Annotated in this window: 328 protein-coding genes, 4 tRNA genes, 2 pseudogenes and 1 riboswitch (1 of these 335 only partly in view); of the genes and pseudogenes, 117 read left to right on the top strand and 217 right to left on the bottom strand. The window is 51.7% G+C overall.

From position 1 onward, the window contains the following. A partial coding sequence (locus KZZ10_RS06315) for an MFS transporter (protein WP_259660637.1) occupies positions 1-412 on the bottom strand: 412 nt, incomplete at its 3' end. Positions 413-472: 60 nt separating this feature from the next. Between KZZ10_RS06315 and KZZ10_RS06310 the strand changes: the two genes are divergently transcribed. Beyond that, a complete protein-coding gene (locus tag KZZ10_RS06310; protein ID WP_259660636.1) occupies positions 473-1,363 on the top strand; it encodes a DMT family transporter in 891 nt (296 codons plus the stop codon). A 40-nt stretch (positions 1,364-1,403) separates the two neighbouring features. Beyond that, positions 1,404-2,138: a queuosine precursor transporter gene (locus tag KZZ10_RS06305; RefSeq protein WP_259660635.1), complete on the top strand. Its 735-nt coding sequence runs from the start codon at positions 1,404-1,406 to the stop codon at positions 2,136-2,138. A 19-nt stretch (positions 2,139-2,157) separates the two neighbouring features. Here the strand turns inward: KZZ10_RS06305 and KZZ10_RS06300 are convergent, their stop codons facing one another. Beyond that, positions 2,158-2,340 (bottom strand): hypothetical protein, encoded by a 183-nt coding sequence (locus KZZ10_RS06300; RefSeq protein ID WP_259660634.1) that lies wholly within the window; start codon positions 2,338-2,340, stop codon positions 2,158-2,160. 152 nt (positions 2,341-2,492) lie between these two features. Here KZZ10_RS06300 and KZZ10_RS06295 point away from each other — a divergent pair, with 152 nt between their 5' ends. The 5 genes from KZZ10_RS06295 (at position 2,493) to KZZ10_RS06275 (ending at position 7,203) form a co-directional block, all read left to right on the top strand. Continuing rightward, positions 2,493-3,647, top strand: a complete 1,155-nt coding sequence (locus KZZ10_RS06295; protein ID WP_259660633.1) for an alpha-hydroxy acid oxidase — start codon at positions 2,493-2,495, stop codon at positions 3,645-3,647. Between the two features lie 118 nt (positions 3,648-3,765). Continuing rightward, positions 3,766-4,272, top strand: coding sequence for a TIGR00645 family protein (locus tag KZZ10_RS06290; protein WP_259660632.1), 507 nt, complete (start codon positions 3,766-3,768; stop codon positions 4,270-4,272). Positions 4,273-4,287: 15 nt separating this feature from the next. Then, a complete protein-coding gene (locus tag KZZ10_RS06285) occupies positions 4,288-4,833 on the top strand; it encodes a DUF4337 domain-containing protein (protein ID WP_259660631.1) in 546 nt (181 codons plus the stop codon). An 8-nt stretch (positions 4,834-4,841) separates the two neighbouring features. Then, positions 4,842-6,407: an alkaline phosphatase D family protein gene (locus KZZ10_RS06280; protein WP_259660630.1), complete on the top strand. Its 1,566-nt coding sequence runs from the start codon at positions 4,842-4,844 to the stop codon at positions 6,405-6,407. A gap of 142 nt (positions 6,408-6,549) precedes the next feature. Next, on the top strand, positions 6,550-7,203 hold the full coding sequence (locus tag KZZ10_RS06275) for a response regulator transcription factor (protein WP_259660629.1): 654 nt from the start codon (positions 6,550-6,552) through the stop codon (positions 7,201-7,203). Here the strand turns inward: KZZ10_RS06275 and KZZ10_RS06270 are convergent. The 6 genes from KZZ10_RS06270 to apaG form a co-directional block, all read right to left on the bottom strand. Then, positions 7,144-8,208 carry an AI-2E family transporter gene (locus KZZ10_RS06270; protein ID WP_259660628.1) on the bottom strand — a complete coding sequence of 355 codons (1,065 nt, stop codon included), beginning with the start codon at positions 8,206-8,208 and terminating at the stop codon, positions 7,144-7,146. The genes KZZ10_RS06275 and KZZ10_RS06270 overlap by 60 nt on opposite strands. Then, entirely contained in the window at positions 8,208-9,155 is a 948-nt protein-coding gene (locus tag KZZ10_RS06265; RefSeq protein ID WP_259661015.1) for a D-2-hydroxyacid dehydrogenase family protein, read from the bottom strand. The genes KZZ10_RS06270 and KZZ10_RS06265 overlap by 1 nt, the downstream gene beginning before the upstream one ends. An 84-nt stretch (positions 9,156-9,239) precedes the next feature. Then, a complete protein-coding gene (locus tag KZZ10_RS06260) occupies positions 9,240-9,992 on the bottom strand; it encodes a DsbC family protein (protein WP_311133543.1) in 753 nt (250 codons plus the stop codon). 8 nt (positions 9,993-10,000) lie between these two features. Beyond that, entirely contained in the window at positions 10,001-11,167 is a 1,167-nt protein-coding gene (locus KZZ10_RS06255; RefSeq protein ID WP_259660627.1) for an FAD-dependent monooxygenase, read from the bottom strand. Positions 11,168-11,185: 18 nt separating this feature from the next. Further along, positions 11,186-12,451 (bottom strand): murein transglycosylase A, encoded by a 1,266-nt coding sequence (gene mltA, locus KZZ10_RS06250; protein WP_259661014.1) that lies wholly within the window; start codon positions 12,449-12,451, stop codon positions 11,186-11,188. Between the two features lie 29 nt (positions 12,452-12,480). Then, a complete protein-coding gene (apaG, locus tag KZZ10_RS06245; RefSeq protein ID WP_259660626.1) occupies positions 12,481-12,855 on the bottom strand; it encodes a Co2+/Mg2+ efflux facilitator ApaG/CorD in 375 nt (124 codons plus the stop codon). 59 nt (positions 12,856-12,914) lie between these two features. Here apaG and rpe point away from each other — a divergent pair, with 59 nt between their 5' ends. The 10 genes from rpe (at position 12,915) to KZZ10_RS06195 (ending at position 23,074) form a co-directional block, all read left to right on the top strand. Continuing rightward, positions 12,915-13,616: a ribulose-phosphate 3-epimerase gene (rpe, locus tag KZZ10_RS06240; protein WP_259660625.1), complete on the top strand. Its 702-nt coding sequence runs from the start codon at positions 12,915-12,917 to the stop codon at positions 13,614-13,616. Continuing rightward, positions 13,613-14,311: a phosphoglycolate phosphatase gene (locus tag KZZ10_RS06235; RefSeq protein ID WP_259660624.1), complete on the top strand. Its 699-nt coding sequence runs from the start codon at positions 13,613-13,615 to the stop codon at positions 14,309-14,311. The genes rpe and KZZ10_RS06235 overlap by 4 nt, the downstream gene beginning before the upstream one ends. Positions 14,312-14,525: 214 nt before the next feature. Beyond that, a complete protein-coding gene (gene trpE, locus KZZ10_RS06230; RefSeq protein ID WP_259660623.1) occupies positions 14,526-16,064 on the top strand; it encodes an anthranilate synthase component I in 1,539 nt (512 codons plus the stop codon). Between the two features lie 21 nt (positions 16,065-16,085). Next, entirely contained in the window at positions 16,086-16,670 is a 585-nt protein-coding gene (locus tag KZZ10_RS06225; RefSeq protein ID WP_259660622.1) for an anthranilate synthase component II, read from the top strand. A 2-nt stretch (positions 16,671-16,672) separates the two neighbouring features. Beyond that, complete coding sequence (gene trpD / locus KZZ10_RS06220; protein ID WP_259660621.1) at positions 16,673-17,701, top strand: anthranilate phosphoribosyltransferase; 1,029 nt, start codon at positions 16,673-16,675, stop codon at positions 17,699-17,701. Then, entirely contained in the window at positions 17,698-18,486 is a 789-nt protein-coding gene (gene trpC, locus KZZ10_RS06215; protein WP_259660620.1) for an indole-3-glycerol phosphate synthase TrpC, read from the top strand. The genes trpD and trpC overlap by 4 nt, the downstream gene beginning before the upstream one ends. Positions 18,487-18,505: 19 nt before the next feature. Further along, positions 18,506-18,958, top strand: a complete 453-nt coding sequence (locus tag KZZ10_RS06210; RefSeq protein WP_259660619.1) for an HIT family protein — start codon at positions 18,506-18,508, stop codon at positions 18,956-18,958. Further along, positions 18,951-19,688: a uracil-DNA glycosylase gene (locus KZZ10_RS06205; protein ID WP_259660618.1), complete on the top strand. Its 738-nt coding sequence runs from the start codon at positions 18,951-18,953 to the stop codon at positions 19,686-19,688. Before KZZ10_RS06210 ends, KZZ10_RS06205 begins: the two co-directional genes overlap by 8 nt. Positions 19,689-20,004: 316 nt before the next feature. Then, positions 20,005-21,816 carry a DEAD/DEAH box helicase gene (locus KZZ10_RS06200; protein ID WP_259660617.1) on the top strand — a complete coding sequence of 604 codons (1,812 nt, stop codon included), beginning with the start codon at positions 20,005-20,007 and terminating at the stop codon, positions 21,814-21,816. Between the two features lie 76 nt (positions 21,817-21,892). Further along, positions 21,893-23,074, top strand: coding sequence for a class I SAM-dependent methyltransferase (locus tag KZZ10_RS06195; protein ID WP_259661013.1), 1,182 nt, complete (start codon positions 21,893-21,895; stop codon positions 23,072-23,074). A 24-nt stretch (positions 23,075-23,098) separates the two neighbouring features. Here the strand turns inward: KZZ10_RS06195 and KZZ10_RS06190 are convergent, their stop codons facing one another. Continuing rightward, a complete protein-coding gene (locus tag KZZ10_RS06190) occupies positions 23,099-24,187 on the bottom strand; it encodes a tRNA nucleotidyltransferase/poly(A) polymerase-related protein (RefSeq protein WP_259660616.1) in 1,089 nt (362 codons plus the stop codon). Continuing rightward, positions 24,184-26,322 carry a lytic transglycosylase domain-containing protein gene (locus KZZ10_RS06185; protein WP_259660615.1) on the bottom strand — a complete coding sequence of 713 codons (2,139 nt, stop codon included), beginning with the start codon at positions 26,320-26,322 and terminating at the stop codon, positions 24,184-24,186. Before KZZ10_RS06185 ends, KZZ10_RS06190 begins: the two co-directional genes overlap by 4 nt. Before the next feature lie 68 nt (positions 26,323-26,390). On the opposite strand from KZZ10_RS06185, the gene KZZ10_RS06180 reads away from it, so the two are divergent. After that, entirely contained in the window at positions 26,391-26,993 is a 603-nt protein-coding gene (locus KZZ10_RS06180) for a 5-formyltetrahydrofolate cyclo-ligase (protein ID WP_259660614.1), read from the top strand. 101 nt (positions 26,994-27,094) lie between these two features. Then, the gene (locus KZZ10_RS06175; protein WP_375372540.1) at positions 27,095-28,084 is read left to right on the top strand and encodes a tripartite tricarboxylate transporter substrate-binding protein; all 990 of its coding nucleotides are present in this window, start codon (positions 27,095-27,097) and stop codon (positions 28,082-28,084) included. A gap of 101 nt (positions 28,085-28,185) precedes the next feature. Here KZZ10_RS06175 and metF read toward each other — a convergent pair whose 3' ends face one another. The 4 genes from metF to KZZ10_RS06155 form a co-directional block, all read right to left on the bottom strand. After that, positions 28,186-29,031, bottom strand: a complete 846-nt coding sequence (gene metF / locus KZZ10_RS06170; RefSeq protein WP_259660613.1) for a methylenetetrahydrofolate reductase [NAD(P)H] — start codon at positions 29,029-29,031, stop codon at positions 28,186-28,188. Beyond that, positions 29,028-29,366 carry a phage holin family protein gene (locus KZZ10_RS06165; protein ID WP_259661011.1) on the bottom strand — a complete coding sequence of 113 codons (339 nt, stop codon included), beginning with the start codon at positions 29,364-29,366 and terminating at the stop codon, positions 29,028-29,030. Before KZZ10_RS06165 ends, metF begins: the two co-directional genes overlap by 4 nt. 75 nt (positions 29,367-29,441) lie before the next feature. Next, on the bottom strand, positions 29,442-30,857 hold the full coding sequence (ahcY, locus tag KZZ10_RS06160) for an adenosylhomocysteinase (protein ID WP_259660612.1): 1,416 nt from the start codon (positions 30,855-30,857) through the stop codon (positions 29,442-29,444). Positions 30,858-30,941: 84 nt separating this feature from the next. After that, positions 30,942-31,053: riboswitch (S-adenosyl-L-homocysteine riboswitch) on the bottom strand. Between the two features lie 92 nt (positions 31,054-31,145). Next, a complete protein-coding gene (locus KZZ10_RS06155; protein WP_259660611.1) occupies positions 31,146-31,943 on the bottom strand; it encodes an N-acyl homoserine lactonase family protein in 798 nt (265 codons plus the stop codon). A gap of 200 nt (positions 31,944-32,143) precedes the next feature. Between KZZ10_RS06155 and KZZ10_RS06150 the strand changes: the two are divergent. Together KZZ10_RS06150 and KZZ10_RS06145 are read left to right on the top strand one after the other, a co-directional pair. Beyond that, a pseudogene (locus tag KZZ10_RS06150) lies at positions 32,144-32,536 on the top strand (carboxymuconolactone decarboxylase family protein); the annotation flags it as partial. A 104-nt stretch (positions 32,537-32,640) separates the two neighbouring features. Next, the gene (locus tag KZZ10_RS06145; RefSeq protein ID WP_259660610.1) at positions 32,641-33,549 is read left to right on the top strand and encodes an NAD(P)-dependent oxidoreductase; all 909 of its coding nucleotides are present in this window, start codon (positions 32,641-32,643) and stop codon (positions 33,547-33,549) included. Between the two features lie 41 nt (positions 33,550-33,590). Here the strand turns inward: KZZ10_RS06145 and KZZ10_RS06140 are convergent, their stop codons facing one another. Together KZZ10_RS06140 and metK are read right to left on the bottom strand one after the other, a co-directional pair. Further along, complete coding sequence (locus KZZ10_RS06140) at positions 33,591-33,782, bottom strand: DUF1289 domain-containing protein (protein ID WP_259660609.1); 192 nt, start codon at positions 33,780-33,782, stop codon at positions 33,591-33,593. Continuing rightward, the gene (gene metK, locus KZZ10_RS06135; RefSeq protein ID WP_259660608.1) at positions 33,782-34,948 is read right to left on the bottom strand and encodes a methionine adenosyltransferase; all 1,167 of its coding nucleotides are present in this window, start codon (positions 34,946-34,948) and stop codon (positions 33,782-33,784) included. The genes KZZ10_RS06140 and metK overlap by 1 nt, the downstream gene beginning before the upstream one ends. Before the next feature lie 296 nt (positions 34,949-35,244). Here metK and dapF point away from each other — a divergent pair, with 296 nt between their 5' ends. The 8 genes from dapF to KZZ10_RS06095 all read left to right on the top strand — a co-directional run bounded on the left by dapF (position 35,245) and on the right by KZZ10_RS06095 (position 42,508). Then, positions 35,245-36,153, top strand: a complete 909-nt coding sequence (gene dapF, locus KZZ10_RS06130; protein ID WP_259660607.1) for a diaminopimelate epimerase — start codon at positions 35,245-35,247, stop codon at positions 36,151-36,153. Between the two features lie 28 nt (positions 36,154-36,181). After that, entirely contained in the window at positions 36,182-36,886 is a 705-nt protein-coding gene (locus tag KZZ10_RS06125; RefSeq protein WP_259660606.1) for a DUF484 family protein, read from the top strand. Between the two features lie 5 nt (positions 36,887-36,891). Beyond that, positions 36,892-37,857 carry a tyrosine recombinase XerC gene (gene xerC / locus KZZ10_RS06120; protein WP_259660605.1) on the top strand — a complete coding sequence of 322 codons (966 nt, stop codon included), beginning with the start codon at positions 36,892-36,894 and terminating at the stop codon, positions 37,855-37,857. A gap of 262 nt (positions 37,858-38,119) precedes the next feature. Next, complete coding sequence (locus tag KZZ10_RS06115) at positions 38,120-39,232, top strand: CobW family GTP-binding protein (RefSeq protein WP_259660604.1); 1,113 nt, start codon at positions 38,120-38,122, stop codon at positions 39,230-39,232. Positions 39,233-39,533: 301 nt separating this feature from the next. Next, a complete protein-coding gene (dksA, locus tag KZZ10_RS15455) occupies positions 39,534-39,953 on the top strand; it encodes an RNA polymerase-binding protein DksA (RefSeq protein WP_375372549.1) in 420 nt (139 codons plus the stop codon). 106 nt (positions 39,954-40,059) lie between these two features. Then, positions 40,060-40,596: an ATP-dependent protease subunit HslV gene (gene hslV / locus KZZ10_RS06105; protein WP_259660602.1), complete on the top strand. Its 537-nt coding sequence runs from the start codon at positions 40,060-40,062 to the stop codon at positions 40,594-40,596. A 12-nt stretch (positions 40,597-40,608) separates the two neighbouring features. After that, positions 40,609-41,940: an ATP-dependent protease ATPase subunit HslU gene (gene hslU, locus KZZ10_RS06100; protein WP_259660601.1), complete on the top strand. Its 1,332-nt coding sequence runs from the start codon at positions 40,609-40,611 to the stop codon at positions 41,938-41,940. Positions 41,941-41,953: 13 nt separating this feature from the next. Further along, a complete protein-coding gene (locus KZZ10_RS06095; protein ID WP_259660600.1) occupies positions 41,954-42,508 on the top strand; it encodes a cob(I)yrinic acid a,c-diamide adenosyltransferase in 555 nt (184 codons plus the stop codon). A gap of 41 nt (positions 42,509-42,549) precedes the next feature. On the opposite strand, the gene KZZ10_RS06090 is transcribed toward KZZ10_RS06095, so the two are convergent. The 17 genes from KZZ10_RS06090 to KZZ10_RS06010 form a co-directional block, all read right to left on the bottom strand. Beyond that, entirely contained in the window at positions 42,550-43,101 is a 552-nt protein-coding gene (locus KZZ10_RS06090) for a zinc ribbon domain-containing protein (RefSeq protein ID WP_259660599.1), read from the bottom strand. 29 nt (positions 43,102-43,130) lie between these two features. Next, positions 43,131-43,895: an SDR family NAD(P)-dependent oxidoreductase gene (locus KZZ10_RS06085; RefSeq protein ID WP_259660598.1), complete on the bottom strand. Its 765-nt coding sequence runs from the start codon at positions 43,893-43,895 to the stop codon at positions 43,131-43,133. Positions 43,896-43,916: 21 nt separating this feature from the next. After that, complete coding sequence (locus KZZ10_RS06080; protein ID WP_259660597.1) at positions 43,917-45,368, bottom strand: FAD-dependent oxidoreductase; 1,452 nt, start codon at positions 45,366-45,368, stop codon at positions 43,917-43,919. A gap of 22 nt (positions 45,369-45,390) precedes the next feature. After that, positions 45,391-46,200, bottom strand: a complete 810-nt coding sequence (locus tag KZZ10_RS06075) for an aspartate/glutamate racemase family protein (RefSeq protein ID WP_259660596.1) — start codon at positions 46,198-46,200, stop codon at positions 45,391-45,393. A 7-nt stretch (positions 46,201-46,207) separates the two neighbouring features. Next, positions 46,208-47,194 carry a Bug family tripartite tricarboxylate transporter substrate binding protein gene (locus KZZ10_RS06070; protein WP_259660595.1) on the bottom strand — a complete coding sequence of 329 codons (987 nt, stop codon included), beginning with the start codon at positions 47,192-47,194 and terminating at the stop codon, positions 46,208-46,210. Positions 47,195-47,263: 69 nt separating this feature from the next. Beyond that, on the bottom strand, positions 47,264-48,199 hold the full coding sequence (locus KZZ10_RS06065) for a hydroxymethylglutaryl-CoA lyase (protein WP_259660594.1): 936 nt from the start codon (positions 48,197-48,199) through the stop codon (positions 47,264-47,266). A gap of 48 nt (positions 48,200-48,247) precedes the next feature. Next, positions 48,248-49,426 carry a CaiB/BaiF CoA transferase family protein gene (locus KZZ10_RS06060; RefSeq protein ID WP_259660593.1) on the bottom strand — a complete coding sequence of 393 codons (1,179 nt, stop codon included), beginning with the start codon at positions 49,424-49,426 and terminating at the stop codon, positions 48,248-48,250. Positions 49,427-49,449: 23 nt separating this feature from the next. Next, positions 49,450-50,448 carry a lipoyl synthase gene (lipA, locus tag KZZ10_RS06055; protein ID WP_259660592.1) on the bottom strand — a complete coding sequence of 333 codons (999 nt, stop codon included), beginning with the start codon at positions 50,446-50,448 and terminating at the stop codon, positions 49,450-49,452. 62 nt (positions 50,449-50,510) lie between these two features. Next, a complete protein-coding gene (gene lipB / locus KZZ10_RS06050) occupies positions 50,511-51,143 on the bottom strand; it encodes a lipoyl(octanoyl) transferase LipB (RefSeq protein ID WP_259660591.1) in 633 nt (210 codons plus the stop codon). Further along, on the bottom strand, positions 51,143-51,415 hold the full coding sequence (locus KZZ10_RS06045; protein ID WP_375372539.1) for a DUF493 family protein: 273 nt from the start codon (positions 51,413-51,415) through the stop codon (positions 51,143-51,145). The genes lipB and KZZ10_RS06045 overlap by 1 nt, the downstream gene beginning before the upstream one ends. A gap of 2 nt (positions 51,416-51,417) precedes the next feature. Next, positions 51,418-52,287, bottom strand: coding sequence for a D-amino acid aminotransferase (locus tag KZZ10_RS06040; RefSeq protein WP_259660590.1), 870 nt, complete (start codon positions 52,285-52,287; stop codon positions 51,418-51,420). 49 nt (positions 52,288-52,336) lie between these two features. Beyond that, entirely contained in the window at positions 52,337-53,686 is a 1,350-nt protein-coding gene (locus KZZ10_RS06035; RefSeq protein ID WP_259660589.1) for a D-alanyl-D-alanine carboxypeptidase family protein, read from the bottom strand. Between the two features lie 56 nt (positions 53,687-53,742). Continuing rightward, a complete protein-coding gene (locus KZZ10_RS06030) occupies positions 53,743-54,390 on the bottom strand; it encodes an alpha/beta hydrolase (protein ID WP_259660588.1) in 648 nt (215 codons plus the stop codon). A gap of 7 nt (positions 54,391-54,397) precedes the next feature. Further along, positions 54,398-55,000, bottom strand: a complete 603-nt coding sequence (locus tag KZZ10_RS06025; protein ID WP_259660587.1) for an ABC-type transport auxiliary lipoprotein family protein — start codon at positions 54,998-55,000, stop codon at positions 54,398-54,400. A 9-nt stretch (positions 55,001-55,009) separates the two neighbouring features. Continuing rightward, positions 55,010-55,927 carry an MlaD family protein gene (locus KZZ10_RS06020; protein ID WP_259660586.1) on the bottom strand — a complete coding sequence of 306 codons (918 nt, stop codon included), beginning with the start codon at positions 55,925-55,927 and terminating at the stop codon, positions 55,010-55,012. Beyond that, a complete protein-coding gene (locus KZZ10_RS06015) occupies positions 55,914-56,711 on the bottom strand; it encodes an ABC transporter ATP-binding protein (RefSeq protein ID WP_259660585.1) in 798 nt (265 codons plus the stop codon). The genes KZZ10_RS06020 and KZZ10_RS06015 overlap by 14 nt, the downstream gene beginning before the upstream one ends. Further along, positions 56,708-57,835 (bottom strand): ABC transporter permease, encoded by a 1,128-nt coding sequence (locus tag KZZ10_RS06010; RefSeq protein WP_259660584.1) that lies wholly within the window; start codon positions 57,833-57,835, stop codon positions 56,708-56,710. Before KZZ10_RS06010 ends, KZZ10_RS06015 begins: the two co-directional genes overlap by 4 nt. Before the next feature lie 59 nt (positions 57,836-57,894). Between KZZ10_RS06010 and KZZ10_RS06005 the strand changes: the two genes are divergently transcribed. Both KZZ10_RS06005 and KZZ10_RS06000 read left to right on the top strand, forming a co-directional pair. Further along, positions 57,895-58,803 (top strand): biotin--[acetyl-CoA-carboxylase] ligase, encoded by a 909-nt coding sequence (locus KZZ10_RS06005; RefSeq protein WP_259660583.1) that lies wholly within the window; start codon positions 57,895-57,897, stop codon positions 58,801-58,803. Further along, the gene (locus KZZ10_RS06000; protein ID WP_259660582.1) at positions 58,800-59,573 is read left to right on the top strand and encodes a type III pantothenate kinase; all 774 of its coding nucleotides are present in this window, start codon (positions 58,800-58,802) and stop codon (positions 59,571-59,573) included. The genes KZZ10_RS06005 and KZZ10_RS06000 overlap by 4 nt, the downstream gene beginning before the upstream one ends. Before the next feature lie 161 nt (positions 59,574-59,734). Here KZZ10_RS06000 and KZZ10_RS05995 read toward each other — a convergent pair whose 3' ends face one another. The 8 genes from KZZ10_RS05995 to KZZ10_RS05960 form a co-directional block, all read right to left on the bottom strand. Then, positions 59,735-61,135, bottom strand: coding sequence for a 3-deoxy-D-manno-octulosonic acid transferase (locus KZZ10_RS05995; RefSeq protein ID WP_259660581.1), 1,401 nt, complete (start codon positions 61,133-61,135; stop codon positions 59,735-59,737). A 10-nt stretch (positions 61,136-61,145) separates the two neighbouring features. Continuing rightward, positions 61,146-62,111 carry a lipopolysaccharide heptosyltransferase I gene (gene waaC, locus KZZ10_RS05990; RefSeq protein ID WP_259660580.1) on the bottom strand — a complete coding sequence of 322 codons (966 nt, stop codon included), beginning with the start codon at positions 62,109-62,111 and terminating at the stop codon, positions 61,146-61,148. After that, complete coding sequence (gene rfbD / locus KZZ10_RS05985) at positions 62,108-63,022, bottom strand: dTDP-4-dehydrorhamnose reductase (protein ID WP_259660579.1); 915 nt, start codon at positions 63,020-63,022, stop codon at positions 62,108-62,110. Before rfbD ends, waaC begins: the two co-directional genes overlap by 4 nt. A 20-nt stretch (positions 63,023-63,042) precedes the next feature. After that, positions 63,043-63,807 (bottom strand): sulfite exporter TauE/SafE family protein, encoded by a 765-nt coding sequence (locus tag KZZ10_RS05980; RefSeq protein ID WP_259660578.1) that lies wholly within the window; start codon positions 63,805-63,807, stop codon positions 63,043-63,045. A gap of 8 nt (positions 63,808-63,815) precedes the next feature. Further along, positions 63,816-64,631: an enoyl-CoA hydratase gene (locus KZZ10_RS05975; RefSeq protein ID WP_259660577.1), complete on the bottom strand. Its 816-nt coding sequence runs from the start codon at positions 64,629-64,631 to the stop codon at positions 63,816-63,818. A gap of 3 nt (positions 64,632-64,634) precedes the next feature. Beyond that, positions 64,635-65,459 carry a FadR/GntR family transcriptional regulator gene (locus tag KZZ10_RS05970; RefSeq protein WP_311133542.1) on the bottom strand — a complete coding sequence of 275 codons (825 nt, stop codon included), beginning with the start codon at positions 65,457-65,459 and terminating at the stop codon, positions 64,635-64,637. A 37-nt stretch (positions 65,460-65,496) separates the two neighbouring features. Next, positions 65,497-66,675: a CaiB/BaiF CoA transferase family protein gene (locus tag KZZ10_RS05965; RefSeq protein ID WP_259660576.1), complete on the bottom strand. Its 1,179-nt coding sequence runs from the start codon at positions 66,673-66,675 to the stop codon at positions 65,497-65,499. 184 nt (positions 66,676-66,859) lie between these two features. Continuing rightward, a complete protein-coding gene (locus KZZ10_RS05960; protein WP_259660575.1) occupies positions 66,860-67,861 on the bottom strand; it encodes a Bug family tripartite tricarboxylate transporter substrate binding protein in 1,002 nt (333 codons plus the stop codon). A gap of 88 nt (positions 67,862-67,949) precedes the next feature. On the opposite strand from KZZ10_RS05960, the gene KZZ10_RS05955 reads away from it, so the two are divergent. Both KZZ10_RS05955 and KZZ10_RS05950 read left to right on the top strand, forming a co-directional pair. After that, a complete protein-coding gene (locus KZZ10_RS05955; RefSeq protein WP_259660574.1) occupies positions 67,950-68,726 on the top strand; it encodes an enoyl-CoA hydratase/isomerase family protein in 777 nt (258 codons plus the stop codon). Positions 68,727-68,759: 33 nt separating this feature from the next. After that, positions 68,760-69,398 (top strand): LysE family translocator, encoded by a 639-nt coding sequence (locus KZZ10_RS05950; protein ID WP_259660573.1) that lies wholly within the window; start codon positions 68,760-68,762, stop codon positions 69,396-69,398. 46 nt (positions 69,399-69,444) lie between these two features. Here KZZ10_RS05950 and KZZ10_RS05945 read toward each other — a convergent pair whose 3' ends face one another. Further along, entirely contained in the window at positions 69,445-70,455 is a 1,011-nt protein-coding gene (locus tag KZZ10_RS05945) for a Bug family tripartite tricarboxylate transporter substrate binding protein (protein WP_259660572.1), read from the bottom strand. A gap of 169 nt (positions 70,456-70,624) precedes the next feature. Between KZZ10_RS05945 and KZZ10_RS05940 the strand changes: the two genes are divergently transcribed. The 3 genes from KZZ10_RS05940 to KZZ10_RS05930 are packed head-to-tail and all read left to right on the top strand — an operon-like array spanning position 70,625 to position 73,065. Continuing rightward, entirely contained in the window at positions 70,625-71,662 is a 1,038-nt protein-coding gene (locus KZZ10_RS05940) for a hypothetical protein (protein WP_259660571.1), read from the top strand. A 48-nt stretch (positions 71,663-71,710) separates the two neighbouring features. Then, positions 71,711-72,295 (top strand): carboxymuconolactone decarboxylase family protein, encoded by a 585-nt coding sequence (locus KZZ10_RS05935; RefSeq protein WP_259660570.1) that lies wholly within the window; start codon positions 71,711-71,713, stop codon positions 72,293-72,295. Positions 72,296-72,330: 35 nt separating this feature from the next. Continuing rightward, the gene (locus tag KZZ10_RS05930; protein WP_259660569.1) at positions 72,331-73,065 is read left to right on the top strand and encodes a maleate cis-trans isomerase family protein; all 735 of its coding nucleotides are present in this window, start codon (positions 72,331-72,333) and stop codon (positions 73,063-73,065) included. A 23-nt stretch (positions 73,066-73,088) separates the two neighbouring features. Here KZZ10_RS05930 and KZZ10_RS05925 read toward each other — a convergent pair whose 3' ends face one another. Next, entirely contained in the window at positions 73,089-73,868 is a 780-nt protein-coding gene (locus KZZ10_RS05925) for an IclR family transcriptional regulator (RefSeq protein ID WP_259660568.1), read from the bottom strand. Positions 73,869-73,988: 120 nt separating this feature from the next. On the opposite strand from KZZ10_RS05925, the gene KZZ10_RS05920 reads away from it, so the two are divergent. The 4 genes from KZZ10_RS05920 to KZZ10_RS05905 all read left to right on the top strand — a co-directional run bounded on the left by KZZ10_RS05920 (position 73,989) and on the right by KZZ10_RS05905 (position 76,978). Next, positions 73,989-74,990 (top strand): tripartite tricarboxylate transporter substrate binding protein, encoded by a 1,002-nt coding sequence (locus KZZ10_RS05920; RefSeq protein ID WP_259660567.1) that lies wholly within the window; start codon positions 73,989-73,991, stop codon positions 74,988-74,990. A gap of 33 nt (positions 74,991-75,023) precedes the next feature. Further along, entirely contained in the window at positions 75,024-75,815 is a 792-nt protein-coding gene (locus KZZ10_RS05915; RefSeq protein ID WP_259660566.1) for an HpcH/HpaI aldolase family protein, read from the top strand. 72 nt (positions 75,816-75,887) lie between these two features. Next, entirely contained in the window at positions 75,888-76,754 is an 867-nt protein-coding gene (locus KZZ10_RS05910; RefSeq protein WP_259660565.1) for an amidohydrolase family protein, read from the top strand. Positions 76,755-76,801: 47 nt separating this feature from the next. Then, entirely contained in the window at positions 76,802-76,978 is a 177-nt protein-coding gene (locus KZZ10_RS05905; RefSeq protein WP_259660564.1) for a helix-turn-helix domain-containing transcriptional regulator, read from the top strand. On the opposite strand, the gene KZZ10_RS05900 is transcribed toward KZZ10_RS05905, so the two are convergent. Further along, the gene (locus KZZ10_RS05900; RefSeq protein ID WP_259660563.1) at positions 76,969-78,300 is read right to left on the bottom strand and encodes a leucine-rich repeat-containing protein kinase family protein; all 1,332 of its coding nucleotides are present in this window, start codon (positions 78,298-78,300) and stop codon (positions 76,969-76,971) included. The genes KZZ10_RS05905 and KZZ10_RS05900 overlap by 10 nt on opposite strands. 72 nt (positions 78,301-78,372) lie before the next feature. On the opposite strand from KZZ10_RS05900, the gene rfbB reads away from it, so the two are divergent. The 5 genes from rfbB (at position 78,373) to KZZ10_RS05880 (ending at position 83,172) form a co-directional block, all read left to right on the top strand. Beyond that, positions 78,373-79,428, top strand: a complete 1,056-nt coding sequence (gene rfbB, locus KZZ10_RS05895; protein WP_259660562.1) for a dTDP-glucose 4,6-dehydratase — start codon at positions 78,373-78,375, stop codon at positions 79,426-79,428. Between the two features lie 180 nt (positions 79,429-79,608). Continuing rightward, positions 79,609-79,881, top strand: a complete 273-nt coding sequence (locus tag KZZ10_RS05890; RefSeq protein WP_259660561.1) for a DUF1902 domain-containing protein — start codon at positions 79,609-79,611, stop codon at positions 79,879-79,881. Next, the gene (locus KZZ10_RS15450; RefSeq protein ID WP_375372538.1) at positions 79,878-80,069 is read left to right on the top strand and encodes a type II toxin-antitoxin system HicA family toxin; all 192 of its coding nucleotides are present in this window, start codon (positions 79,878-79,880) and stop codon (positions 80,067-80,069) included. The genes KZZ10_RS05890 and KZZ10_RS15450 overlap by 4 nt, the downstream gene beginning before the upstream one ends. Positions 80,070-80,152: 83 nt before the next feature. Next, complete coding sequence (locus KZZ10_RS05885; protein ID WP_259660560.1) at positions 80,153-81,169, top strand: alpha/beta fold hydrolase; 1,017 nt, start codon at positions 80,153-80,155, stop codon at positions 81,167-81,169. A gap of 434 nt (positions 81,170-81,603) precedes the next feature. Continuing rightward, on the top strand, positions 81,604-83,172 hold the full coding sequence (locus KZZ10_RS05880; protein ID WP_259660559.1) for a hypothetical protein: 1,569 nt from the start codon (positions 81,604-81,606) through the stop codon (positions 83,170-83,172). Between the two features lie 72 nt (positions 83,173-83,244). Here KZZ10_RS05880 and KZZ10_RS05875 read toward each other — a convergent pair whose 3' ends face one another. After that, positions 83,245-84,408: a hypothetical protein gene (locus tag KZZ10_RS05875; RefSeq protein ID WP_259660558.1), complete on the bottom strand. Its 1,164-nt coding sequence runs from the start codon at positions 84,406-84,408 to the stop codon at positions 83,245-83,247. A 39-nt stretch (positions 84,409-84,447) separates the two neighbouring features. Further along, positions 84,448-84,873, bottom strand: coding sequence for a hypothetical protein (locus KZZ10_RS05870; protein WP_259660557.1), 426 nt, complete (start codon positions 84,871-84,873; stop codon positions 84,448-84,450). 133 nt (positions 84,874-85,006) lie between these two features. On the opposite strand from KZZ10_RS05870, the gene wecB reads away from it, so the two are divergent. Then, on the top strand, positions 85,007-86,164 hold the full coding sequence (gene wecB, locus KZZ10_RS05865; RefSeq protein ID WP_259660556.1) for a non-hydrolyzing UDP-N-acetylglucosamine 2-epimerase: 1,158 nt from the start codon (positions 85,007-85,009) through the stop codon (positions 86,162-86,164). On the opposite strand, the gene KZZ10_RS05860 is transcribed toward wecB, so the two are convergent. From KZZ10_RS05860 to KZZ10_RS05845, 4 genes are all read right to left on the bottom strand, one after another. Then, positions 86,161-87,996, bottom strand: coding sequence for a carbamoyltransferase family protein (locus tag KZZ10_RS05860; protein WP_259660555.1), 1,836 nt, complete (start codon positions 87,994-87,996; stop codon positions 86,161-86,163). The genes wecB and KZZ10_RS05860 overlap by 4 nt on opposite strands. A 3-nt stretch (positions 87,997-87,999) precedes the next feature. Beyond that, on the bottom strand, positions 88,000-88,152 hold the full coding sequence (locus KZZ10_RS05855; RefSeq protein WP_259660554.1) for a DUF5989 family protein: 153 nt from the start codon (positions 88,150-88,152) through the stop codon (positions 88,000-88,002). A gap of 15 nt (positions 88,153-88,167) precedes the next feature. After that, positions 88,168-88,581 (bottom strand): SxtJ family membrane protein, encoded by a 414-nt coding sequence (locus KZZ10_RS05850; protein ID WP_259660553.1) that lies wholly within the window; start codon positions 88,579-88,581, stop codon positions 88,168-88,170. Positions 88,582-88,750: 169 nt separating this feature from the next. Then, on the bottom strand, positions 88,751-89,683 hold the full coding sequence (locus KZZ10_RS05845; RefSeq protein ID WP_259660552.1) for a glycosyltransferase family 2 protein: 933 nt from the start codon (positions 89,681-89,683) through the stop codon (positions 88,751-88,753). 159 nt (positions 89,684-89,842) lie between these two features. Between KZZ10_RS05845 and KZZ10_RS05840 the strand changes: the two genes are divergently transcribed. Next, positions 89,843-91,180 carry a DUF2142 domain-containing protein gene (locus KZZ10_RS05840; RefSeq protein WP_259660551.1) on the top strand — a complete coding sequence of 446 codons (1,338 nt, stop codon included), beginning with the start codon at positions 89,843-89,845 and terminating at the stop codon, positions 91,178-91,180. 54 nt (positions 91,181-91,234) lie between these two features. Here the strand turns inward: KZZ10_RS05840 and KZZ10_RS05835 are convergent, their stop codons facing one another. The 4 genes from KZZ10_RS05835 to KZZ10_RS05820 all read right to left on the bottom strand — a co-directional run bounded on the left by KZZ10_RS05835 (position 91,235) and on the right by KZZ10_RS05820 (position 94,928). Further along, on the bottom strand, positions 91,235-91,897 hold the full coding sequence (locus KZZ10_RS05835) for a TylF/MycF/NovP-related O-methyltransferase (protein WP_259660550.1): 663 nt from the start codon (positions 91,895-91,897) through the stop codon (positions 91,235-91,237). A 22-nt stretch (positions 91,898-91,919) separates the two neighbouring features. Beyond that, positions 91,920-92,897 (bottom strand): glycosyltransferase family 2 protein, encoded by a 978-nt coding sequence (locus KZZ10_RS05830; RefSeq protein ID WP_259660549.1) that lies wholly within the window; start codon positions 92,895-92,897, stop codon positions 91,920-91,922. 154 nt (positions 92,898-93,051) lie between these two features. Further along, the gene (locus tag KZZ10_RS05825; RefSeq protein WP_259660548.1) at positions 93,052-94,650 is read right to left on the bottom strand and encodes a hypothetical protein; all 1,599 of its coding nucleotides are present in this window, start codon (positions 94,648-94,650) and stop codon (positions 93,052-93,054) included. Between the two features lie 2 nt (positions 94,651-94,652). Continuing rightward, complete coding sequence (locus KZZ10_RS05820; protein WP_259660547.1) at positions 94,653-94,928, bottom strand: hypothetical protein; 276 nt, start codon at positions 94,926-94,928, stop codon at positions 94,653-94,655. A gap of 276 nt (positions 94,929-95,204) precedes the next feature. Here KZZ10_RS05820 and KZZ10_RS05815 point away from each other — a divergent pair, with 276 nt between their 5' ends. From KZZ10_RS05815 to KZZ10_RS05805, 3 genes are read left to right on the top strand one after another with little or no spacing between them, the layout of a single operon-like run. Next, positions 95,205-96,260, top strand: a complete 1,056-nt coding sequence (locus tag KZZ10_RS05815; protein WP_311133541.1) for an NAD-dependent epimerase/dehydratase family protein — start codon at positions 95,205-95,207, stop codon at positions 96,258-96,260. After that, on the top strand, positions 96,260-98,449 hold the full coding sequence (locus tag KZZ10_RS05810; protein WP_259660546.1) for a bi-domain-containing oxidoreductase: 2,190 nt from the start codon (positions 96,260-96,262) through the stop codon (positions 98,447-98,449). Before KZZ10_RS05815 ends, KZZ10_RS05810 begins: the two co-directional genes overlap by 1 nt. Beyond that, positions 98,446-99,672, top strand: coding sequence for a glycosyltransferase family 4 protein (locus KZZ10_RS05805; RefSeq protein ID WP_311133540.1), 1,227 nt, complete (start codon positions 98,446-98,448; stop codon positions 99,670-99,672). The genes KZZ10_RS05810 and KZZ10_RS05805 overlap by 4 nt, the downstream gene beginning before the upstream one ends. 89 nt (positions 99,673-99,761) lie before the next feature. On the opposite strand, the gene KZZ10_RS05800 is transcribed toward KZZ10_RS05805, so the two are convergent. Continuing rightward, positions 99,762-101,048 (bottom strand): SGNH/GDSL hydrolase family protein, encoded by a 1,287-nt coding sequence (locus KZZ10_RS05800; protein WP_259660545.1) that lies wholly within the window; start codon positions 101,046-101,048, stop codon positions 99,762-99,764. Between the two features lie 53 nt (positions 101,049-101,101). Further along, the gene (locus tag KZZ10_RS05795) at positions 101,102-102,361 is read right to left on the bottom strand and encodes a hypothetical protein (protein WP_259660544.1); all 1,260 of its coding nucleotides are present in this window, start codon (positions 102,359-102,361) and stop codon (positions 101,102-101,104) included. Between the two features lie 175 nt (positions 102,362-102,536). On the opposite strand from KZZ10_RS05795, the gene KZZ10_RS05790 reads away from it, so the two are divergent. Further along, positions 102,537-103,436 (top strand): class I SAM-dependent methyltransferase, encoded by a 900-nt coding sequence (locus KZZ10_RS05790; RefSeq protein WP_259660543.1) that lies wholly within the window; start codon positions 102,537-102,539, stop codon positions 103,434-103,436. A 23-nt stretch (positions 103,437-103,459) separates the two neighbouring features. On the opposite strand, the gene KZZ10_RS05785 is transcribed toward KZZ10_RS05790, so the two are convergent. Together KZZ10_RS05785 and KZZ10_RS05780 are read right to left on the bottom strand one after the other, a co-directional pair. Further along, the gene (locus KZZ10_RS05785) at positions 103,460-104,212 is read right to left on the bottom strand and encodes an SDR family NAD(P)-dependent oxidoreductase (RefSeq protein WP_259660542.1); all 753 of its coding nucleotides are present in this window, start codon (positions 104,210-104,212) and stop codon (positions 103,460-103,462) included. A gap of 1 nt (position 104,213) precedes the next feature. Next, positions 104,214-105,467 carry an FAD-binding oxidoreductase gene (locus KZZ10_RS05780; protein WP_259661006.1) on the bottom strand — a complete coding sequence of 418 codons (1,254 nt, stop codon included), beginning with the start codon at positions 105,465-105,467 and terminating at the stop codon, positions 104,214-104,216. Between the two features lie 148 nt (positions 105,468-105,615). Here KZZ10_RS05780 and KZZ10_RS05775 point away from each other — a divergent pair, with 148 nt between their 5' ends. Together KZZ10_RS05775 and KZZ10_RS05770 are read left to right on the top strand one after the other, a co-directional pair. After that, positions 105,616-106,494: a decaprenyl-phosphate phosphoribosyltransferase gene (locus tag KZZ10_RS05775; protein ID WP_259660541.1), complete on the top strand. Its 879-nt coding sequence runs from the start codon at positions 105,616-105,618 to the stop codon at positions 106,492-106,494. A gap of 1 nt (position 106,495) precedes the next feature. Further along, positions 106,496-106,915 (top strand): divergent PAP2 family protein, encoded by a 420-nt coding sequence (locus tag KZZ10_RS05770; protein WP_259660540.1) that lies wholly within the window; start codon positions 106,496-106,498, stop codon positions 106,913-106,915. 26 nt (positions 106,916-106,941) lie between these two features. Here the strand turns inward: KZZ10_RS05770 and KZZ10_RS05765 are convergent, their stop codons facing one another. Continuing rightward, positions 106,942-108,210: a hypothetical protein gene (locus KZZ10_RS05765; RefSeq protein ID WP_259660539.1), complete on the bottom strand. Its 1,269-nt coding sequence runs from the start codon at positions 108,208-108,210 to the stop codon at positions 106,942-106,944. Positions 108,211-108,278: 68 nt separating this feature from the next. Between KZZ10_RS05765 and KZZ10_RS05760 the strand changes: the two genes are divergently transcribed. Both KZZ10_RS05760 and KZZ10_RS05755 read left to right on the top strand, forming a co-directional pair. After that, complete coding sequence (locus KZZ10_RS05760) at positions 108,279-109,880, top strand: hypothetical protein (RefSeq protein ID WP_259660538.1); 1,602 nt, start codon at positions 108,279-108,281, stop codon at positions 109,878-109,880. A gap of 1 nt (position 109,881) precedes the next feature. Then, positions 109,882-111,315 (top strand): bifunctional class I SAM-dependent methyltransferase/glycosyltransferase family 2 protein, encoded by a 1,434-nt coding sequence (locus KZZ10_RS05755; protein ID WP_259660537.1) that lies wholly within the window; start codon positions 109,882-109,884, stop codon positions 111,313-111,315. An 89-nt stretch (positions 111,316-111,404) separates the two neighbouring features. Here the strand turns inward: KZZ10_RS05755 and KZZ10_RS05750 are convergent, their stop codons facing one another. The 3 genes from KZZ10_RS05750 to KZZ10_RS05740 form a co-directional block, all read right to left on the bottom strand. After that, positions 111,405-112,250, bottom strand: coding sequence for a glycosyltransferase family protein (locus KZZ10_RS05750; RefSeq protein WP_259660536.1), 846 nt, complete (start codon positions 112,248-112,250; stop codon positions 111,405-111,407). A gap of 68 nt (positions 112,251-112,318) precedes the next feature. Further along, positions 112,319-113,425, bottom strand: a complete 1,107-nt coding sequence (locus KZZ10_RS05745) for a glycosyltransferase family 10 domain-containing protein (protein ID WP_259660535.1) — start codon at positions 113,423-113,425, stop codon at positions 112,319-112,321. 3 nt (positions 113,426-113,428) lie between these two features. Beyond that, positions 113,429-114,622, bottom strand: coding sequence for a hypothetical protein (locus KZZ10_RS05740; protein WP_259660534.1), 1,194 nt, complete (start codon positions 114,620-114,622; stop codon positions 113,429-113,431). A 235-nt stretch (positions 114,623-114,857) separates the two neighbouring features. On the opposite strand from KZZ10_RS05740, the gene rfbF reads away from it, so the two are divergent. Then, the gene (gene rfbF / locus KZZ10_RS05735; RefSeq protein ID WP_259660533.1) at positions 114,858-115,622 is read left to right on the top strand and encodes a glucose-1-phosphate cytidylyltransferase; all 765 of its coding nucleotides are present in this window, start codon (positions 114,858-114,860) and stop codon (positions 115,620-115,622) included. After that, positions 115,607-116,710: a CDP-glucose 4,6-dehydratase gene (gene rfbG, locus KZZ10_RS05730; RefSeq protein ID WP_259660532.1), complete on the top strand. Its 1,104-nt coding sequence runs from the start codon at positions 115,607-115,609 to the stop codon at positions 116,708-116,710. Before rfbF ends, rfbG begins: the two co-directional genes overlap by 16 nt. Before the next feature lie 33 nt (positions 116,711-116,743). Here rfbG and KZZ10_RS05725 read toward each other — a convergent pair whose 3' ends face one another. From KZZ10_RS05725 to KZZ10_RS05685, 9 genes are all read right to left on the bottom strand, one after another. Further along, a complete protein-coding gene (locus KZZ10_RS05725) occupies positions 116,744-118,633 on the bottom strand; it encodes an acyltransferase family protein (protein WP_259660531.1) in 1,890 nt (629 codons plus the stop codon). Between the two features lie 37 nt (positions 118,634-118,670). Next, entirely contained in the window at positions 118,671-119,399 is a 729-nt protein-coding gene (locus KZZ10_RS05720) for an FkbM family methyltransferase (RefSeq protein ID WP_259660530.1), read from the bottom strand. A gap of 84 nt (positions 119,400-119,483) precedes the next feature. After that, complete coding sequence (locus tag KZZ10_RS05715; RefSeq protein WP_259660529.1) at positions 119,484-120,389, bottom strand: transketolase family protein; 906 nt, start codon at positions 120,387-120,389, stop codon at positions 119,484-119,486. Between the two features lies 1 nt (position 120,390). Further along, positions 120,391-121,203, bottom strand: coding sequence for a transketolase (locus KZZ10_RS05710; RefSeq protein ID WP_259660528.1), 813 nt, complete (start codon positions 121,201-121,203; stop codon positions 120,391-120,393). A gap of 5 nt (positions 121,204-121,208) precedes the next feature. Then, positions 121,209-122,243, bottom strand: coding sequence for an NAD-dependent epimerase/dehydratase family protein (locus tag KZZ10_RS05705; RefSeq protein WP_259660527.1), 1,035 nt, complete (start codon positions 122,241-122,243; stop codon positions 121,209-121,211). Positions 122,244-122,286: 43 nt separating this feature from the next. Beyond that, positions 122,287-123,183 carry a phosphotransferase family protein gene (locus KZZ10_RS05700; protein ID WP_259660526.1) on the bottom strand — a complete coding sequence of 299 codons (897 nt, stop codon included), beginning with the start codon at positions 123,181-123,183 and terminating at the stop codon, positions 122,287-122,289. After that, on the bottom strand, positions 123,173-124,141 hold the full coding sequence (locus KZZ10_RS05695) for a sulfotransferase family protein (protein ID WP_259660525.1): 969 nt from the start codon (positions 124,139-124,141) through the stop codon (positions 123,173-123,175). Before KZZ10_RS05695 ends, KZZ10_RS05700 begins: the two co-directional genes overlap by 11 nt. 214 nt (positions 124,142-124,355) lie before the next feature. After that, complete coding sequence (locus tag KZZ10_RS05690) at positions 124,356-125,282, bottom strand: glycosyltransferase family 2 protein (protein ID WP_259660524.1); 927 nt, start codon at positions 125,280-125,282, stop codon at positions 124,356-124,358. Continuing rightward, positions 125,279-126,016, bottom strand: a complete 738-nt coding sequence (locus KZZ10_RS05685; protein WP_375372548.1) for a class I SAM-dependent methyltransferase — start codon at positions 126,014-126,016, stop codon at positions 125,279-125,281. Before KZZ10_RS05685 ends, KZZ10_RS05690 begins: the two co-directional genes overlap by 4 nt. Before the next feature lie 353 nt (positions 126,017-126,369). Between KZZ10_RS05685 and KZZ10_RS05680 the strand changes: the two genes are divergently transcribed. The 4 genes from KZZ10_RS05680 to KZZ10_RS05665 all read left to right on the top strand — a co-directional run bounded on the left by KZZ10_RS05680 (position 126,370) and on the right by KZZ10_RS05665 (position 131,218). Continuing rightward, the gene (locus KZZ10_RS05680) at positions 126,370-126,804 is read left to right on the top strand and encodes a GNAT family N-acetyltransferase (RefSeq protein ID WP_259660522.1); all 435 of its coding nucleotides are present in this window, start codon (positions 126,370-126,372) and stop codon (positions 126,802-126,804) included. Between the two features lie 841 nt (positions 126,805-127,645). Further along, a complete protein-coding gene (gene rffA / locus KZZ10_RS05675) occupies positions 127,646-128,800 on the top strand; it encodes a dTDP-4-amino-4,6-dideoxygalactose transaminase (protein WP_259660521.1) in 1,155 nt (384 codons plus the stop codon). Next, the gene (locus KZZ10_RS05670) at positions 128,790-130,445 is read left to right on the top strand and encodes a hypothetical protein (RefSeq protein ID WP_259660520.1); all 1,656 of its coding nucleotides are present in this window, start codon (positions 128,790-128,792) and stop codon (positions 130,443-130,445) included. The genes rffA and KZZ10_RS05670 overlap by 11 nt, the downstream gene beginning before the upstream one ends. A 38-nt stretch (positions 130,446-130,483) precedes the next feature. After that, entirely contained in the window at positions 130,484-131,218 is a 735-nt protein-coding gene (locus KZZ10_RS05665) for a class I SAM-dependent methyltransferase (RefSeq protein WP_259660519.1), read from the top strand. Between the two features lie 3 nt (positions 131,219-131,221). Here KZZ10_RS05665 and KZZ10_RS05660 read toward each other — a convergent pair whose 3' ends face one another. Beyond that, a complete protein-coding gene (locus KZZ10_RS05660; protein ID WP_259660518.1) occupies positions 131,222-133,018 on the bottom strand; it encodes an ABC transporter ATP-binding protein in 1,797 nt (598 codons plus the stop codon). 156 nt (positions 133,019-133,174) lie between these two features. Between KZZ10_RS05660 and KZZ10_RS05655 the strand changes: the two genes are divergently transcribed. The 5 genes from KZZ10_RS05655 (at position 133,175) to KZZ10_RS05635 (ending at position 137,877) form a co-directional block, all read left to right on the top strand. Continuing rightward, on the top strand, positions 133,175-134,167 hold the full coding sequence (locus tag KZZ10_RS05655; protein WP_259660517.1) for a hypothetical protein: 993 nt from the start codon (positions 133,175-133,177) through the stop codon (positions 134,165-134,167). Between the two features lie 182 nt (positions 134,168-134,349). After that, positions 134,350-135,159, top strand: a complete 810-nt coding sequence (locus KZZ10_RS05650; protein WP_259660516.1) for an FkbM family methyltransferase — start codon at positions 134,350-134,352, stop codon at positions 135,157-135,159. A 21-nt stretch (positions 135,160-135,180) separates the two neighbouring features. After that, complete coding sequence (locus tag KZZ10_RS05645) at positions 135,181-136,206, top strand: hypothetical protein (RefSeq protein ID WP_259660515.1); 1,026 nt, start codon at positions 135,181-135,183, stop codon at positions 136,204-136,206. A gap of 46 nt (positions 136,207-136,252) precedes the next feature. Then, complete coding sequence (locus KZZ10_RS05640) at positions 136,253-136,996, top strand: hypothetical protein (RefSeq protein ID WP_259660514.1); 744 nt, start codon at positions 136,253-136,255, stop codon at positions 136,994-136,996. Then, entirely contained in the window at positions 136,993-137,877 is an 885-nt protein-coding gene (locus KZZ10_RS05635) for an alpha-1,2-fucosyltransferase (protein ID WP_259660513.1), read from the top strand. Before KZZ10_RS05640 ends, KZZ10_RS05635 begins: the two co-directional genes overlap by 4 nt. On the opposite strand, the gene KZZ10_RS05630 is transcribed toward KZZ10_RS05635, so the two are convergent. Genes KZZ10_RS05630 through KZZ10_RS05615 form a run of 4 tightly spaced genes read right to left on the bottom strand, consistent with a single transcriptional unit; the run spans position 137,878 to position 142,342 of the window. Beyond that, positions 137,878-138,444 (bottom strand): SIS domain-containing protein, encoded by a 567-nt coding sequence (locus KZZ10_RS05630; RefSeq protein WP_259660512.1) that lies wholly within the window; start codon positions 138,442-138,444, stop codon positions 137,878-137,880. Between the two features lie 27 nt (positions 138,445-138,471). Continuing rightward, positions 138,472-139,455, bottom strand: coding sequence for a GHMP family kinase ATP-binding protein (locus KZZ10_RS05625; RefSeq protein WP_259660511.1), 984 nt, complete (start codon positions 139,453-139,455; stop codon positions 138,472-138,474). Next, positions 139,452-141,377 (bottom strand): HAD-IIIA family hydrolase, encoded by a 1,926-nt coding sequence (locus KZZ10_RS05620; protein ID WP_259660510.1) that lies wholly within the window; start codon positions 141,375-141,377, stop codon positions 139,452-139,454. The genes KZZ10_RS05625 and KZZ10_RS05620 overlap by 4 nt, the downstream gene beginning before the upstream one ends. Further along, positions 141,374-142,342 (bottom strand): SDR family NAD(P)-dependent oxidoreductase, encoded by a 969-nt coding sequence (locus KZZ10_RS05615; RefSeq protein ID WP_259660509.1) that lies wholly within the window; start codon positions 142,340-142,342, stop codon positions 141,374-141,376. The genes KZZ10_RS05620 and KZZ10_RS05615 overlap by 4 nt, the downstream gene beginning before the upstream one ends. Positions 142,343-142,465: 123 nt before the next feature. Between KZZ10_RS05615 and KZZ10_RS05610 the strand changes: the two genes are divergently transcribed. From KZZ10_RS05610 to KZZ10_RS05580, 7 genes are read left to right on the top strand one after another with little or no spacing between them, the layout of a single operon-like run. Beyond that, positions 142,466-143,482 (top strand): glycosyltransferase, encoded by a 1,017-nt coding sequence (locus KZZ10_RS05610; protein ID WP_259660508.1) that lies wholly within the window; start codon positions 142,466-142,468, stop codon positions 143,480-143,482. Beyond that, positions 143,479-144,735, top strand: coding sequence for a glycosyltransferase family 4 protein (locus KZZ10_RS05605; protein ID WP_259660507.1), 1,257 nt, complete (start codon positions 143,479-143,481; stop codon positions 144,733-144,735). The genes KZZ10_RS05610 and KZZ10_RS05605 overlap by 4 nt, the downstream gene beginning before the upstream one ends. Then, a complete protein-coding gene (locus KZZ10_RS05600) occupies positions 144,732-145,604 on the top strand; it encodes a dTDP-4-dehydrorhamnose reductase family protein (protein WP_259660506.1) in 873 nt (290 codons plus the stop codon). Before KZZ10_RS05605 ends, KZZ10_RS05600 begins: the two co-directional genes overlap by 4 nt. 20 nt (positions 145,605-145,624) lie before the next feature. Beyond that, on the top strand, positions 145,625-146,635 hold the full coding sequence (locus KZZ10_RS05595; protein ID WP_259660505.1) for a polysaccharide biosynthesis protein: 1,011 nt from the start codon (positions 145,625-145,627) through the stop codon (positions 146,633-146,635). Beyond that, positions 146,628-147,758 carry a UDP-N-acetyl glucosamine 2-epimerase gene (locus KZZ10_RS05590; protein WP_259660504.1) on the top strand — a complete coding sequence of 377 codons (1,131 nt, stop codon included), beginning with the start codon at positions 146,628-146,630 and terminating at the stop codon, positions 147,756-147,758. The genes KZZ10_RS05595 and KZZ10_RS05590 overlap by 8 nt, the downstream gene beginning before the upstream one ends. 49 nt (positions 147,759-147,807) lie before the next feature. Then, a complete protein-coding gene (locus KZZ10_RS05585) occupies positions 147,808-148,368 on the top strand; it encodes a sugar transferase (RefSeq protein WP_259660503.1) in 561 nt (186 codons plus the stop codon). 13 nt (positions 148,369-148,381) lie between these two features. After that, positions 148,382-150,301 carry a polysaccharide biosynthesis protein gene (locus KZZ10_RS05580; protein ID WP_259660502.1) on the top strand — a complete coding sequence of 640 codons (1,920 nt, stop codon included), beginning with the start codon at positions 148,382-148,384 and terminating at the stop codon, positions 150,299-150,301. Positions 150,302-150,324: 23 nt separating this feature from the next. On the opposite strand, the gene KZZ10_RS05575 is transcribed toward KZZ10_RS05580, so the two are convergent. The 21 genes from KZZ10_RS05575 to KZZ10_RS05475 form a co-directional block, all read right to left on the bottom strand. Continuing rightward, the gene (locus tag KZZ10_RS05575; protein WP_259660501.1) at positions 150,325-151,278 is read right to left on the bottom strand and encodes a UDP-glucose 4-epimerase family protein; all 954 of its coding nucleotides are present in this window, start codon (positions 151,276-151,278) and stop codon (positions 150,325-150,327) included. 18 nt (positions 151,279-151,296) lie between these two features. After that, entirely contained in the window at positions 151,297-153,351 is a 2,055-nt protein-coding gene (locus tag KZZ10_RS05570; RefSeq protein WP_259660500.1) for an O-antigen ligase family protein, read from the bottom strand. 17 nt (positions 153,352-153,368) lie between these two features. Continuing rightward, positions 153,369-154,508, bottom strand: a complete 1,140-nt coding sequence (locus KZZ10_RS05565) for a glycosyltransferase family 9 protein (protein WP_259660499.1) — start codon at positions 154,506-154,508, stop codon at positions 153,369-153,371. Between the two features lie 116 nt (positions 154,509-154,624). Next, complete coding sequence (locus tag KZZ10_RS05560) at positions 154,625-156,448, bottom strand: LIC_10190 family membrane protein (protein WP_375372547.1); 1,824 nt, start codon at positions 156,446-156,448, stop codon at positions 154,625-154,627. Between the two features lie 11 nt (positions 156,449-156,459). Further along, positions 156,460-157,242, bottom strand: a complete 783-nt coding sequence (locus tag KZZ10_RS05555; protein ID WP_259660497.1) for a glycosyltransferase family 2 protein — start codon at positions 157,240-157,242, stop codon at positions 156,460-156,462. A 13-nt stretch (positions 157,243-157,255) separates the two neighbouring features. Further along, positions 157,256-158,419, bottom strand: a complete 1,164-nt coding sequence (locus tag KZZ10_RS05550) for a glycosyltransferase family 4 protein (protein WP_259660496.1) — start codon at positions 158,417-158,419, stop codon at positions 157,256-157,258. Beyond that, complete coding sequence (locus KZZ10_RS05545) at positions 158,412-159,494, bottom strand: glycosyltransferase (protein WP_259660495.1); 1,083 nt, start codon at positions 159,492-159,494, stop codon at positions 158,412-158,414. The genes KZZ10_RS05550 and KZZ10_RS05545 overlap by 8 nt, the downstream gene beginning before the upstream one ends. A 2-nt stretch (positions 159,495-159,496) precedes the next feature. Continuing rightward, the gene (locus tag KZZ10_RS05540; RefSeq protein ID WP_259660494.1) at positions 159,497-160,651 is read right to left on the bottom strand and encodes a glycosyltransferase family 4 protein; all 1,155 of its coding nucleotides are present in this window, start codon (positions 160,649-160,651) and stop codon (positions 159,497-159,499) included. After that, positions 160,652-161,578 (bottom strand): glycosyltransferase family 2 protein, encoded by a 927-nt coding sequence (locus KZZ10_RS05535; RefSeq protein ID WP_259660493.1) that lies wholly within the window; start codon positions 161,576-161,578, stop codon positions 160,652-160,654. Next, complete coding sequence (locus KZZ10_RS05530) at positions 161,575-162,939, bottom strand: glycosyltransferase family protein (RefSeq protein ID WP_259660492.1); 1,365 nt, start codon at positions 162,937-162,939, stop codon at positions 161,575-161,577. Before KZZ10_RS05530 ends, KZZ10_RS05535 begins: the two co-directional genes overlap by 4 nt. Continuing rightward, on the bottom strand, positions 162,939-164,222 hold the full coding sequence (locus tag KZZ10_RS05525; RefSeq protein WP_259660491.1) for a glycosyltransferase: 1,284 nt from the start codon (positions 164,220-164,222) through the stop codon (positions 162,939-162,941). The genes KZZ10_RS05530 and KZZ10_RS05525 overlap by 1 nt, the downstream gene beginning before the upstream one ends. Continuing rightward, a complete protein-coding gene (locus tag KZZ10_RS05520; protein ID WP_259660490.1) occupies positions 164,219-165,478 on the bottom strand; it encodes a glycosyltransferase family protein in 1,260 nt (419 codons plus the stop codon). The genes KZZ10_RS05525 and KZZ10_RS05520 overlap by 4 nt, the downstream gene beginning before the upstream one ends. After that, positions 165,475-167,409 carry an asparagine synthase (glutamine-hydrolyzing) gene (asnB, locus tag KZZ10_RS05515; protein ID WP_259660489.1) on the bottom strand — a complete coding sequence of 645 codons (1,935 nt, stop codon included), beginning with the start codon at positions 167,407-167,409 and terminating at the stop codon, positions 165,475-165,477. The genes KZZ10_RS05520 and asnB overlap by 4 nt, the downstream gene beginning before the upstream one ends. 1 nt (position 167,410) lies before the next feature. After that, positions 167,411-168,376, bottom strand: a complete 966-nt coding sequence (locus KZZ10_RS05510) for a glycosyltransferase family protein (protein ID WP_259660488.1) — start codon at positions 168,374-168,376, stop codon at positions 167,411-167,413. A gap of 3 nt (positions 168,377-168,379) precedes the next feature. Further along, on the bottom strand, positions 168,380-170,203 hold the full coding sequence (locus tag KZZ10_RS05505) for an ABC transporter ATP-binding protein (RefSeq protein WP_259660487.1): 1,824 nt from the start codon (positions 170,201-170,203) through the stop codon (positions 168,380-168,382). Positions 170,204-170,212: 9 nt separating this feature from the next. Continuing rightward, complete coding sequence (gene fcl, locus KZZ10_RS05500; protein ID WP_259660486.1) at positions 170,213-171,178, bottom strand: GDP-L-fucose synthase; 966 nt, start codon at positions 171,176-171,178, stop codon at positions 170,213-170,215. A gap of 26 nt (positions 171,179-171,204) precedes the next feature. Then, on the bottom strand, positions 171,205-172,032 hold the full coding sequence (locus tag KZZ10_RS05495) for a hypothetical protein (RefSeq protein ID WP_259660485.1): 828 nt from the start codon (positions 172,030-172,032) through the stop codon (positions 171,205-171,207). 13 nt (positions 172,033-172,045) lie between these two features. After that, entirely contained in the window at positions 172,046-173,161 is a 1,116-nt protein-coding gene (locus tag KZZ10_RS05490; protein WP_259660484.1) for an MraY family glycosyltransferase, read from the bottom strand. A gap of 143 nt (positions 173,162-173,304) precedes the next feature. Further along, positions 173,305-174,135, bottom strand: a complete 831-nt coding sequence (locus tag KZZ10_RS05485) for a DUF5672 family protein (RefSeq protein ID WP_259660483.1) — start codon at positions 174,133-174,135, stop codon at positions 173,305-173,307. Next, complete coding sequence (locus KZZ10_RS05480; RefSeq protein ID WP_259660482.1) at positions 174,132-175,070, bottom strand: glycosyltransferase family 2 protein; 939 nt, start codon at positions 175,068-175,070, stop codon at positions 174,132-174,134. Before KZZ10_RS05480 ends, KZZ10_RS05485 begins: the two co-directional genes overlap by 4 nt. After that, positions 175,063-175,869, bottom strand: a complete 807-nt coding sequence (locus KZZ10_RS05475) for a YdcF family protein (protein WP_259660481.1) — start codon at positions 175,867-175,869, stop codon at positions 175,063-175,065. Before KZZ10_RS05475 ends, KZZ10_RS05480 begins: the two co-directional genes overlap by 8 nt. Positions 175,870-175,907: 38 nt before the next feature. On the opposite strand from KZZ10_RS05475, the gene rfbA reads away from it, so the two are divergent. The 3 genes from rfbA (at position 175,908) to KZZ10_RS05460 (ending at position 179,474) form a co-directional block, all read left to right on the top strand. Beyond that, the gene (rfbA, locus tag KZZ10_RS05470; RefSeq protein WP_259661005.1) at positions 175,908-176,786 is read left to right on the top strand and encodes a glucose-1-phosphate thymidylyltransferase RfbA; all 879 of its coding nucleotides are present in this window, start codon (positions 175,908-175,910) and stop codon (positions 176,784-176,786) included. Positions 176,787-176,811: 25 nt separating this feature from the next. Further along, positions 176,812-177,375, top strand: coding sequence for a dTDP-4-dehydrorhamnose 3,5-epimerase (rfbC, locus tag KZZ10_RS05465; protein WP_259660480.1), 564 nt, complete (start codon positions 176,812-176,814; stop codon positions 177,373-177,375). 98 nt (positions 177,376-177,473) lie between these two features. Further along, the gene (locus tag KZZ10_RS05460; protein ID WP_259660479.1) at positions 177,474-179,474 is read left to right on the top strand and encodes an O-antigen ligase family protein; all 2,001 of its coding nucleotides are present in this window, start codon (positions 177,474-177,476) and stop codon (positions 179,472-179,474) included. Here the strand turns inward: KZZ10_RS05460 and KZZ10_RS05455 are convergent. The 11 genes from KZZ10_RS05455 to KZZ10_RS05405 form a co-directional block, all read right to left on the bottom strand. Beyond that, complete coding sequence (locus KZZ10_RS05455) at positions 179,462-180,058, bottom strand: hypothetical protein (RefSeq protein ID WP_259660478.1); 597 nt, start codon at positions 180,056-180,058, stop codon at positions 179,462-179,464. The genes KZZ10_RS05460 and KZZ10_RS05455 overlap by 13 nt on opposite strands. Continuing rightward, a complete protein-coding gene (locus KZZ10_RS05450; protein ID WP_259660477.1) occupies positions 180,055-180,501 on the bottom strand; it encodes a GtrA family protein in 447 nt (148 codons plus the stop codon). Before KZZ10_RS05450 ends, KZZ10_RS05455 begins: the two co-directional genes overlap by 4 nt. Continuing rightward, positions 180,488-181,447: a glycosyltransferase gene (locus tag KZZ10_RS05445; RefSeq protein WP_259660476.1), complete on the bottom strand. Its 960-nt coding sequence runs from the start codon at positions 181,445-181,447 to the stop codon at positions 180,488-180,490. The genes KZZ10_RS05450 and KZZ10_RS05445 overlap by 14 nt, the downstream gene beginning before the upstream one ends. Further along, positions 181,444-182,400: a UDP-glucuronic acid decarboxylase family protein gene (locus KZZ10_RS05440; RefSeq protein ID WP_259660475.1), complete on the bottom strand. Its 957-nt coding sequence runs from the start codon at positions 182,398-182,400 to the stop codon at positions 181,444-181,446. The genes KZZ10_RS05445 and KZZ10_RS05440 overlap by 4 nt, the downstream gene beginning before the upstream one ends. 3 nt (positions 182,401-182,403) lie before the next feature. Beyond that, positions 182,404-183,756, bottom strand: coding sequence for a UDP-glucose dehydrogenase family protein (locus KZZ10_RS05435; RefSeq protein WP_259660474.1), 1,353 nt, complete (start codon positions 183,754-183,756; stop codon positions 182,404-182,406). An 80-nt stretch (positions 183,757-183,836) separates the two neighbouring features. After that, entirely contained in the window at positions 183,837-186,398 is a 2,562-nt protein-coding gene (locus KZZ10_RS05430; RefSeq protein ID WP_259660473.1) for a glycosyltransferase family 4 protein, read from the bottom strand. Continuing rightward, a complete protein-coding gene (locus tag KZZ10_RS05425; RefSeq protein WP_259660472.1) occupies positions 186,395-187,540 on the bottom strand; it encodes a class I SAM-dependent methyltransferase in 1,146 nt (381 codons plus the stop codon). The genes KZZ10_RS05430 and KZZ10_RS05425 overlap by 4 nt, the downstream gene beginning before the upstream one ends. Next, on the bottom strand, positions 187,533-188,756 hold the full coding sequence (locus KZZ10_RS05420) for an ABC transporter ATP-binding protein (RefSeq protein ID WP_259660471.1): 1,224 nt from the start codon (positions 188,754-188,756) through the stop codon (positions 187,533-187,535). The genes KZZ10_RS05425 and KZZ10_RS05420 overlap by 8 nt, the downstream gene beginning before the upstream one ends. Next, positions 188,756-189,547, bottom strand: a complete 792-nt coding sequence (locus KZZ10_RS05415; RefSeq protein WP_311133547.1) for an ABC transporter permease — start codon at positions 189,545-189,547, stop codon at positions 188,756-188,758. Before KZZ10_RS05415 ends, KZZ10_RS05420 begins: the two co-directional genes overlap by 1 nt. Before the next feature lie 25 nt (positions 189,548-189,572). Beyond that, on the bottom strand, positions 189,573-190,988 hold the full coding sequence (locus KZZ10_RS05410) for a mannose-1-phosphate guanylyltransferase/mannose-6-phosphate isomerase (RefSeq protein ID WP_259660470.1): 1,416 nt from the start codon (positions 190,986-190,988) through the stop codon (positions 189,573-189,575). A 92-nt stretch (positions 190,989-191,080) separates the two neighbouring features. Continuing rightward, a complete protein-coding gene (locus tag KZZ10_RS05405; RefSeq protein WP_259660469.1) occupies positions 191,081-192,412 on the bottom strand; it encodes a glycosyltransferase family 4 protein in 1,332 nt (443 codons plus the stop codon). Positions 192,413-192,498: 86 nt separating this feature from the next. On the opposite strand from KZZ10_RS05405, the gene gmd reads away from it, so the two are divergent. From gmd to KZZ10_RS05390, 3 genes are read left to right on the top strand one after another with little or no spacing between them, the layout of a single operon-like run. Continuing rightward, positions 192,499-193,551: a GDP-mannose 4,6-dehydratase gene (gmd, locus tag KZZ10_RS05400; protein ID WP_259660468.1), complete on the top strand. Its 1,053-nt coding sequence runs from the start codon at positions 192,499-192,501 to the stop codon at positions 193,549-193,551. Between the two features lie 21 nt (positions 193,552-193,572). Next, complete coding sequence (locus KZZ10_RS05395; protein WP_259661003.1) at positions 193,573-194,475, top strand: NAD-dependent epimerase/dehydratase family protein; 903 nt, start codon at positions 193,573-193,575, stop codon at positions 194,473-194,475. Beyond that, positions 194,472-195,647 carry a glycosyltransferase family 4 protein gene (locus KZZ10_RS05390; RefSeq protein ID WP_259660467.1) on the top strand — a complete coding sequence of 392 codons (1,176 nt, stop codon included), beginning with the start codon at positions 194,472-194,474 and terminating at the stop codon, positions 195,645-195,647. The genes KZZ10_RS05395 and KZZ10_RS05390 overlap by 4 nt, the downstream gene beginning before the upstream one ends. Here KZZ10_RS05390 and KZZ10_RS05385 read toward each other — a convergent pair. The 6 genes from KZZ10_RS05385 to KZZ10_RS05360 all read right to left on the bottom strand — a co-directional run bounded on the left by KZZ10_RS05385 (position 195,644) and on the right by KZZ10_RS05360 (position 201,911). After that, positions 195,644-196,756, bottom strand: a complete 1,113-nt coding sequence (locus KZZ10_RS05385; RefSeq protein WP_259660466.1) for a glycosyltransferase — start codon at positions 196,754-196,756, stop codon at positions 195,644-195,646. The two genes, KZZ10_RS05390 and KZZ10_RS05385, sit on opposite strands and share 4 nt — an antisense overlap. Position 196,757: 1 nt before the next feature. Further along, positions 196,758-197,861 (bottom strand): MraY family glycosyltransferase, encoded by a 1,104-nt coding sequence (locus tag KZZ10_RS05380; protein ID WP_259660465.1) that lies wholly within the window; start codon positions 197,859-197,861, stop codon positions 196,758-196,760. A 34-nt stretch (positions 197,862-197,895) separates the two neighbouring features. Next, positions 197,896-199,557: an acyl-CoA synthetase gene (locus KZZ10_RS05375; RefSeq protein WP_259660464.1), complete on the bottom strand. Its 1,662-nt coding sequence runs from the start codon at positions 199,555-199,557 to the stop codon at positions 197,896-197,898. Continuing rightward, positions 199,554-200,681, bottom strand: coding sequence for a TauD/TfdA family dioxygenase (locus KZZ10_RS05370; protein ID WP_259660463.1), 1,128 nt, complete (start codon positions 200,679-200,681; stop codon positions 199,554-199,556). Before KZZ10_RS05370 ends, KZZ10_RS05375 begins: the two co-directional genes overlap by 4 nt. A 22-nt stretch (positions 200,682-200,703) precedes the next feature. Then, positions 200,704-201,705 (bottom strand): tripartite tricarboxylate transporter substrate-binding protein, encoded by a 1,002-nt coding sequence (locus KZZ10_RS05365; protein ID WP_259660462.1) that lies wholly within the window; start codon positions 201,703-201,705, stop codon positions 200,704-200,706. Positions 201,706-201,767: 62 nt separating this feature from the next. Next, the gene (locus KZZ10_RS05360; protein ID WP_259660461.1) at positions 201,768-201,911 is read right to left on the bottom strand and encodes a hypothetical protein; all 144 of its coding nucleotides are present in this window, start codon (positions 201,909-201,911) and stop codon (positions 201,768-201,770) included. Between KZZ10_RS05360 and KZZ10_RS05355 the strand changes: the two genes are divergently transcribed. Both KZZ10_RS05355 and KZZ10_RS05350 read left to right on the top strand, forming a co-directional pair. Next, positions 201,910-203,250 carry an MFS transporter gene (locus tag KZZ10_RS05355; RefSeq protein WP_259660460.1) on the top strand — a complete coding sequence of 447 codons (1,341 nt, stop codon included), beginning with the start codon at positions 201,910-201,912 and terminating at the stop codon, positions 203,248-203,250. The genes KZZ10_RS05360 and KZZ10_RS05355 overlap by 2 nt on opposite strands. An 18-nt stretch (positions 203,251-203,268) precedes the next feature. Continuing rightward, entirely contained in the window at positions 203,269-204,549 is a 1,281-nt protein-coding gene (locus tag KZZ10_RS05350) for an O-antigen ligase family protein (protein ID WP_259660459.1), read from the top strand. Here the strand turns inward: KZZ10_RS05350 and KZZ10_RS05345 are convergent. Together KZZ10_RS05345 and galE are read right to left on the bottom strand one after the other, a co-directional pair. Continuing rightward, positions 204,546-205,322 carry a glycosyltransferase family 25 protein gene (locus tag KZZ10_RS05345; RefSeq protein WP_259660458.1) on the bottom strand — a complete coding sequence of 259 codons (777 nt, stop codon included), beginning with the start codon at positions 205,320-205,322 and terminating at the stop codon, positions 204,546-204,548. The two genes, KZZ10_RS05350 and KZZ10_RS05345, sit on opposite strands and share 4 nt — an antisense overlap. 8 nt (positions 205,323-205,330) lie before the next feature. Continuing rightward, entirely contained in the window at positions 205,331-206,332 is a 1,002-nt protein-coding gene (gene galE / locus KZZ10_RS05340; RefSeq protein WP_259660457.1) for a UDP-glucose 4-epimerase GalE, read from the bottom strand. A gap of 57 nt (positions 206,333-206,389) precedes the next feature. Between galE and KZZ10_RS05335 the strand changes: the two genes are divergently transcribed. Together KZZ10_RS05335 and clsB are read left to right on the top strand one after the other, a co-directional pair. Next, positions 206,390-207,268: a DMT family transporter gene (locus KZZ10_RS05335; protein WP_259660456.1), complete on the top strand. Its 879-nt coding sequence runs from the start codon at positions 206,390-206,392 to the stop codon at positions 207,266-207,268. A 216-nt stretch (positions 207,269-207,484) separates the two neighbouring features. Next, positions 207,485-208,789, top strand: coding sequence for a cardiolipin synthase ClsB (gene clsB / locus KZZ10_RS05330; RefSeq protein ID WP_259660455.1), 1,305 nt, complete (start codon positions 207,485-207,487; stop codon positions 208,787-208,789). 10 nt (positions 208,790-208,799) lie between these two features. Here the strand turns inward: clsB and KZZ10_RS05325 are convergent, their stop codons facing one another. From KZZ10_RS05325 to KZZ10_RS05315, 3 genes are all read right to left on the bottom strand, one after another. Beyond that, entirely contained in the window at positions 208,800-209,675 is an 876-nt protein-coding gene (locus KZZ10_RS05325) for an endonuclease/exonuclease/phosphatase family protein (protein ID WP_259660454.1), read from the bottom strand. Between the two features lie 41 nt (positions 209,676-209,716). Continuing rightward, a complete protein-coding gene (gene aspS, locus KZZ10_RS05320) occupies positions 209,717-211,513 on the bottom strand; it encodes an aspartate--tRNA ligase (RefSeq protein ID WP_259660453.1) in 1,797 nt (598 codons plus the stop codon). Between the two features lie 68 nt (positions 211,514-211,581). Beyond that, positions 211,582-212,181 (bottom strand): DUF502 domain-containing protein, encoded by a 600-nt coding sequence (locus tag KZZ10_RS05315; RefSeq protein WP_259660452.1) that lies wholly within the window; start codon positions 212,179-212,181, stop codon positions 211,582-211,584. A gap of 72 nt (positions 212,182-212,253) precedes the next feature. On the opposite strand from KZZ10_RS05315, the gene KZZ10_RS15430 reads away from it, so the two are divergent. Then, positions 212,254-212,493, top strand: coding sequence for a hypothetical protein (locus tag KZZ10_RS15430; RefSeq protein ID WP_311133548.1), 240 nt, complete (start codon positions 212,254-212,256; stop codon positions 212,491-212,493). 29 nt (positions 212,494-212,522) lie between these two features. Here the strand turns inward: KZZ10_RS15430 and KZZ10_RS15425 are convergent. The 3 genes and pseudogenes from KZZ10_RS15425 to KZZ10_RS05300 all read right to left on the bottom strand — a co-directional run. Further along, positions 212,523-212,630 (bottom strand): annotated as a pseudogene (locus KZZ10_RS15425) (FmdB family zinc ribbon protein); the annotation flags it as partial. A gap of 185 nt (positions 212,631-212,815) precedes the next feature. Further along, the gene (locus KZZ10_RS05305) at positions 212,816-213,742 is read right to left on the bottom strand and encodes an NAD(P)-dependent oxidoreductase (RefSeq protein ID WP_375372536.1); all 927 of its coding nucleotides are present in this window, start codon (positions 213,740-213,742) and stop codon (positions 212,816-212,818) included. A gap of 22 nt (positions 213,743-213,764) precedes the next feature. Further along, complete coding sequence (locus KZZ10_RS05300) at positions 213,765-215,792, bottom strand: TRAP transporter large permease (RefSeq protein WP_259660449.1); 2,028 nt, start codon at positions 215,790-215,792, stop codon at positions 213,765-213,767. A 112-nt stretch (positions 215,793-215,904) separates the two neighbouring features. On the opposite strand from KZZ10_RS05300, the gene dctP reads away from it, so the two are divergent. Continuing rightward, on the top strand, positions 215,905-216,915 hold the full coding sequence (gene dctP, locus KZZ10_RS05295) for a TRAP transporter substrate-binding protein DctP (RefSeq protein WP_259660448.1): 1,011 nt from the start codon (positions 215,905-215,907) through the stop codon (positions 216,913-216,915). A gap of 89 nt (positions 216,916-217,004) precedes the next feature. On the opposite strand, the gene KZZ10_RS05290 is transcribed toward dctP, so the two are convergent. Further along, positions 217,005-218,420, bottom strand: a complete 1,416-nt coding sequence (locus tag KZZ10_RS05290; RefSeq protein ID WP_259660447.1) for an amidase — start codon at positions 218,418-218,420, stop codon at positions 217,005-217,007. A gap of 13 nt (positions 218,421-218,433) precedes the next feature. Beyond that, complete coding sequence (locus KZZ10_RS05285) at positions 218,434-219,699, bottom strand: putative Na+/H+ antiporter (protein ID WP_259661002.1); 1,266 nt, start codon at positions 219,697-219,699, stop codon at positions 218,434-218,436. A gap of 135 nt (positions 219,700-219,834) precedes the next feature. Between KZZ10_RS05285 and KZZ10_RS05280 the strand changes: the two genes are divergently transcribed. Beyond that, positions 219,835-220,344 (top strand): ureidoglycolate lyase, encoded by a 510-nt coding sequence (locus tag KZZ10_RS05280; RefSeq protein WP_259660446.1) that lies wholly within the window; start codon positions 219,835-219,837, stop codon positions 220,342-220,344. Between the two features lie 24 nt (positions 220,345-220,368). On the opposite strand, the gene KZZ10_RS05275 is transcribed toward KZZ10_RS05280, so the two are convergent. Together KZZ10_RS05275 and msrC are read right to left on the bottom strand one after the other, a co-directional pair. Beyond that, entirely contained in the window at positions 220,369-221,979 is a 1,611-nt protein-coding gene (locus KZZ10_RS05275; protein ID WP_259660445.1) for a GMC family oxidoreductase, read from the bottom strand. An 18-nt stretch (positions 221,980-221,997) separates the two neighbouring features. Then, positions 221,998-222,489, bottom strand: a complete 492-nt coding sequence (gene msrC, locus KZZ10_RS05270) for a free L-methionine (R)-S-oxide reductase MsrC (protein ID WP_259660444.1) — start codon at positions 222,487-222,489, stop codon at positions 221,998-222,000. A 149-nt stretch (positions 222,490-222,638) separates the two neighbouring features. Between msrC and KZZ10_RS05265 the strand changes: the two genes are divergently transcribed. Beyond that, a complete protein-coding gene (locus KZZ10_RS05265; RefSeq protein ID WP_259660443.1) occupies positions 222,639-223,436 on the top strand; it encodes an IclR family transcriptional regulator in 798 nt (265 codons plus the stop codon). Here the strand turns inward: KZZ10_RS05265 and KZZ10_RS05260 are convergent. From KZZ10_RS05260 to KZZ10_RS05245, 4 genes are read right to left on the bottom strand one after another with little or no spacing between them, the layout of a single operon-like run. Further along, on the bottom strand, positions 223,405-224,922 hold the full coding sequence (locus KZZ10_RS05260) for an amidohydrolase family protein (RefSeq protein ID WP_259660442.1): 1,518 nt from the start codon (positions 224,920-224,922) through the stop codon (positions 223,405-223,407). The genes KZZ10_RS05265 and KZZ10_RS05260 overlap by 32 nt on opposite strands. Further along, positions 224,903-226,153, bottom strand: coding sequence for a TIGR03862 family flavoprotein (locus KZZ10_RS05255; protein WP_259660441.1), 1,251 nt, complete (start codon positions 226,151-226,153; stop codon positions 224,903-224,905). Before KZZ10_RS05255 ends, KZZ10_RS05260 begins: the two co-directional genes overlap by 20 nt. A 35-nt stretch (positions 226,154-226,188) precedes the next feature. Further along, positions 226,189-226,542, bottom strand: a complete 354-nt coding sequence (locus KZZ10_RS05250) for a RidA family protein (protein WP_259660440.1) — start codon at positions 226,540-226,542, stop codon at positions 226,189-226,191. Between the two features lie 19 nt (positions 226,543-226,561). After that, entirely contained in the window at positions 226,562-227,437 is an 876-nt protein-coding gene (locus KZZ10_RS05245; RefSeq protein ID WP_259660439.1) for a dienelactone hydrolase family protein, read from the bottom strand. 92 nt (positions 227,438-227,529) lie between these two features. Between KZZ10_RS05245 and KZZ10_RS05240 the strand changes: the two genes are divergently transcribed. Continuing rightward, entirely contained in the window at positions 227,530-229,683 is a 2,154-nt protein-coding gene (locus tag KZZ10_RS05240; RefSeq protein ID WP_259660438.1) for an acetate--CoA ligase family protein, read from the top strand. Here KZZ10_RS05240 and KZZ10_RS05235 read toward each other — a convergent pair whose 3' ends face one another. The 5 genes from KZZ10_RS05235 to KZZ10_RS05215 form a co-directional block, all read right to left on the bottom strand. Beyond that, complete coding sequence (locus KZZ10_RS05235) at positions 229,684-231,441, bottom strand: IlvD/Edd family dehydratase (protein ID WP_259660437.1); 1,758 nt, start codon at positions 231,439-231,441, stop codon at positions 229,684-229,686. 85 nt (positions 231,442-231,526) lie between these two features. Continuing rightward, positions 231,527-232,306: an SDR family oxidoreductase gene (locus KZZ10_RS05230; protein ID WP_259660436.1), complete on the bottom strand. Its 780-nt coding sequence runs from the start codon at positions 232,304-232,306 to the stop codon at positions 231,527-231,529. A 71-nt stretch (positions 232,307-232,377) separates the two neighbouring features. Beyond that, positions 232,378-232,566, bottom strand: a complete 189-nt coding sequence (locus KZZ10_RS05225; protein WP_259660435.1) for a hypothetical protein — start codon at positions 232,564-232,566, stop codon at positions 232,378-232,380. Positions 232,567-232,685: 119 nt separating this feature from the next. Further along, a complete protein-coding gene (ssb, locus tag KZZ10_RS05220) occupies positions 232,686-233,159 on the bottom strand; it encodes a single-stranded DNA-binding protein (RefSeq protein WP_259660434.1) in 474 nt (157 codons plus the stop codon). Positions 233,160-233,282: 123 nt separating this feature from the next. Beyond that, a complete protein-coding gene (locus KZZ10_RS05215; protein ID WP_259660433.1) occupies positions 233,283-234,203 on the bottom strand; it encodes a LysR family transcriptional regulator in 921 nt (306 codons plus the stop codon). 116 nt (positions 234,204-234,319) lie between these two features. Between KZZ10_RS05215 and KZZ10_RS05210 the strand changes: the two genes are divergently transcribed. Together KZZ10_RS05210 and KZZ10_RS05205 are read left to right on the top strand one after the other, a co-directional pair. Further along, positions 234,320-235,198 (top strand): TauD/TfdA dioxygenase family protein, encoded by an 879-nt coding sequence (locus KZZ10_RS05210; RefSeq protein ID WP_259660432.1) that lies wholly within the window; start codon positions 234,320-234,322, stop codon positions 235,196-235,198. Between the two features lie 57 nt (positions 235,199-235,255). Next, positions 235,256-236,233, top strand: a complete 978-nt coding sequence (locus tag KZZ10_RS05205) for a Bug family tripartite tricarboxylate transporter substrate binding protein (protein ID WP_259660431.1) — start codon at positions 235,256-235,258, stop codon at positions 236,231-236,233. Positions 236,234-236,248: 15 nt separating this feature from the next. Here the strand turns inward: KZZ10_RS05205 and KZZ10_RS05200 are convergent, their stop codons facing one another. Then, positions 236,249-237,439 (bottom strand): MFS transporter, encoded by a 1,191-nt coding sequence (locus tag KZZ10_RS05200; RefSeq protein WP_259660430.1) that lies wholly within the window; start codon positions 237,437-237,439, stop codon positions 236,249-236,251. 85 nt (positions 237,440-237,524) lie between these two features. On the opposite strand from KZZ10_RS05200, the gene uvrA reads away from it, so the two are divergent. Then, positions 237,525-240,434: an excinuclease ABC subunit UvrA gene (gene uvrA, locus KZZ10_RS05195; protein WP_259660429.1), complete on the top strand. Its 2,910-nt coding sequence runs from the start codon at positions 237,525-237,527 to the stop codon at positions 240,432-240,434. On the opposite strand, the gene KZZ10_RS05190 is transcribed toward uvrA, so the two are convergent. From KZZ10_RS05190 to KZZ10_RS05175, 4 genes are read right to left on the bottom strand one after another with little or no spacing between them, the layout of a single operon-like run. Beyond that, positions 240,417-241,229 carry a hypothetical protein gene (locus KZZ10_RS05190; RefSeq protein ID WP_259660428.1) on the bottom strand — a complete coding sequence of 271 codons (813 nt, stop codon included), beginning with the start codon at positions 241,227-241,229 and terminating at the stop codon, positions 240,417-240,419. The two genes, uvrA and KZZ10_RS05190, sit on opposite strands and share 18 nt — an antisense overlap. A gap of 13 nt (positions 241,230-241,242) precedes the next feature. Next, positions 241,243-242,394: a deoxyguanosinetriphosphate triphosphohydrolase gene (locus tag KZZ10_RS05185; protein ID WP_259660427.1), complete on the bottom strand. Its 1,152-nt coding sequence runs from the start codon at positions 242,392-242,394 to the stop codon at positions 241,243-241,245. 19 nt (positions 242,395-242,413) lie between these two features. Then, positions 242,414-243,493 carry a 3-dehydroquinate synthase gene (gene aroB, locus KZZ10_RS05180; RefSeq protein WP_259660426.1) on the bottom strand — a complete coding sequence of 360 codons (1,080 nt, stop codon included), beginning with the start codon at positions 243,491-243,493 and terminating at the stop codon, positions 242,414-242,416. Continuing rightward, entirely contained in the window at positions 243,481-244,074 is a 594-nt protein-coding gene (locus KZZ10_RS05175) for a shikimate kinase (RefSeq protein ID WP_375372546.1), read from the bottom strand. Before KZZ10_RS05175 ends, aroB begins: the two co-directional genes overlap by 13 nt. Before the next feature lie 202 nt (positions 244,075-244,276). Between KZZ10_RS05175 and KZZ10_RS05170 the strand changes: the two genes are divergently transcribed. Then, positions 244,277-246,691, top strand: a complete 2,415-nt coding sequence (locus KZZ10_RS05170) for a penicillin-binding protein 1A (RefSeq protein WP_259660424.1) — start codon at positions 244,277-244,279, stop codon at positions 246,689-246,691. A 22-nt stretch (positions 246,692-246,713) separates the two neighbouring features. On the opposite strand, the gene cyaY is transcribed toward KZZ10_RS05170, so the two are convergent. After that, positions 246,714-247,043 (bottom strand): iron donor protein CyaY, encoded by a 330-nt coding sequence (gene cyaY / locus KZZ10_RS05165; protein ID WP_259660423.1) that lies wholly within the window; start codon positions 247,041-247,043, stop codon positions 246,714-246,716. A 32-nt stretch (positions 247,044-247,075) separates the two neighbouring features. Here cyaY and lptM point away from each other — a divergent pair, with 32 nt between their 5' ends. Together lptM and lysA are read left to right on the top strand one after the other, a co-directional pair. Continuing rightward, positions 247,076-247,315, top strand: coding sequence for an LPS translocon maturation chaperone LptM (gene lptM, locus KZZ10_RS05160; RefSeq protein ID WP_259660422.1), 240 nt, complete (start codon positions 247,076-247,078; stop codon positions 247,313-247,315). 71 nt (positions 247,316-247,386) lie between these two features. Then, the gene (gene lysA / locus KZZ10_RS05155; protein ID WP_259660421.1) at positions 247,387-248,694 is read left to right on the top strand and encodes a diaminopimelate decarboxylase; all 1,308 of its coding nucleotides are present in this window, start codon (positions 247,387-247,389) and stop codon (positions 248,692-248,694) included. Between the two features lie 24 nt (positions 248,695-248,718). On the opposite strand, the gene KZZ10_RS05150 is transcribed toward lysA, so the two are convergent. From KZZ10_RS05150 to KZZ10_RS05130, 5 genes are all read right to left on the bottom strand, one after another. Then, positions 248,719-249,639 carry a DMT family transporter gene (locus KZZ10_RS05150; protein WP_259660420.1) on the bottom strand — a complete coding sequence of 307 codons (921 nt, stop codon included), beginning with the start codon at positions 249,637-249,639 and terminating at the stop codon, positions 248,719-248,721. Between the two features lie 5 nt (positions 249,640-249,644). Further along, complete coding sequence (locus KZZ10_RS05145) at positions 249,645-250,841, bottom strand: MFS transporter (RefSeq protein ID WP_259660419.1); 1,197 nt, start codon at positions 250,839-250,841, stop codon at positions 249,645-249,647. A gap of 12 nt (positions 250,842-250,853) precedes the next feature. Further along, a complete protein-coding gene (gene ccsB, locus KZZ10_RS05140) occupies positions 250,854-252,185 on the bottom strand; it encodes a c-type cytochrome biogenesis protein CcsB (protein ID WP_259660418.1) in 1,332 nt (443 codons plus the stop codon). A gap of 9 nt (positions 252,186-252,194) precedes the next feature. Then, entirely contained in the window at positions 252,195-254,222 is a 2,028-nt protein-coding gene (locus KZZ10_RS05135) for a cytochrome c biogenesis protein ResB (protein WP_259661001.1), read from the bottom strand. 183 nt (positions 254,223-254,405) lie between these two features. After that, a complete protein-coding gene (locus KZZ10_RS05130) occupies positions 254,406-255,107 on the bottom strand; it encodes a c-type cytochrome (protein WP_259660417.1) in 702 nt (233 codons plus the stop codon). Positions 255,108-255,193: 86 nt separating this feature from the next. On the opposite strand from KZZ10_RS05130, the gene yihA reads away from it, so the two are divergent. Next, on the top strand, positions 255,194-255,817 hold the full coding sequence (gene yihA / locus KZZ10_RS05125) for a ribosome biogenesis GTP-binding protein YihA/YsxC (RefSeq protein ID WP_259660416.1): 624 nt from the start codon (positions 255,194-255,196) through the stop codon (positions 255,815-255,817). Then, entirely contained in the window at positions 255,814-256,830 is a 1,017-nt protein-coding gene (gene hemB / locus KZZ10_RS05120) for a porphobilinogen synthase (RefSeq protein ID WP_259660415.1), read from the top strand. The genes yihA and hemB overlap by 4 nt, the downstream gene beginning before the upstream one ends. Positions 256,831-256,834: 4 nt before the next feature. Here the strand turns inward: hemB and KZZ10_RS05115 are convergent, their stop codons facing one another. The 21 genes from KZZ10_RS05115 to rplN form a co-directional block, all read right to left on the bottom strand. Next, the gene (locus tag KZZ10_RS05115; protein WP_259660414.1) at positions 256,835-258,019 is read right to left on the bottom strand and encodes an MFS transporter; all 1,185 of its coding nucleotides are present in this window, start codon (positions 258,017-258,019) and stop codon (positions 256,835-256,837) included. Between the two features lie 16 nt (positions 258,020-258,035). After that, positions 258,036-259,982, bottom strand: coding sequence for a protein-disulfide reductase DsbD (gene dsbD, locus KZZ10_RS05110; protein WP_259660413.1), 1,947 nt, complete (start codon positions 259,980-259,982; stop codon positions 258,036-258,038). Then, positions 259,983-260,300, bottom strand: coding sequence for a divalent-cation tolerance protein CutA (cutA, locus tag KZZ10_RS05105; protein WP_259660412.1), 318 nt, complete (start codon positions 260,298-260,300; stop codon positions 259,983-259,985). It lies immediately after the preceding gene. Between the two features lie 63 nt (positions 260,301-260,363). Further along, the gene (gene rplQ, locus KZZ10_RS05100; RefSeq protein WP_259660411.1) at positions 260,364-260,756 is read right to left on the bottom strand and encodes a 50S ribosomal protein L17; all 393 of its coding nucleotides are present in this window, start codon (positions 260,754-260,756) and stop codon (positions 260,364-260,366) included. Between the two features lie 104 nt (positions 260,757-260,860). Beyond that, positions 260,861-261,844 carry a DNA-directed RNA polymerase subunit alpha gene (locus tag KZZ10_RS05095; protein ID WP_259660410.1) on the bottom strand — a complete coding sequence of 328 codons (984 nt, stop codon included), beginning with the start codon at positions 261,842-261,844 and terminating at the stop codon, positions 260,861-260,863. A gap of 118 nt (positions 261,845-261,962) precedes the next feature. Then, the gene (rpsD, locus tag KZZ10_RS05090) at positions 261,963-262,586 is read right to left on the bottom strand and encodes a 30S ribosomal protein S4 (RefSeq protein WP_259660409.1); all 624 of its coding nucleotides are present in this window, start codon (positions 262,584-262,586) and stop codon (positions 261,963-261,965) included. A gap of 11 nt (positions 262,587-262,597) precedes the next feature. Next, positions 262,598-262,999 carry a 30S ribosomal protein S11 gene (rpsK, locus tag KZZ10_RS05085; RefSeq protein WP_259660408.1) on the bottom strand — a complete coding sequence of 134 codons (402 nt, stop codon included), beginning with the start codon at positions 262,997-262,999 and terminating at the stop codon, positions 262,598-262,600. A gap of 13 nt (positions 263,000-263,012) precedes the next feature. Further along, positions 263,013-263,378: a 30S ribosomal protein S13 gene (gene rpsM, locus KZZ10_RS05080; RefSeq protein ID WP_259660407.1), complete on the bottom strand. Its 366-nt coding sequence runs from the start codon at positions 263,376-263,378 to the stop codon at positions 263,013-263,015. Positions 263,379-263,392: 14 nt separating this feature from the next. Next, positions 263,393-263,506, bottom strand: coding sequence for a 50S ribosomal protein L36 (rpmJ, locus tag KZZ10_RS05075; protein WP_003805360.1), 114 nt, complete (start codon positions 263,504-263,506; stop codon positions 263,393-263,395). A gap of 31 nt (positions 263,507-263,537) precedes the next feature. Beyond that, positions 263,538-263,756, bottom strand: coding sequence for a translation initiation factor IF-1 (infA, locus tag KZZ10_RS05070; protein ID WP_028816445.1), 219 nt, complete (start codon positions 263,754-263,756; stop codon positions 263,538-263,540). A 9-nt stretch (positions 263,757-263,765) separates the two neighbouring features. Next, positions 263,766-265,091: a preprotein translocase subunit SecY gene (secY, locus tag KZZ10_RS05065; protein ID WP_259660406.1), complete on the bottom strand. Its 1,326-nt coding sequence runs from the start codon at positions 265,089-265,091 to the stop codon at positions 263,766-263,768. 13 nt (positions 265,092-265,104) lie between these two features. Then, the gene (rplO, locus tag KZZ10_RS05060) at positions 265,105-265,545 is read right to left on the bottom strand and encodes a 50S ribosomal protein L15 (protein WP_259660405.1); all 441 of its coding nucleotides are present in this window, start codon (positions 265,543-265,545) and stop codon (positions 265,105-265,107) included. A gap of 11 nt (positions 265,546-265,556) precedes the next feature. Next, positions 265,557-265,742, bottom strand: coding sequence for a 50S ribosomal protein L30 (gene rpmD / locus KZZ10_RS05055; protein WP_259660404.1), 186 nt, complete (start codon positions 265,740-265,742; stop codon positions 265,557-265,559). A gap of 3 nt (positions 265,743-265,745) precedes the next feature. Then, positions 265,746-266,264 carry a 30S ribosomal protein S5 gene (gene rpsE / locus KZZ10_RS05050; RefSeq protein ID WP_259660403.1) on the bottom strand — a complete coding sequence of 173 codons (519 nt, stop codon included), beginning with the start codon at positions 266,262-266,264 and terminating at the stop codon, positions 265,746-265,748. Between the two features lie 15 nt (positions 266,265-266,279). Beyond that, entirely contained in the window at positions 266,280-266,645 is a 366-nt protein-coding gene (gene rplR, locus KZZ10_RS05045) for a 50S ribosomal protein L18 (RefSeq protein WP_259660402.1), read from the bottom strand. A gap of 21 nt (positions 266,646-266,666) precedes the next feature. After that, a complete protein-coding gene (rplF, locus tag KZZ10_RS05040) occupies positions 266,667-267,200 on the bottom strand; it encodes a 50S ribosomal protein L6 (RefSeq protein ID WP_259660401.1) in 534 nt (177 codons plus the stop codon). A gap of 12 nt (positions 267,201-267,212) precedes the next feature. Next, positions 267,213-267,608: a 30S ribosomal protein S8 gene (gene rpsH / locus KZZ10_RS05035; RefSeq protein ID WP_259660400.1), complete on the bottom strand. Its 396-nt coding sequence runs from the start codon at positions 267,606-267,608 to the stop codon at positions 267,213-267,215. A gap of 11 nt (positions 267,609-267,619) precedes the next feature. After that, positions 267,620-267,925 (bottom strand): 30S ribosomal protein S14, encoded by a 306-nt coding sequence (gene rpsN, locus KZZ10_RS05030; RefSeq protein WP_259660399.1) that lies wholly within the window; start codon positions 267,923-267,925, stop codon positions 267,620-267,622. A gap of 11 nt (positions 267,926-267,936) precedes the next feature. Next, a complete protein-coding gene (gene rplE, locus KZZ10_RS05025; protein WP_259660398.1) occupies positions 267,937-268,476 on the bottom strand; it encodes a 50S ribosomal protein L5 in 540 nt (179 codons plus the stop codon). A gap of 11 nt (positions 268,477-268,487) precedes the next feature. Continuing rightward, entirely contained in the window at positions 268,488-268,808 is a 321-nt protein-coding gene (rplX, locus tag KZZ10_RS05020; protein ID WP_259660397.1) for a 50S ribosomal protein L24, read from the bottom strand. Between the two features lie 9 nt (positions 268,809-268,817). Next, positions 268,818-269,186, bottom strand: coding sequence for a 50S ribosomal protein L14 (gene rplN / locus KZZ10_RS05015; protein ID WP_163651903.1), 369 nt, complete (start codon positions 269,184-269,186; stop codon positions 268,818-268,820). Positions 269,187-269,471: 285 nt separating this feature from the next. On the opposite strand from rplN, the gene KZZ10_RS05010 reads away from it, so the two are divergent. Beyond that, complete coding sequence (locus KZZ10_RS05010; RefSeq protein WP_259660396.1) at positions 269,472-270,899, top strand: NAD-dependent succinate-semialdehyde dehydrogenase; 1,428 nt, start codon at positions 269,472-269,474, stop codon at positions 270,897-270,899. A gap of 95 nt (positions 270,900-270,994) precedes the next feature. Here the strand turns inward: KZZ10_RS05010 and rpsQ are convergent, their stop codons facing one another. The 34 genes from rpsQ to KZZ10_RS04840 form a co-directional block, all read right to left on the bottom strand. Further along, entirely contained in the window at positions 270,995-271,273 is a 279-nt protein-coding gene (rpsQ, locus tag KZZ10_RS05005) for a 30S ribosomal protein S17 (RefSeq protein WP_259660395.1), read from the bottom strand. A gap of 1 nt (position 271,274) precedes the next feature. Continuing rightward, a complete protein-coding gene (rpmC, locus tag KZZ10_RS05000) occupies positions 271,275-271,466 on the bottom strand; it encodes a 50S ribosomal protein L29 (protein ID WP_259660394.1) in 192 nt (63 codons plus the stop codon). 9 nt (positions 271,467-271,475) lie between these two features. Further along, positions 271,476-271,892, bottom strand: coding sequence for a 50S ribosomal protein L16 (gene rplP, locus KZZ10_RS04995; protein WP_259660393.1), 417 nt, complete (start codon positions 271,890-271,892; stop codon positions 271,476-271,478). Between the two features lie 2 nt (positions 271,893-271,894). Then, positions 271,895-272,695 carry a 30S ribosomal protein S3 gene (rpsC, locus tag KZZ10_RS04990; protein WP_259660392.1) on the bottom strand — a complete coding sequence of 267 codons (801 nt, stop codon included), beginning with the start codon at positions 272,693-272,695 and terminating at the stop codon, positions 271,895-271,897. Between the two features lie 9 nt (positions 272,696-272,704). Next, a complete protein-coding gene (gene rplV, locus KZZ10_RS04985) occupies positions 272,705-273,034 on the bottom strand; it encodes a 50S ribosomal protein L22 (protein WP_259660391.1) in 330 nt (109 codons plus the stop codon). A 3-nt stretch (positions 273,035-273,037) separates the two neighbouring features. Beyond that, a complete protein-coding gene (rpsS, locus tag KZZ10_RS04980) occupies positions 273,038-273,313 on the bottom strand; it encodes a 30S ribosomal protein S19 (protein WP_259660390.1) in 276 nt (91 codons plus the stop codon). 11 nt (positions 273,314-273,324) lie between these two features. Further along, a complete protein-coding gene (gene rplB / locus KZZ10_RS04975) occupies positions 273,325-274,152 on the bottom strand; it encodes a 50S ribosomal protein L2 (protein WP_259660389.1) in 828 nt (275 codons plus the stop codon). Next, positions 274,153-274,449, bottom strand: a complete 297-nt coding sequence (rplW, locus tag KZZ10_RS04970) for a 50S ribosomal protein L23 (protein ID WP_259660388.1) — start codon at positions 274,447-274,449, stop codon at positions 274,153-274,155. Further along, positions 274,446-275,066, bottom strand: coding sequence for a 50S ribosomal protein L4 (rplD, locus tag KZZ10_RS04965; protein WP_259660387.1), 621 nt, complete (start codon positions 275,064-275,066; stop codon positions 274,446-274,448). The genes rplW and rplD overlap by 4 nt, the downstream gene beginning before the upstream one ends. A 3-nt stretch (positions 275,067-275,069) precedes the next feature. After that, positions 275,070-275,759 (bottom strand): 50S ribosomal protein L3, encoded by a 690-nt coding sequence (rplC, locus tag KZZ10_RS04960; RefSeq protein ID WP_259661000.1) that lies wholly within the window; start codon positions 275,757-275,759, stop codon positions 275,070-275,072. Positions 275,760-275,914: 155 nt separating this feature from the next. Further along, positions 275,915-276,226, bottom strand: a complete 312-nt coding sequence (gene rpsJ, locus KZZ10_RS04955; RefSeq protein ID WP_003806903.1) for a 30S ribosomal protein S10 — start codon at positions 276,224-276,226, stop codon at positions 275,915-275,917. Positions 276,227-276,290: 64 nt separating this feature from the next. Next, the gene (tuf, locus tag KZZ10_RS04950; RefSeq protein WP_259660376.1) at positions 276,291-277,481 is read right to left on the bottom strand and encodes an elongation factor Tu; all 1,191 of its coding nucleotides are present in this window, start codon (positions 277,479-277,481) and stop codon (positions 276,291-276,293) included. Positions 277,482-277,499: 18 nt separating this feature from the next. Further along, positions 277,500-279,602, bottom strand: coding sequence for an elongation factor G (gene fusA / locus KZZ10_RS04945; protein ID WP_259660386.1), 2,103 nt, complete (start codon positions 279,600-279,602; stop codon positions 277,500-277,502). A gap of 14 nt (positions 279,603-279,616) precedes the next feature. Further along, complete coding sequence (rpsG, locus tag KZZ10_RS04940; RefSeq protein WP_259660385.1) at positions 279,617-280,087, bottom strand: 30S ribosomal protein S7; 471 nt, start codon at positions 280,085-280,087, stop codon at positions 279,617-279,619. Positions 280,088-280,245: 158 nt separating this feature from the next. Beyond that, positions 280,246-280,626 (bottom strand): 30S ribosomal protein S12, encoded by a 381-nt coding sequence (gene rpsL / locus KZZ10_RS04935; RefSeq protein ID WP_028816413.1) that lies wholly within the window; start codon positions 280,624-280,626, stop codon positions 280,246-280,248. A gap of 313 nt (positions 280,627-280,939) precedes the next feature. After that, entirely contained in the window at positions 280,940-285,154 is a 4,215-nt protein-coding gene (rpoC, locus tag KZZ10_RS04930; protein WP_259660384.1) for a DNA-directed RNA polymerase subunit beta', read from the bottom strand. Then, complete coding sequence (rpoB, locus tag KZZ10_RS04925) at positions 285,154-289,266, bottom strand: DNA-directed RNA polymerase subunit beta (protein WP_259660383.1); 4,113 nt, start codon at positions 289,264-289,266, stop codon at positions 285,154-285,156. The genes rpoC and rpoB overlap by 1 nt, the downstream gene beginning before the upstream one ends. A gap of 179 nt (positions 289,267-289,445) precedes the next feature. Then, positions 289,446-289,823: a 50S ribosomal protein L7/L12 gene (gene rplL / locus KZZ10_RS04920; RefSeq protein ID WP_259660382.1), complete on the bottom strand. Its 378-nt coding sequence runs from the start codon at positions 289,821-289,823 to the stop codon at positions 289,446-289,448. A gap of 74 nt (positions 289,824-289,897) precedes the next feature. After that, the gene (rplJ, locus tag KZZ10_RS04915; RefSeq protein WP_259660381.1) at positions 289,898-290,422 is read right to left on the bottom strand and encodes a 50S ribosomal protein L10; all 525 of its coding nucleotides are present in this window, start codon (positions 290,420-290,422) and stop codon (positions 289,898-289,900) included. 252 nt (positions 290,423-290,674) lie between these two features. After that, entirely contained in the window at positions 290,675-291,379 is a 705-nt protein-coding gene (gene rplA / locus KZZ10_RS04910) for a 50S ribosomal protein L1 (RefSeq protein ID WP_259660380.1), read from the bottom strand. Positions 291,380-291,381: 2 nt separating this feature from the next. Beyond that, entirely contained in the window at positions 291,382-291,813 is a 432-nt protein-coding gene (gene rplK, locus KZZ10_RS04905; protein ID WP_259660379.1) for a 50S ribosomal protein L11, read from the bottom strand. 65 nt (positions 291,814-291,878) lie between these two features. After that, positions 291,879-292,412, bottom strand: a complete 534-nt coding sequence (gene nusG / locus KZZ10_RS04900) for a transcription termination/antitermination protein NusG (protein WP_259660378.1) — start codon at positions 292,410-292,412, stop codon at positions 291,879-291,881. A gap of 12 nt (positions 292,413-292,424) precedes the next feature. Beyond that, the gene (gene secE, locus KZZ10_RS04895; RefSeq protein WP_259660377.1) at positions 292,425-292,808 is read right to left on the bottom strand and encodes a preprotein translocase subunit SecE; all 384 of its coding nucleotides are present in this window, start codon (positions 292,806-292,808) and stop codon (positions 292,425-292,427) included. A 49-nt stretch (positions 292,809-292,857) separates the two neighbouring features. Next, positions 292,858-292,933, bottom strand: a tRNA-Trp gene (locus KZZ10_RS04890). A 55-nt stretch (positions 292,934-292,988) separates the two neighbouring features. Then, a complete protein-coding gene (gene tuf, locus KZZ10_RS04885; RefSeq protein WP_259660376.1) occupies positions 292,989-294,179 on the bottom strand; it encodes an elongation factor Tu in 1,191 nt (396 codons plus the stop codon). Positions 294,180-294,250: 71 nt separating this feature from the next. Further along, a tRNA-Thr gene (locus KZZ10_RS04880) sits at positions 294,251-294,325 on the bottom strand. Between the two features lie 124 nt (positions 294,326-294,449). Beyond that, a tRNA-Gly gene (locus tag KZZ10_RS04875) sits at positions 294,450-294,523 on the bottom strand. Positions 294,524-294,561: 38 nt separating this feature from the next. Next, a tRNA-Tyr gene (locus KZZ10_RS04870) sits at positions 294,562-294,648 on the bottom strand. A 142-nt stretch (positions 294,649-294,790) separates the two neighbouring features. Continuing rightward, positions 294,791-296,377 carry a rhodanese-like domain-containing protein gene (locus KZZ10_RS04865; RefSeq protein WP_259660375.1) on the bottom strand — a complete coding sequence of 529 codons (1,587 nt, stop codon included), beginning with the start codon at positions 296,375-296,377 and terminating at the stop codon, positions 294,791-294,793. Between the two features lie 15 nt (positions 296,378-296,392). Next, positions 296,393-297,298, bottom strand: a complete 906-nt coding sequence (locus KZZ10_RS04860; RefSeq protein WP_259660374.1) for a ParB/RepB/Spo0J family partition protein — start codon at positions 297,296-297,298, stop codon at positions 296,393-296,395. A 53-nt stretch (positions 297,299-297,351) separates the two neighbouring features. Continuing rightward, entirely contained in the window at positions 297,352-298,152 is an 801-nt protein-coding gene (locus tag KZZ10_RS04855) for a ParA family protein (RefSeq protein WP_259660373.1), read from the bottom strand. After that, the gene (gene rsmG, locus KZZ10_RS04850; RefSeq protein WP_259660372.1) at positions 298,149-298,829 is read right to left on the bottom strand and encodes a 16S rRNA (guanine(527)-N(7))-methyltransferase RsmG; all 681 of its coding nucleotides are present in this window, start codon (positions 298,827-298,829) and stop codon (positions 298,149-298,151) included. Before rsmG ends, KZZ10_RS04855 begins: the two co-directional genes overlap by 4 nt. After that, a complete protein-coding gene (mnmG, locus tag KZZ10_RS04845; RefSeq protein ID WP_259660371.1) occupies positions 298,829-300,742 on the bottom strand; it encodes a tRNA uridine-5-carboxymethylaminomethyl(34) synthesis enzyme MnmG in 1,914 nt (637 codons plus the stop codon). Before mnmG ends, rsmG begins: the two co-directional genes overlap by 1 nt. Positions 300,743-301,104: 362 nt before the next feature. Beyond that, complete coding sequence (locus KZZ10_RS04840) at positions 301,105-302,160, bottom strand: AbrB family protein (RefSeq protein WP_259660370.1); 1,056 nt, start codon at positions 302,158-302,160, stop codon at positions 301,105-301,107. Positions 302,161-302,227: 67 nt separating this feature from the next. Between KZZ10_RS04840 and KZZ10_RS04835 the strand changes: the two genes are divergently transcribed. Beyond that, complete coding sequence (locus KZZ10_RS04835; protein ID WP_259660369.1) at positions 302,228-303,397, top strand: methionine aminotransferase; 1,170 nt, start codon at positions 302,228-302,230, stop codon at positions 303,395-303,397. 373 nt (positions 303,398-303,770) lie between these two features. On the opposite strand, the gene mnmE is transcribed toward KZZ10_RS04835, so the two are convergent. The 5 genes from mnmE to rpmH are packed head-to-tail and all read right to left on the bottom strand — an operon-like array spanning position 303,771 to position 307,770. Then, the gene (gene mnmE / locus KZZ10_RS04830) at positions 303,771-305,141 is read right to left on the bottom strand and encodes a tRNA uridine-5-carboxymethylaminomethyl(34) synthesis GTPase MnmE (RefSeq protein ID WP_259660368.1); all 1,371 of its coding nucleotides are present in this window, start codon (positions 305,139-305,141) and stop codon (positions 303,771-303,773) included. A 14-nt stretch (positions 305,142-305,155) separates the two neighbouring features. Further along, positions 305,156-306,865 (bottom strand): membrane protein insertase YidC, encoded by a 1,710-nt coding sequence (gene yidC / locus KZZ10_RS04825; protein WP_259660367.1) that lies wholly within the window; start codon positions 306,863-306,865, stop codon positions 305,156-305,158. Between the two features lie 51 nt (positions 306,866-306,916). Next, positions 306,917-307,195, bottom strand: a complete 279-nt coding sequence (gene yidD, locus KZZ10_RS04820; protein WP_259660366.1) for a membrane protein insertion efficiency factor YidD — start codon at positions 307,193-307,195, stop codon at positions 306,917-306,919. After that, entirely contained in the window at positions 307,192-307,578 is a 387-nt protein-coding gene (locus KZZ10_RS04815) for a ribonuclease P protein component (RefSeq protein ID WP_259660999.1), read from the bottom strand. Before KZZ10_RS04815 ends, yidD begins: the two co-directional genes overlap by 4 nt. Positions 307,579-307,635: 57 nt before the next feature. Next, positions 307,636-307,770, bottom strand: a complete 135-nt coding sequence (gene rpmH / locus KZZ10_RS04810; RefSeq protein ID WP_006578231.1) for a 50S ribosomal protein L34 — start codon at positions 307,768-307,770, stop codon at positions 307,636-307,638. A 178-nt stretch (positions 307,771-307,948) separates the two neighbouring features. Between rpmH and dnaA the strand changes: the two genes are divergently transcribed. Genes dnaA through KZZ10_RS04790 form a run of 4 tightly spaced genes read left to right on the top strand, consistent with a single transcriptional unit; the run spans position 307,949 to position 314,106 of the window. Continuing rightward, positions 307,949-309,364, top strand: coding sequence for a chromosomal replication initiator protein DnaA (gene dnaA, locus KZZ10_RS04805; RefSeq protein ID WP_259660365.1), 1,416 nt, complete (start codon positions 307,949-307,951; stop codon positions 309,362-309,364). Between the two features lie 3 nt (positions 309,365-309,367). Beyond that, positions 309,368-310,477, top strand: coding sequence for a DNA polymerase III subunit beta (dnaN, locus tag KZZ10_RS04800; protein WP_259660364.1), 1,110 nt, complete (start codon positions 309,368-309,370; stop codon positions 310,475-310,477). A gap of 2 nt (positions 310,478-310,479) precedes the next feature. Further along, entirely contained in the window at positions 310,480-312,945 is a 2,466-nt protein-coding gene (gene gyrB / locus KZZ10_RS04795; RefSeq protein WP_259660363.1) for a DNA topoisomerase (ATP-hydrolyzing) subunit B, read from the top strand. A 9-nt stretch (positions 312,946-312,954) separates the two neighbouring features. Continuing rightward, positions 312,955-314,106, top strand: coding sequence for an iron-containing alcohol dehydrogenase (locus tag KZZ10_RS04790; RefSeq protein ID WP_259660362.1), 1,152 nt, complete (start codon positions 312,955-312,957; stop codon positions 314,104-314,106). A 7-nt stretch (positions 314,107-314,113) separates the two neighbouring features. Here KZZ10_RS04790 and KZZ10_RS04785 read toward each other — a convergent pair whose 3' ends face one another. Further along, on the bottom strand, positions 314,114-314,449 hold the full coding sequence (locus KZZ10_RS04785; protein ID WP_259660361.1) for a DUF1840 domain-containing protein: 336 nt from the start codon (positions 314,447-314,449) through the stop codon (positions 314,114-314,116). An 85-nt stretch (positions 314,450-314,534) separates the two neighbouring features. Between KZZ10_RS04785 and argS the strand changes: the two genes are divergently transcribed. The 3 genes from argS (at position 314,535) to KZZ10_RS04770 (ending at position 317,590) form a co-directional block, all read left to right on the top strand. After that, on the top strand, positions 314,535-316,220 hold the full coding sequence (gene argS, locus KZZ10_RS04780) for an arginine--tRNA ligase (protein WP_259660360.1): 1,686 nt from the start codon (positions 314,535-314,537) through the stop codon (positions 316,218-316,220). 10 nt (positions 316,221-316,230) lie between these two features. After that, positions 316,231-316,893, top strand: a complete 663-nt coding sequence (locus tag KZZ10_RS04775) for an SPOR domain-containing protein (protein WP_259660359.1) — start codon at positions 316,231-316,233, stop codon at positions 316,891-316,893. A 64-nt stretch (positions 316,894-316,957) separates the two neighbouring features. Beyond that, positions 316,958-317,590 (top strand): thiol:disulfide interchange protein DsbA/DsbL, encoded by a 633-nt coding sequence (locus KZZ10_RS04770; RefSeq protein WP_259660358.1) that lies wholly within the window; start codon positions 316,958-316,960, stop codon positions 317,588-317,590. Here the strand turns inward: KZZ10_RS04770 and metC are convergent. Both metC and KZZ10_RS04760 read right to left on the bottom strand, forming a co-directional pair. Continuing rightward, on the bottom strand, positions 317,572-318,759 hold the full coding sequence (gene metC, locus KZZ10_RS04765; RefSeq protein ID WP_259660357.1) for a cystathionine beta-lyase: 1,188 nt from the start codon (positions 318,757-318,759) through the stop codon (positions 317,572-317,574). The genes KZZ10_RS04770 and metC overlap by 19 nt on opposite strands. Positions 318,760-318,785: 26 nt before the next feature. After that, positions 318,786-319,841, bottom strand: coding sequence for an MBL fold metallo-hydrolase (locus KZZ10_RS04760; RefSeq protein WP_259660356.1), 1,056 nt, complete (start codon positions 319,839-319,841; stop codon positions 318,786-318,788). Between the two features lie 98 nt (positions 319,842-319,939). Here KZZ10_RS04760 and KZZ10_RS04755 point away from each other — a divergent pair, with 98 nt between their 5' ends. From KZZ10_RS04755 to KZZ10_RS04715, 9 genes are all read left to right on the top strand, one after another. Continuing rightward, positions 319,940-321,547, top strand: coding sequence for a carboxyl transferase domain-containing protein (locus tag KZZ10_RS04755; RefSeq protein ID WP_259660355.1), 1,608 nt, complete (start codon positions 319,940-319,942; stop codon positions 321,545-321,547). Between the two features lie 20 nt (positions 321,548-321,567). After that, positions 321,568-323,571: an acetyl-CoA carboxylase biotin carboxylase subunit gene (locus KZZ10_RS04750; protein ID WP_259660354.1), complete on the top strand. Its 2,004-nt coding sequence runs from the start codon at positions 321,568-321,570 to the stop codon at positions 323,569-323,571. Between the two features lie 46 nt (positions 323,572-323,617). Then, entirely contained in the window at positions 323,618-324,580 is a 963-nt protein-coding gene (locus tag KZZ10_RS04745; protein ID WP_259660353.1) for a TAXI family TRAP transporter solute-binding subunit, read from the top strand. A gap of 107 nt (positions 324,581-324,687) precedes the next feature. Further along, a complete protein-coding gene (locus tag KZZ10_RS04740; RefSeq protein WP_259660352.1) occupies positions 324,688-326,700 on the top strand; it encodes a TRAP transporter permease in 2,013 nt (670 codons plus the stop codon). A gap of 99 nt (positions 326,701-326,799) precedes the next feature. Next, positions 326,800-327,258 (top strand): Smg family protein, encoded by a 459-nt coding sequence (locus KZZ10_RS04735; protein ID WP_259660351.1) that lies wholly within the window; start codon positions 326,800-326,802, stop codon positions 327,256-327,258. Then, a complete protein-coding gene (gene gluQRS / locus KZZ10_RS04730; RefSeq protein ID WP_259660998.1) occupies positions 327,255-328,196 on the top strand; it encodes a tRNA glutamyl-Q(34) synthetase GluQRS in 942 nt (313 codons plus the stop codon). The genes KZZ10_RS04735 and gluQRS overlap by 4 nt, the downstream gene beginning before the upstream one ends. Positions 328,197-328,256: 60 nt before the next feature. Beyond that, positions 328,257-330,935, top strand: a complete 2,679-nt coding sequence (locus tag KZZ10_RS04725; RefSeq protein WP_259660350.1) for a DNA topoisomerase III — start codon at positions 328,257-328,259, stop codon at positions 330,933-330,935. A gap of 9 nt (positions 330,936-330,944) precedes the next feature. Then, on the top strand, positions 330,945-331,766 hold the full coding sequence (gene panB, locus KZZ10_RS04720; RefSeq protein ID WP_259660349.1) for a 3-methyl-2-oxobutanoate hydroxymethyltransferase: 822 nt from the start codon (positions 330,945-330,947) through the stop codon (positions 331,764-331,766). Between the two features lie 18 nt (positions 331,767-331,784). Further along, a complete protein-coding gene (locus tag KZZ10_RS04715; RefSeq protein ID WP_259660348.1) occupies positions 331,785-332,282 on the top strand; it encodes an SET domain-containing protein in 498 nt (165 codons plus the stop codon). A gap of 25 nt (positions 332,283-332,307) precedes the next feature. On the opposite strand, the gene KZZ10_RS04710 is transcribed toward KZZ10_RS04715, so the two are convergent. Beyond that, positions 332,308-332,787, bottom strand: coding sequence for a DUF3429 domain-containing protein (locus KZZ10_RS04710; RefSeq protein WP_259660347.1), 480 nt, complete (start codon positions 332,785-332,787; stop codon positions 332,308-332,310). Positions 332,788-332,831: 44 nt separating this feature from the next. Here KZZ10_RS04710 and KZZ10_RS04705 point away from each other — a divergent pair, with 44 nt between their 5' ends. Continuing rightward, positions 332,832-333,623 (top strand): ferritin-like domain-containing protein, encoded by a 792-nt coding sequence (locus tag KZZ10_RS04705; protein WP_259660346.1) that lies wholly within the window; start codon positions 332,832-332,834, stop codon positions 333,621-333,623. A gap of 17 nt (positions 333,624-333,640) precedes the next feature. Beyond that, positions 333,641-335,203: a sulfatase-like hydrolase/transferase gene (locus KZZ10_RS04700; RefSeq protein ID WP_259660345.1), complete on the top strand. Its 1,563-nt coding sequence runs from the start codon at positions 333,641-333,643 to the stop codon at positions 335,201-335,203. 52 nt (positions 335,204-335,255) lie between these two features. Here KZZ10_RS04700 and leuA read toward each other — a convergent pair whose 3' ends face one another. Both leuA and KZZ10_RS04690 read right to left on the bottom strand, forming a co-directional pair. Further along, positions 335,256-336,926: a 2-isopropylmalate synthase gene (gene leuA / locus KZZ10_RS04695; protein ID WP_259660997.1), complete on the bottom strand. Its 1,671-nt coding sequence runs from the start codon at positions 336,924-336,926 to the stop codon at positions 335,256-335,258. A gap of 326 nt (positions 336,927-337,252) precedes the next feature. After that, entirely contained in the window at positions 337,253-337,879 is a 627-nt protein-coding gene (locus KZZ10_RS04690) for a hypothetical protein (RefSeq protein ID WP_259660344.1), read from the bottom strand. 16 nt (positions 337,880-337,895) lie between these two features. Here KZZ10_RS04690 and rpoN point away from each other — a divergent pair, with 16 nt between their 5' ends. Continuing rightward, positions 337,896-339,386 (top strand): RNA polymerase factor sigma-54, encoded by a 1,491-nt coding sequence (gene rpoN, locus KZZ10_RS04685; RefSeq protein WP_259660343.1) that lies wholly within the window; start codon positions 337,896-337,898, stop codon positions 339,384-339,386. Positions 339,387-339,400: 14 nt separating this feature from the next. On the opposite strand, the gene KZZ10_RS04680 is transcribed toward rpoN, so the two are convergent. The 5 genes from KZZ10_RS04680 to KZZ10_RS04660 form a co-directional block, all read right to left on the bottom strand. After that, positions 339,401-340,063: a hypothetical protein gene (locus KZZ10_RS04680; RefSeq protein ID WP_259660342.1), complete on the bottom strand. Its 663-nt coding sequence runs from the start codon at positions 340,061-340,063 to the stop codon at positions 339,401-339,403. Between the two features lie 24 nt (positions 340,064-340,087). Next, complete coding sequence (locus KZZ10_RS04675; protein ID WP_259660341.1) at positions 340,088-341,698, bottom strand: peptide chain release factor 3; 1,611 nt, start codon at positions 341,696-341,698, stop codon at positions 340,088-340,090. Between the two features lie 46 nt (positions 341,699-341,744). After that, positions 341,745-343,184 carry a DEAD/DEAH box helicase gene (locus KZZ10_RS04670; RefSeq protein WP_375372545.1) on the bottom strand — a complete coding sequence of 480 codons (1,440 nt, stop codon included), beginning with the start codon at positions 343,182-343,184 and terminating at the stop codon, positions 341,745-341,747. Positions 343,185-343,363: 179 nt separating this feature from the next. Next, on the bottom strand, positions 343,364-344,377 hold the full coding sequence (locus KZZ10_RS04665) for a D-2-hydroxyacid dehydrogenase (RefSeq protein ID WP_259660339.1): 1,014 nt from the start codon (positions 344,375-344,377) through the stop codon (positions 343,364-343,366). Between the two features lie 9 nt (positions 344,378-344,386). Then, on the bottom strand, positions 344,387-344,663 hold the 3' end of the coding sequence (locus KZZ10_RS04660; RefSeq protein WP_259660338.1) for a Bug family tripartite tricarboxylate transporter substrate binding protein. The gene runs 731 nt beyond the window's last position; the window shows 277 of its 1,008 coding nt (coding positions 732-1,008); the start codon falls outside the window, past its right edge — the gene reads right to left on this strand; the stop codon is at positions 344,387-344,389.

Here is a 344,663-nt window from a genome sequence, read left to right as displayed (position 1 = left end):
ACCAGAGCGATGTATCTGCCACCAAAGGCGCGAACGTCGCAGAGGTGCCAAGCAGGCCTAAAAATAGACCATGCGCGATAGCAAAGGCGAAAATACTTTGGCTCAGACCCGCCCACACAAACCCAATGAGAATGCCTGCAGAGCCAATGAGCAAGGATACCGTCACACCCCAGCGATCGACGATGCGCCCCATAAACACGCCGCCGACACCAAAGCCGATCATCATTAAGGTGTAGGGCAAGGAGGCCTCAGATCGGCTCACACCGAACTCTGCTTGCACCTCTGGCAGAACAACCGCCACGGCAAACATGCAGCTGCTACCCATCAGCATCGCACACAAGGAGACGACTAAGCGCCAGAATGCGTAGCGCGAGTCGATCAGTTCGGCAGGAGCAGGAATCTTGTTCTTCATAGACCATCCAGAGTGGCGTCAGCGTAACATGCAGCCGTAAACCGTTCTACACTGTCTGTCATGACAATTACCCAATGGTTTGCTCCGATCTTTATTGTGATTTGGAGCACAGGCTTCATCATTGCACGCTACGGCATGCCTTACTCGGAGCCCATGACGTTTCTGGCGATTCGGTTTGCCGGGGTGCTACTGTGCATGATCCCAGTGGTTTTATGGCTCAAAGCGCCGTGGCCACGAGGAAAGCAAATCTGGCATATCGCAATCGCTGGTGCATTATTCCAGTTTGGCTACTTGGGAGGCGTCTGGGCCGCCGTCAAACAAGGAATGCCTGCGGGTCTTGCCGCACTGATCATCGGTTTGCAACCAATTTTGACCGCGGTTTTTGCGTCCTTAGTCGCTGAACGCGTGACGCCCCGACAATGGCTCGGCCTACTACTCGGGCTGACTGGTGTCGCTCTTGTTTTGTATGCCAAGCTGCACATAGACGGTTTATCACTCGTCAGTACATTGCTGGCCTTTGGCGCGATGTTGTCGATCACCTTTGGTACGCTGTACCAAAAACGTTATTGCCCCTCCTTTGATTTGCGGACAGGCTCCGTGATTCAGTTCTCCATCAGTCTGGTGCTGAGCGTCATCATGATGCTCTTGTTCGAGACACGCGAGGTGCAATGGACCACGCCGATGATCGGCGCCATGCTCTGGGGCATCCTGCCAATTTCGATAGGTGCGATGAGCCTTTGGTTCATTTTGCTGCGCAAAGGCGACGCGACGAAAGTGAGTAGCATGATGTATCTGGTGCCGCCTAGCACTGCCTTGATGGCATGGATCCTATTTGACGAAATACTCACACCCCTTATTTTGCTGGGCATTTTGATCACGATGTTGGGCGTGCTGCTTGTGAATCAAACCACATGGCCTGCATGGGTAAAGCAACGAATATCTCGGACTTAACACGCTAAAATCTGCGATCTATTTCAGACAAGATTTCAGCATGCAATCCACCGTTAGTTCTTCCGTTCCCCCAGCCGCACGAAAATACCGCTACTACGACTTCATTCTCGTCGCATTCGTGACAGTATTGGTTTGTGCCAATCTGATTGGGCCTGGCAAGGCAGCGCAATTTGAACTCCCCATTCTTGGCACAGTCGTTTTTGGTGCCGGTGTTCTCTTTTTTCCGATTGCCTTTTTGTTTGGCGATATTCTGACCGAGGTCTACGGCTACGCCCACGATCGTCGTGCCGTGTGGTGTGGGTTCTTCGCTCTACTCTTTGCCGCCTTCATGTCGCTCGTTGTCGTGAACCTGACGCCCGCACCCGGCGCGCACAATACTAATTTACAAAGCGGACTAGAGATCGTCTTTGGCAACACCTGGCGCATCGCCGCGGGTTCCATCATCGCCTTTTGGTGCGGCAGCCTCGTCAATGCTTTTGTGCTGGCCAAGTTAAAGATTTACACCGCAGGCAAATACCTTTGGGTTCGCACGATCGGCTCAACGGCCGTGGGCGAAGCGGTAGACTCCACACTGTTTTACTTTTTGGCGTTCTACGGCATCTGGCCACTTAAGCAGATCATCGCTGTCGTGATTGCACAATATTGCATTAAAACGCTCTGGGAAATCCTCGCAACGCCACTGACCTATCGCATCGTGGCATTCTTAAAGCGCAAGGAAAACGAGGACTACTACGACCGGAATACCAATTTCACACCCTTCCGCGTCAAGGTCTAGTCCCAAGAAAGGGGTCGGCTCAGCGGCGAGAGATCAACACGCCTGCGGCTGCAACCGCCAGCAAGCCGAGCGTCAGGTAACCCCAATCACTCATCACATGCATCAATTCTGCCAGGATCCCATCCGAATGCCCAGGATGGGCCCAAGCACCGGTGGTGGCCACCAAAAGAATCCCACCGCTCACAACCTTTGATACTGACATTGCACTCTCCGAAATGTGTGACTTTCCTGCAGTCTAAGACCAAATAGTCTGCAAAAACAACTGTCGCCCGTTAAACTAGCGGCACATGGGACGAATACTGATTCCATGCACCATCTTGGTTCATTACTGCTGTCGCCCGGAGGCCTCGCACCATGCCCGTAATCACAAACGTCGAAGACCTGCGCGTATTAGCGCAAAAACGCGTCCCGCGGATGTTTTATGACTACGCCGACTCGGGTTCCTGGACTGAAAGCACATATCGTGCCAACGAAAGCGATTTCCAAAAAATCAAACTACGTCAACGCATTTTGGTGAATATGGAGCACCGCTCCACTGTGAGCACCATGATCGGTCAGCGTGTAGCCATGCCCGTTGCAATCGCTCCAACAGGTTTGACTGGCATGCAACACGCAGACGGCGAAATTCTGGCCGCGCGTGCTGCACGCGACTTCGGGATCCCCTTTACGTTATCCACAATGAGCATTTGCTCGATTGAGGACGTTGCCCAAGGGACGGATAACCATCCCTTCTGGTTTCAGCTGTATGTCATGAAAGACCGGGACTTTATCGAACGGCTGATCGACCGCGCCAAGCGGGCCAATTGTTCTGCCTTGGTACTGACACTAGATCTACAGATTTTGGGGCAACGGCACAAGGACATCAAAAACGGCCTAAGCGCACCGCCTAAATTAACGATCAAGAATATGATCGATATTGCAACGAAACCCCGCTGGGCGCTTGGCATGCTGGGCACGCCTCGCCGTCAATTCGGCAACATCGTGGGGCATGTAAAAGGCGTGTCGGACATGAGCAAGCTCAGCGAATGGACGGCATCGCAGTTTGACCCTGCGCTCAATTGGAAAGACGTAGAGTGGATTAAGAAGCGTTGGGGTGGCAAGCTCATTCTCAAGGGCATTCAAGACGTCGAAGATGCGCGTCAAGCCCTGAACAGCGGCGCTGATGCGCTAATCGTGAGCAATCACGGCGGTCGTCAGTTAGACGGTGCTGAATCGAGCATCCGTTGCCTCCCCGCAATTGTTGACGCCGTCGGCAAGGACATTGAAGTGCACATGGACGGTGGCATCCGCAGCGGACAAGATGTTTTGAAGGCGCGTGCGCTTGGCGCACGAGGGTGCTACATCGGACGAGCCTTCCTATATGGTCTGGGTGCGATGGGTGGCCCAGGCGTCACAAAAGTGCTTGAAATGATGCATAAAGAACTAGATCTAACGATGGCTTTTTGTGGGCGCACGGATGTCGAGAAAGTCGATAAAAATATTCTTTTACCTGGAACTTATCCCACGTAAATCTGCCGTCTTAAAAACCGCATGTAAATGTGATTTAATCCCTCCCGGTTAAAGACTACCAAATCGTGCAGTAAGCCCTTCTTAGATCCACTTTTCATTTATTCCTCGAGGTTATTTCATGCGCGTGCTGCCCCGCTGGATTTTCATGAGCCGCTGGCTTCAGGCTCCACTTTATATCGGCCTGATCGTCGCCCAAGGCATTTATGTCTGGCAGTTCTGGAAAGAACTCGTCCACTTGATCTCGATGATGACCATCGACAAAACGGTCACGGAGACCGAGCTGATGTTGATCGTGCTTGGCCTGATCGACGTTGTGATGATTTCGAATCTGCTCGTTATGGTCATCGTTGGCGGTTGGGAAACTTTTGTTTCTAGGATGCAACTTGAAGATCATCCAGATCAACCAGAATGGCTATCGCATGTCAATGCAGGCGTTCTCAAGGTAAAGCTCGCAACAGCCATCATCGGAATCTCCTCTATTCATCTGCTCAAGACATTCATCAATGCGCCGAGCATGACAGACTCCACATTGATGTGGCAGACGATTATTCATCTTGCCTTTGTAGTTTCCGCTTTAGCAATTGCGTATACCGAGAAGCTCCTCAGTAGCGCTCATCCACATTAAGAGAGACCTCGCAGCATGTCTGGACACGGTGGTCATGTCGACCCATCAAATAAAAAAATTGCACTTCTCATTGCAATCCTAGCGCTTTGTTTAGCCATTAGTGAAACGCTCAGCAAAGCCTATCAAACAGAGGTGATTACCAAGCAAGTCGAAGCTTCCAATCTTTGGGCATTCTTCCAAGCAAAATCCATACGCAAAACAAGCACCGACTTAGCCATCCAGTCGGCTCAGATCCAACCTTTGGCGGAGGATCCTAAAACGGCTGCCATGATTAAAAGATGGACCGAGGCCGCCAAACGTTACGACTCTGAACCTGAAACAGGCGAAGGTCGAAAAGAGCTCGCAGCGCGAGCAGTGGCCGCTCAGAAGCTGGGTCAGATTGCGAACCATAAGTATCACAACCTCGAAGTTTCCTCTGGGGTTCTGCAAGTTGCCATCGTTCTTGCCTCGTCGAGCATTATCACAGGCGTGATGTTGCTTGCGTGGCTTGCTGGGGCACTCGGCGTTGTCGCTGTCGGCTTTGGTATTTTTGCAATGACTGGCGCTGCGGCGCTACTTTAGCCAAGACCATGCAGCGCAGGTATCTTCTTAAACTTGCGACTGCATCGGCTGCGCTAGCGAGCCTACCTCGTACTGGCTGGACCAGACAGGTCTGGGGCACGAATCCCTTTAGCCTGGGGATTGCGAGCGGCTCTCCAACGAGCGATTCAATTGTCTTATGGACGCGCCTTGGGCTTGCTGAAGTCGAGGCTGCAGGGCTGCTTAACAGCCCCATCGCCGTAACCTGGCAACTAGCAGACGACCGCAGCTTCACTCGGATCGTCAAACAAGGCGAGATTACAGCGGTGCCCGCTTTGGGCCATTCTGTGCATGCAGAGGTGGTTGGCCTTGCGCCCGACAGAGAGTATTTCTATCGGTTTATTTGTGGCGAAGCCTTAAGTGCGATTGGTCGCACCCGCACCTTCCCACAAGCAGACGCTGCCGTTCAACGGTTACGCATCGCTTACGCTTCCTGTCAGCAATGGGGAAACGGCTACTACAGCGCTTATCGGCACATGCTTGCCGAACAAGTCGACTTGGTGATGTTTCTAGGCGACTACATGTACGAGTATCCTGCGTCCAAGCCCTTTGATATTCGTCCAACAACGGGCGGCTGGATCACGACTTTAGCTGGCTACCGCAGTCGCTATGCCCTGCACAAGTCCGATAAAGACTTGCAAGCGATGCATGCAGCCTGCCCTTGGATCGTGACCTGGGACGATCATGAGGTGCAAAACGACTACGCGGCAACGCATCCTGGCAACTCGGGTAAGCCTGTCGACGACTTTATGGCGCGTCGACGCGCGGCCTACCAAGCCTTTTATGAACATATGCCGGTGCGTCGCGCGCAGTTTGCGTCGTTACTGAATAACTTAAGCCAGGAGGTCCGCATGTTTAGCAACGTCGCGTACGGACGTCTTGCGAATATTTATACGCTGGACAATCGACAGCATCGCGACTTGCAAGCATGCACGCGCAATGGTCGCCCCGGAGGAAGTAGGGTCGACCCCGACAAATGTCCCATATGGAATGATCCTAAGCGAACACTCCTTGGATCAACACAAGAGGCCTGGCTAAACACGGAATTTACCCGTGCGCAAACGACGTGGAATCTCGTCGGTCTGCAAAGTGTCTTTGGGCCGCGCAACTTTAATACGCAAGGCGGTCAAAGCTTTTCGAACGACGGTTGGGATGGGTATCCGGCAGCCAGACAAAGGCTGATCGACTCGATGCGCAACACCCGATTAGCCAATCCCATACTGCTTGGCGGCGACGTACATCAGAACTGGGTAGGTAACATCCTGGCAAACTACAAAGATCCTAAGAGCGAAAAAATCGGTGTTGAGTTTTGCGGGACAAGCATCACTTCGCTCACGACACTGACCAACCTCGAGCAGGCGAAAATCATTGCGCAACATCCACACTTTATTTTTGGTGACTGTGAGTCTCGTGGTTTCGGTGTCGTCGAGATCACACCCAAGCACATGACCACAACACTCAAAGCGGTTCGCGACGCGACTGACCCGCGGTCTGAAGCTTTCACCCTTGCACACTTCACGGTGCAAGCAGGTCGCACTGAGGTTCAAAAACTTTAGGCCAAGCCGCTCAGTCGATAAACATAAGCTGTTTGGCGTATATCGAATTTGCTCAATATTTTGTACTGTTGAACCGTCGCATAGTCTTTGCCCTCCTGCAAAGATTGATTTGATGCAAAACAATAACAATTAACGGCTCCCAATGATGACAGCAGGAACACTCGGTCACGTTTATCTTGTTGACGACGATCCCTCCATCCGACGCGCACTCAAGAGTTCTCTCACGGAGCTTGGATATACCGTTAACGAGTATGAAAGTTCCGAGGCGTTCTTAACGGATGCCGTACCAATCTCACCAGCGGTTGTGTTACTTGACATGCGGATGCCCACTCAGCCTGGCATTGAGACACAGGCCATTCTGGCCAAGCATGGCTGGCAAACACCTGTTATCTTTATCAGCGGCGAGAGCCTTGCTCCGCAAATTGTGACTGCAATGAAACAAGGGGCGATCGATTTTTTGTTTAAGCCTTTTTCAATGCAGGACCTATTGCAGGCGATTCAACGCGGCATGGCATTAGATCGACAACTGCATGCTCAGTCGGTGCGCTTGACCACGGCAAAAGCGAGGTTCATGCTGCTTACGCCACGAGAGAGTGAAGTCTGCATCGAAATGCTCTCTGGCCGCTCAAATAAAGAAATTGCCAGCTTGAGTGGTTCGGCCGCTGCAACCATCAAACTACATCGCTCACGCGTACTGGCAAAAATGCAAGTCAAGTCTCTAAGCGCACTGATTGCGCTATGCGACGGTGTCAACCTTCACGCCAAGGACCCACTCGCGCCAAAGAGCAACGATTAAGGCCATCAGTACGGGGCCAATAAACAACCCCACGAATCCCATCGTTGTGACGCCACCGACTAAACCAAAAAATGTTGGCAGAAAAGGGAGCTTGACGGGACCACCGACCAACCGAGGCCGTAGCGTCTTGTCAACAATAAAGAGCTCGACTGATCCCCAGACGAACAGACCGGCTCCGGCAAGCGGGTTACCGGAGCCAACCAAATAAAGTGAAACTAAGGTGAAAGATAGCGGTGCGCCGCCAGGAATCATCGCCATCACAGCCGTGATGACACCTAACAATACGGGGGATGGCACCCCTGCTACCCAATAAGCAAGGCCGAGCACCACGCCTTCGCCGATCGCAATTAAGCCCATACCCGTCACGGTCGCGCTAATCGTCGCCGGCACTACCCGCGAAAATCTTTGCCAACGTGTCGGCAGCACACGCTCACCCAAAATATCGAGCTGGCCCGCCATATAGTGCCCATCTTTGTACACAAAAAGCAAGGTGATGAGCATGAATAGCAATGTGAGCATCACGTGAAAGAAGTTGCCTGTCGCTGTCAAAATCAGTCGATAAATATTTCCGATATGCTGACCACTGACGAGCTCAATCATGCTACCTATTGCATGGGGATACCCAAGATAATCGTCCCAATAGGTTCCGAGTCGCTCACCCACAACAGGTAACGCCACAATCCAAGAAGGCGCAGCCACACCGTCTCTGTTCGCCGCCAACAACCAACTTAACAAGTGGCGCGCTTCATTTACGGAGTAGTAAAGCGCAACTGAGATTGGAACAATCAACAGGACAACGATTGCTACCAAAGCAACGCTCGCTGCAAGCGTTGTTCGTCCCCCACAAACATCGACCAATTTTGAATAAAGAGGCCAACTCGCAAACCCAATAATTAGAGCCGCGAGCACCGGCACCACAAAGCCGCTAAAAAAATAGACGGCTGCTGCTAGTAATAAAACGAGCAGCAACCTCGCAACGATATGAACCGGCAAGACAGGTTGCATTAAGTCAGCACTCGCTGGGGCTTACCTGCGGCCCATGCCGCGATATTCGCAACGACGTTCGGGTAGAAAACCGCGAAGTTTTCGGGCGTAGCGTAACCTAGGTGTGGTGTCAGTAAGGTACGAGGGGTTTTGCGCCACACATCATTGGCAGCCAAGGGCTCCGAATCATAGACGTCTATTCCTGCACCACCAATCTTGCCTTGCTCCAATAGCGCTCGCAAGGCCACCTGATCAATGAGTCCCGCACGCGAGGTGTTCACGATAAATGCAGTCGGCTTCATCGACGTTAAGCTTGCCGCATCGACAACGCCACGCGACCGATCACTCAACACCATATGCACACTGATCGCATCTGATGTGCTGAAGAGCTCTTGTTTGCTGACGAGCTTGACGCCCGCCTCGGCTGCACGTTCCTCTGTCAAGTTGGGGCTCCATGCAACGACTTCCATGCCAAACGCCTGGCCCACCTTGGCAACTTTCTTGCCCAACTGACCTGCACCCACTAGGCCAAGACGTTTACCTTCAACCGTTGGGGGCATCGAAGTTTGCCAAAGTCCGTTCGTCATGTTGACCGACTCTTGAGGAATCTTTTTAAATAATGCCAGCATTAATGCCCAAGCCAGTTCGGCTGTCGCGCCCGTGCTCTTAGGGTCGCCAGGGGAGCCACACACCACGACGCCTTTTTGGCGGCACGCCTCAAGATCAATCGAGTTATTGCGCAGCCCAGTAGTGACGAGCAGTTTAAGTTTTGGCATCGCCTCGATGACGGCCGCTGGAAAAGCGGAACGCTCACGCATCGCTACGACCACGTCAAAATCAGCCAGGGTCTTTGCAAGCTGATCCGGCTGAATAAACTGATCGAAAAATTTCACGTCCGCTTTAAGCGAGGACCAGTCAGCTAAGCTTTCAGCCACTTTTAAATAATCATCAAGCACCGCAACACGCATTGTCTTCTCCAGATAATCAGGCTTATGAACCTTGAGTCGGCCCATTCAGAATTTCCATCAACTAACTTTTTACTACTTGAACTCTTACTGCTTCAATCTTTTTTCTAGCTCATCTTTGGGAATAGCGCCTCCGACGCGACTGCCGTCCGCAAAAAAGATGGCGGGTGTTCCACGCACCATGAGCTTCTGACCGAGCTCCACCATCTTATCAACAGGCACATCGCAGTTAACCGTAGGGGGTACCACACCTTTGAGCATCCAGGCGTCCCAGGTTTCAGCACGATCCTTTGCGCACCAAATGTTTTTAACCTTTTGCGTCGAGTCGGGCGACAAAATCGGATACGGAAAGGTGTACACAGTCAGATTATCAATTTCACCGAGAGACTTGCGCAAGGTCTTGCAATACCCACAATTAGGGTCTTCAAAAATAGCGAGCTTGCGTGAACCGTCTCCGCGAACCTGTTTGAATGCTAACTCGAAGGGCAACTGATCAAACGGCATCTTTGCAAGCTCGTCCTGTCGCTCACGGGTGATATCGCGGCGAGTTTTGGCATCGATCAGCGTGCCGTCCAGCACAAAATTTACCTTTTCATCGGTATAGACAAGGTCCGACCCAAGTTGGACCTCATATAAGCCGTAAGGGGTTAAGCGGACGCCGGCAATCGGTGGATTATTAAAACGCTCGGCAAACAGCTTTTTGACGGCTGCGGCTTTGGCGTCCTCAGTGCTCGCTGCAGCTGCGGCCGCAGCCACCGAAGGCGTGGCCTGCGCTAACACAGCACTGCTGCATAAAGCCGTCAGTACGAAAGACAGCGTCATGAACAAACGATTAAACATTATGACTCCTAGCGGGAGGCGCCCGCGATCAATTGCCGCTTAATAAACGGTAATTTTTCTGCGAGATTCATCCCTATGTTGCGCAACCAAACTACGGGTGCGTGTTGAATATCAAACAAACGGGCTAAGCCATCTGTCACGAGACGCATCGCCAGGACAGGCTCTGCGCGTAGTCGGCGATAACGCCGCAATACCATTGGATCACCGGGGCTGCGGTAAGGCTCGCGGCCCATGATCGTATCGACTAGACCCTGTACATCACCCAGCCCTAAATTCAGCCCCTGCCCGGCGAGCGGATGCAAACGATGGGCCGCATCTCCCGCTAGCGCCACACGCTCACCAACCATGGGCGATTGATTAAGGGTCAAAGGGAAACCATGCACAGTTCCGCGTAACGTTAACACCCCCAAGCGCCCCGCCGACACGGCTGCTAGGCGTGCCTGTAACTCGACGGCACGGTCTTGCGCAGACATCGCTAGCAACTCGGTTGCGATCTCCTCTTTCAAGGACCACACCATGGATACTTGTGGGCCCTTGGTCGTGTCGGGCATCGGCAGTAAAGCCAGTACCCCGTCCGCACCAAACCATTGCAATGCGGTGCCTTGATGCGGCACGCTGCAATCAAGGTGGGCGACCAAAGCCGTCGCACCATACGCGCGACTATCTACCGTCAGCCCAGCGGCTGCGCGCAAAGGAGACTGTGCGCCATCCGCCGCAATGAACAACTCTGCTTTAAACGTGGTGCCACGATCTGTCGTGAGAACGCCCGGCGTGTAAGAGCCGAATTTTTCGGTAATCCAGTGCAACCCCATAACTTGGGCCGCTTGTACCAATACGCGCTCAATTTCAGAAGACTCGACAATCCAAGCTAGCTCGGATTGCGCAGATTGCCAGGCATTTAGATTCAGCAATCCATTACCGTCGCCATGAATCTCCATCGCCTGCACCGACGTCAAACGTCGTGAGTCCATCAAATCCCAGACACCGATCGACGCAAGAAAGCGCTGACTCGCTGGTGACAAGGCATACACCCGCGGATAAAACTCATCTTGCGCAAAGGTATGCACCGCAGGACGTGGCCCGACGAGGGTGACGGCCTCACCCTTGCGGGCGAACGCCAGAGTCGTGGCTAAACCCACAATGCCACTCCCACAAACGACGATTGATGCGCTCATCTGGTTAAGTCATCCTGATCAGCGCGCAGACGGTGCGCCAGCCTGCTTCGGCCAAAGCACCCACATCTGTCCGTTCTGTTTCATTCTTCCGGCGAGCTCACCCGCCGCGGCACCAAAACCCCAGTAAAAATCCGTTCTTGCGGCGCCACGAATCGCTGTTCCCGTGTCTTGCGCGAAAACTAGTCGATTTAATGCAGTATTGGACGAGGGCATGGTCGTCGACAAAAACACAGGTGTGCCCAGCGGTACGAAATTTGTGTCGACTGCAACCGAGCGCTGCGCCATCAACGGTATGCCATAAGCGCCCTTAGGGCCAATTTCCGGGTCCGTGATAGCCTCTTCAGCAAAGAACACCATGGCCGGATTGGCATTCAACATCTCTTGCGTGCGATTCGGATTGCGCTTAGCCCAAGCGCGTATGTTTTGCATAGAGGTCTGGGCGATTGGCATTTCGCCCTTATCTGCAAGCCATTTACCGATTGAGACATAAGGGTGGCCGTTATGGTCCGCATACGCCACACGTATCGTCTTACCATCCGGGAGCTGCACACGACCAGACCCTTGCACTTGCAAGAAGAAGTTATCCACCGGATCATTTACATAAACGATCGCAGGAGGGCGTCGAGCAGACGTCTCGATTGCGGCGCGGCTTTCGTAGGGAACGACTCGCTTGCCATCTAATTTACCGCGCACCCGTTTGCCAGCTAGCTCGGGATAAACGCGACCTAAGTCGATCGTCAGTAAATCGGTGGGAACGGTATAGAGCGGCCATTGGTAAGCGCCCGCGCGAGTCCGCGAACCCAAGACTAGCGGCTCGTAGTAGCCAGTGACAATGTTGCTTGCCGGCTTACCATCGGGGCCCTGTAAGCGCCAGGGGCTCAGCCAGGTCTGCAAAAATCTTCTTACGGCCTGTGTGTCGTTCGGCGCGGGCGCCTTCGAACGATCGGAAGCAGCAGCACAAACCGGCTGCCAGGCCCGCGGCGTCGCGCGCGTCGGCCCAGCTAAGTTTATCGACGTAGGACGCATCAACCCTTGGCAGTTACGCAGAAAGGTCGTCCATACGTTTTTCAAATCATCATCAGACCACCCCGGCAGCTCGGACCAGTTTGCCGAGACAAAGCGACCCTGTAACTGGCGAGCAGCGCTATCCGGTATCGAACCGGACGGCACCGTCGGTGTGACGACAGGTGCTGCTGGGGCGGGTGCGGCAGGCTCAGGGGGCACGCTCACGGTGGAGCAACCTGCCAGCAAGACCAAGAAAGCGCTTACCCAAATTCGACGCATATTTTGAGGAAAGGTGATCATGAAAGGCTTCAGTGCAAAGTGCGTGGCATCGCCAGCACGAACTCAGGGATGTCGACCTCGAACGGCACACCGTTTTCGCCCACGCAGTGGTACCTGCCACGCATGGTTCCAACCGGGGTCTTTAGTGGGCAGCCGCTCGTGTATTCAAAGGTTTCACCTGGAGCAAGCAGGGGCTGTTGGCCCACTACGCCCAAGCCACGGACCTCCTGCTCGGCCTGGTCCCCGTCCGTAATGATCCAGTGCCGACTAATCACCTGCGCAGGTCGCTCACCCGTGTTGGTGATGCGCACTTTATAAGCAAAGACGAACTGCTGTTTGGCCGGATCAGACTGGTCCGCTACGAAATGCGGCTCGACCGCCACCGAAAGTTCAAAAGGTTTCACATGCACATCCAGAGAAAACTGCAATAATGAGAGCCACTCCGACTCGGTGTTCGCACATCATGCCAGAAACAACCGCCTTGCCGACAGCCCGCATCGCTCCCAGTATTTTATCTGCTGACTTCGCCCGACTGGGTGAAGAAGTCAGAAATGTTGTCGCCGCAGGGGCTGACTGGATCCATTTTGACGTGATGGACAACCATTACGTTCCCAATTTGACGATTGGCCCTATGGTTTGTGAGGCAATTCGCCCCCACGTGGACGTACCAATTGACGTGCACCTGATGGTTGAGCCCGTTGACAGCCTGATTCCGATGTTCGCCAAAGCAGGTGCCAACGTCATTACGTTTCACCCCGAGGCCTCCCGCCATGTGGACCGCAGCTTAGCTTTGATCCGCGATCAGGGCTGTAAGGCGGGCCTCGTATTTAATCCCGCTACACCCCTCGACTGGTTGTCGCATGTCATGCACAAAGTCGACATTATTCTGCTGATGTCGGTGAACCCAGGTTTTGGCGGCCAAAGCTTTATCCCCGAAACGCTGTCGAAGCTGCGGGCTGCACGTCAGTTGATCGATGCACACATCCAGGCGGGCGGGCAAACCATTGCTCTTGAGGTCGATGGTGGGGTCAAGACTGACAACATTCGAGCTATTCGCGCGGCTGGCGCCGATACCTTCGTCGCAGGCTCAGCAATTTTTGGGCAGCCCGACTATCAAACCGTTATCAACGCGATGCGCGCACAAATTGCCCTAGCTGACCAATGAGCTCCACGAACACCTCCGCCTCCTTAGCTTTTGATGCCGTGCTGCTGGACCTAGACGGCACCTTAATGGATACGATCCCTGACTTTACGGTTGCAGTCAACGCCATGCTCGCCGATTTAAAGTTTGCTGCTATCTCGCAAGCGGAAATCGCCACCTATATTGGCAAGGGCTCGGACAATCTCATTCGGCGGGTCCTCACAAGCGTTCAGGGCGGGCAAACGCCCACGGAAGAGCTCTTCAAGCAGGCCAAAGTGTCGTATACGGCCAACTACCACCGCATCAATGGCGATCAAGCGATTATTTTTGAAGGGGTTCGCCCAGGCCTGGAGTGCCTCCAGGCAATGGGTTTACGCATGGCCGTTGTCACCAACAAGAATGCTGAGTTTGCGGTCCCGCTGCTTGAGCGCACCGGCTTGGCAAAATACATGCAAGCGATTGTTTGCGGCGACACGCTGGCAGAGCGCAAACCCCACCCAGCCCCAATGCTGCACGCCTGCAATTTACTCAAAAGCTCGCCGAGTCGGACTGTTGCCGTGGGAGATTCCGTGAATGACGCCCTGTCAGCCCGCGCTGCAGGCTGCACTTTTCTAGCGGTACCTTATGGGTACAACGAGGGCAAGAGCGTGCATTCGCTAGATGTCGATGCTATAGTAGATTCCATTGAACATGCGGCTCGCTGGGTCGCTGCACGGTAAACAGAGATTAAATATGTCCTTGTCATTTCGCACCACTTCCGTACCTGTCGCCTCGTGGCGTTGGTGGCGTTTGTGTTCCGGGTGACGGTGCGTCAAAGTCCGGCTTAATCGCGATAAGCGAACAGCCAACAGTACAAACCAAGCCCGTCCAACCATGGCCGGGCTTTTTTTATTGCTTACCCCGGTCTGCTAACTGCGAGAACCGCCTAAACAGATGACTGAACTCGAATTCAAAGCCCTCGCGGCACAAGGCTATAACCGCATCCCGTTGGTTGCAGAGACCTACGCGGATCTTGACACGCCCCTTGGCATCTACCTGAAGCTTGCGCACAGCGGGCCGCAGAACGGCAAAAACTCATGCTTGCTCGAGTCCGTTGTGGGTGGCGAACGTTTCGGTCGGTACTCATTCATCGGCCTGCCCGCGCGCAACGTGATTCAAGCGCGCGGTACGACGACGACCGTCTTGCGTGATGACAAGGTCGTTGAAACTTACGAGGGCGACCCCTTACGCTTCATCTCGGACTACCAGGCACGCTTTAAAGTGGCCTTGCGTCCTGGCATGCCCAGGTTTGCGGGTGGACTGGCCGGATACTTCGGCTACGACACTGTTCGACATATTGAACCAAAACTAGGTCCAGCCGCAAAACCATACCCGGCGGGAATGGGTGAAGGCCCACCTGATATTTTGTTGCTACAAACCGACGAGCTCGTCATTGTCGACAACTTGGCTGGCCGTATTTACCTGATGGTCTACGCCGATCCGTCAGAGCCAGAAGCCTTCAATCGAGCGCAACAACGTCTGAAAGACTTGCGCATCCGGTTACGCAAACCGGTAGAAATCCCTTATAGCCACTCAAGCGTGGCAACAAAAGAGCAACGCAGCTTTGCCAAAGCAGACTACTTGGCCGCCGTACGTCGTGCCAAAGAGTACATCGCTGCAGGCGATCTCATGCAGGTGCAAGTGGGTCAGGTGATCACCAAGCCTTTCAGTGACTCGCCGTTGTCGCTGTATCGAGCACTGCGCTCGCTAAACCCATCGCCCTACATGTACTTCTGGAACTTCGGTGACTTCCAAGTGGTGGGTGCATCTCCCGAAATTCTGGTGCGCCAAGAGGCAATCCCCTTACCCGAGGGCGCGCCTATGGGTCAGGCACCCGAAACCTGCATCACGATTCGTCCTCTGGCGGGCACACGCAAGCGTGGCGGTACGCCGGAAGAAGATGCCGCACTCGCTGCGGAACTGCTGGCCGATCCGAAAGAGCGCGCCGAGCACGTGATGTTGATTGACCTCGCGCGCAATGATGTTGGTCGTGTGGCCAAAATCGGTTCAGTCGAAGTGACAGACACGATGGTGATTGAGCGCTATTCCCACGTGATGCACCTAGTATCAAATGTCACAGGCACTCTTGAGCCTGGCATGAGCAATATGGATGTATTGCGCGCCTCGTTCCCAGCGGGGACCTTAACCGGCGCACCAAAAGTGCGTGCCATGCAAATGATTGATGAACTCGAACCCGTGCGTCGCGGCATCTACGGTGGTGCAGCAGGATACCTAAGCTATGGCGGCGAAATGGATGTCGCAATCGCGATCCGTACCGGAATCATCAAAGACGGCATGCTGTACGTGCAAGCGGCGGCCGGCATCGTGGCCGATTCGGACCCAGAAATGGAGTGGCTCGAAACCGAAGCAAAGGCACGCGCGGTATTGCGCGCTGCAGAACAAGTGCAAAACGGTCTTGACCAACCGTTCTAATTAGGCAAACAGGATACCGACATGCTGCTGATGATCGACAACTACGATTCCTTCACCTACAACCTAGTGCAATATTTTGGTGAGCTCGGACAAGATGTTCGCGTGCATCGCAACGACCAGATCTCGCTTGAGGAAATCGACGCATTACGGCCGGACCATATTTGTATTTCGCCCGGACCTTGCTCGCCTGCGGAAGCTGGGATTTCGATCGATGTCATCAAGCGTTATGCAGGCAAAGTGCCGTTATTAGGCGTGTGTCTTGGCCATCAGGCGATTGGTGCTGCATTTGGCGGAAAAATTGTGCGCGCCCAGCAAATCATGCACGGCAAAACCTCTGAGATCACACACACAGGCTCCGACGTATTCAAGGGTCTGCCCTCGCCTTTCACCGTGATTCGCTACCACTCGCTCGCGATTGAGCGCGCAACGATTCCCGACTGCCTGGCAATCACCGCGCAGACAGCCGATGGTGAGATCATGGGCGTGCGCCATAAAACGCTGCCAATTTATGGCGTTCAGTTTCATCCAGAGTCGATTTTGAGTGAACACGGCCACGCCATGTTGCGCAATTTTATTGATCTCGGTTCAGCCAACTACGGAGCCTAAGCATGATTACTCCCAGTCAAGCGCTACATCGTTGCATCGAACATCGTGAGATTTTTCACGACGAAATGTTGCACTTGATGCGCATGCTGATGCGTGGCGAAATGTCGCCAACAATCGCAGCGGCACTCCTCATGGGCTTGCGCGTCAAGAAAGAAACCGTTGGTGAAATTACAGCTGCAGCGCAAGTGATGCGCGAATTTGCAACACCCGTAAAGATCTCCAACCCGCAAGACATGGTCGACATGTGCGGCACGGGTGGTGACGGTAGCAACACCTTTAATATCTCAACAACGGCAATGTTTGTTGCAGCGGCCGCCGGCGTCCCCATTGCAAAGCATGGTGGTCGCAGTGCTTCATCATCTTCTGGCAGTGCCGATGTGCTCGAGGCACTCGGTGCCAATCTGGCATTAACGCCAGAGCAGATTGCAGAATGTATTGAACAGACAGGCATTGGCTTCATGTTTGCACAAGCGCATCACGGCGCGATGAAAAACATTGCACCGATTCGCAAAGAGCTCGGCGTGCGCACGATCTTTAATATTCTTGGACCACTGACCAACCCCGCGAGCGCAGCTAACCAACTGATGGGAGTGTTTCATCCAGATCTAGTGGGCATTCAGGTGCGTGTGCTGCAGTTGCTTGGCTCACGTCACGTGATGATCGTGCATGGCAAAGACGGTCTAGATGAAGCGTCGCTAGGTGCAGGCACCCTAGTGGGTGAACTCAAAGATGGCGTCATCAGCGAATACGAGATTCACCCCGAGGACTTCGGCTTGAACATGGTGTCAACGCGCGGCATTCGGGTCAACAGCAAAGAAGAATCTCGCGCTTGTGTGCTTGAGGCGCTGGATAACAAGCCTGGCACGGCGCGCGATATCGTTGCCTACAATGCGGGTCTGGCGATTTATGTCGGCAACCACGCCGCTACAATTAAACAAGGCGTCGATATGGCCTTCGAGACGATTGCAAGCGGTGCCGCACGCGCCAAGCTCGAAGCCTTTTGTGCCCACACCCGGAAATTTGCAGCATGAGCGACATCCTCAACAAAATCCTTGCCGTCAAAGCCCAAGAAGTCGCAGCAGACCGCGCGCGCGTGAGCGAGGCAGAACTACTCAAAGCCGCTAAAGCGCGCCAAGATATCCGTGGCTTTGCCCAAGCGATTGAGCAAAAAATCGAAGCGGGCCGGCCAGGTGTGATTGCCGAAGTGAAAAAGGCATCGCCTTCTAAAGGCATATTGCGCGAGAATTTCCAACCTGCCGAGATCGCCGTGTCGTACGCCACGCACGGTGCGGCCTGTTTGTCTGTCCTAACCGATGTTCAGTTTTTTCAAGGTGCGGACGAGTATCTGCGCCAGGCGCGCGCAGCCTGCGCGCTACCCGTACTGCGTAAAGACTTCATGGTTGACCCCTACCAAATCATCGCTGCACGCGCGATGGGCGCCGACTGTATTTTGCTCATCGTCTCGGCCTTGACCCCTACCCAATTGAGTGAGTTTGAGGCCTGCGCCTTCGAGCTCGGCATGGACGTTCTCGTCGAAGTGCACGACGCACAAGAGCTTGAAATCGCCTTGGATCTAAACACCTCTTTGCTCGGTATCAATAACCGCAACTTGCGCACGTTTGAAACCTCGCTGCAGACAACCATTGATCTGCTTGCACGCATTCCCGCAGATAAGCGCGTTGTCACCGAGAGTGGCATCTTGCAACCCGCCGATGTCAAAAAAATGCGTGAACACGATGTGCACGCTTTCTTGGTGGGCGAGGCCTTCATGCGCGCGCCCGATCCCGGCGTTGAACTTGCACGACTGTTTACCTAACTAAGCAGCGTAAAAGGTCATGGAACATGCGCTCCTTGCAGGTTGCCCACTTTGCCAAACCGCGGGTGGAATATTGCTTTGGCAGGGGCCGCAGTTTCGCGTGATTGACGCCGCAGACGCAGCCTACCCTGGCTTCACACGTGTGGTCTGGACCAAGCACGTGATTGAGATGACAGACCTGGACGCAGAGGAACAAAGCGCCTTGATGCGTGCGGTGTTCTTAGTTGAGTCGATTCAGCGCAAGCTTCTGCATCCAGACAAAATTAACCTGGCAGCGTTCGGCAACGTTGTGCCCCATTTGCATTGGCACATCATCCCACGCTGGAATGACGATCTCCACTTCCCTGCACCGGTTTGGGCCGCAACGCCCGAGCATGATGTGCGCACACAAGCCGCACTTGAAGCACGCAAGACAAACATCCTTACACGCATACCTGCCTATCACGCAGCGCTGCAACAGGCCCTTGGATAACCGACTTACCAACCCATCGCTTTCAAAGGCTGTCGGCGCACTCGGGGCGTCGTGGCAAGAAGCGCTGCAAGCAGCGCCCGTGCGACAGGCGCTTGAACAGGTTTCAGTATTTCTGTCCGAGCGACTCGCGCAAGGTGCCGTGATTTATCCCGCCGCACCTTTTCGCGCGCTGCAAGCTTTGCAACCCCAAGATGTGAAAGTGGTCATTCTCGGACAAGACCCGTATCACGGTGCCGGTCAGGCACAAGGCTTGGCGTTTTCCGTTCCGGACGGCTTTAAGCGTCCGCCTAGCCTGCGCAACATCCTTGCAGAAGTCGAGTCCGACTACCCGACTGACAACAGCATCCTGACGCTGGCCTCAAATCTGCAACGCAATGACTTGTCACGCTGGACCGAGCAAGGTGTGTTGCTGCTAAACACCGCGCTGACCGTCGAAGATGGTCAGCCTGCGTCGCATTCCCGTCTTGGCTGGGAAACCATCACAGATTGTCTGATTCGGCATGTAGCCTGCGACAGCACCCCAAAAGTCTTCCTGCTGTGGGGCGCACACGCGCAAGCAAAGCAGAGTCTCATTGCAGATCAGGGCAGGCACCTGATTTTGAGTGCCAACCACCCCTCACCCCTATCCGCAAGACGCGGGCCTGTCCCTTTTGTAGGATGTGCTCATTTCAAGCGGGCAAATAGGTGGCTTTCGCAACAAAATCTGCAAGTTATTGACTGGAGAGTATAAATTTTAAAATAAAGGGTTTACCCACCCTAAAAAATAGGTTAGTATTCTGGCACTGCACAAATTTGCAGCGGTCTACGGACAGCATTGCCAACCTCTGACTTCTAGTCGTAACAGGCAAAAACTGGTCACTGACCACACATCATCGATTCCTGACCTCCTTTCCTTTCGTGGGCAGCAAGTGTGATCCAGATAGATGGATCTCTAGCCCAGACGTTCGGTTGATTCGGTCGGCACGATGCTCGATTCAACCGACTACCGCCGGTCAAACAATATCCGGGCTGCGTCAAATGGCCACTATCTGGCCAAAAGGAAAGTCATGTCCTTCGATTCGTTGGGGCTAGCCCCCGCTTTGTTATCTTCCATTGAACGTACCGGTTTCACCACGCCTACGCCCGTTCAGATGTCGGCAATTCCTGCTGCACTCGCCGGTGCCGATCTGATGGTTTCGGCGCAAACAGGTAGCGGCAAGACTGCTGCCTTCATGTTGCCTGCTCTGAACCGTATCGCCCACAAGCCCGCCAACAAAGGCCGTGGCGTACAAGTGCTGGTGCTGACCCCGACTCGTGAACTCGCTCTGCAAGTTAGCGAAGCCACTGAGATGTACGGCAGCAACCTCGACGATCTGCGTGTAGCCACTGTGGTTGGCGGCATGCCCTACGGCGCACAGCTCAAAGCACTTTCACGTCGCGTCGATGTGCTGGTTGCCACACCAGGCCGCCTGCTCGATCACCTGCAAGCACGACGTGTCGACTTATCTACCGTACACACGCTTGTACTCGACGAAGCCGATCGCATGCTCGATATGGGCTTTATCGATGATATCAACACGATCGTCGATCGTTGCCCAGAGTCGCGTCAGACACTGTTGTTCTCGGCCACGCTTGACGGCACCGTTGCAAAACTCGCCGCTCGCATGATGCGCGATCCGCAGCGTATTGAAATGGCTGGTCAGTCCGATCGTCATGCAAACATCACGCAAAGTCTGCTTTACGCGGACGACTCAGGTCACAAACTCCGCCTGCTCGATCACTTGTTGCGCGATGCCTCAATGGATCAGGCGATTGTCTTCACCGCCACTAAGCGTGGCGCGGATGACTTGGCCGAGCACCTTACCGACACAGGTTTTTCGGTGATGGCACTGCATGGCGACATGAACCAGCGCCAACGCTCACGCACGATTTCTGAAGTTCAGGATGGACGGGTACGTGTATTAGTCGCGACCGACGTAGCTGCACGCGGCATCGACGTTCAGGGCATCAGTCATGTCATTAACTACGACTTGCCCATGCAGCCAGAAGACTATATTCACCGCACTGGTCGTACCGGACGTGCAGGACGTGATGGCTCCGCCTTTACGTTAGCTGTCCACAGCGAGCGCCACAAAGTGCGTCGTATCGAGCACTTTATTGGATACACTATTCAGTCAGACGTGATCGCCGGGCTCGAGCCACAACGCACACCAAGCTCACGCCCAGAGGGCGCTTCGCGTGGTGCCGGTGGGAAAAAAGGTGGCCGCTGGAGCAACGACCGAAGCGGCGATCGTTTCGGCAGTAGCGCCGACCGTTACAGCCCACGTGAGCCACGTGCTTTTGTGCCGCGTGGCGACAAGCCTGCTTTCGCAGCACGCAGTGACAAGCCAGCCTACGCACCTCGCGGTGACAAGCCGTTTGGTGATCGCGAGCGCACTTTTGCGCCACGCGGTGATCGTCCAGCGTTTGCTCCGCGCGGCGACAAGCCTGCTTTTGCCCCACGTGGTGATGCTCCTCGCGGTGACTCCCCACGCAGTGATCGTCCTTTCGGTGGTGACCGCGAGCGCAACTTTGCACCGCGCGGTGACAAGCCTGCCTTCGCGCCGCGTGGCGACAAGCCTTTTAGCAGCGAACGTGCCCGTAGCGACAATCCATACGCCAGCCCACGCGCTGATCGCGCCCCATCAGACCGCCCTGCCTACGCAGGTAAGTCAGCGCGCCCAGCGCGTGATTTCGCACCTCGCGCCGCTGCACCTAGTGGCAAAACCTTCGCTCCTCGCGGCGACGGTCCAGCACGCTCTGGCGCACCGCGCCCAGGCGCACCACGTGCCGCAGCCGGTGCACGCCGCGGCTTTAACTTTGACGGCGGTCGCCGTTAAAGCGGCGCGCTAAACAACGCTTTAAAGACGATCAGCAGTGCAAACCGAACCATCCATTTCGGTAAGCGCTGATGCGATGGCCCACAGCCAGCGCGTCAGCGCTTTTTTGCATCAACAGATCGCCAAAGCAGGTGGCTGGATACCGTTTAGCGAATGGATGCACCATGTGCTGTATGCGCCAGGCTTAGGCTATTACGCAGCGGGCAACACCAAACTCGCAGACAGCCAAGCAAATGCTACAACGCACTTAAGTGGCGATTTTGTTACCGCACCCCAACTCACTCCGTTATTTGGTCAGACACTCACCAGACAAATCGCTGAGGTATTGAAGCAAACCAACACTGCGCACGTACTCGAATTCGGGGCAGGCAGCGGTGCGCTAGCGCAAGACATCCTCGAAGCACTTGACGCACAGGGCCTTATCGTTGACTACTTCATTCTTGAAGTGTCGGCAGACCTCAAACACAGACAACAAGAGCGGCTTTCTCGCTGGGGTACTCGCGTGCAATGGCTCGAGCGCGCTCCCGAACACTTTGCAGGCTGCGTGGTTGCTAATGAAGTGCTAGATGCCATGCCCGTCGAGGTATTTCGCTGGACCGAAGAAGGTGCCTTACAGCTTCGCGGCGTGAAGTCGACAGCATCAAGGAATACCGCGTCCGGGAGTGCGGCGTCAGAGAGTCTAGCGCAAGACTTTATGTTTGAAGACCGTCCTGCATCCGACACTCTTACGCATGTCATGCAAAACCGGATGCCCGCTTTGCCGGACTACCGCTCGGAGATCAATCTACAAGCCGAAGCCTGGATCAACAATCTAGGCGCATGGTTGACGCGAGGTGCAGCACTCTTGATCGACTATGGTTTTCCGCGTCACGAGTACTACCACCCGCAGCGACACCGGGGCACGTTGATGTGTCACATCCAGCACCGGGCACACGATGATGTCTTTCTTGCTCCTGGCCTGCAGGACATCACTGCGCACGTGGACTTCACCGCCGTTGCGCACGCTGCACAGACCGCAGGGCTCGACGTGCTGGGCTATACCTCCCAGGCGCGTTTTCTATTGAATGCCGGCTTAGCTGACATTCTCGCTGCCTACGCACCCGAGTCCGAACAGTTACGGGCCCAAACCAACGGGGCCGTACAAAAACTGATTTCTGAAGCGGAAATGGGCGAGCTATTTAAAGTCATCGCCCTTGGACGTGGAGTCGTCGATCCGTTAATTGGCTTCGTCCGTGGCGATCGACGCGGATCACTTTAGGCGCTGATCTTGAGGGACAACGTTTCAGATCACTCGCGCTAACGCGCCGAGTCTCGCCTGACGCACAGCCGCTTTGATCTCTGAAGGTTGGTTTGCCTGTTGTGCAGCCTTTCCTGCATCCACACCCAGGACGCATGTCAAGCGCGCTTCCCATTGCGCGATATTTAAATCAGCCACGACGGTGGCAGTACGCAACAAAGCACGCAAGCGCTCGGGCTTACGCAGCGCATCGCAAATCTCAAAAAGGCTCAAGACAGACTCTGCACTCTGCTGGACCTGACACGCCCCAAGCACGACCGGCAGAAGACGCGCCATGTCCGCGCAATCTCCCGGCGCACGTAACTGTCGCGACAGACCGGCACGATCCTCCGTACTCAAGCAAAATACGGCATAGCGCGCATCGAGCGGCAGCGTATGCGCCATTGAACTATCGATCGCTGCAAGGACCTGCTCACTTGACTGCCACTGCGGCAGCACTCTGGGCAACACTCCCGCATCGTCCAATACCTGCACCATGCGCGAAGGCTGCGCACACATCAATCCACGCGAGAGCTCCTGCCAAACACGCTCGGGCACTAACGCATCCACTTCACCCTCGGCCACCATCGCCCGACAAAGCGCCATTGTTTCGGGTGCAACAGTGAAATCCACAAAGCGCGCAGCAAAGCGGGCGAGTCGCAAAATACGAACTGGGTCCTCTTTAAAAGCCTCGCCGACATGCCGAAACACACGTGCTTGTAAATCCGCCTGACCGTTTAAGGGATCAATCAACGCGCCTGTCGTGGTCTGTGCGATCGCGTTCACAGTCAAATCACGGCGACGAAGATCTTCCTCGATCGTGACATCCACGCCGGTATAAAACGTGAAGCCTTTGTAACCACGGCCAGACTTACGCTCCGTTCTGGCAAGCGCATATTCTTCTTTTGTTTGGGGATGTAAAAAAACTGGAAAGTCGCCTCCGACAGGAATGAACCCCCGCTTCACCATCTCTTCGGGTGTTGCACCCACTACAACCCAATCCCGATCTCCATGTGGCAGACCGAGCAAGGCATCGCGTACAGCGCCGCCGACGACATAAGCCTGCAAGCCAACGACGACGGGGTCCGCGCTCACGGCAACGGGCTGCGTGCGTAAGGTTGAGGCTCGATCTGTCCCAAACGCTGCTTGAGCGATTGAGGTTGACCACTGAACAACGCGGCGTAATAGGTCGCGTTCGACATCACTTTTTTTACATAGTCACGTGTTTCGTTAAACGGAATCGTCTCAGCAAAAATGGCTCCCTCAACCGGTCCGCTTAAGCGTGAACGCCACAACATTGGACGACCAGGGCCTGCGTTGTAGCCGGCGCTTGCCAGCACTTGCGATCCCCCTAAATCAGACTGCACCATACTCAAGTAACTGGTACCAAGCTTAGTGTTGGTGTCAAAATCGTTAACCTTACTCGGGGTGAAATCCTTCATACCGATTTTGCCAGCCATCCAGCGGGCAGTCGCAGGCATCAACTGCATCAACCCCGAGGCTCCCACATGAGAGCGCGCATCCATGATGAATAGCGATTCCTGCCGAATCAAACCATAGACCCAGGCAGGATCAACATCGACAGCACGCGCCTGCTCGCTGACGCGTGACTCAAACGGCGCGACAAAACGTTGCGTGAAATCGATCTCTTTTTTAGTACGTCCGGAGGTCACCACGACACGATCATAAATATGTTCTTGTCTTGCAAGCTCTGCTGCAGCAAGCAGTTGGCGATCCGTCATCCCAATCAACGTGAAATTCCACTCTGGCACGGCATCCGTACGCCAGCCGCGCTTAAACAGCGTGACTGCTCGACGCAGTCCTGGGTTGGAACGCGCCTCCTTGAGTTCCTGCGCGGTTACTGGTGCGGGACGATCCGGGACCGCGATGCTCTTGCCTAGCTCTTCCGCGGCGAGCTGGCCGTAAAAACTATATTCCGTCGCAATCGAAGCATAGGCTTTTTGTGCCTCGTCTTTTTTACCTGTTGCAACCAGCCCACGCGCTCTCCAATAGACCCAGGTCGAGTCTGCTTTCTGGACCGCACTCATTTGATCGATATGGCGGATCACCCACGCCCAGTCAATCTTTGGCTGACGTAACGCAGCGCGCACACGCCAAGCTTCGTTATGGACAGACAGTCGCACCCCACCCGACTCCTTGTACCAATCGATTGCATTCGGATCAAGACGCATCATCCCCCACAAGCCGAGCTGACCGTAAGCCCACTGCAGATTTTTCTTGGGTAAACGCGACCTCCAAGTACCTTGAGTCGCGGCAACAGCAGCATTCAGATCAGTCCGCGCTAAACGCGCAAGACCCAGCGCGACCACTTCAGCCCGCATCCCAGATACAGAGCCCGTTTGCGACGACAGCCACTTAGCGGGCGCAGCCATCATCGCGTCGTAGGCACTCAGGTCAGCAGGCTCAAAAATGTAGGCGGCGAATTTTCGTGCATCTGTTGTTTTATTGTCTTCGACCGCGTCCTGCAAGTAGGGAAGCAAGTCTTCGCTGCTCAGCACACGATCTGCCACAAGCTGATCAAATAATTTCCAACAGGCTGGCGCAGGGGCAAACACTTTTGTCGCCTCAAGTACGGTGGCGCGCCGCCCCGTCATGTGGCTGGCCTCAAGCTGTGCACAGGACAAGTTATTGCTGCCCTGTCGCACTGAGCCAAGGTCGCGAACGGTCCCAAAGTCGCCCTGACGTGCAGCAGCCAAAATCCAGTCCGCGCGTAAACGATCCGCGAGATACGAACCTTTGTGCTTGTCCAGAAAGCCCTCGATCTCCTCGCGAGCACCGACTGCGTTATAGGACCACACCTTAGTCCGCATGGTCCAATACTCGGGGTAAATCGCCAAGATATCACCGCGCGCCTTCGGTATAAAACTAGCAAGCTGCGCAAACTGTTTGCTGTTGAGTGCTTGGCGAGCTGCGGCGACCGCTTGTGCGGCCGACGTGGACTCTGGGTCCGCAATCGTTCCCGCGTTTGAAGCAGGCGGGGTGCTAGCTACCCTGTTGGCATTCGCGTTAGCGCTCGGCTTTGCCCCCTCAGGTGCAGAGACTGGGGCAACGACACGAGGCGCCGCGTTCGGCGCTGTTACGGGCGCCAAGGTTCCGTCCGCTTTTAAAATAAACTGCTCAGTCGTTGAAGCAGCAGGCGCAGCAGGCTGCGCCTGCACTTGCGGAGCAACCAAGAAACACCCTAACGCGAATGAGACAACAGCCCTCATATTCTGGTATCTTGCGTGCACAGTCATAATCCGTTTCTCAATACACATTTGGCGGTCAACGCTCCTATATGTTGAAGAATAACGCAGACACGCTCAGGATGCGCCTTCGCGACCTTCGTAACGCGATTCCAATTGATCAGCGTCAACGACACAGCAACTTGCTTTGTGCACAAGTACGAAGCTGGTTCAGCCAGCGTGGTGAACCCACGCTACGAGGCAGAGTCGTCGCCGGATTTTGGCCTCTGGCCGATGAGCCGGATATCCGTCCCTTGCTGACTTGGCTGCACGAGCAAGGTGCTCATGTTGCCCTTCCCGCAGTCTCTGCCCCGGGGGTCCCGCTGGAGTTTCATCGCTGGCTGCCCAGCGACTCTCTGAGTCAGGGCGCCTTTGGGGTGTTTGAGCCCGCGCGCACCGGGCCAATCGCTCCCGACGTCGTGCTGGTTCCGACACTTGGATTCAGTCCTCAGGCTGAACGTCTAGGCTATGGGGGTGGGTATTACGACCGGACCCTCGCCAAACTTAGCGAAGATAACCGCTACCTTGTGACTCTTGGAATCGCCTGGAACGAGGCCCGCATCCCTGAAGATACTGGGTTTCAGGCTGCGGCCCATGATTTTGTACTCGATGCGGTTGCTACCCCGACGGGCTGGGTACCGAAAGCACCGCTGTAGGGGCAATTTCGCCGCACATTGACTGGATCAAGTTAAAATCAGCCTCTGCGACTGCTACGGTGGTTCCCAACGATTTTGTCCTTCACTGATCGGAGTACTACATGAACTTTTCTAAAACGCTACGCGGTCTGATGCTTGCTGCTGGCTTGCTCTCGGCGGCCTTCGCTGGCTCATCGATGGCACAAACCTTCCCGACCAAGCCAGTCACGCTGGTCGTGCCGTTTGCCGCAGGCGGTCCAACGGACATTCTGGCGCGCACACTTGCCGCGTCCATGACTAAAGAACTCGGCCAAACGGTTGTGATTGAAAACCGCGCGGGTGCTGGTGGCACGATCGCCTCGGCTTTCGTTGCCAAGGCGCCCGCTGATGGCTACACATTGCTCATCCATCACAATGGGATGGCAACTGCACCAACGCTCTACCGCAAACTGCCATTCAATGCATTAACTGACTTCACCTATGTGGGTCTGGTTGCTGACGTTCCCATGACGCTGCTGGGCCGTAAAGATCTACCACCCAACAACATGGCCGAGTTTATTGCTTATGCAAAAGCACAGGGTAATAAAATCAACCTGGCAAACGCAGGCTTGGGCGCTGTATCACAACTTTGTGGCACCCTCTTGCAACAAGCATTAGGTGTCGGCTTTACGGCCATCCCTTACTCAGGAACCGGTCCAGCGATGATTGCGCTCGTGGGCGGTCAATTGGACGTCTTGTGCGACCAGACCACACAGACTCTTGCGCAAATCAAAGCTAAAACGGTCAAACTTTACGGCGTGACCTCTGCCGAGCGTCTATCCTACCTGCCAGACACCCCGACCCTGCGTGAAGGTGGCCTCAAGGATTTTGAAATCGTAGTTTGGCATGGGGTCTATGGACCAAAGAACATCCCAGCGCCTGTCGCCGCACGTTTGAACCAAGCACTCAAGGCCGCATTAAAGGATCCAGCCGTGATTGCTAAAGCGGGCGACCTCGGTGCAGTGATCGTCCCTGAAGCCAAGCAAACGCCTGAAGCGTTGCAAGCCTGGGTCAAGGATGAGATCGCCAAGTGGGCGCCATTGCTTAAGGCAGCAGGTCAGTACGCTGACTAAGTTTTGTAAGCAGGTTGGCCTAATCGGCCGCCGGAGTACACAGTCGTAAAAAAGGGAGTCTCTCAACGAGACTCCCTTTTTTTATAGACTGCGCTGCCCTACTATCCTTGCAAGCCGCGCCAGATCGCCAAGGTCGCCTCGGCGTTGTTAAGCGTGTAAAAATGCAAACCTGGCACACCGTTGTCGAGCAAGGTCTCACAGAGGTCCGTCACAACATCCGCACCAAACGCGCGAATCGACTCCTTGTCATCACCCATTTCAGCTAAGCGCAAGCGAATCCAGCGAGGTACCTCTGCGCCGCACATGTCCGAGAAGCGCATTAATTGTGTGTAATTGGTAATCGGCATGATGCCTGGCACGATCGGGATATCAATACCTTTGGCCTGAACACGATCGACGAAATCAAAATACGCATCAGCGTTGAAAAAATACTGAGTAATCGCGCTGTCTGCACCGGCACGCACTTTGCGCACGAAATGCATCAAGTCTTGTTCTGGGCTCGCTGCCTGCGGATGCATCTCTGGGTAGGCAGCCACTTCAATGTGAAACCAGTCGCCGGTCTCTTTACGAATAAATTCAACCAGATCGTTTGCATGGCGCAAGGCACCCGCTGCATCAGCACCCATACCAGAGGGCATATCACCACGCAACGCGACGATGCGCTTAACGCCTTCTTGACGATAACGCTGCAACAACGCGCGCAAATCGTCATGCGACGCACCAATACACGACAAATGCGGCGCAGCGTCACAGCCTAAATCGCGCATCGTACGCACGGTATCGAGCGTGCCTTCGCGTGTCGACCCGCCAGCTCCGAAGGTCACGCTGACGTAGTGCGGCTGTATCACCAGCATCTGCTTTGCGCCCTCGACGAGCCTTTGCTGGGCAGCAGCGTCGCGAGGCGGAAAAAACTCCAGGCTAAATGCCTGGCTATGTTGATTGCTCATTGATTGATCAAATTAGACAAGAAACCTGAAATCAGGCTATAGAGAATTGCGCCGCCGACCGCCCACCAGAAGCCGTTGACTTGAAACCCTTTCAGCATAGAGCCCGCCATCCAGAACATGAGTGCGTTTAAGACCAGCAAAAACAACCCAAGGGTGACGACGGTGATTGGCAGCGTCAATAGGATCAAAACTGGCTTGACCAACATGTTGATCAAGCCCAGCACTAGCGCGGCCAACATGGCAGAACCAAAACTTGCGACAACGATACCTGGCAATACGTAAGCGACCACAAGCAGTGCAACAGCGTTCAATATCCAGACTAACAATAATGTCATCATTTCTATCTCCGTTGAGCACTGCTTGCGCGTGCATGCCGGACAATCCGACACGTACGCGCGAACTACTAAACATCAATAGCGGTATGCATCACCCTTGAATGGGCCTTCTGTCTTGACACTGATGTAGGCCGCTTGCTGCGGGGTCAGTGTGGTCAAGCTGGCACCAATCTTCTTGAGGTGCAAACGCGCAACTTTCTCGTCGAGGTGCTTAGGCAACACATAAACCTGTCCCGACTTGTACTGGTCGTTGCGGCTGAACAATTCGATCTGTGCAATCGTCTGGTTGGTAAACGAGGACGACATCACGAACGATGGGTGACCCGTGCCGCAGCCCAAGTTCACCAAACGGCCCTTTGCCAACAAGATGATGCGCTTACCGTCAGGGAAGATCACGTGATCAACCTGTGGCTTGATCTCTTCCCACTGAAGATTCTCAATACCGACAACATCAATTTCGTTATCGAAGTGACCGATGTTGCAAACGATGGCCTGATCTTTCATGCGGTCCATGTGCGCACGTGTGATCACGTTGTAGTTGCCCGTTGCCGTCACGAAAATATCAGCCTTGTCAGCTGCTTCTTCCATAGTGACGACTTTGAAGCCTTCCATCGCAGCTTGCAGCGCGCAGATTGGATCGATTTCTGTGACCCAAACTTGTGCACGCAAAGCAGCCAGCGCCTGAGCCGAACCCTTACCCACGTCGCCGTAACCGGCCACAACCGCAATCTTGCCTGCAATCATCACATCGGTTGCACGCTTAATTGCATCAACCAAGGACTCGCGGCAGCCGTACAAGTTATCGAACTTCGACTTGGTGACTGAGTCGTTGACGTTGATTGCTGCAAAGGCAAGCTCGCCCTTTTTGGACATTTGATACAAACGCAGCACGCCTGTCGTTGTCTCTTCGGTAACGCCCTTGATTTGAGCCAAACGCGTGGAGTACCACTTTGGATCTTTCTTTATTTGTGCCTTGATCGCGGCAAACAAAACGACTTCTTCTTCAGAGCCAGGGTTGTTCAAGACGGAAAGGTCAGATTCCGCTTTGGTGCCCAGATGCAGCAACAATGTGGCATCGCCACCATCGTCCAAGATCATGTTGGCTTGCTTGTCGCCTGGCCATTCGAAAATCTTATGGGTGTATTCCCAATACTCAACCAAGCTCTCGCCTTTTTTAGCAAAAACTGGTGTGCCTGTTGCAGCGATTGCGGCCGCAGCATGGTCTTGGGTCGAAAAAATGTTGCACGACGCCCAACGTACTTCAGCACCCAGTGTTTGCAGCGTTTCGATCAGCACAGCCGTTTGAATGGTCATGTGCAGGCTGCCTGTGATGCGGGCACCTTTGAGTGGTTTTGTTTTTGCGAATTCTTCGCGAGTGGCCATCAGGCCAGGCATTTCAGTTTCAGCGATCTGGATTTCGCGACGACCAAAATCGGCAAGACCGATGTCGGCGACGATGTAATCAGCAAATTTTTCTTTAATAACGTTCATGGCTAAGTAGGCTCCGGTAGGCCTGCCTGCAACGTCAAAGGGGCTGTATTGATACGGCACCACCACAAACGCTGCAAAGACAGGATTGGGTGAGCGCCGTTAAGGTCGGGGTATGCCGACGGTAACGTGGAAGCTTTTGAGCCTGGCGGAAAATCGGGACAACAAACACCGTTCCGTCGCAACGCTCCTCAAAAGCAATGTGATTGTAGCCCGTTTAAGGGCCTTTTGCAGGGTTTACCCACCTGCTGCTGGGTAGCGCCTGCGAAAGACCCTCAGGTATTTAAGCGATTAAGCCTTGGGAGGCAGATGCAAGGCCACGATATCGTCAGCCGGATTGCCATGGAAAGGGTAGCGCTCACGCACCTGCGGATCGTGACCCGGAATAATGTGATGGGGCGAAGCAGCGGCCGCACGCAAGGTGTCGTAACCCGCCAGCATCTCTCCAATATGAAACACAATCGGAAAAGGCGACGGCTTTTCCATGTTGTCGTAGTAGTGGCTCGCATCGGAGGCCAGCACCACCCAGCCGCGTGCCGTGTGCACTCGCAAAGACTGCAGGCCTTTGGTATGCCCGCCTATTTTGATCAGTTCGATGCCCGGCGCAAGCTCTTCGCGACCATCATGAAACACCACACGATTGGCATACAAACGTCGGATCAGGGAAACCACATCTTCCACGTCGTACGCGTGGCGGAACAAGCCGTGACACATATGGCGGCCACAGGCATAGTCCACCTCCCCGTCCTGAACGTGAAACCTCGCATTGGGCAACAGATCAATATTGCCCGCATGGTCGTAATGCAAATGGGTCAGCACCACATCCTGAATGTCTCCCGGCGCGATACCTAAAAGCGAGAGGGATTCGATCGGACAACGCAGCAACGTACGGCCTCTTTCCTTCGCCTGGCGTGCACTGAAGCCCGTGTCCACCAAGATTGTGCGCTCGGCGTTGCGTACCACCCACACAAAATAATCCATCGGCATGGGTTCGTCATGCGGATCCTGCGTAATGAAATTTTCACGACGTGAACGCTTGGCCATGGTGCCGTAGCGCAGAGCAAAAATCTCGTATTGGGGCAGTGTCATGACGTCTCCGTTTTGTATCTTGTCGTTACGCTCGTGCTTGCATTGCAGTTTGATTTTGGATTCGGCGCACACGTAGTGTCAAGAAGATTAGCAGACAACGCGCTTGACACCGGTTCGGCCGAGCGCAGACAATCGAGGCCATACGATTACGCGCTTACACTTAATCAAGCATTTTCAACTTAATCATCCTGGAGCATCACATGTCTGCAAAATCCGAAACCGCAAAACTTTTTAAAGATGGCCTGGCCGTTCGCCGCGCCGTTCTCGGCCCAGACTATGTCGACGGCTCAATCGCCAAAGCAAACGACTTCACGATGGCGTTTCAGCACATCACCACCGAATGGTGCTGGGGCTACGCCTGGACCCGTGACGGTCTGAGCCGCAAGACACGCAGCATGCTTAACCTCGCGATGCTCACCGCGTTGAACCGCTCGGCCGAAATCAAACTGCACGTCAAAGGTGCGCTAGCTAACGGCGTGACAGTCGAAGAAATCAAAGAAGTATTGCTGCACGCAACGGTTTACTGTGGCATCCCCGCAGGTCTAGACGCTTTCAAAGCCGCTAACCAAGTGTTGGAAGAGGAAGGTGCATACACAAAAGCTGCAAAGAAATCTGCTGCCAAAAAACCTGCTGCTAAAAAAGTGACCGCAAAGAAAGCCGTTGCCAAGAAGCCAGCTGCTAAAAAGGCTGTCAAGAAATGAGCGCCAAACCCACCATCGGCTTTGTCGGCGTAGGCAGTATGGGGTGGCCCATGGCTGCCTTACTGCAAAAGGCTGGCTACCCTCTGCAAATCGTCGACGCCTCGGCTGAACGTGCCAAAGCATTTGCCAAAGAAATCGGGGGTACGGTTGCGGCTTCTAATCGCGCGCTCGCTACTGCCTCGGACATCATCATTACGATTCTTCCTACTAGCGCGATCGTGCAGGCCGTATTAGAAGGTCCTGAAGGCGTCCTCGCTGGACTACGCAAAAATGCGGTCGTGGTCGAGATGAGTTCAGGCGTACCGACCATTACTCGCACCTTGGCCGAGCAAGTCGCGGCTGCTGGTGCGCACATGGTCGACGCCCCGGTGTCGGGTGGAGTACCCCGTGCCAAGACCGGCGAACTCGCCATCATGTTTGGTGGCAGCGAAGCTATTCTTGAGCGTATCCGCCCGGTGTTGTCCTGTATGGGCACCTCAATCACCCGCACCGGTGATGTAGGCTCTGCACACGCCATGAAAGCGTTGAATAATCTGGTGTCAGCCGGCGGTTTCTTGATCGGTGTGGAAGCACTGATGATTGGCAAACGCTTTGGTCTGGATCCGTCAGCGATGGTCGACGTCTTGAACTCTTCAACGGGAATGAATAACTCCACACAGAAGAAATTCAAGCAGTTTGTGTTGTCGGGCCAGTACAACGCTGGCTTCGGACTGGACCTGATGGTCAAGGACTTGAGTATCGCGCTTGGTATCGGACGCGACACCAACACCCCGACACCTTTCTCTGCCATGTGCCGTGAAATGTGGGCCTCGTGCGCCGCCATGTTGGGACCAGGTCAGGACCACACCGCAATCGCCAAACTCACCGAGACCCTGGCGGGCGACACGCTGTCAGAGAAGAAGTAAAAAAATTGCGCTTGGCGTGCACTGCACCCTAAGCGCTATTTTTATGAATTATCAGGCCGTCTTGGGTAGCCTTCCGCACGGATGCGCACCCAGACGGCTTTTTTTTCAGCATCGTCCATGAACACCCAGTTTGAGACTTCCATCACGGTGCGTCCGCAGCCGCGACAGATGTCATCAAACAAGGTCGAGCACACCGCAACGCAAGGCGAGTCGGGCGTGCTCGTATCCGCCATTAAACGGCCTTCTTAAGTGCTGCGGCTTTGTCAGTCGCTTCCCAGCTAAACTCAGGCTCGTTGCGGCCGAAGTGCCCGTACGCGGCTGTCTTGCTGTAGATCGGACGCAAAAGGTTAAGCATGTTGACGATGCCTTTTGGACGCAAGTCGAAATGCTCGCGCACCAACTTGGACAACTGCTCGTCAGAAACCACGCCCGTACCATCGGTGTTAACCGTGATGTTGATCGGTTCTGCCACGCCAATCGCGTAGCTCACCTGCACTTCGCACTTGCTGGCCAAGCCGGCAGCCACGATGTTCTTAGCAACATAACGTGCTGCATAAGCAGCCGAGCGGTCAACCTTTGAAGGATCCTTGCCCGAGAACGCACCGCCACCGTGACGGCATGCGCCACCGTAGGTATCAACAATGATCTTGCGACCCGTCAAACCGCAGTCGCCCTGTGGTCCGCCGATCACAAAGCGACCAGTCGGGTTGATCAGGAACTTGGTTTTTGCCGTCAAAAGACCCGCTGGGAAGCTTGGACGAATGATGTCTTCGATCACAGCCTCATGAATCGCTGTCTGCGAGATCTCAGGAGCATGCTGGGTCGACAGCACGACGGTGTCTACTTCGACGGGCTTGCCATCGACATAACGGAAGGTCACTTGTGACTTCGCGTCTGGACGCAGCCAAGGCAGACGACCATCTTTACGCAGTTCGCTCTGGCGCTGGACCAAACGGTGCGCGTACCAGATTGGGGCAGGCATCAAGTCAGGAGTTTCGTTACACGCGTAACCGAACATCAGACCCTGGTCGCCAGCGCCCTGGTTCAAATAGTCTTCGGACGAACGATCGACACCCTGCGCAATGTCAGGAGACTGTTTGTCATAGGCAACCAGCACCGCGCAGCCTTTGTAGTCGATACCGTAGTCGGTATTGTCGTAGCCGATGCGCTTGATGGTGTCACGTGCGACTTGGATGTAGTCGACGTTTGCCGAGGTGGTGATTTCACCGGCCAACACGACCAAACCAGTGTTACACAGCGTTTCAGCGGCGACACGGGCGTTGGGGTCTTGGGTGAAGATCGCGTCCAGAATGGCATCGGAGACTTGGTCAGCGACCTTGTCTGGATGGCCTTCAGAAACCGATTCAGAGGTAAAGAGATAATCGCTAGTTTTAGACATACTCACGTCCTTTTCTGGATATACCAGAGGGGTAGGTTAAGGAGGTGCGTTGCACCCCGTACCTTCACCTGTCAAAGACGCTGAGAGACGCTGGAATGGGCGCGACGCTTTAGCGGAATTATTTTTATGCCGGCCCAGCACATCGGCTTAGGCCCAGCGTAGTCGCTCCGCAAGTTGTCGGTTAACTCAGCGACTGTCGGTATTTTATGCGAAATTAATCAATTGTTGTAATTACGTCTGCATATACCCTTACACCTTCAGGTAACAACCATGTAGACCTGCTCCCTGTGGGGTAAATGGGGGATAATGCTTCCATGATTTGGAACTTCACAAAAATGCACGGCTTGGGCAATGATTTTGTCATGCTCGACGGGGTGCGTCAGTCCATTGACATGACCCCCGACCGTGCACGGGCGCTCGCTCACCGGCAATTCGGCATCGGTTGCGACCAGATCCTGCTGGTCGATACCCCACTGCACCCCGAGGCGGATTTTCGCTACCGGATTTTTAATGCAGATGGTGGCGAAGTCGAACACTGCGGCAATGGCGCTCGCTGTTTCGTTAAATTCGTACACGAACAAAAGCTCTCCTCCCGCAATCCGTTGCGCGCTGAAATCGCTACAGGCCTCATCACGCTTGAGGCCTTGCCCAACGGTGATGTGGTGGTAGACATGGGGCAAACCCGCTTTGCACCAGAAGATCTGCCCTTTGATGTGACCGGGCTCGCGACACGCACTGAAGGGACAGACACACTTTATGGCCTGCCGCTGCAAGTGAACGGGACAGAACAGCTCGTTTGGCTTTCAGCTGTGGCGATCTCCAATCCGCATGCCGTGCAAGTGGTCACCGACGTCGATCGCGCCCCCGTTGCACAAGTCGGCCCCTTAATTGAGTCCCATCCGCGCTTTGCACGTCGCGTGAATGCTGGTTTTCTGCAAATCGTTGATCGGCACACCGCTTACTTGCGCGTGTATGAACGCGGGGCAGGCGAAACACTTGCGTGCGGCACCGGCGCCTGCGCAGCAGTCGCTGCCGGGATTCGACGCGGGCTGCTCGACTCGCCCGTACGCTTGCGTGCACGAGGTGGCTGGCTCACGATTGAGTGGGACGGCAGCGCGCTGCGCATGACGGGTCCCACCACGACTGTTTTTTCTAGCAGTATTGATATCGACCGTTTGGTGGCCTCGATCCCAGCGGGTATTTAGTTCACGCATTTTTAACGAGTAGGTAGCCATGACTGATTCGCTAACCGCACAGAATGTTGCACGCTTTCTGCAAGAGCACCCAGAGTTCTTTGTGCAACACGCCGAGCTGTTCTCAACGATCGAGGTCCCGCATCCCCACCAAGCGCGCGCGATTTCGCTCGGCGAACGTCAAATTTTGACCCTTCGCGAACGCCTGAAGGACTTTGAGTTTCGCCTCGCCGAGCTCGTACGCAATGCAGCGCTAAATGAATTAACAACCGACAAGCTCAACCGCTGGTGCGTGCGCATGCTGGCCGAGCCCATCGGCGCGCAAGTACCCGAGCAAGTTGCGCAAGGTTTGAGCGAACAGTTCAATTTGCAAGAAGTCGGTATGCGTCTGTGGGACCTGGACCTTCCCGAGGAAGGCATTGGCGAGGCCGTATCAGATGAAGTACGTGACTACGCCAACGCACTCACCACCCCTTATTGCGGTAGCGACACCAAACTAACTGCCGCGAGCTGGCTCAGAACTCCGCCGGCCTCATTTGCGGTGCTAGCTCTGCGCCCTGCGCCAAATGCGCCCGCGTTTGGGCTGCTTGTGCTGGGCTCGGACGATGCCGAGCGCTTTGCGCCAGACATGGGTCGTGCCTTTTTGCAGACGGTAGGAATCCTAGCCAGTGCAGCACTCACTCGCTTGAGCAGCGCTGACGGTTCAGGCAGCCCCGATATCCCAACGCTTAACACCCGCGCTTAAAAACAATGACCGAGGCCAACGAGCCGCTACTGCCTGAAAGCACCGTTCTGTGGCTTACACACCTGGAGCGCAACCGGCGCTATTCAGTTCACACGCTAGAGGCCTATCGTCGCGACCTGCAACAGCTCGTCAGGCTTCACGAGGGCAAGCCTCTTGAGCAAATCGTCAATGGCAATATTCGTCACTATTTAGGGCGCCTGCACGCGCAAGGGCACAGCGCACGAAGCCTCGCGCGTATGCTGGCCGCCTGGCGCGGATTTTTCAAATGGTGGGCACCGCAAGCCAAGATGCCTGCGAACCCCGCGGCCGACGTCCGTGCGCCAAAGATCAAACGCAGTTTGCCCAAAGCCTTGTCTGTCGATCAAACACAAGCTCTACTGGACGCAACGGTGTTGACCACGCGCACGGATCCGGTCGGGCTGCGCGATCGCGCCATGTTTGAGCTCTTTTATTCGAGTGGACTGCGGCTCAGTGAGCTGGTGAGTCTGGATCTGCAATACACCCAAGCCAAGGAATACACCTCCGCCGGCTGGATTGACCTGGCCGAACAAGAGGTGCACGTGCTGGGCAAAGGTGGCAAGCGCCGCTCGGTCCCCATCGGCGCCCAGGCTCGAACAAGTCTGGTGCAATGGCTAGAGGCCCGGCCAGCGCTGGCGCTCACGCAAGCGCCCGAGACCGATGCCACAGCGTTGTTTCTAGGCGCCCGAGGACGACGCATTAGCCCACGCGTCGTGCAATCCCAGCTCACCCGCTTGGCGCTTGTGGCAGGCTTGCCCACCCACGTACACCCACACGTTTTGCGTCATAGCTTCGCCAGCCATGTCTTGCAGTCCGCCCAAGATTTGCGTGCCGTACAAGAAATGCTTGGCCACGCCAATATTTCCACTACCCAGCTCTATACAAGACTGGATTTTCAGCATCTGGCACGCGCTTATGATTCTGCACATCCACGCGCAGGTCGCAAAAGCTAAGTCAAAGTTTATTTTGCTAAAATAAACTTTCCTATTGAAATCCCTGAAATCACCCCCATTTGTCAGGGTATTGAAATTTGTATCTGCTAAGCTGAACTCATCAGGTATTTTTACTAAGTAATTTGACAAAGTACGCGTACAAACCCCCATTCCAGAATGTTTGCCCCTTGTCGTGGGCTGTGCTGTAATCCCGCCTTGCCTTTCAGTCTAGGCATGGTCCGGTGCCTACTGCACCCTTACCGTTTTTGAAGTTAATCCGCACATGAATTCCCCAAGTAGTTTGGACAAAATGGTCCCCGTCACGATCCTCACCGGCTTTCTCGGTGCGGGCAAAACGACACTCCTCAAACGTATCCTGACGGAATACCACGGCAAGCGTATCGCCGTGATTGAGAACGAGTTCGGACCGGAAAGTATCGATAACGACTTGCTCGTACAAGATCAAGACGAAGAAATCATCGAGCTCTCTAACGGCTGCGTTTGCTGCACCGTGCGCGGCGACTTGATGCGTACGCTGAACGATCTGCGTAAGCGTCGTCAGGCGGGCGATTTGAATTTCGAGCGCGTGATTATTGAAACCACTGGGATGGCTAACCCCGGTCCGGTCTGCCAGACCTTCTTTATGGACGACGATATCGCTGAGTACTACCGCCTAGACGCGGTCGTGACGATCGTTGACGCCAAGCACGGCATGGCAACACTCGACGAACAGGAAGAAGCGCAAAAACAGGTTGGCTTTGCCGATCGCATCCTAGTTTCTAAAAAAGACCTAGTGACCGATGCTGAGTTCGCGACTTTGCGAAGCCGCATCGTACACATGAACCCACGCGCGTCGATTGAAGTCGTCAATTTCGGGGAAACCGACCTTAAGCAGCTGATAGACATCAGCGGCTTTAACCTGAACACGATTCTGGATATTGATCCCCTTTTTCTGGCAGACGAACATCCTGACGCGGCACATGACCACGATCATGACCATGATCACGATCACCACCATGATCATCATCACGACCATGATCACGATCATGCGAACTGCTCGCATCCCGATCATCACCACCCAAAACCCGCACACGATGACACCATCGGCGCATTTGTATTCAAGTCAGACAAACCTTTTGATCCAGAGCGCTTGGAAGAATTTTTAGGCGGCGTGGTCCAAGTCTATGGCCCCGATCTGCTGCGTTACAAAGGTATTTTGTACATGAAAGGCATCAACAAGCGCATGTTGTTTCAGGGCGTGCATATGTTGATGGGTGCCGAACCCGGCAAACCCTGGCTGGCCAACGAAAAAAAATCCACCAAAATGGTTTTCATCGGACGCAAGTTGCCCCAAGAGATCTTTACCAAAGGTCTGGAGCAGTGCTTGGCCAAGTAGTACCTCTGCGCTCGCGTGCAGAATTTATTTTATGGAGTCCTTTATGGCAACCAAGGCAGCAAAACCCGTAGCAGGCAAGGCCAGCGCAAGCAAAGCCGCCGTGACAAAAAAACCGTCCGCACCCGCCAAAAGTGCAGTCGCTGCTAAACCAGCACCCGCCAAACAGCCCGCTCCTAAAGCTCCTGCTGCGAAAACCTCTGCGAAGCCTGCAGCCAAGGCGCCCGCAAAGACTGTGCCAGTTAAAACCGCTCCTGCTGTTGAAGCAAAAGTAGCCAAGAAAAAACCTTTCAATGCTGGCGATTTGTCTGAGAACAACCTGCCCACAGAAAGCGAACTGCTGCGTATGCCCGAATCGGAATATATGAACGAGCGTCAGCTTGGCTTCTTCCGTGACCGTCTGCGCCAGCTTGAGCAGGAAATCTTGAGCAACGCAGGTGCGACGACCGAGCACTTGCGCGAAACACAATTCGTACCCGATCCCGCTGACCGCGCTACGATCGAAGAAGAGCATGCGCTTGAGTTGCGTACTCGCGACCGCGAACGCAAACTACTCAAGAAAGTACAGCAGTCCATTGCACGTATTGACGCTGGCGAGTACGGCTGGTGCGAAGAAACCGGAGAGCCCATTGGCCTGCGTCGTTTGTTAGCTCGCCCAACCGCGACACTGTCGCTTGAAGCTCAGGAGCGTCGCGAAATGCGTCAAAAGATGTTCGGGGATTAAACGCACACGTTTAATCTCTGCGTTTAAGCTTAGCGTTTACGATTCACCGCCAACGGGCACACTCCAATCATCTAGAGTGTGCCCTTGTTCTCTCTAGAGTGTGTATATGGAACAATTTCACGGAACCACCATCGTTTGCGTTCGCCGCGGTAACCAGGTTGCGCTCGGCGGCGATGGCCAGGTCACGCTTGGTAACATCATCATCAAAGGCACAGCGCGGAAAATTCGTCGCCTGTATCACGACAAGATTCTGGCGGGCTTTGCTGGAGCAACGGCCGACGCCTTTACCTTGCAAGAGCGCTTCGAAGGCAAACTGGAAAAGCATCAAGGTAACTTGATGCGGGCAGCCGTTGAGCTTACGCGTGATTGGCGCACGGATCGCGTCCTGCGCCGACTCGAAGCCATGCTGATCGTCGCTGATCGTGACCACACACTTGTCCTGACAGGCAATGGCGACGTACTTGAGCCCGAAAACGGTTTAGCTGCGATCGGCTCAGGTGGCGCCTATGCCCAATCAGCCGCAATGGCCCTACTACGTCACACTGAACTTTCGCCACACGATATCGTCAAACAATCGCTCGAGATCGCGGGCGACCTCTGCATCTACACCAATCAGCAACATCTGATTGAAACACTCGAATAAGCTGGAATCACCATGTCTGCCTCATCGATGACCCCTAGTGAGATTGTCTCGGAACTCGACAAGAATATCGTCGGACAACAAAAAGCCAAGCGCTCTGTCGCCGTTGCGCTGCGCAACCGCTGGCGTCGCCAGCAAGTTTCTGAGCCGCTGCGCAGCGAAATTCATCCAAAAAACATTCTGATGATCGGACCAACCGGTGTTGGCAAAACCGAGATCGCACGTCGCCTCGCCAAACTCGCGGATGCACCTTTCATCAAAATTGAGGCGACCAAATTCACCGAGGTGGGCTACGTCGGCCGTGATGTTGACACGATTATTCGTGATCTCGCAGAAATCGCCATCAAGCAAACACGCGAACAAGAAATGAAACGCGTGCGCACGCTCGCGGAGGATTCAGCCGAAGATCGTATTCTTGACGTGTTGCTTGCACCACCCCGGGCTGCAGATGGCTCACCAATTCGCGAAGAGAACGCCACGCGCCAGACCTTTCGCAAACGGCTGCGTGAAGGACAGCTCGACGCCACAGAAATTGAAATCGATGTGGCGCAGACAATGCCCAAGATGGACATCATGACGCCGCCCGGCATGGAGGATATGGCTGAGCAACTCAAGGGTATGTTTGCCGGCTTGTCGCAAGACAAAAAGAAATCGCGCAAGATGACGGTGAAAGAAGCGTTCAAACTCCTCGTTGAGGAAGAAGCCTCCAAGCGGATCAATGAAGATGACATCAAAACAGTTGCCATCAACAAAGTCGAACAGCACGGCATCGTGTTTTTGGACGAGATCGACAAAATCGCTACGCGTCAAGAAACCGGTGGTGCCGATGTATCGCGCCAGGGCGTGCAGCGCGATCTGTTGCCGCTCGTTGAGGGTACGACCGTCACAACCAAATACGGCATGATCCGGACGGACCACATTCTGTTTATCGCCTCCGGTGCGTTTCACCTGTCTCGTCCCTCCGATCTCATCCCCGAATTACAGGGACGCTTTCCGATCCGCGTTGAGCTTGAATCGCTCACTGCCAAAGACTTTGTCCGCATTCTCTGTGACACCGATGCGTCGCTCACCAAACAGTACACTGCACTGCTTGCAACCGAGGACGTACAACTGTCGTTTACAGAAGAGGGGGTTGCACGCCTGGCTGAGCTCGCGTTCGACGTGAACGAGCGTACAGAAAACATTGGTGCCCGTCGGCTGTACACCGTGATGGAAAAGTTGCTCGAAGACTTATCCTTTGACGCAACAGCAAGCAGTGGCAAAACCATCAGCATCGATGCAGCCTACGTGAATGACAAGTTAGCTGAAGCGGCTGGCAGTCAGGATCTCGCCCGTTACGTCTTATAAAAGGCAACAAACTATGAGCACTCGCCTTTCTGTCATTACAACCCGTACCGGGGATGATGGCTCTACGGGATTAGGTGATGGCAGTCGTGTCGCAAAAGATAGCGCGCGCGTGCAGGCTATGGGCGACGTTGATGAACTAAATAGCTGCCTAGGTGTGTTGCTGGCAGAACCCTTGCCGCAAGATCTCGCCGCCGTCATCGCGCCGGCTCAGCATGTGCTGTTTGACTTGGGGAGCGAGCTCGCCGTGCCTGGCTATTCCCTGATGAAAGCCGAACAGGTCGCGTACCTCGATCAACAGATCGCTGCCTTGAATGCCAACCTGCCAGCCTTGAAAGAATTCATCCTACCGGGTGGGACGCGTACAGCATCGCTCGCCCATGTTGCGCGTAGCGTCTGTCGTCGGGCAGAGCGTTCGGTCGTCGCGCTCGGGCATGATGCTGCATCTGCGCCATCACTTGGCCCCTTACCCGGACAGTATCTGAATCGCCTATCTGACTTGTTGTTTATTTTGGCACGCAGCCTGAACAAAGCGGCCGGTCAACCCGACTCGCTCTGGAAGCGCACCTAAGCTTGCAAGGATGGCGGTTTAGGCCGCCGTGTCTGCGCTTGTTATGCTTTCTGTGAGATGCGCTCACGGATCGCCAAAAAGAGCTTGATCAAAATAAACAGCTCAGGCAAGCCAGACAAATAGGTGTCGTAAAAATCAAAGGTATTGGGATTGGTCAGCTCGTCCAAGCCAGACAACCCATCCAAATAGGCATACACATGGAAGGCAATCAGCGGCAAGAGCCAAAGCGATCGGCTCTTATCAACCCCTTGCACCTTGATAATCCAATACGCCAGCGCAAAATAGATGGCCGAAATACCCACGATTACGGCCATGCCGTAACTGACCAAATCCTCGGATGAGGTTGTAAAAAAATACATCCCTAAGTTGAAGAACGCAACGTAGAAGAACATCTTCCACAACTCGTTCGGATTATCGAACGGCTTAACACTAGGCACTAGCGCAACAGGGGTCACCAGCGCAGACGTGGGCATCGCCGCACCACACGCATTACAGAACCGAGCGTCGTCGGAATTCTTGGCACCACAAGCGGTACAGAAGGGCATCACAAACCTCACATCAGGGAATAACAAGAGTGTAAGCGGTGTAAGCAATTAATACTTGCCCGTCACACACTTAAACATCAATCTGACCACAAGCCGCCGTTTACATCCAACACTTCTCCAGTAATGAAGGCCGACTCAGGCGAAGCAAGGAATAAAACCGCCGAAGCGACTTCCGCAGCGCGCCCCATTCGCCCGACTGGAATCAAATCGCGCAAAACTTGTGGAAAACTCGTTGTCATCGCCGACGCGATCGGCCCGGGTGCTACCGCGTTAACCGTCACTCCGCTGGCTGCTAACTCACGCGCCAGATAGGACGTCATGATGTGTACACCCGCTTTAGAGACGCCATAGGCGACATTGCCGGCACGCTCTTGTTCTTTGGGGTCAATCCAAGGGCGTGGATTGCCGCCATTTTTGCCCAGCACAGAACCAAAATTAATAATCCGGCCATGTTGCTGTTGCTTCATCACCGGTATCACGGCCTGACAACACAGAAACGTACCTTTCAGATTGATATCAATGACGCGGTCCCACTCGGCTTCGGCCAAGGCTTGCGCACTACCGGCAGAGACAATTCCTGCCACATTGACAAGAATATCCAAGCGGCCGTGGCGCTTGACCACCCCTTCGATACACTGTTGCACATCACGCGCGTCCGTGACATCCAGAGCCACGTGCTCAATGCCACCGCCCGTATCCATCGCACCTAATCGTGTCGGAAGGTCTGCAGCGACCACCTGACAACCATAAGACGCCAACGCCTCAGACACGGCGCTGCCAATGCCTCCTGCGCCCCCTGTGACGAGCGCGACACGGCCTGACAAAAATTGTGCTGCGTACATCGATGTCTCCGACAAAACTACTTATATGTGCTGTTCAGCGATATTCTGCGCAGCGAGTCGCCCGAACACGAGCCCTTTCAACACTGAGGTCGCCCCCGCGTAGTTGGTGTAATACATGCCGATCACTTCACCGGCCGCGTATAAATTTGGCATCGGATACCCATCGGTATCCACTACCTGACCATTTGGATTCACCTTCAGTCCACCAAAGGTAAAGACGTTTGCCGAGATAATCGGGTACGCCATGAACGGGCCGCGATCAATCGGCAGGGACCAATTACTTTTAGGCGGTTGCAGACCCGTCGTGGCTACACCATCCAACTTAAGCGGATCATAATGATTTACGACAGCGGGGCACGCCGCGTTGTAGTCATCGAGTGTTTGCGCGAGCGTGTCTGGATCAATACCCAGCTTGACTGCAAGCGCCTCGATCGAATCTGCCTCGATGGCCGGCTGATCACTGCGAATTGCTAGCCGATAGTTAGGAATATCTTTGATGCGCTGATCCAGAATCACATAGGCGATACCCTCGTCTTGCTCATAGATTCTGCGCGTGATTCGCTCATACCAGGCGTCGACCGTACCAGGCGCCTCATTTACAAAGCGCTTGCCGGACTTGTTGACCAGAATGCCATACGGGAAAATAAAAACCGAAGGCTCTGACACACCCGAGCGCGGATCAATCGGCTCAGCGTGGTAACTCCCGAAATCACCGGAGGGCGCGGCACCAATCTCAAGCGCCATCTCGATCCCTTCACCGCGATTGAAGTACGCGCCTTTACAAATTGGGCGCAAATACACCGAGCGGGGTCCAATATATTTGGATTGCAATGCAGGGTTACCTTCAAAGCCACCGCAGGCCAAGACCACACTGCCCTTGAAACGGATTGTGCGTGCGCCTTGCTGATGTGCGACCAGACCAGCCACGCGTGCATCCTCATCCAAAATCAGACGGCGGGCAGTCGTGTGATAAAAAAATGTCACGCCAAGCTTTTCTGCTTGCGCGGCTAGGGCATCGACCAAGGCTGCGCCACCACCGACGGGCAACAGACGCGGCTGTGTCTTGGTGAGAAATTGCGTCGGAAGAAAGTCAAACTTCACACCGAGGCCCTGCAACCACTTGATGGTTGGCGGTACTTTATCCGCAAAGTTGCCAATCACTTCGGTGTCAGGCAAGGCCAGTGTGCGCGTTGCGTGCGACCAGTTTTCACGACCCGTTGCCATCTCGGCCATTAGGTCGGGCTCGACATACAAGCCCACGTTTGAGGCTAGAAAGTCCTCAAAGTCATCGGTCACTTGATCCAACGCCTTCATGCGCAGATAGGCCTCGGTGTAACGACTTTGTCCACCACGCTCTTCGCGCGACGAACGTTCGAGTACGGCCACCTTTAAGCCACGCTCGGCGGCTGTGACAGCGGCGGATAAGCCCGCTACGCCACACCCTGCGACGACCACATCAAACTGTTGTTCCATGTTTCCTCCCGCACCAGTGCCTTCAAACACCAGGTGTGCGCTTATCAATTCCGTAGAACGTGAAGATCTCTTTGACACGCTCAAGTTCAGGCAAGCGATGGTAGTAGCCCTTGCGACTCGGCTTGGTGCCGCATAAGCGACGCAAGTCCACCATCATTTCAGCGTGCTTGACCCATGTGCCCAGCGAATCCATGATTGTTACGCCGTCGACTTCAGTCACGCCATTGCGGGCCAACAGCACGTTCATCGGTGCCTCACCCGGGATAATGACATCCGCACCTTGCGCAATCAACTTGCGAGCGGCAACCTTGAATTTTTCAATCATCTCGGTCGGGTCTTCGAAACCCTTCAAGACATCGTTAAACGTGAAGCCCACTGGTGCGGCACCCGCAAAGCGTGACGACAAGCCATAGCTTTCCGCGTTTTGTGCGAGGAGCTCGTTAAAGTCCTCGATAAACACCAGGACACCAAACTTACGACCAAGCAAGCAGGCCGTGAACATAGCCGACTCACCGTACCCAATCACCGGAATGTCCACTAACGCGCGAATCTCGCGTAATGCCGGATCAGGCAAGGTGCTAATCGAATACGCATCGTAGCCCTGCTCTTGCGCCAACACCGCCGCTTGCATGAACTGCATGCCATGCAAATGAAACAGGGCTGCGTGACGAATATCAGAACCGGGGTAATTAGAAGAGTAGGTCCCGGGTGCCATGCCATGCATGTCGATTTGTGTATCGGGTCGTGCCACACGTGCGAAGTGGGCTTTGAGCGCCTGTTGATAAGGACCCAAATCCCCCAATACCGTAAAACTTTGATGCCAGATTTTCATGATTTGCTTAGTCGATTTTGACGTTGGCGTTCTTAACCACCTGTGCCCACTTCGCGACTTCGGCTTTATAGAACGCATCAAATTGCGCTGGCGTTGAACCGACAGGCTCGGCGCCGGATTTAAGCAATACCTCTGTGACAGCCGGAGTGCGTACAGCAGCTTGAATCGATTCAGCTAGCTTGTTCACGATCGGGGTGGGCGTACCTTTGGGCGCAAAAATACCAAACCATGCTGTGGCGTCGTAGCCGGGCACACCGGACTCAGCGATGGTTGGGATCTCAGGCGCAACACTTGAGCGCGTCTTGGTGCTCACTGCGATCGCATGCAACTTGCCGGACTTGGTTTGTGCAAGTGTCGTCAGGATGTTGTCGAACGTAATCGGCACCTGCCCGCCCATCACGTCTGCGACTGCTGGTGCTGCGCCGCGATAGGGAATATGGTTGAGCTTGATGCCCGCCATTGAGGCGAAAAGTTCCGTAAACAAATGCGAACCACTGCCGTTACCGGCGGTCGCGTAATCAGGCAGTTGTGAGGTGCCTTGTGCCTTCTTTGCAGCCGCAATGATATCGGCCACCGTTTTATAAGGCGAACTGGGATTCGAAACCAACAAGAACGCAGTGGACGCGATTTGCGATATTGCTACAAAATCGGTGCTGGGGTTGTAGTTCAGGTTCTTATACAAGCTTCCGTTGATCGACGTCGAGATCGTTCCCAACAACAAAGTGTAGCCATCTGGTTTAGATTTCGCGACAAACTCAGCACCGATATTGCTCGCCGCACCTGGCTTATTTTCAACAATGACTTGTTGGCCAAGCTGGATTGTCATCTGGCTCGCAATCGCGCGCGCCGCAACGTCCGAAGCCCCGCCCGCCGGAAAACCAACCACCAAACGAATGGGCTGCGTTGGGAACGCCACACTTTGAGCAGCGGCTGAGCCACCCGCTGTCAAACCTAACGCAAGTGCCCAAACGGGCATATATTTTTTTAAAAACATGTTGTCTCCTCAAAGATACTTCAATAATCGGGCCGGCAATGTTTTGCTCTTTTGCCCGACTGCGATGACTTAACCTACTGCACGGCGCACAGAATCCATAGACATTAGTTTTAAGCGCGGACCGGCCTTCATCATTTGGCCAGGCAACTGACGGCCCATCATTTTTTCAACCATCTGCGCAACGGCAATCAACTTCTCAAGATCAATGCCAGTCTCGTAACCGCATTCGTGCAGTAGGTACACCAAGTCTTCGGTACAAATATTGCCCGTTGCACCCGGTGCAAACGGACAGCCACCCAAACCGGCGATCGAGGACTCATATTCCGTCACGCCAAGCTTCAAGCCATTCATCACGTTGGCCAAGCCCACGCCACGCGTGTTGTGGAAGTGCAGTGCGAGCTGCATATCAGGAAACTTGTTGCGCACAGCGTCAACCGTCCGTGTCACGACAGGAGGCGTGGCCATACCGGTCGTGTCACCAAAACCAATACGACGCACCCCATAAGAATGATAGGCACCGACAATCTTCAAAATGTTTTCAATTGGTACATCGCCTTCGAACGGGCAACCGAAGGCCGTGGCCAAGCCACCGTGCATTTTGATGCCCCATTGCTCCGCAATGGGCACAACTTGTGCGAAGTCGGCAATGGCTTCGTCAATCGTCTTATTCAGGTTTGTCTTGCAATGGCTTTCGCTCGCAGAGATGAAACCGACCATGACATCGGCCTTAGCAGCTGCTGCGCGCTCCGCACCGCGGGCGTTGGGCACCAGCACTGCGATTTCTTTACCAGGCTTGCGCTGTATCTGCGCCAGTACATCGGCTGCATCAGCGAGTTGCGGCAAGGCACGGGGTGACACAAACGACGTTGCTTCTACACTTGATATACCCGCATCGATCAAGGCATCGATGACGGCGACCTTGTCTGCAGTTGGGATGAATTCGCGCTCGGCCTGAAACCCGTCACGGGTACCAACCTCAGTAATCTTTACAAACGTTTTGCTCATGGCTCGTCTCTCTTAAGTTCAGAAATGCTTTTTCAGAATTGTTTTTGTTCAAATGATTTTACGCTTAGATAACGCTGCAATCGCCTGTGGCGTTAAGCCGATTTCTTGTAGAACAGCAACATTATCCGCACCTAGGTCAGGCGGTGGACGATGGATCACGCAGGGCTCATCGCTAAATTTGATCGGAAAGCCCAGCACATCCATTGCGCCATGCGTAGGATGCTCGATCGTCAGGCGCATCTGCTGATGCTTCGTCTGCGGATCTTCAAACACTTCGCCCAGATTCAACACCCGCCCACAAGGCACACCCGCCACGTTTAAGCGGGCGATCCAATGCGCAATCGGCTGTTGTTTGATCTTGGCGTTTAACTCGGCGTTAATCAAGGCACGGTTCTCGAACCGTAGCGCATTGGTTTTGAACTCGGCGCGATCGCGCAAGTGTCCAAGCTCAAGCGCATCGATCAGCTTTAGATAAAACGTATCGTTACTCGGGGCAATCGCAACCTGCCCATCGGCCGCTTCAAACAAGCCGTAAGGCGACGCTAGCGCATGATCATTGCCGGTACGCAACGGCAACTTGCCGGTCGCAAAATAGTTGGCTGCCAAAAATGCCAGCATGCTTGTCATGCTGTCGGTTAAAGCCGTGGTGACTTCTTCGCCCTGACCCGTGCGTGCGCGTCGCACCAGCGCTGCGAGAATGCCCATCGCGGCATAAGAGCCCGCCACCAGATCCGAAATTGGCGGTGCTGCGCGCATGGGCGGTTGATCAGCCGCACCATTGACGCTCATGAAGCCGCTCATCGCCTGTGCCACAAAATCAAATGACGGGCGATCTGCGTACGGGCCATCCAAACCAAAACCTGTCACGTTGCAGCTAATCAAATCGGGTTTGATCTGTGCCAGCGCTTCGCGGCCAAAACCCATCTTGTCCATGATGCCAGGTCGATAGTTATTGACCAACACATCTGCTGTGGCTAGCAACTTGCGCAAGATCTCTTTACCTTCGCTTGAACGCAGATCCAGGGTGATCGAACGCTTGTTGCGGTTAAACGATGCGAAATAAAACGAGTATCCGTTCGGTGCTTCACCTTGCTTGCGCACCGGATCTCCCTCATCTGGATCTTCGATCTTGATGACCTCGGCTCCCATATCAGCCAAAAACATCGTGCAGAAGGGTCCAGACAAAATACGGGTCAAGTCAACGACACGAATTCCTTGAAGCTGCATAGCGGCGGTGAAACCCGTTTAAGCTAGAGAACCTGCGCCACACCTGCGGCATGCGCCTGCTCATCTGCATGGTAGGACGAGCGCACCATGGCGCCCACCGCTGCATGATGAAAGCCCATGGCATACGCTTCACGCTCAAACATCTTGAATGTATCGGGATGCACATAGCGCAACACGGGTAAGTGATGCTCTGACGGTTGCAAGTATTGACCGATCGTCAACATTTCTACGTCATGCGCGCGCATGTCGCGCATCACCTGTAAAATTTCTTCGTCGGTTTCGCCCAGCCCAAGCATCAAACCCGACTTGGTTGGTGTGCCAGGATGCCGCTTCTTGAACTCTTGTAAAAGTTTGAGTGAATGCAAATAATCAGAACCAGGGCGCGCTTGTTTGTACAGACGCGGCACCGTCTCCATGTTGTGATTCATCACATCGGGCGGTCCACCGTCCAGGATCTCAAGCGCGCGGTCTAGGCGACCCCGGAAATCTGGCACCAAGACTTCAATCTTGGTGGTTGGGGACAACTCACGAACCTTCTGAATGCATTGCACAAAATGCCCTGCACCGCCGTCGCGCAAATCATCACGGTCCACAGAAGTGATCACCACGTAGTTGAGCTTCAGTGCTGCAATGGTGCGCGCGAGGTTAACGGGCTCATCGACATCCAGCGGATCGGGGCGACCATGGCCCACATCGCAAAACGGACAGCGACGCGTGCACTTGTCACCCATGATCATAAAAGTAGCCGTGCCCTTACCAAAGCATTCGCCAATGTTGGGGCAAGAGGCTTCTTCGCAAACCGTGTGCAAGTTGTGTTCGCGCAAGATGCGTTTGATGTCGTAGAAGCGTGAACCAGCCGGCGCCGCTTTGACACGAATCCACTCTGGTTTCTTTAAGCGCTCGGCGGCCATAACCTTGATCGGGATGCGCGAAGTTTTAGCCTGAGACTTTTGCTTTTGCGTCGCGTCGTAGGGCGCAGCGGTTGACTCAGTAGTGGCCGAAGATGGGGTGGGTGTCGACATAAATTACCTGGGCGCTTCGCCGTTAAACGTTGCGCCGCCAAGAGTAAAGGGATAACCCTATTCTACCCGTTGGAGAGCCGCAAGCCACATTGGCCAGCGATTTGTGTGGCTAATGCTTGCGCGACATCATCCCACTGCGCACGCGCCCCCATGTCGACCATGTTGACCGTCTGCAATCCCGCATATCCGCAGGGGTTAATGCCATCAAAAGGCTTTAAATCCATATCCACGTTCAAGGCGACCCCATGATAGGTGCTGCCATTGCGCACTTTGATGCCCAGAGCGGCAATTTTGGCGAGCGTGTTGCCCATCGGGACATAGACTCCAGGTGCGCCGTCTTTGCGGCAAGCATGCTCAACACCGAAACCAGTCAGAGTCAGGATAACGGACTCTTCGATCTCGTTGACCATCTGCTTGATGTAGTGCCCCGAGCGCTTGAGGTCGGCCAGAATGTAGACCATGACTTGCCCAGGGCCGTGATACGTCACCTGCCCACCGCGATCGGTTTGGATGACGGGAATATTGCCGGGATTAAGCAGGTGCTCAGGCTTGCTTGCTTGACCCAAGGTGTAAACCGGGGAGTGTTCAACCAGCCAGAGTTCGTCAGAAGTGTCAGGCGTACGCGCTTTTGTGAAATCCTGCATCGCGCGCCAGACAGGCACGTAATCAGAGGGGCGCGGCCACACCCGCGACACTACAACACCACCGAAACCAGCGGGTGTGCGTGCAGCGCGCGATACAGATTGTCGAGTTGCTCGCGCGAGGTTGCATTAATGGTGAAGGTCAGCCCCATATAGTTGCCGCCCTTGCTCGGGCGCATCTCAACCGTAGCCGGATCAAACACAGGATCATATTCGCGCACCAGATCTGACAGGACTTGCGCTAATTCAGGCGTCTGTTTTCCCATCACTTTGATGGGAAACGCAGACGGGTACTTGATCAGCGACTCTTGTTCAGGCGCAGTCATTATTACAGGGCGGCAATGCGCGCATCGTAAGCAGCACGCAGCTTCTGGAATACTGGGCCAGGTTTGCCAGCGCCAACGGGCTTTCCATCGAGCTGCACAATGGCCAGCACTTCGCGGGTCGCCGAAGACATCAGGATTTCATCTGCGGCCTGAACTTCTTCTTGCTTGACCACACGCAACTCAAAAGGAATACCGGCTTCTTTGCACAGCTCTTCCAGCAATCCGTACCGGATACCCTCGAGCACCAAGTTGTCTTTGAGCGGAGCAACCAGTTTGCCGTTTTGAATCACCCAGATATTGCAAGACGCGCCTTCAGTGAGGTTGCCGTTGCGGAATTGAATGACCTCATCCACACCCGCATCCACGGCGGCCTGTTTGGCCAACACGTTGCCGAGTAAGGAAACAGATTTGATATCGCAATGCAGCCAGCGCTCGTCAGGGATACTCACGGAGGTTAAGCCTTTGTCTCGGACCGCCGCAGTCGGTGGGGTCATTGGCGCAACCATCGCAAACACGGTCGGCTCTACGGGTGGCACGGGGAAGGCATGGTCGCGTTTCGCGACCCCTCGCGTCACCTGGATGTACACCATGCTGGTGGGCTCAGAGTTGCGATCGGTGAGTTCTTTAACCAAGGCTTCCCACTGCGCCTTCGTCATTGGATTTTGAATCCGTAACTTGGCAAGGCTGCGCTCAAGACGCGCCAAATGCTGTGCCATACGGAAAGTCTTACCCTTGTAGATTGGCACAACTTCGTAAATGCCATCACCAAAAATAAAACCGCGATCGAGTACCGAAATCTTTGCCTCGGACAACGGTCCGAAGACACCGTTCACATAAACGGTTGGATTGCCCGAAACACCTTGAATCAACATGTTCTGCACCATTTGTTCTGCTCTCTGCGTTCGATTGATTATTGGGAAATTATTCTGACTTGCGGAACCACAATTTGACACTGTCAACCGTGCGGCCAACAAAGCCTGCGCGTTCAACGGCCTCTAGTACTTCAAGCGGCTCCGAGCGCAACAACTTATTATCAAGCATCAAGGTCAGTGTGCCGACTTTCTCACCCGCACCGAGTGGGGCGAGCAGCGGGTCTGGGCGCTTGGCAATGGGCTTAACATCTCCGGCACGACCACGTGGCACAGTCACCCACAAGGGGTCCGACACACCCAGCTTGGCTTCATCGGTTTTACCTTGCCAGACACGCGCTTCAACAGCCGGCTGTGACTTATCAAAAATCTTGATCGTCTCAAAGTTCTGGAAGGTCCAGTTCAAGATCTTGAGGCTTTCTTCCGCGCGCGTGGCCATGCTATCAGAGCCCACCAACACGGTAATCACACGCCGATCACCACGCTTGGCGGTCGCAACCAGGCAGTAGCCCGCGGCGTCGGTGTGGCCCGTCTTCATACCATCCACCGAGGGGTCCGCCCACAGCAAACGATTGCGGTTCGACTGCTTGATCTTGTTGTAGGTGAACTCGCGCATCGAGTAGTACGGAAAATAGTCGGGATGATCGTTGATCATGCGACGCGCAATGATAGCCAAATCACGTACGGTGGTGACATGTTCAGGATCGGGCAAACCGGTTGCATTCTTGAACACGGTGTTGACCATGCCCATGCGCGCCGCTTCTTTGTTCATGTTGTCAACAAAGGCAGACTCGCTACCCGATACCGCTTCGGCTAAGGCTACTGACGCATCGTTGCCAGACTGGATGATGACGCCCTTGACCAACTCATCAACCGTGACGGGTTTGCGCGGCTCAATAAACATACGCGAACCGCGCGTCTTCCAAGCGACCGTTGACACATTGGCCTGCTGCTCGAGGGTTAGACGCTTTTCTTTAATTGCGGTGAACGCCAGATACGCCGTCATGATCTTGGTCAGGGAGGCGGGTTCAATTTTCTGATCGGCGTTAGAAGACGCCACCACCTGTCCGCTGGTCACATCAACGGTAATCCAGGCGCGCGCTGCAATGGTCGGTGCAGGTACGCTCGACATCTCACCGACTTGCACGGGGGTCAGAGGTGACGGTGTCTTGGCCGATACGGCAGCCTCGGAGGGTGCTGGTTTGGCTGGGGCCGCGGGCTCCGCTTTGGCGGCGGGCTCGCCCTTGCCTTTGGGCGCGGGCTTAGCTGCCGGGGTCGAAGAGTTCTGGGCGTAGACTTGCGGCGAACCGAGTGCCAGCGACAACACCACAGCTGCGCCTGCAAGCGTCAAGGCGCTTACGCGCAAGGCGCCACGGACTGCTAAAAATAAAGGCTCGGACATGGCTGAGGTCTTCAAACAACGTAACAACCTCATTATAGGCATTCCAATTCAGCGCGCTAGGGCAATGCCTTTAATCTTGTCTGTACTAATTGTCTTAGTACGAGCAGCTTGCCGTGAAAGAAATGACCGGCTTCTGGAATCACCACCACTGGCATCCCTATCGGACGCGCCCACTCCATCACTTCCGATAAGGGAACAACTTCGTCGTTCTCTCCGTGAATCACGAGTGCATCTTCAGGTGCTTTGGCCTCATTATGACGAAAACGCAGGGCGGCAGAGCCCGTCAAAATGACAATGTTCGGTAAGTTTTTCTGCAGTTTCTCCCATTGCGCATACAACTGCACGCCAATAGATGTACCAAAAGAGAACCCACCTAACACCCACGGCTTGGCGGCAATCTCGGGGTAACGCACCCGAAACTGCTCCACCAGCGCAGCCATATCTTGTAATTCGCCTTTGCCATGGTCGAACGAGCCACCCGAGGTGCCGATTCCACGGAAATTAGGGCGAATGGCGAGCAAGCCCTGCTGCACGCATGCACGCGCAAGCGTCGTCACCACTTTGTTGTCGCGGGTCCCACCCTGAGAAGGATTTGGATGCAGAATCAAGGCCCAACCTGTGGGGATATCTTCGGGCCAATCGAGCGCGCAGTCGATGACACCAGCTAAGCCGTCAAAAGTGGTCGTTTCAGTATGTGCGGGCATAAATCTACTAAGGTTTCAGAAAAGGAGTCAACCATTGTGCCATTTGTTCGGCAGCCTGATCTGTCGCCAGCCGCAGGGCCTGCGCCCCGCCCGTGGCATCCTGCGAGATCGCCGGCACTTTGATATCGATCAGTTTCTGCGCCACGACGCGGTTGTTACGCAGTAAGACCGCCTGCATGATCAGCACACCTTGGCTCGCTTTACCATCCGGCGCAAACAGTTGCTCAAAACTCTGTAGGTTCAGGCGCAGCTGGGGTGCATCACCTCCAATTCCTTGCTCCAACACCGCACCTTGCAGCGACAGTCGCGCCATCAGCCGCTGGGTGACAAGCTGCGCCGGCGGGGCCGCCCAGCGATAGGTTGTAAAACCTTGAGGCTGCCCGCTCTCACCCACACGCCAGATCACCGACGTGTCATTAAGCAAGGCCGAAGCCGTCACGGGTGCCAATAACAACGGTCGGTGCGCGGGCAGGCTCCCCGTAGGTACAGACAGCCCCGTGCCCAAATCAAGCTGTCGGGGCGCACGCGCCTCACCGCCACCCACTGAGCAGCCGGTTACCGCGGCTAACACGGTCAAGATCGCTAATATCTTTAGACAAAATGTACGCATGATTTCCCTTTACGGCGCAGTTGAGCCAAAACCTGCAAAGCCCGGCTCACCTGGGCCTGGTGCCACACGCGGTGGCCCAAAAATAAATGACTGCGGCGACTGCCCAAATTGGCGCACGGTGCGCGTCAGCGTGCGAGATGCATCCACCACGCTAGATGAAAGCAAAGACACGTCCGGCAGCGTCGTTGCATTGACTTTTGCAATTGCCTCTTGCGCCGAACGCGTCAAGATACTGATATCGGCCATTGCCCCATCGAGTCGGCGCGTCAGTAACACGATGCCATCATCCATGCGACGCGTCATTGCAGTGACGCCATCAACCATGGCGGGAAGCTTTTTTAATCCAGGCTCGAGCAACTTCGCCGATTGGTTAAGCTGGGTCGATAACTCGGCAACGTTCTTCATCGTGGTCTGTAGTGAATCAATATTCTGATCGCTCGTGATTTTTTCAATCTGATCCATGATGCGGTCCAGCGCGGGCAAGACCTCATCGCTTTGCGCTTGCAAACGCTCCAGAAAGCTTGGGCGAATCGGAATGTCATGGATATTGTCGACGGACGAAACCAAACGCTTCTTGGACTTCCCGTCGTCACGCAGTTCGACGTTCGAAATCCCTGTGACACCCGCCGTCACGATCTCGGCCCAGCTCGATTCGGTCAGCGGTGTGTTGGGGTCTATTCCAATCAAAATTCGGACCTGCCCCGGCTTGTCAGGCATAAAGCGTAGCGACTGCACGCGGCCCACTGGCACACCCTGATAACGCACGGCCGACTGCACCGACAGGCCCGTGACGGGTGAGCTTGCGACGAGCTCGTAAGGCAAGAGTGGCACGTTCTTCTTGCTGACCCACACGGCGCCAACCGCGCCTGCGATCACCAGTAGCAAAGTAAACAATCCCGCAAGCAATGCGTGACTACGGTTTTCCATGATTCACATCCTTGGCGGCAGTCGCCCCGAGCGCACGTACACCGCGCTCACTATGAAAAAAGGCCTCAATAAAGGGGTGTTTGGTTGCCATCACCGCCTCAAGAGAACCCTCAACTAACACTTTCTTTTCAGCCAAGACCGCAACGCGCGAAGCCAAGGCACCAATCGTATCGAGGTCGTGCGTCACCATCACGACAGTAAAGCCCAATTCACGATGCAGCACACGAATCAGTTCAACAAACTCATCTGCGCGTTGCGGGTCGAGCCCAGCTGTGGGTTCATCCAGAAACAATAGTTCCGGATCCAGCGCCAGTGCACGGGCCAGTGCAACACGCTTGATCATGCCACCCGACAAGTCTGACGGCATCAAACCTGCATCGCGCTCTGTTAACCCCATCCAGCTCAACCGCATCAGCACCACATCGCGGATCAAGGATTCAGGCAGGTGGTGTAATTCGCGCAAGGGCAAGGCAATATTATCGAATACTGGCAACGCAGAAAACAACGCGCCCGCCTGAAACAACATCCCCCAGCGGTGTGTGAGCGCAATACGATCCTGCCCCGTGTAGTCATGCACAGGTCGACCAAAGACCTTCACCACGCCCTCGCGCGGACGATCCAGCCCCAAAATCTGCCGCAGCAGTGTTGTCTTGCCAGATCCTGATCCACCCACCAGCGCGAGGATCTCTTTAGGGTAGATATCCAGACTCAAGTCCTGATGCACGACGTGCGTGCCAAAGGCAGTCGTGAGATGCTGAACCGAGATGATGGGGGTCGCCGTCATATTCCCATCTCGTTAAAGAGAATGGCATACAAGGCATCGATCAGGATCACGCCCGTGATCGCCGTCACCACCGAGGCAGTCGTACCGCGCCCCAGACTTTCGGTGTTTGGTTTGATACGCAGTCCAAAATGACACGCCACCAAGGCAATCCAGGCACCAAACGTAATCCCTTTGATGACACTGATCCAATAATTTTTGATGCCAATGGCATCTGGCAGCTGGCCAAAGAACCACTCAACCGTTAAACCAAGCTGGAATTTAGCCGCCAGCATCCCACCGATCAACGCAATCGCATCGGTCCAGAGCACTAGCAGCGGCATCGCAATCGCCAGCGCAATGACCCGCGGCAAAATCAACCGCTGCCCGTGCGAGATCCCCATCACTTCCATCGCATCAAGCTCTTGGGTGACACGCATCACACCAATCTGTGCGGTAATCGATGAACCTGAACGACCTGCGACCAGGATAGCTGCCAGAATCGGTCCGAGCTCTCGCACGGTTGCAACACCTAGGAGCTTAACAATGAACTGCCCCACCCCAAACACCGCAAGCTGTTGTGCCGAGAGATACGACAGCACGATGCCAATCAAAAAACCAACAAGTGCCGTGATGCCGAGCGCCTGCGCACCCACGCGATACACCTGCGCCGAGATCTCGCGCCAGGGGCCGCGAGAGGGTCGCAAGATAAAACGCCCTAGATCGCCCATGAAATCACCGAGCATTCGCAGCAAGCCCAAGCCATGCTCCGCCGCGACAAACATACCAAATCCGATGCTACGTACCCAGCCAAGTAAATCGTTTGGTTGTGCTGCAGGTGATGGTTCAACGGGATATTCAGCCAACACATCAAACAGTGCGCGCTGGCTGTCTGTCAGTTGTATGCCCGCAGGCAACTTGGCGCCCCAACGCTTCCAGAGCAGTTGCGCACCCACTGCGTCGAACTTGGTGATGCCGGTCAGATCCCAGACCATACTGGGTTGCACCCGGGCGAGCCGCGCGGCGCGCTTCTCGACTTCACCCGAAACGGCGAGGGCCTGCACATTCCAATCCCCGCTCAGACGGCAGCGCTTGTCGTCCAAAACGACCAACCTGTCTGCCTGCGAAGAAGTCGAACTAAGTGTCATGCAAAGGATACGGAATCCATAAAGTACCCCCATCATAAATCACCCCGTAAAATCAGGTGATGACAATCGATTCAAACGCTGCGATCCCTTTTCCTGCTCCCGACACGTTTCGTGAAAGGCTAGGCAGTTTGCTGCCAGAATTTGACGCAGTGGATTGGGTAAAAAGCACCGGGTCGACTAATAAGGATCTGGGGGACTTAGCGCGGACGATGGGGGGTGCGTCTGACACCACACCTGCCGCCACCTGGCCGCGCTTGCTTGGTGCCCATCTGCAAACGGCAGGTAAAGGCCGCGCTGCGCGACCTTGGCATAACGCTGCAGGCGAGTGTCTGATGTTTTCTTGTGGCTTTGCCCCAAAAATTGGTACGGGTGAACTGCCCGGGTTGGCACCGGCGCTCGGCATCGCCAGCTGCCTGGCGTTACGCAACGTCCTCACCCCTTTACTGGGTACCCGTGCTGCCCATCACCTCACACTCAAATGGCCAAACGATCTGCAGTGGAAAAGTGCCAAGCTCGCAGGTATTTTGGTGGAAACCGCTCCGTCGGTTAAGCCACAACAACCCCTGCTTGTGATCGGCATGGGGCTCAATCTATCCGGTGCTGCAGCGCTGTCGGCGGATCTCAACCGTCCAGTCGCGGATCTTTCACAGATCTTGGTGGGCCACGCCGTTGATCCCATCGCGCTCGTCGCCACACTCGCACAAGCTTGGCAGCGCACCCTGCACGATTACGCCGCAAAAGGGTATGCTGCTTTTGCGCCACGCTACCAGGAAGTCGACGGATTACTGGGTGAGCATGTCGATGTGATCGATCAGGGCAAACTGCTACATACTGGCGTTGCTTGCGGCACTGATTCCATTGGTCGCTTAAAGATCGAGACCGCATCTGGCATCTTGCCCATTCTGGTGGGTGACGTTTCGATTCGACCCCGCACTCCAACCCGCTCAAGCCCGACGAGGGATGCATGATCATTTTGATGGATGTCGGCAACACACGTATCAAGCTTGGCTGGCAACACCCGGGACTCGGGCGTGAGGCTGCCGCGCATGCCATTACATTGAATCCACTCACTGAACTTGCGACGCGCCTACGCAAATGGCTCGCTTCCCTTCCGGTGCAACCCACTGCTGCGTTGGGTGTGAATGTTGCCGGACACGTGGTCGCAGAACATCTTCAGCAAACGCTGCAAGACATCCACTGCGCACTGCAATGGATCACACCGTCCGCGTCGCAAGCCGGTGTCACCAATGGGTATGCGCAACCCGAGCAGCTTGGGGCTGATCGCTGGATCTCAATGCTGGGCCTTGCCGCGCGCTTTAAGACCACGCACCCGCCGCTGGTGCTCGCCACGTTTGGCACCGCCACAACGATTGACACTCTCAATCCGAGTAATCATTTTGAAGGCGGTTTGATTCTGCCGGGTCCTGCACTGATGCGCCAGTCTCTCGCGCAGGGCACAGCTAACCTGCCACTCGCTAGTGGTGCGGGCACCGACTATCCGCGGCAAACTTTGCAAGCGATTTCAACTGGCGTAGTCGCCGCACAAGCAGGCGCCGTGCACCGCCAATGCCTGATTACACAAGAGCGCTTTGGTATTGCGCCTGTATTGTGTGTGAGCGGTGGCGGCTGGCCCGAAGTGGAGCAAGAACTGCGGAGACTACTTGGGCATCTTCAGATTGAAGTGCTCGCCAACCCAGTGTTAGATGGGTTGGCGCATTTGGTGCCGGCGGGTGGTTAGGTTGACGAAACTCGACTATTCTCATTACATTGCATGAATGAGAACGCTATTTATTATCTTGGTGTTAATTAACCTTGGCCTGTTCGCAGTTGGGCAAGGTTGGTTTGGTACGCCACGCGCGCAGAAGGGACGCACCCCTGCAGCTAACATCGCCGCGCCGCTTAACGCGGACGCCGCGAAGATTGGTCCCGGGCAGCTTCAAACTCGTTAAGCTGCTGCACAATCCGTTGCGTAGCGCCCGTATGTTGTGCCACCCAATCACGGCCTAAGCGACCACGATTTGCCAAGGCCTCTGGTTCTTGCAGCCAACTCACCGCAGTTGCCACCGCACGCTGTGCGGGGTCGACTAACTCAGAACTCACGATTTGAATTGCGGCGCCAACCGCCACGGCGCCGTCGACCGCATCCGCAAAATTACGTGTGAAGGGGCCTACGATGACTGGCGTGCCGATTGCACACGCCTCGATCAAGTTTTGGCCGCCATGCGGTGCAAAGCTGCCGGCAACAATCGCCACATCACTGGCCGCGTAGAAGAACGGCATTTCACCTAAGGTGTCGCACAAGACGACTTCAGTCTGTGCAAGTTCTTGCGGCGCGTCTACGTTATGACGAATAGTCGACCAGCGCACATACTTTACGCTCGCAGCTTCCAGTAACTTGGCTGCCTCATCAAACCGTTGTGGATGCCGAGGGATCAATAAAAACAACGGTGCGTCCGCTGGCATCTCAATAGGATCGAGCTGCACGTGGTAATCAGTGATGACTGAGTCTTTGTGTAGCAACCGCTGCTTGATCGCTGGGACGAACATCGCGTCCTCCCCCTCGCGGGTGCTGGCAATCGCGATAATCGGGCGGCCTAAACGCTCGCGCCAACCACGCCCCGCCTCTACAGCTAACACTGGCAGCTGCACATCAAACTTTAAATTGCCGACAACTTGCACGTTTGGAGCACCAATCTCATACAAGCGTCGTGCATCGTCTTCAGTTTGCGCCAACGCCAAATCAATGCTCGCGTACGTATCGCGCATCAGACTGATAAACAACTGGTCTATACGGTGCACATGACCTTTCGCACGCTCTGAGAACCGCGCACTTGCGAGTACCACGGGCACATCGGCCAAACGTGCTTGCTCAATCAGATTCGGCCAGACTTCGCGCTCAATGAGCAGCGCTAAACGCGGACGATAGTGCGCGAAAAACTTGCGTGTTGCACCAGGAAAATCATAGGGCAGCCACTGTTGACGCAATTGGCCCGACGCAATCTCTGCGGCGAACAAGCGCGCGCCCTCTGCTCGACCGGTTGGTGTTGTGTGTGTCAGCAGGATGCGATTGCCTTGTGACAACAACAGCGTGATCAAGCTTTGCGCGGCGCGTGTCTCACCCAAGCTCACCGCATGAATCCAGACAGGCGCCTCACCATCCCAACGTAGCGGGTAGGAACCAAAGCGCTCTGCGCAAAAGATCTGCCAAACGCCGCCGGCCTTATGGCCGCGCCATGCCATCCAGGCCCAAATAAAGGGCGAGAAAATTCTAAGCAGAAGGGTGTACGCTTGTTGTGCCATATTGCGAATACTAGCCTAGAGCCTGTTTCAGTGCATCCAAAACGGCATGCCGGTCAGGGGATTTACCGCGATCGCCCAGGCTCGCTGTGTAGCCAGAACCCACTAAAGGTGTGCGTACCGGGGTCGAGGCTTTATAGATACCTATCGTGGGTCGGCCCAGCGCTGCAGACAAATGCGTCAAGCCACTATCCAATCCAACCATCACATGCGCGGCAGCCAATATCGGCGCAATATCCTGCAGCCCCAGGCGCGGCAATACCGATGCGTTGCTGCGGCCCGCGATCAAGGCTTGCGCGCGCTCCGTTTCAGCAGGATTGCCTGCGAGTAACGTTAACTCTAGACCGCGCTGCGTCAGCGCATCAAACACGGCGTGCCAATCCTCAGCAGGCCACAACTTATCGTCGCGGCTAGCAGACGGCATGATCACCGCATACGGTGCTTGGGTTTCACGCACCAAAGCGGCAATATCCTCGAACGCCTGTAAGCCAAAGTCTGGAGCACCTTCGTAGGTATACCCAAACGTGGCAGCAGCTAATTCACGTTGCCGCGTCACCGCAGGTTGCCAGAACTCCACGCGATGTCGCACGTCATAAAAAAGTGAAGCGAGAGGCTCGCGCGCCGAACGGAAATCTAATCCATGTTTCACGCCGTATGACATACGCACAAGCCAGGCTGATTTCAGCAAGGCCTGCATATCGAGCACGATGTCGTAACGACGCTCGCGCAACGTTTGTTCGAGCGCGCGCCGCGCGGCACGCACTTCGCTAGAAAACCAGGCCCGTCGCCAACGACGATGGGCCACGGGGATCACCTCATACACGGCTGGATGCCAGGCCGGGATTTGGGCAAACGACTCTTCAGCCAGCCAGTCGATCTGCGCGCCCGGCAAATGCTTGGCGATGTCAGATACGGCCGGCAACATATGGACGAGGTCGCCCAGCGAAGAGGTTCGTACTAGAAGAATTCGCATACTCATCGCAACTTGCTCAACGTCTGCAACACCTCATCCACCCCAACCCGCCAGTCCGACAGGTTTAGCCCGAAGGCTTGCCGGACCTTGGTGGTGTCCAGCACAGAATTTAGTGGTCGGGTGGCGGCCACCGGGTAGTCGGCGGTCAGGATGGGCGTGATCGCCTCGTCCTTGATTTTCATCGGCCAACCTAATTCTCGAGCCTGTACGATTACATAACTGGCATAGGCATGCCAGCTCGTCTGGCCGGCGGCGACCAAGTGATAGACGCCCCAGCGCTGATCGTTCGCAGGCTGGTCTGCCATGATGCGCAGGATTTCAGCGGTTGTTTGTGCCAGCAAATTGGCAGAAGTCGGCGCACCTTGCTGGTCTGACACAATCCGTAAGACCTCGCGCTCTTGGGCGAGCTTCAGCATGGTTTTCAGGAAGTTTCCACCGACTGCACCCACCACCCAGCTGGTACGTAAAACAATGCTGCGTTTGCAATTTTGTGAAAGTAGGCGCTCACCTTCAAACTTGCTGCGTCCATACACCGACAATGGATTGGTCTGGTCCATTTCTGTATAGGCGCCCGCTTTTTTGCCATCAAACACGTAATCAGTTGAGTAATGCACGACGCAGGCGCCGACTGTTTGGGCGGCTGTTCCCAGCCATCCTGGCACTTCGGCATTCAGCAAAGTCGCCAGTTCGGGCTCAGCCTCGGCCCGGTCCACCGCGGTGTAGGCGGAGGCATTCACGATGATGTGGGGTTTGACCCGCTGCACCAACTCAATCAGCGCAGCAGGCTGCGCGGACAACGTGGATAAATCGAGTTCCGCACGGGTGCAACACACCACCTCACCCAAAGGCTTGAGCGTGGTCTGCAGGGCATGGCCAACCTGGCCATTAGCACCGAGCAACAGGATCTTGTGTGTCATGATGCCCAAATTATGCCCCATCACATTACTAACGTGACCACCCCAACCACCAGCAAGAACCAAAGCGAGAATTTCTTGATCAGATCAGCCCGCGTTTTAAGCGCCTGATGAAACAGATAGGTACCCAGAAACGTCGACGCAACGTAGATCGGAATAAACGAGACTGAATACACCATTTGCGTCGCGTTAAGCAGGCCCTGAAACGCAAAATACGTCATCGTACAGACCTGGCCAATCGCAAAAAACATCATAAAAAATGATCGGATCACAACCGGTGAGAGGGTCTTATCCGACAACAGATAGAGAACAAGCGGTGGTCCACCGACCCCTGCAAGCGCTGTCAGATAACCACTAACCATGCCGACGATCCAATTCTGCAAGCGGCCACGCGCACCGTTGTAGGTCCAGCCCACCAGCAAGATTGCGGCAAGTGCCGCGACCACCACACCAATCACTCGGCGAATCACCATGGGATCGAGCACTTCGATCATCCATACACCTAGCGGAACTCCCACTAAGGACGGGATCAGCATTGACCAAACCAACGGCCAACTGGTGGTGCGCCAGGTGCCCGGCAAGGACTGCACTGAGGTCAGGAAATTCAACACAAGCACGACCACGACTAGGTCGGCCGGCGTCATGAACAAACTAAACAGCGGTGCAAGAACGAGTCCGCCCCCAAAACCTGTAAATGAGCGAATGGTACCGGCTAGCAGCACCACCACACACATCACTAAAAAAACAGGAATCGACGGGAACAGCTGATTCCACAGGTCAAGCGACATAAAGTCGCTTATTTGCCGCGGAAGACTGGTGCACGCTTCTCAGCAAACGCGCGCTTACCTTCCTGATAATCCTCGCTGGCAAAACAGTCGAGCACCATTTGCTTGATCCCCGCGATATCAATGTGCGGAGCCACCTTCTGGAACTCGCGGATCGCTTTTTTACCCGTACGCAAGGTAATTGGCGCGTTCGAGACAACTTTTGCGACGTACTCATCAACCGCTTTATCGAGCTCCGCGACCGGCACAACGTGCTGCACGAGGCCTTTTGCGTGTGCTTCTTTGGCGGTAAAGCGTGAGGCGGACAACATGATGTCCAGCGCCTGGGCTGCGCCCACCGTCGTCACCAAGTTACGAATTGCCGTTAAGCGATAACCCAAGCCCAAACGACCTGCGGGAATTGCAAACGAGCTTGCGTCCGACGCAATACGCACATCGCAGCAGAGCGACAGGTTCAAACCGCCACCGATACAGTAGCCGTCAATACGTCCGATCACGGGCTTGAAGGTGTTGTAGATCGAGCCTTGCGCTTCTTCACCGACACGCTCGTATTCCGCCACAGCATCAGCCGCGGTGCGCAGTTTTTCAAACTGAGAGATGTTCGCACCGCTTACGAACGATTTGCCGCCCGCACCGGTCAGCACAATCACGCGCACTTCGTCATCTTCTTCGAACATTTTGATGACTTTGGGAATCGCGACCCACATGTCGTATGACATTGCATTGTGGCGAGCAGGATCATTGAACGTAATCCAACCGGCCCCATCTTTCTTTTCGATGATGAGGTTGTCGGTGATTTCGCCTTGCAACAGTCTGGTAGTGGTCATGATTTAAAGGTCTCCTAGTAACTTGCGATAACGTGCCATGCCGTTATCTAAATGGGTACGCATTGCTTGACGGGCTCCCGCCGAATCCTGCCGCGCGATCGCGTCGACGATAAGCCCATGCTCATCACCGATTTCATCGATACGGGTCGTGCCGGTATTTCTAAATCTGAACGTGCGCACCGCATGATGGATCACGTGACTCAAGTGCCCCATGATGCGCACAAAATGCGGATTGTTCGCCGCTTGCGCGACGGCCAGGTGGAAGTCTACCGCCGAATGGGCCGCGATCTGCCAGTCCGCCGACGATTGCTCGACTTTCTTCCAGGCTAGCTGCAAGGTTTCAAGTTGAGTTTTAGTCCGATGGGTCGCGGCCAGCGCAGCCGCCCCCGACTCAATCTCCACACGCAATTGATGCACTTGAATAATCTGACCCAAGTCCATCAAATCATCGTGCGACACCTCGAAGGGGCGCATCGCAATGTCAGCACAGACGAAGGTGCCTACGCCATGTCGTGTTTCAACCAGGCCCGTGAGCTTGAGTCGTGCGATCGCTTCGCGCACAACGTTACGGCTCACGCCAAACTGCGCGCCCAGCTCTTGCTCGGTCGGCAAACGCTGTCCCGGTGCAAGGCTTTCGTTCAGAATGCGCGTGCGTAACTGCTGCGCGATTTCGTCGGGTAGGTTTTCCGGGCGACCAAGACTATCAAAGGCCGATACGATCGGCGCTCGAGCGGTCGTACCCAGAAACTTGCTCGCAGACGAACCACGGCTGCTGAGCGGCTGACGACGTGCGGTATAGACCGTTGCAGTTACGGAAGCTTTTGTCACGATGCCTCTCCTTTCACCCTTACTTTGACTTTGTCACTTAAATTGCACCTGCTTTAGCCAACGCGTTGACACGCTCGGCACTGATACCAAACTCTGCATACACCTCATGGTTGTGCTCGCCACGGTCTGGCGCAGCCGTAAACACGTCTCGCTTAGAGCGACTCATGATCACTGCCTGATTCACCACACTAATCTCGCCGAGCTTAGGATGTTGCAGTTTCTTCGCCATCCCCAGGTGCACCACCTGCGGGTCTTCCATTGTCTCTTTGACGTTCTTGATGTAACCGCAAGGCACACCTTCTTTGTTGAAGACGTCAATCCAGTAGGCCGAGGGTTTTTCTTTGGTGCATTCTGCAATTAATTCGTTGAGTGCAGGTCGATGCTGGCCACGCGTCTTGATGTCTTTGAAACGTGCGTCTTCGGCGATCTCTGGACGACCCAAGGCCTTCACCAGACGCACGAACATTTCTGTCCCCATCGCGGCCAAGTTGATGAAGCCATCTGAAGTTGGATACACGCCTGTTGCGGCCGTGGTCGGGTGGTTATTGCCCGTTTGGCCTGGAATCTCTTTGTTCATCAGCCAACGCATGATCTGGAAGTCCATCATCCAAACCTGCGCTTGAAGCAACGAGGACTGCACCCACTGACCTTCGCCCGATTCTTCGCGCTCGAGCAGCGCAACGAGCGTACCAATCGCACAGAACAAACCTGAGGTCAGATCCGCAACGGGGATACCAGCGCGCATCGGACCGCGACCAGGCTCACCCGTCACAGACATGATGCCGCCCAAGCCCTGCGCGATTTGATCCAAACCGGGCCGATCCACATAAGGACCGTCCTGCCCAAAGCCCGAAACACTGGCCAAAATGATGCGCGGGTTCACTTTGCGCAGTGATTCGTAGTCGATCCCGAGCTTGAACTTGACGTTGGGGCGATAGTTCTCGATCACCACGTCGGCCTGCTTGACCATTTCCATGAACAAAGCCTTGCCCTCGGGGTGCTTGAGGTTCAAGGTCACGCTGCGCTTGTTGCGATGAGTGTTCTGATAATCGGCGAACTGCGACGAACCACCCGGCTTGTCGTCAGGCACATCGCCTGGTTCTTCGATCTTGATGACATTTGCGCCCCAATCGGCAAACTGACGTACCGCCGCGGGGCCAGAACGCACACGCGTCAGATCCAGCACCGTGAACCGGCTAAGGGGTAACTTAGGCATTGACGTCTCCGAGACAAAAAAGAACTCGAATTCCAGCTCATTCTTTTCCGGAATTCGAGAATATTCTTATGATGTAGGACATCTTACAAGAAAATGGCCAAACACAAAAATGGGGCATTACGCCCCTGTTTTTGTACTTTTATACCTAATTTTTGTAGGTATTTAGCAAGTTAGTGATGTTTCGTTAATCCGCCTTGGCGCCTGACTCAGAAATCACCTTCTTCCACTTCGCTTGCTCGGTGGCGATCTGCTTTGCGAGGTCTGCGGGCGAACTGGTCTTGGGATCCATACCAGCATCGATCATGCGCTTGTTCATGGCTGGGTCGTTCACCACGGCAAGAACCGCCTGATTCAGCTTATTAATGATGGCGGGCGACGTGCCTTTCGGCACCGTGATGTAGTTCAACGCGCTTGCCTCAAAGCCTGGTAACTGTTCAGCGATCGTCGGGATATCTGAGGCGATAGGTGAACGCTGAAGACTCGCGACACCCAGTGCACGCAACTTACCCGCGCGGATCTGGGGCAGGTAGACCGACAGACTATCAATCGCCATCTGCACGTTCCCGGCAATCAGATCACTCACGAGCGGGCCTGAACCCTTGTAAGGGACGTGCGTAATATCAACACCGGCCATGCTTTTAAATAACTGCCCGGCTAAATGACTACTCGCACCAATACCCGAGCTACCGAAGTTCACTTTGCCAGGATTCTTTTTTGCATACTCAATCAGTTCTTTGACGTTTTTTGCGGGTGAGTTCACCGGCACCACCAACACGTTGGCAAACGACGCAACCGACGACACGGGCAACAAGTCATCTGGGTTGTAGTTCAGCTTACTCATCAAAAACGGATTCGTGATTTGTGGACCAGGCGTGGTGTACAAAATCGTATAGCCATCAGCAGGTGCTGCCGCCACAAAAGCCGCACCAATCGTCGCGCCGCCACCGGGTTTGTTCTCGACGACGATCGTCTGACCGAGTTGCTTAGCCATCGGCTCGCTAATCATGCGTGCCGTCGTATCGGCTGCTCCCCCTGGGGGAAACGGCACAATCATCCGGATGGGACGATTAGGATAATCACCCGCGCTGCTCTGAGCCTGCGCAAAAGACACGGGCCCTGCCAGTATCGCTAGCCCGACTGCCTGAAGCGCTCCTAGGCACAGCACTCGTTTCATTGACTGTTTCATTCCCATCTCCTTGAGGTTTTATTTAGTATTTTTCTGTAGGATATTCTATCTGTGATTAATTACAAACAAAACAACGGGGAAACAAGCTATGCCAGACTTTACACAGCTCAAATATGAGGTCATCGGGCACGTCGCGGTGCTGACTATGAATAACGCACCGGTCAATGCGCTGTCGCGCGTGCTCGGTGACGAAATTACAGCCGCCATGGACTTCATCTCCGAAACCCCTGAGGTGCGTGCGGTCGTGCTCACAGGTGAAGGCAAGGTTTTCTGTGCTGGCGCAGATTTGAAAGGTCGCTCCTCCATTATCAAAGGGCCAGGCGACTTGCCCGCGCACTCACGTCGCACCCGCGAATGCTTTCATGCGATTCGCGAATGCACCAAACCTGTCATCGTCGCCATTAACGGCCCTGCACTGGGCGCAGGGTTGGCCATTGCCGCCTCTGCTGATCTGATACTCACTTCTGAGAAAGGCAGCTTGGCTCTACCAGAGATCGATGTCGGCCTACTGGGTGGTGGCAGCCACGCTGCGCGTTTGTTTCCCCACACCACACTGCGCAAGATGATGTTCACCGGCTATCGCGTACCGGCCGATGAGCTCTATCGCCTGGGCGTCGTGAACCAAGTGACTACACCCGAAGGCCTGATGCCTGCTGCGATCGAACTGGCCAATACGATCGCCTCAAAGAGCCCGCTCTCTATTGGTCTGGCCAAGCAAACCCTCAACGCAATCGAAGACATGAGCCTGCGCGATGGTTATCGCTACGAACAAGACATGACGGCTGCGATTGCGAAGACAGAAGACGCCAAAGAAGCGCAGCGCGCCTTCCTAGAAAAACGCGCCGCGGTTTTTGTCGGTCGCTGAAATCGCTAAAACGCGCCTGCCAAGCCACACACGATGATTCCATTCAACGAACTCCTGCTTTTCACCGGCGCGTGTTTTTTGCTGGTGATCACGCCTGGGCCAAACATGCTTTATCTGCTGTCGCGCTCTGTATGTCAGGGGCGCGCAGCAGGCATCGTTTCACTGTTTGGCGTGTTGCTCGGTTTTAGCGTGCATATGCTGGGCGCAGCGTTTGGGCTTTCCGCCATCTTTCTCGCCATACCCGCCGCCTACGAGGCGTTGCGCTGGGCAGGTGTCATCTACCTGCTGTGGCTAGCCTGGGGTTCACTCAAGCCTGGCGCGCAATCGCCATTCGCAATGCGCGAATTACCGGTCGATTCACGACGCAAACTGTTTGTGATGGGGTTTGTGATCAATGCACTGAACCCGAAAGTCGCGATGTTTTGCATCGCGCTGTTTCCGCAATTCATCAACCCGGCTTACGGCTCAGTGTTTTGGCAGAGTATGACGCTTGGCGTCATTCAAGCGATGGTGAGCTTCACGGTGAACTTGATGTTGGTGCTATCGGCCGCAAGCATTGCCTCGTGGTTTGCGCGCAACCCAACCTGGATGACACTGCAACGCTACGTAATGGGTGGAGTGCTAGCCGCGCTCGCGGTCCGAATCATGCTGGAGCCGCGGCGTGTGCTGTAAAGGATGGACTAAAAAACGCGCGGCCTACAGCGCGCGCGTCATTACCTTAGGGTTTGATCCCAGCATCGTTGATCACTTTCTGCCAGCGTGTCGTTTCAGACTGTATGTAGCTTGCGAACTGAGCCGGCGTATCCCCAACTGGGTCAACACCCAAACCAGCTAGTGTCTTTTTGACATCGGGATCTTTCAAGGCTTTCACGACACTTTGATTCAAACGCGCGACACGGTCTGCCGGCGTTTTGGCGGGTGCTGCCATCCCGAACCAGTTCGTCACGTTAAAGCCTTTAAGCGTCTCCCCGACCGTTGCCACATCGGGGAACACGTCCAGCCGCGTCGTGCCCGTCGTTGCCAAGGCACGTAGACGACCAGACTTGGCATGCGGTAGACCAATGGCAACCGCTTCAAAAGTCAGTTGCACCTGGCCTGCAATCACGTCATTCACACTTGGCGCGCTCCCCTTGTAGGGCACGTGCGTCATCTTGATTCCTGCAGCTGAGGCGAACATCTCTCCGGCCATGTGCGGCAAGCCACCGTTACCGCTTGAGGAAAAATTGGTTTTACCTGGATTCGCCTTTGCATAGGCAATCAAGTCCGCCACGGTCTTAATCGGCAAGTTCGGGTTGACATACAAAACAAATCCAGATGACGCTACCTGCGTCACGGGTGCAAAGTCTTTACCCACGTTGTAAGGTAAGTCCTGTACGAGCGCAGGCGTGATACTGAAATTGCCCATGGTCCCCATAAAAACGGTGTAACCATCGGGCTCGGCGCGCGCAACAGATTGCATCCCAATCACGCCCCCTGCGCCGGGCTTATTCTCCACAACAACAGACTGCCCCAGATCCGCGGACATTTTTGGTGCGATTACCCGAGCGATGATATCGAGCGCGCCGCCTGGCGGAAAGCCTAATACGATACGAATCGGCTGGCTCGGATACGCTTGTGCCAACGCAGTCGACGAGATACTCGCCGCGCCCAAGGCGGAAACGGCGCATGCCAACCCCAACAGCATCCGGCGCTTGCTGGGCACGCTACCCTTCACAATTCTTGTCATCATCGTCATCCTCTTTGTTTGGTCATTTTTAATCATCGTGCGCATCAAACGCTGCTAGCTGCGACAGATGTGGCAACACATTATTAGTATTTCTTAAATAGTAGTAATATTTTTATCAAATTCCAAGCTAAAGCTTTCCCTAACTCGATATTCTTTCCACCGGAGACGCGACATGACGCCGCACGTCGAAGTCTATGCAGGCACCGCAGGCCACTCCGCCTGGTTCAGTAACGACCACGGACAGACCTGGGTGCACCCCAACAGCCACTCCGGCATGTACCTTGAGGCACGCGTCTGGCACTTTAGTTCCCACCCCAGCGATCCGCACATTCTTTATGCGGGAACGGATATGGGCTTGTTCCGTTGGGATGAACGCACCACACACTGGACACATCTGCCCTCGCCCATGGGGGACATCTGGGCGCTCGTACAAGATCCAGAGGATCCAAACACAATTTACGCCGGTACACGTCCTGCCGCCTTCTACCGCTCGCGCGATGCGGGCGCAACGTGGGAAGAACTCAAGGCGCCCGGGATACAGAAGTTTTCTGACATCAATATGGGCCCCACCCGCGTCACGCAGATGCTGTTTGACCCGAAGGATCACAACACCCTTTGGGCTGTTGTAGAAATCGGCGGCGTTTATCGCAGCCAAGATCGTGGCAACACCTGGGAGCTTAAAACTGAGGGACTGGTGTCAGCCGATATGCACGGCATTGCCATCGTGCACGATAAACAAGGCAACAAAATCCTTTACGCGACCACGAACCGTGGCCTGCATCGCAGCACCGACAACGGTGAGCATTGGACTTTCATCACACTTGATGCGCCGTGGCAATACACACGCGGTATCGTCGTCAGCCCCGACAACGATGCGGTCATTTTTCTGACAAATGGCAACGGCCCACCCGGCAACACCGGCAAGCTGTGGCGTAGCACTGATTATGGCTACACCTGGCAGACCCTCACGCTTCCCGGTGTGCTCAACAGCACGCCTTGGTCTGTGACCACACACCCGCATGATCCCAAACTTCTGTTCACCTACACAAACTTAGGCCAACTGTTTCGCAGTACCGACGGCGGTGATCATTGGGAAAGACTACCGCACGAGTTTGGCGAGTTACGCGCCCTGCACTGGCGCCCTACCGTTTATCCGGCGGACCGCCCTGCACATTCGATTACGGTGAGGCCGCCGGTCGCCATGGTGTAGGCTGGCTTGCTAGATTAACGAAATAAACAACACGAATCGGAGACTACTTTGAGCACACCATCTAACACCACAGCGCTACGCTTTCCCGTCCTATCCGCGGAGCAAATGACTGCGCGTCAAAAAGAAGTGGCGGACGCCATTGCGGGCGGCCCACGCGGTGGTATTCGCGGACCTTTTCTCGCGCTCATTCACAACCCTGAGCTCGCTAACTGCGTGCAACAGCTCGGTGAGCATCTACGCTACGGCGCTGCGATCTTACCTGCGCACATTGAACTGATCGTGCTCACCGTGGCGCGTCACTGGAACTGCCAATACGAATGGTTCGCGCATGAGCGTATCGCACGCAACACAACGGATCTGGCCGACGACATCATTAAAGCCCTAGCACGCGGTGAAACGCCTGCGAGCTTGTCTGCCGAGCAACGCACTTTGCACATTCTCGCTAAAGAGTGCCTGACACAAGGTCACCCAAGCGATGCAATCTACGATCAGGCCGTCGCCGCGTTTGGTCGTCCTGGTGTGCTTGATGCGTTGGCGCTCACCGGCTACTACAGCATGATCGCCATGGTGCTCAACACCGCACAGATCCCGCTGCCTGATGGCACCGAGCCCCCATTGAAGCCGTTGAAATAATCCCTCACGATCACACAGAAACGGAAAGGATTTTTATGAGCACAGCAACCACTGCAGCAACGACAAACGGCCTCTCAGCCGGCGCACGCCTGGCTGGCAAGCCGATCCGTGTTGGCTTGATGGTGCCCATCAACAACACCACAATGGAAGGCGAATTACTCGGCTGGCTGCCCGAAGGCTCGACCGTACGCACGCTTCGCATCCCGCGCGGCAAAGGTCTGCTCACCGAAGAAACACTGCCCGCTTACAAAGAGGCGGCCGTTGAGCTGGCCAAACAATTTAATGAATCGCCTGTCGATGTCATCGCCTATGGGTGCACAGCGGCTGGCTTTATCCTTGGCCCGAAAGGCGATGCAGAGATTGCCGAGCGCTTGTCAGAAACCACAGGCAAGCCTGTTGTGACCACTGCACGCTCGATGGTGCAAGCGCTGCAAGCCATCGGTGCGCAAAACATTTCGTTGCTGACTCCGTATCAAGATGACGTCAATATTCGTCTGCGCGCGTTTCTGCAATCCGGCGACATTGATGTCGAGCATTTTGATAGCTTTTATGCAGCGGATGTTGTCGCGCTTGGCCAGATCACCGAGAACCAAGTGGACGATCGTGCCAAGCCACTGTGCAAAGGCGATGTCGATGCCATGTTTATCGCATGCTCACAATTACCAACGCTGAATGTGGTGGATCCGCTGAGCAAGCAATGGGGCAAGCCCGTGCTGTCATCGATCCAGGTGACTGCACAATATGCGATGCAGGCGGTGGGTAAGAAATAACGGGAGTAACCCGCGGGCAGTCGTTACCCTAAAGCACGCGCAGGCAGTGCCACGATATCTTCATTTGAAGCGATCTGCGCACTGACCTCTTGCGCTGCCTGCATCACCATTGGGGCAAAGTCGCGGAAACTTTCGCACCGTAAGGTCTTGTTCGACGCAGCCAAGGCTAGGCTACCCAACACCTCACCATCGCGATTAAATAACGGCGCTGCAATCGACATGATGCCGGCGTTGTAGTCGCCCACCGTCATGCAATAGCCAAGCTGACGGATTTGCTTCAGTGAAGATTTAAATGCCTCCCAGTCGGCACCTAAACCCACTGTGCCGATTGCGTCCGCATGCCGGGCATACAAGATGCGCAACTGATGCATCGGCAAATGCGCAAGAATACTTTTGGCTGACGCACCCGCGACTAAAGGACGGCGCTGCCCACGGTTAAACAGGCCGGCCGGCACATTGCGCCCACGCGCCTGCTGCACGCACATGATGGAATCGCTAAACAGTATGCACAGCAACGAACTATGACCGGTGTCGTGCGTTAAGCGCTGTCCGACCGGCGAGCCTGCGATATAGACCGGATCGCTTTCACGCGAAACGCGATCTAGCTCCATGATGCGCGGGCCCAGCACATACGAGCCGTTCGCCACCCGCGCCAAATAACCCGAGGTATGCAACACCTTCAGATACCGATAGCAAGTGGATGCGGGCGCGCCAGAATGCTGGATCAAGTCTTCCGACGACCAAATCGGGCGTTCTGTCGTGAAGACGCCCAACAAACCCAGCATTTTTTCGAGGCTACTCATTGCGCACTGCGTGTCCTAACGTTTTTCACAAGTGATTGTAGGCGGGCATGACTTTACAAAGATTTTATCGGATAATAGTTTCTTACGATATTAGAACTATTTTAAATTCGGAGACCTGCCATGCAATCAGCACACGCCTTCAAACGCCTTGTCCGCAACTTGTCGCTTACTGCCCTTACCACCGCCGCAACACTTTCGGTCACGATGCACAGTGCGCATGCGCAAGCCGCCTGGCCTAACAAGCCGATCCGCGTGGTTGTGCCTTTCGCCCCCGGGTCGTTTACCGACACCGCAGCGCGCACAGTCGGTGCAGAACTCTCAGCCCAACTGGGCCAAACCGTCATCGTAGAAAACAAAGGTGGCGCTGGCAGCACACTCGGCACCGATATCGTGGCCAAAGCACCGGCTGACGGCTACACCTTCTTAGTCACAGACAACTCCTTTGCGGTCTCGGCCGCACTGTACAAAAAGTTGCCCTATAACCCTAAAGAAATCATTCAGGTTTCACTGCTTGCGGATGGCCCGGCTGTCTTGGTCGCACGTCCCACCCTTGACACCAAGACACTAAAAGAGACCATAGATTTCGCACGCGCGAATCCCGGCAAACTGAACTTTGGGTCGGGTGGGCAGGGCTCTTCGGCTCATCTCGCCATGGAAGCCTTTTTGATGCAAAACAAGGCTCAGCTCGTGCACATCCCCTTCAAAGGTATCGCAGCTGCGATGGTCGATGTCGCAGCAGGTCGGGTCGACATCGCGATTGGTAGCGCTGGCTCCACCTCGGCATATATCAAAGACAACCGCCTGCTTGGCCTGGCGGTCAGTGGCGATGCACGTCATCCCGCCATGCCTAATGTGCCCACGTTCGCTGAAGCGGGCTTTCCTGGCTACAAGATGATGTACTGGTTCGGCATGATGGCACCCGCTGGTACCCCACCCGCGATCATCGAGCGCATGCAAAAGGAAATCGCTAAAGCAGTCGCCACACCTAAAGTCGTGTCGGTATTCACTGGCGCTGGCGTTCGTCCAATTTCCACCACCTCAGCCGTCTTCACCAAAATGGTTCAAGGCGAGGTCACGCTCTGGTCCGAAGTGATTGCACGCGCCAACATTACGGCTGAATAAGTACAACATCAGTGCATCACAGGAATCACCCAGATGGAAAACAAACTTAAACAACGACTCGCTGCAGGTGAGGTCTCCCTTTGTATGGGCCTACGGCAGGCACGCACCGTCGATATCGGCCCTCTGGTTGGTGCTGCAGGCTTTGACAGCCTGTATGTCGATATGGAACACAGCCCGATCGGCTTTGAGACGACCTCTGCGATTTGCATCACGGCCATGGCCTACGGTGTGACGCCACTGGTACGTGTGCCCGGTCATCTGGGTCAGGATATTTCGCGGGCGCTTGATGGTGGTGCGCAAGGCGTCATCCTGCCGCATGTCAATACGCCCGAGCAAGCGGCTGCAATCGTTTCATACGCCAAGTATCCACCTGTCGGACACCGCTCCGTCATGGGTGCTGGGCCTGCAACGGCTTATAAGGGCATGCCTCTTGCGCAAGTCAATGAGACAGGTAACGCAGAAAACATGGTCGTCATCATGCTCGAGACGCCTGAAGGTATCGCGAATGCGGATGCGATCGCGGCCGTACCTGGTGTCGACATGCTGTTAATTGGCTCAAATGATTTGTGTACTGAGATGGGCATCCCTGGCCAGTTGCGTCACCCCAAACTGCTCGAAGCCTATCAAACCGTTGCACAGGCCTGTAAGAAGCACGGCATCGCCATGGGCATCGGTGGGATTCGGGGTGACGCTGAACTGCAAACCCAATTAATTGGCTTAGGTGCACGCTTTTTGATTGCAGGTAGCGACACCACCTACTTGGCCGCGGCAGCAAGTAAAGACGCTGCGGCTTTGCGTGCCTTAATTGGCGATATTAAAAAATAATTCTGTACTTACTCTGTACCTACTCATTCACCACCTAAGTGATTCACCATCTAAGAAGCTGGAGTCTGTCTCGTGTCTTTTGATTTAAACGAAAAAGTTGCTTTCACTGCACCCGCAAACGCTTGCGACGCGCATTTTCATGTCTTTGGTTCGCCGGACAAATATCCGTTTGGTCCTGACCAGCTGCGCTATGTGCCACCGCTGGCACCGTTGTCTGAATACCTGCAGCTCGCTAAGCATCTTGGCCTGACACGCTTTGTGTTCGTGCAGCCCAGCGCCTACGGGCGCGATAACAGCTGCATGCTCGACGCCATGAAAGAAGTTGGCACCGGTGCTTGTCGTGGCATCGTAGACATCGATGAAGACGCACCTGACTCCTTGCTCGCCGAAATGGACAAACTCGGCGTGCGTGGCGTGCGTATCAACTACAGCCCCATCCATCCGATGGAGCCAGGTCTATCCAAGAAGATGCAGCCACGTATTGAAAAGATTGCCGCACGCTGCAAAGAGATCGGCTGGCATTTAGATTTCTTGTTACCCGGCTGGCTCACCACAGAAATGATCCCCTTCATGAAGACGCTGAAGATTCCCTTCTCGATGGCGCACATGGGGATGAACCTTGCCAAAGACGGTGTCGATGCGCCAGGCTTCAAAGCCTTGCTAGACCTCGTCAACCACGGCGACCGCCTCGCTTATGTGAAATTCACCGGCACATACCGCATGTCCAAAGTGCCAAACTTCACCGATGCCGACCCGATGGCGAAAGCACTGATTAAAGCAGCACCCGATCGATTGATCTGGGGCAGCGACTACCCGCACTTGTCGTTCGGTGAGAACAGCTCGGTTGAACTCTTCAACCTGCTGGCACGCTGGACCGATGACGAGAAAGTGCGCAAGCAAATTCTGACGGATAACCCACAAAGGTTGTTTGGGTTTTAAGGACTGTGCTCACTTTAAATTGCTTCCGTTTTGGATACAATTTGAGGATGAGCACACAACACCATACATTCGACGCAGCTAAGTTCCTTCAGGACGAAGAGACCATCGCTGCATATCTCAATATGGCGCGAGAAGATCTAAATCCTGAGATGCTGCGTCTGGCTACGGACAACATATACCGTGCGCGAGGGATGAAACTCGCAGCGAAACCGATTCAAGATTGAGATAAGGTTTTCTCAATTTCAACAAAGCTCGGCCGATTCACGGTGCCGGGCTGCAAGCAGCGATCTCGCATCTCCGCCAGTAACTGTACAGCCTCGCCACCCACGCCCTCCGCCCTCTCCAGCAACTCCTCCAACAAACACCCATAGGCTCGCACTTCAAGCCTTTCGAGCGCATCTGCCGTTTTGCGATCGGCCACATCCACAAACGACGCAGCCCCAAAATCGCCAATCAAGGCATGGCCATCAGGGCCTAATAATGTATTGTGCGCATACAAGTCGCCATGCATCAACCCCCGCGCATGTAATTGCGCTGCTAACCCCGCCACACCCTTCGCGATCGTCAAGACGTCTTGCACACTAAACCGCAGATCATCTGCATAGACATCCCGCGTACACGTCTCAAAACTTGGTGGGCCTGCCAAATTTTTATAAGCAGGATCCACTAACGACATCACCAAACCTTGCGTCCCTTGCGGGTGCCCGCTTAACTTTCCCAACACCTGAATCAAATTTGGATGTGCGCCCGCACTGATGCACGCGGCCATTTCGCTTTGGGGTAAGCCATCACTGGTCAACGTACCTTTAAATAGTTTGACGGCCACCTCGGGCTCAGAGACTCCAACCACACCCGTTGCCGCACTATCTAAACCAGCTCGATAAATCACCCCAGAGGCGCCCTCCCCAAGCTTTGGTCCTAGCTGCAAAGCGGACCATAAAACTGGTTGCACCGGTGTTTGCGCTAATGCCTTAGCTTCAAGCGCTTCGCATAACGGATTACTCGAGTAACTTAACCAAGACAGGCGGGGCAAACTCAGCAACCATTCCGGCAATACCTCAAACCGGTTCGCTGCGATGCGCAGTAGCTGCAGGTTGTGACAGGCACTGAGCTCTTTAGGCAAAGTGGTTAAGCGATTACCCGCCACCATAAGTTTCTGCAGAGCTGGTCGCTTACCCAGCTCTGCAGGTAACGATTCCAACGCGTTGTCAGTCAGAATGAGCCAACGTAACTTCGAGGGCAAGGACTCTGCAGGCAAATCCCGCATCCCGTTCGCCCGAAAACCCACCATGCTCAAGTTTGGGCAGCGTCCCAGCACCTCTGGCATGCGCTCAAACCGGTTATTCGACATGAACAACACCCGCAGACGATGCAAGCGGGTAAAGTCCTCCGGTAGACTCGACAGCGCGTTGCCTGACAGATCCAGTATCTCAAGCGTTTCCCCAAGATCCAGGATTTCTTCAGGAAACTGCGTCAACCCAGCCGCCAACGCTACGCGCGTCGCGCCCTTTAACTTGCCTGTTCGCAGATCATCTAGTGTTTGCATAGGCCTACAGCTTAGCAAATACCCTACAATTTGCCTTCACCCGCTTCGGTATTCACAACGTCACCCACCTCTATGATTCTTGTCACTGGCTGTGCCGGCTTTATTGGCAGCAATTTTGTACACACCTGGCTTGCCGAACACGACGAGCCCGTGGTCAATCTCGATCAGCTCACCTACGCGGGCAATCTGGACAATCTGTCCTCGCTCGCCAAAGACCCAAGGCATATCTTCGTACAAGGTGATATCGGTGATCGCGCCTTGGTCGACAAGCTGCTCGCCCAACACAAACCACGCGCCGTGCTGAACTTTGCGGCGGAGTCCCATGTTGATCGTTCCATCCATGGACCGGGTGACTTTATCCAGACCAACGTGGTCGGCACCTTCAACCTGCTTGAGTCGGTTCGCGCCTACTGGTCTGCGCTGCCCGCAGCCGAGCAAGCGGCCTTTCGGTTTCTGCACGTGTCGACCGATGAGGTCTACGGCACCCTCGCCCCCCAAGACCCACCGTTTGCCGAGACCAATCCGTTTGAGCCTAACAGCCCCTACGCGGCCAGCAAGGCATCATCGGATCACCTTGTACGCGCCTGGCATCACACCTATGGCCTGCCGGTGCTCACCACCAACTGCAGCAATAACTACGGGCCGTTTCATTTCCCCGAGAAACTGATCCCGCTTGTGATCCTCAATGCACTAGCCGGCAAGCCCTTACCGATTTATGGCGATGGGCAACAAGTGCGTGACTGGTTGTTTGTCACGGATCACTGCCATGCCATTGCCCGCGTCCTTGAAGCGGGCCGCGTGGGCGAGACCTACAACGTCGGTGGCTGGAACGAGAAAGCCAACATAGATGTCGTCAAAACCATCTGCGCACGCCTTGATCAGCTACGCTCCCGCTCAGACGGCAAACCCTACGCTGAACAAATCACCTTCGTAAAAGACCGCCCCGGCCACGATCGCCGATATGCAATTGATGCCCGCAAGATTGAGCGCGAGCTAGGCTGGAAACCAAAAGAGACCTTCGAGTCCGGCATAGAAAAAACCGTGCAGTGGTATCTCGATCACCCAGAGTGGGTGCAAGGCGTGACAAGCGGTGAGTATCGTAAGTGGATTGGGAAACAGTACGGTTAAATCTTTGGTTCAGATTCTATCTGGCGCGTTACACCAAACCTAAACACGGTTACCTTCTGTAACACCTGAAATAGCGATAGATCTATACACTTCACCTCGCGAATTAATTTTTCGTGTACTTTAGCGAGGTGTAGCATTTCCACCAATACTCAATCATCAGCGCTGCAACTCAAAGCACCTATGGCATACCGCATTGGTTTTCCATTTTGGCGTTTCATTTCGAATCTCGGCATACCTGTCGCGATTCGCATAGACGTGTTTTGGGATCAGCAAGCCAAAGTATTCGTCGCTACAAGCCCCGACCTACGCGGAATGGTTGCCGAAGCTCCCACTATGTCTTCGCTAGAAAGCGAAGTTGATACGTCAATTGATGATCTACTGACCGATGAGCTAGGTAACCATCATGGCCCAACGATAAAGCACTACCGCGCCGTCCAATCCTACCCCGCATGATCGGTTTTTATAAACAAGTCACCGAGCTTCTCTCGGCTGCTGGCTATTGTTATTATCGGCCCGGAAAAGGCTCGCATGAAATCTGGGCTAAAGGGAATTTGAGAATTACCGTACCCACACATTGTTCCTCAAGACACACTGCCAACGCAGTCTTGAAGCAAGCCATGTTGTCGATTCGAATTAGATAAGAGATAAGTGGGCAGGATAGTTTCGCTGCGGTGTAAGATCACGCGTAATAGCTGTATGAATTTTTACGCGAATTTCCTACCTCATGAACACATCACAGCGCCCCACGCCCGTCGAAGGCACCTACACCATCCGCAACTTCACCTTTGAATCTGGTGAAACGCTCGATTCGCTGACGATCGGCTACGCCATGTACGGCACACTCAACGCCGCAAGTGACAACCTCTGCTTAATCATGCCGGGCACAAGCAACCTGCGCCACGGCACCGCAGAGCACGTCGGCCCCGGTCGCGCCTACGACACGGATCGCTATTGCGTCGTGTGTACAGACTCCATCGGTGGCGGCACATCCTCTAAACCGGGTGATGGCTTATTTGATAAGTTCCCGCGCTACACCATCCGCGATATGGCTCGTGCGCAGTATCAACTAGCCACTGAAGGCCTCGGGCTCGGCACGCAACAAGTTGCTCTGCTCGCAGGCGCTTCCATGGGCGCCTTCCAAACCCTTGAATGGCTGATCCATTTCCCTGACTCCGTCAAAAATGCAGTCTTGCTTGTCCCCGCTTGGAAAGCAGGCAACACCTTCCTGATGGCAACCAAGCGCATGTTCGACATCATCGAACTCGATCCAAATTGGCGCGATGGGCAGTATCACAAGCACGCTCCCCTAACCCAACCGGAGGCAGGACAGCGCGCAGCGGGGCGACACTACTTCACGTGGACTGTCACCGATGATTACCTCGAGACCACTCCGCTCAAGATCCTTGATGAAGAGGCTGAACGAGCAGGCAACGGTTTTGCCAGCTGGGATGCATGGAGCCTCGTCAGGCGTTATCAAGCATCCTCTGCGCACGATATCAGTGCGCCGTTTGGTGGGGATTTAAAGAAAGCACTCGACAAGGTGAAGGCACGTGTTCTGGTGCTGCCGTGCTCTCAAGATCGTTTGCTTGGGCTTGAGAATGCAAAAGAGATTGCGACGGGGATTAAAGGTGCGAAGTGTGTTGAGGTTGATTCGAATAAAGGGCATCTGGCTTGGCGACCTTTAGTGGGTTCGGCTGAGACGAACGAAACTACGCAAGCAGTGAAACAGCTTTTAACTTAAGCCAAGAAACATTCAGCCACTCCTTGAGTTTTTCCATAAAGAAATATAATTATCTTGATTTCGTTTACGCAATAGTGTTAGTCATAGCCTTTGTGCTTGCAAAGGGTTTAACTTTGAAACGCGCCAACTTGGCCCGAAACAAGTGATCCTAAGACAAATTATGAGTTCATTATGATGGCGGCTTTATAAAGCGTAGATTTATTGGCTCAACAACACGCATATCTTGTGTGACCAAGAACTCTTGACCATAAATATATTGCACGGATTCTGCGCACTATTCTTTATCGGGCTAGCAACTATCTTCCCCCTCGCTTGTTTTGCGTGCAGTTAACATACCACTTGATTTGTCAACGACCAGCATTTAAGCTGATTGCTGAGTGAGTCCACGAACTAGAAAGTCGTAAGAACCCCGCAGTTGTGTCACTTTATTCAGTATGAATACCTTCTACCGCTTGTCCGTATGTATTGTTTCAATATGTGTAGCCATATCATTTTGGCTTGGATCCCGATTTACGGTAGATGATGCGTTTATAACGTGGCGCTTTGGTAAAAATTTTGCCCTGCATGGCATCTGGAACTTCAACCCGTCCCATCTCGACCCGACTCAAGCCTATACAAACCCCATCTTCGCACTAGCTAGCTTAATCCCTCATCTTAATAATGTGGATGTGGTGCTATTTTTTAAGTTCTTTTCGTTACTGACGCTAGGTGCGTTTACGATTTGGTTTTTAGTTGTTACTAAGAAGTCTTTTTTTATGCTTCTGTTGGTTCTCGCCCTACCTGCAACTGCAATACATGCGTTTGGAGGGTTAGAAACATTCTTCTTTATATTTTTAGTATCCGCACTATTGGTTTCACTAGACAAAAACCAGACCAAGATTTCAATAATTTTGACATTAATTCTGCTAGTCACTCGACCGGAAGCTTGGATTTTAGTTGGGCTAGTTCCACTTTATCTATCCACTGACTGCCCCCGATCGATAAGAATGCTTTCTTGGCGCGACTTGTACGCCAATATAAAAAATATTCGCATAGCTAAGAAAAAATTATTAGTTATTATTTTTTTTCTCACTGCTCCTCTATTTTTTTACCTTCTATTTCATCAGAAGAACTTTGGTAGCTTTTTACCAAATACTTTTTATGCTAAGTCTGGTGCTATTTTCTTGTTTAAGGAACTAGTCAAGTATTCATTATTTTTGGTTCCGGCGCTCACTCTATTACTGCTTGCGCGGATCAAAATACTTATATTTATCTTTGTTTTTTTTGGGGTTATGGCCCTCGGCTATTCAAAGTCTTTTTTGACGATGAATTACGCATCAAGGTTCGCGTACCATATCTTCATGCCTATTTACTGTTTCATGATCTATATCGCCGCATCTCAGCGCGAAAAGATTATGGAATTAATCATTTCGTCTGAACGTATCGCACGATGCAAGGTAGAGAACTTTATAAAGTTTCTGGCCGGTGTCGCACTTTGTATTTTTTTGTCTAATAGCGGTGTCCGTCCTATTGGGCTTTACACATATTACCCTCGGCTATTGACCTCTCATGGTCAGCTAGGCGATGTACTGTCTCAAATTTCTGATAAGTATCGAATGAAATCATTTGCAATAGGTGATGCCGGCCTCGCTCCGTATCGTTCTGATCTAAATGTATTAGACATTGTTGGACTAGGTAGCTCACTTGTAGTGAAAAATGGATTGACTGGCCAAGTGCTTAGCACTTATGCAATCGACTTGATAGCTTTTTACGCCTCACCGGAATCAATTCAAACGAATTTATTTGCCCAAGATGTCCTGTACAAATGGGCTAGTGAGAAGGATTTTTTTAGGCAGTGTGATGTCTATTGGCGGCCGGACTATACGCTGAGACTCTACGCAAAACAGCAAGTACCTGAACTACAGAAACTCTGCCAAAATTCTGACCGCCTCAACAATATCTCAGATGAAAAATATTTCAAAGAAATAATGTTTATCCCTCCATGGCATTACTGGCGTACATGATTTAAATTACTGTTATATGCCTATGGCGTTGGGGTTAGAAATTGTTATTTCCGCACGCCTTCCCCGTTCGCTTCATTTCTTTAAACAAAGTTGCATCTCAATTAAGCGAACTCGGTCGATCAATTCCACTTGTTCACCAAGCGGAATACGTCGAAACTGAAAATACCCAGCCAGTCGATCCGCCACACTGACACAGGGTTCAGGGTACACATACCCCGGTGGCGTGCTACCCGAGTAACCATTTAGCGTCTTTAACTTGTGGTCCTGCGCATAGATCATCGCATCGAGCTCGGCTAAGTAAAACGGCTCTTCTTTGCGCTGGGTCACAAAAATCACTGTGCCTTCACTTGGCGGCTTGCCAATCAGTTGATTCAGCCCAGCCTGGCGCATCGTCCAAGTCTCTCGCGCAGCTTGATGCGGTTTGTAAAATACCGTTTCTGCGCTCAGAACAATTAGAGCGACCAAGGCCAGAACGAAATATCCCATAACACTAGTGAATTGGCGTCTCAAGCAATCCACACCCACCGCAACCAAAATAGACACGGGCAAAAGCATGACCAAAATAATCCTAGATACTGCCCTTATCGCATCAAGGCCTGGAAGTTGAATGACTAAAAAGTAAAAAGAATGCCCATTCACGACGACAGTTATTCCAACCAAAATCAAAATGCTTACCGCACACACAATACCTAAGCGGCGGGTCTCTATAGATAGGTATCTCTTACTAACTACGGCAAATAAGCCAACCAGTAAAAACAGCAGCGCCCCCACACCAATAAACATTTGATGTTCCAGACGCGTGGGGAAGCTCTCTACTGAATGGCCGACCCAACTAGTCAAGCCAGAATGGTCTGCCAATAGATAACTAGACAACCTTGGGATTAAGGGCTCTAGCGCCTCAATTGGCCTGCTAAGTCGATACTCAGCCGATACAGACTGGTACTGCACCAACATCCACATCACCAGCCCACAGGTGAAAAGGGAGAGGCAGATCAAGGCAAACTCACGTACCCTTCGCAGATCCGGCAGATTGAAAGACCCTAGACTTTTAGCACCTTCAATAGAGCCAACCGCTTTGCAAACAAAATACCCAAGGGAAATTGCCACCAGCAGATATCCGAGAAACACACCCAAATAAATTGAGCAAAGAAACTGTACGCTTACCCAAAATAGCAAGCTAAAGGCATGAATCAGATTTTTTTGTTCAACAATCCGCCACCAAGCAAGAACAGCCATGGGGATAGCAAAGCGATACCCCAATTGCGCATGTGCCTCTTAATGCAAAACGGGCAGAGCGAACGCAAATACAAACGCTCCGCAAGATGCGCCGAGAACATCAAACCTCATGCGACGCAGCATCCAATAAGCTGAAACAAAGTTCAGCAAGAAGCCCACTAAAAACCACGCCTGAAACGACAACTCCCGGGTCGCACCCAAAAGCCGTGCTGCTGCGTATATCCAGAAGGAACCTAAGTGACTATCGCTAAAGGCAAGTATCTTATTGAAAGGATAGAAAAAGCCAGGGCTCCATAAGTCCCGAGCTTGGCCGGTTAACCATTGGTAGACGTGCTCTAGAATGACGCTATTGAACCGAGCATCTCCCAGGTCACCAGGCATCATTGTGAAATAGCCCACCCCTGGCAACAAATAGCCAAAAATACCAACGCTCAAGGCGACAAGCGGAACGATTAACGAGGGCATTTACAAATAGATCACTAGGGGTGAATTAACAGGTTTGAGAGGTTTAACAAACTAAGTGCCGACAGAATACAATCGTTAAACTCTATTTATGACTAATTTGACAAGCAATTATGCCCCAACTTCTGCTTCGCTCATGAAAGTAATGATCGTTTTCGGTACGCGTCCCGAGGCCATCAAAATGGCACCGCTTGTTCATGCGTGCAAAGCGACGCCCGAGTTTGACACTATCGTCTGTGTTACGGGTCAGCATCGTCAGATGCTGGATCAGGTGCTAGAGATATTTGATATCCAACCCGATATTGACCTCGATCTTATGAAAGCTGGGCAAGATTTGTTCGATGTCACCAGCTCAGTGCTCTTAGGAATGCGGGATATATTAAAGACACACAAGCCCGATATCGTGTGTGTTCACGGCGACACAACGACGGCTTATGCTGCAGCTACCGCTGCATTTTATCTTGGCATCCCCGTCGCACATATCGAAGCGGGGCTTCGGACTCACGACGTGCAGTCTCCCTTCCCGGAAGAGTTTAATCGGCAAGTGATCGGCAAAGTTGCTACCTTTCACTTTGCCCCCACGGCATCAACCCGAGAAAACTTGCTTGGAGAAGGCGTTCCAGCTGAGCGAATTTTTGTCACTGGCAACACCGTAATCGATGCGCTATTTTGGGTAATCGCCCGACTCGAAACAAAAGACGCGTTGCAACGCCCGTCCATCAATCGCCTCCTGACAGAGCAATTACACTTCGATTTAAGTTCAAATAGATTTGTACTGATCACGGGACATCGTCGAGAAAACTTTGGACAAGGATTTCTCTCAATTTGTGAGGCAATTAAACAACTTGCGATCGCCTTTCCAAGCGTTCAGTTTGTTTACCCAGTCCACTTAAACCCAAACGTTCAAGCGCCTGTCAAAGACCTGATTAGCGGCCATCAAAACATTCATCTCATCGAGCCTTTAGAGTACGAGGCTTTCGTTTATTTGCTTAAGCGTGCGTACATCGTTTTGACGGATAGCGGCGGCATCCAAGAAGAAGCCCCTAGCCTTGGGAAGCCCGTCTTAGTGATGCGAGAAGTGACAGAGCGCCCTGAGGCTGTCACGGCGGGCACAGTAAAGCTAGTGGGCGCTAACACCGAAAACATAGTAAAGGGAATATCGACGCTGCTGTGCGATGAAAGCGCCTACCAAGCGATGGCGTTAGCGCATAATCCTTACGGCGACGGAAAGGCAGTTAGTCGGATTGTCGATGCAATATCAAGAGCTCAAATACCCAAAAATTCTGACCTCTAATCTAATTCATACGCATTCTTGTAATCTTTAATCAATGCGGGATCTTGATCCTCTTTCCGCATTAAGCAATTACCGACCACCAACAACTCAATCTCCGTTCCCATCAGGCAGTGGAACGCATCCTCAGGGGTGCAGACAATGGGCTCACCCCTCACATTGAAGGACGTATTGACCAACACTGGGCAACCCGTAAGCTCTTTGAACTTTGAAATCAGCGCATAGTAGAGAGGGTTGGTCTTTTGATGAACCGTCTGGATCCGAGCCGAGTAGTCAACATGCGTCACTGCGGGTATCTCGGACCGTGGCACATTGAGTTTATCGATACCGAAAAGTTGATGCTGCTCCGCTGTCATCTCTAGCTGACGAGACTTCGCTACGTCTGCCACCAACAACATATACGGGCTATCTACATCGATATCAAACCAGTCCGAAACATCTTCGCGCAACACGCTTGGTGCAAATGGCCGGAAAGATTCGCGATACTTGACCTTAAGATTCAACTGTTTTTGGACCGCAGGCGAACGTGGATCTGCAATGATAGATCTTCCACCCAAAGCTCTTGGTCCAAACTCCATACGGCCTTGATGCCAACCTACCGCCTTACCTGCGGCTAGCTCCCTGGCAGTCACATCAATCATCTCTGCCTGCGACACTTCAGAAAAAACTGCGCCAGCTAAACGCAAACGATTGGCAATATCCGCCGCATCGTACTCAGGCCCTAAATAAGAACCCTTCATAGCATCCGAATCTTGCATGACACGAGGTTGATTCAACATCGAATAGTACGCGCCAAGTGCCGCACCGACTGCACCGCCGGCATCACCTGCGGCAGGTTGAATCCATAGGTTCTCGAATACCTTTTCGCGCAACAGCTTACCGTTTGCGACGCAGTTCAAAGCAACACCACCGGCCAAACAAAGGTTTTTTAGTCCCGTGCTTTGCTTAATTCCGCGGGCAAGCTTAATGACAACCTCCTCCGTTACAGCTTGCACAGAGGCTGCCAAATCCATTTCTCTTTGCGTGAGCGGACTTTCCGGTGCACGCCTTGGTCCACTAAAAAGCGAATCAAATCGCTCATTGGTCATCGTTAAACCAGTGCAATAGTTGAAGTAGCTCATATCAAGGTGGAACGAGCCGTCCTCCTTGATGTCAATCAGATGATCCTTAATGAGCTTTGCATACTTAGGCTCACCATAAGGCGCCAACCCCATGACCTTGTACTCACCAGAATTAACCTTAAAGCCCGTGTAATACGTGATCGCGGAATACAACAAACCAAGCGAATGCGGGAATTGAATCTCTTTATGCACAGCAAGCTTATTGCCTGAACCGATCGCCAAAGAGGTTGTTGTCCACTCACCTACGCCATCCATCGTTAAGACTGCTGCATCATGGAATGGTGAAGGGAAGAATGCCGATGCTGCGTGGCTAAGGTGATGCTCCGAAAACAGTAACTTCGACTCCCAGTCAATATCACCACCCAAGTCAGCTGCCAACGCCTTACTGATCATAGTTTTTTGAAAGAGCTTGTCCTTGAGCCAAACAGGCAAGGACGTCACAAAACTCTTGAAGCCTCTTGGTGCAAAGGCAAGATAGGTTTCCAGCAGTCGTTCGAATTTCAAGAAAGGCTTGTCGTAGAACACCACATAATCGATATTTTTTGACGTTAGACCCACCTGAGACAAACAGTAGGCGATGGCATGCGTAGGAAAAGCTGAGTCATGCTTTTTTCGCGTAAAGCGCTCTTCTTGGGCAGCGGCAACAATCTCCCCGCCCAATACCAAACATGCGGCTGAGTCATGGTAGTAGGCTGAGATTCCTAAGATGTTCATTTTTTAAAACAAAGTGTAGATAAAGGGAGCTATAACTGACCCTTGCGCCAGTACTAATAAACCGCCTAGCAGCACCATGACGATAATGATTGGCGCCAACCACAGTTTTTTTCGAACACGCAAAAACGCCCATAACTCTTTGACGAATGCAGCCATAATTAACCTTGAACGTTAGAACTGATTTTTGAATGAAGTCGGTTCGGGGCCAGGGGGTGACCGCTCGATCCAAAAGGACTGCTGTCCTTTGTTTTTTTTAAGCCGCAGTTCATCACGACCGAACATCCGCGTAACCAAGGACACGGGTGTCAACAACAGAAAGAATATGGATCCCAGCACAATTGGGCTCACAAGCTTCCCAAGGAGCTGTCCCAACTGATACCAAAGCCAATTGAGTGGTCGCAATACCTTAGAAAAAACAAACGCGAAAAAAACAAACGCCACTGCCCCGATAACGAGCGCGGACACAATCAGCCGCCCCCATCCGCCCAAAAACCATCCATACGCGGCCAAACCAGCGCAAACAACGGCAAATAGCAGCCCAAAACTGCGCTCACTTGGCAAAACGGGGCTTTTGTTGGAATTCAAGTGAGTCCACCAGAAATATCATTCAACTAAAAATCTACCTTATCCGTACAGGAGACGAACGATGAAGATCCAAAAGAAAACATTATAAATCTGGGACGATTTATATTTTTCAGCTCAAGCACGTTACCTGCTCCAGGTACTCAATGGCTAAGCAGCCTCAACCATAACATTAGGAATCCTTAGCCATCGGGAGCGGGGAGTAAGCTAAATAAGCTAATCGCTTCACTTCTTGCCGACCTCGAACAACATTATCTAGTATCAGGCCAGCCAAAAAAGAAAGCCCTGCACAAATCATCAACGAAGCACATAACAACGCTGTCGGTAATCGCGGCACTAAACCTATTGCCAAGTATTCTGAAAAGATGGGAATCGCCAGCAAAATTGCCAGCATTGCCAGCAGAAGGGCACCGATGCCAAAGAAAGCGAGCGGACGCTCACAGATGAATAGCCGAAATATGGCCCACGATATTCTGAGCCCGTCTTTGTATGTCGATAATTTGCTTTCCGATCCTTCTAGCCGGGCACCGTAGGGAGTCATAATCTCTCCGTATGGGACACGCAATTCAAGTGCGCTCACTGTTAATTCTGTCTCAATTTCAAAGCCCCGGGACAAAATAGGTGTCGACTTCAGGAAACGTTTAGAGAAAACCCGATAACCCGACAACATGTCGGTAAAGCTGCCACCAAAGATTCGCAGCACCATTTGTGTAAAAAGACGATTGCCCCACTGGTGGCCACTTCTATATGCAGCAGCACTCACGTCAGGTGCTGTTTGCCGACACCCAACGACCATATCCAATTTTTCATCAATCAACTTATCAACCATCGACACAACTGCGGTCGCATCATACGTTGCATCGCCGTCAACCATCACGTAAATATCGGCGTCAACGTCTGCGGCAATACGCCTCACGACGTTACCCTTTCCGGGCAGGGCGACATGAATAACGGCGGCCCCTTCTCTAGTCGCTATGTCCTTAGTACGATCGGTCGAGTTATTGTCAAAAACATATATCTCCAGACTGGGCATAGAACGACGAAAGTCACTAATGACCTTTGCTATAGCAATTTCTTCGTTGTAGCACGGTACAATGAGCGCCACATGCAGACCTCGATAAGACAAAGTGCTTCTCCAGCCAGTTAGTGATTGTTGATCTCAATATTAAAACGAAGTTTATTTCTTAAATAAGCAAATAAATACAGTCGTTTTTACCTCATCACAAAAACAATGTACAACAATACGACATCGCGTAGCGCCCATATGCTCTCGCTTTTGCTTGTCATTTTTCTAGTGTTAATTTCATTAACACCCCCACTCCAATCGCCAGACGAATATGACCATATTAAGAGAGCCTATGCGTTGGGGGAAGGTACTATTTTTTTTAAACCCCTCGGGAACCAATCTTCAGGGGCAATGATTGATGACGGCTTGCTCAAATACATAAATTTATATGAGCCGTTAGGGCTCGATCCCGAGCGAAAGATCAATTCAAAAGATTTAAAAGCCGCCAGAGAACTGCATTGGGAAGAGACAAAAAGTTTCAGCGCTACACCCGCTACGGCGTTTTATTTCCCATTAATTTACGCACCGCAAGCTTTTGCGCTGAAACTAGGGAAATTAATCGGTCTATCCATAAATCAGTCCTACTATCTGACTCGGTTCGTTACCAGCGCAACAATTCTGATTATCCTCGGTATCGCGTTTGCCATCACAGCGCCGTCGCCTGTGACCCTGGCACTATTGATGATGCCCATGAGCGTATATCAATTTTCGTCAACAAGCTTAGATGGAATTGCCACGGCACTGTCGGTCTTACTCATATCAATTTTTCTAAAGCTTTTACGTGATCCTCCCAATACTAACGGAAAACTTTTTTGGCTAGCTGTTGCTTCATTTGGTCTACTCGCATCCAGTCGCTTACAACTCCTTCCAATGTTCCTATTGTTTTTTGTCTTATTTATTCGCGACAAAAACAAAGCACACTTAACTAGCGCGTTGATAACAGTTGGCTTAGTTTGCGCATGGATTGTCATTGCAGGCAAGTACACCGTAGATCATCGAGTGCCGAGCGAGATTTCTAGTGGGCAAGTGGCGTTAGCCTATGTAAAAGCCCCCTGGAGCCTCATACAGGTCATATGGAACACATTGACCGATGAACCTACGTTACGAGGATACTTCAGCTCATTTTTGGGGATGTTAGGCTGGCTCACAGCGCCATTTCCCGGCCGAACTTACATTTATTTAGCGATCGCAATCTTGATTATTAGTTCGACGTCGCTCTCAATCAAACATATTCGGACGAATTGGCAGGTGATCGTTCTATTTTTGTTTATTGCACTACTTTCAGTACTCTTAATACTATTCGCAATGTTGACTACTTGGACCCCGTACCCAAGCGACAAGATTATCGGTGTTCAGGGCCGGTACTTTCTAGTGCCTGCAATCCTAATGAGCTATGCGTTGTTCCCGTCGATCACGCAACTGAATGACTATCGCTCATCGGTATCGCATATTTTGGTTATTAGTTTTGCGCTTTATAGTTTGTTTATGACAATCAATTTACTGCTTTCGCGCTACTACATACTAATCGCGTCATAGCCTATCGTTTCTGTCAGCGACGTAGGTGGCAAAATCGAGCCACCTATGTCTTAACTATTTAGTGATTACGCCACAACGGTTGCCAACTACTTTGGGTTGAATTCCACGCTCGGCACAAAACTCCATGTACGCCTGATATGCGCCATCATAGGTAGTATTGTTAAGCACATCATCGACCACTATAGATCCACCCTCAATTAATACATCGTAAAGTTTCGGGAGCGTTTTCTTGATTGGCAAATAGAGGTCCACGTCCAGGAATGCGAGCTTTACTGCACCTAACACCTTGTAATCAAAAACAGAGCAATCCGCTTTTATGGCTTTCACAAACGGAAAGTCAGTAAAGTGCTTTTGCCAGATCTCAAAATCGTTGTACTCAAACCCTCTGAGTTCCGATAGATCCTTGCCGCGAGACTGAACCTCATAATCTAAGTCTGCCTTCGTAAACGATTCGAAAGTATCGATGGCATAGTAGGCGGTTCTATCAGCCTGTTTTTCGTTCTTGATGTGCTCAGCCATAAATCGTGAAGTCATTCCACGAGCGACACCGATCTCAATCACGCAGCCGTCAGCATCTTTCACACGCTCATACTCGTTGATCAAGGTCGCTAGCTGTATGGGCTCTATGCAATAAGGATACGTTGGGGCTCCAAGTCCCAGGTGCTTAAATGCAATTGACTTAAGCGCTTCTTTAACAGGCTTTAAAAGAGAGGTCATATTTTTTGAATGTAAATCTTGTTTAACGTTGAAATAGAAGCTTATGGATCGCATGACGCGGTACCGATGCGATGTCATGACCAATAAAAGACAATATCAGCTGGATTCCAATCAAAATTGGCATTGCAGCAATCATCACGTTACCGGCCGTTGCAGGAACATTTGTCTCGGTTGATAACGCCCAAGCCTGTAAACCAAAAACCAAACCAAATATTGAAAGAAAAATTCCCAACACTAACTCAATCGATGCGATCGACATATCCCGGAGAAAGTAGTTATATCCAATACGCTTTATAAAATTGCGCAAATGCTTCCAAAGGAACTCACCCGCGACGCCGGCGACGCTCAAGTTACTAACTTCCGATTCATACTTTGCGTCCATCGGGATATCCATCACCATCGCGCGCAACGTATTTAACCGAAACAACATGTCTGTTTCAAAAAAATAGCGATTACTAATTTTTGAAAATGGCAGTCGTTGACAAACATTTGCGTGGATTGCCGTGTATCCGTTTGTTGGATCGAATACTGTCCAATAGCCAGATGACAGCTTATTTAAGAGTGATAGCGCCGCATTGCCAAAAATACGTACCTTCGGCATACGCTTTAATCCGGACAGATCATAAAAGCGATTGCCTTTCGTATAATCAGCCTGGCCGGAAATGATGGGCTGAACAAAATATTGGATGAGTGAGGCGTCCATCTGCCCATCACCATCAATTTTCACAATAATGTCCGCGCCATCGTCTAAAGCAGCTTGATAGCCTGTCATCACCGCGCCGCCCACGCCTTTATTCTCTGTGTGAAAAAGGACTTTGATTCGAGCATCGCGATGACTGTCCCTAACCAAGTATCCCGATCTCTCCGGGCACGCGTCATCTACGACATATATTCGAGAGACAATGTCTGGCATCGATTGGCACACATCAAGGATTTGATTGGCCACCCGATAACAGGGAATGACAACAGCAATACAAGGAGAAGATGCGTTGTCGTGCATATAGCCTTTAATCACATTGCCGCACGCTAAGTAAACACATTCACTTACGGACGACTAAGTTCTAAATGTTGAATAATACAAGTTTATAGGCTTTTATTACTAATCAAATAGAGCGGCATCAGCATAGCCAGTCAGGCTACCCTGGCGAAAAGTCTCAATCTAATTTCACACGCCTCAACAGAATTTGACCATTTTTTCGATCAACCTTATAGAGGCCACGACGCTCATCTATTGAGGTGGGGTCAAAATAAGATTTATTGTTTCTCCAGAATTGATCATCTCCTCTGTATAACGCAAGATACTCAAAGTCGCCGATCAAGTCTTGAAGTGACTGGTTACAGGTCCACACGTCGCCATCAAAATATTTTTGTCCAAGGCTCCAGCACCATTTCGTGGATACTGTGTTTGGCAGCATCGCGTAATAAAACATGACGCGCTCGAGCCCATTCGAATTCTGAGCTACGAAATACGTCTTATCGCCAGGGTGTATGTGTTTTTTTATTTCTGCCGCGAACGACTCGATGTCTAACCTCAAGCTATGGTCGGGACCGCCTGATCGAATGCCACGAAGCTCCTTTTGCAACTGCCCGCTCGTCATGGCAGTGAGCATCAAAAAACACACTAACGCGAAGATAGCGCCCATTCTATGGCGCCAGGCATCGCTATCGTCGAACAGTTTAACTAAGACAAAGCTTGCCCAAGCGACCAGGTATGTGGACAAGTACCGCTCGAAAGATGCGAGTCGAACGCCCTCGTACTCTGTGAAAACAATCAGATAACTCAACAATAGTGCCGCAAGGTATCCGCAAAAACCAAGACATACAATGCCAATAATTACGCCGCAATACAAACGGCGACCAGCTTTAGCCAGCCGCACCGAGAGCGCGCTTAAGGCAAGTAAGCCTGCCAGCACCATTAAAATGGTTGGATGCCTTTCAACAAAATAGGCCGAAATGCTTACAAAGTCCACCTCGACGGTTCGACGAATAAACTCGTCTACCGTGGTCGATAATCTTTTCTGAAAATCAGCGTCGCGCCAAAGACTTATTGTTGGAGTGGAAATCGAACGACTTGCTCCAATACTTTTTACATACCAAGCCCAAGACTGCATCACAAATAGAGTTACTCCGCAGATCGCAAGCAACCGAACCCAATGCGCTTTGATACCCGACCACAAGGACATCCACGGCCGATCGGTCCTAAATATGCCAGGAGTAATCAATAGATTGGCGGTATAAACGGCAGTCGCTACGAGGGCGAGCAAAATCCCAATTTCTTTAAGCAGTATCAAAACTGTTAAAGAGAAAATGAAAGCCAACCACACTCCGTCGTCTCGCGCCTCTTTTGTCGCGAAAGTTAATGCAGCGGCAAAGCAAATGCCCAATAGTGCGTCAGAGTAGAGACTAGAAAACGAGTATCCGAAGGCGTATAGCAAAGTCGCCACAGACAGAAACAACGCAACCTTGGTCAAGACGCCAGCTTTTGGCAGACTCGCGACGCAAAGCACCCCAGATAACAACCAAATATTGTGTGCAAAAAGAGTGTTTTTCTCTGACCAGGAAAAAAACTGCAGGATGTAGTACTGAAATAACTGTTGTATCGGCGGATAAGACTTAAAGAAAATTGGAGAGCCTTCTTTAAACAATAAGTCAGTTGTGTAAATTAACCTAGTACTCGCAGCCCAAAACGAAAACTCATCCCAAAGCAAAAACTGAAAATTTTCCTGAATGGCCGAATAAATCGAACCGATCAAAATTAAAAAACAATTCCTAAGCCAGCCGGCTGCGCAAACGCGAAATGCGGATCTTTAGAATAAAAAAGACCTTGCCCTAGCAAGCCAACGCCAAGGATGGTTACGGCAACCACACCCCACATCAGCAAGTCAACAATGCCGAAAAAATACAGGACAACGGCAACGAAGCAACAGTAGACGAAAGGAGCAGCTCCAATGCCTAACCGGAGCTTCTCTGAAATAAATTTGATGTAGCCAAGCGAGGAAAGGCCCAACAGCAGTAGTTTCAAATATGTCATTTGTTGTTCCTCTCAAGCACAGCTAGCTCAGCTCGCTCTGAAGACCCCTCTTCCCCAAACGGATCGCGTCTAACTGACACGAAACAGAATGAAATCGCTAACAAAAGGTCAGCACTCGAGAATTGTACACACCGTTAATGCTGCTCAGCCCCCGAGAACAGCAAAGGAGGTCCGAAATCAAGGCAAAACCCAAGGGGGAAGACTCGCCTGCGCTGTTCAGGCCGGGAGTAGACCGCTACAATTGAACCTATTTGCAACATATACGAGGTATCCCTCTTGAGCTCACACCAGCCCTACCTAAACAAAACCATTTTGATAACCGGCGGCGCTGGCGCAATCGGGAGCAATCTCGCGCGCGCACTAGCGGGTGCTGGTGCAGCCAAGGTCATCATTTTGGATGATCTCTCCGCTTCTTACGAGTGGAGTATTCCAAACCTGCCGAACGTACTATTTGTGCGAGGCAGCATCACGAATGACATCGACTTAAAGCGTGTTTTTCACGAGAAGCCAGAGTTCATCTTTCATCTGGCTGCGTTTTTTGCAAATCAAAACTCTGTTGATTTCCCGGAAAAGGATCTCCTAGTTAGCCAACTGGGCACTATTAAACTCCTTGAGTACTCAGTGCTGCAGGGTAATTTAAAGCGATTTGTTTATGCCGGGTCTGGTTGCGCAATTTATGGTGCGCAGGCGCCGTTGCCGCTCAAAGAAGAGTTTATGTCCATGCATTTAACGACGCCCTATCAAATTTCAAAAATGGCGGGCGAACTGTACTGTAATTTTTATTGGCATCACTACAACCTCCCCATTGTTAAAACACGCTTTTTCAACTCCTATGGTCCAGGTGAGGTCCCCGGCCAGTATAGAAACGTGATCCCAAACTTCATCTACTGGGCGATGAAGGGACAGCCCTTGCCTATCACTGGCGACGGAAAAATGACGCGCGACTTTACATATGTAATGGATATCGTCGACGCGCTACTCAAGGCCGGTATCGAAGAGAGAGCAATTGGCGCCGAGATGAATATCGCTTCGGCGCGTGAAACAGCAATCGTGGATATGGCAGAGATGATTAATCAATTAACCGGCAATACAGCCGGTTTGTTGTACACCGACAAACGCAAATGGGACACCAAGTCCCGCCTGTTGGCGAGCGTCGATCGTGCCAAAGATATTTTGGGATACAACCCTCAAACCACCTTCGAAGACGGGCTAAACAACACAATTAATTGGTTCAAAGCCAATTGGGACAATATCAAGAAGGATGCGGAGTTTCCACCTGGGATGTCATCGGCAGTGAAAAACTATGTCCTGCGTAAAGGAAACGAAAGCTGATGAAGCAAGTAGTCCAGAGCTACAAAACGGGCGAGGTGGCGCTTCGTGAAGTGCCGGTCCCGCAGTGTGGCTCAAAACGTATTTTGGTACGCAACCAAAACTCTTTGATTAGTCTCGGCACAGAGCGATCCACGATAGAGCTTGGCCGCAAATCCCTACTCGGTAAGGCGGCAGCGCGCCCTGACCTCGTTCGGCGAGCATGGGATAAGGCAAAAAAAGAAGGGCTGTTGAAGACATGGCAAGAAGCCATGGGCCGCCTTGACACTCCCACTCCGCTTGGCTACAGCTCGGCGGGAATCGTCGAGTTATGTGGTGTTGCCGCAACTGAATTCTCACCAGGCGATCGTGTGGCGTGCATTGGCCAGGGATTTGCCTCGCATGCCGAATTTGTATCAGTACCAGTCAACTTAGCTTGCCGAATTCCAAAGGAAGTATCCAACGAGGAAGCTGCATTCGGAATGCTTGGCATTATCGCGTTGCATGGCGTGCGTAGCGCTAACCTCACCTTCGGCTCTAATGTAGTGGTGATGGGCCTTGGTTTACTGGGGTTACTCACCATACAAATATTGAAGTCTTATGGCTGCAGCGTGATCGCCATTGACCCGGCAAAAGATAAAACTGATTTGGCGCTGCGACTCGGATTTTTAGCTGTCACCAATAACGCAGACGAGCTCGTAACCCTCAGCAACCACGCTTCGGGAGGTTTGGGTGTGGACGCTGTCATCATTACTGCAGCGACAAGAGATCACGCACCTGTTGATCAAGCGATCCATCTTTGTCGCCCAAAAGGACGAATAGTTGTCGTTGGGACCGCAGACATCCATCCCGATCGTAATGAGCTATGGCAAAAAGAAGTCGATATTGTTGTCTCTAAAGCCGGCGGGCCTGGTTCGGTTGATCCGCTCTACGAAATTGAAGGAGTTGATCTCCCAATTGGCGATGTCAGATGGACTCAGAAGCGTAATCTGCAAGAGTTTTTACGGCTGATTGCTGAGGAAAAAATTGACCTTCAATCTCTCATTACTCACCGCGTTAACATAGAAGAAGCTGAGACGGTATACGCAGAATTTATCGCTGGCACCCTGCTCCAACCGATTGGTGTCTTGCTCGCCTACCCTAAGGCGACCTCTATTCAGAGAAGTTTTCCCATTACGCAAAAATATGTCGGTAAAAACAACTCTGGTTCCAACATTGCGCTTGGCGTAATCGGTGCAGGATTATTTGGAAAAGCGTTGCTACTACCGGCTTTAAAGTCGCAAGCCGGAGTCACCTTGCACACCCTAGCGACTGGCTCCGGAGCTAGCGTAGATCATAGCGCGCGAAAATTCGGATTTGCCAATCAGACTACCGATCCAGTTTCTATTTGGGAAAACCCAGAAATCGATGCAGTCATTGGCTTAACACCACACAGCACTCATGCTCAACTCGTGAGCAAAGCGATAACGTATGGCAAGGCCCTATTCCTGGAGAAACCAGTTTGTGTAACGCCTGATGAACTTGCCCAATTGCGTGAGCAAACACAGTCCATCCGTGAGTTACCAATTATTTTCGTCGGCCACAATCGCCGCTACTCACCACATACAAAGAGGATGTCTCTCTGGCTGTCTAGTCGTCAAGCACCTTTAGTGATACAGATGCGCATTAACTCAGGCTTCGTGCCGGCATCTCACTGGGTACACAGCGAAGAGGAAGGCCGAAGTCGTGTCGTAGGTGAAATGTCACATTTCATTGACTTGATTCAATGTTTGGTCAATGCGCCCATCGTTCGAGTTTTCGCCGAGCGGATCTCCAGCAATAACTTCAGTACCGTGAATAACGACAATATTTCAATCAACTTCAAATTGGAAGATGGGTCGGTCGGGTCGATGATCTATTCCGCCTCCGGAGACAAGGCATATTCCCGCGAAAGGACTGAAATATTTTTTGACGGTAAAACTATTGTGTCGAATGACTTTCGTCACAGCGAATTACACCAGGGCGGGAAGGCGGAGTCTTTTAAGACGAGCGGCCAAGAGATGGGTTACGAGGAGGAGCTGCAAGCATTCCTCGCCTGCTCCCTCGGTAAGGTCGTTCCTGAACTGTCCTTACAACAACTATTCGCGACCATGGATGTCATCTTTGCAATTGAACAATCACTCGCGTCCGGACAGCCTGTTTATCCTGCGACGATCAACGTACTCCCGACATGAAAATCCTGCTAGTCACGGACTCATATCCACCTGAAATACGTTCAGCCTCGCACCTCATGCTAGAGTTAGCCCAAGAGCTTTCTCACCGAGGGCACGAGGTAACGGTTATAACCACTTGGCCTGAATATAATCTCGATCAAAGTATAAGTAAAAAATCATATAACGAGATAGAAGTTGAAGATCGCATTCGAGTAATACGTATAAAGACCCTACCCCACCATAATGTAGGTTACCTAGTACGCGGCATAGCCCAGCTAATCATGCCATGGCAATTTTTGCGTAAGCTGCGCCGATACGAAGTTAAACCTGATGCCGTTATTGTTTATAGCCCACCTTTACCTCTTGCATTAGTGGGTAGTGCCCTACGACGAAAAGGGGTTAGATATCTCTTAAATGTTCAGGACATATTCCCTCAGAATGCAATAGATCTAGGCATTTTGAAACGACCACTACAGATCAAGTTCTTTCAAGCGCTAGAAAAGTACGCTTACAAGACCGCTGATGTAGTAACAGTTCACTCGAAAGGCAATCTGACGGCGCTTGAGGCTGCACATCCAAATATTCGTAACCACTTTAAAATTCTGCATAACTGGGTTGATATTGGTCACCACACACCGACTGAGTCGATCGAATCCAACGAGCTCGAAGACTTTAGAGCGAAGTGGGATCTTAAGCAACGTTATGTGGCGGTGTTCGCTGGAGTGATGGGCCCTTCACAACATCTAGATTTAATCTTGAATGTCGCCGAGCAAATGAAAGACCGATCGGACTTACTATTCCTTTTGGTTGGAGACGGTAAAGAAAAGTCTCGACTACAAGCGTTGGCGCTGACAAAAAATTTAAGCAATGTGCGTTTCGAAGGTTTCGTATCTCGTGAGGCATATCCAAGGCTTCTGGACGCATGCACAATTGGTCTAGTTTGCTTAAGCCCCCAAAATCGAACCCCCGTAGTTCCTGGAAAGATACTCGGGCACATGGCAGCTGGCCTGCCAATTGCCGCCTTCTTGCACACGACGAGTGACGGTCATCAATTAATTCAAGATGCCGCTTGTGGGGTTTCAAGTGACTCGGGGGACCTTGGTGCTTGCGTTGCGGCTATGACCGAGTTGCTCACCAACGATGAAACTCTTAGCGCAATAGGGAAGTCAGGCCAAGACTACGCTGTTGCCCATTTTTCAAAAGAGGTATGCGTGACACAACTCGAAGAGATGCTAGTTGGCTAGCTATTGTCTTTGGGCCTTAGCGCTAAATAATTGCGCACTGTCGTAAGCAAGGAGAATCGCTAGCGCTATGGGACGTAACTTGATCAATTCTATTCAACACCAGCCTCTAGAATCGTACGCGCGATAACCTCGTTCCCACGTTCGTTAAAGTGGACATCGCCTGCAAAGTAATAGTCATTGATTATGCGTTGAGTTCCTTTCTCCCGGGCAAGCTGAAAAAAAGCAGGGAAATTATTATAAAAGTACAGGCACTTATCGGTACAAAAATCTTTCCAATACCGCACCTGCAGAGAATCACTAGTGTCATACTTCAGTTGACCAGGCCACGGATACACGCCGATAGAAACAGTAGCTCCGTAGGATGTTGCTAACGAGACGAGTTGGTTCATCTCACGCTTCATTTTCTCGAGCGTATTGAGTACGCCTTCCTGTCCATAATGAACTGAAGCGGTGTTATATGTCCACTCGCTTTTCGGATAATTTTTCTCATAGATACCCTCATAAATATTGCGGCTAGCCCGCTCTTTAACGTCACTGGGGAGTGGGGGGCTCGCTTGAGACGCATCCTGTTTTGTGTCTGAATTTGGTGCGATCGTTCCCAAACTGATGTCTCGATTACCTATCACTCGAGTATCGGCAGCCTGTTCAGCGACTAGTGTCGCATTAGTAAGGTCGCGCCTCACTTGAGGCGAGCGCAAGGAAAACTGCTGCCATTTATCCCAACCCAAAGCGGTTAATGGGAAGTGTCGAATAGCCCAGCGTTTGGCCTGCTTAAGCCAAGTGAAAGGGTAGCTTTCGCCCTTCGCGACGACAAATTTATTTTCAAACAAATCATATTCATTCGCCTCGTCATAGGCGTCTCCAATATCAATGAACACAATGATATGTTTGAAACGATATCCTTGAGAAAACAAATATGTGAGCTTACTTAAATAGATCGCTGGTGAATACGACACTACTCCCAGATTTGCTATCGTCAGCTCAGGCAATTGATTCGCCACCATCCCTACGAACGTCTTATCGTAAGGCAATCCAATTCCCTCCGTGAAACTGTCACCAATAAAGGCTACATCAAAGCTCTTTTGTTTTACCCCTATCCGATCACACCCACTTTTGAATCCATTCCCATCGGTGCAAACTGGATAGGTCCATGTTCCCCAGTATCCGATACCGCGGGAATTCGGCTTTAAGTCGTGATGGTAGATTGGATGAGAAATTCGAAAATGATCTCTATGGATATCAATCAGTTCTCGCATCCTCGCACCGGCTAGAAGGTCGATGATTAAAAACAATAGGATAGAGATGCCGAGGACAAAACCAGTACTCACGGCCGACTTTGCCAGCGCGCTGCCTCCACGACTTTGATTTACGGACATATCCAGGAGAACTCGATTAATTTCTGATTATGTTAACAAGACATTTTTCAGTGCTAGAAATTGACGTAGGGTTTTAGTGTCATAAATAGTTTTTTTAGCGGCCCAAACGGTTCGATCAAGTTATTAGCACAACAATGATTAATGCTATAGCTTAAGTCCAGTAGTAAGACTGCCAATCCAACAGTCAGCAATACTATTAGATTTGATTGCCCAACCCTTAGACGCCAAGCCATTCGATTTGCGACTGCATTTCGCTCATCCGACAGTTGAGCTAATCTTGGGAGATGTGAAGCAATAAAAATGGCACTTAACGTAACATGAATCGCTATCCATCTCCCCCAATCAATCGACAATAAGAATAGCGGAGCGGTTGCCATTATTAGAAAGGCGGCGATGATGAGGAGCTTTTTCCCATCCAGCTCTTTGTGCTTAACAAAATGCAAACATAGATAAATGGGGGCGACGATGAGGGGTAAAAATGCAAGCCATTGCAACTGTATCAATGGGTCTAATGCGATGAGGCGTTGCCACACAATCCCGATCGACGCATCCGAGCCAAAACTGATTATGCCATTGCACACTTTTTCGTTTGCGCCCAGCTCAGTAAATATCCGACACATCGATGGCTCAGATATTGGATGCGCGAACAATATCAAGACTGCGACTGCGGCAAAGGATGCAACCGCAGGCATTAATAATTTCACAAAACCTTGGGAGCTGTTCCCCGCACAGGATGAATATCCAACCAAAATAAAGTAAGGCATGAAAAATAACACCATCTCATGCGTCAAGGTCAGCACAAAAACCAAAATTGAGAATATAGCGATACTTATGAGGCGAGGTTGGGCCCTTTCATGCAATACACACCAAGCTGCGAAAAGCATATAAATCAAAATTTCTTTTCGGCCGACAGACATCCCGTCATAATAATTAAACAGTAGAAATCCCGGACTAAAACATAGAATCAGATACCAAAAATTTATTTCTTTGTTGCGTATAAGATAAATGAATGTCAAAAGAAATAGTACAAATACGGTACATTGCAAAAGATAGGTCAGATCGTTCAGCGGCATGCTAAAGCTGTTTCCAACACTAATTAACAACGTACCGAGCAGTCCTCGCCGAATAAAGCCGCCTTGATAATTTAGAATCCAATCACCAATCGTCCAGCCGTTCCAGTTTTGGGACAGGGTATACCCAACTCGACTGAAGTTGATGAAAGCAAAGATACAAAGCAATATGATCAGAGGCCTGTAGTACGCTCTGCACTGACTGTCGATTTTTTCGGCTAGATTGAGCAGTAGTTGAATCATCTTATAGTTATGCTTAATTCCACGAGTAGGTATAGTCTTCAACCCATGTACATATGGATCTTAACTACAGCCTGTGCCCTTTCAGATTATAAAGATTTGGACTAACAAAACACCGGCCTAACCCGCTTGAGGCATTTACAATTGAAGCTAAATCTATAGATACACATCAACGATCATGACTATTCATCAAAACACATCAAATGGGCACTCACCTCAGGTGAGTCTAGAGCATCTTCCCATTTTTAAAAGCTATAAAAATTCGCCCTATCTTTCTCTTAAGCATTCATCCTACTTCCAGGTGTACTCAGATCTGTTTGAAAAATACCGAAATCAAGATATCACTTTTGTTGAGGTTGGTGTGCTGAACGGTGGTTCGCTTTTCATGTGGCGGGAGTTTTTCGGCCCACGCGCGAGAATTATTGGCGTTGAACTTAATCCGGCGGCAAAAAAATGGGAGAACGATGGCTTTGAAATATACATTGGAAGCCAGAGTGACCCTGAGTTTTGGAGCAGTTTTTTTAATGATGTTGGCTCAGTCGACTTAATTTTAGACGATGGTGGGCATACCTATGAACAACAAATCATCACGGCGCATCAGTGCATTCCTTACATCAAAGACGGCGGACTACTCGTTGTGGAGGATACCCACACTAGTTATATGCAGACGTTTGGTTACCCAACGGAGTACTCATTTATTGAGTGGACAAAAAAATTAATAGACAATATCAACGCTCGCTTTCCAGGCCTTGCGCATTCAAATTTAATTTATAAAAACTTTATCTATTCGATTAGTATTTTTGAGTCCATTGTTAGCTTCAAAATAGATCGAAGTCGGTGTTTTGAAAGCACCCCAACATCAAACGAAGGTGTTACCTCCAACGCCGTGGACTTTTGGAATAAAGATACTCCCGTTGAAACTATCGACTCAATTAACTCGGTAGAGCGCAAACTTTCCAGTTCCTTGCGCTTACTAAAATACCTTCCCTTCGCAAAATCTATAAAAAAATTGGTATTCGAAACTCCCAAATCTCTGATCATGAAAACTAATCTCAGTAAGTTAAAAAAATATTTTTAATTTACCGAGATTATTTTCTCCTTCTATATATTCATTTTATTAAATATGAATTTAGGTAAGTGCTGGACTATCATCATGATCAGGGCCCATTTCTGGGGGACATAGACAACTGCCTGACCCGCATCTATCGCCTTAACAATTGTCGTTGCAACATCTTCAACTGGAGCGAGCTTCGCGCCTTGGCTTTTAAGCGCTGCCGTCATCGGCGTGTCCGTCGGCCCCGGCTTGATCAACACCGCTTTAACGTTGCTTCCTGCCAGTCGGTGTTGTAAGCCCTGCATATAGCGTGTTAACAAACCCTTTGCTGCACCATAAACATAGTTTGACTTACGTCCTCGGTCTCCTGCAACAGAGCTAATTACTGCAATCGTTCCATGATTTTTAGCCTGCATTTTTTGCACAAAGCCCTCCGCGTATAGCGCGGGAGATACACCATTTAGCAGTAATTCACTTTGGCACATTGCTAGGTCACTTTGGCACAAGGCTTGATCGCTCAGTGATCCATGTGCGATCAACACTATGTCCAGTTGCTCAGTATCGGTAATTGCGTCGATGGTTGATTGAATTCCAGCTGCATCATCAAAGCGGCCTATTCGAGTTTCAACAAACCCATCGCCGCTGCGGGCACGCAAATCCAGTGCCAGTCGGTCGAGTTTGCCGGGGTCCCGCCCAATCAACGTCATTTTGACCGTACCTTGGCGCATCCATTGCCGCGCGCAATGAATCGCAATGGCCGAAGTCGCACCTACGATCACTATTCTCTTTGCATTAGCCATTTTAAAATCCAAGTAAACGACGGGACATTTCTGAGCTAACTCCGGGATCACGATAATTTATAAGCTCTTGAAATCTCGGATAGCCGCTTTCAAACAGCTTCTTAGACATGCGCGCATCCTTGGCAAGATAAATACGGCCTTTTGCCTGGGTCACGATTTCATCTAATCGCTCAAACAATTTAACTGTTCGCAGTCCTTTATTGGGGAAGTCGAGGGCCAACGTTACACCAGGCTTTGGAAAACCTAATATGCCCAAAGACTCTCGGTTCCCAAAGGTTTTTAAAACTGCCAAAAATGACCCCTCCCCTGCTCGACCGATTTCCTTCAGCATTTCTGCAATTGCATCCTCACCAACATCCCTTGGCACCACGCTTTGATACTGATAAAACCCTCGCGGCCCATACATTTTGTTCCAATCTTGTAGGTTATCTAAAGGGTAAAAAAATGGTTGGTAGTGAATGAGCTCTGGGCGTTCCGTTTTTCGCTGACCCATCCAATAGTAAAACTCGTTAAAGGGTTTCAACGTCAGGTTATTGACTAATGAGATAGGCGGCACGAACGGAATGCGAGATTTTTTTGATTTTTGAGGCGACAGAACTCCGTGATCAGAACTATGGTTTGCCCTCATAAATAACCCTCGCCCGCCGTTACCTGGCAAGCAGTCAATCCATGAAACAGTATGCTCCCAGTCAGCCTCTGACGCATCGGCTAATTTAAAAAACTCTCCAATATTGGCATAGGGGATCGTTTCGGCAGACAACCACGGTCCGGAGATTTTCTTGAGCTGAAGCTCCGCCTCAACAATGACTCCTGTTAGCCCAATGCCGCCGACGGTCGCAGCAAACCAAAGACTGTTATGGTCCGGAGCACAATCGATGGTCTCCCCTGTCGTACGCACTAGCTTTAGCCGCACGACATGGTCGCAAAAGGAACCGCTACGGTGGTGGTTCTTTCCGTGCACGTCGTTTGCAATCGCACCGCCCACCGTAATGAGCTGTGTCCCGGGCGTTACTGGCAGCATCCAACCTTCAGGGACGACCAAATCCTGTATGTCCCTCAACAAAACTCCCGCTTCGCACGTCAATCGGCCCGTTTTTCGATCAAAGGCCTTTAGGTAGTCAAGGCCTTCGGATAACCACAAAAAGCCGCCTTGATTTAAACAGGCATCGCCATAGCTTCTGCCGTTACCAAAAGCAACGCCAGGTCTCGACGTTTTAATCGCATCTATTAACTGCGACTCGGTCGAACAAGGCACTACCTTATGAGGTTCTTTACTTAGCCTTCCCCATGACGAGACAGCGATCACCAGAAAACTCTCCGAAATTGAATATCAAATGTTTTGCGCGGCGCAAGAATAATGCGAAAATGTTCTGTCATCTTAACGGTCACCAACCCTCATCGACATGCATGCGACCTCGTCCGGCAAATCTACCCGCCCTTACTTTAAGGACATCATCAGGCTTATAAGGGTCAAACAGTGGGTAAAAAACGGGTTCGTGTTGGCACCTTTACTGTTCACTGGACAGTTTACTGATCGCGCATCCGTTGTCAGCGCCTTAACCGCCTTAGTGCTTTTTTGCCTAGCCTCGTCTGCTACATATATCGTTAATGATCTGAAAGATATCGATCGAGACCGGCTACATCCCAAAAAATCGTTAACCCGTCCGCTAGCGGCTGGAAGAATTACAACACAATGGGCATTTTTTATACTAGCGATAATTTATGTTTGCCTGGCAATTGGCTATTTCGTCGAACCCGCTGTTGTATTGGTGATTCTTGGCTATATTGCGCTTAATATACTTTATACGTTCAAGCTTAAACACCAGCCCGTTTTAGATATTTTTACAATATCCCTCGGATTTGTTCTACGTGTTTTTGCTGGTGCCGTTGCACTTAACGCACCGGTCTCAGGATGGATGTTTATAACAACGCTATGCTTAGCTCTTTACTTGGCTGCAGTAAAACGTGGCCAAGAACTTACTTTGCACGGTACTGAAGGCAGGGAGGTGCTTTCCAAATATAGGAAATCCCTTGTAGACAGATATGCAGAGATGTCGGCCACCTGCGCTTTAGTTTTTTACAGTATGTTCGTGATGGCAAGCCGACCAGAATTAATGATTTCCGTACCTTTTGTTCTATTTGGGCTATTTCGGTACTGGTATGTTGTTGAAATGCTGGATGGGGGTGAATCACCAACGGATGCGCTCTTAACCGATTTACCACTAATTATTACTATCGCTGCATGGTGCGCAGCCTGTCTATGGGCGCTTTGGCCAAACTGATATGGATTTAACCTATCTCTTAACACCCTTGTTTGCTTGGACAGTTGCGGGCAGTTTGAAGTTTTTTATTAATAGCATCAAGGCTAAACGGCTCGCTTTTGGTTTGATTGGATACGGCGGGCTACCCAGCAACCATAGCGCCATTGTTGCCAGCACAACGATGCTCATCGCCCTCAAAGAGGGAATCGCGCACCCAGCATTTGGTGTTGCGATCACTTTATCTTTTATTGTGATCCTCGATGCTTCAAGCTTAAGAGAGCAGGTTGGCAGGCAGGCCAGCCGCATTAATAGCATCACAAATGGTTCAGTGCTGGGCGAGCCCAAGTTGCGTGAGCGAATGGGGCATACACCAATTGAAATACTTGCTGGCGTCGCGACTGGCATCGCCGTGGCCTATGCTGCCACCACCGTCGGGCTTTAACTCTCTCCCTATCTTCAATTATTTCACTAACGCTTGCGGGGAAACTCCCTAATCGCAAAGGCAAACAGAACACTGAATAAGCCCCATGCAGAGAGCTCCTTCATAAACTGCTGAAGCAATTCAATCGAAAACGTCGAGCGGCCAATATTGAAAAATATATTGATATTGACTAAGCCAAATAATCCTGTGGCCCTGAGTGCTTCTGTCCACATAGTGATTAAAGCGAAAATAAAGGCACAGACAACTAAACGTCTTGGCAGTTTTTCATTTAATGCAGTACGTTTAATTTCAAAGAGCAATGGCACTGTGAAGATGAAAAAAATCCATCGATAATCATAATTGCTATTAATTGCATAGGTCGAAAATAGAACAAGAAGACCGAATATAAAAAGTACGTAATTAAGCGTCGAGTTCGTGTGAGATTTACCACTCAGTTTCAGGCGATATGCCAAAATGATTGAAACGGTCGCAATCAAAAACATAAAGCCCATCCATAACCATATTGCAGGTACTGTCAAAATCCATGGATAAGGCCGGCCTACATACGCTAATAACGCACGCGCTCCCGTCGCATAAAAGTCTAAGGGCTTAGGAACGATTGCCTTGACTAACAGAAACTCGGTGTAGTTAGTAACTAACCAAGTGCTAAACAACCCAATGGCAATCACCGTTATTATTAGAAAGTTCTTCTTGTTACGTCTTGCGATAATCACGGCTGCAGCAAAAAGAATCGATGGGTAGAACTTTAACAATGCAGATAAATATATAACAAGCAAGCCAAATATCTGAGCTATTCGTCCCGGCTTTGCAAACAATATTGCGCTTCCTGCAAGTAGGCTAAACACAATCAAATCATTGTTTGCCCTCTCGACGCCGAGCGTGACAGCTGGAGATAATAAAATCAATGCACTGACGATGAACTCCTTTCCGGAAGAAGGTTTAATTAACCAGACGGATATCGCCATAAATACAATATTGACCAGAAAACCTTTCGAAAATAAATGGACAGTGCCCAGTCCTAGCTTACCTAGTTCAAGCCAAAGGCTGCCATAGACATGGACTCTTGACGCTACATCGCAAGGGTTTGTCTCAAATACATTGACACCTCGGCCGTGACACTCAATTGCACTTAACACAGCGTGAAGATCGGCAAACAGTGGTTTCATATGCGAAACGCCTATATGCCGCCAGAGCTCAAATCTGCCTAGTATGAAAATGACTGCAAACCAAAGCATGAACAACCAAATAGACAAGGCATGTCTCTTGTAAAGATCAAGCGGTTGGAATTTATTCATGTGTATACTTTCGACGTGATTGTGACTAGCCGATGTGCGGCAATCTGCGTTAATGACTCGGACAAGAAATGAACAATGCGTTAATCAAACCGATTTTACTAGTTGTGCCAATCACAATTTTTGTTATTGAATATTTTTTTATACAAAAAATATACCCCCTCTATTACGACTCGGACCCTGCATACCAATACCTATTAAATGGCTTATTAATACTCCAAGGTAATACACCTTATCATATCGATCACCCAGGAACTCCAGTTCAAACTTTAATTGCTGGCGTTATTTATATCAGCTGGTGGTTTGCAAAGTCCTTTGGCTTATTAGGAATTAATCTAGATATCTCTGTCGGAATGTACCCTGAAGTTTACCTTCGGATAGTTTCCTACATTTTGGTTTCATTGAACTGTATTGCCTCTTACATTCTTGGCACTCAGCTATTGAAAACAACCAGCCGCATCGGGATCTCGCTTTTTGTTCAAGCAGGCTCGATTGCCTTTGCCGTGACATTCACCAGAATGTCTTACCCTGAGCCTGAGGCTTTGTTGATTCTTGCATCGATGCTACTTATCGCATCGCTAACACCGGCTATATTTTTTAATCGTTCCGAAACTCACGCAGCCTCAATCAATAGATCCATTCTTGCTGGAGTAATTTGCGGCTTCGGCATCGCGGTCAAGCTGACATTTATTCCTATGCTTGGAATGCTCTTTTTACTTAGATCTACGAAATCAATTTTGATTAGCTTTTTGACAGCTGCATTAGCTTGGCTAGTATTTATCTCGCCAATGATCAAAGAGCTTCCAAGGTTCTTTAATTGGATAGGTGGGATCGCACGGCATTCAGGGCATTATGGTTCAGGTAAAGCTGAATTTATTGATCCAAGTCAGATTATCCCGAGGTTGAAAGGTCTAACCCAGATATTTGAATTATGGTTTTTTGTTGCCTTTCTTTTATCTTGTGTTGTTATTTATCTTACTGTTGCAGTCTTTAGTCGGTCGGATCTCAAAGGAAGCCGTATAGCCTCACTCTGGGGGCTTGCCTGCACGCCGATCATCTTATGCACGATCTGTGTTGGGCAAACGATTTTAGTTTTGAAACACCCTGGCGCTCGCTACATGCTCCCTGCACTTATTATTCAGTCCATAGGTCTTATATGGATCGTACTCAACTTACCTAACCCAGACATTAAGCGTGAATATCGTCGATTCGGCTCTGGGATCCTTGCGCTGATGGGATTTGCACTCATGCTCAATGCTGCGAATGGTGCCTACCAACAGTTATCGGCAGAAAGGGCTCTTTTCAGCAAGGACATGAATAGTATTGAGTCTTACATTGCGAAATTCGACAAGCCCGTTTTAATAGGTACCTATGGTTGTCGACTTCCACAGTGCGCACTGTCCTTTGGATTGGGGTACGCCCCAGCGACTAATCCAAAAGTCGGCGATGTTCTAACTGATTTTTACGATTTCAACATCTGGGCAAAAAAACTGGTCATCAAGGGTCGTGGTTTTTTCGAGTTGAGTTTAATTGCACAAGAACTACAGAAAAACCGCTCCGTTTTGCTGGTCACCAATCAACCCACAGAGCAACTAAAGAGCTTTAATCTAAAGCTTCTTTACAGTGGGCCCGCACAATCGTTGTATCTCGTCTTAGGCTTAAACCCTCCTTGATATGAATCAAACCTTTCAAACCGAGTTTACTGAGTATCAAGAGGCGCGTCAGCGTTGCTGGTCCCAACAGACGGTCGGATCAGATCGTTCTCTAGGTGGCTATTACCATCGTGCCCTACAAAATCTCTATGGGCATCTAGTCACGTCTGACGCGAGTATTTTAGAGATTGGTTGTGGCACGGGAAACTTGCTTGCCGCGCTAAGCCCTGCAAAAGGACTGGGAATCGATTTTTGCGAATCAATCATCGTGCAAGCGAAGGTCGCTCACCCACAGCTAGATTTCATTTGCGCAGACGCGCACGAGTTTGATTTACACGGACGTACTTTCGATTTCATAATTTTGTCGGAACTGGTCAATGATCTTTGGGATGTTCAAACTGTATTGAGCCACGTCAAAGCTTGTTGTCACCCACAGACGCGAGTTATCTTTAACTTTTATAGCCACCTATGGAACGTACCACTACAGATCGCACGAAAACTAGGTTTGGCTACCCAAGTGTTACCCCAGAATTGGCTTACCGTTCATGACATGAATAATTTGCTTGAAATCTCTGGATTTCAAATGCTGCGTAATTCGAGCGAGGTGTTATTCCCATTTGAGGTGCCGCTTCTGACGAATTTTTGTAATCGTTACCTTGCAAAGATTTGGCCCTTTCGGCATCTTGATCTTGCAAATTTTATTGTTGCAAGGCCCATTTTTAATGAACAGAATCGTGAAATGACCGTTTCCGTAGTGGTGGCCGCACGTAACGAGTCAGGGCATATTGAGGAGCTGATGGCCCGCATTCCCGAGATGGGAGCCGGCACCGAAATTATTTTCGTAGAGGGCAATTCAACTGACGATACCTACCAGGCCATCGAACGTAGCATCGCAAATAATCCACACAAAAATTGCCGGCTACTTAAGCAGCCGGGTAAAGGCAAAGGCGATGCAGTGCGTGCAGGCTTTGCTGTTGCCACAGGCGACATCCTCATGATTCTAGATGCTGACATTACCGTCCCACCAGAAGACCTCCCCCGCTTTTACGACCTCATCGCTAACGGCGAGGCAGAGTTTGTGAACGGCGTCAGGCTGGTGTACCCCATGGATGCCGACGCAATGCGCTTTGCGAACTTGATCGGCAACAAGTTTTTCTCATGGGCATTTAGCTGGTTATTGGGGCAACCGATTCGCGATACGCTATGCGGTACAAAAGTACTCAGCCGCGCTGACTATCAACGCATCGCCGATAACCGAGCCTACTTTGGAGATTTTGATCCCTTTGGCGATTTTGATTTGTTGTTTGGAGCGGCTCGGTTAAACCTGAAAATTCTCGAAGTACCGATTCGTTACCGCGCTAGACGATACGGAGAGACGAATATTTCGAGGTGGAAGCACGGCGTACTTTTACTTCGTATGGTGGTATTTGCGGCTCGGAGGATTAAGTTTATCTAGGCAGGTGTCATGGTCCCGTTGCGATGAGCGACAGCATTTAAATATTTTGTCGTTGGTCCACGTCAGAAGCAAATTTCATAGCCGCGGATCTAACGCCGAAGGATCTTTTTCAACAGATTTCTAATTTTCAAACGATACAACTTAGAGATCTGACTTAAATTATCTTCGTAGGGCACACAGTCACTGCGCCATGAGAAGGGCAAGTGCTCAACACACTGATAATCCTCAAATGGAAACGGGTCGCTGCCAACCCAGCTTTTCCTCATCGCGATCCAATGCTCATCAAACTCATCTTTCGGCCCATGAGAGCTACCCTCACCCCAACCGATATCAAGTGACCGACTGCAGTGTGGCATCAAAACAAACCCTTCAAGCGTCCACTCTTCAATCAAATAATCAAAATGTTGATCAACACCGGGTTTCCAGTACTTCGCTAACGTTTGCCAGGCAGCGCGGCTGATTGACCATCCTTTGCCGATCCCATAGCGAAACTTGCCATACGACCACAACATACTGCTTTGATTGGGCTCTTTTGAAAAAGCGTTGATCGCTTTGAAATTTTTGTCGTTGGCATATCGCGCGTGCATGACGTCGCAGAAGTGAAAAAAATCGTAGCCAAGTAAGATATCATCTTCTACAACAACCGCATATTCGCACTCAAGCTTGGCGAAGGCTAATGCGAGACCCGTTCTAACATTATTGTTGATCCGAAATTTAACACTGCTCTGCGAGGCATAGTTGATAACATGGTGCATCGTATCAATCCATGAAATCGCATCAATAATTTGTTTAACTTCTGCAGAGCCTTCTTGCCTAATTACGATCAAATTAAATTGCTCTATTAAATATACTTTTCTTAGCGCATTGAGTGTTTCTTGTGTTTTGTCTGGTCGATTGAAGACAATCAAAACGATCGTTTTTTTATATGTTGACATTACAGCAGCCCACGTTGATTGATATCAAAACCGTTAGACGATCGAAAGACCGGTTTTGGCAAGGCACGTTAGCGTTGATTATCATATTGCTGCAATAATCGAGCACCCCATTTCTTTAACATAGTGCCAGGGTAGTAATATATTAATCTTCTTAAAATCAAATTAAATCGATTTTTTTTCAGTAATGCAGTCAAGTCCTGTTTAACGTCAAACTGATTCATGGCCATCACCGTCACATCTTCCTGGACTGCCTCTGTTGAACAAGAAAGCGTTGACTGTGCAGTCAAGCAAATATCAGCGATTCGTTCGAATAAATTATATTTGCTCAATACAAGGTTCTTCGAGGCGATGATTGCGCTTAAGCGTTGCTCATACAAATCACTATCAAGGATCTGTTCGATCTTATTAATTGAGCCTTTTAGGTCAACAATATCAATTGTAGAAAATGAATTTGAGTCAAAATATTCACTGGCATTAGGTGCTCCGTAATAAATGGGGTATGCCAAACCTAAAAATGTGTCATATAATTTTTCAGTGATGACATTATTACGAGATTGGTTTTCTAATGCAATGTGGTATTTGTAGGGTGCAATACCATCCCATTTTTTCTCTAAAGGCTGGATTCCATTGCCAAACCAATCAATTTTGTCACCGAAATGTACTTTTAGGGCTTTTACAAACTTAAGCCTTAGTTTGTGATCCTCTGTCCAGGTCTGATTTGAACAAAATACCGACAAAGACTTAGTTTTAGGTAATGAAGTAAGCTGTTCAAAAAAAAGGCGATCTCTGGCGTGGCTCGAGAAAACCGACTGACCGTGATTCGCGTTAATCATCCATGGCAAGTAAGGCAATCCAAAAAAAGCATGGGTCGCGTAAATATCATGGCAAGTATATATTCTTCCAAACTGCATTAAAAAATTTTTCTTAAGCTCGCTGTCATAAAAAAATCTAGGCCAGGCTGTTTCTGCATTAAGAAAAAAAACGTTGTCTTTTTTTACTCTACAAGTTTCAACCGTCTTGTAGGGCGCCTCTAGGCAAACCCAATAATCCGCAACTTTTATGTCGTCTCGATTAACATAAAAAACACAATCTCTGACTGTATTATCTGTACGGCCAATAAATTGACTGATGTCTACGTCTTCAAAGCCGGGAAGTGATAGTTTTATAGTGATCATAGCTCAATTAATACCTTGACGGTATATTTCAAGCAATCGCTCATTTGATTTTGCGACTGATTGCTCATGCGCCAGTTGCAATGACTTGACTGATTGCTCGTACACAAGATTGGGATGATCGATATAAGCCTGTATTTTCTCAGTCAAGCTTGTTTTTGCAGCATCATATATACCTTGACTCATCTCAAATTCGACATGAGCCATATAGTCTTCGATACTATTAAAGCGAAAGCCGTATTCGCCCAAACGATAGAATTGATTCGGAAAGTCTATCACCGCCCCATTCTGATTTTTGGTCAGATAATCGCTTCTGTGATAGGAGCTAGTAATAATAGGGTGGCCATATTCGATACCTTCCCAAGCATTTGCGCCGCCATCGACATGTGTCAAGCAGATACTGATATCGGCACCAGATAATAATATTTTTTTTGTTTTTGTGGAGAGTGGTGCATCTTTAATGATCTTAATTGATTTTATAGACTTTAGTTTGTCTAATTCACTTGCTGGAATATTAGGGCAAGCAATAGTTAAAGTCGCCCCACATAATTGTCGAACATTTAACCAAGACTCTATTAATAAATCGATTGCTTTTAATTTATAGTCAGATGCTAAAAATACAAAACGCCTGCCATTCTGATCAGCATGACACTTTATTTCTTCTATTTTCTTTTTGGGAATACACCGCATTTGCGGATATTTATATAGCTTATGAATAAGTTCGGTGCCAAAGTAATGAATAAATTGAGCCTCCAGTCCGTCGTCGCCGATCAACATTCCTTTAAAATTATCAGAACCAATTAAACTCTTGATATCATCCAGCTTCTTGATAATCTCAAAAGGTTTTTTGGCGCCAAAATAAACACCGGGCGTCAATATTTGGTCATTGGGCTCGACAAAATAGGGCTTGGCAACATGTTCAGGTTGCTGTAAAAAATGCGCAATGTCTGCATCAGAGTAATTTGACCAGGCTAGCGGAGCGCAATGACCATACATGCGCTCAGCAATGTAAGGGTGCGTGTTCAAAGACTGCAGATGATAGAAAACCGTTAACGCGCGTTGACTGCTGAGCACCTGATGACTTTGCTGTCTTTTATATTTTTGATATGTTTGCGAAAGAAAATCGTAAGCTTTATCAACTCTTAGTTTAGCTTGTATGCGGTGTATCAGCTTTTTCGAGCGTGTAATTTGAATAGACATGAAGTTTCGGTTTGATATGAACCTATTTATTAATGACTTTTTTGATCACATGCTCGCTCGTTATCCCCTACAACAATTGTTAAGTTGTAAGGTTAGTAACGACGCTTTTTGCTAAGGTCAAAGGTGTTCTACAATTCAACTTGGCTGCGCAGACCTGATGTACGTAGGTTAAGCCACTACTTTGGAGTTTACTCCACACTCTATCGTCGATCGTTGTAAAGGGCCAAAGGATAGTATGAAAGCTGTATTGCTTGCAGGTGGTCTTGGTACAAGGATTTCAGAGGAATCCGTAACACGACCCAAGCCCATGATCGAAATCGGGGGCAAACCTATTTTATGGCACATCATGAAGATCTATTCAGCTCACGGCGTGAATGATTTCATCGTTTGCTGTGGCTACAAGGGCTATCTGATCAAAGAGTACTTCGCCAACTATTTTCTGCACATGTCCGACGTTACGATCGATTTAGCAAATAACTCGGTGTCGGTGCATCACCAAAATGCAGAGCCCTGGAAGATTACGCTGGTGGACACGGGAGACCTCACCCAGACCGGTGGGCGTATTAAACGGATTGAGCAACATTTAGACGGGGATTTTTGTCTGACCTATGGGGATGGTGTGGCTTCGGTCAACATCGCTGAATTGATCCGTTTTCACAAAGCCCATGGCAAGATCGCATCAATGACAGCGGTACAGCCCCCTGGAAGATTTGGCGCACTCAAAATACAGGGCACTTCTGTCGCCAGTTTTCAAGAAAAGCCCGCTGGCGACGGGAACTGGATCAATGGCGGCTTCTTTGTGCTAAAGCCTGAGTGCCTGACGCTACTTCAAGATGACGAAACCATCTGGGAGCGTGAACCTCTCGAGTCGCTGGCAAGAAAAGGCGAAATGCAGGCCTTTTTTCATCGCGGCTTCTGGCAGCCAATGGATACTTTGCGGGATAAAAACCACCTTGAAGAGCTCTGGTCAAAGGGTGACGCGCCATGGAAAGTTTGGTGATGACAGGCGCAAATGTCGACAACGCCTTCTGGAGCGGTAAACGTGTTTTTTTAACAGGCCACACTGGCTTCAAAGGTAGTTGGCTTTCGATTTGGCTCGTTTCGATGGGCGCGACAGTCACAGGATTTTCTTTAGCGCCCAATACCGAACCATCTCTGTTCAAGATCTTGGATGTCGAACATCAAGTCGACACCTCCATCCTTGGGAATATCAATGATCTCGACGCGCTCAGCAAAGCGATGCGGGCCTCAGCACCTGAAATCGTGATTCACATGGCGGCTCAACCTCTTGTGCGCTATGGGTACACAAATCCCCTTGAAACATACGCGACCAATATTCTAGGTACAGCGCATGTACTTGAAGCTGTCCGTCAGATGCCTGGCGTCCGGGCCGTTTTAGTTGTCACCACGGATAAGTGCTACGAAAATAAAGAGCAGGGCGAACAATTCCAAGAGTCAGACCCTTTGGGGGGATATGACCCGTACAGTAGTAGTAAAGCGTGTGCCGAACTTATCACCGCAGCCTACCGGCAATCTTATTTCACGGGGAAGCAAAGCACCGGCAACGCTGCGATCGCGACGGCGAGAGCTGGAAATGTAATCGGTGGGGGGGACTGGTCTACAGATCGTTTAATCCCCGACGCCATCCGCGCATTTAATCTTGACGAGCCCATAATCATTCGTAATCCTCAGGCAATCCGCCCTTGGCAACATGTAATAGAGCCCCTCTCGGGCTACCTACTACTCTTAGAAAACCTTTATCACCACGCGGATCACTTTGCGAGCGCCTGGAATTTCGGGCCTCAGGATTCTGATACGCGAAGCGTAAGTGCAGTCATTGAGTTGATGGCAAGGCGTTGGCATCGACCCGCATCGTGGAGCTTAATCGACGCGGAACAACCGCACGAGGCACAACTTTTACGACTAGACTGTCGTCGTGCGAACAATGAATTAAACTGGCGTTCACGCTGGTCGCTTGAAATTGCGATCGAGAAAATCGTAGCATGGCATCGATCATTCGACGAACACAAAGACATGCTCGCGCTTAGTCTCGCCCAAATCATTGAACACCAAACTCACCCACGATGAAGTAGTCGTTTTTGTGCGTCGTGACAAGCATGCCTAACGATTTTTACCAAATAATTTTTGCACTAAGTTAACTGAACCGCCTTCAGTTAGATGCTCATAATCCCACGTTGTCAGCACCTGCTTGTTTTGATATTGAGTAGCCACTTGGCATGCATGCCGATTGCACAGTGCATCAAGTGCTGAATGAAATCGTACTTTTCTGGTCTCACTCATCGTAGCAAGCGCTTGGTCTAGCTCGATAATTGGCGACAAACCTGTATTGACGACTGCGCTAATCTGGTCGATGTAAAGGCCTCTCTTTAACAGATATACGGGTAAAGATGGGTACCACTGAGGCACTCCGCCGATCACTTCGATTGCAGTGCTGGGTAATTCTTTTTTTATTGCATCGAGCGTGGCCGCCAATTCACCGGCCATATCAATGTCCTTATAAAGGATCCAATTCGCAAATAAAATTAAACGCTCAGGCCTGAGCGTCTTTATCTGCTCGAATACGTATCGATTGATATCTTTGCAAAATGGTCGCCAGGTTTGATTGATCGAAAGTACAGGCGGGCAACCACTTGCAGAATATTGCGCGACATGCTCAAACTGATGCTTCAACCCAGGGTAGAGGGCGGCGGCGTTGGAGTCGCCCCAGACCATAGCTCGTAAAGGTTTGCCGTCACCGACGCCGGCACAATCCTTGCCAAATGAGTGATACGACTGCTCGGGCTGAAGAAAACACTGACCCACTCGCCAGAGCGCACCGACATCGTAATTAGTGTACGACCACAGCTCTTTTTGTTGGGTTGAGAATCGATTTTCAAAACCCTTAGTCAATACACCAGATGCGCCGAAGACTACCAAGCCAAGGCTTGAGCATAAAACAACTATGACGAGACCTTTTGTGCTGATCAATCCCTGCCTTCTAAAGGGCTGCTCGACGAACTTGTAGCTGACCCAACCAAAAATCAGGCTTGCTAGAGCAAGTAATGACGTAACGAACCGACTGGGTTCATCAACAGAAATATGCCGGGAAAAGGCCAGCAGGGGTTGATGCCATAAGTATGCGCCGTAGCTCACCAACCCAATTGCCGTCAAGGGTTTAAGTTCAAATAATCTCGATACAAATGTTCGCTGCTCAACACCGAGCAATATCAATCCGGTTCCTAAAGTCGGCACGAGCGTCGCCCAGCCGGGGAACACCGTATTCTTATCAAAAGAAATAATCGAATACAGTATTAACAACAAACCAGCCGCGCTCAATAACTCAGCGCTCCTAATGGATAATTCATTCTTATTATTTGAATCTAATGCGTAGCATGCAACCGCAGCCCCTATTAAAATTTCCCACCCTCTGGTGGGCAGCATAAAGAATTTAAATGAAAGCTTCTCGACAAAGACCGACTGAAGCATTAGTAGCCCAATCAGCGCGATAAATAGTATGAGCCAAAGTAACGTCGTCTTCTTGCAGCGCCGCGTCCAAAGCAAGAAGAACGGAAAAAGCAAATAATATTGCTCTTCGACCGCAAGGCTCCATGTGTGAACAAGTGGTGAGAAATCAGTTGAGGGTTCGAAATAAGTATTATTACGCCAAAAATAAAAATTCTGTAAAAAAAATGGGATTGTGATCAAGGCACCAGAAAACCGTTGCATGTCGTAGGGCAGCAAGAATATCCAGGCAACAGGCAAGCAACAGAAAATGACAAAAAATAATGCTGGTAGGATACGCCGTGCTCTACGTTCCCAAAATGCGCTCAAAGAAAACGTCCGATCTTGCATTTGCTGCAAGATCAACGAGGTGATTAGATATCCACTAATTACAAAAAAAATGTCGACGCCAACATAACCACCGGCAAAACCGATGACATCAGCATGAAAAAAGATGACTGACATAACGGCCAAAGCCCTTAAGCCATCAATCTGCTTTTTATATTTCATTTAGTTCGACGCACAAGAGGGCTGAATTTTTTTGACGTTATTTCAATAGAAATATATGATCGTGGTGACTGATTTTTTCTTTATGAATGTAGCCATATTGACTTAGATACGCTGTCAATACCTCTGGGCTTCGGGTTTCAATGCACATGAGCTTAAACTTATATGCCTCATGATCAACTCCTTTCAGCACCTCGATTTCTACACCCTCTACATCCAGAGACAGGAAATCAATTAATTTGGGCGCACGCGCTTCAATCAACAATTCGTTTAAGGGCCGTGCGATGGCGCCGTATCTGAAGACCCTCTCAGTATCTGTTGCTAAATAGCGTGAACCACTTAGAGCATGCTCGGCGGGATCGGCTATGTCAGACTCTAGCCCGATCGCAGCAGACATGTAGTGGGCGTAAATCATTTCTACGAATTTTTCAGGGTAATCAAAAGACGTACACGCGTTACAAAAGAAAGTGTTTCGAGGAGACCTATTTGCTAGACACTGTAAAAAATTATTAGGTGATGGTTCGATTAGTATGCCTGACCAGTTTTTATGCAACTCAAAAAACAAGGTGTTCGAAAAGCCAATCCCATCGGCAGCGCCTAGTTCTACATAATACCCATCTCGGTAATCAAGATATTTTTCGATAATTGCATCGATCTGTTCTGCGCCATGGTATTTTCGTACTCGCAGTTTTGTATCTCTTAGCAGTCGCCAAAGCATCGGCGGAGCGAGTCCCTTAATGATAGATCTTATTGTGTATTTATCAGACATCGCGATACCCCTATCAGCTTGATGGTCCTCATCACTTGATTCATATATTAATTAACCGTGAGCCCGTACTTACTTGTAATCGCTTCAATCGACAGCAAGGTGAAGCTTGGCGACAGTTCGTAAATAATTTTGACTACCTGACATACCGAGAAATTTATTTGGTATACCGATACGCCTTACTCGTGGCATTCGTTTGATACTACGTTCACTGTACAGATCACCTAACGCTTCCATAATCGAACTGCCAAAGCCGCCATTCAATTGGTGCTCTTCTATCGTTACAATTTCTTCAAAGTTTTCCGCCAAATTAATTAAAGCTTTGCGATCATAGTTGCCGATGAAAGGGACACTAAATACGGCGTAATTTAGTGTCTGCTGCTCTAAGTCTTTCATCACTACACTCAGCATCGCGCCGGTTGAGAGCACTGCCGTTACGTGTCCTACACGAACTGGTAAAAAATTTCCCGGCGTGATTGCTAACTGTACTGAAGGGTCGTGAATACATGGCTCGCCAGACTTGTTAATACGAACATAACCTGGCCCAGAATACGCCGCCATGAACCTCGCTGCAGCTGCGGCCTCAACTGGATCTGCTGGCGCACAAACAAGCATGTTAGGAATTACGCGTAACATAGCAATATCTTCTGTCGTATGGTGAGATACGCCTTGCGGTCCGTAGGCGTAACCTGCCCCCACCGCAACAATCTTGACGTTCGCTTTGTGATAACAGACGTCGTAACGGATTTGCTCCATACAGCGAAGAGTGGGAAAGTTACCAATAGAATAGGTGAATACGTTATAGCCCTCCCTAGCAAGTCCGACGGCTACTTGGGTCATATTCTGTTCGGCGATGCCTACGTTTAAAAATCGCTCTGGAAACTTAGCGGCGAAAGGCTCAAGAACCGAATAGCCAAGATCGCCGCAGAGTAGAAATATATCCTTGTTGTTTTCTGCAAGAGCAGTCAAGGTATTGATGAAGGTGTTTCGCATATTAGAGAACTTCTATTTCACGACATGCGGCATGATAATCATCTTCATTCGGCGACTTATAGTGCCACGCCAGTTTGTTCTCCATAAAACTTACGCCTTTCCCCTTGACCGTATGCGCGATCACGCACTTAGGCTTACCCGCGCGGTTAGCTTTAGCTTTTCTAAGCGTCGACGCTAACTGTTCGAGGCAATGGCCATCGACTTCTGTGACATCCCAATTGAATGCTTTAAATTTGTCAGCGAGTGGTTCGAGGCCCATCACTTCTTTAACAGACCCAAAGCTTTGTATTTTGTTGTAGTCGACGATCGCGATCAAATTATCTAGATGATGATGCGCTGCAAACATAATCGCCTCCCAATTCGACCCTTCGTCCAATTCACCATCGCTCAAAACTACAAAAACGCTTTGAGGTTGCTGCCTGCGCTTTGCTGCGATTGAAACGCCGCATGCAACGCCTAAAGCATGCCCAAGGCTACCCGTTGATAGCTCAACCCCTGGCAATTGATGATTGATATGCGAGGTGAAGTAAGTGCCATCAACCGTGAAGCCATCAGCTAACGCATTAGGCTCAAAAAAACCCTTTATATCTAACGCTGCATATAAGGCAGTGCAAGCATGCCCCTTGCTGTAGTACAAGCGATCCCGTGAAGGGTCCGCGATTCGAGTTGGAGAAATATCTAAAACCTCACCATATAAAACTGCAAGGATGTCGGCTACGGACAAAGCGCCTCCCACGTGCGAAGTTCGCTTTTGGAAACACAGTGTGACAATCTTTAAACGAATATTCTTTGCAAGTGTTGCAATATCAATCATGACTCTCACCTGTGATGATCACGAAACCAATCGAGCGTCCGAGATATCGCTTCCCTTAAATCGACCCTGACATCTAACGCTAACTCATCTCGTGCTCTTGAAATATTAGGCACATAACGCTCAGGTGGCTTACCAAACAAGGGTTTGCCTTTGATTTGGATCGTTGGCGCTACTATACCTGCAACCTCTGCTGTCAGCTTAGCAAGTTCATGAATAGAAATCGCGTCACTTGAGCCGACGTTGTATGAACGGCCCGCCTCACCTTGCACGAGGATACGCAACAGCCACACCACGAGATCGGTACCGTACAGATAAGATCTAACGGCTGTACCATCCCCATTGATCAGAAAAGGCTCTTGTTTGATTGCATGAAGAAGGAAATTTCCTGCAGCGAACTGCTTGTTTAATGCGAGATAAGGCCCGATTTGAGCAAACACTCGCGCCGCTTTGCAGGCCATCAAACCGTCAGCTGAATAGGCTGTACCTAACCATTCAGCAGCCAGTTTACCGATGCCGTACGCCGCTCCAAGATCACTTCCTCGTGGAGCGCCAAAATAGTCCTCACCAACAAGGTCAATCGTTGCTGGGATTGGGCCATAAACCGCCCCAGAACTTAAAAGCAATACATGTTGTACGCGTTTTTCGCGACAAAACTCAAGTAGTCTCTTGGTGCCTGTAACGATAACATCGAAGGTCTCTAACGCAGGATTGGTTGTGATCACATCTGTTGCCGCATGTATGGCGTGCGTGAAGACTCCCGCCGGAAACTGAAAGCTTCTGATATCGCCTTCGATAAAATCAACAACTGACCTGTCACTAAGATGAGGGTATTGGCTTCGAAACAGATCAGGTACTCGACTCAAAACCGTTAACTTTAAATTTAAACTCAACGCTATATTTGCGTAGGAAAGCGCTTCGAGCAACCAACGTCCGATATACCCCGTACCACCGGTAAGAAATATATGCGAGTTTTTTAGCTCAAGCAAATCTGGTGCTGCTTGCTCGGTAATTTGCTTCAAGTCGGATTCGAATATACGCATTACTTGAGTCAGCTTTGGTTATGCAAGATTATCGGCACGCGAGTCATTTCAGCGCAAGGATTTCGGTAAGACGCTGATCAAAACTTAATTGTCTATTCGTCTGTGGATCCATTCTCAGAGACAACTCGCTTTTTAAAACCACGATAAGTACCAAAATAGCCATTTCTAATTCTTTGCCTAACGAGGTTCTACCTAAAACATCTTGTTTGTAATATTTCCTGTTACGCAAGAAAGTTAGCCAGTAAAGATAGTCATAGCCCTCTACTCCCCAAAAAGCATCTTCCCAATCAATCACTAGAGGCGTTGCATCCCCTTGACACATAATATTTTTAGGGCCAAGGTCCCCATGGCACAGCACGACAGGCAAACGATCAATATGTTCTGAAAGAAGTGAAAAATTTTTTTCAATTCCCGCGTGTATCACAGGACTGATTGCGTGATCCGCATAGAGCCGAGCGAGTGAGCCCACGCCTTCAACAAAGAGCGTTGATATTGTGTCATCAGGCGCAACGATATCCAGCGTGGGAGTGCGTTTGAGTTGTGTCGTATATCGCGCCGTTAAACTCATGATTTGACTCGGTTCAAACTCGGGTTGAGGGTATTCAAACTCATCCATCAATAACGCAACCCTAATCTGCTGATCGAACGTCAACTCAACCCTGCTCATTTCGCTTTCACCTGCGTACAAAAAGCGCAGGAGTCGTATTTCTTTTTCGATATTTTGACGACCTGCGGCACTGAGGTGCGTTTTTAAAACCATGGGCCGCTGGTCAACTTGTAGCGAATAAGTCAACCCCAACGTGCCTCCAGTTAAACGCTTAATATTTGAAGCAGATATGTTTTGCTCTTGCAGTAGCAGAGCGAGTTGACTCTCATCTAAGGGACTCTCTAAAGGCTGCTCTCGACGATCGCAAACAAAGTGTCTTATCTTACTCAGCACGATAGTATTGTTTTAAATAGTCAACTTGATCATATTTGAAATGCCTGGCTAAAGCAGTCGTACCTGCAACGATTTGAGATTTTTCATCATCAGTTAGTTCATTTATTACGCTTTCGTTATAGGCCTTAGTACTTTTAAGAACGGTGCCCCAAGGCGCAATGCTATCTTTTATCTCAACGCCATTCCAACTTGGATAGAGCATCGTGGGCGCATACTCAACGCCGATAAAGCTCGCAACATTTTTCATGAACTGCTCTTTGTCTTCCACCAGATCCTCGTATCTAAATATACGCACGTTATTCGGAAACTGTTTGGCGAACATCTCAACTGTTGAATGATAGATGTTCCAGGTAATAAGATATTTGCTCAAGGACTGGGGGAACGGGCGTCTCTTTGTGTCGCGGTACGCAGAGAACGGATTACGAACAATGTGCATGATTCTTACGTTCGGAAAATCACGAATAATACGATCTGCATCAATACCGATAGCCGGAGAGTAGCCCACATAAAACATCCCTTCTTGAGGCGTCGTATAGTAATTTCGCCAGGCCACAAAGGTCGCCCGAAAAAAAGCTTCGATCACTAATTTTCGGTTGTAGGGCCCTTCGCTCAAGAGACGCTTGAATTCGTTCAACCTGTCGGCTTCGTCAAATTGCAGATCCGCATCCTTAAACTTTGAGCCAGTTTTTTTCCTCAGAAAAGTCTTCATCTCTTCGTCGATCATTTGTTCGTATAGTTCTTGGGCAGTCAAGCCTTCGGGGAATTCTGGGTACCGATACTGAACGCGCTCGACAGAGGCCAGAAAATCGTTGAAATTACGATTTCCTAACTGAGACTCAAACGGGTACACCAATAACTGTGGGTGGCCATCAAGATGCCGGTGTGTAACGTTGCCACCGTGTTCAAAACCAGCAGAAACCATCACAAAGTTAAAGTTTGACATATATGCAAATTCCAAGAGGCAATTTAAGATTAGCTCAGGCTATTGTAGTGGTTATTGTGCGATGATTTTGAGCGCTCTTTCTATCGACCACCTCTATTCGAATTAGCGGTAGAGACGTATTTGTTCTTCGTCGAATGTAATCAAGGAGACTTGGGAGCAGTGGCTCCACAAGTCCTTAATGTGCGCTTATTAACTGCGGTGGCGCGATCAGCCGTCAAAATATCGATTTTTAGGTTCTGCTTACGTTTAACTCTTCACAAACAATATACGGCGGACGCTCTTGAGCTCGCATGTGCATTCGCGCAAGATACTCTCCAATGATACCCAAAGCTAAGAGCTGAGCGCCTGAAAAAATTGCAATAATAGAAGCGAGAAAAACGAAACCTGGTACTTCGCTTCCGCGTATTGCCCACAATGTCAAAACATAAACAAGAATCGCCAACCCCAAAATTGAAAAAATGAAACCTATCATACTGGCTAGTTGAAGTGGCCGGACCGAAAATCCCGTCATCATATTCATGGCGTGGTGAACTAGCTTTCGTGTTGTATAGCCAGACTCCCCCAGCGTTCGAACATCGTGTCTGACTTTCACTGCAGAAAAACGAGTAGTTCCCCAAGTAAGCAGCACATCGATATTCACGGTCGGATCTAGATAATTAGTAAAAGCATTTCTCAATCGCGTTTTGAAAACTCGCAAAGCACTGACTTGTTGGGCATTTTTTGCCCCCAGCGTACCTCGTAGCGCAAGTTTAAAGAGCTGCGAAGCCAAGCCTCGAGCAAGACCATGCGGTTCGTGCTCGGGAGGACCGTAAACCACATCGTGACCTTCAGCAAGTTTTGCGAGGAGTTTTGGAATTTCTTCTGGCGGATGCTGAAGATCATCATCCAGCGTGACAATTACCTCGCCTTGCGCTGCCCGAATGCCGCATAAGAGAGCATTATGTTGACCGTAGTTGCGGGTCAAACGAAGGCCTCGGATCCGCTGGTCTTTTGACGCTAACAACTCAATTATCTGCCAAGAATTATCACCACCACAATCTTCTACAAAAATAATTTCTATACCATCCGTGTCCGTGCCAAATTGCTGTGTAATGCGGCGCACCAGCTCTGGCAAACTTCCAGCCGAACGATAAACAGGAATGACAAAAGAAATCATACTTTTCGAAATACACCGAGAATTGATGTTCCCCAAGGAAATTGTAGCCTCTGCCCTATCGTCGATTCTGCAGCAAATAATGCGAAAAGAGCTGCGTTGATCGGGCCCATTGGTACTTTGTGGGATTGGTGCAGCAACTGTTGTTTTTGGGTTTGATTCAGATCGGTAATATTTTTTGCTCTCCGAGTAAGCCAATACAACGGACTGAGAAAGAACATAAAGTAACGCGCATCGCAAAGCTGGAGACCAGTCCGCTCTGATAACGACTTCAAGTCTTGGCGATTGTAGCGGCGAAGATGGCTAACAAGCTCATCATTGTAGTTCCAGAATCGCTGTATCGCAGGCGCGGTAATGAACAGGTACCCACCAGCCTTTAACCCCTTTGCCGCCTGCATTAAGGCTTCAGCATCGTCTGGCAGGTGCTCGATGACATCGAGAAGAAAGGCCACATCCCAACAGTCTTCCCAATGAAGATTCATAATATCGATTTGGTGCATTGCAATATTAGCTGGCAACGCTCCTTTGGCCATTATCAATGCATTTTCGGATGAGTCAGCCAAGGCAAGCGTTGAGAAGCGTTGTGAGCGGCGTTCGCTCAAGTATCGCACCCATCCCCCCGCCCCACCCCCAAGATCCACCGCAGATAAAGGACGAGCCTCCATGCGTGTGTGTCGGTCCAAAGACGCCAACAAAAACCGATGCCTCCCCCTATACCAAAAGTGCTTGTCCTGCATACGCTGGAGGATCTCAAAACCCTGCTGGTCGTATTCGTCGTTGCGGTGTATGACGGCCGAGGTTGAACGGAAGATACCATCGGCGTCTAGGATCGGGGGGCTACTCACGTATTGATTCCTCGGCAAACTTGAAACTGAAAAGATATTATGAGCAGCTTGGCTAGTTGACATCCATCAATACGCGAGCAAGTTCAGCTGCAGCCATCAAACTCGCTTAACTTTTAACAGAACCGAGCTTACAAGACCACCAATTCATGTGAGAAAATTCCATCAAACAACCGCTTCGTTCAGCACAAATCACCGAAAAGTACTGGACGTGGAATGCATTTACTTTAGCAGACAATAGGAAGGCTATGGAAAAAGCATACCCAGTAATAATAGAGCCCTTAAACTATCAGCATTTGGAACAAGTCATTTTATTATTACAAAACGTGTCCACTTACCTTCCACCTGTAAGATGCCATAACGAAATTTGGACTGCTTTTCAAAGCCAATCAAATGTTCATTCCGTCGTAGCCATTAAGGGTGATATCGTGATTGGATATGGCTCCATAATAATAGAACTAAAGATAAGAGGAGGCAAAATGGGGCACATTGAAGACATCGTCTCACACCCCAATCAGCGAAACAAAGGAATCGGAAAGATGATTGTAAGTGCCCTGTATGACATTGCCCGATCTAAGAGTTGTTATAAAGTTTCGCTTCAATGCCAGCAACACAATATTTCTTTTTATGAGAAGTGTGATTTCAAATTAAGTGGCACGACCATGCAACGATTTATAGAATAGAACGTCGCCCAAGCGAATACTATACTTTCCGAGGCTCAGTCTAGCAAAAATTAAGCAGCCCGATCAGTGACAATAAAGTTGCCCCTGTAAAATCCGGGCAACAGAACCCACTCATATCTCGCTTAGAAAATACTATACACATGTCACCACATTGGACCAGACAAGCCGTAGAATTTTAGTTTGGCAAAATCAAATACCATGGCAACAGAATTTTGCGTAGCGGCAACTAAATAGGCCATTCGTTCAAAGCAAAAATGCAGGCGGTTCTCAATCGCGCGATAATTCAATCTGCACGACTGGATTGGCAGAGACGGGGATTTAGATTCGCGCTTGCAATCTCGTAAATTACCGCATATATTGGGCGCGCAGATGTTAGTGCCCTTGAGTGTAATTTAGTTTTCTTTTCATAAGATCGAATACGTAATTGTTTTTATAGTTCACGGCCCAGTTGAATATATTTAGGTTCTTTTTTATTTGCAGCGGGTGTCGGTCGACAACTAAATAAATGCTGATCGGTTGATCGGCTATGAACGCACGGTCTGCTTAAGTAAAACTCGGAAGATGCATCGGTTCGTATAACTTGTGTCAGATTGAGTATCGCAAAACGATGGCCTTTCAGTTTCCTGTTTTCAACAGCTTTTTGAAGTTGAGCACAAGGTTTTTTAATTTCGGTCGAGAAACGCACTAATCAAAACAATAAGAGAGCTGCTTAATTGAATCCGCACCTTACGTTGGGTAACCTGCCCTACCCTATTATGTCTGTCGAGCACGCCTTCATTAAATTAGACTTCACGCTGCCATTCAGTCAATCGCAACCTGTTTTGGCAAGGAATATAAATCAATGAACACTCCGCCCGTTAAGAGCACTCCTTTCAACTTTCCTCACATGACGGGAAAAGAGCTAGCGTACATCGCAGAGGCACAACTCAACGGACAATTAGCCGGAGACGGTCCCTTCACTAAGCGCTGTCATGAATGGTTGAAGGACAATTCTGGTTGCGTGCAAGCGCTACTGACTCACAGCTGCACTGCAGCCCTTGAGATGACCGCACTTCTGCTCGATATCAGAGCGGGGGACGAAATCATCATGCCATCGTACACCTTTGTATCAACTGCAAACGCCTTCGTCCTTCGCGGTGCCGTTCCCGTTTTTGTTGATATTCGAGAAGATACCCTAAATCTCGACGAGGAAAAAGTCGAGGCCGCGATCACATCGCGTACGAGGGCGATCGTAGCAGTCCACTACGCAGGCGTTGCTTGCAATATGGATCGTCTGCTTATGATCGCACGCATTCATGGGCTTTTTGTAGTCGAAGATGCGGCACAAGGCATGATGGCGAGATACTGCGGCAGGCCGCTTGGTAGCATTGGTGATTTAGGGACTCTCAGCTTTCATGAAACAAAAAACATAGTTTCTGGTGAGGGAGGGGCTCTTCTTGTCAACGATAGTAAATTAGTCCAACGCGCAGAGATCATTCGTGAGAAGGGCACTGACAGAAGTCGTTTTTTTAGGGGGCAAGTTGACAAATATACTTGGCAAGATGTTGGCTCATCTTTCTTGCCAGGCGAGTTGATTGCGGCGTTTTTGTGGGCACAGCTTGAGGAAGCTCGTAACATCACAGACAAGAGGCTAGCGATCTGGCAGCGCTATCATGCAATGCTAGAACCGCTTGAGGCTGCGGGAATTTTGCGTAGACCGATAGTGCCAGCAGACTGCACTCACAACGGACACCTTTATTACGTGCTGTTGCCGACAGCACGTGCTCGATTAACTACCCTCAACAAATTTAAAAGGCACTCAATAGGCGCAGTTTTTCACTACGTCCCGTTACATTCCTCGCCAGCTGGGATTCGTTACGGCAGATGCCACGGATCATTGGAAACGACCAACTTACAATCGGACCGACTAGTTAGACTTCCATTATTTATAGGACTGACTGACGAGCGCCAAGAGCAAATCGTTAATCTTCTCGCGACAACGAGCCATGCAACATAGAGCATCGTCGATTTTTGATCGCACAGATCCCGTTGCAAACAAACCTACAAATCGCGAGAAGATACCTACCAATGTAGATTTCAAATACCAACTAGCCGTGATGCTAGTCATTTTTACGTCGAGCGCGCTTTCTATTTGGCAGGGCCTCTTCTCTGTCGACCCTCACCATTGGGGGCTAATGGTGAGCAACGCAAAAGAATTGCTAGATGGCCTACACCCGAATCATGATGTCGGTTTATTTTACGGCGTACTGACACCCCTCCTACAGGGCACAGTATTCAACCTCACATCGCAAAGTATTATCTCAATACAGGCTACAACAGTAGCACTCTACGGACTGGGGCTATTCCTTTTGTTCCGATTGGCTTACACCACAACTCAGGACAGCAAACTTTCTTTTTATATTTTATGTAGTTGCGTCCTAGTGCACCCAATCGTAATTTACCCTTGGCCAAACTATGTTGCGTTTCCATTTCTAATTGGCGGCATCTGGCTTTCGATATTGGATGCGCCAAACAAATTCGACTGTTTTACCGGTGGTTTGCTTCTGTCCTTCGGAACCCTCGCACGAACGGAATATATACCTCTTGCAGTATTTATTTTATTTTTATCCCCTACTGTTGACCTTTTTATAAAACGTGCATCCTGGCTAAATGTCTTTACGCGATTATTTTGTTCATTTTTGGGACTCGTTATCCCGTTGTGTGGTTTCGCCTTTTATCTGATCCGCAACGGTCTAGTCGGGTATTGGGTCGACAACGCATTTACATTGCCGATGCTGGTGACCCCAAAACTCTTCGCCCATATGCACGGCTTTAGTATTTTTGATAGTTTTATTCGAATCGGTATTTGGGGGGCTTCTCAATTCAATTTGAGATTAATCATTATTTACTTAATGATTTTACTTAATATTATATATTGTTTAGCTTACATCATAAAACGATTCAGGTTAGATAGCCATCCTTCTTTATTTAAAGTCTCATTGATATCGTTGTTATTGGTTGGTCAATTATTGCATTTGCCTGAAATCTTTAGGATGGCAACTGGGTCTATCATTGGACTTATTACTTTCTATACTTTATTAAAAAAAATAAAATTAGCGGGGGGTTTTTTCTTTACTACTAGTTTTTTTTGGATTTTCATTTCTCCCCCAATAACAGTTGATTCCGGCAATTATTTTTTCCCAACAAGACAGACCATTTCGGTGGCCAAGTTCGTGCACGATCCGGTAATTTTTAAATATCAGCTTTGGCCAGAGCCTGTTTCAGATTATTACAGCAAAGTGTCTAAAGATATGACAGCAATAAAAGAGCTCAATTGCGGTGTTACATACCACTTCAATTACTCGATTGATGTGTTTCTTCATGTGATAAGCCCTTTTCGGAAGTATCAAGTTCTTCCATTTGATAACCCGTTGATGCATCCAGCTTTTAAAATAATCCGCCCTGAACTTCTGCCCATTGAAGAAAAGCAAAAAGACCTCGATGTGATGATTATGCGCTTGATTCCGAATGAGGAGGTCGACGCCTTTACCGCCCCGATGGGTTACTTTATTTACAAGAAATATTTGACACCGAGCATGGTCTTTGTGCCGGTTAATCACACGCTCATGCTGATGGTGCCTGAAACCTGTCGAGTCAAATAAATCGAGCGGTTTCTAGCTCGAACGAAAAAAGGATAACCATGTTAAAGCTGCTGGCTAACGTAGTGAAGTCTCGCTCTTTTTACAAAAAAATGCAGCGGCGACTGAATAACCAATTTGAAAGAGATGACTTCATTACCGCGCAGCTGACTCAGTTGCCAGAAAAGAGCAAGATTCTAGATGCCGGCTGTGGCAGCCAGCGATACAGAAAGTATTGTGATCATCTAATCTACAAGAGCCAAGATTTCGGTCAATACACAACTGACGAGAAACAAGTCATCAGTAATCTGGGGCCAGATAGCCGCGCAGAATACCAATACGGGCAGATTGACTACGTTGGCGATATTTGGAATATTGAAGCTGCAGATCAATCTTTTGATGTGATTTTGTGTACGGAAGTTTTTGAGCATATTCCATATCCCAATGAGACCGTTAAAGAATTCTCGCGGTTACTCTCGAAAAATGGCAAGTTGATCCTTACGGCGCCAAGCAATTGCCTCAGGCATATGGATCCGTATTTTTTTTACACTGGCTTTAGCGATCGCTGGTATGAAAAAGTTTTGACAGAGCACGGTCTGAAGATCGAAAGTATCTCTCCAGTGGGTGACTACAACAGTTGGTTGGCTGTTGAATTGGCGCGCACGCTTTCAACTCATTCATTCTTCGCAAAAATCTTGCTATTACCCGCTTTTTTGTTTTATTCCACTAGAAAAAAATCAACCGTGTCAGTAAATACTTTATGCATGGGATATCACGTCATTGCTTCAAAAATCTAGCCCTTAGGTTCTAAAGGACTCCCGCTCACCGATGATGTCAGTGTAGGATCCAAAGCGCTCGATGCGCCCATTAGCGACCTCAATAATATGAGTGCAATTTTTCAGCGTACTTAAACGATGGGCAACCAGAATCAGCGTCAGCTCGGCTGATAGACTGTTAATCGAATGCATCACTGCAGTTTCTGTCTCATTGTCTAAGGCACTTGTCGCTTCGTCAAAAATGATGACGTCTGCTTGCTTGTAGAGGGCGCGCGCGATGCCAATTCTTTGGCGCTGGCCGCCCGACAACTTCACACCGCGCTCTCCTACTCGAGTGTCATAACCCTCATCCCAAGACTCAATCGTATCGGCGATCTGAGCTTGCCGTGCGCACAGTTTCACTCTATTCATATCAATTTTGGCGGCGGGAAGGCCAAAAGCAATATTCTCAGCGATCGAGATATCAGCAAGAAATATCACTTGTGGCACATGTGCAATATGTGCCTGCCAGGATCGATAATTTTCTTCTGTCACAGTTATGTCATCTATTTTTAAGCTACCTGAAGTTGGTATTAGTAACCCCATCATGATATCTAGCAGTGTACTTTTACCGCTACCCGTTGAGCCAATAATCCCAACTCGGGCTCCCCTAGGTATGGTGAAACTGATATTCTCAAGTACGTTTACAGGTTTAGTGGTGTAGCGAAAGGATAGCGCCACAGCGCTGATGGCGTTTCGAAACGGCATCGCGCTTGGCACAGGCTCATCTGCGTAGGCCGGAAGGGGTTGCTCAAGCAGATCAAGCGCTTCTGCTAACAACGCTTGCCCTCCAACCATACCTGCCCAACTTGAATACGTCTGCTGTAGGATTGGTAGTAGCCGTTGCGCACCAAGTGCCAGGGCGCCTAGTAAAGGCACAGCACCGGCGACACCTTCATCCCTGCTTGCCAAGCCATAGGCAAGCAGGGCGATCAACACAATGCCAAGGGCTTCAATTACAAATCGTGGGCTATTACTAGTAGTACTGATGCTTGCATGAGCCAACCTAAGCGAAACGTCCGCCTTTCGATACACATCGCAATAGACATTTTGCGTGCCATCAATCAAAACATCCCTTATGCCTCCTAGTCCTTCCTGCAAGGCTTTAATGACTTGTGTCGATTCTCGATTGACTCTTTCGCCACTCGCCTTCAGCTGTTTTTTTACAACTAAGCTCACTACCCCATAGATCAACCCGAACCCAGTAAAAGCCATTAGCGCAACTTTGGGCTCGAGTGCAACCAACGTCGAAATAATCGCAAACAACATCAAGCAGGAGCTCGCAATCACTAGGATTGGAACGATTGCGCAATTCACGACGTTACTAGCTTTGCCTGAAATACCCGCAATCAAGTCACTGCTATTTCTCGCGATCTGAACCTCATAAGGCTGAAACAGGCTTCTTCGATAAATGCTAATACTTAGATCGGCGCCCAGCGCTTGGCTCAGCCGAGTTTGAGCCCACAATAGAGATAGTCGTAGGGCGCCAGATAATAATGCCGCAGATGCAAATAAAACCGTTAAGGGAAACAGTAAGTCCCTCGGTTCTGTCACGCCAAAGTATGTCGCTGCAATTTTTACAAACTGGATATCGAACAATCTCTCTGGTGAAATCAGCACCGCCAGAAATGGTAGGATCGTGCCTATACTTACGATTTCACCGATTGAACAAACAACCATCAATAGAAACAACAAGGCAAACTGTCTACGCCGACGTAAACTGATATGTGGCCAAAGGCGATACAGTAAAGGCAATAGCGATTGGGTTGGTTGCTCTTTCATCCCGAACATGCTTTAGTAGCTGAATTCACATTTTCCTTGAAGGCAAAGTACTGTGGCGCGCAATGTGCCGGTCATCACATCCTACCAAACGACTTGTTGTAGTATTTTAATCACTGCTTTTAGGGTCGAGAGGCTCTCTTGCGAGAAAACCCCGATGTGTCACCAAAAACAATTACATCCGATACCTTGCAAACTAGTGTCATTATAAAAACAGATATGCGTCATAATTTTTTTACTGTTTCCCTCGCCAACAACATCCCCGTTCTAAAAAGATCAATACCACAGATTAATCGATTTTATGATCACCCCGAGTTTTCAATAATATGTCCTAGCTCGGACGTTGAATTATTTTCTAAAGAGTTTCAAATTTTTCCAAATATAAAAATAATTCCGGAAAACACCCTGATTAGTTTCGATAAATTTTTCATCAGAGCAAATGCGTATTACACGGAAAAAACCGGTAAAACTTACACTGGCACACGTTTAGGCTGGTATTACCAACAAGTTTTAAAAATTTCATTCCTCATTGAGCAACAGTCCGTTACCCTTCCCATTGTGATGTGGGATGCTGATACGATCATGCTGTCGAAGATCGAGTTTTTTAATAAAAATCACTCCGTTCTCTATGGATCACTGTTAGAGTTTCATCAACCCTACTTTCAGTCGTTAACTCCTATTTTAGGAGTTTTGCCAGCAGGATTTAAAGCCTTCACTGTTCAATTTTTTTCGTGCACAAAGGCTGAGCAGGCGTTCTTGATTAGCAAATTAAATCAATATATGTCACGCTCGCAGAACACCCCTTCTGCTCAGTGGATCGCAGATGTTGTTATTAAAGCCGTCATTGACACCCATGGAGATTTTGACGTATCCCTTTTCAGCGAGCAAGAACTGGTCGGCTTATCAAATATACTTTGCTCGGGTCAGCCGCAAAGACCGCTCGCGTACCTTCGCTGGGGCTTTGAAGGTATCCTCGGCTCCGCGCAGATTTTTTGGGTGACACTACTGGGCTTTAACCACCTTACGTACGAAAATGTTGATTCGATTCTCCACCAGAAACAAGGCTGGTTCAAACTTTTAGCCTTTACGCTAAAAGAGTTTTATAGACAAAAATTGAAAATTCGAACGGCACCCTCTTTACCCAAGTCTTAATATTGAATATGCATCGTTCACCAATGAAATCCATAAAGTCGCTACTAAAAAAAGTTCCGTTTATCGTTCAAATTAAGCGGCGATTAACTGCGTTCAGTTATATCGGGCTTAAACTTATATTCAAATCTCTGAGAGTTGTTCTATGGGAGCCTCTCTTCCGAACAGAGTTAGTTAAAAAACTTGTGTTCGACACCACACAAACGCACGGCGTGCTGGCGGCCAACACTGGACAAGAAACGTTTGTTGTCTCTTCGCACGACCGAACGATTGGTCGAATGGTGTACGCCCAGGGTTTAAAAGATGCTGATAATGTTGCGCAGGTCATCGAACTACTCGGACCGAACCATACAAGATCTTTACTGATCGATATTGGTGCGAATATTGGCACAGTGTGCATCCCTGCGATTAAGCGCGGGATGTTTAAAGCGGCAATTGCAATTGAGCCTGAACCTTTCAATTACTCAATCCTGAAAGCCAACATCCACCTCAACGGTCTTGACCAACGAATCTCAACTTTCAATATTGCCTTGGGCGCCAAGGCCAACGAAGAGCTCGTATTTGAATTATCCGAATCGAACTACGGAGATCATCGGGTCCGTCTTTCGGCCGAGCCCGGTTTGCATGGCGAGGTTAGCCGATCGACCATCGTGGTCCCGTCACAGCCGTTCGACACAATATGTACCGAACTAGACAAAAATGATGCGGTGATTTGGATGGACACTCAAGGTTATGAGGGTTATATCCTGTCTGGGGCAAAAAATGCGTTGGCCATCGGCGTCCCACTAATTGTTGAATTTTGGCCTTACGGCATGAATCGCCTCGGTTCATTTCAATTATTTAAAGAGGCATTGCTGAGTGGTCAATACACGCAGTTCATTGACCTTGGTGGTTCGGGCTTGCCAGAGCGACTGAGTTCGAGCAACCTAGATGGCCTATATGACAAGATCGGTTCAAATGGGGGATTCACGGATCTGCTAATCACCTCCTCGTAATTAGCTATCGCTCTGGGCGCCATGATTTTCGATACCTTTTCAAAACTATCGACACCTCCTCTCATCTTCGTGTGGCTGGGGGAGAAATTTCCAGGATGGATGAAATCGGCTTTGCTGATGAACCAAAACCTGTGCGCAATCGACACCATACTGATCTCAAACTCTGCAGCTGGTCATGTCTTAGGGTTCAAGCATCAAATTTTTCTCGAAGACTTCTATACTCCTCCTGCAGCATTGAACGTTCGTTTAGCAGGGCTGAATCCCCGGTTTCGCGGGGGTTTTTGGAGCAAAACGACAGAGCGCTTTTTTGTCTTAAAGCAATTTATGGACAAGTTTTCTATTTCTGCTTGTTTTCACGCTGAGATAGATAATTTAATTTTTGACATATCGAAATTAGCGGTAGCTGCTGACGAAATTGGTAGGGGCTTCTTTTGCCCCAGAGACGCGATTGATCGCGGTGTGGCTTCGCTCGTCTACATAAACGAAAAAGAGGGGCTCAACGAGTTACTGTCACTTGCTGCTGACAAAGGCCATTCGTTAAACAATGATATGTACTTGCTGGGCCATTTGTTGCAAACCTCGGCTACATTTTTTTCATTGCCAACCGAAAATGTTTTTGCTGAGCGAGGGAGCACGGACTGGACCTGTGTCAACTCAGTATCAGTGGGAGGCATTTTCGACGCGGCTGCAATTGGACAGTTTTTATTTGGCATAGATCCCCGAAATACAGGGCCTCTATTGTTCAATCACTTTGAAAATGAAAACTGCGGCTATGATTTGAAAGCGTTAAGTTACGAAATTAACGCGACCAAAAAATCATTTGCGTTGATTCGTAAGGCTGACGGGTTACGCGTGAATCTTTATAACTTGCACATTCATAGTAAGCTTTTCAAACAATTGAGCAATCCGCCTCGAGTCGCCCAGATTTTAAATAGTGCGAATAATGGCGATAAAACCTTGATGACACTAAACCTACACAACAATTTTCTGTTCAAGAAAATTGTTGCTGGATGGCACAAACTGCTACGTATGGTTGCCGTCCCGTAACCGGTCCGTTTACCTCGCTCAATAGACTTCAGGATTGATCATTTTAATGAACCCCACCGCTATCAAACTACTTCGTCACCTAGGCGCCCTCGACCTCGGCGAAAAGATTGTCCGGGGAAAGCTCAGCGCGTCGGGCTTGAAAAACCGCGAGAAAGAAACAAACTTGCAGACTCTGCTTGATCGCCATTTTTTAGCTATCTCTCAGCCCCACCATCCGTGCCGTGAAACGCTATCAACGGCTTTGAGTCTCTTGGGCGAGCGACCCGCCCTGATTATCGAGACTGGCTCATCCGCATGGGGAACTAATAGCACGATGCTCTTTGACTCGTACTGCAATAGCTTTGGCGGGGAATGTCGTAGCGTCGACATTCGGCTTGAACCGTTACTCACCCTCCAGCCCTTAGCCACCTCGCACACCAAACTTTACTGCGACGACTCAGTTTCATTTCTAAATAAACTATCTCTCGAAGGAGATAGAATCGACTTGCTTTATTTAGACTCATGGGATGTCAATTGGGATGACCCAATGCCCAGCGCGATTCATGGACTAAACGAATACCTTGCAGCAACAAAAAACTTGAAAACTGGTTCATTGGTGCTCATTGATGACACTCCTAAATCCGTTGAGAATATTCGAGTCGTGCAACCTCTGTTAGCAACTCCATACGAACAGTTTTATGAGCGTTTCGGCTTTGCTCCGGGCAAAGGCGCACTTATAAAACAACTGATAGAGACGACGGGGCGCGGCACAATCCTCGCGCACGAATACCAGCTACTCATCCGCATATGAAGGTCATACCGCGTATTCGTGGCGGGCTTGGCAATCAACTCTTTGCCTATGCGGCTGCGCGGCGTATAGCCTTAGTGAATAATGCTGAATTAGTTCTCGACAATGTGAGTGGCTTTAAGTACGACCACACTTATCAGCAACAATATCACCTCGATCGCTTCAATATCAAAGCGGCACTGGCATCTCCACAAGACCGTTTTGAGCCGTTTTCGAAGGTGCGGCGCTACGTAAAGCGCTGGATCAACCGAAGAATCCCGTTCGAAAAGCGTCGTTACATTCAACAGCAAGGTAATGCGTTTGATCCGCGCCTCTTGACCATACGCCCTCGAGGCGATTTACACCTCGAAGGGTACTGGCAAAGTGAGCGCTATTTTCAAGATATTGAGGATGTCATTCGGGTCGACCTCAATATCCAGTCCCCCGAAGATAACGAAAATATCCAGATGTCTGAAAACATTCGTAGTTGCGATGCTATTGCTCTACATGTACGATTCTTCGACAGCCCCGACATAGTCGGTGGAAATAATGCTACGAGTGAGTACTACAAGAAAGCACTCGCCGCGATGCAAGAGCGTGTGCCCACCGCGCATTATTTCTTATTTTCTGACGATATCGTGGCCGCGAGAGCTTTGATTGACCTATCTGAGCATCAGATCACAGTCGTGTCACACAATCCTAGCGATGCAACCGCCTACGCGGATCTTTGGCTAATGACGCAGTGCAAGCACTTCATAATCGCCAACAGTACCTTCAGTTGGTGGGGAGCCTGGCTTTCAGCGTACCAAGATAAAATCGTAATTGCGCCAGGTTTTGTCATACAAGGGAGCAAAACCGCATGGGGCTTTGATGGCCTGTTGCCAGATAGTTGGATCAAAATTTAGCTAGCAATACCCAGCTAAACGTTGCATCACCATGTGCCCAAACATAAAGTGAAAATCTTCTGCTAGCTGCATGTCATCGATTTCAGCCCAAACAACGTGTTGCGCAGCTTGCTTTAATTTTCCGCCACTGTAGCCACACAAGCCCAGAGTAACTGCGCCGTTTTGGTTCGCATACTCGACAGCTCGAATAACGTTCTCTGAGTTTCCACTTCCAGATATTGCCAATACCAGATCGCCCGGCTGCAAAATATTTTTTAGCTGCCCGACGAAAATATCCTCAAAAGAAAGATCGTTTGCATAGCTCATCATTAGGCCAATGTTGTCGACCAACGAACGCCCTCGAAAGCTGCGTTGCGTATGCATCGGAATCGTTTTATTCCAGTCGTTAATAAAATGTAAGGCCGTCATCGAACTGCCGCCATTACCTAGGGTAATAATTTGTTTGCCCCCAAGCCATGCATCTGCGACCACTTGAACGCCATGATCAATCTGTTCACGGTCAACGGCTGACAGTAGCCGTATCAGCTTATCTAGATACAAGCTTGCAATACCTTTACCCAACGCCATAGTATTGTTCCTGATCGAATACGATCTTTATGTATAAAAAATTATCCTGCTGCCAAGAGGATCAAGCCCTATCGGTATGGCTCTTAGGTTTGATAGCGCCTTCTTGATAGCGTCATGCCTCTCGGGTGGCGCAAACAACAACAAAAATCCGCCAGCACCCGCACCTAGAATCTTGCCGCCTTTGGCTCCGGCCTTTAAAGCGATGTCATACCACTGATCAATCGCTTGACTACTAATATTGGTAACAAGACCTTTTTTGAGCATCCAGTTTTCATGCAAAATCTCTCCGAACGCATCCAGATTATTCGCCTGAAGTTCATCTCTTAGATTGTAGGCGAGTCGCACCATCCTTCTGAGTGCGTCTAGTTTGCTTTGATTGTGAGCAAGTGATTCTGACTGTTCTTTTAAGATGCTAGCCGCGTTACGAGTGGTGCCAGTGTAAAACATCAATAAGCTTGACTGCAGTGACTGTAGGGTAGACGCCTTGCAGATCAATGGCGATACGATTACAGATTCGTCAGGCCTAAATTCAATTAAGTTAAACCCGCCGTAAGCAGCGGCATACTGGTCTTGTTTACCGATGGGCTCTTTACAAAGATCAATTTCGATGTGGCAAGCGTCTCTGCCAAGCACTTCGGCAGAACTGTACTTACCCATATAAGCATTTAAGGCGTGCAGTAAGCCAACAGTGAAAGAACTTGATGATCCAAGCCCAGTGCCTTTAGACGGAATATCAGCAATCGTTGTGATCTCAATGCCACCCTTCAACCCTAAATATTGCATACCGGCTTTAACAAGCGGGTGTTTAATATCGGCAACAGTATTTACTTCTTCGTTAATCGAATAGCCAACTCTAATGCCATCATCGAATTTCTTGTTCACGGTGACATAGATATACTTATCGATAGCCGAGCTGACAACCGCACCGATTTCTTCGCGCTGATAGAACGCGGGTAGGTCACTGCCGCCGCCCACTAGGCTCATTCTTAGGGGTGTTCGACTAATAATCATGTGTGAGTAATATTCTGCGGAGTCTTCAAGGGTAGTTTAACCTTGGTGGCGTCTAGCTTAAGACCATCTATTGTGGGAACTTCATCTAGCAGGCGCTCACGGTAAATTGAATTTGCGGCCTCCGGAGCATAACCGCGTCGTATATATTCAGTAAGAATCCGATTGCGGCGCTCTTCTTCTTCGATTTCGACATAAAAACGCCGAGCAGCATGCTTTGCCGTATCCGTTGCTAAAGCTGCTACACCCTCGATAATTACGATGTCATCCCGCTTAATGAAAAGGCTCTCTGCGTCTTTCTGCTGTTGGCGGGTGTGTTTCAAATAGACAGGCAATGATAAGGTGAGCGGTTGCTCGCCTCTCAAGTCAAGTTCGGCTAGGCACTGGTTAAGCGAAGTCATGGCGTGTCGTCCAAGCACGCCAGAAGAGCGCTCGGTCTCAGACAATATCCAGCGATCAGTCGAGAGCACATGACACTGGCGCCCCATCCCTAGCAAGGCGTACTTTAAAATGTTGGCAAAGGTGCTTTTCCCGCTACGCGCTTGTCCCCCAATAAAAACGAGTCCGCCCGGTTCAATTCCGGTTAGATCAGCAGCATATTTTTCTAAGACAAGAGGGTAGACGTCGAGTATCAAGGCCGCCGCAGTTTCAAGATCGGGAGCAATAAAATCGGCAACGACAGGGTATTTGTAATCTTTCCCAGCATACCCAGTTTCAACCAGTATTGACTTCAAGCCTGCGCGTTTTGCCGTTGCAACGTCTGTCGAGGTGTCACCAATCATCCAAGACTGTCCGCGATCAATATTCAAATCTATCGCAGCCTGATCGATCATTCCAGTGTTCGGTTTTCGACACTGGCAGGCAATCTTCAAATCGGCCCTTTCTCCAACAAAGCCTTTATCAGGATGGTGCGGACAGTAATAAATCCGATCTAAATAAGCAGCCTCACGGCCAAGCAACGTTTCTAACTTACGATGGATTTCAGTGAGGTCGTCAAAAGTGCACTCTCCCCGAGCGATGACGGGTTGATTTGTGACGAGACAGGTCTTATAGCCTTTGCGGTTAAAACGACGTATCGCTTGTGCAGCGCCATCAAGGAGCCGGACTTGGTCAACAGCCTTAAGGTGATCAACCTCTTCAAGCAGCGTGCCATCTCGATCGAGAAAAATGGCTGATTGCTTGTTGACCAATGATGCTTTAACTATTTTCCCGCTAATAAAGTCGGCCCTAACCTTGTCGATGCGGTCAGGAGTTCCGCAATCTTTGATGTATTCGGGGCTGTTATAGCCTCGTAACACCACTCCGTCACGAATCATCTGCGGAAACAGTTGCTTACCAAAATCAAGTTGGGTCTTGCTGTCACGTCGATAGGCGATCAGCGCCGCTTTGCTTAAACAATAGAGCGCTGCATTCACTAGATTAGGATAGTACCTGTCAGCTTTGTGTGGATAGGGGTGGAATTGGGTAATTGCACCAGACTCAGCCATTTCGACCAAATCAGAGTCTTGGGGATGATCATTTGGATGAAGAAAAAGCGTAGCACCCGTTGCCGGTAACCGCTCATGCGCCTTACAAAAACGATTTAAATCTACTTCGAGCATGGTGTCACCGTACATAACCAAGAACTGCTCTTCCAGTAGATCAAATACGTTTAGCACTGCACCCGCAGTGCCAAGCGGCACTTGGTCATCAATACATTGGACCGTAATACCCCAGTTGCCTCTGCTCTCACAAAAATCAACAATTTGCTGCGCTTTATGATTGACGAGAATCAAAATTCGGTCAAAACCATAACGCTTTACCAACAAAATCTGATGCTCGAGCAGTGGGGTACCAGAGACATCGATGAGGGGCTTGGGTAAGTCGCCTAATCTCTCTTTTAGACGCGTCCCCTTACCACCAGCCAGAATGACAACTTGCCTCATTTAAGGGTGATCTCTTGTTCGACAATGTCGGCTATCGCTCTTTTTATAGCCGCCTTTGAGTCTAGCTTAGGAGTCCAACCCAACTTCTTCAACTTATCAAGACAATATTGAAACTTAGGAACGTCGCCAACCCAACCGCGCTTTTCAACTCCATAAACAATATCTGCATTGGGGGACACACTAGCAACAACCGCTTCGGCGATATTACGAACCGAAACCCCCTCATCTTCAGCCCCTAAGTTGTACACGGCTAGTTTTTCACTGGCATTACTTTGAATTTCTAACATCCCTTCAATCAAGTCATCCACGTGAAGATATGCTTTTTGTTGCGTGCCATCACCCAGAACGTCTAACCGGCTTGGGTTAGCTTTGAGCTTGTTCACAAAGTCCAGTAATACCCCATGCGTGGCCGGCACACCAATTACATTCGGAAATCTATAAATAAATGCCTTATTTAAGAAGCTCTCGGCAGCCGCACTAATTGAAGCCTCTGAAGCCAGCTTCATTGCCCCGTAATTCGACAGCGGCAACAGCGGACCGGAGACTTCTGAAATGCTTCGATCGCCGTGATCACCATACACGGCCGAGCTTGACGCAAACGCCAGCACCTTGATGTCTAACGCTTTCATGACTTCTAGTACGTTAAAGGTCGTCATAAAGGTGTCTTTTAGATCAACAGTTGCGTCACTAACCCCCGCTGGGATGTCAGAATTAGCCGCTAGATGCCAGACCTCTGTAATAGGGAATCTCTCATGAAAAGTAGCAGTCTCGGCTAAAAAACGTGGTCTATCGGCACAATCAGTCTCTATAAAATGAAAGTTTGCCGCATTTTTGACTTCAGACAGATTCCGCAGAGTGCCTCGACTTAAATTATCCACACCAACGACAATATGTCCCTCGTTCATGAGTCGTTTAGCCAAGTTACAACCAATAAATCCTGCCACGCCTGTAATTAGAATCGACATCCGGAATATCCCAAGGTTTTGCAGCGTCTTTAGGCGCATTCAGCATTGCGTTCAACATTATATTAGGCATAGCGCCATGCGCGGACTCTGGGTAAGGCATTCATTCTGAAATACAATCTGGGAATGAATGACCAGAATGCCGCCGTGCCAGTAATTTCAGTCCTCATGCCATGCTTCAACGGTGCGCGTTGGATTGCAGAATCTATTGACAGTGTTCTAAATCAGACCCTGACTGCCTTTGAATTAATTATCGTCGACGGGGGTAGCTCAGATGGCTCAATTGATATTATCAAACGATATATTGAAAGAGACTCTCGGATCATTTTGCTCGAAAGACCAGGCTTGGGATTATCCGCCTCGCTAAACCTCGGCATTGAAACTGCGCGAGGGGAATGGATTGCAAGACTAGATGCGGACGACCTGTCTGAGCCCCAAAGGCTGGCATTGCAATTAGACGCCTCCATTCAAAATCCAAGGCTGGTATTTTTAGGTAGCGGCTTAACGGAAATTGACGAATGCAGTACCACAGGAAAATCCTTTCTTTATCCTGAACAAAGCAGTCGATTGCTCAATAACCTTCTGCGTTTCAAGAGGTTTCCGCCACATTCGTCGGCGTTTTATCGTACAAGTATTGTTAAAAAAGCAGGTGGGTACCGAACCGAAATCAAACGGGCTGAAGATCTAGATCTATGGTTACGCCTGTCCGAGCTAGGCGAATTGGGATCCGTCCCACAATGTTTGGTGCGCTATCGCAAACATGCTAACCAGACATCTAATTTTGAGGGTGGTACACCCCAAGTCATTGATGCACGGGTAGCCATGGTGGGCTACTGGCTAAGACGAAATGGCGTCTCTGATGCCAGCCGGTTTGAACATCCTCAGTATCAGTTGTTTAGGGCGTTTGTAACTAAGAAATATGCGAAGTACTTTCAACGCCATCTTGAACGAGACAGATTAACGTCACGATTTACCAATAAACGCACAAAATGGGGTCTGCTTTGGTTACTTGTGAAGCTAGCCATTACTAAGCCATTTTTTGTTTTTTGGCTGATCGATTTTCAGTTGTTTGGTGAACGAGTAGCGCCGAAATTTGCCAAAGAATGGGCATCAGCGCAAACACCTTCTGAGGTCGCGCCATGAAGGTCTTAGTTTTTAGCCAATATTTTTGGCCTGAATCGTTTCGTATCAACGAAGTAGCCGAATCATTACAAGCGGTAGGTTGCGAGGTAACTGTACTCACTGGTCAGCCAAATTACCCGCACGGCAAGACCTTTGAAGGCTATCGCGCCTCGCAGATTAGCCAAGAAATGCATGCCAAAGGATACATCATTCATCGGGTTCCCCTGATACCTCGTGGTAAAGCAAAAGCAGTCGGGCTCTTTTTTAACTATCTTTCTTTTGTTCTAAGCAGTGCACTAATCGGACCATTTGTGCTCCGCGGCCAGAAGTTTGATCTGATTTTTGTTTGCGGGATGTCACCTTTTACGCAGTCAGTCAGCGCTATTTGGCTTGGCAAACTAAAGAAGGCGAAAGTTGTTGTTTGGGTACAAGATCTTTGGCCTGAAAGCCTCGAGGCGACCGGCTTTGTTAAAAACAAAACCGTGCTGAGTGCCGTGGCGGCGGTCGTAAGTTGGATTTATCGCCACTCGGATTTGTTGCTTGTGCAGTCCAAGGGGTTTATTTCCTCAGTTCAAAACAAAGCGGGCAGCACCCCGATCAAGTATCACCCCAATCCCGGCGAACTGGCGTTTAACCACACAGCCAGTGACACACGACATGCCTCGGCTGTCTCGTTTAACAATGGGTTTAACATTGTCTTTGCGGGCAATCTGGGTACTGTTCAGGCGCTCGACACAGTCTTGGACGCCGCAGAGCAAATAAAAGAACATGCGGACATCAATATCGTGCTTATCGGCAGTGGCAGCCTGACAACATGGCTCGAATCCGAGATTAGACGCCGAAATCTGCGAAATGTGAGCATGCCCGGTCGATTTCCTGTTGAGGCAATGCCAAGTATTCTTGGCCAGGCATCAGCGTTACTCGTGAGTCTGTGCCGTGATCCGATTATTAGCAAAACAATCCCGAGTAAGATTCAAGTGTATCTCGCTGCTGGAAAACCTATCATCGCGTCACTTGATGGCGAAGGCGCTCGCGTCGTCGAGGAATCAGGTGCTGGTATAGGATGCTCCGCCGGAAACTCTACAGCGTTAGCGCACGCAATACTGAAGCTGCACGCATTGCCAACAAACGAGCTTGAATTAATGGGTCGAAAAGGTATTGAATACTATCAACAACATTTTGAACCGGCCATGTTGGCAAGACGACTACGTGAGTATTTCTCAACGTTACTTGCCAGTGACCCGAGTTTCACAGCAAAGGATGTCAAGTTTTGAAAACCACGCCACAAATTAGGATTTTGATTCTTGGCGCTTCTGGCATGCTAGGTAATGCTTTGTATCGCTTTTTTAGTACCAGCGAAAACTATGTGACGTATGGCACCTGCCGATCGTTGAGCCTATCTGAGCTGTTACCCGCTAAGCTACAACAGAATCTTATACAAGATATTAACGTAGAAAACGAATCAAGCGTGACTGAACTATTGTCACGCATCCGGCCCAACGTTGTTGTCAATTGCGTTGGTTTGGTCAAACAACTTGCCGAGGCCAACGATGCGATCGCGGCAATCAAAATCAACGCCCTGTTACCACACCAACTGGCCAGGCACTGCAAACAAGTTAACGCTCGGCTTATTCATGTCAGCACAGACTGCGTATTTAGTGGTGCAAAAGGAATGTATACAGAGCAAGATTTGCCGGATGCCCAAGACCTGTACGGCCGCAGCAAACTGCTGGGCGAGGTCGATTACGACAATGCGATCACGCTAAGAACTTCGATCATTGGACACGAAATCAACAGTCATCATGGCCTAGTTGATTGGTTCTTGTCTCAGACAGGCGAAGTGAAGGGCTACCGAAAAGCGGTTTTCTCGGGATTACCGACGGTTGAGCTAGCAAGAGTTATTAGGGACTTTGTGATTCCGAACTCAACGTTGCATGGCACTTATCATGTTTCAGCCTCACCAATTAATAAATACGAGCTGCTTAAGCTTGTCGCCGATGTCTATAACAAGTCTATTGCGATTGTGCCAGATGATAATCTGACAATTAATCGGGCTTTAACTTCGGCGCGCTTTAAACTCGCTACTGGATATAAACCTGCGACATGGCCTGAGCTTATCCGACAGATGCACGCTTATAGATAGACTTCTTGTGAGTAGTGAAAATGCTAAAAAACAAAGTCCTTTTGATTACTGGCGGAACTGGCTCGTTTGGCAATACAGTGTTAACCAGGTTGCTTGACTCTGAGCTGGCTGAAATTCGCGTCTTTAGTCGAGACGAGAAAAAGCAAGAAGATATGCGGCTTAAGCATAATAGCGACAAACTTAAGTTTTATATCGGCGATGTACGCGAATACGACAGCGTGCATGACGCTCTGCACGGCGTTGACTTTGTGTTTCATGCAGCAGCACTAAAGCAAGTGCCATCTTGTGAGTTTTACCCGATGGAAGCTGTTCGCACCAACGTGCTGGGTGCCGAAAACGTCATGCGCGCGGCGATCGCGCAATCGGTCAGCCGCTGTGTCCTGCTTAGCACCGATAAGGCCGTTTATCCCATCAACGCTATGGGTATTTCCAAGGCCATGATGGAAAAAGTCATGGTCGCCAAATCCCGGCTGTGCGACCCCAACAAAACCGTCTTATCTGCCACTCGATATGGCAACGTCATGGCCTCCCGAGGGTCTGTCATCCCCCTTTTCCTGGAACAACTGCAACAAGGTAAGGCGCTCACTGTCACCGATCCCAATATGACGCGTTTTTTAATGTCACTTGAAGAATCGGTCGATCTGGTTTTATATGCGTTCGGGCACGCTAGGCCTGGCGATATTTTTGTTCAAAAAGCACCGGCCTCTACGATTGGTGACCTAGCCCAAGCGATGACCTCACTTTTTGTCGGTAAAAGTGAAGTCAAAGTAATTGGGACCCGCCACGGCGAGAAACTATATGAATCTCTTGTTTCGCGTGAAGAAATGGCACGCGCGGAAGATCTGGGTAATTACTACCGCATTCCTGCAGACGCGCGCGATTTAAATTACGACAAGTACTTCGTAAACGGCGAAATGCAAATTGCTAATTTTGACGATTACACTTCACACAACACGCGACGACTTACAGTTGATCAAGTGAAAGAGGTTCTCTTGAGCCTCGATGTGATTCGCGAGGCGCTCAATGCGTAAACTCAAAGTCATGACTATTGTCGGGACTCGGCCGGAAATTATCCGGCTATCCCGTACGATTAATAAGTTGGATCAGTTCTGCGATCATGTATTGATACATACGGGGCAAAACTACGATTACGAACTAAATGAGATCTTTTTCAGCGATCTCGGGATCCGTAAGCCTGATGCCTTCATGGGAGCTGCAGGCGAAACTGCCGCACAAACAATTGGTCAGATCATTATCGCAGCCGATGAGATGATCGCAAGATATCAACCCGAGGCTCTTTTGCTGTTGGGCGATACCAATAGCGCCTTGTCAGCTATTTCTGCGAAGCGCCGTAAAGTACCGATTTTTCATATGGAAGCCGGTAATCGCTGTTTTGATTTTCGGGTGCCTGAAGAGATCAATCGCCGCATCGTCGACCACATCTCCGATATTAATTTGACCTACAGTGAAATCGCCCGTGAATACTTGTTACGAGAGGGCTTACCCTCAGACCAGGTGATCAAAACTGGCAGTCCTATGCGTGAGGTCATCGAGTTCTATCGCAAACACATCGATGAGTCGGAGATCTTGGGCACTCTGGGTTTAAAGAAAAATCAATATTTTGTGTTGAGTGCCCACCGTGAAGAAAACGTAGACTCGCCGACTCAGTTACAAAAGCTCTTCGATCTACTAGATCATCTAGTGCGTACGCATGGACAACCTATACTTGTCTCGACGCATCCGCGAACAAAAAAGCGTATCGTTGATGCAGGCTTGGTTGCAGACCCCTTAGTCAGATTTGAAAAGCCGTTTGGTTTCACTGATTACGTTAAGCTGCAAGTTGAGGCTCGTGCGGTGTTGTCAGACAGTGGGACGATTACCGAAGAGTCTTCAATCTTGAATTTTCCTGCATTGAATCTTCGCGAAGTACACGAAAGGCCTGAAGGATTTGAGCAAGCAGCGGTGATGATGGTTGGAATGAGTATCGAACGAGTTGAACAAGGGCTAGCCATTCTTGCCGATCAGCCGCGCGGTGATAGTCGCGGTCTGCATCTGGTGCATGATTACGCACCAGATAATGTATCGGACAAGGTCGTACGTATCATTCAAAGCTACACAGACTTTGTCAACCGTAGGGTCTGGCGAAAGTCTTGAATGTTTGCTGTGTCAAATCAAACCGCCCTCACCGGCTCAGAATAGCAATATGAAGCGAATACTTGATCTGCTATGTAGTCTGTTAGCTTTGATCGTCTTGGCGCTACCCATTTTGCTGGTCAGTATCGCAGTCAAACTCACGTCGAAAGGCCCTGTACTTTACTGGAGTGATCGCGTCGGCAGACACAACAAAATCTTTCGGATGCCCAAGTTTAGAAGCATGCTTGTGGGTACCCCGGCAGTTGCTACGCACCTGCTCACGAACCCTTCAGCATTTTTAACGCCTATCGGTTCTTTTCTTCGTAAAACTAGCCTGGATGAATTGCCACAATTATGGAGTATCCTAAAAGGTGATATGTCCTTAGTTGGTCCCCGTCCAGCATTGTTTAATCAATATGATCTAATTTCTTTACGGACTGAAAAAGGCATAGATGTATTAGCGCCTGGCCTAACAGGCTGGGCCCAGGTCAATGGTCGCGACGAGATCCCGATAGAACAAAAGGTAGTCTTTGACACCCAATACTTGGCCAAGCAATCTTTGTTTTTCGATATTAGAATTTTGTGGTTAACCGTTTTAAAAGTCATCCACCGTGATGGCGTGTCGCATTAGTGAATTTTTTTCTATGACAACTGGTAGAACCGCTTCTACGATACTGAATTTGCCTAGGGTGGCAAAGAGATTAGTGGTTCTTGCCACTGATGCCAGTTTGTGTGTGTTGACGGTTTGGCTAGCCTTTTATTTGCGACTCGGCGATTTTGTATCTCTTTCGGGTCCACCGTCAAAGGCTGTTCTGTATTCGATCGCCCTGGCCTTACCAATTTTTATGATCGGGGGTCTTTACAGAGCAATTTTTAGATACTCGGGTGGCCCGGCGTTGATGGCAATTACCCGCGCAACAGCAATTTATGGATTGCTTTATGCGGCACTATTCACCGCCTACAGTTTTGACGGAGTACCCCGTACGGTCGGTTTGATCCAACCAATTTTGCTTTTACTAGCGATTGGAATCTCGCGCGCGGCGGCGGGCTATTGGTTGGGTGGGGCCTATAAAAATCTTCTCAAGCGATCAACCCTACCCAAAGTATTAGTCTACGGGGCTGGCAATTCTGGGCAGCAGCTTGCAGCTGCTATGGCGCACAGTCACGATATGCGGGTAGTCGGTTTTCTTGATGACGATGTCAGACTACAAGGGCACGTCATCAATGGCTTGCGCATCCATAGCCCCGTTGATCTGTCTAATTTAGTCGGCTCTTTAGCGATCAGTGACGTCTTGCTTGCGTTGCCATCAATTTCACGCAAACGCCGAAACGAAATTATCAACACTATGTTGGCTGCTCGAGTCTCTGTGCGCACACTACCGAGCGTCACTGAGCTTGCTCAAGGGAAAATCAGCACCTCTGATTTAAGAGAGCTTGATATTGACGATTTGCTCGGCCGAGAAATGGTTCATTCGGATGATTCGCTTCTTCTTGCGCATACTGAAGGCAAGGTCATTCTTGTGACGGGTGCGGGTGGCTCAATCGGTAGTGAGCTATGTCGACAGCTCCTACGTCTTAAACCCAAGACCCTCTTGCTTATAGAACTAAGCGAGTTTGCGCTGTATGAAATTCATCAAGAGCTGACTCCCATTGCCGCCGAAACTGAAACGACTCTTGTTCCACTGCTTTGCTCGGTCCAAGACTATCCTCGAATGTGTGAAATCATCTCTACTTGGCAGCCCTATTCGGTTTATCACGCAGCCGCTTATAAGCACGTGCCTTTAGTCGAGCACAACCCCATTGAAGGCATAAAAAACAACCTGATCGGAACATTACAAGTCGCGAAAGCAGCTACAGGCAAAGTTGCAAAATTCGTATTAATCAGCACCGACAAGGCCGTTCGACCAACAAATATTATGGGTGCCAGCAAACGACTGGCTGAAATGGTGTTGCAGGGGTTAGCCGGACATGTCCACGGCCAGACTATTTTTTCGATGGTTCGCTTCGGGAATGTCTTAGGCTCTTCGGGCTCAGTGGTCCCAAAGTTTCGCGAACAGATTAAAAATGGCGGCCCTATTACTTTGACGCACCCAGAGATTACTCGCTATTTCATGACGATACCGGAGGCGGCGCAGCTAGTATTACAAGCAGCGGCAATGTCTCGTGGTGGCGATTTATTTGTTCTTGATATGGGCGAGCCAGTAAAAATCATTGATCTCGCCAAGCGGATGATCGAACTCTCTGGGTTGACGCTCAAGGATACAGACAATGAGGACGGTGATATTGAAATTGAAATCACCGGCTTACGGCCGGGCGAAAAACTTTTCGAAGAACTGTTGATTGGTGATAATCCCCAATCTACGATTCATCCCCGCATATTGACGGCAAACGAAACATTTCTTCCATGGAATGTATTCGAAAATAAACTGAACACGCTACAAAGTGCTTTGGATTCAAATGATGTGTCACAGGTTAGATCACTGCTGCTAGAGCTAGTGTCTGGCTATCAGCCAGATGGCCCCATCGTAGACTGGTTAACGTTGGCGCAAGCGCAAAAGAGCTAATTCATCTAAGGTGCTGGACTCTACTACGCTTTCTGCCAGTATTCTGCTGTCTTACGAAGTCCCTGCTCAACGCTAAAGGGCGGCCTCCAATCAAGCATCAACTTAGTTTTTTCTATATCCACCTGTAACGATCCCAACAACTGTTGCGCCTGCTTGCTCTTGCCTAAAAGTTGGGCGCCAAGCTTAAGAACGGGAACAGGCATTGGCACCAAGAGCAATCTTTGCTCAAAAGCGACACCCATTTTTTTAAGTAGTTCAGTTGTGGATAAGTCCTCACCGTCAGAAGCTAACAATACTTGATTTACTGCATTTGGATGGTCGATGCACCGACATATTAAGTCGACTAAATTATCTACAGAAATAAAGCTACGTCTATTGTTTATCCAGCCCAAGGGGAGTGGTAGCCCTTTCTGTACCAGCCGACATAATGCACCAAAATTCCCTGGCGCATTCGGTCCATAAACAAGCGGCGGACGCACAATAACCACCGACATGCCTGTCCTTTGGGCGAGCTTCAATAACGCGACTTCAGCCTCGAGCTTCGACTGCGCATAAGGGGAATGGGGGCTAGGAATATCGCTCGCCGTGAAAGGTTGAGAGGTTGTCTCCGCTCCATTCACACCTAGGCTACTCAAAAAAATGAACCGTTTTACTCCAGCCTGCGCTGCTTGAAACGCAAGTGTGAGCGTTCCTTCTGTGTTTACACGTCTGAAGTCGGCCAGCGGGTCTGCCGAGGTATCTCTCAATAAATGCGCACGCGCCGCACAATGGATCACCACATCCACCGAGGAAAGTGCACTCGTCCAATCCGTGTTAAGTGCAAGTTCTAAACCATCATACACATGAATATCATCAGGATAAGGGCGTGAAGACTGTCGAACTGCGACCCGGACCCGGTACTGTTGGTTCAGCTGTAGTTTGGTCAGAATGGCGGAACCAATGAACCCGTTAGCACCCGTTACCAAAACTGTATCCATAGTTTTCTAACCTACAAATTAGTATCGTTCAATCTTATTGATATGGATTCCCAAGCGGGTGTTGTCTTCACTCACGCTTAAGTTACTAGGCGTATAGCATCGATCAACACTCAAGCGGACACGTGATGATTTTGCCAAGTTCTTATAAGCACTAGGTATAGCTATTTCCATTTCAACTCGTCCGTTCAATACAGAAAATTTCTGGCTCAACAGCACAGCACCAATATCATCTTCAAGAACTGCATTAATACTTTGAGGTGAGTACGACTCGGGTATACCGTTAACATCCGCTGAAATTCGGACACCATTTTGGTCTGCGGCCAAAGGAATCGTCACGAGGCCAGTTGTCCATCCGTCCCCCCGAATCGGCATCGGACGTATGCACATGCTCCCTCTTTCAAATGGAACTCGGCCAAATGAGCCAACAATTTCCCGAACAGCGAATGGGGTCACAGAAACAATACCCAGACCAATTAGAACGACTGATATTCCGGATACTCTGCAACGCGAAAATGTATGCGGGGGTTCAACCACCAAGCGTTCCACTGAGGGCAGTGCATAAGAATAAGCAAGCGCCATAAAAACGCATAGCAGCAGTAGATTTTCACGAATGAGGAACGAGTGTGAATATACGTTACCTAAAAAGAGACTTATGATTGCCATGCTTACAGGTACAAGAACGCTTAGCTGGCGAGCACGACACAGGGGCCACAATAAAAGCGCAACGTAACAAATAAACCCAATCACTCCTGTATCCGCAAGTGCTTGTAAAAAATAATTGTGCGCGTTCTCGCCCCCCGACTGAGCCATCCATGCTGAATGACTAAAGGGCACAACTGCCGAGCTAAGTAGAAAATTTCCTTGTCCAAGACCTAAAAGCGGATATTCTAAAAACATCCTAATCGCGCTAATAAAGAGTTCTAGGCGTCGACTAGACAGCAGATTAATTTGATCAAAGGTCAAAGATTTCACATTTGAAACCTGAACAACTAAGTCGCTTAGCCATGGACTCAGCCAAAGTATGACTGCAGCGCAGCCGAATCCGAGAGTCGTGAACATAATCAGAGTGTTTCTTTCTTGCCTTTGGAAAGTACGACGAATAGAAAAAAAGGCAATGACCAGTAATACAACAAGGCTAAACACTAGCGATGCCCGCGACTTGCTCAAAAAGAGCGCAATCCAACACAAAACAATGACTGCGCATGTAAAGCGCCACCAGTGATTAGATGTTAGCCGGCTCAACACACCAAACAGCCCAACCGCTCCGAGCATCATGTGTGCAGCATATGCGTGTATATCTGGCTGAAAACCAAACGCACTATATCCAAAACTTTCTGGACGATACTCAGCTGCCGCTATCGGCAGGCCTATTGCAGTAAGCGCTTGGAAGATTCCATATGAAGCTGAAATGCCCAATGAGAGAATTGTTGGCTTAAAAATTAGCTCGTCTTTATCCTTCCTCCCTTTCAGCCAGTTAGCCAGAATCAATAATAGAAATAATCCGATCGAGATTGCCAGCCAGTCCGCGATCGGAGAAAAATCATTTCCCCGTGCAAATAGCTTGAATCGTAGTGCTTGATTCATTAACGGGACAACGAGAAATTCGCTTGTAGATTGCCAAAGGTTTCGGGATATTGCTAATACCGTTGATAGAAAAATGCATACCGTCAGGATCGCAACAGGAAGAGGGATCGTAATTTTTTTAATACCATTCTTTTTTATAAATGCTATATGCCGAACAAGAAACGCCGTCATAAGGCCAACGACCAAGTCAATACCCGCGCTGGTTACAAAGTAGGGCACTGCAGGGCGGAAAAAGAATTGAAACTGCCAATGTAGCTGGGGCACGAGAGGCAGCAAGAACACCAATAATATGACCCCCTTCCGCTCCGAATAGAGTGTCACAAAGAAGGCTAGCCAGAAATAAAATAACGTTGGCCATCGGACTGGCTGAAGATATCCATAAAGATAACTACCGATAACTACTAGCACTGCCCCACAGCCAAGCGCTAGTGCCGTAAAACCCACAAGCCCTTGCAGCCTTTCAGTCAACGACCTTTCGCTTGCCAGCATATTTAGTCTGCTCATATTCAAGACTCTACCGTTCGCACGCTAGGCGGCGTACCTATCAGCGCGTCCCGACACAGAGCCGTAACGGCTGACAATTCAATGTTGGATACGCATGGCACTGGATCTCCTGCATTGATTGGGTACTTGCACTGCCAACCACAACCAAAACACTCCATGTGATGTACGGCAACCCTGGGGAGCACGCAGTCTTGTTCACTATCAACGATATAGGGCAGAAATCTCGATACGTGCCCACCGCCGACAATACATACCGACGGTATTCGAAGCGCAGCGGCTAAATGAATATTGCCCGAGTCATTAGAGATTACTAAACTAGCCCCCGCTATCACTTCTAACAGCTGTGTGAGAGATGTCTGTCCTGCGAGATTATCGATGGGTATCATCGTCGCACGAATAATGCGTTCGCACACGGCATGGTCTGCTGGCGCACCGCACAATACAATTCTCATGTTTTGTTTTAAGTAGAGCTCCTGCGCCAAATACGCAAATTTCTCTGCTGGCCAAGCCTTTGGCAGCCACGACGCGCCAGGAGAGAGCACAACATATGGTCTATCAGAATGAAAAAAAGCAGTCGGCGGCGGCGACCAAATTAAGCGGCCAACACTACTCCGAAAATTCGAGGCTCCAAGGACTCTAACAAATTCAGCATTTTTTTGGATTTCCATAGACTGGGGCGCGCCTACAGGGATCAGCCTGGTGTACCAGGTGTCAGTTATCCTCTTGTCCGTCGCATGAAGATTGCTTGTATCTCCCTCTTGCCCGATTCGCTCAAGCGCAACTGTTGCCCTCACCAGTCGATCAACGGCAATCTCACGCGAATAAGTCGGTTGAATAGCGATCTCAAAGCCTCGCCAATACAAGCTAAGCATTAACTTCAAACCATACATATGATCGGCACGAAGTCGAGCAACGTCTACCTCAATCACTTCATCCCAGTAAGGCTGCTGCCTAGCAAGCTCTGCCCACAAACGGTTCGCACACAGTACTAATTTTCGCTCTGGATAGATCTGACGGTACGCAGCCGCGCTATCCAGCCAAAGCGTAAAGTCGCCAATTAAGTCGAGCCTAACTAGTAATACGGACCTGCTGCCTGATCGACCACGGAAGAAATGATCAATAAACCATTTCTCATCAAACATCAGGTAAAAAATTCGATCAATTATCTGGTTGAATATGCTCTTAATTCTGCGAAACGGCCATAACGCCATACGCCTTACTTTATTGCCTATGCACTGAAGAAGATGTGCCATCTTTCTCATTTAGAAACGGGATCGTTAGCGGGGGCCTGACTATCGCTATTCGGAACAAATCGATAAATTTGATTTTTTGTAGGATCAGGATTTGTTTTGGTCGTGAAGTACTTCCTCTCTATTTCGAGGTCTGTTCCAACAATCGTCCACGGAGCGTCCTTGAAACGTAAATTAGGATGAAATATAGGAGCGCAGGGCAAGGGGTGATCCCAACAAAATCCACCACCGCCAGGGACAAAAATATAGAACCCAGAGTCAGTGCGACGGAGCTCTGCGTGTACTTGAGGGATCGGTTGCCAGCCCTCTAATGAAATCGCTCGGATACCCATCAACTTTGTGGATAAGACAAGTAGGCCGCAGGCAAGCGCCACCTCGCTGCCCTTGGGCAACGTATACGACTCTAGTTTTTGTCCAAACTGAGTCAGTTGAATTTGCCTAATTGCCAACCAGAGCCCGGTTGCGAGAAACAGTGGCAGTACTGCACCTAAAAATCTTATGTCTGGTGCGGTTAAAAACCAAAAAGTTACACTACCAACGAGTGGCAAGTACAGTACGTTAAGACGCTTTACCTCTTTTTTTTGTGCAATAAAAATCGAACCAGCGATACTTACTACCATTGCAAAAAAAGAAACGACAAAAATACTAATCACATCGACGGCCATCCGAGCAAACCATTCAGGAAACCATTCCCAATTACCAAGAACGATTGCAGGATTTAAAATATCAGGTCGTCTCGCAAAGCTTAGAATTAAATCTTTCTCAAACAGAATTTGAGAAAGCTGTAGCGACCATTCCTTATCAACCAGAGCAAGTGCCGTGCTCGGAAACATGATTGTGCCAGACAATATATAGCTTCTGATGCTGTGAACAACCGTTGCAAACATAATCAGTGCAGCCAGCCGCAATAATACTGACGCACCAGTATGCAGCTTAAATTTTAGATAAATCAGCCCGCAAAAAATACTAATCGCGCTGAACGCCACACCGCTAAGTTTTATCGTCACGGCTGTAAAGCAAAGAACGGCTACAACCAAGAAGTCACGGTCAGTTTGTTCCGTACCCGGTCCAGACAATGCAATCCGCATCAACAGTAACGCAATTGCAATTTCGACCAATCCAATCGCGATGTCAGGAGCTGGGCTCGATAAGGTGCCGGCTACATAGCCAAAATATACAAACAACACCCCACCGACCGTCCATCGCCACAACTTAGTTTGTCGCGCGCCGACTTCAATTAATGTACACATTGATAGTGTCAGGAGAAAGATCCCCCCTGCGGCGTAGCCTTTACCCCAGAACGGATAAAGATTTAATAACGCAAGAAAGCCAAAGTAGCTTTGATTAAAAGCAAAGCGCCAATGCACATTTGCCAGTCCAAAAATTAATGGATGCTCATTCAGCCAACGGATCGTTTGAAAATGATACAGCCCTGAATCTACGTTATTGGGCGAACCCATGGCGCGGAGGCACCACACTATCGTTACGATCAGAACAAGTGAAAATAAAAAAATATGCTTTTTGCAAATGGAAATTCCATTACGGATACAGGAGGCAATCGAAAAATGTCTATCGATGGAATAGCTTCCTATTCCAATAATGACGATGATTAACGTTACGTACGCATCGAGTCGCACAAATAGTTGTATAAGCTCTGCTAGAGCACACAGGACTGCGAAGCCTAACCACACTGAACTGGTGTCAATTGCTTTTGGAGGAATCAGCCCAACGAGCCTAAAAGTTAGCCTGCCCCAACCATCTGCGGTTAATGCAGCTAAAAAAAGTACTGTCGATAGGATGATCAAATCCGAGATGGCATTGCCGAGGAGCATACTAGAGGAAATCAAGTAGATCTCTTGGGCGGAAAAAGGATTTGCGCCATACGCCGCCTTAGCTCCCTCTCCGCACGTAAATAAGTAGTGGTCAACCCGTCTGTCCAGTTTCGTTTTCGACCGACATACTGTTGAAATAGACTGTCTAACTCTTCTCGATACAAGTCGTTTAAGCGACCAGTCCCAGAAATTGACTGATCATGTAGCCGAAATACCGCCAACTCATCGTCAATAAGTTTATGCGATGCGCCATTCATCAAAAACTTAAGATACAACTCATAATCCCAGCAAGTTTTGTTTTTAACATTAAATCCACCAACTCCCTTAAATAGTTCAGCTGGAAAAAACGTTGCTTGCTGAAAAATAACTGCTGATCGCCAAAGCATCGAACGCCTACTCAGCACACTGGGGCTAACCAACTGTCTACGTCCGTCTGGAAACTGAGTAAACCCCATTCCGCTGACAAATGTATCCGCACCCGAACTATCAAAAAAACGCGCAATTGCAGCCAAGGCATTGGGCAAAAGATAGTCATCCGAATTAATGAAGCCATAGATATCGCCAGAGGCGATCTTGAAGCCTTGATTCAGACCATCCGCTGGGCCGAGATCTGGCTGAAACACTTTGATGATCCGGTCGCCATAAGAGTTAATTAGTTCAAGACTCCCGTCCGTACTGCCAGGATCTACGACGATATATTCAAGCGAGCAGCCCTGTTGCGACAAGACTGACTCAATACTTGCCTTCAAGTACTCTCGCTGATTAAAAGAAATCGTCACAATTGAAATTTTCATCAGGATGCTATCTTTAGTTTTTTACCAGACTAGCAGAGACATACGCTTTGTATGTTTGATTCACGAACCGCCAAGTCTCGTCAGCGCACCGTTCCCAAGAGTAATGTCCAGAAAGATTGGCTGCACGCTTTGCTATATCAGCCCGTAGCTCTGGATTGTCCATCAGTTCTTGTATAGATTGTGCAATAGACAAATAGTCTCTTGGGTCAAAGTAAATGCCCCCATCTTTTAATGTCTCGGGCAGACTGCTGCGATTAGAGCTGGCGATTGGCGCACCCACCGCCATTGCTTCGAGCAAAGAGATTCCAAACGTTTCACAGCCTGAAGCGAAAATAAAAATATTCGCATCGGCAATATATTCAGGAATTTTGGCGTGAGGTAAAAACTCAAGGACTTCAACAAACTCTCGCTTTGGGTCTGAAATATCGAGTTGTCTATCAAGCATTTTCTTGGCTCGTCTACCACCACCCCCTACAAGAGTGAGCGTTAGGTTATGTCCACGATTGCGCAGTAATTCAATCGCTCGTACAACAACCCATTGATACTTATATTCTAGTATCGGTGATACATATAAGCATCTGATAGCTGCTGAGCTGTCTTGGGGCCACTGCGCTCGGTGTCGAGTATCTTTAAAAATTTGTCCTACACCGTGCGGAATAATCTGCGTATGTTTTAACTTTCCGGTGTGGCGTTGAACTTGATCTGCTGCGTGTTGCGTAAGAAAAATGGAAGCTGTCGCCGACAAAAAAGCTCGCTTCTGTACATAATAGATTATCTTTTGCTGTATTCGGTCTCTGCTCAATCCAAATAAACGGAGCACCCCCTCATCATAAGGGAGCATGTTTTGATTAAGCACAATCATTGGTGCAAATCTACATACGGTACCAGCGTCGGCTGAAAACAAGATATCGCATCCATGAGCTCGAATCTCTTGGGGTAACTTATTGGCCTGCCACCTGAGCTGCGCAATGATGGATTGTTCAGACTCCACCACATAATGCTTATGCAGCCATGATTTATCAGGAATGGCATCAAGTAGTTTTTGATAGCTCCAAACGTGAATCTCTTTGAAACCAAAAACATCAATTTGACTGACATTCAAAATCCCAATTAAGTGCGCCACACCTCCACCCGACCGGATCCGAGACGCGTCAACTGCCACGACAATCTCACTCATCTCGAGACACCTTGCTAACGGAAATCAAACTTGCAGCCGAAATTTTCGGACATAGGCTCAAGCCAAGGTGGGTGCTTCGCCTCCCCATTTCACGTAAATTCTCTTCAGACTTCTGGGAGAGGCGATGCATGACTAATGCAAGACTTTCTGCTGAATGACTCGGATACTCGTACCCGTTGTAGCCATTAACTAAGAACTGCTGTTTAGATCCAACTGCATCAGAAAGAATTAAAGGCAATCCAGCTGATGCGAATTCATGAGCAACAACGCCCCAAGGCTCGTAGCGACTTGGCAAGATAAAAGCTCCTGACTCCTTTGCGTAGCGAACAAGAACTGACTGATCCGCAAACGGCTCAACAGAAATTTCGTGATTATCTTGCTGTGCCTTTAAAAGATGCTTCTCCATCGGCCCATTACCCACGCACTTTAGTTTCCAGTCACCTCTAAATACATTTCGGTATCTTAGATAGGCCGCTATCAGTATGTCGATTCCTTTGGCCTCCACAAATCGACCCACATATAAAAACTGCTTCGGATATCGATTACTTTTATCGCCGTCTAAGGCAGAATCGCTATGCGAGAATAAGTCCGTGTTACCTGACAAAAGATTACAAATAATTTCAGATTTCAAAAAACCTATCCGTGACGCATACTCGTATTGCAATGGGCCAGGTACCCATGCGAACGAAAAATATCGCTTTTTATAGACGCGTCTTATAAGCTGAGCGCCAATACGCTGTCGGATACTTCCAACCCACTGGCTATCTAGTCCCATCACAACGGGGATACCACTGGCTTTTAGCTCACGGGCTACGGGCAGATAGCCCTTGTCTTGCCATCCGGAGATGTAAGCGACTGCTGGATTTAGCACCTTGGCTAATTTGCAAAGCTCCTCTGTCGAATAGAGCGATCGATCGTAATACTTAACTCGACTGGTCGGGTTAGGCTGAAAAGGCGTATTGTTTTTATGCGTCCACCTCACGACATGAACCATCGCCCCATAATCATCTGCCAGATGATCAAAAACGGATAAGTTGTAGCCCATGACCTCGGTATACAAATATAGTATGTTCATTTTTATCCAGCTCTTGAGCTAACGGCCCGATATGAGAGCAAGGTTTCGGCTGCGCACCTATTCCAAGTAAATATCTTGGCTCGAACACGTCCTCTATCTATCAAATCTCTGGTTCGGCTAGGCGAATACACGACTTGCTCCATTGCATAAATCATGTCATCGATGTTGTTGGGATCGAAGTATTCTGCAGCATCTCCAATAACTTCAGGCATAGAACTCGTATTGCTACTTACGACAGGACAGCTTTGCCCCATCGCCTCGAGCGGCGGCAAGCCGAAACCCTCATATTTTGATGGATATACAAATGCCGATGCATGGCGGTAAAGATCAATCAAGACATCATCCGCGCCATGAACGTGACGCACTTGGTCCTGAGACAAACCTAACCTAGTAATTTCAGCTTGTTCGTGAGCATTAAAGGGTTCTGCACCAAACGAAACGAGATCAAAATCCGTCGATAACCGTGTCGACTTAGCGTAAGCGCCGAGCAGGGCAACGAAATTTTTATACCCCTCACGCAATCCCACATATAAAAGATAGGGCTTCTCATTTCTATTCGGCGTATGTAGGTCAATGCTTAATGGTGCATTACTAGTCAAACAGTCTGTTGCATTACTGTGTAACGCATCACCACCCAAATAAATAACCGAAGTCTTCGATGCCGGGACATCATATAGTTCAACTAAGTCACGCTGTGTCGATTTAGAAATGCAGATTATGTGATCAGCGCGTTTGACAGCACGGTACTTCGGCGAATTTTTTTTGTCACCAACTTGATGTGCGTTGCCCATCAAGTTTAATTCTCCGATCATGTCAAATACTGACAACACAACAGGAAATTTTTTGTTGCCGCTCATTGTTGGACTGTAATAAGTCTCATGCAGTACATCAGGGCGCCAGTGCTTAATCTTTGAGTTAGCCCAAGCACCGACTAAGTTAGTACATAACCCTGCCGTGTAGGGTGGGTAATCCTTGATCCAAAACCCCTCTACTTTTGATTGCTGCACTTTCCGTAAATATATATTGCGATATAGCGGGGCAAAAATACGTAGCTCTTCATGCGCCAACAAAATAGCATTCGCTAATTCACAAAAATATCGCGATATGCCACCCGTGCGCTGTAAGCAAAATGCTTGATGATCAAATGCAATACGCACCTATTTCGCCCAAGATAGATAACTTTTTATTCGACGCCACTGCCTTTTAATAAAGGACGGTGCGATTTGGTCATTAGAAATAAAATCGTCTCCCTCTTTACTAGGCACAACGACTTCTGGATGGACTAATGGAAATTCCATAGGTTCGGTTGCCATGTTCGCATGTATACCAACTGTCTGTGTGTGGGTGGCGCCGGGACCAAAGCCTATATTAGAGATCAAGTTCACATTTGGGGAAATCTGCAACATATCTCGCAACATACATGCGAACGTCCATGAACAGTCCCACGTATCAAGCGCGCCACTGTGAACGGCATCAAAAGAGCTGCTCCAGTATTGCCGTTCGCCTTTGTTTTTGAATGTTGATTCGATCCACCCCTGAGCTCTCAGCTGAGGCCACAGACTTATATCTCGATCGTAATGTCGCCAAGCCCTGCGCCAGGTCGCCCAACCCCAAATATGGGTGTATCGCGAAAAATAGTAACTTCCTAGGCCCCGGCGCTGCCCAAACTGTAAGTTACCTCCTGAAACCATGCTTATACGTTCGTCATCACGGTAACGTATCAGCATCTCTTCGCAAAACCTAAAGAAGGTAGGTTCCGGCAGACAGTCATCTTCCAAAATGATTGCGTACTCAACCATCTCAAAAATCCAATCAATCCCACTTGCCACACGGAGTTTGCAGCCCATATTTACGTCGGCATAGTTGGTTAGCACCTGGCACGGCCAATCAACGCGGGCTACAACAGCACGAGCTTGCTCACACCTCTGAGCCTCTCCTTGACGATTTTCACGCGGTCCGTCTGCCACAACCAAGAGAACAGGAGGTTTAGCTTTTGCAATTTCGGCAAACACTCGCTCTGTCGTATCAGGTCGATTGAATATGATAAGAGCAACTGGGGTGTTTAGCTGAAATTCAGACATCATGCACTTTTACATGGGTTATCAGTGAGGGCAGCGCGGATGAAGCTTGATAGTCGTTGAGAGGCATTCTGAACATTAAAATCTCGGCGATATAGCTCGAAATTTTGACTGCCAACTGGGTTAGCATTTATTAGGTTTAGTCCAGCATAAATGCTCGCAGCGTTATCTTCTTTAACGCCTACTCCGATTTTATAACGCCGGACTCGTTCGCCCATCAAGTGCGCATCAGATACGAGAATCGGCTTCTCAAAATAAGCAGCTTTAGAGAGCATGTTGCTACTTCGCTCGAAGTCCCGATACACCGCAAAAATCACATCTGCGACTGAAATTATTTCGTTAAATTCACGTTCATCAGCCAAATAATCTGGATAAATCGTCAGATTCTCGATGGGCTCAGCTAAAGCGTTATTCAATACCGTTTTATCGAGTGGTGTTAGATTATTTCGATTAATCCGTCCAATTTGAACAAAATACCAGTTGCTGCAGTCAGCCTCTCGTATCAGCCCATACCAAGCTACAAGATTTTTTTGTTTACCAATTGAGCCGCCCATAAAAACGACTTTTCGGCCTGCGGCACGCCTTAGGATTTCGCCGACTAAGGATGTACGATGGGGAGGCAGATCTGTATCTGCGATATCAGGCATGTAGCCAAAACTTTTACTTGGCAAGAGCGACTGATAGCGCTCACAAATCAATTCATCTAGAAAAAATGCACCTTTAAAGTCACCTAGCCGATAATACGCGGGTGGCGACTCGGTAGATGGGGTGATACATACGCCGAACCAAGGAATTGCCTCAACGAACTGAAAGTCTTTCCACGCATCTGTATCAACTCGATACAGATCCATATACATATTCAAAACAACAGAAACCTGACCTGGGTAATTCAAAATCACTTCATTTAAGGTATGCGAGAACTCCGTCGGGTTAACCACTGACTCAGTTACTTGCTCGACTTCGGGCCGACTCACTCCTCGTTTCTTTAACCCTCGATAAAGTCGTTCAGCGCCATTCATCGCGGCGCAGGCACTTAAGACAATGGTACGCATCGCGAATGCATAACTGCTTTTTGAGTTGCTTTGATGACGTAACAAATCACCTTTTATTCTCAAGGCCTCGGATATTCGGCGCACTTGAGAGCGTATCGTTCTAGGAGGTGGCACGACGGGATAGACAATTAAGTTTTCCGACAACTCAAGGCCTTTCGCTACAAGTTTCGCCTTGAGGGCTAGCGATTCTTTCGATACCGCGATAACCTTCCATCCCTCTGAGCGCAGCATCTGGATAAACAGAACGTGCCACGAGTCTAGATGGCCTTCATTTGAGATTGGGTTATATACGAGGATATAGCCAGACTCTTTCATCACACATCCTGTGACGTTGTGAGCTGTTTCGCAATAGCTTTCTGATAAATCTCCAGATGCTTTTCAGTGATAAGTTTTGGTGCAAATCGCTGTTCAGCGATCTTACGAGCATGGGATGAGAGCTGCGCCCAACGGGCACTGTCTTGAAGGACCCAAAAAATTCCATGTGCAATGTTATCTGTATCAAAAGCAGGGGCTAGCCAACCGCTTTGAAGATGATCAACAATATCCGAAAGACCGCCAACATCAAAAGCAACCACTGGAACACCACACGCATGAGCTTCAATAGCGGTGTTCGGCAAATTATCGATTCGAGACGGAACAGCCATCACATCAGACGCAGAGTAAATCAGTCGCATCACATGGTCATCATTTACACGCCCCAACCAGCGCGTCTTAAAAGGAGTCTCAATTTTCGCTAAAGGCTGTGATTGTCCAAATATCAACAACTCAAATGCATCAGAGCTGTGTGCAGATAGCTTCGTGAGTGACTCGTTCAGCAAGTCCTCGCCCTTCAAGTGCGCCATACCGCCGGCAGAGCCAGACAATACATACTTCTTTTGCTGGTCTAATCCCAAGACAGCGCGTGCAAAACTCTTATCGATAGGCTGCCAAAGGTGATTCAACTCGATGGGGTTTGGGATGGTGTGTGTTGGATGGTGCTTCAATAAAGCGCTAGCCGCGACGCAATCTGCCATCCATTTGCCAGGTGCAATAAACTCAAATCGTTGATTGGACCACTCGCGTCGCTTGGACTCCCAACTTAGGCGGTTGAGGTCAGGGCCAGACTCACCAATTGGTCGGTTATCCGATCTATATCCTGTCCTAAAGCGCGCACTGACATCAAAGTCAAAAACAACGTGCTCTCCTCCACAGAAAGCCCACATATCATGCAGTGTCCATACGATTGGCTTTGTAATCTTACCGATGTCTCTGATTGACAGTAAGTTCGCGATCCAATGTAGGTGGACGACATCAGCATCGCTGGCGTTAACTTCGTTGACAATTCCCGCACTGACATCACCAAAGGAATGCATGATGGGGCTACTGCCGCGGAAGTTGCGCCGATACACGGCACGCCCTTTTTGAGCAAGTTTGTCTTTTATTTTTGTTATGTAACTGCGGGGTCCCTTACCTGCGATGACTTTTGCATTTGCGGTCTGATGAACTAACACGCGCATGGAGCTATCGACTCCACACTGCAGCAGTGCAGTATGTAGTCGATAAGCGGCGCGCGAAGCACCACCGCTAAAATCATCGGTTGATAAATGTAATACTTTCATAAAGGGAGGGGTCGGTTTTTATCAGATTTTCGCTCGATACATGCCGCCAAAAAATGGCATAGCCGCGTACTCAACTCTATAACTCCGAAGTCCCGGCGATAGGCTTCAAAACTATCATGTCGGGGTTGAGGGCTACCAACTAAACTCTTTAAGGCTATTTCCATCCCAGATACATCATTTTCCACCACTGTCGTACCGATTCCATATTGAAGAACTCGCTCGCCCATGAGCTGCCCATGTGCGACAAGAATCGGTTTGCCAAATGCAGCTGCTTTCCCTAGCATGTTGCTACTAATCGAAAAATTGCGATACACCGCAAAGATTGCATCACAGCCGTTAATTATTTCATTGAATTGTGATTCATCTGGCAAGTACATTTGCTTAATGAATAAGTTCTCAGGACAGCGTGCCCTGATTTTGTTCAGTTCGTATAAGTCTTCATCCGATAAAGTATCTTCAAACAACTCGCCAATCTGTACAAAGTACCAGCGCGTTGCATCCATCCGCGCAATCAATTGATACCAACAACTTAAGTTTTTAGTACCACCAAGAGTACCCCCAAGAAAGACTATTTTTCTCGTGCCTGCCTTACCCCTTATTTCAGATAATAATTGGGTCTGCTCAATCGGAAGAGTGTTGTCGGTTATGTCAGGCAAATACTCAAAATTTTTATGGGGTAAAAAATTTTGATAGGCATCACTGACTCTTTGATCCAAAAAACACATCCCGGCCAAGGACGGTAGTTGGTAATAACCTTCTTCGGCTCCCGGGGTCGGGACAAATCGAATTCCCGACCACGGTAGCTCGTTGGACTTTAGAAACACTTTCCAATCGTCTCGACTCGTCGGATACATATCCATATACATATTGAGCGTCATGGCAACCTTCCATTTACACTGCCTGCGCAAATAACGTAGTCGATTAAAAAATTCATCTACGCGAAGAAAGCGCGGATCATGTTGATGTTCTGTGGTTGCTTGACCGTAAAGACTCTTTAAAACCCGTAGTAGTCGATTTCCAATTCTTGCAGCAAGGGTACGACGTGGCACTTCCCAATTAAGCACTTGTAGATTGGGAGATTCGGCTAGTCCTTTTTTCCTCAATCGAGCAATGAGATCTGGGGCGTTTGGGGTCGCAGCGCAAACCGACCATCCTGCCTCGAGTAGAATCGATACAAATAGGGCATTCCACGAGTCTAGATGCCCATGTCCAGAGATCGGGTTGTAAATCAAAATTGTTGGTAGACTTCTTTTCATGCGTGAACCACTCTCTGGTACCACGTTTCAAGTAACACCAATTTATAGGCTAAAAATAGTGTGTGCCAATCTTGTGTGGCCTTTTCACCCAGCAATAGATGAATTTTGTTAGCGTTAATGATGCCCGCCTTTACAAGCTGTCCGTCATGCAAACTATCGCCATATTTCTTTATGACACCCCATAGCCACTCCTTAATCGGCGGTTGGAATCCCGCTTTGGGGCGAGCCAATACTTGATCTGGCAAGACGCCCTTTAGGGCAGCGCGTAGCCAAGCCTTTTGGCCTAAGGCATTGTCAGGATGGTATGCACGCAACGCCATCACTTTTTCGATGAGATTTACGTCAAGAAACGGCATTCGCGTTTCTACGCCAACCGCCATACCAACACGATCTCCTAATGAGAGACAGTTAGACGTCAGCCAAGTTTCAAACAGCAACTTAATGATCGCGCTAGGTATACGTTGTTGCTCACTTTTTCTACTTGCCGTAGGACGGAAAAGTGTCTCCCGGGTCGCGGCTCCCATTGCATCGCCATAGTATTGTGACGCAACGAGGTACGCACCTGAAAAATCTGGATGGAGAAGGTAGTAAAGGTACTGATCTGGCGGCTGACGCACATCGCCAAGCTTTTGCAAGACGTCTGCGCAACGCCTAATTGCGGGGTGAGCATGCGGATAATGCGCCACCCTTAACAAAAACTCGCGCCCCCCAACAGATCCTAACCAGTGCGCGAACTTATAAAGCGCTGGCCGATCAAGCATCAACTGATTCAGTGCTACAGCCTCCGTTACATACGAGTAGCCCCAGAATACTTCGTCGCCACCTATGCCGGACAACAAAACTTTAATACCTTGATCGGCTGCGGCCTTAGGGACAGAATAGTGACCAAATGCAGCGGGGTCTGCAATCGGCTCATCCATAATATCGACTAGTTTCGGGAAAAAATCGACAAAACTATCTACTGGTAGCTCGACTTCATGAACAATCATTCCGAGAGAGGTCGCCAACTCCCGCGCTTGTGCTCGCTCATCATATTGTGGGCGCCCAGGATATCCAACGCAAAAGGCATGGAGTGGCTGTTGAGTATTTTTTTGTGCGAACGCAGCAATTGCACTTGAATCAATTCCACCAGACAAGGCAACACCAACAGGCACATCGGCTCGTAACGTCATTTTTACTGCTGACTCAAACGTGTCTTTGATTTGAGTCAGAATATCGCCTTTATTCTGTTGCGGCTGAATCGGAAATGAAGTGGTTTCAACGCTCCAATACTGCTTAGGCTCTGCTTTCCAATCAGCAAGCGTTATCAGCATCGAATGCCCAGCCGCAAGCTTTTGAATCCCTTGTAATAGAGTCCTGGGCTCAGGGACATACTGGTAATGTAAATACTGGTCGACAATGATGGGGTCGAGCAATGGACGCTCGGGTAATAGCGGGAGTAAGCCTTTGAGTTCTGAGGCGAACACAAACTGTTCACCATTGAAGTGATAGAAAAAAGGTTTTTCACCACAACGATCTCGTGCAATAAATATTTCTTTCGCTTGTGTATCCCAAATTACAAAAGCAAACATGCCGACGAATTTCTTTACACAATCACGGCCCCATACGTGATAGGTCTCCAACAGGACTTCGGTATCAGATCGCGTAGAAAATAGTGAGCCTAGCAACGCGAGTTCAGCGCGCAACTCAATATGGTTATAAATTTCGCCATTATAGGTAACCACGTATCGCCCTTGATGACTCACCATCGGCTGATGGCCAGCTTTGGTTAGATCGATAATGGACAATCGTGTGTGGCCAAACTGGACGTGGTCGTCGCTATAGGCACCGTGGTCATCAGGGCCGCGGTGCAACAGGTTCGCCACTAATTGATCGGCCAGGACCGGACGTGGCGAGGAAACACGATGAAATAGTCCAAGTATGCCGCACATGTCAGAACCTTAGGGGAAGATACTGTTTAAGCTTCTTTGCGAGCCACTTTGGAGACCGTAAAAGTTGAGACCACCGCTTAACGAGTCGATTATGCAAACGGTCGGGATGATCCCTTCCACCAAAATTGTGATTTAAAACGTATCGATCTGCAGCAAGATCCTGTTTAACAACTCGCGGATGCGTTAGTGGTCCAAGCGATAGCGCAGGGAGCCCTGCTTGCTCTTCCGACGCTACCGTATGCGTCGCATCTGGGCCGATCCCGATATTCGTGACTAAATTTACTTGCGGTGTGGCTGTCAACCCCCCAAAGTACCAAGTCGTGGCGGTCCACTGATAATCCCAAGTGTCGATACCACCACGCTGCACATCATCGAGCAACTTGGACCAAATCTTACGTTCAACGGGATCGGGTAGCTTTGTATGCCAGTCTTCAGTGTCTTTCCAGGCAGGCCAAAATGGAATGTCAACACGATAGTGCTGCCAAGCTCGTCGCCAGCTTGCCCAACCCCAACAGTGATTAAACTTCGAAAAGTAATAAGCGGCATCTCCACGCCGCACACCATTTTGAAAATTGTTCCCAGTCACAACCCAAACCCGAGGGTCGTTTTCATAGCGGACTAGGAGCTCATCGCAGAAAGAGAAAAAATCTTTGTTTGGCAGACAATCGTCTTCAATAATTATCGCTTTGTCCACTTGGGTAAATACCCAGTCAAGTCCAGAGCTAACACGATTTTTACAGCCTAAGTTAATGTCCGCATAGTTTCTCAAAACTTCACAGGGCCAATCGATGTTTTCAACAATCTCGCGTGTCTCACGGCACCGTTCGCCATCTGTTGGATGTCCCAATCGAGGTCCATCCGCAATAATTAATAATTTACTCGGCCTTTGCTCGCGAATAAGCGCAAAACTTTGGCGTGTATGCCGCGGGCGATTAAAAATAATGAAGGCGATCGGAGTACCTATCATTGTTTATTGCACTTCCCTCAGCCCATTACCTGCAAGCCGCTGAAACGGCTCGGATGTGCTCACGAGCTCCTCGTAAGTTCCATCAGCAACAATCACGCCACTGTCTAACATGACGATACGGTCGCACGCTTGCACTGTGCGCAATCTGTGGGCGATTAAGATCATCGTGCGCTCCTGACTTAAGTCCTGCACTGCTTGCATCACCGCGTCTTCAGTCATTCCATCAAGTGCGCTGGTTGCTTCATCAAAAACCAGCACATCCGGGTTGTGATACAGCGCCCTTGCAATACCTAGTCGCTGTCGCTGCCCTCCTGATAGCTTCACACCTCGCTCGCCCACGATGGTGCCGTATCCATCAGGTAATTGGTTAATGAATTCTTCGGCCTGTGCCATTCTCGCCGCACGCTTTACCGCTTCAATATCAATCTGTTCCTCTGCCATGCCTAGCGCGATATTTTTTTCAATAGATGCATTTGTCAAAAATACCGTTTGGGGCACGTATCCGACACGCTTTCGCCACGCTCGCTCATTTTGACTATTTAACGGAACGCCATCAATCTTGATTTCGCCGCTAGCTGGGGAATACAAACCAAGCAAAACATCGGCTAGCGTCGTCTTCCCAGACCCGGTCTTACCTACCAAACCGATACTTTGATTCTGAGGAATTGTGAGTGTGATGTTGTTCAAGGCTAAACGATCAGCACTGGGGTATTTGAAACTCAAACCAGTGAGTTGAATTTGTGTCTTAAATGCTAGAGCACCAATCTGATTTTCGTCTGTGTCCGTCTGTCTGTTGCGAACGATTGCTAAATCGGCTTCGAGTGACTCAACTGCCCTTGTGTGATATTTGATGGTGATCGCTGCCGCGAACAGCTGTTGAAAGATCGGCACCAAACGATTTCCAGCAAGCGCATAAAGGGCCAAAGAGGGTATCGCTGCGGTACCTTCACCCTTAAGTACAAAGGCTAGCGTCACAGCTACAATCCCTGCATAGGCAAACACTTCAATTACATACCGCGGCATTGCTGAGGCTAGCGAATTAGATGCTTGTGTTGCCATCAACTCAGTCATGGACTTGTTGTATTCGACTGTCGACGCATTCTCTCGTCCCAGCACCCGCAATTCTTTAATTCCAGAGAGTCCTTCTAGAGCTGTACGTCCAACAGTCGTACTCGCCTGCACCATTTTTGCGCCGAGGGTCACCTGCTTGATACGAATCAATCGGTAAACCAACATGTATCCGCAGCCTAAAACCAAGACCGTGCCCAACGCAACTAGGGGATCTACAACGACGATCAATGTAATAAGGACTATTCCACTCAAACCCTTTGATATAACGCTTAGAAGTGATGCTAAAAAACCTCCAATTGCTGACTCAACGTCACCTCCTAATACTCGTCCAAGAGAGCTAGTGTCACGCTGTATGTGAAATGAATAAGGTAAATAAAGGTAACCCGTAAATAACTCGGTCGCCAAGTCACGTCTAGCCGATGCGAGGTAACGAGTTTGTAGCCATAGGTTGGCTGCAGTGACCACATTACCAATCCCCAATACCAATACGGTCAGCACGCCTGCCGCGATAATCGCAGCTTGTTGCGTGTGAAGGCCCAAGGAGGCCAGCAACTCCTCTGCCCACCGATATTCAGTCAGTATGCTGGGATCCATCACAATTGCCATGAAAGGCAGGATAGAGGCTACGCTGGCTGTTTCAAAGAGGGACGCTACTAGGCTAAGGATCACTACAAGCGTAAGGCCGCGCTTACTTGTGACAGGCAATATTTCATAGAGCCTTTTGAAAGGCTCAAGTACGCCCGAAACAATACTCACGTTTATGCCTTAGCGATAGTGGTTTAAGAAATCTGCATAGGCCTGTTTCAATCCATCCTGAATGCCTACTTGCGCCTGCCAGCCTAAATTCTTCAGCAACGTGCTGTCCATCAGCTTGCGCGGTGCGCCATCGGGCTTTGTGGAATCAAACACAATCTCCCCTGAATAGCCAACAACTGCGCCGATCGTTTGCGCTAATTGTGCAATCGTAATGTCTGATCCATATCCCACATTAATGTGACTCTGCATGGGCGTCGTGTACTGCTCATAGACCCCTTTTTCTAAATTCATCACATAGACACTTGCAGCAGCCATGTCATCGACGAATAGAAACTCGCGATAAGGCTTTCCAGATCCCCAAATTGAAACCGATTTTGCATTGGAGGCTTTCGCTTCGTGAAAGCGCCTAATCAGTGCCGGGATAACATGAGAATTTTCTGGATGGTAGTTATCCCCGGGGCCATATAGATTAGTCGGCATCACAGAGCGGTAGTCAACTCCATGCTCCTTGCCATACTGTCGGTTATAGCTTTCACAAATCTTGATGCCCGCAATTTTTGCTACGGCGTACGGCTCATTCGTCGGCTCTAAAAACCCTGTTAACAGGGCATTCTCAGACATCGGCTGTGGTGCAAGCTTAGGATATATGCAACTACTGCCTAGAAACAGCAATTTCTTAACACCCTGGCGAAACGCAGCATCAATAACATTGGCCTGAACCATCAAATTGTCATAAATAAATTCTGCAGGGTATGTGTTGTTGGCATGAATACCACCAACTCTCGCGGCTGCCAGATAGACTTGATCAGGCTTCTCTGAGGCAAAAAATGCTCTTACTGCAGCCTGATCGGTTAAGTCGAGTTCGGCATGGGTACGGCCGACGATTTGAGTGGGTTGATGTCCTTGCGCAATGAGTTGGCGCACGATGGCCGAGCCAACCATCCCTCGGTGACCTGCGACGTAAATTTTAGGCATATACGTATTTTTCACCATTTCTACTCCTACCAGTAACATCCATTCTCAACTAAAGCTTTGTTGTCTGGTACGTCTGTGGGTAGTGGCTTTATCCAAAAAGAAGAGTTGTTATAAAAATTTGCCTGCCGCCATAACTCGGAATACTCAGTTTCCCATCTCAGGCCACGTATCCCAAATAGTAATTGGGTTTGCCCCCCCAAATGTACACATGGGAGACCCATTTGTTTAATAAAGCGCAATAGTGGCAGTGAAAAGGCACCAGCACCCACAACCGCAAAATCAAAATGCTGCTTGGCAATTTGTTTTTTTATAGCCGCTAGGCAATCAAAATAGGTTTTGTAAGGGTGCGCTGCCATTACCCATGGCGGATAATAGGACCGAATACAAATCAATTTCTTTATTGCCGCCCCTGGCCAGATGGACGAAAAGCGATCCGCCTGAGCTTGAATTGAGTCAACCATTGGGTGGACAACCAACACCGTTTTGTCCGCTAGCTGATAATGCCAAGCATCCGACCCAAGATGAAATGGCAATAAGTCATCTATTTCTCTAGATATAAATCGTGTCGGATTGTATTTGTTGAGTAAATCGGTATCTTTGCCGTGCCACCATTCAACACATCCATCTAGCGTGCGAATAGCGTCGATGTATTCCTTTATCCATTTGCCAACGATTTTTTGCGTCAACGGGAAAACCCCTGCGTTGATGCCTAAATTGTCTCCCCAAATAACTTGGTTATTTGCAAAACTGTTTGCGATACAGTCCGTTTCGACAGCGCCCAACTTGCCGAAGGACATCGGGCGCTTCTGCTCAATACACTGTTTAATAAGCTCATTAAAAAAAACAGTCGACATATTTTTGTATCCGCTAGCGATCACTACGCCTCTTCGTATCACGGCTTGTGAGACGAAGCTTGGGCATGGTCCAACGAAAGTGTATTAGCCGCGCGTAGATGAAAGCATAAAGGAAGGCGCAAGCGATAAAAGCGAACATTAACCCTATCGTATTTTTTCGAAACCAGATCGACAGTACAACCGGGATGCAGGCATACGCGAGCATCATCGGCATAACGCTAGAGTTCTGTCGTAAACCTGAAGCCCCTACTAACCACTTACGAGCAATACGCGACCAAACAAGGCTGTGCAAATGCAGCCTGTCCGGGTGCCCTAGTTTTAAAGTGCGGGCTGTGCGACGTGCCATCGAAAACAACACCTCTAAAATCGGATAACCACACGCTAGCAGCGGTGCCCAAGGAGACATGGCTGGATTTCGCATTGCAACCATCACTGCCACCCAGCCCAAAAGAAACCCCAGTAAGTATGCGCCTCCATCGCCGAGGAAAATCTTTCCTGAAGGATAGTTAACTAGAAGAAAACCCAGAGTCGCACCGCCTAAAATAAAACTAATCTTGGCCATCTCGGCATCGCCATTAAGGAACGCTAACATTCCCAGGCCAGACAAACACACCAGCACAGTACTGGCAGCTAATCCATTAAGTCCATCAATAATGTTGATTGCGTTCGCAACGCCGCCAACAGCGAATGCCGTGAATAGCACCGACACAGGCGTAATCGTTAAAAGCCAATCCACACCCCCAATACCAACACGGGTCAAACTGTCGCCGGTTAACCACCACGCCAAAACACCACTGGCGAAGGTCGCAATTAATCTTTCGGTGACTCGGCCTCGTTTTAGCGTGTCCTCAACGGCTCCCGCCACAAATGCCGGCGTGGCCGCAACCATGATGGGCCCTAGCATTACAGATATCTCTGGCGGGGCAAAATACCAGCCAATCCAGCAGCCAATCAAAATTGCTACCCCACCAATGCGTGGGGTAGGGGTATGGTGTACCTTCTGGACGCCAGCACTAGAGTCAAGTGTGTGTGCACCATGCCAGCGCGCCGTCCAAACAATGGCTAAACAAATAACCAATGATGCAAACCCCGCGGCGGCGAGAGCTATATGAGGAATGACAAAAAACACTATATATTTTGACTCGTTATAAAGGCTAAACCCTGGAGAAATCTCAATCGCCTCTTTGCCGCCAAGATGTTCGGCTAAACGGAGTCAATCATACCACGCCCAATGTTAAATATTTTGAGCAGTATATTAGTTAAGTTATTGATCTATTTAGATTTTATGGGAGAAATATCAATCTGATGTTCAGGTAAAACCCGCTCCCAGAAACTTAGGCCGTAGCGTTCCCATGCGTGGCAACCAAAGGGCAGTTGGTTATGGTTCCTTGCATATAGATATTCCGGCTCTGTTTCAAACGAAAATTTAAGCGCTTCATCAAGATCAGGTACCAAAAAATAATCGCATCGTGCTGAAACAAATAATCCCCAAAAAAGGTCCTCGTTTACGGCAACATTGATCTGGGTGTTCTTATACGAATAACACCAATAGTCTTTAAGGTATCTGTAAGCGGTAGACCACCACTGACCAGGCCAGTCATCCATGAGTTTGTTTCTAAAGAAATATGGCCGTCGAAGTACCTTTAGAAAATCCGCGACCTTACGCAACGAGAAACCACCATTACCAACACAAAGCAAGTTAAGAGGTTGTTGCGGAGTTGTAAATCCCTTAAACATCGGAGCGCCGATATAGGAATAGCCTTTCTCGCACCAAGCTGAAAGATCATCCCTCAAAACTAGCGTATCCGTTTGTGCCACTAATAAATACTCATACTCCTCGAACACAGCATAAAAACGCTCAGAGATCAATAGTTTGTTGTAGCCTGCAACACCCATAAAAAAATGATCCGCAAATAGTTGGGTCTTCAAGCTCCCTGGGTATCGCTGTTGTAAAGTGAAAAAAAAGGGCTTAAGTCGTTCCGGTCCCACTATAAAAATGTCGTGCTGAGACAGTAAGGCAATCGTCCGCTCCAGCGAAAACCGCTCAGTTGCGGTTAACGACGGCTTATAAAGGGGCACGACAACAGCCTGTTTAGGTATCAAGCTTGCCCCTTCAACAGCCTTATTAGCTTGTTTAGTACTCGCTTTGGAAATACCAAGTACTTGCGGGGAAACTTCTGGTTTAAGCCTCCGAGGTCATGATCAAAAAAATACTGATCGGCAACAACATTCTGCTTTACTTCAACTGGATGAGTCAGCAGCCCCAGTGGCTTTGCCGGAATTCCTGGTTCATCCTCTAGCGCGACAGTATGGGTACCATCCGGCCCTACCCCAATATTTGTGACCAAATTAACCTGTGGGATAGCCGTTAACGCACCGTGAAACCACAGGGTCGCCAGCCACGGATATCCCCAAGAATCAATCCTACCCGCATAAACGCGATCCAAAATTTCGATCCAATATTTACGCTCCAAAGGATCGGGCATTTTTTTATTCCAATCTGATGATCCTTTCCAGCCTGGCCAAAATGAAATTGCGCCGTCGAAATGCTGCCAAGCACGTCGCCAAGTAGCCCATCCCCAGCAATGCCCAAACTTTGAAAAATAATAGGAGGCATCACCGCGTTGATGCCCATGTTGAAAATTATTTCCCGTGATCACCCAAACTCGAGGATCATTTTTATAGCGCTCGAGCAAGTCCTCGCAGTACCAGAAAAAATCGGGATGAGGCACACAGTCATCTTCAAGAATAACCGCTTCCTCAACCTGCTCAAAAACCCAATTTAAGCCGCTAGATATACGTTTTTTTAGGCCCATATTTTCTGTTGCGTAGTTACGATGAACTTCGCAAGGCCAATCAATTCCCTCTACGATCTCTCGAACAGCCAAACACTTTTGCCAATCATCAAGGCTATCTTTTCTAGGCCCATCTGCAATGACAAAGAGCTTTCTAGGTTTTTGCGCGCGAATACACTGAAACGACTCCTTTGTATGGCGAGGCCGATTAAAAACGATGAAAACGACGGCAAGATCAGACATAGAATTGAGATAAATGAAATTTAATTCGATAGTACATCCGGCCTAGCCATTCCCGAAGACAAAAATCTGTTGTACTTAAAGCGTTTGCACTTGGCAAAAATGCAGTCCAAACATCCAACTTAGCCGCCGCTCGAAAATCAACTGGATATGCAAAAACATTAAAGCCCATCTGTTCAAACAAATACTGGGCACGCGGCATATGAAATGCAGAGGTAACCAGAATTATCCTTTTCGGGACTGAATCAAACAATCGCGAAACGGCCTTAGCTTCATCCGCAGTATTCTCAACGCGCGCAGTCACCAAAATTCGATCTCTAGGGACATGCAACATCTGTGCGTACCTCTTGAGCACCTCACCTTCGGTTTCCTGTCCTAGTTGCCAAGGCAACTTGCTTCCAGTAAAAATTAAAAGCGGGGCTCGATTCGCCTTCACCAGAGCTACCCCATCCCAGAATCGGTCTGGATCACCCCATTCCGTTGCAACACCAGACCTGGTTTGAACCCAATCAATCATCCCGCCAAGCACAACCACTGCATCGGACTCTGGTGCATCCTCGGGCATTAACTTGATTGCCCCACCCTCGATTGATCTAAGCAAATAGTAGGACGTAAAAGGAGCACTAGCTACGTACAAAATGATAACCGCACTGATAATCAAAGACCGTCGTCTTTGATAAATGGCTACCATCAGTAATATGAGGACTAAGCCAAGAGGAGAAACAAAAATCGGGAGGACTTTGTTTAAATAAATCATTTTATATAAAGAAGATTTAGCGGAATTACTTTTGTTTCCTTCCAAGAGCCTATAATTTAAGTCACTAACAAATCACGATGACTATGACTTTAACTCGCAAGGGCTTGATTTTAGCCGGTGGCTCAGGCACGAGGCTTTATCCTGCCACGCTAGCCGTATCAAAGCAATTAATGCCGGTGTACGACAAGCCGATGATTTATTACCCATTGTCTACATTAATGCTCGCGGGCATTCGTGAAGTTTTGATCATATCCACGCCACAAGACACCCTTCGTTTTGAAGAGTTACTCAAAGACGGCAGCCAATGGGGGATGGACTTAAAGTATGTCGTGCAACCACGCCCAGAGGGTTTGGCACAAGCATTTATATTAGGCAGAAGTTTTATTGACAACCATCCGAGCACCTTGATCTTGGGTGACAACATTTTTTACGGGCACGATCTAGTCGCCAAGCTAAGGGCCGCCGCGTCCCAAACAAATTCTTCAACGGTTTTCGCTTATCACGTTCCTGATCCGGAGAGGTATGGCGTCATTGAGTTCGATGAACACCTGCGTGTCCTTAGTATCGAGGAGAAGCCTCTGCGGCCTAAAAGTCAATATGCGGCAACAGGACTTTACTTTTACGACAATCAAGTTTGCGACATTGCTGCCGGCATCAAGCCGAGCGCAAGAGGCGAGCTTGAAATTACAGACATAAACAACCAATACCTTGAGCGCGGTCAGCTAAATGTCGAAATTATGGGCCGAGGTTTTGCTTGGCTCGATACAGGAACGCACGACAGCATGCTCGAGGCAGCCAGCTTCATTTCAACCCTACAAAAAAGGCAAGGATTGCAAGTTGCCTGTCCCGAGGAAATTGCCTACGCACAAAAATGGATAACTGCCGAAGAACTGCAACGCTTGGCACAGCCACTTGCGAAAACCGCATACGGCCAGTATTTATTGAACCTATTGAACCGTTGATGTAGTTTTCACCTGGAGCAAGCTCTTGCCATTCATAGCTATTCCTACCGCTCTATCAGACGTATTGATTTTAGAGCCAACTATATGGACCGATGAACGCGGCTTTTTTTTTGAAAGCTATAACGAACGTGATTTTTTTTCGGCAACCGGCCTTAATGTGCATTTTGTCCAAGATAATCACAGCCGTAGCAAAACCGGTGCGTTACGGGGCTTGCATTACCAAATTCTTCACCCACAGGGCAAACTCATCCGCGCTGTGCAGGGCGAGGTGTTCGACGTATGCGTAAACTTAAAGAAAGGTCATCCACAATTCGGTATGTGGACTGGCGTATTTCTAAGCGCTGAAAATAAAAGACAACTATGGGTACCGCCCGGGTTTGCGCATGGCTTTTTAGCGTTAAGCAATGAAACAGAGGTTCTATACAAAACCACGGATTATTATTCCCCTGCCAACGAACGATGCTTGTTGTGGAATGACCCTTTGATTGGGGTTGACTGGCCGCTATCTCGGCTAAACGGATCAAATCCAATCCTAACCAACAAGGACTTGAATGGATCCCTGCTATCTCAGGCGGAAGTTTTCGATTGATGGGACTGCAAACGACAACTTGCTCTGAAGTCACATTTTGTAATACGAATACGGGCCGGTGGATCTCTAGGCTTGGTATCTGCTTGTGCTTACTCGCTATGGCAGCCATCGTCCTTAATCAGTACGGTGCGTTATCAACTCTCAACCCCTACTACAGAATTAACACACCAGCACTATGCCTTTTATTTGGTTTTATTACGGCAGCAATCAGTTCGCGAATTGCAATCATGGGCGCTATATTTGCGCTGCCTTTACTACCTACATTTGCATGGCAATTTCAGCTTTACACTGGGTACGGGCGTATTCAAGACGTGCATGGCGCAGGATTAGACTTGATTGCTGGTGTTGTACTCGGCAGTCTTTTCAATAAGGTTTTTCGTCGACATAAGAGTACTGGTGCACACCGCCTAGACGAAATCAACCTGCCCTGGCCGGCAGCACTTGCTTTCATCGTCATCAGCCTGTCCGTGGCTGTTGCCATCATGCGCAACCTGCATCAATCAAGCGCGTCTTTCAGCTTCCAGGCATTAGCATTCAACGTGATGCATTTGCGTACACTAAATTGGCACGATGACTATCGGCCCCTAATGGACTGGGCCGCGTATGGTGGGGCTTTTTCGGCCTTAGCGGTATTTGCTCCAGCATTACGACGCCTGCCCGATCGTAATGACATCATTTTTCAACCGCTGATCATTGGCATACTCATCGCCGCAATGGTGGGATGGCGACAGTCCGCTTTTGGCGCGGGTTTGAGCCATAGCCTTCTAAACTTCAGGGTAGATCGATTCGGTTTTGCTGCACTAGGGTTTCAACCTGACTTACACGCATTTGCTGCACACATGCTGCTAGGTGCGATTGGCTTAGCGGGCTACGCATATTACAAAAAATCCAATTGGGTTTGGTTAGCTATTATTGCGTTGGTTATGCCACTGAGTTGGTGGTTACTGTTCTTAAGTAAATCTAAAACCAGCCTCGCGTTAGGGCTGATGTGCCTAATATCAATAGTCATATTATGGCTAATGCGCAAACAGGTGAAGCCAACAAGCGTATTAAAAGGATTCATTGCGTTATGCGTGGCAGTGTTGATCAGCGCAGCTATGGCTCCAGCTCTTTGGCACGAAGGCCTATCCCAATTAGCTATCCAGCTCGGATTACCAGACTTACTTTCGCTAAATCTCAAACTCTCTTATCGTCCAGAGGTGTATCGAGCAGCGCTTTATATGCTTTTGTTATTTCCTTTTGCTGGTCTAGGGCAAGCTGAGTTCTATCGTCAGTCGGCAAACCCAGAGCTGTCACGATCATTTTTTTTAAGTGTTGAGCAAAACGGCGAAAATGCCCACAACTATTTTCTCCAAGTGCTCGTTGAGAATGGCCTATTGGGCTTTTGTGTTTTAGGCCTGTTAATCACTTATCCGATCATAAAGTCGGACGATAAAAAACATCTCTTCCCAGCTCTCTTTGCTCTGCTGGCTATTGCGTGTGGCAACTTATTTTCACACTCTCTGTTAGTTCGTGAAAACTTACTTATCGCGGCGTGTTTTATAGCGCTGCTTTATGCCTGGACACCTCAAACACCAAATCCTGACGTAGTCGTACATCCGCATAATCACGGTGTGCTTAATTTTTTTAAGCACAAATACATTCTGAGTACAGTTTTTTGTATATCAATTAGTCTCATGTTGTACGAAGCAGTGCGATCACGATCCATGTTTCCTTTTAATGTAGACACTCAATGCTTTAAGTCTCGTCCTTTGGATCGAGACGGCTGGACCTCGGGGCACTACCGTACGGACGTACCTGTGGGCTCTACCGGATTCACCATCAAACTCGCCACGACTCAACCAGATGCAGAACAACGCCCGATCTCTGGGTCGCTAACAATCTTTCTAGATGAACGCGAGTTAACTCAAAAGGACTTTGTCTTAAAGAAAACAGGGCCACAGCAATTGAGTTTTGACTTACCAGCGGGCACAGTCGCTACGCCGGACGATTACCACGTAGAACTGAAGCTATCACGCTGCTTTACGCCGCGGAACTTTGCCATGAACGAAGACAGTAGGAAACTCGGCGTAAAGATCGAAGCGATTCACTGGCACTGATAATCTGACCGTTTCACGCTATTGCGAAACGGGTCGGTGAGATCATCAGAATACTCGCCCATCAATAACCGCTGTTTGGGCAAGAAGTGATTTCGGAAATAACGACTCGTAGTCGCAATTGTTTGACCCCATTCTGTCAACAAGACGCAACCATTGCGAATAACGATCGTGCCGGATTGCTGTTGCTCGGTTAAACGCACATCCATCAAACGATGCTCTTTAACGTATTCCTGCGTAAAGACTTGATCAAATGCATCAAGCTTGATGCCACCGCCACGTTGTTGGAGTTTTTCAAGGATATAAAAAGAGAGAGACCGATCAATAACTGTTGGCACAGAAATCGCAAAAGAGTAGCCAAGCAATAGCCAGATACACACCATCTGGGCGATTTCAAACCGAGAAAAACTGCGCAACCAACCGATTGCGGCAAGCAGCAGCAGGGTAAGGCCGGTAGCCAACACATCGTCAAGAATAGCGCTGTAGAAAACGACATTCACCGGCACGTAGCGCACATGCACAGCGTAAATCACGAGCAATAACAATCCAAACAGTGCGGTAGCACCCAACAGCTTCAGATACTTCATGCTTTAAACACCATCAACTTGTTACCCAGATAACTACACGTAACTTGAAACACCGTCGCAAGCATAAAGCCAAAGATGTAGTTATATCGATAGACATCGGACCAGATGTAGAGAATCAAACCGTGGCCCATTGCGATTGCGACATACACAAAGACGAAACGATAGATTTGTTTGAACAGCGGTTCGGTTGAACTGTGAAACACGTAGTACCGATTACCCAGAAACGATACGATCGTGCCGCAAATAGCCGCAACAATGTTCGATAGGCCAGCCGACTCCCACAACAAGACCTTGAGATTAAACGTCAGCACTAAAAAGTGCACAACTGTGGCAACGCCGCCGTTCACCAAATACCGAAACGGCTGCTGCCGCATGAGGTACGTTAACCAGTGCTCGTTGGTAATCGATGCAGGCGCTGCTGCCGCGCCCTTATTGGCCGACATGCTCAACGCCATCAATGTAGGCACGATAGTCAATCTGGTTTGGAGCACCTGCGCGCACCACGCCCGTTAACATTAAGGTCATCAGTGTCAGGGCACCGGTTTGCAGTAACACAAGCAGCAAGATACCCAAGGCAACCGAAAACCAACCGGGTGTTGCAAAGTTAGCTAGCTTAAGCCCAATCGCTAAAAAGCTGGCTGAAATCGTGAGGCCTGCCACAAGTGCACACATCATTCCCACGCGTACGAGCACGTCTTCCGCAAACACCATTAGTGCGCGAAACCCATGCAGAGCCAGACCAACAAAGTTCATCTTGCTTTTACCGGCATAGCGCGGCCCGCGATCAAGCGCCAAAGTCTGAATGCGCAGCTTTGAGCTCAGCACACAACCAGCCACATGCATCCACAGCTCTTGCATCGCAGCCAAGCGCTTTAAGCCAATAGGGGCAATCGCCATGAAATTACCGAAGCTGATCTTGCGGCCAGTTAGTAACTGGAATAGCGCTTTGTAGACAAGATAGAACGCTTTAAAACGAAGTGTTTCCACACGGCTCTTACGCTGTGCGACGACGACATCAACGTTGGAGTTGCTGAGCGGCGCAACTAGTTGTCGGATAGATTGAGGGGTATCTTCACCATCTGAGTCCATCACGACGGTGCAGCCGATGTCAGGATGGTGATCCGCGACGTAGTTCAAACCAATTGCGATTGCACGCTGATGGCCGACGTTACGCTTTAATTTGATGACAACACCTGACAGACCCGCATCGCTCAAGACTGTTGACTGAACGGGCTGGTGCAAAGAACCGTCATCAACAATCACAACATAGGGGCGATTGCCATATTCGGCAAATAACTCATTAAGCAGTCGTGTCGAGGCCTCTTTGTCTTCATAGACGGGCATCACCACTGCAAAACGCTGATCGGTCAGGTTAGTACTGGTCATCATCCGGCTAACGTCTCTTTGAAGTAGGCGATGGTGCGCACTAAGCCTTGCTCAAGCGCCACGGTAGGCTCCCAGCCAAGATATTGCTTGGCTTTTGTGATGTCGGGCCGACGCTGCTTGGGATCGTCTTGCGGCAAGGGCATGTGAATGAGTTTGCTCTTAGAGCCCGTCAGGCGAAGGACTTTCTCGGCTAACTCAATCATGGTGAACTCGCCAGGGTTACCCATATTGATGGGGCCCACCACGCTGTCATCTGCGTTCATCAAACGCATAAATCCTTCAACCAGATCATCGGCGTAACAAAAGCTGCGCGTCTGTGTGCCATCGCCATAAATGGTCAGGTCTTGTCCACGCAAGGCTTGGACGATGAAGTTGCTCACCACTCGACCATCATCGGCAGCCATACGCGGACCGTAGGTATTAAAAATCCGAACCATTTTGATGCGTAACTTGTACGTACGCTGGTAATCAAAAAACAGCGTCTCGGCCGCGCGCTTGCCTTCGTCGTAGCAGCTGCGAATACCGATGGTGTTCACATTGCCCCAGTAATCTTCTGGTTGCGGGTGCACAGACGGGTCGCCATACACTTCCGAGGTTGACGCTTGGAACACCTTGGCACCAGTGCTGCGTGCCAGCTCGAGCATATTGATTGCCCCAAGCACCGACGTCTTCATTGTATGGATGGGATCGTACTGGTAGTGAACGGGCGAGGCGGGGCAAGCAAGGTTATAGATTTCGTCTAGGCCTTCGACACCTAAGGCTTTGCAATCGACGGCATCTACCACATCGCGCTTAACGAACTTAAAAAGTGGGTTCGCGATGAGACATTGGAGATTCTTTTCGCTGCCGGTGAACAGACTGTCGAGCGCAATGACTTCATGACCTTGCGCGACGAGGCGATCACATAAATGTGATCCCAGGAACCCTGCACCACCAGTGACAAGAATTTTTTTCATGATCTACGCGCGTCCAACGCCTGCATAACTGAACCCAAGCGCTTTTAAGGCTGCGGGGTCAAGGTGATTGCGTCCGTCAAATACCACGGGGGCTTTGACTGTTGCTTTAAGCTTCTTAAAATCAATTTGCTTGTAGGCGGCCCACTCGGTGACCAACACTACGGCATCCGCATCTTTCGCTGCGGCAAGCGCGTCGTCTTCGATCTTGAGCTTGCCGTTACGCAACAAGTCGGCAAACACATGCTCTGCCACTTCTTTTGCAACGGGGTCGTGCGCCGTGACGGCTGCACCGGCATGACACAAGGCTCGGATGAGGTCGATGGACGAGGCTTCACGCATATCATCGGTATCTGGCTTGAACGCCAAGCCCCAAACGCAGATTTTGCGACCATCAAGGTCTTTACCCATCTTGGCCACGATTTGCTCAAACAGGTATTGTTTCTGCTTTTTGTTGCGTGATTCAACACCGTTGAGCACGATTGGGTCGACACCCACGCTCTGGGCGATACGCACGAGCGCTTGTACGTCCTTGGGGAAACATGAACCACCGTAACCGCAGCCTGGGCGCAAAAAAGCAGGGCCAATGCGTGAGTCAGAACCCATGCCGGCGCGCACGTCTTCGACGTTAATTCCGAAACGGTCGCAGACGTTGGCGATTTCATTCATGAATGAAATGCGCGTCGCTAGCATGGCGTTAGAGGCGTACTTGATCAGCTCAGCCTCTTTGACGCCGACCGTGAGCAGTTGGCTCGCTTGCTTAACGTAAGGCTGATAAAGCTTGATCAGCTGGGCTTTGGTGGTCTCACTTTCGGTACCAATCACAATGCGATCGGGATTAAAGAAGTCGTCGATGGCGGCGCCTTCTTTAAGAAACTCTGGATTGCTCGCCACATCAAAATCAATAAAGCACTTACGCTGGAAAAGCTGCCAGGCAATCTCGCCTTTGACAAGGTCCGCCGTACCTACAGGTACAGTGGATTTATTGATTACGATGGCTGGGCCATTCAAGCTTTGCCCAATTTCTTTAGCTGCCGCCAACACGTAGCGAAGGTCAGCCGAGCCGTCTTCGCCCTGGGGGGTGCCCACGGCGATAAAAATCAGATTGACCTCTGCGCTATCGCTGCCAAGCTTGGTCATGCCATTTTTAATGCTGTCTGAGAACTTGAGATTGCCGCTTGCGATGGAAGCATCCACCACTTCTTTGAGGCCAGGCTCATAAATTGGGATGATGCCTTTCTCAAGACGGGCAATTTTGCTGGGGTCTGTATCGACACAGATCACCTGATTATCCTTACTGGACAAACACGCGGCAGTGACCAGTCCAACATACCCGGCACCAACAACCAATATTTTCATGACTTCATTCTCAGGACAAAATGACAACAAGCGGCATTTTCGCCGAAATTTGACGGCTTTTTGGCTAAATCTGACCGTAATCAGCGTAAATCTGCACGAAACACATGGGAAAGTAGCTGCCGTGTGCTTTCAACCCAACTCGTTCGATGGATTTGGCTTGAATCTGGGGCGCGGCCGTCAGCAAATAGCACAAGCCAGGCCTGCACGGCCTCGGCCAACGCGGCCGCACTGCCGCCGGCGTAAAAGTAAGCATGTGTTTGGGCCACTTCCCTAAAAACCGGAATGTCGCGGGCAATCACGGGCAAGCCATGGCGTGCGGCCTCAACAATCGGCAGACCAAAACCCTCCGCCTCGCTCGCGGCAATTAGGCAGGTCGCACTGGCGTAAAGCTGCTCAAGAAACTCGTCACTGGCGTTTTCAAACCAGAAGAGCTGCTGACCTTGCTGGGGGTGCTGGCGCAACCGTGCCGCCAGCTCTTCAGTCAGCCAGCCCTGCTTGCCCACGAGAACCAACTGTGCGTGTGACCCTTGCGCCCATAACAGTTCAAAGGCCTCAAGGATTTGGGCCTGACGCTTACGGGGCTCGAGGGTGCCAACCGCTAAAAACGTTGGCGCGGCAGCAAGCTGGGCCAGAATCGCCTGGCCGTTCTCGGGCAAGCCTTTTGTGGGTACTGAACTTGCAATATCCGCACCCAAGGCAAACCAGTCAATGTTCAAGGTGTGAAGTGAGGCTGGCGCGTTTACCTGCAACCATGTGCGCAACTCCGCTGCGACGGCTTGGGATATACAAATCACACCGTCTTGCTGGGCGACCACACTGAGCCAGAAGGCGTAACGACGCACAAGTTCTGGGACGAAGGTCTCTTTGAACAAAACCGGCAACAAGTCATAGACAACAAAATACACACCGACACCACGATGCCGCAGGTCTGCAAAATAGGTTTGATGCGCGTCGTCAATATTGAAATTGAGATCGAGCCCCAAAAACACATCGCCCTGGCGCGGGTTAATCCAGTCGTCCCCAGCACCGTCCGCCTGAGGTGTCGCTTGCTGGCCGAGCCAGCGTGCCGTAAAAGCCTGTGCAGCCTTGTAGCCATAGCGATCGATTGCATAAACCAATTGCAGCTTATATCCAGACCCACCGGCTGCATCAACAGACTTGAATAACTGGTGCAGCACACTACGCACCACACGCTGAATGCCAGAGTGTGAATCGTGGCGATGCAACTCAGTGATGTCGACAAACAAAACGGGGCGGGGGTCTTCACTCGGTACGACGGCAGCTACCAGGGCTGCGACTTCACTCAGCTCGAGGTCTGTACGTTCAGGTGTCTGTGGCAGAGCTGCAATACGTTGCGGCAAGATGCGACGCAAGTCGAGTGCACGAGCAGCGGCTCGCCTTGGTGCAAAGGCCTGTTGGGTTTGGATTTGTTCCAACACGGCTAAAGCACGCTGTGCGGTTTGATCCCAAGAGAACTGTTTTAACTGTTCACGACTATGCGTGAGCAAGCGCGCGCGAAACGCTTCATCTGTTAAAGCTTGCTCAATCTTTTGTGCAATCGCTGTTACAGAGAACGGATCAAACAAGGCTTCGGGGTTACCAATGACCTCTGGGACACTGGAGTAGTTTGAGCCAATCACCACTGCCCCACAAGCAATGGCTTCGAGTGCAGTCAGGCCAAAGCCTTCACAATACGTTGGCAATATATGGGCGCGACACAAGCCATACAGTGCACTGAAATCTGTATCGGACACCCGGCCTGTCACGATCACATGATCACCTGCCAAGCCCGCAGCGATAATCTGTTGATCTAACAAAGTACGTTGGGGTCGGTTCATGCCCCCGGCAAGAACGAGTTGATGCGCGTTGCGCACTGCTGGCGGCAAGGCTGCATAGGCCGCGAGCAGGCGGTCAATATTTTTGCGCGGATCAAAGGCACCGGTGTAAAGCAAGAAAGGGCGGGTGATCGAAAACTTTGCGCGTGTGGCGACCGCTTCCGTTTCGGTTAGGTCCCGCGGAACAGTTTCTTCACCAATCGCAGCCGAAATATTAGTGACGGACGCCGGCGGCATGCCGAGTTGTTCGATTCCATCTCGACGCGAGGATTCAGAGATCGCCAACCAGTAATCTGCGCGGCGCAGTTGATGCAGGCGCTCGTAATACCAATCTAGCGTAACGGGATCTGTTAGGTATTCGCTTGTATAGAGCAGCGGGATTAAGTCGTACAGAATCGCGACCGTGTAGGTCGGCGTGAGCTGTCCAATGCTAACGACGGTGTTGTCACCGGGGCTATCAACAACGCTCGTGGCAATCACCACGTCCGCATCAAGCTGCGCGATGAAGGCTTCGCGTAAAAGCTCAGACACTTGCTGACGCCAACGGTTTTGTGGTTTGCGCTCATCCGTCGGGCCAATGCCGGACCAAACTCGCACAGTACAGCCTGCCAACTGTTCACCGAGCGCTGCTTTGACAGGTGCGATGGTGTCCGGGAATAAATCGCTGAGGAGCACGATGACTTCGTGTTGCGCGCGCCGATCAATCAGTGCTTTAACCAACGCTTTAACAAACGCAAGCGAGTAACGTCCGATACCGCGGTAACGGCTTTCGTTCTGCACACCCTGCAAATCGATCACGAACCTCACGACTTGGGCGCCTCTTTTTGCCGTTGCAGTTCAGCTGCGATTTGCACAGCCTCTGGACTGAGAGTCGTAAGGCGCGCTTGCACGCGCTGGGCTTCGCTTAGCACTGCGGGGTCGACCTCAACCGGCACGATTTTGGGCTCAACCACACGCCCCAACGAAACAAAATAGTGCGTCAAACCAAGCTTATTGGAGACCTTGTGGCAGAAGCGCTGCAACGCAGGTTTGGCGGCGAACAGTCGCAACACGCGCTGGACAATCATCCTTGTGAATTTTTCTTTGAAGGCACTGATGCGTTCGCCCACGCCTTCGTCTGCCAACCGTTTACCTTGATTGTCTGCCCAGCGAATTGGTCGACTCAGCTTCCAAAGCAGGGAGTCTTCTAACTCTTTAATGGCGGTCTCGAGTTTTAACTCTGTCGCTGCAGCGTCCGCTTTAATTTGTTGGATCTGTTGATCAAACCGCTCGGTGAGTGTTTCAAGCTTTAAACCGTAGTCGTGCGTAAAGGCGGGGATGACGGGCGCTTGCGACATCCCGTCAGTCGACTTTTGTGCGATCACAGCGTATGCGGGGCTGACTGCATTCAGTACGTTCAGTAACTGCACAGGCGCTTCGCCGCAGAGCTGCAAACGATCGAGACGACGCACGAGCTTTGTTCTGGCGTAACCGTAGTAATGTGGCACGAACTCCAACAGCTCAGGCATCACCGGCGGTTGGCGATTCGGGATCGCATAATAACCACCCGCCCCCAACACGATGTTCTCGGGGTTCGGCGCTTCGAGTAATAACAAGCCACCGGGCTTCAAAATCCGCAAGGACTCTTGCACGACTTGCCGCACATCATCAAAGGGCAGATACTCAACTAGACGAAATGCCGAGACAATGGCCTGGCTCTGATCCGGGTGCTGCGCCAGTTGCGTCAGTAACTCAGGCGCATGCACATTCAGACTCGTAGCGGCGAACCCAACCTCACCCAGCAGCCGCAACCAAGGCGATGCGCCATCGTTGAGATCTAGAACAGGGGCCTGGGGGTAGGTATGTAGGAGTGGGTAGACGAACGGTAAGTAGCCGAGCAGCCGCTGACGCTGGGCATCTGCTGAGCCCTCAAATCTGGCTTGAATCGCACGATAAAAATCGTCATGCACGGGTGTAGTCTGCCTCGGTAGACAACCAGTTCATGCCAACAAAATGTTGCTTGTCGACATTGACCACATTGAACACAATCGCACGGTCGCGCCACTCATAATTTTTGCCGAGATGCGAATCGGAGTCATGCAGAGACAAGGAGATCGAGTACGAACCATGCCCGACGTTCGCCGGAAAGCGGAAACGGTAATGAATGTTTTCACCAGCCCGCACATGTTCAACGATTTGGTGGCTGTGGAATGTATTGGTACCGTAAATCACCTGACCGAGGCGGTCTTTAAGCTGAAAGCCCAGGACTAACTCGGGTAGCTCTTTTAACGCTTGCACAGTCGCTTGCAACTCAAGCGGCTGGCCGACTTTAACCACTTCTACCGCACGACCAGCCTCATCACAGAGCTGTGCAGCGGCGATACGCGCTTCACCGGTGCCGGACACGGTCTGTGTTTTGCCGTCGTCGCTTACTGTTTGCTGCACGGTTGCACCACCACGCTCGGCGAGCATGGCATTGTAATAATCCATCACGGCTTCGGGATCGCCTTGCAGCGCAATCTGTCCTGCGTTTAACAAAATCGCGCGATCACAAATACCTTGTACCGCACCTTTGTCGTGCGACACGATCAGCAAGGTGGTGCCGAGTTTGCTATATGCACGAATGCGTTCGAAACTTTTATGTTGGAAATAATTGTCACCAACGGACAAGGCCTCGTCGATGATCAAAATATCGGGGCGCTGTACGGTGGCCACACTAAAGGCCAGGCGCATCTGCATCCCGCTCGAGTACACACGCACGGGTTGATCGATGTAGTCACCGATCTCGGCAAACTCTTGAATCTGCGGCATCAGTGCTTTGACTTCATCAGCCGTCATACCAAGCAACTGACCGGCCATGACGGCGTTTTGTCGGCCGGTGAAATCCGGATCAAAGCCCATGCCTAATTCGAGTAACGCAGCGATACGGCCTTGTACTTGCACAGAGCCCGAGGTGGGTTGCGTGGTGCCAGTAATCATTTTGAGCAAGGTGCTTTTGCCCGCACCGTTCATGCCAACAATGCCCACGGCTTCGCCGGCATTCACGGTGAAGTTCAGGTCTTGCAGCACCCAGTGCAAACCATGGCGCACGCCCCCAAAGGGCGACAGCCATTCCACCAGTCGTGACCAGCGATTGGGATATTGCTTATAGGCTTTGCCTAGATTCGCGACCTGTATCGAACCCATCAGAGTTCATCCACCATTTCGCTGGCATGCTTTTGATACAGGCGTAAACCCAGCACGCACAACACAACTGCCAACAGCGTAACCGGCCAAAGCGAGTACCAATCCGGCATCCGCGCGTTGACCAAAATCGTTTGGTAAGCCGTTGCGATACTTGTCGTGGGGTTGTATGCAATCAGCTGCTGTGCCCAGGTCGGCAAAATCGACAAGGGGTAGACGACAGGCGTCAACCAAAACCAGAACTGCAACACCACGCCAAACAGTTGGCCGACATCACGAAAGAACACATACAAGATGCCCAGCGTGAGCCCCAGCCCAAACGCGAGCAAGACCTGAATCAGCAACACCGGCACGATTGCAAAAAACACGAGCCCAGGAAAACTGCCGGACGCTACCAAGAACACGATGAACAAGCTAAAGATAATAGCGAAGTTCACCGTTGCGTTGGCCAGTGCGATCACTGACAACGACAGCACCGGGAAATTTACTTTCTTAAACAGATTGGCGTTTTCAAGAAAAACATTCTGCCCACGGTTCACGGCTTCAGAAAAGTAATTCCACGTCAGCAAACCCGCACACAAATAGATGCTGTAGGCAAACTCATTGCCCAGACCGGGAAGCTTGGACTGCATGACTTGCGAGAACACAACTGTGTAGACAATGATCATGGCCAGGGGCTTGATCACGGTCCAGGCTGCGCCCAGCATGGAGTTTTTGTAATTGGACTGGAACTCGCGCTGCACGCTACCCGCGATAAAACCGCGGTAGCCCCACAGCGCTTGAATCATCCCCATCAGGCGGCTCGCGATGGCATGCGCATTAGGCCCGACCGTAGTGGTCTTGAAAGCGCACGATATCGTCTTCACCTAAGTAACCACCGCTTTGCACTTCGATCAACACCAGATCGATTTTGCCGGGGTTCTCAAGACGATGCTTATGGCCCGCTGGAATAAAAGTGGACTCGTTCGTGGCAATCAGTAGGTCTTGATCACCGTTTACGACCTTGGCCATACCGTCGACCACAATCCAGTGCTCACTGCGGTGATGATGCATCTGCAACGACAGCGACGCACCGGGCTTAACCACGATGCGTTTCATCTTGAAACCGGGACCTTCTTCGAGCACAGTGTAGGTGCCCCAAGGACGATGCACGGTACGGTGCAACTTGTAGGCCTCGTGATCAATCTTTTTAAGCTGACCCACGATTTGCTTGACGTCTTGTGAGCGATCTTTGCTCGCCACTAACAAAGCATCAGCAGTATCGATGATAATCAGATTATCAACACCGACAGCAGCAACCAAACGATCGGTCGACTGTATATAGGTGTTGGTTACATCATGAAGATAGGCTTCGCCTTCGATGCTGTTGCCATTACCATCGGGGGCAATCAAATCACCGAGCGCGTTCCACGAACCAATGTCGCTCCAACCAATCGAACAGGCTACAACTGCAGCATGGGTAGTTTTTTCCATGAGCGCGTAGTCAATCGAAATGCTTTCGGCTTCTGCAAAGGTATTTGCATCGAGTTCGATTTGGTACTGACCACTACCTTCAACACGACGCGAGACGGCAAGGCTTTTTTCAACGGCGTCGAGCACCTGCGGCGCAAAGCTCTTGAGCTCAGTCATCGCGGTCTGGGCCGTCATGCAGAACATGCCGGAGTTCCAAAGGTATTTACCGCTGTCCACATAAGACTGTGCAGTTTTGAGGTCTGGCTTCTCAACAAAGCGCTTGACGGTGTGGCCTTCGGATTCGATATAGCCGTAGCCTGTTTCTGGCGCCTCAGGTTTGACACCGAAAGTCGTAACTTTGCCGGTCTCTGCCAATTTGACAGCGGTTTGTACGGCTTGGGTAAATGCCTTCAAGTCACTGATTAAGTGGTCAGCCGTCAAAAACAGCATGACCGCATCGGGGCCGTATTGTTTATGGATCGTCAACGCTGCCGCGGCAATCGCAGGGGCTGTGTTACGGCCCTGGGGCTCAAGGATGAAACCGAGCGGCATGGGGATGGGGCCGGTTTCACGGTACTCATCCGCTGTCTTAAAAAACAAATCGCGGTTGGTGACGGTTAAGACCTCGACTACGTCGGGCAAGCTCTTGGCACGCAAGAAAGACTTCTGCAACAAGCTCTGGCCATCGGCCAAGCGTATGAAAGGCTTAGGGTGCTGCTCGCGCGAAACAGGCCACAAGCGTGTGCCGGCGCCACCAGACAGAATCACAGGGATAAGTTTCATGCTTAACCGTCAAAACAGGAGTTCCGGCATTATCGCATTTCAGGGACGAGAATGTGCTCCGACGAGGCAAGCTTGACGACGGGGCTAAGCCCCTATTGGGGGAGTGCCAACACAGTCCGAATTTGTTGCACGCTTTGCTCCCAAGACTGATACGAGAGGCTCGAACTTTTGGGGTGCATAACGGCCTGATAGAGTTGCAACCAGGCCTTGAGGCACTCTGCAGTATCTTCAGGCGTGTTGCCGGGGAAATAAAACCCAGCCTCGCCGGCGACCTCTCGAAAGACTGGAATGTCGCGCAAAATAACGGGCAAGCCGTGTTGAGCGGCTTCAATAATCGGCAAACCAAACCCCTCGCCCTCACTGGCGGCGATCAAGGCTGTACTGCCGGCGTAGATACGCTCAAGATATTCGTCACTGACACCTTGCAACCAAATCAGGCGCTTGCCTAGCTCTGGGTGGGCCTTGAGCGCACGCACTAAGACATCTATATTCCAACCGACCTTTCCCACAATCACTAGGTTAGCGTCGGAGCCGTCCAGCCACAGTTTGGTGAACGCATCCACGATATGCCGATAGCCCTTACGCGGCTCGAGCGTACCCACCATCAAAAAGCTAGGCCGGGTCGCCAACTTGGCAAGGGTGTCGGGTGCATCTGCCGGCATGCCCTTGGTGGGGGCCGAATTATTGAGGTCTGCCCCTAGGTGGAAGTAGGTAATATCGAAATCAGCAGATGTAGAAATTCGGTTATCTTTCACCCAATTTCTGTAATCATCGGCGATTGTCTTTGAAATACACAAAACCCCATCAAATTTAGCCAGTGTGCGCAGCCAACGCTCGTGAAAGCCTTTGTGCGAGGGTGGAAAGTATTGCGGGAACTGGATGGGGAGCAGGTCATAGATAACAAAATAAACCTTAACGCCGGCTTCTTTCAGTTTAGCCAGGTAGGCTTGCTCTTTAAGTGTGGTCACGCAAGCAAAGTCGAGACCAAAAAATACGTCGCCTGCCGTAATTTGGATGGGACTGGGGTCTGGATTACGCGTGACGGACAAGTCGCTCACCGAGGTCTGGTGGACGATCGCGGGCTTAAACCCGACGTGGCGGTCCACATAAACAGCCTGCACGGTAAAACCGGGCGGAGGGTTTTTAAGCAGCTCCATCAAAATACTGCGCGTGACCCGTTGAATCCCTGTTTTATGGTCCTCCAGGACGAAAAAAGAGACGTCGACGAATAAAGTCTTAGGGTCAGGGCTTGCACGAAACTGGACGACACGGGGTTTGACCAAATACCAGTCAAACAACTTGGTCTGAATATTGCGTACAAACGGGTCGACCTGGGGGTAGCGGGTGACAATCGACTTCAACACCTTTTTGCTCACACCACCGGTGCACACGTCATATAAATACTTAACCGTCGACTTGATCATATTTTTATTTATTGAGCCCGGGAGCAAATTTCGCAATGGCGATGCGGAAGTATAATCCTCGCTTCGAATGGAAACCGGGACGAAACGTGTCGAAATCAGGAACAACGCACACGGCAGTGGTCACAGGGATCACTGGACAAGATGGCGCATATTTAGCTGAATTACTGTTAGGTAAGGGCTACAAGGTTTACGGCACCTACCGCCGCACCAGCTCCGTCAATTTTTGGCGTATTGAAGAGCTTGGCATTCAAAATCACCCCAATTTGCATCTGGTCGAGTACGACCTGACGGACCTGTCGTCCAGCATCCGCTTATTGCAGACGTCTGGCGCAACCGAGGTCTATAACCTCGCGGCCCAAAGTTTTGTGGGCGTGTCGTTTGAGCAACCGCTCACGACCGCTGAAATCACAGGAATTGGCCCGGTTAACCTGCTGGAAGCCATCCGCATTATTAACCCCAAGATTCGTTTTTATCAGGCCAGTACCTCAGAAATGTTTGGCAAGGTACAGGCGATTCCGCAAATCGAAGACACTCCGTTTTATCCACGTAGCCCTTATGGCGTAGCCAAGCTGTACGCACACTGGATGACGATTAATTACCGTGAAAGTTACGGGATTTTTGGGACGAGCGGCATTCTGTTCAACCATGAATCGCCACTGCGTGGTCGTGAGTTCGTGACGCGCAAGATCACGGACTCGGTTGCCAAGATCAAACTCGGCAAGCTCGACGTGCTGGAACTGGGCAATATGGATGCCAAGCGCGACTGGGGCTATGCGAAAGATTATGTAGAAGGTATGTGGCGCATGCTGCAAGCCGACGAGCCTGACACATTTGTGTTGGCCACTAATCGCACTGAAACCGTACGTGACTTTGTAACGATGGCCTTCAAGGCGGCGGACATTGCACTGGACTGGAAAGGTAGCGCAGAGCAAGAGCAAGGGTTTGACACCAAAACAGGCAAAGCGCTTGTGAAGATCAACCCCAAGTTTTATCGCCCCGCAGAAGTTGAGCTGTTGATTGGTAACCCCGCAAAGGCCAAGGAAAAACTTGGCTGGGCACCAAAGACGACTCTTGAAGAGCTCTGCCGCATGATGGTGGTGGCAGACCTCGCGCGCAATGAGCGCGGATTCTCGTTCTAAATGACCACAGCGCAGCGCGTGATGCCGCCTAATCACGATCGTCGCGTACTAGTGACTGGCCTGCAGGGTTTTACTGGCCATCACTTGGCCAACGAGCTCGAGGACAATGGCTACGAGGTCTGGGGGCTGGGTGATGTCACCCCCACATTTGCACGCTGCGTCAAAGCAGACCTGTTGGATATCGCATCGCTTAAGCAGGCGGTGCTTGCCGCCAAACCGCACTATGTCATCCATCTGGCCGGCGTTGCGTTTGTTGGCCACGGCCAACCCAAAGCGTTTTACGACGTAAACCTGGTCGGTACCCGTAATCTGCTTGAAGCGCTGGAACCAGTCGCTGCAGATTTGCGCTGTGTGTTGCTTGCGAGCAGCGCAAACGTTTATGGCAACTTGCAAGGCGGGCTGCTCAGTGAAAGCAATCCGGTGAATCCGGCAAACGACTATGCCGTGAGCAAATTGGCGATGGAATACATGGCCAAGCTCTGGTTGCCCAAAATACCTGTTGTGTTGGCGCGCCCATTTAACTACACAGGCATTGGTCAGTCAGAGAGTTTTTTGATTCCCAAAATCGTTTCCCACTTCGTTCGCAAACAAAGCGCCATCGAACTTGGCAACATGGATGTGTGGCGCGAGTTCAATGACGTGCGGGATGTTGCGCACGCCTATCGCAAACTGATTGAAGCTGCACCGATCGGGCAAACGGTTAACGTGTGCTCGAGCAATCTGGTGTCGCTGAAAGAAGCACTTGCCTTGGCCACAGAACTAACCGGCCACAGTATCGAAGCACGCATCAACCCGCAGTTTGTACGTGCGAACGAAGTATTAAAGCTTGGCGGTGACACCACACGCCTTAAACAATTTGTACCGGACTGGCAGCCGCGCCGTCTGCGCGAAACACTAGCCTGGATGCTGGACGCCGCATCATGATGCATGTGGGCTTCGGTGTGACGGCCTTATGCAAAGGCCTGGCCGGCGGCTCACAAGACGGCATCAGTCACTACACCCAAGAATTGATCACGCAGTTTGCGAAACGCGCAGAGCTTAATCTGCAGCCGTTTTCGTTTGCTGTGGGCGCGCAGGACATAAAAGAACTAGATCGGAAGGTGTTTGAGACTGCATCGCCTCAACACCTACCACATTCAGTGTTGCATCTTGGAAAATATCCTACAGGCGCACTATATTCAGCATTCACCGGCGCAGACTTTCCTGACATCAATAAGCTGGGCAAAGTCGATCTCATTCACGCGACCGACCACTACATCCCACGCGCGAAGTTTGCACCAATGGTTGCAACGCTGATGGATGCGATTCCCTTCTCGCATCCGGAATGGTCAAGCGGTCGGTTCCGTGGCGCGAAGAACGCACTGTGGAAAAAAGCGATCAGCTGGGCTGATCACATCATTACGATTTCAGAACATTCAAAGCAAGAGCTTTGCATGTGGACGGGAGTCGCGGCAGAGCGAATCAGTGTGATCCCACTTGGGGTCGATGCACGTTGGTTTCGTGAGGTGACCGCGGAAGAGTTTGCGCTGGTACGCGCGAAGTTCAAACTACCGTCGCAATACTTTATTTCTGTCGGCACCTTGCAACCACGCAAAAACGTTGGTGGCGTCATCGCCGCACATCGTGCAATGTCGCTTGCACAACGCAAACAAACACCGCTCGTGATCGTTGGCCGAGCCGGCTGGAAGTGCGAAGAAGAAATCAAACAGATTGAGGCTGACGCACAAACAGGTACGATCGTCTGGCTGCAACAGGTATCGGATGCGGAGTTACTGCCAATCTTGAAAGCAGCACGTGCGCTGTTGTTTCCATCCCTCGCAGAGGGATTTGGTTTGCCTGTGCTGGAAGGTTTTGCGGCGCAGGTGCCTGTGATTACGTCGACGACAACATCTCTACCTGAAGTTGCTGGCACAGCAGCGCTTGCAGTTGAGCCTACTGATGTGGATGCGCTGAGCGAAGCGATGCGACGGGTACTGGATGATCACGCTTTGCATGCAAGCCTGCAGCAACATGGCTTGGCGCGTGCGCAGCGGTTCACCTGGGAGAGTTGTGCTGAAGCGACGTTAGCGACTTACCAACGCTTAACTACGGGCTAGTGCTTAAGTAAGCTCTTGTAAACCCCAACGTACTTCTGCGCCATCGTCTCAGCCATAAAAGTATCGCGATAACGTTGCAGCGCCCCCGCGCGCCAGCGTGCGACCCGCTGTGGATCGTGCCAGAAACTATCCATGGCCTGACCAAAGGCGACAGCATCTGAAGGCGGAACGACAAGACCCGTCTCACCGTGTTTGTTCACATAGCTGGTGCCCGTACCAATCTCGCACGTGATCATGGGTGTGCCTTGCTGTGCCGCTTCAGCAAGCACGATACCAAACGCCTCAGACGCGATATGCGAGGGGAACACAAAACCGTACGCTGCGCGCATGATGCTGCGCTTTTGTTCGTTAGTGACCTCAGGGACAAAATGCAGGTTCTTTAGCCCTAGCTCTCGCGCTTGCTTTTGCAGGGCATCGTGCTGATCACCGCGGCCGACAATTACTGTCGGGTAATCGCGCCCCTTTAAGGCGTCCAGCAAAACGTGCAGGCCTTTGTAATAGCGCAAGGCGCCGAGGAACAAAAAGAAACGCTCACCAAACTGCTGCCGCCAAGACTTCACTTCGGGATCGGTCTCTGGCAGTTGATCAAAATGCTCAATTCCGTAGGTGATCAACTGGGTTTTATCTTTAAACTTTTGCAGTACGGGGCTGGACTGCATGATGCCGGGTGATGCGGCCACGATCGTTTGCATCTTCGCCAGATAGCGATCACGCAGGGGTGCGTACAACTTGTTGAGTTGCACCTGGTTCACCACATCCGAGTGATAGCTAATCAGACTAGGCTTTTTCACACCGGCGTACAGATAGCTAAGATCAGCGAACGGCCAGGGGAAATGCATGTGCATCACATCGGCCCACGCAGCCTCTTGCTTGAAGTGCGTGAGAAAACTGACTGAAAATCCAGTCGATGCCACATACAGGTCGCGTTTGTAGCGTCTGATTTCATACCCAGCAGGGGCGATGTCAGTGCGCGGTTGACCAGGGGTCAATACCAACACACGGTTCTCGATACCTAATGGAGTCGTGTGGCCAGCAATGGTGTGCACCACTTGCTCGATGCCACCATAGGTGTCCGGGAAGTACGTCTTGAGGACGTGCAACACACGCATGTTAGCGGCGCCGTTTCTTTTCTAACACCATCCAGCGCGGCATTTTGAACAACACCAGTCGACGATACAAGATGACGTAGCTAACAGAAAACAGAAACACAAACGCCATTAGTACGTAGTCGTATTGCCAGAACAGTACGGCCGGGATGGTGCCCATGGAGGACAAAATCCAGAGATAGGGCGAAGTCATGGCGTTGCGCTGATTAATTAAACGGGCTTCGTCCGTACCGACGGCCCAACGCACCATGCGCTTGTAAACCAGCATGTGCAGATGCACGCCATCAGGCGCGCCGGGCGATTTACCCCGTACGAGCTTTTTACGGTAGATCGAAAACAGGGTTTCAAAGACCGGGTAGATGCACAGTAATAAAGGGAACCAGGGCGATACATGGGGGTGCCGTGCCAACATGAGTACGCAAAGGGTGCCGATCATGAACCCAATAAAGTAGGCCCCGCAGTCGCCTAAAAAGATCAGGCCGCGCGGATAGTTCCAGATCAGAAAGCCACTGATCGCACCCAGCATACCAACCGATGTCACCACTAAAAGTCGATCGCCAAGGTAAAAGGATACATAGGCTATGCCCGACAAAATCATTGCGGACACCACAGAAGCCAAGCCGTTGTAGCCATCAATAATATTGATGGCATTAGCGGAACCGGCAATCGCAAAAATCGTAACCAGAAAAGACACGACCCCAAACTGTAACAGCCAATCAATGCCAATGATGTCGAGATGGGTGACCTCAGCCCCAAGCCAGTAATAGGCCAACGCCCCACTAATAAGAGCCAAGCTCAGCCGGACCCGCGCACGCACTTTTTTAGTGATGTCGTCCGCCAAGCCACCCAAAAATACGGGCAAACTGGCCAAAACGAGTAGTCCGACGGCGGTCACGACCTCGGGATCCCGAAACGCTGCGATCAGCGTGGTTACTCCCATCCCAATCAGCAGGGCAATGCCGCCCACGCGAGGGACCGCTTTCGTGTGGAATTTTTGAACGCCTTCGAAATCGGTATCGCCAGAAAACGCGACGTGCAGTCGACGATACCTGACCAGCAAAAGGGTCACGATGAGGGATACAACAAAAGCGCCTAATACATAGGCCATGCGCAGGGGTTACCTATAAAGAATTGCCCGTATTTTATACATCAATCGCGTTGACCGCCCCCGAGCGCTTGCGCAGCTCAAATTTCTGGATTTTGCCGGTCGACGTCTTGGGTAATTCGCCAAATTCGATCGCCCCCGGGACCTTAAAGCCTGCGAGGTGTTGCTTGCAGTGCTTAATCAGGTCTTCGGCACTGACTTGCGCGCTAGGTTTGAGTTCAATAAACGCGCAGGGGGTCTCGCCCCATTTAGGATGTGGCTTGGCCACCACCGCCACCGCCATAATGGCCGGGTGCTTGTACAAAACGTCTTCGATCTCAATACTGGAGATGTTTTCACCCCCGGAAATAATGACGTCTTTGCTGCGATCTTTGATCTTGATGTAGCCATCGGGGAAGCGCACGCCCAGATCACCGGTATGAAACCAGCCCCCGGCAAAGGCCGCCTCGGTCGCTTTGGCGTTGCGCAAATAGCCTTTCATGCCGATATTGCCGCGCAAGACGATTTCGCCAATGGTTTCCCCGTCGCGCGGGACCGGCTGCATGGTTTCAGGGTTCAGGACGTCAGCCCCTGCTTGCAGGTGGTAGCGCACACCTTGTCGAGCGTTGAAGACTGCTCTCTCTGCCACGGGCAACGTATCCCAACCTTCCTGCGGAGAACAGACGGTGCAGGGGCCATAGACCTCGGTCAACCCGTACACATGGGTGAGGGTAATGCCCAGGGCTTCCATACTTTCAATTAGCGTGGCGGAAGGGGCTGCACCGGCAACCATCGCTTGCACACGGCGGCCGTTGAGCTTACTCATGCCGTCTTTTTTTAGTGCCTCGGGGGCATTGACGAGCATGCTGTGCACAATCGGTGCGCCGCAGAAGTGGCTGACGTTGTAATCACGAATCGCACCAAACACACCTTCGGGTGTGACCTTACGCAAACACACGTTGACACCGGCGCGGGCCGCAATGGCCCAAGGGTAGGTCCAACCGTTGCAGTGAAACATTGGCAAGGTCCACAAATAGACGACATGCGACGGTAAGTCCCATTCCAGAATATTGCTGATCGCAGCGAGCTGCGCACCGCGGTGGGAATACACCACGCCTTTGGGCTCGCCCGTTGTGCCAGAGGTGTAGTTCAACGCAATGGCATCCCACTCATCGCCCGTGAAATGAATCGGCTCTTGCGCAGCACGCTCAACCTGGGCGGCTAATAAAGCCTCATACTCATACGTACCAATGCGATCACCCGAGCCTTGATACTGGGTGTCATCAATATCAATCACGATGGGTTTGACTTGAGCGTGTGCAATGGCCTCTTGCATTACCTTCGCAAATTCACGATCAACCAATACGACCTTTGCTTGCGCATGGTTCAACATATAGGTCAGGCTCGCCGCGTCCAGCCGTGTATTCAAGGCGTTGAGCACGGCACCAATCGCCGGCACCCCGAAATGGCTTTCAATCATCTCAGGCGTGTTCGCCAGCATGGCGGTCACCGTATCGCCTTTTTGTACTCCTAGGGCACGCAAAGCCTGTGCGAGCTGCATGCAGCGTTGATAGGTTTGTGCCCAGGTGCGGCGAATCGGTCCATGAATTACTGCAAGCCGATTGGGAAACACTTCCGCGGCACGCACGATAAAGTCGACAGGGGTTAAAGCCGTATAGTTAGCGGCTGTTTTAGGCAGGTCTTGTTCGTAGATATTCATTGCTGTTGCTGAGCTCTCTGGTGTTGATCTCTATCCTGATACACACGACAAGCGATGTTGTGTTCTTTGCTTAGGCGTTCTTCAAAGGCGCGAATTTCTGGTGTGATCCCAACACCACGAAAACCGCCGCGCAACGCGCGTGTGGCGACATCCTTATAAGCAATGGCCCACAGCTCGGGCAACGCCTGGCCTTGTGGCAAAGACAACCACAAGCGCAAGAGATGGCGCTTGCGCTCGGGCTCGGGGAAGTCTTCGTATTCGGTCCGGGCATGCAACACGACATGATTGTTCAGAAACTGAAAATCCCCTTGCTGCAGATCCATGTGATAGCAGATCTCTTCACTTGCGAGCAACGCATCGAACATGTCGAGCGCTTCAGTTTGCAACGCGCTTAGGCGCGGGACATCCTCAAACGTAATCTGTGCACCGGTGATGTGGTTGCGAATATGACGGCACGCAAATCGGCCGTCTTTAAACCCGACAATCGACGCCTGGTAGTACGGCGGCTCTTCGGGTGCATGCTCGCCCTGGCGACTGAAGTAAAAAGGTTCGGTCAGCACCTTGGCAAGATCCGGGCGACGACGCTCGAGTTCTTCATACGCACTCAAGGAACTTGAAATCAAACTCTTGCCACCGCTTTGCGCGGTATGCAAACACATCAGGCCCACGACGTCACTGCCATCTGCATGAAAATCGAGTTTTGAATTGGTGTTGTAACCGCGACCCGTACCGCCACGATAGGTACCGCCGGTGTTCAGCACATCCGAGACATACTGGCTTTGTTTGCCTTGCGGACGCGGGACGCCCACGCTCAGTCCCATGCACCAGAACAAGGTACGCATCGCGGCCTTGCTCCAGCGCGCCACAGGAAAACCGCGCAAGACGCAGATACCGAGCCCGGTCTGCGTAGCATCCATGGTACGCGCAAGAAGTTTCTGCGTGACAGGCGTCAGCGGAAAATCCGCCGCTGACAATTCAAACTCTTTTTTATTGAGCGCCAGTACATGGCGCAGACCCGCTTCTAGATCCTGAATTTCCTGCTCAGTGAGCAGGTGAATCCAGGACTGATCGCTTTCGAGATCGGCCCGTTTCCAACCACGGGGCGGGGTGTGCAACTGTGACATCTTGACTCCTTGCTACAAAAGCTTAATCGCCCTGCAGGTTGATACGTTTAGCTAGGTCTTGCAGAAAGGCTGCTTCGCGCTTGATGCGATCATGAAACTCGGCAACCGGTTGTGCCACAGGCCAGGCAGCTTGGTCGGCAAGGGCGGCTTTCATATCGGGAGAATGCGCCACCGTGTTCACCGCTTTTTGCATGGCTTCGAGTAAGGCCATGGGGGTCTTGCCCTGCGCATACATGGCGTAACTCTGTGTGATGTCAAAGTCCTTAATGCCGGCTTCTTGCATGGTGGGCACATCGGGCACTGCGGCGGAGCGCTGCGCGCTCGTCACGGCCAGAGGTGTCAGGCGACCTGCATTCATCAGGTTGCGCGCGGTGAGAATGCTAGTGATCCCTACGGTCGTGACACCCGCAACGACATCAGTCATCAAGGGAGCACCGCCTTTATAAGACACACTGACCATATCGAGCTTCTCGGCGTTGGCGTACATTGCGCCAACGAGCTTGGTCATGTTCTCGGAGCTGCCGTAGGAATAGGTCTTAGGTTTCTCGCGCATGGCTTTGGTGAACTCGACCATGGTCTTGGCCGGGAAGGTGGACGAGGTCACAAAGATCAGAGGGGAGTCCGCCACGACGGTCACACCGGCCAAATCCTTGAACGTGTCATACGGCATGCTCTTGGTAACAAGCGGATTAATCAGGTGGGTTGACACGACCATCACAAAGGTATGTCCATCAGGATCGGACTTGGCGACGATGTCAGTGCCGATGATGCCGTTCGCACCTGGCTTATTCTCAATAATGATGGTCTGCTTGAGCAGTGGGCCCAGACCTTGCGCCAGCTTGCGCGAGATAATGTCGGTGCCACCACCAGCCGAATACGGGACGATGATGCGGATAGGCTTGGTTGGCCAATTCGCTGTTTGGGCCTGTGTCGTAAGCGGTGCAGCGGCGAGTAGGCCAGCTGTGGCAGCAACCCCCAAAGTAGCGATGAGCTGACGGCGAAGGGGTTTTAGGGCGGTTTTCAAGTTTTGTCTCCTGACACGGTTGTGATTGGTAGCGGTTTTCAGTCGCAGTTATTCGTTTTTCTTTATTTTGCGCTGAATTTGACTGCGATGGGGCGTGCGGTGGTGCTATTCTGTACTTTATAGGTACTTACCCGAATGACCGCCACACCTTCACCGCCACCTTCTACCGAAACACCCGCCTCTCGGCGCGAGCTGCTGCTAGCCATGTCTGGCATCGCGGCGTCAGCCGTCGTGGTGGCCTTTGATGCCACGATCGTCAGCACGTCGCTGCCCCAGGTAGCGCAAACGCTTGGTGATATGGAACTCTATGCTTGGGTGGGTACGGGCTATTTTCTGGCTTCCGCTGTCACGATTCTAATTTTTGGGCGGCTCGGCGACTTGTACGGCCGCAAGCCCTTGATGATGCTGTCCATGGCGATGGTGATGCTTGGCTCGGTGTTGTGTGGTCTATCGCAATCGATGCAACAACTGATTCTCTTTAGAGTGCTGCAGGGCTTGGGCGGCGGCATGATGATCGCCAGCACGTTTGCCGCACCGGCGGATTTGTTTCCAGATCCCAAGCGACGCGTGCGCTGGATGCTGGTGACCTCAATCACGTTTGCTGTAGCCAGTGGCCTAGGGCCAGTAATCGGCGGTGCGGTGACCCAGGCACTTGGCTGGCGGGCGGCTTTTTTTGTAACGCCGCTTGCAGCCTTGCTGGGGGTGATTACGACCTGGCGATACTTCCCTTGGATCAAGCCCGTGCGCAGTGCGTCGCTCAGTCTAGACTGGGTCGGTGCGCTGTTGCTCACCCTTGCCGTTGGGGCCCCGCTAGCTGGCCTGGAATTGTTAACTGGTAAGGGCCATGATGGCTTTCGGTTGTGGGGCTTGGGTTTGCTGTGCGTCGGCGGGATAGCTGCGGTCCTGCTCGCGCCCGTTGAACGCAGTGCGGGAACGCCAATCTTTCCGTTACGGGTGCTGCAGAGTTCTGAGGCACGCCTGATCAATCTGGCTGGGATGCTTTCAGGCGCAGTGATGTTCATCCTGATTTTCTATATTCCGTTGTTGTTGCAGGACGGCTTTGGCTTTAGTCCCGCCCATGCCGGGCTGTTGATGGCGCCGCTAGTCGCGGGGACTTCAGTGGGTAGCATCATGAATGGCCGTCTGTATCCCCGCCAAAGCGAGCCCGCGCGACTCATGGTGTTTGGTGGTGTGCTGCTGGCACTGGGCTGTGTGTTTACCTTGACGTTCTCTGCCGCCAGCCCAGCATGGTGGATTCTGCTGACGACGTCTATTTGCGGAATCGGCCTGGGGTTCTTGTTACCCAATTACACCCTCTTCATGCAGATGCTGGCTGAGCAACGGGATGTGGGCGTGGCGTCTGCGCTGATCCAGACCACGCGGGCGCTGGGCAGCGCCTTTGGTACCGCCGTCGTGGGGATGGTAATCGCGAGGTTGTCTGTCCCTCTTGGGGTCACGATCGGTTTGGTACTGTGCGTCGTCATGTCTATCTTGGTCGCAGTCGTATGTACTCAAATTCGGATGAAGAACGTCAATCGTTCATAAACCGTTATCATTCTGCTTATGTTGAAACAGCGTATCGATTCGGCGTTGGTGGCCCTTTTAATTGCGGCGCTACCGGCCCTCATGCTCACAGAAATTGGACCGACCAGCGGGGTGTTCTACGCCCTAGTCGTCGTATGTCTTTCAATCTGTTTTAGCCGTACAGGCGGCATCCGTGCGACGCTCGCCGAGCTACGCGACTATCGCGGACTTGGTCTGGTTCTGGGCTACTGGGTACTGATGGTCTTAATTGCCATGCTGACTTCCACTGGCAATCACACGGCTGAGCTTGAGCGTGGCCTACGCTTAAGCCTGGGCACACTGGTTATCTTGGGTGCGTGCTTAAGCCTCATCCCACAGTGGCTACGACAGGCATCCTGGGGACTAACCATCGGAACCGTTGCTGCCACTTATATTGGGTTTAGCTGGACCTGGTCTGAGCTTGAACGGGTCGATCAGTTTCCGCAGTACAACGCGGTGTCTTACGGAAATCTATTGCTATTGCTGGCCACACTGTCAACGCTATCCATCGGCTGGAAACTCACGCCTTACCGCCGAACTGAAATCGCAGTCAAAGCGTTAATCGGCGTTGCGGGCGTGTTGGGTTTTATGACAACCCAAACCCGCAGCGGCTGGGTCGCAATGCCGTTTTTTATTCTAGTCGGCTCAATACTTTGGGCAGGTAGCTTCAAGCCGCGCAAGCTGTTTTTACCTGCAGTTTTAGCGTTGACGCTTGCAGCAACCGTTTTTGCCTCGAGCTCGACCATGCGTACGCGTTTGCAACAAGGCGTAGATCAATTAGTCGAATGCTCGAGCGCACCGAACACGATTTCTTCGATGTGTGTACGGGTGCAACTATGGCGTGCGTCTTGGCTGATGTTTAAAGAAAACCCGCTGCTTGGCAATGGTGCAACCAACTTGTTTGGCTCTGCACTGCACAGCTACGTGGACAAGAAGATTATCTCTAGTTTTGCGACCGATGAAGATTTCGACGAGCCGCACAACGACATCTTTTACATGTTGGCCGGACACGGCTTGCTGGGGCTGTTGGCACTGCTGTTTCTTTATTTTGCGCCAGCATGGATATTTATACGGCGCTTAGCGGAAGGCGTGCCGCAAACTGCGCGGGTCGCAGCGGCCATGGGCTTGTGCGTCTGCCTAGGGTTCTTTGCGTTTGGGCTGACCGAACTCATGTTCCGCGGTATGCGCACGATGAGTTTCTATGCGCTGATGATTGGCTGGTTAATGGCGTTATCAGACAGCCACTTCCTGCAAAAAACTCCGTCGAATGAGGGTGCTTAGCCGTGAGCGTCGTCTGAGATTCGTTCTGGCAATTTCTTGACCAGTAGGCGTCGAACGACTACAGACTGCCATAAGCGCTTAACGGCATATCCAATCCGGCGACGAAGCCGACGTCGCGGAACACGCCCTTCTGAAATGGAAGAGCTTTTGCTGAGCGGGCCATCCCACACGGCGTTGGGCGTCAGCGCATATAACGTCAAAAATCTTTGCTGTTCAAAGTAACGCCAATAGTCAGCTGCGACGCAAACGGGATAGGCACCACTTAACATCTTTTGAGCGGCGGCTAAGGTAATAAAGTAACCGGACGTCCGCCAAACACCACCGTGGGGCCGCACGATATGATAGTTGCCGACCGAACGCGCGCCAAAACGATAGCCTCGCCGCACATGGGTAAGTTGCACCATCGCCGGATCGTCAGTACTGAACATACCTAGCAAGCCGGACTGCGTGTCAAGCAAGGCTGCAAAATCAGGGGCCAGGTCAATATCATCTTCAAAAATGACGGCGCTCGCGATGCCTTGCTCGACCATCAAACGATAGATACCCAAATGCGATAGCGCGCAGCCGATTTCGGACCGACTCATGGGACCGTAAACCTGTGTCGCAAGCTCCGCCGCAAAATGTTTCGCTAGCTCCTCGGCGGACATGACCCGGCCATCCACCGCATCAAACCACCGAGGTGTAATGCCATGGCTTGCCAACAAGTTCATCATGGCCTCGCGTCGTTGCGTAGCGGTTGCAAGACTCACGACGAAACAAGGGATCTGTGCCATGACGCTTTTTACACGGTAACGCTTTGCTGAAACTTCCAGCTGCTGTCACACATTTGATTTAAATCATGCTTTGCCGTCCAGCCGAGCGCTTTGGCTGCGAACTCCACTGAGGCGTAGCTGCTCGCAATGTCGCCTGCTCGACGCGGCGCAATCTTGTACGGGACGGATCGACCGCTTGCGGCCTCGAACGCGGCCACCATTTCAAGCACACTGTAACCACGGCCCGTGCCAAGGTTAAACGTGTGAATCCCAGCGTGTTGATTGAGGTAATTTAACGCGGCGACGTGGCCCTCGGCCAGATCCATCACATGAATGTAGTCGCGCACCCCCGTACCGTCCGGCGTGTTGTAGTCCTTGCCGTACACGCTGAGCTCGCGCAACTTCCCCACAGCCACTTGCGCAACAAACGGCATCAAGTTGTTGGGGATACCGTTGGGATTCTCACCGATCAGGCCCGAAGAATGGGCACCGACTGGATTGAAGTAGCGCAAGACGGCTAGGCGCCAGATGGGGTCAGACAGTGCCACGTCCCCCAGAATCTGTTCAATATGTAGCTTGGTGCGACCATAGGCGTTGGTGGCAGCGGTCGGGTGCTGTTCATCAATCGGCAAATATTGTGGGTCGCCATAAACGGTTGCGCTCGAGCTGAACACCAAGCTTCGACAAGGTGTGCGCTGCATCGCTTGCAGCAGGCTGATCGTGCCTTGCACATTATTGGCGTAGTAGTCGATCGGGATCTTGACGGACTCACCCACGGCCTTCAGGCCTGCGAAGTGAATCACCGCATCAATGGCGTGATACTGCAACGTGTGATTGACCAGTGCGGTGTCGCGAATATCACCGCGCACAACGGTGACAAGCTGACCCGTGATCTGCTGAATGCGCTGAACTGCATCGGGCTGGCTGTTGCAAAAGTTATCCAGGATCACTACCCGATGACCGACCGCAGACAGGGCAACCGCCGTATGGCTGCCGATGTAGCCTGCACCGCCTGTCAACAGAATATTCATGGGGACTCGCCTGCACCTTACAATACCGACATTGTAAGGGTACTTAACGAGCCTGGAATGCGCCGCGCTGATGTAATTGACCTGATATTGATTGCCGCGATCTGGGGAAGCTCGTTCTTGTTTATCCGCATGGCGGTACCGGATTTTGGGCCGATCGCCCTGTCTGGCCTGCGCACGCTTGCAGGCGGACTCCTTCTGCTGCCTTTGTTGTTTTTTCAAGGCAAACTTGGTCTGCTACGTGCGCACTGGGGTGCCATCGTGGTGGTGGGGATGTTTAATTCGGCCATCCCCTTCGTGCTGTTTAACTACGCCACGATAAGCATCCCTTCGGGCACGATGTCGATCATCAACGCCCTAACTCCGCTCTGGGGTGCTGCAGTGGCTTGGCTCTGGCTCAAAGACGTATTGCCGCCGGCCCGATTACTCGGCTTGATCGTTGGCTTTACCGGGATCGTTGTACTGGTCTGGGACAAGCTGTCTTTGGGCGCAGCGGGATCTTTGCTTGCTGTGTTAGCAGGTGTTGCCGCTCCCTCGTTCTACGGCGTCGCGGCAAGCTACACAAAGAAGTATCTGATGGGTGCGGACCCGATCGCGGCAGCGACTGGATCCCTAATCGCGGCGGGCATCGCCCTGCTGCCTCTGACTTGGTATGCCTGGCCGCAAGAACCTATCAGCACAAGAGCCTGGGGAGCGTTGCTTGCACTGGTCGTGTTGTGTACGTCGTTAGCCTACGTGATGTATTACCGGCTCTTGATGCGCATCGGGCCGTCTAAGGCACTGACGTGTTCGTTTTTGATCCCGGTATTCGGTGTACTGTGGGGCTGGTTATGGCTCGACGAAGAAGTCACGCTTAACGTGGTGCTAGGTGGCGGCGTGATTTTGCTGGGGACCGCGCTTGCAACGGGACTGGTGGGTGGCAAGAAAGCTGTAGCCTAGACGCACCCTCGCGTCAAGAGTCTAGCAATGTTCAGTTGCAATTTCATGCCTGTGGTATTTGCATAGCTCGACCGCAAAAACTATTGAAACGTCTTCTTTGTTGGCGCAGACTGTGTTTGTTCCACCAACGTTCACACGCAGTCGCCCCACCTTGAATTGCACCACCGACATGATCAATACTCTCAAACCCCTGCAGTTAAACGCGAGCTAGGCGAGATGTCGCTTAATCATCCTCATTTGCGTTGGTACGACGGTAATGCCGTAAGCTTGCTCGAAAACGGGCAAGAGCTTTTTCCGGCGCTATGCGAGGCGTTTGATGCGGCGCATACCAGCATCCATCTAGAGACGTATATTTTTCGGCTCGACGCTGCAGGATTAAAGGTGCTCGATCATTTAAAGCGAGCAGCCGAGCGCGGGGTGAAAGTGCGGGTGGTACTCGACGGGTACGGCAGCACGCGCGACGATCGCACCATTCAATCACTCTTGCGTGCCGTTGGTGCACAGTGCCGGATCTACCGGCCTGAACCACAGTATTTGAGTTATCAGTCCTTTGATTTTTTGCGGCTGCGCCGCATGCATCGCAAGACAACTCTTGTGGATAGTCATCTCGCCTTTATTGGTGGCATCAATATCGAGGATGATTACTCTGGCTTGTCTGAGGAAGAGCTGGCCACAAGTCGAGAACCGAAGGAGCCGCGTTTTGACTATGCCGTGCGACTAACGGGCCCGCTTGCAATCGAACTGATGCGCGCCCAAGATTTGCTCTGGCTGCAAATTGGCTGGCCCTTGTCTAACGAGGCCCTATACGACGATACGTCAATCAAAGCGCCGGTCACACTTAAACAGTGGAAGCACCGACACGTGCGCCGCTTACGACTGAGGCTGCTGCGCTTTAAACACGCAGCATACGCACGCAACCGGCCGCCCCATGCACACGCCGGGACGATGCGCGCAGCGCTGGTATTGCGCGACAACCTGCGGTACCGCCGTACGATCGAAGCCGCCTACTTTGCGCATATTGCAAATGCACGTCATGAGATCGTGATCGCCAACGCATACTTTTTGCCCGGCATGAAACTACGGCATGCGTTGATCGACGCGGCAGGGCGCGGCGTGCGCGTGCGGCTGCTGTTGCAAGGCAAGATTGAATACCGCATGCAGTACCACGCAACGCGCTGGATTTATCAGCAGTTTTTAAAGCACGGCATTGAGATTTATGAATACTTGCCAAGCTATCTGCACGCCAAGGTCGCGGTGATTGATGGGGTATCAGTCGTGGGCTCGTCTAATCTGGATCCATTTAGTTTGTTGCTCGCGCGCGAGACAAACATTGTGGTGGACGATGCCGGGTTTACTTCCACCTTGACGCACTCTCTTGAAAGAGCCTTTGCGCAAGGCAGCCAGATTGTTGAGCCCTCGCTCTATCACGAGCGCTCATTATTCGCACGCGCGCTTGACGCTTGTGCCTATATGTTGCTGCGTGTTGGTGTGGCGCTCTCTGGCAAAGGTGCGCAGTATTAGTTTGATGCCGTTACGGCAACTCTAGCTCAGCAAGGATCGGGGCATGATCTGACAACTGAGACCAGGGCCGCCCCCGCAACACCTTAGCGCTACGCACAGCAAAGCCGCGCTGATAAATACGGTCGAGTCTGAGCCAGGGAAAGGCCGACGGAAAGGTACGTGGTGGTGGCAGCGGGCTTTGTGCGCCCTGCGTTGAGAGCTGATTCATCCGCACGTGTTGACGACGAAAAATACCTGCACGGATTTCCTCGGCGGAATCACCACGCCATACACCACGCAGTTGATGCATGGACTCTTTAAACCGGGGCAAGACACCTTGTGTGCGCGGCGCATGTGCAAAGACTTCGTACACACCAAGCTGCTCCACAAAGAGGGGTGCGAGCCTATCTTTCCAGTCGTTAAAGTCGCCGGCGATCAGCATGGGTGCGCCGTCAGGCACCATGCGTTTGATGCGCTCGGCCATCACTTCAATCTGCCGAGTTCGGCCCCCTGCAAACAAGCCAAGGTGTACGACAAAGCAATGGACTTCGCGCCCACCGACATCGATCACACCGTGCAGCAGTCCGCGTTGTTCTAGCTTGTGGTCAGAGATATCCTGATTCTCGTAGTTAAGAATCGGGTGATTTGAAAGTAAGGCATTGCCATGATCAGTTTTGCTACGGACCGCATTACACCCGTACGCGCAGTCCATCCGCAAGGCGGCAGCAAGGGATTCATGCTGAGCGGTAAGGCGTGCATATTGATCGTTACGGCCCTGTACTTCTTGCAAGAACAGGACATCTGGTCGCAAGCCGTGAAGCCCCAAACGCAGCGCACCCATCGAATCGCGTCCGGCGAGCGAACGTCCTTTGTGAATGTTATAGCTGACGACACGAAGGAGTGACATGGGGGTCAGGGCGAATCATCAGATCCGCCCTGCCTGTGTGCTTAAGGCTGTTTGATTTCCGCTTGACGCAAACGGATATGCAGTTCGCGCAATTGCTTTTCGTCGACAGGCGAAGGCGCCTGAGTCAGCAAGCACTGCGCACGCTGTGTCTTAGGGAAGGCAATCACGTCACGGATCGATTCAGCACCGGTCATCATTGTGACAATACGATCGAGACCGAAGGCGATACCACCGTGAGGAGGCGCGCCGTACTGCAGGGCATCCAGCAAGAAACCAAACTTGAGTTGGGCTTCTTCTGCATCGATTTTGAGAGCGCGGAAAACTTTGCTCTGAACTTCTTCGCGATGGATACGCACAGAACCGCCACCGATTTCCCAACCGTTCAAGACCATGTCGTAGGCTTTTGCAATCGCCTTCGAGGGGTCTGTCCCGAGCAGGTCTTCGTGACCATCTTTGGGGCTGGTGAAGGGGTGGTGTGCTGCCACGTAACGATCGGCTTCCTCGTCGTACTCGAACATGGGGAAGTCAACGACCCACAAAGGCTTCCAAACATTATCAAACAAACCATTGGCACGACCGAAGTCGCTATGGCCGATTTTGACGCGCAAGGCGCCAATCGCATCATTCACAACTTTGGCCCGATCCGCACCAAAGAAAATCAGATCGCCGTCTTGCGCACCGGTACGTTTGATCATCTCTGCCAACGCAGCATCGTGCAAGTTCTTGACGATGGGCGATTGCAAACCATCACGACCCTTGGCGACTTCGTTGACTTTGATCCAGGCCAAACCTTTCGCACCATAGATCGCGACAAACTTGGTGTAGTTGTCGATTTCGCTACGCGAGATCGAACCACCAGCAGGCACACGCAAGGCCACGACACGGCTGCCTTCAGTCGTGGCAGCTTGTGCAAAGACTTTGAAGTCGACGTCTTTCATCACGTCGGTCAGGTCCGTGAATTCAAGCTTGACGCGCAGGTCCGGCTTGTCGGAACCATACAGACGCATGGCTTCGCTGTAGGGCATGATTGGGAAGGTCTCAGCCAGATCAACGTTTTGTACGGCCTTAAACACGTGACGAATCATCGATTCGAAAATCGCACGGATTTCAGTTTCGTTCAGGAACGATGTTTCGCAATCGATCTGGGTGAATTCAGGCTGGCGATCGGCACGCAAGTCTTCGTCGCGGAAGCACTTGGTGATCTGGTAGTAACGATCAAAGCCCGACACCATCAACATCTGTTTGAACAACTGGGGTGACTGGGGCAAAGCAAAGAACTCACCGGCATTGACGCGTGAGGGCACGAGGTAATCACGCGCACCTTCTGGCGTGCTCTTGGTCAGCATCGGAGTTTCAATATCAATGAAGCCAAGGTCATCAAGAAACTTACGCACTTCGATTGAGACGCGATAACGCAACATCATATTGCGCTGCATCTGGCCACGGCGCAGATCGAGCACGCGGTGTGTCAGGCGTGTCGTCTCGGACAAGTTCTCGTCGTCGAGCTGGAACGGAGGCGTGACCGAAGGGTTCAAGATCTCAACTTCGCGGCAGAGGATCTCAATCTCACCCGAGGCGAGATCGGAATTCGTGGTGCCGGCTGGGCGCTCGCGCACCAGACCTGTCACGCGGATACAAAATTCGTTACGCAAGCGCTCGGCGATTGCAAAGCCTTCTGCATTATCTGGATCGAACACGATCTGCGCCAGCCCTGCGCGATCGCGCATGTCGATAAAAATTACGCCGCCATGATCGCGACGACGATGTACCCAGCCAAAGAGGGTAACGGTTTGACCGAGATGGTCACGACAAACCTGGCCGGTGTAGCAGGTACGCATGCAAACTCCAAAAGATCGAACGAGACAGATCTAACAAAAATTAATCGGATACTGAGACTTCAACAAACTTATTGCTTAGGGATGGCTGGCGCCACAACACCCATGGAAACAATGTACTTCAGCGCGGCATCAACCGACATGTTGAGCGGTTTGATATCGCTGCGCGGGACGATCAATAAAAATCCTGCTGTTGGGTTTGGCGTCGTAGGCACGAACACACTCACATGCTCGCCCGCCAAATGGTCGGCAACCTCGCCGCTTGAGGTGCCCGTCATAAAACCGATGGACCAGCAACCTGCGCGCGGGTACTCCACCAACACGGCCTGACGAAACGCCTGCCCGTTGGGCGCCAACAAGGTGTCACTAACCTGCTTGACCGAGTTGTAAATCGAGCGCACGAGAGGGATGCGACCAAGGATGGCTTCCCACAACCGCAAAATACTACGTCCCAGAAAGTTCGCGACCAAAATCCCGGTGACAAACAGCACGACCAAGACGACGACTACGCGAAAGCCTGGAATATCGCGCCCAAACAGCGCTTGGGGTGACAAGAAACTAGGCACCACGCTTTCAAGCGTATTGACCAACACGCTCAGCACCCAAACTGTAATGACCACAGGCGCCCAAACGAGCAGTCCTGCGATGAAGTATGTTTTAAAGGCGCGCATGATATGGGGTGCGTTCTGGCTTAGGACGCGCTGCTACTCGAACCGGAGCTCGAGGGACTGGAGGGAGCGGGTGTGCTGCTGGGGGCCGCGGGCGCGTTCACAGTGCTTTGGGCACTCGTTGAGGCCGTGCTTGAGCTACTTTCGGGCGCAGCACTTGAACCCGACTCCGACGTCGACCCCGCACTGGCGCTCTCGCTTCCCGCGGGTTTAGCGTCTGCAGCGGTGGTGCCGGGTGCAACCTCGGCTGTTTTAGCGCCGCCGCTGCTGTTGTTACGAAAATCGGTGACATACCAGCCCGAGCCTTTAAGCTGAAAACCCGCAGCCGTGACCTGCTTGGCGTAGGTCTCTTGGTTGCACTGGGGACAGACGGTTAAAGGCTTGTCGGAAATCTTTCGGAGCACGTCCTCGGCATGGCCACAGGCGGTGCATTTGTAAGCGTAGATTGGCACGGTCTTCTTTGAAGCAGAGAATTCGAGGGAAAGCTTTGTATTTTAACGGCTTTTTGGCTTATCCCTTGGTCTGATGCGGCCTGTAAAGCAAGATGATTGGCTCGAGCTAAACATTATTGAGCCAAAGGCCTGCCAAATTGCTCGGCAGGCCCTGTTGTGGTGCTTTTGCGGTGCTGTTGTAGTGATTAAGACGCTTTGTCAGCGTCCTTTTTGTGAGGAATCGCCTCGACCCCCGCCCAGCCCTCGAACAGACGAATCATGTTGGTGAAGTCAGCATCGGGGCCAAACTGAGCCTTACTCATGTTCAACACCTGCCCGACCGCATTACCGATAAAGAGCGGCACGCCTAAATGCTCGGCCTCCTCCAGACAAAGGCGCGCATCCTTATAAGACAACGCATTCGAAAAACCGAAATCAAAGGTACGCGGCAAAATGTGTTTCGGCACTTTGTCTTGCATCGCGCCGCTGCGACCGCTACTGACGCTGATGATTTCCATCATGGTCTGCGGGTCAACGCCGGCTTTGGCACCGAGCACCAGCATCTCGCAACTAATGGCCATACACGCGACAGACGCAAGGTTGTTGGCGACCTTAATCATTTGGGCTTGGCCAGGCTTATCGCCACACAACAACACACGACCCAGCTCTTTCATCACGGGCTCAAGTTCCGCGCGTGCGGCAGCGGGGCCTGCGATCATGAGCGAGAGCGTGCCTTTTTCTGCACCGGCCACACCACCGCTCACGGGACAATCCACCATCATGATGGGGCGCGTCGCAGAAGCCAAGGCCTGATTGACCTCGGCAGACATCTTGGGGCCAGTTGTCGACAAGTCCACAAAGATTTTGGTGCGCTTGCCGTGCACGACGCCATCCGCACCGACCGCGACTTGTTTCACGATGTTTGGTGTCGGGACGCTTGCAAACACGATGTCTGCCTGATCACCGACCTCACGCGGGTTCTTTACAGCAACTGCACCCGCTTTAACGAGTGCCTCAACGGCAGCAGGCACTGGATCACAAATCGTGACGGCATAGCCTGCGGCGAGCAAGCGCTGTACCATCGGTGCCCCCATACGGCCGACGCCAACAAAGCCAAGAGCAGGTTTAGTCATATCAATCTCCGGTAATGAGTATTTATTGAACTTTAGAAGGTAGCCATGCAATGAGTTCAGGGAATATGAACATGATGGCTACAAAAATCAGAATGATTCCGACAAACGGTAAAGCGCCTGCAGAAATCTCTTTCAACGACACGTTGCCACTGACACCGCGCAAGACAAACAGCACCATCCCGACAGGCGGTGTGATCAAGCCCACCTCAACCATCGTGACCAGATAAATACCAAACCAGATGGGGTCAAGGCCAAGCGCCATCACCACCGGATACGTCACGGGCAAGGTCATCAAAATCATCGAGATCGATTCGACGAACATGCCAAGCACGATGTAAATAAGCGAGATCAGTGCGATCACCATCCAAGGCGACACGTTTGCCTCTTTTATGGATTCGACGAGTGTGCGTGGCACTTTTAGATAATCAAATACCCAACTGAGAATCGCTGCGCCGACAACAATCAGCATGATGAAGGCCGTGACACTTGCGGTCTCGACAGCGGTTTCGTAAAGCATCTTCCAGCTGAAACGTCGGTAGACGACACAAAGAAACGCCGCCATGGCGGCGCCTAAGGCACCGGCCTCAGTGGGTGTGGCGATCCCGGCATACAGCGAACCGAGCACGGCGCCAATCACTGTCAGAAAAGGCAGGATGTTGCCGATCGAGGACATTTTTTCTTGCAAGGTGTAGCGACGTCCGGGCGGTGCTGAGCCTGGGATCGACTTGGACCACACATAGGCGGCCATCATGAACATTCCGGCGAGCAGCAGACCGGGCACAATCCCTGCGATAAACAACACGTTGACAGGCGCACCCACCGCACTGCCGTAAATAATCATGGGGATACTCGGCGGAATCATGATGCCGAGTGTTGCGCCGGCCGCTGTCACCCCGTACGTTAATTTGGGACTATAGCCACGCTTAATCATATCGGGACATGCCACCCGACCGAGCGTCGCAGCTGTCGCAACACTTGACCCAGACACTGCAGCAAAAATTGCAGAAGCACCAACGCTCGCATGCGCCAAGCCGCCTGGTGTGCGTCCAAACCAGCGCACCAACGAATCAAACATACGCCCCGTCACACCGCTTTGCATCAGCAGCGTACTCATCAACACAAACATGGGGACCGCAGTAAGCGTGAAAGAATTCACACTGCTCCATGCGCGCTCAGCGACCGTGAGCAGTTGTGGTTTGGGCAACAACACATACAACCCAATGACGCCAACAACGCCTAACGCGATCGCGATGCGTACGCCAGCCAACATCAGACCCAAAATAGCTAAGGACAATAAACCGCCAATCGCCAGAATAGGTGCGGTACGCGCAAACCAGAACAGCAGTGCCAACCCACCGATCGTCGCAGCCACAGCAAGTGCCATTCGAGCACCACTGACAACACCTATGAGCAAGAGCGTTACGGCACAAATCAACAGCGTGCCCCAATCGAGCCGGGTGCCTTGGATCATCACAAGCTGACGTCCGCATAACAACAGGCCCACGACAAGACCAACGATCAATAGCACGACAAGCCACGAGCGCGCTGCCGTATGCCCAGCACGGATGCCCAAATTCTCACCCAGCAGAGAAAAACCAAACAAGACAAAGCCGATCAGAATCGGGGTCTCAGGCATCCACTGCGGTGTGGAGAGCAGACCCCAATCGCGCGTGCCGTTTACGTATTCGCCGTAGACAAAGATCCCAGTTTGCCAGCAGCTAAACAGCACAAAAAACAATGCAATCCAGTTAGCAAACGCCAGAAAGTCTTGCTGCCGCTTTTCAGAAAGTCGATCAACGACGAGCTCAACGTAAATATGGGCGCGCGCGCGCTGCGCTGCGGCCAAACCCAGAAAGGACACGGCCACCAGCAAGTAGGTCGCAATCTCGGTGACCCAAGTGGTGGGCTCGTTGAGCACGTAGCGAGCAAATACTTCCCAGCAAATGATGCCAGCAATCGCCAACAGCCCCAAGCCGCTGACCATGGCCGAGAATTTACCTGCCTGATCCGCGAACGCGGCAAGCGCCGGACGTTTCGTCCCACTTTGCATGTCTACCCCTCAAATATTTTTGTGTACGTCAAATCTCTTGTTGGATCTGATCGTTTGTGGTGAACTGAATCAACATAACAATAATTCCATTCAACACCCTAGGAGACTCTTCATGCAAGTGAAAAATGTATTCAGAAAGTCCGCCTTAGCTTTCATGCTGCTTTGCGGCGCAGCACAGGCACAAAACTTTGAGTTCAATTTGGCGGTTATCCCCGCTCCGACTGATCCCTACACCGTTGTCGTGCAAACGATCCCTGCACGTATTGCGAAAGCAACCGATGGTCGTGTCAAGATCAATATCAGCGACTCGCTGGTACCCGGCACACAAATCGTCTCGGCCGTGCGTGAAGGACGCGTCGAAATGTCCGCCGGTCTGCATAGCTACCTGACAGCTGAAGAGCCACGTTTCGGAATCTTTAACCTGCCAGGTCTGATCGAAGGCATGGACGACTACAAAAAGGTTGGTGAAGCGTTCTGGTTTGCCGACACACAGAAGATCTGGAAAGATCGCTACAAGTCGATCGTGCTCGCTGAAGGCGCATGGTGTACCCAGGCTCTGTTCTCAAAGACACCTATCCACACGCTCGAAGACTTCCGCAACAAGCGTCTGCGCGTACACAACCCACAAACGGCTGTGTTGATGAACGCGCTTGGTGCCAAGCCTGTGCCACTGGCACTGCCTGAAGTGATGCCATCGCTTGAGCGTGGCGTGATAGACGGTTTGTTTACTTCGTCCTGTTACGGCAACGGTCAGGAATACTGGCGTGTCGCAAAGAACGTGCAGAACTGGAGCTTAGGCCCGATCAACGGTTGGGCAGTGTTGATCAACGAAGATGTCTGGAACAAGTTGCCTGCTGATCTGCAAGCGAAAATGAAAGCTGAAATGTTGCTGGTGCAAAAAGAAGCGCTGGAAACACAAAGCAAGTTCACACAAGCTGCTTATGACAATATGAAGAAGAACGGCGCAATCTTGTGGGATGCCCCACCAGCCGAACGCGCACGCTTGTTTGACCAGAAGTTTGTGAAACCCACGTATGACGCTTGGCTTGCACGGGCCAAAGAAGTCGGCTTTGATGGCAATGCCTTCTTAGCTCGCGTGAGGTCAACACTAGGTCGCAACTAAGACGTTAGTAAGTCAGAAGTAAAAACCGCGCGGGTGCAGTTCACACCACCCGCGCGGTTTTTTTATGTCTGACCGCCGAAACTGATGACTTAGATTCCCAACGCTGACAAGTTCGGACGCTTTAAGTGCCAGTCCGTTGCGTTTTGGAAGGCCATGCCAATGCGCACCATGTTTGCATCATCAAACGGTTTACCCAACAGCTGCATACCAAGTGGCATACCATTATCAGCAAAACCGGCCGGCAACGAAATGCCAGCGGTGCCCATGTAGTTGCCTGCGCTCGTAAAGGCGGCAAGCGGGGTCTTTGACTCATCAACTTCGGTCAGCGGTATTGCGCCCATCGGTGCGCAAGGCGATAAGAGCGCATCAATGTTGCTCATCCAGTCAGTCCACATCGCAATCGTGCGACGGTGATCGGCCATCGCATCAATATAATCCGCGCCAGAAATTTTGCGCCCTGACTGCACACGCTTGCGCACGAACTCACCAAAGGGCTTGGCCTCGTCATCAATATAAGCACGATGAATGGCATAGGCCTCGGCCGCGATGATCTGGCCGTTACGCAACATCATGTCATGAAAATCGAATGGGAACGGCTTTTCAATAATCGTGGCGCCGAGGTCAACGAGCACGCGACGTGTCTCATCGAGAACACGCAACACGTCGTTGCCGAGCGCGATAGGATACTGTGCAGGCGGGAACATCGCGATACGCGTACCGGCCAAAGGCTTAGGACCGTCAGCGGGTGCTTGCCACTGGAACAAGGGGCGGTTGCATGACGTTGGATCGAGAGGATCTGCACCCGCCATGAGCTCGGTCAGGATTGCGGAGTCGCGCATGTCGCGCGTCATCGGACCAATGGAATCCAGTGTGCCTGACAACGCGAGCGCGCCGTGCAAACTGATCAAGCCACGCGTTGTCTTTAAGCCGGTAATGCCGTTCAGCGATGCGGGGATACGTACCGAACCGCCGGTGTCTGAACCCAAGGCTGCCGGGCACAAGGCCGCAGCAACTGCAACACCCGAACCGCTTGAAGAGCCGCCGGGTGTGCGATGGGTATTGAGATCCCAGGGGTTCCAGGGTGTACCCATGACAGGGTTAGTGCCCCAGCCGCCAAAAGCGAACTCAACCATGTGTGTCTTGCCCAGGTTCACCATCCCGGCGCGCAGCAGACGTTCGGCTGCGGTGCAGGTTGTGGGGCTGCGACGCGCCACCCAGTCTTGCGAGCCGCCTGTTGTGATCTGCCCTTCGACATCGCATAGATCTTTCAAGGCAATCGGCACGCCATCGACCACGCTCAGGCTGTAGCCTGCAGCGCGGCGCTGATCGGCAGCACGCGCCTGTGCGATCGTGCTGTCTTCATCTACCAGCACATAGGCGTGCAGTTTTTTATTGGCTTTGCTAATACGGGTCAAATACTCACGCGCGAGTTCTTCTGAACTATATTTTTTTGCGCGTAAGCCTTGGGCTAATTGCGTGAGTGTAGAAAAAGCAAGATCTGACATGCGAACTCCGATATCAAAGCAAGAAGAAGGTGGCTGCAATCAACGTAGGGATCAAAGCCGCTAAAAAGAGGGGGCCTGCCGAAATAGACTCATTGGGGAAACTTGGTTTCAAAATCGAATAACCCGCTGGGTTCGGCGCGTTGGCGATCACCGTTAAGCCACCACCAGTCACAGCACCCGCTACCAACATATAGCGCCAAGCCTCTGAGGTGCCTTCTACCAAGGATCCAAGGTAGGTCAGTGCCGCGTTATCTGTAATGGCGGTGAGTGCAGTCGCCCCCCAGAACAAGACAACGGGTGAGAGACTGCCCAACAAATCCTGCAGCCACCACTTCTGCAAACCACCCAGCATCACGAGACCGGCCAGAAAAAAACCGACCATTAGGCCTTCTTTAATCATCAAGCGCGACTGATAGCGTTTGTAGGCTTCGCAAAACCCGATGAACAAAATCAACAGCCCCATAAAAATTCCAGGGTGATGGGCAAACACAACAATGCCAATCAAGAACAAGACGTGGATCAAGGATGTGATCATGGGAACGCGTGAAGGACCGTCTTCTGTCACGCCGTGGTGGGTTTCCACTTCGCCACTCAAGAGCACCTTGCGATTAATGATCGTCAGGATCAGCGCATTGATCGCGACCGCTGCGGCAGCACGCCAACCAAAATGGGTCAGCATGTACATTGAATCCCAGCCAAAGGTCTGAGCAACCATCAGCACAGGTGGTGCAGCATAAGCACTGAGCACGCCGCCGATAGAAACGTTGACGAAGAGCACACCAAGCGCCATGTACTTAAAGCCGGTGTGGCCAGGGCGTTTGAAGTAACCATCACGCAACAATAAAGCTGCCAGGGTCATTGCAGCAGGCTCAGTAATCAGAGACCCTGCAAGAGGCACAAAAGTAAGCACAACAAAGAAGGTGGCGAGTTGGCGTTGGACCGGAATCATCCGGGCAAGGCCGCGCACAAGGACATTGACCAACTCAATAATGGGGCGGCTTGCAGCAACCACCATGATGGCGAATACAAACAAGGGCTCGGTAAAGTTGCGCGTGTCAACATACTCGATCATGGTCGTCGTGCCAGCCATCATGGCCATCACCACGATGAGCACAAAGGCCCAGACGCCGAAGACAGCCTCGACTTCAGCCAAAAAATGCCAGAGCCCTGCGTGGGGCCCATTCTTGTGTGCAAGTTTTGCAAACACTGGCACCGCAAAGGTATGCACAACGGCGATCGCAAAAAGAACGGTTGCGATAATTTGAACGGAGTGGGGAATATTCATGAAATGGTCTCGATATACCTTTGATCGTGATGACTATACCGTAGGAGGCTCCGAAATCACAGTCTATTGTTGGGTCGTTTCCGGATGTAAGGATTGACATCAATTTGTTTCTGGTTGATGCTGTCGCCCATGTCTTCACGCACACTCCTTGTTCAGCCCCTGACTCAGCAGGCTTTTGCTCCCTACGGCGATGTTTTGGGTGGCGAGGTCGCCAGCGGCTTATTCATCAACGGTGGCACCAGCGAAAAAATCGCCTTAGGCGACCCAGCCCTGACGGGCCAAGATGGCGAGCCTTCTTTAAACCTCTACCGGGCGCGTGCCAACCCACTCCCTTTTACGGCGGTGGAACTTGAACGGCACTGCATCGGCAGCCAATCGTTTATCCCGCTGGCGGGTGTGCCTTTTGTGGTGATTGTGGCGCTCGGTGATCCGAGCACGGACGGCAAGACACCGCTCGAAAGTTCGATCGCCGCATTCTGGATAGATGGCTCGTGCGGCGTCACCTTCAAGCCAGCGACATGGCATCATCCCCTGTTATCGCAGCGCGATGGGGACTATGTGGTGCTCGAGCGGCGCGGGTCGCTCGTGGACTGCGAAATCCAATCGTTGAAGCAGCCCGTCGAAGTGCGGCGCGCTTAGCGCAAACGATCGCACTCAGCGCGATCAGCGCGCCTGGGCCAGAATCATCTGTGCGGCTTTCTCGGCAATGACCATCGTCGGTGAGTTGGTGTTGCCCGAGGTAATCGTTGGCATGATCGACGCATCGGCCACGCGCAAGCCCTGAATCCCGTGCACACGCAGGCTCGCATCGACCACTGCCATCGGGTCTTGTCCCATCTTGCAGGTGCCAACCGGATGAAAAATCGTTGTGCCGATTTCACCCGCGGCTTTCGCGAGCGCTTCTTCGGTGTCCTCGGTAATGCCCGGCTTAATCTCTTGGGGCTTAAAACGCGCGAGCGCTGACTGACCGACGATGCGGCGTGTCAGTCGAATACTGTCGGCGGCGACATGACGATCTTCGGGTGTCGACAAATAATTCGCAAGGATCTCAGGGTGCTGCGCAGTATCAGGCGAAGTAATGTTGACATGTCCACGGCTAGTTGGTCGCACATTACAAATCGACGCGGTAAAGGCAGGGAAGCTATGCAGGGGCTCACCAAAGCGCTCAAGCGACAAAGGCTGCACGTGATATTCCACATTGGCACGGGTCTGTTCAGGACCAGACTTTGCAAAGACGCCTAACTGCGAGGGCGCCATGCTCATGGGGCCACGGCGTGTGAGCATGTATTCCAGCCCGATCATCGCCTTGCCCCACAAGGAATTCGCAAGCGTGTTCAGGGTGCGCGCACCTTGCACGCGATAAATCATGCGCAGCTGTAAGTGGTCTTGCAAGTTTTGGCCTACGCCTTCGAGCGCATGCACTACAGGAATGCCAAACGATCCCAACAGGCCTGCGGGGCCAACACCAGACGCCTGCAACAATTGTGGCGTGCCTACTGCACCCGCTGCCATCACGACCTCGCGATGTGCACGCGCCATATGCTGTTCACCGTCTTTGAGAAAGCGCACGCCTGTACAACGTGTACCCTCAAATTCAAGCTTGGTCGTGCGCGCACCCGTCAGTACCGTCAAGTTTGTACGGTGCTTAATAGGTCGCAAAAATGCCTTCGACGCATTCCAGCGCCAGCCGGAGCGTTGATTCACCTCAAAGTAACTCGCGCCCTCGTTATCACCGCGGTTGAAATCCGTAGTGGACGGGATACCTGCCTGGTTGGCTGCATCGCGAAACGCATCCAGGATCTCCCACGATAAGCGTGCGGGCTCGACACGCCACTCGCCGCCCGCACCATGAAACTCACTTTCACCACCGTGATGGTTTTCCATGCCCTTGTAGAGCGGCAAGAGATCTTTCCAGCCCCACCCAGGATTGCCAAGCGCTGCCCAACCGTCGTAGTCCGCGCTTTGGCCGCGCATATAAATCATGCCATTGATCGAGGAACAACCACCCAGCACGCGACCACGCGGATAACCGAGCTCACGTCCATTCAATCCGGGATCCGCCTTAGTGCGGTAACACCAATCGGTACGCGGGTTGCCGATACAGTACAAATAGCCAACGGGAATATGGATCCAGTGCCAATCATCCTTGCCGCCCGCCTCAAGCAACAACACGCGGTTCTTGGGATCGGCGGACAAGCGATTAGCCAGTACACAGCCAGCCGAACCTGCACCAACAATGACGTAATCAAAGTCGAGTGAATGAGGTGTTGTCATGATGTTGTCTGCTCTTATCTATTTTTTATAAACCGCTTGCATGTAAATATCGCACAAGACTTGCATCCCTGCCTGATCTTCTGCATCAAACCTTGCGGGAATGGGGCTGTCGAGATCCCACACACCAATGAGCTGCTCGTTGCGCGAAAGAGGAATCACCAGCTCGGACCGAGAGGCTACATCACAGGCGATATGTCCAGGAAATGCATGGACGTCTGCCACGCATTGCGCCTGACGGGTTGTCGCCGCCGCGCCACAAACACCTTTGTTAAGCGGAATACGCAAACAGGCGGGCTTGCCTTGAAACGGGCCGAGTACAAGCTCAGTCCCATCATAAAAATAAAAGCCAGCCCAATTCAAATCACTGATTGCATGCATGACGAGCGCGGCCATGTTTGCCGCGTTGGCGATGCGGTCTGTCTCGCCTTCCATTAGGGCACGTGCCTGGTGGGCTAATTCGCGATACTGCTCTGCCTTAGGCAAATGCGCTAACGATGCGGTGACAAACATATCGGGGCCAGGATCAAAAGGAGTTGAGCGGCATTTTAGCGAAGCGCCTTAAGCAAAGGCGCGTTGACAGCAACAGAATAAGGGTTGGACAGTTTGTGTTTAGAAGGCCATAATATGGACTACCATTAGTCCATATTATGAACCCTTCAATGACTGCCCCTACCGCTGCCATCAAATCTGGCACGCAAGTTGTTCAACGGGTCGCCGCCCTATTGCGCAGCGTATCGGCACGCAATCGCCTCGGCGCCCGTCTGATCGACTTGTGTACAGAAGTCAATATCGAGCGCCCAACAGCGCACCGGATTTTGCAGGGACTCGTGTCTGAAGGCCTCATCCGTCAAGACGAAACCAGCAAGCGCTATTTTCTGGGCAGCATGATCTACGAGATGGGTCTCGCGGCAAGCCCGCGAACCAATATGCGCGACTTGTGCCACGCACACCTGCAACAGATTGCGCAAGCGACAGGCGACACCGTTTTTCTGACCACTCGTGCAGGCTTTGATGGAGTCTGTATTGATCGGGCTGAAGGCGCCTTCCCCATCAAAGTATTTGTTCTCGAGGTGGGTCGCCGACGGCCGCTGAATATTGGCGGCGGTGCACTAGCGATTCTGAGCTTTCTGGACGACAACGAGATCGAACGCATCCTGAGCATCAACAAAGAACGCTGCGCGGAAAAGTTCCCAAACTACTCAGAAGCGGAAGTACGCAAAATCATTGCTCGCGCGCGAGCGCGTGGGTTTGTCATAAGCGATGCAGTCGAGCTGCCAGGTGTGCGCACAATTGCATTTCCAATCTTCGACAAGAACAACCACCCCGTTGCCGCCATCAGTGTGGCCACGCTAAGCCAGCGCATGGACAAGGGTCGCAGCGATCTGGCGATCTCATGCATCACCAAAGCCATCGAGCAGATTCAGCCTACGCTGCTGACGATGGAAGACGGGAATTAACGTACCCGTAGGCCATGTTGGTCCGGCCTTCACCGTGCTTGTCATAAATCGCTTTGCCGCTCGCAATTTTGTCGCCTGTCACAGCGGCGCGCTGTGCGGCAGTGACGCCATACAGCCGCGCATTGTTTTCACCAAAAATTGCACTCTTGATAGGGCCATCCGCAGGACCGAGTGGCTTTAGGCCGTAACGCTTTTGCAGCTCTTCGGGGATCTCAATGCGACGCAAGGCTTCAATTTGCCACTGTGGTGCTCCGGTCCAAATGGCATCTGTGCCCCAACACACGTGATCGGCACCGAGCCCGGCCACGAGTTGTCCCATCATGACGGCCGACACACGTGGGTCTGCAATGGTCGACTGTGCGAAGAGCTGTCCAACGTCGGCATAGACATTCGTCACACCGTGTTTCGCAGGGATTTCAGCGAGATCGGTCACCCAGTCGATGCGGCCTGTTTTTTCAAACTGCTCCCACGCGTTTGCAGCACCGTTACCGCCACCATAGCGATAGCCACCGTGATAGATGATGAAATTAAGCTGCGGCCAGTCTTTGGCCGCCTTCGCCACATCATCTACTTTAGAATTGCGCAGCAAATGCGGAAACTGTTTCTCAACAGAGGGCGGAAACAAGCCTTTGTGAATACAAACGTTTTTTAAACCCGCTTTGGCAAACTTCTCATACGCGGGATACACCAACTTTTCATCATCGAGTAGCCAAGGGTGCTTCGACAGATCTTTATGCGTGTTGTCGCCGATGGTGTAGCCCTTGAAGGAGTCGGGCTTTAAGACCTCGATCGCACGATCAATTTCCTCAAGCCATCCCGCATACCCGGGTGTGAAGATCGCATGCGCATAGGCGCGCTTGGCGCCAGCAATCCCATTGATCGTCGCGCGAGCGTTGGCTTTCATATCGTTGGTCAAAAACCAATCGCCTGGCTTCTCGGATGGCGCACCGCTAATGCAGGCAATCTTGGTATCACTATCAAGATAAATTTCTTTCAGATAATTTGCGAACTTTAAATCTTCAAGTGTTTGCGGCTTGCCAACCAGGGCAGGGTTCCATCCCGCCTTACCGACTGCTTCACGGCTACGCACAAAACCTGCAAGGCTGGTGTCGTCGCGCAAGAAGTGGGTGTGCATATCCATAATGAACTGCCCGGATAGCCCACGCGCACGCTCTGCCGCCATCTCTGGGGTCGCCGCTTCGGCTTGAGACACACCAAAAATCGGACCATAGGTTTCGTTCATCGCGAGAAATGCTGCAGCCATTCCCGAGGCTGTCTTAAAAAACTTTCTGCGTGTGAGGCCTTGATGCTTGGACAGCTCTGCGCCAATTTGTTTGACGCGCAATTCATATTCTTTTTGTTTGAGTGTCTGTGGCGCTGGAGAAAACTCATCGCTCGACACAGCTTGAACGGGAATCGGTGCGGGGTAAATGGACGACTCCGCCGGCATCAATGCTGCAAGTTCTTCAGGACTTAACATGCTCATCAGATTTGCTCCTGGTACGTTGGTTTAACCAAGTCACAACACTTAAGCCGGCCATCCGGCCGCTCGCCAAAACGCCATTGAGCAAGTACCCGCCCGTTGGGGCTTCCCAGTCGAGCATCTCGCCTGCGACGAATATACCGGGGTGCTCGCGCAGCATCAAGCCCGCCGTCAAGCCTTCAAACATCACACCACCAGCAGTGCTGATCGCTTCGTCTATTGGACGGCACGCCTGCAAGGTGATGGGCAGGGCTTTTATCCCTGCGGCCAGGGCAGAGGGACGATCGAACGCTTCAGTGGGTAAGCATTCACGCAGCAGCGTCGCCTTCACGCCTTGAATACCTAAGCGTGAGCGCAAGTGGGATGACATCGAGCGCGTGCCGCGACCGTGCGCGACTTCTTCCAGCACTTTCTCTGGGCTGTGATCCGGCAAAAGATCAACATATAAGGTCGCTGCTCCGCACTGCAAAATCTGTGTGCGTAGCGCGGCCGACAATGCATAGATGGCGCCTCCTTCGAGGCCATGCTCGGTGACCATGCATTCACCACGCAGCGCTGCAGCGTGCCCCCCATCCGTCCAAAACGTTGCGGTCTTAAGTGGCTGACCTGCACACTTGTCGATAAAGTGTTGCGACCAGTTGGTTTCGAAGCCGCCGTTACTCGGCAGCAGTGGAGCAAGTGCCACGCCCTGTTCTTCTAGCCAGGGCCACCACGCCCCGTCCGAACCGAGCTTGGCCCAGCTGCCACCACCCAACGCAAGAATCGTCGCATCCGGTGTGCTCGTGACTTCACCTTTAGGTGTTTCAAAGCGCAGTGCGCGCTCCGCATTCCAACCGAGCCAGCGATGTCGCATCAAGAACTGTACGCCTTGACCACGTAAGCGATGCATCCAAGCACGTAACAAAGGCGCGGCTTTCATCTCGGCCGGAAAAACACGGCCAGAGCTGCCGACAAAGGTGTCGATATTTAGTGCGTGCACCCAGGCACGCAACGCAGCCGCATCGAATGAGGCTAACAAGGCAGACATCTGCGGTGCGCGCTCGGCATAGCGCGATACAAATAAATCGGCGGGTTCGGAGTGGGTGATGTTCAACCCACCGCGACCTGCCATTAAAAACTTGCGTCCCGCAGAAGGCTTGGCTTCATAGACCTGAACCTTCAAGCCTTGTTCTGCCAATACTTCTGCAGCCATCAATCCTGCAGGCCCGGCCCCAATGACAGCAACTGTTACCAAAACGACTCCGGGCTCTGAGGAAAAAATACTTCAGACTATTTTTTAGCAGCCGAGACAATGACCTCAACCAACAGGTCAGGCGCTGCCAGCTTGACTTCGCCTGTTGCGCGTGTGGGCAGTGCGTTCTTAGGTGCCCACTCGGCCCAAACAGAGTTCATGCCTGCAAAGTCTTTGGTGATGTCCTTTAACCAAATCTGTACAGTCAGCAAATGGTGCTTATCTGTACCAGCGCTGGCTAGGTGACCATCGATTTTTGCGAAGACGTCGCGCGTCTGGGCCACGATGTCGCCTTTGACGCTTGAGGTGATTCCAGCGACATAGACGGTCTCACCATGAATCACGACACGGCTCAACCGCTCGTTGGAATCAATGCGGGTAATTGCACTCATGTTGCTACTCCTTGATCAATTAAAGATATTTTTTAAACCAGGCCTGCGCTTTATCCCAGGCTTCTTTCGCTTCAGTCGCGCGATAGCTAGGACGATAGTCAGCGTGGAAGGCGTGTGGCGCTTCTGGGTAGACGATGAAGCTCGATGCTTTGGCTGCCGCTGAACCGCTTGTAAGCGCAGTCTTCATCTGGTCAACCGTTGCGACAGGAATGCCAGTGTCTTTACCACCATACAAACCAAGCACGGGGGCTTTCATCTGACCCGCGATGTCGACCGGTTGCGAGGTACGCAAAGCATCTTTATCGCCTACTAAGCGGCCGTACCAAGCCACGCCTGCTTTCAGGTTTGGATTGTGTGCGGAGTACAGCCATACGATACGACCACCCCAGCAGAAGCCGGTGATCGCGAGGCGCTTGGGATCACCACCATTTGCAGCGGCCCACTTAGCAGTTGCATCCAGATCGCTCATGACTTGTGCGTCAGGCACTTTATTGACGATCTCCGAAAAAATCTTGGCGTTCTCGGTGAACTTGGAGGGGTCACCCTGGCGCGCGTACATCTCAGGCGCGATCGCAAGGTAGCCCAGTTTTGCAAAACGTCGGCAAACATCTTTGATGTGCTCATGCACACCGAAGATTTCTTGAACAACCAGAATGGTGCCAAGGTTGGTCTTGCCAGCAGGGGCTGCACGGTAAGCGGGGATGGTGCCATCAGCAACAGGGATTTTGACTTCGCCCGCAGTCAGTCCGTTCGTGTCAGTCGTAATGACGGTCTGCGCCATGACGGGACCGGCAGCGAGCGTGAAGCCGCTCATGAGCGAGGTCGCCAAAAAGCCCCGGCGGTTCAGTGTCAAAGGTGGCAACAGGCTATCGAATTCTGGGCTAGGTTTATTCATGGCAGGTCTCCAGTGAGGGGGCAAAGCGAGATGATTCAGTGTAGCTGTAATATTGGAAAAACAACCACTACATATCAGCAGACAAGCAAATTATGAGCACCGCTAAAAGCACCGCAGCCGCCTCACCCACTTCTACGACACGCGCACGCCCGAGCGACCGGTCCCGCATCGCCAAATTACTTAACCCTAATTCAGTCGCGGTCATTGGCGCCTCTGATGATCCATCCCGCATCGGGGGTAGGCCGATCTCGTACATGCGCAGCCAGGGCTACGCCGGCAAGATTTTTCCGGTCAACCCAAATCGTGCAACGGTGCAAGGGCTCACTGCCTACCCGAGCGTCGCAGCTCTACCCGAAACACCTGATGTCGCAATTGTCATTGTGCCGGCCAGTGCTGCGCTTGAGTCTGTGACTGCGCTTGCCGAACGCGGCTGCGCCGCTGCCATCTTGTTCACCTCTGGCTTTGCCGAGATCGGACCAGAAGGTGCGGCCGCCCAAGCCAAGCTTGTCGAGGCGGCACATGCGCACGGCATGCGACTGATCGGACCGAACTCGCTTGGGCTGATTAATCCTTGCAAACATTTTTATGGGACGTTTGCGACAGGCTGTGAGCTGGCGTTTCCGAAAGCAGGTGGTGTTGCGATTATCAGTCAGTCGGGGGCTTATGGCGCACACTTGATGGCGGTGGCTACTGCCAACGATATCGGTCTGTCTGCGGTGATTCTGACCGGCAACGAAGCAGACCTCACGGTTGGCGATATGTTGCAAATGGTAGTGGATGACCCAGATACGAAAGTCATCATGTTGTATTCAGAAGGCATCAAAGAAGCCGCAGGCCTGGTGGCGGGCCTTGAGGCTGCACGCCGCGCACGCAAGCCCGTGCTGATGATGAAGGTCGGGCGCAGTGCGGTGGGTAGCGCCGCGGCACAGTCCCATACAGCCTCGATCGCTGGTGACGACCGCGTTACCGATGCGGTGCTGAAAGAACTTGGTGTAGTGCGCGTACAGACCACCGAACAAATGCTAGATATCGCACGCTTAGCCACACGCGGTGTCTACCCAGCGAACAATACACTTGGCGTGATTACCGTGAGCGGCGGCGCCGGTGTGATCATCTCGGACGCGGCCGATGCGGTAGGGCTGCCTATGCCCGCGATGCCACAGGCCTCGCAAGAGCGCTTGCTCAAACTATTGCCGTTTGCCGCACCACGCAACCCCGTGGATGTGACCGCGCAATATCTGAACGAGATGTCACTCATTAGTACCTTTACCGACGCGCTGATCGCAGAGGGCAAGTACACCTCGATCCTCGGTTTCTTTACCTACACCGGGGGTGTGGCCAGCATTGCGCCGCGCCTGCGCGAACAACTAAAGATCGCTCGCAATAAACATCCTGATTGTATTTTTGCACTGTCGCTGATGGCCTCACGGGACTTAATCAGACAGTACGAGGAAGATGGCTTCGCAGTGTTTGAGGACCCATCACGCGCCGTGGTCGCAATTGAAGCGATGGGACAGTTTGGTCGCGCGTTTGCCAAGCCTGCTGGGCTACCTGCACCGATCGTTGGACCCGTGCAACTGCCCGCTAGCAATCCAAGTGAAGCAGCGGCAAAGCAATTACTCGCCTCTGCAGGGATTGCTTCTGCACCAGAAGAGGTTTGCACCACGATCGATGCGGCAGTGCGTGCCGCAGAGAAAATAGGCTTCCCCGTTGTGATGAAAATCGTCTCGCCCGATATTTTGCACAAGTCAGAAATCGGTGGCGTATTGCTCGATATCGTCGACGCAGATGGCGTGCGTGCTGGCTTTAATTTATTGATGCAGCGAGGAAAAACGGCGGCGCCTCAAGCACGTCTCGACGGCGTGCTTGTCGCCAAGCAACTCAAAGGTGGTGTCGAATGCATTTTGGGTATTCACCAGGACCCGGTGTTCGGCCCTGTCGCGATGTTTGGGCTCGGTGGGATCTTTGTCGAGATCCTGCAAGACGTGGTGTTACATCGCTGCCCTTTCGGAACCGATGTGGCCGAGCAAATGATTCGCTCCATCAAGGGTGCGCCGTTACTGGAGGGAGCGCGAGGCCGACCCAAGGCCGACATCAAAGCGTTGGCTGAGATGCTGTCGCGCTTGTCTGCCTTTGCCGTTGCTGCAGGTCCACGCCTGCAATCCATCGACCTCAACCCCGTGCTCGCCATGCCTGAAGGGCAAGGCGCTTACGCAGTCGATGCAGTGATCGAGGTCACGGAGTAACTAAGTCTTCGGGATCTTGGTGGTCATGGGGGGCATCAAGAAATCAAAGTCCACACCTTGATCGGCTTGCGTCACGCTCTGTAAAAACAGCTTGCGATAGCCGCGCGAAGCGGTTGGTACGACGACGGGCTTGGCGGCACGGCGACGTGCAAGCTCTTCATCACTGACCAACAAAGAAAGCTCGCGCTTTTCAACGCTCAAGCGAATCCGGTCACCGCTTTGCACATACGCCAAGGGCCCACCGATGGCAGACTCAGGCGTCACGTGCAAGACGATGGTGCCAAACGCAGTGCCACTCATGCGCCCATCTGAAATCCGGACGATGTCCTTGACGCCGGCGATCGCTAACTTCTTTGGAATCGGCATATAGCCTGCTTCGGGCATCGTGGCGCCTTTCGGACCAATGTGCTTAAGCACAAGAATGTCGTCGGCCGTGACATCTAAGTCCGGCGTGTCGATTCGGTTTGCCATGTCCTCAAGGTTCTCAAAGACAACTGCGCGGCCCTCATGCTCCATCAACTTGGGGTGTGCGGCAGACTGCTTGATGATGGCGCCGCCTGGAGCAAGATTACCCTGCAAAACAGCGATGCCACCTTGAGGATAGATGGGGTTCTTGGCTGTTCTGACCACGTCTTGTTTAAAACCAGGACCCGCTGCCTCAATCTCTTCGCCGAGCGTGCGGCCAGTGACTGTCAACGCATCGAGGTGCAACAAAGGCTTGAGTTCACGCAGCAACGTAGCCATGCCACCCGCGTGGTGGAAGTCTTCCATGTAGTGCTGACCCGAGGGCTTCAAATCAAGCAGCACGGGGGTTTCCCGGCCCATGCGATCAAGTGCTTTGAGATCCATCTCAAAGCCCATACGGCCTGCAATCGCAGTTAAGTGCACGATAGCGTTCGTTGAACCGCCAATTGCCAACAAAACGCGCATCGCGTTTTCAAAGGCCTTCTCAGTGAGCACTTTGTCGATGGTTAAACGCTTACGCGCGATTTCGACCGCGATTGTGCCGCTTTGCTCGGCTACGCGAATACGATCTGCGGTCACGGCCGGTGGCGAAGCACCACCAGGCACCGTCATACCAAGCGCCTCAGCAATACAGGCCATAGTGCTCGCAGTACCCATGACCGAACAGGTGCCTACACTTGCCACGAGCTGGCTGTTGACCTCGGCGATTTCTTCAGCGCCGATCTCTTCGGCACGGAACTTGCCCCAATAGCGACGACAGTCCGTACAGGCACCAACACGCTCGCTGCGATACGAGCCTGTCAACATTGAACCGGTAATTAACTGCACAGCAGGCAACCCTGCTGAGGCCGCACCCATCAACTGAGCGGGAACCGTCTTGTCGCAGCCACCAATCAATACAACGGCATCCATGGGCTGGGCGCGTAGTAGTTCCTCCGTATCCATCGACATTAAGTTACGCAGGAACATGCTGGTAGGCTGCGAAAAACTTTCGTGGATTGAAATCGTCGGGAAGTCCATGGGCAAGCCGCCGGCCAACATAATGCCGCGTTTAACAGCTTCAATCAGTTGAGGGGCATTGCCGTGGCAGGGGTTGTAGGAGCTTCCGGTGTTGGTGATGCCAATGACGGGACGCTCGAGTGCCGAATCTGTGTAACCCGCACCTTTAATAAAGGCCTTACGCAAAAACAACGAAAACCCGCGATCACCATAATTCGCTAAGCCCTTCGATATGCCGTCTTCACTTGCTGCTGGGTTAACCGAGTGGCCTTTCTTGTTATTGTCTTGTGACATGTGCATGCACCTGAAAAAAGTGTTTGGCTGAATCTTTATGTGGCTGAATCGTAGCCTTTTTTAGCGCTTGATTGACCTTATAGGCTTAGAGCGTACCCGGATACGTGCCGCCATCTAGCACCAAATTTTGTCCGGTCATAAAACCTGCGCCAGCACTGCACAAAAAAGCACAGGCTTGACCAAACTCAGCGGGCTCACCGAAACGACGCGCAGGGACAGTCGCTTTGCGTGCGTTTTGAATTTGCTCAACCGTCTGGCCACTCGCTTTTGCACGCACGACCGCATTCTGAGTAAGACGATCGGTCGCGAACGGACCCGGCAAGAGGTTGTTAATCGTAACGTTGTGCGACACGATTTGACGCGCAAGGCCCGATACAAAACCGGTGAGGCCTGCGCGTGCACCGTTTGACAGGCCAAGCGACTCAATCGGTTGCTTAACTGACGCGGAAGTGATGTTAACGATGCGGCCAAACTTACGCTCGATCATGCCGTCTACGGTGGCGCGAATCAGTTCGATCGGTGTGATCATGTTGGCATCAACGGCGGCGACCCAATCATCACGACTCCAGTCACGAAAATCACCCGGCTTGGGGCCACCTGCATTGGTCACCAAAATATCGGGATTTGGGCAGAGCTCCAACACTTTTGCACGGCCCTCTGGCGTCGTGATGTCGGTAGCAATGGTGCTGACGTTCACGCCGGTCTCGGCACGGATGGCTTGGGCAGCCGCTTCGAGAGCCTCGGCACCGCGCGCAAGCATCAGAACATTGACACCCTCGCGCGCGAGTTGCTGTGCACAGGCTAAACCAAGGCCTTTACTCGAAGCGCAAACGATTGCCTGTCTACCGCGAATTCCTAAATCCATGATGTCCCTTTGTTTGTTTAATTGTTATGCACTTTCTATTTTGATCACAGTATTACATGTGTGCACTGCGGTTAAAACACTTTGGCAAGCCTTGCGATCGCAGTCATCATCGCTGCGAGGCCCGTGAGCTGAATTCCGATCATCCACATAAACTTACGATCAACGTCGGTGCGTAACTCCGCGACCGAACGATCGAGCCGATCAATGGATTTCGTGTTTTGATCCACGAGAACTTCAAGGGTGGTGATGCGTTTTTCCATACCGTGATGGTACGGAAGTCTTGCGCCGAGCGCAACGAAACGAGGAGAGTTTTGCGCGCTGTTCGGCTCACTATTTTGTAAGCAAGCATGACAGCGCGCGCAGCTTGAGTTAGCTGGATTTAAAACGGAATGTCGTCATCCATATCAGCCAGATTGGCGCCGCCGGCTGCAGGAGCGGCTGGACGCTGCGCTTGGGGGGCGCGAGCTGCTGGACGTGGCGCACCTTCGCCACCACCCATCGAACCACCCTCGGCACCATCACGCCCACCCAGCATTTGCATTTGGTCTGCGATGACTTCGGTCGTGTACTGATCGACGCCTTCTTTGTTCTGCCACTTGCGTGTTTTGAGTCGACCTTCAACATAGACAGGGCGACCTTTGCGCAAGTATTCGCCGGCGATCTCAGCGAGACGGTTGTAGAACACCACGCGATGCCATTCGGTTTCTTCGCGGCGCTCGCCCGAGGTTTTATCTTTCCAGTTGCTGGTAGTCGCAATCGACACGTTACAAATGGCCGCACCATCTGGGCTGTAACGGACCTCGGGGTCGCGTCCAAGATTACCAACCAAAATCACTTTATTGACCGAGGCCATGCCGATCTCCGTATATAAAAAAAACTGCGCTATTCATCAATGCCCTATCGGGCTCGTACTAAATGCCATCATGGCCGAACTAGCAAACCAACGCCAGCCGCAAAACTACGCAATTGAGACAGTTTACGGTACGTTTTGAAAGGCGTGCCAATCCGCTGCCGAGAACCATTGTCGTAAAAAATCCAGAAAAGTGCGCACCTTAAGGGGCAAATTCTTCCGGCTTGGGAATACCGCATAAATATCGACGCCAATTGGCTTGTACTCGGGCATCACGCTGACCAGGCGCCCCGCGTGAATATCCTGCAACACCATATAGGTGGGATGCATGGAGATTCCGTGTCCGAGCAGGGCTGCGTGGCGCAGCGGCTCACCAAAGTTCGCACGAATCGTGCCGCGCACGCGCACGCTGGTCTTGCCTTCGCTTTCGTTGAGAAAAGTCCAGATGTTGGTGGGTGACTTTAATGCGTGCACCATGCAATCGTGTCCGGCGAGATCGGCGACCGCCTTCGGTGTACCGCGGCGGGCCAGGTACTCTGGCGAGGCCACGAGCAGCTGGGGCACCACCGCCAAACGATGCGCGACGTGCGAGGTGTCTTTCAGGCTAGACGCAATGCGCACGGACATGTCCAGCCCCTCGGACACCAAGTCACTGCGCCCATCGTCAAGATAAAGCACCACCTGGATGTCCGGATGGGTGGAGGAAAAGGCGGTGATGATGGGTATGAGGTGAAAAGCGCCAAACGAGGGGGGCGCCCCCAGGCGCAACACTCCTTTAGTCTCTTTTACAGACTGTCGAACTGCAGCCTCAACCCCCTCAGCGCGTTCCAGCAGCTCGCGTCCATTTTCCAGGAGCGACAGGCCGGACTCGGTCAGACTGACGCTTTTGGTGGTGCGGGTGAGCAATTGCGCACCCATGGTTTGCTCAAGCCAAGCGATATGTTTGGTGACATTGCCCTTGGCCATGCCTAAGCGCTGCGCCGCCCCCGAGAAGCTCAGCCCTTGGGCGACCTCTATAAACACTTCAATCGCACGCAGTTTGTCCATGACTTTCGAAGCATTGTTTCTAAATTGAGAACAGTAAATTCACGGTTGTATTCTAGCGAAAACATGTTCAACCCGATAGACTGCGTCATCTTTAGGCCATATTGAGGTCGCTCACCATGCAAGTTACCCCCAGCGGACAAGGGCTAGGCGCCCGCGTTGAGCAGTTTGACTTGTCAAACCCCCTGTCGCATGCCGACTACAAGGCGATCGAGGGCCTTTTGGGCAAATTTGGGGTGCTTTGTTTCCCAAAGCAGAACTTGACTGCACTTCAGCTTAAAGATTTCAGCAGTTCGTTTGGTACGCTAGAGGTCAATGTTGCCAATATGTATCAAGAGCCGGGGATCCCGGAAGTCATGATCCTATCCAACAAAAAAACCGACGATGGCAAGCCGATTGGGCTTGGTGATGCCGGCCAAGACTGGCACACCGACATGTCGTATAGCAAGATGATTGCATTTACGAATGTGCTCTACGGCCTGGAAATCCCGCAGCGCGATGGTGTGCCCTTGGGAGGCACAGAGTTTTCGAATATGCGCGCTGCCTATTTGGCCTTGCCAGAAGAAATGAAAATCAAGCTTGAAGGCAAGACGATCTTGCACGACTTCAACAAGTTTTGGGAAAACATGCGCAAGCAGCCAGGCTGCACGCGCCCGCCGCTGACCGAGGCGCAGCGTAAAGCCAAACCGCCTGTATCGCATCCGGTTTTTCTGACGCACCCAATTACTGGCGAAAAGATTCTTTACGCCAACCCAGGTTATTCGATGCAGATTAACGAGTTGCCCACCGAAGAGAGCGACCGTATTCTGAACTTCTTGTTCGAGCATCAATTGCAGCCGCAGTTTCGCTATCGGCACCGCTGGACGGCGGGGGATGTGCTGATGTGGGACAACATGGGAACGATCCATAACGCCATTGCAGATTATGGCCCGGACGAGCACCGCTTTATTAAGCGTTGCCAAGTCATGGCGGATCGGTATTTTCCCTTGGCGGCATAGTCGGAAGGTGTAGCGACTGTTACGCTAGGGCCACAATATTTTTTCTGGAAGAGACACATGAAAAAGCTCGTTCTGAGCGCTTGTTTAGCGTTCACCGCTGCGCTGCCGTTGACCGCATCGGCACAATCAGCAACTTACCCCACTCAACCCATCAAGATGCTAATCGGCTTTGCGGCCGGTGGTCCGACAGATGTGATTGGTCGCATCCTCGCGCAACACATGACGGCGACGATGGGTCAGTCGGTTGTCGTGGAAAACCGCACAGGTGCGAACTCGCTGATTGCCACGCGCGAGGTCGCCAAGGCGAAGCCTGATGGTTATACGGTTTTGTTTGCTTCGCTCTCGCACAACGTAAATCGTTTGCTGTTGAATGAGAAAGCAGAATACGAACCGCTGGGAAGCTTCGCGCCAGTGTCACTCGTCGCGAATCTGCCGTTGGTTGTCGTCACTGCTTACGACGCACCCTACAAGACATTGCAAGACTTGATCGCCGCGGCCAAGAGCAAGCCTGAAGCGGTGAGCTATGGCTCAGCCGGCAATGGCGGCTCGGCGCATCTAGCTGGTGCCTTGATGGCCACAATGACAGATACAAAAATGGTGCACGTTCCCTTCCGTGGCAACGCGCCAGCGCTGACCGAAGTGATGGCCGGTCGCGTGTCGTTTATGTTTTATCCGATGATTGGCATTGCGGGTCACGTGGCAGACAAGCGCCTGCGCGTACTTGCCGTGGGCTCGTCCAAGCCAATGCCTGATTTCCCAGGTGTACCGACGATGGATGCTTCGGGGTTTCCTGACTTTGAACAAACGGCCCCCTGGGTCGGCATGTTGGCCCCCGCAGGCACACCCAAAGCGATTGTTGATCAGTTAAACGCTGCGCTCAAAAAGGCGTTAGCACAACCCGAAATCATCAAGCGCATGAAAGATCTTGGGGCATCGCCTATCGGCGACACGCCTGAAGAGTTCCGGGCGTTTCTCGTGAAAGACAGCGAGCGCTGGGCGCGTGTGATTAAGGCCTCGGGAATCAAGGCCGATTAAGACTGGGCAGGACGGTCAAGACCGAGGGGCGAAAGGCTTTAAGCCCCAGGTCACAATAAGCCAAACCGCAGCCAGGGCGCTGGCTGACCAAAACACTGCGGTGGCACCACCCCATACGATCAGGCTGCCACCTAACGCGCCGCCCAAGAACAGGCCGGTCGCTTGGGTGGTGTTGTAGAAGCCCAACGCCAACCCTTTAAGTTCAGGTGGTGCAACGCGCGATACAAGCGAGGGTTGCAGCGCCTCGAGCACATTAAACATCACAAAGAATGCTGTCAGGCCAAACGCCAGAAGATAAAAACTTTGGCTGGCCCACGCCAAAAACGCACAGGCTAGCACCAAGCCGGCAACCGCTAAGCGCAACATGGCACGGTGGGCGTGGCGTTTTTCCGCGACAAAAATGGCCGGGACCATAAAAATGAACGAGCCAAAAATCACGGGCAAATAGACTTTCCAGAGCTCGGCGGCTGTCAGTCCGCCGAGTTTAAGGAACAACGGCGGCACCGCTACAAAGAGCGCCACCTGGATCAAATGCAAACAAAATACACCAAAGTTCAAACGCAATAAATCGGTGTTAGTGAGCACTTGCATAGGCTTAGCGGGCTTTGCAGGCTTAGGCTGTGGTGGTGCGAGTGGGATCATGAAGCGGGCAACGGCTAGGCAGACGACCCCAAGCAAGGCGATAGTCCAAAACAGACCTGCCAAGCCAGCCGAGCCAACAATCAGGGGGGCGAGGACCAAAGCGAGTGCAAAAGATAATCCGATCGAACCACCGACCATGGCCATGGCCCGCGTACGGACTTCGGGGCGCGTCACATCGGCGAGCCAGGCAGTCACGGCCGCAGAAATTGCGCCCGACCCTTGAATCGCCCGGCCCAGCGTGACCCAGTAAATATCCGTCGACAAAGCACAGACCACGCTGCCCAGCACAAACAAGACGAGGCCGAACAACACCACCGGACGTCGCCCCCAGCGGTCAGAAGCCAGCCCAAACGGGATTTGCATAAAGGCCTGGGTCAGCCCATACATGCCGAGCGCCAAACCAACTCGAGCAGGATCATCGCCGCCCGCGAGCGACTGCGCAGCAACGGCAAAAACAGGTAACAGCAAAAACAGCCCCAGCATTCGGGCGGCAAAGAGCCCGGCCAGCGCAAAGCTGGCACGCCGTTCGGTCGGAGTCAGGGCCAAAGAAGGGGTTTTAGGCATCAAGGTTTGAATTGTTTCTGTAGGGTTGGCATACGTGTTTCACGCCAGCACGGTATAGTACCAAGTTACCTTTTGAAAACGTGTCATGGACGAAATCCGCATCCGGGGTGCCCGCACCCACAATTTAAAGAACGTGTCGCTCGATCTGCCGCGTCATCGGCTGGTTGTCGTGACCGGGCTTTCGGGGTCGGGCAAATCGTCTCTGGCCTTTGATACGCTCTACGCTGAGGGCCAGCGGCGCTACGTGGAAAGCCTCTCGGCGTACGCACGCCAGTTTTTGCAGTTGATGGACAAGCCTGATGTGGATCTGATTGAGGGTCTGTCGCCCGCGATCTCCATCGAGCAAAAGGCCGCAGGCCACAATCCGCGGTCGACGGTCGGCACCATTACCGAAATCCACGACTATCTGCGCCTGCTGTACGCCCGCGTCGGCACACCTTATTGTCCAGACCACGGTTTGCCTTTAGCGGCACAGAACGTCAGCCAAATGGTCGACAGTGTGATGGCCTGGCCCGCCGAAAAACGCCTGGCGATTCTTGCGCCGGTGGTGCGTACCCGCAAGGGCAGCTTTGATGATGAGTGTGCAAGCCTGCAAGCGCAAGGTTTTGTGCGTGTGCGCGTCAACGGCGAAATGGTCGACCTCGACAGCATGCCGGAGCTCAACAAAAACGAGAAACACGACATTGACGTGGTGATTGATCGGTTGCGTATCAAACCAGAAAGCAAGCAGCGTCTGGCCGAAAGCTTTGAAACGGCACTCACACTTGCCCAGGGCCGTGTCATTGCGCTGGACATGGATACCAACGAAGAGCACTTATTCTCAAGCCGTTATGCGTGCCCAGTGTGTAGCCACAGTCTGCCGGAGCTTGAACCAAGACTCTTCAGCTTTAACAATCCGGTGGGTGCGTGTCCGAGTTGTGATGGTTTGGGTCATATGGGCTTTTTTGATCCGAAACGTGTGGTTGCGTTCCCAGAACTCAGTCTGGGCTCGGGTGCCATTCGCGGCTGGGATAAGCGCAACGCGTTTACGTTCTCGATGTTGTCGAGCCTGGCAACGCATTACGAATTTGATATTGAGGCTACCTGGGAAAGTCTGCCTGACCACCTGCAAAAAATTATTTTGCACGGCTCGGGTGAGGTTGAAATCCCGTTCTTTTATCTAAATGAAAAAGGCCGCAGCACCGTTAAGCGTCATGCGTTTGAGGGTGTGATCCCCAATTTAGAACGCCGCTGGAAAGAAACCGATTCGTCTGCCGTACGAGAAGAGCTAGGTAAGTATCGCGCGGTACAAACCTGCCCGGCTTGCCACGGCTCGCGGCTGCGCCCCGAAGCGCGTCATGTGCGGATTGGGGACGAACATATTGCGCCACCTACAAGTCTTGGTGACAGCGCTACAGCCCGTGCGTGGCAAGAGCGCGGTCTGGCGATCTATGAGGTCGAAGCGCAGCCACTTTCGCAGTGCTTGAAATGGTTTCAACAGTTGCAGCTCACCGGAGCGCGCCAGGAAATCGCACAACGTATCGTGCGAGAAATCGAAGCGCGCCTGAGTTTTCTGAACAACGTGGGTCTGAATTACCTTTCGCTGGATCGCAGCGCCGACACCATTTCTGGTGGCGAAGCGCAGCGCATCCGATTAGCAAGCCAGATTGGCTCGGGTCTAACCGGTGTCATGTATGTACTGGACGAGCCTTCGATAGGCTTGCATCAACGCGATAACGATCGGCTAATCGCGACGCTACACCACTTGCGCGATCTAGGTAATAGTGTGATCGTTGTCGAGCACGATGAAGACATGATCCGCCAGGCAGACTGGGTCGTCGATATGGGTCCAGGCGCCGGCGCACACGGCGGACAAATTGTTGCCGAAGGCACGCCGCAACAAATTGAAGAAAATCCTGCTTCACTCACGGGGCAATATATGAGTGGGGCGCAAGCAATTGCAATTCCATCGCGTCGTCCAATGGATGAAGAACAAGCTTGGCTATCGCTCACTGGCTGCCGCGGCAATAATCTTAAAGCGGTTGAACTACGCATTCCAGCGGGTAAGTTTGTGTGCGTTTCGGGTGTATCAGGCTCAGGCAAGTCAACGCTCATTAACGATACTCTCGCGATTGTGATGTCGCGTGCGCTGCATCACGCACAAAGCGAACCGGCACCGTATGACGGGATGACCGGGCTTGAACATTTCGATAAAGTCATCAGTGTTGACCAAAGCCCGATCGGTCGTACGCCACGGAGTAACCCGGCGACCTATACAGGGCTCTTCACACCCATTCGCGAACTCTTTGCGGGTGTGCCCGAATCACGCTCGCGTGGCTATGATCCGGGCCGCTTTAGCTTTAACGTGAAAGGCGGGCGCTGCGAAGCGTGTCAGGGCGACGGCGTCGTGAAAGTAGAAATGCATTTTCTACCGGATATGTATGTGCCTTGTGACGTGTGCGTGGGCAAACGCTATAACCGCGAGACACTCGAGATTCGCTATCGTGGCCGCAACATCCATGAGGTTCTAGACCTGACAGTGGAGCAGGCCCTTGCGTATTTCGAGGCGGTTCCAGCCATCGCGCGCAAGCTGCAAACGCTGATGGACGTTGGTCTGTCTTATTTGCGTCTGGGGCAAAGTGCGACGACGCTTTCGGGCGGTGAGGCGCAGCGCGTCAAGTTATCGCTTGAGCTCTCACGACGCAGCACGGGTCGCACACTATATATTCTGGACGAACCCACGACAGGGTTGCATTTCCACGACATCGCGTTGTTGCTCGGTGTGTTGAATCAGCTTGTCGAGGCAGGCAATACGATCGTCGTAATCGAACATAATCTGGATGTCATCAAGACGGCAGACTGGGTGATCGATATGGGACCGGAGGGCGGCGATGGTGGCGGCAGAATCGTGGCCCAAGGTACGCCTGAACATATTGCCGCCACAAGCGAAAGTCATACGGGCCATTACCTCGGTCGTGTCCTGGCCCGTCAGTCTGGATCAGGGCAAGCCAATTAGCCGTAATTGCACGGCTGACATACTCGCGCACTGACCGGACTCGCGCAGCGGCAAGACAGAGTCGCAGGCCTGGCCTTCGGCAAAGGCGCCGGCTTCAAAAGGACGCCCGATATCGACTTCACGTCCTGGGGGGCGCGTACCATCCCAGCGCCCCCAAGAAATTTTGACGCGCGTGGACTGTCGGCATCCCCCTTGTGTTTGGCCGTCACAGGCATTGAGCAATGCAGTGAGTGCAGCGCCAGCCGAGGGATGGCCGCACACGGCAGCTTGAGCCTGCATGATGCCGCCGCCCTCAACCGTTCCTTGCTCAGACACAACAGACGCCAACCAGCCTGGCGCGCAGGTGCTTTCGACCGCAACCTTAGGCGCAGGCCGGCTGCTGGTGCGCTGAAAATACGCGGTGACCTGACTACTTGCCTCTTGTCCGGCACGCGTATCGGCAAAGGCCAGAATACATTGGTCACCCGACGCCGCTGGCTGACAAACCTGCACAAGCACTAGCTGATTTAAATTGTTGCTACCCCGCGAACCAGACACAAGAACTGCCGCGCCAGTTCCTGGTGTGGCTGCACCAGCTGCCTGTGGCGTCGTCTGGGTGGCAGCGTTGGCTGCCTCGAGCGAGACTGGCGCGATTTCGGTCGACCGCTGAGGAGCGATCGGTGTCGCCACGGGAGCAACGGCGGCATTAGGCGCCGCATTATTGATCGGCGCAGGTGGCTGAGACGAGCAAGCCGACAAGACGCCAAGCGTGGCGCACATTGCAGCCGAAAGAATGGGTTGCGTGAAGCGCATCATGAAAACTCCTTGGTTAATCAAACTGATCGCCCATGCGAAACAGGCGGTGATGCTCGCGAATCGCATAACGATCGGTCATTCCTGCAATGTAATCTGCAATCGCACGAGCCTGACGCATTTCGTCTTCATGGCGATAGTCAGGCGGCAACAATCTAGGCTCGTGTACAAAGGCACTATACAGCTCGCGCACAATCCGACGCGCTTTGTTAGTCATGCGCATCACTTTGTAATGACGATATAGATTCTCAAACAAAAAAGTCTTCAGATCATCGGCTTCTTGCCGCACCGTGCCTGAAAACGCCACGAGTGCACCACTGCGACGCGCCACGTCGGCGTCGGCAGGCGCGGCAGCGGCAAGCCTAGCAGCAGTCGTCTGCGTGACATCGGTAATCAATGTGTTGATCATGCTGCGAATAGTTTCCGCAATCACACGTCTTGATGCGAGCCCAGGCCACTTTTTTTCTACTTGCGCATAGTGTCGAGCAAAGATCGGCACCGCTTGTAATTGCTCGACTGTTAACAGACCTGAACGCAAGCCATCATCGATATCGTGATTGTTATAGGCGATTTCATCCGCCAGATTCGCGAGCTGTGCCTCAAGTGAGGGCTGTGTGCGATCAATGAACCGCTGACCGATATCCCCCAAGCGTTTCGCGTGCGCAAGCGAGCAATGCTTGAGCACGCCTTCACGCGTTTCAAAACAAAGGTTCAGGCCATTAAAAGCAGCATAGCGCTCTTCGAGTTCGTCGACGACGCGCAAGCTCTGAAGATTATGTTCAAACCCTCCCGCGTCTGGCGCATATTCACGCATGCACGCATTGAGCTCATCTTGCCCAGCATGACCAAACGGGGTGTGGCCCAAGTCGTGCGCCAACGCAATCGCCTCAGTTAGATCTTCGTTAAGGTGAAGGCTGCGCGCCAAGACGCGAGCAATCTGCGCGACTTCGAGTGAGTGTGTCAGGCGCGTACGGAACAGATCGCCTTCGTGATTAATAAAAACCTGCGTTTTATATTCAAGTCGACGGAACGCACCTGCGTGAATAATACGATCGCGATCGCGTTGAAACTCGCTGCGATTACCCGGTGCAGGCTCGGGATGACGCCGTCCACGGCTTGACTCTGGACGACACGCGTATGCAGCAAGCTCTGGTGTCGGATCCGGCATCGCTACTCCAGGGAATGATTTAATCTGTATTGCGCAAAATCACTCGCGCCACGGTTTCAGCCGGCGCACCGCGACGAATCGTTTCGCCAATCTGCGGCATCATAATGAAACTGATTTCACCGGCTTCAGCCTTTTTGTCACCGCGCATCAAACGCATCCACTCCTCGACGCCACCCAGCCGTGGGCCACGGGTAGGGCAACCAATCGCCGCGACGAGGGCGCGCACGCGCTCTACATCCGCGGCAGGAAAGCCAAACATTTCAGCAGACAGGTCAGCCGCCATCACAAGCCCACAGCCTACCGCTTCGCCGTGCAGCCACTGACCGTAGCCCATCCCTGCTTCGATCGCGTGACCAAAGGTATGGCCAAGATTCAAAATCGCCCGCAAGCCGGTTTCACGTTCGTCCTTTGAGACAACCCACGCTTTGTATTCACACGAGCGACGAATCGCCTCAGCCAGCAGCACTGGGTCGCGCGCGCGCAGTCCCGCTACGTTTTTTTCACACCAGGCAAAAAATTCTGCATCCAGTATCAGGCCGTACTTGATCACCTCAGCCAGACCCGCGGACATCTCACGGTCAGGCAAGGTGTTAAGTACGTCAGTATCGATTTCAACGGCGATCGGTTGGTAAAACGCGCCGATCATATTTTTGCCAAGCGGATGGTTGACCGCTGTCTTGCCACCTACAGAAGAGTCTACCTGGGACAGTAAGGTCGTAGGCACCTGAACAAAGCGCACACCACGCATGTACACGGCGGCAGCAAAGCCGGCCATATCACCAATGACACCGCCACCAAGCGCGACGATGACGGTGCGACGGTCAAGCTGCGCACCGAGCATGGCATCAAAAATCAGATTCAATGTTTCCCAGCTTTTGTGCGCCTCGCCGTCGGGCAAAACGATCGGCACGATACGCTTGCCAGTGGCGGCCAAGATCTTAGTTACCTGCTCGCCCATCAGACCCTGAATAACAGGATTGGTGACTAACGCGATGGTCGTCGCGTCAGACGGGATAGATTCAGCCAGGGCATTGAGTCGGCCGCTAGCAATATGGATGGGATATTTTCCGCCCGGGGTGGCGACGGTTACGGTGTGCATGGTTTGTTCTCAGCAGTATGGCTCGCTGCAAAATCAGCCCGCATGTTCTCTGATGAGTTTGCTGGCCGGCTTTGCGCAGAGCGGTCGATAGGTTTGTCGAGCTGTTTGAGTCGGTCGACGATCTGAAGGACAAGCTGCCCGACTGACATGGTGCCCGTATCAACGGTCAGATCAGCGACCTCCTGATACAGGGGTTCACGTGCTTCGAGCAAAGACCGCAAGGTTCCCTTGGGATCAGGCGTGGCCAGTAAGGGGCGATTGCGATCCCGGCTCGTGCGTCGAAAGAGCTCGTCCACACTGGCACGTAGGTAGACGACCAACCCGCGGGTGCGCAAGGCACTGCGGTTTTCGGCCGCGATTACTGCGCCACCACCGGTTGCCAACACAATATCGGGACGGACCGTGCAATCATCAAGCACCTGGCACTCGCGCTTACGGAACCCTTTTTCACCTTCGATCTCAAAGATGACTGGGATGCGAACACCACAGCGGGCTTCTAACTCATGATCCAGATCGAGAAAATCACGTCGCAAGGCTCGAGCAAGCGCCTTGCCGATCGTAGTTTTACCCGCCCCCATCATGCCCACTAAGAAAATCGGCGTGTCATGGCCCAGCGCACGCAAGGGCAGCTCTGGCACAACGCTGTCTACAGATGCGTGGGGCTCGCTGTGTTGGGGCGACTCGGGAACGGATTCGTGACTCATAGCAACATTATCCCATTGACCGTCCCGAGACACCAATAGATTGGGGCAAACCCGCGCAAAACCTTTAAAATTACACGCAATGAGCAAATCCAATCCCCCCCGCGATGACGACGACCTACCAGACGAAAAGCCTAAGGGCTCGTTTCTGGTTAGGTTCATACTGAAACTATCAATCTTGTCGGCTGGTCTGGCATTATGCGGCGCCTTGCTGTTTGGAATGGCCATGGCGCTCGCCTGGCCGAACCTGCCAGACTTGAACGCCATGACGGACTATCGGCCACGCGTCCCCCTGCGCATCTTCACCTCCGACAAAGTGATGATCGGTGAATTCGGCGAAGAGCGACGCAACGTACTGCGCTTTAACGAAATCCCCGACATCATGAAATCGGCCGTACTATCGGCCGAGGATGATCGGTTTTATCAGCATGGCGGCATCGACTGGCTTGGCGTCGTACGGGCTGGTTTGACCAACCTGATTTCTATGCAAAAGTCACAAGGTGCCAGCACAATCACGATGCAGGTGGCGCGTAACTTTTATCTGTCCTCCGAAAAGACGTATTCGCGTAAATTTTATGAGCTACTGCTGACCTTCAAAATTGAAGCCAGCCTGTCGAAAGACCAGATTCTTGAGCTCTACCTGAACCAAATCTATCTCGGCCACCGTGCGTATGGCTTTGCCGCCGCGTCTCGCACCTATCTAGGCAAATCACTTTCAGACATCACCCCGGCCGATGCGGCTTTGCTCGCGGGGATTCCAAAAGCACCCTCGCGCTTTAACCCAATCGCCAACAAGCCGCGCGCCGTACAGCGCCAACGCTATGTGTTGGGACGTATGCACTCCCTGGGTTACTTGACCGATGCGGAATACAAGGCGGCACTGGCGCAGCCGGTTATCATCAAATCCGCAGAAGGTACGCCTGCAGGGGGGTATGCAGTACATGGCGAGTACGCCGCGGAACTCGCACGTCAGTTGATGATTAGCGTATACCCAGACAACGTGTATTCGCGCGGCCTTAATGTCTACACGACGATTCACTCTAAAGATCAAGAGTGGGCCTATCAGGCGCTGCGCGAGGGTGTGTTGGACTACACGCGCCGTGCACCTTATCCAGGTCCCGAAGCGCAACTGACGTTGCCGGTCGGTTTGGAAAAAGACCCCGTTAAATTTGATGAGTTTTTAGATGGTGTATTTGATAAGCATCAGGATCGTACCGAAATGCTTATTGGTGTCGTGCTGTCTGTTGCGCCCAATGAAATCAAGGTTGCACGCAGTGCGAGTGAAGTCATTACCGTGAACGACAAGCGTGCGCTGAGTGTGATTGCACGTGCGTTGAACCCCAAAGCCCCCGCAAACTTAAAGCTTCAGCGTGGCTCGGTGGTGTATCTGCACAAAGCGCCGGAATACTGGGAAATCCTGAACCTGCCAACTGTACAAGCGGCTTTTGTGTCAATGACGCCACAAGACGGCGCGCTGCGCGCAATGGTCGGGGGCTTTGATTTCTATCACGGCAACTTCAACCGTGTCACCCAGGCATGGCGCCAGCCAGGCTCGTCGTTTAAGCCCTTCATTTATGCAGCCTCTCTCGAGCGTGGCTTAACACCCGGCACCTTGATTTCGGATCAGCCGTTTGAACTCACCGCGGAACAAACGGGCTCAGGTAAAGCGTGGACACCCAAAAACTACGGGGACCAATACGACCAGATGCTCACCATGCGCGAAGCGATCGCGCGGTCAAAGAATATGGTGTCGATCCGCATCTTGCAGTCGATTGGGCCGCAATACGCGCAGGAATATGTCTCACGCTTTGGGTTTGATAAGTCACGCCACGCGGCCGTGCTGCCAATGGCCTTGGGCTCGGGTTCGGTTACACCCATGCAGCTCGCGACTGGTTTTTCAGTATTTGCAAACGGCGGCTATCGCGTGACGCCTTTCCTGATTGATCATGTTACGGATGCAAACGGTCAGACTCTGATGCGCGCCAAGCCGGTGATTGCTGGTGATTCAGCAGCACGCGCCATCGATGCCCGCACTGCCTATGTGATGGACGATATGCTTCGCGGGGTGGCAACCTCGGGGACGGCGGCACGTTCGCGCCAAGTACTCAAGCGTGGGGATCTCGCCGGCAAGACTGGCACGACCAACGATTCGGTTGACGCCTGGTTTGCGGGCTATACGCCCCAACTAGTTGGCGTAGCCTGGTTGGGCTACGACCAACCAAAATCCTTGGGTTCGCGAGAAACAGGAGGTGGCGCTTCGCTTCCGATTTGGCTGGGCTACATGCAAAATGCCCTCAAGACCTTCCCCGAGCAAAAGCGTGGTCCTTTGCCCGAGGGCTTGATTTCCGAAGGTGGCAATCTTTACTTCAAAGAATTTCCACCCGCGGAAACCGTCAAGCGCCTGGGGGATCCCAATCAGGACTCACTTGGCGACTTTTTGAATAATCTTGGTGGAAACCGAGGCGGTTCAGGTCGTCGCCCAGACCCAGGGGGTTGATACCCCCCAAGCGCACCAAGAATTACAGCTCAACGGTTAAGGTCTTACCTGTCGCTTCAGAGCAGATCGCAGACAATGTGTCATGTAAGTCCGTGCCGCCGCGCGTATCTTTCCAGTGGCGACCATCAAAGCGATAATGGAATCCACCGCTGCGGGCAGCGAGCCACATTTCATGAAGGGGCGCCTGGCTGTTGATCACAACCTGGTGTCCGTTTTCAAAAATCAGGTTTAAAACGTTGCCGTTTCGCTTCGTTTCCACATCTAGATCAAGCTTTTCGAACCAGTGGTCCGCTTGGGCTTCTATTGCATCTAGAATGATGGTTGCGCGTGTATGAAATTCTGTATCGTTCATAATCCTTGTCCTCACGTTTGAGGGAGCCAGCAGTGATCCGCAAAATCGACCTTCCGCGACATGCCCGCATTGTAGCGATGCTTACCCTCTCGACTTGGGTGGTAGGTTGCGGCTTTAAAGGTCCGCTGTATATGCCAGCCAAGCCTGCGGAGGTTCGCCCCTATGTCAGCCAAGAATCGATGTACGGTATGCCACCCGACGAAGGCAACTCGGTCATCCCGTTCTTTGACGAGGACCTTATCTTGACCCCAGCGCCGATCGTGATCGAATAGCCCTCTCAATCTCTGATGTCCGTATTGTGCTTCAGAACGTTCGTGAACCCTTCAATACCCATAGCCCCAACATGACTGCTCCTGGATCCAACGCTTCGGCCAACGCTCTGACCACCCCTGCCGGCTCACCTTTTTTTAGTTATCGAAAAGGCACCCTATACGCCGAAGGGGTTTCGCTCGCGGAACTCGGTCGCGCACTGGGCACGCCTTTGTATGTGTACTCGAAGGCTGCGCTTGCAGCCGCCTGGTCGTCTTATCAGGAGGCGATTGGCGCGCACCGCGTATTGGTCTGTTATGGGATGAAGGCCAACTCAAACCTTGCCGTGCTCAAAGAATTCGCGCGACTCGGAAGCGGCTTTGATATTGTTTCGGGCGGTGAATTGGCCCGTGTATTGGCCGCCGGTGCAGATCCCGCGAAGGTCGTGTTTTCGGGTGTTGGTAAACAAGCGTGGGAAATGCGTGCCGCCCTTGAGGCTGGCGTAAAGTGTTTTAACGTCGAGTCCGTCCCAGAACTCAAACGCCTCTCGCAAGTCGCCTGCGAAATGAGCAAGACGGCAGCGGTATCTTTGCGCGTGAATCCCGACGTGGATGCACAAACGCATCCGTATATTTCCACGGGGCTGAAAGAAAATAAATTCGGCATTGCCATCGAAGAGGCCCCGGCTGCCTATCAACTGGCTGCTTCACTTCCGGGAATTTCTGTCGTCGGTGTGGACTGCCACATCGGCTCGCAAATCACCGAGGTCGCACCCTATCTAGATGCGCTGGATAAACTGCTTAAGTTAATTGATCAGCTAACCGAGCTTGGCATCACACTCAAGCATCTAGACCTGGGTGGTGGACTCGGTATCCGTTACGACGATGAGACACCCTTAGCGCCCAAAGTGCTACTCGACAAAGTCTTTGCACAGCTGAAGGCGCGTGGCTATGACGAACTTGAACTCGTGCTCGAGCCAGGGCGCTCACTTGTCGGTAACGCAGGGGTCTTACTCACGACGGTACAGTATCTGAAACACGCTGACGCACGCAATTTTGCAATTGTCGACGCCGCAATGAATGATTTGATGCGGCCCGCGCTATACGAGGCTTGGCATGGGGTGTTGCCTGTCACGCCACGTAGCGACTCAAGCGCGCTCTACGACGTGGTCGGTCCTGTATGTGAAAGCGCCGATTGGCTAGCACGGGCGAGGCAGCTGGCTTTACACGAAGGCGATATCCTAGCAATTGAGTCTGCTGGGGCGTACGGCTTTGTGATGGCAGGCAACTACAACAGCCGTCCACGCGCGGCCGAAGTAATGGTCGATGGCGATAAGTATTACGTTGTGCGCCAACGCGAAACGTTTGCCGATCTAATTCGAGGCGAAAGCTTCTTGCCATAAGTGTATGGCGGCTCGTCCTGCGACTTAACGTGATCGTAGATAGGTGATCAACATCGGAAGCGTGAGCGACAGACCTGCCGCAACAACAAGTAAGATACCCGCCAAGGAAGAGAGCGTGGGCATCTGTCCAAACAGGAGCTCGCCGTAGATCACCGCGAGCACCAGCTGGAAGTAGTTAAGTGGCGCGAGGCTCGAGGCTGGAACATATTTATACGCATAGATCAACGCGTACTGACCCAGCCCTCCAACCACGCTCATCAACAAAATCCAAGCCCAATCAGTCGGAGTTGGCCACAGCGTCGGCCAAAAAATTAATGTTGTGACAGCACCAAGACACCAGCACGTGCTGGCCGCATACACAAAAATTTGTTCGCTGTAAACGCGGTGAGAAAGCTTACGTGTATAGATTTGAACGAGAGCGAAACTCACTGCTGAAGTGAGCAGCAACGCCGTTCCGATTAAGGAGATTTCCCCGGTCCCAGGCTTCACAATGAAAAGCATGCCAATCATGCCTGCGCCAAGGGCCAGATATTGTTTGAGTCCTACTTTTTCGCCGAGCATCATCGGAGCAAAAATCAAGACGATAAGAGGTGACACAAAATAGATCGCTGTTGCTTCGGCAAGCGGCATGTACTGAAGGCTAGGCATAAAGGCCGTACCAGAGATCCCAAGCAAGACTCCACGCAAGAGCAAGAGATTACGTTCGGGGGGCGCCACCCGAAAGCTATAACCTCTTATCAACAGTGCACTAAACGCCAGCACAAGAATCACCGTATAGCGTGAAAAATTCACGAGTGGGGCCGAATAAACATGCACGAGGCCTTTTGCCAACGCATCGAGCGTGGCAAACATCGTGATCGAAAACAAAAAGAAACCGCAGCCCTTTAACCACTGCAAAGGCTGGGGGGTTAACAGTGCAGATTGCGCGGCAGGTGGGGCGCTCATGCGGCTTAAGTCTTTGAAGCGCGATACAGCGGCAACAAGGTCAGGGCACACAGCACCCCAACTAGGCCTAACACGCCGTAGCTCGATCCGTAGCTGCCTAAGGTCCCAGCCAACAAACCAAACATAGGAGGACCGATCATCACGCCGAGAAATGTGATGCACAGCGTGCCGCCAGTCGCAAGGCTCGCTTGCCCACTCGGCGCTTGACGCGCAATTTCCGCTAAAAACACACCGTTCCAGCCAACAGCCGACGAACCAAAAATTGCAAGGATTGGAAAGAGCAACCAAGGTGAGGAATCAGGAGTTAGCAGAGCAGTCCCGACACAGCCGATGGTAAGAAGACCAGCAATCACAATCAGCATCATGCTCGCACCGAGCCAGCGGTCGGCGATGTAACCCCACAGCATTCGGCCCGCTACACCGCCCCCTTGGGCGACGGTCAGTGCACCCCCCGCGGCGATAAGGCTCCAGCCAAGGTCTTCGTATAAAAAGGTAACAAGATAGCCCGTCAGCGACATCTGACTGATCGCAAACAAGAACGACATGATCGACAAGCTGCGGAGATTGGGGTGCTGAAAAATAAGCTTAAGTGGTGAGACAACACTTGTTGCGAGTGAAGGCTTCACACTTGCGTCGCGATCATCATCAAGGCTGTTGCGCAGCGGTTGGACAGCCCAGGCACAGAGCGCGCATGCCACGCCTGCACAAAAGAATGCGGCTTGCCAACCAATCAAACTATTGAGCGTGGGTACGAGCGCGCCGGCAATGATCCCGCCAAGAGGGACCCCGGTTTGCTTAATCGAGAACACGAACGAAAGCTTTTCTGGTGGCGTTGTCTTAATCAACAAGTGTGAACTTGCTGGAGTAATAGGGCCATAACCTGCCCCAATAAATAGCGCGCCAATCGCCATGGTCAACGGATGAGGGTAGGCTGACAGCAACAAACCAAACGAGGCCAACACTAGACCGATCTGGCTTAGGCGAATCGCACCCCAGCGCTTAACAGCCGCACCGCCCAAGAGGGTAGCCACCATTGCCGCAAAATAAACGAGCGCCACGTAGGCGCCCAAATAAGTTGTTGCGATTCCTAAATCTTTGGCCACTGCCGGTGCGACCACCGGCACATTCATTACTGCCATTGCGACGAGAGCTTGTACAGTCAGTGTTGCAACGAGAACTAGTGAAGGCTTAGGGGGTGTCACAACGCACCCTCGTTACAACGCACCATACGAATGCAATCCAGAAAGAAACATGTTGACGCCAAGGAAGGCAAAGCCGGTTATCAACAAGCCGACTAAAGCCCAGTACGCGGCCATCGTTCCGCGCAAGCCCTTAAGCATACGCAAATGCAACCACGCTGCATAGTTTAACCAGACGATAAGTGCCCAAGTTTCTTTAGGATCCCACTGCCAATATGCGCCCCAGGCGTCTGCCGCCCACAACGCACCGAGAATGGTCGCAACGGTGAAAAAAGCGAAGCCGATGGCGATTGCGCGGTACATAATGTCATCGAGCACCTCGAAGGACGGCAAGCGTTCCGAAATGGGTTTACGAAACAGCAAAATCGTCCCGACGATCACTGCACCGATGCCGAAGTACAACATCCAGGTGACTGACAGGCCCTCCGTGCGAAACACCATAGGTTCTGCCGCAAGCAAGACACCCAGGATAAAAAGAGGCAACAACTTAAGCCAAGAACGCGTTTGACCGTGCTGTTTAACCAGATACGCAAAACCAACCATTGCCGCCAGCGAAAAAGTACCGTAGCCAATGAAGTTTGCTGGCACATGGATTTTCATCCACCAGCTTTTTAGCGCAGGCACTAACGGCTGTATTTGATAGGCTTCGCGGGTGAAGGAATACCAGAGTAGAAACACCACCGCAGAAGTAATGATCAATAAGACAAAGCCGCCTAACGCGCGCGTTGCATAGCGACGCTCGTAATACAAATAAAACAAGGCGGTGACCAAAGAGAAGAGTACGAAAACTTCGTACAGATTGCTCACGGGGATGTGGCCAATATCCGGCCCCATCATATGACCTTCGCGCCAACGCACCAGCATGCCCGTGGCTCCAGAAAATACGGCTCCCCAGGTCAATGCCGTACCAAGCCATGCGGAGGTCGGGCTTGCGAGGCCCAGCCAATAACAGAAGGTGGCGACAACAAACAACGCACACATCCACAAAATTGCAGACTGCGATGACAATAAATATTTCAGTAAAAACGCCTGATCCGCACGCGCGATATCGCCTTGATACAACCAAAGGGCAAGTCCAGCACCAAGAGCCATGGCAACCATCAGGAGGCGAAGCGGTCGCCACAGCCAGCCAAGCCAGGTCAAAAAGGGTACGGTCAGCACAAGAATCACTTTCTCGTAGCTATCCATCGCTTGGCTGTAACGCATCAGAGCGAAACCCGCTCCCGCGGCTAACAACAAGAAAAAGAGTGCGTCAACGATTGTTGGACGGCCGCGCTCAAGGCGCGATTGGCCTGGGTCAGACAGGTCATCCCAATTGTCTGCAGCGCCGGCGACTGGTTGTGTCATGACAGTATCTCAGTGAACCGCGGTTGGTGGTGTAGAGGTGGGCGGGTTTAAGCGGCCAAGCGCTAATTGAAGCTGCTCGAACTCACGATTGAAATCAAGTGTACGCTTTTGAGAGGTCATCGCCGCCAATACACTTGTGCCACCTGCGTGTTCTGTCGGACGTAACCACACCCAGATGCGACGATCGCGCACGTAGAACATCGTGAAAACACCCAGCACCAGCAACAAACACCCAATGTACACAATCAGCTTGCCTGGCGTACGACTGACCTGAAAAACGCTGGCCTGAACATGGTCAAAAGATTTCAGCGTAAACAAAACGGGGGCTGGATAGAACGCCAGATCTGATAAGGCGGCGACGGCCAGGCGTGACCAATTTTCGGCCTTAGTCTGCTCTTCAGGAGAATCACCAATCGCTGCAAGACCTGCACGTACGCGCGTTAAACGGTAGAGCTCGGCAACGGACGAAGATAACAAGCGCGCAATGATATCGGCCGCACGCTGCTGCTCGGCTTTCGGTACGTTGCGTTCGAGAAACTCAGAAATCGCACCTAGACCCCCGGTAGCAAAGGTATCGAGCGCGCGTTCAGCGGAAGTCTGCAGCGCCTTTTGTTCACCTGTCGTGCCACGATAGCTTTGTACAAGATTTGCTGCGGCTTGTTTGCGCATCGCAGGATCTGCGAGCGCCGCACGCAACAGCATGAACTCTTTAACGGAGCCGTGATCATCGGCTGGGATACGTAAATATCTGAATCCCGACTGACCAGGTTCTTGAACACCAGCGAGAAACACCGACATCCCATCAAGCTCGACCGGCAACATGTAGTTGTGGAACAACGTCGTCTGACCGCTCGCGTCTGTTAAGCGATATTCAATACTTGGACCCACATTACGCAGGTTGGCATTCTTTTTTCCGGCAGCACTGCCGGTGACCGACGCGACGTGTTCAGACAACGCCTTAGGTGTTGCGGGCTCACCTGCCGTGAGGTCTTCTACGTTGATGGGGCGCAGTTTAGTAATGTCAGCCTTCACTTCCTTGCCAGGACCCGCAAACTTAATGTCGCTTGACTGCCCAACACGTGCTTTAAGTTCCAGCTCGACGATCTTTTCGCCCGTCAGGCTGTGTCCGACCAACTCAACTTCACTGCCACCATCGTCAAAGCTCGACTGATAGACCGTAACGCCTTTGAAGTGCAGGGGCTCGTTAACCTCGATCGTGGCATCGAAGGTTTTCCCTGTATCGGGATCCGTTACCTCCACCTCGCTGGCGAAACGGCTTGGCATTCCTGTTGAGTAGTAATCAACGATGAACTTTTTTAACTTCAGACTAAAAGGTAAGGGTTGAACCAAGGCGCCATCATCAACATTGACGACCGCCGTGTCACGTGCACTTCCTTCAGGCACAAGAACATTCGCGCGATAACTAGGATTGCGTAGCGATAAACGGCCCTGCTCCGGCACGTCCGCGATCAACATATTTTCAACAATTGGGGTTTTGCCAAACAACCAAATCTGCAGACGCACGGGCAATTCGCTATCAAGCAGGCCACCCACACAAATGATAACGATCGCCGCATGCGCGAAGATGTAGCCGAGTCGATTACCACTTCCTTTTTTTGCGGCAATCAAAACGGCTTCGCCCTCATTGCGTACACGAAGACCATACCCTTGTTTTTTTAACCAGGCTTGCACCGATCCCGAGGCCTTGGAGACGTCTCGCGGCGTTTCGAGCTCAATGCGGTGATGAAACGAGCGTAGGCTGGATGTGCGGATTTGCTCTCGGAAGGAGTTGGCTTCCTTGAGCATCTTGGGTGCATTACGTGCCAGGCACAAGGTGGTCGAAGCCACCAAAAATGCCATTGTCAGCAAGAACCACCAGTTGTTGTAAATGTGCCAGATAGAAAACTTGTTAAGCACCTCAAACCAAAAGGGGCCAAACTGATCAATATAGGCGTTGGGGGTGCGGCCTTGGGGGACAACCGTGCCGACCAGGCTAGCCAAGCAGACATAGACCAGCAAGCTGATGGCAAACCGCATTGAACTTAACAGCTCAATGAATTGTGCAAAGGGTTTGGCGGGCTTGGGGGCAGGTGTTGTCACGGGGGCGATTGCGAGTTTATGTCGAATGATAGCCAGGGCTTTATAAAAGAATGCACTGTTTGCGTCGAAAAAAAAGGGGCGTCTAACGACTCCCCTTTTCTTATTGTCGTTGTAAAAAGTCTAGCGCAAACCTGCCGCGTAATCAGAAACAGCCTTAATGTCTGAATCAGACATCCGATCGGCGATTTGGTTCATCATGGGGCTGTTGCCGCGATGGCCAGCACGGAACAATTTGAGCTGTTCTTCAATGTAGCTCGGGAATTGACCGGCAAGACGTGGGTACTGTCCGGGAATGCCTGCACCATTGGGCGAATGGCAGCCTGCACAAGCGGGGACGTTACGATCAGGAATGCCAGCGCGCCAGATTTTTTGACCGCGCTCGACCAGCTTTTCGTTAGTTGCCGTTGCTGGCTCTGCAAGCTTTTGCAGCGACAGGTAATAGGACACGTTATGCATATCCGCCTCAGACAAAGGTGCCGCCATTGCGGTCATGACTGAGGGCGCGCCATCTGGGCCCTTGCGCAAAGCAGCCTTAGCACCCGCCTTGACGCGGAACTCTACGAGTTGCTTGTAGAGGTATTCGTGGGCTTGGCTTGAAATATTGGGGTTTGCTGGAATTGTGCTGTTGCCGGCAGCGCCGTGACAGGAAGCACAAGCAACGATGCCGCGTGCGGCGTCGCCTTGATCGTAAAGTTGGGCACCTTTAGCCGCGTCAGGCTTAGCCGGACCCGTTGCGGGGCCTGCCGCCATACTGGTTGACAGGGCGGACACCCCGAGTAGCAAGCCACTCGCAAGCATTAACCTGGACAGCAAACGCTTCATTAAAGACCTCGACGCTTTTTATATTCAACTACTTTCAAACCCTAGATTATACAATAGCGTTTGAGCATATTCTTTGTGGCCTTTCCGTGTCCATCCTCCATCGCGCTTCGTTTTTCACTTCAGCCGCCCGGTTGGACCAATTGCCTCATCCGGGGGCTCCGGAAGTCTGCTTCGTCGGACGGTCTAATGCGGGCAAGTCGACGGCCATTAACGTGCTCGCCAACCAAAAGCGCCTAGCCTTTTCTAGCAAGACACCGGGCCGTACGCGCCTAATTAATATGTTTGCCCTCCCGGACCCGCTTGATCCCGAAGGTCAACTCGGGTTTCTCGTCGACCTCCCTGGCTATGGCTATGCCTCAGTCGCCCATCGGGCTCGGGAAGAGTGGGCCGATATTCTTGGAGGCTATCTCCAGAGCCGAGAGTCGCTGGCCGGCATTGTGTTGCTCATCGACATTCGTCGTGGTGTCACTGAGCTTGATCGCCGCTTGGCAAACTGGATCGCTCCAACCAAGCGTCCCGTGCTTGCGCTGTTAACCAAAGCGGATAAGTTTCCCTACGGCCAACGCATCAAAGCAGTGTTTGCCGTAAAAAAAGAGCTCGCCGATATTGGTGCGCTCAACGCGATTCCGTTCTCAGCAACTGCGCGAATTGGTATTGAAGAAGCAAGCTTACAAATCGAAAACTGGATCTCTCCTAAGGTCGTTCCATGACAACTCCACACCTTGTTCTAGCGGATTTCCCCGCCAATCGTCCCCGCCGCCTACGCCGCGATGACTTCTCCCGCAGACTAGTCCGCGAGCACTCACTATCAGTAAATGATCTTATTTATCCCGTTTTTGTCGTTGAAGGCAAAGGGATTCGGCAGCCGATTGGGTCGATGCCAGACATCATGCGCTACTCGCCAGACACGTTGATGCAGGTGGCCGAAGAGTGTGTCGCGCTCGGTATCCCAGTGATGGCGCTTTTCCCCGTGATCGAACCAAACCTCAAGGCTCTAGATGGCGCTGAAGCCATGAACCCTAAGGGTCTGATCCCGCGTGTTGTGGCTGAACTCAAAAAACGTTTCCCAGAACTCGGCCTGCTGACTGACGTTGCACTAGACCCCTACACCAGCCACGGCCAGGACGGCGTCATCGACGAAAACGGCTATGTGATGAACGACATCACCGTCAAAATCCTGACCCAACAAGCCCTGGTTCAGGCTGAGGCCGGCGTCGATATCGTTGCGCCAAGCGACATGATGGACGGCCGAATCGGTGCCATCCGTCAGGCACTAGAAGCCAATCAGTTCATCCACACCCGCATCATGGCGTACTCAGCTAAGTTTGCCAGCGCCTTTTACGGCCCCTTCCGAGATGCCGTCGGCTCGGCTGCGAATTTGGGCAAATCAAATAAGCTGGTTTACCAAATGGATCCGGGCAATATTGACGAAGCATTGCGCGAGGTTGCGGCGGACCTGCGTGAAGGCGCGGACATGGTTATGGTCAAGCCAGGCATGCCCTATCTGGATGTGTTGCGACGCGTAAAAGATGCTTTCCGCGTCCCAACCTTTGCCTACCAAGTCAGCGGCGAATACGCCATGCTTAAGGCGGCAGCGGCGAATGGTTGGCTAGATCACGACAAGGTGATGATGGAAACCTTGTTGGGCTTTAAGCGGGCCGGTGCCGATGGGATCCTGACCTATTTTGCACCAGCAGCAGCCAAGCTGCTGAAATCGCAGTAACTACTTACTGTTGCGCCTGGCGTTGTTTTAAGCGCCAGGCAAACAGCACTGCGAGCAGAGGCAAGCCGATTATCCCGACGGGAAATACCGTCCCAAGACCGAAGGTATCGCCTAACCAGGCGCAGACCGCCACGCCAAACGACTGTCCTAAAAACAGACACGACGCAAAAAGTGACACGGAGGTGCCACGCGCGGCGGGCGCCATCTGCGTGGCATGCGTCTGTAGGACCGCATGCAAAAAGTAATACCCTAAACCCGACATGACGCTTGCAGCGACTGCCCACTGCCAGACGGGGGCAAGTAAGAATCCTGCCATCGCCAACGCAAGGAGTGCACCGCCCCACAAGGCCAACCGGCGCTCACCAAGTTTGGCGACGAACTTATTGGCGCGTATGGCATAAATAAAAGCACCCACTGCAAAACAGCCACTGATTGTTCCGGCCCACGATACGGGTAGCCCATGGCGTTCGTGTAAAAACGCTGGAACAAACGCAAGAGGGCCAAAGACAAGCATGCCTTCGATGGAAACAATCGCCAATACAAACCACGCCCATTTAGTCGACAGCACCTGCTTAATCGGCATCAAAGGGTTGACCCGACCGACGGGACGCGCGGTGGACTCGGTCACTGTATGGCGGCGAGACAACAACAACAAGCCTACGATCAAGTAGGTCGCTGCCATCCAAACAAAGGCCCATCGCCAACCTAACGTGTCAGCAAACACGCCACCTAACAACTGACCAAGTGCGAGACCTGAGATCGATCCCAACAAAAAACGCGCAATCGTCTCTTGTCTTTTTTCGTACGGGACGTGATCACCAATCCACGCCATGGCCAAGGGAACAATTGCCGCAGCCGTCGCCCCTGAAATAAAACGACCAATTTCGATCACTTCGAGCGATGGTGCCGTGGCAACAATCAGGCTGCCCACGGCGCAACCTAGCGTCGCCCAAGAGACAACGCGAAACTTTCCGTAGTGATCGCCCAAGGGGCCATAAAAGAATTGCAAGATGCCATAGGCAATCGCAAACAGGGTTACCGTGTTCGAGGCCTGTGCGGTACGCACCCCAAACTCTTGTGCAAAGACCGGCAGCAAAGGGTCACAAATTCGAAACGAGGTCGAACTCGCGCACGCCGCAAAAGCGAAGAGAATAATGACCGAAGTGGTGGACTTGCTTTGCGCTGACATACGTCTCTGTTTCTGACTACTTCAAGGCTCGGTCAAGGGTCGCTGTGAAGCGATTAGCGTCTTGGAACCCAACAACACGGATGTCGCGGCGCTCGGAGCCACCTGAAGAAAAAAATATGATCCCTGGCGGGCCAAACAATCTGTAGCGCTTCATTAACGCTCGATCATCGGCGTTGTTTGCGGTCACGTCAACTTGTAATAGCAACAACTGGCCCATCCGCTGCACCACGCGCGGATCCACAAAAGTAAAGGCTTCCATTTCCTTGCACGACACGCACCAGTCAGCGTAGAAATCTAACATCACTGGCCGAGTCGATTTTGCAAGAACCGCGTCAAGCTCTGCCACCGTGCGAATCCGCTGAAAAGTTGGATGCGCAGCGGCAGGTTGCTTGCCAAGCAACTGTTGTTTTAGTGAGGAGCCTTGCGCAGGCGCCGCGAGTTGGGCTGCGGCTGAGGTTGCGCCGCGCTCGGCTGTGCCTTGACTATTCGCACCCTGCATGAAGGCCAAGTGCCCTAAAGGCTGCAACAAAGAACGCCCACCGCTCGCAACACCCACTACCCACACTAGGCAAAGCAAGGCTAGCAACAGGCCGAACGTTTTGCGCAAAACAGCACCAAAACGTGCCTCCTGTGGCAGGGGCTCAAACGTACGCAAAAGCACCGCGGCAAACAGCACCAGCACCGCCCACCCCAGAATCTGTGCCCAAGTAGGCAACAAGGGTGTAACCATCCACCAGGCAGTTGCGAAAAGCAAGATGCCGAAAAATTTCTTGACGCCGTCCATCCAATGGCCTGCGCGAGGCATGAGCTTGCCGGCCGACAAGCCCATCAGCAACAAGGGAACACCCATGCCCCAAGCCATCGCAAACAAAGCGCTACCGCCAAGGACCACGTCACCCGTTTGAGAGATATACAGGAGGGCACCCGCCAAAGGTGCGGCAACGCATGGGCCCACGATTAAGGCCGATAAAGCACCCATCAGTGCGGCAGCACTCACGCGACCACCCAAAATATGGGAGTTCTTTGCCATCAGTTTGGTCTGCAGGCTTGCTGGCATCTGAAAGGTGTAGACATCAAACATTGCCAGAGCAAGTGCACCGAGCAGCACGGCGAACAAACCTAGCACCCAAGGCGTTTGCAACCAAGCCGCTAAGCCTGCGCCACTTAATCCAGCTGCCACACCTAATGCGGTGTAAACCACCGACATCCCGGCCACATACGCCATGGCGAGGGAAAATCCGCGCAAGCGAGAGACGTGCTTCTCTTCGCCCACAAGCAACACGGAAAGGATGGGCACCATGGGCAATACGCACGGCGTGAGTGCAAGCAGCAAGCCAAGCGCAAAAAACAGCAAGGTGATTTCAAGCAACCCGGTTGAAGACAGCAGTTGTGCCAACCCTACATCGTCTGAGCCAAAAAGTAAGTCGCTGAGCTGCCCTTGCTTGATACGCTCAAACAGCGAGCCTGAAGTTTGAGCGGCAAGCAGATAGCCCGCCGCACTTGGCTGCGGTGTGAGCTGCAAGACAAAATCTTGGGGTGGGTAGCACAGCCCAGCCTCAGCGCAGCCCTGACCATTGACTGTTAGCTTGAAGCTCTCGGGCGCGATATTGCTGGGCCATGCAGAAATAGGCAACTCGATCACCGCATCGGTGAAATAGAGCTCCATCTCTTTGTTAAAGGTTTGATCAAACTTGACTCGACCCGTCGGCATCTTGGGCTCTCCAAGCTTGACGTGTGCCGTGTCTAACTCAAAACTAAACCGCTCGCGGTACATGTAGTAACCAGGGGCGATCTTAAAGCGCAAGCTAATCTTTTCAGGCAAGCTCATTTGCGCCTGCAAGACGAAGGCTTTTTCTGGATCTAAAAAGTCTTGCGCGGCAGTGCGCGCAATCGACAACACCAATAGGCCTAGCAATAAGAATGCAAAGCCAAATTTTTGTAGCGTGTGTCTGGTTAAAGCCATTTAATTCTCGCGCACCCAGTTCAAGTACGGGGCATACCCGCCAAGGATCGGCACCACAATCGCTTCCGGGACATCGTACGGGTGCAAAGCAATCAGGCGTGCTATTAGCTTAGCCTGTTTAGCGACCGTTGTTTTTATTGTCAGCGGAATTTCTGTGGCTTTCTCAAGGGCCCCTTGCCAACGGTAAACAGACTGTACGGGAGCGCCGACATTCACGCAGGCGGCCAACCCCTCTGACACCAGGGCCTCGGCAATGCGCGTTGCGACAGCCTCATCCGGTGCATTGCTCAGCACAAGTACGATGTCTGTTTGATTCATGGGCGTCCTCTGACAAAAAAGCCTCGGATAAACCGAGGCTTCGTTTGTTTAAGCTGTCGAAATTTATTCAGCAGCTTCTTCAACTGCCTCTTCGACCACTGGGCGGTCAACCAATTCCATAAAAGCCATCGGGGCATTGTCACCCTGACGGAAACCCATCTTGAGGATACGTGTGTAGCCGCCATTGCGTGCTGCATAACGTGGGCCGATTTCAGCAAAAAGCTTGAGTACGATCTCGCGGTCACGCAAGCGTGCAAAAGCCAAACGCTTATTTGCCAGAGTTGGGCTCTTGCCCATCGTGATGAGAGGCTCAACGATGCGACGCAATTCTTTTGCCTTAGGCAACGTTGTCTTGATCGCTTCGTGGGTCAACAACGCGACAGCCATGTTGCGGAACATCGCAAGGCGATGGCTGCTGGTGCGGTTGAGCTTACGTAATCCATTACCGTGACGCATGATACTTTCCTTATTGAATCTATTAAGAGCGTTTCCGCTCGAGGTTATTCAGCTCTTCTATCAGCACCCTGAGGTGCTGCGGGCCGATTTTGGTCTTGCTAAGCTTACGGACGCTCGAGGCCCATTGGTGGCCAGTTCTCAAGCTTCATCCCTAAAGTCAAGCCGCGAGCGGACAGGACTTCTTTGATTTCGTTGAGCGACTTGCGACCAAGGTTTGGTGTCTTGAGCAATTCGTTTTCGGTGCGTTGAATCAAATCACCGATGTAGTAAATATTCTCTGCTTTTAGGCAGTTCGCCGAACGCACAGTCAGCTCGAGATCATCAACCGGGCGCAACAGCACTGGATCGATTTGCGGAGCACCACGGCTTGGCATTTCGTAAGAATCGCCGGCACCTTCGAGTGCAGCGAATACCGAAATCTGATCCATCAGAATACGAGCAGACTGACGCACGGCTTCTTCTGGGCTGATCACGCCGTTTGTCTCAACGTCGATCACAAGCTTGTCAAGGTCTGTACGCTGCTCAACGCGAGCGTTCTCAACAGCGTAGCTCACGCGACGCACTGGGCTAAACGATGCATCAAGCACGATACGACCGATTGTGTGTGCACGATCATCGATCAAAGCACGCACGTTACCAGGAACGTAACCACGACCCTTTTCAACTTTGATTTGCATTTCAAGCTTTCCGGACTCGGTTAGCGTTGCAATGACTTGTTGTGGGTTCACGATTTCAACGTCGTGGGGTAATTCAATATCTGAAGCTAGGACGAGACCAGCGCCTTGCTTGCGCAGGGTCAAGGTCACCTCGTCACGGCTGTGGAGCTTAAACACCACACCTTTAAGGTTCAAGAGAATATCAACAATGTCTTCACGCACACCAGTAATCGTTGAGTACTCGTGTACGACACCCGTGATCTGTACTTCGGTTGGTGCATAACCCGTCATCGATGACAACAAGATGCGACGCAATGCGTTGCCCAATGTATGTCCGTAGCCGCGTTCAAACGGCTCCATAATGATTTTGGCGTGGTTGGTGCCTACGGGCTCGACTTCAATCGAACGTGGCTTCAGAAAACCTTGTGACATATCTGCAATTCCTTTTCAATACCCTCGGTTCGTTACACCGATAAGGCTGATGGGTGAAAGCTTAACTACAGCATCATAAAAAGTGCGCAGCATCGCTACGCACTTTTTAAAACGATTATTAACGTGAATACAATTCGACGACCATCGACTCGTTGATGTCGCGAGCAACGTCTGCACGATCAGGGACTTGCTTGAACGTACCAACAAGCTTGGCGGTATCAACTTCAACCCATTGTGGCAAACCATTGCCAGAAGCCAAGTCCATCGATTCGCGAATACGCGCTTGCGCTTTTGCTTTCTCGCGAATTGCAACAACGTCGCCCGACTTGATCAACATCGAAGGGATATCGGCAGTGTGGCCGTTGAGCTCGATCGCACGATGGGACACTAACTGGCGTGCTTCTGCGCGTGTTGAGCCAAAGCCCATACGATAGACAACGTTGTCCAGACGCGACTCGAGCAACTGGATGAGCTGTTCGCCAGTGTTGCCTTTACGACGCTCGGCTTCTGCGAAATACTTACGGAACTGTTTTTCCATAATGCCGTACATGCGCTTGAGCTTTTGCTTTTCACGCAACTGCAGACCGTAGTCCGATGTACGGGCACCTGAGGTGCGACCGTGTTGGCCTGGCTTGGAATCCAGCTTGCACTTGGAGTCCAGCGAGCGACGTGCGCTCTTCAGGAAAAGATCAATTCCCTCGCGACGCGAGAGTTTGCATTTGGGACCGGTATAACGTGCCATGTGGGTTCCCCTTAGATACGACGACGCTTGGGTGGACGGCAACCGTTGTGCGGCACGGGCGTGATATCGGCGATGCTCGAAATCTTGATGCCCAGCGCATTCAACGCACGTACTGAAGATTCGCGACCTGGGCCTGGGCCCTTGATGCGAACTTCAAGTGTCTTGATGCCGTATTCGATAGCCACTTTGCCGGCCGTCTCTGCCGCAACCTGCGCTGCGAATGGAGTCGACTTGCGTGAGCCCTTGAAACCAGCACCACCGGAGGTCGCCCACGACAAGGCGTTACCCTGACGATCGGTGATCGTGATGATGGTGTTATTGAACGATGCGTGAACGTGCGCAATGCCGTCCGACACATTCTTTTTAACTTTTTTGCGAACGCGGGTTGCGCCGGCGGTAGAAGCTTTTGCCATCTTCTAATCCTCTTTATTTCTTCAGGCTTGCAGCAGCGCGACGCGGTCCCTTGCGGGTGCGGGCGTTAGTGCGAGTGCGTTGACCACGTACGGGCAGGCCGCGCTTATGGCGCATGCCGCGATAGGTTCCGAGGTCGATCAAACGCTTGATCGACAACTGAACTTCACGGCGCAAATCACCTTCCACCGCAAACACGCCAACGTGCTCACGGATACGCTCGAGTTCTGCGTCGGTCAGGTCTTTGACCTTCTTCGACAGGGGAACACCAGCTGCTTCACAGATTTTGCGTGAACGCGTGCGACCGATGCCAAAAATGGCAGTCAGGCCGATTTCGGCGTGCTGATGTGGCGGTATGTTGATGCCAGCAATACGGGCCATAACGATTCCTTGTATTAACCTTGACGCTGCTTGTGACGCGGGTCGGTGCAAATGACTCGCACGACGCCGTGACGTTTAATAATCTTGCAATTGCGGCAAATCCGCTTAACCGATGCCATTACTTTCATGGTTGACTCCTGTTATCTGTTACCCGGCCGCTTATTTAGAGCGGAATACGATTCTGGCGCGCGTTAGGTCATAGGGTGTGAGCTCCACTGTGACTTTATCGCCCGGCAAAATCCGGATGTAATGCATGCGCATCTTGCCGGAAATATGCCCTAACACTACATGGCCATTTTCTAGCTTGACACGAAAAGTTGCGTTGGGAAGATTCTCAAGAATCTCACCCTGCATCTGAATGACGTCGTCCTTTGACATTGCTCTCGCTTATCTCATTGGCATATTCGCGCCCTTGAAGTTAGCCTTCTTGAGCAGTGAATCGTACTGGTGAGACATCATGTAGGCCTGAACCTGAGCCATGAAGTCCATCGTAACTACAACAATAATCAGCAAAGAGGTGCCGCCAAAATAAAACGGTACATTCCAACGCATGACCAAGAACTCCGGCAACAAGCACACCAACGTGATGTACAAGGCGCCAGCCAAGGTCAATCGCATCAAAATCTTGTCGATGAATTTAGCGGTCTGCTCGCCCGGACGAATCCCTGGAACAAACGCACCGCTCTTCTTAAGGTTGTCTGCTGTTTCGCGGCTGTTAAACACCAAAGCCGTATAAAAGAAGCAGAAGAAAATAATCGCTGTTGCATACAAGGTGATATAGAGCGGTTGGCGAGGTGCAAGTGCTGCAGCCAAGTCGCCTAACCAGCGCATCCCTTCGGTATTCGAGAACCAACTAGTAATCGTCGCTGGGAACAAAATAATCGAAGAAGCAAAAATTGGAGGTATCACACCAGCCATGTTCAGCTTAAGTGGCAAGTGCGATGTTTGACCGCCGTAAACTTTGTTACCAACCTGCCGCTTAGCGTAGTTCACAGTGATCTTGCGCTGACCGCGCTCTACCAGGACAACAAATGCCGTCACAAGAACCGACAACGCCACGATAAAGAGCGCCGAGAACCCCGACATCGCATTCGTACGTACCAAATCTAGCAGACCGGCTAGTGCACTTGGCAACCCAGCAACAATACCTGCGAAAATCAGAATCGAAATGCCGTTACCTAAACCTCGCTCGGTGATTTGCTCACCAAGCCACATCACAAACATCGTACCGGTAACCAAAGTCACCACGGTTGTGAGGCGGAACATCACACCCGAATCGATCACCAGCCCAGGCTGAGACTCAAGCGCGACGGAAATGCCGATTGCCTGCACCAGCGCAAGCGCGACTGTGCCGTAACGGGTGTACTGCGTGATCTTGCGACGGCCTGCTTCGCCATCTTTCTTGATGGCTTCAAGCGTAGGCACGACAACCGACATCAACTGCATGATGATCGATGCAGAAATGTACGGCATGATGCCCAACGCGAAAATCGAGAAGCGTGCCAAGGCACCACCCGAGAACATGTTGAACAAACCGAGAATTCCACCTTGATTCTCGCGGAATAAATCAGCGAGCGCATCTGGGTTGATGCCCGGAACAGGAATGTGCGTACCTAGGCGGTAAACCACCAAGGCGAGCACCAGGAACACGAGACGACGCTTTAAGTCGCCGTAACGTGGGCCTGCTTTTCCTGCGGGTTGTGCTGTTGCCATTCTTTAATCCGTCTTAAGCAATCGCGCCGCCAGCGGCTTCAATCGAAGCACGCGCACCAGCTGTAGCACCGATACCCTTGAGGGTAACCTTGCGTGTCAGCTCGCCCGACTTAAACACTTTGACATAGCGCACTTGCGTGCCCACTACACCAGCTTGTTTCAGTACTTGCACGTCGATTTCTTCGACGGGCAACGCCTGCAAGTCAGACAAACGCACTTGTGCGTACAGATGGTCATCCAAAATAGAGAAGCCACGCTTCGGCAAACGACGCTGCAAAGGCATCTGACCGCCTTCGAAGCCGACTTTATGAAAGCCACCGGCGCGCGAGCTTTGGCCTTTATGGCCACGACCAGCGGTTTTACCAAGGCCGGAGCCAATTCCGCGACCAACACGACGCTTAGCGTGTGTCGAGCCCACGGCGGGCTTTAGCGTATTGAGTTGAGTAATCGACATCGTGATTCCTTTCAGACTTCCGAAACGGTCACGAGATAATCAACTTTGTTGATCATTCCGCGAACTTCGGGAGTGTCTTTGAGCACTTTGCTGCTGTTGAGACGGCGCAAACCCAATCCACGCACGGTGTCGCGGTGGTCTTGCTTTGTACCAATGGTCGAACGGACCAAGGTGACTTTGACTTGTTTATCAGCCATGACTTACCCCAAGATCTCTTCGACGGTTTTGCCACGTTTTGCAGCAACTTCCGACGGGGTGAGGGAAGCGCGCAAGCCGTTAAGCGTTGCACGAACCATGTTGTAAGGGTTACTCGAGCCGAGGCTTTTCGCCACGACGTTACGCACACCCATCACATCAAAAATTGCGCGCATTGGGCCGCCGGCGATCACGCCTGTACCTTCTGCCGCAGGCGAAATCAGCACTGTCGAGGCGCCATGCTTACCGACCACGGTGTGGTGGAGCGTGCCGTTCTTCAATGAAACTTTGAACATCTCGCGACGCGCCTGTTCCATTGCTTTCTGCACCGACACTGGCACTTCACGTGCTTTGCCTTTGCCCATACCGACACGGCCATCGCCGTCGCCAACTACGGTCAGCGCAGCAAAGCTCATTGTGCGACCACCCTTGACGACTTTGCTGACGCGGTTAACCGCGATCATTTTTTCGCGAAGACCATCATCACGCTCTTCAGGAGCGTTCTTGCGTTGTTCTTTAGCCATTTGACTGTTCCTCGCTTAAAACTTCAGACCGGCTTCACGCGCGGCATCGGCCAGGGCTTTTACACGGCCGTGGTAACGGAAACCCGAACGATCAAAAGCGACAAGCTCAATACCAGCAGCCTTTGCTTTCTCTGCTACGCGCTTGCCAACCAGTGATGCAGCGGCAGTATTGCCGCCACCACCCGTTTGACCCGCGAGTTGCTGACGCACTTCTGCTTCAACCGTTGAGGCTGAAACAAGGATGCGATCGCCTTCAGGCGAAATGATGTTTGCGTAGATGTGCAGATTCGAGCGGAAAATCTGGAGGCGATTAACTCGCAACTCGGCGATTTTCTTACGCGTCGGTACGGCACGACGCAAACGGGAAATTTTTTTGTCCATGATGTTTCCTTGTTTGCGCGATTATTTCTTCTTGGTTTCTTTGATGATGACGTGCTCGTCAACATAACGAACGCCCTTGCCTTTGTAAGGCTCTGGCGGACGATATGCCCGAAGCTCTGCAGCCACCTGTCCAACAACTTGCTTGTTGGAACCCTTCAAGACGATTTCCGTCTGTGTTGGGCATTCGGCTTTTACGCCTTCAGGCATCGGATGCACAACATCATGCGAAAAACCAAGTTGCAATTTGATCGCGTTGCCTTGCACGGCGGCGCGGTAACCCACACCAACAAGCGTCAACTTACGCTCAAAGCCTTTGCTCACACCGGTGACCATGTTGGCTACCAGTGCACGCAAGGTGCCTGACATTGCCTTAGCCTGGCGAGAATCATTTGCAACGATGAACGACAGCTTACCTGCGTCTTCGTTGACGATGACATCGCCATTCAGTGTCTGCGTCAGGGTGCCCAATGGGCCTTTGACGGTAATCAGATCGGACTTGATCGAAGCTTCAACGCCCTTAGGCAGCTCGACTGGATATTTTGCGATACGTGACATTAGGTTCTCTCCTTAAGCCACGTAGCAGAGCACTTCGCCGCCCACGCCATTGGCGCGTGCTTTGCGATCGGTCATCACGCCACGCGAGGTGGAGACGATGGCGACACCCAGGCCGTTCATAACCTGAGGAATGTTGCTGTGACCTTTGTAGATACGCAAACCAGGGCGCGAGACGCGTTCGATGCGCTCGATCACTGGACGGCCAGCGTAGTACTTAAGGGTGATTTCGAGTTCAGGCTTTTGGGCCGTACCCTTAATCTGAAAACCGTCGACATAACCTTCGTCCTGAAGCACGGCAGCGATAGCTGCCTTGAGCTTGGAGGAGGGCATGGTCACCGATGTCTTGTCTACCTGCTGCGCATTACGAATGCGAGTCAGCATATCGGCGATTGGGTCGCTCATGCTCATGTTTTATTCTCCTACCAGCTAGCTTTGGTCATGCCGGGGATTTCACCCTTCATGGCCAATTCGCGCAGTTTCATGCGGCCAAGTCCGAACTTGCGGAAAACTCCGCGAGCGCGGCCCGTAATCACGCAGCGATTACGCTGGCGAATAGGACTTGCATTACGGGGCAGCTGCTGCATTTTGAGCCGTGCCTCGTAGCGCTCTTCGTCGGTCTTGGATGAATCTTCGATGATTGCCTTAAGGGCAGCACGCTTGGCAGCAAATTTCTCTGCTGTTTTTACGCGCTTTACATCGCGATTGATCATTGAAAGTTTAGCCACGTCTGCGCCCCTTAGTTGCGGAACGGGAAGCTGAACGCTGTCAACAGCGCTTTTGCTTCTTCGTCGGTCTTCGCGGTGGTGGTGATGCTGATGTTCATCCCACGCAACACGTCAATTTTGTCGTATTCAATTTCGGGGAAAATAATCTGCTCTTTCACACCGATGTTGTAGTTGCCGCGACCGTCAAACGCACGACCAGAAATTCCGCGGAAGTCACGCACACGTGGCAGAGCCACAGATACGAGACGGTCGATGAATTCATACATGCGCTGGCCACGCAGTGTCACCATGCAACCAATTGGGTAGTCTTCGCGGATTTTGAAGCCTGCGATAGCCTTTTTGGTTTTGGTCACAACTGGCTTTTGGCCGGCGATCTTGGTGAGGTCTGATACAGCGTGCTCGATGACTTTTTTGTCAGCGACGGCTTCAGACACACCCATGTTTAGCGTGACTTTGGTGATGCGTGGCACCTGCATCACACTGTCGTACCCGAACTGCTCACGCAATTGCGGTGCAATTTTCTGCTGGTAGAGCTCTTGAAAACGTGACATGTTGAGCTCCCTTATGCTTTCGCGCCAACGGGTTCGCCGCTGGAACGATAAACACGCACATTTCGGCCGTCGACTTCTTTGATACCGACGCGCTCACCCTTGCCAGTGGCAGGGTTGAACAATGCGATGTTTGAAATATGGATTGGCATTGTCTTTTCGATAATGCCGCCCGTCGTACCCTGCATTGGGTTGGGGCGCACATGCTTTTTGACCATGTTGATGCCTTCGACCAACACGTGGTCTGCATCGACACGCTCAAGCACGGTGCCGCGACGCTTTTTGTCACGACCCGTCAAAACAATAACTTCGTCGCCTTTGCGAATTTTATTCATGTTGGCCCCTTACAGCACTTCAGGCGCCAAGGACACGATCTTCATGAACTTCTCGCCACGCAATTCGCGGGTGACGGGTCCAAAGATGCGCGTGCCGATGGGCTCGAGCTTGGCGTTGAGCAATACGGCGGCATTGCCACCGAAACGAATCAGCGAGCCGTCTTTACGACGGACGCCTTTTGCCGTACGAACGACGACTGCGTTGTAGATCTCGCCTTTTTTGACGCGGCCACGGGGGGCTGCATCTTTGACGGTCACTTTGATAACGTCGCCGATAGCGGCATAACGGCGCTTGGAACCGCCGAGCACCTTGATGCACATGACAGAGCGTGCACCAGTGTTATCGGCCACGTCCAGCGTGGTCTGCATTTGGATCATGATTTTTCCTGTTCCAACTTAACCAACTTACCTGCTTGCTTTATAGCTTGCAGCCAAATCAGTCAGTTTTGGTCCCGTTAGGCGCCACAGGGCACCCTGGGTTGAAATCTGCTAAACAATCTTTCTGCTTCTGTCGACTGCTGGACCAAATAACCTTGTAGTTTTTAGTCTGGCCGCACAACAAATGCGGGAAAGCCGTGCAGTATATCCCGATATTTTTTTTTGTGCAAGCCCTGTCAACTTGTGTCATATTACCAACATCGGAAGCAACCCTTGGAATCTGTCATGTACGAAAAACTATCGCTTTATATCAACGGTCAATTCATCTCCGGCGAAGGCCGCAAGGTGCAGGAGGTGATCAATCCTGCCACGCAGGAAGTGCTAGGGCAGCTCCCGCACGCTTCCAATGCCGACCTGGATATGGCCCTGCAAGCGGCCGAAAAGGCTTTCGCATCGTGGAAAAAGTCCTCCCCAATGGAGCGCTCAGCCATTTTACGTAAAGTCGGTCAGCTGACACGTGACCGCTCAAAGGAAATCGCCCGCAATATGACTCTTGATCAAGGAAAGCCGCTCGCGGAGGCTTTGGGCGAGGTCGTGGGCTGCGCAGATCATTGTGACTGGCATGCGGAAGAGTGCCGTCGTATTTATGGCCGTGTGGTGCTGCCACGCAGCCCAGAGGTGCGCCAGTTAGTACTTAAGGAGCCGATTGGTGTTTGTGTCGCCTTCACGCCCTGGAACTTCCCCTACAACCAGGCGATCCGCAAGATTTGTGCGGCGGTCGGCGCTGGTTGCACAATCATCTTGAAGGGCCCCGAGGACTCTCCAAGCGCGGTCATGGCGATCGCCCAGATGTTTCACGACGCAGGTCTCCCCCCCGGCGTACTCAACCTTGTTTGGGGTGAGCCCGCCAAGGTGTCTGATTACCTGATCCGCTCACCTATTTCGCGCAAAGTGTCTTTCACTGGCTCCGTGCCCGTTGGAAAGCAGCTTGCAGCGTTAGCCGGTGCACACATGAAACGTGTCACGATGGAGTTGGGTGGCCATTCGCCTGTGCTGGTGTTTGACGACGCAGATATTGAGCGCGCCGCTACGATGCTGGCGAAGTTTAAGATTCGTAATGCTGGTCAGGTTTGTGTGTCGCCGACACGTTTCTACGTTCAGAAAAAAGCATACGACAAGTTTTTGGCGAAGTTCACTGATGTTCTCAAGAATGTGAAAGTGGGCAATGGCTTAGATGATGGTGTTGAGATGGGTCCGCTTGCCCACGAACGCCGTGTGCCGGCTATTGCTCGTTTCGTTGAAGATGCGCGTAAGCGTGGCGCAAAGATCGAGCTCGGTGGTGATGCGCCCTCAGGCAAAGGTTTCTTCTTTCCACCGACAGTGATCACGGGCCTGAAGGACGACGCCATGCTCATGACTGAAGAGCCCTTTGGCCCTATCGCGCCAGTCGTACCGTTTGACGATGTGGATGAAGTAATTGCACGTGCCAACAGCTTGCCGTTTGGCCTGTCGAGCTACGTGTTCACAAATTCCTTACAAACGGCAACGAAGGTGTCGAACTCAATCGAAGCCGGCATGGTAAACATCAACCACTTCGGTAGTGCCTTACCTGAAACACCATTTGGTGGAATCAAGGATAGCGGCATTGGCAGTGAAGGTGGCGCAGAAACGTTTGATGGATATCTCGTTACGAAATTTGTGACGCATATCTAAGGCATCTCACTAAAAACAAAACGCGACGATTTTATTCGTCGCGTTTTTGTTTGGTCTGACAACAACCGGTGTTTGCGCAATTAGCGCAAACGCGTTTAGATCACGCGTGCGGCTTCGATCAACTTCGTTGCGGTCCAAGACTTGGAACGCGAAATTGGACGGCCTTCTGCAATCTCAACAGTATCGCCTTCGTTGAACTGATTGGTCTCGTCATGTGCTTTGTATTTAGCAGAGCGCATGATGATCTTGCCAAGCACTGGGTGCTTAACGCGACGCTCGACCAGCACAACAATGGTTTTGTCCATTTTGTTGCTGACGACTTTACCAACCAGCGTACGTTGACGCTTAGGTTTTGTAGTTTGAGCTGTGGTCATATTATTTTCCCGCCTTCTCAGTCATCAGTGTGCGAACGCGAGCGATGTCACGACGTACTTTGCTGATTTGACTGTGGTTGGTGAGCTGTTGGGTTGCTCGCTGCATACGCAGACCGAATTGCGCCTTCAAAAGGCTCTCAAGTTCTTGTCCGAGTTCTGCAGTAGATTTTGCACGAAGTTCGCTTGCTTTCATATCGTTTCCTTAAGCACCGATGTGACGCGCGACGAATGTGGTTGCGATCGGCAATTTCGCAGCAGCAAGGCGGAACGCCTCACGCGCGATTTCTTCGCTCACACCTTCCATTTCGTACAACACTTTGCCGGGCTGAATTTCAGCAACCCAATATTCGGGGTTACCTTTACCGTTACCCATCCGCACTTCCGCAGGCTTTTGTGAAATTGGCTTGTCGGGGAAGATACGAATCCAGATACGACCACCACGCTTGATGTGACGGTTAATGGCACGACGGGCTGATTCAATTTGACGAGCGGTCAGGCGGCCGCGACCGGTTGCCTTAAGACCATATTCGCCAAACGAAACGTTAGCGCCGCGCGTAGCCAGGCCGGTATTACGGCCTTTCTGCTCTTTGCGATATTTCCTGCGTGCTGGTTGCAGCATGCTTATTCTCCTTCAGGCGCTGGCGCAGCGGCATCAGCCTTGCGCGGTGCGCGACCACGACCTGCGGGACGGGCTCCGGCCGGACGGGCGCCTTCGGGCTTGTCAGCACGTGGGGCGCGACGCGGACGACGCTCTTCTTCGCGAGGGGCGGCGGTTTCAACAGGCAATTCACCGTTAGCCAGCATATCGCCTTTGTAGACCCAAACCTTGATGCCGATCACGCCATAAGTCGTGTGGGCTTCAGAGGTGCCGTAATCGATATTCGCACGCAATGTATGCAATGGCACACGGCCTTCGCGATACCATTCTGTACGAGCAATCTCGATACCATTCAGACGTCCAGCACTCATGATCTTGATGCCCTGGGCACCGAGACGCATGGCGTTTTGCATGGCGCGCTTCATGGCGCGGCGGAACATAATCCGCTTTTCGAGCTGTTGCGAGATCGAATCAGCAATCAGTTGAGCATCGATTTCAGGCTTGCGAACTTCTTCGATGTTGACGTGCACTGGCACGCCCATCAAACGCTGCAAGTCTGCCTTCAGGCCTTCGATGTCCTCGCCACGCTTACCGATCACGATACCTGGGCGAGCCGAGTAAATCGTAATACGTGCGTTTTTAGCGGGGCGCTCGATGACCACGCGGCCAACTGACGCTTGCTTCAGTTTCTTTTTGAGGTATTCACGTACGCGGATGTCGGAGGCAAGCATGCCACCAAAATCTTTGTCGTCTGCATACCACTTTGAGCCCCAGTTACGTGTAACCGCAAGGCGGAACCCAATCGGGTGTATTTTCTGACCCATCGTGACTCCTTAGGCTCCGACCTTCACAGTAATGTGGCAGGTCTGCTTTTCAATCTGGTTACCGCGCCCTTTGGCTCGTGCGGAGAAGCGCTTCATCGACTCTGCCTTGTCCACAAAAATCGTGGTGACTTTGAGTTCGTCGATATCTGCACCGTCGTTATGTTCGGCGTTCGCGATGGCCGATTCAACGGCCTTCTTGAGGATGCCTGCGGCCTTCTTGTTAGTGAAGGTCAGGATGTTTAATGCCTGTGCAACCGACTTGCCACGGATCAAGTCCGCAACGATTCGGGTTTTTTGCGCAGAGATGTGCACCCCACGGATAATGGCTGTGGTTTCCATTTCTTACCTCTTGGCCTTTTTGTCTGCAGCATGACCCTTAAACGTACGGGTCAGCGCAAACTCGCCGAGTTTATGGCCAACCATGTTCTCGTTTATATAAACGGGAACGTGCTGGCGACCGTTATGAACAGCAATCGTCAACCCGATAAATTCGGGCAGGATCGTTGAACGACGCGACCAGGTTTTGATCGGCTTTTTGCCTTTTTCCGCGACAGCAACCTCGACCTTTTTGATCAAGTGTGCGTCGACGAATGGGCCTTTCTTGACTGAACGTGACATGATTCGCCCTCTTATTTACGCTTGCGGCGCTGGACGATCATATTGTCCGTCCGCTTGTTGCTACGGGTCTTGTAACCCTTAGCTGGGGTACCCCATGGGCTGCGTGGCTCGCCGCCTTCGCCGGTACGACCTTCACCACCACCGTGTGGGTGATCAACCGGGTTCATTGCGACACCACGCACCGTGGGACGAATACCGCGCCAACGTACAGCACCGGCTTTACCGATCTGACGCAGGCTGTGTTCTTCGTTACCGACTTCACCGATCGTCGCGCGGCACTCAATGTGAACGCGGCGAACCTCACCAGAGCGCAGGCGAACCTGAGCGTAGGTGCCTTCACGAGCCAGCAAGACTGCCGAAGCACCTGCCGAACGTGCCATCTGTGCGCCCTTGCCAGGAAGCATCTCGATGCAGTGAATTGTCGTACCCACCGGTATATTGCGAATAGGCAAGGTATTCCCTGCGCGGATGGGGGCTTCTACACCCGACACCAGCGTTGTGCCTACTTCAAGACCACGAGGAGCGATGATGTAACGACGCTCGCCGTCTGCATAACAGAGCAATGCTAAGTGTGCAGTGCGGTTTGGATCATATTCCAGACGCTCAACCTTTGCGGGGATACCGTCTTTATTGCGACGGAAATCGACCAGGCGATAGTGCTGCTTATGACCACCACCACGGTGGCGAATTGTGATGTGACCATTGTTATTACGGCCAGAACCACGGATTTTCTTTTCGAGCAACGAAGCTACGGGCGCGCCTTTATGCAAGGTGGGGGTAACCACCTTAAGCATGCCGCGACGACCGGGCGAGGTTGGCTTAACTTTTAAGAGAGCCATTTAGTTGACCTCCGCCAAATTGATTTCTTGACCGTCTTTGAGCGAGACATATGCCTTACGCTCGTTACGACGGTGGCCAGTGAAACGGCCGAAACGCTTAACCTTGCCTTTGCGATTCAAAACCTGAACCGAGTCAACTTGCACTTTAAAGAGCAGTTCAACAGCGGCTTTAATTTCAGGCTTCGTTGCATCCGCAACAACACGGAAAGCAACCTGGTTGCTTTTCTCTGCAACAAACGTGGCTTTTTCTGTCACGATTGGTGCCAAGATGATTTGCATTAGACGATGATCGTTCATGCCAGCATCTCCTCGAGTTGAGCAATGGCCGGCTTAGTGATCACTATTTTTTTGTAGTGAATCAGCGAAAGCGGATCGGCATTGCGCGGTTCGACTACGGCAACATGCGGCAAGTTGCGCGTAGCGAGATAGAGGTTTTCATCGACCGAGTCGGTGATGATCAGCACGGACTCAAGACCCATTGTCTTGAGCTTTTCAGCAGCAAGTTTAGTCTTGGGTGATTCGAGCGTGAAAGCATCGACAATCGAGATACGATCTTCGCGGGCCAACTGCGAAAGGATCGAGCGCAAACCGGCACGATACATTTTCTTGTTGACCTTTTGGCTGAAGTTTTCTTCAGGCGAATTCGGGAATGCACGACCACCCCCACGCCACAAGGGCGAGGATGTCATACCAGCACGAGCACGGCCCGTACCTTTTTGACGGAATGGCTTTTTCGTCGAGTGATGGACTTCAGCGCGTGTCTTCTGAGCGCGGTTACCGGAGCGCGCGTTCGCCTGGAAGGCGATCACGATCTGGTGCACAAGCGCTTCGTTGAAATCACGACCGAAAACAGTATCAGGCGCAGCAAATGTTGCCGATGACTGACCTTTGTCGTTTAGGAGCTTGATATCCATGGATTAGGCTCCTTTTTTGGCAGGTGCCTTGATGGCCGGGCGCACAACGATGTCTGCACCTGCATAGCCAGGGACAGCGCCCTTAACCAGCAACAGACCACGTTCGGCGTCAACACGGACGACATCAAGATTTTGCACGGTGCGGGTGTCATCACCAAGGTGACCAGACATGCGCTTACCGGGGAAAATACGACCAGGATCTTGCGCTTGACCAATCGAGCCAGGTACGCGGTGCGAACGGCTGTTACCGTGCGAGGCGCGTTGTGATTTGAAGTGGTGACGCTTGATCGTGCCGGCGAAACCTTTACCGATTGTGGTACCGGTTACGTCGACTTGTTGGCCGGCTTCGAACACGCTTTCAACAGCGACCACGCTACCAGGCGTGAATTCGGCTGCGCGAGCAGGATCGAGACGGAATTCTTTGAGGATACTACCGGCTTCTACACCTGCTTTGGCGTAATGACCGGTTTGTGGCTTGGCTACACGGGAAGCGCGACGAGCGCCGTAAGCGACTTGAATGGCGGCGTAGCCGTCAGACTCAAGCGACTTTACCTGGGTGACGCGGTTGTTCGACACGTCCAGTACTGTTACGGGGATGGACTCGCCATCGTCCGTAAAAATACGGGTCATGCCGACCTTGCGGCCCACCAGCCCAAGCCGATGTGCGGCAGGCGTGGGTGTCGATTTCGACATCATATTCTCCGGGGTAAAAACCCGATTCCCGACTACGATTGGTCGGGGCTGATAAAACCCGAAAATTTCGGGTGCTCATGTACTGCGAAGACCTTAAATGATCTTTTTATCCTGCCAAATTTCGGCAAGTCTTGCATTCTAGCACTATTTTTTGATTACTGCAGCGCGATTTCGACGTCTACGCCAGCAGGCAAGTCCAAACGCATCAGAGCGTCAACAGTCTTGTCGGTTGGGTCAACAATGTCCATCAGGCGCTGATGGGTACGGATTTCGAACTGGTCACGCGATGTTTTGTTCACGTGTGGTGAACGCAACACGTCATAGCGACGGATGCGCGTTGGCAGAGGTACCGGACCACGTACAACTGCGCCCGTGCGCTTAGCCGTGTCAACGATCTCAGCAGCCGACTGATCGATTAGTTTGTAGTCAAACGCTTTCAGACGGATGCGGATTTTTTGATTTTTCATGGCGATTCTCAAAGAGCGAAAAGAACGAAAAGGCCGCGAACGTTTAAATTCGCGGCCAGGCTAATTACTTCAGGATTTTAGCAACGACGCCGGCGCCGACGGTACGGCCACCTTCGCGGATTGCAAAACGCAGACCTTCTTCCATGGCGATCGGTGCCAACAACTTCACTGTCATGGCCACGTTGTCGCCTGGCAGAACCATTTCTTTATCTGCTGGCAAATCGATCGTGCCCGTCACGTCCGTCGTACGGAAGTAGAACTGTGGACGATAGCCGTTAAAGAATGGCGTATGACGGCCACCCTCTTCTTTGGACAGAATGTACACCTCGGCGGTAAAGTCGGTGTGTGGCTTGATCGATGCGGGCTTAGCCAACACCTGACCGCGCTCGACTTCCTCGCGCTTGGTACCACGCAGCAGAATACCGACGTTGTCGCCCGCCTGACCCTGGTCAAGCAACTTGCGGAACATCTCAACGCCCGTGCAAGTGGTCTTCAGTGTGTCGTGGATGCCGACGATTTCGATTTCTTCGCCGACTTTCACAATTCCGCGCTCGATACGGCCAGTCACCACAGTGCCGCGACCCGAGATCGAGAAGACGTCTTCGACTGGCATCAGGAACGTGCCGTCAATGGCGCGCTCGGGTGTTGGGATGTAGTTGTCCAGTGCGTCGGCCAAGGCGATGATCGCCTGCTCACCGAGCTCGCCCGTGTCGCCTTCAAGAGCGAGCTTAGCCGAGCCCTTGATGATTGGCGTGTCGTCGCCTGGGAAGTCGTACTTCGAGAGAAGCTCGCGCACTTCCATCTCGACGAGCTCAAGCAGCTCGGCGTCATCCACCATGTCCGCCTTGTTCAGGAACACGATGATGTAAGGCACGCCCACCTGGCGGCTCAACAAAATGTGCTCACGTGTCTGGGGCATTGGGCCGTCAGCGGCCGACACCACCAGAATCGCGCCGTCCATCTGCGCTGCACCAGTAATCATGTTCTTGACGTAGTCGGCGTGGCCGGGGCAGTCAACGTGTGCGTAGTGACGGTTCGCTGTCTCGTACTCAACGTGTGCGGTGTTAATCGTAATGCCGCGTGCACGCTCTTCAGGTGCTGCATCAATTTGCGCGTACGCTTTGGCTTCACCGCCGAACTTCTTGGACAGCACCGTTGTGATCGCTGCGGTCAGCGTCGTTTTGCCGTGGTCAACGTGGCCAATTGTGCCGACGTTTACGTGTGGTTTGGTGCGTTCGAATTTACCTTTTGCCATGATTTTCCTCTGACTTAATTACTTGCCGCGGGCCGCGATGATTTCTTCGGCCACATTTTTGGGAGCTTCCGAGTAGTGCTTGAATTCCATCGTGTAAGTTGCACGACCTTGCGTCAACGAACGCAGGTTAGTCGCGTAACCAAACATCTCTGCTAGCGGGACTTCGGCCTTAATGACCTTGCCACCACCAACCATGTCATCCATACCTTGCAACATGCCGCGACGTGAGGACAAATCGCCCATCACGGTACCGGCATAATCTTCAGGTGTTTCGACTTCGACGGCCATCATCGGTTCGAGCAGCACAGGGCTGGCCTTGCGCATACCGTCTTTAAACGCCATCGAAGCCGCCATACGGAAGGCGTTTTCGTTTGAGTCCACGTCATGGTACGAACCGAAAAACAGCGTAGCTTTCACATCAACCACTGGGTAGCCGGCGAGAATGCCGGATGGCAGTGTTTCCTGAATGCCTTTGTCCACAGCAGGGATGTATTCACGAGGAACCACACCGCCTTTAATGGCGTCAACAAATTGGTAGCCGCCACCAGGTGGCAGGGGCTCAAGCTTGAGCACAACGTGGCCGTACTGGCCGCGTCCGCCCGACTGCTTAACGAACTTACCTTCGATTTCTTCACAGACCTTACGAATGGTTTCGCGATACGCCACCTGTGGTTTACCCACGTTGGCCTCTACGCTGAATTCGCGCTTCATACGGTCAACAATAATCTCGAGGTGTAGTTCGCCCATTCCCGAAATAATGGTTTGGCCAGACTCTTCGTCGGTACGCACGCGGAAAGATGGATCTTCCTGTGCCAGACGCGAAAGAGCCATACCCATTCTCTCTTGGTCGGCTTTCGTCTTTGGTTCGACAGCCTGCGAGATCACGGGCTCAGGGAAGATCATGCGCTCGAGCATAATGTGTGCATCAACATCACACAAGGTCTCGCCAGTCGTCACGTCTTTCAGACCGACCACTGCCGCAATGTCGCCGGCAACCACTTCTTTAATTTCTTCGCGGTTGTTTGCATGCATTTGCAGAATACGACCGATACGCTCTTTCTTTCCCTTGATTGGGTTGTAAATCGTATCGCCGGACTTCAAAACGCCTGAATACACGCGAACAAACGTGAGCTGACCAACGTAGGGGTCCGTCATGAGCTTGAACGCCAGCGCAGAAAACTTCTCGCTGTCATCTGCCTTGCGGCTTGTTTCAGTACCGTCATCGAGCTCGCCCTTAACTGGAGGGATGTCGATTGGGGACGGCAAGAATTCAATCACTGCGTCAAGCATGCGCTGAACGCCTTTGTTCTTGAAGGCTGTCCCGCAAAGCATTGGCTGAATTTCGCAAGCGATCGTACGCGTACGGATCCCGAGCATAATTTCTTCTTCAGTCAGCGTGCCGCCTTCAAGGTACTTGTCCATCATTTCTTCTGAGGACTCTGCAGCGGCTTCAACAAGCTTTTCGCGCCACTCTTCTGCCGACGCTTGGAGGTCCGCAGGAATATCGACATAGTCGAACTTAATACCCTGACTCGCCTCATCCCAGATGATTGCTTTCATCTTAACGAGGTCAACAACACCTGTGAATTTTTCTTCGGCGCCGATCGGAATCACGATAGGCACAGGATTCGCCTTCAGGCGAGTCTTGAGCTGATCGTACACTTTGAAAAAGTTTGCGCCGGTGCGATCCATCTTGTTCACGAAGGACAAGCGTGGCACACGGTACTTGTTTGCCTGACGCCAAACAGTTTCAGATTGTGGCTGAACACCACCCACAGCGCAGTAAACCATGCAGGCGCCGTCAAGCACGCGCATGGAGCGTTCAACTTCAATCGTGAAGTCAACGTGTCCGGGGGTGTCAATTACGTTAATCCGGTGCTCTGGGTAGTTGTTACCCATGCCTTTCCAGAAGGCTGTTGTTGCAGCCGACGTAATCGTAATACCGCGCTCTTGTTCTTGCTCCATCCAGTCCATCGTGGCTGCGCCATCGTGAACTTCGCCAATCTTGTGATTAACGCCGGTATAAAACAAAATGCGTTCGGTCGTAGTGGTCTTCCCTGCGTCAATGTGGGCAGAGATACCGATGTTGCGGTAGCGCTCGATCGGGGTTTTGCGGGCCATGGTTGATCCTTAAATTACCAGCGGAAATGACTGAAGGCTTTGTTAGCCTCGGCCATCTTGTGCGTATCGTCACGTTTTTTCATGGCAGCGCCACGGCCTTCAACTGCGTCAAGCAGTTCGCCAGCCAGGCGCAGATCCATTGATTTCTCGCCGCGCTTTTTAGCGGCCTCACGCAACCAGCGCATAGCAAGTGCCAAACGACGAACCGGGCGAACCTCAACAGGCACCTGGTAGTTGGCACCGCCAACGCGGCGGCTTTTTACTTCGACAACGGGCTTAATGTTATTGATGGCCAGATTGAAGACTTCGATCGGGTCTTTACCGGTCTTGGTCTGAACCTGCTCAAGCGCACCGTAGATAATGCGCTCTGCCACGGCTTTTTTGCCGGACAACATCACAACGTTCATAAATTTTGCGAGCTCGACACTGCCGAACTTTGGATCGGGCAGAATGTCACGTTTGGGGACTTCGCGACGACGGGGCATATCAATTCCTTTGTGTCATTTCAGTTGAACTGCAGCCTATTTGGGCTACAGCCACGGCACACCATACGATGCGCCACTTACGTTTCCGTTGTGTGACCATCACACTCCGGTTGCACATCACAGAACGAGTCTGTGCGTACTGCTTTACTGCAAATAAATTACTTGGCTTGCTTCGGACGCTTAGCACCGTACTTGGAGCGCGATTGCTTGCGATCTTTCACGCCTTGCAAGTCGAGCGAACCGCGCACGATGTGATAACGCACACCTGGCAAATCCTTCACACGGCCACCGCGCACGAGCACAACTGAGTGTTCTTGCAGATTGTGGCCTTCGCCGCCGATGTACGAAATGATCTCGAAACCGTTGGTCAGACGCACTTTGGCGACTTTACGCAAGGCCGAGTTCGGCTTTTTAGGAGTAGTGGTGTACACACGAGTGCATACACCGCGTCGCTGAGGGCAGTTTTCGAGCGCTGGGCTCTTGCTCTTAGAAACGCTGACTTCGCGCGGCTTGCGCACGAGTTGGCTAATGGTTGGCATAACCTCAAATTCCCTTTTATCTCTGATACTTGCGTACAGCAATGCACCCTTCGGTGATTTACTTTCTACGACGCGTTCTCAGCATTCCCGTTCCTGGGCAGCTCGCGCAAACCCACCATCAAACGGAAATCCGTAAAAGAGCGGGTATTGCTTTTAACTAGGGCGCATCAACAAGCCCAGAGCTGTTGAGTCCCCAAAAAATACGGTAAGCCTTACAGCTTATCGTAAATCTTTACTTACTGTCAACCGACTTAGCTATGGCCTATTTAGCACCACAACTAAGTCTGGTTGAGTCTTTCTTTCGACAGGCCGCCTATTCTTCGGTTGCTTCTGGCGCCTCAGCGGCGGCGGGAGCATCCTCAAATGGGTTGGCCTGCTGACGTGCGGCTTCGCGTTCCGCCGCCTCGAATGCCTCTTTCTCTTTGCGCGCCACGTGGTAGGCCATCCCGGTACCTGCTGGAATAAGTCGACCAACGATGACGTTTTCTTTCAGACCGCGGAGGTCATCGCGCTTGCCCATAATGGCAGCCTCGGTGAGTACGCGGGTAGTTTCCTGGAAGGACGCAGCGGAGATAAAGGAGTCCGTGGACAACGATGCCTTGGTGATGCCCAACAGAATGTTGTCGTACGTTGCTGGACGCTTGTTGTCCGCTTCCATACGGTCATTTTCATTGAGCAACTCGGCACGCTCGACCTGTTCGCCTGTAATAAACGATGTGTCGCCCGCATCAACGATGTTGATTCGACGCAACATCTGGCGAACAATCACCTCGATGTGTTTGTCGTTAATCTTCACGCCTTGCAGACGGTAAACGTCTTGGACTTCGTCAACGACATAGGTAGCGAGGCGCTCAATACCCTGCAAGCGCAGAATATCGTGCGGATCGGCTGGGCCGTCAACAATCATTTCGCCTTTGTTCACAACCTGACCGTCATGGACCAGCACCTGCTTCTCTTTCGGAATCAGGAACTCGTGCGCAATGCCTTCAAGGTCTGTGATCACCAGACGCTGTTTACCCTTTGTGTCTTTACCGAACGAAACGGTACCCGTTACGTCGGCAAGCATGCCAGCGTCTTTGGGTGAACGTGCTTCGAACAGCTCTGCCACGCGTGGCAAACCACCAGTAATATCGCGAGTCTTTTGCGATTCTTGCGGAATACGCGCCAGCACTTCACCGACCTGAGCCTGCTGACCATCACGTACCGTGATGAGTGCGCCGACTGGGAAGGAAATATTGACCGAGTGATCAGTGCCGGCGATCTTAACCTCTTCGCCTTTCTCACCGATAAGCTTGATCTGTGGACGCATCGCAACTTTGCCACCACGCGTCTTAGGCGTAATCACAACGAGCGTCGACAAACCAGTCACTTCATCAACCTGCTTGGCAACCGTACCGCCTTCTTCGATGTTCTCAAAGCGCACGGTACCGGCGTATTCAGACACGATCGGACGTGTGAGCGGATCCCACGTGGCTAAACGCGCGCCAGCTTTCAAGACATCGCCATCACTGACTTGCAGTGTCGCACCGTAAGGCACTTTATGACGTTCGCGCTCGCGATCGTTCTCGCCCATGATGATGATTTCACCCGAGCGCGAAATCGCAATACGCTCTTTCTTGGGGTTCGTCACATAACGCATCGAGCTCGCAAAACGAACCGTACCGTTTGACTTGGTCTCAACACCACTTGCCATCGCCGAACGCGATGCAGCACCACCGATGTGGAACGTACGCATCGTGAGCTGTGTACCTGGCTCACCGATCGACTGAGCGGCAATCACACCAACCGCTTCACCGACGTTAACCAGATAACCACGACCCAGATCGCGGCCATAGCAATGTGCGCACAAACCGTGACGAGTTTCGCAAGTCAGCGGTGTACGAACACGAACTTCGTCCACGCCGAGCTTATCGATGTAGTCGACCAGATCTTCATCCAACAAGGTGCCCGCAGCGATCGCGGTCTCTTGTGTGTCAGGATTGACGATGTCAACAGCGGCTACACGACCGAGAATGCGCTCGCGCAGGGGCTCGATCACTTCACCGCCCTCAACCAACGCCTTCATCGAATAACCATGCGTTGTACCGCAATCATTTTCGGTGATCACCAAGTCCTGTGTCACGTCAACCAAACGACGTGTCAGGTAACCCGAGTTTGCAGTCTTCAGTGCAGTATCAGCCAAACCTTTACGTGCGCCGTGTGTTGAGATGAAGTACTGGAGTACATTCAAACCTTCACGGAAGTTTGCCGTAATTGGCGTCTCGATAATGGAGCCGTCTGGCTTAGCCATCAGACCACGCATACCAGCAAGCTGGCGAATCTGCGCAGCAGAACCACGCGCGCCTGAGTCAGCCATCATGTAGATCGAGTTGAACGACTCTTGACGGACATTGTCACCGTGACGGTCAACGACCGGCTCGGTAGCCAACTGCTCCATCATGGCCTTGCCCACTTTATCGCCAGCCTTACCCCAAATGTCCACCACGTTGTTGTAACGCTCTTGCGAGGTCACCAAGCCCGACGAGTACTGCTTGTCGATCTCTTTCACTTCGCGGCTGGCTTCGGCCAAGATATCGGCCTTGCCTTTTGGAATAAGCATGTCGCCCATGGCGATCGAAATACCACCGCGCGTTGCAAGACGGAAGCCCGACTGCATCAGCTTGTCAGCAAAGATCACCGTGTCACGCAAACCGCAACGACGGAACGACTGGTTAATCAGGCGTGAAATTTCTTTTTTCTTAAGTGCACGATTCAGCACCGAGAAAGGCAAGCCCTTTGGCAGAATCTCGGAGAGCAGTGCGCGACCAACGGTGGTCTCTACGCGCTGCACACCAGCAACCCACTCGCCCTGCGCGTCGCGTGACCATTCTGGCAGGCGCACAGTAATGCGCGTCTGCAGGGTGGTTTCGCGATTGTCGTACGCACGCTGCACTTCAGCGACGTCAGCAAAGAACATGCCTTCGCCTTTGCCGTTGGTGCGCTCACGCGTCGCGTAGTACAAGCCCAGCACGATATCCTGTGAAGGAACAATCGATGGCTCGCCGTTTGCAGGGAACAGAATGTTGTTGGATGCCAGCATCAATGTGCGGGCTTCCATTTGTGCCTCAATCGAGAGTGGCACGTGCACAGCCATCTGGTCACCGTCGAAGTCGGCGTTAAACGCCGCGCAAACGAGTGGGTGCAACTGGATTGCCTTACCTTCAATCAGCACAGGCTCGAATGCCTGAATACCAAGGCGGTGCAGCGTTGGTGCACGGTTAAGCATCACCGGATGTTCACGAATAACGTCTTCGAGAATATCCCAAACCACTGGCTCTTGGCTTTCAACTAATTTCTTGGCCGCCTTAATGGTCGTCGCCAAGCCCATGAGCTCAAGGCGATTGAAAATGAAAGGCTTAAAGAGTTCAAGCGCCATCAGCTTAGGTAAACCACACTGATGCAGCTTGAGCTGTGGACCGACCACAATGACCGAACGGCCTGAGTAGTCGACGCGCTTGCCCAACAAGTTTTGACGGAACCGACCGCTCTTGCCTTTGATCATGTCGGCAAGGGACTTCAACTGACGCTTGTTGGCGCCCGTCATCGCTTTGCCGCGACGGCCGTTATCCAACAGCGAGTCAACAGACTCTTGCAGCATCCGCTTCTCGTTACGCAGAATAATCTCTGGCGCCTTGAGTTCAAGCAGACGCTTCAACCGGTTGTTACGGTTGATGACGCGGCGATACAAATCGTTCAAATCGGAAGTCGCAAAGCGACCACCATCGAGCGGTACCAACGGACGCAAGTCCGGTGGCAACACGGGCAAGACTTCCATCACCATCCATTCGGCTTTGATACCGGACTTCTGGAAGCCTTCCAATACTTTGAGGCGCTTGGAAATCTTTTTGATCTTCGCTTCGGAGGTTGTCGCGCTCAACTCGCCGCGCAGCGTTTCCACTTCGCGATCGATGTCGATTGTGCGCAACAATTCACGAACCGCTTCAGCACCCATCAAGGCGCGGAAGTCATCACCGTACTCTTCAGTTTTGGCGATGAAATCGTCGTCCGACATGATTTGACCACGCTTAAGCGGAGTCATGCCTGGCTCAATCACGCACCATGCTTCAAAGTACAGCACGCGTTCGATATCACGCAAGGTCATGTCGAGCACCATACCCAACCGGGATGGCAAGCTCTTCAAGAACCAGATGTGCGCAACTGGGCTCGCAAGCTCGATGTGGCCCATGCGCTCGCGACGCACTTTGGCGACGGTAACTTCGACACCGCACTTTTCACAAATTACGCCACGATGCTTCAGGCGTTTGTATTTGCCGCACAAGCATTCGTAGTCCTTGATAGGACCAAAAATCTTGGCGCAAAACAAACCGTCGCGCTCAGGCTTGAAGGTACGATAGTTAATCGTTTCTGGTTTGCGTACCTCGCCGTAAGACCACGAGCGGATCTTTTCGGGCGAGGCGATGCCGATCTTGATGGCATCGAACTGTTCGTCTTGCGAAACCTGTTTGAATAGGTCGAGTAGCGCTTTCATTATTTACGCTCCAGATCCATGTCAAGCGCCAAGGAACGAATTTCCTTGACCAACACATTGAACGATTCAGGCATGCCTGCATCGATCGTGTGATCGCCTTTGACAATGTTTTCGTATACCTTGGTGCGGCCGTTGATGTCATCAGACTTAACTGTGAGCATCTCTTGCAGCGTGTACGACGCGCCATATGCTTCGAGCGCCCAGACTTCCATCTCACCGAAACGCTGGCCACCGAACTGAGCTTTACCGCCCAGAGGTTGCTGCGTGACGAGCGAGTAAGGACCAGTTGAACGCGCGTGCATCTTGTCGTCGACCAAGTGGTGCAGCTTCAGGTAATGCATGTAGCCCATGGTGACTGGACGCTCAAACTGCTCGCCAGTACGTCCATCGTAGAGCCAGGCTTGTGTGCGCGACTCGGTCAGACCCATTTGCTGGGCAACTTCGTCAGGGTAGGCAAGCTCAAGCATCTTCGTGATTTCGGCTTCGGTTGCACCGTCGAACACTGGCGTTGCAAAGGGCACACCGTTCTTGAGGTTCTGAGCAAGCTCGATCACCTCATCGTCGTTGAGCTCATCAATGCGTGCGCCGGTGCCGCTGCCGTTGTACATCTTATCGAGATATGTGCGGATCTTCTTGACTTCGACCTTTTGCTGGTCGCGCAACATATCGCCAATACGATGTCCCAGACCTTTTGCAGCCCAACCCAGGTGGACTTCAAGCACCTGTCCCACGTTCATGCGTGAAGGAACGCCCAAGGGGTTCAGCACGATATCAGCAGGTGTGCCGTCTGCCATGTGTGGCATATCTTCCACTGGCGTAATACGTGACACAACACCTTTGTTACCGTGACGACCTGCCATCTTGTCGCCTGGTTGCAGACGACGTTTAACGGCGAGGTACACCTTAATCATCTTCAAGACGCCCGGTGGCAATTCGTCACCTTGCGTGAGCTTCTTACGCTTTTCTTCAAAGGCGAGATCAAACTGGTGGCGTTTCTGCTCGAGCGACTCTTTGGCCTGCTCAAGTACAACCGCATTGGCTTCATCAGCCAAACGGATGTCAAACCACTGCCAGCGATCGAGATCAACCAGATACTCTTTGGTGATCGCAGTTCCCTTTGCAAGCTTGCGAGGGCCGCCGTTGACGATTTTCTTGATGAGCAACTTCTCGATACGATCGAAGGTATCGTTTTCAACGATACGCAGCTGATCATTCAAGTCTTGGCGATAACGACGCAACTCATCATCAATGATGGATTGCGCACGCTTGTCGCGCACGATGCCTTCACGTGTAAAGACCTGAACGTCGATCACTGTGCCAATCATGCCGGACGGCACGCGCAGCGAAGTGTCTTTTACGTCAGATGCTTTTTCACCGAAAATTGCACGCAGCAGTTTCTCTTCAGGCGTCAGCTGTGTCTCACCTTTCGGTGTGACTTTACCGACGAGCACGTCATCGGCACGAACTTCGGCGCCAATGTGCACAATACCCGACTCATCCAAACGGTTGAGTTGTGTTTCAGCAAGGTTGCTGATGTCGCGTGTGATTTCTTCTGGTCCAAGCTTTGTGTCGCGCGCAACGACCGTCAATTCTTCGATGTGAATCGAAGTGTAACGATCATCGGCAACAACTTTTTCGGAGATCAAAATCGAGTCTTCGAAGTTGTAGCCGTTCCAGGGCATAAACGCGATCAACATATTCTGGCCAAGCGCGAGCTCGCCCAAATCTGTCGATGCACCGTCAGCCAACACGTCCCCAGCAGCGACGATGTCGCCACGACCAACGATTGGTCGCTGGTTAATGTTGGTGTTCTGGTTTGAACGCGTGTACTTAATCAGGTTGTAAATATCAACGCCGACTTCGCCTGCAACGTTTTCTTCGTCGTTCACGCGAATCACGATGCGGTCTGCATCAACGTGATCCACGACTCCGCCGCGCAAAGCTTGCACTGTTGTGCCCGAGTCGATTGCAACGGTGCGCTCAACGCCCGTACCAACCAATGACTTCTCAGGACGCAAACAAGGCACTGCCTGGCGTTGCATGTTGGCACCCATCAACGCGCGGTTCGCGTCGTCGTGCTCAAGGAAAGGGATCAGCGATGCTGCAACCGATACGATCTGCGAAGGTGCAACGTCCATGTAATGCACGTTTGCTGGCGCAGTCAACAGCGTTTCGCCAGCCTGACGGCATGCGACGAGTTCGTCTGTGAATTTGCCACTTTCGCTGAGCTCGGCGTTAGCCTGCGCAATCACGTAATTGCTTTCTTCGATCGCGGACAGGTATTCGATCTGATCTGTCACGCTACCGTTTTCGACTTTGCGATAAGGCGTCTCGAGGAAGCCGTATTCGTTCAGACGTGCGTAAAGCGCCATCGAGTTGATCAGGCCGATGTTCGGGCCTTCTGGTGTCTCGATTGGACAAACGCGACCATAGTGGGTTGGGTGCACGTCGCGCACTTCAAAGCCCGCACGTTCGCGCGTCAAACCGCCTGGTCCCAATGCAGAAACTCGACGCTTGTGCGTGATCTCTGACAAGGGGTTGGTCTGGTCCATAAACTGTGACAGCTGGCTCGAACCGAAGAACTCTTTGATAGCAGCCGAAATTGGCTTGGAGTTAATCAGGTCGTGCGGCATGAGGTTTTCAGTCTCGGCCTGGCCAAGACGTTCTTTCACTGCCCGCTCAACACGCACCAAACCAGCACGGAATTGGTTCTCAGCAAGTTCACCTACGCAACGTACACGACGGTTACCGAGGTGATCGATGTCGTCAATCTGACCGCGACCGTTACGCAACTCAACCAAGACTTTGATGGTCTCTAGGATGTCGTCATTGGTCAATGTCATTGGGCCGGTGATGTCATCACCACGACCCAAACGGCTATTGACCTTCATACGACCCACGCGTGACAAGTCGTAGGTTTCTTCTGCGTAGAACAGGCGCTGGAAGAGTGCTTCGACTGCGTCTTCGGTTGGTGGCTCGCCAGGACGCATCATGCGGTAGATTGCAACGCGCGCGGACATCTGGTCGGCGGTTTCATCGGTACGCAAGGTTTGCGAAATGTACGGACCACGGTCGAGATCGTTGGTGTAGAGCGTTTGAATATTTTTAACACCAGCTGTGCGCAGGGCAGCTAACGTGCTTTCAGCGATTTCGTCGTTTGCAGCAGCAATCAGTTCGCCAGTTTCAGCGTCAACGATGTTTGTTGCTATGACGCGGCCAATGAGGAAGTCCTCAGGGACCGAAATACGCTGAATTTTCGCAGCAGCGATATCACGCAGATGCTTTGCGTTCACGCGCTTGTCTTTTTCAACAAGCACTTTGCCGCTGCGGTCTGTGATGTCAAAGCGTGCAACTTCACCTTTCCAGCGATCGCCCACGAATTCCATCATGCCGCCCTCAGGCTGCAGTTCGAATTGATCGAACTCGAAGAATTGCGACAGGATCGCTTCAGGCGTGAGGCCAATTGCCTTGAGCAGAATCGTGACGGGCATCTTACGACGACGGTCGACGCGGAAGAACAAAACGTCCTTGGGGTCGAATTCGAAGTCGAGCCATGAGCCACGGTAAGGAATCACACGTGCCGAGAACAACAACTTGCCCGAGCTGTGCGTCTTGCCGCGATCGTGTTCAAAGAACACGCCTGGCGAGCGATGCAGCTGCGACACGATGACGCGCTCTGTGCCGTTGATCACGAACGAGCCGGTGCTGGTCATGAGCGGAATTTCACCCATGTAGACTTCTTGCTCTTTCACTTCTTTAACGGTGGGCTTGCTGACCTCGCGGTCAAGCAACACCAAACGCACTTTCGCACGCAAAGGAGAGGCATAAGTCAAACCGCGCAGCTGACATTCTTTGACGTCAAACACTGGCTCGCCAAGGCTATAGCTGACGAACTCGAGTCTGGCCATGTGATTGTGGCTGGAGATCGGAAAAATAGAACTAAAAGCTGCCTGCAGCCCTTGCTCTTTACGAGCAGAGGCTGACGCATCAGCCTGCAAGAAGGTTAGATAAGATTGAAGCTGTGTCGCAAGCAGAAAGGGAACGTCTTGCACGTCCTCACGCTTCGCGAAGCTTTTGCGGATGCGCTTTTTTTCGGTAAACGAGTAAGGCATGAGCACTCCGACTCGAGGTTACATAGGCCGTCAACCACGGCCACAGGGTATGACTTCAGGAACTTCAGGTACTACAAAACGACTTCAGAAAACACGACTAGCGTTAACGTAAGAAGGGTTTTCTGAAGACGCAAACGCCCGGGAGCGCGAATCGCAGTCCCGGGCGAATGCTGACAGGCTTACTTCAATTCAGCCTTAGCGCCAGCTTCTTCAAGCTTCTTCTTGGCAGCTTCAGCATCAGCTTTAGCAACGCCTTCTTTAACAGCCTTTGGTGCACCGTCAACCAGATCTTTAGCTTCTTTCAAGCCAAGACCAGTGATCTCGCGAACAGCCTTAATGACGCTAACTTTGTTTGCGCCGGCTTCGGTCAAGATGACGTTGAATTCGGTTTGCTCTTCAGCAGCAGCAGCGCCGCCGCCTGCAGCAGGTGCTGCAACAGCAACAGCAGCGGCAGCAGCCGACACGCCGAATTTCTCTTCCATTTCTTTGATCAGCTCGGACAGCTCAAGCACAGTCATGCCAGAGATTGCGTCGAGGATTTCAGCTTTAGTAGCCATTTGTAGAACTCCAGATTAAATAATTTGCCAGGGGTTGGTATCGCGTGTCTTTCAATGAGGTTTCTACAACCCGCTTACGCGGATTGCTTCTGGTCGCGCACGGCTGCGAGGCCGCGTACGAACTTGGTCGGAACTTCGTTGAGGGTACGAACAAATTGCGCGATCGGTGCCTGCATCGTGCCCAACAATTTGGAAAGCAACTCTTCGCGTGAAGGCATGGTGGCCAAAGCCTTCACACCATTGACATCAAGGATGCTGTTGGGCAATGCCCCAGCTTTGATGACTAGCTTATCGTTGTCTTTCGCAAATGCTGCGAGCACTTTTGCGGCGTTGACTGGGTCGGCGCTAATGCCATAGATCAGCGGACCAGCGAGCTTTGAAGACAATGCCTCGAAAGGCGTGCCTGCAACTGCTCGGCGTGCCAACGAGTTTTTGAGGACTCGAAGATACACGCCCGACTCACGCGCTTTTTTGCGCAGTACGGTGACAGAGGCGACGTCCAGACCACGGTACTCTGCGACCACAATCGATTGGGCTTTCGCGACTTGCGTCGTGACTTCCTCGATTACGATCGCCTTCTCTTGACGATTGAGACTCACGGTTTGAACACTCCATCAAAAGATGCGCTGGGAAAAATTCCCGTTGCATCAACCGAATGCGGCGAACCTGGTCGAGTTCTTAAAAAGAAATCTTCCGTGGACGCCGTCTGCGCTGGATCCAGAAACATCCTGGGATTAAGCTTCGCTCTGTGCAAAAGAGGATTCTCTTGCGACGAGCTGGGCTCCAGCGGTCTTTGACAGCAACACCCGGACAAGTCCGGGTGCAGCCCAAAGTCTTTTACTTGCTAACGATTACTGTTGAGTCGCCGTCAGCGATGCTACTTCCACGCGCGCACCGCCACCCATTGTGGATGAGACGGCGAGCTTGCGGAGATAAATACCTTTCGATGCCGAAGGGCGTGCTTTATTCAACGCATCGACCAACGCTGCCAGATTTTTCTGGAGCTGATCAACGGCAAACGAAGCGCGACCTATCGTGGCATGCACGATTCCTGCCTTGTCCGTACGGTACTGAACCTGACCGGCTTTCGCATTTTTTACTGCTTGTGCAACGTCGGGAGTTACCGTACCCACCTTGGGGTTAGGCATCAAACCGCGTGGGCCAAGGATCTGACCCAGGGTTCCGACAATACGCATTGTGTCAGGCGAGGCAATGACGACGTCAAAGTTAAATACGCCGCCCTTAATCTGCTCAGCAAGGTCTTCCATGCCAACGATATCTGCACCCGCGGCCTTGGCTTGCTCGGCTTTGTCGCCTTGAGCGAACACAGCGACGCGGACCGTTTTGCCGGTTCCGGCTGGCAACACAACAGAGCCGCGAACCAGTTGGTCAGATTTCTTTGGGTCAATCCCGAGCTGCACAGCGATGTCGATTGACTCATCGAATTTTGCTGTTGCGCACTCTTTAACAAGAGTGATTGCTTCTGTGACCGGGTAGAGTTTGGCGCGATCAATTTTTTGAGCGACCGCTGCCATGCGCTTAGATGCTTTTGCCATGATTAGAGACCCTCCACCGTGATGCCCATGCTGCGCGCACTGCCAGCAATGGTGCGTACCGCTGCATCCAAGTCAGCTGCCGTCAGGTCAGGCGCTTTGGCTTTCGCGATTTCTTCGGCCTGAGCACGCGTCAACTTACCGACTTTGTCGGTATGTGGGCGAGGTGAGCCTTTTTGAATGCCTGCTGCTTTCTTAATCAAGATGGACGCTGGTGGCGTCTTCATGATGAAAGTGAAGCTCTTGTCCGCAAACGCGGTGATCACCACTGGAATGGGCAGACCAGGCTCGAGGCCCTGTGTCTTAGCGTTAAACGCTTTACAAAATTCCATGATGTTCAAGCCACGCTGACCGAGCGCTGGCCCGATCGGTGGTGATGGGTTGGCCTTACCAGCTGGCACTTGCAGCTTGATGAAGCCGACGATTTTCTTCGCCATGCTTTGCTCCTTACGGGTTCAAACGCTCATGCTTTTCAGCGTCGAGCTCCCCGGGGTTAATAAAATTAGGTCTTTTCAACCTGACTAAAGTCGAGCTCAACAGGTGTGGAGCGGCCAAAAATTGCAACCGATACCCGCACCTTGCTTTTCTCGTAATTGACTTCTTCGACGTTGCCGTTGAAGTCTGCAAACGGACCTTCTTTGACGCGCACCATCTCGCCCACTTCGAACAAGACTTTTGGACGAGGTCTTTCAACGCCCTCTTCCATTTGCGACAAAATTTTCGCGACTTCTTTTTCAGAAATCGGCGTGGGACGGTTACCCGAACCACCTAGGAATCCTGTTACACGCGGCGTATTTTTAATCACATGCCACGTTTCATCTGTCAGCTCCATCTCAACCAGAACATAGCCTGGGAAAATCCGCCGCTCAGAAATTGACTTCTGACCACCTTTGGACTCGACCACTTCCTCGGAAGGAACTAGCACTTGACCAAAAGAGGCTTGCAATCCAGCCCGCTCGATTCGCTCAAGCATCGCCTTATGAACACTTTTTTCCATGCCGGAATAGACATGAACGACATACCAACGTTTACTCATGGATCGTCCTTGTTATTTCCAGCCTAGCAATACACCGAACAACAACCACTCAATGATTTTGTCTAGGGCCCAAAGAAACAAACCCATCACTGCAACAAACGCAAACACAATTCCTGTCATTTGCATCGTTTCTTTGCGAGAAGGCCAAACAACACGGCGCACCTCGTTATAAGACTCGTGTGCAAATGCAATCGTGCGTCGACCTGGCTCACTGAACCAGGCAATCACTGCGGCAAGCACTAAGCTGCCAATGAAAATAGCAATACGGCCAACTAGCGGTACTTTGGAGTCGAGGACAGAAAAGCCAACGATACCCGCAATAATGACGACCACAGCTAGACCCAACTTGAGTCGGTCTGCAGTACTTGTTACGTTTTCAATCGTTGTATTTGACATTTTCAGCACGTTCGCACGGTTAATGTGCGCTTCGTAATTTTTTTGGCGGTGGCAGGGGCAGAGGGCCTCGAACCCCCAACCTTCGGTTTTGGAGACCGACGCTCTGCCAATTGAGCTATGCCCCTAGACCTGCACTGCTAAAAAAGCGGACACCTTTCGGTGGCCGCCGTCTACTCTTAATTACTTCAGGATTTTAGCAACGACGCCGGCGCCGACGGTACGGCCACCTTCGCGGATTGCAAAACGCAGACCTTCTTCCATGGCGATCGGTGCCAACAACTTCACTGTCATGGCCACGTTGTCGCCTGGCAGAACCATTTCTTTATCTGCTGGCAAATCGATCGTGCCCGTCACGTCCGTCGTACGGAAGTAGAACTGTGGACGATAGCCGTTAAAGAATGGCGTATGACGGCCACCCTCTTCTTTGGACAGAATGTACACCTCGGCGGTAAAGTCGGTGTGTGGCTTGATCGATGCGGGCTTAGCCAACACCTGACCGCGCTCGACTTCCTCGCGCTTGGTACCACGCAGCAGAATACCGACGTTGTCGCCCGCCTGACCCTGGTCAAGCAACTTGCGGAACATCTCAACGCCCGTGCAAGTGGTCTTCAGTGTGTCGTGGATGCCGACGATTTCGATTTCTTCGCCGACTTTCACAATTCCGCGCTCGATACGGCCAGTCACCACAGTGCCGCGACCCGAGATCGAGAAGACGTCTTCGACTGGCATCAGGAACGTGCCGTCAATGGCGCGCTCGGGTGTTGGGATGTAGTTGTCCAGTGCGTCGGCCAAGGCGATGATCGCCTGCTCACCGAGCTCGCCCGTGTCGCCTTCAAGAGCGAGCTTAGCCGAGCCCTTGATGATTGGCGTGTCGTCGCCTGGGAAGTCGTACTTCGAGAGAAGCTCGCGCACTTCCATCTCGACGAGCTCAAGCAGCTCGGCGTCATCCACCATGTCCGCCTTGTTCAGGAACACGATGATGTAAGGCACGCCCACCTGGCGGCTCAACAAAATGTGCTCACGTGTCTGGGGCATTGGGCCGTCAGCGGCCGACACCACCAGAATCGCGCCGTCCATCTGCGCTGCACCAGTAATCATGTTCTTGACGTAGTCGGCGTGGCCGGGGCAGTCAACGTGTGCGTAGTGACGGTTCGCTGTCTCGTACTCAACGTGTGCGGTGTTAATCGTAATGCCGCGTGCACGCTCTTCAGGTGCTGCATCAATTTGCGCGTACGCTTTGGCTTCACCGCCGAACTTCTTGGACAGCACCGTTGTGATCGCTGCGGTCAGCGTCGTTTTGCCGTGGTCAACGTGGCCAATTGTGCCGACGTTTACGTGTGGTTTGGTGCGTTCGAATTTACCTTTTGCCATGGCTGACTCCTGACCGGAATTGAAGCGAATGAAAAATAAATAACCTGTATTTAGTACAAACTGCTTTCTACTGGTGCCCATGACGCGGATCGAACGCGTGACCTCTCCCTTACCAAGGGAGTGCTCTACCACTGAGCCACATGGGCGCGCTCGCCGGGCTGGGCCCCACGAACCTAAAATCTATATGAACCGCTTACTGCATGTTTACTTTGCACTGCAAATCTCGTTACTGCGACTTCTTTTTTACTAGGCACAACCTGCACGAGCCACTGGAGCGGGTGAAGGGAATCGAACCCTCGTCGTAAGCTTGGAAGGCTTCTGCTCTACCATTGAGCTACACCCGCCCGTCTCGAGCTTGCGTACGTCTAAGCGTTCGCCTCTTTGGTGGAGAAGGTTGGATTCGAACCAACGTAGGCGCAAGGCCAACAGATTTACAGTCTGCCCCCTTTAACCACTCGGGCACCTCTCCACAAGAGAACCGACGATTATGATGGAACTTTTCCGAATTGTCAAGAAAGTCGGGAGGTTGTAGCAACTATCGAAGGCACTTAGTGATCCGAATTCACCAAAACCCGGACGCGTAAAGTAATTTTGAGTTATGGCGATTTTTCTTAGTGCGGCAACCTAAAGCCACTTCGCTCCTGCTCATCAATTTGCGCCAACAAGTTCATTTCCCAAGCCAAATATTGCCGCGCAGCCGCTTTGTTGCCGTCATGGCGATCATGCACAAAGAACAGATAATCGATACTTTGACTATCTGTGGGCTCATTTGCAGTAGCAATCCAGTCTAAGCCTGCCGATACGCATTGCTCTTTGGTCGCTAAACAAACTTGTACCTTGCTAACCCCAAGCTCAGTTAGGTCCAGCGCAGCAAGGTCTGCAACCACTGCGTCATCGACGAACAGAATCACTGACTTGCCTTTCAATTCTGCGATCGTTGCCAGCGTAGGTCTGGTTGCCCACTGCGCACCACGCACATGGCCTTCGCGATACTTGGTGCTAACGCGCAAATCTAACAAGAGCGCACCTTTGTCGAGCGACGCTTTAAGTTCCGCAGGGAGAAGTTTTTCCAGTTCGGGCGTCTTGGACTGATTCGCTTTCGTAACAGGACTCCATTTGTGCTGTAAGGCGTCTTCGCAAACGGCGACATCCCAACCCAACATAGCCAACCAAGAGGCCATCGCTGGTGCTCGGGCACCATCATTATCAAACAATACTAAACGGGCGCCGCGCACACCAACATATTGGTCTGTGGCTTGGACCAGCTGTCCACCTGGCGTGTGTTGCGCACCAGGAATAGTTCCTTGTGCAAACTCTTCAGGCGTGCGTACGTCACATAAGAAGGTCGTACGATTTTTTTCTGCGAGCCACTGTTGAACTTGAGTGCCGGCCACAAATGGCACATGATGTTTTTGTGCAAGAGCACGCGCTCTTGCTTGACGTTGCTTTGCAGCTGCAGGGTCGACAGCCAGGGCGTGTCTTTTTGCTGCGCCATGATCAAGCGCAAAATCTGCGAGATACCAACCCTGTGTTCCATTTTCAAGAGCAAGTACTTTATTTTTTACTCCGAGGTTAATGAGCGTCTGGGCGCCGATAATGCTGCGCGTACGGCCAGCACAGTTAATCACGATCGTGGTTTCAGGACTGGTCGCGATATCGTCTATGCGTAAAGGTAACTCACCGTTCGGACAACAGATCGCCGTAGGAATACTCATCTTGCGGTATTCGGTATAGGGTCGTCCATCAAGAATGACCATGTCTTCTTTATTTTTAATCTTCTCATTCAACTCTTGCGCCGTGATCCGAGGCGTATCAAAGGCATGTTCTGCCAACTCACCAAACGCTTTGCTCGGTAAGTTGACGCCCGCAAACACCTCAAGTCCAGCTTCCTTCCAGGCGGCCATGCCGCCATCCAAATAGTGCAGGTTGGTATACCCATGGTCTGCTAAACGCTTGCAAGCTTTTCGCGAGAGTTCGCCGACATCATCACCGACTAAAACCATACGCACATCTTTACGTCCGACCAGGCGATCAACCTCTGCTTCAAGCTTGCTGTACGGTGTTGAAACCACATAGAACAAATGTTCCTCGCCATATTGGCCGTGCTCACGAACATCAAGCAAGGCAATTTCCTGACCGTCATGTACCCAGTCTTTCAACGTCTTCGGTGATACCGCCACGGCTTGTTGAGTTGTCATATTATTTGTCTCCGATTAGCTTTCAAGATCTTCTTTGAGATGCATTTTTTCGATGATGGAAGAACAGTGGTCCCAACCATGAAAATCAATAATTAATTGACCACGCTCCTTACCCGTGACTTTTAAGCTCACTTTGGTCCCAAGCTGATCAGACAGCGCTTCTTCCAGTCTTGCGACATCACGCGATACGGGTTTAGCACGCGATGTTTTTGTTGAGACCCCTTTATCCGTGCGCGCTACGAGTTGCTCTGCATCGCGAACAGATAAACGCTTTGCAATAATTTGATTCGCTAGTTGGATTTGTGTAGCGGCATCAACCGCCAACAGCGCGCGAGCATGGCCCATATCAATATCGCCTGCTAGCAGCATTGTTTGAACCGCTGCCGCTAAGTTCAACAGGCGTAACAAATTGCTTGTGGCGGAACGTGAGCGTCCAATTGCTTGAGAGGCTTGTTCGTGGGTTAGGCCAAACTCATCAAGCAAGCGCTTTACGCCTTGCGCTTCCTCAAGGGGATTCAGGTCCTCGCGTTGAATGTTCTCAATCAGCGCCATGGCTGCGGCGTGTTCGTCCGCCACATCTTTGACCAGCACTGGGACTTCTGTCAGTCCAGCGAGTTGCGCGGCACGAAAACGACGTTCGCCCGCGATAATTTCATAACGACCTTTACCCGCATCGATTGGTCTAACCAAGATTGGTTGCATGATCCCCTGCACTCGAATCGAGTCTGCAAGTTCAGCCAACGCTCCCTCGTCCATGCGAGTCCGCGGTTGATATTTTCCGGCCTGTAGTTTGCTCACGGGCAAACTGCTGGGTTGTGCCTGCGCGGAGTCGCTTTGCCCTAACTGCCCGATGCCGGGCGCGTCCGCACCGAGCAAGGCTTCTAATCCTCGTCCCAGCCCCTTTGGTTTCTTCGTTACCATTTTGATATCCCCGTCATTCAGAGCGAGCTTGCGCCGTCTAGTGGTTTATTAAGTTACGCGCTTTGATTCGCGCGGACACGTTCGATCACTTCTGCGCCAAACGCGATGTAGGCCTGTGCACCACGTGAGCTTGGGTCGTACACAACGCCAGGCATACCATGGCTGGGCGCCTCGGCTAAGCGTACGTTTCTTGGCACAACTGTTTTAAACACTTTGTCACCGAAGTGGGACTCGAGCTGAGCAGACACCTGTTGCTGTAAGGTGACACGCGGGTCGTACATCACACGGAGCAGTCCGATAAGGCTCAGTTCAGGATTGATATTTCGATGAACGCGTTTGATGGTGTTGACCAAATCGGATAGGCCTTCGAGCGCGAAGTATTCGCATTGCATTGGAATGATGACACCGTGCGCTGCAGCTAAACCATTGAGCGTCAACAGCGATAGGGTTGGGGGGCAGTCAATTAGAATAAAGTCGTAGTCTGTGGCGATGCTAGTGATCGCCTGTTTTAATTGCAGTTCGCGTTCATCCATCCCAACGAGGTCGATTTCTGCTCCAGATAGTTCTCTATTCGCTGGCAAGACGTCGTAACCACCATTTGTCGAGTGAACACGGGCTTGCGTAATTGTTGCCTCACCAATCAGTACATCATATAAGTTATGAGCGAGCGCACTCTTGTCGATGCCGCTTCCCATGGTGGCATTGCCCTGGGGATCTAGGTCGATCAGCAAGACGCGTTGTTTTAATTTAGCGAGTCCGGCCGATAAGTTAATCGCCGTTGTGGTTTTGCCCACACCGCCTTTCTGGTTGGCGATACAGAATACTCGCGCGGTTGCTGAGGTGTTATTGGTCATTTGGTTTCCGTCCGATGCATCCAAACCAAGCAACGCTGGGCTTGTAACTCTGGAACATGTAAAGGTTCGATGTTTGCGACCGTCCACGCTGTATTTAAAACAAGCTCGGAAAACTCCTGTTCAGTCGGACGGGCTTTCATTGCGACGAGTTCTCCGTTTAGAGAGACGCACGCACCAGAATTTAAGGCGAAGTCTGAAAGCGATGCAAACGCACGCGAGATCACCACATCATATTGCCTAGTCAGTGTTTCGATGCGTGCGTGTGTCGCGCTAAGATTCGATACACCCAACACTCCGCACATTTGACGCACGAACGCCATCTTCTTTTCGACGGCATCCACACATGTTATTTTTGCGGCCGGCAGCATGATGGCCAACACGACGCCGGGAAGTCCTGCGCCCGAACCCACATCAAGGATAGTAGGCTCTTGAAGGCCGGACCGATCTGTTGCGCGCTTAAGCGGAGCGACAACGGCCAAGCAATCGAGAATATGCTGAGTGAGCATTTGCTCGGGGTCGCGTATCGCGGTAAGGTTGTAGCTGCGGTTCCACCGTTGTAACTGTTCTATATAGTCGAGCAATTGATTTAATTGCTGAGACGTTACGGCCAGACCCAACGCATCGCAGGCCTGGTTGAGGCGTTGCGCGTAGGTTCGGTTGGGTAGGTCTGTCTGCATTACTTTCTGGCGGCAACCGCGCCGTAATGATGGCGCTTTAAGTGAATCAGCAGCAAAGATATGGCGGCAGGCGTGACGCCTGAAATGCGCGATGCTTGACCGACGGTTTGCGGACGGTGCGCTTTGAGCTTTTGTCGGACTTCAAAAGAAAGACTTGTTATTCCTTCGAAATCGAACACGTCGGGAATTTCCTGGTCCTCATAGGTCTGCTGGCGGTCAATTTCTTCTTGTTGACGCGCAATATATCCTTCGTATTTGATTTGAATCTCTACTTGCTCAGCAACCTCTCCTGGAGGAACACCCTTGGGCAAATCCACACCATCATGATAGTCCATTGCCATCAGAGAATGATAAGAAACGTTTGGCCTCTTGATTAAATCAGATAGTAAGTACTCGCGCTCAATTTCTTTGCCTAAGACAGCTCGTGCGCTGTCTGAGGGCATCATGCGAGGATTAACCCACGTTGAACGCAAGCGCTGAACCTCTTTTTCGACAGCCTCGCGCTTTCGACTAAAAGCGTCCCAACGATGGTCGTTTACCAAACCAAATTGTCTGCCTAGTTCGGTGAGGCGCCAGTCTGCATTATCTTCGCGCAAACTTAGGCGGTATTCAGCACGAGAAGTAAACATACGGTAGGGCTCAGTAACACCTTTTGTTACGAGGTCATCCATTAAAACACCCATATAGGCCTGATCACGACGCAAGATGAAAGGCGTTTCTTCACGGGCGAAGCGGGCAGCGTTAATGCCGGCAAGCAAACCCTGAGCGGCAGCTTCTTCATAGCCCGTTGTGCCATTAATTTGCCCGGCAAAAAACAGGCCCGCTATAAGCTTTGTCTCTAGATTTTGCTTTAACTCTCGCGGATCAAAATAATCATATTCAATTGCGTAACCTGGGCGAATAATGTGCGCCTGCTCTAAGCCCCGCAAAGAGCGAATCAATTCAAGCTGTACATCAAACGGCAAACTAGTGGAAACACCATTTGGATAGATTTCGTGAGTGTCGAGCCCTTCAGGCTCGAGAAATACTTGGTGCGCATTTTTATCCGCAAATCGATGAACCTTATCCTCGATTGACGGGCAGTACCGCGGGCCGATTCCCTCAATAACGCCGCTATACATTGGCGATCTATCTAGACCGCCCCGAATAATTTCATGTGTCCGCTCATTGGTATGGGTCATCCAACAAGGGACCTGTTTTGGGTGCATCGCTGCATCGCCTAGATAGGAAAACACCGGCACGGGATCTACATCACCTGGTTGTTCCTCCAATATTCCCAAATTAATACTGCGGCCATCAATTCTTGGTGGGGTCCCCGTCTTTAGCCGCCCTTGCGGCAGACGCATTTCCTTGAGTCGGCGACCTAACGTTGAGGCAGAAGGATCCCCAGCTCGACCTGCCGAGTAGTTATCTAGCCCAACATGAACGAGCCCATTGAGAAATGTCCCAGCCGTCAACACGACGCTGCGCGACTTAAAGGACAAACCCGTTTGCGTGACGGCACCGCAAACACGATCACCCTCTAACAATAGATCATCGACCGCCTGCTGAAACAACCACAAATTCTCTTGATTCTCTAGTCTGCCACGAATAGCTTTTCTATAAAGAACTCGATCTGCCTGCGCGCGAGTCGCTCGAACCGCTGGCCCCTTAGAACTATTCAGTATTCGAAACTGTATTCCAGCCTCGTCCGTAGCAATAGCCATTGCACCGCCGAGCGCATCAACCTCTTTAACCAAATGTCCTTTGCCAATACCACCAATTGATGGGTTGCAGGACATCTGACCTAGGGTCTCTATGTTGTGCGTCAGCAAAAGGGTTTTCGCACCACTACGGGCGGCAGCTAGCGCGGCTTCAGTTCCAGCATGGCCACCACCAACAACGATGACATCGAAAACTGTTGGGTAATTCATTTGTTTTAGGATTGTCTAGGCTTACGTGGGGAACGGATTATAGACTGAGCTATAAATTACGGTGATGTTTCACGTGAAACATAATAATTAATAACTGGTGGCTGTGCATAACTTTGTGGGTATCTTTGTTAGCTCTCGCTGGCAGAAAGTCAAACACGGGTGACACCTCTACAAACAGGGAGGCTCTTGCGATGAAGAAGAAATTCTTGCTTGTGGACAACCGGCTGTGTTTAATCCATTTTGTTTTATTGTTTCACGTGAAACAATAAAACTCTGGGCCCCTCAATCACTTTGCCGTGGATATCTCTGTGGATAAGCCTGTTAATGTCTTGTTAGTAACTTACTAATAACTCTGGATAACTCTATTTTTTAGGCGCGCCGAAATTTTGACAATGCCTAGAAATGACATATAAATATAGAGGGCCTGTGACCAAAACGACTCCAGCCATTCTAAACACCTGAAAAGCTGTTACTAGAGGAACCCCAAGCTGCAGAACTTTTGCGGTGATGGCCATTTCCGAAATGCCGCCAGGAGCTACTCCCAGCATCAAGGCAGCGGTAGGCATCCCAGAAACTAGGTGTAAAAGATTGGCCAACCCGAGGGAGAGTAAAAGTGCAGTCGCGGTATACGCAAACACAACCGCCAAAAAGCGCGGCGCTGTCTTAAAAAAGCCTGGCCGGAATCTATCCCCAAGTCCCCACCCAACACTCAACTGTGCAGCCTTAGATAACCAGTCTGGTATCGCAGAAAACTCCACGCCACTAATCGTTAAACCAATCGTTAAAAACATGGGTCCTAACACCCACGCGTTTGGCATCTTCATTCGCGTAGCGACAAACACCCCTATTGCAGTCAAACCAAACAGCTGAAGTAACCCGAAATACGATATGTACTTCGGGCCCGAAACAAACGAGTCTGTCCCCGTAACACCAAACCATTGCAAGGCAAAGGGTACGATCACAACGACTGTAATTAGTCTTAAGCTGTGAGCACTTGCTACCAAATCTGGTCTTACACCATAACGTTCTGCTAAATTTGTCATCTCAGCCGCGCCACCAATGGCTGAAGAAAACCAGGCGGTTTTGATATCCACACTAGCGAAACGGCGTAATAAGAAGGTTCCGTAAAACGCTAAACCGATTGCGAACAAAAAACCGGCGATTACCGCCGCTAGATGCCCCGTTAAAACACCAACAACATGAGTGGTGAAATACAAACCTAGTGATACGCCTATCACCCATTGTCCAACACTTCGAAAAAGCGGCACGCTCGCTATCGGTCCACCAGCAAGCCTAATCGCAGCAATGAAGAATAAGGGGCCGAGAGTCCAGGGTATTGGTATGTGCGCGGCCTGTGCCACGTAAGCCCCTATAAGAGAGATCACGAGTCCCAAGGCAACTTTCAAGCTTGTATTCACTACGGCGCGACCATTTAAAAGTGCGTATTATCTTGAGCTAACTCTTCTGTTTCGATCAAATTAAACCATGCAAATCACGTCCAAACTACCTGAAGTCGGCACCACAATATTTACCACCATGAGTAAGATGGCGCTCGACTACAAGGCTATTAATCTCGGACAAGGTTTTCCTGACTTTAATACGGACGAAAAACTACAGGCCTTGGTTAGCAAGGCCATGGCCGATGGTTTTAACCAATACCCAGCCATGGCTGGCGTACCAATTTTGCGAGAAGTCATCCATCAAAAGGTGAAAAACCTTTATGGGCGCTCTTACGATATCGACACCGAAATTACGGTTACAAGCGGTGCCACGCAAGCCATCATGGCTGCTGTATTAGCAAGTGTTGGTGCTGGCGACGAGGTTTTAGTATTAGAGCCTTGCTATGACTGTTATCTACCGGCTATTCGCTTAGCTGGCGCTAAAGCGATTACTGTCCCTATGGTATCGCCAACTAGCAAGAACCCGCACTTCAGTATTGATTGGAATCGTGTTCAAGCAAGCATTACTTCACACACCCGTTTGCTCATCATTAACTCGCCACACAATCCAACTGGTGCCGTTCTTACAGAATCGGATCTTGACGCGTTAGAGCAAGTTGTTAACGATACTCAGATAATGATTTTGTCTGACGAAGTCTACGAACACATTATTTTCGATGGTGTTTCTCATCTTAGCTTGTCCTCTCGGCCAACCTTAGCAGAAAGAGCATTTGTTATTTCGTCTTTTGGTAAAACGACCCATACCACTGGTTGGAAAATTGGATATTGTTGCGCTCCAAAAAACATGACCACAGAGCTGCGTAAAGTCCATCAATTCATGGTGTTTACTGTGCCGTCTGTTTTGCAATACGGCTTAGCTGCTTACACGGCAGATTCAAGTACTTATCTGGCACTTCCAGCTTTTTATCAGCGTAAACGGGATCATCTTGCGACAGGGCTCGCTCAAACACGTTTTAAAGTTCTTCCAAGTCCTGGCACCTTTTTCATGCTTGCTGACTACAGTGCTATATCTGATTCAACAGAGTCAGATTTTGCGATCTGGTTAACTCAAAATCATGGAGTGACTGTCATACCAGTTTCGGCTTTTTATGAAAGTCCGACGGCGCCCTCGTCGAATCATCACATCGTTCGTTTTTGTTTTGCTAAAAAAGACACTACGCTTGATCAAGCAATTGAACGACTAACGAAGATTTGATTTAAGCACGAGAACATTGCAAACAAAACTTTTCTTTTGTACACGCTCTTTTGTTGAGTATCGTTTTTGCCTTTGTTTTTATTTATTTATTTATATATATAACAACTAATGGATAAGATACCTTGTGGATAACTGGAACAACTCGTCAATTCATTTACAAATCATGTGCTTGTAGAAGAAATATCGTGAGGGTAACCTCTGTTTAATGTTGTGCATCAAGATGAGTAAGTTTTTAGACAACGCTAAATGAGCGAGTTGTTCAACCTCTGTGCACAACTTATACACAACGCGTTGCCCGTAGTTATCCCCAGTAAATTATTTTGCTACAAGTTGTAAACACACTCATAAAAACAACAGATATACAAAAACCCATTTACTTGCCAATACAAAAACGAGAAAAGATTTCACCCAATAATTCATCGGGTGTCATACGACCAGTGATACTGCCAAGCTGATCATGTGCTAAGCGTAATTCTTCAGCGAATAAATCCAGAACACGATCATTTTGCTCGGCATGTGCTTGTGCACGACATAAAGAGGCCTGTGCAGCTACCAGAGCATCTATGTGGCGCTGACGAGCAAGCCATGGCGACTCCTGACCTGGTTGCCATCCCGCGATCTCTAATAAACGAGTACGTAACGACTGTAAGCCGTCGCCAGTCTTAGCAGAAATAAAGAGGGCGTCGCGATTGTCACTTAAAGCTTGTCTGTAACCAATATCAACCAAATCACATTTATTAAACACGTGGAGCATCAAGCTGTTGACAGCGCGGTAAGACGATATTTTTTCATCTAAAGGGCTATCGGGTTGTTTAATATCCCGCAAATGCAAGACCACATCGGCGCGTTTGATTTCATCCCAGCTGCGTGCGATGCCAAGTGACTCAATCGTGTCATCAGTGTCGCGCAGACCAGCAGTATCAATAATCGTGATGGGAACTCCGTCTAGGTATATAACTTCAGACACTTTATCGCGAGTGGTACCTGCTATATCTGTGACGATAGCCAAATCTTGTCCCGCAAGCGCATTTAACAAACTAGACTTACCAACATTAGGTTCTCCAGCTAAGACAACATGTAATCCTTCTCGCAACACCATTCCTTGTTGGCTCTGCGCCAAAACATCACTGAGTTCCTTTTGTATGCGAGCGAGTCGTGACCGCGCTTGGAATTTTTCAAGAAATTCGATTTCTTCCTCAGGGAAATCTAACGTCGCCTCAACAAGAGTCCGTAATTCAACAATTTGACTAGTAAGCAGATCAATCTTTCTTGAAAACTCACCTTGATAAGAGGCCATCGCAGCGCGAGCCGCCGCCTCAGAAGAGGCATCGATTAAATCAGCGACCGCTTCAGCTTGGGCCAGATCGATCTTGTCATTTAAAAAAGCACGAAGGGTGAACTCTCCAGGCGTGGCCATGCGCAAACCAAAGGTAGCCCCGGCACTTAAACAGCGCTTCAGAAGGGCTTGCATAACGGCTGGGCCACCGTGACCCTGTAACTCAAGAACATCTTCCCCTGTGTAAGAGTTTGGTGCGGAGAAGAAAATAGCAATGCCTTGGTCTATCGCTGTTCCCTCTGCGTCTGGGAAGGGCCCAAAGCTTGCGTGGCGTGGCTCGAGCGTGCGGCCTAGCAAGGCGTAAACAAAAGGCCCCAATGAGGGGCCTGATACTCTAACTATGCCAATGCCACCCCGACCCGGGGCGGTGGCAATAGCAGCAATGGAGTCGCTAGTAGAGAGACGCATATTTCATGGGACAACTACCGGTGCGCTGCTGCTGCTTGATTTGCAATGGTTTGAGTGATGTACCACTGCTGCGCAATCGACAAAATGTTGTTGACGCACCAATATAAAACTAAGCCTGATGGGAAGAAGAACATCATGCCGCCAAAAACAAGAGGCATAAACATCATGACTTTAGCTTGAACAGGATCTGGCGGTGTTGGATTGAGCTTCATCTGAATGAACATGGTTGCCATCATGATCAAGGGGAGGATGAAATAAGGATCTTGTACTGACAGATCTTCAATCCAGAGAATCCAGGGTGCACCGCGTAATTCAACGCTTGAGCCCAGCACATAGTAGAGAGAAATGAACACTGGAATTTGAATAACGATTGGTAAACAACCGCCTAAGGGATTGATTTTCTCAGTGCGATACATCTCCATCATTGCTGTGTTGAGCTTTTGGCGGTCGTCGCCAAACTTTTCTCTGAGTGCTTGTAGACGCGGTGCGACTAACTTCATCTTCGCCATTGACCGATAACTTGCAGCCGACAGAGGATAGAACGCCGCCTTGATCAAGAACGTCAGGGCGACAATCGTCCAGCCCCAATTGCCAAGCAGGGAGAAGAGCCACGTCATTAACGTAAAGACGGGCTTGGCAATAATGGTTAACAGGCCGTAATCAACCACAAGCTCAAGGCCGGGCGCAACAGCTTCTAGTTCAGACTGGTCTTGTGGGCCCACCCATAATTTGGTTGGCACCGAAACTTGGCTGCCAGGATTGATGCTGCCGACGGGCTCGATACTGCGCACGGCAAAAAGGTTTTTCTCGAGCTCGGTAACTTCGTAACTGCGAGTTTTTCCTTGCGGTGGAATCCACGCGGTCACGAAATAGTGTTGAACCATTGCAAACCAACCATTATCGGCTTGCTTAATGTATTGAGCTTTACGCTTTTCGATTTCGGGGAAGGTGATTTTTTGAAACTTTTCTTGCTCTGAATACACAGCCGGCCCAGTAAAACTAATCGGGCCTTGCAAAAAGCTTGGCGTATTACTTTGACCCATGGGATCAGAGCCATCGCGCGTAATTTGAAGATATACAGAAGGCGTAACAGGCTGCGCAGAGAGGTTTTCAATCTGGTGGTCCACAGCAATCGCGTAACTACCTCGCGTTAACGTAAACGTTTTTGTGAGCTTTACCCCACTCGCCTCAGACTCAAACTTAACAATCAAGGTGTTGCCGTTTAACTCTTTTGCCTCTGTCACTAACTTATAGCTAGCCAAGTGTGTTGGATAGAGCGAGCCTGCTGGCGCACCCGTCAAGCCGGACTGGACAACATAGGTGTGACCAGCGTCGCGGCTCAATAAAACGAAGGGTTGTTTTTTGTCGTCTTTGCCAGGGACTGTGAGTAGCTCGGCACGCACGAGTTGGGCGCCTTGCAAATCAAAGGTAAGCGCTAACACGTCTGACTTAACCGTCACGGTTTGTGCTTGAGCCGGTGTTGGAGAGCTAGTGCCCGGGATCGTTGGTGCAGCGCCGGGTGCGGCGGCTTGAACAGGAGCGCTCGGTACGCCAGCTGGGCTCGTCGTCGCGGCGTCTGAAGGAGTTGCTGTAGCAGTCGGTGCAGCTTTGGGCGGTGGAGCACCAAACAGCGGCGGATTACCTTGATGGACCTGCCAGTTGTTCCACAACATGAGTAGTGAAAACGAAAAAATCATTAAGAGGATGGTGCGTCGGATATCCATTCTTGCCTAAATAAAGGTGCTAACCAGGTGAGGCTCGCAGTTTAGCGTTAATCAGAGAGGCCGAGGGGGTTCGGCCGGCTCGGTTTTTACTGCCGACAGAGCGGTTGCAGAGGATTCAGGACAGACAGGGTCATGCCCACCCTTGGCCCACGGGTGACAACGACACAGTCGCTTTGTTGCTAGGTAAGTGCCACGCAAGGCGCCCTGGGTTTCGATGGCCTCAATTGCGTACGAAGAGCACGTAGGCGTAAAGCGACAGCTTTGGCCAACCCAAGGGCTCAAGAAAAACTTATAAAACCTGATTGGCGCGATTAAAAATTTCTTAATCATTTTTTCGCTCGCGCAAAATGCTGGTCAGCCTCTTGTCTTGCTGCAAGCTTGAGTGCCGTCAAGGAAATGTTTTCAACACGGCGGTGTAACCGCACAACATAATCAGCGGGCGGCAATTTCAGTCGTTGCGCGCGAAACGCTTCCCGTACGACGCGCTTAAGCGCGTTGCGAGTGCTCGCTAACTGCGCATGACGCTTCGCCATGACAAGCCCTAAGCGAGCCTGAGGAGCCGTCGCTGGACTTTGTATGGTGTCCGTCGGGGCGGTATGGTGCGCGGTAACAATGAAATACGCCCCACGAGCCACTCTCCGCCCAGACAGGGCGGCAGCGTATTCAGTGGGGCGGTGCAAGCGCGCCGCCGCGGGAAACGTGGCGCGAGACATTTCAGAGGTAGCGGAGCGCACGGGCAACTACGCCGGCGACAGCCACTACTAACCGTATTAGACGGCCAAACGCTTGCGGCCTTTGGCGCGACGAGCGTTGATGACAGCGCGGCCACCACGGGTTTTCATGCGGACGCGAAAGCCGTGCGTGCGCTTGCGGCGGGTGACTGATGGCTGGTAGGTACGTTTCATGATGTATGGCCCAACAAAGAGCGAAAAAGTTTAGGGTAATCCCGAAAAGCCCTCCATTTCATCAAAAAACGTGAAGTAAGTCAAATGTTTACCGTAAAAATACCCTTGGCCACCCAAATTAGCCTGTGGATAACCTAGGGCCTGACAGGGTAGAATCAGGGTTTACTTAGCGAGTCACATGAACGAGTTCTGGCAGTCCTGCATCGCACACTTAGAGCAGGAATTTCCCCCTCAGCAAATCAGCGCGTGGATACGTCCACTGGTTCCGCTCGCCTTTGATGAAACGGGCTCACAACTTCGACTCGCTGCACCTAATCGCTTTAAGTTAGATTGGGTGCGAAAAAACTTTGCGCATCAAATAGAAAGTTTCGCCACAACTTGGTTTAAAAAACCTATCCACCTACAACTTGAGCTGTCTGCGAGCACCACGGATCGCCCGAAGCCGCTCGCCGTTCAGGCCGCACCAAGCGTGGCGCCCTACGGTGCATCGGTAAGTGAACAATCCTATTCGAACAACGCGTCACAAATTGATAATGGTGGTGAAGCATCGCTCTCTGGGTCTATTGATAATAGATCGAGACTAAACGTCGAGTTAACGTTTGATAATTTCGTAACCGGCAAAGCCAACCAGCTCGCGCGTGCGGCGGCGCTACAGGTTGCAGAGAATCCTGGCATCTCTTACAACCCGCTCTTCTTATACGGCGGCGTAGGACTCGGAAAAACGCACTTGATCCACGCCATCGGCAACGCAATGGTTTCTGCTGGGCGTGGCGTACGCGTGCGCTACGTGCATGCTGATCAATATGTGTCAGATGTTGTGAAGGCTTACCAGCGCAAGGCGTTTGATGACTTTAAACGCTACTACCACTCATTGGACTTGTTGCTCATTGATGATATCCAGTTTTTTTCTGGTAAGAATCGGACCCAGGAAGAGTTCTTTTATGCGTTTGAGGCCATGGTTGCGCAGCGCAAACAAATCATCATCACAAGTGACACCTATCCAAAGGAGCTCGAAGGTATCGATACGCGCCTAATTTCTCGCTTCGACTCCGGACTGACGGTTGCAATTGAGCCACCCGAGCTTGAGATGCGCGTAGCGATCTTGTTGCGCAAAGCCGAACAAGAAGGCCTTGCAATGCCGGAAGAGGTTGCATTTTTTATCGCGAAGCACCTCCGGAGCAATGTTCGTGAACTCGAAGGCGCCTTGAAAAAGGTTGTTGCCTACGCTCGGTTTCATGGACGAGATGTCGCCAATGTCGACACGTGCAAAGACGCATTAAAGGATCTACTTTCGGTATCTAGTGGTCAGGTAACGGTAGAAAACATACAAAAGACCGTTGCTGACTTCTACAAAATTAAGGTCGCTGATATGTATTCCAAACGGCGACCTGCAAACATTGCGATGCCGCGTCAGGTCGCCATGTATCTCGCTAAAGAACTGACGCAAAAAAGCTTGCCTGACATTGGTGACATGTTTGGCGGGCGTGACCACACCACTGTTTTGCACGCGGTACGCAAGATTTCGGACTTGCGCGCCAAACAGGCAGACCTGAACCATACGCTGCATGTGCTTGAACAAACTTTAAAGGGATAATCCATGCAACTTGTACAGACCCCACGCGACGCGCTGCTCAAGCCGCTTTCAACCGTAGCCGGTATCGTCGAGCGTCGGCACACCTTGCCGATTCTCGCCAATATTTTGCTGCGCAAAGAGGCCAACCGCGTTTCTTTCATCGCAACAGACTTAGAAGTTCAAATCACTACGCATGCTGATTTCGGTGTGGGTCCAGAAACCGAGTCCTTGACCGTCGCGGCGCGCAAACTCGTTGATATTTTGCGCGCACTGCCCGACACGGGCGACGTCAAGTTATCGACAGCAAGTGGAAAGCTTGCGGTTCAGTCCGGTAAGAGCCGGTTTTCGCTGCAGACGTTGGCTGCGACAGAGTTTCCCACGATGACGCAGCCAACGCGCTGGGATGTCTCGTTGACCTTAACGCGCAAAACGCTTAAGCACTTGTTCAACATGGCGCACTTCGCCATGGCACAGCAAGACATTCGTTATTACTTGAACGGCATGTTGCTCGTCTTTGAGCCAGGTATGTTGCGCGCGGTGGCAACGGATGGCCACAGGCTCGCGCATAGCTCTACACCGGCGGAGGGCATTAGTGCCAAACATGAAGTCATCGTGCCGCGCAAAACCGTACTGGAAATGCAGCGCCTACTCGACGATAGTGAGGAGTCGGTAACCATCGACGTGGCGCCAGGCCAGATTCGTTTTTCCTTTGGACATGTCGAGCTTGTATCGAAATTAGTCGAAGGGAAGTTCCCAGACTTTAATCGTGTGATCCCAACCAACTACACGCGTCACTTTGATGTGTCGCGCGAAGTTCTTCAAGGTTGTTTACAGCGCGCCGCAATTTTGACAACCGATAAGTTTCGTAGTGTTCGCCTGCAGCTTGCGCAACATGTGTTGAAGATTTCTTCGACCAACGCCGAGCAGGAAGAGGCACAAGAAGAAATTGATATTGATTATGGACACGAGGCTTTAGATGTTGGATTCAACGTCAGCTACTTGCTAGATTTCTTGGCTAACGTCAAAGCTGAAACGATTCGCTGGTCTGTTATGCCAGACGCGAACGCCTCTGCCCTTATTACCTTGCCTGACGACGAATCATTTAAATACGTCGTCATGCCAATGCGGATCTAGACATGTCAGAAAATAAAGAAGTAGTAGGCCAGCACTCACCAGATAACGATGCGTATGGCGCCGACTCTATCAAGATGCTTAAAGGTCTCGAGGCGGTTCGTAAACGCCCCGGGATGTATATCGGCGACACGTCCGACGGAACCGGCCTGCACCATATGGTGTTTGAGGTTGTGGACAATGCTATTGATGAAGCCTTGGCCGGACATTGTGACGACATCGTTGTAACGATTCACGGAGATAACTCTATCTCTGTGACGGACAACGGCCGCGGTATTCCGACGGATATCCACAAAGAGGATGAGTTTGCGCGTAGCGCGGCTGAGATCGTTTTGACGGAGCTCCATGCGGGCGGTAAGTTCGATCAAAACTCCTACAAAGTGTCGGGTGGTTTGCACGGTGTGGGCGTGTCATGTGTGAACGCGTTGTCGTCGTGGTTAAAGTTGACGATCCGTCGCAATGGCCAAGTGCATGAAATGGAGTTTCGCAAGGGTGAGCGCGTTGCACCTTTGGCGGTAACAGGCACAACAGAAAATCGCGGGACTGAAGTCCACTTTTTAGCGGATACCGATATTTTTAATAATGTCGAGTACCACTACGAAATTCTGTCTAAGCGGCTGCGTGAACTTTCGTTCTTGAATAATGGTGTCAAGATTCGCCTGGTGGATCAGCGCCAAGGTAAAGAAGAGAACTTTGCATTCTCTGGTGGCTGTAAGGGTTTTGTCGAATACATTAATCGCAGCAAAACGGTATTGCATCCAAATGTTTTTTCAGTCAGCACAGAATCAAACGCAGGTGGCACTTTGGTTGGTGTTGATGTCGCGATGCAGTGGAATGACGGCTACAACGAACAAGTACTTTGCTTCACCAATAACATTCCACAACGTGATGGCGGCACGCACCTGACGGGTTTGCGCGCAGCAATGACCCGTATTCTGAATAAGTACATTGGCGACAACGAGATGGCCAAGAAGGCCAAGGTTGAAACCACGGGTGATGATATGCGCGAGGGGTTGACGTGCGTGTTGTCGGTGAAAGTGCCTGAGCCGAAGTTCAGCAGTCAGACAAAAGACAAGTTGGTGTCGAGCGAAGTACGTCCTGCGGTGGAAGAAGCTGTCGCACGTACGCTTGAAACGTGGTTGTTAGAAAACCCGATTGATGCGAAGGCATTGTGCGCTAAGGTTGTTGAGGCCGCGCGTGCACGGGAAGCTGCGCGTAAGGCGCGCGAGATGACCCGACGCAAGAGCGTGCTAGAGGGCGCAGGACTGCCAGGCAAGCTTGCAGACTGCCAAGAGAAAGACCCTGCACTGTGTGAGCTCTACATCGTCGAGGGCGACTCTGCAGGTGGCTCGGCTAAGCAAGGACGGGACCGCAAGTTTCAGGCGATCTTGCCTTTGCGCGGTAAGGTACTGAACGTTGAAAAAGCGCGGTTCGATAAGTTGATTTCGAGCGAGCAAATTACAACGCTTATCACTGCTCTCGGAACGAGTATCGGACCCGACTTTAACGTTGAGAAGCTTCGCTATCACCGAATCATCATCATGACCGATGCTGACGTTGATGGTGCGCACATTCGGACACTCTTGTTGACGCTGCTGTATCGACAAATGCCAGAACTTGTCCAGCGGGGTTACATCTATATTGCTCAGCCACCACTTTATAAGGTGAAGGCAGGTAAAGATGAGCGTTATCTGAAAGATGAAGTGGAAGAGTCTAGTTACATGTTGCAGCTCTCGCTTAAAGAGGCATCGCTTGTCCCTCAGGCGGGTGCAGCAGCGATTGCCGGTGATGCGTTGGCTGAGTTGGCGAAGCAGTATGTGATGGCGGGCGGTGTAATTGCTCGCCTTGGTCGCTTCATGGATGAGCGCACGTTGTCCGCCATTGTGGGTGGCGCAACGGTTGAACTCGATACGCAAGAACAAGCTGAAGCGTCGGCCAAACGCCTGCATGCTGGCCTACAAGATCCTTTGTTGCCACACCAAGTCGATGTGGTGGCGGAGTTTCACCAGAGCGCTGAAAAATATCGTCTGATCGTGCGTCGTAAACATCATGGCAACGTGCGTGTCACGGTGCTTGATCATGACTTCGTGCGTGGCGCGGACTACGCGATCTTGGCGCGAGCTGCTGCAACATTCCAGGGTCTTATTGGAAAAGGAGCAATGGTCGCACGGGGTGAAGGCGAGAAACGTAAAGAAATGATGGTTGCTGATTTCCGCGAGGCGATGCAATGGCTGCGCGCTGAGGCGGAGCGTAACGTCACGAAGCAACGCTACAAAGGCTTGGGTGAGATGAATCCCGCACAGTTGTGGGAGACGACGATGGACCCAACGGTACGTCGCTTGTTGCGGGTACAGATTGAAGACGCGATTGCCGCCGATGAAATCTTTACAACGCTGATGGGTGATAACGTTGAGCCGCGCCGTGCCTTTATCGAAACCCATGCGTTGCAAGCCGCCAATCTGGACGTTTAATTCAAGCAAATGATCACTAGCTTTTTTTGTCCGACGACGATTTATATGGGCGAAGGCTCATATAAGAAAATTGCTGAAGTGATTACCAAGCTCGCATGCCAGCGCATTTTTATTGCGCTGGATGCAGCTTTGCTAAAAAGTGAGTTCTACGCTGGCATCGCAAACCTCTTGCAGGAGGCGAACGTATCGACGGCATTATTCACTGAGATCGAGCCTGATCCGAGTGCACACACTGTTGAGAAAGCTTTTGCGGTTTGTCACGCGCACAAGGCGACCGTTATCCTGGCAATCGGTGGTGGCAGCACCATCGATGTGGCTAAAGCTGTTGGTATCCTCGCCACAAATGGCGGGCGAATTCATGATTACGAGGGAATTGAAAAGTTCTCGATTCCTGGCCTTCCTTTGATCGCGATCCCGACTACAGCGGGAACGGGCTCAGAGGTTTCAGGTTCTTGTGTCATTACGGACACTGAGAAAAACCTCAAAATGTCGATTCGTCATGCGTCGCTAAACCCAGCGCCGTTTGCGATTCTTGATCCTCTGGCCTTGCGGACGGTGCCTGCACACGTTGCAGCACATTCGGGCATTGACGCCTTTGTGCATGCGTTTGAGTCGTATATTTCGCTCGGATCGAATCTCATGACCGATGCAATTAATTTGCAAGCGATGGCCTTGTTAGCAGGAAATATCCGACAGTTCGTGGCGAACCGGCAAAATACCACTGCCGCAATGAATATGTTGTGCGGCTCCGCGTTGGCCGGAATTACATTTGGGCAGACGGGCTTGGGTAATGTCCACTGCATGGCGCGCTTCGTTGGGGCTGAGTTCCACTTATCGCATGGACTGTCTAACGCCGTGTGTTTGCCACACGTTGCAAAGTTCAATTTGCTGGCGGTCCCAGAAAAATTTGCGCAGGTCGCGCAAGTGATGGGCTGCCCGGTGCTGGGCCTGCCTACGCTGCAGGCGGCACAGGCGGCTGTGGAAGCAATAACGGTTTTGTGCTCAGACTTGTCGATACCTGCTCGCCTGCGCGATGTGGGTGCTAAGCAAGAGTATTTTGATGATATGGCAGCCGCCTGTTTTGCAGCGAACTACAACCGTTGGAATCCAAGACATACAACGGTTGCTGACTTCAGATTGCTCTTTGATCAGGCTTACTGACCTCAAGCTACCAAGCAGAACCAGCTTCCCATAGCACGGGAACCTTTTTTTGCTGTGCACGTCGAAATAAATCAAGCAAGGTGAAGGATCGTTGGCGCAAACTAACGGCTTGGGCCAGCGGATGAAGCGGCTCATCCGGATCTTCGTCAACAGTTACCGATTTTTCCTGAGCGATGGCTGCCTCTAGGAGCGTGATGGCCTCATCAAGCTGTTCAGGCATCCACACACCACGACTTTCAAGCTCAGGACCAGTGAGCTTGCCGACGATTTTCAAAACTGGTTTGGCATGCTGGGACAGCATCAGGACATCGGCACCAGCTTTGCTGCTAAAGGTAACAAGCATAGCGACTCCTTTATTAAGTGTTGAGTCAATGTAATACATAATTCAGGCTATGATTTGAGGCTTCAACCTGTCGTCTTTTACGCCCATGCTCCTCGAGCAACAAAACACTCTCATTTCTTGCCTGAAAAAGGCTGTAGCCGGCGTTCTGCCTGAGGCAGAACCAACGATAGTCCTTGAGCGGCCGAAAGTCGCTGCCCACGGAGACCTGGCCACCAACATTGCGATGCAACTCGCCAAACCAGCAAAACGCAACCCGCGCGAATTAGCGCAGGCCATCGTTGATGCGCTGATGGGCGATCCCAACGCAACAGCCATTATTGCGCAAGCCGAGCTAGCGGGCCCAGGGTTTATTAACTTCAGACTGACCCATGCCGCACGCAGCGCTGTATTGCCGCTGATCGCGCAGCTTGGCGATGCGTATGGCCGCGCACCACGCAAAGAGCAAAAAGTGTTGGTTGAGTTCGTGTCCGCGAATCCGACGGGCCCATTGCATGTTGGCCATGCGCGCCAAGCTGCGTTAGGCGATGCTCTTTGCCGTCTGTTTGACGCAAGTGGTTTTGACGTGAGCCGCGAGTTTTATTACAACGATGCGGGCAATCAGATCCAGAATCTTGCCATCAGCGTGCAGGCACGCGCACAAGGTGTCAGCACAGACTCGCCTGGCTATCCCGCAGATGGCTACAAGGGTGAGTACATCGCTGACATCGCGAAAGAATTTGCCGCGAAGGCGAGTGCGAACGCGAGTGATGGCGAGCCGGTGCTCGCCAATGGCAATCTTGACGATTTGGATAACATTCGTCGCTTTGCCGTTACGTATTTACGGCATGAACAAGACTTAGATTTACAGGCATTTGGTTTGGCGTTTGATCGTTACTATCTCGAGAGTTCGCTCTATACCTCGGGACGCGTAGAAAACACCGTGAATCAATTGGTTGCTAGTGGCCACACCTATGAAAGCGAGGGTGCATTGTGGCTGCGCACCACCGAGCTAGGAACCGGTGACGATAAAGACCGCGTCATGCGGAAGTCTGAAGGTGGTTACACGTATTTTGTTCCAGATGTGGCGTATCACGTTACAAAATGGGAGCGTGGCTTTACACGCGCAATCAACATTCAAGGTAGTGATCATCACGGCACCATTGCGCGGGTGCGCGCGGGGTTACAAGCGTTAAGTCTAGGCATTCCTGCTGATTATCCAGCGTATGTCTTACACAAGATGGTGAAGGTCATCCGTGGCGGCGAAGAGGTCAAGATCTCTAAGCGCGCGGGCAGCTATGTGACGATGCGTGATTTGATCGAATGGGTGGGCCGTGATGCGGTGCGATTCTTTTTGATACAGCGCCGTGCCGATACCGAGTTTGTTTTTGATGTTGATTTAGCGAGATCGCAAAGCGAAGAGAACCCTGTCTACTATATTCAGTACGCGCACGCGCGCATTTGTTCAATGCTGTCGCAAGCTGGTTTGTCCGTAGCACAGCTACATGCGGCATCCGTTGATCTGTTGCAGGCACCGTCAGAGCTTGCGCTGATGCAGCGTCTAGCTGAGTTTCCGGCGTTGGTGTCGCAGGCGGCGCTCGAGTTGTCGCCGCACTTGGTGGCGTTTTGGCTAAGAGACTGTGCTGCGGATTTTCACGGTTGGTATAACGCTGAGCGAGTGCTGGTTGACGACGTTGCGCTCAAGCACGCACGGTTGCGTTTGGCGGATGCAACGCGCCAAGTGATTGCAAATGGTTTAGAGTTGTTGGGCGTATCTGCACCTGAGAGGATGTAAGAGACACAACATGGCAAAACATAAGTCGTCTGGTGGAAGTACGTTATATGGCCTGCTGGCGGGCTTAGTCATCGGCTTGATGGTTGCCGCCGGTGTTGCCTATTACGTTGTTAAAGCGCCTATGCCCTTTTATGACAAGGCTAGCCGCACGCCTGATGCGCCAGGTGCACCGGATCCGCGTCAAGCGCCAGATCCGAACGCGGGAATGGGAGGTCGTGATAGAGGTACTTCTTCGGCCGCCACGGAGCCGCTTGCCCCGGTAGCCGGTACGATGCCTTCAACGAGCGCGCCGGCACCAACTGGTGGCGATGCACTAGGTTCTTTGATTGCTACCTTGACGCCGACAGCGCCAGCCGCAAGCGGAGGGGCAAACGTGAATCCACGTCCGAAGGCCGAACCGTTGCCGCCGCCGCCGAGTCAGTCACAAACGGCGGCTGCAACCGGCGGGCCTTATTTCTTGCAGGTTGGCTCGTTTCGCGTCCTTGAAGATGCCGAGTCCTTGCGAGCGAGAATCTTGTTGTTGGGCATGCCAGTAGAAATCCAACGTGCCGAGGTGAACGGGTTGCAAGTGAACCGTGTCCGTGTTGGCCCTTTTGCGCGGATTGATGACATGAATCAAATTCGTACAAAGTTGGGCCAGGAAAAAATTCCAACAGCAGTAGTCCGACAGTAGTAGAGGCGAGCGGGTGTGCGATGCGGCCTGCTTGGCGCTAGAACCTTTTAAGGATCATTCAGATATGAAACTTTTTTCAAAAGCACTACTTGCGATGGCAAGCCTGATGTTGCTGTCGTTCACCGCTGCGAGTCACGCGCAAAGCGCCGCGCCGGCTAAATCTAAGTATCTTGAGTTGAGTCCGGCGCAACCAACCGAACCCGGAAAAATTGAAGTCCAAGAGTTTTTCTCATATGCGTGTTCACATTGCGCCGTCATTGAACCGATGTTGCAAAAATGGATGAAGACGGTACCCGCAGATGTTGTTGTTAAACATGTACCTGTGGCATTTAACGCGAGCATGAAGCCCTTGCAGCGCTTGTACTATACGCTTGAGGCGATGGATCGTCTCGACTTGCACATGAAAGTATTTGATGCGATTCATGAACAGAAAAAGCGGCTGTTCACAAAAGCAGAGATCACAACTTGGATTGCTTCGCAGGGCGTTGATCGTGCAAAATTTGAGGCGGCGTTTGAGTCCTTTGGCGTGTCGTCCAAAGCGGGCCGTGCTGATCAGCTAGTCACAGCCTACCGTGTGCAAGGTACACCGACTATGTCGGTGGCGGGTCGTTTTGTGACCTCGCCCTCGGAGGCCGGTGGTTACCAAGAAACCATCGATGTTGCGAACAGCTTGATTACTCAGGTGCGTGGCAAGTAGTTGGCGGCCTGCTTGAGGTCGTCGATTAAGTCGTCGATGTCCTCAAGTCCGATATGAAAGCGCAGCAAGGCATTCGGACTGTGCTTCCAATAAGTGTGCGCGGCGAGTGTGCCTGGATCGACCCATTGCACCAGGCTTTCGTAGCCTCCCCAAGAAAATCCAATTCCAAACAGCGTTAGTGCATCGACGTAAGCCTTTGCTGCGTCCGGTGAGCACTTGAGCTCAACGGACAACATCCCATTGGCGCCAGTACAGTCTCGTTGCCATAGCGCATAGCCTGCGTCTTTATGCCAGGCAGGATTAAAGATCTTGGCGACGTAAGGCTGCGCATCAAAAAACGCACAAACTTTCAAGGCGTTAATCGCGTGTTGCGGCATACGCACAGCCATGGTTTTTACACCCCGCAAGGCGAGCCAGGCATCATCCGCACTAATGGAGTTACCCATGGCATATTGGGCCGAATGTAGCCGTGCAGCAACGGACTCGTCTTTGGCGACAACAGCGCCGAGCATCACATCGGAGTGCCCAGCAACGTATTTTGTGCCAGCCACGACAGAGATATCAGCGCCCAAGGCCAAGGGGCGATAGATGTATCCAGAACCCCAGGTGTTATCTGTTGCGAGCAAGACACCATGTCGTTTTGCGACGGCAGCCATCGCGGGAAGGTCGAGCATTTCAAACAGGAGTGAACCTGGCGACTCGACATAAATCATTTTTGTTTCTGGCGTAATGAGCGCGTCAAGATCGTCTTGTGCCGCGAAGTATGTGACAGAAATTCCCAGGCCTTTGAGTAAGGCGCGGTCCAAGTTACGGACGGGGCCGTAGACGCCGTCGCAGACAAGCACATGGTCACCGGTTTTTAGAATACCCAAGAAAGCAATGTTGATTGCTGCCATCCCTGAGGGCGCGAGCACGCAGTAGGTGCCGCCTTCGAGTTGCATGAAGACTTCTTCGAGTGCACGGTGTGTGTCCATGCCAGAACGACCGTAGCTGATCGCGCGCTCACCTGCAGCACGTTTGGCAAAGACTCGTTCGAGTGCGGCGAGATTTTCAAAGCGGACTGTGCTGGTTCGCATCGAAGGAAGATTAACGGGTGCTGTGCCGGTTTCGGGATCAAACGGAGCACTGCCGATATGAAGCAGTTTAGTATCGAGATGATGCGTAGTCACGACGCGTCCTTTTAAACAGGGGTGGGCTAGATTTTCTTGAAACGAATTATGCCGTCCGCATCTAGCGAACGCGAAAGTTTTTCTTCAAAGTACAGCGCGTGCAAGTGTGCAAGGGCTTCGCCCATTGCAAACGTAGTTTGGTGTAAGTCGAGCTTACGTTTAAACATTACTGGCAGAATGTCAGTGGTTGACTGAGGTGTGGCACAGGCAGCGAGCACCTCGTCTAATCGCTCGGCGTGGTGGGCATGTTGTTGCGCGATACGCTCGTGTAGACCTGTAAAAGGTTTGCCATGCGAAGGCAGCACAAGAGTGTCCGCGGGCAGATGATTAAAGGCATTCAGTGAATTTAAATAAAGTGGCAAGGGATTGCTCAGTGGCTCATAGTCGAACACGCTTATATTGGTTGAGATCCGCGGCAAAACCATATCACCTGAAATCAAAACATTCAGGTCTGCGCAGTAGAGCGCTATATGTTCAGGAGCGTGGCCATAGCCGACAATGCCTTCCCACACATGACCATTGATCTTGAGTTTGCTGCCGTGAAGTAGGCGGACATAGGACGCAGGCATGCTTGGAACAAGACTCGGATAGTAGCTAGCGCGCTCACGCACTTGCTCCAAGGCGTCTGGATCGACCATGCCATGACGCCCAAGGTGACGCGCTGCGCTTTCACCACCGGAGGCGCCACCTTTGCTTACAGTCCAGAGCTTGGCGGTCATGTAGTCGGTCATGCTCATGAATAGTGGTGCATCCCATTGTTCGCAGAGCCAGCTGGCCAAACCTACATGATCCGGATGCATATGCGTAACGATGACCCGCAAGACAGGTAGCCCTTCTAATTGCGTTTTGAACAGCTTTGCCCATAGCGTCTTGACTTCGTCACGGCTTATGCCGCAGTCGACGATGGTCCAGCCTTGTTTGCCGTCGATGTAATCGCGCAGCAGCCATAAATTAATGTGATCCAGTGCAAAAGGCAGGGGCATACGTATCCAGCGTAAGCCTGGCGCAAGCTCCATCGTCGAGCCGGGTTTAGGCAGGGCATCGCCGAAGGGATACTGCAGTTGATGTTCAAGGGGGTTCATATAGCGAGAGTCTCCGGACTTTTACGTCTTATAACGGGCATCATAAGTTACATTGACTTAAACTGTCATGCGCCAACACAACCGAATAAAGGCAGTGTATGCCCATCATTGAATCGCAAGTTAACACCCGTTCCCCCGCCTTTGCTGAAAACGCAGCCGCGATGCAGGAAAAAGTTAAAAGCCTGCAAATACTTCTTCAACAAACAGCACTTGGCGGAAGTGAAGCGGCACGGCAAAAGCATATCGCGCGCGGCAAGCTGTTGCCACGCGAGCGTGTTGAAAAGCTGCTTGATCCAGGTACGCCGTTTTTGGAGTTATCGGGCCTTGCCGCGCACGGCATGTATAACGGGGATGCGCCAGCGGCGGGCATTATCACGGGGATAGGTCGCGTATCGGGCACCGAGTGTGTGATTGTGTGTAACGATGCAACGGTTAAGGGCGGCACTTACTATCCGCTCACGGTTAAAAAGCACTTGCGTGCGCAAGAAATCGCGCTACAGAATAATTTACCGTGTATTTATCTTGTGGACTCTGGCGGCGCGAATCTGCCGCAACAGGAAGATGTTTTTCCAGATCGAGATCACTTCGGTCGCATCTTCTATAACCAGGCAAATATGTCCGCGCAGGGCATTGCACAAATCGCTGTGGTGATGGGCTCCTGTACCGCGGGCGGAGCATACGTTCCCGCGATGAGCGATGAGTCCATCATTGTGCGTAATCAAGGAACGATTTTTCTCGGTGGCCCACCGTTGGTCAAGGCGGCGACGGGCGAGGAAGTCAGTGCTGAAGATTTAGGCGGCGGTGATGTACATACCCGCCTGTCTGGCGTTGCAGATCATCTTGCCGCAGATGATCATCATGCACTGCAGCTTGCGCGTGATGCAGTCAAAAACCTTAACCGCAAAAAGGCGATTGATCAGGTCGTGTTGCCGGCTAAGCCCCCGCGCTACGATCCGACTGAAATTGATGGCATCGTGCCGCTCGATACGCGCAAGCCCTATGATGTGCGCGAAATAATTGCGCGTATCGTGGATGACTCAGCGTTTGATGAGTTTAAAGCGCGGTTTGGCACAACACTTGTGACGGGATTTGCGCATATTCATGGCATGCCTGTTGGCATTGTGGCCAATAATGGGATTCTGTTTTCAGAGTCTGCACAAAAGGGTGCGCACTTCATTGAGTTGTGTGCACAGCGCAAGATCCCACTCGTGTTCTTGCAAAATATTACTGGGTTTATGGTGGGCCGCAAGTACGAGAACGAGGGCATTGCGCGCCACGGCGCGAAAATGGTGACTGCTGTCGCGACTGCGGCCGTACCTAAATTTACGGTCATTATTGGTGGCTCGTTTGGCGCAGGAAACTACGGCATGTGTGGCCGTGCATTCTCTCCGCGCTTATTGGTGATGTGGCCTAATGCACGTATCTCTGTGATGGGTGGTGAGCAGGCGGCGAGCGTTCTTGCGACCGTGCGACGCGAGGGCATGGAGGCTAAGGGTGAGGCGTGGAGTGCTGAGCAGGAAGCTGCATTTAAAGCGCCTATCCGCGAGCAGTATGAGCGTGAAGGCCATCCCTATTATGCAAGCGCACGATTGTGGGACGACGGTGTGATTGCCCCGTCTGATACCCGCCGTGTCTTAGCGCTGGGCTTGTCAGCTGCGATGAATGCCCCCATTCCCGAGACACGCTTCGGCGTGTTTCGCATGTAATACCTCCATAAGGAATCAAAGTGTTTACTACTTTATTGATTGCGAACCGAGGTGAAATAGCGTGCCGTGTTGCGGCGACTGCACGTCGCCTTGGGATTAAAACCATCGCTGTGTATTCCGATGCAGACGCTGAATCAAAACACGTGGCCGCATGCGATATTTCAGTTCGCTTAGGGCCGGCGCCTGCAAGCGAAAGTTATCTAAAGGCCGATGATATTTTGCGAGTGGCGCTCGCGCATGGTGCGCAGGCGATTCATCCTGGGTATGGGTTCTTGTCTGAGAACGAAGCCTTTGCTCACGCATGCGCTAAGGCAGGTATTTGTTTTGTCGGCCCACCCGCGTCAGCGATCGCCGCTATGGGTAGCAAATCTGCCGCAAAGACCTTGATGGAGAAGGCAGGCGTGCCTCTTGTTCCGGGGTATCACGGTGACGAACAGGCGCCCGAATTTTTGCAACAGCAAGCCGATACGATGGGCTACCCAGTTTTGATTAAAGCGAGTGCGGGTGGTGGTGGCAAAGGAATGCGAATCGTCACGCAAGCCAAAGATTTCATTGCGGCACTGGCCTCTTGCAAACGAGAGGCCGCCGCAAGCTTTGGGGACGATAAGGTTTTGATTGAGCGTTATTTACAAAAACCGCGTCATATTGAAATTCAAGTTTTTTCTGACACGCATAAGCAACATGTATATTTATTTGAGCGCGATTGTTCGGTGCAGCGGCGCCATCAAAAGGTAATCGAAGAGGCGCCTGCTCCGGGCATGACCGAGGCGCGTCGGCAAGAGATGGGTGAGGCAGCAATTGCCGCAGCGCGCGCCGTGAATTACGTTGGTGCCGGCACCGTAGAGTTTATTGCCGAACCCGATGGGCGATTTTATTTTATGGAAATGAATACCCGCCTACAGGTTGAGCATCCAGTCACGGAAATGATTACGGGGATGGATTTGGTTGAATGGCAGTTGCGCGTGGCAGCAGGTGAGCGTCTGCCAAAGACGCAAGATGAGCTTCAACGATGTGGGCACGCAATTGAAGCGCGCATCTATGCCGAAAATGGGGATAAAGACTTTTTGCCATCTATCGGTCGTTTAGTGCATTTGGAATTTCCAGATCACGAAGCCTTTATCAACGCGGATGTTCGGGTAGACGGTGGCGTGCGCGCGGGCGATACGATCTCCCCCTATTACGACCCGATGATCGCCAAGCTGATTGTTCGCGGTGCAAATCGAGACCAGGCGCGTGCACGTATGTTGCGCGCGCTCGCGGCAACACAAATAGTGGGCGTGCATACGAACGTTGCGTTCTTGAGTCGCTTGATGGCGGACGAGGCATTTGGCGAGGCCGACCTAGACACAGGCCTCATTGAACGACGACGAGAGACTTTGTTGCCGGCACCGATTCCTGCGACGCGAGAAGCATTGCTGCTGGCTTGCGCAGCGGTGCTTGAACAAGAAAAGGCAGTAAGTGCGCTGACGACCGATCCGTGGGCTGAACGTTGTGGCTGGCGTGTGGATGGAAGTTATCGACGCATGTTGAGCTTTCAAGACAGCGAGAGCGCACAAGAGGTGTTGATCGATATGGCTGATGGCATGACGTCGTTGACCGTCGGTGCGGAGCGCGTAGCCGTTGAGATATCGTCGCAGACAAACGGAGTAGATAGCGTGCTTCACGTAGCGCTCTTAACGCGCAGCAGCCGTGTATCAGGAACGGTTGTTCGCCAAGGGGACCGTTTTGATGTCTTTGTATCGGGCAAGTGTGAGACGGTTACCTTGAAAGATCCGCTTGCGAGTGCGGGTCAGGCGGAGGCCGATCACGCGGGTAGCTTGACTGCACCAATGCCCGGAAAAATCATTGCGATTGAGGTGAAGGCGGGTGAAAAAGTGAAACGCGGCCAAGCGCTGCTTGTGATGGAAGCCATGAAAATGGAGCACACCATCAACGCGGGCGTTGATGGTGTCGTCGAAAATGTTTATTTTGGTGTGGGTGAGCAGGTTGCTGAAGGTGCAGTATTAATCAGCCTGGAGCAGTAAGGAATTTTTATGTCACAATTAGACGTCTTTAACGAGGAGTTTTCCCATGTCACTTAAATCCTGGATCAAAGTTTTAAGCACGGCTGCTGTCATGGCCGCCGTTGCGGTGCCTGTGCAGGCACAACAGTTCTTCCGTATCGGCACGGGTGGAACTGGCGGTACCTATTACCCAGTTGGCGGCATGATCGGCAACTTAGTCACACAGCCCGGAAAGCTCGTTGCTTCGGCTGTCGCGACAAATGGTTCGGTTGCAAACGTAAACGGCATCGTGGGCGGCTCCCTTGAGTCTGGTTTTAGTCAGTCGGACGTTGCTTTCTGGGCGTTTAGCGGCACGGGAACTTTTGAAGGTAAGCCGAAAGCAGCAGACTTGCGTTTGATCGCAACGCTGTATCCTGAAAGCATTCATCTCGTTGTTAAAAAGGGCTCGGGCATTAAGTCAGTCGCCGACCTGCGCGGCAAGCGCGTTTCGATGGATGAGCCTGGCTCAGGTACGCTAGTAGATGTCCGTTTGATTATGGGCGCCTACGGTATGACAGACAAAGACGTGAAGGCGGAATACCTCAAGCACAGCCAAGCCGGTGAAAAAATGAAAGACGGCGGCTTGGATGCTTTCTTTGTCGTGGGTGGCGCACCAATTGCCGCAATTGCGGAGTTGGCCACAGGTGCGGGCGGTATTGAGCTGGTGCCGATTGTCGGACCCGAGATTGACAAGCTTCGTGGTCAGCAGCGCTTCTTCACGCCAGACACTATCGCGGCCGGAACCTACCAGGGAATCGGCGAGGTCAAAACGATCTCGGTGAACGCTCAGTGGGTGACATCAGCAAAGCAACCAGAGTCAGTTGTTTATCAAATCGTGAAGGCTGTTTACTCTGACGCGGCACAGAAAGCGCTTGCTGCTGGCCATGCAAAGGGTAAATTCATTACACCAGCAAATGCAGTTGTTGGCGCAGGAATTCCCTTCCACCCAGGCGCTGAAAAGTTTTACAAAGAAGCTGGTTTGTTGAAGTAATTTAACGCAGCGCGAGAATCTTCACGTGCTGAAACGACGCAGTAATTAGTGCATGAGGGCGGTGAACGCGCAAGCGCTGCACCGCCCTTTATTTTTAGAGAGTATGTATGCAAATCGATGAAGCGAAAGCGCAGGCCTTAACCGAAAAATTTGACCCCGAGATTCGTTTTCGGCCACTTACGCCTGTCGCGACATGGATTGTTTCCGTGTTGCTTGTCTCTTTGTCGGTCTTTCACTATTACACGGCAGGGTTTGGGTTGTTGCGAGAGTCGACCCATCGCGGCGTGCATTTGGCGTTTGTGCTGAGCCTAATTTTTTTGGTGTTTGGTTTTAATAAGAGTGCCTACAACCGAGCGCCTAAGTCGACGTGGTTCGCGCCGGGCGGAGTGCCTTTGTTTGATTGGGTCATTGCCCTTGCCCTGGCGCTCACGGTTTTATACATCCCATATATCTTTGAAGAACTAGCTTTCAAGGTTGGTAACCCCTCAACACTTGATGTAGCGATGGGCACAATCTTGATGGTCGGCTTGCTCGAAGGTACGCGCCGGGCGATGGGGTGGCCGTTGCCTATTATTGCGATCGTGTTCATGGCATACGCGATGTTCGGGCAAAGCTTTCCCGGCTTACTCAAGCACGCTGGTAACACCTGGCCTCAAATTGTTAATCACATGTACCTCACGAGCCAGGGCGTCTACGGCGTCGCTGTCGGTGTTGTCGCGACATATGTCTTTCACTTTGTGCTGTTTGGTGTTCTGGCAACGCGAATTGGGCTGGGACAGTTGTTTTTGGATGTGGCCTCGGCGGTAGCCGGTCGTTATGCAGGAGGTCCGGCGAAGGTTTCTGTATTTGGTTCCGCGATGTTTGGCATGTTGTCTGGGTCATCGATTGCGAATGCGGTGACAGTGGGATCGCTAACAATTCCAGCAATGATTCGTGTCGGTTATCCGCGACACTTTGCCGCCGCGGTTGAGGCCGCCTCGAGCACGGGTGGCCAGATCACGCCTCCGATCATGGGCGCAGCGGCTTTCTTGATGATAGAGTTTTTGAATATTCCTTATCGTGACATTGCACTGGCCGCTACGTTCCCAGCGTTCTTGTATTTTTTTGGCATGTTTATGCAGGTGCATTTCGAGGCAAAGCGCCAAAATCTGCGCGGCTTGACTGAAGAGGAAATGCCAAAGCTGAAAGAGTCGTTTCGTAAGCGTTGGCCTACGCTAATCCCGCTGTTTGTTTTGATTGGCGTGCTGGTTAGTGGCCGCACTCCTTATCTAGCAGCATTCGCTGGCATCACGGCGTGCATTGTGGTGGGCATGCTTAATCCCGCGCAGCGTTTACGCTGGCGCGACCTCTATGACGCTTTCGAGATTGGGGCTAAGTACGCATTGGCAGTGGGTGCCGCAGCAGGTACGGTTGGCATCGTGATTGGCGTCGTGACGTTAACCGGCGTGGGGTTTAAGGTTTCGTTTATTGTGATTGCCGCGTCCCAGGCCATCGCAGGTGCTGCGATGATGGTCTTGCCAGACTTTATGGCGAACATGCAAACGCTGACACTCATCGCAGCATTGACAATGACGGGGATTGTTTGCATTTTGATGGGGTGTGGAATCCCAACCACTGCCAATTACATCATCATGGTCGCGGTCGCTGCGCCCACGCTTGTGCAGTTAGGTGTGCAACCCCTAGCCGCCCACATGTTTGTTTTCTACTTTGGCATTCTTGCCGACCTCACGCCGCCTGTAGCACTTGCGGCGTATGCCGCGGCAGGGATGGCTGGAAGTGATCCATTCCAGACGGGCAATACGGCATTCAGGCTAGGCATCAGTAAATTACTTGTGCCTTTTGTCTTCGTATTTTCTCCGTCATTGTTGCTGGTGTTAAAGGGCTTTACGTGGACTGATTTTGCTATCACGCTGGTGGGGTGCATGATCGGTCTTGTGTTGTTGTCGTCGGCGTTTTCGGCGTACTTTTTGACGAATATGCAACGGTGGGAGCGCTGGCTATTTGGAATCGCATCGTTGCTGTTTATTGCCCCGGGGTGGCAGACGGCAGTGGCCGGCTTACTGGTGGCCGCGCCCGCGACTGCGACGCAACTTGTCCGCTGGCGACGACCACCTAAATAAATTTGCCGTGGCGATTGTTGTTTTTGTTTTTTAGGGGTAAAGTGGAATCACAACGTGGGGCGATGGTTGCCTCGGTTAAAACAGGAGCCCGTAGCTACTATGTTCGATATCCTGGTTTACCTGTTTGAGAACTACTACACCCCTGAGGCCTGTCCTTCAGCCGAGGTGTTGGCCAAGCGTCTCGCCGCGGCCGGGTTTGAGCACAACGACATTGACGATGCGCTCGGCTGGCTCGTCGGCCTAGCGGAAACAACCGAGCAATGCGTTGAGCTTGCGCACACGCCGGGTAACGGCAGTCGTGTGTATGCCGAATCTGAGCAACAGCATCTTGGTGCCACAGCAATTGGTTTTATTACCTTTCTTGAGGCGACGGAGGCTTTATCCCCCGCGCTACGTGAAATCGTGATCGACCGCGCCATGGCGACCACAGACGGTCCGGTGTCTTTACAAAAAATCAAAATCATCGCTTTGATGGTGCTCTGGAGTCAGGAGGCCGAAGTCGACCACTTGATTCTTGAAGAGCTCCTGCGTGACGATGGTGACCGCTTGTTGCACTGATAGGTCCGTTGTCTTCGGTGTCCTCGTCTTATTGTGGTCGGTTTGCCCCTAGCCCGAGCGGGCCCCTGCATGCGGGGTCGGCTGTGGCCGCCGTAGCAAGTTTTGTCGATGCCCGCGCCAAGGGCGGAAAATGGCTATTGCGCATTGAGGATTTAGACACGCCTCGTAATGCGCCCGGAGCCGTCGAGACGATTTTAGGTCAGCTGCAGGCACTGGGAATGGATTGGGATGACGACATCGTCTTTCAATCTCGTCGAATACATGCCTATCAGTCTGCTTTTGACACGCTTCTTTCGCTAAATCGCGTTTATCCTTGTGGGTGCACGCGTCGGGAAATTGCGGACTCTGCTGTTCAAGAGGCGTCAATGCGTCCAAATGGAGAGCGTCCCTACCCTGGAACTTGTCGTTTGGGGCTACCAGCAGGCCGTCAGGCGCTTTCTTGGCGAGTGCGAGTACCTGAGGGGCTCTATCGGTTTGAAGACCGCTGGCAAGGCTGGAAAGAGCAAGAGGTCGCGCGCGCGGTGGGTGACTTTGTCATCAAGCGTGCAGACGGCATCTGGGCGTATCAGCTCGCCGTGGTGGTTGACGACGCGGCACAACAGATTACGGATATAGTAAGAGGTGAAGACTTACTTACAAGCACCGCAAGACAAAACATGCTTCGGGAGCTGTTTGGGTACCCACAACCGAACGTTTTGCATGTGCCTCTGGTGATGGATCAACAAGGCCAGAAGCTCTCAAAACAAAATGGTGCGACGGCGCTTGACTTGAGCCGTCCACTTGAAGTCTTGCAGCAGGCATGGGTAGACTTGGGGTTTGAAAGAGTCGCTGCTAATAAGATAGAGACATTTTGGTCTACCGCCATGTCTGTTTGGGCGCAAGAGCCGAGTCGTGCTAACTTGCACGGCAATCACCAGCGCCCGTATGATCCGCGCTAGCTTGAATTAACGCATTGATCCGACCACCAGTTTTGTGTGTGCGGGTCAGAATGGATAAGAATGACTAAGACACTAATAATTGCTGAGAAACCCTCGGTCGCCCTTGATATTTCGAGGGCGCTAGGCGGTTTCACGCGCGAGGGCGACTACTTCGAGAACGATAAGTACGTGCTGTCGTCGAGCGTTGGGCACCTGTTGAGCTTGGTGGCGCCAAATGATCCGGTCAAGGGAAAGTGGAGCTTCACGCATCTGCCAGTGATTCCCCCCCAGTTTGAGCTTGGACCCAGCGACAAGAAATCTGCCGAGCGCCTCAAGATGTTGGTGCGACTGATTAAGCGCAAGGACGTTTCAGCACTGATCAATGCATGTGACGCCGGTCGTGAGGGTGAGCTAATTTTTCGCTACATCGAACAGTATGCGTCGCAAAAAAAGCCGGTACAGCGCTTATGGTTGCAATCCATGACGCAAGACGCGATTCGTGAGGCGTTCACGCATTTACGATCAGACGAAACGATGAAACCGCTGGAGGCTGCAGCGAGGTCGCGCGCCGAGGCAGATTGGCTGGTCGGCATTAATGGCACACGCGCCATGACAGCGTTTAATAGCAAAGATGGCGGCTTCTTCAAGACGCCGGTTGGGCGTGTCCAGACTCCGACGTTGGCCATTGTGTTTGAGCGGGAAGAAAAAATCCGTCGCTTTGAGCCGCGCAACTATTGGGAAGTGCGCGCGACGTTTGTTGCCGCTGGCGGCTTGTATGAAGGCCGTTGGTTTGATCCAAGCTTCAAAAAGAATCCAGAGGATCCCGCGCAACACGAATCGCGCTTGTGGGCCGAGGCGGCAGCAAAGAGTGTCGTTGCAGCATGCCGTGACCAGCCGGGCATTGTTAATGAAGTCGCAAAGCCTAAAACGGAAGCTGCTCCCGCATTATTTGACTTGACCTCCTTGCAACGTGAGGCCAACGGACGGTTTGGCTTTTCAGCGAAGACGACCTTGTCACTCGCGCAAAGTCTTTACGAGCGCCATAAGGCGTTGACGTATCCACGAACAGACTCAAAGCATCTGCCAGAGGATTACATCAATACGGTGAAAGGAACGATGGACGCGCTGGCTGAGGGTAGTGGCGTAAGCAGGGCCTTAGCGCCCCATGCCGCTACCATTACGAAGAACGGTTGGGTAAAGCCGAATAAGCGCATCTTCGATAACAAGAAAGTGTCTGATCACTTCGCGATCATTCCGACCTTGCAGATCCCGAAAGAGCTAAGCGAAGCAGAAGCCAAGCTCTATGACTTAGTCGTTAAACGTTTTCTGGCAATCTTTTTCCCAGCGGCTGAATTCCGTCTAACCACGCGCACAACCATCGTGCAGTCACATCAGTTCAAGTCCGAGGGCAAGGTCCTGGTGTCCCCCGGCTGGTTGGCCGTGTGGGGCCGCGAGGTACAGGGCGAAGACGCCACACTGGTTGCGGTAGCCGAAGGCGAGAAAGTTCGTACGGAAGAGGTCGAGACGGTTGCGTTAGTGACTAAGCCGCCGGCACGCTACAACGAAGGTACGTTGCTGTCCGCAATGGAAGGCGCGGGCAAGCTCGTAGACGATGATGAGTTCGCGCAAGCAATGTCGGAGCGTGGTCTGGGTACTCCGGCCACTCGCGCGTCGATCATTGAAGGTCTGCTCAATGAGAACTACTTGCGTCGTGAGGGTCGCGACTTGGTGCCGACGGCGAAGGCACGTCAATTGATGACGCTGCTTAATGGTTTGGATGTTAAAGAATTGACCTCGCCCGAGCTCACCGGTGAATGGGAGCATAAGCTCAAGCAAATCGAACAGGGTGAGCTTGAGCGCCTGGCCTTCATGCAAGAAATTGCCCAGATGACTCAAATCATTGTGAAGCGCGCAAAGGAATATGACCGTGACACGGTGCCGGGTGATTATGTGAGTTTGCATACGCCTTGCCCGAAATGCGGAGCAGAGGTAAAAGAAAACTATCGCCGTTACGCATGTACAAAATGTGACTTTTCGATTGGTAAGCATCCTGGCGGACGCACCTTTGAGCCCTCTGAGGTTGAGACACTCATCACTGATAAGCATATTGGTCCGCTGCAGGGCTTCATCAGCAAAATGGGTCGCCCTTTTGCTGCCATTTTGAAGCTCGATCCCGACTCAAAGCTCGAGTTTGATTTTGGTCAGCGTGATGAAGAATCGAATGAGCCGGTAGACTTTTCTGGCCGCACAGCACTTGGGCCGTGCCCGAAGTGCACAGCACCGGTTTACGAGCATGGTATGAGTTACATCTGCGAGAAATCGGTTGGGCCGGAGCGCAGTTGCGATTTCCGTTCTGGCAAAGTGATTCTGCAACAAGAAGTAGGCCCCGATCAAATGGTGAAGTTACTGGCGACCGGGAAAACGGATTTGTTAGAAGGCTTTATCTCGAGCCGTACGAACCGCAAGTTCAAGGCGTATCTCGCGCGTGGAGCAGATGGCAAGGTGAGCTTTGAGTTTGAAGCACGCCCTGACAAGCCAGGCCGTAAAACCGCAACGAAAACCGCGACTAAGACGGCGGCTAAGACGGCGGCTAAGACGGCGGCTAAGACGCCCGCTAAGAAAACCACCAAAACGGTGACTAAGACTGCTACGAAGACTGCAACAAAAACAGCTGCGAAAAAAGCGGTTGTGAAGAAAGCCGCTAAGAAGGCAGTTAAGAAGGTCGCAAAAAAAGCCGCCAAAACGACCGCGAAGGAATAAGGGTCGTTAATGAGCGTGCAGGCGGTAGTTAAGCGGGTCACCATCCCGCAGTTGATGGCGTGCAAACGTCAGCGCAAAATTGTCGCGCTGACTGCGCATAGTGCCCCAGTGGCGCGTGCGATCGACCCGCATGTCGACTTTGTTTTGATTGGCGACTCCACCGCAATGGTGGCGTATGGACTGCCGAATACGCTGTCGATTTCTTTAGAGACGATTGCGCAGCACACGGCTGCCGTCGCGCGGTCAACGCAACGTGCATGCATCGTCGCGGACCTCCCCTTCGGTAGCTATCAGGAGTCTCTTGCGCAAGCCTTTCGTAGTGCTGGCTATCTGTTGAGCCAAGGGGCCGACGCAGTCAAGCTTGAGGGCGGGGCAATTATGGCCGAAACGATTCAATATCTATCCTCCAGGGGGATTCCTGTGTTGGCGCATATTGGCTTGATGCCGCAGTATGTGAATACGATGGGTGGTTATTTGTCGCAAGGTAAGTCTCCGGAAGAGGCGGCGCGTATTCGTGCGGATGCCCATGCGGTCCAACGTGCTGGTGCCTTTGGTGTCGTGCTTGAGGGTGTGCAGGAGGCGTTAGCCGCGGAGATCACTGCGCAAGTTTCCATCCCGACGATTGGTATCGGCGCTTCGCCCGCGTGCGATGGCCAAATTTTGGTAACAGAAGATATTCTGGGATTAAGTGGCGAGCGCGTGCCGAAATTTGTCAAACGGTATGCCGATCTCGATACAATGATGCGCAAGGCGGTTGAGCAATATGCCGAAGATGTGCGCAGTGGAGCGTTCCCTGAGCCTCAACATTGTTTTGGTGTGAAAAGCACCTGATTTTAAGAAGCGTCACCCATGACAACAGCAGAGAAACCTTGGCATATTGTTCGACTTTCCAAGGTGCACGGCAACGGTGTATTTGCAGCGCGCAACATCCCAGAAGGTACGCGCATCATTGAGTATGGTGGCAAAACCATCAGTAGTAAGGAAGCTGATCGTAGGCATCCAACCAACCCAGATGATCCATTCCATACGTTTTTCTTTTCCTTAAGCTCTGGCAAGATCATCGACGGTGATGATCATGGTAATGACGCGCGGTGGATTAATCACGCCTGTGAGCCAAACTGCGAGAGCAGCGAGGGCAAGGGTGGCAAGCGCGTGCATATCGTTGCTAAGCGAGACATTAAGCGCGGTGAAGAGCTGAACTACGATTATGGCTTGGTTATTGATGACGAGAAGCTCACCAAAAAGCTGAAGATGCAGTACGAATGCCGGTGTGGCGCGGCAAGTTGCCGTGGAACAATGTTAGGTATCCCAGAAAAAAAGGCCAAGAAGGCCAAGAAAAAAGCCTAAGTCGCCTGAACAGCCAAACAATGGCTTAAACGAGTTGCCACCACGCTAAGCCTAAGGCACCAAGTGCGCCGAACGTGAGCATGGTGCGCAAGCGAAACATCCAGCTGGGGATCAGCTCTGGCACTTTGCGCATAAGCATCCCATCTAACACCCATTGCAGTGCTAAACCAGCCATCAGCATTCTCAATCCAACGTCAGGCAGCGCAAGGGTTGCGAACCAACCAATCAGCGCTGGAATGACGCTCCAGACAAAAAGGGTGTCGCGCGGAGCGTTTGCTGGGGCGTGAATGGCTAGGCCCCACCACAACGCACCGACAAAACTTAAGATAATCGCGCCGTACATGATCAGTGCAGTGAGTGCGAGCAGCGGATCTATCCCGGTTCCAGCGAGCGTAGACAACGCCAAAGCCCAAAAGGGTGTGAGCCCAAGCAAGCCTGGCAATAGTGCGGCCCGGGGAATGCGGGTAGGGAGGGGCCTGTTTGCGGATGAGAGTAGATCAGACATAATCACAATATTACCAAGCGCAAAGAATCACAGAACCATTAATCGTGAACGAAATAAGACAAATTGCGCTCGCTGCGCTACAGGAAAGGTCTTGGGACGCAAAAGCAGCGTGGATTGCACGGGCTGACGCTTGCGCACCTATTGACCTTGAGGTCGACCTCAGAGGGAATAGCGGGCCAACTACGTCCCTCCCCGGACGCCCTGCCCTGGATTTTGTGCCGCCGGCAGGATTGTTGTCGCGCAGCGTGCATACGCTGGAGGGTCGCGCCGTGCTGATCCACGCCTTGGCACACATTGAGTTCAATGCGATTAACCTCGCCTTGGATGTTGTATGGCGATTTTCTGGCATGCCTGAAAAGTTCTACCGCGACTGGATGGGTGTTGCACGTGAAGAGGCGGAGCATTATCGATTGTTGTCGGAGCATTTGGCCGGCTTAGGCTATTGCTATGGCGACTTCCCTGCACATGATGGGCTATGGGAAATGGCAGAGCGGACACAAGAGGACATACTGGCACGTCTGGCGCTTGTGCCGCGCACGCTTGAGGCGCGTGGACTCGATGCATCGCCCGCTGTCAGACACAAGCTCGCAAGTGGCGGTGACCGCCGGGGCGCTGAAATTGTTGACCTGATTTTGCGCGAAGAAATTGGGCATGTTGCGATTGGAAACTATTGGTATCGGTGGCTGTGTACGCAGCGGGGCGTTGATCCGGTTGCGCATTACGCTGAGCTAGCTTTAACCTATCGTGCCCCAAAGCTTAAAGGGCCCTTCAATGTGCAAGCGCGGATGGCCGCAGGCTTTGAGCCTGAGGAGATCGAAGCGCTGCAAAGACAGTAACGCGACAGAGGTCAGCCATGTCTGAAGTGCAGAACATTCTTTTCATCATGGCCGATCAGTTTCGTGCGGATCATCTTGGCTGTGAAGGCCACCCATATTTAAAAACGGCGAACCTCGATGCACTGGCTAAACGCGGGGTAAGGTTTAGTCGAGCTTTTGTAAATTCCGGCGTATGCGGACCTTCGCGCATGAGCTATTACACGGGGCGTTATCCTTCAAGCCACGGAACGACGTGGAATCGCGTACCGCTCGCGATCGGTGAAGTCACGTTAGGGGAATACTTAGAACGCGCAAAACGAGACCTTGTGTTGGCTGGAAAGACCCATGTGATCCCAGATGTGGTGGGCTTGCAGCGCTTAGGGATTGATGGGCAGTCTGAGCTGGGCTATTTGCTTAGGCGCGGTGGTTTCAAAGAAATTGATCGCTACGATGGTCATCATCCGCCAGGACAAGAAAGTGGTTACCCCGCGTACTTAAGGCAACACGGATACGTATCTGATGATCCTTGGACCGACTACGTGATCGCAGGCGTGGATGCCAAGGGCGAGGTGGTGAGTGGCTGGAACATGCGTAATGTTTATCTGCCTGCCCGAGTCGCAGAGCCGCACTCTGAAACAGCCTACATGACCGATCAGGCGCTGTCCTTCATGCGCAACAAGGGCGATACGCCCTGGGTGTTACACCTGAGCTACGTCAAGCCGCATTGGCCCTATATGGCGCCTGCGCCGTATCACAACAGGTACAACGCGGATCAATGCTTACCTGTTGTGCGTAGTGAGCAGGAAAAGATCGATGCACACCCAGTTGTGGCGGCGTACCGGCAGCATGAAGAAGGTCAAAACTTTAGTCGCGATGAGTGTATCCGTACTGTGCGACCAGCGTATCAGGGGTTGATTCATCAGCTCGATGATCATCTGGGCAGGTTGTTTGATTACATGGAAGGCGCGGGTTTGATGAAAAATACGATGATCGTATTTACGTCGGATCACGGAGACTTTTTAGGCGACCATTGGCTCGGTGAAAAGGAATTGTTTTACGATGCGATACAACGCGTTCCCTGCATTGTGATGGATCCGGACGCTCGGGCTGACGTCACGCGCGGGACCGTTGATAACAGAATGGTAGAGGCCGTCGACTTCGTGCCAACATTCTTAGACGCACTGGGCGTAGAAGGTGCTTCACAGCGCATCGAAGGGATGAGTTTGTTGCCCTTGCTGCGAGGTGAGACTCCTGTGTGGCGAGAGGCTGCGTTTTCAGAGTTGGACTACAGCTTCAGACAAGCTCGCTTGTTGTTAAACAAAACGCCACAACAGTCGCGGGCGTATTCCATGCGAACGGATCGATGGCGCTACGTGTATTGGCTCGACGAACCAGAGCAATTATTTGATTTGGAAACAGACCCGCAAGAATTGCAGGATCTAGGACGCGACCCAGGACATTTAGCGACGCGAGAACAACTCAGAAGTCAGCTTTTTGATTGGATGGCGCGCCGCAAGAGACGCGTCACCATGTCTGACGAAGAGGTGGTGCGCGCAACGCACGCACACAAGCGGGCGGGTGTTTTCTTTGGCCAATGGTAGAGCAGGTCAAAAAAATCGGGCCCTCAACAGAGGGCCCGATTAATGAAGCAGATTAGGTCTTTATGTGTCGATTCAGCGCGCTTAAGACCGCTTTAAACGACGCCGTCACAATGTCGCGGTCAACCCCAACGCCAAAACCCGTTGGCGCATCACCGATGCGAACCTCGACGTAGCACGCAGCGCGTGTATCTGTCCCGGTCCCGATGGCGTGTTCGTGATAATCCATGATTCTTACTGGCTCGCCCAAGGAATCCACGAAAGCGGAGATTGCACCGTCACCCCGGCCTGTGAGGGCGCGACGTTTGCCGTCTACATCAAACTCCACTTCGATGGTGAAGTGTTGGCCTTCTGCCGCAGATGGATCGCCGGTGATGCGATGCTTGATCAGAGTCCAGGGCTGTGTCTGCGCCAGGTATTCAGAGTTAAAGATGTTGTAGACATCAGCAGCAGTAACTTCGCGACCGGTTTCATCTGTTACGCGCTGAATGGCGCGACTGAATTCAATTTGCAAACGACGCGGCAAGGCAAGACCATGCTCTTGTTCAAGCAAGTAGGACACACCGCCCTTACCGGATTGGCTATTGACGCGAATCACGGCGTCGTAGCTACGACCAAGATCGGCTGGATCGATTGGCAAGTAAGGAACTTCCCAGATAGCATCGGCTTGCTGTACGGCGAAGCCTTTTTTAATGGCATCCTGATGGGAGCCTGAAAACGCAGTGAAGACCAAGTCTCCCGCGTACGGGTGACGAGGATGAACGGGCAACTGATTGCAAAACTCAACGCAGCGCCGGACTTCATCGATATCCGAAAAGTCTAGGCCCGGATGAATGCCTTGGGTGTAAAGGTTCAAGGCAAGAGTGACGATGTCAACATTACCGGTACGCTCGCCATTGCCGAACAAGCAGCCCTCTACGCGATCTGCCCCCGCCATCAAACCAAGTTCGGCCGCAGCAACGGCAGTACCACGGTCGTTGTGTGGGTGCAAGCTGATAACGATGCTGTCACGCTTATTCAGATTGTTGTGCATGTACTCGATCTGATCCGCATACATGTTGGGGGTTGTCGCCTCAATCGTTGCAGGCAAGTTATAAATAATTTTGCGTTGGGGTGTTGGCTTCCAGATCTCAGTGACAGCATTACAGACCTCGAGAGCAAAGTCGGGCTCAGTGGTGCTGAAGACTTCTGGGGAGTATTCGTAGAGCCACTCTGTTTGTGGATACTTTGCCATGTTGTCCATGACACATTGCGTGCCTTCAACGGCAACTTGCTTGACCTGTTCGCGATTCATGTTGAACACGATACGGCGAAACCCTGGCGCGCAGGCGTTGTACAAATGGATCATTGCGCGCTTGGCGCCCGCAGCAGATTCGACGGTGCGCTCGATTAGTTCTGGACGAGCTTGTGTCAAAGCGATAATCGTGACATCGTCAGGAATGAGGTTGTCGTCGACAAGCTTGCGAACAAAATCAAAGTCGGTTTGTGAGGCCGAGGGAAAACCAACCTCAATTTCTTTAAAGCCAATCTTGAGCAACATATCGAAAAAACGCAGTTTGCGCTCTACGCTCATGGGTTCAATCAGCGACTGGTTTCCGTCCCGCAAATCGGTGCTCATCCAGACGGGAGGATGAGTGATTCGTTTGGTAGGCCAGGTGCGCTCAGAAAAGTCGCGCTCAAAAGGCTTGAATGGGATGTACTTGGTGGCTGGATTCGACAGCATGATGGTCCTCTTTAGGCCAACGGTCCGTTACCGGAATTTATAAAATGGGGTGGGGGTACTGCGAGGTGGCGGGTGGTTGCCGGACTGCCACGGGGCCCTAGGCCCGGCAACCGATCGCTAGTAGTAGCGCTAGTAGACCGGTCGTTACAACGAAATCGCCACGCACGAGTGAACGCAGGCCTGAAAAGGCCTTGTGGTTTGCGAGGGGGCGAGCATGGCCCGCGAGCGTTGCGTTCATAGCCGTTAGTCGAACACAAAATGCAGATCAGCGCAAGCTTGGAGCGCCAATGCACCAAAAAGGGGCCTGTTCATGTGAAGCGAATGTGTGATTAAGCCAACATCGTGGGCCTGCGCGGCGTATCGATGTTTTTCGGGGGTTGAGGCTCCGTTGGCGGTGCTTTAGGCAGCAAGGCTTGTTCCAGCGCAGCCTTTTGCTCGCGGGCCAGTGCGATCTTACGAACGCGGCCACTTCGCACTTGCGCGAGTGTGGTTTGTAAATTTCCCACAGTAAGGGGGGCAGATTGATCTTTCCAGACCCAGCTCAAGACCTCAAGCGCTTCGACGCTTAGTCCCGCAAACAGTTTTCTGGTTTCAGAGAGCGGCACGAGTGCCGAGCGACCACGCCGTAGACTCCCTTTCAGCCAGCTCGAGATGAGGTTCAAGGCAATTAAGGCAAGAGTCACGACAATAGCCCACCAAAAATATTTTTGGTATTGCATGACAAAATCTACGACTGTCCTACCTAAAACCTCGGCTAGCCCGGTTGCGTTGAAGCTAAATTCCAGCCAGCTCTTGCCGCGCGCCAAAATTGTTTGCACGCAATAGAGTAAAACGGCCAAAATGGTGAGCACCACCGTGACCCGTATTAATAGTCTAGGCAGCGCTAGGCGCAGCAAGGTGTTGCCAAGCAAATAGGCATCTTTTCGCAGGTCGGCGGTGTTTTGTGTGATCATCATGCAAAATATTGTACCTATGAGCCGCAATTTTCTCGAGCTTCGTCTTGGCCAAAGCCTGACATTAACCCCCGCACTGCAACAGTCCATCAAACTGTTGCAGCTGTCGGCGCTCGAATTAGAGGCTGAAATTGCCCGCGCTCTAGCGGAAAATCCGTTGCTTGAGCAAGAGGGCGAGGGGCTGCAGACGCCGGCGGCGGCTGCAATTGCCCATCCTGGGGACGGACCGATATATGAAGGGGACGCTAAGGAACAGGCGCAAGCCGAGGCTGATTTTGCATCAGACGAGAGATATGACGATAGTCGCAGCTCGGAGCGAGACCGTATCGAGTTTTCTTCAGAGCCCCGCGGTTCGCGGGATGATGACTTTCCGGAGCGACCCGAGCCTGCGCGTGAAAGTAATTTGCGCGAACATCTTTTAAGTCAGTTGGGGACCACACGGCTCGGCGCGAGGGACGCGGCCTTAGTTGAGTTATTAATCGAGGAGCTCAACGAAGATGGATTTCTTGCCTCTCCGCTTGATGAAATCGCGAGCTGGATGAAGCCTGAGCTAGGGCTTGAGGAAGAGGACTTCAACGCGCCGTTGCGAATGCTGCAATCGTTTGATCCGCCTGGTGTTGGTGCGCGAGACCTCGCAGAGTGTTTGACGCTACAAGTGCAATTTGCTGAGCCAGATAGGTTTCCAGAGTTGTCAGAGGCGCGGATACGAGAGCTTACTCGCGCCCTGTGTCAGCGGCATCTCGCTGTGCTTGCAACAGGGAACATGGCTAAGCTAAGAGAGCTGCTTGCCTGTGAGCTTGAAGAGCTGCGCAGTGTTCATGCTGTGATCTTAAGGCTGAACCCCAGGCCAGGAAGTGCATGGAATAAGCCGGCAGCCGATTTTGCGGTGCCAGACGTGATTGTGCGCAAGACGAGAAAGGGTTGGGTGGCATCGTTAAATGAGTCCATCATGCCTAAGTTGCGTGTTAATGCCCTCTATGCGGAAGCACTAGGGAGCCCGCGCGGGGGAGCAAATAGCGCACTGCACGGGCAACTGCAAGAGGCGCGCTGGATGATACGAAATGTGGCGCAACGCTTTGAAACGATTCTGCGCGTATCGGAGGTGATTGTTCATCACCAGCAGGGTTTCTTTTTGAAGGGCTGGGCAGCCGTAAGACCCCTTACGCTTAAAGATGTGGCCGGCGAGCTAGGGATGCATGAGTCGACCATCTCGCGTGCAACGACGCAAAAGTTTATGGTGACACCTTTTGGCACAGTGGAATTAAAACGTTTCTTCAGCACAGGACTTGCAACAGAAGGCGCAGAGGCCACTTCATCTACGGCCGTGCAAATGCGGATACAGGTGTTGATTAATCAGGAAGACCGTCGTCGCCCATTATCAGATAGTCAGCTAGCAAAATTACTAGACGAGGATGGCATTACGATCGCACGACGTACTGTTGCCAAGTATCGGGAGCTGTTACGCATACCGACCGCGCCTTTGCGTAAGTCGCAGGCGGGCGTTGGCTAAGACAGGGGTGATGCTTAGCCGCCGATGGTTGATTCAGTGCTAGGTGCTGGACAGTCTGCCACTTTGCCCCAGGCGTTGTTGGGCGCACAGTGTTTGTTCCGCGCGTTTTGGATGCAGCTTGGGCGTTGAAAAAAGCCTTGTTTCGCGCACTGTTCCAAATCTTTTTTAAGTGCTTGTTGCCAAGCGCCGCCAAGCGGCGCAGCAATAGTGCCCGCACTGCTTGGCGAAGCTGGTTGTGGTTTAGCGTTAGCACCAACACCAGGCAAACCCAGGTCTACTGTTGCCACATCTCTTGGTCCTGTCGGCAAACCTCGCCCAGCAGCACTCGCTTCATAATCGCGACGCTCTGAACTTTTTTCATCGTCGTCATCGCCATCTTCGTCGGAGCTCTTGCCACTGGAGTTGGCATCTTCATACGAGGCAATCACGGCTTCAATGGTCCACTCGATAGGAGCCATTTCGCGTGGGACGCCGAGCGTGCCGTCAATCCGCGGTTGAGGTGGCTGTGGCGCACGGGGTTTGCCGTCGGCGTCGAGCACCGCAGCAGCATCGGAGGTGGGCGCTGACGCGACCGAAAGAGGGGCTTGTCCGACCAGCCAAGTCCCTAGCTGTATTCCACCCTGCCAGGCAGCAATGCCAGCAACAAGCAAAAGCAAGAAAAGGATGCGCCAGGACATAAGTGATCTTTGGGGGCTGAAACGTTAAACCTTGTCTGCGAACACTTGGCCGCCGTGCTCACGCATTGCATGAAAACGAATCGCAGGATAGCGCTCTTCGGCAACCCGTAATTGTGCGATGGAGGAAACAAGAAAGGCCGGTGCTTCGACAACATCATAGGCGATATGGCCAGCGTTAGCATCTATGAATTTACGCAATTCTTTAGGGTCTTGGGCTGTGATCCATCGCGCCATGTTGTAGCGTGAAGGCATTAACCTGGCCTCCGCCCCATACTCGGCCTGCAGGCGGTGGGCGACTACCTCAAACTGCAGTTGACCCACTGCACCGAGTAGCAGCGCGCCACCAGCTGCCATGGGACGAAACACTTGGATTGCGCCCTCTTCTCCTAACTGCAAGAGGCCGGTGCGTAGCTGTTTTGTTCGCAATGGATCTTTCGTTTCGACAGCCTGAAATAGCTCCGGGGCAAAGAAAGGCAGGCCAGTGAAATGCAGCGCTTCACCCTCAGTCAACACATCGCCAAGATGGAGGATGCCATGGTTGGGGATGCCAATCACATCCCCGGCATAGGCTTCGTCAACGAGTTCACGCCGCTGGGATAAAAAAGATACAACGTTGTTAGGACGAATTTCTTTGTTGTTTCGCGACACCTTCAGACGCATACCGCGCTCAAAGCGACCAGAACTTACGCGCACGAAGGCGACGCGATCCCGGTGTGCCGGATCCATATTGGCCTGCACTTTAAAGACGACACCTGTGAACTTCGGTTCTTCGGGGTGGACGACACGCTCTAGCGCTTGACGCGAACCTGGGGGCGGTGCCTGATCAACCAGGGCATCAAGAACTTCTTGTACGCCGAAATTGTTGATAGCCGAGCCAAAGAAAACCGGTGTTTGCTTACCTGCCAAAAAGGCCGCACGATCAAACACTGGCGCGGCAGCTTGAATCAATTCGATTTCACCTTTGGCTTGTTCGAACGTTGCGCCAAAGCGAGTAGCAATTTCTGGGTTGTCTAAACCGTCAATGAAATCATCGCCGCTGTCGTTGCGACGTTCTTGTCCTGCTCGAAACAACCGCATTCTGTCGCGTTGGATATCAAACACGCCACCAAAGGCTTTTCCCATACCAACCGGCCAGGAAAAAGGGACGGCGTCCATGCCAATGTGTTGTTCGATTTCGGAGAGCAGCTCAAGAGGATCGCGAACCTCGCGGTCCATCTTGTTAATGAACGTAATGATGGGCGTATTCCGTGCGCGGCAAACCTGCAGCAGACGAATTGTTTGGGGCTCAACACCGTTGGCCGCATCGATTACCATCAGTGCTGCATCCACCGCGGTCAGTACCCGGTACGTGTCTTCAGAGAAGTCTTGGTGTCCAGGCGTATCAAGTAGATTAATAACGCAGTCGCGGTACTCCATTTGCATCACGGAGGAAGCGACAGAAATGCCGCGCTGCTTTTCGATTTCCATCCAATCAGAGGAGGCATGTCGAGAGGCTTTGCGCGCTTTCACGCTGCCGGCGATCTGAATGGCGCCCGCGAAAAGCAATAGCTTTTCGGTAAGCGTCGTTTTACCCGCGTCGGGGTGAGAGATGATTGCGAACGTTCTGCGTCGCGCGACTTCTGCTTGAATACTCATGGTGGCGGATTTTACAGGCTGAGCAAGTCAGCCTGTATGCGTGCATTTACTTGGTGAAAAGGGCCGGACGGCGTGGACGATTGGCGGAGGCGGGTGCCCCAGAGCCGGTGCGTACCGGTGCGCCAGCACTACGGCCTGACCCAGCCTCCGAGCGGCTATTTGCATGTGGTGCGCGAGCTGTGCTCGACCCTTCCCGGCGAGGTTGCCCGACGCCCTGACCGGGACGCCCCGAACCTGAGCCGGCGGGCCCGCTAGGGCGTGCCGAGCGCTGTGGTGGGCGACGCGGGGCATCACGACGGCCTGCTGCGCGTGCATCATCGTCAGCACCATGCGAGGAGGCGGGTGAGGCCGTCCATCCGGTTGGCGCAGGCAACTGAGGGATTTGCTTCTTAATTACACGCTCAATCGCCTTGAGGTATTTGATCTCACTTGAGTCGACGAGCGAGACGGCCGAGCCGGCAGCACCTGCGCGACCCGTGCGACCTATCCGGTGCACGTAGTCTTCAGGAATATTGGGTAGCTCAAAGTTAACGACCTGAGGCAATTGATCGATATCGAGACCCCGAGCAGCAATATCGGTCGCAACCAGTACAGCAACCTTGCCCTTTTTAAAATCGTCTAGCGCGCGCGTGCGTGCAGCCTGGCTTTTATTGCCGTGGATCGCAGAGGCGGAGAGCCCATCCTTCACGAGTTTCTCGGCGAGCCGGTTTGCGCCATGTTTTGTACGGGTGAATACGAGAACCTGATGCCAACCGCTTTCACGAATAATATGGCTAAGAATATCGCGCTTGTGCGCTTGATCAACCATATGCACGGTCTGATCGACTCGCTCTGCGGTCGTATTACGCGCGGCGACGGACACTTCGCTCGCGTTGTTTAGGACTCCTTTCGAAAGCTCGCGAATCTCGTCGGAAAACGTGGCAGAGAACAAAAGGTTCTGACGCTGACGCGGCAGCATTGCCAAAATCTTGCGAATATCGCGAATAAAGCCCATATCGAGCATGCGATCGGCTTCGTCGAGCACGAGGATTTCAACGCCGGACAAATCGACGGTGCGTTGTTGGCAGTGGTCAAGTAGACGACCGGGCGTTGCGACCAAAATATCGATCGGTTTACGGAGTGCTGAAATCTGTGGGTTGATGTTGACACCACCGAAGATCACCATGGAAGAAATTTTTGTGTGTACACCGTAGGTTTTCACAGACTCTTCGACCTGAGCAGTTAGCTCACGGGTTGGAGTGAGGATCAACACACGGGGGCGACCAGGCTTGCGCAATTCGATTGGTTTGGCCAATAGCATGTGCAAGATAGGTAATGTGAAGCCGGCTGTTTTGCCGGTTCCGGTTTGTGCTGCCGCCAACAGGTCTCCACCCGCGAGTACGCGCGGAATGGCCTGGGCTTGAATAGGGGTGGGCGCGGTGTAGCCAGCATCAGCAATAGCGCGCAAAAGGGAATCAGCCAACCCGAGGTCAGCAAAGGTAGTCATAGTAGACAAGAGAACAGCTCCATCGTCGTGCCGGTCCACAAGTGAATGTGGACTCCAATCGGGGCAGACGAACAGGGAGTAAAAACGCCTTGGAGGCGAGCGCCCACAGAGTTGGGGCTTAGCGAGGCACGAGGACTGGAACGTTGTGCCGTAGCATCATTGTACGCTAATGAGCTAGGTTACGCCACCTTAGCAACATTAATGAGAGGCTCGCCGCGAGAGAAGTGCCCAACGTTTTCAAGAAACTTCTCAGCCATGCGTTGCAAAATTGCATCTGAAAACCCGGCCGTGTGCGGTGTGCAAATCACGTTAGGCATGTCCCAAAGAGGGGAGTCGGGTGAAAGCGGTTCTTGTGCAAACACATCTAGATACGCACCAGCCAGGCGGCCATTCTGTAACGCATCAATCATGGCTGGCTCGTCGATTACTACGCCGCGCGAAATATTCACGATATGTGCGGAAGGCTTCATTAGGCTGAGAGCCTCAGCAGAGACTAGGTTTGTCGTCAGCGAGGTCAGCGGACATGCAAGCACAAGCCAATCTGTTTTGGGCAAGACGGAGTGAAAGTCAGCAAACGAGACAACGGGAATGTCAGGAATAGTCGATGAGGCAGACTGCCGGACCACAATAATTTTTAAGCCGATTGCGCCGAGCCATGCAGCAAGCTTTTGGCCAATAGGACCCCAACCAACGATCGTCGCAGTTTGCCCTTCGAGTTCCGGTGGTTGCCCCACTTTAAAGAAAGGCTCCCACGCATGAGCACGCTGAGCGCGTGCGAGTTGGGGAAAGCGACGCCCTAAAGACAATAAGCCCGTCAAGGCGGTTTGTGCCACGATCCCTGCACTCGCACCAGAAGAGTTTGTGACCGTCACGCCTCGCGCCATGAGGTCGAGAAATATCTGACGATCAACCCCGGCTGAGTGAATGTGGACCCACTGTAGTGCCTTAGAGTTACGCATTGCATCGTAGACGTACTGCGTTTCGGGAACGATGTGGTGTTTGGTTGAAGCGGCCGTCACGTCGCGCGAAATAAAACAAAAATCCGCATCAGCCGTTCCGTCATGCATTTGTTTTGCCGTGATTCGCACGTAGCCGTCTTTGCCCAGAATCCGCGTGAGTTCGCCGTCGATCTCTTTAGCCGTTTTGTCGGACAACAAAATACGGGGTATGTGTGCAAGCTTGAGTGTGGTCACGGTGTTTCCTTAGCGGGCGGATGCGCCAGAGGCGATTACAACCTTTTTCCACTTCACATATTCTTTCTGGATGAAGTCTTTAAAAAATTCTGGTGTGCCGCCAACCGGATCAGCGCCTTCGCTTATGAACCGAGCCTCAAGGCTGACCATGGCTTGATTCGCGCTTTTGTTGAGCTTATCGATAATCTCTTGAGGTGTTCCGCGCGGAGCAAGCATGCCAAACCAAGAGCCCGCCGCAAAGTCAGGGATACCGTTCTCAGCGACGGTCGGTACATCGGGCATGGAG

This window comes from Zwartia hollandica (assembly GCF_019923725.1).
Lineage (GTDB): Bacteria > Pseudomonadota > Gammaproteobacteria > Burkholderiales > Burkholderiaceae_B > Zwartia > Zwartia hollandica.
This window is presented reverse-complemented; position numbering and strand designations above follow the sequence as displayed.

Excerpts from the sequence above, each read along its gene's own strand:
- KZZ10_RS06075 (WP_259660596.1), bottom strand. The coding sequence starts at position 46,200 with ATGAAAATCTGGCATCAAAGTTTTACGGTATTGGGGGATTTGGGTCCT.
- KZZ10_RS05590 (WP_259660504.1), top strand. The coding sequence starts at position 146,628 with ATGCGTAAACTCAAAGTCATGACTATTGTCGGGACTCGGCCGGAAATT.
- rfbG (WP_259660532.1), top strand. The coding sequence starts at position 115,607 with ATGGAAAGTTTGGTGATGACAGGCGCAAATGTCGACAACGCCTTCTGG.
- KZZ10_RS05975 (WP_259660577.1), bottom strand. The coding sequence starts at position 64,631 with ATGACCACTACCAGACTGTTGCAAGGCGAAATCACCGACAACCTCATC.
- KZZ10_RS06195 (WP_259661013.1), top strand. The coding sequence starts at position 21,893 with ATGGCCCACAGCCAGCGCGTCAGCGCTTTTTTGCATCAACAGATCGCC.
- KZZ10_RS05345 (WP_259660458.1), bottom strand. The coding sequence starts at position 205,322 with ATGGCACAGATCCCTTGTTTCGTCGTGAGTCTTGCAACCGCTACGCAA.
- KZZ10_RS06145 (WP_259660610.1), top strand. The coding sequence starts at position 32,641 with ATGAGCGCCAAACCCACCATCGGCTTTGTCGGCGTAGGCAGTATGGGG.
- KZZ10_RS05670 (WP_259660520.1), top strand. The coding sequence starts at position 128,790 with ATGCAACATAGAGCATCGTCGATTTTTGATCGCACAGATCCCGTTGCA.
- lysA (WP_259660421.1), top strand. The coding sequence starts at position 247,387 with ATGACTGCTCCTGGATCCAACGCTTCGGCCAACGCTCTGACCACCCCT.
- cyaY (WP_259660423.1), bottom strand. The coding sequence starts at position 247,043 with ATGAACGATACAGAATTTCATACACGCGCAACCATCATTCTAGATGCA.
- mnmE (WP_259660368.1), bottom strand. The coding sequence starts at position 305,141 with ATGCGTCTCTCTACTAGCGACTCCATTGCTGCTATTGCCACCGCCCCG.
- rpmD (WP_259660404.1), bottom strand. The coding sequence starts at position 265,742 with ATGGCTGATAAACAAGTCAAAGTCACCTTGGTCCGTTCGACCATTGGT.
- rplF (WP_259660401.1), bottom strand. The coding sequence starts at position 267,200 with ATGTCACGTATCGCAAAATATCCAGTCGAGCTGCCTAAGGGCGTTGAA.
- KZZ10_RS05200 (WP_259660430.1), bottom strand. The coding sequence starts at position 237,439 with ATGCCTAAAACCCCTTCTTTGGCCCTGACTCCGACCGAACGGCGTGCC.
- rfbF (WP_259660533.1), top strand. The coding sequence starts at position 114,858 with ATGAAAGCTGTATTGCTTGCAGGTGGTCTTGGTACAAGGATTTCAGAG.
- yidD (WP_259660366.1), bottom strand. The coding sequence starts at position 307,195 with ATGATTAAGAAATTTTTAATCGCGCCAATCAGGTTTTATAAGTTTTTC.
- KZZ10_RS04755 (WP_259660355.1), top strand. The coding sequence starts at position 319,940 with ATGCCCATCATTGAATCGCAAGTTAACACCCGTTCCCCCGCCTTTGCT.
- KZZ10_RS05170 (WP_259660424.1), top strand. The coding sequence starts at position 244,277 with ATGAGCAAATCCAATCCCCCCCGCGATGACGACGACCTACCAGACGAA.
- KZZ10_RS05115 (WP_259660414.1), bottom strand. The coding sequence starts at position 258,019 with ATGTCAGCGCAAAGCAAGTCCACCACTTCGGTCATTATTCTCTTCGCT.
- KZZ10_RS06165 (WP_259661011.1), bottom strand. The coding sequence starts at position 29,366 with ATGACATTATTGTTAGTCTGGATATTGAACGCTGTTGCACTGCTTGTG.
- KZZ10_RS04675 (WP_259660341.1), bottom strand. The coding sequence starts at position 341,698 with ATGAGTATTCAAGCAGAAGTCGCGCGACGCAGAACGTTCGCAATCATC.
- KZZ10_RS05390 (WP_259660467.1), top strand. The coding sequence starts at position 194,472 with ATGATGCATGTGGGCTTCGGTGTGACGGCCTTATGCAAAGGCCTGGCC.
- KZZ10_RS05355 (WP_259660460.1), top strand. The coding sequence starts at position 201,910 with ATGTCTGGCATCGCGGCGTCAGCCGTCGTGGTGGCCTTTGATGCCACG.
- aspS (WP_259660453.1), bottom strand. The coding sequence starts at position 211,513 with ATGCGTACCTGCTACACCGGCCAGGTTTGTCGTGACCATCTCGGTCAA.
- KZZ10_RS15450 (WP_375372538.1), top strand. The coding sequence starts at position 79,878 with ATGATCGGTTTTTATAAACAAGTCACCGAGCTTCTCTCGGCTGCTGGC.
- KZZ10_RS06080 (WP_259660597.1), bottom strand. The coding sequence starts at position 45,368 with ATGGAACAACAGTTTGATGTGGTCGTCGCAGGGTGTGGCGTAGCGGGC.
- infA (WP_028816445.1), bottom strand. The coding sequence starts at position 263,756 with ATGTCAAAGGACGACGTCATTCAGATGCAGGGTGAGATTCTTGAGAAT.
- tuf (WP_259660376.1), bottom strand. The coding sequence starts at position 294,179 with ATGGCAAAAGGTAAATTCGAACGCACCAAACCACACGTAAACGTCGGC.
- KZZ10_RS05760 (WP_259660538.1), top strand. The coding sequence starts at position 108,279 with ATGAACAATGCGTTAATCAAACCGATTTTACTAGTTGTGCCAATCACA.
- KZZ10_RS05835 (WP_259660550.1), bottom strand. The coding sequence starts at position 91,897 with ATGACCTCTCTTTTAAAGCCTGTTAAAGAAGCGCTTAAGTCAATTGCA.
- KZZ10_RS05450 (WP_259660477.1), bottom strand. The coding sequence starts at position 180,501 with ATGTCGGCCAATAAGGGCGCGGCAGCAGCGCCTGCATCGATTACCAAC.
- KZZ10_RS05175 (WP_375372546.1), bottom strand. The coding sequence starts at position 244,074 with ATGATGGGGGCGGGTAAAACTACGATCGGCAAGGCGCTTGCTCGAGCC.
- KZZ10_RS05585 (WP_259660503.1), top strand. The coding sequence starts at position 147,808 with ATGAAGCGAATACTTGATCTGCTATGTAGTCTGTTAGCTTTGATCGTC.
- KZZ10_RS05280 (WP_259660446.1), top strand. The coding sequence starts at position 219,835 with ATGTCTTCACGCACACTCCTTGTTCAGCCCCTGACTCAGCAGGCTTTT.
- KZZ10_RS05370 (WP_259660463.1), bottom strand. The coding sequence starts at position 200,681 with ATGTCACAGTTGCACACCCCGCCCCGTGGTTGGAAACGGGCCGATCTC.
- KZZ10_RS04725 (WP_259660350.1), top strand. The coding sequence starts at position 328,257 with ATGACTAAGACACTAATAATTGCTGAGAAACCCTCGGTCGCCCTTGAT.
- KZZ10_RS06065 (WP_259660594.1), bottom strand. The coding sequence starts at position 48,199 with ATGAGCAAAACGTTTGTAAAGATTACTGAGGTTGGTACCCGTGACGGG.
- rplR (WP_259660402.1), bottom strand. The coding sequence starts at position 266,645 with ATGGACAAAAAAATTTCCCGTTTGCGTCGTGCCGTACCGACGCGTAAG.
- KZZ10_RS04670 (WP_375372545.1), bottom strand. The coding sequence starts at position 343,184 with ATGACTACCTTTGCTGACCTCGGGTTGGCTGATTCCCTTTTGCGCGCT.
- KZZ10_RS06045 (WP_375372539.1), bottom strand. The coding sequence starts at position 51,415 with ATGACTGCGCCTGAACAAGAGTCGCTGATCAAGTACCCGTCTGCGTTT.
- hslU (WP_259660601.1), top strand. The coding sequence starts at position 40,609 with ATGTCTGCCTCATCGATGACCCCTAGTGAGATTGTCTCGGAACTCGAC.
- KZZ10_RS06285 (WP_259660631.1), top strand. The coding sequence starts at position 4,288 with ATGTCTGGACACGGTGGTCATGTCGACCCATCAAATAAAAAAATTGCA.
- KZZ10_RS04835 (WP_259660369.1), top strand. The coding sequence starts at position 302,228 with ATGCAAATCACGTCCAAACTACCTGAAGTCGGCACCACAATATTTACC.
- rpmH (WP_006578231.1), bottom strand. The coding sequence starts at position 307,770 with ATGAAACGTACCTACCAGCCATCAGTCACCCGCCGCAAGCGCACGCAC.
- KZZ10_RS05795 (WP_259660544.1), bottom strand. The coding sequence starts at position 102,361 with ATGATTCAACTACTGCTCAATCTAGCCGAAAAAATCGACAGTCAGTGC.
- rpsL (WP_028816413.1), bottom strand. The coding sequence starts at position 280,626 with ATGCCAACCATTAGCCAACTCGTGCGCAAGCCGCGCGAAGTCAGCGTT.
- KZZ10_RS04740 (WP_259660352.1), top strand. The coding sequence starts at position 324,688 with ATGCAAATCGATGAAGCGAAAGCGCAGGCCTTAACCGAAAAATTTGAC.
- KZZ10_RS06275 (WP_259660629.1), top strand. The coding sequence starts at position 6,550 with ATGATGACAGCAGGAACACTCGGTCACGTTTATCTTGTTGACGACGAT.
- KZZ10_RS05510 (WP_259660488.1), bottom strand. The coding sequence starts at position 168,376 with ATGATAGGTACTCCGATCGCCTTCATTATTTTTAATCGCCCGCGGCAT.
- metF (WP_259660613.1), bottom strand. The coding sequence starts at position 29,031 with ATGAGCAATCAACATAGCCAGGCATTTAGCCTGGAGTTTTTTCCGCCT.
- KZZ10_RS04690 (WP_259660344.1), bottom strand. The coding sequence starts at position 337,879 with ATGATGATCACACAAAACACCGCCGACCTGCGAAAAGATGCCTATTTG.
- KZZ10_RS05710 (WP_259660528.1), bottom strand. The coding sequence starts at position 121,203 with ATGATTGATATTGCAACACTTGCAAAGAATATTCGTTTAAAGATTGTC.
- KZZ10_RS06005 (WP_259660583.1), top strand. The coding sequence starts at position 57,895 with ATGACAATCGATTCAAACGCTGCGATCCCTTTTCCTGCTCCCGACACG.
- secE (WP_259660377.1), bottom strand. The coding sequence starts at position 292,808 with ATGTCAAATACAACGATTGAAAACGTAACAAGTACTGCAGACCGACTC.
- dapF (WP_259660607.1), top strand. The coding sequence starts at position 35,245 with ATGGGGGATAATGCTTCCATGATTTGGAACTTCACAAAAATGCACGGC.
- KZZ10_RS05885 (WP_259660560.1), top strand. The coding sequence starts at position 80,153 with ATGAACACATCACAGCGCCCCACGCCCGTCGAAGGCACCTACACCATC.
- KZZ10_RS05150 (WP_259660420.1), bottom strand. The coding sequence starts at position 249,639 with ATGAGCGCCCCACCTGCCGCGCAATCTGCACTGTTAACCCCCCAGCCT.
- KZZ10_RS05325 (WP_259660454.1), bottom strand. The coding sequence starts at position 209,675 with ATGTCACTCCTTCGTGTCGTCAGCTATAACATTCACAAAGGACGTTCG.
- cutA (WP_259660412.1), bottom strand. The coding sequence starts at position 260,300 with ATGAATCAAACAGACATCGTACTTGTGCTGAGCAATGCACCGGATGAG.
- KZZ10_RS06030 (WP_259660588.1), bottom strand. The coding sequence starts at position 54,390 with ATGCCCGCACATACTGAAACGACCACTTTTGACGGCTTAGCTGGTGTC.
- KZZ10_RS06225 (WP_259660622.1), top strand. The coding sequence starts at position 16,086 with ATGCTGCTGATGATCGACAACTACGATTCCTTCACCTACAACCTAGTG.
- KZZ10_RS05555 (WP_259660497.1), bottom strand. The coding sequence starts at position 157,242 with ATGAAAATTTCAATTGTGACGATTTCTTTTAATCAGCGAGAGTACTTG.
- rpmC (WP_259660394.1), bottom strand. The coding sequence starts at position 271,466 with ATGAAAGCAAGCGAACTTCGTGCAAAATCTACTGCAGAACTCGGACAA.
- hslV (WP_259660602.1), top strand. The coding sequence starts at position 40,060 with ATGGAACAATTTCACGGAACCACCATCGTTTGCGTTCGCCGCGGTAAC.
- KZZ10_RS06310 (WP_259660636.1), top strand. The coding sequence starts at position 473 with ATGACAATTACCCAATGGTTTGCTCCGATCTTTATTGTGATTTGGAGC.
- dctP (WP_259660448.1), top strand. The coding sequence starts at position 215,905 with ATGCAAGTGAAAAATGTATTCAGAAAGTCCGCCTTAGCTTTCATGCTG.
- KZZ10_RS05455 (WP_259660478.1), bottom strand. The coding sequence starts at position 180,058 with ATGAAGTATCTGAAGCTGTTGGGTGCTACCGCACTGTTTGGATTGTTA.
- KZZ10_RS05435 (WP_259660474.1), bottom strand. The coding sequence starts at position 183,756 with ATGAAAATATTGGTTGTTGGTGCCGGGTATGTTGGACTGGTCACTGCC.
- KZZ10_RS05575 (WP_259660501.1), bottom strand. The coding sequence starts at position 151,278 with ATGGATACAGTTTTGGTAACGGGTGCTAACGGGTTCATTGGTTCCGCC.
- KZZ10_RS05535 (WP_259660493.1), bottom strand. The coding sequence starts at position 161,578 with ATGATGTCTGAATTTCAGCTAAACACCCCAGTTGCTCTTATCATATTC.
- rfbD (WP_259660579.1), bottom strand. The coding sequence starts at position 63,022 with ATGACACACAAGATCCTGTTGCTCGGTGCTAATGGCCAGGTTGGCCAT.
- KZZ10_RS04815 (WP_259660999.1), bottom strand. The coding sequence starts at position 307,578 with ATGTCTCGCGCCACGTTTCCCGCGGCGGCGCGCTTGCACCGCCCCACT.
- KZZ10_RS06040 (WP_259660590.1), bottom strand. The coding sequence starts at position 52,287 with ATGTTGATTCAAGGTGTTTCGGGCAATCCAACCGTTTATGTGAACGGT.
- KZZ10_RS06025 (WP_259660587.1), bottom strand. The coding sequence starts at position 55,000 with ATGCGTACATTTTGTCTAAAGATATTAGCGATCTTGACCGTGTTAGCC.
- ssb (WP_259660434.1), bottom strand. The coding sequence starts at position 233,159 with ATGGCCTCGGTCAATAAAGTGATTTTGGTTGGTAATCTTGGACGCGAC.
- KZZ10_RS06185 (WP_259660615.1), bottom strand. The coding sequence starts at position 26,322 with ATGAGGGCTGTTGTCTCATTCGCGTTAGGGTGTTTCTTGGTTGCTCCG.
- KZZ10_RS05530 (WP_259660492.1), bottom strand. The coding sequence starts at position 162,939 with ATGAAAGAGTCTGGCTATATCCTCGTATATAACCCAATCTCAAATGAA.
- ahcY (WP_259660612.1), bottom strand. The coding sequence starts at position 30,857 with ATGAACGTTATTAAAGAAAAATTTGCTGATTACATCGTCGCCGACATC.
- KZZ10_RS05680 (WP_259660522.1), top strand. The coding sequence starts at position 126,370 with ATGGAAAAAGCATACCCAGTAATAATAGAGCCCTTAAACTATCAGCAT.
- KZZ10_RS06210 (WP_259660619.1), top strand. The coding sequence starts at position 18,506 with ATGGAACATGCGCTCCTTGCAGGTTGCCCACTTTGCCAAACCGCGGGT.
- rpsJ (WP_003806903.1), bottom strand. The coding sequence starts at position 276,226 with ATGAAAAATCAAAAAATCCGCATCCGTCTGAAAGCGTTTGACTACAAA.
- KZZ10_RS05010 (WP_259660396.1), top strand. The coding sequence starts at position 269,472 with ATGTACGAAAAACTATCGCTTTATATCAACGGTCAATTCATCTCCGGC.
- KZZ10_RS06010 (WP_259660584.1), bottom strand. The coding sequence starts at position 57,835 with ATGACACTTAGTTCGACTTCTTCGCAGGCAGACAGGTTGGTCGTTTTG.
- KZZ10_RS04865 (WP_259660375.1), bottom strand. The coding sequence starts at position 296,377 with ATGACAACTCAACAAGCCGTGGCGGTATCACCGAAGACGTTGAAAGAC.
- KZZ10_RS06200 (WP_259660617.1), top strand. The coding sequence starts at position 20,005 with ATGTCCTTCGATTCGTTGGGGCTAGCCCCCGCTTTGTTATCTTCCATT.
- fcl (WP_259660486.1), bottom strand. The coding sequence starts at position 171,178 with ATGCCTAAAATTTACGTCGCAGGTCACCGAGGGATGGTTGGCTCGGCC.
- KZZ10_RS05765 (WP_259660539.1), bottom strand. The coding sequence starts at position 108,210 with ATGAATAAATTCCAACCGCTTGATCTTTACAAGAGACATGCCTTGTCT.
- KZZ10_RS05740 (WP_259660534.1), bottom strand. The coding sequence starts at position 114,622 with ATGTCTATTCAAATTACACGCTCGAAAAAGCTGATACACCGCATACAA.
- rplD (WP_259660387.1), bottom strand. The coding sequence starts at position 275,066 with ATGGATATCAAGCTCCTAAACGACAAAGGTCAGTCATCGGCAACATTT.
- KZZ10_RS05580 (WP_259660502.1), top strand. The coding sequence starts at position 148,382 with ATGACAACTGGTAGAACCGCTTCTACGATACTGAATTTGCCTAGGGTG.
- KZZ10_RS06060 (WP_259660593.1), bottom strand. The coding sequence starts at position 49,426 with ATGCAGCTTCAAGGAATTCGTGTCGTTGACTTGACCCGTATTTTGTCT.
- KZZ10_RS05225 (WP_259660435.1), bottom strand. The coding sequence starts at position 232,566 with ATGGAAAAACGCATCACCACCCTTGAAGTTCTCGTGGATCAAAACACG.
- yidC (WP_259660367.1), bottom strand. The coding sequence starts at position 306,865 with ATGGATATCCGACGCACCATCCTCTTAATGATTTTTTCGTTTTCACTA.
- KZZ10_RS05770 (WP_259660540.1), top strand. The coding sequence starts at position 106,496 with ATGGATTTAACCTATCTCTTAACACCCTTGTTTGCTTGGACAGTTGCG.
- KZZ10_RS05955 (WP_259660574.1), top strand. The coding sequence starts at position 67,950 with ATGCCAGACTTTACACAGCTCAAATATGAGGTCATCGGGCACGTCGCG.
- KZZ10_RS06095 (WP_259660600.1), top strand. The coding sequence starts at position 41,954 with ATGAGCACTCGCCTTTCTGTCATTACAACCCGTACCGGGGATGATGGC.
- KZZ10_RS06290 (WP_259660632.1), top strand. The coding sequence starts at position 3,766 with ATGCGCGTGCTGCCCCGCTGGATTTTCATGAGCCGCTGGCTTCAGGCT.
- KZZ10_RS05755 (WP_259660537.1), top strand. The coding sequence starts at position 109,882 with ATGAATCAAACCTTTCAAACCGAGTTTACTGAGTATCAAGAGGCGCGT.
- KZZ10_RS04785 (WP_259660361.1), bottom strand. The coding sequence starts at position 314,449 with ATGCTTGTTACCTTTAGCAGCAAAGCTGGTGCCGATGTCCTGATGCTG.
- tuf (WP_259660376.1), bottom strand. The coding sequence starts at position 277,481 with ATGGCAAAAGGTAAATTCGAACGCACCAAACCACACGTAAACGTCGGC.
- KZZ10_RS05800 (WP_259660545.1), bottom strand. The coding sequence starts at position 101,048 with ATGTCCGTAAATCAAAGTCGTGGAGGCAGCGCGCTGGCAAAGTCGGCC.
- KZZ10_RS05185 (WP_259660427.1), bottom strand. The coding sequence starts at position 242,394 with ATGCCGGATCCGACACCAGAGCTTGCTGCATACGCGTGTCGTCCAGAG.
- hemB (WP_259660415.1), top strand. The coding sequence starts at position 255,814 with ATGACAACTCCACACCTTGTTCTAGCGGATTTCCCCGCCAATCGTCCC.
- KZZ10_RS05480 (WP_259660482.1), bottom strand. The coding sequence starts at position 175,070 with ATGTCTGATCTTGCCGTCGTTTTCATCGTTTTTAATCGGCCTCGCCAT.
- KZZ10_RS05300 (WP_259660449.1), bottom strand. The coding sequence starts at position 215,792 with ATGCAAAGTGGGACGAAACGTCCGGCGCTTGCCGCGTTCGCGGATCAG.
- panB (WP_259660349.1), top strand. The coding sequence starts at position 330,945 with ATGAGCGTGCAGGCGGTAGTTAAGCGGGTCACCATCCCGCAGTTGATG.
- KZZ10_RS05440 (WP_259660475.1), bottom strand. The coding sequence starts at position 182,400 with ATGAAAAAAATTCTTGTCACTGGTGGTGCAGGGTTCCTGGGATCACAT.
- KZZ10_RS05640 (WP_259660514.1), top strand. The coding sequence starts at position 136,253 with ATGAACCCCACCGCTATCAAACTACTTCGTCACCTAGGCGCCCTCGAC.
- KZZ10_RS04860 (WP_259660374.1), bottom strand. The coding sequence starts at position 297,298 with ATGGTAACGAAGAAACCAAAGGGGCTGGGACGAGGATTAGAAGCCTTG.
- rpoC (WP_259660384.1), bottom strand. The coding sequence starts at position 285,154 with ATGAAAGCGCTACTCGACCTATTCAAACAGGTTTCGCAAGACGAACAG.
- KZZ10_RS05305 (WP_375372536.1), bottom strand. The coding sequence starts at position 213,742 with ATGACTAAACCTGCTCTTGGCTTTGTTGGCGTCGGCCGTATGGGGGCA.
- waaC (WP_259660580.1), bottom strand. The coding sequence starts at position 62,111 with ATGAGTATGCGAATTCTTCTAGTACGAACCTCTTCGCTGGGCGACCTC.
- KZZ10_RS05810 (WP_259660546.1), top strand. The coding sequence starts at position 96,260 with ATGAAGCAAGTAGTCCAGAGCTACAAAACGGGCGAGGTGGCGCTTCGT.
- rplV (WP_259660391.1), bottom strand. The coding sequence starts at position 273,034 with ATGGAAACCACAGCCATTATCCGTGGGGTGCACATCTCTGCGCAAAAA.
- nusG (WP_259660378.1), bottom strand. The coding sequence starts at position 292,412 with ATGAGTAAACGTTGGTATGTCGTTCATGTCTATTCCGGCATGGAAAAA.
- wecB (WP_259660556.1), top strand. The coding sequence starts at position 85,007 with ATGAAAGTAATGATCGTTTTCGGTACGCGTCCCGAGGCCATCAAAATG.
- KZZ10_RS05360 (WP_259660461.1), bottom strand. The coding sequence starts at position 201,911 with ATGGCTAGCAGCAGCTCGCGCCGAGAGGCGGGTGTTTCGGTAGAAGGT.
- KZZ10_RS05385 (WP_259660466.1), bottom strand. The coding sequence starts at position 196,756 with ATGCGTGTGTTGCACGTCCTCAAGACGTACTTCCCGGACACCTATGGT.
- KZZ10_RS05265 (WP_259660443.1), top strand. The coding sequence starts at position 222,639 with ATGACTGCCCCTACCGCTGCCATCAAATCTGGCACGCAAGTTGTTCAA.
- KZZ10_RS04760 (WP_259660356.1), bottom strand. The coding sequence starts at position 319,841 with ATGAACCCCCTTGAACATCAACTGCAGTATCCCTTCGGCGATGCCCTG.
- KZZ10_RS05855 (WP_259660554.1), bottom strand. The coding sequence starts at position 88,152 with ATGGCTGCATTCGTCAAAGAGTTATGGGCGTTTTTGCGTGTTCGAAAA.
- KZZ10_RS05665 (WP_259660519.1), top strand. The coding sequence starts at position 130,484 with ATGTTAAAGCTGCTGGCTAACGTAGTGAAGTCTCGCTCTTTTTACAAA.
- rpsH (WP_259660400.1), bottom strand. The coding sequence starts at position 267,608 with ATGAGCATGAGCGACCCAATCGCCGATATGCTGACTCGCATTCGTAAT.
- KZZ10_RS05520 (WP_259660490.1), bottom strand. The coding sequence starts at position 165,478 with ATGAAAAGAAGTCTACCAACAATTTTGATTTACAACCCGATCTCTGGA.
- KZZ10_RS05625 (WP_259660511.1), bottom strand. The coding sequence starts at position 139,455 with ATGATTATTAGTCGAACACCCCTAAGAATGAGCCTAGTGGGCGGCGGC.
- KZZ10_RS04680 (WP_259660342.1), bottom strand. The coding sequence starts at position 340,063 with ATGTCCTGGCGCATCCTTTTCTTGCTTTTGCTTGTTGCTGGCATTGCT.
- metK (WP_259660608.1), bottom strand. The coding sequence starts at position 34,948 with ATGTCTAAAACTAGCGATTATCTCTTTACCTCTGAATCGGTTTCTGAA.
- KZZ10_RS05495 (WP_259660485.1), bottom strand. The coding sequence starts at position 172,032 with ATGTCGACTGTTTTTTTTAATGAGCTTATTAAACAGTGTATTGAGCAG.
- lipA (WP_259660592.1), bottom strand. The coding sequence starts at position 50,448 with ATGTCGACACCCACCCCATCTTCGGCCACTACTGAGTCAACCGCTGCG.
- KZZ10_RS05690 (WP_259660524.1), bottom strand. The coding sequence starts at position 125,282 with ATGATTTCTTTTGTCATTCCTGTTTATCGTTCGGCTGGAAGTTTGCCA.
- KZZ10_RS04775 (WP_259660359.1), top strand. The coding sequence starts at position 316,231 with ATGGCAAAACATAAGTCGTCTGGTGGAAGTACGTTATATGGCCTGCTG.
- KZZ10_RS05545 (WP_259660495.1), bottom strand. The coding sequence starts at position 159,494 with ATGAACATACTATATTTGTATACCGAGGTCATGGGCTACAACTTATCC.
- rplW (WP_259660388.1), bottom strand. The coding sequence starts at position 274,449 with ATGAACGATCATCGTCTAATGCAAATCATCTTGGCACCAATCGTGACA.
- rsmG (WP_259660372.1), bottom strand. The coding sequence starts at position 298,829 with ATGCAGACAGACCTACCCAACCGAACCTACGCGCAACGCCTCAACCAG.
- KZZ10_RS05620 (WP_259660510.1), bottom strand. The coding sequence starts at position 141,377 with ATGAGGCAAGTTGTCATTCTGGCTGGTGGTAAGGGGACGCGTCTAAAA.
- KZZ10_RS06300 (WP_259660634.1), bottom strand. The coding sequence starts at position 2,340 with ATGTCAGTATCAAAGGTTGTGAGCGGTGGGATTCTTTTGGTGGCCACC.
- KZZ10_RS05945 (WP_259660572.1), bottom strand. The coding sequence starts at position 70,455 with ATGATGACAAGAATTGTGAAGGGTAGCGTGCCCAGCAAGCGCCGGATG.
- KZZ10_RS05940 (WP_259660571.1), top strand. The coding sequence starts at position 70,625 with ATGACGCCGCACGTCGAAGTCTATGCAGGCACCGCAGGCCACTCCGCC.
- KZZ10_RS04735 (WP_259660351.1), top strand. The coding sequence starts at position 326,800 with ATGTTCGATATCCTGGTTTACCTGTTTGAGAACTACTACACCCCTGAG.
- KZZ10_RS05860 (WP_259660555.1), bottom strand. The coding sequence starts at position 87,996 with ATGAACATCTTAGGAATCTCAGCCTACTACCATGACTCAGCCGCATGT.
- KZZ10_RS05460 (WP_259660479.1), top strand. The coding sequence starts at position 177,474 with ATGGCAGCCATCGTCCTTAATCAGTACGGTGCGTTATCAACTCTCAAC.
- rfbB (WP_259660562.1), top strand. The coding sequence starts at position 78,373 with ATGATTCTTGTCACTGGCTGTGCCGGCTTTATTGGCAGCAATTTTGTA.
- KZZ10_RS06115 (WP_259660604.1), top strand. The coding sequence starts at position 38,120 with ATGAATTCCCCAAGTAGTTTGGACAAAATGGTCCCCGTCACGATCCTC.
- KZZ10_RS06255 (WP_259660627.1), bottom strand. The coding sequence starts at position 11,167 with ATGAGCGCATCAATCGTCGTTTGTGGGAGTGGCATTGTGGGTTTAGCC.
- fusA (WP_259660386.1), bottom strand. The coding sequence starts at position 279,602 with ATGGCCCGCAAAACCCCGATCGAGCGCTACCGCAACATCGGTATCTCT.
- KZZ10_RS06295 (WP_259660633.1), top strand. The coding sequence starts at position 2,493 with ATGCCCGTAATCACAAACGTCGAAGACCTGCGCGTATTAGCGCAAAAA.
- KZZ10_RS06070 (WP_259660595.1), bottom strand. The coding sequence starts at position 47,194 with ATGTTTTTAAAAAAATATATGCCCGTTTGGGCACTTGCGTTAGGTTTG.
- KZZ10_RS06305 (WP_259660635.1), top strand. The coding sequence starts at position 1,404 with ATGCAATCCACCGTTAGTTCTTCCGTTCCCCCAGCCGCACGAAAATAC.
- KZZ10_RS05230 (WP_259660436.1), bottom strand. The coding sequence starts at position 232,306 with ATGGATTTAGGAATTCGCGGTAGACAGGCAATCGTTTGCGCTTCGAGT.
- rplL (WP_259660382.1), bottom strand. The coding sequence starts at position 289,823 with ATGGCTACTAAAGCTGAAATCCTCGACGCAATCTCTGGCATGACTGTG.
- KZZ10_RS06265 (WP_259661015.1), bottom strand. The coding sequence starts at position 9,155 with ATGCGTGTTGCGGTGCTTGATGATTATTTAAAAGTGGCTGAAAGCTTA.
- mltA (WP_259661014.1), bottom strand. The coding sequence starts at position 12,451 with ATGCGTCGAATTTGGGTAAGCGCTTTCTTGGTCTTGCTGGCAGGTTGC.
- KZZ10_RS06270 (WP_259660628.1), bottom strand. The coding sequence starts at position 8,208 with ATGCAACCTGTCTTGCCGGTTCATATCGTTGCGAGGTTGCTGCTCGTT.
- KZZ10_RS05405 (WP_259660469.1), bottom strand. The coding sequence starts at position 192,412 with ATGATCAAGTCGACGGTTAAGTATTTATATGACGTGTGCACCGGTGGT.
- rpsK (WP_259660408.1), bottom strand. The coding sequence starts at position 262,999 with ATGGCAAAAGCTTCTACCGCCGGCGCAACCCGCGTTCGCAAAAAAGTT.
- KZZ10_RS05915 (WP_259660566.1), top strand. The coding sequence starts at position 75,024 with ATGGAAAACAAACTTAAACAACGACTCGCTGCAGGTGAGGTCTCCCTT.
- rpsC (WP_259660392.1), bottom strand. The coding sequence starts at position 272,695 with ATGGGTCAGAAAATACACCCGATTGGGTTCCGCCTTGCGGTTACACGT.
- KZZ10_RS04855 (WP_259660373.1), bottom strand. The coding sequence starts at position 298,152 with ATGACCAATAACACCTCAGCAACCGCGCGAGTATTCTGTATCGCCAAC.
- rpoB (WP_259660383.1), bottom strand. The coding sequence starts at position 289,266 with ATGCCTTACTCGTTTACCGAAAAAAAGCGCATCCGCAAAAGCTTCGCG.
- rplO (WP_259660405.1), bottom strand. The coding sequence starts at position 265,545 with ATGTCGATTACTCAACTCAATACGCTAAAGCCCGCCGTGGGCTCGACA.
- KZZ10_RS06035 (WP_259660589.1), bottom strand. The coding sequence starts at position 53,686 with ATGTCCGAGCCTTTATTTTTAGCAGTCCGTGGCGCCTTGCGCGTAAGC.
- rpe (WP_259660625.1), top strand. The coding sequence starts at position 12,915 with ATGCCAGAAACAACCGCCTTGCCGACAGCCCGCATCGCTCCCAGTATT.
- KZZ10_RS05905 (WP_259660564.1), top strand. The coding sequence starts at position 76,802 with ATGAGCACACAACACCATACATTCGACGCAGCTAAGTTCCTTCAGGAC.
- KZZ10_RS05685 (WP_375372548.1), bottom strand. The coding sequence starts at position 126,016 with ATGCAGGACAAGCACTTTTGGTATAGGGGGAGGCATCGGTTTTTGTTG.
- rplE (WP_259660398.1), bottom strand. The coding sequence starts at position 268,476 with ATGTCACGTTTTCAAGAGCTCTACCAGCAGAAAATTGCACCGCAATTG.
- rplQ (WP_259660411.1), bottom strand. The coding sequence starts at position 260,756 with ATGCGTCACGGTAATGGATTACGTAAGCTCAACCGCACCAGCAGCCAT.
- KZZ10_RS05830 (WP_259660549.1), bottom strand. The coding sequence starts at position 92,897 with ATGCACGACAACGCATCTTCTCCTTGTATTGCTGTTGTCATTCCCTGT.
- KZZ10_RS05775 (WP_259660541.1), top strand. The coding sequence starts at position 105,616 with ATGCATGCGACCTCGTCCGGCAAATCTACCCGCCCTTACTTTAAGGAC.
- KZZ10_RS04790 (WP_259660362.1), top strand. The coding sequence starts at position 312,955 with ATGATCACTAGCTTTTTTTGTCCGACGACGATTTATATGGGCGAAGGC.
- KZZ10_RS05605 (WP_259660507.1), top strand. The coding sequence starts at position 143,479 with ATGAAGGTCTTAGTTTTTAGCCAATATTTTTGGCCTGAATCGTTTCGT.
- KZZ10_RS05250 (WP_259660440.1), bottom strand. The coding sequence starts at position 226,542 with ATGAGTGCAATTACCCGCATTGATTCCAACGAGCGGTTGAGCCGTGTC.
- KZZ10_RS05785 (WP_259660542.1), bottom strand. The coding sequence starts at position 104,212 with ATGGCTAATGCAAAGAGAATAGTGATCGTAGGTGCGACTTCGGCCATT.
- KZZ10_RS05950 (WP_259660573.1), top strand. The coding sequence starts at position 68,760 with ATGATTCCATTCAACGAACTCCTGCTTTTCACCGGCGCGTGTTTTTTG.
- secY (WP_259660406.1), bottom strand. The coding sequence starts at position 265,091 with ATGGCAACAGCACAACCCGCAGGAAAAGCAGGCCCACGTTACGGCGAC.
- KZZ10_RS05190 (WP_259660428.1), bottom strand. The coding sequence starts at position 241,229 with ATGATGCGCTTCACGCAACCCATTCTTTCGGCTGCAATGTGCGCCACG.
- KZZ10_RS05930 (WP_259660569.1), top strand. The coding sequence starts at position 72,331 with ATGAGCACAGCAACCACTGCAGCAACGACAAACGGCCTCTCAGCCGGC.
- rpmJ (WP_003805360.1), bottom strand. The coding sequence starts at position 263,506 with ATGAAAGTAATGGCATCGGTTAAGCGGATTTGCCGCAATTGCAAGATT.
- uvrA (WP_259660429.1), top strand. The coding sequence starts at position 237,525 with ATGGACGAAATCCGCATCCGGGGTGCCCGCACCCACAATTTAAAGAAC.
- KZZ10_RS05660 (WP_259660518.1), bottom strand. The coding sequence starts at position 133,018 with ATGAAAGAGCAACCAACCCAATCGCTATTGCCTTTACTGTATCGCCTT.
- rfbA (WP_259661005.1), top strand. The coding sequence starts at position 175,908 with ATGACTTTAACTCGCAAGGGCTTGATTTTAGCCGGTGGCTCAGGCACG.
- KZZ10_RS05595 (WP_259660505.1), top strand. The coding sequence starts at position 145,625 with ATGCTAAAAAACAAAGTCCTTTTGATTACTGGCGGAACTGGCTCGTTT.
- KZZ10_RS05210 (WP_259660432.1), top strand. The coding sequence starts at position 234,320 with ATGCAAGTTACCCCCAGCGGACAAGGGCTAGGCGCCCGCGTTGAGCAG.
- trpC (WP_259660620.1), top strand. The coding sequence starts at position 17,698 with ATGAGCGACATCCTCAACAAAATCCTTGCCGTCAAAGCCCAAGAAGTC.
- KZZ10_RS06140 (WP_259660609.1), bottom strand. The coding sequence starts at position 33,782 with ATGGCGGATACGAGCACGCCCGACTCGCCTTGCGTTGCGGTGTGCTCG.
- rplK (WP_259660379.1), bottom strand. The coding sequence starts at position 291,813 with ATGGCGAAGAAAATCGTCGGCTTCATCAAGCTGCAAGTGCCAGCTGGT.
- KZZ10_RS05925 (WP_259660568.1), bottom strand. The coding sequence starts at position 73,868 with ATGAGTAGCCTCGAAAAAATGCTGGGTTTGTTGGGCGTCTTCACGACA.
- KZZ10_RS05980 (WP_259660578.1), bottom strand. The coding sequence starts at position 63,807 with ATGTCGCTTGACCTGTGGAATCAGCTGTTCCCGTCGATTCCTGTTTTT.
- argS (WP_259660360.1), top strand. The coding sequence starts at position 314,535 with ATGCTCCTCGAGCAACAAAACACTCTCATTTCTTGCCTGAAAAAGGCT.
- KZZ10_RS05445 (WP_259660476.1), bottom strand. The coding sequence starts at position 181,447 with ATGATGACCAGTACTAACCTGACCGATCAGCGTTTTGCAGTGGTGATG.
- KZZ10_RS05350 (WP_259660459.1), top strand. The coding sequence starts at position 203,269 with ATGTTGAAACAGCGTATCGATTCGGCGTTGGTGGCCCTTTTAATTGCG.
- rplC (WP_259661000.1), bottom strand. The coding sequence starts at position 275,759 with ATGTCGAAATCGACACCCACGCCTGCCGCACATCGGCTTGGGCTGGTG.
- KZZ10_RS06180 (WP_259660614.1), top strand. The coding sequence starts at position 26,391 with ATGTTGAAGAATAACGCAGACACGCTCAGGATGCGCCTTCGCGACCTT.
- trpD (WP_259660621.1), top strand. The coding sequence starts at position 16,673 with ATGATTACTCCCAGTCAAGCGCTACATCGTTGCATCGAACATCGTGAG.
- rplP (WP_259660393.1), bottom strand. The coding sequence starts at position 271,892 with ATGCTGCAACCAGCACGCAGGAAATATCGCAAAGAGCAGAAAGGCCGT.
- KZZ10_RS05415 (WP_311133547.1), bottom strand. The coding sequence starts at position 189,547 with ATGGGGATGATTCAAGCGCTGTGGGGCTACCGCGGTTTTATCGCGGGT.
- aroB (WP_259660426.1), bottom strand. The coding sequence starts at position 243,493 with ATGCACACCGTAACCGTCGCCACCCCGGGCGGAAAATATCCCATCCAT.
- KZZ10_RS05610 (WP_259660508.1), top strand. The coding sequence starts at position 142,466 with ATGAATGACCAGAATGCCGCCGTGCCAGTAATTTCAGTCCTCATGCCA.
- KZZ10_RS05215 (WP_259660433.1), bottom strand. The coding sequence starts at position 234,203 with ATGGACAAACTGCGTGCGATTGAAGTGTTTATAGAGGTCGCCCAAGGG.
- KZZ10_RS05245 (WP_259660439.1), bottom strand. The coding sequence starts at position 227,437 with ATGAATAAACCTAGCCCAGAATTCGATAGCCTGTTGCCACCTTTGACA.
- KZZ10_RS04715 (WP_259660348.1), top strand. The coding sequence starts at position 331,785 with ATGACAACAGCAGAGAAACCTTGGCATATTGTTCGACTTTCCAAGGTG.
- KZZ10_RS05875 (WP_259660558.1), bottom strand. The coding sequence starts at position 84,408 with ATGGCTGTTCTTGCTTGGTGGCGGATTGTTGAACAAAAAAATCTGATT.
- KZZ10_RS06085 (WP_259660598.1), bottom strand. The coding sequence starts at position 43,895 with ATGTACGCAGCACAATTTTTGTCAGGCCGTGTCGCGCTCGTCACAGGG.
- KZZ10_RS05560 (WP_375372547.1), bottom strand. The coding sequence starts at position 156,448 with ATGCTCCTCGGCAATGCCATCTCGGATTTGATCATCCTATCGACAGTA.
- KZZ10_RS05820 (WP_259660547.1), bottom strand. The coding sequence starts at position 94,928 with ATGACATATTTGAAACTACTGCTGTTGGGCCTTTCCTCGCTTGGCTAC.
- KZZ10_RS04770 (WP_259660358.1), top strand. The coding sequence starts at position 316,958 with ATGAAACTTTTTTCAAAAGCACTACTTGCGATGGCAAGCCTGATGTTG.
- KZZ10_RS05565 (WP_259660499.1), bottom strand. The coding sequence starts at position 154,508 with ATGTTTGATGAGAAATGGTTTATTGATCATTTCTTCCGTGGTCGATCA.
- KZZ10_RS04710 (WP_259660347.1), bottom strand. The coding sequence starts at position 332,787 with ATGTCTGATCTACTCTCATCCGCAAACAGGCCCCTCCCTACCCGCATT.
- KZZ10_RS04700 (WP_259660345.1), top strand. The coding sequence starts at position 333,641 with ATGTCTGAAGTGCAGAACATTCTTTTCATCATGGCCGATCAGTTTCGT.
- dnaN (WP_259660364.1), top strand. The coding sequence starts at position 309,368 with ATGCAACTTGTACAGACCCCACGCGACGCGCTGCTCAAGCCGCTTTCA.
- rffA (WP_259660521.1), top strand. The coding sequence starts at position 127,646 with ATGAACACTCCGCCCGTTAAGAGCACTCCTTTCAACTTTCCTCACATG.
- KZZ10_RS06260 (WP_311133543.1), bottom strand. The coding sequence starts at position 9,992 with ATGTTTAATCGTTTGTTCATGACGCTGTCTTTCGTACTGACGGCTTTA.
- KZZ10_RS04745 (WP_259660353.1), top strand. The coding sequence starts at position 323,618 with ATGTCACTTAAATCCTGGATCAAAGTTTTAAGCACGGCTGCTGTCATG.
- KZZ10_RS06125 (WP_259660606.1), top strand. The coding sequence starts at position 36,182 with ATGACTGATTCGCTAACCGCACAGAATGTTGCACGCTTTCTGCAAGAG.
- KZZ10_RS05720 (WP_259660530.1), bottom strand. The coding sequence starts at position 119,399 with ATGTCTGATAAATACACAATAAGATCTATCATTAAGGGACTCGCTCCG.
- galE (WP_259660457.1), bottom strand. The coding sequence starts at position 206,332 with ATGAATATTCTGTTGACAGGCGGTGCAGGCTACATCGGCAGCCATACG.
- KZZ10_RS05630 (WP_259660512.1), bottom strand. The coding sequence starts at position 138,444 with ATGGCGTTGGGTAAAGGTATTGCAAGCTTGTATCTAGATAAGCTGATA.
- mnmG (WP_259660371.1), bottom strand. The coding sequence starts at position 300,742 with ATGAATTACCCAACAGTTTTCGATGTCATCGTTGTTGGTGGTGGCCAT.
- KZZ10_RS05920 (WP_259660567.1), top strand. The coding sequence starts at position 73,989 with ATGCAATCAGCACACGCCTTCAAACGCCTTGTCCGCAACTTGTCGCTT.
- KZZ10_RS05130 (WP_259660417.1), bottom strand. The coding sequence starts at position 255,107 with ATGAAGCGTTTGCTGTCCAGGTTAATGCTTGCGAGTGGCTTGCTACTC.
- KZZ10_RS06020 (WP_259660586.1), bottom strand. The coding sequence starts at position 55,927 with ATGGAAAACCGTAGTCACGCATTGCTTGCGGGATTGTTTACTTTGCTA.
- KZZ10_RS05260 (WP_259660442.1), bottom strand. The coding sequence starts at position 224,922 with ATGAGCATGTTAAGTCCTGAAGAACTTGCAGCATTGATGCCGGCGGAG.
- rplB (WP_259660389.1), bottom strand. The coding sequence starts at position 274,152 with ATGGCTCTCTTAAAAGTTAAGCCAACCTCGCCCGGTCGTCGCGGCATG.
- rpsM (WP_259660407.1), bottom strand. The coding sequence starts at position 263,378 with ATGGCCCGTATTGCTGGCATCAACATACCGCCACATCAGCACGCCGAA.
- KZZ10_RS05965 (WP_259660576.1), bottom strand. The coding sequence starts at position 66,675 with ATGCCTAAGTTACCCCTTAGCCGGTTCACGGTGCTGGATCTGACGCGT.
- KZZ10_RS06175 (WP_375372540.1), top strand. The coding sequence starts at position 27,095 with ATGAACTTTTCTAAAACGCTACGCGGTCTGATGCTTGCTGCTGGCTTG.
- KZZ10_RS05275 (WP_259660445.1), bottom strand. The coding sequence starts at position 221,979 with ATGACAACACCTCATTCACTCGACTTTGATTACGTCATTGTTGGTGCA.
- rplN (WP_163651903.1), bottom strand. The coding sequence starts at position 269,186 with ATGATCCAAATGCAGACCACGCTGGACGTGGCCGATAACACTGGTGCA.
- KZZ10_RS05205 (WP_259660431.1), top strand. The coding sequence starts at position 235,256 with ATGAAAAAGCTCGTTCTGAGCGCTTGTTTAGCGTTCACCGCTGCGCTG.
- KZZ10_RS05395 (WP_259661003.1), top strand. The coding sequence starts at position 193,573 with ATGCCGCCTAATCACGATCGTCGCGTACTAGTGACTGGCCTGCAGGGT.
- asnB (WP_259660489.1), bottom strand. The coding sequence starts at position 167,409 with ATGTGCGGCATACTTGGACTATTTCATCGTGTTTCCTCGCCACGTCCG.
- rpsS (WP_259660390.1), bottom strand. The coding sequence starts at position 273,313 with ATGTCACGTTCAGTCAAGAAAGGCCCATTCGTCGACGCACACTTGATC.
- ccsB (WP_259660418.1), bottom strand. The coding sequence starts at position 252,185 with ATGACACAACCAGTCGCCGGCGCTGCAGACAATTGGGATGACCTGTCT.
- rplX (WP_259660397.1), bottom strand. The coding sequence starts at position 268,808 with ATGAATAAAATTCGCAAAGGCGACGAAGTTATTGTTTTGACGGGTCGT.
- KZZ10_RS05725 (WP_259660531.1), bottom strand. The coding sequence starts at position 118,633 with ATGAAATATAAAAAGCAGATTGATGGCTTAAGGGCTTTGGCCGTTATG.
- KZZ10_RS05715 (WP_259660529.1), bottom strand. The coding sequence starts at position 120,389 with ATGCGAAACACCTTCATCAATACCTTGACTGCTCTTGCAGAAAACAAC.
- KZZ10_RS05420 (WP_259660471.1), bottom strand. The coding sequence starts at position 188,756 with ATGGGTTCGATACAGGTCGCGAATCTAGGCAAAGCCTATAAGCAATAT.
- KZZ10_RS05380 (WP_259660465.1), bottom strand. The coding sequence starts at position 197,861 with ATGGCCTATGTATTAGGCGCTTTTGTTGTATCCCTCATCGTGACCCTT.
- KZZ10_RS05790 (WP_259660543.1), top strand. The coding sequence starts at position 102,537 with ATGACTATTCATCAAAACACATCAAATGGGCACTCACCTCAGGTGAGT.
- KZZ10_RS05290 (WP_259660447.1), bottom strand. The coding sequence starts at position 218,420 with ATGTCAGATCTTGCTTTTTCTACACTCACGCAATTAGCCCAAGGCTTA.
- dsbD (WP_259660413.1), bottom strand. The coding sequence starts at position 259,982 with ATGGCTTTAACCAGACACACGCTACAAAAATTTGGCTTTGCATTCTTA.
- rpsG (WP_259660385.1), bottom strand. The coding sequence starts at position 280,087 with ATGCCCCGTCGTCGCGAAGTCCCCAAACGTGACATTCTGCCCGATCCA.
- KZZ10_RS05550 (WP_259660496.1), bottom strand. The coding sequence starts at position 158,419 with ATGAGTGAGATTGTCGTGGCAGTTGACGCGTCTCGGATCCGGTCGGGT.
- trpE (WP_259660623.1), top strand. The coding sequence starts at position 14,526 with ATGACTGAACTCGAATTCAAAGCCCTCGCGGCACAAGGCTATAACCGC.
- rpoN (WP_259660343.1), top strand. The coding sequence starts at position 337,896 with ATGAGCCGCAATTTTCTCGAGCTTCGTCTTGGCCAAAGCCTGACATTA.
- rplA (WP_259660380.1), bottom strand. The coding sequence starts at position 291,379 with ATGGCAAAAGCATCTAAGCGCATGGCAGCGGTCGCTCAAAAAATTGAT.
- KZZ10_RS06235 (WP_259660624.1), top strand. The coding sequence starts at position 13,613 with ATGAGCTCCACGAACACCTCCGCCTCCTTAGCTTTTGATGCCGTGCTG.
- KZZ10_RS05880 (WP_259660559.1), top strand. The coding sequence starts at position 81,604 with ATGAATACCTTCTACCGCTTGTCCGTATGTATTGTTTCAATATGTGTA.
- KZZ10_RS06015 (WP_259660585.1), bottom strand. The coding sequence starts at position 56,711 with ATGACGGCGACCCCCATCATCTCGGTTCAGCATCTCACGACTGCCTTT.
- KZZ10_RS06000 (WP_259660582.1), top strand. The coding sequence starts at position 58,800 with ATGATCATTTTGATGGATGTCGGCAACACACGTATCAAGCTTGGCTGG.
- KZZ10_RS05705 (WP_259660527.1), bottom strand. The coding sequence starts at position 122,243 with ATGCGTATATTCGAATCCGACTTGAAGCAAATTACCGAGCAAGCAGCA.
- KZZ10_RS05335 (WP_259660456.1), top strand. The coding sequence starts at position 206,390 with ATGCGCCGCGCTGATGTAATTGACCTGATATTGATTGCCGCGATCTGG.
- KZZ10_RS05750 (WP_259660536.1), bottom strand. The coding sequence starts at position 112,250 with ATGTCAACATATAAAAAAACGATCGTTTTGATTGTCTTCAATCGACCA.
- KZZ10_RS05995 (WP_259660581.1), bottom strand. The coding sequence starts at position 61,135 with ATGGCACAACAAGCGTACACCCTTCTGCTTAGAATTTTCTCGCCCTTT.
- KZZ10_RS05960 (WP_259660575.1), bottom strand. The coding sequence starts at position 67,861 with ATGAAACAGTCAATGAAACGAGTGCTGTGCCTAGGAGCGCTTCAGGCA.
- KZZ10_RS05805 (WP_311133540.1), top strand. The coding sequence starts at position 98,446 with ATGAAAATCCTGCTAGTCACGGACTCATATCCACCTGAAATACGTTCA.
- xerC (WP_259660605.1), top strand. The coding sequence starts at position 36,892 with ATGACCGAGGCCAACGAGCCGCTACTGCCTGAAAGCACCGTTCTGTGG.
- dnaA (WP_259660365.1), top strand. The coding sequence starts at position 307,949 with ATGAACGAGTTCTGGCAGTCCTGCATCGCACACTTAGAGCAGGAATTT.
- gyrB (WP_259660363.1), top strand. The coding sequence starts at position 310,480 with ATGTCAGAAAATAAAGAAGTAGTAGGCCAGCACTCACCAGATAACGAT.
- KZZ10_RS05645 (WP_259660515.1), top strand. The coding sequence starts at position 135,181 with ATGATTTTCGATACCTTTTCAAAACTATCGACACCTCCTCTCATCTTC.
- KZZ10_RS05095 (WP_259660410.1), bottom strand. The coding sequence starts at position 261,844 with ATGTCACAAGGTTTTCTGAAGCCACGTTCGATTGAAGTCGAGCCCGTA.
- rpsE (WP_259660403.1), bottom strand. The coding sequence starts at position 266,264 with ATGGCTAAAGAACAACGCAAGAACGCTCCTGAAGAGCGTGATGATGGT.
- KZZ10_RS05315 (WP_259660452.1), bottom strand. The coding sequence starts at position 212,181 with ATGCGCGCCTTTAAAACATACTTCATCGCAGGACTGCTCGTTTGGGCG.
- rpsD (WP_259660409.1), bottom strand. The coding sequence starts at position 262,586 with ATGGCACGTTATACCGGTCCCAAATGCAAACTCTCGCGTCGCGAGGGA.
- KZZ10_RS05410 (WP_259660470.1), bottom strand. The coding sequence starts at position 190,988 with ATGAAACTTATCCCTGTGATTCTGTCTGGTGGCGCCGGCACACGCTTG.
- KZZ10_RS05870 (WP_259660557.1), bottom strand. The coding sequence starts at position 84,873 with ATGCCCTCGTTAATCGTTCCGCTTGTCGCCTTGAGCGTTGGTATTTTT.
- KZZ10_RS05235 (WP_259660437.1), bottom strand. The coding sequence starts at position 231,441 with ATGTCACAAGACAATAACAAGAAAGGCCACTCGGTTAACCCAGCAGCA.
- KZZ10_RS05135 (WP_259661001.1), bottom strand. The coding sequence starts at position 254,222 with ATGCGGTTTGCCATCAGCTTGCTGGTCTATGTCTGCTTGGCTAGCCTG.
- KZZ10_RS05375 (WP_259660464.1), bottom strand. The coding sequence starts at position 199,557 with ATGAATATCTACGAACAAGACCTGCCTAAAACAGCCGCTAACTATACG.
- rpsQ (WP_259660395.1), bottom strand. The coding sequence starts at position 271,273 with ATGACCACAGCTCAAACTACAAAACCTAAGCGTCAACGTACGCTGGTT.
- KZZ10_RS05615 (WP_259660509.1), bottom strand. The coding sequence starts at position 142,342 with ATGTCGATTCTAATTACAGGCGTGGCAGGATTTATTGGTTGTAACTTG.
- KZZ10_RS05900 (WP_259660563.1), bottom strand. The coding sequence starts at position 78,300 with ATGCAAACACTAGATGATCTGCGAACAGGCAAGTTAAAGGGCGCGACG.
- clsB (WP_259660455.1), top strand. The coding sequence starts at position 207,485 with ATGTCGCTTAATCATCCTCATTTGCGTTGGTACGACGGTAATGCCGTA.
- msrC (WP_259660444.1), bottom strand. The coding sequence starts at position 222,489 with ATGTTTGTCACCGCATCGTTAGCGCATTTGCCTAAGGCAGAGCAGTAT.
- KZZ10_RS05890 (WP_259660561.1), top strand. The coding sequence starts at position 79,609 with ATGGCATACCGCATTGGTTTTCCATTTTGGCGTTTCATTTCGAATCTC.
- KZZ10_RS05745 (WP_259660535.1), bottom strand. The coding sequence starts at position 113,425 with ATGATCACTATAAAACTATCACTTCCCGGCTTTGAAGACGTAGACATC.
- KZZ10_RS05240 (WP_259660438.1), top strand. The coding sequence starts at position 227,530 with ATGAGCACCGCTAAAAGCACCGCAGCCGCCTCACCCACTTCTACGACA.
- KZZ10_RS06280 (WP_259660630.1), top strand. The coding sequence starts at position 4,842 with ATGCAGCGCAGGTATCTTCTTAAACTTGCGACTGCATCGGCTGCGCTA.
- KZZ10_RS05525 (WP_259660491.1), bottom strand. The coding sequence starts at position 164,222 with ATGAAAGTATTACATTTATCAACCGATGATTTTAGCGGTGGTGCTTCG.
- KZZ10_RS05840 (WP_259660551.1), top strand. The coding sequence starts at position 89,843 with ATGCTCTCGCTTTTGCTTGTCATTTTTCTAGTGTTAATTTCATTAACA.
- KZZ10_RS05570 (WP_259660500.1), bottom strand. The coding sequence starts at position 153,351 with ATGCTGGCAAGCGAAAGGTCGTTGACTGAAAGGCTGCAAGGGCTTGTG.
- KZZ10_RS05635 (WP_259660513.1), top strand. The coding sequence starts at position 136,993 with ATGAAGGTCATACCGCGTATTCGTGGCGGGCTTGGCAATCAACTCTTT.
- KZZ10_RS06155 (WP_259660611.1), bottom strand. The coding sequence starts at position 31,943 with ATGACACTGCCCCAATACGAGATTTTTGCTCTGCGCTACGGCACCATG.